General features: G+C 67.9%; 408 protein-coding genes, 4 tRNA genes, 2 other RNA genes, 1 pseudogene and 1 riboswitch (1 of these 416 cut by a window edge). Of the genes and pseudogenes, 239 read left to right on the top strand and 176 right to left on the bottom strand.

Going from position 1 to position 444,934, the window contains the following annotated elements:
• Window positions 1-80: 80 nt before the first annotated feature.
• On the bottom strand, window positions 81-1,259 hold the full coding sequence (locus tag ASC46_RS03150; RefSeq protein ID WP_055457798.1) for a pyridoxal phosphate-dependent aminotransferase: 1,179 nt from the start codon (window positions 1,257-1,259) through the stop codon (window positions 81-83).
• Window positions 1,260-1,261: 2 nt separating this feature from the next.
• Complete coding sequence (locus ASC46_RS03145; RefSeq protein WP_055457797.1) at window positions 1,262-1,552, bottom strand: hypothetical protein; 291 nt, start codon at window positions 1,550-1,552, stop codon at window positions 1,262-1,264.
• Between the two features lie 211 nt (window positions 1,553-1,763).
• Here ASC46_RS03145 and ASC46_RS03140 point away from each other — a divergent pair, with 211 nt between their 5' ends.
• The 5 genes from ASC46_RS03140 to denD all read left to right on the top strand — a co-directional run bounded on the left by ASC46_RS03140 (window position 1,764) and on the right by denD (window position 7,054).
• A complete protein-coding gene (locus ASC46_RS03140) occupies window positions 1,764-3,566 on the top strand; it encodes an IlvD/Edd family dehydratase (protein ID WP_055457796.1) in 1,803 nt (600 codons plus the stop codon).
• A gap of 39 nt (window positions 3,567-3,605) precedes the next feature.
• Complete coding sequence (locus ASC46_RS03135) at window positions 3,606-4,466, top strand: isocitrate lyase/PEP mutase family protein (RefSeq protein WP_055457795.1); 861 nt, start codon at window positions 3,606-3,608, stop codon at window positions 4,464-4,466.
• Complete coding sequence (locus ASC46_RS03130; RefSeq protein WP_055457794.1) at window positions 4,463-5,146, top strand: GNAT family N-acetyltransferase; 684 nt, start codon at window positions 4,463-4,465, stop codon at window positions 5,144-5,146. Before ASC46_RS03135 ends, ASC46_RS03130 begins: the two co-directional genes overlap by 4 nt.
• A 12-nt stretch (window positions 5,147-5,158) precedes the next feature.
• Window positions 5,159-5,905 carry an SDR family oxidoreductase gene (locus ASC46_RS03125; RefSeq protein WP_055457793.1) on the top strand — a complete coding sequence of 249 codons (747 nt, stop codon included), beginning with the start codon at window positions 5,159-5,161 and terminating at the stop codon, window positions 5,903-5,905.
• A 168-nt stretch (window positions 5,906-6,073) separates the two neighbouring features.
• Window positions 6,074-7,054, top strand: coding sequence for a D-erythronate dehydrogenase (gene denD / locus ASC46_RS03120; RefSeq protein WP_055457792.1), 981 nt, complete (start codon window positions 6,074-6,076; stop codon window positions 7,052-7,054).
• Between the two features lie 442 nt (window positions 7,055-7,496).
• Here the strand turns inward: denD and ASC46_RS03115 are convergent, their stop codons facing one another.
• Window positions 7,497-8,459: a 2-hydroxyacid dehydrogenase gene (locus ASC46_RS03115; RefSeq protein ID WP_210165961.1), complete on the bottom strand. Its 963-nt coding sequence runs from the start codon at window positions 8,457-8,459 to the stop codon at window positions 7,497-7,499.
• A gap of 350 nt (window positions 8,460-8,809) precedes the next feature.
• Here ASC46_RS03115 and ASC46_RS03110 point away from each other — a divergent pair, with 350 nt between their 5' ends.
• From ASC46_RS03110 to ASC46_RS03095, 4 genes are all read left to right on the top strand, one after another.
• Entirely contained in the window at window positions 8,810-9,874 is a 1,065-nt protein-coding gene (locus ASC46_RS03110) for an ABC transporter ATP-binding protein (protein ID WP_055457791.1), read from the top strand.
• 115 nt (window positions 9,875-9,989) lie between these two features.
• Complete coding sequence (locus ASC46_RS03105; protein ID WP_055457790.1) at window positions 9,990-11,306, top strand: ABC transporter substrate-binding protein; 1,317 nt, start codon at window positions 9,990-9,992, stop codon at window positions 11,304-11,306.
• A 105-nt stretch (window positions 11,307-11,411) separates the two neighbouring features.
• On the top strand, window positions 11,412-12,359 hold the full coding sequence (locus ASC46_RS03100) for a carbohydrate ABC transporter permease (protein ID WP_055457789.1): 948 nt from the start codon (window positions 11,412-11,414) through the stop codon (window positions 12,357-12,359).
• A gap of 11 nt (window positions 12,360-12,370) precedes the next feature.
• On the top strand, window positions 12,371-13,273 hold the full coding sequence (locus tag ASC46_RS03095) for a carbohydrate ABC transporter permease (protein WP_055457788.1): 903 nt from the start codon (window positions 12,371-12,373) through the stop codon (window positions 13,271-13,273).
• A gap of 224 nt (window positions 13,274-13,497) precedes the next feature.
• Here the strand turns inward: ASC46_RS03095 and ASC46_RS03090 are convergent, their stop codons facing one another.
• The 9 genes from ASC46_RS03090 to ASC46_RS03050 form a co-directional block, all read right to left on the bottom strand.
• Complete coding sequence (locus tag ASC46_RS03090; protein ID WP_055457787.1) at window positions 13,498-14,544, bottom strand: LacI family DNA-binding transcriptional regulator; 1,047 nt, start codon at window positions 14,542-14,544, stop codon at window positions 13,498-13,500.
• A gap of 141 nt (window positions 14,545-14,685) precedes the next feature.
• On the bottom strand, window positions 14,686-15,606 hold the full coding sequence (locus ASC46_RS03085) for a DMT family transporter (RefSeq protein WP_055457786.1): 921 nt from the start codon (window positions 15,604-15,606) through the stop codon (window positions 14,686-14,688).
• Between the two features lie 122 nt (window positions 15,607-15,728).
• Window positions 15,729-16,241: a MarR family winged helix-turn-helix transcriptional regulator gene (locus ASC46_RS03080; protein WP_055457785.1), complete on the bottom strand. Its 513-nt coding sequence runs from the start codon at window positions 16,239-16,241 to the stop codon at window positions 15,729-15,731.
• 102 nt (window positions 16,242-16,343) lie between these two features.
• The gene (locus ASC46_RS03075) at window positions 16,344-16,931 is read right to left on the bottom strand and encodes an NAD(P)H-dependent oxidoreductase (protein WP_055457784.1); all 588 of its coding nucleotides are present in this window, start codon (window positions 16,929-16,931) and stop codon (window positions 16,344-16,346) included.
• A gap of 15 nt (window positions 16,932-16,946) precedes the next feature.
• A complete protein-coding gene (locus tag ASC46_RS03070) occupies window positions 16,947-18,368 on the bottom strand; it encodes an FAD-binding oxidoreductase (protein WP_055457783.1) in 1,422 nt (473 codons plus the stop codon).
• Window positions 18,365-19,726 carry a cytosine deaminase gene (locus tag ASC46_RS03065; RefSeq protein WP_055457782.1) on the bottom strand — a complete coding sequence of 454 codons (1,362 nt, stop codon included), beginning with the start codon at window positions 19,724-19,726 and terminating at the stop codon, window positions 18,365-18,367. The genes ASC46_RS03070 and ASC46_RS03065 overlap by 4 nt, the downstream gene beginning before the upstream one ends.
• Before the next feature lies 1 nt (window position 19,727).
• The gene (locus tag ASC46_RS03060) at window positions 19,728-20,561 is read right to left on the bottom strand and encodes an ABC transporter permease (RefSeq protein ID WP_055457781.1); all 834 of its coding nucleotides are present in this window, start codon (window positions 20,559-20,561) and stop codon (window positions 19,728-19,730) included.
• Window positions 20,562-20,570: 9 nt separating this feature from the next.
• A complete protein-coding gene (locus tag ASC46_RS03055) occupies window positions 20,571-21,377 on the bottom strand; it encodes an ABC transporter ATP-binding protein (RefSeq protein ID WP_055457780.1) in 807 nt (268 codons plus the stop codon).
• 167 nt (window positions 21,378-21,544) lie between these two features.
• Entirely contained in the window at window positions 21,545-22,549 is a 1,005-nt protein-coding gene (locus ASC46_RS03050) for an ABC transporter substrate-binding protein (protein ID WP_055457779.1), read from the bottom strand.
• Between the two features lie 223 nt (window positions 22,550-22,772).
• Here ASC46_RS03050 and ASC46_RS03045 point away from each other — a divergent pair, with 223 nt between their 5' ends.
• Both ASC46_RS03045 and ASC46_RS03040 read left to right on the top strand, forming a co-directional pair.
• Window positions 22,773-23,162, top strand: coding sequence for a RidA family protein (locus ASC46_RS03045; protein WP_055457778.1), 390 nt, complete (start codon window positions 22,773-22,775; stop codon window positions 23,160-23,162).
• A gap of 38 nt (window positions 23,163-23,200) precedes the next feature.
• Window positions 23,201-24,004: a creatininase family protein gene (locus ASC46_RS03040; protein ID WP_055457777.1), complete on the top strand. Its 804-nt coding sequence runs from the start codon at window positions 23,201-23,203 to the stop codon at window positions 24,002-24,004.
• A 6-nt stretch (window positions 24,005-24,010) separates the two neighbouring features.
• On the opposite strand, the gene ASC46_RS03035 is transcribed toward ASC46_RS03040, so the two are convergent.
• On the bottom strand, window positions 24,011-25,588 hold the full coding sequence (locus ASC46_RS03035; protein ID WP_055457776.1) for an OpgD/OpgG family glucan biosynthesis protein: 1,578 nt from the start codon (window positions 25,586-25,588) through the stop codon (window positions 24,011-24,013).
• Window positions 25,589-26,173: 585 nt separating this feature from the next.
• Between ASC46_RS03035 and ASC46_RS03030 the strand changes: the two genes are divergently transcribed.
• The 4 genes from ASC46_RS03030 (at window position 26,174) to ASC46_RS03015 (ending at window position 30,076) form a co-directional block, all read left to right on the top strand.
• Window positions 26,174-27,304, top strand: coding sequence for a type III PLP-dependent enzyme (locus ASC46_RS03030; RefSeq protein WP_055457775.1), 1,131 nt, complete (start codon window positions 26,174-26,176; stop codon window positions 27,302-27,304).
• A gap of 122 nt (window positions 27,305-27,426) precedes the next feature.
• Window positions 27,427-27,993 (top strand): GNAT family N-acetyltransferase, encoded by a 567-nt coding sequence (locus ASC46_RS03025; protein ID WP_055457774.1) that lies wholly within the window; start codon window positions 27,427-27,429, stop codon window positions 27,991-27,993.
• A 110-nt stretch (window positions 27,994-28,103) separates the two neighbouring features.
• Window positions 28,104-29,534, top strand: a complete 1,431-nt coding sequence (locus ASC46_RS03020; RefSeq protein WP_055457773.1) for a homospermidine synthase — start codon at window positions 28,104-28,106, stop codon at window positions 29,532-29,534.
• Between the two features lie 203 nt (window positions 29,535-29,737).
• On the top strand, window positions 29,738-30,076 hold the full coding sequence (locus tag ASC46_RS03015; protein ID WP_055457772.1) for a hypothetical protein: 339 nt from the start codon (window positions 29,738-29,740) through the stop codon (window positions 30,074-30,076).
• Window positions 30,077-30,082: 6 nt separating this feature from the next.
• Here ASC46_RS03015 and ASC46_RS03010 read toward each other — a convergent pair whose 3' ends face one another.
• The 4 genes from ASC46_RS03010 to paaI all read right to left on the bottom strand — a co-directional run bounded on the left by ASC46_RS03010 (window position 30,083) and on the right by paaI (window position 32,432).
• Window positions 30,083-30,388 (bottom strand): putative quinol monooxygenase, encoded by a 306-nt coding sequence (locus tag ASC46_RS03010; RefSeq protein WP_055457771.1) that lies wholly within the window; start codon window positions 30,386-30,388, stop codon window positions 30,083-30,085.
• A 107-nt stretch (window positions 30,389-30,495) separates the two neighbouring features.
• The gene (locus tag ASC46_RS03005; protein WP_055457936.1) at window positions 30,496-30,969 is read right to left on the bottom strand and encodes a GNAT family N-acetyltransferase; all 474 of its coding nucleotides are present in this window, start codon (window positions 30,967-30,969) and stop codon (window positions 30,496-30,498) included.
• 435 nt (window positions 30,970-31,404) lie between these two features.
• Window positions 31,405-32,016 carry a GNAT family N-acetyltransferase gene (locus tag ASC46_RS03000; RefSeq protein ID WP_055457770.1) on the bottom strand — a complete coding sequence of 204 codons (612 nt, stop codon included), beginning with the start codon at window positions 32,014-32,016 and terminating at the stop codon, window positions 31,405-31,407.
• Between the two features lie 56 nt (window positions 32,017-32,072).
• Window positions 32,073-32,432 (bottom strand): hydroxyphenylacetyl-CoA thioesterase PaaI, encoded by a 360-nt coding sequence (gene paaI / locus ASC46_RS02995; protein WP_245280457.1) that lies wholly within the window; start codon window positions 32,430-32,432, stop codon window positions 32,073-32,075.
• On the opposite strand from paaI, the gene ASC46_RS02990 reads away from it, so the two are divergent.
• From ASC46_RS02990 to ASC46_RS02930, 12 genes are all read left to right on the top strand, one after another.
• A complete protein-coding gene (locus tag ASC46_RS02990) occupies window positions 32,331-33,470 on the top strand; it encodes a bifunctional helix-turn-helix transcriptional regulator/GNAT family N-acetyltransferase (protein ID WP_342585593.1) in 1,140 nt (379 codons plus the stop codon). The genes paaI and ASC46_RS02990 overlap by 102 nt on opposite strands.
• Window positions 33,467-34,372: a DMT family transporter gene (locus tag ASC46_RS02985; RefSeq protein ID WP_055457767.1), complete on the top strand. Its 906-nt coding sequence runs from the start codon at window positions 33,467-33,469 to the stop codon at window positions 34,370-34,372. The genes ASC46_RS02990 and ASC46_RS02985 overlap by 4 nt, the downstream gene beginning before the upstream one ends.
• Window positions 34,365-34,808: a thioesterase family protein gene (locus tag ASC46_RS02980; RefSeq protein ID WP_072249413.1), complete on the top strand. Its 444-nt coding sequence runs from the start codon at window positions 34,365-34,367 to the stop codon at window positions 34,806-34,808. The genes ASC46_RS02985 and ASC46_RS02980 overlap by 8 nt, the downstream gene beginning before the upstream one ends.
• The gene (locus tag ASC46_RS02975) at window positions 34,805-35,755 is read left to right on the top strand and encodes a threonine/serine dehydratase (protein ID WP_055457765.1); all 951 of its coding nucleotides are present in this window, start codon (window positions 34,805-34,807) and stop codon (window positions 35,753-35,755) included. The genes ASC46_RS02980 and ASC46_RS02975 overlap by 4 nt, the downstream gene beginning before the upstream one ends.
• A 295-nt stretch (window positions 35,756-36,050) precedes the next feature.
• On the top strand, window positions 36,051-36,338 hold the full coding sequence (locus ASC46_RS21665; protein ID WP_072249422.1) for a toxin-antitoxin system YwqK family antitoxin: 288 nt from the start codon (window positions 36,051-36,053) through the stop codon (window positions 36,336-36,338).
• Window positions 36,335-36,691: an MmcQ/YjbR family DNA-binding protein gene (locus tag ASC46_RS20730; protein ID WP_245280445.1), complete on the top strand. Its 357-nt coding sequence runs from the start codon at window positions 36,335-36,337 to the stop codon at window positions 36,689-36,691. Before ASC46_RS21665 ends, ASC46_RS20730 begins: the two co-directional genes overlap by 4 nt.
• A 217-nt stretch (window positions 36,692-36,908) precedes the next feature.
• Entirely contained in the window at window positions 36,909-37,256 is a 348-nt protein-coding gene (locus tag ASC46_RS02960; protein ID WP_055457763.1) for an ArsR/SmtB family transcription factor, read from the top strand.
• Window positions 37,246-37,743 carry an SRPBCC family protein gene (locus tag ASC46_RS02955; protein ID WP_055457762.1) on the top strand — a complete coding sequence of 166 codons (498 nt, stop codon included), beginning with the start codon at window positions 37,246-37,248 and terminating at the stop codon, window positions 37,741-37,743. Before ASC46_RS02960 ends, ASC46_RS02955 begins: the two co-directional genes overlap by 11 nt.
• Before the next feature lie 507 nt (window positions 37,744-38,250).
• Entirely contained in the window at window positions 38,251-38,700 is a 450-nt protein-coding gene (locus ASC46_RS02945) for an SRPBCC family protein (protein WP_055457760.1), read from the top strand.
• A complete protein-coding gene (locus ASC46_RS02940) occupies window positions 38,687-39,028 on the top strand; it encodes an ArsR/SmtB family transcription factor (RefSeq protein WP_082464672.1) in 342 nt (113 codons plus the stop codon). The genes ASC46_RS02945 and ASC46_RS02940 overlap by 14 nt, the downstream gene beginning before the upstream one ends.
• 42 nt (window positions 39,029-39,070) lie before the next feature.
• Window positions 39,071-39,949, top strand: a complete 879-nt coding sequence (locus tag ASC46_RS02935) for an AraC family transcriptional regulator (protein ID WP_055457758.1) — start codon at window positions 39,071-39,073, stop codon at window positions 39,947-39,949.
• 31 nt (window positions 39,950-39,980) lie between these two features.
• A complete protein-coding gene (locus ASC46_RS02930; RefSeq protein ID WP_096335316.1) occupies window positions 39,981-40,883 on the top strand; it encodes an SDR family oxidoreductase in 903 nt (300 codons plus the stop codon).
• 47 nt (window positions 40,884-40,930) lie between these two features.
• Here ASC46_RS02930 and ASC46_RS02925 read toward each other — a convergent pair whose 3' ends face one another.
• From ASC46_RS02925 to ASC46_RS02885, 9 genes are all read right to left on the bottom strand, one after another.
• Complete coding sequence (locus tag ASC46_RS02925; protein WP_055457756.1) at window positions 40,931-41,269, bottom strand: DUF190 domain-containing protein; 339 nt, start codon at window positions 41,267-41,269, stop codon at window positions 40,931-40,933.
• A 1-nt stretch (window position 41,270) separates the two neighbouring features.
• Window positions 41,271-41,801, bottom strand: coding sequence for a fluoride efflux transporter CrcB (gene crcB, locus ASC46_RS02920; protein ID WP_082464671.1), 531 nt, complete (start codon window positions 41,799-41,801; stop codon window positions 41,271-41,273).
• Window positions 41,798-42,205, bottom strand: coding sequence for a fluoride efflux transporter CrcB (crcB, locus tag ASC46_RS02915; protein WP_055457755.1), 408 nt, complete (start codon window positions 42,203-42,205; stop codon window positions 41,798-41,800). Before crcB (ASC46_RS02915) ends, crcB (ASC46_RS02920) begins: the two co-directional genes overlap by 4 nt.
• 5 nt (window positions 42,206-42,210) lie before the next feature.
• Window positions 42,211-42,516 (bottom strand): hypothetical protein, encoded by a 306-nt coding sequence (locus ASC46_RS02910; RefSeq protein ID WP_055457754.1) that lies wholly within the window; start codon window positions 42,514-42,516, stop codon window positions 42,211-42,213.
• Entirely contained in the window at window positions 42,473-44,050 is a 1,578-nt protein-coding gene (locus ASC46_RS02905) for a MutS-related protein (RefSeq protein ID WP_072249412.1), read from the bottom strand. The genes ASC46_RS02910 and ASC46_RS02905 overlap by 44 nt, the downstream gene beginning before the upstream one ends.
• The gene (locus ASC46_RS02900; RefSeq protein WP_210165960.1) at window positions 44,047-45,684 is read right to left on the bottom strand and encodes a MutS-related protein; all 1,638 of its coding nucleotides are present in this window, start codon (window positions 45,682-45,684) and stop codon (window positions 44,047-44,049) included. Before ASC46_RS02900 ends, ASC46_RS02905 begins: the two co-directional genes overlap by 4 nt.
• Window positions 45,685-45,698: 14 nt before the next feature.
• On the bottom strand, window positions 45,699-46,118 hold the full coding sequence (locus tag ASC46_RS02895) for a universal stress protein (protein ID WP_055457752.1): 420 nt from the start codon (window positions 46,116-46,118) through the stop codon (window positions 45,699-45,701).
• 1 nt (window position 46,119) lies between these two features.
• A complete protein-coding gene (locus ASC46_RS02890) occupies window positions 46,120-47,286 on the bottom strand; it encodes a cation:proton antiporter (RefSeq protein ID WP_055457751.1) in 1,167 nt (388 codons plus the stop codon).
• Between the two features lie 119 nt (window positions 47,287-47,405).
• Window positions 47,406-47,468: riboswitch (Fluoride riboswitch) on the bottom strand.
• Window positions 47,469-47,840: 372 nt separating this feature from the next.
• Window positions 47,841-47,930 (bottom strand) — tRNA-Ser (locus ASC46_RS02885).
• A 283-nt stretch (window positions 47,931-48,213) separates the two neighbouring features.
• On the opposite strand from ASC46_RS02885, the gene ASC46_RS02880 reads away from it, so the two are divergent.
• From ASC46_RS02880 to ASC46_RS02870, 3 genes are all read left to right on the top strand, one after another.
• Window positions 48,214-48,534: a hypothetical protein gene (locus ASC46_RS02880; RefSeq protein ID WP_055457750.1), complete on the top strand. Its 321-nt coding sequence runs from the start codon at window positions 48,214-48,216 to the stop codon at window positions 48,532-48,534.
• Window positions 48,535-48,627: 93 nt separating this feature from the next.
• Window positions 48,628-49,281, top strand: a complete 654-nt coding sequence (gene msrA / locus ASC46_RS02875; protein ID WP_055457749.1) for a peptide-methionine (S)-S-oxide reductase MsrA — start codon at window positions 48,628-48,630, stop codon at window positions 49,279-49,281.
• 117 nt (window positions 49,282-49,398) lie between these two features.
• Window positions 49,399-50,148 (top strand): sulfite exporter TauE/SafE family protein, encoded by a 750-nt coding sequence (locus ASC46_RS02870; RefSeq protein WP_055457748.1) that lies wholly within the window; start codon window positions 49,399-49,401, stop codon window positions 50,146-50,148.
• 8 nt (window positions 50,149-50,156) lie between these two features.
• Here ASC46_RS02870 and mepA read toward each other — a convergent pair whose 3' ends face one another.
• The gene (mepA, locus tag ASC46_RS02865) at window positions 50,157-51,083 is read right to left on the bottom strand and encodes a penicillin-insensitive murein endopeptidase (protein WP_055457747.1); all 927 of its coding nucleotides are present in this window, start codon (window positions 51,081-51,083) and stop codon (window positions 50,157-50,159) included.
• A 120-nt stretch (window positions 51,084-51,203) separates the two neighbouring features.
• Between mepA and ASC46_RS02860 the strand changes: the two genes are divergently transcribed.
• A complete protein-coding gene (locus ASC46_RS02860) occupies window positions 51,204-52,298 on the top strand; it encodes an ATP-dependent DNA helicase (protein ID WP_055457933.1) in 1,095 nt (364 codons plus the stop codon).
• 7 nt (window positions 52,299-52,305) lie between these two features.
• Here ASC46_RS02860 and ASC46_RS02855 read toward each other — a convergent pair whose 3' ends face one another.
• Window positions 52,306-54,150, bottom strand: a complete 1,845-nt coding sequence (locus ASC46_RS02855) for an SLC13 family permease (RefSeq protein ID WP_055457746.1) — start codon at window positions 54,148-54,150, stop codon at window positions 52,306-52,308.
• A gap of 93 nt (window positions 54,151-54,243) precedes the next feature.
• On the opposite strand from ASC46_RS02855, the gene ASC46_RS02850 reads away from it, so the two are divergent.
• Window positions 54,244-55,368, top strand: a complete 1,125-nt coding sequence (locus ASC46_RS02850; protein ID WP_055457745.1) for an anhydro-N-acetylmuramic acid kinase — start codon at window positions 54,244-54,246, stop codon at window positions 55,366-55,368.
• 84 nt (window positions 55,369-55,452) lie between these two features.
• Here ASC46_RS02850 and ASC46_RS02845 read toward each other — a convergent pair whose 3' ends face one another.
• The gene (locus ASC46_RS02845; RefSeq protein WP_055457932.1) at window positions 55,453-58,605 is read right to left on the bottom strand and encodes an efflux RND transporter permease subunit; all 3,153 of its coding nucleotides are present in this window, start codon (window positions 58,603-58,605) and stop codon (window positions 55,453-55,455) included.
• Between the two features lie 56 nt (window positions 58,606-58,661).
• A complete protein-coding gene (locus tag ASC46_RS02840; protein ID WP_055457744.1) occupies window positions 58,662-59,780 on the bottom strand; it encodes an efflux RND transporter periplasmic adaptor subunit in 1,119 nt (372 codons plus the stop codon).
• A gap of 258 nt (window positions 59,781-60,038) precedes the next feature.
• Here ASC46_RS02840 and ASC46_RS02835 point away from each other — a divergent pair, with 258 nt between their 5' ends.
• The 3 genes from ASC46_RS02835 to ASC46_RS02825 all read left to right on the top strand — a co-directional run bounded on the left by ASC46_RS02835 (window position 60,039) and on the right by ASC46_RS02825 (window position 63,108).
• Window positions 60,039-61,184, top strand: a complete 1,146-nt coding sequence (locus ASC46_RS02835) for an aminotransferase (protein WP_055457743.1) — start codon at window positions 60,039-60,041, stop codon at window positions 61,182-61,184.
• Window positions 61,185-61,269: 85 nt separating this feature from the next.
• Window positions 61,270-62,364, top strand: a complete 1,095-nt coding sequence (locus ASC46_RS02830) for a polyamine ABC transporter substrate-binding protein (RefSeq protein ID WP_055457742.1) — start codon at window positions 61,270-61,272, stop codon at window positions 62,362-62,364.
• 183 nt (window positions 62,365-62,547) lie between these two features.
• Window positions 62,548-63,108 (top strand): putative glycolipid-binding domain-containing protein, encoded by a 561-nt coding sequence (locus ASC46_RS02825; RefSeq protein ID WP_071924147.1) that lies wholly within the window; start codon window positions 62,548-62,550, stop codon window positions 63,106-63,108.
• An 18-nt stretch (window positions 63,109-63,126) separates the two neighbouring features.
• Here ASC46_RS02825 and ASC46_RS02820 read toward each other — a convergent pair whose 3' ends face one another.
• Window positions 63,127-64,749, bottom strand: a complete 1,623-nt coding sequence (locus tag ASC46_RS02820; protein WP_055457740.1) for a fumarate hydratase — start codon at window positions 64,747-64,749, stop codon at window positions 63,127-63,129.
• A gap of 162 nt (window positions 64,750-64,911) precedes the next feature.
• Here ASC46_RS02820 and ASC46_RS02815 point away from each other — a divergent pair, with 162 nt between their 5' ends.
• On the top strand, window positions 64,912-65,910 hold the full coding sequence (locus ASC46_RS02815; RefSeq protein ID WP_055457739.1) for a glucokinase: 999 nt from the start codon (window positions 64,912-64,914) through the stop codon (window positions 65,908-65,910).
• A gap of 3 nt (window positions 65,911-65,913) precedes the next feature.
• Here ASC46_RS02815 and ptsN read toward each other — a convergent pair whose 3' ends face one another.
• The 16 genes from ptsN to ASC46_RS02740 form a co-directional block, all read right to left on the bottom strand.
• Window positions 65,914-66,387, bottom strand: coding sequence for a PTS IIA-like nitrogen regulatory protein PtsN (ptsN, locus tag ASC46_RS02810; protein ID WP_055457738.1), 474 nt, complete (start codon window positions 66,385-66,387; stop codon window positions 65,914-65,916).
• 58 nt (window positions 66,388-66,445) lie between these two features.
• Entirely contained in the window at window positions 66,446-67,039 is a 594-nt protein-coding gene (hpf, locus tag ASC46_RS02805) for a ribosome hibernation-promoting factor, HPF/YfiA family (protein WP_055457737.1), read from the bottom strand.
• 125 nt (window positions 67,040-67,164) lie between these two features.
• Complete coding sequence (rpoN, locus tag ASC46_RS02800) at window positions 67,165-68,712, bottom strand: RNA polymerase factor sigma-54 (RefSeq protein WP_055457931.1); 1,548 nt, start codon at window positions 68,710-68,712, stop codon at window positions 67,165-67,167.
• A 113-nt stretch (window positions 68,713-68,825) separates the two neighbouring features.
• Complete coding sequence (gene lptB, locus ASC46_RS02795; RefSeq protein WP_082464669.1) at window positions 68,826-69,719, bottom strand: LPS export ABC transporter ATP-binding protein; 894 nt, start codon at window positions 69,717-69,719, stop codon at window positions 68,826-68,828.
• Between the two features lie 36 nt (window positions 69,720-69,755).
• Window positions 69,756-70,373, bottom strand: a complete 618-nt coding sequence (locus tag ASC46_RS02790) for an LptA/OstA family protein (RefSeq protein ID WP_055457736.1) — start codon at window positions 70,371-70,373, stop codon at window positions 69,756-69,758.
• Complete coding sequence (lptC, locus tag ASC46_RS02785; protein WP_055457735.1) at window positions 70,370-71,098, bottom strand: LPS export ABC transporter periplasmic protein LptC; 729 nt, start codon at window positions 71,096-71,098, stop codon at window positions 70,370-70,372. The genes ASC46_RS02790 and lptC overlap by 4 nt, the downstream gene beginning before the upstream one ends.
• A 183-nt stretch (window positions 71,099-71,281) precedes the next feature.
• Entirely contained in the window at window positions 71,282-71,896 is a 615-nt protein-coding gene (locus ASC46_RS02780) for a ribonuclease D (protein ID WP_055457734.1), read from the bottom strand.
• 78 nt (window positions 71,897-71,974) lie between these two features.
• Window positions 71,975-73,288 (bottom strand): alpha/beta hydrolase, encoded by a 1,314-nt coding sequence (locus tag ASC46_RS02775; protein ID WP_055457733.1) that lies wholly within the window; start codon window positions 73,286-73,288, stop codon window positions 71,975-71,977.
• 103 nt (window positions 73,289-73,391) lie between these two features.
• On the bottom strand, window positions 73,392-73,676 hold the full coding sequence (locus ASC46_RS02770; RefSeq protein WP_055457732.1) for a hypothetical protein: 285 nt from the start codon (window positions 73,674-73,676) through the stop codon (window positions 73,392-73,394).
• A gap of 9 nt (window positions 73,677-73,685) precedes the next feature.
• On the bottom strand, window positions 73,686-74,696 hold the full coding sequence (locus tag ASC46_RS02765) for a WD40 repeat domain-containing protein (protein WP_055457731.1): 1,011 nt from the start codon (window positions 74,694-74,696) through the stop codon (window positions 73,686-73,688).
• Between the two features lie 193 nt (window positions 74,697-74,889).
• A complete protein-coding gene (locus ASC46_RS02760; RefSeq protein WP_055457730.1) occupies window positions 74,890-75,930 on the bottom strand; it encodes a CobW family GTP-binding protein in 1,041 nt (346 codons plus the stop codon).
• Between the two features lie 143 nt (window positions 75,931-76,073).
• Window positions 76,074-77,045, bottom strand: coding sequence for a metal ABC transporter substrate-binding protein (locus ASC46_RS02755; protein ID WP_055457729.1), 972 nt, complete (start codon window positions 77,043-77,045; stop codon window positions 76,074-76,076).
• Between the two features lie 39 nt (window positions 77,046-77,084).
• Complete coding sequence (locus ASC46_RS02750; RefSeq protein WP_055457728.1) at window positions 77,085-77,954, bottom strand: metal ABC transporter permease; 870 nt, start codon at window positions 77,952-77,954, stop codon at window positions 77,085-77,087.
• A gap of 6 nt (window positions 77,955-77,960) precedes the next feature.
• Window positions 77,961-78,734, bottom strand: coding sequence for a zinc ABC transporter ATP-binding protein AztA (gene aztA, locus ASC46_RS02745; protein WP_055457727.1), 774 nt, complete (start codon window positions 78,732-78,734; stop codon window positions 77,961-77,963).
• A gap of 4 nt (window positions 78,735-78,738) precedes the next feature.
• Window positions 78,739-78,894: a hypothetical protein gene (locus ASC46_RS21165; protein WP_157672312.1), complete on the bottom strand. Its 156-nt coding sequence runs from the start codon at window positions 78,892-78,894 to the stop codon at window positions 78,739-78,741.
• A 176-nt stretch (window positions 78,895-79,070) separates the two neighbouring features.
• Complete coding sequence (locus ASC46_RS02740) at window positions 79,071-80,654, bottom strand: OpgD/OpgG family glucan biosynthesis protein (RefSeq protein ID WP_055457726.1); 1,584 nt, start codon at window positions 80,652-80,654, stop codon at window positions 79,071-79,073.
• Between the two features lie 258 nt (window positions 80,655-80,912).
• Between ASC46_RS02740 and ASC46_RS02735 the strand changes: the two genes are divergently transcribed.
• The 3 genes from ASC46_RS02735 to ASC46_RS02725 all read left to right on the top strand — a co-directional run bounded on the left by ASC46_RS02735 (window position 80,913) and on the right by ASC46_RS02725 (window position 84,773).
• Window positions 80,913-81,875, top strand: a complete 963-nt coding sequence (locus tag ASC46_RS02735; protein WP_425349083.1) for a TAXI family TRAP transporter solute-binding subunit — start codon at window positions 80,913-80,915, stop codon at window positions 81,873-81,875.
• 553 nt (window positions 81,876-82,428) lie between these two features.
• Window positions 82,429-84,402, top strand: coding sequence for a TRAP transporter permease (locus tag ASC46_RS02730; RefSeq protein ID WP_245280455.1), 1,974 nt, complete (start codon window positions 82,429-82,431; stop codon window positions 84,400-84,402).
• Window positions 84,360-84,773 carry a DUF1850 domain-containing protein gene (locus ASC46_RS02725; RefSeq protein WP_055457725.1) on the top strand — a complete coding sequence of 138 codons (414 nt, stop codon included), beginning with the start codon at window positions 84,360-84,362 and terminating at the stop codon, window positions 84,771-84,773. The genes ASC46_RS02730 and ASC46_RS02725 overlap by 43 nt, the downstream gene beginning before the upstream one ends.
• Before the next feature lie 11 nt (window positions 84,774-84,784).
• On the opposite strand, the gene ASC46_RS02720 is transcribed toward ASC46_RS02725, so the two are convergent.
• Window positions 84,785-85,042, bottom strand: coding sequence for a hypothetical protein (locus ASC46_RS02720; RefSeq protein ID WP_186437990.1), 258 nt, complete (start codon window positions 85,040-85,042; stop codon window positions 84,785-84,787).
• Window positions 85,043-85,259: 217 nt separating this feature from the next.
• Here ASC46_RS02720 and ASC46_RS02715 point away from each other — a divergent pair, with 217 nt between their 5' ends.
• Window positions 85,260-85,982: a DUF1045 domain-containing protein gene (locus tag ASC46_RS02715; RefSeq protein ID WP_055457723.1), complete on the top strand. Its 723-nt coding sequence runs from the start codon at window positions 85,260-85,262 to the stop codon at window positions 85,980-85,982.
• 43 nt (window positions 85,983-86,025) lie between these two features.
• On the opposite strand, the gene ASC46_RS02710 is transcribed toward ASC46_RS02715, so the two are convergent.
• Both ASC46_RS02710 and ASC46_RS02705 read right to left on the bottom strand, forming a co-directional pair.
• Window positions 86,026-87,570 (bottom strand): TRAP transporter large permease, encoded by a 1,545-nt coding sequence (locus tag ASC46_RS02710; RefSeq protein WP_055457927.1) that lies wholly within the window; start codon window positions 87,568-87,570, stop codon window positions 86,026-86,028.
• 29 nt (window positions 87,571-87,599) lie between these two features.
• Window positions 87,600-88,136 (bottom strand): TRAP transporter small permease subunit, encoded by a 537-nt coding sequence (locus ASC46_RS02705; protein ID WP_082464668.1) that lies wholly within the window; start codon window positions 88,134-88,136, stop codon window positions 87,600-87,602.
• 202 nt (window positions 88,137-88,338) lie between these two features.
• On the opposite strand from ASC46_RS02705, the gene nthA reads away from it, so the two are divergent.
• Genes nthA through ASC46_RS02690 form a run of 3 tightly spaced genes read left to right on the top strand, consistent with a single transcriptional unit; the run spans window position 88,339 to window position 90,034 of the window.
• Window positions 88,339-88,989, top strand: a complete 651-nt coding sequence (gene nthA, locus ASC46_RS02700; protein ID WP_055457722.1) for a nitrile hydratase subunit alpha — start codon at window positions 88,339-88,341, stop codon at window positions 88,987-88,989.
• Window positions 88,986-89,651 (top strand): nitrile hydratase subunit beta, encoded by a 666-nt coding sequence (nthB, locus tag ASC46_RS02695; protein WP_055457721.1) that lies wholly within the window; start codon window positions 88,986-88,988, stop codon window positions 89,649-89,651. The genes nthA and nthB overlap by 4 nt, the downstream gene beginning before the upstream one ends.
• Entirely contained in the window at window positions 89,648-90,034 is a 387-nt protein-coding gene (locus ASC46_RS02690; RefSeq protein ID WP_055457720.1) for a nitrile hydratase accessory protein, read from the top strand. Before nthB ends, ASC46_RS02690 begins: the two co-directional genes overlap by 4 nt.
• A gap of 6 nt (window positions 90,035-90,040) precedes the next feature.
• Here ASC46_RS02690 and ASC46_RS02685 read toward each other — a convergent pair whose 3' ends face one another.
• Both ASC46_RS02685 and ASC46_RS02680 read right to left on the bottom strand, forming a co-directional pair.
• The gene (locus ASC46_RS02685; RefSeq protein WP_055457719.1) at window positions 90,041-91,066 is read right to left on the bottom strand and encodes a nickel/cobalt transporter; all 1,026 of its coding nucleotides are present in this window, start codon (window positions 91,064-91,066) and stop codon (window positions 90,041-90,043) included.
• Window positions 91,063-91,722, bottom strand: coding sequence for a DUF1007 family protein (locus tag ASC46_RS02680; RefSeq protein WP_055457718.1), 660 nt, complete (start codon window positions 91,720-91,722; stop codon window positions 91,063-91,065). The genes ASC46_RS02685 and ASC46_RS02680 overlap by 4 nt, the downstream gene beginning before the upstream one ends.
• Window positions 91,723-92,022: 300 nt before the next feature.
• Here ASC46_RS02680 and ASC46_RS02675 point away from each other — a divergent pair, with 300 nt between their 5' ends.
• Window positions 92,023-95,520, top strand: coding sequence for an indolepyruvate ferredoxin oxidoreductase family protein (locus ASC46_RS02675; RefSeq protein ID WP_055457717.1), 3,498 nt, complete (start codon window positions 92,023-92,025; stop codon window positions 95,518-95,520).
• Window positions 95,521-95,527: 7 nt separating this feature from the next.
• Here ASC46_RS02675 and ASC46_RS02670 read toward each other — a convergent pair whose 3' ends face one another.
• Entirely contained in the window at window positions 95,528-95,941 is a 414-nt protein-coding gene (locus ASC46_RS02670) for a DUF2000 domain-containing protein (protein WP_055457716.1), read from the bottom strand.
• 101 nt (window positions 95,942-96,042) lie between these two features.
• Between ASC46_RS02670 and ASC46_RS02665 the strand changes: the two genes are divergently transcribed.
• Window positions 96,043-96,882 carry an AraC family transcriptional regulator gene (locus ASC46_RS02665; RefSeq protein ID WP_169790077.1) on the top strand — a complete coding sequence of 280 codons (840 nt, stop codon included), beginning with the start codon at window positions 96,043-96,045 and terminating at the stop codon, window positions 96,880-96,882.
• 7 nt (window positions 96,883-96,889) lie between these two features.
• On the opposite strand, the gene ASC46_RS02660 is transcribed toward ASC46_RS02665, so the two are convergent.
• A complete protein-coding gene (locus tag ASC46_RS02660) occupies window positions 96,890-97,423 on the bottom strand; it encodes an isochorismatase family protein (protein WP_055457714.1) in 534 nt (177 codons plus the stop codon).
• 178 nt (window positions 97,424-97,601) lie between these two features.
• Here ASC46_RS02660 and ASC46_RS02655 point away from each other — a divergent pair, with 178 nt between their 5' ends.
• From ASC46_RS02655 to ASC46_RS02615, 9 genes are all read left to right on the top strand, one after another.
• Window positions 97,602-98,276, top strand: coding sequence for a Crp/Fnr family transcriptional regulator (locus tag ASC46_RS02655; RefSeq protein WP_055457713.1), 675 nt, complete (start codon window positions 97,602-97,604; stop codon window positions 98,274-98,276).
• Between the two features lie 320 nt (window positions 98,277-98,596).
• Window positions 98,597-100,564 carry an AMP-binding protein gene (locus ASC46_RS02650; protein WP_082464667.1) on the top strand — a complete coding sequence of 656 codons (1,968 nt, stop codon included), beginning with the start codon at window positions 98,597-98,599 and terminating at the stop codon, window positions 100,562-100,564.
• Window positions 100,561-101,364 (top strand): ABC transporter ATP-binding protein, encoded by an 804-nt coding sequence (locus tag ASC46_RS02645; protein ID WP_019404289.1) that lies wholly within the window; start codon window positions 100,561-100,563, stop codon window positions 101,362-101,364. The genes ASC46_RS02650 and ASC46_RS02645 overlap by 4 nt, the downstream gene beginning before the upstream one ends.
• Window positions 101,365-101,374: 10 nt before the next feature.
• Window positions 101,375-102,331 carry a branched-chain amino acid ABC transporter permease gene (locus ASC46_RS02640; RefSeq protein WP_186437989.1) on the top strand — a complete coding sequence of 319 codons (957 nt, stop codon included), beginning with the start codon at window positions 101,375-101,377 and terminating at the stop codon, window positions 102,329-102,331.
• 14 nt (window positions 102,332-102,345) lie between these two features.
• Window positions 102,346-103,422, top strand: coding sequence for a branched-chain amino acid ABC transporter permease (locus ASC46_RS02635; protein ID WP_055457712.1), 1,077 nt, complete (start codon window positions 102,346-102,348; stop codon window positions 103,420-103,422).
• A gap of 75 nt (window positions 103,423-103,497) precedes the next feature.
• Window positions 103,498-104,820, top strand: coding sequence for an ABC transporter substrate-binding protein (locus tag ASC46_RS02630; protein WP_055457711.1), 1,323 nt, complete (start codon window positions 103,498-103,500; stop codon window positions 104,818-104,820).
• Window positions 104,821-104,940: 120 nt separating this feature from the next.
• Window positions 104,941-105,780, top strand: coding sequence for an ABC transporter ATP-binding protein (locus tag ASC46_RS02625; RefSeq protein WP_055457710.1), 840 nt, complete (start codon window positions 104,941-104,943; stop codon window positions 105,778-105,780).
• Between the two features lie 15 nt (window positions 105,781-105,795).
• The gene (locus tag ASC46_RS02620; protein WP_026015497.1) at window positions 105,796-106,425 is read left to right on the top strand and encodes a LysE family translocator; all 630 of its coding nucleotides are present in this window, start codon (window positions 105,796-105,798) and stop codon (window positions 106,423-106,425) included.
• A gap of 8 nt (window positions 106,426-106,433) precedes the next feature.
• The gene (locus tag ASC46_RS02615) at window positions 106,434-107,666 is read left to right on the top strand and encodes a phenylacetate--CoA ligase family protein (protein WP_055457709.1); all 1,233 of its coding nucleotides are present in this window, start codon (window positions 106,434-106,436) and stop codon (window positions 107,664-107,666) included.
• 47 nt (window positions 107,667-107,713) lie between these two features.
• Here the strand turns inward: ASC46_RS02615 and ASC46_RS02610 are convergent, their stop codons facing one another.
• The gene (locus ASC46_RS02610; protein ID WP_055457708.1) at window positions 107,714-109,240 is read right to left on the bottom strand and encodes a bifunctional metallophosphatase/5'-nucleotidase; all 1,527 of its coding nucleotides are present in this window, start codon (window positions 109,238-109,240) and stop codon (window positions 107,714-107,716) included.
• Window positions 109,241-109,450: 210 nt separating this feature from the next.
• Between ASC46_RS02610 and hemH the strand changes: the two genes are divergently transcribed.
• From hemH to ASC46_RS02595, 3 genes are all read left to right on the top strand, one after another.
• Entirely contained in the window at window positions 109,451-110,530 is a 1,080-nt protein-coding gene (gene hemH, locus ASC46_RS02605) for a ferrochelatase (RefSeq protein WP_055457707.1), read from the top strand.
• A gap of 173 nt (window positions 110,531-110,703) precedes the next feature.
• On the top strand, window positions 110,704-111,711 hold the full coding sequence (locus ASC46_RS02600; RefSeq protein WP_055457706.1) for an SPFH domain-containing protein: 1,008 nt from the start codon (window positions 110,704-110,706) through the stop codon (window positions 111,709-111,711).
• Window positions 111,712-111,723: 12 nt separating this feature from the next.
• Window positions 111,724-112,188, top strand: coding sequence for an NfeD family protein (locus tag ASC46_RS02595; RefSeq protein WP_425349082.1), 465 nt, complete (start codon window positions 111,724-111,726; stop codon window positions 112,186-112,188).
• An 18-nt stretch (window positions 112,189-112,206) separates the two neighbouring features.
• On the opposite strand, the gene ASC46_RS02590 is transcribed toward ASC46_RS02595, so the two are convergent.
• The gene (locus tag ASC46_RS02590; protein ID WP_055457922.1) at window positions 112,207-112,677 is read right to left on the bottom strand and encodes an aminoacyl-tRNA deacylase; all 471 of its coding nucleotides are present in this window, start codon (window positions 112,675-112,677) and stop codon (window positions 112,207-112,209) included.
• A 204-nt stretch (window positions 112,678-112,881) separates the two neighbouring features.
• Window positions 112,882-113,892 (bottom strand): KpsF/GutQ family sugar-phosphate isomerase, encoded by a 1,011-nt coding sequence (locus ASC46_RS02585; RefSeq protein WP_096335175.1) that lies wholly within the window; start codon window positions 113,890-113,892, stop codon window positions 112,882-112,884.
• A gap of 291 nt (window positions 113,893-114,183) precedes the next feature.
• Here ASC46_RS02585 and ASC46_RS02580 point away from each other — a divergent pair, with 291 nt between their 5' ends.
• Entirely contained in the window at window positions 114,184-115,602 is a 1,419-nt protein-coding gene (locus ASC46_RS02580) for an outer membrane beta-barrel protein (protein ID WP_157672311.1), read from the top strand.
• Between the two features lie 268 nt (window positions 115,603-115,870).
• On the opposite strand, the gene ASC46_RS02575 is transcribed toward ASC46_RS02580, so the two are convergent.
• On the bottom strand, window positions 115,871-116,761 hold the full coding sequence (locus ASC46_RS02575) for a UTP--glucose-1-phosphate uridylyltransferase (RefSeq protein WP_055457704.1): 891 nt from the start codon (window positions 116,759-116,761) through the stop codon (window positions 115,871-115,873).
• A 213-nt stretch (window positions 116,762-116,974) separates the two neighbouring features.
• On the opposite strand from ASC46_RS02575, the gene galE reads away from it, so the two are divergent.
• The 3 genes from galE (at window position 116,975) to ASC46_RS02560 (ending at window position 120,634) form a co-directional block, all read left to right on the top strand.
• A complete protein-coding gene (gene galE, locus ASC46_RS02570; RefSeq protein WP_055457703.1) occupies window positions 116,975-117,964 on the top strand; it encodes a UDP-glucose 4-epimerase GalE in 990 nt (329 codons plus the stop codon).
• Window positions 117,965-118,126: 162 nt separating this feature from the next.
• Entirely contained in the window at window positions 118,127-119,395 is a 1,269-nt protein-coding gene (locus ASC46_RS02565; RefSeq protein ID WP_245280444.1) for a lytic murein transglycosylase, read from the top strand.
• Between the two features lie 42 nt (window positions 119,396-119,437).
• Window positions 119,438-120,634: an SGNH/GDSL hydrolase family protein gene (locus tag ASC46_RS02560; protein ID WP_055457701.1), complete on the top strand. Its 1,197-nt coding sequence runs from the start codon at window positions 119,438-119,440 to the stop codon at window positions 120,632-120,634.
• Window positions 120,635-120,747: 113 nt separating this feature from the next.
• Here ASC46_RS02560 and ASC46_RS02555 read toward each other — a convergent pair whose 3' ends face one another.
• Window positions 120,748-122,172 (bottom strand): glutamate synthase subunit beta, encoded by a 1,425-nt coding sequence (locus tag ASC46_RS02555; protein WP_055457700.1) that lies wholly within the window; start codon window positions 122,170-122,172, stop codon window positions 120,748-120,750.
• Between the two features lie 169 nt (window positions 122,173-122,341).
• Window positions 122,342-127,054 (bottom strand): glutamate synthase large subunit, encoded by a 4,713-nt coding sequence (gene gltB / locus ASC46_RS02550; protein ID WP_096335174.1) that lies wholly within the window; start codon window positions 127,052-127,054, stop codon window positions 122,342-122,344.
• 601 nt (window positions 127,055-127,655) lie between these two features.
• Between gltB and ASC46_RS02545 the strand changes: the two genes are divergently transcribed.
• Complete coding sequence (locus tag ASC46_RS02545; protein WP_055457699.1) at window positions 127,656-128,720, top strand: threonine aldolase family protein; 1,065 nt, start codon at window positions 127,656-127,658, stop codon at window positions 128,718-128,720.
• A gap of 118 nt (window positions 128,721-128,838) precedes the next feature.
• Complete coding sequence (locus ASC46_RS02540; RefSeq protein ID WP_055457698.1) at window positions 128,839-129,516, top strand: PepSY domain-containing protein; 678 nt, start codon at window positions 128,839-128,841, stop codon at window positions 129,514-129,516.
• Window positions 129,517-129,637: 121 nt separating this feature from the next.
• Here the strand turns inward: ASC46_RS02540 and ASC46_RS02535 are convergent, their stop codons facing one another.
• Entirely contained in the window at window positions 129,638-130,108 is a 471-nt protein-coding gene (locus ASC46_RS02535; protein WP_055457697.1) for an Hsp20 family protein, read from the bottom strand.
• Between the two features lie 194 nt (window positions 130,109-130,302).
• Here ASC46_RS02535 and ASC46_RS02530 point away from each other — a divergent pair, with 194 nt between their 5' ends.
• Window positions 130,303-131,289, top strand: a complete 987-nt coding sequence (locus tag ASC46_RS02530; RefSeq protein ID WP_055457696.1) for an alpha/beta fold hydrolase — start codon at window positions 130,303-130,305, stop codon at window positions 131,287-131,289.
• Here ASC46_RS02530 and hisN read toward each other — a convergent pair.
• Window positions 131,256-132,038: a histidinol-phosphatase gene (gene hisN, locus ASC46_RS02525; RefSeq protein WP_055457695.1), complete on the bottom strand. Its 783-nt coding sequence runs from the start codon at window positions 132,036-132,038 to the stop codon at window positions 131,256-131,258. The genes ASC46_RS02530 and hisN overlap by 34 nt on opposite strands.
• A gap of 153 nt (window positions 132,039-132,191) precedes the next feature.
• On the opposite strand from hisN, the gene ASC46_RS02520 reads away from it, so the two are divergent.
• Window positions 132,192-133,478 (top strand): MFS transporter, encoded by a 1,287-nt coding sequence (locus ASC46_RS02520; protein ID WP_245280443.1) that lies wholly within the window; start codon window positions 132,192-132,194, stop codon window positions 133,476-133,478.
• Between the two features lie 183 nt (window positions 133,479-133,661).
• On the opposite strand, the gene ASC46_RS02515 is transcribed toward ASC46_RS02520, so the two are convergent.
• Complete coding sequence (locus ASC46_RS02515; RefSeq protein WP_055457693.1) at window positions 133,662-134,552, bottom strand: N-formylglutamate amidohydrolase; 891 nt, start codon at window positions 134,550-134,552, stop codon at window positions 133,662-133,664.
• Window positions 134,553-134,866: 314 nt separating this feature from the next.
• Between ASC46_RS02515 and cpdR the strand changes: the two genes are divergently transcribed.
• The 4 genes from cpdR (at window position 134,867) to ASC46_RS02495 (ending at window position 136,348) form a co-directional block, all read left to right on the top strand.
• Window positions 134,867-135,226: a cell cycle two-component system response regulator CpdR gene (gene cpdR, locus ASC46_RS02510; protein ID WP_019401091.1), complete on the top strand. Its 360-nt coding sequence runs from the start codon at window positions 134,867-134,869 to the stop codon at window positions 135,224-135,226.
• Between the two features lie 86 nt (window positions 135,227-135,312).
• Window positions 135,313-135,387: transfer RNA gene (locus ASC46_RS02505), tRNA-Val, on the top strand.
• A 54-nt stretch (window positions 135,388-135,441) separates the two neighbouring features.
• On the top strand, window positions 135,442-135,567 hold the full coding sequence (ykgO, locus tag ASC46_RS02500; RefSeq protein WP_019401092.1) for a type B 50S ribosomal protein L36: 126 nt from the start codon (window positions 135,442-135,444) through the stop codon (window positions 135,565-135,567).
• A gap of 148 nt (window positions 135,568-135,715) precedes the next feature.
• Complete coding sequence (locus ASC46_RS02495) at window positions 135,716-136,348, top strand: tetratricopeptide repeat protein (protein WP_071924127.1); 633 nt, start codon at window positions 135,716-135,718, stop codon at window positions 136,346-136,348.
• 87 nt (window positions 136,349-136,435) lie between these two features.
• On the opposite strand, the gene pyk is transcribed toward ASC46_RS02495, so the two are convergent.
• The 4 genes from pyk to ASC46_RS02475 form a co-directional block, all read right to left on the bottom strand.
• Window positions 136,436-137,896 (bottom strand): pyruvate kinase, encoded by a 1,461-nt coding sequence (gene pyk, locus ASC46_RS02490; protein ID WP_055457691.1) that lies wholly within the window; start codon window positions 137,894-137,896, stop codon window positions 136,436-136,438.
• Window positions 137,893-138,366, bottom strand: coding sequence for a DUF1036 domain-containing protein (locus ASC46_RS02485; protein WP_082464665.1), 474 nt, complete (start codon window positions 138,364-138,366; stop codon window positions 137,893-137,895). Before ASC46_RS02485 ends, pyk begins: the two co-directional genes overlap by 4 nt.
• Window positions 138,367-138,454: 88 nt before the next feature.
• Complete coding sequence (locus ASC46_RS02480) at window positions 138,455-139,774, bottom strand: glycerate kinase type-2 family protein (RefSeq protein ID WP_055457919.1); 1,320 nt, start codon at window positions 139,772-139,774, stop codon at window positions 138,455-138,457.
• A gap of 60 nt (window positions 139,775-139,834) precedes the next feature.
• Entirely contained in the window at window positions 139,835-140,767 is a 933-nt protein-coding gene (locus ASC46_RS02475) for a DMT family transporter (protein ID WP_055457689.1), read from the bottom strand.
• 113 nt (window positions 140,768-140,880) lie between these two features.
• On the opposite strand from ASC46_RS02475, the gene ASC46_RS02470 reads away from it, so the two are divergent.
• Complete coding sequence (locus tag ASC46_RS02470) at window positions 140,881-141,189, top strand: DUF1244 domain-containing protein (RefSeq protein ID WP_055457688.1); 309 nt, start codon at window positions 140,881-140,883, stop codon at window positions 141,187-141,189.
• A 147-nt stretch (window positions 141,190-141,336) separates the two neighbouring features.
• Window positions 141,337-141,588 (top strand): DUF2312 domain-containing protein, encoded by a 252-nt coding sequence (locus ASC46_RS02465; protein ID WP_055457687.1) that lies wholly within the window; start codon window positions 141,337-141,339, stop codon window positions 141,586-141,588.
• A gap of 80 nt (window positions 141,589-141,668) precedes the next feature.
• Here ASC46_RS02465 and ASC46_RS02460 read toward each other — a convergent pair whose 3' ends face one another.
• From ASC46_RS02460 to ASC46_RS02450, 3 genes are all read right to left on the bottom strand, one after another.
• Entirely contained in the window at window positions 141,669-143,267 is a 1,599-nt protein-coding gene (locus tag ASC46_RS02460; RefSeq protein ID WP_055457686.1) for a peptidoglycan L,D-endopeptidase MepK, read from the bottom strand.
• A gap of 264 nt (window positions 143,268-143,531) precedes the next feature.
• Window positions 143,532-145,247, bottom strand: a complete 1,716-nt coding sequence (locus tag ASC46_RS02455; protein ID WP_055457685.1) for a L,D-transpeptidase family protein — start codon at window positions 145,245-145,247, stop codon at window positions 143,532-143,534.
• Window positions 145,248-145,345: 98 nt separating this feature from the next.
• Complete coding sequence (locus ASC46_RS02450) at window positions 145,346-146,830, bottom strand: sigma-54-dependent transcriptional regulator (RefSeq protein ID WP_055457684.1); 1,485 nt, start codon at window positions 146,828-146,830, stop codon at window positions 145,346-145,348.
• 211 nt (window positions 146,831-147,041) lie between these two features.
• On the opposite strand from ASC46_RS02450, the gene ASC46_RS02445 reads away from it, so the two are divergent.
• The 7 genes and pseudogenes from ASC46_RS02445 to ASC46_RS21900 form a co-directional block, all read left to right on the top strand.
• On the top strand, window positions 147,042-148,865 hold the full coding sequence (locus ASC46_RS02445) for a M3 family oligoendopeptidase (protein WP_055457918.1): 1,824 nt from the start codon (window positions 147,042-147,044) through the stop codon (window positions 148,863-148,865).
• Window positions 148,866-148,934: 69 nt separating this feature from the next.
• Complete coding sequence (locus ASC46_RS02440; protein WP_055457683.1) at window positions 148,935-150,299, top strand: ABC1 kinase family protein; 1,365 nt, start codon at window positions 148,935-148,937, stop codon at window positions 150,297-150,299.
• Between the two features lie 140 nt (window positions 150,300-150,439).
• Entirely contained in the window at window positions 150,440-150,595 is a 156-nt protein-coding gene (locus ASC46_RS20725; protein WP_019403304.1) for an aa3-type cytochrome c oxidase subunit IV, read from the top strand.
• 82 nt (window positions 150,596-150,677) lie between these two features.
• Window positions 150,678-151,814, top strand: coding sequence for a Re/Si-specific NAD(P)(+) transhydrogenase subunit alpha (locus ASC46_RS02435; RefSeq protein WP_055457682.1), 1,137 nt, complete (start codon window positions 150,678-150,680; stop codon window positions 151,812-151,814).
• Window positions 151,815-151,866: 52 nt separating this feature from the next.
• Window positions 151,867-152,316: an NAD(P) transhydrogenase subunit alpha part 2 gene (locus ASC46_RS02430; RefSeq protein WP_055457681.1), complete on the top strand. Its 450-nt coding sequence runs from the start codon at window positions 151,867-151,869 to the stop codon at window positions 152,314-152,316.
• 4 nt (window positions 152,317-152,320) lie between these two features.
• Window positions 152,321-153,721 (top strand): NAD(P)(+) transhydrogenase (Re/Si-specific) subunit beta, encoded by a 1,401-nt coding sequence (locus ASC46_RS02425; protein WP_055457680.1) that lies wholly within the window; start codon window positions 152,321-152,323, stop codon window positions 153,719-153,721.
• Window positions 153,722-153,835: 114 nt separating this feature from the next.
• Window positions 153,836-154,315 (top strand): annotated as a pseudogene (locus ASC46_RS21900) (alpha/beta hydrolase family protein); the annotation flags it as partial.
• A 402-nt stretch (window positions 154,316-154,717) separates the two neighbouring features.
• Here ASC46_RS21900 and ASC46_RS02415 read toward each other — a convergent pair.
• The 5 genes from ASC46_RS02415 to ASC46_RS02395 all read right to left on the bottom strand — a co-directional run bounded on the left by ASC46_RS02415 (window position 154,718) and on the right by ASC46_RS02395 (window position 158,185).
• Entirely contained in the window at window positions 154,718-155,608 is an 891-nt protein-coding gene (locus tag ASC46_RS02415) for a tetratricopeptide repeat protein (RefSeq protein WP_245280442.1), read from the bottom strand.
• Between the two features lie 250 nt (window positions 155,609-155,858).
• Window positions 155,859-156,089, bottom strand: a complete 231-nt coding sequence (rpsU, locus tag ASC46_RS02410) for a 30S ribosomal protein S21 (protein ID WP_019403310.1) — start codon at window positions 156,087-156,089, stop codon at window positions 155,859-155,861.
• 141 nt (window positions 156,090-156,230) lie between these two features.
• Window positions 156,231-157,316: a 5-(carboxyamino)imidazole ribonucleotide synthase gene (locus ASC46_RS02405; RefSeq protein ID WP_055457678.1), complete on the bottom strand. Its 1,086-nt coding sequence runs from the start codon at window positions 157,314-157,316 to the stop codon at window positions 156,231-156,233.
• Window positions 157,309-157,800, bottom strand: coding sequence for a 5-(carboxyamino)imidazole ribonucleotide mutase (purE, locus tag ASC46_RS02400; protein WP_055457677.1), 492 nt, complete (start codon window positions 157,798-157,800; stop codon window positions 157,309-157,311). Before purE ends, ASC46_RS02405 begins: the two co-directional genes overlap by 8 nt.
• Window positions 157,801-157,960: 160 nt before the next feature.
• Window positions 157,961-158,185: a YdcH family protein gene (locus tag ASC46_RS02395; protein ID WP_198300549.1), complete on the bottom strand. Its 225-nt coding sequence runs from the start codon at window positions 158,183-158,185 to the stop codon at window positions 157,961-157,963.
• A gap of 206 nt (window positions 158,186-158,391) precedes the next feature.
• Here ASC46_RS02395 and ASC46_RS02390 point away from each other — a divergent pair, with 206 nt between their 5' ends.
• Window positions 158,392-158,580 carry a YdcH family protein gene (locus ASC46_RS02390; protein ID WP_019403314.1) on the top strand — a complete coding sequence of 63 codons (189 nt, stop codon included), beginning with the start codon at window positions 158,392-158,394 and terminating at the stop codon, window positions 158,578-158,580.
• 75 nt (window positions 158,581-158,655) lie between these two features.
• On the opposite strand, the gene ASC46_RS02385 is transcribed toward ASC46_RS02390, so the two are convergent.
• The 3 genes from ASC46_RS02385 to ASC46_RS02375 all read right to left on the bottom strand — a co-directional run bounded on the left by ASC46_RS02385 (window position 158,656) and on the right by ASC46_RS02375 (window position 162,171).
• Window positions 158,656-160,284, bottom strand: a complete 1,629-nt coding sequence (locus tag ASC46_RS02385; protein ID WP_055457676.1) for an acyl-CoA synthetase — start codon at window positions 160,282-160,284, stop codon at window positions 158,656-158,658.
• Between the two features lie 92 nt (window positions 160,285-160,376).
• A complete protein-coding gene (locus ASC46_RS02380) occupies window positions 160,377-161,372 on the bottom strand; it encodes a glycerophosphodiester phosphodiesterase (protein WP_055457675.1) in 996 nt (331 codons plus the stop codon).
• 43 nt (window positions 161,373-161,415) lie between these two features.
• Window positions 161,416-162,171 (bottom strand): sulfite exporter TauE/SafE family protein, encoded by a 756-nt coding sequence (locus ASC46_RS02375; protein WP_055457674.1) that lies wholly within the window; start codon window positions 162,169-162,171, stop codon window positions 161,416-161,418.
• A 182-nt stretch (window positions 162,172-162,353) separates the two neighbouring features.
• Between ASC46_RS02375 and ASC46_RS02370 the strand changes: the two genes are divergently transcribed.
• The gene (locus ASC46_RS02370; protein WP_055457673.1) at window positions 162,354-164,297 is read left to right on the top strand and encodes a propionyl-CoA synthetase; all 1,944 of its coding nucleotides are present in this window, start codon (window positions 162,354-162,356) and stop codon (window positions 164,295-164,297) included.
• Between the two features lie 63 nt (window positions 164,298-164,360).
• On the opposite strand, the gene ASC46_RS02365 is transcribed toward ASC46_RS02370, so the two are convergent.
• The 3 genes from ASC46_RS02365 to ASC46_RS02355 form a co-directional block, all read right to left on the bottom strand.
• Window positions 164,361-165,083: a DUF1013 domain-containing protein gene (locus ASC46_RS02365; RefSeq protein ID WP_055457672.1), complete on the bottom strand. Its 723-nt coding sequence runs from the start codon at window positions 165,081-165,083 to the stop codon at window positions 164,361-164,363.
• Window positions 165,084-165,288: 205 nt separating this feature from the next.
• Entirely contained in the window at window positions 165,289-166,548 is a 1,260-nt protein-coding gene (locus ASC46_RS02360; RefSeq protein ID WP_055457671.1) for an RNA polymerase sigma factor, read from the bottom strand.
• 57 nt (window positions 166,549-166,605) lie between these two features.
• Complete coding sequence (locus ASC46_RS02355) at window positions 166,606-167,028, bottom strand: YciI family protein (protein WP_055457670.1); 423 nt, start codon at window positions 167,026-167,028, stop codon at window positions 166,606-166,608.
• Between the two features lie 213 nt (window positions 167,029-167,241).
• Here ASC46_RS02355 and ASC46_RS02350 point away from each other — a divergent pair, with 213 nt between their 5' ends.
• Window positions 167,242-167,448 carry a DUF1192 domain-containing protein gene (locus ASC46_RS02350; RefSeq protein WP_019403323.1) on the top strand — a complete coding sequence of 69 codons (207 nt, stop codon included), beginning with the start codon at window positions 167,242-167,244 and terminating at the stop codon, window positions 167,446-167,448.
• 476 nt (window positions 167,449-167,924) lie between these two features.
• A complete protein-coding gene (gene rcdA, locus ASC46_RS02345; RefSeq protein WP_055457669.1) occupies window positions 167,925-168,458 on the top strand; it encodes a protease adaptor protein RcdA in 534 nt (177 codons plus the stop codon).
• Window positions 168,459-168,549: 91 nt separating this feature from the next.
• On the opposite strand, the gene rpmE is transcribed toward rcdA, so the two are convergent.
• Complete coding sequence (gene rpmE / locus ASC46_RS02340; RefSeq protein ID WP_026015329.1) at window positions 168,550-168,780, bottom strand: 50S ribosomal protein L31; 231 nt, start codon at window positions 168,778-168,780, stop codon at window positions 168,550-168,552.
• A 177-nt stretch (window positions 168,781-168,957) separates the two neighbouring features.
• Between rpmE and ASC46_RS02335 the strand changes: the two genes are divergently transcribed.
• A complete protein-coding gene (locus ASC46_RS02335) occupies window positions 168,958-170,802 on the top strand; it encodes an ABC transporter transmembrane domain-containing protein (protein WP_425349081.1) in 1,845 nt (614 codons plus the stop codon).
• Between the two features lie 223 nt (window positions 170,803-171,025).
• Here the strand turns inward: ASC46_RS02335 and ASC46_RS02330 are convergent, their stop codons facing one another.
• From ASC46_RS02330 to tkt, 10 genes are all read right to left on the bottom strand, one after another.
• Window positions 171,026-172,057 carry a peptidoglycan -binding protein gene (locus ASC46_RS02330; protein WP_055457668.1) on the bottom strand — a complete coding sequence of 344 codons (1,032 nt, stop codon included), beginning with the start codon at window positions 172,055-172,057 and terminating at the stop codon, window positions 171,026-171,028.
• 1 nt (window position 172,058) lies between these two features.
• Window positions 172,059-173,045 carry a hypothetical protein gene (locus tag ASC46_RS02325; protein ID WP_055457667.1) on the bottom strand — a complete coding sequence of 329 codons (987 nt, stop codon included), beginning with the start codon at window positions 173,043-173,045 and terminating at the stop codon, window positions 172,059-172,061.
• Window positions 173,046-173,217: 172 nt separating this feature from the next.
• A complete protein-coding gene (locus ASC46_RS02320) occupies window positions 173,218-174,012 on the bottom strand; it encodes an inositol monophosphatase family protein (protein WP_055457666.1) in 795 nt (264 codons plus the stop codon).
• 66 nt (window positions 174,013-174,078) lie between these two features.
• Complete coding sequence (locus ASC46_RS02315) at window positions 174,079-175,113, bottom strand: tetratricopeptide repeat protein (RefSeq protein WP_071924111.1); 1,035 nt, start codon at window positions 175,111-175,113, stop codon at window positions 174,079-174,081.
• Window positions 175,110-175,766 carry a thiamine phosphate synthase gene (locus tag ASC46_RS02310; protein WP_055457664.1) on the bottom strand — a complete coding sequence of 219 codons (657 nt, stop codon included), beginning with the start codon at window positions 175,764-175,766 and terminating at the stop codon, window positions 175,110-175,112. Before ASC46_RS02310 ends, ASC46_RS02315 begins: the two co-directional genes overlap by 4 nt.
• A 230-nt stretch (window positions 175,767-175,996) precedes the next feature.
• Window positions 175,997-177,061, bottom strand: coding sequence for a class II fructose-bisphosphate aldolase (gene fba / locus ASC46_RS02305; protein WP_055457663.1), 1,065 nt, complete (start codon window positions 177,059-177,061; stop codon window positions 175,997-175,999).
• 64 nt (window positions 177,062-177,125) lie between these two features.
• A complete protein-coding gene (locus ASC46_RS02300; RefSeq protein WP_055457662.1) occupies window positions 177,126-178,349 on the bottom strand; it encodes a phosphoglycerate kinase in 1,224 nt (407 codons plus the stop codon).
• The gene (locus ASC46_RS21160; RefSeq protein ID WP_157672310.1) at window positions 178,346-178,801 is read right to left on the bottom strand and encodes a hypothetical protein; all 456 of its coding nucleotides are present in this window, start codon (window positions 178,799-178,801) and stop codon (window positions 178,346-178,348) included. The genes ASC46_RS02300 and ASC46_RS21160 overlap by 4 nt, the downstream gene beginning before the upstream one ends.
• Window positions 178,802-178,879: 78 nt before the next feature.
• The gene (gene gap, locus ASC46_RS02290; RefSeq protein WP_055457661.1) at window positions 178,880-179,887 is read right to left on the bottom strand and encodes a type I glyceraldehyde-3-phosphate dehydrogenase; all 1,008 of its coding nucleotides are present in this window, start codon (window positions 179,885-179,887) and stop codon (window positions 178,880-178,882) included.
• Between the two features lie 70 nt (window positions 179,888-179,957).
• Window positions 179,958-181,892, bottom strand: coding sequence for a transketolase (gene tkt / locus ASC46_RS02285; protein ID WP_245280454.1), 1,935 nt, complete (start codon window positions 181,890-181,892; stop codon window positions 179,958-179,960).
• 249 nt (window positions 181,893-182,141) lie between these two features.
• Here tkt and ASC46_RS02280 point away from each other — a divergent pair, with 249 nt between their 5' ends.
• From ASC46_RS02280 to ruvB, 10 genes are all read left to right on the top strand, one after another.
• Window positions 182,142-182,411, top strand: coding sequence for a DUF4164 domain-containing protein (locus ASC46_RS02280; protein ID WP_055457659.1), 270 nt, complete (start codon window positions 182,142-182,144; stop codon window positions 182,409-182,411).
• A gap of 18 nt (window positions 182,412-182,429) precedes the next feature.
• The gene (locus ASC46_RS02275) at window positions 182,430-182,810 is read left to right on the top strand and encodes a cell division protein ZapA (protein WP_055457658.1); all 381 of its coding nucleotides are present in this window, start codon (window positions 182,430-182,432) and stop codon (window positions 182,808-182,810) included.
• A gap of 68 nt (window positions 182,811-182,878) precedes the next feature.
• A non-coding RNA gene (gene ssrS, locus ASC46_RS20715) (6S RNA) lies at window positions 182,879-183,035 on the top strand.
• 33 nt (window positions 183,036-183,068) lie between these two features.
• Window positions 183,069-183,665, top strand: a complete 597-nt coding sequence (locus tag ASC46_RS02270; protein ID WP_055457657.1) for a 5-formyltetrahydrofolate cyclo-ligase — start codon at window positions 183,069-183,071, stop codon at window positions 183,663-183,665.
• Between the two features lie 44 nt (window positions 183,666-183,709).
• Window positions 183,710-184,531, top strand: a complete 822-nt coding sequence (locus ASC46_RS02265) for a TIGR00282 family metallophosphoesterase (RefSeq protein ID WP_055457656.1) — start codon at window positions 183,710-183,712, stop codon at window positions 184,529-184,531.
• 127 nt (window positions 184,532-184,658) lie between these two features.
• On the top strand, window positions 184,659-185,405 hold the full coding sequence (locus ASC46_RS02260) for a YebC/PmpR family DNA-binding transcriptional regulator (RefSeq protein WP_055457655.1): 747 nt from the start codon (window positions 184,659-184,661) through the stop codon (window positions 185,403-185,405).
• 114 nt (window positions 185,406-185,519) lie between these two features.
• On the top strand, window positions 185,520-186,476 hold the full coding sequence (locus ASC46_RS02255; RefSeq protein WP_055457654.1) for a DMT family transporter: 957 nt from the start codon (window positions 185,520-185,522) through the stop codon (window positions 186,474-186,476).
• Between the two features lie 42 nt (window positions 186,477-186,518).
• Window positions 186,519-187,031 (top strand): crossover junction endodeoxyribonuclease RuvC, encoded by a 513-nt coding sequence (gene ruvC, locus ASC46_RS02250; protein ID WP_019404024.1) that lies wholly within the window; start codon window positions 186,519-186,521, stop codon window positions 187,029-187,031.
• Between the two features lie 31 nt (window positions 187,032-187,062).
• Window positions 187,063-187,680, top strand: a complete 618-nt coding sequence (ruvA, locus tag ASC46_RS02245; RefSeq protein ID WP_055457653.1) for a Holliday junction branch migration protein RuvA — start codon at window positions 187,063-187,065, stop codon at window positions 187,678-187,680.
• A gap of 548 nt (window positions 187,681-188,228) precedes the next feature.
• Window positions 188,229-189,269 carry a Holliday junction branch migration DNA helicase RuvB gene (gene ruvB, locus ASC46_RS02240; RefSeq protein ID WP_055457652.1) on the top strand — a complete coding sequence of 347 codons (1,041 nt, stop codon included), beginning with the start codon at window positions 188,229-188,231 and terminating at the stop codon, window positions 189,267-189,269.
• Window positions 189,270-189,272: 3 nt separating this feature from the next.
• Here ruvB and ASC46_RS02235 read toward each other — a convergent pair whose 3' ends face one another.
• Entirely contained in the window at window positions 189,273-189,710 is a 438-nt protein-coding gene (locus ASC46_RS02235; RefSeq protein ID WP_055457914.1) for an EamA family transporter, read from the bottom strand.
• 164 nt (window positions 189,711-189,874) lie between these two features.
• Between ASC46_RS02235 and ybgC the strand changes: the two genes are divergently transcribed.
• Together ybgC and ASC46_RS02225 are read left to right on the top strand one after the other, a co-directional pair.
• Window positions 189,875-190,330 (top strand): tol-pal system-associated acyl-CoA thioesterase, encoded by a 456-nt coding sequence (gene ybgC / locus ASC46_RS02230; protein ID WP_055457913.1) that lies wholly within the window; start codon window positions 189,875-189,877, stop codon window positions 190,328-190,330.
• Window positions 190,331-190,383: 53 nt separating this feature from the next.
• Window positions 190,384-191,037 carry a TetR/AcrR family transcriptional regulator gene (locus ASC46_RS02225; RefSeq protein ID WP_055457651.1) on the top strand — a complete coding sequence of 218 codons (654 nt, stop codon included), beginning with the start codon at window positions 190,384-190,386 and terminating at the stop codon, window positions 191,035-191,037.
• A gap of 132 nt (window positions 191,038-191,169) precedes the next feature.
• Here ASC46_RS02225 and ychF read toward each other — a convergent pair whose 3' ends face one another.
• From ychF to ASC46_RS02205, 4 genes are all read right to left on the bottom strand, one after another.
• Window positions 191,170-192,267, bottom strand: coding sequence for a redox-regulated ATPase YchF (ychF, locus tag ASC46_RS02220; protein WP_055457650.1), 1,098 nt, complete (start codon window positions 192,265-192,267; stop codon window positions 191,170-191,172).
• A gap of 3 nt (window positions 192,268-192,270) precedes the next feature.
• Window positions 192,271-192,885 carry an aminoacyl-tRNA hydrolase gene (gene pth / locus ASC46_RS02215; protein WP_055457649.1) on the bottom strand — a complete coding sequence of 205 codons (615 nt, stop codon included), beginning with the start codon at window positions 192,883-192,885 and terminating at the stop codon, window positions 192,271-192,273.
• A gap of 155 nt (window positions 192,886-193,040) precedes the next feature.
• Window positions 193,041-193,661: a 50S ribosomal protein L25/general stress protein Ctc gene (locus ASC46_RS02210; RefSeq protein ID WP_055457648.1), complete on the bottom strand. Its 621-nt coding sequence runs from the start codon at window positions 193,659-193,661 to the stop codon at window positions 193,041-193,043.
• Window positions 193,662-193,826: 165 nt separating this feature from the next.
• Window positions 193,827-195,905 (bottom strand): mechanosensitive ion channel family protein, encoded by a 2,079-nt coding sequence (locus ASC46_RS02205; RefSeq protein ID WP_157672309.1) that lies wholly within the window; start codon window positions 195,903-195,905, stop codon window positions 193,827-193,829.
• 160 nt (window positions 195,906-196,065) lie between these two features.
• On the opposite strand from ASC46_RS02205, the gene ASC46_RS02200 reads away from it, so the two are divergent.
• From ASC46_RS02200 to ASC46_RS02165, 8 genes are all read left to right on the top strand, one after another.
• Window positions 196,066-197,217, top strand: coding sequence for a M24 family metallopeptidase (locus ASC46_RS02200; protein WP_055457646.1), 1,152 nt, complete (start codon window positions 196,066-196,068; stop codon window positions 197,215-197,217).
• 206 nt (window positions 197,218-197,423) lie between these two features.
• Window positions 197,424-198,368 carry a ribose-phosphate pyrophosphokinase gene (locus tag ASC46_RS02195; protein ID WP_055457645.1) on the top strand — a complete coding sequence of 315 codons (945 nt, stop codon included), beginning with the start codon at window positions 197,424-197,426 and terminating at the stop codon, window positions 198,366-198,368.
• A gap of 8 nt (window positions 198,369-198,376) precedes the next feature.
• Entirely contained in the window at window positions 198,377-199,111 is a 735-nt protein-coding gene (queC, locus tag ASC46_RS02190) for a 7-cyano-7-deazaguanine synthase QueC (protein ID WP_055457644.1), read from the top strand.
• A complete protein-coding gene (locus ASC46_RS02185; RefSeq protein WP_055457643.1) occupies window positions 199,108-199,683 on the top strand; it encodes a VUT family protein in 576 nt (191 codons plus the stop codon). Before queC ends, ASC46_RS02185 begins: the two co-directional genes overlap by 4 nt.
• Before the next feature lie 60 nt (window positions 199,684-199,743).
• A complete protein-coding gene (gene uvrC / locus ASC46_RS02180; protein ID WP_055457642.1) occupies window positions 199,744-201,849 on the top strand; it encodes an excinuclease ABC subunit UvrC in 2,106 nt (701 codons plus the stop codon).
• A gap of 48 nt (window positions 201,850-201,897) precedes the next feature.
• Window positions 201,898-202,506: a CDP-diacylglycerol--glycerol-3-phosphate 3-phosphatidyltransferase gene (gene pgsA / locus ASC46_RS02175; protein WP_055457641.1), complete on the top strand. Its 609-nt coding sequence runs from the start codon at window positions 201,898-201,900 to the stop codon at window positions 202,504-202,506.
• Window positions 202,503-202,754 (top strand): molybdopterin converting factor subunit 1, encoded by a 252-nt coding sequence (moaD, locus tag ASC46_RS02170; protein WP_055457640.1) that lies wholly within the window; start codon window positions 202,503-202,505, stop codon window positions 202,752-202,754. Before pgsA ends, moaD begins: the two co-directional genes overlap by 4 nt.
• Before the next feature lie 4 nt (window positions 202,755-202,758).
• Window positions 202,759-203,238: a molybdenum cofactor biosynthesis protein MoaE gene (locus ASC46_RS02165; protein WP_055457639.1), complete on the top strand. Its 480-nt coding sequence runs from the start codon at window positions 202,759-202,761 to the stop codon at window positions 203,236-203,238.
• A 169-nt stretch (window positions 203,239-203,407) separates the two neighbouring features.
• Here ASC46_RS02165 and ASC46_RS02160 read toward each other — a convergent pair whose 3' ends face one another.
• Entirely contained in the window at window positions 203,408-204,295 is an 888-nt protein-coding gene (locus ASC46_RS02160; protein ID WP_055457638.1) for a branched-chain amino acid aminotransferase, read from the bottom strand.
• Window positions 204,296-204,453: 158 nt separating this feature from the next.
• Between ASC46_RS02160 and ASC46_RS02155 the strand changes: the two genes are divergently transcribed.
• From ASC46_RS02155 to ASC46_RS02145, 3 genes are read left to right on the top strand one after another with little or no spacing between them, the layout of a single operon-like run.
• Window positions 204,454-204,978, top strand: coding sequence for a MarR family winged helix-turn-helix transcriptional regulator (locus tag ASC46_RS02155; protein ID WP_055457637.1), 525 nt, complete (start codon window positions 204,454-204,456; stop codon window positions 204,976-204,978).
• A gap of 31 nt (window positions 204,979-205,009) precedes the next feature.
• Window positions 205,010-205,720, top strand: coding sequence for a response regulator (locus ASC46_RS02150; protein WP_055457636.1), 711 nt, complete (start codon window positions 205,010-205,012; stop codon window positions 205,718-205,720).
• Between the two features lie 27 nt (window positions 205,721-205,747).
• A complete protein-coding gene (locus ASC46_RS02145) occupies window positions 205,748-207,091 on the top strand; it encodes an ATP-binding protein (RefSeq protein WP_245280452.1) in 1,344 nt (447 codons plus the stop codon).
• Between the two features lie 6 nt (window positions 207,092-207,097).
• Here ASC46_RS02145 and ASC46_RS02140 read toward each other — a convergent pair whose 3' ends face one another.
• From ASC46_RS02140 to ASC46_RS02125, 4 genes are all read right to left on the bottom strand, one after another.
• A complete protein-coding gene (locus tag ASC46_RS02140; protein WP_055457634.1) occupies window positions 207,098-207,457 on the bottom strand; it encodes a tRNA-binding protein in 360 nt (119 codons plus the stop codon).
• A 177-nt stretch (window positions 207,458-207,634) separates the two neighbouring features.
• Window positions 207,635-208,381 carry a TetR family transcriptional regulator gene (locus tag ASC46_RS02135; RefSeq protein ID WP_055457633.1) on the bottom strand — a complete coding sequence of 249 codons (747 nt, stop codon included), beginning with the start codon at window positions 208,379-208,381 and terminating at the stop codon, window positions 207,635-207,637.
• Window positions 208,382-208,519: 138 nt separating this feature from the next.
• Window positions 208,520-209,341 (bottom strand): pyrroline-5-carboxylate reductase, encoded by an 822-nt coding sequence (proC, locus tag ASC46_RS02130; protein WP_055457632.1) that lies wholly within the window; start codon window positions 209,339-209,341, stop codon window positions 208,520-208,522.
• A 106-nt stretch (window positions 209,342-209,447) separates the two neighbouring features.
• Window positions 209,448-209,948 (bottom strand): type III secretion system chaperone family protein, encoded by a 501-nt coding sequence (locus ASC46_RS02125; RefSeq protein WP_055457631.1) that lies wholly within the window; start codon window positions 209,946-209,948, stop codon window positions 209,448-209,450.
• A gap of 588 nt (window positions 209,949-210,536) precedes the next feature.
• Here ASC46_RS02125 and ASC46_RS02120 point away from each other — a divergent pair.
• The 15 genes from ASC46_RS02120 (at window position 210,537) to serA (ending at window position 227,489) form a co-directional block, all read left to right on the top strand.
• Window positions 210,537-210,953: a DUF2852 domain-containing protein gene (locus ASC46_RS02120; protein ID WP_055457630.1), complete on the top strand. Its 417-nt coding sequence runs from the start codon at window positions 210,537-210,539 to the stop codon at window positions 210,951-210,953.
• Between the two features lie 326 nt (window positions 210,954-211,279).
• Window positions 211,280-211,996 carry a protein TolQ gene (gene tolQ, locus ASC46_RS02115; RefSeq protein WP_055457629.1) on the top strand — a complete coding sequence of 239 codons (717 nt, stop codon included), beginning with the start codon at window positions 211,280-211,282 and terminating at the stop codon, window positions 211,994-211,996.
• Between the two features lie 26 nt (window positions 211,997-212,022).
• Window positions 212,023-212,475, top strand: coding sequence for an ExbD/TolR family protein (locus tag ASC46_RS02110; RefSeq protein WP_055457628.1), 453 nt, complete (start codon window positions 212,023-212,025; stop codon window positions 212,473-212,475).
• 10 nt (window positions 212,476-212,485) lie between these two features.
• The gene (locus ASC46_RS02105; protein WP_055457627.1) at window positions 212,486-213,565 is read left to right on the top strand and encodes a hypothetical protein; all 1,080 of its coding nucleotides are present in this window, start codon (window positions 212,486-212,488) and stop codon (window positions 213,563-213,565) included.
• A gap of 81 nt (window positions 213,566-213,646) precedes the next feature.
• On the top strand, window positions 213,647-214,975 hold the full coding sequence (tolB, locus tag ASC46_RS02100) for a Tol-Pal system beta propeller repeat protein TolB (protein WP_055457626.1): 1,329 nt from the start codon (window positions 213,647-213,649) through the stop codon (window positions 214,973-214,975).
• Window positions 214,976-215,141: 166 nt separating this feature from the next.
• Window positions 215,142-215,651, top strand: a complete 510-nt coding sequence (gene pal / locus ASC46_RS02095; RefSeq protein ID WP_425349080.1) for a peptidoglycan-associated lipoprotein Pal — start codon at window positions 215,142-215,144, stop codon at window positions 215,649-215,651.
• 124 nt (window positions 215,652-215,775) lie between these two features.
• The gene (gene ybgF / locus ASC46_RS02090) at window positions 215,776-216,696 is read left to right on the top strand and encodes a tol-pal system protein YbgF (RefSeq protein WP_055457625.1); all 921 of its coding nucleotides are present in this window, start codon (window positions 215,776-215,778) and stop codon (window positions 216,694-216,696) included.
• Window positions 216,697-216,762: 66 nt separating this feature from the next.
• The gene (tilS, locus tag ASC46_RS02085; protein ID WP_157672308.1) at window positions 216,763-217,785 is read left to right on the top strand and encodes a tRNA lysidine(34) synthetase TilS; all 1,023 of its coding nucleotides are present in this window, start codon (window positions 216,763-216,765) and stop codon (window positions 217,783-217,785) included.
• 140 nt (window positions 217,786-217,925) lie between these two features.
• Window positions 217,926-219,851 (top strand): ATP-dependent zinc metalloprotease FtsH, encoded by a 1,926-nt coding sequence (ftsH, locus tag ASC46_RS02080; RefSeq protein ID WP_055457623.1) that lies wholly within the window; start codon window positions 217,926-217,928, stop codon window positions 219,849-219,851.
• A gap of 186 nt (window positions 219,852-220,037) precedes the next feature.
• The gene (gene glmM / locus ASC46_RS02075; RefSeq protein ID WP_055457622.1) at window positions 220,038-221,381 is read left to right on the top strand and encodes a phosphoglucosamine mutase; all 1,344 of its coding nucleotides are present in this window, start codon (window positions 220,038-220,040) and stop codon (window positions 221,379-221,381) included.
• Window positions 221,382-221,642: 261 nt separating this feature from the next.
• Window positions 221,643-222,458, top strand: a complete 816-nt coding sequence (locus tag ASC46_RS02070; RefSeq protein WP_055457621.1) for an outer membrane protein — start codon at window positions 221,643-221,645, stop codon at window positions 222,456-222,458.
• A gap of 211 nt (window positions 222,459-222,669) precedes the next feature.
• Window positions 222,670-223,356 carry an outer membrane protein gene (locus ASC46_RS02065; protein WP_055457620.1) on the top strand — a complete coding sequence of 229 codons (687 nt, stop codon included), beginning with the start codon at window positions 222,670-222,672 and terminating at the stop codon, window positions 223,354-223,356.
• A 75-nt stretch (window positions 223,357-223,431) separates the two neighbouring features.
• Window positions 223,432-224,274 (top strand): outer membrane protein, encoded by an 843-nt coding sequence (locus ASC46_RS02060; RefSeq protein WP_055457619.1) that lies wholly within the window; start codon window positions 223,432-223,434, stop codon window positions 224,272-224,274.
• Window positions 224,275-224,624: 350 nt separating this feature from the next.
• The gene (locus ASC46_RS02055) at window positions 224,625-225,800 is read left to right on the top strand and encodes a phosphoserine transaminase (RefSeq protein WP_055457618.1); all 1,176 of its coding nucleotides are present in this window, start codon (window positions 224,625-224,627) and stop codon (window positions 225,798-225,800) included.
• A 99-nt stretch (window positions 225,801-225,899) separates the two neighbouring features.
• A complete protein-coding gene (gene serA, locus ASC46_RS02050) occupies window positions 225,900-227,489 on the top strand; it encodes a phosphoglycerate dehydrogenase (RefSeq protein ID WP_055457617.1) in 1,590 nt (529 codons plus the stop codon).
• A 261-nt stretch (window positions 227,490-227,750) separates the two neighbouring features.
• Here serA and ASC46_RS02045 read toward each other — a convergent pair whose 3' ends face one another.
• From ASC46_RS02045 to ASC46_RS02035, 3 genes are all read right to left on the bottom strand, one after another.
• Complete coding sequence (locus tag ASC46_RS02045) at window positions 227,751-228,146, bottom strand: type II toxin-antitoxin system VapC family toxin (protein ID WP_055457616.1); 396 nt, start codon at window positions 228,144-228,146, stop codon at window positions 227,751-227,753.
• Window positions 228,143-228,409 carry a type II toxin-antitoxin system Phd/YefM family antitoxin gene (locus ASC46_RS02040; protein ID WP_055457615.1) on the bottom strand — a complete coding sequence of 89 codons (267 nt, stop codon included), beginning with the start codon at window positions 228,407-228,409 and terminating at the stop codon, window positions 228,143-228,145. The genes ASC46_RS02045 and ASC46_RS02040 overlap by 4 nt, the downstream gene beginning before the upstream one ends.
• A gap of 80 nt (window positions 228,410-228,489) precedes the next feature.
• Window positions 228,490-229,410, bottom strand: coding sequence for a DMT family transporter (locus ASC46_RS02035; protein ID WP_055457614.1), 921 nt, complete (start codon window positions 229,408-229,410; stop codon window positions 228,490-228,492).
• A 100-nt stretch (window positions 229,411-229,510) separates the two neighbouring features.
• On the opposite strand from ASC46_RS02035, the gene ASC46_RS02030 reads away from it, so the two are divergent.
• The 3 genes from ASC46_RS02030 (at window position 229,511) to ASC46_RS02020 (ending at window position 233,100) form a co-directional block, all read left to right on the top strand.
• Window positions 229,511-230,359, top strand: a complete 849-nt coding sequence (locus ASC46_RS02030) for a type 1 glutamine amidotransferase (RefSeq protein WP_055457613.1) — start codon at window positions 229,511-229,513, stop codon at window positions 230,357-230,359.
• A 155-nt stretch (window positions 230,360-230,514) separates the two neighbouring features.
• Window positions 230,515-231,807 (top strand): adenylosuccinate synthase, encoded by a 1,293-nt coding sequence (locus ASC46_RS02025; protein ID WP_055457612.1) that lies wholly within the window; start codon window positions 230,515-230,517, stop codon window positions 231,805-231,807.
• A gap of 33 nt (window positions 231,808-231,840) precedes the next feature.
• The gene (locus tag ASC46_RS02020; protein ID WP_055457611.1) at window positions 231,841-233,100 is read left to right on the top strand and encodes a hypothetical protein; all 1,260 of its coding nucleotides are present in this window, start codon (window positions 231,841-231,843) and stop codon (window positions 233,098-233,100) included.
• A 120-nt stretch (window positions 233,101-233,220) separates the two neighbouring features.
• Here ASC46_RS02020 and rpoH read toward each other — a convergent pair whose 3' ends face one another.
• Both rpoH and ASC46_RS02010 read right to left on the bottom strand, forming a co-directional pair.
• Window positions 233,221-234,126 carry an RNA polymerase sigma factor RpoH gene (gene rpoH / locus ASC46_RS02015; protein WP_055457610.1) on the bottom strand — a complete coding sequence of 302 codons (906 nt, stop codon included), beginning with the start codon at window positions 234,124-234,126 and terminating at the stop codon, window positions 233,221-233,223.
• Window positions 234,127-234,317: 191 nt separating this feature from the next.
• On the bottom strand, window positions 234,318-235,337 hold the full coding sequence (locus ASC46_RS02010; protein ID WP_425349079.1) for an RluA family pseudouridine synthase: 1,020 nt from the start codon (window positions 235,335-235,337) through the stop codon (window positions 234,318-234,320).
• Window positions 235,338-235,492: 155 nt separating this feature from the next.
• Between ASC46_RS02010 and ASC46_RS02005 the strand changes: the two genes are divergently transcribed.
• From ASC46_RS02005 to ASC46_RS01930, 16 genes are all read left to right on the top strand, one after another.
• Window positions 235,493-235,568: transfer RNA gene (locus ASC46_RS02005), tRNA-Glu, on the top strand.
• 298 nt (window positions 235,569-235,866) lie between these two features.
• Complete coding sequence (locus ASC46_RS02000; protein ID WP_063190019.1) at window positions 235,867-236,649, top strand: outer membrane protein; 783 nt, start codon at window positions 235,867-235,869, stop codon at window positions 236,647-236,649.
• A 232-nt stretch (window positions 236,650-236,881) separates the two neighbouring features.
• A complete protein-coding gene (locus ASC46_RS01995; protein ID WP_055457608.1) occupies window positions 236,882-238,168 on the top strand; it encodes an NAD(P)/FAD-dependent oxidoreductase in 1,287 nt (428 codons plus the stop codon).
• A 32-nt stretch (window positions 238,169-238,200) separates the two neighbouring features.
• Window positions 238,201-238,698: an L-2-amino-thiazoline-4-carboxylic acid hydrolase gene (locus ASC46_RS01990; protein ID WP_055457607.1), complete on the top strand. Its 498-nt coding sequence runs from the start codon at window positions 238,201-238,203 to the stop codon at window positions 238,696-238,698.
• A 32-nt stretch (window positions 238,699-238,730) separates the two neighbouring features.
• Entirely contained in the window at window positions 238,731-239,849 is a 1,119-nt protein-coding gene (locus ASC46_RS01985) for an ABC transporter substrate-binding protein (protein WP_055457606.1), read from the top strand.
• 124 nt (window positions 239,850-239,973) lie between these two features.
• Window positions 239,974-240,960, top strand: a complete 987-nt coding sequence (locus tag ASC46_RS01980; protein ID WP_245280440.1) for a branched-chain amino acid ABC transporter permease — start codon at window positions 239,974-239,976, stop codon at window positions 240,958-240,960.
• Window positions 240,953-241,966 (top strand): branched-chain amino acid ABC transporter permease, encoded by a 1,014-nt coding sequence (locus ASC46_RS01975; protein WP_055457909.1) that lies wholly within the window; start codon window positions 240,953-240,955, stop codon window positions 241,964-241,966. The genes ASC46_RS01980 and ASC46_RS01975 overlap by 8 nt, the downstream gene beginning before the upstream one ends.
• Window positions 241,963-242,718 carry an ABC transporter ATP-binding protein gene (locus ASC46_RS01970; protein WP_055457605.1) on the top strand — a complete coding sequence of 252 codons (756 nt, stop codon included), beginning with the start codon at window positions 241,963-241,965 and terminating at the stop codon, window positions 242,716-242,718. The genes ASC46_RS01975 and ASC46_RS01970 overlap by 4 nt, the downstream gene beginning before the upstream one ends.
• A 4-nt stretch (window positions 242,719-242,722) precedes the next feature.
• Window positions 242,723-243,430 carry an ABC transporter ATP-binding protein gene (locus ASC46_RS01965; protein ID WP_055457604.1) on the top strand — a complete coding sequence of 236 codons (708 nt, stop codon included), beginning with the start codon at window positions 242,723-242,725 and terminating at the stop codon, window positions 243,428-243,430.
• 11 nt (window positions 243,431-243,441) lie between these two features.
• On the top strand, window positions 243,442-243,957 hold the full coding sequence (locus ASC46_RS01960; protein ID WP_245280439.1) for an L-2-amino-thiazoline-4-carboxylic acid hydrolase: 516 nt from the start codon (window positions 243,442-243,444) through the stop codon (window positions 243,955-243,957).
• A 167-nt stretch (window positions 243,958-244,124) separates the two neighbouring features.
• A complete protein-coding gene (locus tag ASC46_RS01955) occupies window positions 244,125-245,471 on the top strand; it encodes an extracellular solute-binding protein (RefSeq protein ID WP_055457603.1) in 1,347 nt (448 codons plus the stop codon).
• Window positions 245,472-245,541: 70 nt separating this feature from the next.
• Window positions 245,542-246,432, top strand: a complete 891-nt coding sequence (locus ASC46_RS01950; protein WP_055457602.1) for an ABC transporter permease subunit — start codon at window positions 245,542-245,544, stop codon at window positions 246,430-246,432.
• 10 nt (window positions 246,433-246,442) lie between these two features.
• Window positions 246,443-247,363 carry an ABC transporter permease subunit gene (locus ASC46_RS01945; RefSeq protein WP_055457601.1) on the top strand — a complete coding sequence of 307 codons (921 nt, stop codon included), beginning with the start codon at window positions 246,443-246,445 and terminating at the stop codon, window positions 247,361-247,363.
• A 14-nt stretch (window positions 247,364-247,377) separates the two neighbouring features.
• Entirely contained in the window at window positions 247,378-248,490 is a 1,113-nt protein-coding gene (gene ugpC, locus ASC46_RS01940; protein WP_055457907.1) for a sn-glycerol-3-phosphate ABC transporter ATP-binding protein UgpC, read from the top strand.
• Window positions 248,491-248,517: 27 nt separating this feature from the next.
• Window positions 248,518-249,441 carry a sugar phosphate isomerase/epimerase family protein gene (locus tag ASC46_RS01935; RefSeq protein ID WP_245280438.1) on the top strand — a complete coding sequence of 308 codons (924 nt, stop codon included), beginning with the start codon at window positions 248,518-248,520 and terminating at the stop codon, window positions 249,439-249,441.
• Between the two features lie 252 nt (window positions 249,442-249,693).
• Complete coding sequence (locus ASC46_RS01930; RefSeq protein WP_055457599.1) at window positions 249,694-250,743, top strand: endonuclease/exonuclease/phosphatase family protein; 1,050 nt, start codon at window positions 249,694-249,696, stop codon at window positions 250,741-250,743.
• 80 nt (window positions 250,744-250,823) lie between these two features.
• On the opposite strand, the gene ASC46_RS01925 is transcribed toward ASC46_RS01930, so the two are convergent.
• On the bottom strand, window positions 250,824-252,035 hold the full coding sequence (locus tag ASC46_RS01925) for a urate hydroxylase PuuD (RefSeq protein WP_055457598.1): 1,212 nt from the start codon (window positions 252,033-252,035) through the stop codon (window positions 250,824-250,826).
• A gap of 224 nt (window positions 252,036-252,259) precedes the next feature.
• Here ASC46_RS01925 and ASC46_RS01920 point away from each other — a divergent pair, with 224 nt between their 5' ends.
• From ASC46_RS01920 to ASC46_RS01910, 3 genes are all read left to right on the top strand, one after another.
• Window positions 252,260-252,976: a ribonuclease activity regulator RraA gene (locus tag ASC46_RS01920; RefSeq protein ID WP_055457906.1), complete on the top strand. Its 717-nt coding sequence runs from the start codon at window positions 252,260-252,262 to the stop codon at window positions 252,974-252,976.
• A 203-nt stretch (window positions 252,977-253,179) separates the two neighbouring features.
• Window positions 253,180-255,159 carry an autotransporter assembly complex protein TamA gene (locus ASC46_RS01915; RefSeq protein WP_055457597.1) on the top strand — a complete coding sequence of 660 codons (1,980 nt, stop codon included), beginning with the start codon at window positions 253,180-253,182 and terminating at the stop codon, window positions 255,157-255,159.
• Window positions 255,159-259,466, top strand: coding sequence for a translocation/assembly module TamB domain-containing protein (locus ASC46_RS01910; RefSeq protein ID WP_055457596.1), 4,308 nt, complete (start codon window positions 255,159-255,161; stop codon window positions 259,464-259,466). The genes ASC46_RS01915 and ASC46_RS01910 overlap by 1 nt, the downstream gene beginning before the upstream one ends.
• Here the strand turns inward: ASC46_RS01910 and ASC46_RS01905 are convergent.
• Genes ASC46_RS01905 through mdoH form a run of 3 tightly spaced genes read right to left on the bottom strand, consistent with a single transcriptional unit; the run spans window position 259,460 to window position 263,089 of the window.
• Complete coding sequence (locus ASC46_RS01905) at window positions 259,460-260,461, bottom strand: hypothetical protein (protein WP_055457595.1); 1,002 nt, start codon at window positions 260,459-260,461, stop codon at window positions 259,460-259,462. The two genes, ASC46_RS01910 and ASC46_RS01905, sit on opposite strands and share 7 nt — an antisense overlap.
• 34 nt (window positions 260,462-260,495) lie before the next feature.
• A complete protein-coding gene (locus ASC46_RS01900; protein ID WP_055457594.1) occupies window positions 260,496-261,263 on the bottom strand; it encodes an FkbM family methyltransferase in 768 nt (255 codons plus the stop codon).
• Window positions 261,260-263,089 carry a glucans biosynthesis glucosyltransferase MdoH gene (mdoH, locus tag ASC46_RS01895; protein ID WP_055457593.1) on the bottom strand — a complete coding sequence of 610 codons (1,830 nt, stop codon included), beginning with the start codon at window positions 263,087-263,089 and terminating at the stop codon, window positions 261,260-261,262. Before mdoH ends, ASC46_RS01900 begins: the two co-directional genes overlap by 4 nt.
• Before the next feature lie 56 nt (window positions 263,090-263,145).
• Here mdoH and ASC46_RS01890 point away from each other — a divergent pair, with 56 nt between their 5' ends.
• The 4 genes from ASC46_RS01890 to ASC46_RS01875 are packed head-to-tail and all read left to right on the top strand — an operon-like array spanning window position 263,146 to window position 266,481.
• Window positions 263,146-264,144 (top strand): zinc-dependent alcohol dehydrogenase, encoded by a 999-nt coding sequence (locus ASC46_RS01890; RefSeq protein WP_072249411.1) that lies wholly within the window; start codon window positions 263,146-263,148, stop codon window positions 264,142-264,144.
• A gap of 24 nt (window positions 264,145-264,168) precedes the next feature.
• On the top strand, window positions 264,169-264,576 hold the full coding sequence (locus tag ASC46_RS01885) for a 6-pyruvoyl trahydropterin synthase family protein (RefSeq protein ID WP_055457592.1): 408 nt from the start codon (window positions 264,169-264,171) through the stop codon (window positions 264,574-264,576).
• Window positions 264,569-265,630, top strand: a complete 1,062-nt coding sequence (locus tag ASC46_RS01880; protein ID WP_055457591.1) for a glycosyltransferase family 4 protein — start codon at window positions 264,569-264,571, stop codon at window positions 265,628-265,630. The genes ASC46_RS01885 and ASC46_RS01880 overlap by 8 nt, the downstream gene beginning before the upstream one ends.
• A complete protein-coding gene (locus tag ASC46_RS01875; RefSeq protein ID WP_055457590.1) occupies window positions 265,627-266,481 on the top strand; it encodes a class I SAM-dependent methyltransferase in 855 nt (284 codons plus the stop codon). The genes ASC46_RS01880 and ASC46_RS01875 overlap by 4 nt, the downstream gene beginning before the upstream one ends.
• Here the strand turns inward: ASC46_RS01875 and ASC46_RS01870 are convergent.
• Entirely contained in the window at window positions 266,475-267,026 is a 552-nt protein-coding gene (locus ASC46_RS01870) for a cytochrome b (RefSeq protein WP_245280437.1), read from the bottom strand. The genes ASC46_RS01875 and ASC46_RS01870 overlap by 7 nt on opposite strands.
• Window positions 266,983-267,744, bottom strand: coding sequence for a RibD family protein (locus ASC46_RS01865; RefSeq protein ID WP_055457588.1), 762 nt, complete (start codon window positions 267,742-267,744; stop codon window positions 266,983-266,985). Before ASC46_RS01865 ends, ASC46_RS01870 begins: the two co-directional genes overlap by 44 nt.
• A gap of 273 nt (window positions 267,745-268,017) precedes the next feature.
• Here ASC46_RS01865 and ribA point away from each other — a divergent pair, with 273 nt between their 5' ends.
• From ribA to ASC46_RS01815, 10 genes are all read left to right on the top strand, one after another.
• Window positions 268,018-269,127 (top strand): GTP cyclohydrolase II RibA, encoded by a 1,110-nt coding sequence (gene ribA, locus ASC46_RS01860; RefSeq protein WP_055457587.1) that lies wholly within the window; start codon window positions 268,018-268,020, stop codon window positions 269,125-269,127.
• A gap of 152 nt (window positions 269,128-269,279) precedes the next feature.
• Window positions 269,280-269,990, top strand: coding sequence for a fumarylacetoacetate hydrolase family protein (locus tag ASC46_RS01855; RefSeq protein WP_055457586.1), 711 nt, complete (start codon window positions 269,280-269,282; stop codon window positions 269,988-269,990).
• A gap of 195 nt (window positions 269,991-270,185) precedes the next feature.
• Window positions 270,186-271,100 (top strand): ABC transporter permease subunit, encoded by a 915-nt coding sequence (locus tag ASC46_RS01850; RefSeq protein ID WP_055457585.1) that lies wholly within the window; start codon window positions 270,186-270,188, stop codon window positions 271,098-271,100.
• 59 nt (window positions 271,101-271,159) lie between these two features.
• Window positions 271,160-272,263: an ABC transporter substrate-binding protein gene (locus ASC46_RS01845; protein WP_055457584.1), complete on the top strand. Its 1,104-nt coding sequence runs from the start codon at window positions 271,160-271,162 to the stop codon at window positions 272,261-272,263.
• 84 nt (window positions 272,264-272,347) lie between these two features.
• Window positions 272,348-273,643: a high-affinity branched-chain amino acid ABC transporter permease LivM gene (livM, locus tag ASC46_RS01840; RefSeq protein WP_055457583.1), complete on the top strand. Its 1,296-nt coding sequence runs from the start codon at window positions 272,348-272,350 to the stop codon at window positions 273,641-273,643.
• A 247-nt stretch (window positions 273,644-273,890) separates the two neighbouring features.
• Window positions 273,891-274,949, top strand: a complete 1,059-nt coding sequence (locus ASC46_RS01835) for a Glu/Leu/Phe/Val family dehydrogenase (RefSeq protein WP_055457582.1) — start codon at window positions 273,891-273,893, stop codon at window positions 274,947-274,949.
• A gap of 29 nt (window positions 274,950-274,978) precedes the next feature.
• Entirely contained in the window at window positions 274,979-275,938 is a 960-nt protein-coding gene (locus ASC46_RS01830; RefSeq protein WP_055457581.1) for an ABC transporter substrate-binding protein, read from the top strand.
• A 175-nt stretch (window positions 275,939-276,113) separates the two neighbouring features.
• Window positions 276,114-277,019, top strand: coding sequence for an ABC transporter permease (locus ASC46_RS01825; protein WP_055457580.1), 906 nt, complete (start codon window positions 276,114-276,116; stop codon window positions 277,017-277,019).
• Window positions 277,016-277,810 (top strand): ABC transporter ATP-binding protein, encoded by a 795-nt coding sequence (locus ASC46_RS01820; RefSeq protein WP_055457579.1) that lies wholly within the window; start codon window positions 277,016-277,018, stop codon window positions 277,808-277,810. The genes ASC46_RS01825 and ASC46_RS01820 overlap by 4 nt, the downstream gene beginning before the upstream one ends.
• 260 nt (window positions 277,811-278,070) lie before the next feature.
• Window positions 278,071-278,817: an SDR family oxidoreductase gene (locus ASC46_RS01815; protein WP_055457578.1), complete on the top strand. Its 747-nt coding sequence runs from the start codon at window positions 278,071-278,073 to the stop codon at window positions 278,815-278,817.
• 3 nt (window positions 278,818-278,820) lie between these two features.
• Here ASC46_RS01815 and ASC46_RS01810 read toward each other — a convergent pair whose 3' ends face one another.
• Window positions 278,821-279,309, bottom strand: coding sequence for a YbaK/EbsC family protein (locus ASC46_RS01810; protein WP_055457577.1), 489 nt, complete (start codon window positions 279,307-279,309; stop codon window positions 278,821-278,823).
• Window positions 279,310-279,376: 67 nt separating this feature from the next.
• Here ASC46_RS01810 and ASC46_RS01805 point away from each other — a divergent pair, with 67 nt between their 5' ends.
• Window positions 279,377-279,964 (top strand): hypothetical protein, encoded by a 588-nt coding sequence (locus ASC46_RS01805; RefSeq protein ID WP_245280436.1) that lies wholly within the window; start codon window positions 279,377-279,379, stop codon window positions 279,962-279,964.
• A 13-nt stretch (window positions 279,965-279,977) separates the two neighbouring features.
• Here the strand turns inward: ASC46_RS01805 and ASC46_RS01800 are convergent, their stop codons facing one another.
• Both ASC46_RS01800 and ASC46_RS01795 read right to left on the bottom strand, forming a co-directional pair.
• Window positions 279,978-281,024: a methyl-accepting chemotaxis protein gene (locus tag ASC46_RS01800; RefSeq protein ID WP_055457576.1), complete on the bottom strand. Its 1,047-nt coding sequence runs from the start codon at window positions 281,022-281,024 to the stop codon at window positions 279,978-279,980.
• A 136-nt stretch (window positions 281,025-281,160) separates the two neighbouring features.
• Entirely contained in the window at window positions 281,161-282,051 is an 891-nt protein-coding gene (locus tag ASC46_RS01795) for a metallophosphoesterase family protein (protein WP_055457575.1), read from the bottom strand.
• Window positions 282,052-282,413: 362 nt separating this feature from the next.
• On the opposite strand from ASC46_RS01795, the gene ASC46_RS01790 reads away from it, so the two are divergent.
• On the top strand, window positions 282,414-282,902 hold the full coding sequence (locus ASC46_RS01790; protein WP_055457574.1) for an NUDIX domain-containing protein: 489 nt from the start codon (window positions 282,414-282,416) through the stop codon (window positions 282,900-282,902).
• A gap of 3 nt (window positions 282,903-282,905) precedes the next feature.
• Here ASC46_RS01790 and ASC46_RS01785 read toward each other — a convergent pair whose 3' ends face one another.
• Complete coding sequence (locus ASC46_RS01785; RefSeq protein WP_055457573.1) at window positions 282,906-283,892, bottom strand: glutathione S-transferase family protein; 987 nt, start codon at window positions 283,890-283,892, stop codon at window positions 282,906-282,908.
• Window positions 283,893-284,199: 307 nt separating this feature from the next.
• On the opposite strand from ASC46_RS01785, the gene ASC46_RS01780 reads away from it, so the two are divergent.
• Window positions 284,200-284,709 carry a GNAT family N-acetyltransferase gene (locus ASC46_RS01780; protein WP_055457572.1) on the top strand — a complete coding sequence of 170 codons (510 nt, stop codon included), beginning with the start codon at window positions 284,200-284,202 and terminating at the stop codon, window positions 284,707-284,709.
• Here the strand turns inward: ASC46_RS01780 and ASC46_RS01775 are convergent.
• From ASC46_RS01775 to ASC46_RS01760, 4 genes are read right to left on the bottom strand one after another with little or no spacing between them, the layout of a single operon-like run.
• Window positions 284,684-286,786, bottom strand: coding sequence for a hypothetical protein (locus tag ASC46_RS01775; protein ID WP_055457571.1), 2,103 nt, complete (start codon window positions 286,784-286,786; stop codon window positions 284,684-284,686). The genes ASC46_RS01780 and ASC46_RS01775 overlap by 26 nt on opposite strands.
• 9 nt (window positions 286,787-286,795) lie before the next feature.
• The gene (locus ASC46_RS01770; protein WP_055457570.1) at window positions 286,796-289,648 is read right to left on the bottom strand and encodes a DUF4159 domain-containing protein; all 2,853 of its coding nucleotides are present in this window, start codon (window positions 289,646-289,648) and stop codon (window positions 286,796-286,798) included.
• A gap of 1 nt (window position 289,649) precedes the next feature.
• The gene (locus tag ASC46_RS01765; protein WP_055457569.1) at window positions 289,650-290,591 is read right to left on the bottom strand and encodes a DUF58 domain-containing protein; all 942 of its coding nucleotides are present in this window, start codon (window positions 290,589-290,591) and stop codon (window positions 289,650-289,652) included.
• 8 nt (window positions 290,592-290,599) lie between these two features.
• A complete protein-coding gene (locus ASC46_RS01760) occupies window positions 290,600-291,625 on the bottom strand; it encodes an AAA family ATPase (protein WP_055457568.1) in 1,026 nt (341 codons plus the stop codon).
• Window positions 291,626-291,810: 185 nt separating this feature from the next.
• On the opposite strand from ASC46_RS01760, the gene ASC46_RS01755 reads away from it, so the two are divergent.
• The 5 genes from ASC46_RS01755 to ASC46_RS01735 all read left to right on the top strand — a co-directional run bounded on the left by ASC46_RS01755 (window position 291,811) and on the right by ASC46_RS01735 (window position 295,002).
• The gene (locus tag ASC46_RS01755) at window positions 291,811-292,452 is read left to right on the top strand and encodes a DUF1285 domain-containing protein (RefSeq protein WP_055457567.1); all 642 of its coding nucleotides are present in this window, start codon (window positions 291,811-291,813) and stop codon (window positions 292,450-292,452) included.
• A 59-nt stretch (window positions 292,453-292,511) separates the two neighbouring features.
• Complete coding sequence (locus ASC46_RS01750) at window positions 292,512-293,138, top strand: CoA pyrophosphatase (protein WP_082464684.1); 627 nt, start codon at window positions 292,512-292,514, stop codon at window positions 293,136-293,138.
• Window positions 293,135-293,392: a DUF6111 family protein gene (locus ASC46_RS01745; RefSeq protein WP_055457566.1), complete on the top strand. Its 258-nt coding sequence runs from the start codon at window positions 293,135-293,137 to the stop codon at window positions 293,390-293,392. The genes ASC46_RS01750 and ASC46_RS01745 overlap by 4 nt, the downstream gene beginning before the upstream one ends.
• A complete protein-coding gene (locus ASC46_RS01740; protein WP_055457565.1) occupies window positions 293,389-294,642 on the top strand; it encodes a CCA tRNA nucleotidyltransferase in 1,254 nt (417 codons plus the stop codon). Before ASC46_RS01745 ends, ASC46_RS01740 begins: the two co-directional genes overlap by 4 nt.
• Before the next feature lie 90 nt (window positions 294,643-294,732).
• Complete coding sequence (locus ASC46_RS01735) at window positions 294,733-295,002, top strand: hypothetical protein (protein WP_055457564.1); 270 nt, start codon at window positions 294,733-294,735, stop codon at window positions 295,000-295,002.
• Between the two features lie 194 nt (window positions 295,003-295,196).
• On the opposite strand, the gene hemF is transcribed toward ASC46_RS01735, so the two are convergent.
• Both hemF and ASC46_RS01725 read right to left on the bottom strand, forming a co-directional pair.
• The gene (hemF, locus tag ASC46_RS01730; protein WP_055457563.1) at window positions 295,197-296,108 is read right to left on the bottom strand and encodes an oxygen-dependent coproporphyrinogen oxidase; all 912 of its coding nucleotides are present in this window, start codon (window positions 296,106-296,108) and stop codon (window positions 295,197-295,199) included.
• 55 nt (window positions 296,109-296,163) lie between these two features.
• Complete coding sequence (locus ASC46_RS01725) at window positions 296,164-296,661, bottom strand: tRNA (cytidine(34)-2'-O)-methyltransferase (RefSeq protein ID WP_055457562.1); 498 nt, start codon at window positions 296,659-296,661, stop codon at window positions 296,164-296,166.
• A gap of 277 nt (window positions 296,662-296,938) precedes the next feature.
• Between ASC46_RS01725 and petA the strand changes: the two genes are divergently transcribed.
• From petA to ASC46_RS01705, 4 genes are all read left to right on the top strand, one after another.
• Window positions 296,939-297,466: a ubiquinol-cytochrome c reductase iron-sulfur subunit gene (petA, locus tag ASC46_RS01720; protein ID WP_055457561.1), complete on the top strand. Its 528-nt coding sequence runs from the start codon at window positions 296,939-296,941 to the stop codon at window positions 297,464-297,466.
• 55 nt (window positions 297,467-297,521) lie between these two features.
• A complete protein-coding gene (locus ASC46_RS01715; RefSeq protein ID WP_055457560.1) occupies window positions 297,522-298,805 on the top strand; it encodes a cytochrome b in 1,284 nt (427 codons plus the stop codon).
• Between the two features lie 43 nt (window positions 298,806-298,848).
• Window positions 298,849-299,718 (top strand): cytochrome c1, encoded by an 870-nt coding sequence (locus ASC46_RS01710; protein ID WP_055457559.1) that lies wholly within the window; start codon window positions 298,849-298,851, stop codon window positions 299,716-299,718.
• Window positions 299,719-299,845: 127 nt separating this feature from the next.
• Window positions 299,846-300,385, top strand: coding sequence for an adenine phosphoribosyltransferase (locus tag ASC46_RS01705; protein WP_055457558.1), 540 nt, complete (start codon window positions 299,846-299,848; stop codon window positions 300,383-300,385).
• A gap of 3 nt (window positions 300,386-300,388) precedes the next feature.
• On the opposite strand, the gene ASC46_RS01700 is transcribed toward ASC46_RS01705, so the two are convergent.
• The 4 genes from ASC46_RS01700 to ASC46_RS01685 all read right to left on the bottom strand — a co-directional run bounded on the left by ASC46_RS01700 (window position 300,389) and on the right by ASC46_RS01685 (window position 305,116).
• Window positions 300,389-302,701 (bottom strand): mechanosensitive ion channel domain-containing protein, encoded by a 2,313-nt coding sequence (locus ASC46_RS01700; protein ID WP_055457557.1) that lies wholly within the window; start codon window positions 302,699-302,701, stop codon window positions 300,389-300,391.
• Window positions 302,702-302,809: 108 nt separating this feature from the next.
• Window positions 302,810-303,829 carry a MaoC family dehydratase gene (locus tag ASC46_RS01695; RefSeq protein ID WP_055457902.1) on the bottom strand — a complete coding sequence of 340 codons (1,020 nt, stop codon included), beginning with the start codon at window positions 303,827-303,829 and terminating at the stop codon, window positions 302,810-302,812.
• A 143-nt stretch (window positions 303,830-303,972) separates the two neighbouring features.
• Window positions 303,973-304,635, bottom strand: coding sequence for a deoxyribonuclease V (gene nfi, locus ASC46_RS01690; RefSeq protein WP_055457901.1), 663 nt, complete (start codon window positions 304,633-304,635; stop codon window positions 303,973-303,975).
• 202 nt (window positions 304,636-304,837) lie between these two features.
• Entirely contained in the window at window positions 304,838-305,116 is a 279-nt protein-coding gene (locus tag ASC46_RS01685) for an accessory factor UbiK family protein (protein ID WP_055457556.1), read from the bottom strand.
• A 210-nt stretch (window positions 305,117-305,326) separates the two neighbouring features.
• Between ASC46_RS01685 and lgt the strand changes: the two genes are divergently transcribed.
• The 3 genes from lgt to pgeF are packed head-to-tail and all read left to right on the top strand — an operon-like array spanning window position 305,327 to window position 308,117.
• Window positions 305,327-306,199, top strand: a complete 873-nt coding sequence (gene lgt / locus ASC46_RS01680; RefSeq protein WP_055457555.1) for a prolipoprotein diacylglyceryl transferase — start codon at window positions 305,327-305,329, stop codon at window positions 306,197-306,199.
• Window positions 306,196-307,308: a class I SAM-dependent methyltransferase gene (locus ASC46_RS01675; RefSeq protein ID WP_055457554.1), complete on the top strand. Its 1,113-nt coding sequence runs from the start codon at window positions 306,196-306,198 to the stop codon at window positions 307,306-307,308. The genes lgt and ASC46_RS01675 overlap by 4 nt, the downstream gene beginning before the upstream one ends.
• Entirely contained in the window at window positions 307,305-308,117 is an 813-nt protein-coding gene (pgeF, locus tag ASC46_RS01670; protein ID WP_055457553.1) for a peptidoglycan editing factor PgeF, read from the top strand. The genes ASC46_RS01675 and pgeF overlap by 4 nt, the downstream gene beginning before the upstream one ends.
• On the opposite strand, the gene ASC46_RS01665 is transcribed toward pgeF, so the two are convergent.
• Window positions 308,107-308,901: a glycosyltransferase family 2 protein gene (locus ASC46_RS01665; protein WP_055457552.1), complete on the bottom strand. Its 795-nt coding sequence runs from the start codon at window positions 308,899-308,901 to the stop codon at window positions 308,107-308,109. The genes pgeF and ASC46_RS01665 overlap by 11 nt on opposite strands.
• A 575-nt stretch (window positions 308,902-309,476) precedes the next feature.
• Between ASC46_RS01665 and ASC46_RS01660 the strand changes: the two genes are divergently transcribed.
• Window positions 309,477-310,154 carry an outer membrane protein gene (locus ASC46_RS01660; RefSeq protein ID WP_055457900.1) on the top strand — a complete coding sequence of 226 codons (678 nt, stop codon included), beginning with the start codon at window positions 309,477-309,479 and terminating at the stop codon, window positions 310,152-310,154.
• A gap of 134 nt (window positions 310,155-310,288) precedes the next feature.
• Here ASC46_RS01660 and ASC46_RS01655 read toward each other — a convergent pair whose 3' ends face one another.
• The 8 genes from ASC46_RS01655 to ASC46_RS01620 all read right to left on the bottom strand — a co-directional run bounded on the left by ASC46_RS01655 (window position 310,289) and on the right by ASC46_RS01620 (window position 316,797).
• Complete coding sequence (locus ASC46_RS01655) at window positions 310,289-310,891, bottom strand: glutathione S-transferase (protein ID WP_055457551.1); 603 nt, start codon at window positions 310,889-310,891, stop codon at window positions 310,289-310,291.
• Between the two features lie 143 nt (window positions 310,892-311,034).
• Window positions 311,035-311,880: a 23S rRNA (adenine(2030)-N(6))-methyltransferase RlmJ gene (locus ASC46_RS01650; protein ID WP_055457550.1), complete on the bottom strand. Its 846-nt coding sequence runs from the start codon at window positions 311,878-311,880 to the stop codon at window positions 311,035-311,037.
• A 13-nt stretch (window positions 311,881-311,893) separates the two neighbouring features.
• Window positions 311,894-312,592, bottom strand: a complete 699-nt coding sequence (locus ASC46_RS01645) for a ribonuclease T2 family protein (RefSeq protein WP_072249418.1) — start codon at window positions 312,590-312,592, stop codon at window positions 311,894-311,896.
• A gap of 10 nt (window positions 312,593-312,602) precedes the next feature.
• A complete protein-coding gene (locus tag ASC46_RS01640) occupies window positions 312,603-313,085 on the bottom strand; it encodes a hypothetical protein (RefSeq protein WP_071924065.1) in 483 nt (160 codons plus the stop codon).
• 84 nt (window positions 313,086-313,169) lie between these two features.
• Window positions 313,170-313,724, bottom strand: coding sequence for a winged helix DNA-binding protein (locus ASC46_RS01635; protein WP_055457548.1), 555 nt, complete (start codon window positions 313,722-313,724; stop codon window positions 313,170-313,172).
• Window positions 313,725-313,742: 18 nt separating this feature from the next.
• Window positions 313,743-315,050 carry a TRAP transporter large permease gene (locus ASC46_RS01630; RefSeq protein WP_055457547.1) on the bottom strand — a complete coding sequence of 436 codons (1,308 nt, stop codon included), beginning with the start codon at window positions 315,048-315,050 and terminating at the stop codon, window positions 313,743-313,745.
• A 3-nt stretch (window positions 315,051-315,053) separates the two neighbouring features.
• On the bottom strand, window positions 315,054-315,611 hold the full coding sequence (locus ASC46_RS01625; protein WP_055457546.1) for a TRAP transporter small permease: 558 nt from the start codon (window positions 315,609-315,611) through the stop codon (window positions 315,054-315,056).
• A gap of 211 nt (window positions 315,612-315,822) precedes the next feature.
• Window positions 315,823-316,797: a TRAP transporter substrate-binding protein gene (locus tag ASC46_RS01620; protein WP_055457545.1), complete on the bottom strand. Its 975-nt coding sequence runs from the start codon at window positions 316,795-316,797 to the stop codon at window positions 315,823-315,825.
• 230 nt (window positions 316,798-317,027) lie between these two features.
• Between ASC46_RS01620 and ASC46_RS01615 the strand changes: the two genes are divergently transcribed.
• Together ASC46_RS01615 and dapB are read left to right on the top strand one after the other, a co-directional pair.
• Complete coding sequence (locus ASC46_RS01615; RefSeq protein ID WP_055457544.1) at window positions 317,028-320,624, top strand: hydantoinase B/oxoprolinase family protein; 3,597 nt, start codon at window positions 317,028-317,030, stop codon at window positions 320,622-320,624.
• Between the two features lie 96 nt (window positions 320,625-320,720).
• Window positions 320,721-321,524: a 4-hydroxy-tetrahydrodipicolinate reductase gene (dapB, locus tag ASC46_RS01610; protein ID WP_055457543.1), complete on the top strand. Its 804-nt coding sequence runs from the start codon at window positions 320,721-320,723 to the stop codon at window positions 321,522-321,524.
• Here the strand turns inward: dapB and ASC46_RS01605 are convergent, their stop codons facing one another.
• Both ASC46_RS01605 and ASC46_RS21155 read right to left on the bottom strand, forming a co-directional pair.
• On the bottom strand, window positions 321,525-322,628 hold the full coding sequence (locus ASC46_RS01605) for an extensin-like domain-containing protein (RefSeq protein WP_245280435.1): 1,104 nt from the start codon (window positions 322,626-322,628) through the stop codon (window positions 321,525-321,527).
• Window positions 322,629-323,382: 754 nt separating this feature from the next.
• Window positions 323,383-323,604, bottom strand: coding sequence for a hypothetical protein (locus ASC46_RS21155; protein WP_141659642.1), 222 nt, complete (start codon window positions 323,602-323,604; stop codon window positions 323,383-323,385).
• A 315-nt stretch (window positions 323,605-323,919) separates the two neighbouring features.
• On the opposite strand from ASC46_RS21155, the gene ASC46_RS01600 reads away from it, so the two are divergent.
• Both ASC46_RS01600 and ASC46_RS01595 read left to right on the top strand, forming a co-directional pair.
• Entirely contained in the window at window positions 323,920-324,906 is a 987-nt protein-coding gene (locus tag ASC46_RS01600) for a Tim44 domain-containing protein (RefSeq protein WP_055457542.1), read from the top strand.
• 82 nt (window positions 324,907-324,988) lie between these two features.
• The gene (locus tag ASC46_RS01595; protein ID WP_082464660.1) at window positions 324,989-326,221 is read left to right on the top strand and encodes a lytic murein transglycosylase; all 1,233 of its coding nucleotides are present in this window, start codon (window positions 324,989-324,991) and stop codon (window positions 326,219-326,221) included.
• Window positions 326,222-326,224: 3 nt separating this feature from the next.
• On the opposite strand, the gene ASC46_RS01590 is transcribed toward ASC46_RS01595, so the two are convergent.
• Window positions 326,225-326,494, bottom strand: a complete 270-nt coding sequence (locus tag ASC46_RS01590; RefSeq protein WP_055457540.1) for a hypothetical protein — start codon at window positions 326,492-326,494, stop codon at window positions 326,225-326,227.
• A gap of 701 nt (window positions 326,495-327,195) precedes the next feature.
• Between ASC46_RS01590 and ASC46_RS01585 the strand changes: the two genes are divergently transcribed.
• Together ASC46_RS01585 and chrA are read left to right on the top strand one after the other, a co-directional pair.
• On the top strand, window positions 327,196-328,020 hold the full coding sequence (locus ASC46_RS01585; RefSeq protein ID WP_055457539.1) for a chromate resistance protein ChrB domain-containing protein: 825 nt from the start codon (window positions 327,196-327,198) through the stop codon (window positions 328,018-328,020).
• Window positions 328,017-329,423, top strand: a complete 1,407-nt coding sequence (gene chrA, locus ASC46_RS01580) for a chromate efflux transporter (protein WP_055457538.1) — start codon at window positions 328,017-328,019, stop codon at window positions 329,421-329,423. The genes ASC46_RS01585 and chrA overlap by 4 nt, the downstream gene beginning before the upstream one ends.
• A 2-nt stretch (window positions 329,424-329,425) precedes the next feature.
• Here the strand turns inward: chrA and ASC46_RS01575 are convergent, their stop codons facing one another.
• On the bottom strand, window positions 329,426-329,986 hold the full coding sequence (locus ASC46_RS01575; protein ID WP_055457537.1) for an NADPH-dependent FMN reductase: 561 nt from the start codon (window positions 329,984-329,986) through the stop codon (window positions 329,426-329,428).
• Between the two features lie 152 nt (window positions 329,987-330,138).
• Window positions 330,139-332,730, bottom strand: coding sequence for an excinuclease ABC subunit UvrB (gene uvrB / locus ASC46_RS01570; RefSeq protein WP_055457536.1), 2,592 nt, complete (start codon window positions 332,728-332,730; stop codon window positions 330,139-330,141).
• Window positions 332,731-332,989: 259 nt separating this feature from the next.
• Here uvrB and ASC46_RS01565 point away from each other — a divergent pair, with 259 nt between their 5' ends.
• Entirely contained in the window at window positions 332,990-333,688 is a 699-nt protein-coding gene (locus tag ASC46_RS01565) for a class I SAM-dependent methyltransferase (RefSeq protein WP_055457535.1), read from the top strand.
• A 3-nt stretch (window positions 333,689-333,691) separates the two neighbouring features.
• Here the strand turns inward: ASC46_RS01565 and ASC46_RS01560 are convergent, their stop codons facing one another.
• A complete protein-coding gene (locus ASC46_RS01560; RefSeq protein WP_082464659.1) occupies window positions 333,692-334,075 on the bottom strand; it encodes a Dabb family protein in 384 nt (127 codons plus the stop codon).
• Between the two features lie 236 nt (window positions 334,076-334,311).
• On the opposite strand from ASC46_RS01560, the gene ASC46_RS01555 reads away from it, so the two are divergent.
• The 3 genes from ASC46_RS01555 (at window position 334,312) to ASC46_RS01545 (ending at window position 336,068) form a co-directional block, all read left to right on the top strand.
• Window positions 334,312-334,587 (top strand): SemiSWEET family sugar transporter, encoded by a 276-nt coding sequence (locus tag ASC46_RS01555; RefSeq protein ID WP_055457534.1) that lies wholly within the window; start codon window positions 334,312-334,314, stop codon window positions 334,585-334,587.
• A 329-nt stretch (window positions 334,588-334,916) separates the two neighbouring features.
• On the top strand, window positions 334,917-335,630 hold the full coding sequence (locus tag ASC46_RS01550; RefSeq protein WP_141659641.1) for a hypothetical protein: 714 nt from the start codon (window positions 334,917-334,919) through the stop codon (window positions 335,628-335,630).
• Between the two features lie 75 nt (window positions 335,631-335,705).
• Window positions 335,706-336,068, top strand: a complete 363-nt coding sequence (locus ASC46_RS01545) for a DMT family protein (protein WP_055457896.1) — start codon at window positions 335,706-335,708, stop codon at window positions 336,066-336,068.
• Here the strand turns inward: ASC46_RS01545 and ASC46_RS01540 are convergent, their stop codons facing one another.
• Window positions 336,069-337,223 (bottom strand): PQQ-dependent sugar dehydrogenase, encoded by a 1,155-nt coding sequence (locus ASC46_RS01540; RefSeq protein WP_055457532.1) that lies wholly within the window; start codon window positions 337,221-337,223, stop codon window positions 336,069-336,071.
• A 142-nt stretch (window positions 337,224-337,365) separates the two neighbouring features.
• Window positions 337,366-337,584 (bottom strand): hypothetical protein, encoded by a 219-nt coding sequence (locus ASC46_RS01535; RefSeq protein WP_055457531.1) that lies wholly within the window; start codon window positions 337,582-337,584, stop codon window positions 337,366-337,368.
• 303 nt (window positions 337,585-337,887) lie between these two features.
• On the opposite strand from ASC46_RS01535, the gene ASC46_RS01530 reads away from it, so the two are divergent.
• The 8 genes from ASC46_RS01530 (at window position 337,888) to msrP (ending at window position 348,027) form a co-directional block, all read left to right on the top strand.
• The gene (locus tag ASC46_RS01530) at window positions 337,888-339,090 is read left to right on the top strand and encodes a pyridoxal phosphate-dependent aminotransferase (protein WP_055457530.1); all 1,203 of its coding nucleotides are present in this window, start codon (window positions 337,888-337,890) and stop codon (window positions 339,088-339,090) included.
• A gap of 152 nt (window positions 339,091-339,242) precedes the next feature.
• Window positions 339,243-339,755: a DUF992 domain-containing protein gene (locus ASC46_RS01525; RefSeq protein WP_055457529.1), complete on the top strand. Its 513-nt coding sequence runs from the start codon at window positions 339,243-339,245 to the stop codon at window positions 339,753-339,755.
• 232 nt (window positions 339,756-339,987) lie between these two features.
• A complete protein-coding gene (locus ASC46_RS01520; RefSeq protein WP_245280451.1) occupies window positions 339,988-340,968 on the top strand; it encodes an ABC transporter substrate-binding protein in 981 nt (326 codons plus the stop codon).
• Between the two features lie 258 nt (window positions 340,969-341,226).
• Window positions 341,227-342,021 (top strand): ABC transporter ATP-binding protein, encoded by a 795-nt coding sequence (locus tag ASC46_RS01515; RefSeq protein WP_055457527.1) that lies wholly within the window; start codon window positions 341,227-341,229, stop codon window positions 342,019-342,021.
• Window positions 342,014-342,838 (top strand): ABC transporter permease, encoded by an 825-nt coding sequence (locus ASC46_RS01510; RefSeq protein ID WP_055457526.1) that lies wholly within the window; start codon window positions 342,014-342,016, stop codon window positions 342,836-342,838. Before ASC46_RS01515 ends, ASC46_RS01510 begins: the two co-directional genes overlap by 8 nt.
• A 116-nt stretch (window positions 342,839-342,954) precedes the next feature.
• On the top strand, window positions 342,955-345,009 hold the full coding sequence (locus tag ASC46_RS01505) for an elongation factor G (RefSeq protein ID WP_055457525.1): 2,055 nt from the start codon (window positions 342,955-342,957) through the stop codon (window positions 345,007-345,009).
• 246 nt (window positions 345,010-345,255) lie between these two features.
• Window positions 345,256-346,986: an AMP-binding protein gene (locus ASC46_RS01500; RefSeq protein WP_082464657.1), complete on the top strand. Its 1,731-nt coding sequence runs from the start codon at window positions 345,256-345,258 to the stop codon at window positions 346,984-346,986.
• A gap of 93 nt (window positions 346,987-347,079) precedes the next feature.
• Complete coding sequence (msrP, locus tag ASC46_RS01495) at window positions 347,080-348,027, top strand: protein-methionine-sulfoxide reductase catalytic subunit MsrP (protein WP_055457524.1); 948 nt, start codon at window positions 347,080-347,082, stop codon at window positions 348,025-348,027.
• 623 nt (window positions 348,028-348,650) lie between these two features.
• Here msrP and ASC46_RS01490 read toward each other — a convergent pair.
• The 3 genes from ASC46_RS01490 to ASC46_RS01480 all read right to left on the bottom strand — a co-directional run bounded on the left by ASC46_RS01490 (window position 348,651) and on the right by ASC46_RS01480 (window position 351,607).
• Entirely contained in the window at window positions 348,651-349,541 is an 891-nt protein-coding gene (locus ASC46_RS01490) for a LysR family transcriptional regulator (RefSeq protein ID WP_055457523.1), read from the bottom strand.
• 72 nt (window positions 349,542-349,613) lie between these two features.
• Window positions 349,614-350,576, bottom strand: coding sequence for a thioredoxin-disulfide reductase (gene trxB, locus ASC46_RS01485; RefSeq protein ID WP_055457522.1), 963 nt, complete (start codon window positions 350,574-350,576; stop codon window positions 349,614-349,616).
• A gap of 26 nt (window positions 350,577-350,602) precedes the next feature.
• Complete coding sequence (locus ASC46_RS01480) at window positions 350,603-351,607, bottom strand: mitochondrial fission ELM1 family protein (protein WP_055457521.1); 1,005 nt, start codon at window positions 351,605-351,607, stop codon at window positions 350,603-350,605.
• A gap of 114 nt (window positions 351,608-351,721) precedes the next feature.
• Here ASC46_RS01480 and ASC46_RS01475 point away from each other — a divergent pair, with 114 nt between their 5' ends.
• Window positions 351,722-352,204, top strand: coding sequence for an Lrp/AsnC family transcriptional regulator (locus ASC46_RS01475; protein WP_055457520.1), 483 nt, complete (start codon window positions 351,722-351,724; stop codon window positions 352,202-352,204).
• A 253-nt stretch (window positions 352,205-352,457) separates the two neighbouring features.
• Here the strand turns inward: ASC46_RS01475 and ASC46_RS01470 are convergent, their stop codons facing one another.
• From ASC46_RS01470 to carA, 4 genes are all read right to left on the bottom strand, one after another.
• Window positions 352,458-353,012: a hypothetical protein gene (locus ASC46_RS01470; protein ID WP_055457519.1), complete on the bottom strand. Its 555-nt coding sequence runs from the start codon at window positions 353,010-353,012 to the stop codon at window positions 352,458-352,460.
• Window positions 353,013-353,032: 20 nt separating this feature from the next.
• Window positions 353,033-353,506: a transcription elongation factor GreA gene (gene greA / locus ASC46_RS01465; RefSeq protein ID WP_055457518.1), complete on the bottom strand. Its 474-nt coding sequence runs from the start codon at window positions 353,504-353,506 to the stop codon at window positions 353,033-353,035.
• 95 nt (window positions 353,507-353,601) lie between these two features.
• Entirely contained in the window at window positions 353,602-356,928 is a 3,327-nt protein-coding gene (carB, locus tag ASC46_RS01460) for a carbamoyl-phosphate synthase large subunit (RefSeq protein WP_055457517.1), read from the bottom strand.
• A gap of 312 nt (window positions 356,929-357,240) precedes the next feature.
• Complete coding sequence (carA, locus tag ASC46_RS01455) at window positions 357,241-358,449, bottom strand: glutamine-hydrolyzing carbamoyl-phosphate synthase small subunit (protein WP_055457894.1); 1,209 nt, start codon at window positions 358,447-358,449, stop codon at window positions 357,241-357,243.
• Between the two features lie 165 nt (window positions 358,450-358,614).
• Between carA and ASC46_RS01450 the strand changes: the two genes are divergently transcribed.
• On the top strand, window positions 358,615-359,067 hold the full coding sequence (locus ASC46_RS01450; RefSeq protein ID WP_055457516.1) for a GatB/YqeY domain-containing protein: 453 nt from the start codon (window positions 358,615-358,617) through the stop codon (window positions 359,065-359,067).
• A gap of 4 nt (window positions 359,068-359,071) precedes the next feature.
• Here the strand turns inward: ASC46_RS01450 and ASC46_RS01445 are convergent, their stop codons facing one another.
• Window positions 359,072-359,296: a hypothetical protein gene (locus ASC46_RS01445; protein WP_055457515.1), complete on the bottom strand. Its 225-nt coding sequence runs from the start codon at window positions 359,294-359,296 to the stop codon at window positions 359,072-359,074.
• A 213-nt stretch (window positions 359,297-359,509) separates the two neighbouring features.
• On the opposite strand from ASC46_RS01445, the gene dnaG reads away from it, so the two are divergent.
• Window positions 359,510-361,474, top strand: coding sequence for a DNA primase (gene dnaG / locus ASC46_RS01440; RefSeq protein WP_055457514.1), 1,965 nt, complete (start codon window positions 359,510-359,512; stop codon window positions 361,472-361,474).
• A gap of 207 nt (window positions 361,475-361,681) precedes the next feature.
• On the top strand, window positions 361,682-363,676 hold the full coding sequence (gene rpoD / locus ASC46_RS01435) for an RNA polymerase sigma factor RpoD (protein WP_055457513.1): 1,995 nt from the start codon (window positions 361,682-361,684) through the stop codon (window positions 363,674-363,676).
• A 112-nt stretch (window positions 363,677-363,788) separates the two neighbouring features.
• On the opposite strand, the gene ASC46_RS01430 is transcribed toward rpoD, so the two are convergent.
• Window positions 363,789-364,055, bottom strand: a complete 267-nt coding sequence (locus ASC46_RS01430; protein ID WP_055457512.1) for a DUF2798 domain-containing protein — start codon at window positions 364,053-364,055, stop codon at window positions 363,789-363,791.
• Window positions 364,056-364,291: 236 nt separating this feature from the next.
• On the opposite strand from ASC46_RS01430, the gene ASC46_RS01425 reads away from it, so the two are divergent.
• On the top strand, window positions 364,292-365,674 hold the full coding sequence (locus tag ASC46_RS01425; RefSeq protein WP_055457511.1) for an adenylate/guanylate cyclase domain-containing protein: 1,383 nt from the start codon (window positions 364,292-364,294) through the stop codon (window positions 365,672-365,674).
• 4 nt (window positions 365,675-365,678) lie between these two features.
• On the opposite strand, the gene ASC46_RS01420 is transcribed toward ASC46_RS01425, so the two are convergent.
• Window positions 365,679-365,984, bottom strand: coding sequence for an AzlD family protein (locus ASC46_RS01420; RefSeq protein WP_055457510.1), 306 nt, complete (start codon window positions 365,982-365,984; stop codon window positions 365,679-365,681).
• Window positions 365,977-366,693 carry an AzlC family ABC transporter permease gene (locus ASC46_RS01415; protein ID WP_055457509.1) on the bottom strand — a complete coding sequence of 239 codons (717 nt, stop codon included), beginning with the start codon at window positions 366,691-366,693 and terminating at the stop codon, window positions 365,977-365,979. Before ASC46_RS01415 ends, ASC46_RS01420 begins: the two co-directional genes overlap by 8 nt.
• Between ASC46_RS01415 and ASC46_RS01410 the strand changes: the two genes are divergently transcribed.
• Both ASC46_RS01410 and ASC46_RS01405 read left to right on the top strand, forming a co-directional pair.
• A complete protein-coding gene (locus ASC46_RS01410) occupies window positions 366,648-368,567 on the top strand; it encodes a TadE/TadG family type IV pilus assembly protein (RefSeq protein ID WP_210165958.1) in 1,920 nt (639 codons plus the stop codon). The genes ASC46_RS01415 and ASC46_RS01410 overlap by 46 nt on opposite strands.
• Window positions 368,568-368,696: 129 nt before the next feature.
• Window positions 368,697-368,772 (top strand) — tRNA-Ile (locus tag ASC46_RS01405).
• Window positions 368,773-369,003: 231 nt separating this feature from the next.
• Here ASC46_RS01405 and lpdA read toward each other — a convergent pair.
• From lpdA to ASC46_RS01380, 5 genes are all read right to left on the bottom strand, one after another.
• Window positions 369,004-370,398, bottom strand: coding sequence for a dihydrolipoyl dehydrogenase (gene lpdA, locus ASC46_RS01400; protein WP_055457507.1), 1,395 nt, complete (start codon window positions 370,396-370,398; stop codon window positions 369,004-369,006).
• A gap of 8 nt (window positions 370,399-370,406) precedes the next feature.
• On the bottom strand, window positions 370,407-371,699 hold the full coding sequence (locus ASC46_RS01395) for a dihydrolipoamide acetyltransferase family protein (protein ID WP_055457506.1): 1,293 nt from the start codon (window positions 371,697-371,699) through the stop codon (window positions 370,407-370,409).
• Window positions 371,700-372,713: an alpha-ketoacid dehydrogenase subunit beta gene (locus ASC46_RS01390; RefSeq protein WP_055457505.1), complete on the bottom strand. Its 1,014-nt coding sequence runs from the start codon at window positions 372,711-372,713 to the stop codon at window positions 371,700-371,702.
• Between the two features lie 3 nt (window positions 372,714-372,716).
• Complete coding sequence (locus tag ASC46_RS01385) at window positions 372,717-373,949, bottom strand: 3-methyl-2-oxobutanoate dehydrogenase (2-methylpropanoyl-transferring) subunit alpha (protein WP_055457893.1); 1,233 nt, start codon at window positions 373,947-373,949, stop codon at window positions 372,717-372,719.
• Window positions 373,950-374,175: 226 nt separating this feature from the next.
• Window positions 374,176-375,072, bottom strand: a complete 897-nt coding sequence (locus tag ASC46_RS01380) for a polysaccharide deacetylase family protein (protein WP_055457504.1) — start codon at window positions 375,070-375,072, stop codon at window positions 374,176-374,178.
• 137 nt (window positions 375,073-375,209) lie between these two features.
• Between ASC46_RS01380 and ASC46_RS01375 the strand changes: the two genes are divergently transcribed.
• Window positions 375,210-376,091, top strand: a complete 882-nt coding sequence (locus tag ASC46_RS01375) for a LysR family transcriptional regulator (RefSeq protein WP_055457892.1) — start codon at window positions 375,210-375,212, stop codon at window positions 376,089-376,091.
• 6 nt (window positions 376,092-376,097) lie between these two features.
• Here ASC46_RS01375 and ASC46_RS01370 read toward each other — a convergent pair whose 3' ends face one another.
• The 4 genes from ASC46_RS01370 to ASC46_RS01355 all read right to left on the bottom strand — a co-directional run bounded on the left by ASC46_RS01370 (window position 376,098) and on the right by ASC46_RS01355 (window position 382,133).
• Window positions 376,098-377,654, bottom strand: coding sequence for a SpoVR family protein (locus ASC46_RS01370; protein ID WP_055457503.1), 1,557 nt, complete (start codon window positions 377,652-377,654; stop codon window positions 376,098-376,100).
• Window positions 377,655-377,666: 12 nt separating this feature from the next.
• A complete protein-coding gene (locus tag ASC46_RS01365) occupies window positions 377,667-378,980 on the bottom strand; it encodes a YeaH/YhbH family protein (RefSeq protein WP_055457502.1) in 1,314 nt (437 codons plus the stop codon).
• A 24-nt stretch (window positions 378,981-379,004) separates the two neighbouring features.
• Window positions 379,005-380,954 carry a PrkA family serine protein kinase gene (locus ASC46_RS01360; RefSeq protein ID WP_055457501.1) on the bottom strand — a complete coding sequence of 650 codons (1,950 nt, stop codon included), beginning with the start codon at window positions 380,952-380,954 and terminating at the stop codon, window positions 379,005-379,007.
• A 255-nt stretch (window positions 380,955-381,209) separates the two neighbouring features.
• Complete coding sequence (locus ASC46_RS01355; RefSeq protein WP_055457500.1) at window positions 381,210-382,133, bottom strand: AEC family transporter; 924 nt, start codon at window positions 382,131-382,133, stop codon at window positions 381,210-381,212.
• A gap of 259 nt (window positions 382,134-382,392) precedes the next feature.
• Between ASC46_RS01355 and ASC46_RS01350 the strand changes: the two genes are divergently transcribed.
• Window positions 382,393-383,097: a glutathione S-transferase N-terminal domain-containing protein gene (locus tag ASC46_RS01350; protein WP_055457499.1), complete on the top strand. Its 705-nt coding sequence runs from the start codon at window positions 382,393-382,395 to the stop codon at window positions 383,095-383,097.
• Window positions 383,098-383,438: 341 nt separating this feature from the next.
• On the opposite strand, the gene ASC46_RS01345 is transcribed toward ASC46_RS01350, so the two are convergent.
• Window positions 383,439-384,410, bottom strand: coding sequence for a LysR family transcriptional regulator (locus ASC46_RS01345; protein ID WP_055457498.1), 972 nt, complete (start codon window positions 384,408-384,410; stop codon window positions 383,439-383,441).
• A 102-nt stretch (window positions 384,411-384,512) separates the two neighbouring features.
• Between ASC46_RS01345 and ASC46_RS01340 the strand changes: the two genes are divergently transcribed.
• Window positions 384,513-385,379: an SDR family NAD(P)-dependent oxidoreductase gene (locus ASC46_RS01340; protein ID WP_055457497.1), complete on the top strand. Its 867-nt coding sequence runs from the start codon at window positions 384,513-384,515 to the stop codon at window positions 385,377-385,379.
• A gap of 3 nt (window positions 385,380-385,382) precedes the next feature.
• On the opposite strand, the gene ASC46_RS01335 is transcribed toward ASC46_RS01340, so the two are convergent.
• Both ASC46_RS01335 and ASC46_RS01330 read right to left on the bottom strand, forming a co-directional pair.
• Window positions 385,383-386,336, bottom strand: coding sequence for an amidoligase family protein (locus tag ASC46_RS01335; RefSeq protein ID WP_055457496.1), 954 nt, complete (start codon window positions 386,334-386,336; stop codon window positions 385,383-385,385).
• Between the two features lie 58 nt (window positions 386,337-386,394).
• Window positions 386,395-387,570, bottom strand: a complete 1,176-nt coding sequence (locus tag ASC46_RS01330) for a lytic murein transglycosylase (protein WP_055457495.1) — start codon at window positions 387,568-387,570, stop codon at window positions 386,395-386,397.
• Between the two features lie 327 nt (window positions 387,571-387,897).
• Here ASC46_RS01330 and ASC46_RS01325 point away from each other — a divergent pair, with 327 nt between their 5' ends.
• Window positions 387,898-389,709 (top strand): ABC-F family ATP-binding cassette domain-containing protein, encoded by a 1,812-nt coding sequence (locus ASC46_RS01325; protein ID WP_055457494.1) that lies wholly within the window; start codon window positions 387,898-387,900, stop codon window positions 389,707-389,709.
• Between the two features lie 32 nt (window positions 389,710-389,741).
• Here the strand turns inward: ASC46_RS01325 and ASC46_RS01320 are convergent, their stop codons facing one another.
• Window positions 389,742-390,179, bottom strand: a complete 438-nt coding sequence (locus tag ASC46_RS01320) for a VOC family protein (protein WP_055457493.1) — start codon at window positions 390,177-390,179, stop codon at window positions 389,742-389,744.
• Between the two features lie 230 nt (window positions 390,180-390,409).
• Here ASC46_RS01320 and ASC46_RS01315 point away from each other — a divergent pair, with 230 nt between their 5' ends.
• Window positions 390,410-392,302: a heavy metal translocating P-type ATPase gene (locus ASC46_RS01315; RefSeq protein ID WP_342585591.1), complete on the top strand. Its 1,893-nt coding sequence runs from the start codon at window positions 390,410-390,412 to the stop codon at window positions 392,300-392,302.
• Here ASC46_RS01315 and ASC46_RS01310 read toward each other — a convergent pair.
• Window positions 392,297-392,845: a MarR family winged helix-turn-helix transcriptional regulator gene (locus ASC46_RS01310; protein ID WP_245280434.1), complete on the bottom strand. Its 549-nt coding sequence runs from the start codon at window positions 392,843-392,845 to the stop codon at window positions 392,297-392,299. The genes ASC46_RS01315 and ASC46_RS01310 overlap by 6 nt on opposite strands.
• Before the next feature lie 117 nt (window positions 392,846-392,962).
• Between ASC46_RS01310 and ASC46_RS01305 the strand changes: the two genes are divergently transcribed.
• The 9 genes from ASC46_RS01305 to ASC46_RS21065 all read left to right on the top strand — a co-directional run bounded on the left by ASC46_RS01305 (window position 392,963) and on the right by ASC46_RS21065 (window position 406,906).
• Window positions 392,963-394,738 carry an N-acetylglutaminylglutamine amidotransferase gene (locus ASC46_RS01305; protein ID WP_055457491.1) on the top strand — a complete coding sequence of 592 codons (1,776 nt, stop codon included), beginning with the start codon at window positions 392,963-392,965 and terminating at the stop codon, window positions 394,736-394,738.
• A 14-nt stretch (window positions 394,739-394,752) separates the two neighbouring features.
• Window positions 394,753-396,561, top strand: a complete 1,809-nt coding sequence (ngg, locus tag ASC46_RS01300; RefSeq protein WP_096335312.1) for an N-acetylglutaminylglutamine synthetase — start codon at window positions 394,753-394,755, stop codon at window positions 396,559-396,561.
• Window positions 396,549-397,718 (top strand): osmoprotectant NAGGN system M42 family peptidase, encoded by a 1,170-nt coding sequence (locus ASC46_RS01295; protein WP_055457490.1) that lies wholly within the window; start codon window positions 396,549-396,551, stop codon window positions 397,716-397,718. Before ngg ends, ASC46_RS01295 begins: the two co-directional genes overlap by 13 nt.
• 126 nt (window positions 397,719-397,844) lie before the next feature.
• Entirely contained in the window at window positions 397,845-398,474 is a 630-nt protein-coding gene (locus tag ASC46_RS01290) for a 2-dehydro-3-deoxy-6-phosphogalactonate aldolase (protein ID WP_055457489.1), read from the top strand.
• Between the two features lie 351 nt (window positions 398,475-398,825).
• Complete coding sequence (locus ASC46_RS01285; protein ID WP_055457488.1) at window positions 398,826-400,157, top strand: hypothetical protein; 1,332 nt, start codon at window positions 398,826-398,828, stop codon at window positions 400,155-400,157.
• A gap of 207 nt (window positions 400,158-400,364) precedes the next feature.
• Entirely contained in the window at window positions 400,365-402,056 is a 1,692-nt protein-coding gene (locus tag ASC46_RS01280) for an autotransporter outer membrane beta-barrel domain-containing protein (protein ID WP_210165957.1), read from the top strand.
• Window positions 402,057-402,100: 44 nt separating this feature from the next.
• Entirely contained in the window at window positions 402,101-404,200 is a 2,100-nt protein-coding gene (locus ASC46_RS01275) for a type I secretion system permease/ATPase (protein WP_245280433.1), read from the top strand.
• Window positions 404,201-404,223: 23 nt separating this feature from the next.
• Complete coding sequence (locus tag ASC46_RS01270; protein WP_071924033.1) at window positions 404,224-405,561, top strand: HlyD family type I secretion periplasmic adaptor subunit; 1,338 nt, start codon at window positions 404,224-404,226, stop codon at window positions 405,559-405,561.
• A 244-nt stretch (window positions 405,562-405,805) separates the two neighbouring features.
• A complete protein-coding gene (locus ASC46_RS21065) occupies window positions 405,806-406,906 on the top strand; it encodes a helix-turn-helix transcriptional regulator (protein WP_157672307.1) in 1,101 nt (366 codons plus the stop codon).
• Between the two features lie 11 nt (window positions 406,907-406,917).
• On the opposite strand, the gene ASC46_RS01260 is transcribed toward ASC46_RS21065, so the two are convergent.
• Complete coding sequence (locus ASC46_RS01260) at window positions 406,918-407,373, bottom strand: Lrp/AsnC family transcriptional regulator (RefSeq protein ID WP_055457485.1); 456 nt, start codon at window positions 407,371-407,373, stop codon at window positions 406,918-406,920.
• A gap of 166 nt (window positions 407,374-407,539) precedes the next feature.
• Here ASC46_RS01260 and ASC46_RS01255 point away from each other — a divergent pair, with 166 nt between their 5' ends.
• Window positions 407,540-408,793: a D-amino acid dehydrogenase gene (locus tag ASC46_RS01255; protein WP_055457484.1), complete on the top strand. Its 1,254-nt coding sequence runs from the start codon at window positions 407,540-407,542 to the stop codon at window positions 408,791-408,793.
• A gap of 12 nt (window positions 408,794-408,805) precedes the next feature.
• Here the strand turns inward: ASC46_RS01255 and ASC46_RS01250 are convergent, their stop codons facing one another.
• Together ASC46_RS01250 and ASC46_RS01245 are read right to left on the bottom strand one after the other, a co-directional pair.
• The gene (locus ASC46_RS01250) at window positions 408,806-409,261 is read right to left on the bottom strand and encodes an NUDIX hydrolase (RefSeq protein ID WP_055457483.1); all 456 of its coding nucleotides are present in this window, start codon (window positions 409,259-409,261) and stop codon (window positions 408,806-408,808) included.
• Between the two features lie 308 nt (window positions 409,262-409,569).
• Window positions 409,570-410,421 (bottom strand): SGNH/GDSL hydrolase family protein, encoded by an 852-nt coding sequence (locus ASC46_RS01245; RefSeq protein WP_483416334.1) that lies wholly within the window; start codon window positions 410,419-410,421, stop codon window positions 409,570-409,572.
• A gap of 255 nt (window positions 410,422-410,676) precedes the next feature.
• Between ASC46_RS01245 and ASC46_RS01240 the strand changes: the two genes are divergently transcribed.
• Both ASC46_RS01240 and ASC46_RS01235 read left to right on the top strand, forming a co-directional pair.
• On the top strand, window positions 410,677-412,143 hold the full coding sequence (locus tag ASC46_RS01240) for an AMP nucleosidase (protein ID WP_055457887.1): 1,467 nt from the start codon (window positions 410,677-410,679) through the stop codon (window positions 412,141-412,143).
• A gap of 91 nt (window positions 412,144-412,234) precedes the next feature.
• Window positions 412,235-412,954, top strand: coding sequence for a B3/B4 domain-containing protein (locus tag ASC46_RS01235; protein ID WP_055457481.1), 720 nt, complete (start codon window positions 412,235-412,237; stop codon window positions 412,952-412,954).
• Between the two features lie 5 nt (window positions 412,955-412,959).
• On the opposite strand, the gene ASC46_RS01230 is transcribed toward ASC46_RS01235, so the two are convergent.
• Window positions 412,960-413,808 (bottom strand): LysR substrate-binding domain-containing protein, encoded by an 849-nt coding sequence (locus ASC46_RS01230; RefSeq protein WP_055457886.1) that lies wholly within the window; start codon window positions 413,806-413,808, stop codon window positions 412,960-412,962.
• Window positions 413,809-413,921: 113 nt separating this feature from the next.
• Between ASC46_RS01230 and ASC46_RS01225 the strand changes: the two genes are divergently transcribed.
• The 4 genes from ASC46_RS01225 to metH all read left to right on the top strand — a co-directional run bounded on the left by ASC46_RS01225 (window position 413,922) and on the right by metH (window position 420,451).
• On the top strand, window positions 413,922-414,341 hold the full coding sequence (locus ASC46_RS01225) for a tautomerase family protein (protein ID WP_055457480.1): 420 nt from the start codon (window positions 413,922-413,924) through the stop codon (window positions 414,339-414,341).
• 404 nt (window positions 414,342-414,745) lie between these two features.
• The gene (locus ASC46_RS01220) at window positions 414,746-415,759 is read left to right on the top strand and encodes an ArsR/SmtB family transcription factor (RefSeq protein WP_055457479.1); all 1,014 of its coding nucleotides are present in this window, start codon (window positions 414,746-414,748) and stop codon (window positions 415,757-415,759) included.
• Window positions 415,759-416,685 carry a methylenetetrahydrofolate reductase [NAD(P)H] gene (gene metF / locus ASC46_RS01215; protein ID WP_055457478.1) on the top strand — a complete coding sequence of 309 codons (927 nt, stop codon included), beginning with the start codon at window positions 415,759-415,761 and terminating at the stop codon, window positions 416,683-416,685. The genes ASC46_RS01220 and metF overlap by 1 nt, the downstream gene beginning before the upstream one ends.
• A gap of 22 nt (window positions 416,686-416,707) precedes the next feature.
• Window positions 416,708-420,451, top strand: coding sequence for a methionine synthase (gene metH, locus ASC46_RS01210; RefSeq protein WP_055457477.1), 3,744 nt, complete (start codon window positions 416,708-416,710; stop codon window positions 420,449-420,451).
• A gap of 192 nt (window positions 420,452-420,643) precedes the next feature.
• Here metH and ASC46_RS01205 read toward each other — a convergent pair whose 3' ends face one another.
• The 3 genes from ASC46_RS01205 to ASC46_RS01195 all read right to left on the bottom strand — a co-directional run bounded on the left by ASC46_RS01205 (window position 420,644) and on the right by ASC46_RS01195 (window position 422,640).
• Complete coding sequence (locus ASC46_RS01205; protein WP_055457476.1) at window positions 420,644-421,432, bottom strand: N-acetylmuramoyl-L-alanine amidase; 789 nt, start codon at window positions 421,430-421,432, stop codon at window positions 420,644-420,646.
• Complete coding sequence (locus ASC46_RS01200; RefSeq protein WP_055457475.1) at window positions 421,429-422,184, bottom strand: J domain-containing protein; 756 nt, start codon at window positions 422,182-422,184, stop codon at window positions 421,429-421,431. Before ASC46_RS01200 ends, ASC46_RS01205 begins: the two co-directional genes overlap by 4 nt.
• A gap of 186 nt (window positions 422,185-422,370) precedes the next feature.
• Window positions 422,371-422,640 carry a hypothetical protein gene (locus ASC46_RS01195; RefSeq protein ID WP_055457474.1) on the bottom strand — a complete coding sequence of 90 codons (270 nt, stop codon included), beginning with the start codon at window positions 422,638-422,640 and terminating at the stop codon, window positions 422,371-422,373.
• Between the two features lie 440 nt (window positions 422,641-423,080).
• Between ASC46_RS01195 and ASC46_RS01190 the strand changes: the two genes are divergently transcribed.
• The 20 genes from ASC46_RS01190 to lpxC all read left to right on the top strand — a co-directional run.
• Window positions 423,081-423,524 (top strand): transglycosylase SLT domain-containing protein, encoded by a 444-nt coding sequence (locus ASC46_RS01190; RefSeq protein ID WP_055457473.1) that lies wholly within the window; start codon window positions 423,081-423,083, stop codon window positions 423,522-423,524.
• A 124-nt stretch (window positions 423,525-423,648) separates the two neighbouring features.
• Window positions 423,649-424,341, top strand: coding sequence for a lytic transglycosylase domain-containing protein (locus ASC46_RS01185; protein ID WP_071924026.1), 693 nt, complete (start codon window positions 423,649-423,651; stop codon window positions 424,339-424,341).
• Window positions 424,342-424,436: 95 nt separating this feature from the next.
• Window positions 424,437-424,835: RNase P RNA component class A (gene rnpB / locus ASC46_RS03545), an RNA gene on the top strand.
• A gap of 506 nt (window positions 424,836-425,341) precedes the next feature.
• A complete protein-coding gene (gene mraZ / locus ASC46_RS01180; protein WP_055457471.1) occupies window positions 425,342-425,848 on the top strand; it encodes a division/cell wall cluster transcriptional repressor MraZ in 507 nt (168 codons plus the stop codon).
• The gene (rsmH, locus tag ASC46_RS01175; protein ID WP_055457470.1) at window positions 425,848-426,888 is read left to right on the top strand and encodes a 16S rRNA (cytosine(1402)-N(4))-methyltransferase RsmH; all 1,041 of its coding nucleotides are present in this window, start codon (window positions 425,848-425,850) and stop codon (window positions 426,886-426,888) included. Before mraZ ends, rsmH begins: the two co-directional genes overlap by 1 nt.
• Window positions 426,885-427,277 (top strand): cell division protein FtsL, encoded by a 393-nt coding sequence (ftsL, locus tag ASC46_RS01170; RefSeq protein ID WP_019403413.1) that lies wholly within the window; start codon window positions 426,885-426,887, stop codon window positions 427,275-427,277. The genes rsmH and ftsL overlap by 4 nt, the downstream gene beginning before the upstream one ends.
• Complete coding sequence (locus tag ASC46_RS01165) at window positions 427,277-429,058, top strand: peptidoglycan D,D-transpeptidase FtsI family protein (protein WP_055457469.1); 1,782 nt, start codon at window positions 427,277-427,279, stop codon at window positions 429,056-429,058. The genes ftsL and ASC46_RS01165 overlap by 1 nt, the downstream gene beginning before the upstream one ends.
• Window positions 429,055-430,533 carry a UDP-N-acetylmuramoyl-L-alanyl-D-glutamate--2,6-diaminopimelate ligase gene (locus tag ASC46_RS01160; protein ID WP_055457468.1) on the top strand — a complete coding sequence of 493 codons (1,479 nt, stop codon included), beginning with the start codon at window positions 429,055-429,057 and terminating at the stop codon, window positions 430,531-430,533. Before ASC46_RS01165 ends, ASC46_RS01160 begins: the two co-directional genes overlap by 4 nt.
• Window positions 430,530-431,963, top strand: coding sequence for a UDP-N-acetylmuramoylalanyl-D-glutamyl-2,6-diaminopimelate--D-alanyl-D-alanine ligase (locus tag ASC46_RS01155; protein ID WP_055457467.1), 1,434 nt, complete (start codon window positions 430,530-430,532; stop codon window positions 431,961-431,963). Before ASC46_RS01160 ends, ASC46_RS01155 begins: the two co-directional genes overlap by 4 nt.
• A 17-nt stretch (window positions 431,964-431,980) precedes the next feature.
• Window positions 431,981-433,087, top strand: coding sequence for a phospho-N-acetylmuramoyl-pentapeptide-transferase (gene mraY, locus ASC46_RS01150; protein ID WP_055457466.1), 1,107 nt, complete (start codon window positions 431,981-431,983; stop codon window positions 433,085-433,087).
• Between the two features lie 4 nt (window positions 433,088-433,091).
• Window positions 433,092-434,507 carry a UDP-N-acetylmuramoyl-L-alanine--D-glutamate ligase gene (gene murD, locus ASC46_RS01145; protein WP_055457465.1) on the top strand — a complete coding sequence of 472 codons (1,416 nt, stop codon included), beginning with the start codon at window positions 433,092-433,094 and terminating at the stop codon, window positions 434,505-434,507.
• A gap of 3 nt (window positions 434,508-434,510) precedes the next feature.
• Window positions 434,511-435,659 carry an FtsW/RodA/SpoVE family cell cycle protein gene (locus ASC46_RS01140; RefSeq protein WP_055457464.1) on the top strand — a complete coding sequence of 383 codons (1,149 nt, stop codon included), beginning with the start codon at window positions 434,511-434,513 and terminating at the stop codon, window positions 435,657-435,659.
• Window positions 435,656-436,792 (top strand): undecaprenyldiphospho-muramoylpentapeptide beta-N-acetylglucosaminyltransferase, encoded by a 1,137-nt coding sequence (gene murG / locus ASC46_RS01135; protein WP_055457463.1) that lies wholly within the window; start codon window positions 435,656-435,658, stop codon window positions 436,790-436,792. Before ASC46_RS01140 ends, murG begins: the two co-directional genes overlap by 4 nt.
• Window positions 436,789-438,198 (top strand): UDP-N-acetylmuramate--L-alanine ligase, encoded by a 1,410-nt coding sequence (gene murC, locus ASC46_RS01130; protein WP_055457462.1) that lies wholly within the window; start codon window positions 436,789-436,791, stop codon window positions 438,196-438,198. The genes murG and murC overlap by 4 nt, the downstream gene beginning before the upstream one ends.
• 40 nt (window positions 438,199-438,238) lie before the next feature.
• Window positions 438,239-439,156 (top strand): UDP-N-acetylmuramate dehydrogenase, encoded by a 918-nt coding sequence (murB, locus tag ASC46_RS01125; protein ID WP_055457461.1) that lies wholly within the window; start codon window positions 438,239-438,241, stop codon window positions 439,154-439,156.
• 74 nt (window positions 439,157-439,230) lie between these two features.
• On the top strand, window positions 439,231-440,154 hold the full coding sequence (locus ASC46_RS01120; RefSeq protein ID WP_055457460.1) for a D-alanine--D-alanine ligase: 924 nt from the start codon (window positions 439,231-439,233) through the stop codon (window positions 440,152-440,154).
• Between the two features lie 41 nt (window positions 440,155-440,195).
• Window positions 440,196-441,098: a cell division protein FtsQ/DivIB gene (locus tag ASC46_RS01115; protein WP_096335274.1), complete on the top strand. Its 903-nt coding sequence runs from the start codon at window positions 440,196-440,198 to the stop codon at window positions 441,096-441,098.
• Window positions 441,095-442,432 carry a cell division protein FtsA gene (gene ftsA / locus ASC46_RS01110; RefSeq protein WP_055457458.1) on the top strand — a complete coding sequence of 446 codons (1,338 nt, stop codon included), beginning with the start codon at window positions 441,095-441,097 and terminating at the stop codon, window positions 442,430-442,432. Before ASC46_RS01115 ends, ftsA begins: the two co-directional genes overlap by 4 nt.
• Window positions 442,433-442,522: 90 nt before the next feature.
• Window positions 442,523-444,376: a cell division protein FtsZ gene (gene ftsZ, locus ASC46_RS01105; protein ID WP_055457457.1), complete on the top strand. Its 1,854-nt coding sequence runs from the start codon at window positions 442,523-442,525 to the stop codon at window positions 444,374-444,376.
• Window positions 444,377-444,661: 285 nt separating this feature from the next.
• On the top strand, window positions 444,662-444,934 hold the start of the coding sequence (gene lpxC / locus ASC46_RS01100; RefSeq protein ID WP_055457456.1) for a UDP-3-O-acyl-N-acetylglucosamine deacetylase. 675 nt of this gene lie beyond the right edge of the window; the window shows 273 of its 948 coding nt (coding positions 1-273); it begins with the start codon at window positions 444,662-444,664; its stop codon lies beyond the right edge, outside the window.

The raw sequence follows: 444,934 nt of genomic DNA, 5'->3' as shown, positions 1-444,934 counted from the left end.
TGAAAGGCGTGGATGGCCGGGACGAGCCCGGCCATGACGGGCGGGGAGGCTACGCTCTGCCGTTGAGCGAGGCAGGCTCGTCACGCCTTGCGCGAGGCGAGGAAGGCGCCCATGCGCTCGAGCGCCTTCAAGATGTTCCCGGTCGAGTTGGCATAGGACAGGCGGATGAAACCCTCGCCATGGACGCCGAAGTCCGGCCCGCCGATGACGGCGACGCCCGCCTCCTCGAGAAGGGCTGAGGCGAGCGCCTTCGCCTTCCAGCCCGTGCGCGAGACGTTCGGGAAGGCATAGAACGCGCCCTTCGGCGTGGCGCAGGAGACGTTCGGCAGCTTGTTGAGGCCCTCGACGACGACCTTCCGCCGCCGGTCGAACTCGGCCACCATCTCTCCCACGCAATCCTGCGGCCCGGTGAGGGCGGCGAGCCCCGCCCATTGCGCGGCGGCATTGACGCAGGAATAGGAATTGACCGCGAGCTTGCGCGCCGCCTCGTAGAGCGGCTTCGGCCAGACCGAGAAGCCCATGCGCCAGCCGGTCATGGCATAGGTCTTCGACCAGCCGTCGAGCAGGATCAGGCGGTCGCGGATCTCGGGATAGGCAAGCAGCGACACATGGCTCTCGCCGTCATAGGTCATCTGGCCGTAGATCTCGTCCGACATCACGGCGACGTCCGGGTGGTCGGCAAGGCCGGCGACGAGCCGGTCGATCTCGGCCTTGGGCGTGACGCCGCCGGTGGGGTTGGCGGGGGAATTGAGGATGAGGAGGCGCGTCCGCGGCGTGATCAGCGACAGGGTCTCCTCGGCGGAGAAGGCAAAGCCGTTCTCCTCGCGGATCGGCACCGGAACGGGCGTCGCCCCGGTGAACTCGATCATCGAGCGGTAGATGGGAAAGCCGGGATCGGGATAGAGGATCTCGGCCCCCGGCTCGCCGAACATGAGGATCGCCATGAACATGGTGACCTTGCCGCCGGGTACGATCAGCACCTCGTCGGGCGAGACGGAGACGCCGAGGCGGCGGTGGATGTCGGCGGCGACGCCCTCGCGCAGCGGCAGGATGCCGGTGGCCGGCGTATAGCCGTGGTGGCCGTCGCGCAGGGCCTTGACGGCCGCCTCGACGATGTGGGGCGGGGTCGGGAAATCCGGCTGGCCGATGCCGAGGTTGATGATGTCGCGCCCCTCGGCGGCGAGCGCGGTGGCGCGGGCCAGCACGGCGAAGGCGTTTTCCTCTCCTATACGCCCGAAGGCGTCGACGATCCTGAGCATTCTCACTCCCTAGATCTTCCGTTGATGTCCCGGTTGTTCATCTGCTTGCCGAGGGCGCAGGCGCGGTTGGCGCCCGTGCCCGGGGCGTTCTCGAAAGTGCATCGGCGCTCCGGTTGCGATCCGCAGACCTTCGCGAGGTCGCGAAAGCCGACGCAGCGGCCGTCCGGGCCGCGGTAGCCGGGGCCGCCCTTGCAGCCGCAGCCGCGGCACGCCGGCCGCTCGGGACAGGCCGCGAGGACCGGACCGGCGCAGGCCAGCACGGCGACGGCGAACACCGCCGCGAACAGCCGCATGGTTCGGCCGCTGCGCCCCCTCCGATCGCTCCCCACCCCTCGCGTCCCCCGCCTGTTGCCAGCGTGAGGCAACCGAGCCCTGCCTCCAGCGCATCCGTTCAACGATTGATTTTCCGCTGCATTTAGGGCGATGCTGGCAGGGAAATCAAACGGCTAAATCGGTTTTATAGCGCCTTGCCAAAAAGGCGTGAGACGGGAAGGACAACGCCACATGACTGCGCAATCCCGGGACAAATCGCAGCTGCGCTCGCGCCTGTGGTTCGACAATCCCGACAATCCGGGCATGACGGCGCTCTATCTCGAGCGCTACCTCAACTACGGCCTGACGCGCGAGGAACTGCAGTCGGGCAAGCCCATCATCGGCATCGCCCAGACGGGCTCGGACCTCTCGCCCTGCAACCGCCACCATCTCGATCTGGCGCACCGGGTGCGCGAAGGTATCCGTGCGGCCGGCGGCGTGGTGATGGAATTCCCCGTCCATCCCATCCAGGAGACGGGCAAGCGTCCGACCGCCTCGCTCGACCGCAACCTCGCCTATCTCGGCCTCGTCGAAGTGCTCTACGGCTATCCGCTCGACGGCGTGGTGCTGACGACGGGCTGCGACAAGACGACGCCGGCCTGCATCATGGCGGCGGCGACGGTGAACATCCCCGCCATCGTGCTCTCCGGCGGGCCGATGCTCAACGGCTGGTTCCGCGGCGAGCGCACGGGCTCCGGCACCGTGGTGTGGAAGGCGCGCGAGCTGCTTGCCGAGGGCAAGATCGACTACGAGAAGTTCATCGAGCTCGTGGCCTCCTCGGCGCCGTCCGTCGGGCACTGCAACACCATGGGCACGGCCTCGACCATGAACTCGCTGGCCGAGGCGCTCGGCATGAGCCTGCCGGGCTGTGCCGCGATCCCGGCACCCTACCGCGAGCGCGGGCAGATTGCCTACGAGACCGGCAAGCGCATCGTCGAGATGGTATGGGAAGACCTGAAGCCCTCCGACATCCTGACGCGCGAGGCCTTCGAGAACGCCATCGTGGTCAATTCGGCCATCGGCGGCTCGACCAATGCGCCGATCCACATCAATGCCATCGCCAAGCACATTGGTGTGCCGCTGAGCGTGGAGGACTGGGAGACGGTGGGGTACAAGGTGCCGCTGATCGTCGACCTGCAGCCGGCCGGCAAATATCTCGGCGAGGAATATCACCGTGCCGGCGGCGTGCCGGCGGTGGTCAACGAACTGATGAAGCATGGTCTTATCCACGAGAGCGCGCTCACGGTGAACGGCAGGACCATCGGCGAGAACTGCCGTGGGCGCGAGGCGGAGGACCGCGACGTCATCCGCAGCTTCGACAACGCGCTGATGCAGGATGCCGGCTTCATCGTGCTGAAGGGCAACCTGTTCGATTCGGCGATCATGAAGACGAGCGTGATCTCGAAGGAGTTCCGCGACCGCTACCTGTCGAATCCGAGCGACCCCGACGCCTTCGAAGGGCGGGCCATCGTCTTCGACGGGCCGGAGGATTACCACAGGCGCATCGACGATCCGGCCCTTGGCATCGACGAGCATTGCATGCTCTTCATGCGCGGCGCCGGGCCCATCGGCTATCCGGGGGCGGCGGAGGTCGTCAACATGCAGGCGCCGGACTATCTCCTCAAGAAGGGCATCACCTCGCTGCCCTGCATAGGCGACGGGCGCCAGTCCGGCACGTCGGGCTCCCCGTCGATCCTCAACGCCTCGCCCGAGGCGGCGGATGGCGGCGGCCTGGCGCTGCTCAGGACCAACGACCGGGTGCGCGTCGACCTGCGCAAGGGCACAGCCGACATCCTCATCTCCGGCGAAGAGCTTGCCGCCCGCCGGGCGGAGCTCGAGAAGAACGGCGGCTATCCCTATCCCGCCAGCCAGACGCCCTGGCAGGAGATCCAGCGCGCCATGGTCGATCAGCTCTCGGAGGGCATGGTGCTGAAACCGGCGGTGAAATATCAAAAGGTCTCCCAGACCTTCGGGGTGCCGCGCGACAACCATTGACGTCGTTCACACGGCTCGCCTTTCCCGACGGAGAGACCAGTGAGCTCCATCCACGACCGCCGCCACGCATTCCGCCGGCTGCACGAGGCCGGCGGCACCTTCGTCATGCCGAACCCGTGGGACGTGGGCACCGCACGCTTCTTGCAGAGCCTCGGCTTCAAGGCGCTCGCGACGACGAGCGCGGGCGTCGCCTTCTCGCAGGGCTTCCCGGACACCGACTGGGCCGTGCCGCGCGATGCGATGCTGGCTCATATCCGCGAGATCGTCGAAGCCGTGGACGTGCCGGTGAACGCCGATTTCGAATCGGGCTATGCGCACGAGCCGGGCGACGTCGCCAAGAATGTGCGGCTGTGCGTCGACACCGGCGTCGCGGGCCTCTCCATCGAGGACGCGACGGGAGAGCCGTCGCGTCCACTCTATGACCTCAGCCTCGCGCAGGAACGGATCGCGGCGGCGCGTGCGACCATCGACGAGACCGGCAAGGGCGTCGTGTTGACGGCGCGGGCAGAGTGCTGGCTCGTCGGCCATGCGGCGCCGCTCGACGAATCCATCCGCCGGCTCGTGGCTTATGCCGAGGCCGGGGCCGATTGCCTCTATGCGCCGGGCTGCAGGACGCCCGAGCAGATCCGCGCCATCGTGGAAGCCGTGGCGCCCAAGCCCGTCAACGTGCTCATTCCCGCCGGCACGACCATGGGCGTCGACGATTTTTCGGCCCTCGGCGTCAAGCGCCTCAGCGGCGGCTCGGCCTTGTGCCGGGTTGCCTGGGGCGCCTTCATGCAGGCGGCGCGCAGTGTCGCGGCGACCGGGCGCTTCGACGCGCTCGCCGAGGCCGTGCCCTTCGACGAGATCAACGGCTTCTTTCGCGACGACCTGGCGCACGGGCGGAGGCCGACGCGATGAACGCTCCGGTCATCGGCCCGGCGCGCGGCCTGCCGCCGCGGCGAGAGCACGAGGGGCGCACGGTCGTTCTCGCGCCGCTTGACGCGCGGCGGCATGCGGCCGACCTGTGGGCGGCCGTCGCCGGCCACGACAGCCTCTGGGACTACATGGCCTACGGCCCCTTCGCCGATGCGGAGGCTTTCGGCCTCTGGCTCGAGGGGCGGGCGGAGCTGAGCGACCCGTTCTATTTCACCGTGATCGACCGCGGCACGGGACGGGCCGTGGGGCTCGCGACGCTGATGGAGATCCGCCCCGCCCACGGGGTCGTCGAGGTCGGTAACATCGTCTTCTCGCCGGCGCTGCAGCGCACCCCTGCGGCGACGGAGGCGATCTATCTTCTTGCGAAGCATGTTTTCGACGATCTCGGCTACCGCCGCTTCGAGTGGAAGTGCAACGCGGCCAATGCCGCCTCGCGTCGGGCAGCCGAGCGCTTCGGCTTCACCTTCGAGGGCATCTTCCGCCAGCACATGATCGTCAAGGGAAAGAACCGCGATACCGCCTGGTTCGCGATGCTCGACAGAGAGTGGCCGGCGCGCAAGGCGGCCTTCGAGGGCTGGCTGTCGCCCGACAATTTCGACGCCGCGGGGCGCCAGCGCGTCCCGCTCGCCGCTTTTCAGAAGAAATCTCAAGCGACAATCTAGGGAGTAACACAAGTGGCTGGACGCCTATCGGGCAAGACATGTGTCGTGACGGCGGCAGGGCAGGGCATCGGCCGGGCCTGCGCCGAGGCCTTCCTGCGCGAGGGAGCCCTAGTCGTCGCGACCGATCTCGACGAGACCAAGCTCGCCGGTCTTGCGGGCGCGCGCTGCAGCAAACTCGATGTGCGCTCGACCGCTGCCGTCGAGGCGCTGGCGCGCGCCGTCGGCCCGGTGGATGTGCTGCTCAACGCGGCCGGCTATGTCCACCACGGCTCGGTGTTGGAATGCTCGGAAGAGGACTGGGATTTCTCCTTCGACCTCAACGTGAAGTCGATGCATCGCACGGTGCGCGCATTCCTGCCCGGTATGCTGGAGAAGGGCGCCGGTTCCATCGTCAACATCGCCTCGGGTGCCTCCTCCGTGCGCGGCATCCCCAACCGCTATGTCTATGGTGCCAGCAAGGCGGCGGTCGTCGGCCTCACCAAGGCGCTGGCGGCCGACTTCATCCGCAAGGGCGTGCGCGCCAACGCCATCTGCCCCGGCACCATCGAATCACCCTCGCTCGACGAGCGCATCGCGACCCTGGCGCGCGAGACCGGCCAGAGCGTGGAAGCCGTCCGGCAGGCCTTCATCGACCGCCAGCCGATGGGCCGGCTCGGCAAGCCGGAAGAGATCGCCGCTCTCGCAGTCTATCTCGCCTCCGACGAGTCGGCCTTCACGACGGGCCAGATCCATCTCGCCGACGGCGGCTTCGCGCTCTGAACGACGATTGGTCTAACGGGGCGAGCGCATCCCGTTCCCTCTCCGAGGGTAGGGAGGGGGTGGTGCAGCATGCAGGGCTTCATGGCTCTTGCGTCGCGACCGCACCCCAACTCTCCCCGCAAGGGGGAGGGGCTCCGTCCCTACCGCAATGCAAAGGAACCCCAGGTCATGCATATCCTCATCATCGGCGCGGCGGGCATGGTCGGCCGCAAGCTCACGGAACGGCTGGTCCGAGACGGAGCGCTCGGCGGCAAGACGATCACGCGCGCCACGCTGCACGACATCGTGGAGCCGCCCGTCCCGGCGGGTGCGCCTTTCGCCGTGAAGACGCTCGCCTCCGATTTCTCTCAGCCGGGCGAAGCCGAGAAGCTGGTGGCCGAGCGACCGGATGTCATCTTCCATCTCGCGGCCATCGTCTCCGGCGAGGCGGAGGCGGATTTCGACAAGGGCTACCGCATCAATCTCGACGGCACGCGTTATCTCTTCGACGCGGTGCGCGCGATCGAGGGCTATGTGCCGCGCCTCGTCTTCACCTCCTCGATCGCGGTGTTCGGCGCGCCCTTCCCCGACGCGATCGGCGACGAGTTCTTCACCACGCCGCTGACGAGCTACGGCGCGCAGAAGGCGATCGGCGAACTGCTCCTTGCGGATTACACCCGCCGTGGCTTCTTCGACGGCATCGGCATCCGCCTACCGACGATCTGCGTCAGGCCGGGCAAGCCGAACAAGGCGGCGTCGGGCTTCTTCTCCAACATCATTCGCGAGCCGCTGTCCGGTATCGAGGCGGTGCTGCCCGTGGGCGAGGACGTGCGCCACTGGCACGCGAGCCCGCGTTCGGCCGTCGGCTTCCTCATCCACGCCGCGACCATCGAGGGCGAAAAGGTGGGGCCGCGTCGCAACCTCACCATGCCGGGCCTCTCCGTGACCGTGGGCGAGCAACTCGAGGCGCTGCGGCGCATCGCCGGCGACAAGGCGGTGGCGCTGGTCAGGCACGAGCCGGATCCGGGCATCATGAAGATTGTCGCTGGCTGGCCGCGCAACTTCGATGCCAGCCGCGCCCTCTCCCTCGGCTTCAAGGCGGAGGCGTCCTTCGACGACATCATCCGCGTGCATATCGAGGATGAGCTCGGTGGCAAACTGGGGGTGTGACGGGAAGGAGCACGCAAGCTGGCATTCTTCGATGTGGTCAGGCCCGCGCTGGCCGCCGGCACCCACGTCTTTGCCGGCTGAGCAACGTCAACGGCGAAGATGGCCGGGATAGGCCCGGCCAAGACGTGGGGAAACGGTGGCATTTTATCTCGACCGAACAGCCGTGGGGCATCAAGCGCCCGTGGCGGGCGAGGAAGGCCTGACTCGAACGCCCCCGGTCGCGCCTTCCCCCACGAAGCGGTGGGGAGGGGCGGGGCGATGCCGCAGGCCGGCGGTCGCCGATTGAAAGTTGGGAGAGAGCGTTGCTGGTCGGGGATTGCCGGCATGCTCGTGACGAGCGTCGGCGCCCCCCACTCCTAGCCCCTCCTCGCCGCAAGCGGGGGGGGGGGGAGGGGGACAGGGCCCTCTGGCGGCTGCGCTGCTCGATGAGTTCAGCTGCGCGTCACTTCCGCGGCCAGGGCGTCTCGGCGACCGGCGTCTTCGGGCCCTTGCCCTCGAACCAGGACACGAGGTTGTCGACGACGAGCTGGCCCATGGCGTTGCGGGTGTAGACCGAGGCGGAGCCGACGTGGGGCAGCAGCACCACGTGATCCATGGCGATGAGCTCGGCCGGCACGCGCGGCTCGTCCTCGAAGACATCGAGGCCGGCGGAGAGGATCTTGCGGTCGCGCAGGGCGGCGACCAGCGCCTTCTCGTCGACGACGGTGCCGCGGCCGACATTGATGAGGATGCCGTCCGGGCCGAGCGCCTCCAGCACCTCGGCATTGACGATGTGATGCGTCGCCGTCCCGCCCGGCGCGACCACCATCAGCACGTCGACGTCGCGTGCCATGGCGAGGAGGTTGTCGTAGTAGCGGTAGGGCACGTCCGCCTGGCGGCTGCGGCCGTGGTAGGCGATGTCAAGGCCGAAGGCGGCGCAACGCTCGGCGATGGCCTTGCCGATGCGACCGAGGCCGAGGATGCCGACCTTGCGCTCGCGCAGCGTGGCGGTGAGCGGATAGGGCTTCTCCAGCCACTTGCCGGCGCGCAGATAACGGTCCACCTGCGGAATCTGGCGCACGGTGGCGAGAAGCAGACCGAGTGCGAGGTCCGCCACCTCGTCCGTGAGCACGTCTGGCGTGTTGGTGACGATGACGCCACGCTCGGCTGCCGCCTTCACGTCGATGCCGTCATAGCCGACGCCGAAATTGGCGATGATCTCGAGCGCCGGTAGCTTCTCGATCAGTGCCCTGTCGGCCTTGCCGGCGCCACCGGCCGCGACACCGCGGATGCGCGGGCCTACCTCGCGGAAGAAGGCTGCCTCGTCCGCGACCTGGGCGAGCTTGTGCAAGGTGAAGTGCTGCGTCAGTCCATCCTCGATGAGAGGCATGATGGGGCGGACGAGGAGAATGTCGGGCTTGCTCACGGGCGCGTTTCCCTGGCTGTCGTTCGGTTTCGTCGGGCTTAAGCGTTTAAACGATTGAATTCAAGTTGAGACGCGGCTAGCGTTGGGTGAACAAGGATGCCGCCGACGCGGCACGCCAAGAATTGCCGGATACCGGCGATGGGGGGAACAGCCTTCGCGGGCCCAGGGGAGGGGACAGCGTGCGCAACCGGTGCGCGTCATCTCAGCTTTTCGCGATGAGCGGGTTTTCGTCTTGCGTAGCGATTGCGTTTGACGAACGATCTCGCGTGTCCTGATGCTTTCCGTGGAAGGCATCGGGGAAAGTGGTGATGCGGCCGGTGGCGCCGCTCGAACAGGGACGGTCGACTTAAATGGCATCGGTTGAAATTCGAGACGTGCGCAAGGCGTTTGGCGCGACCCAGGTCATCCACGGCGTGTCGATCGACATCGTGGACGGCGAGTTCGTGATTCTCGTCGGCCCTTCCGGATGCGGCAAGTCGACCCTGCTGCGGATGGTGGCCGGCCTCGAGAACGTGACGGGCGGCGAAATCCGCATTGGCGAACGCGTCGTGAACGATGTGCCGCCGAAGGAGCGGGACATCGCCATGGTTTTCCAGAACTACGCGCTCTATCCGCACATGACGGTGGCGGATAACATGGCCTTCTCGCTCAAGCTGCGGAACGCACCCAAGAGCGAGATCGAGGCCCGTGTCAAGAAGGCGGCCGACATCCTCGGCCTCGGCCATCTGCTTGACCGCTACCCGCGCCAGCTCTCGGGCGGCCAGCGCCAGCGCGTCGCCATGGGCCGCGCCATCGTACGCGACCCGCAGGTCTTCCTTTTTGACGAGCCGCTGTCGAACCTCGATGCCAAGCTGCGTGTGCAGATGCGCACCGAGATCAAGGAACTGCACCAGCGCCTGAAGACCACGACGGTCTACGTCACGCATGACCAGATCGAGGCCATGACCATGGCCGACAAGATCGTTGTCATGCACGACGGCATCGTCGAGCAGATGGGCGCGCCGCTTGAGCTCTACGACAGGCCCGCCAACATGTTCGTCGCCGGCTTCATCGGCTCGCCGGCCATGAACTTCATCAAGGGCAGCATCACGGCTAACGGCAAGGCGGTCTTCAGGACAGAGGGCGGCCTCGAGCTGCCGCTGGCTACGGCGCCGGCCGGTGCAGACGGGCGTCCGGCCGTCTATGGCATCCGGCCAGAGCATTTCGTTATTGACGAGGCGAACGGCATCCCGGCCGAGGTCGTCGTCGTCGAACCGACGGGCTCGGAGACCCAGGTCTTCGCCAAACTCGGCGGGCAGGACATTGTCGGCGTCTTCCGCGAGCGCGTCACCGTCGGCCCGGGCGACACCATCCCGCTCACGCCCAATCCCGCGCTCGTTCACCTGTTCGACGCGCAGACGGGTCAGCGCCTGTAAGGCTTCGGCCGCGGCCTTGCGGCCGCGGCTGCATGGCGGTGTCTTCATGCAGAATGGCCAAGGGACGGCCGCACCGCGCCCATGAGTTGCGTCCCATCATATCGGAGGATTGCCCATGACCATTTCGAGACGCGATCTGCTTCTCGGCAGCGCCGGCCTTGCCGCCGGCGCCGCCGGCATGTCCATGCTCGGCTCCGTGCCGGCCCGTGCCCAGTCCGCCATGAAGTTCACGCCCGAGCAGGGCGCCTCATTGCGGGTGTTGCGCTGGTCACCCTTCGTCAAGGGCGACGAGGACGCTTGGCTCGCCAATACCAAGAAATTCACGGAAGCCACCGGCGTCGAGGTGCGCATCGACAAGGAGAGCTGGGAAGACATCCGGCCGAAGGCGGCGGTCGCGGCCAATGTCGGCTCCGGGCCGGATGTCATGTGGGTGTGGTTCGACGACGCGCACCAGTATCCCGACAAGCTCCTCGACGTGACCGACCTTGCCAACGACCTCGGCTCGCGCTACGGCGGCTGGTACGCTGGCCCCGAGGGCTATGCCAAGCGCGACGGGCGGTTCATCGGCCTGCCGCTCGCCACCATCGGCAACGCCCTGTGCTATCGCGATAGCTGGGTTAAGGAAGCTGGCTTCAGCGAGTTTCCGAAGGACACCAAGGGCTTCCTCGAGCTCTGCAAGGCACTGAAGGCCAAGGGCCACCCGGCGGGCTTCCCGCACGGCAAGGCCGTTGGCGACGGCAACAACTACGCCCACTGGCTGCTGTGGAGCCATGGCGGCAAGATGGTCGACGAGAACGGCAAAGTCGTCATCAACAGCCCGGAGACGATCGAGGCGCTGAAATATGCCCGCGAGCTCTACCAGACCTTCATCCCCGGCACGGAGAGCTGGCTCGACGTCAACAACAACCGCGCGTTCCTCGCGGGCGAGATCTCGGTGACGGCGAACGGCGTGTCGCTCTACTACGCCGCCAAGAACGATCCGAAACTCGCCGAGATGGCGGCGGACATCAAGACGACCAACCTGCCGATCGGACCGGTTGGCCAGTCTGTCGAGCTGCACCAGACGACGACGGCGGTGATCTTCAAGTACACGAAGTTCCCGCAGGCGGCGCAGGCCTATCTGCAGTTCATGTTCGAGGCCGACCAGATGAACAACTGGATCCAGGGCTCGAGCGCCTATTGCTGCCAGACCTTGAAGGCCTTCGCCAGCAATCCGGTGTGGACGTCGGATCCGGTGCACGCGCCCTATGCCAAGGCCTCCGAGACGCTGCGCCCGAACGGTTATGCCGGGCCGCTCGGCTATGCTTCGGCAGCGGTCATGGCGGATTACGTGCTCGTCGACATGTTCGCCGAGGCAGCGACCGGCCAGCGCACGCCGGAAGATGCGGCCAAGCGCGCCGAGCAGCGCGCCAACCGCTACTACCGCGTCTGATCGATCACGAGGCGGCGGCGCCGCCGCCGCCTCCTCAAGGCCGCCGCGGCCCGTCAAACCCGGCCGCGTGGCGGTCTCGTTCACTGTGAAACCGGAGAGCGGCGTATGTCCGTCAGTGCCGATTCGATCCCGGCCGCCCCCTCATCGCGCTGGAGCCTGTCGCGGCTTGCGCACGACCATAATGTCCTCGGCGTCCTGTTCCTGTTGCCAGCGGCCGCGTTCCTGCTGGTCTTCCTCACCTATCCCCTCGGCCTCGGTGTCTGGCTGGGGTTCACAGACACGCGCATCGGCCGCTCGGGCATCTTCGTCGGGCTGGAGAATTACCAGCTCTTGTGGGAAGACCACATCTTCTGGCTGTCGGTGTTCAACACCATCCTGTACACCACCGTCGCCTCGGTGCTGAAATTCGGGCTCGGCCTGTGGCTTGCCCTGCTTCTCAACGAGCGCCTGCCGTTCAAGGCCTTCTTCCGCGCCATCGTGCTGCTGCCTTGGGTCGTGCCGACCGTGCTGTCGGCGATCGCCTTCTGGTGGATCTACGACGCGCAGTTCTCCATCATCTCCTGGGCGCTAATCAAGATCGGCCTGATCGATTCCAACATCAACTTCCTTGGCGACGCGACGAATGCGCGGGCCTCGGTGATCGCAGCCAATGTCTGGCGCGGCATTCCCTTCGTCGCCATCTCGCTGCTCGCGGGCCTGCAGACCATTCCGCCTTCGCTGCACGAGGCGGCGACGCTGGACGGGGCAACATCATGGCAGCGCTTCCGCCACATCACGCTGCCCATGCTGACGCCGATCATCGCCGTTGTGATGACCTTCTCGGTGCTGTTCACGTTCACCGACTTCCAGCTCATCTACGTGCTGACGCGCGGCGGGCCGCTCAATGCGACACATCTCATGGCAACGCTGAGCTTCCAGCGGGCCATTCCCGGTGGGCAGCTGGGCGAGGGCGCGGCTATCGCGGTCGCCATGATTCCATTCCTGCTTGCCGCCATCCTGTTCAGCTATTTCGGCCTGCAACGCCGCCGCTGGCAGCAGGGCGGGGCCGATTGAGGGAGACATCGATGAGCGCTCCAACCCACACGGCGCCCCGCGAGGCCCTCGTTGGCGACGAGGGCGGGATGGGCTATCTCGAGCGCCTGCCGCGGCGACTCGTGACCGTCTACCTGCCCCTTCTCGTCTTCCTCTTCGTCTTGCTGTTCCCGTTCTACTGGATGGCGATCACCTCCATCAAACCGAATGCCCAGCTGACGGACTACAACAACTACAGCCCCTTCTGGGTGGTCGACCCGACGCTCGACCACATTCGCTACCTCCTGTTCGAGACCTCCTATCCGGGCTGGCTGGTTAACACGATGATCGTCGCGGTGGCGGCGACCTTCGTGTCGCTCGTCACCTCGGTGTTCGCGGCCTATGCCATCGAGCGGCTGCGCTTCACGGGCTCGCGCTTCGTCGGCCTCGCCATCTTCCTCGCCTATCTGGTGCCGCCGTCGATCCTGTTCATTCCGCTGGCCCTGATGGTGTTCAACTTCGGCATATACGACAGCAAGCTGGCGCTCATCTTCACCTATCCGACCTTCCTCGTACCGTTCTGCACGTGGCTGCTGATGGGCTATTTCCGCTCCATCCCCTACGAGCTCGAGGAATGCGCGCTGATCGACGGCGCCTCGCGCTGGCAGATCCTCGTCAAGGTGTTGCTGCCGTTGTCGGTGCCGGGCTTGATCTCGGCCGGCATCTTCGCCTTTACGCTGTCGTGGAACGAGTTCATCTACGCGCTCACCTTCATCGCCTCGTCGGAGAACAAGACGGTGCCGGTCGGCGTGCTGACGGAGCTGGTGCGCTCGGACGTCTATGAATGGGGGTCGCTGATGGCCGGGGCGCTCATCGGCTCCCTGCCGGTGGTCATCCTCTATTCCTTCTTCGTCGAGCACTACGTCTCGTCGATGACCGGCGCGGTGAAGGAATAGGGCCGGCTGGCCTGGTCATCATGCCCGCGCTCCTCGCGGGCATCCACGCCCTTGCCAACATCAGCGACGTCAAAGGCGTGGATGGCCGGGACGCGCCAGGCCATGACGAGAGGGGCGTGCACCGGGCCGTTGCAGACGATACGTCGCTCAACCTGGACGGTCGTGCGTTGTGCTGGCGCTGGGTCGAGAGATGGCCGGGCCCGCGGTTCGCTATCCGCCCCTTGTCACCGCAGCGGGCAGGTCGAGTTGCGCACGACGAGGCGCGGCTCGAGGAGGACGCGGCGCACCTCCGCCTGCGGTGAGGCAATGCGGCGGATGAGCAGCTCGGCGGCGCTCTGGCCCATTTCGAGCTGGCGGTTATGAACCGTCGTCAGGGCCGGATACCACTGGGCTGCCTCGGCGACGTCGTCGCAACCGACGACTGAAAAGTCGACGCCGGCCTCACGCCCCGCATGGCGCAGGCCGAGCATCGCGCCGAAGGCGACGAGGTCGTTGAAGCAGACGGCGGCCGTCGGCGGATCGTGAAGTCCGAGCAGACTCTGCACGCTGCGGAAGCCGAGCTCGCGCGTGCCGAAGCCCTCGACGACGAGGGCGGGATCGAAGCGGATGCCATGGCGGGCGAGGGTGTTGCGATAGCCGATCCTGCGGTTGTGCCCGGTCGAGATCAACTCGTTGCCGCCGATGAGCGCAATGCGCCGGTGGCCGAGCGCGAGCAGGTGCTCGACCGCCAGCTCCATGCCCCGCGCGTCGTCGGAGCCGGCGAAGTCGAGAGGGGCGTCAGGCACCTCGCGCGACACCTGCACGACGGGAATGCCCGCTGACGTCAGGATGCGCAGGTTGGCGACCGTGGTGCCACCGGCAGGGCAGATGATCATGCCGTCCGGCCGATATTCCCGGAGCGTCGCGAAGACCTTGTTCTGCTTCTCGAGACTCTCGGCATAGGTGCCTAGCAGGATGGTGAGGCCGTTGCGGCTCGCCGTGTCCTCGATCGTGCTGAGCAGTTCGGTGAAATAGGGGTTGGTGATGTCGTGGAAGGCGACCGCGATGATGTTGGTGCGGGCGGTGCGCAGGCTGGCGGCGCTGCGGTTGTAGACATAGCCGAGCTCGCGGGCGAGTTCCTGCACGCGCTGCTTGGTGCTTTCGGCCACCACGGCGCTGTCGCGTAGGGCGAGCGAGACGGTGGCCGTGGAGAGGGAGAGCTTGTCGGCGATGACCTGCAGGGTTACGCGGCCGCGCTCCTGGCCTTCGGTCATCAAGCCATCGACGGTCATGGTCTGCGCTTCCCCCTGGTCTGCCCCGCTTCGCCGGAGCCCTTTGCTTGTCCAGCAAGGACGCATTTTCAATCGAATTAAGTCAAGGGGCCATTTGGCGAAACGACATTCTGCGCCGCGGCGCGTGGCAAGATGTCCGTCTCAGCCTGCAGCCTGGCTCAGCGGGGCCTTCTGCACGCGCTCCCGGTACAGCAGATAGAGCCCGGATGCGACGACGATGCCGGCGCCCGCGAGCGTCCATCCGTCCGGCACATCGCCGAAGACGATGAGGCCGAGCGCGATCATCCACACGATCTGCGTGTAGATGAAAGGGGCGAGAATCGGGGCGGGGGCACGCCGGTGCGCCAGAATCAGCATCCAGTGCCCGAGCGCGCCGAAAGCGCCGACGGCGAACATCATGAGCCAGACCATGAGCGAGGCCGGAGCTGACCAGACGAAGGGAATGATCGGCGTCGTCAGCGCCACCCCGGCGAAGCCGGAATAGACCATCGTCGTCTCGGACGAATCATGGGCGGCGAGGACGCGCGTGGCGATGCTGTAAAGAGCATAGCAGACGGCGCCGGCGACGGAGAGCAGCGCGGCCGGATGCAGCCCGCCGATGCCGGGCCGGGTGACCACGAGGACGCCGATGAATCCGACGCCGATGGCGGCGAGGCGTCGCGGCCCCGCCCATTCGCCGAGGAGCGGGCCGGCGATCAGCGCGACGATGAGCGGCGTCGAAAAGAGGATCGACATCGTCTCGACGAGCTGCAGGTAGCGCAGCGCGAAGAAGTTGAGAATCGTTGACAGGAAGAGCAGCAGCGAGCGCCCGAGCTGCAGCGCGAGGCGGTTGGTCCTGAGAACGCCGGGATGCGTGGCGGGATTGATGAGCGCCGCCACAAAGATGATGCTGCCGATATAGCGCACCCACACCGTCTGGATAGGGTCCATGTAACGGTTGAGCCACTTGGCGCTGGTGTCGAGGCAGGCGAAGCACAGAAGGGCCCCGCACATCAGGGCGATCGCGACGAGCCGGTCCCTGCGCGCCCTTTCATCCGCCGCTTCGAGCGAGGCCTGCGTCATCCTGCCGATTTCAACCGTTTTGACCGAGCCATGCCCGACGCTAGACGAGGCGCGGGCGAAGAGCGAGTCGTCCCCCCGCAAAGCTCCCCTGCGCCTTGTGCGGTGCTGCGGCGATGCGGTGCTCAGCCAACGGAGGCGATCGCGGGCGCCTCCTCGATGTCGTCGGTGTCAGGATCCTCGTCGAGACTCTCGCCCTCGTCGGAGCTGCTGCCCGCGAGATTCCTGGCAGCCTTGCGCAGGAGCTTGCGCAGGCGCTTGGTGTCCTTGTTGTCGAAGCCCCGCAGCAGATCGTCCTCCACCTCGTTCCAGAGATTATCGATCGAGGCGGCGCGGCGGGAGCCCTCGTCGGTCAGCCTCACGACGACGATGCGGGCGTCACCCGGCTCTGTGGCGCGCTGGACAAGCCCCTGAGCCGCGAGCCGAGCGATGGTCTTGGAGGCGGTGGGCGGCTTGACGCGCAGGAGGCCGGCGAGCTCACCCATGGTCAGCGTCTTGCCGCCGACGAGGGCCTGGAGCACCTGCTCCTGGCCCGGGAACAGGCCGAGGCCGTTGAGCCGCTCGCCGACGCGCGTGCGGTGGAGGCGGGCCGCGTGGACAAGTGCCCACCCGACACTCTTGGCGACCGGGTGCTTCATTGCGGGCCTCGAACAGTTTCGCTCATCGAAGGGCTTGCCTTGCCGTCGAAATAATGACCGGCAGGCCGTGACACTTCAATGACGGCCTGAGCCTATCGTCGGTCAGACACGGCCGAGGACGCGCGAAACCCTGGCGAGAAAGCGCCGGCGCTCGTCCGCCGTCACGGTGTCCATGCCGTGCAGGCCGAGCCAGAGGCGCTTGCACCTGAGGCCGCACAGGGCGCCGATGCCGGTCAGCAGCATGCGCCGGCCGGGCATGCCCATGAACCACCACCACCAGCGCGGGCTGCCGAGGGTGGAGACGACGGCGAGAAAGCGGATGTGGCCCATGGTGCCGAGGGTCGTCTTGCCGCGCTCGGGCATGCGGAAGGTGGCATGCGGCACGAAGACGCGATCGAGCCAGCCCTTGAGCATCGCCGGCGGCCCGTACCACCAGGTGGGGTGGACGAAGACGAGCCCTTCCGCCCAGCGCAGCAGGGCGAGATGGCCGGCGACCGGCTCCTCGTTGGTGCCGGGCGTGTGATAGCCGCGGCGCTCGTCCGCGCTCATTACCGGGTCGAAGCCCTCGGCATAGAGATCGAGCAGGTGCACGTCGTGCCCTCGGCCCGACAGGGCAGAGAGGGCGGTGTCGCGCACCGCCGCGGTGAAGCTGTCCGCGCAAGGGTGGCAGTAGACGAGGAGGATGCGCATCGCTGCCGCCCGGCGTCAGGCGGCGCGGTCGGCAAGGCCAGGAAAGAGGTAGGTCTTGCCCGACGTGTAATCGTAGTCCGGGTTCTCCCAGGCGATCATCTTGCCGGGGTTAAGGAGGCCCCGTGGGTCGGCCTCGCGCTTGAAGGCGAGTTGCACGGCATCGGTCTGCTTCATGCCACCCTCTTCGAGCGTGTAGCGATGCGGATTGAACACAGGCACGCCCATGTCCTCGTGGATGCGGATGATCTCGTCGAGGCGCTCCTCGCTGGTAAAGCGCACGAGCGGCAGGCCAAAGCAGGTGATCTTGCCGTCGAAGCGGACGAATTCGAGATGGGCCATCACCTCGTCGCCGAAGCGCTCGCGGGTCTTCTCGACGAGGTCGAGCTGGTTCGGGAAGGGATAGAGCGTCTGCAGATAGGTGATGCTCGGGTCGATACGCAGGGCGCGCAGCGTCGTGTGGTTCCAGGCGAGCTCGAAGGCGGGCGGCAGGCCGCGCAGCTCCTCGGGACTCATCACGTCCTGGCGGAAGAGCACCTCCGCCCCCGCGAAGCGGCGGGTGAAGGCGAGGGTGGCGTCGAGCGCGTGCTCCGCCACCATGACGACGGCGATGTGCTTCTCGCGCGGCAGGAACTTCTGGTGGCGCAGGAAGACGTCGTGCGGCACCGGCGCGGCGATGACGGCGAGCTCCTTCAGGAGGAGCCCGTCCTGCTCGCCGAGGGCGTTGGCATAGGCCGCGGCCGCAGCCAGCGTGTCGAAGCCGACAATGACGTCGACCCAGGTATAGGCCGGCGCCAGCGGCACGGAGACTTCCGTGATGATGCCGTTGGTGCCGTAGGCATGGGCCACCTTGTGCAGGTCGTCGCCCGTGAGCGTCAGGACGCGCGGGCTCGCCTCCATGGTCGCGACCTTGAGCGAGAGGACGTTGCCGGCATCGCGCAAGCCGCCCCAGCGGATGGAGCCGACGCCGCCCGAGCCGCCGGCGATGAAGCCGCCGAGCGAGGCGGTGGCATAGGTGGACGGGAAGAGGCGCAGCTCCTGCCCGGAATGGGGCCGGGTCTGCCGGTCGATCTTGGCGAGCATGGCGCCGGGCTCGGCCACGAGGCGCCCGGGGCCGATCTCCTTGACCTTGTCCATGCCCGACATGTCGAGGACGACACCGCCAGAGAGTGGCATGGCCTGGCCGTAATTGCCGGTACCGGTGCCGCGCGGTGTGACCGGGATGCCGAGCTCGTAGGCGGCGGCGAGCACGCGCAGCACCTCGCTCTCGCTCGCGGGCGAGACGAGGATGTCGCCGGTGACGTTCTCGAGTTGGCGCTTGAGGGTCGGCGAATACCAGAAGAAGTCGCGGCTCTTCTGGCGCACGAGGGCCGGGTTGTCCTCTGTCTTGATACCGTCGATGCGGCTCTTCAGCCCCTCGATGTCGTAGCGGTGGGTCATCGGTCCTGTCCCTCTCGTTGCGCTGCGACCAGCCGGTCGAGTTCGTGATAGTCCGGCAGGGCCTCGTCGAGGGCCCGGCCGGCCACGACGACGACGCGGTCCGCCTGTGGCCGTGCCAGAAGTTCCGTCCAGCTGCGCGCCCGTGTTAGCACGAGGTCGGCCGGGCCACCCTCGGCGAGCCGGCCCGCGTCGGCAAGGCGCATCACGTCGCCCGGCGTCGTCGTCACCGTCGCGATCCAGTCGTCGCCGTTGTGGTCGAGATGGGCGACGCGCGTCGCTTCGCGGAAGACCTCGACCATGTCGAGGTCGCCGTAAGCGTAGAAGGGGTCGCGCGTGTTGTCGCTCGCCACCATCACCGGCACTCCGGCGGCCTTCAACTCGTGCAGGGGCGCGACGCCGCGCCAGCGTGGCGTGCGTCCCGGGCGGCGATCCTGCAGGTACATGTTGCACATCGGCAGCGAGACCACGGCAATGCCCGCTTCGCCCAGCTTGTCGATAACGCGCGCGGCATCGGTTTCATTCTGCAGGGCCAGCGAGCAGCAGTGGCCGGCGAGGATGCGGCCCTTGAAGCGGTGGCGCATGGCGGCGTCGGCGATGCGCTCGAGGCTGCGCGCCTCGGGGGCGTCGCTCTCGTCAACATGGAAGTCGAGGTCGAGGCCGTTGGCTGCGGCGGCCATGAAGATGCGATCGAGGGCAAGATCGAGCGCCGCATCTGGCGCGGCGCCGAGGAAGGTGACGCCGCCGAGGACGCCGCCATGACGGGCGACGGTGGCGACGATGTCGCGGAATTGCGGCTCGTCGCCGGTGACGATGTCGCAGGTGAAGAGCGCGGTTGCCTGTAGGGCGATGCGCCCCTTCCACGCCTCGCGCATCTCGGCGAAGACCGGCCAGGAGATGGCGGTCTGCGGCCCGAGCGAGTCGAGATGCGTGCGCACGGCGCCCGTGCCGTGGGCGAGGGCGCAGCGCAGGGCGAAGTCCATGCGGGCGGCGACGTCTTCGGCGCTCCAGAAGGCAATGCGATCCCGCCCGGCGCTGTCGAGCGCGCCCATGAAGCTGCCGTCGGGGTTCGGTGTGCGCGGCCAGATGTGGCCCTTGTCGAGATGAGTATGCACGTCGACGAGGCGTGGCAGGACGATGCCGCCGTCGAGGCCGACCCGCGTCGGCGCGGACGCTGTTTCCTCGCCGCCACCGACGGGAGCGATGCGCGCGATGCGGCCGTCGGCCACGTGAATGTCGCAGCGCACGAGCCCTTCGACGGCGCCGCGTATGGCCGCCGCGGGCAGCACCGCCGCCGGCACCGTGGCGTCGGCGAGGACGAAGGCCGACGTGTCGGGAAGCGAAAGGAAGCCGCGGCTCACCTCAGGCCTCCCGCTTGCGGGCGCTCTCGTGCCAGCGGTGCAGCAGGAGATGGCTGAGGGCCGTGAAGAGGAGGAAGATGAGGATGCCCGCCACAGAGATCAGGAAGAGCGCCGCGAACATGCGCGGGATGTTGAGCCGGTAGCCCGATTCGATGATGCGGAAAGCAAGGCCCGAGCCCTGGCCCGCCGTGCCGGCGGCGATCTCGGCGACGATGGCGCCGATCAGCGCCAGCCCGCCGCCGATGCGCAGCCCGCCGAGGAAATAGGGCAGGGCGGCCGGCAGGCGCAGGTAGATGAGCTGCTTGAAGCGCGAGGCGCCGTAGAGGTCGAAGAGGTCGCGCAGGTTGTGATCCGCGGAGGCAAGCCCGAGCGCGGTGTTCGACAGGATGGGGAAGAAGGCGACGAGGAAAGCGCAGACGAGCACGGCCGTGCCCGGTTCGAGATAGATGAGCAGCAGCGGCGCGATGGCGACGATCGGCGTCACCTGCAGGATCACCGCAAAGGGGAAGAAGGACAGTTCGATCCAGCGCGACTGGGCGAAGAGGATGGCGAGCAGGACGCCCCCGACGACGGCGGCGAACAGCGCGAGAAAGGTGATGCGCAGCGTCACGAGCAGCGAGCCGAACAGCACCGGCCAGTCCTTGACGAGCGTCGCCGCGATCTGCGACGGCGCCGGCAGGATGTAGGGAGGGATCTCGTTGAGCTGAACCGCCGCCTCCCAGCCGGCGACGGCGAGGAGGAGAATCGCGACCGGCAGGAGGATGGCGGCGAGGCGCGTCGCATCCATGCGCGAGGGGCCGGAGGTTGCGGGCGTATCGTCTGTCGAGGCGCTCATCGTGGGCTGCTAGAGATGGTCGTCGGGCGCCATGGCGCCGTGCAGGGCGGCCGAGGCCTCGCGGCACAATTCGGCATAGCGCGCCGTGGCGCGGAAGCTCTCGCCACGCGGCATCGGCACGTCGACCTCGATCGTCGAAACGACGCGGCCGGGGCGCGCCGCCATCACCACGATGCGGCTCGACATGTAGACGCTCTCGTAGACCGAATGGGTGACGAAGACGACCGTACAGCCGAGCTCGGCCTTGAGGCGCAGGAGATCGTCGTTGAGCTTGAAGCGGGTGATCTCGTCGAGCGCGGCGAAGGGCTCGTCCATCAGGAGGATGGAGGGCTTCGTCGCCAGCGCGCGGGCGATGGAGACGCGCATCTTCATGCCGCCGGACAATTCGCGCGGATAGGCGCCGGCGAAGGCGGCGAGGCCGACGAGCGCGAGGCTGTCGCGGATCACCGGATCGGCCTTCGCCCGCGATACGCCCTTGAGGCGCAGGGGCAGCCAGACATTGTCCGCCACCGTCGCCCAGGGCATCAGCGTCGGCTCCTGGAAGACGAAGCCGATGTCGCCGCGGTGCTCGCCGGGATCGTGGCGGACGATGGAGACCTCGCCGCACGTCGCCCGGCCGAGGCCCGCCATCAGCCGCAGCGCCGTCGATTTGCCGCAGCCCGATGGCCCGAGCAGCGACAGGAACTCGCCCGGAAAGACGTCGAGGTTGAGGTTCTCGAGCGCCATCGTGCCGTTGGAGAACGTCTTGCCGACCCCGATGAGGGAGACGACCGGTTCCCGGTCCGCGACGGTCGGCGACAGCGAAGCGAGCATCATTAGGTCTCGAGTGTCGTTGAATCTCGTGCCGCCGGGCGACACGCCGCGCATTCGTCTTGGCGTCGATTGCGTCAGTGCTTGCACTCCCCGCCCCGGCGCGTCAACCGCCGGGGGCGAGCCGCTGCCGGTTTCCGACCGCTTCCTCTTCCCGTCAGTTCAGGTCCCGATCAATTCTTGGGTTTGAGGTCGAGGCCGACACCCTTGTTCACGAACTGGAGGGTGTAGCTCTTCTTGTAGTCGAGGTCCGCCGGCACGACGCCGGCCTTCACCATCTTGTCGAAGAAGTCCTTCATGCGCTCGTCGGTCATCGCGCCAATGCCCTTATCGCTCGCGTCGCCCGAATCGACGATGCCGTATTCCTTCATCTTGGCGACAGAATAGGCGATCTGCTCGTCAGTCATCTCCGGGTTGTCGCGCTTGATGGCTTCGTTGGCCTTGGCGTTGTCGCCGTAGAGGTAATTGTACCAGCCGATGGCCGAGGCATCGACGAAGCGCTGCACGAGGTCGGGGTTCTTCTCGACGAGATCGCGGCGCGTCTCGACGGTCGTCGCATAGGTCGAGAAACCGTAGTCGGCGAGCAGGAAGACGTTGGGCTTGAAGCCGGCCTCGCGCTCGACGGCCAGTGGCTCGGAGGTGAGGTAGCCCTGCTGGCCCGCTTTCTTGTCCGCGATGAAGGGGGCGGCATTGTAGTTGTAGGGGCGGACCTGGCTCTCGCTGAAGCCGTACTGGCTCACCATCCACTGGTAGAAGGAGGCAAGGCCCTCCTTGGAGATCAGCAGCGTGGCGCCCTTGAGATCCTCCCACTTGTCCATGCCAGGGTGCGAGATGATGACCTGCGGGTCCTTCTGGAAATGGGCGGCGACGACGAGGGTCGGGATGTTCTCCTGGACGGCCGAGAAGGCCTGGATCATGTTGCCGCCCATGTAAAAGTCGAGCTTGCCGACCGGGAGCAGCATGCGGTTGTTGGACTGCGGCCCGCCGGGGACGATCTCGACGTCGAGGCCGTATTTCGCGTAGGTGCCGTCGACGACGGCCTGGTAATAGCCGCCATGCTCGGCCTGGGCGACCCAGTTGGTGCCGAAGCGTACCTTGTCGAGCGCCTCGGCACCGCTCGTTGCAGCGAGGATGGCAAGAGCAGTCACACCTGCTGCCAGTGCCTTTGAACCGTTCATGCGCTGCCTCCCTCTTGCGCAGCCTTCCAGCTAAGACGCCTGTTGTGCGATGCCAGCGCGCCGGTTGGCAAGGTTCAACGGCGATCCCGGCACGGCGCTGGCAAGACCCGTGCCGGACAGGAACGGTCCCGCCCGGTGCATGGCGCCCTTCCCATTCGGGCGTTGCCGTGATGCGGCGTGTCCGCGATGGTGTGGCAAGTCTCCGAGCAACGGACGGACAAGAATGAACAAGGCCCATAGCCCGGCGGGTGTCCGCCCGCCCTTCGCCCGCTACAGCCATGCCGTCGAGGTGCAGGCCGGCAGCCGCATGCTGTTCGCTTCCGGCCAACTCGGCATCAGCGTCAACGACGAGGTGCCGGAGGACGCCGGCGCCCAGGCCGAACTGTGCTTTCGCGCGATCGGCGCGATCCTGGCGGAGGCGGACATGGATTTCGGCGATATCGTGCGCATCAACGCTTATGTCACCGACAGGGCCTTCATGAAGGCCTATATGGAGGTGCGCGACCGATTCGTGCGCGAGCCGCCGCCGGCCTCCACGCTGATGATCGTCTCCGGCTTCACGCGCGAGGAGTTCAAGGTGGAGGTGGAGATCATCGCCGCCGCCAAGGGCTGACGCCGGGCTGACATTCCGCAAGCCGAGGATCTGCCGCCATGTTTCCCTCTCGCTACTGGCTCGATCTGACGAGCGACGACTTCCGCCGTCTGCCCATGGACGAGGCGATCGCCGTGCTGCCGGTCGCTGCTGTCGAGCAGCACGGCCCGCACCTGCCGGTCGGCGTCGATACCCATATCATGCAGGGCTATCTCGACGCCGTGGCGCGGCGCCTGCCTGACGATCTATTCGTGCTGTTCCTGCCGGTGCAGTCGGTTGGCAAGTCGAACGAGCATCTCGCCTATCCGGGTACACTCACCTTGTCGGCCGAGACGGCCATGCGGGCCTGGACCGAGATCGGCGAGAGCGTCGCCCGCGCCGGTTGTCGCAAGCTCGTCATCGTCAACTCGCATGGCGGCAACGTCGCTATCATCGACATCGTGGCCCGTGAGTTGCGCGTCGCCTGCGACATGCTGGTGGTCTCGGCTTCCTGGCATCGCTTCGGCTATCCCGACCTCTTCGCCGCGCGCGAATTGAGGCACGGCATCCATGCGGGCGAGGTGGAGACCTCGCTGATGCTCGCCTTCCGGCCCGACACAGTGCGCATGGACAAGGCCGAGAACTTCGAGCCGCGCTCGCTCGCCATGGAGCAACGCTATCGCCACATCGGCATCGGCACGGCAACGTCCTTCGGCTGGATGAGCCAGGACCTGCATGAGGCTGGCGCCATGGGCGATGCCGCGCGCGCCAGCCGCGAGAAAGGCGAGGCCTGCGCCATTCACGGCGCCGAGGCCTTCATCGCCATGCTGCGCGAGGTGGCGGATTGTCCGCCGCCGCAGCCGTGGCAAAAAGAGGGTTACTGAGCCCCTTCACTGGCTCGACCAGGGATAGATCCAGGTTTCGGTCAGCGCCTTGTCGCCGGCGCGCAGGAAAGCGCGCACATCGCCTGTCTGGCCCTCCGGCACCTCGATATCGATGGAGGCGCGGAAGCCGCCGATGGCCGGATTCGGCAGCACGAAGGCGCGCGTGACCTGGCCGGCCGAGATGCTGGCATCGACCTGCACCAGTTGCGGGTCGCCGAGATAATAGGGCAGGTCGTCGCCGTTGAAATCGACGAGATAGCGTCGCGCCCCCGCCGGCACCGGCTCGTCCGAACCGTGCGCCTTCGGCACGGTGACGAAGGTGTTGAGCACCTTGCCGCCGGGATGCATCTCCGTCTCCCGGTCGAGGGCGGTGATGCGGTAGCCGAAGGTCAGTTCCTGCCCGCGATCCGGCGTCTGGCGCGGGATCCATGCGGCGACGATGTTGTCGTTCGTCTCGTCGCCGGTGGGCAGTTCGACGAGTTCCACATGCCCCTCGCCCCAGTCGCCGCGCGGCTCGATCCAGTAGCTCGGGCGTGTCTGATAGTGCAGGTCGAGGTCCTGATAGTGTGAGAAATGCCGGTCCCGCTGCATCAGACCGAAGCCGCGCGGGTTCCTCTCGACGAAGGCGGCGATGGCGGGACGCGCGGGATTGCGCAGGGGACGCCAGATCCATTCGCCCGAGCCGGAATGGATGAGCAGGCCGTCCGAATCGTGCAGCTCCGGCCGGTAGCCCGTGTCGAGGTGGCGGTCGTTCTCGCCAGAGAAGAACATCGAGGTCAGCGGCGCTATGCCGAGCTTCGGGATGCTGGTGCGCGGGAACAGCGTCGCCGTCACGTCGAGGACGCTCTGCGCCGCGGGGTAGAGGTGGAACTGGAAGGCTCCCGCGATGGAGGGGCTGTCGAGCAGGGCGTAGATCGTGGCGCGCTCGGCATTGGCTTCCGGGTTCTCGATCCAGAACTCTCGGAAGACGGGAAATTCCTCGGGTTCCCCGCCGGCGTTGACGGCGAGCCCGCGCGCCGAAAGCCCGTAGTGCTGGTTGCGGCCGAGGAAGCGGAAATAGCTCGCGCCGAGAAAGGAGATGACCTCGTCGAGCACCTTCGGGTTGTTGAGTGGATAGTGCAGACGAAAGCCCGCGAAGCCCGTATTCACCGGCAGCGGCTTGTCGAGCTTGGTGCGGCCGTAGTCGAACATCTGGGCGGAGAAGGGCACCGGCGTTGGCACGCCTTCGCGGATGACGTTGATCGTCACCGGCTGGCGGAAGAGGAAGCCGGGGTGGAAGAGCTGCATGCGGAAGGGCCCGCCACTCTGGGCGAGCAGGGCCTTGTCCGGACGGAAGCGGATGTCGCGGTAGGCATCGAAGTCGAGCTTGGCCAATACGTCGGCCACGGCGCTCGCCGGCCGCTCATAGGGTAGAGAACCGAGATCACGGGCCCGGCGAACGACCTCCTCGAAGCTGAAGGGCGGGCGGGCCTGCGGGCCACGGGCGGCGGGATCGACCTGCTGGGCGATGCCGGTCCGCGGCATCAGGGAAGCGGCGGCGGCCGTTGCGACGAGCTTGAGAAGGGTGCGGCGGTCCATCGTCATCTGCTGCGCTTTTCTGGTCCTCGTCCCATGGGAACAACGAGGCCGGAACGGTGCCATTCCGACCTTTAAGATCCCATCAATCCGCCCATGCGGCAGCATCAAGGCGGGGCTGCGCTGGGGGCACGAAATTTTTCGACATTTTTGCACGCTTCGGGTCTTGAGAGCGGCAGGCAACGATACTATTAAACGCATGCCCAATTTCGCACGTGCCTGTGGTCGCGTGCCGGTCGGTGGGCATCCGGACAAGAGGCCGGACAGCCGCCCGAAGCGCAAGCGCTTCGAACACTTGACTGGCAGCCGGAGGCGAAACCGGCGCACTCCGCTCTCCGCGGGGGACGCGGCTTAAAGCAACGACGGAACGGGCTTTTTTGGTCTCTACCGACCCTCCAAAGGTCGGCTCGGGCTACCGAAGAGGCTTGTCCATCATTGCCAGGCGTGCGGAAGGCATTCCTTCCAAAGCGTAGGCAGCACGTTCGGGTGTGAAACCCCTCGTCGTCGTCACGTCTCCACAGCGTGGCGACGCAGGCTATCGCATCCGTGTCATGCCGGGCGGTTTCGCCCCTGTTGAGCTTTGGGAGCAGGTCGATGACCGAGCGCATCCGCGAATTTCTGCGCAACCGACGAGAGGATGGTCCCTGCCTCGTGGTGGACCTCGACGTCGTGCGCGACAACTACCTCGATTTTGCGCGCGCGCTGCCGGACACGCGCGTGTTCTATGCCGTCAAGGCCAACCCCTCGCCGGAGGTGCTGAAGCTGCTCGCCGGCCTCGGCTCGTGCTTCGATACGGCGTCCGTCGCCGAGATCGAGATGGCCATGGCCGCCGGCGCGACACCGGACCGCATCTCCTTCGGCAACACCATCAAGAAGGAGCGTGACATCGCGCGCGCCTTCGCGCTCGGTGTGCGCCTCTATGCCGTCGACTGCGCGGACGAGGTGGAGAAGGTCGCCCGCGCCGCGCCCGGCGCCAAGGTCTTCTGCCGCATCCTCTGCGACGGCGCGGGTGCGGAGTGGCCGCTGTCGCGCAAGTTCGGCTGCGAGCCGTCGCTCGCCGTCGACGTGCTGGAGCACGCCCACCGCCTCGGCCTCGAGGCCTATGGCGTGTCCTTCCACGTCGGGTCGCAGCAGGGCAACACCGAGGCCTGGGATCAGGCTCTCGGCTCCGCAGCCGGCATCTTCCGCGAGTGCGCGGAGCGCGGCATCAACCTGTCGATGGTCAACCTTGGCGGCGGCTTCCCGACGCGCTACCTCAGGGACGTGCCGGCGGTCGAGGCCTATGGCTCGTCAATCTTCCAGGCGCTGTGCCGCCACTTCGGCAACGCGATTCCGGAGACGATCATCGAGCCGGGCCGCGGCATGGTCGGCAACGCCGGCATCATCGAGGCCGAGGTCGTGCTCATCTCGAAGAAGAGCGCGAGCGACGAGGTGCGCTGGGTCTATCTCGACATCGGCAAGTTCGGCGGCCTCGCCGAGACGATGGACGAGGCGATCCGCTACCCTATCCGCACGCCGCGCGATGGCGATGCGGTGGAGCCTTGCGTGCTCGCCGGGCCGACGTGCGATTCCGCCGACGTGCTCTACGAGAAGGTGCCCTATCCGTTGCCGGTCAGCCTGTCGATCGGCGACAAGGTGCTGATCGAGGGCACGGGCGCCTATACGACGACCTATTCGGCGGTCGCGTTCAACGGCTTCCCGCCGCTGAAGGCCTATCACATCTGAGCCGCGGCCCGTCTGGGTCCCGGCTCCGCCATCGTCGGGAGCCGGGCGGCCGGCTCCCCTTCCTCACGAAGCAACGCAGGTTGCACGGAACGTCCCGCCCGCGGGACGGGGAAGGCATTGCCATGATCATCGGGAAAGAAGAGCCGCGCGACATCGCGGCACGCGAGGCGCTGCTCGACGAGGCCTTCGGAGCGGCGCGCTTCACGAAGACGTCGGAGCGCCTGCGCGAAGGGCGCCTGCCGGCCGAGGGGCTCGCCTTTGCCGCGCGCGAGGGCGGGCGGCTCGTCGGCACCTTGCGCCTGTGGCACGTCACGGCCGGTCCCTCACGGCCGGCGCTCATGCTCGGCCCGCTCGCGGTGGCGGCGGACATGCGCTCGGCCGGCGTCGGCGGCGCGCTGATGCGCCGCGCCATCGCCGATGCGGCCGATCTCGGCCACGGGGCCATCCTGCTCGTGGGCGATGCGCCCTATTACGCGTGCTTCGGCTTCTCGGCGGCGCACACCGGCGGCCTGTGGCTGCCCGGACCCTTCACGCGCGAGCGCTTCCTCGGGCTCGAACTCGCCCCCGGCGCGCTCGGCGGGGCGCGCGGCCTCGTCTCGCCGACCGGGCTGCCGGCGGCACTGCCCGATCTTGGCCAGCTCGTCGCCGCGGCGCACGAAGGCGGCCGGGAATACGCCCGGGCGGCCTGATTCCTGCTTTTCCGATTGACTGCGCCGCACGGACACGGATTCGTGCGGTCGCAGCCGTTTTGTCCGTCCCGCCTGCGGGACATCACCCGCCAGCCCAGGAGAGTGAAGAGATGACCGACTGGCCCGTGCATGCCCGCTTCGACGGCCCCATCGTCATGATCGGCTTCGGTTCCATCGGCAAGGGCACCCTGCCGTTGATCGAGCGCCACATCGCCCACGACCGCTCGAAATTCGTGGTCATCGATCCCGATGCCAAGAACCGCGGCGTGCTCGACGAGCGCGGCATCCGCTTCATCAACGAGGCGATCACGCGCGAGAACTTCGACCATCTCCTCAAGCCGCTGCTGACGGCCGGACCGGGGCCGGGCTTTCTCGTCAACCTGTCGGTCGAGGTGTCGTCCACCGAGATGATGCGCCTCGCGCGCGAGTGCGACGCCTTCTACATCGATACCGTGGCCGAACCCTGGGCCGGCTTCTACACGGACCCGCGCCTCACGGTCTCGCAGCGCTCGAACTACGCCCTGCGCGAGGGGGTGCTCAACATGAAGGGCGCGCTTGGCCCGGGCCGCACGGCCGTCAACTGTTGCGGCGCCAACCCCGGCATGGTGTCCTGGCTCGTCAAGCAGGCGCTCCTCAACCTCGCCGCCGACCTCGGCCTCGACGAGCCCGAGCCGGCGAGCCGGGAGGAATGGGCGCAGCTGATGATGAAGGCCGGCGTCAAGGGCATCCATGTCGCCGAGCGCGACACCCAGCGCGCGAAGAAGCCCAAGGAACGCGGCACCTTCGTCAACACCTGGTCGGTCGACGGCTTCATCGCCGAGGGCCTGCAGCCTGCCGAGCTCGGCTGGGGCACGCACGAGAAGACGCTGCCGCCAGAGGGCCGCAGCCACGACTTCGGTTGCGGCGCCGGTATCTATCTCATGCGCCCCGGCGCGGGCACGCGCGTGCGCTCCTGGACGCCGACGGCCGAGGCCCAGCACGGCTGGCTCATCACCCACAACGAGGCGATCTCCATCGCCGACTATTTCACGGCGCGCGAGGGCGGGAAGGTGGTCTACCGTCCGACCTGCCACTACGCCTACCACCCTTGCGACGACGCGGTGCTGTCGCTGCACGAGATGGCCGGTGGCCAATGGAGGATCCAGGACATATGGCACATCCTCGACGAGGAGGAGATCGTCGATGGCATCGATGAACTCGGCGTGCTGCTCTACGGCCATGCGCGCAATGCCTACTGGTACGGTTCGCAGCTTTCCATCGAGGAGACGCGGCGCCTCGCGCCTTATCAGAATGCGACCGGTCTGCAGGTGACCTCCGCGGTGCTCGCCGGCATGGTCTGGGCGCTCGAAAACCCGGACCGCGGCGTGGTCGAAGCCGACGAGATGGATTTCCGTCGGTGCCTTGAGGTGCAACTGCCCTATCTCGGCCCCGTCGTCGGCCGCTATACCGACTGGACGCCGCTCAAGGACCGCGGCGTCCTCTTCCCCGAGGACGTCGACCACGACGATCCCTGGCAGTTCAAGAACGTCATCGTGCGCTGAGGCGGGGCCGACAGGCCCTCGTTTCCGCTTCGACAGCAGCAAGCGCCGTCGCGGTTGACGCGGCGGCGCGGGCATGGACAGACTGTTGGCAACAGTGCGGTCCGAGCGGCCCGCAGGGTGCCGGTCCGGCTACCCCGACGTCGTCCGGCGTCTGTCGCCAGCGTTGCCCTTATCCGCGTAGCCTTGCCCGAGTTGTCGCGCCCATGCCCTTCTTCGACGACATCTACGCAGCCAAGCTGCGCGGCAATCTCGGCCTCGCCGATGCCGAATCAGTGATCGACCTGCGCGGCCTGGCCCGCCAGCGGGCGCTCGCGTCCATCAAGGAGATGCTGGAGCGCAGCCGCTTCGCCGCGGGCAAATCCGTCGCCGTGCTCATCGATCCGGCCTCGCCGACGAGCGGAGAGACCTTATTCCAGCCCGTCGGCCGCCTTCTGCTCGAGGCGCGGCGCAAGGGCTGGGTCGAGCGGCTCACGCCGCTTCCGGCTCGCGACGGCGCCGGTTTCTACGTCGCGCTTTCGGGCCGGCCGGACAACGGCGATTGAACGCCGTCAGCCGGCGTCCTCCGGCAGGCCCGCGCCGGCAATGGGCAGGGTCTCGTGGCGGTTGCGGAAACCCGCGATCAGCGGCCGCGCCTCGGCGATGGCGGCCTTGACCGCCGGCAGGTCGAGCGAAGCGGCGTGGCTCTCCCTGTCCTTCCACACCTCCGTCACCCACAGGGCGTCGGCATCCTCCATGTCATAGGCGACGACATAGCTGATGCAGCCCGGCATGTCGGCCGTGCCCTCGACGAGGATGGCCGCCAGCCTGTCACGCGCGCCAGGCGTGGCGATGATCTGGCCGAGCAGTCCGTACATGGCGTCGTCTTCCCCTGAGGATGCCGGTGTGACGACAGGTTAGGGCGGGCGAAGGGGACTGGCAATCGGAGGGGCGGCGCCTGTGCATGCGCCACCCCCGACCGGTCTCAGAACCGATATTCCATGACGATCTCGCCCCCGATGACAGCGCCGGTGTACCGGAAGCCGAAGCTCTCGTAGATCCGGCGCGCCCGCTCGTTCTCGGGATGCACGCCCAGGACGACGCAGGGGCAACCGGGCAGCCGCGAGAGCTGCTCGAGGATGTGCCCCAGGGCAGCCCGCCCATATCCCTTGCCCTGGAACCGAGCATCGATCATCAGGCGATAGATCCAGTAGTTCCCGTCGTCCTCATCGCGTGCATACATGGCGAACCCGACGGGCTCACCTGCCGCGGTTATGATGAGCGGCACGCAGGCACCATTGTCTTCTGCTTCCTCAAGCGATTCCGCGTTGCTCGCGATATACGCCGCCTGGTGCGGATGGGGCCGCAACGACAAGATCGAGCGATAGTCCTCACGCTTCGGTGGTCTCACTGTAACGGCGGCGCGCACTTCGGCAGCCCGCTGCTCGATGTCTTTCATGAACAATTCCGGAGTTGTTCGCGATCACCGCCCTTTGCCCGGAGTGGGATCGGCCGTGGCAATGCACACCGTTCTTCTCAAGCCCGCGGGGGCCGAGCAGAACCGGTGACTGGTGAGCTGGCTCAGAAGGGATCGGGCGCGACCGGGCCTAACGCCTGTCGCCCTGTTCGATGCCAGCGAGCGCGCTTGAGACAGAAGTCTTGGACATGAGCGCGCTCCCCGGTTCGCATTGCACATCGCAGGGAGCTAGCCGATTGGACGACGGCTTGCAAGCTCACGCAATTTAAGATCATTGGGGAAAATCATAAATAATGGCGTGGGATGGGTCTGATATCGGACCGTTTCCACACCAAGTGCGTCGACACGAAGTCCGAGCAGGGACTACTGCTGACCGGCACAGAATGCATCACTCATTGAGAATTTCGGCCGGGCCCGTCACTGCTGCGAATGTATTTCTCGATACCGCCGTGTGTCGAGTTCGTAGAACATGTCGCCCTTCTCGCTTCCCGGCAAGGGGGCGGGCCAGTCCAGGTGACGGGTCTCGACGTGAACGAAGCCGAGCTTGTCAAGGACGCGCCGCGAGCCGGTGTTGACTGTCATCGTTGTCGCCCTGACCCGTGTCAGGCCCATTGTCGCGATCCCGTGCTGCAGGACGGCAGTTGCCCCTTCGGTGGCGAGGCCCCGACCCCAGTCAGCCGAACGCAGCCGATAGCCGAGTTCGGCCGTGCCGGAGCGATCCTCCGCAGCGATCAGGGCAAACCATCCGACGAAACTGCAGTCCGAACGCAACCGCGCAGTCCAGATGCCCGGTTCGCCGCCGCGCGGTCGCAGAAAGGGTGCGGAGTCATCTTCAGGCAGTCCCGGCGGTCCGAGGAAACGCATGACCTCGGCATCGAATTCAAGGGAAGCAAGCTCTGGGCCATCGTCCGGCGAGGCGGGCGCCAGAGTCATGCGGGCCGTCGTGAGGATCGTTGCCGGCGCCAGGGCGCCCGGCGACCTGAAGGTTTCGGCCGCAAGCCGCAGACGGGTGCCGTCGATCAAGGCCATGGAGAAGCCCTTCGTAATAGGCATGATGTGCCGGCCAATCCGTGCGGCGCCTGGCGTCAAATCCCGCGATCCGGGAGCCTGCGCGCGACGCCGCGGAATTCAGCAACGACGGTGCCGTCGGACGCGGTGACCGTACCGTCGTAGACGCCCGAGCGTCCGGCCCCGGACCGACGCGACACTTCGGCGGTCAGCCGCTCGCCCTGCCGGGCAGGGCGCAGATATGTGACGGTGCAATGCTGCGCCACCGCCGTATCGCTTCCGCCATTGCAGGCGACGCCGAACGCGGCATCGGCGAGGGCAAAGATCACACCGCCATGACACGTCCCATGACCTTGAACCATCCCCTCGCCAACGACCAGCGAAATCCGCGCCCTGTCGCCGTCGGCGCTTTCCAGAACGGCGCCGAAACTGCGCATCAGCGCGTCACCCTCGAACATCTGCCGGGCCCTTTTCCCTTCACTTACACCCATTGCAAGTTGCCTCGTCCGTCTTTATGTTGCCAAAAGCAACTTAAATGGAACATTGGCAACATGCAAGATGCCGCCATCGCCGCCATCCGGCAGTTCAACCGCTTCCACACGAAGCTTGTCGGTGCGCTGAACGAACATCTGCTGGCCTCCGACTATTCGCTGCCGCAGGTCCGGGTGCTCTACGAGATCGCCAACGCCCCCCCGGCCGCGCCGCTTTCGGCCAACGAACTGGCCGAAGCCCTCCGGCTCGATCCCGGCTATCTCAGCCGCCTGATCGGCGGGCTCGAGGCGAAGGGGCTGATCCTGCGCGAGCCGGCGCCCGGCAACGCGCGCCGGCAGGAACTGCGGCTCACCGAGACGGGCCGTGCGGAGTTCGCCCGGCTCGACAGCGCCTCTGCCGCCGAGGTCGAGGCGCTGATCGCGCCCCTGTCCGAGCGCGACCGGCGCGAGCTTGTCGGGGCCATGGCGCGCATCCGGCAGCTTCTCGGCGACCGGACCGAGGACCGTTTCGTGGTCTTGCGGGATCCCGAGCCGGGCGATCTGGGCTGGATCGTGCACCGCCAGGCGCGCCTTTATGCAGAGGAATACGGTTGGGACTGGACCTACGAGGGCCTCGTGGCCGAAATCGTCGGGCAGTTCGTGAAGCATTTCGACCCGGCCGGCGAACGCGCGTGGGTGGCCGAGCGCGACGGCGGCATCGTGGGCTCGATCTTCGTCGTCCGCGAGGACGATGCAACAGCGCGTTTGCGCCTTCTCTATGTCGAGCCCTCGGCGCGCGGCCTCGGTCTGGGGCGGCGGCTGGTGGAAGAGGCGCTGCGCTTCGCCGGCGCCCGCGGTTACCGGCGAATGATTCTCTGGACCAACGATGTTCTTGTCTCGGCGCGGCGCATCTACGAGGCGGCGGGTTTCCGGCTGATCGACGAGAAACCCCACCACAGCTTCGGGCAGGACCTCGTCGGCCAGACCTGGGAGCGCGCGCTGTGACCGGGTACGCTCACCTCGCGGCGGCGGCGACCGGCGTGCAGGTCGGCGCGGCGATGGCGATGAGCGCGGCGGCCGTGGCCGAAACCGGCGCGTCCACGCTCGCCTTTCTGCGCTATGGTGTAGGGCTCGCGATCCTCGTGCCGGCTTTGCGCGGAGCATGGCGCATCCTGCCCGGCACTCGCGATCTTCTGGTCATCTGCGCGACAGGTGCAGCCCAGTTCGGCCTTCTGGTCGTGCTGCTGAACATGGCTGTGGCCACGGCACCCGCGTCGCAGGTGGCGCTCGTCTTCGCGACCATGCCCCTGATGGCGCTGGCGCTGTCGGCCTTGGCGGAGGGACGCGCCGTCACGCGTTGTCAGGCGGTGGCGGTCTGCGGGGCGGTTGCTGCGACGGGCCTCGTCCTGGGGCGGCAGGCGCTGGCCGCGAGCCCTTCCGTCTCGGCCCTGCCGGGGCTGGGTCTGGCTGCGCTGGCCACACTGGTCGGGGCGGCTTGCGCGCTGGTCCATCAGCCGCAGATCGTGCGCCATGGAGTCGCCCGCGTGAGTGGCCTGTCGATGGCGGCGGCGCTGCCGTTCCTCGCCCTCGCAACCCTTCTCGAGGGTTGGCCCGTCCTGCCGCGCAACTGGTCGGAAGAGACAGTCGCGCTCGTGCTGGGCCTCGGCGCTTCGAGCGGCCTCGGCATCCTCCTGTGGCTCACGGCTCTGGAGCGGCTGCCAGCCGGAGTTGCCAGCGCTTTCCTCGGCCTCGGCCCGGTGACTGCGCTGGTCATCGGCTGGGCGGCATTGGGCACGCCGACACATCCGGTCGAGGTGGCCGCCGCGGCGCTGGTTCTCGGCAGTCTGATCCTGCTGGCGCGCTGCACTTCGATCGAACCTGCTGAAAGGAAATCGCCGCTTGCGTGACACCCTGATTCCCGGCCTTCGTCACGAGTCGAGGACGATCGTGACCCCTGCCATGCTGGTGCCGGCCCTGGCCGGCCAACTGCCACCCTTTGCGGACATGCCCGCCGTTCTGGCCACGGCGATGATGGTTGGCTTCGTCGAGGCGACCTGCATAGACCTGATGCGCCCGCATCTCGACGAGGGCGAACATTCGGTCGGCATCCATATCGACATGAGCCATGCGGCTCCGACCTCTGCAGGGTCGGATCTGCGCGCCGAGGTCGAAGTTGAGACCGTCGCGGGTCGGATCCTGAGTTTCCGCGTCCGGGCCTTCGATTCGGCTGGTCCAATCGGCGAGGGGACGCATCGCCGAGCGGTCATTTGCATGTCGCGCTTCTCCGAGAAGATCGTTGAACGTGCGGGGACAGCCACTGTAGGCACGGGGCGCCCGACATGACCGTGGCTGCAAGCATCGACAGGGACGCGATCCGGCAGACCGAAGCCCTGATCCGCCCGCACATCCGGCGCACACCCGTGCTGCGCTGCGACCTCGCGGACTTCGGTGGGGCGCCTTGCGCTGTCGCCCTGAAGCTCGAATGCCACCAGCATTCCGGATCTTTCAAGGCACGCGGCGCCCTTGCGGCGTTGATCGGCCATCCCGTGCCGCAGGCTGGCGTGGTCGCTGCCTCGGGGGGCAATCACGGCGCCGCGGTGGCATGGGCCGCCGGTCGCCTCGGACATCCGGCCACGATCTTCGTGCCCGAAGTCGTGTCGCCGGCCAAGGCCCGGCGCATCGAGAGCTACGGCGCTCACCTTGTCGTCGGCGGTGCCCGTTACGCCGATGCTCTTGCCGCCAGCGAGGCCTTCGCAGCAGAAACAGGAGCGCGTCCGATCCACGCTTTCGATCAGGCCGAGACCCTGCTGGGTCAAGGAACGCTGGGCCTTGAGATTGCACAGGACGCCCCCGAAGCCGAGACCCTGCTGGTTGCCGTCGGCGGCGGCGGCCTGATCGGCGGGATCGCAGCCTGGTTTGCCGGCGAAAGGCGGGTCGTCGCCGTCGAGCCCGAGACAGCGCCGACGCTTCATGCCGCGCTGGCCGCAGGACAGCCGGTCGATGCCCCTGCGGGCGGGATCGCTGCGGATTCCCTTGCGCCACGGCAGGTGGGACGGATAATGTTCCCGATCGCCCGGGCCCTTGTCGCCGAAAGCCTGCTTGTTACCGATGACGAGATTCGGCGGGCGCAAGCCGCACTGTGGGAAACGGCGCGGGTCGTGGCCGAACCGGGCGGAGCCGCGGCCTTTGCCGCGATCCTGAGCGGGCGCTACCGGCCTCGGGCCGGCGAGACGGTCTGCGTGCTGATCTGCGGCGCGAACACCGATGCCGTGCGGATCGACTTGGACTGAGCCGCCGACGAGAGGCGAGGCAAGGTTGGCAACCGGCCGGCCTGTCACTACCCGATGTCGTTTGTGTCCGCGTCATGGCCGCCCCGTGGAGACGGGCCGCTCTATGTCGTTTGACGGAAGCCGCATGATCTATTCGGGTTCTGGATGGTTCAGGATGCCTGAGGTGACTCCATGGTCCCGAAGAATACCGTCTGTCTCGGATTCAACCGCGAGGTCGAGCGCGCCTTCGCCGCGATAATGACCATGCGCAAGATCGACCAAGCCGCCATCAATGCCGCCGGTCGGGGCTGAGGCCATGCAGGGCAAGACCCGCTATGCCAACGGCCAGCCCGTTTTCCGGCAGGAGGATGAACTGCTGACCTACTATTTCAAGACCGGGCTGAAGAAGGCCCAGGGACGCTCTGTCGCTGGTGTCATGCAGGGCGAATGGCTGTTCTGGCGCGAGACGGGCGAGCTGTGGCAGATCGGCCATTTCCGCGACGGCGTGAAGCACGGGGACTGGCTGCGCCTTGCCCGCGACGGGTCGGTGGAGAAGCGCGAGACCTTCGCCGAAGGCAAGGCCGTCCGGAGGGCGGCGCCGTGACTGCTCCTGCTCCTACATCGGCCGCCGACGTGCGGCGCCTCGCCCTGTCGCTCCCCGGCACGACCGAAGCGCCGCATTTCGACCGCGCGGCATTTCGGGCCCGGCGCATCTTTGCCACGCTGCCACGGGATGGGACCGCCGCGAACCTGCGCCTGTCGCCCGAGGATCAGGCGCATTGGTGCGCCCTGCTTCCTGCGGCGCTGCGCCCGGTGCCGAACGGCTGGGGGGCGCGGGGCTGGACGGAGGTGCTACTGGATCGGATCGACCTTGTCGATCTGGAAACGATCCTGCAGCGGGCTTGGCTCGATGCAGGCGGGCGGATGGACGAACGGCCGCTCAGGGGGGCGACATAGCGCAGACGCTCATCCGCAAGGCGCGGTCCGACGCGGACGATACGCTGCACGCGCTCGCCATTCGATCCGCGACCGTCCGGGGCTATATGCCGTCTTCGGACGCTATTCCAGGGCGAATGCTGCCGCTGATGCCGCGCGAACCTCCGCGACGAAGGGTAAACTTCGCCGGTCGGCAAATTGTCCTTGACGACGGCGTGCCGTGCGATTACTTCGCCGTATGGAAAACAATTCGGACCGACTCGATCACGTCTTCGCCGCCCTGTCCGACCCGACCCGCCGCGCCATTGTCGCGCGGCTGGCGCAGGGCGAGGCGTCGGTGGGCGATCTGGCAGAGCCTTTCGCCATCGGTCTGCCGACGATGCTCAAGCACATCCGGGCGCTGGAGCGCGGCGGGCTGATCGTCTCGACCAAGACAGGCCGCGTCCGGCGCTGCGCTCTGGTCCCCGACGCCCTGCGCCAGACCGAGGCCTGGCTGCGCACCCATATCGCCGCTTGGGAAGGCCGGCTCGACCGGCTGGAGGCGCATCTCACCCGCATGAAGAAGGATCAAGGCAATGACCGCTGACTCCGCCTGGGCCGACTGGCCGCTCGATCGTGAGATCGTCCTTGCCCGGGTTCTCGATGCCCCGCCCGAGGCAGTGTTTGACGCCTGGACCGATCCCAACCAGATCACCGCCTGGTTCGGGCCTGAAGGCATGGCGATCGAGACGCGCGCGATCGACCTCACCGAAGGGGGCGTCTGGCGCTTCGACATGGTGGGGGCAGACGGCACCCGCTACGACAATCGCATGACCTTTCTCATCATCGACCGGCCGCACCGGATAGAGGTTGAACACGGCGCCGACCGCGACGACGACCCCGGCCGCTTCCGCATGCTGGTCACGTTCGACGCGCAGTCGGACGGCAAGACGGTGCTGACCTTGCGCCAGATGCATCCGAGCCGCGCGCAGCGGCAGGCGACTGTCGGCTTCGGTGCGGTCGAATACGGCGCGCAGACGCTTGACAAGCTCGCGCGCCACCTCGCCGCGCGTGGTGCGCGGGCAGGTGTGTGATGACGAGACGCTCCATGCCTATCCGTTCTCGTTTCACAGCCAGAAGGTGCTGGTCGCGCTGTGGGAGAATAACGTCCACATTGATGACCGACATCTCGAGGAACCCGGCGCAATGAACGCCATGCAGACCGCCGTGGACGGGGCGATCCGGCCCGGATAGGACGGGCTGGCTGAGGCGCGCCAAAAAGCCATCGAACGGCTCGATGCCGCCCATGGCTGGATCCGGCGGCGTATTACCGGCCGGGCCAGGGCGGCAGGGCTGGCGCTGTTCGATGCCGCTGGGCGCAACCCATCGGGCTCGAGCATCCGGGGTTGCCTATCGCGCCTGGCTGTTGGCGCGCCCGTCCTTTGCAGGCGCGGTCGACGAGGCGCCGCGCTGTTGCGGTGATTTTCCGCTGGTCGCGTCGGATCGGGACCGACGCGACCGGAGAATATGCAACCTTTTCGTTGCATTTTGCGGTGCCCGTGGCATCATGCAACTATTGTGTTGCATATTCAGAAGTGACCATGCCCGATACGATCGAGAAGACCATCCACCTCAAAGCTCCGCCCGACCGCGTCTGGCGTGCGCTGAGCGACAGTACCGAGTTCGGCCGCTGGTTCCGCGCAGAAGTGACCGGCGAGATCCGCGAGGGCGCGGTGCTCTCCTGCCGCAGCCTCTATCCCGGCACTGAGCACATGCGCTGGGACATGCGCATCGTGACGCTGGAACCCGGCCGGCGGCTGGTCTGGGACTGGCCCGCCTTCGACCCCGCAGCCTTTCCTGGTGATCCGGACAGCGACGCGCGGCTGACGGTCTCGATCACGCTCACGCCCGAGGGCGCGGGCACGCGGCTGACGCTGGTGGAATCGGGCTTTGCCGATCTGCCCGAGGGGCCGGCGCTCGCCGTCTGGCAGCGCAACGAGGGTGGGTGGACGATGCAGATGCAGAACATCGTCGATCATGTCGCGACCTGAGATGCGCGCGCCCGATCCGGTGCCGATCTTTGCCGCGCTCGGCGATCCCACCCGAGCGGGCATCCTGCGGCGGCTGGCGCGCGAGGGGCGGCTGAGCCTGACGCAGCTTGCCCGCGGCGCGCCGATCACCCGGCAGGCGGTCAGCCGTCATGTCGCCGTGCTCGAGGCGGCGGGCCTCGTCGCTGCGCGCCGCCATGGACGCGAACTGCAGCTGACTCTGCGCCCCGCGCCGCTGGCCGAGGCGGCGAACTGGCTGGCCGAGGTTGGCGCCGCCTGGGACGGTGCGCTCGACCGGTTGGCGCGGCAGGTCGAGGAGGACGGGGGGTGACAAGAAACACATTCCTCACTCTGCGCGACAGGGGCGCCCGGCATGGCTGATCGACCCGGCTGCCAAACGGAGCCCCAGGCCCGCCGACTCTTCGTCGGCCTTCCAGGCGATACCGGGCCGGGGCCCGAGACCGTTGCACCGCAGGCCGAGACGGACACGCTGTCCGTGCCGCCGGACCTGCGCCCCGCGATCCGTCAGGCGCTGGTGTGGCGCGAGGCCGTGGCGCCCCACCGGCGGATTGTCGAGCATGTCCTGCCGGACGGGGCCGTGCGGCTCTGGTTCGACCTGTCGGGGGCGGCGGCAGAGCCGTTGGTTCTGGGCCCGCGGTTGGAGGCCCAGACTGTCATCGTGCAGGGGTGCGTGGCGGGGTTGTCGCTCGCGCTGACGCCTGCCGCGGCGCGGGCAATTGTGGGCGCCCCGCTCCGGGACCTGCGCGCGCAGGCCGTGGGCTTTACCGACCTCTGGGGACTGGAGGCGAGGGATCTCGGCGACCGGCTCACGGGTGCCGCAGACCTGGGGCAGCTTGCCGCGGCCCTGTGGCAAGGGCTGCGGCAGCGCCTTCAGCGCGCCGGCGGCCTGTCCGACGAGGGCAGGCGGACCGCGCGGGTGGCGGCGGCGCTGGCGCGCGGCGAGGGCCCCGACAAGATTGGACTCGGCGAGCGGCGAATTCAGCAGCTTTTCGTCGAACATCTGGGGCTTTCGCCGCGGGAGCATCGGCGGCTTTGGCGCTGGCACAGCTTGCTGCGCCGCCTGCGCATGGTGGACCGGCCGGACTGGGCCGCGCTCGCCGTTGCGCAGGGCTGGTACGACCAGGCGCACATGCTGCGCGACTTCCGCGCCTTCGCGGGCATGACGCCGACGGCCTATCGGGCGCTGGCCGTTTCGGGTCCGTCCAAGACGGCCGGCCGGGAGTCGGGCTAGGCAACGCGCCAGCCGAGACAGGAGACTGCCCATGTCAGCACCCGAGCGTCCCCTGAAGGATTGCATCGCGCTCGTGACCGGTGCCAGCCGCGGCGCGGGGCGCGGCATCGCCATCGAACTCGGGGCCGCCGGCGCGGTCGTCGTGGTGACGGGGCGCAGTACGCGCGGCCGGCCGGCGGACAGCTACGGCGGGATTCTGGGGCTCTCGGGCCTTTCGTCTGCACCGGGCAGCATCGAGGATACGGCCGAGGCCGTCACCGCCGCGGGCGGCTTCGGGATGGCGATGCGCTGCGATCATGGGGATCCGGCGGCGGTGAACGATCTGGTCGAACGGATCGAGCAGGAGACCGGCGCCATCGATCTTCTGGTCAACAATGCCTGGGGCGGACACGAGAGCTTCGACGGGCGTTTCGACGTGCCGTTCTGGGAACAGCCGCTGTCGCACTGGCCGGCGATGATGGACGGCGGCGCGCGGCTGCACTGGTTGGCGGCCCGCGCCGTCGCGCCGCGGATGGGGAGACGCGGCCGCGGGGTGATCGTCGCCACCACCTTCTGGGACGAGGGCCGGGTGCTGCGCGGCAACCTCTGCTACGATCTCGCCAAGGCCGCGATCTGTCGCCTCGCCGGTGCCATGGCAGAGGAACTGCGCCCCCACGGTGTGGCCTCGCTGGCGCTCTCGCCCGGCTGGATGCGGACGGAATGGGTGCTGGCGGCCCATGGCACCGACGAGGCGCACTGGCAGGACGTCCCGGCGCTGGCGCGGACGGAGTCACCCCGCTACCTCGGCCGCGCCGTCGCCGCGCTGGCCGCCGACCCGCGGGTCATGCGGCACAGCGGCAAGGTGCTGCGGGTGGCCGATCTCGCCGCGCACTACGGTTTCACTGACATCGACGGTCGCCGCGTGCCCGCCTTCGTGCCGGAGCCTTCGCCATGACTGCTTTCGCCCCGCCTCGCCGCGGGCTGTGTCAACTGAATAGAATCCTAGCTGGATACGGCCCCATATTGCAGGACCTGCACCTTTTCCAGCGTAACCAACCCGCTGGTCATGATGGTTTCGAGCACCGGCAGGAAGGAATTGATCTTGTCTTCGCTGTCGACGATTTCGATTACCAGGGGCAGATCCTCCGAAAGCCGAAGTATCTTTGTGGTGTGAAGGCGGCTCGATTTTCCGAAACCCATCGGACCGCGCAGCACGGTTGCTCCCGCGAGATGCATCTCGCGCGCCTTCAGCACAATGGACTCGTAGAGCGGGTGACCGTCATCCCGGTCGCTCTCTCCTATGAAGATGCGCAGGAGCAGCGCGTTCTTCGGTACCTGCACGTCAGTTTCCTCCAATGCGGTTAATGCGGGAAGCGATGGCATGTCCCAGCCAGACAGCGGCGAGCCAGGCCAATACTGAGATTCCGACATTCGCGCCTGCAGCCAGGAGCCTGTCCGCTTGGACCAGTCGAAACGTTTCCAAGCTGAAGACGGAGAAGGTGGTGAAGCCGCCGCAGATGCCGGTCATCACGAACTGTCGCTGGCGGACGCTCACGAAAGACCGGCCATCGGGCCCGGTCAGCGTGGCATAGAATCCGATGATGAAGGAGCCGACGACATTGACGAACAGCGTGCCGAGCGGAAAACCGGCGTCGCCGATCTGCTGGACGACGGCGGAAGTACTTGCCCTCAACACGCCGCCGCATACTGACCCCGCGGCAACCGCCAGGTAGAGCGACAACGGTCCGCGGATCTTTCGCCAGCGGGCGCGCAGCGCCGCCTTGCGCCGGGGTAACCTGGTTTGATCGGCTCGCGGCCGTTCTTCTCGGCCGGTTCGGCTTCTCGCTGCGACGGTGGTCTCCTGCTCGGTCATGACACAACGCTCCCAAGCACCGCCGAGCCTATCGCGTAGCCGAGCGCGACGGCAGTCAGGCACAGGGCAAGTGAGGCGGCGACATTACCGATCGCGCGGGGGAACTCGCCGTCGCGCGCAAGCGCCAGGGTCTGCAGGCTGAAGGAAGAGACGGTGGTGTAGCTGCCGAGAAAGCCGACGACCATGAACTGCAAGGGCGCTCCGGACGAGAAGAGGCTATGCGCGCTTGCCAAGCCGGCGAACAGTCCGATCGTGAAAGCCCCGGTAACATTGACCGTTAGCGTGCCCCAGGGAAAGGTCTCACCGATATGCCGCCCCACGACGCCTGAAACGAAATACCTGGCCGTTCCACCCAAGGCGCTGCCGAGCGCAACCCAGATCATCCCAAGAAGAAAATCCTGCATCGAACTTACTGCGAGCGGCCAGAGGGACGGTTTGCGGAAGTCGCGGCTGATACAAGATCGATGCCGCGCATGATCATGGGCGCCCGCACAATGCCGAGCCCCACCGCTTGCCAGAAAACGGTTGCGAGAATGATCGCTGTGAACAGGATGAATGCCCCTGTCCGCTCCGGCGCGCCAAGGCCGGTGTGCTGGGACAGGATGTAGGCGCCCCCAGAGAGCAGCAGGATGAGGACCTGCGAAATAGGTGTATATCCGTCCGCCCACCTTTTATGGAGCCGAATTATGCCGATCGGGCGCGGTTCCGCGTTCATGGCTGCCTCCGTTGAGTGAAGTCTGCAACGTTCCCTGAATGTATGGATCTTTGAAAATCCTGTCGTAAAGGTCCTTGCCAAAGCTTGTCTGCAAGGGTTCTCCCTCCTTCAGCCTGAAGGTCCGCGTGCCGTCGGCCCCGCGCTCGGCCCGCAGAAACAAGGCCTGTGGCATCTTGCGGTCGAAAAGGCCGTGGGCGAACTCGTAGAGATGCGTTACGAAGAAAACCGTGTAGCCTTGCTCGACCAGAGCGTCGACGATCTGAATGGCGATCTCTGAGCCTTCCCTTTCGTTGGTCGCGGCGAACGACTCGTTGAACAGAACTATCGCGCCGGGCTCCAGGCGATCGGCAATCTCACTCATGCGGAGCAGTTCCTCGTCGAGCTTGCCGCTCCGCATTGTGACGTCTTCCTCACGTTTGAAATGCGTGACTACCTGGCTGAAGATGCTGGCCTGGAAGGCCACGGCCGGCACGAACATCCCGGCCTGCAGCATCAGTTGTGCAAGCCCGATGCTGCGCAGGAAGGTGGATTTGCCGCCCTGGTTCGCGCCAGTGATGACGACGAGGCACTTGCCGTCGGCGTCGGCATCGTTCCCGACCGCCTTGCGATCCATATTGAGAGCGAGGCCGATGTCATAAAGCTCCGAGAAGGAATGCCGCCGAGAGCCCAGCGGCTCGGGGACGGGAAAGCAGATCGGCTCGTGCATCTCCGTCAGGCGTTCGCGCAGATTCAGGCAGGCGACATAGAAGGCGAGTTCCGCGCGGAGCTGGCGGAAGAAGCTCAGGATGTGGTCGTTCGACTGCGCGAGCGCGTTGGCGACAAGGTTGATGCCCCTGTCCTGCAACTCCGACAGCGCCCTTGCCCCGGCCTCGTCACGCGGGTGCAGGGTATAGCTGAAGGTCGGTGGCCGTTCGGCGAACAATCGTCTCCACCAGCTGCGCTCAGTTTCCTTCGGCTTGCGGAGGACCAGGTTGGTGCTCTTGTTGCCGTGTCCCAGTTCCGCGCTGAGGAGGACGCCGTCCCGCAGCTTCAACTCGTTGAGATGACCCTGGATCTCCGCGAAGTAGTCATCGCTCAACTCCTCGCGCAGTACGCGGAAGAACGTCCTGAAGCCTTCCGACGCGAAGTTTTCGGATCGCGTGTCGGCAACCACCCGCAGCCGCCGCAGCGCGCCAACGAAGAACTCAAGAACTTGCACGGACCGGCTCAGAATCGATCCAGGATATCGAAGGAAAAAGCCCCCGATCTTTTTCTCGCCTCCGAGGACCTTCACGGCGAGGTCGTAGAGATCACGGACGACCGCGGGATTTTCGAGACAATCCTTGAGGACGGCCTGACGGTAGAGGATCGCTTCCGGCTCGCTGAGGGGGCACAATGTCGCCCGCTTGGCGACGTCGCGCAGCAAGTCGTCCTTGCCCGCCATTGCCTCGAACACGGCTATGAGACCGAGATCCTGGACCAGCATCTCGGCGTTCCACGGCAGCGCAGCCTCCGCATCGAAATCGCGGTCGCGATACATCAGCAGCGGCTTCATGGCTTCAGCCGCTCCTTGAGATCGGCATAGGCCAGGCCGTGCAGCCGGGCGATCGCCATCGCGTGCGAGCGGCCGTCAGCGGGGCGTCTGATGACCTTGAAAGTACGCCGTGCAGGATTGTCCGGGTCGACCATGCTCGTAAGGCTCACGGTCTTGTCGCTGAGCGAGGCAAGCTCGTCGACGAAGGTGACGCAGACCGCGATGAGGTCGAGCGCCATGATCCTTTCCATCACCTTCCGACCGAGGAACAGCGCGTCGTGCAGCGTGGTCGAGGTGAATATCTCGTTCATGATAACGACGCTTCCCGGTGTGGCCTGCTCAAGCACCTGATGGATGCGGATGAGGTCATCCTCCAGCTTGCCGCGCAGGTTGGCGACGTCCTCCTCCTTCTCGAAATGCGTGAAAAGCCGATCGAACAGAAACAGCCGCGCTTCCTTGCCCGGAACCGGACAGCCAAGGCTCGCCAGGAAATGAAGCTGTCCGAACATGCGGGCAAAGGTGGTCTTGCCGCCCTGGTTTGGGCCCGTCACCACGAAGATGCGCTCGGGACCCTTCAGGAGAAAATCGTTGCAGACGATCGGCGCCTTCTCCGTCAGGAGCTTGGCAGCCAGGGCGAGGTCAAAGCTCTCAATGCTGTGGATGGCCTTATCGCTCGGCGAAACGTCAGGATAGCAGAAGGGGAGTTCGGCGGTAGCGAACCGCCGCATATACTCTATCCAGGAGAGGTAGAACTGCACCTCGCGGTCAAAGCCTATGATCCTCGAATCGGCGAAGTCCGGATGCTTCTGGAAGAAGGCGTCTAGCGCGTCGAACGTCTCCGGATAAAGCTTGGCCACCATGTCCACGACGGCGGCCTCGATGTGGTTCATCTCCAGATAGTCTGGAATGTCGCAGAGATGGCTTTCGACGGCGCCGCGCCGGAATTTTTCGAATGACCTTTCCACCTCCGCGCTGTAGTCGATCTCGGCTGCCGCCTTACGCACGCTGATCCGACCGCCCTTGATGTGCATGCAGTAGTGGACGGCAGAGAGGCTATCGTAAAGCTTCGCGATCTTGTCCTTCAGTGCGATGAAGTCGTTTGAGCCGATATGACCTTCGAGGAAGTTGCGAAAGGCCCTGAAACCACGCGAATGGAGTTTTGCGTCGGAAAGATTGTCGAGCAGGATGGAGACTGCCTCGCAATACGTGGAGGCTGCATCCAGGAACAGCCTCTCCTTCTGATATCGGTAGCGGAGCTTTTCCGCGGTTTCGAGCTGCTTGCGCATCTGCCGCATCCGGTTCGCGAAATCGACGATGTGCTCGAAAACACGTGTGTCCTCCAGATCCTGGAACACCTCGTGTCGGAAGCGGACGGCGTCCGCATCGTGCAGCGAGACATGGAAGAAGGGCTTCAGGTCGTATTCGGCGCGGCCCGTAGTCACGGCATCGACGATCTGGTCAAGGTTGAGGTCCACGAAAAACTCAGGCGCATCGGCCTGCGTCTTGGGCATGCCGCCGAGGATGCTCGTGAAATCCTCCGGTGCGGGCTCATGTGCCTCAACGGCTTGCAGGACCGATGCGGTCGACGCCTCTGCCGCCCGATATGAAACGGGAGGTCGCCGTTGTCGCTCGGCTTTGACAGCTCGTCCCGGCATGTCTCCGCCTCCTGTCACTTGATCACCAAGACGTGGCACGGCGCGAGTTCCACCAGGCGGTCGGTGGTGCTGCCGATCAGCCGGTTATAAAGAGCGGAATGGCCCATGTAGCCGACAACGAGCAGGTCGAATCGACCACGCTCGACAAAGTCGATGATGGTCGGCACGGCATGGCCGGCGACGACATGCGTCTCGATTTTCACATGCCCGCTCCTGGCCTGGAACTGCGCCTGCGCGATCACCGGCTCGAACCGATGGTTCTCATCGAGCTTGTCTTCCACCACCTCGTCGATCGTGGTGGGAAGACGCGGCAGTTCCTCCACACAGATCATGTGCAGGTGGGCCTTGAGGCGATGGGCCAGCTTGATGGCATAGGCGAGCGCCCGGGTGCCGCCTTCCGAGCCGTCGTTGGCGATCAGGATCTTCTCGTACATCTCAGGCCTCCTTCCGTGACGGCTTTCCCGGCGCGAAATCGCCCTCGATGGGCTTGAACGCCGGCTGGAACCAGCGCTGCGCGATCAGCGTCGGCACGACCGCGCTGCCGATGACGGCGGTCACCAGGATCGTGTACTGGCGCTGGTCGATGATGCCGTTAGTGAGGCCGAAGAGTGCCGAGATCGTGCCGAAAGTCAGTCCGGTCGACATCAGCAGCGTCGTGTACATCCCCTCGCGCCGCTCGAACCGGAAGGCGTGAGTGAGCGGCAGTATGCCGACGAACTTGGTGACCATCTTGATCGCGAGGAAGACGACGATGAGCCCGGCCGCCGCCAGGACCGCCTGGAAGTCGACCAGCGATCCGGCCTTCAGGAAGTAGAACGGCGTCAGGATGGTGAAGGCGATGATGCGCATGCGGTGCGGCAGTTCCGGATCGGCGAGGAAGGCTGGAGCCAGGGCCATGCCGACCAGATAAGCCGGGAGCACGGCTTCGCTGCCGGCGATCGAGGCCAGCCCGCCGAGGCCGAGCAGCACCAGCGAGATGAACTTGGTCTCGGGTTCGCTGACCCGGTGGCCGACCCTGGTGAAGAACCACGGCGCGAAGCGCGGCAGCATCCACAAGGCGGCTGCGGTGACGGCCCCGAACAGTGCCAGCCACCAGTCGAAATGGGCAAAGACGACGCCAAGCGCCAGCACCGTGCCGAGATCGTTGATGAAACAGGCGGCGAGGATGACCTTACCGATTTCGGTCTTGTTGAAGCCGGTCTCGACCATCACGGCGTAGACGACGGCAACCGAGGTGGTGGAAAGCGAAATCCCCGCGATCTGCGCCTGAGGCCAGGTCCAGTCTATGCCGTAGCGGGCATAGACCAGCACACCGAGATAGGGCGCCAGGAAGCCGACAACGCCAATCGACATGCTCGACCAGAAATGCATTCGGATGACGCGGCCGTCGATCTCGGTTCCGGCCAGGAAGGTGAGCAGGATTGCGCCGAACCCGGCGAGGAAGTTCACCCATTCGGTGAGTTGCAGCCCGATCGTGTTGCCGGCGAGCGCCCCGACCATGATCTCGACGAGCGCCACCGACATGGCGACGCGGATCGAGATGACCGAGGCAAGCAGCGCGAGCCCCAGCCAGACCGCCGAAACCAGCCAAACGTTTTCCATCGCATACCTCCGATCCGGCCGGCAGCCGGGTTGTTTCGGTCATGCGCATGGAAACGGGGCAGCAAAAAACCCGCCATTTTGGCGGGTCGCTTCCTCGAGCGACTCCCACCACATGTCTCCACGCGGCAGGAGTCATCAGCCCTCTCAGGCGGTTTCAGGGGGACTCCATCCCCATCACCTCGGTAAAATAATGTTTTGACCCACACGGGACAAGTCCCTCGCGGTCCAAAAGAAGCGCAGTCCAACGCCTGACCTTGCTCCTGCGATCTAATCCGGATCGAAGTTCGTTCTGGGCCTTTGAAAGGACCAGGCATGAAGCGCAGCCGCTTCTCAGTTCACAAGCGGGAGGGTCGAAACAGCTCATCGTTTCAAGGGATTACGAATCCGTGCCCTTGCTGGTTCAGTCCAGAGGTCGAGAGAAAAGCGGCCGAGAGAGAACGCTCGGAGCCGACTCTGCCGGGTTTGCAGTCCACACAGGTCAGCGCCCGGACCACGCGGTTCCTTGGCGTTTCAGCGCCGCGTCCGCGTGCGGAGAACGTTCGACGGGGTAGAAATGGCGGAGAGAGAGGGATTCGAACCCTCGATACGGTTGCCCGTATACACGCGTTCCAGGCGTGCGCCTTCAACCACTCGGCCACCTCTCCGGATCCGGATGCATGCCGGTTGGTCGGTTAGCCGACATGGGGCACGCTCGGATGGGGCGCGTTATATAGCCCGTCGGGCGGCGAGCGCAAGGCGTTCCGGCGGCAATTCACCGGTGCCGTCGATTTGATTGCATGGAACGCCGTGCGCGGTGATAGATGGAGGGAGGCGGGCGGTCCGCGCATGTACGGCAGCATCGGTTGCATACCATCTCGAGCCGTCCCGACCGGTCCGGTGGGCGGTGTCTTGCCGCCGCGGTCTCGTTGCAGCGTTCACGGGTGGAAGATGCGGTTCGTCCTGCGAGTTGTCGGTTTTCTGGTGATCGTTGCCGGCTTCGTGTCCTTCGTCATCGACAGCACGCGCGGGATAGCCAACGGGCATTTCGATTTCACCCCGCTCGGGGCGACTCTCTTCGCCCTGTTGCCGCACAGCTTTCCACTGATCGAGCCGGCAGTGGCGCGGCATATCCATCCCTTCCTGTGGGATCCGGTGCTGCTCACCGTCTTCACGACGCCGACCTGGGTGGTTGCGCTCGTCATTGGCATCCTCGCCATGTGGATCGGCCGGCGCAAGCCGGAGTCCGTCGGTTTCGCGAGCGACCGCTGAGGCGTGTCACGAAAGCTTGAGTGCTTCCCAGTCTCGCGACGACGCCTGCGCCTTCCTAAATCATGCGGGCCTGTTTAGCGAGGGAGATGCCGCATGTACGGTTTCAGGAAGCGCCAGACCATGCCGGTGCCGGGCGAGGCCTTGCCGGGCCGCGCGATGCCGCTGCCGACAGCGGAGCGGCATTTCGTGAATGGACAGCCACTGAAGGGGCCGTTTCCGCAGGATAGTGCGCAGGTGCTGTTCGGCCTCGGCTGCTTCTGGGGAGCGGAACGGGTCTTCTGGTCTCTACCGGGCGTCCATGTCACGGCGGTGGGCTATGCCGGCGGCGAGACGCCGAACCCTACCTATGAGGAAGTATGCACCGGACTGACAGGCCACAACGAGGTGGTGCTCGTGGTCTATGATCCCGCCGTCATCCCATTCGAGCATCTGCTCAAGGTCTTCTGGGAGAGCCACGATCCGACCCAGGGCATGCGCCAAGGCAACGACGTCGGCACGCAGTACCGCTCCGGCATCTATGTAACGGGCGCGACCCAGAAGGCGGCGGCCCTCGCCTCGCGCGAGGCCTATGGCAAGGCGCTCGCGGCGCGGGGCTATGGTCCGGTCACCACCGAAATCGTCGATGCGCCTGCGTTCTACTATGCCGAGGACTACCACCAGCAATATCTGGCCAAGAACCCTGGCGGCTATTGCGGCCTCGGCGGAACCGGCGTGTCCTGCCCGACGGTGCAGGCGGCAAGTGCATAACACATTATTTGATGTGAAAATTACGAATTAACAAGATTATTGAGTTTATAGGCGCCCGCTGTATGCTGCGGCTGGCGCGGCGGATCAACGCCGCGCCTGGGCATCAGCGGGGCTTTCATGGTCTCCGAATTCCTTCTTCTCGCGCTCGTCGGCTTTTGCGCGCAGCTGGTCGACGGGGCGCTTGGCATGGCCTTCGGCCTCATTTCCACCTCGTCGCTGCTCGCGCTGGGCATACCGCCCGCCCATGCGAGCGCGGCTGTGCATACGGCCGAACTGGCGACCACTGCGGTGTCCGGGGTGTCTCACCTAGCGCACGGCAATGTCGACCGGCGCCTGCTCGTGCGCCTCGCGCTCGCCGGGGCGGCGGGCGGCAGTCTCGGGGCCTTCGTGCTCTCCAACGTCGAGGGCAGCGCCATCCGGCCCTTCGTGGCCGCCTATCTCCTCGTCATGGGCGGACTCATCCTCCTGCGCGTGGCGCGTTCGGCGCGCCGGAGCGATGCGTCGCCGGCCGGAGCCGCGCCGCTCGGTCTCGTCGGCGGCTTCCTCGACGCCATCGGCGGAGGCGGCTGGGGGCCGATGGTCACCTCGACGCTGATCGGCTCCGGCCATGCGCCGCGCAAGGTCATCGGCTCGGTCAACGCGTCGGAGTTCTTCGTCACGGCGGCCATCTCGGCGACGTTCTTCGGCCAGCTCGGCGCCACGCACCTGTGGAACGTCGCCGGCCTCATCGTCGGCGGCGTGCTGGCGGCGCCGCTCGCCGGCTATCTCGTCAGGCGCATCCGGCCGGAGCCGCTGATGATCGCGGTCGGGCTCGTCATCTCGCTGCTGGCGCTGCGCGAGCTCGCCATCGCCTTCAAGGTGTTCTGAGCGCCCTCCTATTGCGCCGCGAGGACCGAGCGGCAGGCTGCCGGCAGGTCTTCCAGGGTCAGGGGCGGGGCGGGGCGCGTGGGCTTGGGATTGCGTGCCTCATCGGAGAACCACCAGGCGAGTTCCTTGCCGCAGCCGTCGTCCTTCGGCGGCGGCGCCTGCGGGCGGCACTCATCCTCGCCGCGCGGGCAGGCGAGGCGGATGTGGAAGTGATAGTTGTGGCCGTATGTCGGCCGCACCGTCGCGAGCCATGCCCTGTCCCGCCCGGCCTCGCGGCACAGGGCCTTCTTGATGGCGGGGTTGACGAAGACGCGCTCCACCGCCGGCTCCTTCGCGACGGCGCGGATGAGCGCGGTGTGTGCCTTCGTCCAGGCCGTGGGGTCGACGTCGTTCCAGTCGCCGGCGACGACATTGGTGGCGGCGATCTCGTCGCGTTCGGCGAGCGACAGGCGCCGCGACGGCATCGGCGTCAGCCAGATGTCGGCATCGAGGCCGACCTGGTGGGAGGCGTGGCCGGTCAGCATCGGGCCGCCGCGCGGTTGCGAGATGTCGCCGACGAGCAGGCCCGGCCAGCCGTTGATCTCCGGCACGCGCGCCGAGAGGCGCTCGAGGAAGGCGATGAGAGCGGGATGCCCCCAGTTGCGGTTGCGCGAGGTGCGCATCACCTGCCATGTCTCACCGTCGACTGGCAGTGCGCGGGCACCGGCGAGGCAGCCGCGCGAATAGAAGCCGATAGCGCGGGCGGCAAGGGGAGCGGCGCTCGTCTGCGTGCCGAAGAAGCGCTTGGCGGCGTCCTCGGGCAGGGATTTCAAAGCAGCCGCACGCCGCGCCGCCTCCTCGCGGGCGTTCTCCTGCCCATGAGCGGGCATCATCGACGCCGGCGCCAGCGCAAGAATGGCGAGCAGGGCGGCGAACGGCAGGCGGGCAGGGTGCATGGTGACGATCCCGGTTGCGAATCACCTCGATTGAGTATGACCAGAATGGCCCGGAATGCGGCCGCGATGCGCCTCGAGGGCGCCGCGGGCGCGAGGGTGAACGCAAGGAAGGATGCCGCCATGGCTTGGTCGCCGCAACAGGACGAGGCGCTCGCCGCCGTCGCCGCCTGGCTGCGCCGCAAGGACACGCAGGTGTTCCGCCTGTTCGGCTACGCCGGCACGGGCAAGACGACGCTGGCGCGCCACCTCGCCGAGGGGGTGGACGGCGGGGTCATCTTCGGCGCCTTCACGGGCAAGGCGGCCTCCGTGCTGAGGGCCAAGGGCTGCCCCGGCGCGGCGACCCTGCACAGCCTCATCTACCGCACGCGCGAGACCGAGGGTGAAAGCCCGACCTTCGTCCTCAACCGCGACAGCCCGGCCGCCAAGGCGGCGCTCATCGTCATCGACGAGTGCTCGATGGTGGATGAGGACCTCGGCAAGGACCTCCTGTCCTTCGGCACGCCGGTGCTGGTGCTGGGCGACCCGGCGCAGCTGCCGCCGGTCAAGGGCGGGGGCTTCTTCACCGAGGCGGAGCCCGACGTGATGCTGACGGAGGTGCACCGGCAGGCGCGTGACAATCCCATCATCCGCATGTCGATGGCGGTGCGCGAGGGTGAGGGCCTGTCGCACGGCACCTATGGCGAAAGCCGCATCATCGGCAAGCGCGACATCGATGCCCAGGCCGTCATGCGCGCCGACCAGGTGCTCGTCGGCCTCAACCGCACGCGGCGGGCCTACAACAACCGCATCCGTAACCTCAAGGGTTTTCGCGACGCCATGCCGGCGGCCGGCGAGAAGCTTGTCTGCCTGCGCAACAACAAGCAGAAGGGCCTTCTCAACGGCGGCACCTGGCTGATCAAGGAATTCGCGACCTCGCGCTCGAAGAAGGCGGTGGTGACGATGCGCGTGCAGTCCGAGGAAGACGCCCGCAACGTCGTCAAGGTGTCCGTGCCGCAGGAGTTCTTCGACGGGCGGGAGGAGGAGCTGACGCCGCAGATGCGGCGCGAGTTCGACGAATTCACCTACGGCTATGCGCTGACCGTGCACAAGGCACAGGGCTCGCAGTGGGATGATATCGTCCTCTTCGACGAATCCTTCGCCTTCCGCGAGCACCGCAGCCGCTGGCTCTACACCGGCATCACCCGCGCCGCCCACTGCCTGACGCTGGTGATGTGAGCCCCGGTTACAGCGGCCAGACGACCAGCAGCATCGGCACCGAGACGGCGAGCACCACGACCTCGAGCGGCAGGCCCATGCGCCAGTAGTCCGAGAAGCGGAAGCCGCCTGGGCCCATGATGAGCGTGTTGTTCTTGTGCCCGATGGGCGTGAGGAAGGCGCAGGAGGCGGCGATCGCCACACCCATCAGGAAGGTATCGGGATTGACGTCGAGCTCACGCGCAAGCCCGATGGCGACGGGCCCGGTGATGACCATGGTGGCGACGTTGTTGAGGACGTCCGACAGTGTCATGGTCGCCACCATGATGGCGAGGAGTGCAATGACGGGTGAATAATCGCGCGTCAGGGTGACGATGCCTTCGGCAATGAGCGCGGTGCCGCCCACCTCCTCGAAGGCCGCGCCGATCGGCAGGAGGAAAGCCAGCATGACGACGATCGGCCATTCGATCTGCAGGTAGAACTCGCGCGCCGGCACGATGCCGAGCGCCGCATAGGCCGCGACCGCCATGGCGATGGCGATGGTGAAAGAGACGAGGCCGAGCGAGGCGGCCGCGATGGCGGCGGCGAAGAGGCCGATGGTGATCGCCACCCTGCCCGGGGAGCTGCCGGCGACGCTCGCGCGGCTGAGCGGGATGACGCCGAGCAGGTCGAGCGTCGCGCTGTCGGTGCCGCGGCCGGTCAGGAGAAGCACGTCTCCGGCTGCGATGTAATTGTCGTGCACGCCCCTGCGGGTGAGGGTGCCCGCGCGAGCGATGCCGAGCAGCGTGACGCCGAAGCGGGGCCTCAGGCGCATCGCGCCGGCCGAGCGGCCGACGAGCAGCGAATCCGCCCGCACCACCGCCTCCACCACCTCCGGTCCCTTGTCGCGCTGTTCCTCCTCCTCGCCCTCAGGCTTGTTGTCTTCCTTCCTGCCGCTGCGGCGCCTGGTTCTTCCGGCGGGCTGGTCGGCCTCCACGTCGGCTCCCTCTTGCCGATCGCCCGGCTGCTGCAGGTCGAGCGCCTTGATGAAGGCGGCGATCGCATCGCTCGAGCCCTTCAGGCGCAGCTTGTCGCCGGCCGCAATGGCCGGCATGCGCATGCGCGGCAGCTTGCGTCCCTCGCGCACGAGGCCGAGCACGATGACGTCGGCGGTGCGGGCTTCCTCGTCGATGTCCGTCGGATGGCGGCCGATGGCGGTGGAACCTTCGGGCACGCTCACCTCCGCCTCGAAGGAGGACGGTTTCGTCGCGGCGGACTGGTCGGCGCGGTGTGGCACGAGGCGCCAGCCCACGAGCGCGACGAAGGCGAGGCCGGCGGCGGCGACCGCGCCGCCGACGGGAGCGAAGTCGAACATGCCGTAGGGACTGCCGAGCAGGCGCTCGCGGATGCCGGAAGCGATGATGTTCGGGGGCGTGCCGATCAGCGTCACCATGCCGCCGAGGATGGTGGCGAAGGCGAGCGGCATCAGCGTGACGCCGGGCGGGCGGCCCGCCTTGCGCGCCGCCTCGACGTCGATGGGCATCAGAAGGGCCAGCGCGGCGACATTGTTGATGATCGCCGAGAGCGCCGCCCCGATGCCGCCGGTCATGGCGATGTGCCGGCTCGTGGGGCGGTGGTCGCTGACGAGCCGCCGCGTGACGAGCGTCAACGCGCCGGAGTTCTCGAAGGCCCGCGAGACGACGAGCACGAGCGCGACGATGACGACGGCCGGGTCGGCAAAGCCGGAAAAGGCCTTTTCCTGCGGCACGAGTCCAAAGGCCACCGCCACCAGCAGCCCGCCCGCCGCCACCAGATCGTAGCGCAGACGTCCCCACAGCAACATGGACAGGATGACGCCGAACAGGGCAAAGAGCAGGATCTGGTCGAAGGTCATCAAGGCTCCCCCGGGGCTTGCTGATGTCGGACCATTGCAGAACGGGTGTCACGCGACAAAGGTTCAGGCGGGCGAGGCGCATGGAGGGGCACAATGGATGGGAAGCCGGTCTGGGCCATCGGTCTGATGACGGGGACAGCCCTCGACGGGCAGATCGACATTGCGACGCTCCGCACGGACGGCGAGCGGATCGATCGGCTCGGGCCCTATGCGCTGTCGCCCTATCCCGCCGCGGTGCAGGCCCTGCTGACGCAAGCGGTCGCCGCGGCGCGAGGATGGAACTTCACCGGTCCCGAGCCGGCGATCTTCGCCGAGGCGGAGATGGCGCTGACGCGCGCGCAGGCCGAGGCGGTGAAGGCCTTCATGGGCCTGCACGGCCTGTCGGCGGCGGATGTGGCGGCGGTCGGCTTCCATGGCCAGACCATGTTGCACCGGGCGCCGCAGCCGGGACGGCCGGGGGACACGCGCCAGCTCGGGGACGGCGCCCTGATGGCGGAGATCGTCGGCGTGCCTGTCGTCTTCGATTTCCGCACCGCGGACGTGCGCGCCGGCGGACAGGGGGCGCCGCTCGCGGCGAGCTACCACGCCGCCCTCCTGCGGCGCGGGGGGCTCGGGCCGGAAGCGGCGGTGCTCAACCTCGGCGGCGTGGCGAACGTCACCTGGTGGGGCGGCGGGGACGATCTCGTCGCCTTCGATACCGGTCCGGCCAACGGCCCGCTCAACGACTGGATGAAACAGCATGCCGCCGGGGAGATGGATGTCGACGGCGCAGCCGCCCGGCGCGGCCGCGTGGACGAGGCGCGGCTCGCGCGGCTTCTCGACCATCCCTATCTCGCTGCGCCCTACCCGAAGTCGCTCGACCGCTACGACTTCACGGCCGCGATGGCGGACGGCCTAACGCTGGACGACGGGGCGGCAACGCTGACCGCCTTCACCGCCGCAGCGGTTGGGCGCGGACTCGACCTCCTGCCGCGCCGGCCGGACAGGCTCGTGCTGTGCGGCGGCGGGCGCCGCAACCCGGCGCTGGTCTCGGCCCTCGCCGAACGGGCGGGCGTCACGGCGGTGATGGCGGAGGATGCGGGCTGGCGCGGCGATGCGGTGGAGGCAGAGTGCTTCGCCTTCCTCGCCGTGCGGCGCCTGCGGGGGCTGCCGATCAGCTTCCCGACGACGACCGGCGTGCCGGAGCCGATGGCGGGCGGGCGGGTAGCGATGCCATAGCGGCTTGGTGGGGCGGCCGCCGCTTTTCCTCTCCCCGCGGGGGGAGGGGCAGCGAGCGTCGCTTCTGGATCGTTGGAAAACCGCCTATTCCGCCGCGATGGACAGCGGCAAGGTGCCCTGGACCTCCTCGGCCGCCTCTTCCTCCGCGGCTCCGCCGCGCTCGTCGAGATGCTTGCGGAACCATAGCGCGTAGAGCGCGGGCAGGAAGAGCAGGGTGAGGAAGGTGGCGACGAACAGCCCGCCCATGATGGTGATGGCCATCGGCCCCCAGAAGGCGGAGCGGGACAGCGGGATCATGGCGAGGATGGCGGCGAGCGCCGTCAGGATCACCGGCCGGGCCCGGCGCACCGTCGCTTCGACAATGGCCTCGCGGCGCGCGAGGCCGCCGGCGACGTCGGTCTCGATCTGGTCCACCAGGATCACCGTGTTGCGCATGATCATGCCGGCGAGCGCGATGAGGCCGAGCAGCGCCACGAAGCCGAAAGGCCTGTCGAAGACGTTGAGGGCGAGCGAGGCGCCGACGATGCCGAGCGGGGCGGTGAGGAAGACGAGGATCAGGCGCGAGAAGCTCTGCAGCTGGATCATGAGGATCGTCAGCATGACGATCACCATGATCGGGAAGAGCGCGAAGATCGAGGCGTTGCCCTTCTGCGATTCCTCGATGGCGCCGCCGATCTCGAGGCGATAGCCGGGCTCGAGCTTGTCGCGGATGTCCTTGAGGGCGGGCCAGATCTGGTTGGTCACGTCCGGCGCCTGCATGCCGTCGACGATGTCGGCCCGGGCGGTGATCGCCATGTCGCGGTTGCGCCGCCACAGGATCGGCTCCTCGTGGCCGTAGTCGATGCGCGCCACTTGGGCGAGCGGCACCGCGATGCCGCCGCGCGTGGTGATGGTGAGGTCGGGCAGGCGCGCGAGGTCGAGGCGCTCCTCGGCGACGGCGCGGGCCAGCACCTGCACGCGTTCGGTGCCGTCCCGCACCACCGTCACCGGCGCACCCGAGATGAGCGTTTGCAACGACTGTGCGATGTCGGCAACGTTGAGGCCGAGCGCCCGGGCCCGCTCCTGGTCGACGGAGAGCGAGATCGACGGCGTCTTCTCGTTCCAGTCGAGGTGCGGATCGACGACGTTGGGATTGGCGCGCATGACGTCGCGCACCTCGTAGGCGATGCGGCGCACGGCGTCGGGATCCGGGCCGACGATGCGGAACTGGACAGGGAAGCCGACCGGCGGGCCGAAGTTGAACCGGTCGACGCGCACCCGCGCCTCCGACAGGGCGCCGTCCGAAAGGGCCTTCTCAATGCGCGCCTTGATGCGCTCGCGCTCTTCGACGCCCTTCGCCACGATGACGATCTCGGCGAAGGCCTCGTTCGGCAGCTGCGGGTTGAGGCCGAGCCAGAAGCGCGGCGAGCCCTGGCCGATATAGGTCGTGTAGGTCGCGATGTCGTCGTCACCCGCGAGCAGGCGCTCCGCCTCCTTCGCCGTTGCCTCTGTGACGCCGATGGCGGTGCCCTCGGGCAGGCGCATCTGGAAGAAGAGCTCGGGCCGCTCGGAGAGCGGGAAGAACTGCTGCTGCACCCGGCCGAAGCCGACGATGGAGCCTGCGAAGATGAGGACCGTCGCGATGATGGTGAGCCCGCGCCAGCGCACGCAGAAGCGCACGAGGGCGCGGAAGCGCTCGTAAAGCGGTGTGTGGTAGATGGCGTTCGGGTCGTCGTGGATGCCGTGGCCGTGCTTCTTCGCCATCTTGGCCGCGAAGTCGGGCAGAAGCTTCATGCCGAGATAGGGCGTGAAGATCACGGCCACGAACCATGACGCGACGAGCGCGATGGCGACGACCCAGAAGATGCCGCCCGCATATTCGCCGACCGAGGAATTGGCGAAGCCGATGGGCAGGAAGCCGGCGGCCGTCACCAGCGTGCCGGTGAGCATGGGAAAGGCGGTGGAGGTCCAGGCGAAGGACGCGGCCTTCACCCGATCCCAGCCCTGCTCCATCTTCACCACCATCATCTCGATGGCAATGATGGCATCGTCGACGAGCAGGCCGAGCGCGATGATGAGGGCGCCGAGCGTGATGCGGTGCAGATCGAGCCCGATCGCGTACATCGCGATGAAGACGAAGGCGAGCACCAGCGGCACCGACAAAGCGACGACGATGCCCGTGCGCCAGCCGAGCGACAGGAAGCTGACGAGCAGCACGATGCCGAGCGCCTCGGCGAAGACCTTGACGAACTCGCCGACGGCACCGTCGACGACATGCGGCTGGTCGGCGATGCGCTCGATGTCGATGCCCTGCGGCAGGGCAGCGGTGAAGCGCGCCATCGCCTCGTCAAGATCCTCTCCGAGCTTCAGGATATTGCCGCCCTTGGCCATGACGACGCCAACGCCGACGGCCGGCTCGCCGCGCTGGCGCACAAGATAGTCGGACGGGTCCTCGAAGCCGCGCGTGACGGTGGCGATGTCGCCGAGGCGGAAGGTGCGCCCGTTCGCCTCGACCGGCGTCTCGGCAACGGCCTGCGCCCCGTCGAGCGCGCCGGTGACGCGCAGGGGGATGCGCTGGGCGCCCGTCTCGACCGTGCCGGCCGGCGTCACCGCGTTCTGTCGCTGTAGAGAATCGAACAGCACCTGCGGCGAGAGGCCGAGCGTGGCGAGACGCGCGTGGCTGAACTCGACGAAGATCTTCTCGTCCTGCACGCCGTAGAGATTGACCTTGGTGACGTTCGGCACCTTGAGCAAGTGCTGGCGCATCGCCTCGGCCACGCGCTTCATCTGGGCGTAATCGAGGCCCGCACCGGTGATCATGTAGAGCACCGAATCGACGTCGCCGTATTCGTCGTTGACGTTCGGTCCGATGAGGCTGTCTGGCAGCTCACTCCTGAGATCGGTCAGCTTCTTGCGCAGCTGATAGAACAGCTCCGGCACCTCGCGCGCCGGCGTGTTGTCCCGGAACGTCACCTGCATCGCCGTGAAGGAGGGCTTAGTATAGGTCTGCACCTTGTCGAAATAGGGCAGCTCCTGCAGCTTCTTCTCGATGCGGTCGGCGACCTGCGCCTGCATCTCGGTGGCGGTGGCACCCGGCCAGATGGCGGTGACGACGGCGACCTTGATGGTGAAGGACGGATCCTCGGCCCGGCCGAGGCGCAGGTAGGAGATCGTGCCGCCGACGGCGAGCGCGAGGATGAAGAAGAGCACGAGCGCCTGATGCGTCACCGCCCAGTGCGAAAGGTTGAAGCGCTGCATGGTGGTGCGACTCTCGGCGGTCATCTCAAATCGTGATCGTTGACGGCCCGGCGGGATCAATAGACGAGGGCGTCGACGACGCGGACCTTCTGTGCCGGATCGAGCTTCTGCACGCCGAGCGCGACGATCTCGTCGCCTTCGGCGACGCCTTCCGTCACCAGCACGTCGCGGGCGTCGTAGCGGGCGACCCTCACCGGCTTCAGGCCGACGGCGCCTGTCGTCCGGTCCACGACCCAGAGGGCCGGGCCGCTTCCCTGGTTGAATAGCGCCGAGAGCGGCAGCCGGGCTGCCTTCTCGCCGGTGCCGCCCTTGATGGTCAGCGTCGCGCTCATGCCGAACGCCACCTCGTCGCCGGCATCAGGCATGGCGAAGCGGGCGAGATAGGTGCGTGTCGTCGGATCTGCCGCCGGCGAGAGTTCGCGCAGGCGCGCGGCATAGCGCCGGTCGCGGTCCGACCAGAGCGTGACGGAGGCCTCGCCCTGGCGCACGCGCGACAGCAAGGCCTCCGGCACGGCGACGACGGCTTCCTTGTCGCCAAGCTCAGCGATGCGGACGGCGGTCTGGCCGGCGGCCACCACCTGGCCGGGCTCGACGAGGGTCGCGGTCACGACGCCGTCGGTGTCGGCGGTCAGCGTGGCATAGGAGAGATTGTTGCGAGTGAGCTCCACGGAACGCTCGGCGCGGGCGAGGCGCGAGCGGGCCTCGGCGGCGGCGGCCTTCTGGCGGTCGAAGGCGGCTTCGGAGGCCCAGCCGCGGCGACGCAGCTCGGTGCTGCGGTTCTCCTCGGCTTCGGCTTGGGCCAAAGCCGTCCGGGCAGCATTGAGCTCGGCATCGGCCTGTTCCGCCTGCAGGCGCAGGTCTGTCTCGTCGAGCTCCGCGAGCGGCGTGCCCTTGGCCACCGTGTCGCCGACCTGGACGAGCCGGCGGGCAACCTTGCCGGTCACGCGAAAGCCGATATCACTTTCGACCCGCGGCCGGATGCTGGCGACGAAGGTCCGCTCGGGAACGATCTCCTCGAAGTGCACCTTGGCGACGAGCACCGGCCGGTCCGGCTTTGCCTCCTGCTCCGCGGCGCTGTCCGTGCAGGCCGCAAGGCCGAGGCAGAGCAGGGCGGCGAGGAACGCCGACGTGCGGGAGAGGCGGCCGTCGGCCGGCTGCGACGAGAACTGGTGCATCGGTCCTGGGCTCCTTGGGGTGACCGGTCCGGGGACGGAACCCGTGGATCGGGGGGCACCGAGAGCGGACCACGCGCCACGCCACCGGACCGGCTGCCGCGAAGGTAGATGATGGATGATGAATGTCAATTTTCGTCATAAGGCACCCCACAAATCGGCGGATCGTGATGTGCGCTGGCGCACATCGCTTCACCTCGCCCGCCGCCGGTGCTAAGCGACGCCGGCGGCTGGGCTGCCGTGTTCGCGAGGGTTGTACACATGAATTCAGTGCTGGCCGGATTGCCGACGACGGTCTTCGAGGTGATGTCGCGCCTGGCGCGCGAGACCGGGGCCATCAATCTCGGCCAGGGCTTTCCGGACGATCCGGGCCCGGCCGACGTGCGCGCCATGGCTGCGGATGCCGTGGTCAACGGCTGGAACCAGTATCCGCCCATGCTCGGCCTGCCGGAGCTGCGCCAGGCCGTCGCCAATCACTACCAGCATCATCAGGGCCTTGCCCTCGATGCCGAGAGCGAGGTGATGATCACCTCCGGCGCCACGGAAGCCATTGCCGGCGCACTCCTCGCCCTCATCGAACCGGGCGACGAGGTCGTCCTCTTCCAGCCGATGTACGACGCCTATCTGCCGCTGGTGCGCCGGGCCGGCGGCGTGCCGCGCTTCGTCACCTTGAAGCCGCCCCACTGGCGGCTGAGCGAGGAGGCGCTTGCCGCAGCCTTTTCGGAGCGCACGAAGGTCGTCCTTTTCAACAATCCGCTCAATCCCTCCGCCGTCGTCTACGCCCGCGAGGACCTCGAGCTGCTCGCCCGCTTCTGCGAGCGCTTCGATGCCATCGCCATCTGCGACGAGGTGTGGGAGCACCTCGTCTTCGACGGGCGCCGGCACCTGCCGCTGATGACCCTGCCCGGCATGCGCGAGCGCTGCGTCAAGATCGGCTCCGCCGGCAAGATCTTCTCGCTGACCGGCTGGAAGGTCGGCTTCGTCTCGGCGGCGCCCGAGATCCTCAAGGTGCTCGCCAAGGCGCACCAGTTCCTCACCTTCACGACGCCGCCCAACCTGCAAAGCGCGGTCGCCTACGGCCTTGCCAAGGACGACGCCTATTTCGAGGGGATGCGGCGCGATTTCGCGCGCAGCCGCGACCGCTTCACCGAGGGGCTGAGGAGCTTGGGGCTCGCCGTGCTGCCGAGCGAGGGCACGTATTTCATCAACATCGACATCACCCCCCTCGGGGAGGAGGATGACGTTGCCTTCTGCAAGCGGCTCGTCGCCGAAAGGGGCGTCGCCGCGATCCCGGTCAGCGCCTTCTATCACGAGAATTCGGTGCGCAACGTGGTGCGCTTCTGCTTCGCCAAGAAGGACGCGACGCTCGACGGCGCGCTCGAGCGTCTCGCCGGTCTCGGCCGTTGAGAAAATGCCCGTAACCGCTTAGCCTTCACGGGGACGCTCGCCTTGGGCGTTCGCTTTCCATCTCGCCTTGGGAGACTGCCCGGAAATGGTCCGCGCTCTCGTTGCCTCACTCGTTGCCGCGCCGCTCCTTGCGCTCGCCGTCCCGGCGGCCGCACAGGAGAAGACCGTCCACGTCTACAACTGGTCCGATTATGTCGACCCGAAGATGCTCGAGGAGTTCACCAAGGAGACCGGCATCAAGGTCGTTTACGACACTTACGACAACAACGAGATCGTCGAGACGAAGCTGCTCGCCGGCAAGTCCGGCTACGACATCGTGGTGCCATCGGGACCCTTCCTGCAGCGGCTGATCAATGCAGGCATCTTCGCCAAGCTCGACAAGACGAAAATCCCCAACCTGAAGAACGCGTGGCCCGAGGTGACGGAGCGGCTTCGGGTCTTCGACCCGGGCAACGCGCACGCGGTCAACTACATGTGGGGCACGACCGGCATCGGCATCAATGTCGACAAGGTCAAGGAGCGGCTCGGCGACATCCCGCTCAACACGTGGGACATCGTGCTGAAGCCCGAGCTCTCGGCCAAGCTCAAGGACTGCGGCATCCACATGCTCGACGCGCCGGAGGACATCTTCCCGGGCGTGCTGGGCTATCTCGGCCTCAATCCAGATTCGAAGGACGCCAAGGACTTCCAGAAGGCCGCCGACCTTCTCGTGAAGGTGCGCGGCAATATCCAGAAATTCCATTCGTCCGAATATATCAACGCCCTCGCCAATGGCGACATCTGTGTGGCCGTCGGCTATTCCGGCGACATCCTGCAGGCCAAGGCCCGCGCCGAAGAAGCCAAGAACAACGTCAATGTCGCCTATGTCATCCCCAAGGAGGGGGCGCTGATGTGGTTCGACTCGATGGCCATCCCTGCCGATGCACCGCATCCGGACGAGGCGCATGCCTTCATCAACTTCATGATGAAGCCGGAGGTCGCTGCGGCGAACAGCAACTTTGTCGCCTACGCCAACGGCAATATCGCCTCGAAGGAGCATCTCGACGAGGCAATCCGCAACGATCCCGGCATCTATCCGGATGACGAGACGATGAAACGCCTTTTCACCAACACAGCCTATGACGAGCGCGCCCAGCGCACGCTGACCCGGCTGTGGACCCGGGTGAAGACCGGCCGGTAAGCCGAGCCGGATTGTCCCGGAGCAAGAAAAGGGCGGCATGTCTGGCATGCCGCCCTTTTTCGTTGCCTGCGCGACATGGGCATTGTCGAAGGAACCCTTGTCGGTGTCTCATATCCTGCTGCCGCCACCGGAGCGACAAGGCGCCGAGGGACGTCAAGAGGCCCCGCGCGAGGGAGGCGAACCATGCGTGATATTTATTGGGAGTGGCTTCACGCGCCAGGACAGGAGCACCTGCGACTCGTGGAAAAGCCTGAGGCGATCGTGGCCGAGGGTGTCGTGGCCGGCACGCTGGAGAGCGGCACCTTCCGTATGCACTATCTCGTGACCTGCGATCGCGCGTGGCGTTTTCGCCACGCCGAGGTGCAGCTGGAACAGGGGCCGACGCGGCGGGAAGTCCATCTTGGTCGCGAGCCGGACGGGCACTGGCGCGTCGACGGTGTCGAGCGGCTCGATCTCAGATCCTGCGCGGATATCGACCTGATGGGCTCGCCCTTCACCAATACGCTGCCTATCCGTAATCTCGGGCTCGCACCCGACGAGGCGCGGGAGATTCGCGTCGCCTATGTCCGCTTGCCGGACCTCGCGGTGACGCCGGAGGCCCAGGTCTACACAAGGCTCGACCGGGGCGAGCCCCCGCGGCGCTTCCGCTACCACGGTGTCGCGACCGGCTTCACGGCGGACCTCACCGTCGACGAAGCGGGCCTCGTCGTCGACTATCCGGGTATCTGGCGCCGGCGCGGGTGAGTGGCGCCGCCGGCCGGCTCAGCCAAGGTTCAGCTCTTTGAAGAAGTCATTGCCCTTGTCGTCGACGACGATGAAGGCGGGGAAATCCTCGACCTCGATGCGCCAGATGGCCTCCATGCCGAGCTCGGGATATTCCACCACCTCGACCTTCTTGATGCAGTCCTGCGCGAGGCGTGCGGCGGGGCCACCGATGGAGCCGAGATAGAAGCCGCCGTGCTTCTGGCAGGCTTCACGAACCTGTGCCGAGCGGTTGCCCTTGGCGAGCATCACCATGGAGCCGCCGGCGGCCTGGAACTGGTCGACATAGGCGTCCATGCGCCCGGCGGTGGTCGGGCCGAAGGAGCCGGACGCGTAGCCCTCCGGCGTCTTGGCCGGGCCGGCGTAGTAGATGGGGTGGTTCCTGAAATAGTCCGGCATCGGTTCGCCGCGCTCCAGCCGCTCACGCAGTTTGGCGTGAGCGAGGTCGCGCGCCACGATCATCGGGCCGGTCAGCGACAGGCGCGTGCGGATGGGATGACGTGAGAGTGTGGCGAGGATCTCGGACATCGGCCGGGTCAGGTCGATCCTGACCACTTCGCCGCCGAGTGCCGCCTCATCGACCTCCGGCAGATATTGGGCGGGATTCGTCTCGAGCTGCTCGAGGAAGACGCCGTCGCGCGTGATCTTGCCCTTGGCCTGCCGGTCGGCCGAGCAGGAGACGCCGAGGCCGATGGGCAGCGAGGCGCCGTGGCGCGGCAGGCGGATGACGCGCACGTCGTGGCAGAAGTACTTGCCGCCGAACTGGGCACCGACGCCGAGCTTCTGCGTCATCCGATGGATCTCAGCCTCCATCTCGAGGTCGCGGAAGGCGTGTCCCGCCTCCGAGCCTTCGGTCGGCAGGCCGTCGAGATAGCGGGTGGAGGCGAGCTTCACCGTCTTCAGGTTGAGCTCGGCGCTGGTGCCGCCGATGACGATGGCGAGATGATAGGGCGGGCAGGCGGCGGTGCCGAGGGTGAGGATCTTCTCCTTGAGGAAGGCGAGGAGCCTGTCCCGCGTCAGCAGCGAGGGCGTGCCCTGGTAGAGGAAGGTCTTGTTGGCCGAGCCGCCGCCCTTGGCGACGAAGAGGAACTTGTAGGCATCCTCGCCCTCGGCATAGAGATCGATCTGCGCCGGCAGGTTGTTGCGCGTGTTCTTCTCCTCGAACATGGAGAGCGGCGCGAGCTGGGAATAGCGCAGGTTGCGCTTGAGATAGGCGTCGCGGATGCCCGCCGCGAGGGCGGCTTCGTCATCGCCGTCCGTCCAGATGCGCCGGCCCTTCTTGCCCATGACGATGGCCGTGCCCGTGTCCTGGCACATGGGCAGGATGCCGCCCGCCGCGATGTTCGCATTCTTGAGGAGGTCATAGGCGACGAACTTGTCGTTCGCTGTCGCCTCCGGATCTTCGAGGATCGTCTTGAGCTGCGCGAGATGGCCGGGGCGCAGCAGGTGATTGATGTCGCCAAAGGCGGCCTCGGCCAGCTGGCGCAGGGCCTCGGGTTCCACGACGATCATCTCGCGGCCGGCGAAGGTTTCGACCCGCACGCCGTCGCTCGCGATCTTGCGGTAGGGGGTGCCGTCGGCGGCGAGGGGGAAGAGCGGCGTGTAGGCGGCGTCGGCGGACATCGGGGTTCCTCATCTGGCGAGGGGAGGGGCACGGCCGTGGACCCTGCGGCCCGAGCGTGCTTCTAATGGCTCTCTCGCATCATTCCAAGGCGTGGAAGATGCGAATGCGTCCCCCCGTCGCACCGGGGGCCATCGGCAGGACAAGGAACGCTCAGGAAATCGATGTTCGCCTATCCCCTTCTCGTCGCCGACATCGGCGGCACCAATGCGCGCTTTGCGGTGGTGATGGAACCCGGCGGGCCGCTCAGGCCCCTCGCGCAACTGCACACCGGGTCCTATGCCAGCCTGGTGGCCGCCGCGGAGGCGGCGCTCGGACGGGCGGGCGACCTCTTTCCCCGCTCCGCCATCCTGTGCGCCGCGGGCCCTTGCGACGGCCGGCGCATCAAGCTGACCAACGCGACCTGGACCATCGACGGGCCTGAGATCGCCGATGCCCTGTCGCTCGACCAGGGGCTGCTGCTGAACGATTTCGAGGCGCAGGCGCTCGCCTTGCCGGCCCTGCCGGAGCACGGCCTGCGCGACCTGACCGCCGGCCTCGCGGCGCACGGGCCGACGCGGGTCGTGCTCGGCCCCGGCACCGGGCTCGGCGTCGCCGGCCTGACGGAGGCGGCCGGGCGCTTCGTCCCGCTGCCGAGCGAAGGCGGGCATGTGGACTTCGCGCCGATGGATGCGGCCGAGGCCGCGATCTGGATGGCCCTGGAGCGGGTCGAAGGGCGCCACACGGCCGAATCGATCCTCTCCGGCCCGGGCCTCGCCCGGCTGCACCGTGCGCGGCTCGCCGTTGCGGGCGGCGAGAGTTCGACCGAGGAGGCGCCGCAGATCGTGGAGCGGGCGCTCGCCGGCCAGGACGGGGAGTGTCGGGAGACGGTGGTGCTTTTCCTGCGGCTCGTCGCGCGCTTTGCCGGCGACATGGCGCTGACCTTCGGCGCGGCGGGCGGCGTCTATCTCGCCGGCGGCATTCTGCCCCGGCTCGCGCCGCTGATCGACGCGCCGGCCTTCGTGGCCGCCTTCGCCGACAAGCCGCCGGTCGCGGCCTTCGCGAAGGCCGTTCCCGTGCGGCTCGTCACGACGCCGGACGCTGTGCTCTATGGGCTCGCCGCCATCGGCCGCGCGCCCGAGCGCTATGCGATGGAATGGGAACGACGGCTGTGGCGGCCGTGAGAGCTATTCGCTCGTCTGGTGGGCGACGCTCGGCGCCTGGGTGAGGATGGCGAAGAGTGCCGCCGGGTCGCGGGTTGCGCGGATGCGCTCCAGCACGTCCGGCTCGCGCAGGATGCGGGCGACGCGCGCGAGCGCCTTGAGATGATCCGCACCCGCCGATTCGGGCGCGAGCAGCAGGAAAACGAGGTCGACCGGCTGGCCGTCGAGGGCCTCGAAGTCGATCGGCCGTTCGAGCCGCGCGAAGAGGCCAAACAGCCGGTCGATCCTGGCCGGCTTGCCATGCGGAATGGCAATGCCGTCGCCGATGCCGGTGGAGCCAAGGCGCTCGCGCTGGAGCAGCGTTTCGAAGATGTCGCGCTCGTCGAGGCCAGTCAGCTCGGCCGCATGCGCGGACAGCTCCTGAAGAGCCTGTTTCTTGCCGTTGACTTTGAGCGCCGGCAGGACGGCCTCAGGCGAAAGCAAATCGGTCAGAGCCATATCTCAACACGCGGGTGCGCGGCCATTGGGCTGGAAAGGTCCAGCCCGTCGGCACACGTCAGGCCTTGTCAGCGGTGCCGTCGGCCGGCGGATCGACCCAGCCGATGGTCCCATCGTGGCGCCGGTATACGACGTTCAGGCGTCCACTGCCAGCGTGTCGAAACACGACGACCGGCGCTCCGGTCAGATCGAGCTCGATCACCGCGTCGCTGACGGACAGCACATGCAGCTGTTTGGTCGATTCCGCCACGATGACCGGGTGGAAGTCCGGGCCGCTCTCGTCCTCCTCGTCACCCGGCGCTTCGAGTACATAGGCCGACATGTCCTGCGGAGCACCGTTGACCACGCCATTGGCCGCCTGACGGTCCTTGAGGCGGCGCTTGTAGCGCCGCAGCCGCTTCTCGATGCGCTCGGCGGTCTGGTCGAAGCTCAGATAGGCGTCATGCGCCATGCCGGAGGCCTCGAGCGTGATGCCCGAGGCGAGGTGAAGCACGCATTCGGTCCTGAAACCCGTCCCCTCCTTGGCGACCGTCACGTGGCCTGCGTGCCCGCCCTCGAAATATTTCGAGATGACACTGGCCACACGCTCCTCCACCTGGCCGCGCAATGCCTCGCCGATGTCGATATTCTTGCCCGAAACCCGCAGCGTCATTGTTCTCTCCCTTTCTGGCGACCTTTTACGGTGCCACCTCGAGGGGCCCCTTTCGGCAGGTTGTCACAGTATGTCGTAGAAAGAGCGCCGGCCCAAGTCAACGCGGTCCGCCGCCGCGCCGGCTTTCATTGAGTGTCGCGACCTTGCGCGCGCTTCTGCCGGCGACGCTCGACGGAGGAGGGAATGCGTAAGGATTCCCGATATTTGGCCACCGTGCGGCGGGCGATGTCGATTCCCGCACACTGAAGCTTCTGGACGATGGCGTCGTCGGACAGCACGTCGTCCGGCGGCTCGGCGTCGATCATTTGCTTGATCCGGTGGCGCACCGCCTCGGCCGCGTGCGCCTCGCCCCCCGGCGTGCCGGAGATGGCGGCGGAGAAGAAGTATTTCATCTCGAAGACACCGCGCCGCGTGCCGATGGACTTGTTCGACGTCACGCGCGAGACCGTCGATTCGTGCATGCCGATGGCATCCGCCACGGCCTTGAGGTTCAGCGGCCGCAGATGCTCGATGCCGTGGGCGAAAAAACCGTCCTGCTGGCGCACGATCTCGCTGGTGACCTTAAGGATGGTGCGCGCCCGCTGCTCGAGGCTGCGGGTCAGCCAGTTGGCGGTCTGCAGGCAATCGGCGATGAAGGTCTTGTCGGCCTCGCTGCGGGCGTCGCGCGAGACGCGGGCATGATAGGTCTGGTTGACGAGCACGCGCGGCAGCGCGGCCTCGTTGAGCTCGATCAGCCAGCTGCCGTCGGCCGCCTCGCGCACGAAGACGTCCGGCACCAGCGTCTGCGCCACGCCGCTGCCAAAGGCCCGGCCGGGCTTCGGGTCGAGCCGGCGCAACTCGGCGAGCATGTCTGTGAGGTCCTCGTCGTCGACGCCGCAAAGGCGCTTGAGGGCGGCGAGATCGCGCCGGGCGACCAGCGGCAGGTGGGCGACGAGCGCCTGCATCGCCGGATCGAACCGGTCCTGCTCCTTCAACTGGATGGCGAGGCATTCGGCGAGGCTGCGCGCGGCGATGCCGGAGGGTTCGAAAGTCTGGACGAGGGCGAGCACCTCTTCGACGCGCTCGTTCGTGGTGCCGAGCCGCGCAGCGATGGCCGCCGTGTCCTCCGCGAGATAGCCCGTTTCGTCGACGGCATCGATCAGATGGCGGCCGATGAGCCGCTCCGCGGGGTCGCTGGTCGCGACGAGCAACTGTGCCTCAAGGTGATCGTGCAGCGACAGGTCGGCGGCGAGCGTCGCCTCAAGGCTCGGCCCCTCGTCGTCGTCGAAGGAGCCGTGCCCGCTGCCGCTCCACAAGGAGGACGAGACCGGCAGCTGGTCCTCAGCCGCACGGACCTCGCGGGCCTTCGCCCCTCCTTCGTCCTGGAAGACGTTATCGAGGCGCGTGCCGAGGCCTGCCTCGATCGTGTCGCGCGAGACGGCAAGTTCGTCCTTGAACCACTGGCGCTCGTCGTCGGCGCTGGCCGGCTCGGGGGCGGGCTCCGCCATCTCGGCCGGCCGCTCGCCATCGGCACCGTCGGCCCGTTCGAGCAGCGGGTTGCGTTCGAGCTCCGCCTCGACGTAGGCCACCAGTTCGTTGTGCGAGAACTGAAGCAGCTTGATCGCCTGCAGCAGCTGCGGCGTCATCACCAGGCTCTGGCCCTGGCGCAGCTCCAGTCGGTGCATCAAAGCCATGTTGCCGCCGCCGTCCCCAAACACCGCGCGCCTTCGGCACGCTTCTTGCTTGGATCACGGTTTTAGCGAGTGTCGCACCCTGCGTCAAAGGGACGGTGCGCCCGGCACCGCCTTCAGAGGTGAAAATCCTCGCCAAGGTAAAGACGACGCACGTCCGCATTGGCGACGATCTCGTCCGGACGGCCCTCCGTGAGGACTCGGCCGGAGTGGATGATATAGGCTCGGTCGATGAGGCCGAGCGTCTCGCGCACGTTGTGGTCGGTGATGAGCACGCCGATGCCCCGGCTGGTCAGGTGCCGCACGAGGTTCTGGATGTCGCCCACCGCGATGGGGTCGATGCCGGCGAAGGGCTCATCGAGCAGCATGAAGGATGGCTGGCCGGCAAGGGCACGCGCGATTTCGCAGCGCCGCCGTTCGCCGCCCGACAAAGCGATCGACGGCGACTTGCGCAGCCGGGTGATGTTGAATTCCTCCAGCAGCGCATCGAGCTCGCGCTCGCGCTCGCGCTTGTCGCGGATGACAACCTCCAATACGGCGCGGATGTTGTCCTCGACCGACAGGCCGCGGAAGATCGACGCCTCCTGCGGCAGGTAGCCGATGCCGAGGCGCGCCCGCCGGTACATGGGCAGATGGGTGATGTCGTGCCCGTCGAGCGTGATGGTGCCGCGATCGGAGGCGACGAGGCCCGTGATCATGTAGAAGATCGTGGTCTTGCCGGCGCCGTTGGGGCCGAGCAGGCCCACGGCTTCGCCATTGCGCACGTTAAGCGCCGCATCCTGCACCACGGTACGCCCGCGATAGCTCTTTTGCAGGCCACGCACGGAGAGAATGCCAGGACCGCCATAGGCAGCGTCCCCGTCGTGGGCGCCAGCCGCATAGAGAGGGGCGAAATCGTCAGGGGCCTGGGGCGCGCCGAAGGGGGGCACGCCACCGGCAAAGGTGTCGGCGGTCTCCAGCCCGTCCGGGCGGTGCGCGGCACCGGCATGGCGCTTCAGGGAGAATTTCACGTCTGTGGTCCGTTCTCGATCGGTGAGCGGTGCGGCTCAGCGGGGACGTGCCGGTTTCTGCGGCTCGTTGCCCCCGGGGACGAACACACCCTGCACGCGCCCGCCCGGCTTCGACTCGCACCGGGCGATGCTGGTGTTGAGGTCGTAGACGATGTGGTCGCACTGCTGCACGTTCTGACCCTGGCTGAGCGCGACCTTGCCGGTCAGGAACACGCGGTTGGCCTGACGGTCGAAGGTGGCGTTGTCGCCGGTCGCGGTCTGGTCCTTGGAGACCACTGTCACCGGCCCGGCGCAGTCGAGCTTCTTGATGTTGTTTTCCGCCGGCGTGCCCCCGGTCTGTCCAGCCGCCTGCTGCGCGGCACTGGCTTGGTTGCCGCCGGCCTGGCTGCCGCCCCGTGTAGCGCTCTGGTCATAATGGACGACGAGCTGCGAGCAGCGCATGGTCGTGTCGCCCTGAACGGCGACGACGTTGCCCAAGAACACGGCGCGCTGCTCCTTGTCGAAGATCTCGAGCCGGTCGGCGTCGATCTTGATCGGGTCCTTGCTGTTGCCGAGCCCGCCGAAGGGCGATGCGCTCTCCTGCTGCTGGGCGAGGGCCGGGGCTGCCATCAGCGCAACGGCAAGGAGGGCGTGGGGCAGGAGCCTGATGGTCATGGACGATCTTCTCGGTTGGATCCGGTCTCGGCGCCGCCGGTCGGCGGCGGATCGGCTGCGGTGGGCTGGCGAGCCGCCTTGGTCTCGATCGTTGCCTGCACCCGTCCGGCGAAGGTGATGTGCTGCCCGTTGTCGGTCACGTCAAGCGTGTCGGCGGTAATGGTCGCGCCGGTAATGGTGACCTCGACCGGCTGTTTGGAGGTCACCGTGCCGGCCTTGAAATCGACGAAAGCCGACTTGAGTCGCGCATCGTAGCCGCGCTCGGTCGTGACCCGCACGTTTCCGTCGAGCGCGAGCTGTTCCTTCTGGGAATCATAGAGGCCACTGTCGGCGCTCAGATGCGCGCGGCCCTGGTCCTTCAGCGTGACGTGGCCGTCGATGGTGGCGAGTTCGATGAGGTTGGGCTTGCGCGTGTCCTGGGTGGCGGCCGAGGCGGTCAGCTCGTAGGGCTGGGTACCCTCGCGGAAGCCGCGCAGCTTGGGCGCGCTCATGGTGATCTTGGTGCCGGACAGGCTGACGGGGCCGAGCGACAGGCCGCCGATGGCGCCCAACGGGGCAAGCAGGCTGATGCCAACGATGGCGAGAACGGCGAGAAATGCGCCGACGGGAATCGCGCGCCGCAGAAAGCGCACACGGCCTGAATGACGCAGGGCGGCTCCATAGGCATCGCCACCGCGCGTGACGCGGCGGCCGGCCCTGTTAGACGACGACACCCCGACGGACATGTGACAGGTTCTCAACCTCGCATGGCGAACGCACGGATGGGCGGATCCTTCCTGCCCCGACAAGGCGCGCGATCGACGGCAATATCAAAACGCAAGATAACTCGGCATGCACGGCAATGCACGCCAAGGCAAGCCTCATGTAGTGATGCCGGCGCGCAAGGTCAAAGCCTCGAGCCAACCGGCTCACGAATGCGCGAAAATGTCGACCTCGGGCCAGCCCGCAAGATCGAGCCGCGCCCGCGTTGGCAGGAAGTTGAAACACTGGCGGGCGAGCTCCGAGCGGCCCTCGCGGGCAAGGAGCGCCTCGAGCTTGTCCCTCAATGCGTGGAGATGCAGGACGTCCGAGGCCGCATAGGCGAGCTGGGCCTCGCTCAAAGTCGGGGCGCCCCAGTCGGACGACTGCTGCTGTTTGGAAATCTCGATGCCGAGGAGTTCCCGCAGCACGTCCTTGAGGCCATGGCGGTCGGTGTAGGTGCGGGTGAGGCGCGAGGCGATCTTGGTGCAGAACACCGGACCCGGCATGACGCCGAGATAATGCTCGATGACGGCGAGGTCGAAACGAGCGTAGTGGAAGATCTTCAAGACCTTCTCGTCCGCGAGGAGGCGCGCGAGATTGTCGGGCCGCGGCCCTTCGGGGCGGATCTGGACGAGGTCCGCCGTGCCGTCGCCGCGTGACAGCTGCACCAGGCACAGCCGATCGCGCTGGGGCACGAGGCCGAGGGTTTCGGTGTCGACGGCCACGGCATCGCCGAAGTCGGCGTCGGCCGGCAGGTCGCCGATGTGCAGGCGGATCGTCATGTCGCAGCGTCCTTCTTTCACTTCGGGCTACCACCGCGCCTACGGCAGGGCAAGGGCCCGCGAGAACGATGGCGACGGTCAGGGCGACGGCCGTTCGGCCGCGGTGCCCTGCCGGCGGGCGGACATCTGCGGCACGAGGAGGGTGCCGGTCGCCTCGGCCGTGTCGGCGAGCGAGCCGCCGAGACGCTCGACATGCGCGCCGTAGTTACCGCGCGAGGTCTCGTCGAGGACCGAGACCGGCGCGCTGATGACGAGGCCGGCGGCGGTGCCGACCGAACTCGCTGCACCCGCGGTCAGCTGGATGATGCGGTCGCCGAGGCCGACGCGCTGGTCCGTCATCGTCTGGCCGGCGACGAGGCGCTGGCCGATGATCTGCACGACCTCCGGGCTCTGGGCGAACTTGCCGTGGTTGAGCCGGTCGCCTGTCTGCAGCTTGGTGAGATCGATGACGGTAATGCCGTCGCGCGGCAGGTCGGTGTGGTAGGGCTCCGCCTCGGGATTGATGGCGCCGAGCCGGGCCGAACTGCCCCAGACCCGGCGCGAGACAGCGAGGGCCCTGTCGTCCTGCGAGACGAAAAGGGTGACATTGGGGCGCGGTCTCGTGATGGCGGCGAGCTGGGTACGGAAGACGTCGACGTCGACGTCCGGTGCCGCCAGCATGACGTTGCGGATCTTCGAAGCCACGCGGCCGTTGCGGATGGCCATCTGACGCAGCGCCTCCAGCGTCACCCAGTTGCCCATGGAATGGGCGAGCACCGAGATCTCACCGACCGCCGGATCCCGGGCAAGCGCGGTCAGCAGGGTTTCCAGCGCGTCGCGGGAATAGGTGCTGCTCTCGCGGTCGTAGCCGTAGGCGAGGATGCTGGCGCGCGACGGCCAGGTGAACAGCACCGGCACAACGGGCGAGCCCGAATCGTGGACGATCTGGGCGAAGCGGAAGACCGCATCCTCGAAGCGGTTGTTGAAGCCGTGGATGAACACGAGCACGCGGCGTTTGGGCGTGCGCGCCACCGCCTTGTGGAACCAGTCGAGCGCGCCCTGGCGGTCAAGTCTGTCGGCCCGGAGCGTGACGAAGTCGGTTGCCGGGTTGCCGGGCACGCGGCTTGGCCACTGCACCTCGCCGACGGTGCGGGCGCTATCGGGCGGGATCGAGACGGTAATCCGGGCGAAGGCTGGGTCACGGCCCCGCTCGCCCGTGAACATCTCGGCAGGGGTCGCCCCGGCACTGCGGGTCGTTGCCACGATCATGTCGACCGTGGCGGCACCGGGCGCCCCGGTGGCAACCGGCACCAGTACACCCTTGGGTGGGCCGGCGCAGGCGGCGAGGCTCGTGCAGAGGAGAATGCCGGCCAACGGCTTCAGCCACCACACTCGCAAACCGCCGACGACCATCGCCAGACCGCTCCCCAACCCCGCCGGTCAAGACGGCCGGCGCGGCAGCTTTGCCCGGCAGGGCGGGAATGGCAAGGCACAACAAGGCAGATGACCGATCGTCTCAGAGCCGCGCGCCGGCGGCCGCCGTGTGCAGGTCGTCGTCCGTCACCGCGCCGGCGGCCTTGGCGATCTTGAGCGCCCGGGTCCTGCGGCCGGGCTCCATGATGAGGACGACAGTCTCGAGGCCCGGGCAGGCGGGATCGGCGCAGACGATCTCGTTCACGGCGACGGTCGCCTCGTCGGAGAGGCAGAGCACGATGCGGGCCCGCTCCTTCAGGGCGGCGAGTGCGACCCTGGCCCCGTCGTCGCCGTCCTTCCTGCCGAAGAGGCCGAAGCGCAGCGCCATGGCCCCTCCTCAGGGCAAAGTGAGGATGCCGGCCGCCCCCGCGGCCGTGCCGAAGGCGAGGCGCTTGCCCTTGGCGTCCCAGGCGAGGGCTGTCACCGCCGCATCCTCCTGCGCTTCCACGCTCGCGCGGCGCACCAGCAGCTCCGTCGCGTCGGTGAGGCGGATGAGGAGGATGCAGCCATCCTCGTATCCGGCGGCGACGACGAGCGCACCGGGATGGAAGGCGACGCGCGAAACCTTGGCGTGGCGCACGCCGCATTCCCGCGGCGCGCGGCCCATCGGGCCGTCCTTATCGAAGGGCCAGACGATGACGGCATCGGCGCCGGAGGTGGCGAGCCAGTTGCCGTCGTGCGACCAGGAGAAGGAGCGTGTCTTGGCCGGATAGCCGGTCATGCGCATGTCGCGCCGGTCGGAGAGGCGCCAGCCGTGCAGGGCGTTCTCCTGCATGGAGGTGACGACGAAGCGCGCGTCCGGCGACCAGGTGACGCCGAGGTGCGAGCCCTTCCATTCGAGCTTTTCGGGCTCCGCGTCAGTGTTCGGAAACCAGAGGCTGACGCCGTTGTAGTGAGCGATGGCGAGGCGGTAGCCCTTCGGCGAGAACGCAAGGCCCTGGGCTGTCGAGGGTGCCTCGAAATGGCGCAGGCGGCCCCGGCCGTCACGCGCCGTGACGCGCTTGCCGGCGCTCCAGGCGAGGGTGCCGTCGCGACCGGCGACGATGGCGTCGATCCAGCGGCCCTTCTCGTCGCCGATCTCCTCCACCGTACCGTCGCCGGCGACGGCGACGATGCGGCCGTCGTCCCCGCCGGTCACGAGCCGCCGGCCGTCGCTCGTCGCGACGAGCGCGGCCCCGTCCGGATGGGCCGCGACGCGTTTCTGGTCGTCGCCGGCAACGAGCAGCGCCGCGCCGTCGGCCAGTGCGAATGCGGTGGTGCCGCCGAGCCAGGCGAGGGCGGTGACATGCGCGCCGGCAGCGAGATCGGCGACATGGTCGGTGAGGGAGGAGATCGTCGGAGCGGCCATGGGATCTTTATAATCGAGCGTCGGTCGGAGACTCCCCTCCCCCTTGCGGGGAGGGGGTAGGGGTGGGGGGCGCGACGCAAGAGCACGACCGCCTGCGTGCTGCTCCACCCCCCTCCCTACCCTCCTCCACAAGGGGGGAGGGGACAAGAGGAGTCGTTCGGCAAGCCGGGGGAGCGAGCAATGGCCCGCCGCGTCACGCCGTACAGGCCAGGAAGCCCTCGCGGATCGCCTCCTTGTCGAGGTTGCGGCCGATGAAGACGATCTTCGACCGGCGCTCCTCGCCGGGCTTCCACTCGCGCTGCAGGTCCCCGTCGAGGATCATGTGCACGCCCTGGAAGACGAAGCGGCGCGGCTCGTCGCGGAAGGCGAGGATGCCCTTGGAACGCAGGATGTTCGGGCCTTCGCGCTGCACGAGGTCGTTGACCCACGGCAGGAACTTGTCGGGATCGACCTCGCCGTCGATGGTCAGCGCCACCGACTGCATGTCCTCGTCGTGATAGTGCTTCAGCCCGCCGTGATGGTGGTGATGATCATGGTCGCAGTCCGGACCGCAGGCATGGTCGTGGTCATGATCGTGGTGGTGGCCGTCGTCCTCGAGGAAGGCGGGCTCGAGCTCGAGCACGCGCTCGAGGTCGAAGGCGTTGCGGCCGAGCACCTGCGAGATGTCGACGGCGGCGCGCTCTGCCTTGTGCAGCATCGCGTAGGGGTTGACGGCGCGGATGCGGCCTTCCACCTCGGCGAGTTCCTCAGGCGAGACGAGATCGATCTTGTTGAGGATGATGACGTCGGCGAAGGCGATCTGGTTCTTCGCTTCCGGCGCATCCTTCAGCCGGTCGGTCAGCCACTTGGCGTCGGCGACGGTGACGACGGCGTCGAGCTTCGTCTTGTCGGAGACGTCCTGGTCCATGAAGAAGGTCTGGGCCACGGGCGCCGGATCGGCGAGGCCGGTCGTCTCGACGATGATGGCGTCGAACTTGCCCTTGCGCTTCATCAGCCCGTCGAGGATGCGGATGAGGTCGCCGCGCACGGTGCAGCAGATGCAGCCGTTGTTCATCTCGAACACTTCCTCGTCCGCGCCGACGACGAGGTCGTTGTCGATGCCGACTTCGCCGAATTCATTGACGATGACGGCGAAGCGCTGGCCGTGCGGCTCCGTGAGGATGCGGTTGAGAAGCGTCGTCTTGCCGGCGCCGAGATAGCCGGTGAGGACGGTGACGGGAATCTTGTCGGCCATAGATGGGCTCCAAGGGACGCCGGGCGCAGCCCGATCCTGACGGACCCTGCCGCGCGGGCGTGATCAGACCTCGCGAAAGGCGGTGCCCCGGATGCGGGGCTTTCCACCCCCTCCTAGCACCGCCGCCGGGCCGCCGTCGACCGTCACCGGGCGAGGGCGGCGTTCAGCGCCTTTATATTGTGCTGCATCATGGCGATGTAAGTCCCCGCCGCGCCGTTTTCATCCGACAGGGCATCCGAATAGAGGCGGCCGCCGATCTTGGCGCCGGTCTCCTTGGCGATGCGCTCGACGAGGCGCGGATCGGTGACGTTCTCGAGGAAGACGGCGGGGATCTTGTCGCGCTTGATCTGGCGGATGATGCGGCCGACGTCACGGGCCGAGGCTTCCGCATCGGTCGAGACGCCCTGGGGGGCGATGAAGGTGAGGCCGTAGGCCCGCGCGAAATAGCCGAACGCGTCGTGCGAGGTGATGACCTTACGACGGTCGCGCGGGATGGCCTCGACCGCCGCCTTGACCTCGGCCTCGAGCGCATCGAGTCTGGTGAGATAGGCCTCGGCGTTGGCGGCATAAGCATCCTTGCCCGCCGGATCGGCGGCGACGAGTGCGTCGCGGATCGCCGCGACATATAGCTTCGCATTGGCCACATCCTGCCAGGCGTGCGGGTCCAGCCCGCCGTGCTCGTGGGCGTGCTTCTCGTCATGATCGTCGGCACGGCTGTGGGCGTGTCCATGCCCGTGGCCGTCGTTCTCCATTTCCAGCGGCGTCACTCGGGCCGCGGCCTCGACGATCGTGGCCCTGGTGCCGGAGGCCTGTACCAGGCGGTCGATCCAGCCTTCGAACTTGAGGCCATTGACGAAGATCACTCTGGCCTCGGCGAGGTTGCGGGCATCAGCGGGCGAGGGCGAATAGACATGCGCGTCGCCGTTAGGCCCGACAAGTACGGTCAGGTCGATGCGCTCGCCGCCGACCTCGCGGACGAGATCGCCCAGGATGGAGAAGGTGGCGACGACCCTCGTCTTCGAGGGCGCCTCGGCCGGTTGCGCCAAGGCAGCAGGAGCGAGTGGCAGCGCCATGACGGCGAAAAGTGCTGATATAACGTTGCGTCTGGTACGCATGGTCTATCCTCCAGCGTCCGCCGCGGGGCGGCGGTGATTTCAGGCTTCGAGATGTCGTCCTGGCACGAGGCGCCACAGGAGGCCGTCGACTGGGCCGACGAGGAGCGAGGCAATATAGGCGCCGCCGGCGACAAGGATGATGGACGGGCCCGCCGGCAGGCCGGTGTGGTAGGACAGGATGAGCCCGGCCGCGCCGGACAGCATGCCGACGAGGGTGGAGACGCCGATCATCACCGTGATGTCACCGCTCCAGAAGCGGGCGCTCGCGGCCGGCAGCATCATCATGCCGACGGCAAGCAGGGTGCCGAGGGCGTGAAAGCCGCCGACGAGATTGATGACGACGAGGGCGAGGAATGCGAGATGCGCGGCGGCTCCCGCGCGGCTCACCGAGCGCAGGAAGCCCGGATCGACGCATTCCAGCACCAGCGGCCGGTAGAGGAGCGCGAGGGCGCCGAGGGTGACGGTGGCGATGCCGGCGACGAGCAGGAGCGTCGCGTCGTCGAGGGCGAGCACCGTGCCGAAGAGGACGTGCAGCAGGTCGACGTTGGAGCCGCGCAGCGAGACGAGCGTCACGCCGAGCGCGAGCGAGATGAGATAGAAGGCGGCGAGGGCCGCGTCCTCCTTCAGCGCCGTCGTGCGTGCGACGAGGCCGGCGGCGAGTGCCACCGCGAAGCCGGCGGCGAGCCCGCCGATGGTCATCGCCGGCAGCGACAGGCCGTAGAGGAGGAAGCCGACGGCGGCACCGGGCAGGATGGCATGGGCCATCGCGTCGCCCGTCAGGCTCATGCGGCGCAGCATCAGGAAGACGCCGACCGGGCCGCCCGACAAGGCAAGGGCGGCGGCCCCGACGAGGGCCCGGCGCATGAAATCGAATTCCACGAAGGGGTCGATGAGAAGGTCGTAGAGCATCGCCGCTCAGGCCGCGTCGCGTGCGCAGATCGGCGCATGCGTGTCGAAGGCCTCGACGAGGTGGCGGGCCCGCAGCAGGTTCTCGGCCGTCAGCACCTCGTCCGTCTCGCCCCAGGCCACCGGCTCGCGCGCCAGCAGGAGGGTGCGCGGGAAAGCCTGACGGACCATCTCCATGTCATGCAGCACGGCGACGACCGTGCGCCCCTCGTCGTGCCAGCGGCGCACGAGGGCGAGAAGGTCCGCCGTGGTGCGGGCGTCGATGGCGGTGAAGGGCTCGTCGAGCAGTATGATGTCGGCATCCTGCAGCAGGAGGCGAGCAAAGAGCGCCCTCTGCATCTGCCCGCCCGAGAGCGTGCCGATGGTGCGCTTCTCGAAGCCGGTGAGGCCGACGGCGGCGAGCGCCTCCTCGATCTGCACCCGGTCCTTGCGGCCGATGCCGCCGAACAGGCCGGCGCGGTTCCACAGCCCGACGCAGACGAGGTCGTAGACGGTGATGGGGAAGCTGCGGTCGATGTCGGCCGCCTGCGGCAGATAGGCGATGCGCGCCTTCGCCCCGCGCGGCCTGCCGAGCGACAGGCGGATATGGCCGGACAACGGCGGCAGCGCCCCCACGATGCCCTTGAGCAGGGTGGACTTGCCGGCGCCGTTCGGCCCGACGACAGCCGTCAGGCTGCCGCTCGCCAAGGCGCCGTCGAGATGGTGCACGGCCGGGTGCCGGTCGTAGCCGAGCGTCAGGTTCTCGAAGCGGATGGCGTCGCTCGCGCGCGTGGCATCGGTCATGGGCTCAATCCAGCACGGACAAAACGGCGATCCATAGCAGCACGAGCACCGCACCCGCGCCGGCAAGGCGCGTCAGCGCCGACATGCGCAGCAGTGACAGGGTCGGCTGCACCGCTTCGGTATGGTGATGATGGTGGCGATGCGCGTGCGAATGCGTCATGACCATTGAATTAGATGTTCTACTATAACATTGCAAGCACGCAGGGCCGCGTCAGGGCGCCGCCGGGGAATGTTCCGGGATCTGCCGGTCCCGACACATCCTCGTGGCTCGCTTCGCATTCCGCTTCGCTGCTTGCGCGGGGACCGAGGTTGTGTGGCGGCGGGCCCCGCTGCTGCTCAAAACGGGTGGTACTGGTAGAGCCACGTCTCGGTCAGCACTTGGTCGCCGAGTTTCAGGAAGCAGCGCATCTCGACCGGCTCGGTGCCCTCGACGGTGAGGTCGAATTGCACGCGCCAGTGGCCGGGCACGTCGTTGGGCAGGGCCTCGGTGAGGATGTAGGAGAAGCTGCCGCGCGAGGCCCAGAGCACGGGTTCCGGCTGCTCGCCGAAGGGGATGGTCGCGAGCGGCGGGCCGCGGAACTCGAGCATGAACTTGCGCACGCCTGCCGGGCGCGGCTGGCCCGGCTGGCCGCCGTTGCCGAGGCGCGTGGCGACGCAGCGGCCGAGGGCCGTCGGGAAGGGCTCGTCGGCGAGCCAGTGCAGGCGGTAGGAGATGTCGTGGCGCGTGCCCGCCTTCGCGGGCTCGCGCGGCACCCACATGGCCACGATGTTGTCGTGGATCTCGTCGTCCGTCGGGATCTCGATGAGCTCGACGGCGCCCTTGCCCCAGTCGCCCTTCGGCTCCACCCAAAGGCTCGGCCGCCGGTCGTAGAAGACGCCGTCGAGATAGTGGTCGAAGGCGCGGTCGCGCTGCAGGAGGCCGAAGCCGCGCGGGTTCTCGTCCTGGAAGGCGGAGGCGATGGTGCGCGGCGGGTTGTTGAGGGGCCGCCAGATGTGCTCGCCTGCGCCGGTCCACAAGGCAAGACCGTCGGAATCGTGGATCTCCGGCCGCCAGTCGACGGCCGTCGGCTTCACCGTCTCCGAGTACCAGTACATCGACGTGAGGGGCGCCAAGCCGAAGCGAGTGACATCGCTGCGCAGGAAGAGCGTGCTGTCGATATCCATCAGCACGCCCTCACCGCGCTGCATGACGAAGCGGTAGGCGCCGCAGATGCTCGGCCCGTCCAGCAGGCAGCAGACCGTGACCGTGTCGCTGCCGTCCGCCGGCGTGTCGAAATAGACATGCGTGAAGGCGGGAAATTCCTCGGGCTTGCCGGCGACCGCCACGTCGAGCGCGATGCCGCGCGCCGACAGGCCGTACTGGTAGAGGGCGCCGATGGCGCGGAAATAGGAGGCACCGAGGAAGGCCACCCAGTCGTTACCGCGCCAGTTGCGCTTCGGGTCGGTGCCGAATCGGCTTTCCTGGAAGCGGAAGCCCGCGAATCCCGAGCCGGCCGGCAGTTCATGCGCCGGGCTGTCCGCCGGCATGTCGAAATAGCGCTCGTCGTAGACGATCTCTCGCGCCTTGCCGTTGGCGACGACATGCATGCGCACCGGGCTCTGGAAGTAGCGGCCGAGGTGGAAGAAGGTGACGGGGAACTGGCCGGGCCCATCGGCGAAGAGCGCATAGTCCGGCTTGAAGCGGATCTTGCCGTGGGCGTCGTAGTCGATGCGCTCGAGAATTTCGGAGGGAGGTGCCGGCGGGGCCTTGTAGGGGCGCTTGGCCATCGCTTCGGCCCGCGCTACGAGCCCCTCGAAGGAGAACGGCGCCTCGTTGCCGAACTTCAGGCCCTGGGCTGCGAGGGCGGCAGGGGCGAAGCCCGTTGCCGCAAGGCCGGCAGTGGCGGCAGCGGAAGCAAGAAGCATACGTCTGTCGATCATGCGTGGGGCGCTCGTTGTGTGGCGTCGTGGGTCGGGCTCTCAGGCCATGTGGTGCCGCCGCTCCACCTTGTCATCCCCGCAAGGCGGCAACGGCATCATCGGGTTATCGCGGGGAAGATGGCGGGGGAATGGCGAAAACCGTGCGCTTGCGGCGCGGAAGACTTGAGCTTGCAGCCGTCGCCATGGATAACTCTCAGCCCCGATAGGGCGCGGCACTGCGATGTCGAGCCCGCTCAACGCATTCCGGGAGGAGGGAAGATGCGTCGCTTCATGAAGACGATGACTGCAGGAGCTGCGGCACTCACGGCCGTGCTGATGGCTTCGAGCCTGCCGGCCCGCTCGGCCGAGTTCATCAACGTGCTCACCGGTGGCACCTCGGGCGTGTACTATCCGCTCGGCGTCGCCCTGTCGAAGATCTATGCGGAGAAGATCCCGGACACCCGGCCGTCGGTGCAGGCGACCAAGGCCTCGGTCGAGAACCTCAACCTGCTGCAGCAGGGCAAGGGCGAAATCGCCTTCGCGCTCGGTGACAGCGTCAAGCTGGCCTGGGAAGGCGACACGGAAGCCGGCTTCAAGGGCAAGCTCGACAAGCTGCGCGGCGTCACCGCGATCTATCCCAATTTCATCCAGATCGTCGCGTCCAAGGAATCGGGCATCAAGACCCTGGCTGACCTCAAGGGCAAGCGCCTGTCGGTCGGCGCGCCGAAGTCGGGCACCGAGCTCAACGCCCGTGCCATCCTGGAGGCGGCCGGGCTCGGTTACAACGATCTCGGCAAGGTGGAGTACCTGCCCTTCGCCGAATCGGTCGAGCTGATGAAGAACCGCCAGCTCGACGCCACGCTGCAGTCGGCCGGCCTCGGCGTCGCCTCCATCCGCGACCTTGCCGCTTCGGTCGACATCACGGTCGTGGAGATTCCGGCCGACGTGGTCGAGAAGGTCGGTGCGCCCTATATCGCCGGCACGATCCCGGCGGGCACCTACAACGGCCAGACGGGTGACGTGCCGACCGCGGCGGTCGTCAACTTTCTCGTCACCCGCGCCGATGTCTCCGACGATCTCGTCTATGCGATGACGAAGACAATCTACGAGAACCTCGACCAGCTCGCGGCGGCCCACAGCGCAGCCAAGTCGATCAAGCTCGAGAATGCCCTCGGCGGTATGCCGGTGCCGCTGCACCCGGGCGCGGAGCGCTTCTTCAAGGAGAAGGGCGTGTCTCAATAAGCCGTCCGACGGACGGCTCGGCAGAAAAGCGGGCCTTGCGCCCGCTTTTTTCATGGCTTGTTTCGTGCTCCCCCACGCGGCGGCGATATTCGTTCGCAGCATCGGGCCCTTGCAAATTCGGCATGGGTGGTGTTGAGACGGCGCACGAAAACCGGCAGGCGCGGGCCGTGTCGGGAAGAAGGGTACTGGCGCTCTCCCACGGCCGCGGCACGCGCCGCGAACAGGGGCGGGTGCTTCGCTTCGGGAGTAGACAATGGCAGAAACGGCCGGCCGTGAGGCTGCAGCGACGGTGAACGCCGAACACGGGATGCCCGAGGGGTTCGGCGCCGGTGCGACGGCCCGGATCCTCTTCTGGATCGCCGTCGCATTCTCCTTCTTCCAGATCGTCACAGCCTTCGGCATCCCGCTCGACCGCGATTTCCTGCCGGGCGTCGACCTCATCGTCGTCACCGGCGCCGTCTTCGCCCTGTGGGCCGTGAAGATCGCGGTCGATGCCGCGCGCGGCCGCCCGGTCGCCGAGGCGCTCTATGCCTTCGTGCCGCTCGCTCTGACGATGGTGCTGCTGTCGCGATTCGGCGGCGGCGTGCCGAGCCAGATCGTGCGCACGATCCACGTCGGCTTTCTCTGCCTCGTCGCCGGTGGCCTGCTTGCCATGCACCGCTCGCAGACCCCCTGGGGCCGCGCGATCGCCTGGGCGCTCGGCATCGGCGGCTTCCTCGTCGGGCTCTACCACTGGGTCTTCTACTTCGACCTCGTGGTGCGCGCGGGCGAACTCATCCCGTCGGACTTCGTTGTCGGCATTGCCGCCATCGTCATCCTGTTCGTTCTCGTGTGGCGCGTGATGGGGCCAGCCCTGCCGATCGTGGCGGGGATTTTTCTCGGCTATTGCCTTTTCGGCAACTACCTGCCGGCGCCGTTCGACCATCGCGGTTACACGCTGGAGCAGGTGATCGAGCACATGTCCTTCGGCACCGAGGGGCTCTATGCGGTGCCGACGGCCGTGTCGGCAACCTACATCTTCCTGTTCATCCTGTTCGGCTCCTTCCTGGAGCGGGCGGGGATGATCCAGCTCTTCACGGACGTGGCGATGGGGCTCTTCGGCGGTGCCCGGGGCGGCCCGGCCAAGGTGTCCGTCTTCTCCTCCGCACTGATGGGGACCATCTCCGGCTCTGGCGTCGCCAATGTCGTCTCGACGGGACAGTTCACCATCCCGCTCATGAAGCGCTTCGGCTACCGGGCGGCCTTCGCTGGCGGTGTCGAGGCGACGGCTTCCATGGGCGGGCAGATCATGCCGCCAGTCATGGGCGCGGTCGCCTTCATCATGGCAGAGACTATCGGCGTGCCCTATGCCGAGGTGGTGCAGGCTGCCATCGTGCCTGCGGTCCTCTACTTCGCCTCGGCCTTCTGGGCCGTGCACCTGGAAGCCGGGCGCTGCGGCCTCACCGGCATGCCGAGGTCGGAGTTGCCGAATGCTCTCACGGCCTTCACGACGAAGTGGTACCTGGTGCTGCCGCTGGCGGTGCTCGTCTACCTCCTCTTTGCCGGCTACACGCCCCTGTTCTCCGGTTCGGTCGGACTCGCCCTCACGGTGGTGCTCATTCTCGGCGCGGCGGTCGCGGCTGGGCTGGCGCACGAGGCGATGCGCGTCGTGTTCTGGGTCGGCCTCGGTCTTCTCGCCGCGACTTTCCTGATCTGGGGCGTCCTCGTCATCCTCGGCCTCGTCGCCGTGCTCGTCATCGCCAGCCTCTTCGTGCGCGGCGGCGTCGAGACGTTGGCGGCGTGCCGCGACGCGCTCGCCGAGGGGGCGCGCCAAGCGCTGCCCGTGGGCCTCGCCTGCGCCGTCGTTGGCATCGTCATCGGCACGATGACGCTGACGGGAATCGGCACAATCTTCGGCAACTGGGTCGTCTCCATCGGCAAGGGCTCGCTCGCGCTGTCGCTGGTGCTGACGATGTTCGTCAGCCTGCTGCTCGGCATGGGCATCCCGACGATCCCGAACTACATCATCACATCGTCGCTGGCGGCCCCGGCGCTGCTCGACCTCGGCGTGCCGCTGATCGTCAGCCACATGTTCGTGTTCTACTTCGGCATCATGGCGGATCTGACGCCGCCGGTGGCGCTCGCTGCCTTCGCGGCCGCTCCGATAGCGAAGGAGAATGGCTTCCGCATCGGCTTTCAGGCGCTGCGCATCGCGCTGCCGGGCTTTGTCATCCCCTACATGGCGGTCTACGATCCAGCGCTGATGCTACAGCCGGTCGCTGGCCTCTCGGGCGCCGCCTACTGGCTGGATGTCAGCTACATGATCTTCAAGACCGGCCTCGCCATCGGCCTGTGGGGCATCGCTTCCATCGGCTACCTCTGGTCGCCGCTGCAGACATGGGAGCGCGTCGTCGCGACCATCGCCGCGCTGTCGCTCTTCGCGGCTTTGTCGATGACCGACGAGATCGGCTTCGCGCTCGCAGCCGTGGTGCTCGGCTGGCACTGGTGGCGCACGCGCCGCGGCGCACGGCCGGCCTCGGCCGCGTGAGCGGCCTGTGCCTCGCGGCGGCGGGGCTCGTCGTGCATCTCGGCACGGCCGCCCTGACGCTCGGCTGGACCCATTCGGTGGAAAAGACCGTCTGGGAGGAGGACTGGCGGCTGACGGAGCAGGGCCTCGCCATTGCCGAGGCGCGCGTCAAGGGCTCCGGCGCGGGCATGGACCCGGGGCCGGATGCCCGGCTGATCGACGGCTTCTGGCGCTGGACACCATCGCTGCCGCCGCAGGACACGGTCGTCATGCGGCGCTCGCAGGCGGTGGCGGACTGGTATCTCTGCGTGGAAGGGCTATGCAGGCCGCTCGAGCGGCTCGTGCCGCAGGCAGCGGATCCGGTGACGCTGCGGGCGTGCGACCGACCCTGATCGGGCCTTGATCAAGCCTTGTGGCCGCCCGCCCCGTGGGCGCCTTCGGCCCGGGAGGCCTGTCGCATGAAGCCGACCATCGCCCAAAGGCCGACGAGGGCGAAGAGCCCCATCAGCACATAGCCTACGGTCTGGCCGAGCTCGAAGATGCCGGCAATGGCCCAGCCGGCCGCGATGGCGACGGCGAACACCTCGGTGCCGACGAGCACGGCCACGCTGATGAGCGTGACGAGGGTGCGGGAGGTGCGGGCCTTCTGCGCTTCAGCCACTTCTGTCTTCCCCGTGCCGCGCGGCGGCTTCATGGTGACGTCACGGTCTTGGCACTACAGCATGGTGGCGGCGAAAGGCAAGAGGCCTTGGCCTTCGGCCTCGTCGGGGGCGGCTGGCGAAAAAGCCCCGGCCGCTCTATGGCTTGTCGGCTGCGTTCGATCGCAGGCGCGGCCGAGTCGCTCCCTCACCGCGACCATTCTCCAAACGAGTGGTGAAATGTCATCCAACGGTTCGCGTTACGCCATCTATTTCGCGCCCCATTCCGACGATCCGCTGTGGCGCTTCGGCTCCGGCATCCTCGGCTATGACGGGGCGACGGGCGAGGAGGTGCCGCAGATCGTCCCGCGCGGCCTCGATGCGGAGGCCTTCCACAGGCTGACGGAGGAGCCGCGGCGCTATGCCTTCCACGCCACGCTGAAGGCGCCGTTCCGCCTGGCCGAGGGCCAGGCCGAGAGCGACCTCATCGCGGCTCTCGTCGACTTCGCCGAGGCGCGGTCGGCTTTCACCCTGCCGCGCCTCATCCTGACGGCCATCGGCCGGCGGCCGGCGGAAGGCGCCTTCCTCGCGCTCGTCGAGGCCCGGCCATCCGCGGAGCTCGCGCAGCTGGAGCGGGCGCTCGTCCCCGCCTTCGAGCCTTTCCGCGCACCAGCGAACGGCGACGAGATCGCCAAGCGCCGGCCGGAGACGCTCTCCGAACGCCAGCGGCAGCATCTCGAGACCTACGGCTACCCTTATGTGCTCGAGGAATTCCGCTTCCACATGACGCTGACCGGGCGCGTGCCGCGCGAGGACGTGGCGCGCACCGAGGCGGCGCTCGCCCTCGCCTATGCGGAGCACGTGCCGCCGGCGGACGTCCTCGTCGATGCGCTCGCCCTCTGCCGGCAGGACGGGCCGGGCGAGCGCTTCCGCATCGTCGGCCGCGCTGCCCTCGGCGCTTAGAGCCGGATCCGATCGGGTTGAATCAAGCCGATCAGTCCGGACTCTAGCCGTAGAGCGCCCGCGGGAGGGCCGTGGCAAGGGCGGGGAACAGCCACAGGATGGCGAGCACGGCGAGCTGGATGGCAACGAAGGGCGCGACGCCCCTGTAGATATCCGCTGTACGCACCTCTGGCGGGGCGACGCCGCGCAGGTAGAACAGCGTCGGCCCGAAGGGCGGGGTGAGGAACGAGGTCTGCAGGTTCACCGCCATCATCACGCCGAGCCAGACGGGATCGATGCCCTCCATCTGCAGGAGCGCGGGGGCGACGATCGGCACGACGACGAAGACGATCTCGAGAAAGTCGAGGAAGAAGCCGAGGAAGAACATCACGGCCATGACGAGGAGCACCGCTCCCGCCGGGCCGCCCGGCATGGCCGAGAGGGCATCCTTGACGAGGTCCTCGCCGCCGAGGCCGCGGAAGACGAGGCTGAACAGCGTCGCGCCGATGAGGATGGCGAAGATCATCGCCGTCACGTCGGTCGTGGCGCGGGCGATGGTCTTGAAGAGCCCGTCTGCGGCCAGTCGCCAGAGGGCGTGGAGGAGGCCTGCCGCGACGAGCGCACACAGCGCCGCTGCCAAGAGGATGCCGGCGGACTGGCCCGCCGTCACGACCTCGCGCCCGAGGCGCAGATCGACGAAGGCGGTGAGGACGAGGAGAGCGAGCAGCGCGGCGGCGGTGGAGCGCGCGATGAAGGCGCTTCTGCGCCCGCGTCGGTCGGCCGCGATCAGGATGGCGCCGACCGCGCCGACGGCCGCCGCCTCCGTCGGTGTCGCCACGCCGCCGAGGATCGAGCCGAGCACGGCGACGATGAGCGCCACCGTCGGCACGACAGCGCGCACGACGGTTGCGACCGGCGAAGGGCCGAGGTCGCGGGCCTCCGCCGGCAGGGCCGGCGCGAATGCGGGCCGCAGCCACGCGACGAGCACCTGATAGAGCACGTAGAGCAGGACGAGCAGCAGGCCGGGAACGACCGCGCCGGCGAAGAGGTCGCCGACCGACACGGTCTCCGGCGCGAAATTGCCGAGCGCGAGCTGGGCGCTCTGATAGGCCGTGCCGAGTTGGTCGCCGAGCACGACGAGCACGATGGACGGCGGGATGATCTGGCCGAGCGTGCCGGCGGCCGCGACGGAGCCCGCTGCCAGCGAGCGCGAATAGCCGTGGCGCAGCATCGGCGGCAGGGCCATCAGCCCCATGGTGACGACGGTGGCGCCGACGACGCCGGTCGTCGCGGCAAGAAGCGCGCCGACGAGGAAGATCGAGAGGCCGAGCCCGCCGCGCACGGCGCCGAACAGGCGGGCGCAGGTGTCGATCAGCTCCTCCGCGACGCGCGAGCGCTCCAGCACCACGCCCATCAGCACGAAGAGCGGGATGGCGACCAGCACGTCGTTGGTCATGATGCCGTAGATGCGCTGGGGAAATGCCTGCAGGAAGGCATAGGGCATCGCCCCGGTCATCAGGCCGATGGCGAAGAAGACGAGCGCGCAGCCTGCGAGCGCGAAAGCGACGGGAAAGCCGGTGAGGAGCAGCGCGAAGGCGCTGCCGAACATGGCAAGGCCGAGGATGTCGTGGAGCACGCTCAACGCTCCCTGCCGGCTGCGAGCGCGGCGAGCGCCTTGAGCGCCATGGCGATGCCCTCGACGGCAAGAAGCACGGCAAAGGCGGGGATCAGGGTCTTGAGCAGGTAGACGAAGGGCAGGCCGCTCGTCTCGCGCGAGCCTTCGAGGATCGCCCAGGAGCGCGCGACATAGGGCAGGGCGACGTCGAAGGTCAGCAGCGCCAGCGGCACGACGAAAAGAAGCGCCCCGAAGAGGTCGACGAGCGCGCGCGAACGGGGGCCGAGCCGGCTGTAGACCACATCCACGCGCACGTGCCCGTCCCGCGCCAGCACGGCGCCCGAGGCCAGCATGAAGGTGGCGGCATGCAGGTAGATGACGCTCTCCTGCAGGGCGATGAAGCCGATGCCGAAGACGTAGCGCATGAGCACGACGGCGAATTCGACGACCACCATCAGGATGGCGCACCAGGACACGATGTTGCCGATGGCGAGGACCGGCATCTCGAGCGCGACGGCGAGGCGTGCGGGCAGTGGGCGTTCGGGCTGGGCGTTCGGCACGGGAACTCTCGTGCGGCAGGGGGCGGGACTTGAAGGCGAGGGACGTGCAGGCGAGGGACTAGGGGGGAAGCGGTCGCGGGTCAATCACCAACACGGGGGAAAGGCGGCGCGTGGGAAGGGGAGGCAGGACCGGAACGGGCTCGCTCCCCCGGCGAGCGGGCGCTATGATCGCCGCCGATCCTGCCCTTCGGTGCGAGGCGCCATGCACGAGCATTCCCACGGCCATCACCACGATGATCGCGACCACGATCACGAGGGCAGCGAGCTCTCGCCCATGGCGCTGCGCGTCAGGGCGCTGGAATCGATTTTGGTCGAGAAGGGCTATGTCGATCCCGCCGCGCTCGACGTGCTGATTGATACCTATGAGACGAAGATCGGCCCGCGCAACGGCGCGCGGGTGGTCGCCAAGGCCTGGGTGGACGAGGAGTACCGTGCCTTGCTGCGCACGGATGCGACGGCGGCGATCCATTCGCTCGGCTTCACCGGCCGCCAGGGCGAGCACATGGTCGCCGTCGAGAACACGGCGGAGGAGCACAACCTCGTCGTCTGCACGCTGTGCTCCTGCTATCCGTGGCCGGTGCTGGGCCTGCCGCCGGTCTGGTACAAGTCGGCGCCCTACCGCTCGCGCGCGGTCATCGACCCGCGCGGCGTGCTGGCCGATTTCGGCATCACCCTGCCCGCGGCGACGCGTATCCGCGTGTGGGATTCGACGGCCGAGACGCGCTATCTCGTCATCCCCATGCGCCCGGCCGGCACCGAGGGCTGGGACGAGGAGGCGCTGGCGCGGCTCGTGACACGCGATTCGATGATCGGAACGGGCCTGGCCCGCACACCCGAAGAGGGGCGGGCATGAACGGCGCGCAGGACCTCGGCGGTATGATGGGCTTCGGCCCGGTGGAGCCGGAGCCGGAGGACGTGCGCTTCCACGCTCCCTGGGAGAAGCGGGCGCTCGCCGTCACCCTCGCCGCCGGCGCGATGGGCGAATGGAACATCGATGCGAGCCGCCATGCGCGCGAGACGCTCCCCCCGGCCGATTATCTGTCGTCGAGCTATTACGAGATCTGGATCAAGGGGCTGGAGAAGCTGCTGCTCGCCCGCGGGCTGGTGACGGCGGAAGAGCTGGCGGCCGGCCGGGCGCTGGCGCCGGGCGATCCCGGCCAGCGCGTGCTGAAGGCCGCGGACGTGCCCACCGTGCTCGCGCGGGGCACGCAGTACGACCGGCCGGCTGAGGCGCCCGCCCGCTTCGCGGTGGGCGAGCGGGTGCGCACGAAGGTGATGCACCCTACCGGCCACACGCGCCTGCCGCGCTATGCCCGCGGCAAGGTCGGAATCATCGCGCGCGTCAACGGCGTCTTCGTCTTTCCCGACACCCACGCGCACGGGAAGGGTGAGTGCCCGCAATGGCTCTACACCGTTGCCTTCTCGGGGGCCGAACTGTGGGGCGCGGACGGCGATGCGACGCTCACCGTCTCGATCGACGCCTGGGAGAGCTATCTCGAAGGAGCGGCGGCATGAGCGCGGCGGATACACTGCTCGATGCCGTCTGCAGCATCACGCCAGTGGCGCGGGACGCGGACGGGCCCGTATTCCGCGAGCCTTGGGAGGCTGAGGCCTTCGCCATGGCGGTGGCGCTCAACGAGGCCGGGCTCTTCACCTGGAGCGAATGGGCCGAGGCGTTGTCGCAGGAGATCCGCCGCGCGCAGGCGGCGGGTGATCCCGACCTCGGCGACAGCTATTACCACCATTGGCTCGCGGCGCTGGAGAGGCTCGTCGCCGAGAAGGGCGTCGCCGCGCCCGAGGCGCTTGCCGAGCGCTGCGCCGCCTGGGACAGGGCCGCACGGGCGACGCCGCACGGACGGCCCATCCTGCTCGAAAACGATCCGCTGGCCCCGGCGTGAGGCCGTTCAGCTTGGCGCGGCGCCGGCCCACAGGCCTGCGAGGAGGGCAAGGCCGAGCACGAGGACGAAGGCTCCGGCAAGGACCTCGAGCCCCCCGACGATGCGCGCGCCCGTGAGGCCGCGCCCGCCTGCGAGCCGCAGCGCGAGTGCCTTGGCGAAGACGGCGAGGGCCGCGAGTGCCCCCGTCGTCAGGGCCGTGCCGAGCGCCATGGCGAGCGTCGCGGCGACGCCGGCGGCGAAGAGGCCTTGCGACAGGGCGAAGACGAGGACGATGAGCGCCCCCGAACAGGGGCGGATGCCGGCGGCGAGGGCGATGCCCGCCATCTCGCGCCAGTCGCGCATCCGGTCGAGCGCCTCCGGCGGGGGGATGTGCACGTGGCCGCAGTCGTCGTCGCAGGATGCGGCACCGGCCTGCGGCAGGCCGATGGCGACGAAGCGGCCGGCCTTGCACCACAGTACGGCGGCCCCCATCAGCGCGACCGCGGCGAAGCTGGCGAGTTCCACGAGGCGCGCGGTCTCGTTGATGGAGCGCGCGGTCGCGTTGAGCGCAAGGGCGAGCACGGCGATGAGCGCGATGGCGACCAGCGCCTGCACGAGGGCGGCGGCGAAGCTGAGGCCGACGCCGCGCTTCAGCGAGCGGCCGCTGGCCACGATATAGCCGGAGATGACGCCCTTGCCGTGGCCCGGACCGGCGGCATGGAAGACGCCATAGGCGAAGCCGATGGCGACGAGGCTCCAGAAGGCGGCGCCATCCTGTTTCATCGCCTGAACGGCGGCGGTGAGCTGGCGGTAGTACTGGCTCTGGACGGCGAGGATAAAGGCGCCGAAACCCGTCGGCTCCGGCGCGGCCTCGCGCAGCCCGGTGCCGAAGGGGTTGCGCGCCGGCGGCGCCGGTGTCGCGCTCCCCTGCAGGAGGTGGGCGATGAGCGCGAGCACGCCGGTGACCACCGCCACTGCGATGATTGCAACGACGAGCCGGCGCGCCACGAGACGCGGCCCTGCCGTCGCTCCTGCCAGACCGACGCTCGTCACGGGCAGGCCACGAGCACGCGGTTGGCGAAATCGGCCCCGAAGGTCGAGTTCGCGCTGAGGTTCTCGAAGAAACTCTCCGACAATTCCTGCATCTTGGCGGGGTCAGGCGTCTTCGGGCGGGTGACATTGGTCTTGCAGCCGCTCGGGCCGTCGGCGAGCCGCACGGCGTCATCGCCTTCCGCCATGGCGAAGGAGACGAAATAGGTCGGGTCGTAGACTTCGAGCGACAGCAGCTTGTCCGCACGCGCGGGCTTCGCTGTGGGCAGCGTGAAGGTGAGCGTCAGGGCGCCGTTGTCATAGGTGAGACCGTAGTCCCTGGGGTCGGCGAAGGCGACCTTGGCGCCGTTCGCCTTGGCGACTGTGAAGTAGCCGTACTCATTGAGGGATTCGACATTGACCTGGGCGAGCTCCTTGAGCTCGTCGGGCGAAATCTTGCCGTCGCCGTCTTTGTCGAGGCCCTGCACGGCGAAGGCCGAATAGGCCGCGTCGAACGTCCAGACGTGGCGCACGCCCATCATCTCCCCCTTGCCGTCGTAGAGCACCTCGCTGCGCGCCGTTACCCAGACATGCGGATGGGCGGCGGCGGGTGCGGCGGCGAGCGCCGTCATTAAGGCCGCTGTGATCGCGGCGGCAGGGCGTTTGATCATCGGGGTCATGTCGCCGTCATTTCATCCGAGCGAGCGCAACGCGTTCCGTCCAGCCTCGGCCGACAGGGTTAACCATTGCTTGCGATCTTGCACGCGGGTGCGGGAGCATCGCCTTCCGTTTCTAGCACATGTCGGTGCGAGTGGGGCGAAATGGAGGCGCCGGGGTCGGGAAGCACCTCCGCCTGGAACCATTCTCATCTCGTTGACGCAGATTCGAAATTATGTCAGCATTGCTGACATATCGAGATGGCAAGACCGGAAGCAATCCGGCGGCAAGCGCGTCCGAGAGGCGCCAGGAGGAGGATCGGCATGGGCCAGCCCGCCATTCCGCTTAGGGACGTGTCGCTCGACGACAAGTACGACCTCACGAAGAGCAACGTCTTCATCACCGGCACGCAGGCGATCGTACGCCTCATGCTGATGCAGCGGGAGCGTGACCGGCGGATGGGCCTCCATACCGCCGGTTTTGTTTCCGGCTACCGTGGCTCGCCACTCGGTGGCCTCGACCAGCAGTTCGAGCGCGCCAAGCGCTATCTCGATCCGGCGGGAATCGTCTTCCAGCCCGGCCTCAACGAGGATCTCGCCGCGACCGCCGTCTGGGGCACGCAGCAGGCCGAGATGCGCGGCGAGGGCAAATACGACGGCGTCTTCTCGCTGTGGTACGGCAAGGGCCCGGGCGTCGACCGCTCGGGCGACGTCTTCCGCCATGCCAACATGGCCGGCACGTCGAAGCATGGCGGCGTCGTCGCCATCATGGGCGACGACCACACGGCCGAATCCTCTACCGTGGCGCACCAGACGGAGTTCAACTTCGTCGACATGATGGTGCCGATCCTCAACCCGGCCGGCGTGCAGGAACTGATCGACTACGGCCTTTACGGTTACGCGCTCAGCCGCTTCGCCGGCACCTGGGTGGCCCTCAAGGGCATGAAGGACACGGTGGAATCGACCGCCGTTGTCGACGGCTCGCTGGATCGCCTAGACATCGTGCTGCCGGAAGACTTCGTCATGCCGCCGGGCGGGCTCAACATCCGGCCCTTCGACAACATCCTCCAGCAGGAGGAGCGGCTGCACGAGTTCAAGCGTGAGGCCGTGCTCGCCTTCGTGCGCGCCAACAGGCTCAACCGCATCATCACCTCGGGCGGTCGCACCCCGAAGATCGGCATCGTCACGGTGGGGAAGAGCTATCTCGACGTGCGCCAGGCGCTCGAGGACCTCGGCATCGACGAGGTCCGCGCCAACGACCTCGGCATCCGTCTCTACAAGATCGCCTGCCCGTGGCCGCTCGGCCGCGCCGACCTCATGGACTTCGCTCGCGGCCTCGACATGGTGATCGTGGTCGAGGAGAAGCGCTCGCTCATCGAGGTGCAGCTGCGCGAGGAGCTCTACGGCACGGCCGACCAGCCGATCTGCGTCGGCAAGAAGGATGAGGAGGGCAACTGGCTCTTCCCGGTCAAGGGTGCTCTCGACCCCAACGACATCGCCATCGCGGTCGGGGAGCGCGTGCTGCGCTACTACCCGAGCGAGGAGCTTGCGGCGCGTGTCAACCGCATCAAGGCGTTCCAGCGCGCCCTCAAGGAGGCACCGGAAATCGCCAACCGCCTGCCGCACTATTGCTCCGGCTGCCCGCACAACAGCTCGACGGTGGTGCCGGAGGGCATGCGCGCCTATGCCGGCATCGGTTGTCACTACATGGTGCAATGGATGGACCGACGCACCGACGGCTTCACCCAGATGGGCGGCGAGGGCGCCAACTGGATAGGCGAGGCGCCCTTCTCCACGCGCGGCCACGTCTTCCAGAACCTCGGCGACGGCACCTACAACCACTCAGGCATCCTCGCCCTGCGCTGGGCCATCGCGACGAAGACCAACATCACCTACAAGATCCTGTTCAACGACGCCGTCGCCATGACCGGCGGCCAGCACCACGAGGGCAGCCTCACGGTGGACATGATCGCCCGGCAGGTGCGCGCCGAAGGCGTCGAGCGCATCGCCCTCGTCTCGGACGAACCCCACAAATATCCGGCAACCATCGCGTGGCCGGCAGGCATCACCCTTCATCACCGCGACGACCTCGAGACGGTGCAGCGCGAGCTTGCCGCCATTCCCGGCGTCACGGTGCTGATCTACGACCAGACCTGCGCGGCCGAGAAGCGCCGTCGGCGCAAGAAGGGCGAGTTCCCGGATCCGGACAAGCGCGTCATCATCAACGAGCTCGTCTGCGAGGGCTGCGGCGACTGCGGGGTCAAGTCCAACTGCGTGTCCGTGCAGCCGCTGGAGACCGAGTTCGGCCGCAAGCGCCTCATCGATCAGTCGAACTGCAACAAGGACTTTTCCTGCGTCAACGGCTTCTGCCCCTCCTTCGTCACCGTGCATGGTGCGCAATTGAAGAAGCCGACACCGGCCAAGGTGAAGGAGAGCGCCGATGACTGGGGCATCCTGCCCGAGCCGGAGTTGCCGGGCTTCAACGGCCGGCCGTGGAACATCATCGTCACCGGCGTCGGTGGCACGGGCGTGGTCACGATCGGCGCCATCCTTGGCATGGCTGCGCATCTCGAAGGCAAGGCCTGCGGCATGATCGACATGGCGGGCCTTGCCCAGAAGGGCGGCGCCGTCTTCAGCCACGTCCGGCTGGCCGAGAAGCCCGAGGACATCCACGCCATCCGCGTATTCGCCGGCGAGGCGGACCTCATCCTCGGCTGCGACCTCGTCGTCACCGGTATGAAGAAGGTGCTCGCCGCCATCCGGCCCGACGGCACCTCCGTCGTTGTCAATACGGCCGAGGTGCATCCGGGCGAGTTCACGCGCAACGCCGATTACCGCCTGCCGAGCGAGCGCATCAAGCGGGCCATCGCGGCCGCTGCCGGAGAGGGCGTCGCCTTCGTCGACGCGACCGGCATCGCCAACGCCATCCTCGGCAATGCCATCGCCGCCAACATGTTCATGCTCGGCTTCGCCTACCAGCGTGGCAAGGTGCCAGTCTCGGCCGCGGCGCTGGAGAAGGCCATCGCGCTCAATGGCCAGGCGGTTGGACTCAACCAGGCGGCCTTCCTGTGGGGCCGGCGTGCGGCGCTTGAGCCGGCGCGCATCGAGCAACTCGTGGCGCCGACGCGCGAGGCGACGCCGGCTCGGCACATCTCGCAGACCCTCGACGAGATGGTGGAGCGGCGCGTCGACTTCCTCACCGCCTACCAGAACAGCGCCTATGCGGCGCGCTATGCGGCGCTCGTCGAGCGCGTGCGTGAGCGCGAGGCGGCGGTGAAGCCCGGCGCGACGGCGCTGGCGACGGCGGTGGCGCGCTATCTCTTCAAGCTCATGGCCTACAAGGACGAGTACGAGGTGGCGCGGCTCTACACCGACGGCAGCTTCGAGAAGCAGGTGAGGGCGACCTTCTCGGGCGAGAACCTGCGCTACGAGTTCCACCTCGCGCCGCCGATCCTCGGCCGCAAGGATGCCAGCGGCAATCCGAAGAAGACGAGCTTCGGCCCGCGGATGCTGCCCGTCTTCCGGATGCTGGCGAAGCTCAAGGTGCTGCGCGGCACGCCGCTCGACATCTTCGGCTATACCGCCGAGCGGCGCATGGAGCGGCAGCTGATCGAGGACTACGGGACGCTCGTCGCGGAGCTCACGCAAGGTCTGACGCAGGACAACCATGCGCTCGCGGTCGCGCTCGCCTCGATCCCCGAGAAGATCCGGGGCTTCGGCCACGTCAAGCTGCGCCATCTGGAGGCAGCGAAGAAGGAGGAGGCGCAACTCCTGGAGCGCTGGCGCGCCGGCGAGCCGCCGCTCGCCATGGCGGCGGAATAGGCCGGGCTCAACGGTGCAGGCCGAGCCCCTTGAGGGCGCGGTCGACGTCGTTGCGTGGCCCGTGCACGGCAAAGCCCGCAAGATCGAGCTCCGGGCTCGGCACGGCGGCGACGGCGGCGCGGTTCGTCGCGTCGTGGCCGGTTGCGAACAGTTGCTCGGTGAAGACGGCGAGGCCGAGGCCGCGTGACCAGGCCCGCTCGTAGGCAGCCTTGAGTTCCGCGCTGTCCGCGGCCGTCAGCACGACCACGGGCTGGCCGAACATCGACCAGTACTGCCGGCCCGAGCCGTCGCGATAGGGCTCCCCGATGGTGCCGGGCCGGCCGGTGGCGACGCCGCTCGCGAGGAAGGCGACCATGTTGAGCTTCTGCCAGACGGCGAGATCCTCGCGCACGGCAATGGCGATCTTGGTGTCGAACTTCATCTGATCCGGGCTCTCCTGCCTCTTTATCGATATGTCGCGTCCAGGATCGTTTCCGGTCGCGCCCCGCGTCTTGTACGCTGGTGCGGCGAGGAGGGATGGTCTTGCAACAGGCAACTGCCGACGACTGGTTCCGGACACGGCGCGATGACACGCGCGGGGCCGAGGCGCTGCAGGCCGGCCTCAGCCGGCACGCCTATGGCCGGCACGCGCATGCGACCTATGCCGTCGGCTTCACGGAGCGGGGATCGCAGAGCTTCTGGTGCCGCGGCGCCCGGCACCGGACGCAGCCGGGCTCCGTCATCCTGTTCAGCCCCTTCGACCTGCATGACGGCCATGCGACAACCGACGCGGGCGTCGTCTACCGCATGCTCTATCTCGCGCCGGAGCAATTGTCGGCCGCGCTCGCCGAACTCGGCCCCCGGCACGAGATCGGCTTCCGGGATGTGGTGGCGGAGGATCCGCCGCTCGCCGCCGCGCTTTTCGCCTATGCGCGCGAGCTCGACGCCGGGGATGATCCCTTCGCGGCGGGGGAGCGCTACCTCGGGCTCGCCGCCGCGCTCATGCGGCACGCCGGGCGGCGCGGCCGCGCGGAGGATGCAGGCCATGGAGCCATCGCCCGGCTCGCCGCGCGCATGCGGGAAGAGATGGCGGAGCGGCTGACGATCGAGGCGCTGGCCGAGGGAGAAGGGCTCGGGCGCTTCCAGCTCATCCGCGCCTTCCGGCGCCGCTTCGGCCTGCCGCCGAGCGAATATCTGCGCGCCATCCGCCTGGAGGCGGCGAAGGGTGCGCTCGCCCGTGGCGTCCCGCCCGCCGAAGCGGCGGCTGGCGCCGGCTTCACCGACCAGGCGCATCTGACCCGACTGTTCAAACGCGCCTACGGGTTGACCCCGGCGGCCTATGCGCGGCAGGCGGGTGTGCCGCGCCCGCCACGACGCACCTGACCCTAAGTCACTTGATCAGGGCGAGCGCTTCCTTGAAGCGCGGGTGCTCGCAATCCTGCAGCCATTCGAAAACGACCATCTCGCTCGTGACGATCTCGACGCCATGGCGGGCGAGCCGGTCGAGCGCGGCAGCCTTGCTCGCCGGCTGGCGCGAGCCGATGGCGTCAGCCACGACGACGGGGGCGAAGCCGTTCATTTTGAGGCCGAAGGCCGTCTGCATGACGCAGACATGCGCCTCCCAGCCGGCGATGAGCACCGTGTCGCGATCCTCGTCGAGGGCATCCTGCAGTTCGCTCTGGCGCGAGGCGTCGAAGGCCGTCTTGGCGATGACGAGCTCCGGCAGCTCACGGAGGGAGTCGATGGTTGGGCCGAGCCCTTGCGGATTCTGCTCGCTGGCGATGACGGGCACGCCGAAGAGCCGGGCGGCGAGCGCAAGGCGGCGCGCCGCGGCGACCGTCTCCATCGCGCCTGAAATGGCGGGTGCGAGGCGGCCCTGAAAGTCGACGAGGAGAAGGCAGGAGCGTTCGGCTTCGATGATCATCGCAGGATGGTCCCCCCAGATTCACCCGGTTCCAGCGCCAAGGTTCCATTCCCGACGGAGCGGGACAAGAGGTCGAAAGAAGAAGGACGAAAGGCTGATGCGCCGGGCGGCGCGCGATGCTTCGCTTGGCCGGCAAGCCTCTCTATAGTGTGCCGGCGACGCGGCCACGGACAGTGTCTTGATCACGACAGAGCATCTTCTCTCCATTGCGCGCTGGGCGCACGATCTTTCCCCCTCCGAGCGTGAGCGGGCGGCGAAGGGCATTGTCGAGCGCAGCTTCGCGCAGGGCGAGTACATCTGCCATCAGGGGGACCGCTTCGACTGCTGGTCCGGAGTCGTCAGCGGCCTCGTCAAGGTCAGCGCGGTATCGGACACCGGCAAGGCCGTCACCTTCACCGGCGTGCCGGCGGGCGGATGGTTCGGCGAAGGCACCCTGCTCAAGGACGAACAGCGCAAGTACGACCTCGTCGCCATCCGCGCGACGCGGCTTGCGATGATGAACCGGGCGACCTTCCTGTGGCTGTTCGACAACAGCGTCGCGTTCAACCGTTTCCTCGTCCATCAGCTCAACGAACGCCTGGGCCAGTTCATCGCCGTGCTCGGCTATGACCGCATGCTCGACGCGCAGGCGCGGCTCGCGCGGGGCCTCGCCTGGATGTTCAATCCGGTGCTCTACCCGAGCGTCGGCAGCTATCTCGACATCAGCCAGGAGGAGCTCGGGCTGCTCTCCGGCCTGTCGCGCCAGATGACCAACAAGTGCCTCCGGGCGCTCGAGGACGAGGGCCTCCTGAAGATCGAGCACAGCGGCGTGCGCATCGTCGACCTGCGCCGGCTCGCCCGCTACGGCGAATGAGCGCGGCCGCAGCGGTCGGAATGCGAATCACTGCACGACTGCTGCGGATCGTATCCAGGTGATATTCGCTTTTCCGCACGGATTGTGGCAGCGCCAATCGTTTCCCGCATGACGGCGGGCCAACAGGAAACGGGCAAAAAAGGTGGGAAAAACGGTCGGCACAAGCCGGCATCCCAGCCAACACGGGCCTGACTTGTCTGTCAAGCGGATGCTTGCGGAGACACGCCCCTCCGCGCACTATTCGAGCATCAACGAGAGCCGGCAAAATCCGGCCTGAAGGGAAACGCCATGGCCGATGCGGCCGAAGGGAGGAACGCGCCGTGACAGCGGTCGATTCCGTGCGGGCGGATACGTTCGCCAAGCTTCTGGCGCATAACGCGGCGGTGCGCGGCGACCGGCCAGCCTTCCGCCACAAGGACCTTGGCATCTGGCAAACGTGGACGTGGGCCGAGGTCTACGAGAACGTGCGCTGCCTCGCTGTGGGCCTCGAGAGGCTCGGCCTCAAGCACGGCGAGGCCATCGCCATCGTCGGCGCCAACCGGCCGAAGCTCTACTGGACCGTCATGGCGGCCCAGATGCTGGGCGCCGTGCCGGTGCCCGTCTATGCCGATGCTGTGGCGGACGAACTCGCCTATGTCCTCGCCCATGCCGAAGTGAAGTTCGCGGCGGTGCAGGACCAGGAGCAGGTCGACAAGATCCTCTCCGTCTCCGAGCGCCTGCCCCTGCTGCGGCACATGATCTACGACGAGCCGCGCGGCCTGCGCGACTACGACCACACGCGCCTCCACCCGATGGCTGAGGTCATCGCGGAGGGCGAGGAGGCGCTGAAGGATCCTGGCGTCGCGTCCTGGCTCGACGGTATCATGGCCGCCGGCAAGGGCTCGGACGTATCCATCATCCTGTACACCTCGGGCACGACCGGCCGTTCCAAGGGGGTGGTGCTGACGGCGGAGCGCTGCATCGCTGCGGCGCGCGACACGGTGACCTTCGACAAGCTGGACGAGAAGGACGAGGTGCTCGCCTACCTGCCGCTCGCCTGGGTCGGCGACCATTACCTCAACTATGCCCAGGGGCTCGTCGCCGGCTTCTGCATGGCCTGCCCGGAATCGGCCGAGACGGCGATGCAGGACCTCAAGGAGATCGGCCCGACCTTCTATTTCGCGCCGCCACGCGTCTTCGAGCAGATCCTGACGCGCGTCATGATCCGCATGGAGGACGCTGGCCGCCTGAAACGGCGCATGTTCCACTATTTCATCGGCGTCGCGAAGCGCTATGGCGAGAAGATCCTCAACGGCGAAAGGGTGCCGCTCGGCGGGCGGCTGCTCTACGGGCTCGGGCGGCTACTTGTCTACGAGCCGCTGAAGAATGTGCTCGGCTTCTCGCGCATCCGCGTCGCCTATACGGCAGGCGAGGCGATCGGGCCGGACCTCTTCTCCTTCTATCGCTCGCTCGGCCTCAACCTGAAGCAGCTCTACGGCCAGACGGAAGCCTTCCTCTACGTTACGGCCCAGCCCGATGGCGCCATCAAGCCGGACACGGTCGGTCCGCCGATGCCCAATGTCGAGATCCGTCTTTCCGAGAGCGGGGAGGTGCTGTTCCGCTCGCCGGGCATGTTCGTCGGCTATTTCAAGGATGACGAGAAGACCAAAGAGGTGCTGACCGAGGACGGCTTCATCAAGACGGGTGATGCCGGTTTCTTCGATCCTGCCGGCCATCTTAAGATCATCGACCGCGCCAAGGACGTCGGCAAGCTCAATGACGGCTCGCTTTTCCCTCCCAAATACATCGAGAACAAGCTGAAGTTCTTCCCCAACATCAAGGAGGCCGTCGCCTTCGGTCACGAGCGCGACTACGTTTCCTGCTTCATCAACATCGACCTTACCGCCGTCGGCAACTGGGCCGAGCGTAACAACGTGGTCTATGGCTCCTACCAGGAGCTCGCCGGTCATCCGCTCGTCTATGACATGATCGAAAAGAATGTCGACGAAGTGAATCGCTCCCTCGCCGCCGAGCCGATGATGGCGGGCGCGCAGATCCGCCGCTTCCTCATCCTGCACAAGGAGCTCGATGCGGACGATGGCGAGCTCACGCGCACCCAGAAGGTCAGGCGCGGCTTCATCGCCGAGCGCTATGCGCCGCTCATCACGGCGCTCTACGACGGTTCGGGCGAGGCCGACATCACGACCGAAGTGACCTTCGAGGACGGCCGCAAGGGCACGATTTCGGCGCGCGTCAAGATCCGGGACATGCGGATCTATCCCGCCGCGGTGAAGGAGAAGGCCGCATGAGGGCGCCTGACATGGATGCCGGTGTCACGGCCGGCGACGTCCTGCTCGCCGTCGAGAACGTTTCCCTTCGCTTCGGCGGGGTCAAGGCCATCACGGATGTCTCCTTCGATATCCGCAAGGGTGAGATCCGCGCCATCATCGGGCCGAACGGTGCGGGCAAGACGTCGATGCTCAACGTCATCAACGGCTTCTATCACCCGCAGGACGGGCGCATCACCTTCAAGGGCAGGACGCGCTCGAAGATGCGCCCCTATGTCGCGGCAAGCCAGGGCATCGCGCGGACCTTCCAGAACGTCGCGCTGTTCAAGGGCATGACGACGCTCGACAACATCATGGCCGGGCGCACGTTGAAGATGAGGCGCGGCTTCTTCTGGCAGATGCTGCGGCATGGGCCGGCGATGGCCGAAGAGATCGAGCACCGCAAGGTGGTGGAGGAGATCATCGACTTCCTCGAGATCGAAGCCATCCGCAAGGTGCCGGTGGGGCGCCTGCCCTACGGCCTGCAGAAGCGTGTCGAGCTCGGCCGGGCGCTCGCCATGGAGCCGGAGCTGCTGCTGCTCGACGAGCCGATGGCGGGCATGAACCTCGAGGAAAAGGAGGACATGTGCCGCTTCATCCTCGACGTCAACAGCCAGTTCGGAACCACCATCGCGCTCATCGAGCACGACATGGGCGTCGTCATGGACCTGTCGGACCGCGTCGTCGTGCTCGAATACGGCCGCAAGATCGCGGACGGCGTGCCCGACGAGGTCAAGAGCAACCAGGCCGTCATCGACGCCTATCTCGGCGTGCCGCACTGAGGGCGCATTGATGGACATCCTGTACAACATCTTCATCGACCCCTTCGTGCAGATGGGCTCGGCGCCCGACCTGTTCGTGCAGACCTTGTGGGAGGGGCTCGTCTCGGGCGTGCTCTATGCGCTGATCGCGCTCGGTTTCGTGCTCATCTTCAAGGCCTCGGGCGTTTTCAACTTCGCCCAGGGCATCATGGTGGTGTTCGCGGCGCTGACCCTCGTCGGGCTGTACGAGGCCGGCGTCCCGGCGATCCTGGCGCTCGTCCTGACCATCGGCGTGATGTTCGTGCTCGCCGTCGGCGTCGAGCGCATCGTGCTGCGCCCCCTCGTCAACCAGCCCGACATCATCCTCTTCATGGCGACCTTCGGGCTCACCTATTTCCTCATCGGCTTCGGCGAGCTCGTCTTTGGTGGCAATCCGAAGGTGATGATCACGGACGAACTCTACCTGCCGCGCGGCTCCGTCGAGTTCGAGATGCTCGGCGGCTTCGTCAGCCTGCAGAAGATCGACATCACGGCCGCGGTCATCGCCTCGATCATGGTGGCCTCGCTCGCTGTCTTCTTCCAGAAGACGCGCATCGGCCGCGCGCTCAGGGCGGTCGCCGACAGCCATAAGGCGGCCCTGTCGGTCGGCATCTCGCTCAACCAGATCTGGATCATCGTCTGGTTCACCGCCGGCATCGTGGCGCTCGCCACCGGCATCATGTGGGGCGCGCGCTCGGAAGTGTCCTTCGCGCTGCAGATCATCGCGCTGAAAGCCCTGCCGGTCCTGATCCTCGGCGGCTTCACCTCGGTGCCTGGCGCCATCGTTGGCGGGCTCATTATCGGTGTCGGCGAAAAGCTCGGCGAATTCTACTGGGGGCCTCTCGTCGGCAGCGGCATCGAGAGTTGGCTCGCCTATGTCATCGCTCTCGGCTTCCTGCTGTTCCGGCCGCAGGGCCTGTTCGGCGAGAAGATCATCGAGCGGATCTGAGGAGGCGGCATCCGATGTTCTACCGCGAAGCAGGCCAGTTCAAGACGAACTATGCCGCAGACATGGCGGTCTTCCCGATCCTGCAGGACAAGATCGGCATCGCTCTCATTCTCACGCTCGCTCTCGTGGTCATCCCGCTCGCGGGCAACGCCTTCTTTCTGTCGGTGGTGATGATCCCGTTCCTCATCTTTGCGCTGGCGTCGATCGGGCTCAACCTCCTGACCGGCTACACCGGGCTCCTGTCGCTGGGCACGGCTGGATTCATGGGCGTGGGGGCGTTCGCCTGCTACAAGCTGACGACGATCTTCCCCGGCGTGAACATCATCGTCTGGATCCTCACCTCGGGCCTGTTCGCCGCGGCCGTCGGCGTGTTCTTCGGCCTGCCGTCGCTGCGCATCAAGGGCTTCTACCTCGCGGTGGCGACGCTTGCCGCGCAGTTCTTCCTGCAATGGTGCTTCATCCGTATCCCGTGGCTCTACAACTACAACGTCTCGGGCGCGATCGAGGTGCCGACGCGGACCCTGTTCGGCATCGCCGTGACGGGCCCCAACGCCTCGCCCGAGATGCGTTACTACGTCGTCCTCGGCGTCGTCATTCTGCTGACGTGGGTCGCCTCCAATCTCGTCCACGGTCGCATCGGCCGCTCGTGGATGGCGGTGCGCGACATGGACATCGCTGCCGAGTTGATGGGCATCAAGCTCTTGCCGACGAAGCTGCTCGCCTTCGCCGTCTCGTCCTTCTACTGCGGCGTCGCCGGCGCGCTGATGGTGTTCCTCTGGTACGGCGGCGCCGAGCCCGAGGTCTTTTCCATCAACCAGTCCTTCCTCATCCTCTTCATGGTGATCATCGGCGGGCTCGGCAGCCTCACCGGTTCCTTCTTCGGCGCAGCGCTCATCTACATCCTGCCCATCGTTCTGCGCGGGGCGCCTTCGCTCGTCGGCCTCGACATCGGGGCCGCCACGGTCGAGCACCTGACGTTCATGATCGTCGGCGCGCTCATCATCTTCTTCCTGATTGTCGAGCCGCACGGACTGGCGCGGCTGTGGCAGACGGGCAAACAGAAGCTCAGGGTCTGGCCCTTCCCCTACTAGCGCGAAGGGCTGGGAACGAGCCGTACAACGGACGGGCGCCGCGACGCAGGGCGCTTCAACGGGAGGAAACGAAACATGGTGCGCAAGCTTTCCACCATCCTGGCGACTGCGGTCGTGGCATCGGCGGCCTTCGCCGTGCCGGCCAAGGCGCAGGATTCGGTCTATGTGCCGCTGTTCACCTACCGCACCGGCCCCTTCTCGGGGTCGGGCATCCCGATCGCCAACGGCATGCGCGACTATCTCACCATGCTCAACGAGCGTGATGGGGGCATTGGCGGCGCCAAGCTCATCCTCGAGGAGTGCGAGACGGGCTACGACACCAAGAAGGGCGTCGAGTGCTACGAGGCGGTGAAAGGCAAGAAGCCGGTGATGGTCAACCCGTGGTCGACCGGTATCACCCTGCCGCTCATCCCGCGCGCGGCGGTCGACAAGATCCCGATCCTGTCCATGGCCTACGGACTCTCGGCCTCGGCGGACGGCGACACCTTCCCCTGGATCTTCAACCCGCCGAACACCTACTGGGATGGTCTGTCGATGATCATCAAGTACATCGGCGAGCAGGAGGGCGGCCTCGACAAGCTCAAGGGCAAGAAGATCGGCTACATCTATCTCGACGCGGGCTTCGGCCGCGAGCCACTGCCGCTCTTCGACCAGCTGTCGCGCGACCTCGGCTTCGAGCTCAAGCTCTATCCGGTGCCGGCCGACAGCATGCAGAACCAGTCCTCGCAGTGGCTGAGCGTGCGACGCGATCGGCCCGACTACATGGTGATGTATGGCTGGGGTGCCCTCAACCCGACTGCCGTCAAGGAAGCGGCCAAGATCAACTTCCCCATGGAGAAGTTCATCTCCATCTGGTGGCCGGGCGACGACGACCTGCGCTCGGCCGGCGCCGGCGGAAAGGGCTTCAAGACCCTTAACTGGCACGCTGTGGGCACCGACTTTCCGGCCCTGCAGGACATCCAGAAGCTGGTCGTCGACAAGGGCCTCAGCCAGGCACAGAAGAACAGCGTGGGCGAGGTGCTCTACAACCGCGGCGTCTACAACTCGATGCTGATCGCCGAGGGCATCCGCAACGCACAGAAGATCACCGGTAAGACGGCGGTGACGGGTGAGGATGTGCGCCGCGGCCTCGAGACGCTCGACCTTAACGAGGCCCGTCTGAAGGAACTCGGACTCGAGGGCTTCGCCGGCCCGATCAAGCTCACCTGCGCGGACCACAACGGCCATCGCCCGGCCTTTATGCAGCAGTGGGACGGCCAGAAGTGGGTAAAGATCTCCGAGCCCATCGAGCCGATGGCCGACCGCGTCAAGCCGCTGCTCGAGGCCGCCGCAAAGGACTATGCCGAGAAGAGCACGGGCTGGCCGAAGCGCACGGAGCCCTGCGACAAGCAGTCCTGAGCGAACGTCCGCAGTCTCATCCCTTCCCCCATGGGGGAGGGCAGGGGGCAGGACGGAACGTGATCTTCACCGTCCGCCCCCAACCGCTCCCGGAAGTCCAGGGGCAACGAGGGAACCAGTATGAGCACCGCAGCCGCGCCCGCCGCCGAGGCGGCGACAGAGACGATCCTCTCGGTGAACAACATCGAAGTGATCTACGATCACGTCATCCTGGTGCTGAAGGGCGTGTCGCTCACCGTGCCGCGCGGCGGCATCGTCGCGCTGCTCGGCGCGAACGGCGCCGGCAAGACGACGACGCTGAAGGCCGTGTCCAACCTGTTGCGGGCGGAGCGCGGCGAGGTGACGAAGGGCTCGATCGAGTTCGACGGTGAGCGCGTCGACCGGATGACGCCGAACGAACTGGTGCGGCGCGGCTGCATCCAGGTGATGGAGGGGCGCCACTGCTTCGGCCACCTCACCATCGAGGAGAACCTCCTGACCGGCGCCTTCACGCGGCGCGACGGGACGGCCGCCATCCGGCGCGACATGGAGATGGTCTACGACTATTTCCCGCGCCTCAGGCAGCGCAGGAGCTCGATGTCGGGCTACACCTCCGGCGGCGAGCAGCAGATGTGCGCCATCGGCCGCGCCCTCATGTCCCGGCCGAAGATGATCCTCCTCGACGAGCCGTCGATGGGCCTCGCGCCGCAGGTGGTGGAGGAGATCTTCGAGATCGTGAAGGACCTCAACGCCAAGGAGGGCGTGTCCTTCCTGCTCGCCGAGCAGAACACCAACATCGCCCTGCGCTATGCCACCTACGGCTATATTATGGAGACGGGGCGCATCGTGATGGATGGCGACGCCGCCTCGCTGCGCGAGAACGAGGACGTCAAGGAGTTCTACCTCGGCATCGGCGAGGGCGAGCGCAAGTCCTTCCGCGAGGTGAAGAGCTACAAGCGCCGCAAGCGCTGGCTGATGTAGGAGCGAAGGATGGACGTGGTCGACACGGGGCGGATGGCGGCTTTCGCGCTGATCGCGCTCGGCATGGTGCTGACGCCGGGGCCGAACATGATCTATCTCGTGTCGCGCTCGATCACGCAGGGCTGGCGCGCCGGCGCCGTCTCGCTCGTCGGGGTGGCGGCGGGCTTCGTCTTCTACATGGTTGCGGCGGCCGTGGGGCTGACGGCGCTCGCGCTCGCGGTGCCCTTCCTCTACGAGGCCATCAAGTGGGCGGGGGCCGCCTATCTCCTCTATCTCGCCTGGCAGGCGGTGAAGCCCGGCGGCGCGACGCCCTTCGAGGCGCGGAACCTCGCGCCCGACAGGCCGGTCCGCCTCTTCGCCATGGGCTTCCTGACGAACCTGCTCAACCCGAAGATCGCGGTGCTCTACCTGTCGCTGCTGCCGCAGTTCGTCGATCCCGGAAAAGGCGACGTGCTGCTGCAGAACATTCTCCTCGGCTCGATCCAGATCGGCGTGAGCGTCAGCGTCAACATGCTCATCGTCGTATTCGCCGGCGCCATCGCCGCCTTCCTTGCCCGCCGGCCGCTGTGGCTCAGGGTGCAGCGCTACCTGATGGGACTGGTGCTCGCCGGGCTCGCCGTGCGGCTTGCGACCGACCGTCGCTGAGAGGACCGATGAAGGAATTCTACGACCATCGCGAAACGCGCGACCCCGCCGCGCGGGAGGCGGAGCTTCTCGCCCATCTGCCGACGCTCGTCGCCAAGGCGATGCAGGCGCCCGGCTGGGCCCAGCATCTGTCCGGCATCCAGCCGCTCGACATCACGAGCCGCGAGGCGCTGGCGAGCCTGCCGGTGCTGCGCAAGTCCGACCTGCCGGCCCTGCAGAGCGCGGCGCCGCCCTTCGGCGGCTATATCGGCGACGCTCCCGGCAGCTTCAGCCGGCTCTTCGCCTCGCCCGGGCCGATCTTCGAGCCGGAAGGGGCGCAGGCCGACCCGTGGCGCTCGGCGCGCGCGCTCCATGCCGCGGGCTTCCGCGGCGGCGACGTGGTGCTCAACACCTTCTCCTATCATCTGACGCCGGGCGGCTTCATCCTCGATTCCGGCGCGCGCGCGCTCGGCTGCGCCGTCATCCCGGCCGGGCCTGGCAATACCGAGCAGCAATTGCAGGTCATCGCCGCGTACCGCCCCACCGGCTACACCGGCACGCCGGATTTCCTGAAGATCCTGCTCGAGGCGGCCGATGCGGCGGGGCTCGACACCTCCTCCTTCCGTCGGGCGGTGGTGTCGGGGGCGGCCTTCCCGCCGTCGCTGCAGAGGGCTTTCGCCGAGCGCGGCATCGACGGCTACCAGCTCTATGCGGTCGCGGAGTGCGGCGCCATCGCCTACGAGACGCCGGCCCGCGAGGGCCTCGTCGTCAACGAGGACCTCATCGTCGAGATCGTGCGGCCGGGCACCGGCGACACGGTGGCGGAAGGGGAGGTGGGCGAGGTGGTCGTCACTTCGCTCGACCCGCACCATCCGATCCTGCGCCTCGCCCTCGGCGACCTGTCCGCGATCATGCCCGGGACGAGCCCCTGCGGGCGCACCAACCTGCGCATCAGGGGGTGGCTGGGGCGCGCCGACCAGACGACGAAGGTCAAGGGCATGTTCGTGCGGCCCGAGCAGGTGGCCGAGATCGGCCGCCGCCATCCGGAGCTCGGCAAGCTGCGCCTCGTCGTCACGCGCGAGGACGAGATGGACGTCATGACGCTGCAGGCCGAGACGGCCAATGCCGATCTCGTCGACGCGGCGGCCGTGGGCGAGACCCTGCAGGCGGTCGCCAAGCTGAAGGGTGGCGTCTCGCTCGTCTCGCCCGGCGCCCTGCCCAACGACGGCAAGGTGATCGCCGACGAACGCAAGTACGATTGAGGGGTGACGGGCGGTCGGCAGCAGGCGATGCCGTCGCCCGACGGCTTCTACTGCATCAAGATGCGGCCTTCGGGTTTGATGTCGATCGTGCCGAGCTTGCGAGCGTAGACCATCACGTCGTTCGCCATCAGCTTGCCGGCGACGTCGAGATCACCGCCCTTGACGCCACTCGCCAGCATCGAATAGCCGTCGCCACCCTTCAACAGGAAGTCGTTGGTGGCGACGGTGTAGATCTTGTCGTCCTCGATGGGCGCATCGCCGATCGTCACCGCGACGACGCGGCTGCCCGCAGGGCGCCTGGGGTCAACCGTCACGGTCAGCCCCGACACCTGGGGAAAGCGGCCGGCGCGCTGCTCTATCTGGGAGAAGCCGTTCTCGAGCGCCTCCTTCACCTGCCTGCCGGTGAGACTGGTGACGACGGTGCGGTTGCCGAAGGGCATTTCGGTCAGGATATCGCGGCGCGTCAGTTTGTGGCCGGCCGGATATTGCTTGTTGCCGCGGATGCCGCCGCCGTTCGTGATGGCAATGGCAGCGCCTGTTGCCTCGCGCATGGCATCCGCGATGAGATCGCCGATGGCGGTCTCCTGCGAGCGCACGCTTGCCGTGCGGCTGTCGAGCGGGGCGGCGAGCGTGGCGACGGCAATGTCGAGCTCTTTCGACAATTCCGCCTCGTAGCGCGTAACGACCGCGAGCACCTCCGGATCAGGGTCGACAGCGCGGGAATCGTTGACGCGGAAGGTCTGCGTCCACGTCACCTTGCGGGCGCTGCCGTCGCCGCTCACGGAGGCGGTGAAGTCGATGGCCGTGACGTAATTGCCTTCCTCGTTCGATTCCACCATCACCGTCTTGCCGTCGAAGCCGATGGCAAGATCGTGGTCGTGGCCGGTGAGCAGCACGTCGACGAGGCGCGAGCGCACGATCTCATAGTCCGTCGCCCGGTCCGTATGCGTCACGGCGACGACGAGGTCGGCGCCGTCGTCGCGCAGCTTCTTCGCCTGCCTGCTCAGTGTGTCCATCACCGGCAGGAAGGCGAGGTCGCCTGGATCCGACATCTGCGGCACGTTCTCGAGGATGAGGCCGACGACGCCCACCTTGATGCCGCCGAGTTCGAAGACGGCGCTGTCCTGGTGGCCGGGCAGGGGATTGCCGGCGGCATCGCGCATGTTGGCCGCGAAGAAGGGGAACTCGGCCTCGCGCTGGCGGGCGAAATAATCCTCCTTGCCGAAGTCGAACTCGTGGTTGCCCGGCACGAAGACGTCCGGCTTGATCATGTTGGTCAGGGCCACGATGTGGGCGCCGTGGTCGAAGCCCGACATCAGCGAGGGCGAGAAGCAGTCGCCGGCGTGGCAGAAGAGCATGGGCACGCCGCGCGCCCGCTCGGCCTTGACGATGGCGGCCAGACGCGGGAAGCCGCCGCGTCCCTTGTCCTCGTTCATCTTGTAGATGTCGTTGACGAGCAGCAGCGTGAAGCTCGCCGGCGGCGGTGCGGCTTCGGCGCCGGTGGTCAGCGTGGCGGCGGCGAGGCCGGCGGTCACGCCGAGGCGCAGGGTCTGGCGACGGGAGATGGGGCTCATTGGGGGGCTCCGACCGATGGCACCTTGCGACGAAGATGGCGCGGGACGCGCGGAGTCATGATGTCGAGGCATCGGGCAGCCGGCAAGCACTGCAAGCGGCAGCGCTGGACCTTGTCTGCGGCGATCGGTCCGCCATCGGCGGCTGCACGTATATTGGACAGGCGGCCAAAGGTGTCTACATGAGGCCTGTCGTGCCTGTGCGAGCAACGAATGGAGAGCGATCCGGTGTCTTCGAGCGAAGCGGCATTCCGTGCTGTGCGCCTTCCTGCCGATCATCCGCCCGTTGCGGCGGGGCGCATCGGCGTGCTGCTGCTTAACCTCGGCACGCCCGACGCCACCGATTACTGGTCGATGCGCCGCTATCTCAAGGAGTTCCTCTCCGACCGGCGTGTCATCGAGACCCCGCGCATCCTCTGGTGGCCTCTGCTCAACGGCATCATCCTGACGACGCGTCCCGGTCGCAAAGGCAAGGACTACGAGACGATCTGGAACAAGGAGCGCAACGAGTCGCCCCTGAAGACGATCACGCGCTCGCAGGCGGAGAAGCTCGCGCAGAAGCTCGCCGCCATGCCGGGCGGAAGTGACGGGCGCTTCGTCGTCGACTGGGCCATGCGCTACGGCCATCCAAGTATCAAGGAGCGCCTCGAGGCGCTGCAGCGCGAGGGCTGCGACCGCATCCTCCTGGTGCCGCTCTATCCGCAATATGCCGCCGCGACCACCGCCACGGCCTGCGACAAGGCCTTCGAGGCGCTGATGCAGATGCGCTGGCAGCCGACCATCCGTGTCTCGCCGCCCTATCACGACGATCCCGTCTATATCGGCGCAGTGGTCGAGAGCCTGACGGCGGAGCTTGCCAAGCTGACCTTCGAGCCCGAGGTCATCATCGCCTCCTTTCACGGCGTGCCCAAGGACTACCTCCTCAAGGGCGATCCCTACCACTGCCAGTGCCAGAAGACGGCGCGGCTGGTGCGTGAAGCGCTCGGCCTGCCGCCGGAGCGCTTCCTGCTCACCTTCCAGTCGCGCTTCGGCCGGGCCGAATGGCTGCAGCCATACACGGACATGACCGTCAAGGGCCTCGCCGAAAAGGGTGTTAAGCGCCTCGCCGTCGTCATGCCGGGTTTCTCGGCGGACTGCCTCGAGACGCTGGAGGAGATCGCCGGCGAGAACGCCGAAATCTTTCACGAACATGGCGGCGAGCACTTCGCCGCCATTCCCTGCCTCAACGATTCGCCGGAGGGCATGCGCGTCATCGAGCATATCGTGACGCGCGAGCTCCAGGGCTGGGTCTGATCGTCCGATCCGGTCCGCCCCCGCGACCGGAGGCCGGCTGCGGATGACGCCACCCTCTCGGCGATCGTTGCCGCTGCTTTCGTGCTCTCCGGCATGTGATATGTAGCTTCGTCGCCACCTGGGACGGGCCTGCGGCCGCGAGGCGCCATGCGGGGGCGGTTCAAGGGGGGATCATGTTCGGGTTCGATATCTTCGTCATCGTCCTCGTCGGCCTCGTCATCCTGACGATTGCGCTCGGGGTGCGCACGGTGCCACAGGGCTATGCCTATACGGTGGAGCGCTTCGGCCGCTACTCGCGCGCGCTCGGCCCCGGACTGGGGCTCATCGTGCCCTATGTCGAATCCATCGGGCACAAGGTGAACATGATGGAGCAGGTGCTCGACGTGCCGAGCCAGGAAGCCATCACCAAGGACAATGCCGGCGTCAAGATCGATGCCGTCGCCTTTTTTCAGGTGCTCGATGCCGCGCGCGCCTCCTACGAGGTGTCCGACCTGTCGCAGGCGCTCCTGACGCTGACGATGACCAATATCCGCACCGTCGTCGGCTCCATGGACCTCGATCAGCTCCTGTCGCACCGCGACGAGATCAACGAGAGGCTCCTGCGCGTCATGGATGCGGCCGCCTCGCCCTGGGGCGTCAAGGTGACCCGTATCGAGATCAAGGACATCCTGCCACCGGCCGACCTCGCCGATGCCATGGCGCGGCAGATGAAGGCCGAGCGCGAGAAGCGCGCCAGCATCCTGGAGGCCGAAGGCGAGCGCCAGGCGCAGATCCTGCGCGCCGAGGGTGAGAAGCAGGCGCAAATTCTCGCTGCCGAGGGCCGCAAGGAAGCTGCCTTCCGCGATGCCGAGGCGCGCGAACGGCTCGCCGAGGCCGAGGCCAAGGCAACATCGCTCGTTAGCGACGCCATCGCCCAGGGCGACCTCGCCGCAGCGAACTTCCTCGTCGCCGAAAAGTATGTCGACGCCCTCAAGGACCTTGCAGCGGCGCCCAATCAGAAGGTCGTGGTCGTGCCGATCGAGGCGGCGGGCGTCGTCGGCACGCTGGCCGGCCTCGGCGAGATCACCAAGACCGTATTCGGCGAGGGGGGGACCGGGACCGCGGCGGCGCGTCAGTTGCAGGCGGCGCGCCGCGGAAGCGTGCCGCCGAGCGGTGGGCCCGGCACCGCCGCCCCGGTCTGACGGGAGGCTCACGTGATCCGCGAGGCGATCATCGCCCTCGGCCCCTGGGCCTGGATCGTGCTGGGGCTGGTGCTCGTGGCGCTCGAACTGGCGGCGCCCGGAGTCTTTCTCATCTGGCTCGGCCTCGCCGCCATCGCGACTGGTCTGGTCGATGCCCTGTTCGACCTCTCGTGGCAGGCGAGCGCCATTGTCTTCGCGCTGCTCTCCGTCGCGAGCGTCGTTGTGGGGCGGTTCGTCACCCGGCGCCGCGACGAGGGATCGGCCGACCAGCCCTTCCTCAACCGGCGCGGCGCGGCGCTCGTCGGCCGCAGGTTCACGCTCGATGCCCCGATCACGGGCGGCGAGGGCCGCGTGCGGATCGACGATACCGTCTGGCGCGCCGTCGGGCCCGACTGCTCGGCGGGCACGCGGGTGATGGTCATGGGCCTCGACGGCGCCAATCTCGTCGTCGCGCCCGTTGAGGACGGCGACGCCTGAGGCGCCGCCGTCGCCCGCTCATTGCTGCAGGCAGATGCGGCCGTGGCGCGCCCGGCCGGCGAGTTGGCGGAAATCCCGGCCGGACATATGGACGATCGTCTCGTGATCACCCGCTTCGAAATAGATGTCCGGCAGGTCGGCCAGCATCTCGTCGACGATCATCGGCATGCCGTAGGCGGCGCCGAGCGGGGGAACCGCGCCGCGGGCACAATCCGGGAAGAGCCGCTCTATTTCAGCCTCGCGCGCGAGCTCGACATCCTCGTCGAGCATTTCGCTTACGGCGCGAAGGCTGAGGTGTCGCGACGCGGGCAGGACGGCCAGCATGTAGCCGGCCTTGTCCTTCAGCACGACCGCCTTGGCGATCATGTCGGCCGGCACGTCGCAGACTTTCGCCGTGCGCATCGAGGTGGCGGTTGGTTCGTGGCGCATGAGGTCATAGGCGACGCCGCTGCGCGACAGGTAATGTTCAAGGCGTGGTGCGGTGGACATGATGCGTTCTCCCTTCGCGGGCGGGCCTTTCGCCCCGCTCGGGATCGACGCGTCATCCGTCATGGCCTTTCCGGGCCCATAACGGTCCTGCTTCTCGCCGCGCCGCCCGACGGGCGGCCCCCCGGCTCCTGGCGGAGATCATATCGTCTGGTGCCGTGCGCGCAAAGCACGATCGGCGGGCGGGCGGAACGGGCCGGCCGCCTGTCAGGCGGCGCCGGCGCGCAGAAGATCGAGCACGTGGACGATGCCGACGGCGCGCCCGTTCTCGGCCACGACAAGGGCACCGACCTTCGTCCGCTCCACCACCTCCAGCGCCTCACCGAGCAGCGTGTCGGGCGTGACGGCCTTGGGCGTGGGGTTCATCACCTCCTCCACGCGCTGGGCAAGAAGCGAGGGGTTCATGTGCCTGCGCAGGTCGCCGTCGGTGACGATGCCGGCGAGCCGGCCGTCGTCCTCGCTCACCAGCACGCAGCCGAAGCCCTTGGCGCTCGTCTCGACGATCGCTTCGGCCATCGAGGTGCCGCGGCCGACAAGCGGCAGGCGCTCGCCGGTGTGCATGATGTCGCGCACGAACTTGAGCTGCGCACCGAGCTTGCCGCCCGGATGGTAGACGCGGAAGTCCTGCGCCGAGAAGCCACGGCTTTCGAGCAGTGCGATGGCGAGCGCATCGCCGAGGGCGAGTTGCATCGTCGTCGAGGTGGTGGGCGCCAGCCCGTTCGGGCAGGCTTCACTGGCCTTGGGCAGGGCGAGGCATATGTCGGCCTCGCGCCCGAGCGTCGACTGCGCGCTCGAGGTGAAGGCGATGAGCGGCACGCGGAAGCGCTTGGCATAGCCGATGATGTCCGACAGTTCCGTCGTCTCGCCGGACCAGGAGAGGGCGAGGATGGCATCGTCCGCCTGGATCATGCCGAGGTCGCCATGGCTGGCCTCGCCGGGGTGGACGTAATAGGCGGGCGTGCCCGTCGAGGCCATCGTGGCGGCGATCTTGCGCCCGATGTGGCCGGACTTGCCCATGCCGGTGACGATGACGCGGCCGCGCGCACCGGCGATGGTCGCGACCGCAGCCTCGAACGGGGCCGCAAGCTCGCCCTCGATGGCCTCGATCAGCGCCGCGAGCCCTGCCCGCTCGCTCGACAGCGTGCGCAGGGCCGAGGCCACGGCCGTCTCGCTTCTGCGCGGTGTCGTGCCGGTGTCGCGGGCTGCAAGGCTCATCATGGTCCTCATTCTGGCTTTCGTCCTGCCCTTTGCGCCGGGCGCCGGGCTTCTCGCGGCGGCTTCTTAGCACGGCGAGGGTCAGCAGGCGACGTCCGTGCGGAAGCTTACCGGGTGTTAACCATGCCGCTTTAGCCTCCGTTAACCACGCAGATCAACCGCCGGACAGAACCGTCGCGGCGGCTGAGCCGCATCGCCTTTGCAGGAAGCGACCACTTGCACCAGGGGCCCTCCATTCCTTCTCGCCGGTGCGGCGGTGCGCCGCTGGCAATGTGCCTCGTCGTGACTGCGAGCATGCTCGCGGGTCCGGCCGCGCACGGCCAGGAGGGTTTGTCGTTCCTGACGCTGCGCGGCACCGTGCAGCCCGACCGCGCCGGCAGCGGGCAGGTGTCGTTGCCGGGTATCCTCGAAACCACGGCCGCCGACGGTCCACCGGTTCCGCCCGCCTCGCCCGTCTATCGCCCCGTGCGGGGTCCCACGGCGCTTGAACAGAACCCGCTGCGTCGGTGGCAGCCGCCGGTCACGCGCCTGCCCGCGCCCCCCGCGCCCCAGCGACCGGGCGAGGCTGAGGAGGACGATCCTTGGGCGCCGCTAGGCCTGCGCCTCGGCACGCTGACGGTCTTTCCGTCCATCGAGATCGATAGTGGCTACGACAGCAACCCCCGGCGCGAGAGCGGGAACGTGAAGGGAGCGACCGCCGTCGTCACGCGCGGCGGGGTGGCCCTGCGGTCCGACTGGTCGCGCCATGAGTTCACGGGCCATCTGCGCGGCTCCTACTGGGCCTTCCCAACCCTCGAGAAGGCGGACCGGCCGGAGGCGGACGGGCGCCTCAACCTGCGCCTCGATGCCACGCGGGATACGACCATCAATGTCGAAGGACGGGCATCGCTGACGACGCAGCGGTCGGACAACCCCAACCTGCCGGGCGGTGTCGTCAACCAGCCGACGATCATCTCCTACGGTGCTTCGCTGGGCGGCGCGCACCGTTTCAACCGGCTGACGCTCGGCGCAACCGGCGTCGTCGAGCGCAACGTCTATGGCGACGCGGAGTTTGCGGACGGCGGCCGTCTCGACCAGAGCTACCGCAACTACAACGAATACGGATTGCGGCTCAGGGCGGGCTATGAGGTACACCCCGGCTTCGAGCCGTTCGTCGAGGGCCTGATCGACCGTCGGCAGTACGACGAGCGGATCAATGCCGGCGGGTTCGAGCGTTCGTCCAATGGCCTCGGGGCGCGCGTTGGCTCCACCTTCGAACTCACGCGGCTCGTTACCGGCGAGGCGGCAATCGGGCACCAGGTGCGCAAGTACGACGATCCGCGCCTCGCGGACCTGCGCGGGCCCATCGGTGAAGTATCGCTGATCTGGCGGCCGACGGCGCTGACCACCGTCCGGCTCACGGGAGCGGGCAGCCTCGGCGAGACGACGATCGCCGGATCGAACGGCGTCGTGAACCGCAGCGCGACGCTCGCCCTCGAACACGCCCTGCGCCGCAACCTCGTCTTCACGGCCTCGGTGACCCTCAGCGACAGCGACTACAAGGGCGTCGACCTCAACGAGAAGGGCTTTACCGGCCGTATCGGCATCGACTGGAAGCTGACGCGCTCGCTCGCCGTGCGCGCGGGCTTCACCCACGAGCGGCTCGACAGTTCCACACCGGGCGACGACTACACCGCCAACATCTTCCTCGTCGGATTGCGCCTACAGCGCTGAGCTTCGCTAGGCAGAGCCGGGGGCGCTGCCGACGGCGACCGTCGACTGCCTGCCATATCACGGGCTTCACGATCTGCCGCCGTCATGGTCAAGCCCGTTGACCGCCTGTTCGTTCGCACAGCGCGAAAGCGCGACCGAGAAGCGCCTGCCTCTCCACCATCATGGCCGGGCTTGTCCCGCCCATCCAGGCCATTCAACCCTGCGAGGGCGCCACGGCGTCATGCCCGCGACAAGCGCGGGCATGACGCCGGCACTGGGGAGGCTTCGCCTACTTCTTGGTCAGCAAGGCTTCCAGATCGCGGCGGTAGTCGGCGCCGAGCTCGGGGTTCGAAAGCGCATAGGCGGCGTTGGCGGCGAGGAAGCCGAGCTTGGAGCCGCAGTCGTAGATATCGCCGTCAAAGCGCGTGGCGAAGAACGGCTGCGACTTCGACAAGGTGATCATCGCGTCGGTCAGCTGGATCTCGCCGCCGGCGCCGCGCTCCTGCCTGGCCAGCAGGTCGAAGATCTCCGGCTGCAGGATGTAGCGCCCCGAGATGGCGAGGTTGGAGGGGGCGGTGCCCTTGGCCGGCTTCTCGATCATCTGCGTGATCGGATAGACCTTGCCGTTGCCGATCGGCTCGCCCACGCCCGTGATGCCGTACTGATGCGTCTGGTCGGCCGGCACCTCGTAGACGGCAATCATGTTGCCGCCGGTGGCGTGGGCCTCGTAGGCTTCGATCATCTCCGCGAGGCAGGGGCGCACGCCGAGGTGCAGCATGTCCGGCAGCAGCAGGGCGAAAGGCTCGTCGCCGACGATGTCGCGCGCGCACCATACGGCATGGCCGAGGCCGAGCGGCCCCTGCTGGCGGGTGAAGCTGGTCTGTCCGGGCCCTGGCAGGTCACGGCGCAACTGCTCGAGCTCCTTCGTCTTGCCACGTGCCTCGAGCGTACGCTCCAGTTCGAACTGGCTGTCGAAGTGGTCCTCGATGACGCCCTTGTTGCGGCCCGTCACGAAGACGCAATGTTCGATGCCGGCGGCACGTGCCTCGTCCACCACGTGCTGGATGACCGGCCTGTCGACGACCGTCAGCATCTCCTTCGGCATCGCCTTCGTGGCGGGCAGGAAGCGGGTGCCGAGGCCCGCGACGGGAAATACGGCCTTTCGGATAGGCTTCTTCATGGAACCCCAGGGGCTGGAGGGCACAACAAGAAACACGGCCCGGCGCCCTCTCTTGCCATGGCCGTGCCCGCACGAGATGCTCACCGATCTTGACCGGCGAACGTGTCAATCGCGTAAAGCGATTGACGAATGAACGCAGCCGGTCTGTCAATAGTTCCACGGAGCCGGAGTGCTGCGCCAGCGGGGCGGCCTGGCGCAGGAAAGGGATGAGGCATGAGCGTCCTGGTGACCGGCGGGGCCGGCTACATCGGCAGCCACATGGTTCTCGAATTGGTGAAGGCGGGAGAGCGTGTCGTCGTGCTGGACGATCTCTCGACCGGGTTTGCCCAGGCTGTGCCGCGCGAAGCCGTGCTGGTGCGCGGCGATGCGGGTGATCAGGCTCTTGTCTCATCGCTGATCGACGAATACGACGTCGACGCGATCGCGCATTTCGCGGCGAAGATCGTGGTGCCAGAATCGGTGGTCGATCCGCTCGGTTATTACCTCGCCAACACGGGCAAGACGCGCAGCCTCATCGAGGCGGGGGTGCGGGCCGGCGTGCGGCACGTCATCTTCTCCTCGACGGCGGCGGTTTATGGCGACGTCACCGCCAACCCTGTCTCCGAGGACATGGCTCCGGCGCCGGTCTCGCCCTATGGCCGATCCAAGCTCGTCAGCGAATGGATGCTGGCCGACGCCGCCGTGGCGCACGATCTTCGCCATGTCATCCTGCGCTATTTCAATGTTGCGGGCGCAGATCCCGAAGGCCGGATCGGGCAGTCCACCCCTCGGGCGACCCACCTCATCAAGGTGGCGTGCCAGACGGCTCTCGGCCAGCGCCCAGTGCTCGAGGTCTTCGGCACCGACTATCCGACGCCGGACGGGTCGTGCGTGCGCGACTTCATCCAGGTTTCGGACCTTGCCCGCGCTCACGTGGCGGCCTTGGCGCACCTCAGGGCGGGTGGCGGCTGCCTGACGCTCAACTGCGGCTACGGCAAGGGTTTTTCGGTGCTCGAAGTCGTGGCGGCGGTCAGGCGGGTGTCGGGAATCGACTTTCCGGTGAAGCTGTCTCCCCGCCGCGCCGGTGACCCGGCAGCCATTGTGGCGGATGCCTCGCGCATCCGCGCCCTTCTCGACTGGCAGCCCTGCTACGACGATCTCGACGTGATCGTCTCCCAAGCGCTTGCCTGGGAGAGGCGGCTTGCCCAGCAATCGGCGGCTTGAAGCTCGTCGTCAACGATTTTGCAACCATATCGCGCGAGCTAGTGGAGAGAGTGCAAGGCGTGGCGGCTTCGCCGCGGTTCGAAACGGGGATCCGACATGCGGCATGGCGGCACGGACGGTGGAACGAGCCTCGTGACAAGGAATGGGGACAGGTGGGCCCTGTTGGCCACGCTTGCCGTAAGCCTCGCGCTCGGCTCCTGCGCCTCGGCGGATGTGATGTCCGTCGGCAGCATCACGCCCTATGCGCCGACCGAGCAGCGGGTCGCTCCCGAGGCACCGCGAACCCCGGCCAAGTTCTCGCGCGGCGAGGGAACGCCATCCCCGTCCTTCCGCGCCTTCGTCTCCGCCCTTTGGCCGGATGCACAGGCCCGCGGCGTCTCGCGCTCCGTCTACGACGCGGCCTTCTCCGGCGTGACGCAGGACGAGAAGATCATCGCGCTCACGAAGAAGCAGGCCGAGTTCGTCAAGCCGGTGTGGGAATATCTTGCCTCGGCCGTGTCGCCGAACCGGCTCGAGCGCGGCACGCCGATGACGCGCCAGTGGGCCTCCGCCCTCGACACCATCGAGCGCACCTACGGCGTCGACCGGAAGGTCGTCATGGGTGTCTGGGGCATGGAAACGAATTTCGGCGGCTTCACTGGCTCGCATTATGTCGTGCGTGCGCTCGCCACCCTCGCCGAGGCGAAGTATCGCGGCGATTACTTTCGCAACGAACTGCTGACGGCGCTCGTCATCCTGCAGCAGGGGCACGTCAGCCCCGAGCGCATGGAGGGGTCATGGGCCGGCGCCATGGGGCAGACCCAGTTCATGCCGTCGAGCTTCATGCGCTACGCGGTCGATTTCACGGGCGACGGGCGCCGCGATATCTGGACCTCGGTGCCGGACGCGCTGGCCTCCACCGCCAACTATCTCAAGCAGCACGGCTGGCAGCCGGGCCTGCCGTGGGGTTTCGAGGTCAAGGTGCCTGCGGGCTTCCGCTACGGGCGGCAGACGATGTCCTTCGCAGCCTGGGCATCGCACGGCGTGCGCCGTGTCGACGGGCGGCCGCTATCCGGGGCCGGCGAGGCGCGCCTCTTCCTGCCCGCCGGGGCCAGCGGGCCGGTCTTCCTCGTGACGGCGAATTTCGACGTCATCAAGCGCTACAACAATTCCGACGCCTACGCTCTCGGCGTCGCCCATCTCGGCGACAGGCTCTATGGCGGCGCGCCGGTACAAGCGCCTTGGCCGACCGATCAGGTGCCGCTCGCCAAGCACGAGCGGGAGGAGGTGCAGCGGCACCTCGCGAGCCGCGGCTACGACATCGGCGAGATCGACGGGCGCATCGGTTCCCAGACACGCGACGCGATCTTCGCCTTCCAGGAGAGCCGAGGCCTCGTCGCCGACGGCCATGCCGACAACCGGCTGTTGGCGCAACTGCGCCAGACGCGATAGCATGAACCCGGCCCCGGCCGCGGCCGGGGCGGGAAACGGACGATGCCGGGACGCAGCCTCATCGTTGCCCTGCTCGTCGTGGCGGGATGCATCTTCGCCGCGGCGGTCGCGCACGCCCAGCAGGATCCGCTGACCCGCTTCCTCAACAGCATCTTTCAGCCGAAGCCCCCGCCGCAAGTGGAGCAGGCGCCGAGACGGTCCTCCCGGCCCGCCGACCCGCGCCCGCGCCAGACGGCGCCAAGAGCAGCGCCCGAGCAACGTGGGGTCGCCGAGCGCACACCCCGTGTCGAGGTGGACACCTATGTGGTCGTCATGGGCGATTCCCTCGCCGAACTGTTGACGGAAGGGCTCGCCGAAACGCTCGCCGAAGCCGCCGATGTCGCGATCTATTCGCGCGCCCGGGGCGATACGGGGCTCGTGCGCAGCGACTTCTACGACTGGTCCAAGGCGGTGCAGGAACTCGTCGCCAATCCCGCGCGCGTCTCGATCGGCGTAATGATGATCGGCGCCAACGACCGCCAGGGCTTTCGCACGCCGGCGGGGGAGGTGGAGCATGGCACGCCGGAATGGCGAACGCTCTACACGATGCGTGTCGACGAGATCATCCGCACCTTTGGCGAGAAGCGGATCCCGCTCGTCTGGGTGGGGCTGCCGCCGATGAAGGGTGAGCGGCTCTCGGCCGACATGCTGGCCCTTAACGCCATCTTCCGCGAGCGCGTGACGGCGGCCGGCGGCCAGTATGTCGATATCTGGGAGGCCTTCCTCGATGCGGACGGACGCTTCTCGGCCTTCGGGCCCGATGTGAGCGGCCAGAACGCGCGCTTGCGCACCAGTGACGGCGTGCACTTCACCAAGGCGGGCGCGCGCAAGGCGGCGCATTTCGCGGCGCTCGTGCTGCGCCGGCTGATCGATGCGCACGGCAGCGCGCAGCAGACCGTACTGCCTTTGCACGACGGCATGCCCGGCCTCGATAGCCGCGACCCCGTCGAGCGCATGATCGATGCGTCGATCCCGAGCCTGCCGGAGCCGAACGGTCTCATCTCTGTGTCGAGCAAGCCCGTGGCTGGGCCCATCCTGCCGCTCACCGCGCCGGATGCGGCCCCGGGCGGCGTCCTCGTCGCGGCGCCGGCGGGTGCGGCCCAGATGGACCAGCTTGCCGAGCGAGTGTTCATCCTCGGCGACGTGCCGCAGCCGAAACAGGGCAGGGTTGACGACTTTTCCTGGCCGCGGCAACCGTAAACGGTCCGGTCGACGGGAGAATCTCGCTCGCGATGCCGGCTATCCGGCCCCATGCGCCGCTTTCGCTCAGGCCGCATCCTGCGGGCCGAAGCCCGCAGCACCCGCGTGGGGTCTCAGCGCGGCAGGACGGACGAGCCCGTCAGGTATTCGTCGATGGCCCGGGCGGCCTGGCGACCTTCGCGGATCGCCCAGACGACAAGGGACTGGCCCCGGCGCATGTCGCCGGCGGCGAAGACCTTCTCGTTCGACGTGCGATAGTCGCGCTCGCTAGCCGCCACATTGCCGCGCTTGTCGAGCGCCACGCCCGCCTCGGCTACCATGCCCTCGAAGACCGGGCCGGCGAAGCCGATGGCGATGAAGACGAGATCGGCCTTCAAGACGAATTCGGTGCCGGCGATCGGCACCCGCTTCTCGTCCACGCGGGCGCAGCGCACGCCGGTGACACGGCCCTTCTTGCCTTCGAGGCCGAGCGTCGCGACCTGGAACTCGCGCTCCGCGCCCTCCGCCTGGCTCGAGGACGTGCGCATCTTCGTGGGCCAGTAAGGCCAGACGGTGAGCTTGTCCTCCATCTCAGGCGGCTTGGGGCGGATGTCGAGCTGAGTGACCGAGAGGGCGCCCTGGCGGAAGGAGGTGCCGACGCAGTCGGACGCCGTGTCGCCGCCGCCGATGACGACGACGTGCTTGCCCCCGGCGAGGATCGGCGCGTCGTCGAGGAAATTTTCACGGCCGTTGCGGCGGTTCTGCTGCACGAGGAACGGCATGGCGTAGTGCACACCCTCGAGCTCCATACCGGGCAGCTGGGGATCGCGCGGGCGCTCGGCGCCGCCGCACATCAGCACGGCGTCGTAGGCCTTCACCAATTCCTCGAACGGCTTGTCGACGCCGATGTTGACGCCGTAGTGGAAGACGACGCCTTCCGCCTCCATCTGCGCCACGCGCCGGTCGATGTGGTGCTTCTCCATCTTGAAGTCCGGGATGCCGTAGCGCAGCAGGCCGCCGGCACGTGGTTCGCGCTCGTAGACATGCACCTCGTGGCCGACACGGGCAAGCTGCTGCGCGGCGGCGAGGCCGGCAGGGCCAGAGCCGACGACGGCGACGGACTTGCCGGTGAGACGCGCCGGCGGTTCGGGGCGGATCCAGCCCATCTCCCAGGCCTTGTCGGCGATCGCCTGTTCGATGGTCTTGATGGTGACGGGCACGTTCTCGAGGTTGAGGGTGCACGCCTCCTCGCAGGGCGCAGGGCAGATGCGGCCGGTGAATTCGGGGAAATTGTTGGTTGAGTGGAGGTTGCGCGAGGCCTCCTCCCAGTCGTCGTTGTAAACGAGGTCATTCCAGTCCGGGATCTGGTTGTGGACGGGGCAGCCCGTCGGCCCGTGGCAGAAGGGTATGCCGCAGTCCATGCAGCGGGCGGCCTGCTTCTGCAGGTCCTTGTCGTCCAGCGGCAGCGTGAATTCGCGGAAATGCCGTACGCGGTCGCCGGCGAGCTGGTACTTCTGCTCCTGCCGGTCGTATTCGAGAAAGCCGGTTACCTTGCCCATCGTCTCGTCATCCAGTCGTTGCGCCGCCGACCCACCTCCCCCTGGCGGAGGGAGGTCGGCCGCGTAGCGGCCGGGAGGGGGTTCCTGCCCGGACCGCGGCCTCCCCACCCCGGCGCCACCGGCGCCGACCCGTCCCCCGAAGGAGAGGGTGGACCGCGGTCCCATATCCTTATTCCGCCGCCTGCAGCGTGCGCAGACGCTCCATCTCACGCAGCGCGCGCCGGTACTCGACCGGCATCACCTTGACGAATTTGGTGCGGTAACCCGCCCAGTCGTCGAGGATGGCCCTGGCGCGGGTCGAGCCCGTGTAGCGCAGGTGGTTGGCGATGAGCTGCATCAGCCGCTCCTCGTCGTGGCCCGACATGTCGGCGAGCACGTCGATGCGGCCCTTGTGCTCGAGGTCGCCGCCGTGGTGGTGCAGGCGCTCCATGAGCTCCTCCTCCTCCTCGACGGGTTCGAGATCGACCATGGACAGGTTGCAACGCTTGGTGAAGGTTCCGTCCTCGTCGAGCACATAGGCGATGCCGCCGGACATGCCGGCTGCAAAGTTGCGGCCTGTCGGGCCGATGACGACGACGACACCGCCGGTCATGTATTCGCAACCGTGGTCGCCCGTGCCCTCGACGACAGCGATGGCGCCAGAGTTGCGCACCGCGAAGCGCTCGCCGGCGACGCCGCGGAAATAGCATTCGCCGGAGATGGCCCCGTAGAGCACCGTGTTGCCGACGATGATCGAGCGCTCCGGCACCGCCTTCATTTCCGCCGGCGGCTGGACGATGATCTTGCCGCCGGAGAGGCCCTTGCCGACATAGTCGTTGGCCTCACCCGTCAGGTGCAACGTGACGCCGGCGGCGAGGAAGGCGCCGAAGCTCTGGCCGGCCGTGCCCTTGAGGTTCACCGTGATGGTGTCCTCGGGCAGGCCCTCGTGGCCGTGCAGTTTGGCGATCTCGCCCGACAGCATGGCGCCCGTCGCGCGGTCGACGTTGCGGATCGTCTCCTCGATGACGATCGGCGTGCCCTCGTCGATGGCGCCGCGCGCCTGCGCGATGAGCCTGAGGTCGAGCACGTCGTCGATCGGATGCTTCTGGCGCTCGCTGTGGAAGACGGCGACGTCGGGGCCGACCTCGGGCCGGTGGAACAGGCGCGTGAAGTCAAGACCCTTGGCCTTCCAGTGGTCGATGGCCTCCTTCTTGTCGAGGAGGTCGGTGCGGCCGATCATCTCCTCGAGCCTGCGGAAGCCCATCTCGGCCATCAGTTCGCGCACTTCCTCGGCGACGAAGAAGACGTAGTTGACGACATGTTCCGGCAGACCCTTGAAGCGCTTGCGCAGCACCGGGTCCTGCGTCGCCACCCCGACGGGGCAGGTGTTGAGGTGGCACTTCCTCATCATGATGCAGCCGGCGGCGATGAGCGGCGCCGTCGAGAAGCCGAACTCGTCGGCCCCGAGCAGCGCGCCGATGACGACGTCGCGACCCGTGCGCAGGCCGCCGTCGACCTGCAGGCGTACCCGGCCGCGCAGGCGGTTGAGCACCAGCGTCTGCTGCGTTTCGGCGAGGCCCATCTCCCACGGGCTGCCGGCGTGCTTGATGGACGTCAGTGGCGAGGCCCCCGTGCCACCCTCGAAGCCCGAAATGGTGATGTGATCGGCCCGCGCCTTGGCGACGCCGGCGGCGACCGTGCCGACGCCGACCTCGGAGACGAGCTTGACCGAGACGTCGGCCGCGGGGTTGACGTTCTTCAGGTCGAAGATGAGCTGGGCGAGATCCTCGATCGAGTAGATGTCGTGGTGCGGCGGCGGCGAGATGAGGCCGACGCCCGGCGTCGAATGGCGCAGCCGGGAAATGACGGCATCGACCTTGTGGCCGGGCAACTGGCCACCCTCGCCGGGCTTGGCGCCCTGGGCCACCTTGATCTGCATCATGTCCGAATTGACGAGATATTCGGTGGTGACGCCGAAGCGCCCCGATGCGATCTGCTTGATGGCTGAGCGCTTGGAGCGCCCGTCCGGCAACGGCCGGAAACGTGCGGCATCCTCGCCGCCCTCGCCGGTGTTGGACTTGGCGCCGATGGCGTTCATCGCCAAGGCCAGGGTCTCGTGCGCCTCCTTGGAGATGGCGCCGAGCGACATGGCGCCCGTCGAGAAGCGCCTGACGATCTCAGCCGCGGGCTCCACCTCCTCGAGCGGCACCGGCTGAGCGCCGCGCTCGGCGGCCGTCCGGATGCGGAAGAGGCCGCGCACGGTGCTGAAGCGGTTCTCCTGCTCGTTCACGAGACGGGCGAACTCGCGATAGCGGTCCTGCGCGTTGAGGCGCACCGCGTGCTGCAGCGTCGCCACCGTGTCCGGGTTCCAGACGTGGTCCTCGCCGCGCAGGCGGTAGGCGTAATCACCGCCGACCTCGAGGGAATTGCGCAGCACAGGAACGTCGCCGAAGGCATCGCGGTGGCGGCGCACCGTCTCCTCGGCGATCTCGGCAAGGCCAATGCCCTCGATGGTGGTGGCCGTGCCGAAGAAGAACTTCGCGACGAAGTCGCTTCTGAGGCCGACTGCATCGAAGATCTGCGCGCCGCAATAGGACTGATAGGTGGAGATGCCCATCTTCGACATGACCTTGAGGAGGCCCTTATCGATGGACTTGATGTAGCGCTTGATGATTTCGTGGTCATCGACCTCCTCTGGGAAGTCGAGCGCCTCGTGCATCGCGGCCAGCGTATCGAAAGCCAGATAGGGGTTGATCGCTTCGGCGCCATAGCCGGCGAGCAGGGCGAAATGGTGCACCTCGCGCGGTTCGCCAGATTCGAGGACGAGGCCGACCGAGGTCCTCAGCCCCTTGCGGATGAGGTGGTGGTGCACCGCTGCCGTCGCGAGCAGCGCGGGGATGGCGATACGGTCCGGTCCCAGCATCCGGTCGGAGAGAATGATGATGTTGTAGCGGCCGTGCACGGCCGCCTCCGCGCGCTCGCACAGGCGTTCGAGGGCGCCGGGCATGCCTTCCGCCCCCTGGCCGGCTGGATAGGTGATGTCCAGCGTCTTGGTGTCGAACTGGTCTTCGCTGTGGCCGATGCAGCGGATCTTCTCCAGATCCTCGTTCGTCAGGATCGGCTGGCGCACCTCGAGGCGCTTACGGCGCGAGGTGCCCTCGAGGTCGAGAATGTTCGGGCGCGGCCCGATGAAGGAGACGAGGCTCATGACGAGTTCCTCGCGGATCGGGTCGATCGGCGGGTTCGTCACCTGGGCGAAGTTCTGCTTGAAATAGGTGTAGAGCAGCTTCGGCTTGTCCGACAGGGCCGAGATCGGCGTGTCGGTGCCCATCGAGCCGACGGCCTCCTGGCCGGTGACGGCCATGGGCTGCATGAGGAGCTTGAGGTCCTCCTGGGTGTAGCCGTAGGCCTGCTGGCGGTCGAGCAGACTCACGTCCGTGCGCGATTCACGCGCCTGGACCGGTGGCAACTCCTCCAGCACGATTTGCGTGCGCTTCAACCACTCCTTGTAGGGATGGCGGCGGCTCAACTCGCTCTTGATCTCCTCGTCGGAGACGATGCGGCCCTCTTCGAGGTCGATGAGCAGCATCTTGCCCGGCTGCAGGCGCCACTTCTCGACGATCTTCTCCTCGGGGATGGGCAGCACGCCCATCTCGGAGGCGCCGACGACGAGGCCGTCCTCGGTGACGAGGTAGCGCGCGGGGCGCAGGCCGTTGCGGTCGAGCGTCGCGCCGATCTGACGCCCGTCGGTGAAGACGATGGCAGCCGGGCCGTCCCACGGCTCCATAAGCGCGGCATGGTACTCGTAGAAGGCCCGCCGCTCCTCGTCCATGAGCGGGTTGCCGGCCCAGGCCTCGGGCACCAGCATCATCATGGCGTGGGCGAGCGAATAGCCGCCCTGAGTAAGGAACTCGAGCGCGTTGTCGAAACAGGCCGTGTCCGACTGGCCCTCGTAGGAGATGGGCCAGAGCTTGGAGATGTCGTTGCCGAAGATCTCGGAATCGACCGAGGCCTGCCGTGCGGCCATCCAGTTGACGTTGCCGCGCAGGGTGTTGATCTCGCCGTTGTGCGCCACCATGCGGTAGGGGTGGGCCAGCGACCAGGTGGGGAAGGTGTTGGTCGCGAAGCGCTGGTGCACGAGGGCGAGCGCGCTCTCGAAGCGCGGGTCGCGCAGATCGGCGTAATAGTCGCCGAGCTGGTCGGCGAGCAGCATGCCCTTGTAGACGAGCGTGCGTGTCGACAGGCTCACCGGGTAGTAGCCGGCCGTGCGCGGGTCGTTGAGGTCGTAGATCGCGTTGGAGACGACCTTGCGCAGGATGAAGAGGTGCCGCTCGAAGTCGTCCTGTGTCGTCGCGCCCTCACCGCGGCCGATGAAGACCTGCACGTGCCGCGGCTCGGTGGGCTTCACGCTCTCGCCGAGCACGGAGGGGTCGACCGGCACGTCGCGCCAGCCAAGGAGCACCTGGCCCTCCTCGGCAGTGACGCGCTCCAGGGTCGCCTTGACGATGGCGAAGCCTTCCGCGTCGCGCGGCATGAAGAGATGGCCCACGGCGTATTCGCCGGCCGGTGGCAAGGCGATGCCGAGCTTCTCGCATTCCTCGCGCAGGAAACGGTCCGGCACCTGCACCAGCATGCCGCAGCCGTCGCCCGCCCGGGGGTCGGCACCGACAGCCCCGCGGTGATCGAGATTCCTCAGAATGGCAAGGCCGTTGGCGACGATGTCGTGGCTCTTCTCATTCTTCATGTGGGCGATGAAGCCGACGCCGCAGGCATCGCGTTCGCGCGCCGGGTCGTAGAGGCCCTGTGCGGGCGGCAGACCGGGGTCCGCAGCGCGCGTTTTCTGAAGCAGCGCCGGGTTGGAGACCAGCTTTTGCTCGTTCGTCGCGCTCATGTTCTGCCCCATCGTTGCCGCCGCGGCGGCCTTGTCCACGTCGTTCGTCTCTCGCGGGGGTCGCCGGTCCGTGCCGGCAGCCTGTCGCTGCCCGCCCGTACGCACCCTCTTGTTGGTCTTGGAGGTCCGGTCGCGCTGTTTCCGTTGCGCCCGCACCTCGCGGGCGTCTCGCGGCGTAAAGCCGGGGCGCGCCCGCTAAGCCCGCGTCGTGCGGGCGGCAGGTTTCGTATCGCGTTTGGCGGCCGTCGGACGTGCCATAACCAAGACCTGCCTTGTCTTGCTCGCGGAAGGCCCGACCGGATGCCGGGCTCGGATAATCATCGGAATGGGACAGCAAGGCTGTCCTAAACCGGGCGGACCTTGCCAGATTTTTTCTAAGGTGACAAGCGGGTATTTGCGAGTCGTTTGATCGAAACTTATACGGGACGCCCAACCTGGATTGCGATCGTGACGAACGAGATGAAGTCAGCGTAATTTAATTGCGCATCCATGGCCGGCCGGCCGTTTCGATCCTGCGATCGGGAGGCGGGCGCGGCGCGGCCATGACCGCTCGGCGCTTCACGCTGGGCGAGCCATGTTCTAGCTTCCGCTTCCAAGCGGGAGCACAGGCGGGATGAACTTTGCAAGCGACAATGTGGCGGGCGCGAGCCCGCGGGTGATGGAGGCGCTCGTCGCCGCCAATGCCGGCAGCCAGCGCGCCTATGGGGCGGACGATCATACGGCGCGCGTCGAGGCGCGGCTCAAGGAGATCTTCGAGCGCGACCTTTCGGTCTTCCTCGTCGCCACGGGCACGGCGGCCAACGCGCTGGCGCTCGCCACCCTCTGCCCGCCCTGGGGTGCGGTGCTGTGCCACGCCGAGGCGCATGTGGCCGAGGACGAATGCGGCGCGCCGGAGTTCTTCACGGGCGGGGCCAAGCTCGTCGGCTTTCCCGGTCGGCTCGGCAAGCTCACGGCGGAGGAGATCGCGGCGCATCTCGCCGCGCCGACCGGCCGGCCGCCGCATCAGGTCATTCCCTCGGCCCTCTCGCTGACCCAGGCCAGTGAGGCCGGCACGGTCTATACTCCGGACGAGATAGCGACGCTCGCGGACATCGCCCGCCGGCACGGACTCGGCGTGCACATGGACGGCGCACGCTTCGCCAATGCGCTCGTGCGCCTTGGGGTCAGTCCTGCCGACATGACATGGCGCGCGGGCGTCGACGTCCTCTCCTTCGGCGCCACCAAGAACGGCTGTCTTGCGGCGGAGGCCGTGATCGTCTTCGACCGCGACAAGGCGGCGCACTTGGCGCAGCGCCGCAAGCGCGGCGGCCACCTCCTCTCGAAGGGCCGTCTGCTCGGTGCCCAGTTCGACGCCTATCTCGCCGATGGCCACTGGCTCGACCTCGCGGCCCGGGCCAATGCGGCGGCCGACAGGCTCGCTGCGGGCCTCGCGCGTCTCGGCTGCCGCGTCGCCCTGCCGGTCGAGGCCAACGAGATCTTCGTCTTCCTGCCGCAGGCGATGGACGAGGCGCTGCGCGCTGCCGGGGCACTCTACCATCCCTGGGTGACGTCCAGCCTGCCGGAGGGCGTTGCGGCCGGGGAGGGGGAGGTGCTGGTGCGTCTCGTCACGGCCTTCGACACGGCGGAGGCGGCCATCGACCGTTTTCTCGCCGTCGCGGGCGGACAGGCAGCCGCCTGACCTGCCGTTGTCGCGGCGCCGCCAAACGCCCGCCCCAATGCCGTTGCACAGACGAGGGTGACGAGTGGCAATGAACGAGGCAGATGACGTGTTTGCACCTGTTGCCGGATCGCGCCCAATGCGGCGCCCCGCCAGGCTTCTCGCGGCGGTCGCGACGCTTACCCTGGTGTCGAGCGTGGCTCTTGCCCAGGGCTACTACGCGCCGGAGGTCTACGACGAGCCGCTGAGCCCGCGCGAGGTGGTGCGCTCGGTGCGCTCGGAGGGCTTCGCCCAGATCTCCCGCCCGCGCCTGACGCGTGGCTTCTACGTCGTCGACGGCACGGACGTGAATGGCTGGCGCATGCGCCTGTTTATCGACGCCTATTCGGGCGCCATCGTCGATGCGCGTCCGCTGCGCTCGACCATCATGGCCGAGGAACCCTTCCGGCCGTATTCGCCCGACAGGTTCGGCGGCGAGATCGGTGTCGAGATCGATACCGGCCGTGGCACCAAGATCTATGCGCCGGTGCCGCTTCGGCAACGCCAGCCGAGCATGGCGGCGCTGCCGCCGCCGCGTCCTAGCGACCAGGAGCTCGGGCTGCGCGCACCGCTACCGCCGTCGCGCGGGGACGTGAGGCTGCCCGAGACCTCCGGGCAGGCGGATGCGGCTGGCGAGGCTGAGGAGAGACCGAGCGTCGTCCTCGCGCCGCCCGAGGTGCCGCCCGTGCCGCCGGCAGGCGACGTCATCGGCAATGACGGCGATGAGATCGGCGGCCCGGCCTCTGGCGAGAAGATCCTGCCCAGCGCGCCTTTCTGACGCCGGCCGCCGGCCGCATGCACCGCTGCCAATGCACGCGACAAAAGGCGCCGGAAGGCCCGGCGCCTCGTCTGTTTTCTGGGATCGTCCATGGTCCCTCTGGCGGACCATGGCTGCCGTGTTATGCGGCTTCCGCGACCTTCGCGTCGATGGCCACGCTCGCCGGCTTCGTCGCGATGGGGATGGTGCGGGGCTTCATCGCCTCCGGCACCTCGCGGACGAGGTCGACGTGCAGGAGACCGTTCTCCAGCGCGGCACCGGTCACCTGGACGTGGTCGGCAAGCTGGAAGCGGCGCTCGAACGCCCGGGCCGCGATGCCCTGGTAGAGCATTTCGGGCCTCTCGGCACCTTCGGCGACCTTCTTCTCGCCGCGGATCGTCAGTGTGTTGTTCTTCGTCTCGATGGCGAGATCATCGCTGGCGAAACCGGCGACGGCTACCGTGATGCGATACGCATCTTCGCCGGTGCGCTCGATGTTGTAGGGCGGATAGCTCGGGGAGCTGTCGACGCCGGCAACCTGATCAAGCATCGAGAACAGACGGTCGAAGCCGACCGTCGAGCGGTAGAGGGGGGACAGATCGAATTGACGCATGGCACATCCTCCATTTGAAGCGATATGCGGACAATGCCCGCCTGAACCGGCCGGGCATCCCACCGTGCAGCCGTCAGCGGCCTGCACGGCAGAGAGTTGGTGGCGCCCGGGCGGTCTTTCAAGACCTGTGGCGATGAGGCGGGTGCAGCGGCTATAACCGGGTGGAATGGCCGCAAACCGCGGCGGGAGGGGCGATGGAACTCGTCGCTACAGAGCTGAACCCGGTGCCGAGCCAGCCGGTGATAACGCCGGTGACCACCGCCGACGGCGTCGTGCTGCGGGCCGTGCGCTGGCGGCCGACAGCGCGCCGGACCCGCGGCACCGTCTGCCTCGTTCAGGGGCGGGCGGAGTTCATCGAGAAATATTTCGAGACGGTGGCGGACCTGCGCCGCCGCGGCTTTACGGTCGTCGCCTTCGACTGGCGCGGCCAGGGCGGCTCGCAGCGCGACCTTGCCGACCCGCGCAAAGGCCACGTCGACGACTTCTCCCTCTATGAGCGCGACCTTGCGGCCGTCGTCGATCAGGTCGTCCTGCCGCGCTGTCCACCGCCTTACTTCGTGCTCGCCCATTCCATGGGCGGGACGATCCTCCTCCACGCCATGAGGGGGAAGAAGACCCCCTTCGCCCGCCTCGTGACGGTCGCGCCGATGATCGACATCGCCATGGTGCCCTGGCCGCGTGCCGCACGCCTCCTGTCCGAGATGCTCGATGCCTGCGGTTTCGGGGCGAGTTATGTTCCCGGCGGCGGTGCCACGTCGATCTCGACGAAGCCCTTCGCAGGCAATCGGCTGACGTCGGACCCGGTGCGCTATGCGCGCAATGCCGAGGTGGCCGCCCGGGCGCCCGCGCTCGCCATAGGCGATCCGACGGTGGCATGGCTCGACGCAGCCTATCGCGCCATGGGTGCCTTCGCGGATCCGAACTTCGTGCTCGAGATCAGGACGCCGGTGCTCGTCGTCGCGGCCGGGGCCGATCCGGTCGTCTCGACGCCGGCGATCGAACGTTTCGCCGCCCGCCTCAAGACGGGCCGCGCCATCGTGATCCCCGGGGCCCGGCACGAGATCCTCATGGAACGCGACGACATTCGTGACCAGTTCTGGGCCGCCTTCGACGCCTTTGTGCCGGGGTCGGACGGGGCGCTGCCGGATCAGGCCGAGAGCAGCTTGAGCGCCGCCTCATGAATGCGCGGGTCGCCTGCGGCGACAACCGCGCCCCCGGCCGCCGGCGAATCACCTTGCCAGTTGGTGACGACGCCGCCGGCTCCTTCGATGATCGGCACCAGGGCGACGATGTCATAGGGCTTCAGTCCGGCCTCGATGACAAGGTCGATGTGGCCGGCCGCGACCATGCAATAGGCGTAGCAGTCATAGCCGTAACGGACGAGGCGCGTCTCGCGTTCGACGCGCTCGTAGCGCGGGCGCTCGTTCGCCGCGAAGAGGGCGGGGGACGTGGTGGAGAGGGTTGCCTCGGCCAGGCTCGCGCAGCGTCGCGTCTTGAGCGTGCGCGCACCCATCGGGCCCTTGTAGCCGGCGCTTCTGCCGCCGCCGTAGAAGCGCTCGCCCGTGAAAGGCTGATGCATGAGGCCGTAGACGGGTGCGCTGCGGTGGGTGAGGCCGATCAGCGTGCCCCATAGCGGCAGACCCGAAATGAAGGCGCGCGTGCCGTCGATCGGGTCGAGCACCCAAACGTAGTCGGCATCCAGGCGCTCGTCACCGAATTCCTCGCCGCAGATGCCGTGCTGGGGAAACTGCCGGCGGATGAGCTGGCGCATGGCGGCTTCGGCCGCCCGGTCGGCCTCCGTCACCGGGTCGAACCTGTCGCCGAGCGCCTTGTTCTCCGCCATCAGTGCGGTGCGGAAAAACGGCAGGATGGCGCGCCCGGACACGGTTGCAAGCTCGTCCATGAAGGCGCTGAAGTCGACCGCTGCCATTCCCATCCCCTCCGCCAGCCGTGCACGAGCCTCGCACCTCATGCGGGCAGGGCTGCGTTGCAGAGGGGTCTTATCGCGGGCGGAGCCGTTTAGAAAGAGAGGAACGAACGAGAGGCCATGCGTCCGGTGGAGCGCAGGGCGGGAGGAACGGGCATGAAGGACAGCCAGATTCCGACGGGCGTAGGCGCGGCGCCGGTGGGAAGCCAGGCGGCGCTGCTCATCGCGGTGCTTGCGGGCATCTACAGTGTCAGTCAATTCCTGCGCAATTCCATCGGAGTCATTGCGCCGAACCTCGCCGCGGACCTGTCGCTTACCGCCACCGACCTCGGGCTTCTCTCCAGCGGCTTCTTTCTGACTTTCGCGGCCGCTCAGATCCCGGTTGGCATCTCCATCGATCGCTACGGGCCGCGTCGCGTCATGCTGGTGTGTTCCCTCATCGCGGTGGCCGGTGTCCTGCTCTTCGCGCTGGCGCGGGACGCGACGATGCTCGTCGGCGCGCGGCTTCTCCTAGGTATCGGCTGCTCTAGCTTCTTCATGGCGCCGCTCGCCATCTATGCCCGCCTCTTCCCGCCCGAGCGCTTCGCCTTCCTTACCGGCATCCAGCTCAGCATCGGCAATTTCGGCACGCTCGCCGCCACCGCCCCGCTCGCCTTCGCCGCCGAATCGATCGGCTGGCGGGCGAGCTTCCTCGTCGTCGCGGCCTTTGCGGCGGCGGCGGGCCTCGCGGTCTTCCTCGGCGTGCGCGGTCCCGCCGTCACCGCATGGGCTGGCCGCGAATCTTGGCGCATGGCGCTCGCCGGCGTGCGCGAGGCGGTGCGCGTGCGTTCGTTCTGGCCGCTCTTCCTGATGCACGCGACCGGCTATGCGGCCTTCGGCACGGTCATCGGCCTGTGGGCGGGCCCGTTTCTGAGCGACGTCTACGGCTTCGACCTCGAGCGGCGCGGTGTCGCGCTCTTCGCGGCGTCGGCGACGCAGATCGCCGCCCTCTTCCTGTGGGGCGCGGCGGATCGGCTCCTCCGCGGATACAAACCCCCGGTCGTGCTCGGCGCCTCTGCAACCATCGCATGCCTCGCCTACGCTGCCCTCATGCCTCTCGGCCCGGTCTCGGTGCTCGTCTGGCTTATCGCCTTCGGGGCGGCCGTGGCCTATACGCCGCCCGTCATGGCGCACGGGAAATCTCTTTTCCCTCAAAATCTTATCGGCCGCGGCATCACGCTGATGAACATCGGCACCATGGGCGGCGTCTTCGTGATGCAGACGGTGACGGGTCGGCTTATGGATCTCTTCGGTCGTGGCCCCCTCGGGCACTATCCACAAGAGGCCTACAAGGCTGTCTTTTCCTTGCTGGCCCTTGCAATTGCGGCCGCACTCATTACCTACGTCCTCGCACACGACCCCCACCCCGGCCGGGATCGCGATCCCGGGGGCACAAAAAAATAGGTCAATCACCCTTGCTTTTTGTGCGGTGCGGTGGCATGTTGTTGCAGTGCGGTACGGCGATGTTCCGTCGCGGTGCCGCTGCCCTCCTTGGGCGTTTCCTCCCTAGACTTGGGCCGCGCACGCAAGTGTGCGGCCTTTTTTCTTGCCTGGTGCCTGGCTGACGGGCCTGTCGGCAAGCGTGCGCTACTCAGCCGCCAGGCGCCGTTCGGTGAGGTCCGTGCAGGCCGTCGCTGCGATGAGGGAGAAGACTTCGGTGATGTCGCATGCGAGGCGGGCGAAGCCCTCTGTGCGCTGCATGGTCCGCTCGTCCATGTAGAGGCTGCGGTTGATCTCTACCTGCAGGGCATGCCGGCCGGCTGCGGGCTCGCCATAGTGCTCCGTGATGAAGCCCCCGGCATAGGGGCGGTTGCGGGCCACGCGATAGCCGAGACGCTCGAAGGACTGCGCCACCCTGTCGCTGGTCGCCGCCGCGCAACTCGTGCCGAACCGATCGCCGATGACGATGTCGGCGCGCGAATTCTCGTCCCGGGTCACGCTGGAAGAGGGCATCGAGTGGCAGTCGACGAGCAGCACCGAGCCAAACCGGCGTTGGGTGCGCATCACGATCTGGCGGAGGGCGCGATGGTAGGGCTTGTAGAGCCATTCGATGCGGCGCATGGCCTCGGCCACAGGCAGCTTGCCGGGATAGATCTCCTGCCCGTCGCCGACGATGCGCGGGATGGTGCCGAGCCCGCCTGCGACGCGCAGCGAGCGTGTGTTGGCATAGGGCGGCAGCCGGCCGTCGAACATGCGCGGGTCGAGCTCATAGGGCTCGCGGTTCACGTCGAGATAGGCGCGGGGAAAGCGGGCGACGAGCATCGGGGCGCCAAGCGCGCCCATGCCGGCAAAGAGCGCGTCCACATAGGCATCTTCCGAACGGCGCAGGGCGAGTGGATCAAGCCGGGCGCCGTCGACGAAGCTCTGAGGATAGACGGCGCCGGCGTGAGGGGCGTTGAAGACAAGCGGCACAGTCTGATCGGATGGTTCGACGACCGTGAAGGGGATTGCGAGTTCCGGCTCGATCGGAGACGACATCGGGGACCACGACGCTGCTACGGGGACGACGGCCCTCGCGGGCGGGCCGTCTCGAACGATGATTGTGGCCGATTTGCCGGCGTGTCGTCCATCGCCGCATGGCCATGAGCGCGTGCGATTCGTGACCGGCGGTGTGCCGCGCTCCCTTTTTCACCGCTTTTTTACGAGGAGCGTGTCTAGACGATAAGGCACGGCGTCGGCGGTTCGGGCAGAGCATTGTCCGACGACGGACGTGCCACTAACCTTTCGTCCGGGCAGCGCGGCACGGCAGATCCGAGCCCGCGGCCCGCCCGATCACTTTCGACGCGTGCGCCATGAGCAAGATCCTTCTCGCCGAAGACGACAACGACATGCGGCGCTTCCTCGTCAAGGCCCTGCAGAATGCTGGCTACGAGGTGGTGTCCTTCGACAACGGGCTGTCGGCCTACAATCGCCTGCGGGAGGAGCCGTTCGAACTGCTGCTCACCGACATCGTCATGCCGGAGATGGACGGCATCGAGCTCGCGCGCCGGGCCACCGAACTCGACCCGGACATCAAGGTGATGTTCATCACGGGTTTCGCGGCGGTGGCGCTCAACCCCGATTCGCAGGCGCCGAAGGACGCCAAGGTGCTGTCCAAGCCCTTCCACCTGCGCGAACTCGTGTCGGAAGTGGAAAAGTTGCTCGCCGCCTGACTATTTTTCGTGGGCGGCTTGCGCAGTTCGCCGCAAGCCGCTATATCCGCGGCCCACATGAGGACGTCGCGAAAGCGTCGTTCGAAGGGCGCGTAGCTCAGCGGGAGAGCACTACGTTGACATCGTAGGGGTCACAGGTTCGATCCCTGTCGCGCCCACCATTTTTTGAAGGACGGCCAAGGTTCGATGGAGCCGCGCCGGACGGAGATCGGACGATGAAGATCCGCAATTCGCTCAAGTCTCTGCGCGAGCGCCACCGCGACAACCAGCTGGTCCGTCGCAAGGGTCGCGTGTACATCATCAACAAGACCCAGAAGCGCTTCAAGGCGCGCCAGGGCTGACGCCCGGCCGCTTCGGCGGTCTTGCATGAACAACGAAGAGCCCGGCGGTGACGCCGGGCTTTTGGTGTTGGGGTGACGGGTTGCAATTCACGGCGACGTGTCTGCGCGGGACTTTGCCCCGGAGCCTGGGCGCGTTAGGCTCTGTCGCATGACACGCGCAGTCCGCCCGCTGGTGCTTCTTTCGATGGGGATGGCCCTTGCCGTTTCGCCGTGGAGTGGCATTGCAGCCCAGTCGCAAGGCTCCGAGCCGCGGGAGCCACCCCAGAGCGCAGAACGGCCTGTATCGCCCGCGGCGCGACGGGCGGCCCAGCTCGACCAGCTGTTCGCGCGTCTTGGCAACAGCCGTGACGCAGCCGAGGCGGCTGGCATCGCCCGCCTCATCGAGCGCCAGTGGCTGCGCTCCGGCTCCGATACGGCCGACCTCCTGATGAGCCGAGCGCTCGTCGCCGCGCGCTCCGGCAACCCGCCGCTGGCGATCGAATTGCTCGACCGGGTCGTCGTCATCGAGGCGGGCTGGGCCGAGGCCTGGGCGAAGCGCGCGACGCTCTTCGGCATGCTGGGGGATCGCCGGCAGGCCATTCTCGACCTGCAGCAGGCCATCGCTCGCGAACCGCGCCACTACGAGGCGTGGACGGCCCTCGGCCGGCTCTTCGAGGTGGACGAGGAGAAGGCGCTCGCCCTGCGCGCCTATCGGCAGGCGCTGGCCGTCCACCCGCATCTCGAGGCGGTGAAGGCCGCCGTCGCGCGGCTGGCGCCGGACGTCGACGGCCGGGATATCTGATCGGGCAGCAGGTCCAGCAAGCCCCCGCGGGTGAGCGTGCCGCCCGCGTCGGCCTGTCAGCGGCCTAGCGTGCCCGCCGCTTCGGCATCAGGGCCGTCGCGATGTATTACCGTGGCCGAGCGCACCGCCATCCTGCGCGACGAAGGCGACGCGCACCATGTTCGTCGCACCGGGCGTGCCGAACGGCACGCCCGCGACGATGATGACGCGCTGGCCGGCCTCGGCATAGCCGGCATCGCGGCTGATGTCGCAGGCGCGGTCGGCCATGTCGTCGATGTCGCGGGCATCCTCGGTCACGATGGGATGCACGCCCCACACGAGGGCGAGGCGCCGACCCGCATCGGCATTCGGCGTCAGGGCGAGCAAGGGTGTCTGCGGGCGCTCGCGCGCGATGCGCAGACCCGTGGCGCCGGAGGAGGTCCAGGCAACGATAGCCTTGAGGTCGAGCGTCTCGGCAATCGAGCGCGCGGCGGAGGCGATGGCATCGGCGCCCGTCGCCTCGGGTTCGGCGCGTTGGGCGTTGATGATGGCGCGGTAGTTGCTGTCGCGCTCGATTTCCACGGCGATGCGGTTCATCGTCGCCACCGCCTCGACCGGGTACTGGCCTGCCGCGCTCTCGGCCGACAGCATGATGGCGTCCGCGCCCTCGAAGACGGCGGTGCCGACGTCCGACACCTCGGCACGTGTCGGAACCGGCGAGGTAATCATCGATTCCAGCATCTGCGTGGCCACGACGACCGGCTTGCCCCAGCGGCGGGCGCTGCGCGTGATGAGCTTCTGGATGCCGGGCACCTTCTCGAGCGGCATCTCGACGCCGAGATCGCCGCGGGCGACCATCAGCGCATCGGAGACCTCGATGATCTCGTCGAGCCGGGCAACCGCCTGCGGCTTCTCGATCTTGGCCATGACGAGCGCCCGCCCGCGCGCGACCTTGCGCACCTCCGCGATGTCTTCCGGCCGCTGCACGAAGGAGAGCGCGATCCAGTCGACCCCGATGTTGACGGCAGCCTCGAGATCGGTGCGATCCTTCTCCGTCATGGCCGAGACTGGGATAGTGGTGTCGGGCAGGCTGACGCCCTTGCGGTTGGAGATCTTGCCGCCCACCACGACCCGCGTGGTGGCCTTGCCTTTGCCGACGCTCTCCACCTCGAGCCGGATCTTGCCATCGTCGATGATGACGGCATGGCCGGGCTCGAGCGCCGCGAGGATTTCGGGGTGCGGCAGGTGCACGCGCTTGGACGTGCCGGGCTTGGGGTCGGCATCGAGGACGAAGCGCTCGCCCGCCGACAGCATCTCGGCATCCTTGGCGAAGGTGCCGATGCGCAGCTTCGGTCCCTGCAGGTCGACGAGGATGCCGATGGGCCGGCCCGCGCGTTGCTCGACGGCACGGATGGCGGCAACGCGCTCGGCGAGATCGTCCTTCGAGGTGTGGCTCATGTTGATGCGGAAGACGTCCGCGCCGGCCTCATGCAGCCGGGCGATCATGGCCGGGTCGTTGGACGCGGGTCCGAGGGTGGCCAAGATCTTTACGCGCCGCATCCGTCTCATCTACGCACCTCGGCTGCTCTGTTGCTGTCCGTGAGCTGGATGGTCCAGCTCTTCTGCTGTCCCGTGTCGACCTCGAAGAACCCGGTCCGCTCGTAGCCCCGGGCGAGGCAGTTGTCGATGCCGCGAATGGAAAACTCGCGGTCGCGCGTGCACAGGAAGGAGCGGCCGCCCCATTCCCCGCCACCGGAATAGTCGAGAGCGTAAATGTAGTAGAAACGCCCGGCGAGCGGCCCCTTGAGCAGCGTCTCGCATTTGCGTTCGTCGATGTTCCACCAGCCTTCGGTCATCCAGCCCTGGGCGTCGCGATAGCCGAGCGCGACGCCGACGCGCGCCCCGGTCATGTTGCAGATGCGCAGGTCCGCCCGGGCAGGCGAAACGGCCCCGATGACAAGCGCGAGCCACGCGAGGGCGAGGGCGCCGAGGGCGAACTTTCGCAGCCGGGACATGGGGGCAAGCTGGGTGAGTTTCATCGGCCAATCAAGCATCTAATCGATACAGGTCTTGAGCGTCGCGGCGCGGAATGTCAACGCGCCTCTTCGTTGTCCGTACCGGCGCGTCCTAGCGGTCGTCGACGAGTATCACGCGACAATCGTTGACGTTGGTGCGTGTGGGACCGGGCAGGAGAAGGTCGCCGAGGGCTTCGAAGAAGCGCGTCGAATCGTTGTCGGCCAGAGATGCGGCGGGATCGAGGCCAAGGCTGCATGCGCGCGCGAGCGTGGTCTCGTCGATGATGGCGCCCGCCGGGTCGCTCGCGGCACCGCCGCCGCCGTCCGTGCCGTCGGTATCGCCGGCAAGGGCGCAGATGCCCGCCGCGCCGTCGAGGGCGAGGGCGAGCGCGAGGGCGTATTCCTGGTTCGGGCCGCCGCGTCCCTTACCCTTCAGCGTGACCGTCAGTTCCCCGCCCGAGATGATGGCGGCCCGGCGGCCGGCTTCGCGCAGGGCAAGCGCCTGCCGTGCATGGTTGGCTGCGATCTCGCGGGCCTCCCCCTCGAGGTCGGCCCCCAGGACGATGGGCTCGTAGCCGTTCTCCCGCGCGGTGCGCGCCGCGATAGCGATGGAGTCGGCCGGGCGGGCGATGATCTCAAAGCGGCTGCGCGCAAAGGCTGGGTCGCCGGCCTTTGGAGATTCGTTCGCCGGATCGTCGAGCAGCGCTGCGGCCGAGGCGGTCAGCGGAACGCCGCGTCGGGCGACGATGGCACGCGCCTCGGCGAGTGTTGTCGGGTCAGGCACCGTCGGGCCGGAGGCGATGGTCGAGGGGGCGTCGCGGGGCACGTCGGATATGGCGAGGGTCAGGATCGTCGCCGGAGCGGCGCAGCGGGCGAGGCGCCCGCCCTTGATGCGCGACAGGTGCTTGCGCACGGCGTTGATCTCATCGATCGATGCGCCGGAGCGCAGCAGTGCGCGCGTGATGGCCTGCTTTTCCGCCAGCGTCAGGTTGCCGGCCGGCGCGATCCAATTGGCAGAGCCGCCGCCGGACAGAAGCACGAGCACGAGGTCTTCCTTGTGCGCCCCGGCGGCAAGGGCGAGCGCCCGCTCCGTCGCGGCGAGGCCGGCGGCGTCCGGCACGGGATGCCCGGCCTCGACGATCTCGATTCGTTGCGTTGGCTGGCCATAGCCATGCCGTGTCACGGCGATGCCAGTCATGCGTTCGCGCGGGAGGCGGTATTCGCTCTCGTAGAATTCCTCGGCGACGACCGTCATCGATGCGGCGGCCTTGCCGGCGGCGAGCAGGATGATGCGCCCGTTCGCGGGCGGGGGAGGCAGGTGCTGCGGCAGGCAGAGGCGCGGGTGGGCCGCGGCGACGGCCGCCTCGAAGACCGCCTCCAGCACCGCGCGGCGCGCGCCGACGGGACCCGACAGGTACGCCGGGTGCGCCATGCCTTTGTCGCCCAAGCCTTCGGCCATCTCGTTCTCCCTCGTTCCTCCCGGCACCCGACCCTAGTGCGGCACCGGCGATTGTCGTTCCACTGCGGTGCGCGGAGCTTTCGGTCGCGCGAGCCAGATTCCGAACAGGATGAGCAGTCCGCCGGCCGTTTGCACCAGCGTCAAGGCCTCGCCCGCGATCAGCCAGCCGAAGGCCGCGGCGAAGACCGCTTCCAGGAAGATGACGAGGGAGGAGAAGGTCGCCGGCAGGTGCCCGAGGGCAAAGGCGAGCAGCCCCTGGCCGCCGGCATGGCTGAACCAGGCGAGCGCGACGAGGACGGCAAGGCCCCAGCTGCTCCGCGGCAGGATGTGCGGCTCCATGACGAAGGCCACGACGAGCAGGATGGCGGCGGTGATGAGACTCGATTCGAAGGTGACGCGGGCAGCTCCGGTCGTCTTGCGCGCATGTTCGATGGCGAGGAAGTAGAAGCCGAAGAAGACGGCCGTGGCGATGCCGAAGCCGTCGCCCACGAGCCGCTGCGGCGCGATATCGAGGCTCTGGCCGATGAGGGCCGCCCCGCCCGCGAGGCAGAAGGCGAGGCCGATGAGAACCGGGCCGGCGACACGGCGACGCAACACGAGCCAACTCGCCAGCACGACGAAGAGCGGCGCCATCGTCGCGAAAAAGGTGGCATTGGCGATCGTCGTGTTCATGATGGCGAGATGCCAGAAAAACAGGTCGCCGGCGAAGAACAGGCCGGCGAGCACGGTGCCGCGCCCGAAGGGTCGTGACCGTGCGGTCCCGCGGCCGCGTTCTTCCGCCTGCATCCAGACCCAGAGGATGGGCAAGGCGAGCGCCACGCGCCAGAAGGCGCTGGCAAACGGCCCGACATCGGCAAGGCGCACGAGGACGGGCGACAGGCCCATGGCGAGCGCCGCAGCGAGGAGGGCGCCGAGCGCGAGCGGCGAGGGTGCATGCGTGGCTTTCGAGGATGAGGTGATGCTCAAGGGGGCACCGGCGTCTGCGAGGGAGGTCGCGATCCCGCTCCTCCTATGGCAAGTTGCGACTTTCGTCACCATTGTTCCTCGCAACGGCCGGACGGCGAGGAAGGAGCACGGCAATGCAGCAGATCGACGCCCATACGATGACCGAGCTGGAGGCCGCGGTCTTTCGCAGGCTCGTGAAGCACCTGCGCGAGCGCACCGACGTGCAGAACATCGATCTCATGAACCTTGCCGGCTTCTGCCGCAACTGCCTGTCCAACTGGCTCGAGGAAGCGGCCGCCGAGCGTTCGCTGACGCTCGACCGGGCCAATGCGCGCGAGCATGTCTACGGCATGCCCTACGAGGACTGGAAGGAGCGCCACCAGAAGGAGGCGACGCCGGAGCAGAAGGCAGCCTTCACCAAGGCGGGCCATCGCCACGGCTGATCCGGCCTTGACATCGGGATAGCGGGGACACGAGACATTTCGGCCGCCACGGCCCCTTCCAATCCGCGCCGGAGCCACTAGTCTGCGCGGCTCGCGCGCGGGCGGCCGCCGGTCGCCCATGATCCATCAGTGAGACGGAAGAGACATATGGTCAGCGACGTTGCCGACAGTGGTGTTGCCGCGGAGGAGTTGAAGCAGTTCATCGAGCGCATCGAACGGCTCGAGGAGGAGAAGGCGGCCATCGCTGGCGACATCAAGGAAGTCTACGGCGAGGCGAAGGGACGCGGCTTCGATACCAAGGCGATCCGCCGGCTCGTCAGCATGCGCAAGAAGCCGCCGGAGGAGCGCCAGGAGGAAGAGGCGATCCTCGAACTTTACATGCAGGCGCTCGGCATGTGAGGTGCCGCGAGGCTGCCGTACCGGCCCAACAAGAAGCCCCGGTCCTGCCGGGGCTTCTTGTTGTCTGGGGTCGCTGCGCTTCAGGGTTGCGGTGCCTCCGGACCGTCGGCGTGAAGCGGCAGCGCGAGCGTGAAGGCCGCTGCCGCTAGCCGGCTCGCCGGCAGGGGGCGCGGGGGCGACGAGGCTGCCGCATGGGCCATCGCAATGCGCGACGAGGGGGTCGGCGGCTCGACCGGGTCGCCGCCGAACAGGGGGCGCAGGACGCGCGGGACGGCCGCTGCGGCGACCGGGCGGGGCGTGGCAGGCGTGGGCCTCGCCTCTTCGGCGACAGCCGGCGATGCGGCGGTGGCGAGGGGGCGGATAGGCGGCACCGGCACGTCGGCCGCCGCATAGGCCATCGGCACGAGGCCGGCAACGCGGGTCATCGGTGGACGGGCGGATGCCGCCGCGGCGAGGGCGGCGAGCGCGCCACTCTCGTCGGATGAGGCGCGCGTGCCGATCTCCTGCGAGCCGAGGCCGGCGGCGGCGAAGCTCACCGGTCGGCTCGGCGGCGCCGGAACGTTCGCAACGACCGCCGTTGCGGCAATGGCATTGACGGAAGCGATGGCGTCCTCAGGCCGCCGCGGGGGCACCGGCGCCATGGCGAGCGCGACAGGTGCCTCGGCGGACGGGACCGCCGCAGGGGCGATGCCGTCCGGCCGCGCCTGGGGCAGCGGCACCACTGCCGGTACCGCGGTGGGCGCCTGGACCAGTGGCTCCGCTTGAGGCGCCGCCGCGACTGCGGTGGGTCGGGGGGGCTGTGGCTGCGCTGTCGGTGCACCGCCGCCGCGCCGGTCGCGCAGGAAGAAGGACACGTTGCTGTTGTCGGCGGCGACGGCGGCATCGCCCCCCGCCGGCGCGGTTTCGGCAGTGGCGACCCTTGTGCGCGCATTGCCGCTCGGTTTGGCGAAATCCTCATCCTCCTCCTCGTCGAGGCCGAAGAGGGAGGCCCAGAAGCTCTTGCGCGATCCGCTTGGCCGGGCTGTCTCGGCCTCGGCATAGGCCGAATAGGAGCCGGCGACCGCATCGCCGCGCGACAGGATCTCGGCGCGGGCGAGTTCGTAGCCCTCCATCGGCCGGCCATCCGCGGGGATGTGGACGGTCTTGCCGTCGGGGAAGAGGCGCGAGAGCTGGTCGCGCGTCATGCGCGGCCACGAGCGCACGCTGCCGACGTCGAGATGCACGAAGGGGTTGAAGGCCGTCGGATAATAGCCGACGCCGCCGCGCTGCAGGCGCATGGCGATGGCCCGCACCTGGGCCATGTTGACGTCCGGCAGGTAGAAGTCCATCGCCTTGCCGCGCATGTGCTGGCTCTGCTTGGCGACCGCGCTGGAGCGGCGGCGCAGCATGGCGTTGGTTTCAGGGGCCCGGTAACCCGAGACGACATGGAGCGGCTGGCGCGAGCCCACCTCGCGGTGCACGGCCCAAGCCACGTCGAACAGCTTGGGATCCATGGCGATTGGCTCGTCCCGGCGCCAGTCGCGCAGGATCCAGTTGAGCTTCTCCAGCGCCTCGCGGTCATAGACCCCGTTGCGCTTGAAGGTAACGGTCACGCTTTCCTTGGTATGGGTCTGGTACAGGCTGATCGCCCGCGTGTCGCCATTGGCGACCGCATCCTGGAGACTGCGGGTCCCGGCCACGACCGCGGCGCACGCGATCAGGATCTTGCACGCCGCGCGCGAACAAGGCCCCACCCGGGACAACGCTTGCCTGAAGCGTGTCGAATACAAAGCCAACTCATCCGTTGCTGAGACGGCCTTGAACGCGGCCGTCAGTCAAACGATGAACGAACTCTTACCGCAAAGCCTTAACGCAAGGTTAGCGTCGGGACCGGCTGCGGACAAGAACCGGTTAAGGCGAGACGATGGCAAAATAATGCCGATCGATCGCTCCTGTCGCCACGTTCAGTGTAAATCGCGGAGGGCGGCCGCGACACGCTGGTCGTGGCTATAGATATCCGGGTAGCGAACGAGCTTGCCTTCGTCGGTGACCATGAGGGTGAAATAGGTGAGATGGATGGGGATAAGTTCGGGGAGACGCACGAGGCGTTCCCCCTTGCCGATCAGCTTCTTCATCCGCGACTGTGGCCAGGCGTCGCCAAGTACGATCTCGGCGAAGGTGAAGGGATCGTCCACTCGCACGCAGCCGTGGCTGAAGGCACGTTCGCTGCGCTTGAAGAGCGAGCGGCTCGGCGTGTCGTGCAGGTAGACGGCGTGCTGGTTGGGGAACATGAACTTGATGTGGCCGAGAGCGTTGCGCTCGCCCGGCGGCTGGCGGATGGAGATGCTGTTGCCGCGCCGAATCACCTCGTAGCCGCGACGCGCCGCATAATCCGGGTCCTGGGCCATGTGCGGCAGGAACTCCTTGCGCAGGATTGACGGCGGCACGTTCCAGTAGGGATTGACGACGACGTGGCGCATCACGTCCGAGAAGACGGGCGTCGGCGTCTCCGGCTTGCCGACGATGACGCGCGCCTCGTGAATCACCTCGCCCCGGTCGAGCACGCGGACCATGTAGGCGGGGATGTTGACGGAGATGTGCCTGTCGCCGAGGTTGGCCGGCAGCCAGCGCCAGCGCTCCATGTTGGCGATGATGTCGGCCTCGAGGCGTCCGTTCGTCGTCTCGCCGCCACCGAGCGCCGCCAGGGTCTGTGCGCCCAGGACGCCGTCGGCGGCGAGCCCGTGCGCACGCTGGAAATCGGCGATGGCCGCAGCCACCTTCTCGTCATAGGTGTGGTCGCCGTCCGGCGTCACGTCGAGGCCGAAGCGGGCGCGGATGAGCGGCACGCGCTCGTCCTGCATGCCGAGCCGCAGCGTCGGCCCCTTGGGCACGCGCACCACGGGCGTCTGCGCCGGCCGTTCGGAGCGTACCTCCGCGAGCTTGCGTTTCAGCGCAGCATATTGCGCATGCTGCGGATTGTAGGCCGCGAGCGCCGCGCCAGGATCCGTGGCTGCGCCGAGCCGCTCCAGCACGTCGCCTGCTTCCGGCAGTTCGCGCGTCGGAGTGAGCAGCTTCGAGAGTTTGGTCGGCTCGAGGCGCCCGCCGCGCGCATCGCGGGCGTAGAGGACGGCGGCCGCGCTGAGCTTCAGGTCGGCATCCGCGAGAGCCCTGCCGCGGCTGGAACCCTCGAGACCGTCAATCTGCGGCAGTGGATAATCCGCCGGGTCGAGCCCCTCGGCCGCCGCGTCCGTCAGGGCCGCCATGATCTTGCGGGCCGCCGGCGTGAAGGCGCCGTCGGCGATCCACAGGGGATTGAAGCCGCGCGCTTCATAGAAGGCGCGGATTGCCCCGCGCTGCTCCTCGCCGAGGCGCGGCAGCGTCCAGTCGCGCGCGTCGAGGATGCGGCCGGCCAGGGCGACGGACGGCTCATCCGCGGTGATCGACACCGCGATATCGGGGAGATCGGGCGGGGCGAGCGTGCCCGTGCCTGCGGACGCGGGCGGTTCGGGCTCCGTTGGGGCGATGTCCCTCACATCGACCGCCGCAGCGGGCGGGGTGGGCAGGACGAGGCTCGCGGATTGCGCCGGCACGATCGGCTCGGCCGCTGCGCGGCCCGTAATGGCAGCGGTCAGAAGACCGATGCCAACGGCGACGATGCACGCGGCAGTGCTTGCCCGCATGAGTGCCCCCTTTCCCGCTGTTCCGGCCGGACCGAGTGTCTTGTAAACGATTCGCATGCTGACGGGTTCGGCACCGTGTGCTGCCATACCTGCTGTCGTCATTCGATGGATCCGTCCGCGTCCCCCTCGGGGGCCTCAGCGAGGCCCAGTTCCTTGAGCTTGCGGTAGAGCGTCGAGCGGCCGATGCCGAGCTTGCGCGACACCTCGGACATGTGGCTGCGATAATGGTTGAGGGCGAAGCGAATGGCGTCGGCCTCGATGTCGGCGAGCGGGCGCACCTCGCCGATATCGTCGAGAAGGCGCAGGCTGCCCGGATCGCGCACCTCGACATGGACGATCTCGCGCGCCGGGGCAGGGGCGGGCGCAGGGCCCGCGGGGGCGGGCGGGATGTCGATCGCGTAGCCCTCGACCTGGCTCGCGATCTGCGGGAATTCCGCTACCGTCAGCTCGGGCCCGTCGGCGAGCACGACGGCGCGGAAGATCGCATTCTCGAGCTGGCGCACGTTGCCCGGCCAGTCGTAGCGAGTGATGAGTGCCATGGCCTCGGGCGCGATGGCGCGCACGCGCTTGCCTTCCTCGGCGGCGAACCGGGCGAGGAAGCCGAGAGCGAGTTCCGGAATGTCCTCACGGCGCGCGCGCAGCGGCGGCAGGGTCATCGGGAAGACATTGAGGCGGTAGTAGAGATCCTCGCGGAAACGGCCCTGTTTGACGAGGTCGAGCAGGCTGCGGTTCGTCGCCGAGATCAGGCGGATGTCCACCTTGACCGGCCGGCGCCCGCCGACCGGATCGACCTCGCCCTCCTGGATGGCGCGCAGGAGCTTGACCTGTGCATCGAGTGGCAATTCGCCGATCTCGTCGAGGAAGAGCGTGCCCCCGTTCGCCTCGACGAACTTGCCGGCATGTTTCTCGGTGGCGCCGGTGAAGGCACCTTTCTCGTGGCCGAACAGGGTCGATTCCACGAGGTTCTCGGGAATGGCGCCGCAGTTGACGGTGACGAAGGGCTTGCCCTTGCGCTCGCCCGAGCCCTGGATGGCGCGGGCCAGCACCTCCTTGCCGACGCCCGATTCGCCCTCGATGAGCACCGGGATGCCGGAGCGGGCCGCGCGCTCGGCGAGGTGCAGCGCCCGGCGCATGGCCTCGCTGCGCGTGGCGATGTCGCGGATCGACAGGGCGCCCTCGACGCGCCGCTTCATGCGGCGGATCTCGTCCTCCAGCGCATCGGTGCGCAGGGCATTGGCGATGGAAACCTGCAGGCGCTCCGCCCCCACCGGCTTGACGACGAAGTCCGCCGCTCCCGCCCGCATGGCCGAGACGACGGTTTCGATGGAGCCGTGCGCGGTCTGCACGATGACGGGTAGCGCGATACCCTTCTCGCGCATCGCCGAGAGCACGCCCATGCCATCGAGATCGGGCATGACGAGATCGAGCAGCACGAGATCGACGGGCGGCTGGCCGCCGGCCATCAGCGTGAGCGCCTCCTCGCCCGAACTCGCGATGAGCGGCTCATAGCCGAAGCGCCGCACCATGCCCTCGACGAGGCGGCGTTGCACCGGGTCGTCGTCCACGATCAGGATCGTCGTCATCTCGCTCAATCGCCCGGCTGTGTTCCGTTTCGGGGCGATGCTGGGCGAGAACGGTAAAGCTCTTGTTAACGCAGCCGTGTGCCGAAGACGGATCCTGTCTGCCGTCGCGGCGTTGATCATCGCGATTCAAAGCCCGATGATCGGCCAGAAACGGAATCGGTCCGTGGGTCGGTAGGAACCTGCGGGACCTATGGACAACGACAGGAAGACGATGACGATCAGCAGCACGGGCGCGCAGGCGCGGGACGGCAACACGCTCGGCGGCCTGCCGGAATGGGACCTGTCGCATCTCTATCCGGGCATGGAGTCCCAGGCCTTCGCCGACGATCTCGCGCGGGCCGAGGAGGAATGCAAGGCTTTCGCCGCCGCCTACCGGGGCAAGCTTGCGGCGATGGCGGCGGCACCGGATGCGAGCGAGCAACTGGCGGCTGTGGTCGCCCGCTACGAAAAGCTGGAGGATCTTCTCGGCCGCCTCATGTCCTACGCCGGGCTCGTCTACTCGGGCGACACGACAGACCCCAAGCGCGGCAAGTTTTATGGCGACACGCAGGAGCGCCTGACGGCAGCAAGCTCCGATCTCCTGTTCTTCACGCTCGAACTCAACCGCATCGACGACAAGGTCCTTGCGGAGGCGGCCTCCAAGGCGCCGCTCGCCCACTGGCGCCCGTGGCTCGAGGACATCGCCAAGGACAAGCCCTTCCAACTCGACGACAGGATCGAGCAGCTCTTCCATGAGAAGTCGGTCACCGGCCGGGCGGCCTGGAACCGCTTGTTCGACGAGACCATCGCCTCGCTGCGCTTCACCGTCGACGGTGAGGAACTGACGCTCGAGCCGACCCTCAACAAGCTGCAGGAGCCGCAGGAGGAGGTGCGCCGGGCCGGCGCTGAGGCGCTGGCCCAAGTTTTCCGCGCCAACCTGCGCATCTTCACGCTTGTCACGAACACGCTTGCCAAGGACAAGGAGATCTCGGACCGCTGGCGCGGCTTCGAGGACGTGGCCGATTCACGCCATCTCGCCAACCGCGTCGAGCGCGAGGTTGTGGAAGCGCTGGTCGAGGCCGTGCAACAGGCCTATCCGCGCCTGTCGCACCGCTACTACGCGCTCAAGGCGCGCTGGTTCGGCAAGGACAAGCTGGCGCACTGGGACCGCAATGCGCCGCTGCCCAAGGTGGAGATGCGCACCATCGGCTGGGAGGAGGCGCGCGACACCGTGCTCGGCGCCTATGGTGAGTTCTCACCGCAGATGGCCGACATCGCGCGCCGCTTCTTTGACGAGCGTTGGATCGATGCACCGGTGCGGCCCGGCAAGGCCCCGGGCGCCTTCGCGCATCCGACCGTGCCCTCGGCGCACCCCTATGTGCTGCTCAACTACCTCGGCAAGCCGCGCGACGTGATGACGCTCGCCCACGAACTCGGCCATGGGGTGCATCAGGTGCTCGCGGCCCCCAACGGCGCACTCATGGCGCCGACGCCGCTGACGCTGGCCGAGACGGCTTCCGTCTTCGGCGAGATGCTCACTTTCCGCCGCCTCCTCGATGCCACGAGCGACAAGCGCCAGCGCAAGGCCATGCTCGCCGCCAAGGTGGAGGACATGATCAACACCGTGATGCGGCAGATCGCTTTTTACACCTTCGAGCGGCACGTCCATACCGAGCGGCGGGCCGGCGAGCTGACCTCGGAGCGATTGTGCGACTTGTGGCTGAAGGTGCAGACCGAGAGCCTGGGTCCAAGCGTCGACCTGCGCCCGGGCTACGAGGTGTTCTGGGCCTACATCCCCCACTTCATTCACTCGCCGTTCTACGTCTATGCCTATGCCTTCGGCGACTGCCTGGTGAATTCGCTATACGGCGTCTACGAGGGCGCGCGCGAGGGCTTCGCCGAGCGCTATCTCGCCATGCTCGCGGCTGGCGGCACCAAGCATCATTCCGAACTGCTCGCCCCCTTCGGCCTCGACGCGCGCGACCCGGCCTTCTGGCAGATCGGCCTCGGTATGGTCGACCGGCTGATCACCGAACTGGAAGGACTGGAGGATTGAGAAGCATTCCGTGGCCGTCGCAATTCGCTCTGGTCGACACCAGATAGGGGCAGTTGGAGAAAACGCCCCATGAGCGATCCCGAAGGCAATCGGTTCTCGGCGCGTGCGGCCCGCTATGCGCGGGTCGGCGCCAATGTGGGCGGCATCGCCGCGCGGATGATGGGCACGCGGATGTTCGGGCGGGAGGCTGACCGCTCGCGCTATGCGGCGGAGCTCACGGGGGTGCTTGGCGGCCTCAAGGGGCCGCTCATGAAGGTGGCGCAGCTGCTCGCCACCATCCCCGACGCCCTGCCGCCGGAATATGCGGCGGAACTGCAGAAGCTGCAGTCGCAGGCCCCGCCCATGGGGGCTGCCTTCGTGCGCCGGCGCATGATGGCTGAACTCGGGCCCGACTGGGCCGGGCGCTTCGGCGCGTTCGACCTGCAGCCGGCGGCGGCCGCGTCCCTCGGTCAGGTGCATCGGGCGCGCTCGCACGACGGGGTGCCGCTCGCCTGCAAGCTGCAATATCCGGACATGCAGTCGGCCGTCGAGGCAGACCTCAGCCAGCTCGGCATGCTGCTCGCCGTGCAGCGGCGGCTGAGCCCGGAGATCGACACGGCCGAGATCCAGGAGGAGATCGGCGCGCGGCTGCGCGAGGAGCTCGACTACCGGCGCGAGGCGCGCCATGCCAGGCTCTACGCCCACATGCTCGCCGACGTGCCGGAGGTGCGGGTGCCGGGCGTGTGGGCGGAACTGTCGACGCTGAGGCTGCTCACGCTCGACTGGCTGGAGGGGCGGCCGATCCTCGACTACAAGCAGGCGCCGCTGGAGACCCGCAATCGCCTCGCCACGGCCATGTTCAAGGCCTGGTGGCATCCTTTCTCGCATTTCGGCGTCATCCACGGCGATCCGCATCTCGGCAACTACACGGTCTTCGACGATGCGGCGGGCCACGCCGCCGGCATCAACCTGCTCGATTACGGCTGCATCCGCATCTTCCCCGCCCGCTTCGTGGGCGGGGTGGTGGACCTCTACCAAGGCCTGCGCGACGACGAGCCGGACCGGGTCGTCGCGGCCTACGAGACCTGGGGCTTCCGCGGCCTGCGCAAGGACCTCATCGAGGTGCTCAACCTGTGGGCGCGCTTCATCTACGGCCCCCTTCTGGACGACCGGGTGCGCACGATCGCCGACGGCGTGGCGCCCGGCGAGTACGGCCGGCGTGAGGCCTGGCGCGTCAAGCAGGCGTTGCGGGAGAAGGGGCCGGTACGGGTGCCGCGCGAGTTCGTCTTCATGGATCGCGCAGCCATCGGTCTCGGGGCGGTCTTCCTGCATCTCGGGGCCGAGCTGAACTTTCATCGCCTGTTCGAGGCGGAGATCGACCGTTTCGGACTCGATACGGTCGCGGCGGCGCAGGGCCGGGCCCTGTCCGCGGCCGGCCTTTCCGCGCCGGCGTGAAGAAACGCTCTTGCGCGTCGATTAAAACGGTTTAATAGCAGAGCCTGCCGAATGAACGGGGCCATGCTTCGCGGCCCGCGTTGCATGCGGCGGCACCTTGCGGTAAAGCCGGACGACGCCGGATCATACCGAGGATTACCATGGCAGAACACAAGCACGCCGTTCCCGCCGGGGGGCACCCGGACATGGATTATCCCGCCCACGAGCGCACCTACGCAGCGTTCATCACCTTCTCGAAATGGGCCACCATCGCGGTCGTGCTCGTCTTCGTCTTCCTGGCGATCTTCCTGCTCTGACGGCGGGCCCGGCCGGGCCCCGCGGTTTTCATCACGATCGGCCCCTGCCCTGGCGGGATGGCCTTGTTCCCGGGGGGAAACAATGCGCATCGCGATTGCGAAGGAGACGGCTCATCTCGAAAGCCGCGTGGCCGCGTCGCCGGAGACGGTCAAGAAGTTCACGGCGCTCGGGGCGGTCGTCGCCGTCGAGACCGGAGCGGGACTGGCCTCCGGCGTCACGGACGCAGATTACGAAGCCGCCGGGGCGACCATCGCCAAGACGGCGGCGGAAGCCGTGAAGGGTGCCGACATCGTACTCGCCGTCAGGCGGCCGGAGCCGCAGGCGCTGAAGGGCGTCAACAAGGGTGCGCTCGTCATTGCCATCATGGATCCCTATGGCAACGAGGCTGCAGTGAAGGGCCTCGCCGAGGCCGGCGTAGCCGCCTTCGCCATGGAGCTGATGCCCCGCATCACCCGAGCTCAGGTGATGGACGTCCTTTCATCACAGGCCAATCTCGCCGGCTATCGCGCCGTGGTCGACGCCGCGGCGGAATACGGCCGTGCCTTCCCGATGATGATGACGGCGGCGGGCACGGTCCCGGCCGCGCGCGTCTTCGTCATGGGCGCGGGCGTCGCTGGCCTGCAGGCCATCGCCACCGCCCGGCGCCTCGGCGCCGTCGTGACCGCGACCGACGTGCGCCCGGCGGCGAAGGAACAAGTGGAATCGCTCGGCGCCAAGTTCATTGCCGTCGAGGACGAGGAGTTCAAGCAGGCGGAGACAGCCGGCGGCTACGCCAAGGAGATGTCGGACGCCTACAAGCAGAAGCAGGCGGAACTCGTTGCCGCGCATATCGCCAAGCAGGACGTCGTCATCACCACCGCCCTCATTCCGGGTCGGCCGGCGCCGAAGCTGGTGAGTAGGGCGATGGTCGAATCGATGAAGCCGGGATCGGTCGTCGTCGATCTCGCGGTGGAGCGCGGCGGCAACTGCGAACTGGCCAAGCCCGGCGAGGTCGCGGTGCACAACGGCGTCAAGATCGTGGGCCATCTCAACGTGCCTGGACGGCTGGCAGCCACCGCCTCCAGCCTCTATGCCAAGAACCTCTACGCCTTCGTCGAGACGCTGGTCAGCAAGGAGACGAAGGCCGTTGCCGTGAACTGGGACGACGAACTCGTCAAGGCCACCTGCCTGACGCGCGATGGCGCCGTCGTCCATCCGGCCTTCCAGCCGCAGGGTTAAGTCAGTCCGACAGGCCCCGTCTGGGGCGAGGATCAGCAGGGGGAAGCGAGCCATGGCCAACCTGACGCCGGAACAGGCGCTCGAACAGGCCCGTGCGGCGGCCGACGTCGCCAGACAAGCGGCCGAAGCCGCACAGAGCTATGCCGATCAGGCGGCCGCGGCGCTGGGGGCTGCCGCGCATGCCGCGACGGGCGGCGCCGTCGACCCGACGGTGTTCCGCCTCGCCATCTTCGTGCTCGCGGTCTTCGTCGGCTACTACGTGGTCTGGTCGGTGACGCCGGCGCTGCACACGCCGCTGATGTCGGTGACCAACGCCATCTCCTCCGTCATCGTCGTCGGCGCGCTGCTTGCCGTCGGCGTCGAGACGGCGCCGGCCCTCGGCGACGGCCCGGTGTGGGCGCGGATCTTCGGCTTCATCGCCCTCGTCTTCGCTTCCGTCAACATCTTCGGCGGCTTCCTCGTCACGCAGCGCATGCTGTCCATGTACAAGAAGAAGGGCTGAGCGAATGTCGGCCAATCTCTCGACCCTTCTCTATCTCGCAGCGGGCGTCCTCTTCATTCTCGCGCTGCGCGGCCTCTCGCATCCGGTGACGTCGCGGCAGGGCAACCTCTACGGCATGATCGGCATGGGCCTTGCCATCGTGACGACGCTGGTGGGCCATCCGCCGGCGGGCGGGTTCGCGTGGCTGCTCGTGGTCGTTGGCATCGCCATCGGCGGTGGCGCCGGCGCCGTCATCGCCAAGCGCGTGCCGATGACGGCGATGCCGCAGCTCGTCGCGGCCTTCCACTCACTGGTCGGCATGGCGGCGGTGCTGGTGGCGGCTGCCGCGCTCTATGCGCCGCAGGCCTTCGACATCGGCCAGGTTGGCGCCATCCACGGCGGCAGTCTTGTCGAGATGGCGCTCGGTGTCGCTATCGGCGCCATCACCTTCACCGGCTCCGTTATCGCCTTCCTCAAGCTCGACGGGCGCATGAGCGGCAAGCCGATCATGCTGCCGAGCCGGCACGCCATCAACATTGCGCTCGCGGCGGCGCTCGTGGTTCTGATCATCCTCTTCGTGCTGACGGAGAGCCGGCTGGTCTTCTGGCTGATCACGCTCGTCAGCTTCGCCCTCGGCGTCCTGCTCATCATCCCGATCGGCGGCGCCGACATGCCCGTCGTCGTGTCGATGCTCAACTCCTACTCGGGCTGGGCGGCGGCCGGCATCGGCTTCACCCTGGGCAATCTCGCGCTCATCATCACGGGTGCACTGGTCGGGTCCTCGGGTGCGATCCTCTCCTACATCATGTGCAAGGGGATGAACCGCTCGTTCATCTCGGTCATCCTCGGCGGCTTCGGCGGCGAAAGCGCGATGGCGGCCGGCGGTGAGGCCGAGGCGCGGCCCATCAAGCAGGGCTCGGCCGACGATGCCGCCTTCCTCATGAAGAATGCGAGCAAGGTCATCATCGTGCCGGGCTACGGCATGGCGGTGGCACAGGCGCAGCACGCGCTGCGCGAGATGGCCGACAAGCTCAAGCACGAGGGCGTCGAGGTCAAATACGCCATTCACCCTGTGGCGGGCCGCATGCCGGGCCACATGAACGTGCTGCTCGCAGAGGCCAATGTGCCTTATGACGAGGTGTTCGAGCTCGAGGACATCAACTCCGAGTTCGCGCAGGCGGACGTGGCCTTCGTCATCGGCGCCAATGACGTGACGAACCCGGCGGCCAAGACCGACCCGGCCTCGCCGATCTTCGGCATGCCGATCCTCGACGTGGAGAAGGCCAAGACCGTGCTCTTCGTCAAGCGCGGCATGGGTTCGGGCTATGCCGGCGTCGAGAACGAGCTGTTCTTCAAGGATAACACCATGATGCTCTTCGCCGACGCCAAGAAGATGGTGGAAGAGATCGTCAAGGCGCTGGACTGAGCGGCGCTTGGCCAACAGGCATCGGAAGGGCCGCCGCGAGGCGGCCTTTTTCCTGGCTGCCTCTCACGAGGCCGTGGCTGGCGGCAGCCGCCCCGCTCATGATATGGCGCCGACATGATCAAGATCGCGCTCAATGCCGCAGCGCTGTTCGCTATCGTCTACGGGCTGATCGTGGCGGGGCTTGTCGTATTCCAGCGCGACCTGCTGTTTCCAGCCGACGCCGCACCGATCGACGGCAGCGTCGCAGCCATCCCCGGGCTCGAGCAGGTGCAGATCGAGACGAGCGATGGCGAAAGGCTGAACGCCTGGGTGGTGCCGCCGGCGCCGGGCAGGGCGGTGCTCGTCTTCTTTCACGGCAATGCGGGCAATCTCGCGCTCGCCTTCCGTGTCAGCCGCTTCAGGCAGCTGGTCGCGGACGGTACCGGCCTCGTTGCTGTCAGCTACAGGGGCTATGGCGGATCGACCGGCAGCCCGAGCGAGGCGGGCCTGCACCGCGATGGCGCAGCGGCCTATGCCTATGCCGCCCATCGATTTGGCACCGAGCGGCTCTTCGCCTATGGCGAATCGCTCGGCACGGGCGTTGCCGTACGCCTTGCGGCCGAGCAGCGGCTGGTTGGCGTCATCCTCGAGGCGCCTTACCTGTCGACGGCCAAGGTGGCCGCCGGCATCTATCCCTTCGTGCCGGTGTCGCTGCTCATGAGCGACCAGTTCCGCAGCGAGGAAATCGTGGACCGTATCGGCGTGCCGATGCTCGTCCTGCACGGCATGCGCGACGGCGTCATCCCCTTCGCCCATGGCGAAGCGCTATTCGGCCTTGCCATAACGGCACGCCGTTTCGTGCGCTTCGTGGACGGCGGCCACGTCGATCTCTTCGACCATGGCGCGGTACCCGCACATCCGGCGCTTTATCGCCGATGCCCTCACAGGGAGGGTTATCGGCGCGGATGTTCTGACCGTTTCGGCGCCGCAGGCGGCCGGCCGGCAGTAAAGGGCGGATCAGCGGAAGAGGGCGAGGCCGCCGCCGACGCGGGACATGCCTTCGCGCGCCACCTGGTTGCCGCTGTCGATGGCGAGAGCCCGCTGATAGGACTCAGTCGCCTGCGTACGGTCGCCCTGGCGCTCGAAGGCGACGCCGCGCCAAGCCCAGGCCACCGCATTGCGGTTGTCTGCGTTGAGGGCGGCGTTGAAGTCCTCGATCGCCTCCTGATACTTGCCGACGGCGACGAGACTCTGGCCGCGCGCGGCATAGGGCGCGCCGGCGAAGGGATTGCGGTCGATGGCCGAGCGGAAGTCGGCGATGGCAAGCTCGTTCTGCCCCTGGCGCTGGTGCACGAGGCCACGAGCATGATAGGCCTCCGCCGATTCGGGGTTGAGCTGGATGACCCGGGAGAGATCGGCCAGCGCCTGGTTGAAGTCGCCCTTGACGCGCAGCAGATTGGCCCGGCCGAGATAGGCGGGCCCGTAGTTGGGATCGGCCTGGATGGCACGGTTGAAATCGGCCAGCGCCTGGTCGTCCCGGCCGGTCTGGCGCAGCGACAGCGCCCGGTTGGTGTAGGCGGCGGCAAAGTTTGGATCGAGCTTGATGGCCTGGTTGAAGTCGCTCATTGCGTCGCTGTAGCGGCCGGAGCGCGCATAGGCCGCCCCGCGAGCGTTGTAGGCCTGGGGATCGTTCGGGTTGGCGCGGATCACATCCGACAGAGAGGCGATATTGGTCTTGCTCGCGTCCGGATTCTCCTGGACGAGCTCGGCCACACCGCGCGAGCCACCGACGCCGCTCACCGTCTCGCAACCGGCCAATGCAAGCGCCACGGCAAGCGGCAGCAGGCTGCGGCCGAGCGTTGTCGCCGACAGGATGGCACCAGAGGCCGACTTCCTCCGTTCGATCACGTCAATCCTCCACCCCGAACAACTTGAATCGTTTGTTGCGTGCCGGTTCTCGGACACAAGTGAGGCAGGAGCGTGAAGACCCTGGCGCGGCCGTGGCCTCGCAGGCACTCCCCCGAGAGGCGGGGCCGGCACATGCAAACAAAGCGCCCATCCGCGAGGAGGGCGCTTGCGCTGCCGGGGCCCGGACCCCGTGATGATAAGCCAATGCCGCGATGCCGGAGCGGGAGGCAATTCCTGCTGCGGCGGCCCCTCAGCGGGTCGGCTTCGGCTTGCTCGGCAGCAGGCCTTCGCGCTGCAGGCGCTTGCGCATCAGCTTGCGGGCGCGGCGGACGGCCTCGGCCTTCTCGCGGGCACGCTTCTCCGACGGCTTCTCGTAATGGCCGCGGAGCTTCATTTCCCGGAAGATGCCTTCGCGCTGCATCTTCTTTTTCAGCGCACGGAGCGCCTGATCAACGTTGTTGTCGCGAACGAGAACCTGCACGCGTCGTCTTCCCGCTTTTGAATTCGTGATGGGTGGCGAAACGCCATAATGGCGCGAACGGCGCGCCACAACCGTGGCAGGGTGGATAACAGATCGGATGGCGCCTGTCCACAGGTCCGGCGCCTGAAACCGGCCCCAGCCTCAGGTTTTGACGCGGGTGACATGGCCCATCTTGCGACCGGGCCGGGCTGTCGCCTTGCCGTAGAGGTGCAGATGCGCGCCTTCCTCCGCGAGGAGTTCCGGCCAGGCCGCCATGTCCTCACCGATGAGGTTGGTCATCTCCACCGATCCGACGAGCGCGACCGAGCCGAGCGGCCAGCCGCAGATGGCACGGATGTGCTGTTCGAATTGCGAGGTCTTCGCGCCCTCGATCGTCCAGTGGCCGGAATTGTGCACGCGGGGTGCGATCTCGTTTACGAGAAGGCGCGGCGGCTCGCCGTCCGTCTCGACGACGAACATCTCGACGCACAGCGTGCCGACGTAATCGAGTGCCGTCGCGATGCGCCCGGCGATGGCGCGTGCCTCGTCGCACAGGTTCGCGGGCAGGGTGCCCGGCACCCGCGTGATGTGCAGGATGTGGTCGCGGTGCTCGTTCTCGCACAGATCATAGGCGGCGACGGAGCCATCGTGGCCGCGGGTCGCAACCACGGACACCTCGCGGGAGAAAGGCACGAAGCCTTCGAGAATCGCCGGCACGTGGCCAATGGCGCCGAGCGCCGTCGCCGGGTCGTCGCCCGTCCGGATGATGACCTGGCCCTTGCCGTCATAGCCGAAGCGGCGCGTCTTGAGCACCGCCGGCCGGCCGACAGCGGCGAGGGCGGCGCGCAGGTCCGTCTCGTTGGAGACGGCGCGGAAGGGCGCAGTGGCGATGCCGAGGTTGCTGACGAAGGTCTTTTCCTCGAGCCGGTCCTGGGCCACGGCGAGCGCCCGTGCGCCGGGGCGCAGCGGCACGTGCGATTCGAGGATATGGGCCGTGTCGGCGGGCACATTCTCAAATTCGTAGGTGACGACGTCGACGCTCGCTGCAAAGCCGACGAGCGCTCCCTCGTCGGTGTAGGAAGCAACCGTATGGCGGGCCGCCACCTCGAACGCCGGGCTGTCAGGCTCCGGCGCATAGACATGGGCCTTAAGGCCATAGCGTGCGGCGGCGAGCGCCAGCATGCGGCCGAGCTGGCCGCCGCCGAGGATGCCGATGGTGGAGCCTGGGGCGAGCATCGCGTCAGTCATCTTGCGGCCGCTCGGCCACGGCCGCGCTCTGGGCGGCGCGCCAGTCGTCGAGGCGCGCCGCGAGCCCCGTGTCGGAGAGGGCGAGCACCGCGGCGGCGAGAAGAGCGGCGTTGACGGCTCCGGCCCGCCCGATGGCGAGCGTGCCGACGGGAATGCCGGCCGGCATCTGCACGATCGACAGGAGGCTGTCTTGGCCCGACAGGGCCTTCGACTGCACGGGCACGCCGAAGACCGGCAGCGGGGTGAGCGAGGCGACCATGCCCGGCAGGTGGGCCGCGCCGCCAGCTCCGGCGATGATCACCTTGAAGCCCTCGTCCCGCGCCCCCCTCGCAAAGGCGAACAGCCGCTCCGGCGTGCGATGGGCAGAAACGATGCGCGCGTCGTGGGCGATGTCGAGCGCGGCCAGTGTCTCCGCCGCGTGGCGCATGGTCTGCCAGTCCGACTGGCTGCCCATGACGATGGCGACCGGCGTTTGCGTCGTCATTGATGATCCTGCGAAAAGTCTTCCGCGCGGGGCATACAGTAACAGGCGGCCAGTCGGCAATCAGCAATCGGTTCCGCTCGCGCGACGCGCCGACGCTGCGGGCGTTCGGGACACGAAATTGCGTCCGGTTGCTGCGAGGGGGGTGTCCGCCCGACTGCCGCTAGGCAATGATGTCCGGCGTCAGCCTGTCCTCGAGAAAGGTGATGCGATCCTTGAGGATGAGTTTGCGCTTCTTCAGCCGCTGGATCTGTAATTGGTCGGCGGGGCCGACGGATTCGATCGCCGCGATCGCCGCATCGAGGTCGCGGTGTTCCTCGCGCAGGCGATTGAGTTCGCCCATCAGTTGCTGGCGCTCGTCTTCGTCGTCGATATCGATGGTCATCATGGCGCTGCCCGGGGGCATCGATCCGGAGAATGACGGAAATCGGAAGTATGCGGCGTGGCCGCACGCTCGGCAAGCCGAGCCCCTGCAAAAAGGGTGGCTTGCCCACGGCTCGCCGCCGGTGCACCGCCGATGGCGGAATCTGCTTCGACTCCGCCACAATGCTGTGTCACAGTTCTGTCGTCGGAGTGATCCGAAGGAGGAAAGCGATGTCTTTGAACGCCCATCTGGCCGAACTCGCAAAGCGGCACGAAGCGCTTGAGCGCGAGATCCAAACGGTGCAGGCCAGCCCCTCGGCTGACGAGCTCAAGATCGCGGAACTCAAGCGCAAGAAGCTGCAGTTGAAGGACGAGATGGAGCGCTTGCGTCATACGACGATATCGCAATCGATACATTGACGGATCTGCCGGCCGCACGACCGGCACGACGGCCACCCCTCAGGGTGGCCGTTTTCATATGGGCGAGCCGACGCGTCACGCCTCGCGGGCCATCTCGCGCAGGCGGAATTTCTGGATCTTGCCCGTCGAGGTCTTGGGCAGTTCGGTGAAGACCACGTGGCGCGGGCATTTGAAGGCCGCGAGTCGGCTGCGGCAGAAGGCGATCAGTTCCTCCGCCGTCGCCTCCGCCCCGGGCCTGAGCTCGACGAAGGCGCACGGCGTCTCGCCCCATTTCTCGTCCGGCTTGGCGACGACCGCGGCGGCCTGCACCGCCGGATGCTTGTAGAGCGCATCCTCGACCTCGATGGAGGAGATGTTCTCGCCGCCGGAGATGATGATGTCCTTCGAGCGATCCTTGAGCTGGATGTAGCCGTCGGGGTGCTTGACGCCGAGGTCGCCGGAGTGGAACCAGCCGCCGGCGAAGGCCTTGTCGGTGGCAGCCTTGTTCTTCAGATAGCCCTTCATCACAACGTTGCCGCGGAACATGACCTCACCTAGCGTCTCGCCGTCGGCCGGCACGGATGCGAGCGTCTCGGGGTCGCGCACGTCGAGGCCTTCGAGCACGAGGTAGCGCACGCCCTGGCGCGCCTTCTTCGCCGCATAGTCACCCGTCGGCAGGTCGTCCCAGGCGCTGTTCCAGTCGTTGACGACAGCGGGACCGTAGGTCTCGGTGAGGCCGTAGAGATGGGTCACGTCGAAGCCGGCGTCCTTCATGGCGGCCAGCACCGCCTCGGGCGGCGGCGCGGCCGCGGTGAAGAAGGCGACCTTCTGCGTGAAATCGCGCTTGTCCGTGGCAGGCGCATTGAGCAGCGTCGCCATGACGATGGGCGCGCCGCAAAGATGCGTGACGCCATGTTCGGCGAGCGCTGCATACATGGCGCCGGCGCGCACCTGGCGCAGGCACACATGCGTGCCGGCGACCACCGAGATGGACCAGGGAAAGCACCAGCCGTTGCAGTGGAACATCGGCAGCGTCCACAGATAGACGGGATGCTTCCCCATGCCGCAGGTGACGACATTGCCCATGGCAAGCAGGTAGGCACCGCGGTGGTGATAGACGACGCCCTTGGGGTCGCCGGTCGTGCCCGAGGTGTAGTTGAGCGAGATCGCGTCCCACTCGTCGTCCGGCATCTGCCATGCATGGTCGGGGTCGCCGCCGGCGAGGAAGGTCTCATAATCCGTCTTGCCGAGGACCTCGCCGGGGCCGTCGTATTCGGGGTCGTCGTAGTCGATGACGAGCGGCTTCGCCTTGGCGAGGGCGAGTGCCTCGCGGATGGTTTTCGAGAACTCGCGGTCGGTGATGAGCACCCTGGTCTCGGCATGGTCGAGCGTGAAGGCGATGATGGCCGCGTCGAGCCGGGTGTTGAGCGTGTTGAGCACCGCTCCGGTCATGGGCACGCCGTAGTGGCATTCGAGCATCGCCGGCGTGTTCGACAGCATCACCGAGACGGTGTCACCGCGGCCGATGCCATGAGCTGCGAGCGCCGAGGCAAGGCGCCGGGCGCGAGCATAGAAGTCGCGATAGTTGCGGCGCAAACTGCCGTGGATGATGGCCGTACGCTCGGGAAAGACGCTTGCGGCCCGTTCGAGGAAGGTCAGCGGCGTCAGCGGCTGGAAATTGGCCGGGTTGCGGTCGAGGTGGAGGTCGTAGGCTGAGGCCGTCATCTTTCCAGTCCGCTTCGGAACTTGCGATGTGGCAGCCTAGCCGGCGAGGTTGCGGGCGATCAATCAGCCAAAGGGAGAGGCGCCTCGTCGGCCTAGGGTGCGACCGGCGCGGGCAGGGGCAGGCCCTTGGCGGCCATGACGGTGCGGGCCCGGTCGGGATAGTCGGTGATGAGCCCGTCGACGCCCCAGTCGATCAGGCGCGCCATGTCGTCGGTCTCGTTCACCGTCCAGGGCACCACCGCCAGCTCCATCTCCTGGGCTTCCTCGACGAGCGGCTGCGTGAGGTTGCGGAAATTGGGCGACCAGGTGGTGCAGCCGGCTTCCGCGACGAGCGCCGGCACCGAATCGAAATCGTCAACATCGAGGCCACCGAGCCAGGGCGAGCCCCCGTCCTTGCCGCGCTGGAGCGTATCGAAATTGCCCTCGCTCGTCAGGCACACGCGCGGAATGTCGGGCGAGACCTCCTTGAGGGCCATGAGGGTGCGCCAGTCAAAGGACTGGACCGTGACGCGCTCCCCGAGCCCGGCCTTGTCGATGGCCTTCGCCAGCGCCGTGGCGAAGGTGCGCGGCTCGGGCGTGCCGGCATCCGGCGCCGGGCTCGACTTGGTCTCGATGTTGAAGCGCACGTCCTTCGCGCCGAGGCGTTCGGCGAGGGCGAAGACATCCTCGAGCGTCGGTATGCGCGTGCCGTCGACCGGCGTCTGCTCCGGGAAGGACTTGGCGGTGCGGCTGTCCGGCCTGGTGCGGCCGACGTCGAAGCTCCGCAGTTCCTCGAGCGTCATGGCGGTCAGCGCCTTGCCCGGCCCGGTCAGGAAGGTGCCGTCGGGCCCGCGCGTGATGTCGGGATTGAGCCTCGGGTCGTGCGAGACGACGAGCACGCCGTCGCTCGTCATGCCGATGTCGAGCTCGAGGGTCGCGACCCCGGTGCGCAGGGCTTTCTCGAAGGCGGGAAGAGTATTTTCGGGCGAGAGCCCGCGCGCGCCGCGGTGGCCCTGCAGGTCGAAGGCGGCCGCGCTAGCGCCTGCCAGGAGGATGGCAAGGCAGGCCACGCCGGTGCGAAGGATAATGGAAGGTGCGAACGGCGGCATGGCTTTTCCTGTCGTGCTCTCATCCCGGGCGGGACGGGAAGAATCAGATGAGTGCAATAAGCCCATCATATGTCAGTTTGAGGCCGACGAGCACGAGCAGGGCGTAGATGAGGCGATAGAAGGCGGTCGGGTCGACGCGCCGCACCAGCCAAACGCCCGCCATGGTCGAACCGACGGCGACGGGCATGAGCACGAGCGAGGTTGTGAGGTTCTCGTGCGTGAACTGGCCGAGCCAGACATAAGGCGCCACCTTCATCAGATTGACGGTGGCGAAGAACCACGTGGTGGTGCCCACGAGAACGTCGCGTGAGAGCCTCAGAGGCAGCACGTAGACCTGGAACGGCGGCCCGCCGGCATGGCTGATGAAGCTGGTGAAGCCGGATACGCTGCCCCACAACAGTCCCCAGGCGATGCCGCCCGGCCGCTCGCCCGCCGCCTGCTTGGCGAGATTGAGCCACCAGTTGAGGGCGAAGACGAGGGCAATGAGGCCGACGGCGAGCCGCACCGCCGCCTCCGAGACGGCAGCGGCCGTGAAGGTCGCAAGGACGATGCCGGCCAGCGCGCCCGTGAGGGTGATGGCGAGCAGGCGTTTGTTCACATGCCGACGGAAGGCATAGATACCGACCGCGTCCTGCACGATAAGGATGGGCAACATGATCGCCGCGGCCTGCACCGGCGGCACGAACAGCGCCATCAGCGGAATGCCCAGGATCGCGAGCCCGACGAAGCCACCCTTGGCAAGGCCGATGATGACAACCGCCGGGATGGCGGCGAAATAGAAAAGGGGATCGTTGATCATTCGGGCTGGGCTCGGCAGGCATCTCTTGGTAGTCAGACCCGCCGAAAGTCTCAAGGCGGCCGGCCGCCGGGCTGCTATGCTCACAGGGCCGGACATGCTGTCGGGCATGTTGCAAGGCGCCGCCACCGGTCGCACCATCTGTCCGCCGGGGCACGCTCCGGCCAAGGGGGAGGACAGCCAGCATGATCGCCGTGCCCAAGGCATCCGCAGCACGCAGCCGATACGGGGAGGTCTACGAGGCCTGGCGCAGGGATCCGCTCGCTTTCTGGGGGCAGGCGGCCAAGGCCATCGACTGGATGCGCCCGCCGGTGCAGGTCTTCGACGCCTCCCTCGGCGTCTACGGGCGCTGGTTCCCGGGGGCGACCTGCAACACCTGCTTCAACGCGGTCGACCGGCATGTCGACGCCGGGCGCGGCTCCCAGCCGGCCATCATCTACGACAGCCCGGTCACGGGGGCGAAGCGCATCATCTCCTACAACGGCCTTCTGTCGGAGGTGCGCGTGCTCGCGGCCGTGCTGCGCGACCTAGGGGTCGGCAAGGGCGACCGCGTCGTCATCTACATGCCCATGGTGCCGGAGGCGGTGGTCGGCATGCTCGCCTGCGCCCGCATCGGCGCCATCCATTCCGTCGTCTTCGGCGGCTTCGCCGCACGGGAACTGGCACAGCGCATCGCCGATGCCGAGCCGAAGGTCATCCTGTCCGCCTCCTGCGGGGTCGAGCCGACCCGGGTCGTGCCCTACAAGCCGCTGCTCGACGAGGCGATCGAGCTCTCCCCGGCGAAGCCCGAGGCCTGCCTCATCCTGCAGCGCGCCCAGGAAGAGGCGAGCCTCGTCAAGGGCCGCGACCTCGACTGGACGGAGACGGTGAGCAAGGCCCGCGCGGCCGGCAAGGACGTGGACTGCACGCCGGTGGAGGCCACCGACCCGCTCTACATCCTCTATACCTCGGGCACGACCGGAAAGCCCAAGGGCGTGGTGCGCGACAACGGCGGGCACATGGTGGCGCTCGTATGGTCCATGCAGAACCTCTACGGCGTGGCGCCGGGCGAAGTGTTCTGGGCGGCCTCCGACATCGGCTGGGTGGTCGGCCACAGCTACATCGTCTACGGACCGCTGCTCACGGGCTGCACCACCATCCTTTACGAGGGCAAGCCCGTCGGCACGCCCGACGCCGGCGCCTACTGGCGCGTCATCGCCGAGCACGGCGTCACCACGCTGTTCACCGCACCGACCGCCTTCCGCGCCATCCGCAAGGAGGATCCGCAGGGTGCGCTGATCGACAATGTCGACATGACGGCCTTCCGCGCCCTCTTCCTCGCCGGCGAGCGCGCCGACCCCGACACCGTGCAATGGGCGGAACGGGTGCTGAACGTGCCGGTCATCGACCACTGGTGGCAGACGGAGACCGGCTGGGCTATCGCGGGCAATCCGCTCGGCCTCGGCGCGCTGCCGGTCAAGCACGGCTCGCCGACGGTGCCGATGCCCGGCTACGACGTGCACATCCTCGACGAGGCGGGCAAGGACCAGCCGAGAGGCGCCATGGGCGAGATCGCGGTGAAGCTGCCGCTGCCGCCCGGCTGCCTGCCTACCCTGTGGCAGGCCGACGAGCGCTTCCGCGAGAGCTATCTCGAGGCGTTCCCCGGCTTCTACAAGACCTCGGATGCAGGCTACATCGACGAGGACGGCTATCTCTTCGTCATGGGGCGGACGGACGACATCATCAATGTCGCCGGCCATCGCCTGTCCACCGGTGGCATGGAAGAGGTGATCGCCGCCCATCCCGACGTTGCCGAATGCGCCGTCGTCGGCGCGAGCGACCCTGTGAAGGGGGAGGTGCCCGTCGGCTTCGTCGTGCTGAAGAGCGGTGTCGATCGCACGCCCGCAGAGATCGAGGCCGAGATCGTCGCCCGCGTGCGCGCGGAGATCGGCCCCGTCGCCGCCTTCAAGCTCGCCCTCGTCGTCGCCCGCCTGCCCAAGACGCGCTCGGGCAAGATCCTGCGCGGCACCATGAAGAAGATCGCCGACGGCGACGCATGGTCCGTGCCCGCGACGATCGACGATCCGACGGCGCTCGACGAGATCGCCGCCGTGCTCGCCCGCCGTCCGGGCGGATCGGCTGCCCCATAAGAAAAACCCCGCGGATGGTGCCGCGGGGTCCAATCGGTCGGAAGCGCCGTTCCCGGCGGCTTCTCAGAGTTCTTCGTCCTCCTCGTCGTCCGGGCGCTTGAGCTGCTTGAGCTTGGCGAAGACGGAATCGACGTCGAGCTTTTCCTCTTCCTCCCGGCGCGGGCGCGAGGTGTCGCCGAAGGGCTGCACCTCCTCCTCGGGGGCGGTGGTGACTTCGGCCGGCAGCAGCGTCTGGTCGCTCTCGGGCGCCACCTGCGGACGGTCCTTGGCGGCGCGGGCCACCTCGAAGTCGAGATCGATCTGCGAGCAAAGACCGAGCGTGACCGGGTCCATCGGCGTCAGATGCGCCGCATTCCAGTGCGTGCGGTCGCGGATCTGCTGGATGGTCGTCTTGGTCGTGCCGACGAGGCGCATGATCTGCGCGTCCTTCAGCTCGGGGTGGTTACGCAGCAGCCAGAGGATGGCGTTCGGCCGGTCCTGGCGGCGCGAGACGGGCGTGTAACGCGGGCCCTTCTTGCGTTTGACCTCCGGTAGCTTGACCTTGGGCGGGGCGAGCCTGAGCCGGTAGGCGGCATTGGCCTCCGCCCGGGCGATCTCCTCGCGGGTGAGCTGGCCGTTTACCGTCGGATCGAGCCCCTTGATGCCGGCCGCGACCTCCCCGTCGGCGATGCCCTTCACCTCGAGCGGATGCAGCTTGCAGAAGTCGGCGATCTGGTCGAACGTCAGCGCCGTATTTTCGACGAGCCAGACGGCGGTCGCCTTGGGCATCAGCGGTCCGGTGGACATGGTCGGCTCCTTAAGACATTTCGGCGGGCGCCTGGCGCCCCGGCCTGGCAGACACGGTTTCCCTGCGCTCCGACCCGGCGGGGCCGAAGCAATCATCGATCGTCGATGACGGGGACTGGCCGCTATATAAGCGCGTCGCGTCGATCTGGCAAATGATCGCAGAGGATCGCGGCGACGTCTTGTCGGCGCCCGCCTCTTCCCGCATTCAGCCGCCGCAGGCGGCCGCCCGCTTGAGGAGAAAAGCCCGCTCGCGCTCGTTGCGGGTGAGGGCGGCCGCCTCCTCGAACGCCCGCTTCGCCTCGGCGAGGCGGCCGGAGCGGAAGAGGAAATCGCCCCGGGCGGCGGGCAGGGGTGCATAGTTGCGCAGGGCGTCGGCGTCGATCGCTGCGAGGAGGGCAAGGCCGGCCTCAGGGCCGAAGGCCATGGAATGCGCGATGGCGCGGTTGAGGTCGACCACCGGCGAGGGCATGACCTCGCGCAGCACGCCGTAGAGCGCGGCGATCCGCGCCCAGTCCGTCTCCTCGGCCCGTCGCGCCCGCGCGTGGCAGGCGGCGAGGGCCGCTTGCAGGGCATAGGGCCCGCGAGCCCCGCTCAGGGCCTCGGCGCGCGCGAGGGCGGCAAGGCCGCGGCGGATGAGGAGCTGGTCCCAGCGGGCGCGGTTCTGCTCGGTCAGGGGCAGGAGCATGCCGTCCGGCCCCAGGCGCGCGGCGAGGCGGGAGGCCTGCAGCTCCATCAGCGCCAGGAGGCCGAAGACCTCCGGCTCCTCGGGCATGAGGCCGGCCAGGATGCGGCCGAGGCGCTGGGCTTCCATGCACAGCGCAGGGCGGGTCAGGTCTGCGCCGGCCGTGACGGCATAGCCCTCGTTGAAAATGAGATAGATCACCTCCAGCACCGAGGCGAGGCGCTCCGCCCGCTCCCTGCCGCGCGGCACCTCGTAGCTCAGCCCGGCCTCGCGCAGGGTCTTCTTGGCCCGGACGATGCGTTGGGCAATGGTCGTCTCGCTCGAGAGGAAGGCGCGGGCTATCTCTTCTGTCGTCAGGCCACCGATGAGGCGAAGCGTCAGGGCCGCGCGCGCATCCGGCGATAGCACGGGATGGCAGGCCGTGAAGATGAGGCTCAGCACCTCGTCGCCGACATCGTCGTCGAGCGCCGCCTCGAGCGCCGCCACAGGATCCGCGCCGTCCTCGGCGAGATCGCGGCCGATCTCGGCGTGCTTGCGCGTGAGCATCGCGGTACGCCGCAGCCGGTCGATGGCCCGGCGCTTGGCGGTGGCCATCAGCCACGCGCCGGGATTATGTGGCACGCCCGCCCGCGGCCATTCGCAGAGGGCGGCGAGGAGCGCGTCCTGCGCCAGCTCTTCGGCGAGATCGACGTCCCGCATCATGCGGGCGAGGCCGCCGACAAGCCGCACCCGTTCGATCCGGAAGACCGTCTCGATCGCGCGGTGGGTGTCGCTTGCCGCCATGCCTCCCGCTTAGGCGAGAAACAGGCGGCAAGGCAAGCATGGCGACGAGGGGATGCCTCAGCGTTCCGGCAGCCTCTCGCGCAGACGGTCGAGCCGCTCGCCGAATTCGGGGGCGAGTTCCTCACCGAAATCGGTGGCATCGACCACGGGGCGGATCTCGATCTCGCTCGGCCCGGGCATCGGATTGGGGCAGCGCTTCACCCAGGCGACCGCCTCGTCCATGTCCTTGACCTCCCAGAGCCAGAAGCCGGCGACCAGTTCGCGCGTCTCGGCGAAAGGGCCGTCGATGATGGAGCGGTTGGGGCCGTCGAAGGCCACGCGCTTGCCGGCGGACGAAGGCTTCAGCCCGTCGCCGGTCAGCAGCACACCGGCGCTGATCAGCTCCTCGTTGTACTTGCCCATGGCCTCGAGCAGCTCGGCCGAGGGGATGGCGCCGGCTTCGCTGTCCTTGGTCGCCTTGACCATGACCATCACACGCATCGTCTCGTCTCCTTGTCTTCCGGAGAGGCCCCGATGGCCTTCCTGCCCCTACGACGAGCGAGCATCGCCGGGATCGACATGGCACGCGAAATTTTTTTTTCGACCGAGGCACGGTGGAGGGCCGACAGCGGGTCACCGTCGCCCGGGCGGGTGACAATCCCGGCCGCCTCGCCGTAAACTGAGGGGTCCGCAACTGGCGACGGGAGGGAGGACATGCAGGACATCTTCGGCGACGAGCCGCGCAAGGGTCCCCTCGGCAAGAGTCCCCTCGCTCACGAGATCGGGCAGGATCTGTCGGCGCTGTCGCTCGACGAGCTCGAGGACAGGATCACGCTGCTCAAGGCGGAGATTGCCCGGCTCGAGGGGATGAGAGAGGCGAAGCAGGCTTCACGGCAGGCGGCGAACGCCTTCTTCCGCTGATCCATTCTGGATGATGGATCAGCCTGTGCCGTAGCGGGACGCGAGCGCCCTCGCTGGCACGCCGCAGCTTAACGGAGCGTTAAGGTTTCCGATTTATAACGGCAGCTATCCAGTCTTCTGGATGCCGAGTGGCTCCTGTCCACTCTGTTTGACGCCTCCCTGTTATCACTTCGGGCCGCCCCTCGGGCGGCTCTTTTTTAATACCCGCGCGGCGGGGCCGGGCGCCGGAAGCGCCAGGGAAATCTGATCAACACAAGAGGCTTGATCACCATTTCCGCTGCCGTGGATCGGTGAGGCCGATGTCGGGGCCGCTCCGCATGCATGCTCTTAAATTCTGCCGCTTTCTCTCCATCGGCAGTTTCGTTAACCTATTGCTGAGGTGATTGGCGGCAAACTTGCAACGTGTCTCCCGCAACGAGTGCAACGTTCCATTTCGGAGCAGCATGGTGGCGGAACCGAGGGAGGCGCGAGGAACCATGAGCGAACAGAGCAAGCTCCGCAGCGAGCACAACGACGATACGGCCCCCATTCCCTTCGGGCGCAGCTTCGTGGCTTCCGAGGCTTTTCGGTTGCTGTTCCGCGAGGGTATGGACCTGATCGAGGAATCGGCTGCCTATCTCGACGGGCCGGGCCGCGAGGAGAGCCGCCAACTGCAGAGGCAGGCAGCGCTCGCCTATGCCGCCGAGAGCATGCGGCTGACGACACGCCTCATGCAGGTCGCGTCCTGGCTGCTGCTGCAGCGCGCGGTGGCGGAAGGGGAACTGACGCCCGAGCAGGCGATGCAGGAAAAGCACAAGGTCAAGCTGACCTGGCAGAATTCACCGACGTCGGACGATCTGGTCTCGCTCCTGCCCGAGCGCATGCGCGAGCTCATCGACCATTCGCTGCGCCTGCAGGAGCGCGTGCTGCATCTCGACGCGCTCCTGAGCGGGGAAAGTCTGCTTGCCTCGTCGACGAGCCCGGTCGCCCTCCAACTCGGGCGTCTGCAGTCGGCCTTTTCCCGGCACTGATCACGACAGCCTCCCCGCGACAAGCAAAAGCCCCGGCGGCAGCGCCGGGGCTTTGCATTTGGGGAGAGAGGCGGAAGGCTCCGCCCCGCCCTTACTTCTTGCCGAAGCTGAGGCCGGCGAAACGGTTGTTGAAGCGCGAGACGCGGCCGCCGCGGTCGAGCAGCTGCTGCGAGCCGCCGGTCCAGGCCGGATGGGTGCGCGGATCGATGTCGAGGTTCAGCACGTCGCCTTCCTTGCCGTAGGTCGAGCGCGTGACATATTCCGTGCCGTCGGTCATCACGACCTTGATGAAGTGGTAATCGGGATGCGTATCGCTTTTCATGGCGGTGTCCTTGTCCAACACTGCGCCGCACGCCTCGCGCCGGCAGCAGCGCATCGTGACGACGACGGATATTCCTGAAAGGTCGCGACCCTATAGCGCAGCGCCAAGGCGGACACAAGCAGGGCAGAAAGGCCAAAATCGCCGCGGGCGATCCGGCGAGGAGGAAAGGACGGGACGATGGCAGCGGGCAGGGGCCGCATGCGGATGGAGGGCGAAGCCGCGGACGGCGGGGCGGCGGGCGAGGGAAGGGGCGAGCGCGCGCCGATGGCGGCGCTGAAGCCGCTGGTGCCCTTCGCGCTCGCCTACCGTGGCCGCATCGCGGCGGCCCTCGTGGCGCTCGTCGTTGCCGCGGGCGCGACGCTTGCGTTGCCGCTGGCGGTGCGGCGAGTGATCGACGGCGGCTTCTCCGACCCCGACAGCGGCATGATCAATGCCTATTTCGGCATGCTCGTCATCGTCGTCGCCGTGCTCGCCGTCGCGAGCGCGGCCCGCTACTACCTCGTCACGACGCTCGGCGAGCGCGTGGTGGCGGACCTGCGCACGGCTGTCTTCCGCCATCTCCTGTGGCTCGATCCCGGCTTCTACGACAGTGCGCGCAGCGGCGATCTCGCCTCGCGCCTCGCCGCCGACACGACGCAGATCAAGGCCGCATTCGGGGCGAGTGCCTCGATCGCGCTGCGCAACCTCTTTCTCTTCATCGGCGCGGCGACCATGATGGTGGTGACGAGCCCGCGTCTGTCGGCCCTCGTCCTCGCCGCCATCCCGGTCATCGTCCTGCCGCTGGTCGCCTCGGGGCGCAGCGTGCGCCGGCGCTCGCGCGCCGCGCAGGACAGGTTGGCCGACGCCTCCGCCTTCGCCACAGAGGCGGTCGGCGCCATCCGCACCATGCAGGCCTTCGGCGTCGAGGCAGCGACCGCCCGGCGCTACAAGGCGGCCGCCGAGGACGCCTTCGAGGCCGCGCGCGCCTCCATCCGCGCCCGTGCCTATCTCACCGCCGTCGCGCTCTTCCTCATCGCGGCGAGCGTCGTCGCCGTGCTGTGGTACGGCGCGCAGGACGTGCTCGGCGGCCGCATGAGCGCTGGGCGGCTGTCCCAGTTCGTGCTTTACGCGGTTTTCGCCGCCGGCGCGCTCGGCGAGCTCAGCCAGGTCTGGGGCGAGGTATCCCAGGCGGCAGGTGCGGCGGGCCGCCTGTCGGAGTTGCTCGCCACGCGTGCGAGCGTCGCCTCGCCCGCCTCGCCGGTTGCCCTGCCGCAGCCGCCGCGTGGCACGGTGGCCTTCGAGAACGTGTCCTTCGCCTATCCGAGCCGGCCCGAACGCTCGTCGCTGCATGCACTCGACTTCTCGGTTGCGGCGGGCGAGCGCGTTGCCATCGTCGGGCCGTCGGGTGCCGGCAAGACCACGGTGTTCCAGCTCATCCTGCGGTTCTACGATTGCCAGGGCGGCAGGGTGCTGGTCGATGGCGTCGACGTGCGCCGCGCGGACCTTGCGGCGCTGCGCAGCCGTATCGCCTATGTGCAGCAAGAGGCGGTCATCTTCGGCGCGAGTGTCGCCGACAATATCCGCTACGGCCGCCCTGATGCCTCCATGGAAGAGGTGCGCCGTGCAGCGGAGTTCGCGGCCGCCGACGCCTTCATCACGGCCCTGCCGCAGGGCTACGACACCATGCTCGGCGAGCGCGGCGTCACGCTCTCGGGCGGCCAGCGCCAGCGCCTCGCCATCGCCCGCGCCGTCCTGAAAGACGCGCCGATCCTCCTGCTCGACGAGGCCACGTCGGCGCTCGATGCCGAGAGCGAGCGCCTCGTGCAGGCAGCGCTCGACCGGCTGATGCAGGGCCGCACCACGATCGTCGTCGCCCACCGCCTCGCGACTGTCCAGTCCGCCGACCGCATCCTCGTCATGGACGAGGGGCGCATCGTGGAGGAGGGCACGCACGCGACGCTTGCGGTGCGGGGCGGTCTTTATGCCAAGCTCGCCCGCCTGCAGTTCGGCGACGTGCCGGCCGAGGTGCTCGCTGCGAAGTAGATTTTTGGAGCGGAGAAGGGCGGCCTCTTCTCCCTCCCCCCACGAAGTGGCGGGGAGGGTCGGGGTGGGGGGGGGGTTCAGCAGGCAGGCGGCAGCGAATTCGGGGACGAGGGTAACGGATGCGCCGCTCAGGCGGCGCCGCCCGCCCCTGGCCCCTCCCCGCCGCAAGCGGGGGGAGGGGGACGGGTTGCTCCAGGCCCTCCAGTTCCTCCTATGCCGACCGTCACCGCTCGGTGAGCTTCAGCTCGATGCGGCGGTTGCGACGGAAGGCGTCTTCGGTGTCGCCGAGCTCGATGGGCTGGAATTCGCCGAAGCCGGCGGCGAGCAGGTGCTGGGGCGGCACGCCCTTCTCGACGAGATATTGCACCACGGAGATGGCGCGCGCCGCCGACAGGGCCCAGTTGGACTTGTACTGGCCGGTGCCTGACAGGGGGCGCTTGTCGGTGTGCCCGTCCACGCGCAGCACCCACGGGATGTCGGGCGGGATCTCGCGGGCGAGCTCGAGCACCGCGCTTGCAATCTTGTCGAGCTCGGCCGTTCCCGCGGGCAGAAGCGTCGCCTGACCGGTATCGAACAGCACCTCGGATTCGAACACGAAGCGATCACCGACGACTCGAATGTCCGAGCGGTTGCCGAGAATCTGCCGCAGGCGCCCGAAGAAGTCGGAGCGGAAGCGGGCAAGTTCCTGTACCCGCTGGGCAAGCGCGGTGTTGAGGCGCGAGCCGAGGTCGGCGATGCGAGCCTGGGACTGCTTGTCGCGGGCCTCCGACGCCTCCAGCGCCTCCTCCAGTGCTGCCAGTTGCCGGCGCATGGCGGCAAGCTGCTGGTTGAGCAGTTCGACCTGGGCAAGGGCGCGCGCGGAAATGTCCCGTTCTGCTGACAGCGCGCCTTCCAGTTCGCCGATGCGCCGGTTCGCCGCGTCGCCCTCGGCCGTACCGCTCGTGAGCAGGCCGGAGAGGCGGTTGCGCTCGGCTTCGCTCGCCGACAGCGTCGACTGGAGGACGGAGAGATTGTCCTGCAGCTCCTTCTTCGAGCCGCGCTCCAGGGCGAGAAGTTCGGTCAGCTCGGCGATCTGCTGGTTCAGCCGTTGCAGTGCGGTGTCCTTGCCCGAGATCTCCTGAGACAGGAAGAACTGCAGCAGCATGAAGACCGACAAGAGGAAGATGATGGCGAGAACCAGCGTCGACAGCGCGTCGACAAAGCCGGGCCAGTAATCGATCCGGCGGTCTGACCGGCGGGCGCGGGACAGGGCCATGCTAGTCGATCCGCGCGCGCTCGGCATTCAGGCGCTCGAGCAGCAGCTTGATCTCGCGCTGGTGGCTCGCCTGAGCCTCCACCCAGTCGCGGATCATCTGCTGCTCGGTGCGCATGTGCTGGACGAGGCCCTGGATGCCCTCCGCGAGATTGGCCATGGCATGGGTGGCGGCCCGCCCGCTCTGGCCCTCGCTGACGGCGGTGGTGAGCCGCTCCAGCGCCGCTGCGACATCCTGCCCGGCGGCAAGGGCCGGCGTGCCGGGCATGGCATCAAGCGTGACGTCGGCGACGGAGGCCGCGAGCCAGTCCTCCAACTCGGTGTAGAAGCGGTTCTGCGCCTGGCCCGCCTGAAGGTCGAGGAAGCCGAGAACGAGTGAGCCGGCGAGGCCGAAGAGCGAGGACGAGAAAGAAATGCCCATGCCGCCGAGTGGCGCGGCGAGGCCTGCCTTGAGCTCGTCGAAGAGGGCGCTCGCCTCCCCGCCGGTGCGCATGGACTGGATGACCTTGCCCACCGAGCTCACGGTCTCGAGCAGGCCCCAGAAGGTGCCGAGCAGGCCGAGGAAGACGAGCAGCCCGGCGAGATAGCGCGTGATGTCGCGGCTCTCGTCGAGGCGCGCGGCGATGGAATCGAGTATGGCCCGCAGGGTCGCCGTGGGCACGCCGCCGCGGCCGAAGCGGTCGCCGATCAGCGTCGCCATGGGTGCGAGCAGCACCGGCATGTCGGTGAGGGCGACGCCCTCGCCGCTGCGGCGCAGGTTGTTGACCCAGCGCACCTCCCGGAAGAGCCGGGCTACCTGCCGCAGGGCGAGCACGATGCCGATGAGCAGCACCCCAAGGATGATGCCATTCAGCGCCGGGTTGGTGAGGAAGGCCGACCAGATCTGGCGGTAGAGCACGAAGGCGAGGAAGCCCACCAGAATGAGGAAGACGCCCATGCGGACCAGGTAGATCCGGGGGGAGGAAAGCTTGAGGGAATCGCCGGCCGCCATATCAAACCATCGGGTTGTGTCCGAAGGGACTATACACCCATGTTCGCCGGGGAATACCCGGCGATCAAGCCGGCACGCGTTGCGCGGCGTGCCGACAATGGCCCTTCGTCGCACGTCTTGTCGGCATCTTCGTGACTGTGCCGCAAGCTCACCGCGACCTGTCAGCGATCGCTCAGGCGCGTGCGCTCTTCAGCACGTCGAGCAGCTCGCGGTGGAGTGTCTCGTTGCCGCAGGCAATGGAGCCACTGGCGATGGGGTTGACGCCGCCGTCGGCGTCGCTGGCGAAGCCGCCCGCCTCGCGCAGGATGGCGAGACCGGCCGCCATGTCCCACGAGTTGAGGCCGCGCTCCCAGAAGATGTCGAGCCGCCCGCAGGCGACATAGGCGATGTCGAGCGCGGCCGAGCCCGAGCGGCGCACGCCGGCGGCGCGCACGGAGACGGCGGCAAGCTCGCGGATGAGCTGGCCATGGCCGCCCTTGCCCAGGTGCGGGATGCCGCAGCCGACAAGGGCCTGGGGCATCTCGCGCCGGGCCGAGACGCGGACGCGCCTGTTGTTGAGGAAGGCACCCTTGCCCTTCTCGGCGACAAACATCTCGTCCTTGATCGGGTCGTAGATGACTCCGGCCACCAGTTGCTCGTCGCGCTCGAGGCCGACCGAGATGGCGAAGTGCGGGAAGCCGTGCAGGAAATTCGTCGTGCCGTCGAGCGGATCGATGTGCCAGCGGTGGCTCTTGTCGCTTCCCTCGACGATGCCGCTTTCCTCCATCACGAAGCCATAGCCGGGGCGGGCCTTCTCCAGCGCCTCGCGCAGCGTCTTCTCCGCCTTGCGGTCGGCGGCGGAAACAAAGTCGCCCGGCCCCTTCAGCGTGACCAGCAGCGCCTCGACCTCGCCGAAGTCGCGCTTGAGCGAGCGAGCCGCCTTCATGACGGCGTCGGTCATCACGGTGATGAGGGGAGAGCGGATCATGCCTTGGGGTCTTTCGTCACTGGAATGGCGGCCGGGCGGCGGGTTTGCCCTCGCTGCGCGGCGGGGTCAAGGGCCGATGCCGAATTCGAGGCGTTCGGCCCGTTCACGGGCGGTGTCGGCGGCAGCCTTGCGCTGCGCATCGGTGAGGGTCTTGAGGGTATCGTCGAGCCAGCTGTCCGCGAGGCCCGCCTGCGCGGCCAGCATGTGCCAAGCGGCGGCCTCGACCAGGTCCGTCGGGCGGCCGCGACCGGCAGCGAGGATGCGCGCCAGGCGGTTCTGGGCGATGGGATTGCCGCGCCAAGCCGCTCGCTCGAACCAGCGCGCCGCCTCTTCCTCGCTGCGCGCGGTGCCATCGCCGTTGAAAAGCGCGATGGCATATTCCACCTGGGCCGGCAGGTTGCCGTTGTCGGCCGCGCGCGCCAGCCAGTTGGCCATCCTGATGCGGTCGACGGGCACGCCTCTGCCTTCGCGATAGAGTACCGCGAGCGCATATTGGGCATCGGCGATCTCGGCCTGCGCCGCCCGCTCGAGCAGGGCGACGGCCCGTTCGTCGCCGCCTTCGGTGCGACGCGGCAGCAGCAGCAGGGCGAGGTTGTAGGATGCGACCGGGTGGCCCTTGGCGGCAGCCTGTTCGAGCAGCGTCTCGGCCTGCGCCCGGTTCTTCGGGAGCCCCAGTCCATCCATGGCCAGCATGGCGAGGGCGAAAGTGGCGTTGGCATCGCCTTTTTCGTGGGCAAGCCGGTACCAGGAGGCGGCCTCCGCGAAGTCCTGCGGCACGGCAAGGCCTTGCGCATAGAGCTCGCCGAGCAGTGTCATGGCGGCCGTGTCGTTGCGATTGGCTTCCACACGCGCCGTCGCATATTTCAGGGCCGAGACATAAAGCCCGCGCTGGTAGGCGCCATAGGCGAGATCCGTGCGGTCGCTCGGCAGCGTCGGAATGAGGGGGGTGCTCTGCGGTGTCGGCAGCTGGGGAGCGCGTCCGGCCTCGGCCGGCGCTGCGCCTTCCGCAGGAGCGGGCAACGTTGGCGATGCGGCCGGCTGCGCGATGGCAGCGGTGGGGAGGAGGAGCGCGGCAAGAGCGACCGCCAGGCGCAACCTCATCGCTGCGGCACCTCGGCGGAGGCGAGCGCCCCGAGCGCGCAAGCCACGGCCTTGGCCGGCCCCTCGGGCGCGGACCAGACCGCATCGCCCACCGCGACGAACTCGACCCCTGTCTCCGCGAGCGGCGTTACGTCCTCGAGCGCCGGCGCGAAGGCGACGCAAGGCACGGCAAAGATCTCCGCCCACCAGGCCGCACGCTCCATCACCTGCGCGAAGGGGGGCAGGGTGGCATTGGGCAGCGGCTCGCCGAACATGACGTAATCGATGTCCATCTCGCCGGCGACCATGGCATCATGCTTGCTGCGCAACCCACCGATACCGACGATACGATCCGGTTTCATGGCCTCGAGCGCCTCGCGGGCCGCCTCGACCTCGGCGGGCGAGCCGGTGCCCGCGATGTGAACGCCGTCCGCCCCGCCGCGCATGGCGATGACAGGGGCGCCCGAGACGACGACAGCGGCGCCCTCGTTCTGGGCGATGGGCGCGAGCGCCTTCACCTGCTTGATGGCCGTCCGCTCGTCGTTCGTGGCGAGCCGCAGCAGCACGGCCGCGATGTCGCCGACCCTGCAGGCCGCTTCGAGCTGTGGCGCGAAGGCCTCGACATCGGTCACGAGGGGCGAGACGAGATAGAGACGGGGCGTGAAGTCGGACATGGCCGTTGAGGTACCCGAGTAACGAGAGCCATGCCGGTCCGATTGCAGGACAATCGACCGGCATCGGCTCCAAGGCGGCGTCGTCCGCGCCGGCTGCCGGCAGCGCGAGGTCGCGGGGAAGGACTCTAGAGCGCCGTGCCTGAAAGTGGAAACCTGTTTTTGAAACACCGAGGGCCGCCGTGCGGCGACCCTCGCGTCCTGCTCCGGTCCGGGAACCGGCCGGGCATGGATCAGGCGATCTTCGGGGCGAGCTCGCCGGAGCGGTAGCGCTTGGCCATCTCGGACAGGGAGACGGGCTTGATCCTGCCGGCCTGGCCCGCCGTGCCGAACTGCTCGAGGCGCTCCTTGCAGAGCTTGGTCATCGCCTCCATCGCCGGCTTCAGATATTTGCGCGGGTCGAACTCGCCCGGGTTCTCGGTGAGGATGCGGCGGATCTGGCCGGTCATCGCCATGCGGTTGTCGGTGTCGATGTTGATCTTGCGCACGCCGTGCTTGATGCCGCGCTGGATCTCTTCCACCGGCACGCCCCAGGTCTGGGGCATCTTGCCGCCGTACTTGTTGATGATGTCCTGCAGTTCCTGCGGCACGGAGGAGGAGCCGTGCATGACGAGGTGCGTCTCGGGCAGGCGGCGGTGGATCTCCTCGATCACGTGCATGGCGAGGATAGCCCCATCCGGCTTGCGCGTGAACTTGTAGGCGCCGTGCGAGGTGCCCATGGCGATGGCGAGCGCATCGACCTGAGTCTCCTTGACGAACTTCACCGCCTCGTCCGGGTTCGTCAGCAGCTGGTCGTGGCTGAGCTTGCCCTCGGCGCCGTGGCCGTCCTCCTTGTCGCCCATGCCCGTTTCGAGCGAGCCGAGCACGCCGAGCTCGCCCTCCACCGAGACGCCGCCGTAATGGGCCATCTCGGTCACCCGGCGGGTGATGCCGACGTTGTAGTCCCAGTCGGCCGGCGTCTTGCCGTCCTCCTTCAGCGAGCCGTCCATCATCACGGAGGTGAAGCCGTGCTGCATGGCGGTGACGCAGGTTGCTTCGTTGTTGCCGTGGTCGAGATGCATGCACACGGGGATGTGCGGGTAGAGCTCGACGAGCGCGTCGATGAGGCGGGCGAGCACCACGTCGTTGGCATACTGGCGGGCGCCGCGACTCGCCTGGATGATGACGGGCGCATCGACGGCATCGGCCGCCGCCATGATGGCGAGGCCCTGCTCCATGTTGTTGATGTTGAAGGCCGGCACGCCGTAGCCGTATTCGGCAGCGTGGTCGAGCAACTGACGCAGGGTGATGCGAGCCACTGTACTTCTCCGCTAGACTGGCCGGGCGGGCGTTGGTTGCCCGCCTCGTTATGGTTGCCGGGCCTCAGCCGGCGCGCAAGGCCTCGACACCGGGCAGGGCCTTGCCTTCCATCCACTCGAGGAAGGCGCCCCCCGCCGTCGAGACATAGGAAAAGGCTTCCGCGACGCCCGCGTGATTCAGCGCTGCGACCGTATCGCCGCCGCCGGCCACCGACACGAGCTTGCCGCCCGCTGTGCGCTCCGCCGCATAGCGAGCGGCTGCGACCGTGCCGGCGTCGAAAGGTGTCAGTTCGAAGGCGCCGAGCGGGCCGTTCCACACAAGGGTCGCAGCATCGTCGATGGCGGCGCGTACGCGCTCAATCGACTGCGGGCCGATGTCGAGGATCATGCCATCCTCTGGGATGGCGTCGAGGCCATAGGCTTGCGAAGGGGCGTTGGCCTCGAAATGCCAGGCCACCACCGCATCGACCGGCAGGATGATGGCGCAGTTGTGCGCCGACGCCTTCTCCATGATCTTCAAGGCCGTCGTCGCCAGATCCTTCTCGGCCAGCGACTTGCCCACGGCGACACCCTGGGCGTGCAGGAAGGTATTGGCCATGCCGCCGCCGATGACGAGAGCATCGACCTTGGTGACGAGATTCTCCAGGAGGTCGATCTTCGACGATACCTTGGCGCCGCCGACGATGGCGACGACGGGTCGCTTCGGTGCTTCCAGCGCCTTGGCCAGGGCCTCGAGTTCGGCTTGCATCGTGCGTCCGGCATAGGCCGGCAGCACATGGGCGAGCCCTTCGGTGGAGGCGTGCGCCCGGTGGGCAGCGGAGAAGGCGTCGTTGACGTAAAGATCGCCGTTGGCGGCGAGCGCCTTCACGAAATCAGTGTCGTTCTTCTCCTCGCCCGCGTGGAAGCGGGTGTTCTCGAGAAGGACGATATCGCCATCCTTCAGGGCGTCGACGGCCTCGGTCGCCGCCTCGCCGATGCAGTCCTCGGCGAAGGCCACCGGCCGGCCGATGTGCTCGGCGACCGCGGCCGCGACCGGGCGAAGGCTGTCCTTGGGCTCGGGCTTGCCCTTCGGGCGGCCGAAATGGGCGAGCAGCACCACGCGGCCGCCGTTGTCGGCGATCTCGCGAATGGTTGGCACGACCCGCTCGATGCGGGTGGCGTCGCTCACGCGGCCATTCTCCATCGGCACGTTGAGGTCGACGCGCAACAGGACGCGCCTGCCCTTCACCTGCGCTTCATCGAGCGTGCGAAAGCTCCGGGTTCCAGGGCTCGATGTCCCATGGCTCATAATCCAATGCCTCCGGGCAGGAATTTGATGAGGGCGACGGTGAAGCTCGCGGCGAGTACCGCCGCGATGACCGCCGCGACGATGAGGGCGGAATAGCCCGGCAGCCGGGCGACGCGATCGTGCAGCGCGGCAAGGTCGCTCTGGCGGGCGAGTTCGCCAGAGAGGTTCGAGGTCGCCTGCACCTTGTCGTCGAGCCGCAGCATCAGCGCCTCACTGCGGGCGTGCTTCTCCTCGAGCCGTGCCGCCTTTTCCTCGATGCGGGCGAGCTGCTCCGCCAGGGAGCGGGCGCTCGGGGTGGCGGGGGGCGCCGGCGGGTCCTCGACGGGTGCGGGGGGAGCAGCCGGGGGCGGGGCTGGCGCAGGGGCTGGCTCGGCAGGGGGCGCGGCCGGCTCGGCATCAGGGGCTGATTGAGGCAGAAAGGGTTCGATGCGTTGGCCACCTGTGTCGCTCATTGCGGTCTCCAGCTCGCCCCCCGCCGAACCCCTCAAGTAACGCGGGACGCGGAGCTTGGGTCCGCGTCCCGATGCATTTCAGGCCAGCTTGCCCATTGCAACGGCCGTGTCGGCCATGCGGTTGGAGAAGCCCCACTCGTTGTCGTACCAGGACATGACGCGCACGAGCGTGCCTTCCATCACCTTCGTCTGGTCGAGGGCGAAGGTGGAGGAGTGGCTGTCGTGGTTGAAGTCGACCGAGACGTTGGGGCTCGCCGTGAAGTTGAGGATGCCTTTCAGCTCCTGCGCGGCGGCGCGCTTGATGGCCTCGTTGACCTCGTCCTTGGTCGTCGCCTTGCGGGCGATGAACTTGAAGTCGATGACCGAGACGTTCGGCGTCGGCACGCGGATGGAGACACCGTCGAGCTTGCCGTTGAGCTCGGGCAGCACGAGGCCGACGGCCTTGGCGGCACCGGTCGAGGTCGGGATCATGCTGAGGGCCGCAGCGCGGGCGCGGTAGAGGTCCTTGTGCATGGTGTCGAGCGTCGGCTGGTCGCCCGTGTAGGCGTGCACCGTGGTCATGAAGCCTTTCTCGATGCCGACGGCATCGTTGAGCACTTTCGCCACCGGCGCGAGGCAGTTCGTGGTGCAGGACGCGTTGGAGACGACGAGATGGTCCTTCGCCAGCTTGTCATGGTTAACGCCGTAGACGACCGTGAGGTCCGCGCCGTCGGCCGGGGCCGAGACGAGCACGCGCCGGGCGCCGGCGTCGAGATGGGCCCTTGCCTTGTCCTTCGAGGTGAAGATGCCCGTGCACTCGAGGGCGATGTCGACGCCGAGGTCCTTGTGCGGCAGCTCGGCCGGATTGCGGATGGCGGTGACCTTGATGGGGCCGCGGCCCACGTCGATCGTGTCGCCATCGACCTTAACCTCGGCCGGAAAGCGGCCGTGAACCGAATCGAAGCGCAGCAGGTGGGCGTTGGTCTCCACTGGCCCGAGGTCGTTGATGGCGACGACCTCGATATCCTTGCGCCCGCTCTCGATGATGGCACGCAGGATGTTGCGGCCGATGCGTCCGAAACCGTTGATGGCTACCCGAACCGTCATGGTATCACTCCCTCGATCTGTTGCCGTGAGACACGGCGCGTTCGGCGAAACTGAGGCGAAGCGTGCCTGCTCAGGCGGTGTGCCTGGCAAGGACGTGCTCGACGACGGCCTCGGCCGTGATGCCGAAATGCTTGTACAGCTCCTTGTACGGGGCGCTGGCGCCGAAGCCCGACATGCCGACGAAGATGCCGTCGGGGCCGATCACCGCATCCCACCCGAAGCGGACGGCGGCCTCGACGGCGACCTTGATCCGCGCATTGCCGATGACGTCGCGGCGCACATCCTCGGGCTGGGCGAGGAAGAGATCGAGCGACGGCACGGAGACGACGCGGGCGGCGATGCCGCGCTCGGCGAGCAGCGACTGGGCGGCGACGGCGATCTCGACTTCGGAGCCCGAGGCGAAGAGGCTGACGACGGCCTCGCCCTCGGCGGCGGCGAGTTCGTAAGCGCCGGTGGCGCACATGTTCCAGTCCGTGAAGGCCGTGCGCTGGGCCGGGAGGTTCTGGCGCGTCAGCGCGAGGACCGTCGGGCCGTCGCGCCGCTCGAGCGCCAGCTGCCAGCACTCCAGCGTCTCGACGGCATCGGCCGGGCGGAAGACGCGCATGTTGGGCATGGCGCGCAGGCTCGCGAGGTGCTCGACCGGCTGGTGCGTCGGCCCATCCTCGCCGAGGCCGATCGAATCGTGCGTCATGACGTAGATGGCCTGCGTGCCCATGAGGGCGGCGAGGCGCATCGCCGGGCGCGCATAATCGGCGAAAACGAGGAAGGTACCGCCGGCCGGGATGAAGCCGCCGTGCAGCGAAAGCCCGTTCATGGCCGCGGCCATGCCGTGTTCGCGGATGCCGTAGTGGATGTAGCGGCCGCCGTAATTGCCGGCACTGACCGCGGCGAGGTTCTTGGTGCGCGTGTTGTTGGAGGGGGTCAGGTCGGCGGAGCCAAGGACCAGTTCGGGCACCGCTTCCGTCAGAACCGCAAGAGCTGTCTCACTCGCCTTGCGGGTGGCGAGCGTCGGGGCCGTCTCCACGAGTTCCCGCTTCAGCCGTGCGACGGCCTCGTCGAGGCCGGCGAGCGGCGTGCCGGTGATGCGGCGGGAGAATTCCTCACGCAGTTCGGTGTCCATGGCGGCGAGGCGGGCCTGCCAGGCTTCGCGTGTCGCGCGGCCGCGCTCGCCGATGGCGAGCCAGGCGGAGCGGATGTCCTCGGGGATCTCGAAGGCGCCGTATTGCCAACCGAGGCGCTGCTTGGCCCCGCCGAGTTCCTCGGCGCCGAGCGGTTCGCCGTGTGCCTTGGAGGTGCCGGCCTTGTTCGGAGCGCCATAGCCGATGGTGGTGCGGCAGGCGATGAGCGTAGGGTATTCGCTGTTGCGGGCGGCAGAGATCGCATCGGCGATGGCCTGCGGGTCATGCCCGTCAACGCGGATCGTTGCCCAGCCGGCCGCCTCGAAGCGCTTCAGCTGGTCGACGGAATCGGCGAGCGACAGCGGCCCGTCGATCGAGATGCCGTTGTCGTCGAAGAGGACGATGAGGCGGTTGAGCCTGAGGTGGCCGGCGAGCGCGATGGCCTCCTGGCTGACGCCCTCCATGAGGTCGCCGTCGGAGGCGAGCACATAGGTATAGTGATCGACAAGGTCGTCGCCGAACTGGGCGTTGAGCATGCGCTCGCCGAGTGCCATGCCGACTGCTGTGGCAATCCCCTGGCCGAGGGGGCCGGTGGTCGTCTCGACACCGGAGGTGATGAAGTTCTCGGGATGGCCCGGCGTCTTGGAGCCGAGCTGGCGGAAGCGCTTGATCTCGTCGAGCGTCACATCCGTGTTGCCGGTGAGGTGCAGCAGCGAGTAGATGAGCATCGAACCGTGACCGGCCGACAGGACGAAGCGGTCGCGGTCGGGCCAGCGCGGATCGGCCGCGTCGAACTTCAGGAAGCGCGAGAAGAGGACGGTGGCGATGTCTGCCGCCCCCATGGGCAGGCCGGGATGGCCGGATTTGGCCTGTTCCACGGCGTCCATGCTGAGGGCGCGGATGGCATTGGCAAGGCGGGCGTGCTCGACAGGAGAAGTCACTGGATCGTTTCCGGTACGCTCGAAACCAGGGTCTGACTGCGCGTTCGACGCCGCTTCCGACGTGGGCCGGCACAGCCGCGGGGGGGCGCGGGCTTGATAGCAGGTCATCTTTGCGAGTCAATGGAACGACGGCCGGCATGCGATTCCCCGCGCCGCCGACAGTCATCGGGTGAGATCATGGCGCGATCGCAGGCAATGCTCAATGCAGCTCTCGAGCGGCTGGAGGCGGCCGTCTCGGGGCTCGAGCGCGCGGCAGCACGGCGGCTCGAGCTGGAACAGCGGCGCGGCGACCTCGAGACCGAGCTGTCGCTGATGCAGGACGACAGGGCGCGGCTCGCCGTTGAACTCGACGGGGCGCTCGCCCGGCTGGAGCGCCTGGAGGCGGCGGCGGATGACGTGTCGCGGCGGGTCGAGCGTGCCATGGGGGCGGTCAGAACGGTCATGGGGGCCGAAAGCCAGCCTTGAAGCCAAGAGGTAAGGGTAATGCCGCAGGTTTCCGTCACCATCGCCGGGCGTCTCTACCGCATGGCCTGCGGGGAGGGCGAGGAGGCGCATATCGAGGGGCTTGCCGCCACGCTCGACGGGCGCATCGAGGAAATGCGCACGGCCTTCGGCGAGATCGGCGACATGCGCCTGCATGTCATGGCCGCGCTCACCATCGCTGACGAGCTGAGCGAGGCGAAGCGGGCCCTGGCGCGGCTGGAGAATGAGGTCGCCACGCTGAAGGACGCCGTGGGCGCGGGCGACGAGCGGATAGGTGCGATCGAGGAGCGGCTTGCGGAGGCCGTCTCGACGCTCGCCGAGCGCGTCGAGCGCGTGACGAAGTCGCTGACGCCCCCGGCGCAGCCGAGCCAGCCGGGTTGAACGAGGCGGCTTTCGGCAGAGCACGCGGGCCTCTAGCAATCTTTCCGACGCCGGCCTATGTTTGCCGCGCGGTGCTGCGGGGTGCGTCAGGAGAACATATCCCCGGGGCCTTATCGATCCTAACGGGAGCTGTTCCTTGCCTTGTCCGTGGACTCGGCGACACGGCGCCCACCTACGTTGTAGGTTTCCCGGGATCGATCCTCCAACGGCCATCGTGGCTCCGCACTGTCTTCATCCGCCGGCGAGGCCAGTCGACGCGTGCACGCCCTTTCCGGTTCCCCCTCCAAGGAAGAGCTGCGCCGGGCCGCCCTTGCCCGGCGGGATGAGGCGGCGCTCGACGTCGACACGATGCTGGAGGCGGCCGAGGCCCTGCGCGACAACGCGCTGACCCTGCCGGAACTCACCTGCCCCTTGACGGGCCCTGTGGCAGGCTACTGGCCGCTGCGCAGCGAGATCGATCCTCGCCCCATCCTGGAGATCCTGGCCGACCGGGGGGGCACGCTTGCCCTGCCGGTATGCTCGCCGCAAGGGCTGCTCTTCCGGGCATGGCAACCATGGCAGCCGCTGGTACCCGCCGGTTTCGGCACCCTGGGCCCGCCGGAGACGGCTGCGGAGGTGACGCCGCGCGTCCTCCTCGTGCCGCTCGCGGCCTTCGACAGGGCTGGTCATCGCATCGGCTACGGCAAGGGCCACTACGACGGGGCGATAGCCCGGCTCTCGGCAGCCGGGGCGTTGACGACGATCGGTCTGGCGCTCGCCTGCCAGGAGGTCGCGAGCGTGCCGGCAGAAAATCACGACCAGCGGCTTGACGTCGTCGTCACGCAAAGCGAAGTCATTCGCCCGCAGGCGGCCTGAGTGCCGCATGGAATCCGCATCCCGCGCGCAATCGGGGAGTTCACATGCGCCTTCTCTTCCTCGGAGATATCGTCGGCCGTCCGGGGCGCACGGCCGTCGTGGAGCGGCTGCCGCGCCTGCGCGAGCGCTGGAGCCTCGACCTCGTCGTCATCAACGGTGAGAACGCGGCCGGCGGTTTCGGCATCACCGAGGCGATCTGCGATGAGGTGCTCGCGGCCGGTGCCGACGTCATCACCCTCGGCAACCATTCCTTCGATCAGCGCGAGGCGCTCGTCTTCATCGAGCGCCAGCCGCGTCTCCTGCGCCCCGCCAACTATCCGCGCGGCACGCCCGGCCGCGGCGCCACCGTCGTCGAGGCCCGCAATGGCGCGCGCGTCCTCGTGATGAACGTGATGGGTCGGCTTTTCATGGATCCGCTCGACGATCCCTTCACCGTCGTGGCGCAGGAACTGGAAGCCTGCCCCCTGGGTGCGGCGTGCGACGCGGTCGTCATCGACATGCATGCCGAAGCGACGAGCGAGAAGCAGGGGCTCGCGGCCTTCGTCGACGGGCGCGCCAGCCTTGTCGTCGGCACGCATACCCACGTGCCGACCGCCGACGGGCGCGTCCTGCCCGGGGGCACGGGCTATCTCTCGGACGCCGGCATGTGCGGCGACTACGATTCCATCCTTGGCATGCAGAAGGACGAGCCGATCCGCCGCTTCCTCGAGAAGACGCCGGGCAGCCGGCTGGAGGCCGCGAGTGGCGAGGGCACGCTTGCCGGTATCGCCGTCGAGACTGACGATGCGACCGGCCTTGCCCACCGCGTGGCACATGTGCGCATCGGGCCACATCTTGCGCCGAGCGGGCCGGATTTCTGGGAATAGCCACGGCTGCGCCGCTTCCTTTATTTTCGGCGACAGGCGGCTTATAAGGCGCCCACTCATTCCAGACGGGGACGACCTCAGGGCGGCCGGGAGCGGCCCGTGGTGCCCCGCATCCGCCGGAGGACCGATGGCCGGACATTCGCAGTTCAAGAATATCATGCACCGCAAGGGCAAGCAGGACGCCATGCGGTCGAAGCTCTTTTCCAAGCTGGCGCGCGAGATCACCGTCGCCGCCAAGCTCGGCCTGCCCGATCCAGCCATGAACCCGCGCCTGCGCGCGGCCATCTTGGCGGCGCGCGCGGAGAACATGCCGAAGGACAACATCGAGCGCGCCATCAAGAAGGCGAGCGGTGGCGACAGCGAGAACTACGAGGAAATCCGCTACGAGGGCTACGGGCCGGGCGGCGTCGCCGTCATCGTCGAGGCGATGACCGACAACCGCAACCGCACCGCCTCGGACGTGCGCTCCTACTTCACCAAGAGTGGCGGCAACCTCGCCGAGACGGGCGCCGTCTCCTTTATGTTCGATCGCGTCGGCTATGTCGCCTTCGCCGCCTCGGTGGCTTCCGCCGACGACATGCTGGAAGCGGCCATCGACGCCGGCGCCGACGACGTGGTCTCGGGCGAGGAGAGCCACGAGGTCTATTGCGAGCAGGGTGCGCTCAACGAGGTCTCCAAGGCGCTCGAGGAGAAGTTCGGCGAGCCGACGGCCTCCAAGCTCGTGTGGAAGCCGCAGAACACCATCGCCGTCGACGACGAGACGGGCGAGAAGCTGATGCGCCTCATCGGCACGCTCGAGGAACACGACGACGTGCAGAACGTCTTCGCCAATTTCGAGATCTCCGACAGCCTCCTGGCGAAGCTGAGCGCCTGATCGGGCGCGGCCGTGCGCCCGGCGCACGGCTGCTGCCCGCCGCGCGACGATGTGCGCCGCCCGACCAGCGGCTATGGATGCGCCACTTGTTACAGCGGCGTTCCGGAGGCGTGGATGGCGGTGCATACCGAGGGCGCGGTCGATGCTAACGCGGCGGCGCGCACCCCCGTGCGTGACGGGCGGCTCCTCGGCATCCTCGCCGCGCTCACCGCGATCTCCATCTGGGCCGGCTGGCAGATCGCCACGCGCCACAGCGCCTCGACCAGCCTGACGCCGTTCGATCTCGCCTTCCTGCGCTACGGCGTGGCGTCTCTACTGCTGGCGCCGGTTTTGCTGCGCAACGGCCTCCTGCCCCGCAAGGCCAATCCCTGGACGATCGCCGCCATGGTGGCTGGCGCCGGCCTGCCGTTCGGGCTCGTTGCGATGGCCGGCGCGCGCCTGGCCCCGGTCGCCCACATGGGCGCCATCATGCCGACCACCGTGCCGATGTTCGTCATGCTCCTCGGCGCGCTGTGGTTCGGCGAGCGGGCGACCCGCGTCCATCTCGTCGGCTTTGCCCTCATCCTCGCCGGTGTCGCAGCCATCATCGGACCGAGCCTCGGCGACGCCGCCGGCAGCTGGCGTGGCGACCTGCTTTTCGTCTGCGGTGGCGCGCTGTGGGCGGTCTACACCTTCGGCATCCGGCAGAGTGGGCTGACCGGCTGGCAGGCGGCCGCCGTGCTCAACGCCTGGTCCTTCCTGCTGCTCCTGCCGATCTGGTATCTGTCCGGCGACAGCGGCTTCCTCACCGCTCCCTGGCAGGAACTCGCAATGCAGGTGCTGTGGCAGGGCGTCCTGTCCGGCGTCGTCGGCATCGCGGCCTATTCGCTCGCCGTGCGCCGCCTCGGCGTCACGGTGGCCGCGGCCTTCTCGGCACTCGTGCCGGCCATGTCCTCCTTCGGCGGCATGCTGCTCCTCGGCGAGCGTCTCACCCCGCTCGCCATCGGCGCCCTCGTGCTCGTCACCGCTGGCTTCCTCTTCGCGAGCGGCGCCGTCGGGGCACTGGCGGGCGTCGGCAGGCGACGCGGGTAAAGAGGCTGGCCGTTCGCCCTTTGTTCGGCTAAAGCCGAAGGCATGGGCGTTGACGCGATTCGCATCCTCGGTATCGACCCCGGCCTGCGCAAGATGGGCTGGGGCGTCGTCGACATTGCCGGCACGCGCCTGTCCTTCGTCGCCTGCGGCTGCGTGACCTCCAACGGCGAATTGCCGCTCGCCGAGCGGCTGCGCGAATTGCACGACGGGCTCACGGCCATCGTGCGCGATCACGGGCCGGACGAGGTGGCGGTGGAAGAGACCTTCGTCAACAAGGATGCGCAGGCGACGCTGAAGCTCGGCCATGCGCGCGCCGTGGCGCTGCTGGTGCCGGCGCTCGCCGGCCTCGACGTCGCCGAATATGCGGCCAATCTCGTCAAGAAGACCGTCACGGGCGTCGGCCATGCCGAGAAGCGCCAGATCGCGGCAATGATCAAGGTGCTGCTGCCGAAGGCAGTGGCGACGACGGCGGATGCGGCCGATGCGCTCGCGGTCGCCATCACCCACGCCCAGCACCGGCAGGCACGGGCGCTGCGCAAGGCTCTTGCCCTATGATGACGGCACGATTCGACAGGCGGGTGCGGGCATGATCGGCAAGCTCAAGGGTGTCGTCGACAGTTACGGCGAGGACCACGTCATCCTCGACGTGCACGGCGTCGGCTATCTGGTGCACTGTTCCTCGCGCACGCTGCAGAACCTGCCGCCGGCCGGCGAGGCGGCGACCCTCGCCATCGAGACCATCGTGCGCGAGGACATGATCCGCCTCTACGGCTTCCGCAGCGACGCGGAGCGGGAATGGTTCCGCCTCTTGCAGACGGTTCAGGGTGTAGGGTCGCGCGTTGCGCTCGGCATCCTCTCGGTGCTCGACCCTGGCGCTCTCGCCTCGGCCGTCGGCATGGGCGACAAGGCCGCGATCGCACGCGCGCCTGGCGTCGGGCCGAAGCTCGCCGCCCGCCTCGTTGCCGAGTTGAAGGACAAGGCGCCGGTGTTCGGGGCGGTCGATCCGGCGGTCATCCGCCTTTCCGGGGCAGTGACGGACGGCGATGCGCCGGCGCCCGTGGCCGATGCCGTCTCGGCTCTGGTCAATCTGGGCTACGGGCAGCCGCAGGCGGCGGCGGCCGTTGCCGCGGCCCTCAAAGCGGCGGGAGAGGAGGCGCAGACCGCCACCCTCATCCGCCTCGGCCTGAAGGAGCTGGCGCGATGACGGGCGGCTTGGGCGCGACGGGTCTCAGCGGCTTTTCCTCTCCGGTGGCCGGCGCATGGCGGCCGGCAGGTCCTCACGAGAGGGAAGCGATCCCGCCTTCTTGCCGGGCGCGTAGAGCAGGTCGGGCGGCGGTGGGGGCGCGGGTTGCCATTCAGGTGAAAAGTCGGTGAAGGGCTGTGCGAGCGGCTTGCACGCGCCGCTGCGGAACGGAGCGCATTGTTCGGACGTCGTGGGGGGGCGGCCTTCGGCAGCCACCGGGATCGCAGCGGTGATCAGGAATGCCGCAAGCGGGACATATCGACTCGAGATGCGATGAGAGGGCATGACCATCCCCTTAGGGAACAGTTGCGTGACGAGGGGCGGCAGCGGACGATCCGACCCGTTTGGCCGGCGTCACGGCCGGGGTATAGGCTCGTCTGGGAGCGGGGCCGACGCAGGGAACGACGAATGACTTGCAGGAGCAGCATCGGGGCGGCTCGGAGGGCGAGGGACCGGCGCGGCATCGACCGTGCGGTCGCGGCCGCTCCGATGCGCTGGGGAGGCATACAATGACGTCTCAGCGCCTGGTCTCCGCCGAACGGCGGGGCGACGACCCCGATCAGTCGCTGAGACCACTCGCGCTCGGCGAGTTCATCGGCCAGGCGCAGGCGCGGGCCAATCTCTCGGTCTTCATCGAGGCGGCGAAGACGCGGGGCGATGCGCTCGACCACGTGCTCTTCGTCGGCCCGCCCGGCCTCGGCAAGACGACGCTCGCGCAGATCGTGGCCCGCGAGCTCGGCGTCAACTTCCGCTCCACGTCCGGGCCGGTCATCGCCAAGGCGGGGGACCTTGCCGCCCAGCTCACCAATCTCGACGAGCGCGACGTGCTCTTCATCGACGAGATCCACCGCCTCAACCCGGCGGTGGAGGAGATCCTCTATCCGGCGATGGAGGACTACCAGCTCGACCTCATCATCGGTGAGGGGCCGGCGGCGCGCTCGGTCAAGATCGACCTGCCGAAGTTCACGCTCGTCGGCGCGACCACGCGCCAGGGCCTGCTCACCACCCCGCTGCGCGACCGTTTTGGCATCCCCATCCGTCTGCAGTTCTATACGGTGGAGGAACTCGAGCTCATCGTGAAGCGGGGCGCGCGGGTCATCGGCATCGGCATGAGCGACGACGGTGCCAACGAGATCGCCCGCCGGGCCCGCGGCACGCCGCGCATCGCCGGGCGCCTCCTGCGCCGGGTGCGCGATTTCGCGGTGGTCGACGGGGCCGACACGGTCACCCGCGCCATCGCCGACAAGGCGCTGCAACTGCTCGAGGTCGACGGCGCCGGGCTCGACCTGATGGACCGGCGCTATCTCTCGACCATCGCGCTCTCCTTCGGCGGCGGGCCGGTGGGCATCGAGACGATCGCCGCAGCCTTGTCGGAGCCGCGCGACGCCATCGAGGAGATCATCGAGCCCTTCCTCATCCAGAAGGGCTTCGTGCAGCGCACGCCGCGCGGGCGCATCCTGACCCCGCACGCCTTCCGCCACCTCGGCCTCGAGGAGCCGCAGCGCGAGACAGTGCAGTTCGGCCTGTTCGGCGGCGACGACGAGGCCTGAGGCTCAGGGCTTGTAGGCGACGAGAACGACGCCGGCCGTGATGAGGACGATGCCAAGCCAGTTGATCGAGGCCAGCCGCTCGTTGAGGAAGAGGGCGGCGAAGACGGCGACGAGGACGACGCTGAGCTTGTCGATGGGTGCGACGCGCGAGGCGTCGCCCAGCTTCAGGGCACGGAAGTAGCACAGCCAGGAGGCTGCCGTCGCAAGGCCGGAGAGGACGAGGAAGAGATAGCTCCTGCCAGGCACCGACACGGGCGACTGCCACTGCCCGGTCGCTGCGACGATGGCCGCCGCGGCGGCGAGGATGACGAGCGTGCGCACCAGCGTCGCGTAATCGGAATTGATCTCTTCCACGCCCACCTTGGCGAGGACCGCCGTCAGGGCCGCGAAGGTGGCGGACAGAAAAGCCCAGAGTTGCCAGCTGTTGATGAGGGACTTCATCGAGGGACCGGTCATGTGGCGGCCGACGGCCGGATCGCTGCGACGATAGCACAGGCTTCCGCCGGTGGCAGGGGATGGAAATCGACGACCGGTATGTGTAGGTCAGTGCGGCGGGAGAAGCGGCCGATGGAAAGGACGAGATGGACGGGCAAAGGGACGATGTGATGACGATTGACACAGCGGGCCGGCACTGGCCGCATCTTGCCGGCGTGCTCGAGGGGCGCACCCATATCCTGCCGGTGCGTGTCTATTACGAGGACACCGATTTCTCCGGCATCGTCTATCACGCGAACTACCTGCGCTTCCTGGAGCGCGGGCGCACGGACTTCCTGCGCCTCGCCGGCGTTGCCCAGTCGGATCTGCATGCCGATGGCGAAGGCCTCATCTTCGCGGTGCGACGCATGACGATTGACTATATCCTGCCGGCGCGCATGGACGACGTCCTGACGGTCGAGACGCGCACCGACGAGGTGCGTGGCGCCTCGCTCGTCATCGCCCAGCGCATCCTCCGTGGTGACGAAGTCATCGTTACGGCCGACGTGCGCGTGGCGGCCATCGCCGGCGGCCGGCCGGCGCGCATTCCGGGCCATCTGCGCAGGATTCTCGGCGGCGAGGCATAGGCGCCGAGCCATTGCATCGACAGCGCCCTTAAAGGCATGTAAGACCTTTTCACATGAGCTGGAAACGCGGCGGATCGGATGGCTCCCGGGGCTATCATCACGGGAATTTGAAGGAAACGCTCGTCCGTGCCGCTCTCGAGCTCATCGCCGAGAAGGGACCGGCCGGCTTCACCTTTGCCGAGGCGGCGCGCTGGGCCGGCGTGAGTCCCGCTGCGCCCTATCGCCATTTCCGGGATCGGGAAGAACTGCTCGCCGATGTGGCGCTGCGCGGCTTCAGCCAGTTCGAGGGCGAACTCGCGGCCGCTTGGGCGAGCGGGGCGCCCGATCCGGGCACGGCCTTCGAGCGTCTCGGCAAGGCCTATCTCGCCTTTGCCCGCAACGAGCCGGCCTATTATTCCGCCATGTTCGAGGCCGGCGTCTCGCTCGATACCAGCCCGGAGCTGAGGCTCGCCGCCGAGCGGGCCTTCCTGGTGCTGCGCAATGCGGCGGACGCGCTCGTCGCCACCGTGCCTGCCGGCAAGCGGCCGCCGGCCCTGATGATGGCCCTGCATATCTGGGCAATGTCGCACGGTATCGCGTCCCTGTTCGCTCGCGGTGACGCCGGACGGCGCGCGCTGCCCATGACGCCCGAGGAACTACTGGAGGCGGGGATGCTCGTTTACCTTCAGGGGCTCGGCATCGGCGCCCCGGTGGAGACCGATCGATAGCAGGCGAGGGGAAAGTGGCTGCCGGTCCCGGATGCTCATGAGGTTCTTGCGTCGGCACCCGGGCTGCTCCGCCTGCGCCCGGCCAATGGTTGCGCGTGGCACTGGCGGTTCGCCATTCGTCCGACCAAAACCTCAGGTCGCGAAGCGGAAGTGCAGAACATCGCCGTCGGCGACCTGATAGTCCTTGCCTTCAAGGCGCAGCTTGCCGGCATCGCGCGCCCCGGCCTCGCCCTTCAGCGCCACATAGTCGGCATAGGCGATGGTTTCGGCGCGGATGAAGCCCTTCTCGAAGTCGGTATGGATGACGCCGGCGGCCTGCGGTGCCCGCGTGCCGCGGGTGATGGTCCAGGCGCGCGCCTCCTTGGGCCCTACCGTGAAATAGGTGATGAGGCCGAGCAATTCGTAGCCGGCGCGGATCACGCGGTTGAGGCCGGGCTCCTCGAGGTCGATGGCGGCGAGATAGTCCGCCTGCTCCTCGGCCGGTAGCACGGCGATCTCGCTCTCGATCTTGGCCGAGACGACGACGGCCTTGGCCCCTTCCTCCGCGGCGCGCGCGAAGACGCGGGCGGAGAATGCGTTGCCATTGCGGGCCGAGCCCTCATCGACATTGCATACATAGAGGACGGGCTTCGACGTCAGCAGGCCGAGCATGCCGAAGGCGCGCTCCTCCTCCGGTTTGCGCTCGACGAGCCGGGCCGGCTTGCCGGCGCGCAGCAGGGTGAGGGCGCGCGAGATGAGGTCGAGGGATTCCTTCGCCTCCTTGTCGCCGCCGCGGGCCTTCTTCTCGAGGGCGGTGACGCGCTTTTCGAGGCTGTCGAGATCGGCGAGCATAAGCTCGGTCTCGATGGTTTCGATGTCGGCGATGGGGTCGATCTTGCCCTCGACGTGTGTGACGTCGCCGTCCTCGAAGCAGCGTACCACATGGGCGATGGCGTCAACCTCCCGGATGTTGGCGAGGAACTGGTTGCCGAGGCCCTCGCCCTTCGAGGCGCCGCGCACCAGGCCGGCGATGTCGACGAAGGTGAGCCGCGTCGGGATGATCTGCGCCGAGCCTGCGATCCCGGCGAGTGTCGTGAGGCGCGGGTCCGGGACCGCGACCTCGCCAACATTCGGCTCGATGGTGCAGAAGGGATAGTTGGCCGCCTGGGCCGCCGCCGTCTGCGTGAGCGCGTTGAAGAGCGTCGACTTGCCTACGTTCGGCAGGCCGACGATGCCGCACTTGAAACCCATCACCTATCCTCCGGCGCGTTCGCCCGGGCGCTTCACGTCGCCCCAACCCCGCGCATCCATGGCCAGATGCACCTTGTTCTGGAAACTGGCGTCCTCGCCCCTGGCAAGGAGCGCCGCAAACTCTGCCACCGCGCCCGTGAGATCCTCGACCCAGGGCTCCTCCGCCTTGGCGAAATCGCTGAGCACATAGGTGTGCACGAGCGCCTTGTCGCCGGGGTGACCGATGCCCAGGCGCACCCGGCGATAGTCGTTGCCGACGTGGGCGGAAATCGACCGCAGGCCGTTGTGCCCGGCGATGCCGCCGCCCGTCTTGATGCGCAGCCTGGCCGGTGCAAGGTCGAGCTCGTCGTGGAAGACGACGATATCCGCGAGGGCGACCTTGAAGAAGCGCTGCGCCTCGCCAACCGCACGGCCCGATTCGTTCATGTAGGTCTGGGGCTTCATGAGCAGGAGGCGTTCGCCGCCGACGACGGCCTCCGCCACCTCGCTCTGGAAGCGACGGCGCCACGGGCCGGCATTGTGCCGGCGGGCGATCTCGTCGACGGCCATGAAGCCGATGTTGTGCCGATTGTGCGCATAGCGCGCGCCCGGATTGCCGAGCCCGACGAACAGCAGCATGGCGAAGCCCCGTGAACGGAAGGAAGCACATGGTGCTCCCGAAACCCGGCGCGGCCGGCCAGTGCGGCCAGCATGCACCGGGCTCGATCCTCGGGCGGTGCCCAGGGAGAGGCAGACAGGGCGGACGAAGAGGCCCGCCCCGCTCTTGGGGAAAATTACTTCTCTTCGGTCTCGCCGGCAGCAGCTTCCTCGGCCGTCTCGGCGACGAGCTTGGACGGCGCGACCACGGTCGCGATGGTGAAGTCGCGGTCCTGGATCACGGGGGTGACGCCGGCCGGCAGCTTGACGGCCGAGATATGAATGGAATCGCCGATCTCCCGGCCCGTGAGGTCGATGTCGATCGCATCGGGGATGGCATCGACCGGCACGATGAGCTCGACCGTGTGGCGTACGACGTTGAGCGTGCCGCCACGCTTGAGGCCGGGCGAAGCTTCCTGGTTCAGGAAGTGCACAGGCACCTCGACGTTGACGGTGGCATCGCGCGTCACGCGCAGGAAGTCGACGTGGAGGGGCGTGTCCTTCACCGGATCGAGCTGAAAGTCGCGCGGAATGGCGCGGGTCTTGCTGCCGTCGACGTCGATCTCGAAAACAGTGGTGAGGAAACCGCCGGAGAAGATCAGGCGCTTCGTCTCGTTGAAGTCGAGCGCGATCGGCTGCGGCGCTTCGCCGAGACCGTAGATGACTGCGGGAACACGGCCCTGACGGCGAACGGCACGGGCGGCCCCCTTGCCGACCCGCTCGCGAGCCGAGGCCTTGAGCTGCTTGACAGCGGACATGGCTTCGATCCTTTGTGGTCACGGAACAGAAACGGCCGTGCTCGCGCACGGCCATTCACGTTCAACAGAACATGTGTGGCGCACCCGTGCCTCCAGGGGTGTCTGGCGGGCGCGCGTTGCCTTTAGCAGCAAGTCCTCGATTTTGCAACGCTGCGTGGCCGGGCGTCAGCCCTGCGCCTGCGCCCGCTCCTCGGCCAGATGGCGCGACAGGTCGGCTGCCGCGGCGGCGGAGGCGTCGCTCCGGCCGTCGCCGCCCTGCACGACGACCGCATTGGAGGCGAAGCGGATGCCGGCGTCGGTGAAGCCCTTGAACAGGCGCTTGACGGCCTCGCGCTGGATGAGGGCCTGCCGGCCCGGCTTGACGGTGAACTTGAAGCGGCAGACGAGGGCGTTCTCCTGCACGTCGGCGACGCCCTGCATCTTCACGGGGCCGATGAAATCCTTGCCATATTCCTCGTGGGTCAGGAGGTCCTGGCCGATCTTCTTGGCGATCTTTCGCGCCTGTTCCACGTCGGCATCGCGGGCGAGGCGCAGGTTGAACTTCACCGTCGCCCAGTCGCGGCTGAAGTTGGTCACGGCGCCGAGCTGGCCGTAGGGAATGGTGTGGAACTGCCCGTTCTGGTGGCGGATGCGCAGCGAGCGCACCGAGATGCGCTCGACCATGCCCTTGTGGCTGCCGGCCTGGATGTATTCGCCGACGCGGAAGGCGTCGTCTGCAAGATAGAAGATGCCGGAGACGATATCGCGCACCAGCGCCTGCGAGCCGAAGCTGAAGGCGAGGCCGAAGATGCCGGCGCCGGCGAGGATCGGGCCGATGTTGACGCCGAGATGCGACAGGGCGACGAGGATGGCGGTGGCGACGATGAGCGCGCCGACGAAGCCTTCGAGCAGCGGCAGGACCGAGGCGAGCCGCCCCGCCGGCCGCGGCAGGCCGGCGGCGTCGTGATCGTCCGCCGATCCGTGCGTCCGCGGGGCGAACTTGAGGCGTGCCCAGCCGCGCAGCAGCTCGAACAAGATGTAGCCGACGACGAGAATGCCGACCGCCGTCAGGAGCGCCTCGCGCCAGGCGTACCAGAGTTCCTGGCTGACGAGCGCGAGGATCTCGACCACCCAGAGCCGGACGAAGAAGGTCGCGAGGGCAGTTATGGCAACAGCGATCACGATGCGGCGCGCCGTGATCAGGATCTGCAGGAGATATGGCGACCCGGGGTCAGGCACGGCTGCATCCGCGGCCTCCGCATCCGCCACGAGGGCGAGCTCGGCCGAGGGCTCCTCGGCTTCGGTCGTCTCCGGAGCCTCCTGCGGGCGGCAGCAGGCGATGGCATAGGCGAGGAAGCGGTCGAGCGTCGCCACGACAAGGGCGAGCAGCGCCGAGAAGGCAGCGGCGTGATAGAGGTCGAAGTCGAGCGCGACGATGCCGTAGATCCACGCCACCCAGACGAGGACGACGATTGCACCGGCGGCAATGACGACGGCACGCGGCGCCTCGGCGGCGTGCGCGAAGAAACGAGCGAGCGTCATGCCTGCGGCTGTGGCGGCGAGCGTGCCGACGATCACGCCAAGGGCCTGTGCCGGCGGGCGCGCGATGCCGGCGCGGACGAAGACCGGCATGAGCGTGTAGAAGACAAGAAGGATGGCGAGCGTCGCGCCGGCGCCGACGAGTACGGCGCGCACCCGGTCCTCTCCGACCGCCACGAGGCGCAACTGCGGCTCCTGAGGGCGCAGGAGGGTGAGCGGCAGCAGCATGGCCAGCCGCCAGCGCACGGCCGCCCCGACGATCGCAACGGCAAGCCCATGCACCGGCGTGTCGCCGCGCAGGAACAGCCGCGCCAGCAATGCCGTGATAGCAACCATGACGATGAGGCCGGCCGCATCGACGACGAGCCGACGCACGGCCTTCTTGAGCCGTGCTCGCCCGTCGTCATCCGCATGAATCTCTGCACCCCCGGCAAGGCGGCGCACCAGCGTGGGAACGAAGAGCACCGCGACGCCGATGACGACGGCGTGGGCGAGGAGCGTGCCGGCCTCGGGGACGTCGGCCGTCATGACATCCCACACGTCGGCAAAGGCGGAGGGGATCTGTGGCGTCGCAACGAGCACGTCCCATAGGGCGCGCCCCGCCTGGCCGATGTGCATGGCCAGCGCGTCGATGAAGCCTTCATGGCCGCCGGTCAGGGGGCCTGCGTGCGCATCGGCGGCGTTGCCGGCGATCAACCCCGATCCGAGCCCTGCCGCTGCACGCATTCCCGTCCCCGACGCATCAGTTGCTTCAGGATGATGTCTGTAGCGCGCAGAAGACAAGGAATTCTTACTGCGGAAAGCGCCGTGCGGCCTCGACGGGGCGGGTCCGAAGCTGGCATTGATGAGTGGATTGCATCCGCCGGTCCACCCATGAGGAACCCGCATGGCCCTGCATTTCTCGCCAGCCGAATTCGCCCGCCGCAAGGAAAGCCTGCTTGCCGCGATGGAACGGGAGAAGCTCGACGGGCTCCTCCTGTTCCAGCAGGAATCGATGTACTGGCTGACCGGCTACGACACCTTCGGCTTCTGCTTCTTCCAGAGCCTTCTCGTTACGGCCGGCGGCGACATCGTGCTTCTCACCCGCTCCGCCGATCTGCGGCAGGCGGAGCTGACGTCGAATATCGAGGACATCCGCATCTGGAGGGACGGCCGGGACGCCGACCCGGCGGGCGAGCTCGGCGCCATCGCGGCCGAGAAGGGCCTCGCCGGCAAACGCATCGGCGTCGAATACGAATCCTACGGCCTCGTCGCCGCCAACGGCCGCAGGCTCGACGCCGCCTTCGATGGCCTTGCGCAGCTCACGGATGCCTCGCTCGTCGTCACGCGCCTGAGGGCGGTGAAGTCGCAGGAGGAACTCGCCTATGTGCGTCGGGCGGCGGTGCTCGCGGATGAGGCCGACCGGGCGGCCATCGCCCTGACGCGGGCCGGGGCCGACGAGGGCGAGATCCTCGCCGCCCAGCACGCGGCGATCTTCCGCGGCGGTGGCGACTATCCCGCCAACGAGTTCATCATCGGCTCCGGACGCGAGGCCCTGCTGTGCCGCTACAAGAGCGGCCGGCGCGTGCTCGATCCGCGCGACCAGCTGACGCTCGAATTCGCCGGCGTCTACCGGCACTACCACGTCGCGGCCATGCGCACGCTCGTCATCGGCGACCCGCGGCCCGAGCATCTCACCTATCACCGAGCGGCGCAGGAGGCGTTGCTCGCCTGCGAGGCGGCTATGCGGCCGGGCAAGACGGCGGGGGACGTCTTCACAGCCCATGCCAAGGCACTGGACGCGGCGGGGCTCGCCGGCCACCGCCTCAACGCCTGCGGCTATTCGCTGGGCGCCAAGTTCACCCCGTCGTGGATGGACTGGCCGATGTTCTACGAGGATAACGACTGGCCGCTGGTGCCGGGCATGGTGATGTTCGCGCACATGATCCTGATGGATTCGCAAAGCGGGACCGCCATGTGCCTCGGCCGCACCTATCTCGTGACGGAGGGTGCGCCCGACGCGCTGAACCTGTCCTCACTCGATCTCGTGCTGTGTTGAGCAAGGCCTGGAACCCTCTTGCCACTAGCGGGGAGGGGCATGCCGGCCATCCAGATGCCGCGCTGCAGCACAAGTGCTATTGTTCACCCGCGCCATCGCTGATAAGAGCCGCGCAGACCAATATGTCCGGGTTGTGACAGCGCGACCCGTGGCAGACGGCCAGGCTCTAGTTCCACAGCTCCGCTCAACATACGGGAACGCGCTGGATGAAACCCTCGATCAAGCTCGTCGCGGGCAATTCGAACCGTCCGCTCGCCGAGGCCATCTCGAACTATCTCGAGGTGCCGCTCGCGACCTGCCAGGTCAAGCGCTTCGCCGACATGGAGGTGTTCGTCGAGATTCAGGAGAACGTACGCGGCGAGGATGTTTTCGTCATCCAGTCGACCTCGTTCCCGGCCAACGACCACCTGATGGAGCTGCTCATCATCATCGATGCGCTGCGCCGCTCCTCCGCCCGCCGCATCACGGCCGTGCTGCCCTATTTCGGCTATGCCCGGCAGGACCGCAAGCCCGGCCCGCGCACGCCGATCTCGGCCAAGCTCGTCGCCAACCTCATCACTCGCGCCGGCGCCGACCGTGTGCTGACGCTCGACCTGCACGCCGGGCAGATCCAGGGCTTCTTCGACATCCCGACCGACAACCTCTATGGCGCGCCGGTGATGGTGCGCGACATCCGCGAACACATGGACCTCGCCAATGTCATGGTGGTCTCGCCGGACGTCGGCGGCGTGGTGCGCGCCCGCGCGCTCGCCAAGCGGATCGACGCACCGCTTGCCATCGTCGACAAGCGCCGCGAGCGGCCGGGCGAGTCGGAGGTGATGAACATCATCGGCAATGTCGAGGGTCGTTCCTGCATTCTCGTCGACGATATCATCGATTCCGGCGGCACGCTGTGCAACGCCGCCGACGCGCTGCTCGCCAAGGGCGCGCGCGAGGTCTACGCCTATTGCACGCATGGCGTGCTCTCCGGCGGGGCCGTGGCGCGCATCTCGTCCTCGCGCCTCAAGCAACTCGTCATCACCGATTCCATCCAGCCGACCGAGGCCGTGAAGGTGGCGCCGAACATCCGCGTCATCACCATCGCCCCGCTTATCGGCGAGGCCATCGGCCGCACGGCGACGGAATCGAGCGTCTCCAGCCTGTTCGACTGATCGGTGCGATGCCCGAGATCGCCGACGACAAGGCCCTCGTCCTCTTTTCCGGCGGGCAGGATTCCACCGTCTGCCTCGGCTGGGCGCTTGAACGCTTCGCCCATGTGGAAACGATCGGCTTCGACTACGGCCAGCGCCATGCGGTGGAACTGACCTGCCGCGGGGTGATCCGCGAGCGCCTTGCCCGGCCGGGCGCGATGGGGGAGAAGCGGCTCGGCCGCGACCATGTCGTGCCGCTTGCCGCGCTCGGCGCCATCTCCGACACGGCGATGACGCGCGAGGTCGCGATCGCGACGGGCGAGAACGGCCTGCCGACGACCTTCGTCCCCGGCCGCAACCTCATCTTCCTCACTTTCGCCGCGGCGCTCGCCTATCGGCGCGGGACGCGCCACATCGTGCTCGGCGTGTGCGAGACGGATTACTCCGGCTATCCTGACTGCCGCGACGACACAATCAAGGCGATGCAGGTCTCCATCAATCTCGGCACCGACAGCCGCTTCGTGCTGCACACGCCGCTGATGTGGCGCGACAAGGCGGAGACCTTCGCGCTCGCCGAGCGGCTGGGCGGCGCGGATTTCCTCGCCCTCGTCGTCGAGGAGACGCACACGTGCTACCTTGGCGAGCGCTCGCGCCGCCACGACTGGGGCTATGGCTGCGGCACCTGCCCGGCCTGCGAGTTGCGCGCCGCCGGCTGGGCGAAATGGCGCACCGGGCGCAACGCGGAAGACAGCGACGGACCATGAACCCGACGACCGACAAGATCCGGCAGAAACAGTTCGAGGGCATCCTCGCCCTCCTCGTCTTCGGCCTCACCATCCCCGCCGCCAACTGGCTCATCGGCAATGCCGGCACGGTCTGCGTGCCGGAGGGGCCGTGCCTCATCCCGGTTGCACCCGGCATCATGGCGCCGAGTGGCGTGCTGATGATCGGCCTTGCGCTCGTCGCGCGCGACATCGTGCAGCGGCGCCTGGGCGCCAAGGCCGCGCTCGGAGCGATCGTCGTCGGCACGGCGCTCTCGGCCCTGCTTGCGCCGCAGGCCATAGTCATAGCGTCTGCCGCGGCCTTCCTCCTGTCGGAACTGGCCGATTTCGCCGTCTATACGCCGCTGCAGCGCAAGCGCTTCGTGACGGCGGTCGTGCTGTCGAGCGTCGTCGGCCTCGTGGTCGACAGCGCCGTCTTCCTGCAGCTCGCCTTCGGCAGCCTTGACTTCTTCGCCGGCCAGGTCATCGGCAAGGCATGGATGGTGCTTCTCGCCGTGCCCTTCATCCACTGGCTGCGCCAGCGCGACGCCCGCATCGGCCTCGCGCCGGCGTGATGCTGCATCCCGCGCCGGCCTCTTGACCTTCCGTCCGCACGGCGTCACCTCATCGCCATGATGGCGGACGACTCGAAGAGCGGAAGAGCCCCCGCGCGGCAGGGCGAGGACGTCCCGGCGGAGACGGGCGAGAATGGCGGCGAACTGCGCGAGATCGAGCATCTCGTCGCCGATGCGCCGGCTTCCGTGCGCGCTGGCGCGGAGGTCATCCGCGACTTTTGGAAGACATTGCCCAACAGCCCCGGCGTCTATCGCATGATCGACGCCTCGGGCGACGTGCTCTATGTCGGCAAGGCGCGCAGCCTCAAGAAGCGCGTCGCCAACTACATGCGCGGCATCGGCCACGGCGGGCATCGCACCATGCGGATGATCGCCGAGACGGCGGCCATGGAATTCGTCACCACGCAGACGGAGACCGAGGCGTTACTGCTCGAGGCCAATCTCATCAAGCAGTTGCGGCCGCGCTACAATGTGCTGTTACGCGACGACAAGTCCTTCCCCTACATTCTCATCACCGGCGACCATGAGGCGCCGCAACTCGTCAAGCACCGTGGCGCCCGCACGCGCAAGGGCAATTACTACGGCCCCTTCGCCAATGCGGGCGCCGTGACGCGCACCGTCAACGCCCTGCAGCGCGCCTTCCTTCTGCGCACCTGCACCGACAGCTATTACGAGAACCGCACGCGCCCGTGCCTGCTGTTCCAGATCAAGCGCTGCGCCGCGCCCTGCACCGGGGAAATCTCGCTCGCGGATTACGGCCATCTCGTCGAGGAGGCGCGCGGATTCCTCTCCGGCCGCTCCAGCGCGGTGAAGCAGATGCTGGCAGGCGAGATGCAGGCGGCTTCCGAGGCGCTCGAATTCGAGAGAGCGGCGCGCTACCGCGACCGTCTCGCGGCGCTGTCGGCCGTGCAGACGAGCCAGGACATCAACCCGCAGGGCGTGGAAGAGGCGGACGTCTTCGCGCTCGATGAACAGGCCGGGCAGTTCTGCGTGCAGGTCTTCTTCTTCCGCAATCACCAGAACTGGGGCAACCGCGCCTATTTTCCGAAGGCCGACAAGAGCTTGCCGCCGGAAGAGGTGCTGACCTCCTTCATTGCCCAGTTCTACGACGACAAGCCGTGCCCGCGGCTCGTACTCGTCTCGCACGAGCCGGCCGAGCGCGATCTGCTCGTGGAAGCCCTGTCGGCCCGCGCCGGCCAGCGCGTCGAGATCGCGGCGCCGAAACGCGGCGAGAAGCGCGACCTTGTGGCGCACGCGGCGCAGAACGCGCGCGAGGCCCTGGGCCGGCGTCTGGCCGACACGAGTTCGCAGCGCAAGTTGCTTGCCGCGGTGGGCGAGGCGCTCGGCCTCGCCGAGGCGCCGCGGCGCATCGAGGTCTACGACAATTCGCACATCTCCGGCACCAATGCCGTCGGCGCCATGATCGTCGCGGGTGCGGACGGGTTCATGAAGAGCCACTACCGCACCTTCAACATCCGCTCGCAGGACCTCACGCCCGGCGACGACTACGGCATGATGCGCGAGGTGATGCAGCGACGCTTCACGCGGTTGCTGAAGGAAGCGCCGCGGGCGAGGCTGGAGGAGGCGCGCGACATGTCGCAGGCGGATATGGCGTCCGATCCCTCCCGCTCGGCGGAGAAACGAGGTGCCGATGGCCTTCCGGACCTCCCGCCGGAAACGGACGGGGACGGGGACGGAGCCTTTCCCGCCTGGCCGGACCTCGTGCTCATCGACGGCGGCAAGGGCCAGATCGAGGCCGCGCGCCAGGTGCTCGCCGAACTCGGCATCACGGACGTGCCGCTCGTCGGTGTCGCCAAGGGAGCGGATCGCGATGCCGGTCGCGAGACCTTCGTCATCCCCGGACGCGAGCCCTTCCGTCTGCCGCCGCGCGATCCGGCCCTCTATTTCATCCAGCGTCTGCGCGATGAGGCGCACCGCTTCGCCATTGGCACGCACCGGGCCAGGCGCAGGCGCGACATCGGCCGCAATCCGCTCGACGAGATCGCCGGCGTCGGCCCGGCGCGCAAGCGGGCGCTGCTGCACCACTTCGGCACGGCGAAGGCGGTCTCGCGCGCCTCGCTCGACGACCTGCAGCGCGTGCCCGGGATCAATGCCGCCACAGCGCGACTCGTCTATGATTTCTTCCACGAGACGGATGGGCGATAGACTGCCCGAGGTTGACGCACCGCAACAGAAAAGGTTTGCTCGCGCCCGATGAGTGAGACTGCCACCACGCGCCGGAATGGCGCGCTGAGCCTGCCGAATCTCCTGACCTATGGTCGCATCGCGGCCGTGCCGGCGGTGGTCGTCTGCCTCTTCTGGCCGGAGGACCTGTGGACGCGCTGGATCGCGCTTGGCCTCTATATCGCAGCGGCGGTGACGGATTATCTCGACGGCTGGCTGGCGCGCGCCTGGTCGCAGCAATCGGCGCTTGGGCGCATGCTCGACCCCATCGCCGACAAGCTCCTCGTGGCGGCGTGCCTCCTCATGCTCGCCTCGGACGGGACCATCCGCGGTTGGAGCATGTGGGCGGCCATCATCATCCTGTGCCGCGAGATCCTCGTTTCGGGTCTGCGCGAATTCCTGGCGGAACTGCGCGTCAGCGTTCCGGTGACGCGTGTCGCCAAGTGGAAGACGACGTTCCAGCTCCTTTCCATCGGCTTTCTCGTGGCCGGTCCGGCCGGGGAGCGTGTATTGCCCGGCACGATCGTGATCGGCATCGTGCTCCTGTGGCTCGCCGCGGTGCTGACGCTCTACACCGGGTGGGACTATATGAAGGCCGGGATCAAGCATCTCCTCGAGGAGGACGCGCGGCGGTCATGAAAATCGTCTATTTCGCGTGGGTGCGCGAGCGGATCGGCAAGACCGAGGAAACCGTGACGCCACCGGACGAGGTGCGCACGGTCGCCGAACTCGCCGGCTGGCTCAGGGGCAGGGGCGAGGAATATGCCCATGCCTTCGCCGAGCCGGATATCGTGCGCGCGGCCATCGACCGGCGCCACGTCAGGCCCGATGCGCCCATCGCGGGAGCGGGCGAGATCGCCTTCTTCCCGCCCATGACAGGCGGCTGACACCATGGCCGATATCCGCGTCCAGTCGGCCGATTTCGATGTCGCGGCGGAAGTGGCGGCGCTGCAGGCCGGCGGGGATGCGGGTGCCCGGGAGCCCGGCCCTCATGACATTGGTGCCATCGTCACCTTCATCGGCGTGTGCCGGAACGACGGCGGGCGGCTCGCCGCGCTCGAGCTTGAGCATTATCCCGGCATGGCGGAGGAGGAGATCGCGCGCGTGGCCGCGGAGGCGGAGCGGCGCTGGCCGCTGAAGGGCCTTTGCGTCATCCACCGCTACGGCCTCATCCGCCCCGGCGAGAACATCGTGCTCGTCGTCACCGCCTCGGATCATCGGCAGGCGGCCTTCGAGGCGGCGTCGTTCCTGATGGATTACCTGAAGACCCGCGCGCCGTTCTGGAAGAAGGAGCATCTCGCCGACGGCACCAGCGGCGGCTGGGTGGCGCCGCGGCAGGAGGACCACGAGGCGACAACACGCTGGGAGTGAGGGAACAGCGTATCCCGGCGCGTCACGCCCGCGCCTGCTGCGGGCATCCACGCCTTCAACAGGCAAGCGCCGCGTTCAGAAGTAGATGGCGGGACACGCCCGGCCATGGCGCTGGATATCGTTCATCGCAAAAGGCGGGCGGGCGCCGGGAGGCACCCGCCGCCATACCTCACGCCGCCCGGGCCTTCGGCTGCACCTCGGCCATGTAGTCATCGAGCAGGGCCTTGGTGATGGCGCCGGGCACGAAGGTGTAGGGGCCAATCTCGGCGACCGGCGTCACCTCGGCGGCGGTGCCGGTGATGAAACACTCCGAGAAGCCCTCGAGCTCGCCCGGCAGGATGGCGCGCTCGACGACCTCGAAGCCGCGGCGCTTGGCGAGGTCGATGACCGTGCGGCGGGTGATGCCGTCGAGGAAGCAGTCCGGTGTCGGCGTGTGCAGCGCACCGTCCTTCACGAAGAAGACGTTGGCGCCCGTGCACTCGGCGACCTGGCCGCGCCAGTCGAGCATCAGGGCGTCGGCATAGCCCTTGCGCTCGGCCTTGTGCTTGGAGATCGTGCAGATCATGTAGAGGCCGGCAGCCTTGGACTTGCACGGGATCGTCGCCGGATCCGGGCGGCGGAACTCGGCCATGTCGAGCCGGATGCCCTTGAGGCGCTGGGCCGGGTCGAAATAGCTCGGCCATTCCCAGGTGGCGATGGCGAGGTGGATCTTATTGTGCTGGGCCGAGACGCCCATCATCTCCGAGCCGCGCCAGGCGACCGGGCGCACATAAGCGTCGACCTGACCGTTCTTCTCCAGCACCAGGCGCTTGGCGGCGTCGATCTCCTCGACCGAGAACGGGATCTCGAAATCGAGGTATTCCGCCGACTTCTTCAGGCGCTGCGAGTGCTCGGTAGACTTGAAAATAGCGCCGCCATAGGCGCGCTCGCCCTCGAACACGCAGGAGGCATAGTGCAGGCCGTGGGAGAGTACGTGCAGCGTCGCGTCCTGCCAGGGGACGAGCTTGCCATCGAACCAGATGACACCTTCACGCTGATCGAACGGAATGACTGACATTGGGAGATTCTCCTCACGACCTCGTCCGCCTTCGGTGCCGGAGGGTCAGAATGCTACCCAAAACAGCCCGGCAAAGTTCATTCGTTTCGCGGATCGCGCTTGACGAGTAACAATCGGCTTGAGATATGTCAATAAGGCTGACGTAACGGAGTGACGCATTGTCTGGAGCCCTTGCCGAGGCGCCGCCCGCGGCTGCGATCGACTCCGTCGAGACGCAATCTTGTTTCGACGTGATCGAGCTTCTCTTCTTCGCCTATCGCGACTTCGTCAGCGATCCCGACCGCATCCTGACGGACTACGGCTTCGGCCGGGCCCATCACCGGGTACTGCATTTCGTCAACCGCCAGCCGGGTCTCACCATCGCCGAGCTGCTCGACATCCTGCGCATCACCAAGCAGAGCCTCAACCGCGTGCTCAAGGAGCTGGTCGAAAAGGGCTTCGTCGAGCAGCGCACCGGCGTGCAGGACCGGCGCCAGCGCCTCCTGTTCCCCACCGTCAAGGGCCGCGACCTGGCGCTCGCGCTCTCCCGGTTGCAGGGCGAGCGCATTCGCCGGGCGATCGAGCGCTGTGGCGAGGACGACAGGCAGGCGGCGCTACGCTTTCTTTTCGCCATGATCGACGAAAACGATCGCGACCACGTGGCGCGCCTCGTGTACGGTGCGGGCCAACGGAAGGGGCAGTGACGGGCGGGAGCCGCCTGTCGGGGATTGACGGATGCGAAGGGCGATCTCGCTGGCGGACGATGCACCGCACATTCTCGTGGTTGATGACGACAGGCGCCTGCGCGATCTCCTCACACGGTTCCTCAGCGAGAACGGCTACCGCGTGACGCCGGCCGCCAATGCGGCCGAGGCCGAGTCACGGCTCGGCCACATGGTCTTCGACCTGATGGTGCTCGACATCATGATGCCCGGCGAGAACGGCTTCGACTTCGCCAGACGCCTGCGGCTGCTGTCGGGCATGCCGATCCTGATGCTGACGGCGCGGGCGGATGCCGGCGACCGGGTGAGGGGGCTCGAGATCGGTGCGGACGACTATCTGTCGAAGCCCTTCGAACCGCGTGAACTCCTGCTGCGCGTCGGCAACATCCTCAAGCGGGCGGGCAACGGCGAGGGCGCCCAGGCGCCGGCCGATGCCATCCGCTTCGGCGAGTTCACCTTCCGCCTCGACCGGGGCGAACTGCGCCGCGGCGACGAGATCATCCGCATCACGGACCGGGAGCGGGAGATCCTGAGCATCCTTGGCTCGCGCCCGGGCCAGCAGGTGCCGCGCGAGGCGCTCGCCGGGCTCGGGGCCGGTGCCAGCGAGCGCACGGTGGATGTGCAGATCAACCGGCTGCGCCGCAAGATCGAGCGTGACCCGGCCAACCCGGTGCATCTGCAGACCGTCCGCGGCATAGGCTACCGGTTGCTCGTGGACGAATGACGTGACCTCATGAGCCTGATCAGTGCGATGGGTCGACCGTCGGCCTTCTTCCACCGGGCCTTGCGCTGGGTTGGTTCGATGATGCCCAAGGGCCTCTATGCCCGCTCGCTTATCATCATCATCGCACCGGTCGTTATCCTGCAGTCCGTCGTTGCCTATGTCTTCATGGAGCGGCACTGGCAACTCGTCACCCGGCGGCTGTCGTCCGCCGTATCAGGCGACGTCGCGGCGCTCATCCACGTCTACGAGAGCTATCCGCAGGATGCCGAGGCGACGATCCTTACGCGCATCGCGGCGCAGGATCTCGGGCTCGACGTAGACATCCTGCCGGGCGAGGAATTGCCGCCGCCGGGGCCGAAGCCCTTCTTCTCCATCCTCGACAGCGTGCTCTCCGACGAGATCCGCAAGCAGGTGGCGCGCCCGTTCTGGATCGACACCGTGGGGCGCTCCAACCTCATCGAGATCCGCATCAAGCTCGACAAGGCGGTGATGCGCATCATCGCGCGGCGCAGCCTCGCCTATGCGTCGAACTCCCACATCTTCCTCGTGTGGATGGTGACGGCATCGCTGGTGCTGCTCGCCGTCGCCATCCTCTTTCTGCGCAACCAGATCAAGCCGATCCTGCGCCTTGCCGACGCTTCCGAAGCCTTCGGCAAGGGGCGCGAGGTCGAGTTCCACCCGCGCGGCGCGCGCGAGGTGCGCCGGGCCGGCCAGGCCTTCCTCGAGATGAAGCAGCGCGTCGAGCGGGCCATCGACCAGCGCACGACCATGCTGAACGGTGTCAGCCACGACCTGCGCACAATCCTGACGCGGTTCAAGCTGTCGCTCGCCATGCTGGAGGACACACCGGACGTCGAGGCCCTGCGCAAGGACGTCGACGAGATGACACGCATGCTCGAGGCCTATCTCGCCTTCGCGCGCGGCGATGCCGGCGAGCAGCCGGCACCGACCGACATGCGGGACCTGCTCGAGGACCTGCAGGCTGATCTCGAGCGGCAGGGCCATGCGACGAGCGTGACCGTGGCCGATGACCTCGTCGTCACCGTGCGGCCGGACGCTTTCCGGCGCCTCCTCGTCAACCTGGTGGCCAATGCGGCGCGACATGGCAAGACGATCGCCATCAATGCCCTGCGCGACCTGCGCTGGCTCATCATCACGGTGGACGACGACGGCCCCGGCGTGCCGAAGGAGCTGCGCGAGGAGGTGTTCAAGCCCTTCGTGCGTCTCGACGAGGCGCGCAACGTCGACGACGGCGGCACCGGCCTCGGCCTTGCCATCGCCCGCGACATCGCCCGCTCCCATGGCGGCGACGTGACGCTGATGGACAGCCCGCTCGGCGGCCTCCGGGCGATGGTGCGCATACCCGTCTAGCAGGCCTCAGTACAGCCGCCCGCCATTCGGCACGGGGCGGTCGGGGCCGATGAGCATGACGTTGCCGGCCGCGTCGGGCACGCCGAGCGTCAGTACCTCGGACATGAAGGGGCCGATCTGGCGCGGGGCGAAGTTGACGACCGCCAGCACCTGCCGGCCGACGAGATCCTCGGGCGCGTGGTTCTGGGTGATCTGGGCCGACGACTTCCTGCGGCCGATGTCACCGCCGAAATCGATCACGAGCTTGAATGCCGGCTTGCGGGCCTCCGGGAAGGGGGCGACCTCGACGATGGTGCCGACGCGGATGTCGATCTTGAGGAAATCGTCGAAGGTGATGCGTTCGCTTGCGAGGTCCGTCGTCGACATGGGCAGGAATTCTCCATCGGTTGCGGGCGTCGCCGCATGTGCCGCCGGCGACGCTCCAATGCAAGATCATCGCGCAACGCATCCCAACGTCGGCGTGGAGAAACGACCGATGATGACAGAAGATGCCGCATCCGGGCCCGCCGCAGCAGATTCTGCGGCGGGCCCGAATGATGGGGGTCAGATGGCCGGGGCGAAGGATTCGTTGTCGTCGCCGTCGATGTCGCGGCGGCTGCGCGCCCGCTCGCGCCAATAGCGGCGATTGCGGGCGCGGCCCTCGCAGAAGACGCGTGCGGCGGCCCGGAACGGGGCGGCAAGACGGTAGGCATCCTCGGCGCAGCGCAGCATGCGCTCCCCGCGCGTCAACTCCCGGTCGAGCCGGGCCATGGTCGCGGCGAGCGCCGGATCGTCGTCGTCGTACCAGGTGTCGAGCACGCGGGCGTAGACGAGGACGGCGCCCTGCAGGCGCAACCGCCCCATGGCGCCTTCCGTGTCGATGCCAGCGGCCTCCAGCATGAAGCGCTGGGAATTGAGTGCCAGCCGCGCCAGCTCCGGCAGGGCCGTCAGTTCGCGCCGGAGACTGCGGGACAGGCGCTTGAGGGCGGCCCGGTAGGGCGTCAGCGCATCGAGCCGGCGCATCATGACGTCGAAGACGCGCTCGCGGGCCGGCTGGTCTGCCATGCTGTCGGGCGCCTCGGGCGCCGGCATGGCTTCGAGCACCGCCTTGTCGATGCGGCGGCTGAACTCGGCGAGGACAGCGCCCTTGGAGCCGAAGGCGCCGCGGAACTCGGCCAGCGTCACGCCCGCCTCGGCAGCAATGTCGGAGAGGCGTATCGCGTCCCAGTCCCTCTCGGCGGCGAGGCGCATGAGGGCCTCGACGATGTCACCGCGGATGTCGCGCGCCTTTTCGGTGCCCTTGGCTGCCATGTCGTCCTCCTCGATGCACGGTCTGTCTTCAAGATAGGCATTGCCGCCGGCATCGGAAGGGGAATCGTGCCGGCAGGGCGCGATTGCGCGCCCCGACAGCCCGTCGACGCTGCCGGCGAATGGCGGCCGGCAGCTCTGTCAGCCCGACAGTTCGCCGGCGCGTTTCCTGGCTGCCGCGACGGCCTTCGTCAGCAGCGGCTGCAGCCCGTCCTTCGCCATCAGCACGTCGAGGGCGGCGGCCGTGGTGCCGCCGGGGGAGGTGACGTTCTGGCGCAGCTTGGCGGGGGTGAGCTCCGTCTGGCGCAGCATCTCGCCGGCGCCGACCACCGTGGCGCGGGCGAGCCGGGCGGCGAGGTCCGGCGGCAAGCCGGCGGCGGCGCCCGCTTCGGCAAGGCATTCGGTAAGGTGGAAGACATAAGCTGGGCCCGAGCCGGATACCGCCGTGACCGCATCGATCAGGCTCTCGTCGTCGAGCCATTCGACGGTGCCGACGCCCTTCAGCAGGCTGTCGGCAATGAGGCGCCGCTCGCGGCTGGTCTCGCGGCCGGTGACGGCTGCGGTGACGCCGCGGCGTACGGCCGCCGGCAGGTTCGGCATGGCGCGCACGATGGCGCCGGCGGCGGGCAGGCGTGCGCGCAGGTTGGCGATGGTCTTGCCGGCGAGAATCGAGACGACGAGCGTCCCGGCGCCGGCGAGTCGTGCAATCGTGTCGGCGCTCGCATCGAGCGACTGTGGCTTGATGGCGAGTACGAGGGCGGCCGGCGGCGCGATTTCGGCGAGTGGCGGGTTGAGCCGGAGGCCCTTCTCGCGCGCCAGCGCCGTCAGTTCCTGCGCGGGGTGTGGGTCGAGAATGGTCACGGCCTCCGGCGCCAGGCCATTGGCGAGCCAGCCGTCGAGCATGGCGCCGCCCATCTTGCCGGCGCCGACGAGAACGAGGGTTTCGGGAAATACGAGAGACATCGGGCCCTATCCGAAGAAGATCGACCTGCGCCAAAGGCACAGCCCATGCCCGCCGTTGTAGGCCGCGCGGGCACAACTTGCCACCGCGACCTGTCGGGCTGCGGCGTCAGGCCTCGCCTTCGGTCTCGAACAGGACGCTCTCCAGCGCCTCGCGGGCGCTCTTGCCGGCCCAGAGCACGAACTGGAAGGCCTGGTAGTGCCGCTCGCATGCTTCGAGGGCGGTCCGCAGCATGCTCTCGCACTGGCTGCGCGTCGGTTCAGCGCCGCCACTCAGGAGCAGGGCATGACGGAACATGACGACGTCCTGCGCGCTCCACAGGTCGAAATGCCCGACCCAGAGCTGCTCGTTGATGAGCGCGACGAGTTGCAGCAACTCCGCCTTCCGCCGCTCGGGCACCTTGAGGTCGAAAGCGCAGGCGACATGCACCGCCTCGACGTCCTCGATCCAGGTGAAGGCGATGTGGTATTCCGCCCACACGCCCGCTACCGAAATCGACATCTCGTCGTCTTCGGCCCGGTCGAAAGTCCAGTCGTTGATATTGGCAAGCCGCTCGACGACATCGAGCGGGTGTTCACTGCGTTCGTAATCAAACTCGACGTGGGTCATTGCCGATACCTCGGCTCGCTCGGACGGTTCGGGCAACCGGCCATGACCCCGGCTGCCGTGAAGCAACGCAGTACACGGGCGACGCGACCACGCCGTTGCCGCTATATTTCGAAGAGATATCGCGCCAACGACGTATTCGTTACAGGCATTGATCCAAATAGACCGGAGGCCTGCGACGAATCACCTTTCTCTTCGACTATAGCGCGCCGGAGTCCCGACGCACAGAACACCTTTGAACGCTCGGAGATTCGGGCACGGGCTACAACCGGGGCAACCGGCCTGTCCACAAGCGATGAAGCCTCCCGATGGCGGCCGCAAGCGGGCTTCGTCGGATCGCGCGCCATGGCCGCCGGGTGCACACTGGCACCCCGGTATGCTGGTCCCGGATATTCGCTCCGATCCCTCGTGCGGGAGTCCTGCTGCCGTCGGCGTGCGCGATACGCCAAGAACACAAGGCAGCGCCCGGCGGCAGCGGGCGCCCGATCCGACCAACGACCGCTTTCGCTTGACAAGGCCACGCCCCTTGCCTACCTATGTAAATGTGATTTACATTCACAGCCGATCGACACTCACCGATGGAGCCCAGTCATGCCGATCGCGGCGAAGCTCGACGAGATGGGACGGGGGGCATGGATTGCGCTCACGATCCTCGGCTTTCTCGTCTGGTGGCCTCTCGGCCTGTTTGTCCTGATTTATGCAATGTGGAGCGGACGCATGATGTGCGGAAGAGGCAGTGACCGCTGGGAGCATAAGATGTCGCGCCTGCAGGAGAAGATGGATCGTCTGCGCGCCCGTATGGAAGGCCATGGCGGCTGGACGGGCGGCACCAGCGGTAACCGCGCCTTCGACGAATACCGCGAGGAAACGCTGCGCCGGCTCGAGGAGGAGCAGCGCGAGTTCAAGACCTTCCTCGACAAGCTGCGCTTTGCCAAGGACAAGGCCGAGTTCGACCAGTTCATGGCCGAGCGTCGCCAGCGCCCGCAGCCCGAGGCGCCCGCGGCGTAACGCCGCCTACCTTGCCGAAAGGCCAGCTGCCTTGCGGACGCCCGCCTCATCAGGCGGGCGTTTTCATTTGCCGTTGCCGACCAGCCTTGCCCTCAATGCCGCGCGCCTCGGAAACCCGGCGTTAACCGTGTCGGGGGACTAACTGTGACAACGGCAAGTTGCCCGTTGCGCGGGAAGCGGGGGCCAGGGGCGCCCTCATTTCGACAGATTCGGAAGCGAGTGAGCATCTGCGTGACGCTTCCGGAATTTCGACAGCCTGCCGTTTGCCGTTGACGACGGCGAATGCCGCGGCGCATGCGGCGCGCGAGAGTGCAAAGGACAAGCGAATGGACCCCGCCGAAGTGACGCAAGGTGCCCTGCAGGCTGTGAACGAGGTATCCCTCTGGGGGCTGTTCTGGCAGGCGCATTTCGTCGTCAAGCTCGTGATGCTGGGCCTTCTCGGTGCCTCCATCTGGTCCTGGGCGATCATCGTCGACAAGACGCTGCTGTTCATGCGCACCAAGCGGCAGATGGACCGTTTCGAAGAGGTCTTCTGGTCCGGCCAGTCGCTCGAGGATCTCTATCGCTCGCTCGCGAACCGTCCGGTCTCGGGGATGGGTGCCCTGTTCGTCGCCGCCATGCGCGAGTGGAAGCGCTCATTCGAGGGCAGCGGCCGGGCGGTCGCGAGCCTTGCCCAGCGCATCGACAAGGTGCTCGATGTGTCGATCCAGCGCGAAGTGGAACGGCTTGAATCGAAGCTGCTCGTGCTCGCCACTATCGGCTCGGCCTCGCCCTTCATCGGCCTGTTCGGTACGGTCTGGGGCATCATGACCTCCTTCCGCTCCATTGCCGCCTCGAAGAATACGAGCCTCGCGGTCGTCGCGCCGGGCATCGCCGAGGCGCTCTTCGCCACGGCCATCGGCCTCTTCGCTGCCATTCCCGCCGTCATCGCCTACAACCGGCTTCAGGCCGAGGCGGCGAAGGCGCAGGGGCGCCTGGAGGGCTTCGCCGACGAGTTCTCCGCCATCCTGTCGCGCCAGATCGACGAGCGCGCGGCTGCCTGACGGGCGAGGAACGAGAGGGAACTGCCATGGCCATGTCCATCGGAGCAGGAGCGGGCGGAGGCGGCCGCGGCCGGCGTCGGCGCCGACGCCACGGCGCCATGTCCGAGATCAACATGACGCCGTTCATCGACGTCATGCTCGTGCTGCTCATCATCTTCATGGTCGCGGCGCCGCTCCTCACGGTTGGCGTGCCGCTCGACCTGCCCGAGACGGCCGCCAAGCCGATCAACGTCGAGCAGAAGCCGCTGATGCTGTCGATCGACGACAAGGGACGCGTCTTTCTGATGGAGACGCCGCTCGAGGACGGCGAGATCGTCCCCAAGCTGATGGCGGTGGCCAAGGCCGGGGCCGAGGAACGCATCTATATCCGCGGCGCCCGCCAGGTCGACTACGGCCGCGTCGCCCAGGTCATGGCGCTCGTCACCGCTGCCGGCTTCAAGCGCGTTGCGCTGGTGACGGAGCCGGAGCAGCACAGCTGAGGGCGGGACCGTGGCGCTGCGCTTCTTTCGCCAGCAACCGGGTTTGATCGTTTCGGGCGTCGGCCATGCCGCCGTGCTCGTGGCGGGGCTCGTCGCCTTTTCGACGGCGACGCCCTTCGCCGACCAGCAGGAGGCGATTGCCGTAGACGTGATCAGCGAGAGCGATCTGCGCGAACTGACACGTGGCACGCCGACCGAAAAGCAGGTCGCCGAGAACCCGCGGCCGGTGGTCGACAAGCAGTCGGAGAAGGTCGAGGAGCAGCCGAAGCCAGGCGAGGCGCCGCGTGACGTGCCGGCGCCGCCGTCGCGACCGCAGACAGCCGAGACCGAGCAGCCCGAGACGCCGAAGCCGCCGCCTCCGCCGCCGCCCCCTCCACCCCAGCAGGTCACGCCGCCGAAGCCACAGCCGGCGCCCACTGCCGAGACCGCCGAGAAGCAGGCCGAAGAAAAGCCCGAACCCGCCCGGACGGAGCCCGCGCCGCAGCCGCCGAAGCGGCCCGAGATCGCGGACAAGCCGCCCGAGCGCCAGCCGGAACCCAGGAAGCCCGAGCCCAAGCCCGAGCCGAAGCGCGAGGACCTCGCCAAGCTCATCGAGAACACGAAGCCGCAGGAGAGGCCGGCGCCCGCGCGGTCACAGGAGCCGGACCGCAAGTTCAGCCCGAACGACATCCGCAAGCTGCTCGAGAGCAAGGACAAGCCGCAGAACGCCGCAGCGACCGGGCAGGAGGTGAACCGCACCGCCTCGCTCGGCACACGCACCGGGAATGCCGCCAGGCTGTCGCCCGCCGACGCCGATATTCTCGGCGGGATCGTGCGCGAGCAGTTGGCCCAGTGCTGGTCGCCGCCACCGGGTGCCAATCCCGCGGTCAAGCCGATCGTGCGCATGAGCCTCAATCCGGACGGCTCGCTGAGGGCAACGCCGACGCTGGCGAACGCATCCGGCGAGGCCGCATTCCGCTCGGTAGCGGACAGCGCGCTCAGGGCCGTGCGGCGCTGTGCGCCCTTCCGCATTCCCGAGCGCTTCCAGCCCTTCTATGCCGACTGGCAGGAGTGGAATGTCATCCTCGACCCGAGTGAATTCCTGGGCTGACATGGTTTCGCCGTCAGCCTCATCCATAACCAACGCCCCACGAACGTCATGTCTCTCCCGGCAAGAGCCAAGAAAAGCCCGATGATGAAGACCCTGATGGCGCGCCTCGCGCTGCCGCTGATCGCGGCGATGACCCTGGTGCCGGCGGTGCTGACGCCAGCGCGCGCGGAAATCACCATCACGCTCGACCGTGCGAACTTTCAGCCGCTGCCGATCGCCGTCACCAATTTCGGCGGTGACGTCGAATTCGGCGCGCGCATCGCCGAGGTCATCACCGCCAACCTGCGCCGCTGCGGCTATTTCGTGCCGATCGATGCGCAGGCCTTCGTCGAGCCGTCGCCGGCCTTCGACGCCGCGCCCCAGTTCAGTGCCTGGCAGGCGATCAACGCCCAGGCACTGGTGACGGGGAGGGTGACGCGCGAGGGGGGCGGGCGGCTCAAGGCCGAGTTCCGCCTGTGGGATGTCTTCGCCGGCCAGCAACTCACCGGCCAGCAGTATTTCACCGATCCAAACAACTGGCGGCGCATCGCGCATATCATCTCGGACGCCATCTTCACGCGGATCACCGGCCTCAAGGGCTTCTTCGACACGCGCGTCGTCTTCGTCGACGAATCCGGGCCGAAGGAGGCGCGGCGCAAGCGCCTCGCCATCATGGACCAGGACGGCGCCAACCTGCGCTATCTCACGCGTGGCGAGGACCTCGTCGTCACGCCGCGCTTCTCGCCGGTGGCGCAGGAGATCACCTTCATGTCGCAGCGCACGGGCGAGCAGCCGCACGTGCAGTTGCTCAATCTCGACACCGGCCAGCGCGAGATCGTCGGTAACTTTCCCGACATGACGTCGAGCCCGCGCTTCTCGCCGGACGGCCAGCGCATCGTCATGAGTCTGCAGCAGGGCGGCAATGCCAACATCTACATCATGGACCTGCGCTCGCGCACGACGACCCGCATAACCTCGACCAACGCCATCGACACCTCGCCGTCCTTCTCGCCCGACGGCGCGCGCATCGCCTTCGAATCCGACCGTGGCGGGCGGCAGCAGATCTACGTGATGAACGTCGACGGCTCCGACGTGCAGCGCGTTTCCTTCGGCGAGGGCTCCTACGCCCAACCAGTCTGGTCGCCGCGTGGCGACTACATCGCCTTCACGCGACAGAAGGGCGGCACCTTTTCCATCGGCATCATGCGGCCGGATGGTACGGGCGAGCGCATCCTGACCGAAGGCTTCCACAACGAGGGGCCGAGCTGGGCGCCGAACGGCCAGTATCTCATGTTCTGGCGCGATCCTGGCGGGCAGGGCGGCGGCAAGCTCTACATGGTGGACGTGACCGGCCGCGTGGAGGTGCCGGTGCCGACACCGTCCTTCGGCTCCGATCCCGCTTGGTCGCCGCTTCTGACGGACGTGCGCTGACGGCGACGTTTACCGGCGGTTAACCCCAAAGCGAGCTTTACGGCACCTGTCGCTTTCGGGTCCCTGTCGTCAACCTCTCGTCAAGGTTGACGGCTCATTGATCAGGCTTCGTTCCGCGTCTGTCCGGTGGTCGCCGACAGCCGGAGGTGCGTCAAGGAGTTGTCAGATGATGTCCTCGCTCTTCTCGTCGGGCGGCCTCAAGGTGGCGGCCGCCCTGGCTGCGGCCCTGACGCTGGTCGCCTGCTCGTCCGATCCCAACAAGGACAGCCTCGCCGGTGGTGCGGGTGCCGGCGGCTATGCGGCCCCCGGCACTGCCCAGGACTTTGTGGTGAATGTCGGCGATCGCGTCTTCTTCGAAACCGATTCCTCCGATCTGACGCCGACCGCGATCGCGACCTTGAACAAGCAGGCGCAGTGGCTGGCGCAGTATCCGCGCTATACCTTCCTCATCGAGGGCCATGCCGACGAGCGCGGCACGCGCGAGTACAACTTCTCGCTCGGCGCCCGTCGCGCGCAGACGGTGCGCGACTATCTCGCCTCGCGCGGCGTGCCCGCCTCACGCATGCGCACCATCTCCTATGGCAAGGAGCGCCCGGTGGCGGTGTGCAACGACATTTCCTGCTGGTCGCAGAACCGCCGCGCCGTCACGGTGCTCGATGCCGGGGCCGGCGCCTGACAGGTGCTGCCCTCGCCCGACGTGGCGTCTGCGTGGGGAAGGGCCGGTCTGCAGCCATATTGTGGCCGCAACCGGCCTGTTCTGCTAGGCCGACGCGACAAACGCGGCTAACCGAATGCATCGCATGATCCAGACCTTCCGAAGCATCGCCGTCGCGCTCCTCGCGACGGCCGCTGTCATGATCGTCCTGCCCGAAGGCGCACGCGCGCAGGATGCCGCTGACATGTTCGTGCGCCTCAACCGCCTCGAAGGGCAGGTGCGGGAACTCTCGGGCCAGGTCGAGCAACTGCAGCACCAGAACCGGCAGCTCATGCAAACGCTGCAGCGGTTCCAGGAGGACGTGGAATTCCGCTTCCAGGAAGGGGGCGGGGCTGGTCGCTCCGGCGCCACGACACCGCGCACCCAGCCGGCGCCTGCCCCTGCACCGCAGCGGCGCGGCGATGCCTTCGACCCCACGGCCGCGCCTGCGGCGCCGGGGGCTCCGCGCAATCTCGGCGAGGCGCCGGTGAACACGGCCAACAGCGCCACGGGCGGGGTCGCCATCATCGGCGACGATCCTGCACCCGGTGCCGGCACGCCACTGGACATCAATTCGCTGGCGCGGGAGGCGATGGCGGCTTCTGCGCCGACGGCGCGCAGCGGACCGAGCATCGCTGCGACGGGATCGGCGAACCCGGCGCAGGATTATGAAACGGCCGTCGCACTGCTGCGGCAGCGCCAGTATGATGCGGCGGAGATGGGCCTGCGCCAATTTCTCCAGTCACATCCACGCGACCGGCTCGTGCCCGACGCAACCTTTTTTCTCGGCGAAACCTATTACCAGCGCAAGCGCTACAACGAGGCGGCCGAGCAGTATCTGAAGCTCGCCACAGACTATCCCAGTGCCGGCCGTGCCCCCGAGGGGCTGCTCAAGCTCGGACAGGCGCTCAACGCGATCGGCGCCCGCGAGCAGGCCTGCGCCACCTTCGCCGAAGTCACCCGCAAATATCCGCAGGCTCCCGGAGCCGTGCGTCAGGCGGCCGAGCGCGAGCGGGCGCGCTGCTGACCCGTGAACGGGTCCTCGCACGCCAAAGATGAGCCTCTCGCTCCGGACGAGGTCGATGCGGCCTTCTTGAAACTCGTCGACAGCCGCCATCTTCTTCTCGCCGTTTCCGGCGGCCCCGATTCCCTTGCCCTTCTGATCACCATTGCCGGCTGGCTGGACCGTGCCGGACGCAAGCCGCGCGTCAGCGTCGCCACCGTCGACCATGGCCTCAGGGCTGAAAGCGCGGCGGAGGCCGAGGCCGTGGCGCGGATTTCGGCTGGCTTCGGCTTGGCGCACGCGACCCTACGCTGGCATGGCGAGAAACCGGCGCACGGCATCCAGGAAGCGGCCCGTGCGGCGCGCTACCGCCTGCTCGCTGACCATGCCGCCGCGATCGGCGCCGATTGCATCGCCACAGCCCATCACGGCGACGATCAGGCCGAGACCGTGCTGATGCGTCTTGCCGCAGGCAGCGGCATCGCCGGCCTGGCTGCCATGCGACCGCGGGTCGCGGTCGCGCCAAGCCTGTGCCTCGCGCGGCCGTTCATCGCCATTCCCAAGGCGCGTCTCGCGGCGACGGTGACGGCAGCCGGTCTGGTGCCAACGGACGATCCCTCGAACCGCGATCCGACCTACGCGCGGGCGCGGCTGCGCGGCTCCGCGGCGCGAGCTGCTGCCGCTACGCTCGGTTTGACGCGGGAGAGGCTCGTGCGCCTCGCGGCGCGGGCTGCAAGGGCGGATGAGGCCCTCGCGTCGGTCGCCCAGGCCGAGGCGGCCCGGCTCATCCACCCCTTTGCGGAAGGAAATGGGGGTGTCGAAATATTGGCTGAGATCTTTCGCCTGCCGGAGGAGTTGATGCTGCGCGTGCTCGAGCGTGCCATTGCGGAAGCCGCGGGTGGAGCGACCTCGCCGACAGTGCCCTTGCGTCTCGAGCGGCTGGAGGCCCTGGCCTCGTCGCTGCGGCGGGCGCAAGCAGCCGGCGGCACCATGCGCGCGACGCTGGCGGGGATGCTCGTTGCGCTCGATGCCGGCGGTCGCGTGCGCATCACGCCCGAGCCCCCACGCCGGCGCGGCCGGCGCGCCCCAGAAAAGCCGCCGACATCTGGCTGATACGGCGCTGATACGAACATTCCCTTAAGGGGCCTCTCGGGTTGGGTTTCCCTTGGCAAGGGTTTAGCGCGATCTTAAATTAGCTTGGACATGAGTGCGGCCCGGGTTCCGGTGCCGAAGAACAAAGCGACAGGGAAACGATGAATCCCAATTTTCGTAATTTCGCCCTCTGGGTAGTCATCTTTCTCCTGGTGCTGGCACTGGTCACGCTCTTCCAGAACCCCGGGCAGCGGCAGGCCGCGAACGAAATTCCCTATTCGCAGCTCATCGCCGACGCCGAGAACGGCCGCATCGGCTCCGTGGTGATCTCGGGCCAGAACATCACGGGCACCTATATCGGCGGGGGCGGCACCTTCACCACCTATGCGCCCTACGACCCCAACCTGATCAGCAAGCTGTCGCAGAAGGGCGTGCAGATCACGGCCAAGCCGCCGCAGGATTCCACGCCCTGGTTCATCGCCCTGCTCGTCAACTGGCTGCCGCTGCTTGTCTTCATCGGCGCCTGGATCTTCCTGTCGCGGCAGATGCAGAACGGCGCCGGTCGCGCCATGGGCTTCGGCAAGTCCAAGGCCAAGCTCCTGACCGAGGCGCACGGGCGCGTGACTTTCGAGGACGTCGCCGGCATCGAGGAGGCCAAGGAGGACCTGCAGGAGATCGTGGAGTTCCTCCGCGATCCGCAGAAGTTCCAGCGGCTCGGCGGGCGCATCCCGCGCGGCTGCCTGCTCGTCGGCCCGCCGGGCACCGGCAAGACGCTAACCGCCCGCGCCGTCGCGGGTGAAGCGAACGTGCCTTTCTTCACGATTTCGGGATCGGACTTCGTCGAGATGTTCGTGGGCGTCGGCGCGAGCCGCGTGCGCGACATGTTCGAACAGGCGAAGAAGAACGCGCCCTGCATCATCTTCATCGACGAGATCGACGCGGTTGGCCGCCACCGCGGCGCCGGCCTCGGCGGCGGCAATGACGAGCGCGAGCAGACCCTGAACCAGTTGCTCGTCGAGATGGACGGCTTCGAGGCCAACGAGGGCGTCATCATCATCGCCGCCACCAACCGCCCGGACGTGCTTGATCCGGCTCTCCTGCGCCCCGGTCGCTTCGACCGTCAGATCGTGGTGCCGAACCCGGATGTCGCCGGCCGCGAGAAGATCCTGCGCGTGCACGTGCGTAAGGTGCCGCTCGCTCCGGATGTCGACCTCAAGGTCATCGCCCGCGGCACGCCGGGCTTCTCCGGCGCTGACCTGATGAATCTCGTCAATGAGGCGGCCCTGCTTGCTGCCCGCCGCTCCAAGCGCATCGTCACCATGCGCGAGTTCGAGGACGCCAAGGACAAGGTGATGATGGGCGCCGAGCGCCGCACCCTCGTCATGAGCGAGGAGGAGAAGCGTCTCACCGCCTATCACGAGGCCGGCCACGCCGTGGTTGCCCTCAACGTTCCGGCGACAGACCCGGTGCACAAGGCGACCATCATCCCGCGCGGCCGCGCGCTGGGCATGGTCATGCAGCTGCCGGAGCGCGACAAGCTCTCCATGAGCTACGAGCAGATGACCTCGCGCCTCGCCATCATGATGGGCGGCCGCGTGGCAGAGGAACTCGTCTTCGGCAAGGACAAGGTGACCTCCGGCGCTGCCTCCGATATCCAGCAGGCGACCAAGCTCGCCCGCATGATGGTGACGCAGTGGGGCTTCTCCGACGAGCTCGGCACCGTCATGTACGGGGAGAATCAGGACGAGGTCTTCCTCGGCATGTCGGTGGCACGCCAGCAGAACGTCTCGGAGGCGACCGCCCAGAAGATCGATGCCGAGATCCGCCGCTTCGTTGAGGCGGGCTACGCCGAGGCGACCCGCATCCTCAAGGAGAAGGCCGATCAGCTGGAGCTTCTGGCGAAGGGGCTGCTCGAATACGAGACGCTGACAGGCGAGGAAATCCGCGATCTGCTCGACGGCAAGCCACCCGTGCGCGATGCCGGCGAGCCGGCGGCGCCCACGCGCCACTCGCCCGTGCCGTCGGCTGGCTTCAACCGCCCGCGCGGCGAGCCGGACGCCGGCCTCGAGCCGCAGCCGCAGGCCTGATACGCTTACGCCCAACGCAGGCCGAACGGCGCCGTCGGGCGCCGTTCGTCTTTCTGATCGAGCGGCTGTAATCTGCGCTCATACTTTGTGAACAAAGCGCGCGCATCATTGGCCGATGCCGGATGATATATTCGCGCGGGTTCAGATAAGAGTGGCCTCTTCTTGCACGCACCGAGCTCTACGCACATGACACGCAGCTTCTTCGGAACCGACGGCATCCGTGGCCGGGCCAACGGCACCATCACGCCCGAGCTCGCCCTGCGCGTCGGCCAGGCGGCCGGCCTCGTCTTCCATCGCGGCGACTATCGCCACCGTGTCGTCATCGGCAAGGACACGCGCCTGTCCGGCTATATGATCGAATCCGCCCTGCAGGCCGGATTCACCTCGGTCGGCATGGACGTGCTGCTGCTCGGGCCAGTGCCGACACCGGCGGTCGCCATGCTGACGCGCTCCATGCGCTGCGACCTCGGCGTGATGATCTCCGCCTCGCACAATCCGTACGAAGACAACGGCATCAAACTCTTCGGCCCGGACGGCTACAAGCTGTCCGACGAGGTCGAGCGCGAGATCGAGGCTCTGATGACGAGCGATCTGACGAGCCGGCTGGCGCCGCCCGCGGGGCTCGGCCGGGCCAAGCGCATCGAGAGCGTGCACGCGCGCTACATCGAATTTGCCAAGCGCACCCTGCCGCGCCAGCTCGACCTCGAGGGCCTGCGCATCGTCGTCGACTGCGCCAATGGCGCCGCCTACAAGGTTGCGCCCGAGGCGCTGTGGGAACTGGGGGCCGAGGTCATCACCATCGGCGACGAGCCGGACGGCTTCAACATCAATCACGAGGTCGGTTCGACGGCACCGGAGGCGCTGGTGCGCAAGGTACGCGAGACCCGTGCCGACATCGGCATCGCGCTCGACGGCGATGCCGACCGCGTGCTCATCGTCGACGAGAAGGGCCATCTTGTGGACGGCGACCAGCTGATGGCCGTCATCGCCTCGAGCTGGCAGGCCGACGGGCGCCTGTCGAAGCCCGGTATCGTCGCCACCATCATGTCGAACCTCGGCCTCGAGCGCTATCTCGCGGGCCGCGGACTGGAACTCGCCCGCACGGCGGTGGGCGACCGCTACGTGTTGGAGCACATGCGGGCGCACGGCTACAATCTCGGCGGCGAGCAGTCCGGTCACATCATCCTGTCCGACCATACGACGACCGGCGACGGCCTCATCGCGGCCTTGCAACTGCTGGCCGTCCTCAAGGCGCAGGACCGGCCGGTGAGCGAGGTGTGCCACTGCTTTGAGCCGTTGCCTCAGGTGTTGAAGAACGTGCGCTACCGGGACGGCCAGCCGCTGAAGAACGATTCCGTCGCCAATGCCGTCGATGCGGCGCGCGAGCGGCTCGGCAGCAACGGACGCCTGGTGATCCGGCCCTCCGGTACCGAGCCGGTGATCCGCGTGATGGCCGAGGGCGACGACCGCGACCTCGTGGAGCAGGTGGTGGGCGAGGTCTGCGACGCGCTGACGAGGGCCGCCGCCTGACGCCGGCATCGTGCAGGGTCTGTGCACCCGGCAACAGGAGCGAGCGGTCGGCGATGCGGCGGCACGTCCCACCCGTCGAGGGCAAGGAAGGTCGCCGGCCGTCCTCCAGCGCCGTTCCGGCGGCCGCCGCTGTCGATTCATCTTAACGGATCGGTAGGGTTAAGCGTTAGGCTTAAGCGATATTTAACGAGTAGTGCCTAGATTGCCTTCGTCTGCGGTTTTGCGGGCAAGCACGATTTGCCCGGTACGAAGGAAATACTCATGGGCAGCCTGAAATTCATTGCGTGCGCCGGCCTCATGGCCGCCGGGCTCGTCTCCGGCGCCCGGGCGGCCGATCTTCTGCCTGCGCCGGCGCCCCTGCCGGTGCCCGAACCCGTCGCTTTCGGCGGCTGGTATCTCAGAGGCGACATCGGCTTCAGCAACCAGGAAGTCGACAAGCTCGACAACGTGCTCTACGACGCCACCGTCGTGAACATCGACAAGGCCTTCGATGCGGCACCGTTCTTCGGCGTCGGCCTCGGTTACCAGTTCAACAGCTGGTTACGTTTCGACGTCACGGGCGAATATCGCGCCCGGGCGAATTTCCACGGCTACGACGTCTATCCGGCCGGCCCCGGCTATGCCGCGGGCTCCAACAACTATTCGGGCTCGAAGTCCGAATGGCTGTTCCTTGCCAATGCCTATCTCGACCTCGGCACTTGGCACGGCGTGACGCCCTTCGTCGGCGCCGGCGTTGGCGGCTCCTACAACACCATCCACAGCTTCCGCGACGAGAACGTGCCGAACCTCGGTTCGGCCTATGCGCGCGATGCCTCGAAGTGGAACTTCGCCTGGGCGCTCTATGCGGGCCTTGCCTATGCCGTGACGCCGAACTTTACAGTCGAGCTCGGCTATCGCTACGTCAATCTGGGCGATGCGCAGAGCGGCGACATCATCACGTACACGGGCACGAACAACGTGTACAACCCGATGAAGTTCAAGGACCTGTCCTCGCACGACGTGAAGCTCGGCATGCGCTGGATGTTCGGCGGCCCCGTGGTTGCCGAGAGCTACGAGCCGATCGTCGCCAAATACTGATCGGCTGCAGAGCGGGCCATCATCGCAGTTCTAGGAGCGCGGCGTCCTACGCCGCGCTTTCTTTTTGCCGGCCGTCGGCGAAAGGAGCCGAGATCTTCGGTCAACATTCGTTAAGGTTAATGGTCACTTAACTTCTTGGCGGCAAGCTCCCGGCAAATGGTGGTGCCTCCCTTGCCCACGCCCATTGCGTCTGTCCCGGGAGTATTTCTCGATGCGTCATGCCTTTCTCGTCGCAGCCCTGTCCCTCGTCGTGGCGGCCCCCGTCGCTGCGGCCGAGCTTCCGCCGGCGCCGGTGCTCGATCCCGAGCCGGGGGTGCTGGCGAGCGGGGAGGGTTTCTACCTGCGCGGCGACGTCGGCTACGCCATGCCGATCGACCCCGCGCTGTCCATCAACGGCCTCGGCTACATCGGGGAGCGGCTGGACAAGAACGCCACCTTCGGGCTCGGGCTCGGCTACGACTTCGGTTGGCTGCGGGCGGACGTGACGGGGGATGTCTTCGCCGAGCGCAGCCTCTCGGCCTCCGCCCCGGGGCTTGCCGCCACGGCCAAGCTCAATTCCGTCGCGGTGCTCGCCAATCTCTATGCCGACCTCGGCACGTGGTCCGGCATCACACCCTATGTCGGCGCGGGTGCCGGTCTTGCGGTCAACCGGCTCGGCTCCGTCCGGGAGACCGCGACGGCGACCGGTACGGACATCGCCTATGACGGCGGCACGCGCACCGGATTCGCCTGGGCGCTGATGGCGGGCGCGGCCATCGATATCACCACCTCGCTCAAGTTCGATCTCGGCTATCGCTTCGCCGATCTCGGCAAGGCGCGGGCGGCGGGCGGAGCGGTGCGCGTCGGCGACCTGCGCAGCCACGAGGTGCGCTTCGGCCTGCGCTACACCTTCGACTGAGCGGCATTCGCAACGGAATATTAAGGTTAACGGGCAATGATCGAGGCTGTACTGGAGGTTGGGGAGTTCTGATCGATGCGCGCGCTTCTTCCGGGCCTGGTCATTGGTCTCGGCTGGGCTTTCGCGGCTCCGGCCGCTCATGCTGCCGATCTCGGCGGCAGCTGGCTGCGCGGCTCGATGCCCGCCTATGGCGACAGCGAGCCGACCGGCGCCTGGGGCGGCTTCTACATCGGCGTGCAGGGCGGCTATTCCAACGCCAATATCGATTTCGGCACGGCGAACGGCAGCCAGATCGCCTATATCCTGCGCAATCTCGCCGTCGAGCAGGAGCGCCGCATCTCGGGCGCAACGGTGCTGCCGGAGCGTGACGTGCGCGGCGGCAACTACGGCTTTCTCGTCGGCTACAACAGCCAGTGGGAGGATGTGGTCCTCGGCGTCGAGCTCGGCTACACGCGACTCAATCTCGATGCGACGGCTTCGGACAGCAACAGGTTCTGGACGGCCACCAGCAACGGCTACACGTATAATGTCGGGCTGGAATCCAGCGCCCAGGTGAAGCTGACCGACTATCTGACGTTCCGCGGACGCGCCGGCTACGATCTTGGCAATTTCCTGCCCTATGCGACGCTCGGTCTTGCGGTCGGTCGCGCCGATGTGACCCGCAGCGCGAACGTCTATCTGTGCGAGGACACGACGGGCAGCACACCGCCGGCCTGCGCGGCGGGGCTCTACGGCTCGGCCAGCGAGCGCAAGAAGGATACCTATGCGGTCGGCATTGCCGCAGGCCTGGGTCTCGACATTCTCCTGACCGAGAACCTCTTCCTTCGCGGCGAATACGAATATGTCCGGTTCGGTTCGTTCGAGAACGTGAACGCGGATCTCCACACCGTGCGGGGCGCGGTGGCGGCGAAGTTCTGAATGGGGCTTGCGAGGCGCTCACAGGCGAACCTCTGGTCCCCACCGCACCTTCGAGCCCCGGACACACCGCTCACGAGAAGGATGCGGAGCTGATCCGGGGCCTCTGTCATGGCGCCGTCGGCGGTTCCCTGTGCTGGGTCCCCGGGCGGCATACCGCCTCGTCGCATGCGTCCGGGAAACGAGGCCGCTCGTGAGGGAGTGGCGGGAGATCGCCCGACCGCCGACGGTCTCTTTGCCCCCTGCGGCATCGTTGTCCAAATTCCGCCGTTGACGCGGGAGCGGGGCTCGCGTATCCCCATCCGCGGGACACTTCCCCCCAACGGGAAGCGCCCATCTGAAAGGATGGATACATGACGACGAATGTTCCCGCCGCGCGGCCCGCGCGCGCGCAGTTTTCTTCCGGCCCCTGCGCCAAGCGCCCCGGCTGGACCCTTGAAGCCCTCAACGACGCGCCGCTCGGCCGCTCCCACCGCGCCAAGGTGGGCAAGGCGAAGCTGAAGCTCGCCATCGACCTCACCCGCGAAGTGCTGAACGTGCCGGCGGACTACCGCATCGGCATCGTGCCGGCCTCCGACACCGGCGCCGTCGAGATGGCGCTGTGGTCGATGCTCGGCGCCCGCGGCGTCGACATGCTCGCCTGGGAGTCGTTCGGTGAGGGTTGGGTCACCGACGTCGTCAAGCAGCTCAAGCTCACCGACGCGCGCGTCATCAAGGCGCCCTACGGCACGCTGCCGAACCTCGCCGAGGTCGACACCCGGACGCGCGACGTGGTCTTCACCTGGAATGGCACGACCTCGGGCGTGCGCGTGCCGAATGCCGACTGGATCGCGGCCGACCGCGAAGGCCTCGCCATCTGCGACGCGACCTCCGCCGCCTTCGCGCAGGATCTCGACTGGCAGAAGCTCGATGTCGTCACCTTCTCCTGGCAGAAGGTGCTCGGCGGCGAGGCGGCGCACGGCATGCTCATCCTCTCCCCGCGCGCCGTCGCGCGGCTCGAGAGTTACACGCCGGCCTGGCCTCTGCCCAAGATCTTCCGCATGACCAAGGGCGGCAAGCTCATCGAGGGCATCTTCCAGGGCGAGACGATCAACACGCCGTCGATGCTCTGTGTCGAGGACTATATCGACGCGCTCCAATGGGCGAAGTCGCTCGGCGGCCTCAAGGCGCTCGTCGCGAAGGCCGACGCCAATGCGAAGGCGCTCCTCGACTGGGTCGAGGCGAGCCCGTGGATCGCCAATCTCGCCGAGGATCCGGCGACGGCTTCCAACACCTCCGTCTGCCTCAAGATCGTCGATCCCGAGGTGGTGATGAAAGGGCCCGAAACGGTCGCCGCGGTCGCCAAGGGCATCGCCGCCGCCCTCGAGAAGGAGGGCGTCGCCTATGATATCGGCGCCTACCGCGACGCACCTCCCGGTCTGCGCATCTGGTGCGGCGCCACTGTCGAGACAGACGACGTCAAGGCCCTGACGGCCTGGCTCGACTGGGCCTTCGCCGCCGAGAAGGCGAAGCTCGCCGCTGCCGCCTGACGGCGGGGGCAGTCGGGACAGTCGGCAATCGTCGATCTGCCTTCTCCGACTGCCTATCTGCCGATTGCCGACTGCCCAATTCCATCGAGGCGAAAACCCATGACCGCCCCCAAGGTTCTCATTTCTGATGCCCTGTCGCCCGCTGCCGTGCAGATCTTCAAGGATCGCGGCATTGAGGTCGATTTCCAGCCGAACCTCGGCAAGGACAAGGACAAGCTCGCCGAGATCATCGGCAACTACGACGGCCTCGCCATCCGCTCGGCCACCAAGGTCACGCCGAAGATTCTGGAGCAGGCCTCGCGCCTCAAGGTCATCGGCCGGGCCGGCATCGGCGTCGACAATGTCGACATCCCGGCCGCAACGGCCAAGGGCATCATCGTGATGAACACGCCCTTTGGCAATTCCATCACCACCGCCGAACATGCCATTGCCATGATGTTCGCGCTCGCGCGTGAAATTCCCGCTGCCGACGCCTCGACCCAGGCCGGTAAATGGGAGAAGAACCGCTTCATGGGTGTCGAGATCACGGGCAAGACGCTCGGCATCATCGGCTGCGGCAACATCGGTTCAATCGTCGCCGAGCGGGCGCTCGGCCTGAGGATGAAGGTGATCGCCTACGACCCGTTCCTGTCACCCGAGCGCGCGCTCGACATTGGCGTCGAGAAGGTGGAACTGGACGACCTTCTGGCGCGGGCCGATATCATCACCCTGCACACGCCGCTCACCGAGAAGACGAAGAACGTCCTCTCGGCCGAAAACATCGCCAAGACGAAGAAGGGCGTGCGCATCGTCAACTGCGCCCGTGGCGGCCTCGTCGACGAGGTGGCGCTGCGCAAGGCGCTTGACGAAGGGCATGTGGCGGGTGCCGCCTTCGACGTCTTCACCGTTGAGCCTGCGACGGAGAACCCACTGTTCGGCCACCCTAACGTCGTGTGCACGCCGCATCTCGGCGCCGCGACGACGGAGGCGCAGGAGAACGTCGCCTTGCAGGTGGCCGAGCAGATGTCGGACTACCTGCTGCGCGGCGCCATCTCGAACGCCGTGAACTTCCCATCGATCACGGCCGAAGAGGCGCCCAAGCTCAAGCCCTTCATCGCGCTTGCGGAAAAGCTCGGCTCCTTCGCCGGGCAGCTTACCGAGACCGGCATGAAGAGCGTGCACATCACCTACGAGGGGACCGTGGCGCATCTCAACACGCGCGCACTCTCGTCGGCCGCCATCGCCGGCCTGCTGCGGCCGATCCTGCAGGATGTCAACGTCGTGTCGGCGCCGGTCGTCGCCAAGGAGCGCGGCATCGTCGTCGAGGAGACCGTGCGCGAGGCCGAGCACGACTACGACGCGCTCATCACCCTGACGGTCGTCACCGAACGGCAGACCCGCTCGGTCGCCGGCACGGTCTTCGCCAACGGCAAGCCGCGCATCGTCAACATCAAGGGCATCACGGTCGACGCCGAGTTCGCCCCGTCGATGATCTATGTGACGAACGAGGACAAGCCCGGCTTCATCGGTCGCTTCGCCGGCATCCTGGGCAATGCGGGTGTCAACATTGCCACTTTCGCCCTCGGCCGCGACACCCCCGGCGGCTCCGCCATCGCGCTCGTCGAGGTGGACGGCGAGGTGCCCGCCAAGGTGCTGGAGGACATCCAGACCATCCCGGGCGTGAAGCAGGCCAAGGCGCTGACGTTCTGAGGGGGACAAACCGCGCCGCGCTTCGCCGTCATGCCCGCGCTCGTCGCATGGCATCCACGCCGGGAAGCGAGCAACGCGTGGATGGCCGGGACAAGCCCGGCCATGCCGTGACGGGGGCAGCGTGAGACAATTGCTGCAGCAACAAGACCCGACGCGACTGCTGCAGCAACAAGACCCGACGCGACCGACGCGCCGGGTTTTTGTTTCGGGGAAAGCCGTCTTCGATGTTGATCCGATCTGACGGACCAGTGTCAAAGCCGATTATGGATCGCCGTCGCGACACGTGACATGCGCCACCGGGTAGGCTGGCACGTGCCGGTCGTCCGACAGGAGGGTGAGGCGTTCGGCGATGGCCTGGGCGATGAGCAGGTGATCGAAGGGATCCCTGTGGTGCATCGGCAGACGGGCAAGCTCGTCGAGGTGATCCGGGCGGATGTCGAGCATTTCGAAGCCTTGGGCGTCAATCGCGGCAAGGATGTCCCCGATGCCGGCTTCGAGCTTGCCAATACGCACCTTCACGACGATCTCCCACAGCGAAGCCGTGCTGACGAAGATGTCGTTCGCTGGGTCGCTGATGAGATCCTCAGCCCTACTCTCAATCCGCGCGTCGCCCGACAGCCACCACAAGAGGGCATGCGTGTCGAGCAGCAGCCTCAATCAGCGTCCCCTTCCATGGCGGACAGGATCTCCTCGGGGAGCGTGTTGAAATCCGGCGCCATGCGGATGCTTCCCTTGAGCATCCCCGGCATCCGGCGCGGACGTTCTCCCCCGGGAGGTGGGCCGATCTCAGCAATGATTTCGTTGCGCGACATGACGAGGACCGATGTTCCCTGGCGGGCCTGCCGGAGCAGCCCGCTGAGATTGGCCCGCAACTCACGGACGCCGACCCTGACCTGATTGTCCTTCCGTGCCTGAGCCATGGCGATCCTCGCGTGCACTCATATGTGTACACAATAGGCCCTGCTCGGGCAAGCCACGGAGGCGAGCTTGCCGCACCTGCTCAGCCGATCTTCCGCCCCAGGCGCTCGGCGATGAAGATGCCGCCGAGCACCATGGCCATGGCGACCGCGTGATGCCAGCCGAAGGGCTCGCCGACGATGAGGACGGCGAGCAGGGCGCCGAAGACGGGCACGAGATTGACGAAGACGCCGGCGCGACTCGGCCCGATGAGTTCGACCCCGCGCATGAAGGTGATCTGCGAGAGCAGGGACGGAAACAGCGCGACGAAGATGAGGACGAGATAGCCCTGCCAGGTCGGCCAGTAGGCGTCGCCGGCGCTGATCTCCCAGGCCAGCAGCGGCAAGGAGGTGAGGCAGGCGACGATGGCGAGCGCCAGGAAGAAGACGAGCCCCGGCACGTCCGGGCGGCCGCGCAGGGCAAGCGTGTAGCCGGTGTAGAACACGCAGGCGATCAACATCCACACGTCGCCGATGTTGAAGGCGAACTGCGTGATGGTGGCGATATCGCCGTGGGTTGCCGTCATGGCGACGCCGCCGAGCGTCACGATGACGCCGACGATCTGCAGCCAGGTGGCCCGAACGCCGAAGAAGATGAGCGCGCCGACGAGTACGAGGATCGGCATCGATCCCTGCATGATCGCGATGTTGACCGCGCTCGTATGGTGGCCGGCGAGATAGAAGAGCGCGTTGAAGCCGGTGAAGCCGAAGGCACCCATCAGGATTACGCGGTGCCGGTGGGAGGCGATCATGCGCCAGTTGTCGCGCAGGGCCCGGCCGTAGAGCGGCAGCAGAATGAGGCAGACGACGATCCAGCGCGCCGACGTCAGCACCATCGGCGTGATGTGGCCGACCGCGAGCTTGCTCGCGACGGCATTGCCACCCCACATGAGCGTGGTGAGCGTCAGGAGCAGGTAGGCGTGATCGAGGCGATGGCGGGCGGCGGTCAACGGCTGCAGGGTCAAGGGCGGCTTCCGTGAAGATGGCGTTGCAGACTAGGGTGCTTGCCGCCGGCCCGTAAGGGGCCTAGACGCAGGGGAGCATTGCGGCAGAGGGTGTCACAGGATGCGGTTGCTGATCGTCGATGGTTATCCCGAAGATGCACGCGAGCGCCACCGCGCGGGCTTCGGCCTGACGCCGGGCGAGGCCTATGCTGCCGTCGTGAAGGGCATCGCGCCGGCCGCCGCCTGCGATATCGCGCTGCCTGCCGATGCCGATGCGCAGCTGCCGTCCGGCGCCGGGCTCTCCTCCTACGATGCGGTGATCCTCACGGGCTCGCCGCTGCACGTCTACCATGACGAGGCGCCGGCGCGGCGGCAGATCGAGCTGATGCGGGCGGTCTACGACAGCGGCGTGCCGTCCTTCGGCTCCTGCTGGGGGCTGCAGGTGGCGGCAGTCGCCGCCGGCGGGACGGTGACGCCCAACCCGCTCGGACGCGAGGTGGGTTTTGCGCGACGAATCACGCCGAGCGAGGCGGGCAGGGGGCATCCGCTGCTCGCAGGACGCCCCGGTGCCTTCGATGCGCCCTGCGTGCATCTCGATGTGGTCGCCAGCCTGCCGGCGAACGCCATCGTGCTTGCGTCCAACGGCATGGCCGGCGTGCAGGCGGCGGAGATCCGCCACGGGCGAGGCGTCTTCTGGGGCGTGCAGTATCACCCGGAATTCTCGCTGACCGAGCTCGCCGCGATCATGGACCGCATGGCCGGGCCGCTGACCGACGAAGGCTTCTTCCGCGACCCGGCCGAAGTTGCCGGCTATGTCGGTGACCTCAGGGCGCTCGATGCCGACCGCAGCCGACGCGACCTCGCCTGGCGACACGGCCTCGACGAGCAGGTGCTCGTGGAGGCGTTGCGCACGCTCGAAATCCGCAATTTCGTCGCCCGTTGCCGCAACGGCGGCACGATGCGGCATTGACCCGGGAGCCGTCGCAAATCGCAGTGGGCGCATGCGCCGGGCTTGATTTTCGCCTCCCGATCGCCCAAGAGAGGGTGCAAGGAAACCCCGGCCAAGGTGAGCTTGCGCCGGGGTTTATCATGTTGATGGCCGGAACAGCCGGAGGCTGGACGTAAATGGCGAATGTCGTGGTGGTCGGCGCCCAGTGGGGCGACGAGGGCAAGGGCAAGATCGTCGACTGGCTCTGCGAGCAGGCCGACATCGTCGCGCGCTTCCAGGGCGGGCATAATGCAGGCCACACGCTCGTCATCGGTGATGCCGTCTACAAGCTCTCGCTTTTGCCGTCCGGCGTCGTCCGCCCCGGCAAGCTCGCCGTCATCGGCAATGGTGTCGTGCTCGATCCGCAGGCGCTCGTCGACGAGATCGATCGCCTCGCCACCCAAGGGGTGAGCATCACGCGCGACAACCTGCGCATCGCCGACAATGCCACGCTCATCTTGCCGCTGCACCGCGAGCTTGATGCGCTGCGCGAGAATTCCAACGCCGGCACGCGCATCGGCACCACGCGCCGCGGCATCGGCCCGGCCTATGAGGACAAGGTCGGCCGTCGCGCCATACGCCTGATGGACCTTGCAGACCTCGAGACGCTGCCCGCCAAGATCGAGCGCCTCCTGTCGCATCACAACGCCCTGCGCCGCGGCTTCGGTCTCGCCGAGTTCGGCGCCGAGGAGATCTTCGACGAGCTTTCCGCCGTGGCGCCGAAGGTGCTGCCCTACATGGACACGGTGTGGCGCCTGCTCGACGAGGAACGCCGCCACGGCAGCCGCATCCTCTTCGAGGGCGCGCAGGGGGCCCTGCTCGATATCGACCACGGCACCTATCCCTTCGTCACCTCCTCGCACACGGTGGCGGGCCAGGCGGCGACGGGCACCGGCCTCGGGCCGAAGGCGGTGGGCTATGTGCTCGGTATCGCCAAGGCCTATACGACTCGGGTGGGCGAGGGGCCTTTCCCGACGGAGCTCGACGACGAGATCGGGCAGCGCATCGGCGAGCGTGGCCGCGAGTTCGGCACGGTAACGGGGCGCAAGCGTCGCTGCGGCTGGTTCGACGCCGTTCTGGTGCGCCAGACGGTACGCACCTCGGGTATTGACGGCATCGCGCTGACGAAGCTCGACATTCTCGACGGCTTCGACGAGATCAAGGTCTGTGTCGGTTATCGCCTCGACGGCGAGGTGCTCGATCATCTGCCGGCAAGCCAGGGCGCTCAGGCGCGCGTCGAGCCGGTCTACGAGACCATCGAGGGCTGGCCCGGCACGACAGCGGGCGCGCGTTCCTGGGCGGACCTGCCGGCCCAGGCCATCAAATATGTCCGGCGCATCGAGGAGTTGATCGGCGCCCCCGTCGCGCTTCTGTCGACGAGCCCGGAGCGCGACGATACGATCCTCGTGCATAATCCCTTCGAAGGTTGACGGGCCCCACGTTTTCGGGACATTCGGGAGCCGATGGCGGACTATTATCCTTTGCTCTCGCGGGCCGTGGCCGGCCTGCCGGACAACACCCCCGAGACGCGGCGCGCGATCTACGACCGGGCGCGCGTCGTGCTGCTGCAGCAGTTGCGGGCGGTGGACCCGCCGTTGTCGGAGGCCGATATCGAGCGCGAACAGATCGCGCTCGATGATGTCATCGCGCGGATCGAGAACGAATATGCGCCGCCTCTCTATGACGATCCGCTGGAGCCGCGTTTCGATGAGGCGGTAGGGGCGACGGCAGGCTACGACGATGACCGGGATCCCTACCGGAGCGGCGGGGGCTATGGCGAGATTGACCGCTACGGGCCGGGCGACGACCAGTCGGCCGAGCCGCCCGGTATGCCGGGCGGATACGGAGCGTTGCCCCGGGGCGAGGACGAGCGCCCGGCGCGGCCGCGCCTGTCTCCGTCGCGCGGCGCTCGCGACGGTGGCGAGCGCCGTCGCACGCTGATCGTTGCCGGCGTCCTCGCCCTTGCCATTGCGGCAATAGCCGGCACGGCCCTGTGGCTGCGGCAGGAGGCGCCCGCACCGGTGCCGGACCAGGCACAGACGGAGCCCGGCGAGACGCCGACGGAGGGTGAGGCAAAGTTCAACGATCGCATCGGCGGTCCGCCGTCCGACCAGGCCCCGCCGGCGCAGCCGCAGCCGCAGCCGCCGCAGCAGGCGACGCCGCCCGGCGGCGCGGTGGCGGTCTCGCAGCGGGCCATCCTCTATGAGGAGACCGGCGATGCCAACCAGGCGCCGCGGGCCACTGGCGGGCGTGCGGTCTGGCGGCTCGACACCGTCAACCCCGGCGAAGGGCAGCCGCTCGAAACGGTGGTACGTGCCGAAGTTGCCGTGCCCGAGGCAGGCTTCACGCTGAATCTGACCTTCCGCCGCAACACCGACGCGACGCTGCCGGCATCCCATACCGTCGAGATGACGTTCGAGGAAACGGATCCCCAACGGGCGGTCCGGGAAGTCGGCGTGCCGCAGCTCAAGACGGACGAAGGGGCGCGCGGCACGCCGCTCGCCGGGCTGCCGGTGCCGGTGACGTCGAACTTCTTCCTGGTCGGGCTCTCCAACCTCGCCAGCGATGTGGAGCGCAACACCGAGCTGCTGCGGTCGCGGTCGTGGATGGACATTCCGCTGCGCTATGCATCCGGCCGGCGCGCCGTGCTCGCCTTCGAGAAGGGATTGTCGGGCGAGCAGGCGCTCGAGGCCGCCCTGCGCGTCTGGGCAGGCCAGCAATAGCAAGCCTTGTGGGGCGCCGGTGAGGCAGCCCCCGCGTCACCCATCGGACGGGCAGACCCGCACAACAAAACGGCGGCCCCTCGGCCGCCGTTGCTCTTCGGAGGCCATTCGGCCGCAACGTCAGGCCGGGCTCAGCGCCTGACCGTCGCCCTTCGGCGCCTCAATGCGGGCGAGACCCTGCTTGACGGCCTCCTGTACCTTCTCGAAGGCGCGGACCTCGATCTGGCGCACGCGCTCGCGGGAGACGCCGAATTCACTGGAGAGATCCTCGAGCGTGATCGGATCGTCGCGCAGGCGACGCGCCTCGAAGATGCGCCGCTCGCGCTCGTTGAGCACGCCGAGCGCCTGGCGCAGGGCAGCGAGCCGGTTGCGCCCCTCCTCTTCGGCCACGAGGTTGGCTTCCTGGTCGTCGCTCTCGTCGACCAGCCAGTCCTGCCACTCCCCGTCACCGTCCTGGCGCAGGGGAGCGTTGAGCGAGGTGTCGCCGCCGAGGCGGCGATTCATCTCGACCACGTCCTGCTCGGGCACGCCCAGGCGCTTGGCAATGGCCCTGACCTGTTCCGGTCGCAGGTCGCCCTCCTCATAGGCGGATATGCGGCCCTTGGCCTTGCGCAGGTTGAAGAACAGCTTCTTCTGGCTCGCGGTCGTGCCCATCTTCACGAGCGACCAAGAGCGCAGGATGTATTCCTGGATCGCAGCCTTGATCCACCACATCGCGTAGGTCGCGAGGCGGAAGCCCTTGTCGGGCTCGAAGCGCTTGACCGCCTGCATCAGGCCGACGTTGCCTTCCGAGACCACCTCGGCGATGGGCAGACCATAGCCGCGGTAGCCCATCGCAATCTTCGCGACGAGCCGCAGATGCGACGTCACGAGCTTGTGCGCCGCGTCGCGGTCTCCGTGTTCCCGCCACTGCTTCGCGAGCATGAATTCCTCATCGGGCTTCAGCATCGGGAAACGGCGGATCTCTTCGAGATAGCGCGAAAGCCCGCCCTCGCTGGCGAGCGTGGGAAGTGCGCCGGTAGCCATTTTCACCTCCTTTCGGCCCCCTGTCGGCAGGCCGTGTGACGGCCGCCCCCTGGCCAGCCGTCCTGAACACCCTACATCCGGGAACACATTGTCCGAAAGAGGGCATCCGACTGTCTCAGAACCGCAGTTTCGGCCGTTGGTTTCGTCCGGCATGTGCGCTAGCGCACACATCGGACTCCGCACCCGCGCTTTCAGGTGTTCGCGCGCAGCGCGTTCACGAGCCTCAGTAGCTCTGGCGGCAGCGGGCTTGCAAAGCGCATTTCTTCGCCCGTCACTGGATGGGCGAAGCCCAACTCGGCCGCATGAAGCGCCTGGCGAGACAGCACGCTCAACGCCTGGCGCGCCGCCTCTCCGAGAAGGGCCGACTTCGTCCGGAAGCCGCTGCCGTAGATTGCGTCGCCGAGGAGCGGATGGCCGCGGTGGGCGAGATGCACCCTGATCTGGTGCGTGCGCCCCGTTTCAAGGCGGCAGCGCACAAAGCTCGCCACATCCGCCGCGTGCCCGGCGGCGAAACGCTCCTCCACCATATAGTGCGTGACCGCTTCGCGTCCATGGCCGGCGCGGGCGACCGCCATCTTCTCCCGGTTGTGCGGGGCGCGGTCGATCGGCGCACTGATCGTGCCGGCCAGCGGCTGCGGCACGCCCCAGACCACCGCCACATAGGCCCGGTGAAGCGGCCCGGTGCGGCCGTGGTCGGCGAACTGGGCGCTCAGCCCCTTGTGCGCCTCGTCGGTCTTCGCCACCACCATGACGCCGGACGTGTCCTTGTCGAGGCGATGCACGATGCCCGGCCGCCGGACGCCGCCGATGCCCGAGAGGCTCGCGCCGCAATGGGCGATGAGGGCGTTGACGAGCGTGCCCGTCTCGTTGCCGGGGGCCGGGTGCACGACAAGACCCGCCGGCTTGTCGATCACGATGAGCGCGTTGTCCTCGTAGAGCACACTGAGGGGGATATCCTCGCCGGACGGTTCCGCCGCCGCCGCCGGAGGCACGGTGACGGCGAGAGGGAGGCCGGCGGCGAGCTTGCGCGATGCATTCGTTTCGGGCTTTCCGCCGACGCTGACGTGACCATCCTTAATGAGTTCTTGGATGCGGCTGCGCGACAGGTCCGGAAGCCTGAGCGCGAGCGCGCGGTCGAGCCGCACGCCGGCATCATCTGCCCCGGCGGTCAGATGGATGGTTCGGCCGGCATCCGCCATCTTGTCGCTCATGAGCGCTCGTCGCCCGTCGCGGCAGTCCAGTCAAGCCTCTCCCGGCAACAGAACCGTCTTGAGACTGTGGAGACGGACGGTTTTTGACACAAAGTGCCGCGACAGGACTTGAACAGGGGGCGAAGCGCTTATATAGAAGCGGCCTCACGCAAGACGCTCCCATCGTCTAGCGGTCTAGGACGTCGCCCTCTCACGGCGAAAACAGGGGTTCGAGTCCCCTTGGGAGCGCCACCCGCCTCATAAGCGCCTGAAAAACATCAAAAAAATCTAAGGTGGGACACTCGGTGGGACAGCATATGTTCACCTTTAGAGCTGTAGCGCGCAAAATCGCGTGCGACTCTGCGCAACATCACATGCGAGCGCGCGCCGTGCCCTCACGTCGGCTGTCGGGGGAGTTTTTTGCCAATTTTTACGGAATTTTATCTAAAATTCTTCCGTTGCGCCTGTTTTCGAGGCACATTGTGCCTATATTAATTGATTGATTACCCACAGTGAGTAAGGTGTCGCTACTCTTACACTGGGGGTACTGATGCGTGCACTTCGCACTTCGATTTCAATCCTGGCGCTCGCCGTCGCCGGCCCGGTTCTCGCTGCCGATCTGCCATCCCGGCAGATGGCTCCGGTCGTGCCCGTCGGGCCGATCTTCACCTGGACCGGCTTCTACGCCGGTGTGAATGTCGGCGGCGCCTGGGAGCATGGCTCTCTGCACGTCCGCGACGAGGATACGTTCCAGTCCATCAACGTCGGCGCGGCCCTCGGCCTGCGCGAGTCGGACAGTGGCGGCTTCACCGGCGGTGCGCAGATCGGCTACAATTACCAGATTGGCCAATTCGTCCTCGGCGCCGAAGCCGACTTCAACTATCTCAATGTCAACCGTCGCATCAGCGGCGTGGTGGCCGACTTCGAAGGTGACGGCGGCTCCGTCTTCGCTAAGGCGACGGTGGACTGGTACGGCACCGTGCGCGCGCGCGTCGGCTTCACCCCGACCGAGCGTCTCCTCGTCTATGCCACCGGCGGTCTCGCCTATGGCCAGGTCAAGCATCGTATGACGGTGGCGGACGATATCGGCGAGGATTCCTGGTCCGGCCGCGGCAACCACACGCAGTGGGGCTGGACGCTCGGTGCGGGCCTCGAATATGCCATCACGAACAACCTGACCCTGCGCGGCGAATATCTCTACGTCGATCTCGGCGACAAGAACACGCGGCTCGGCTACACGGGAACGGACCCGGCGCTCGCCGGCGACACCCTCACGGTCAAGAGCGACACGCAGTTCAGCGTCGTCCGCGCCGGTCTCAATTACAAGTTCTGATCGATCGGGTCCTCTCCGAGGCGGCATCACGGCCGTCTGCGCACTGCGCAGGCGGCCGTTTTCATTTGCCGCCGGCCGGAAAATGCCCGTTCTTATGCGGGAATTATGGATATTATCCTGTCTGCTGTGGAATTGGGGGGGCTTGCGACTGTCGCGAAATAATCAATAAGTTACGTTTTTGAGACGCTTCGGGCTGTCGCCCGTGGTGGGATCGGAGGGGGCAGTGGAGCATATGAAGTCGGCCTGGCCGCCGTCGCTGTGGGCGGACGTAACGCCTCCGGGAGGCGATTACCCGTCGCTTGCGGGTGTGGCCACCGGCGATGTCGTCGTCATCGGTGGCGGCTTCACCGGCTTGTCGACGGCGCTCCATCTCGCCAAGGATGGCAAGCGCGTCGTGCTCCTCGAGGCTGCCGCTCCGGGCTGGGGCGCCTCGGGCCGCAACAACGGCCAGGTCATTCCCACCCTGACGCGCCCGAACCCCGACGACATCGTCGCAAGGCACGGCGCTGACGGCGAGCGCTTCGTCGCCTTATTGCGCGACAGCGCGTCCGTGCTGTTCGACCTGGTGCGTCGCCTCGATATCCCGGCGGAGGCGGAACAGACCGGCTGGATCCAGCCGGTGCATACGCCGGGGCGCATGAAGATTGCCGAGGCGCGCGTCGCGCAGTGGAGTCGCTACGGGGCGCCGGTCGAGTTGCTCGACCGGGAGCGCGTGCGTCAGATGACCGGCTCCGAGGCCTGGCACGGCGGCTTCTGGAACCGCAGCGGCGGGCACATCAATCCCCTGGCGCTCGCGCGCGGCCTCGCACGCGCCGTGGCGGCGAAGGGCGTGAGCATCTTCGCCGGCACGCCGGCCCTTTCCTTCGCCCGCGAGGGCGGCGGCTGGCGCGTCGCGACGCCGCACGGTGAGGTGCGGGCCAAGGCGCTGGTGCTCGCCACCAATGCCTATACCGGGGAATTCGCCACAGAACTCGCGCCTGCCATCGCGCAGGAGGTGGTGCCGGTGCTGTCGTGGCAGATGGCCACCGAGCCCCTCGGCGACAATCTGCGGGCCTCGATCATTCCCGGCCGGCAGGCCGTGTCGGACACCCACGGCGACCTCTGGTTCATGCGCTACGACGCACGCCACCGGCTCGTGACCGGAGGGGCGCTCATCGCTCCGGTCAACGGCGCGGAGCGGCTCAGGCGGCGCATCGGCGAGCGGCTCAAGCGCATCTTCCCACAGATCGGCGAGGTGCGTTTCAGCCATGTGTGGAACGGCTATATCGGCATGACGACCGACTATTTCCCGCGCTTCCATCGCCTCGGGCCGGACGCCTATGCCTGGGCTGGCTGCAACGGCCGGGCGGTGGCGCTGTCGCTCAGCATCGGCCGCGAACTGGCGCGCGCCGTCGATGGCGCGGAAGTTGCTTTGCCGTTCAGCGAGCCGCGGCCCCTGCCGGCGCACGGGTTGCTGCGGCGCCTCGCGCCGCTCAACCTCGTTCTTTATCGCTGGCGCGATGCCCGCGAGATCGCTTGAATCGGTTTGAGGCTGCAGTGGAAGAGGACGATATGGCGGACAAAGCCGATGACAACACCATCAACCTCCTGCGCCGGGCCTTCGCCATGCGCGCGGCGGCCTATGCCTACATGTTCGACACGCTGCGCGAGGAGCTGGGCGAGGAGAAGGCGCTCGAGCTCGGCATGAAGGCGACCCGCCGCATGGGCGAGGACATGGGGCGCAATTTCAAGGACTACGGCCCGGGCGACCTCAACGGGCTGAAGGACGCTTTCCTCGGCGGGATCATCGAGGGCGAGCGCATGTTCTCGCCCGAGGTACGCCGCTGCGACGGCGAGGAGCTGGAGATCTACTTCCACCGCTGCCCACTGAAGGAAGCCTGGCAGGAGATGGGCCGCTCCGATGAGGACGTGCGCAAGCTGTGCCGCATGGCGGGCGCCATCGACACGGGCCTGTTCACCGCGGCCGGCTTCACCTTCGCCGGCGAGACATGGAAGCCGGGCGAGAGCGGCTGCTGCCGTCTCAGGGTCCTGCCGGGCACGGCGGCCTGAGGCGCCGAAGACAATCGGGGAGAGTGACTGAGATGAACAGACGTAATCTTTTGATCGGCGCGGGGCTTGCCGCGCTCGCCGTCTCGGGCGGGGCGGCACTCGCGCAGCAGCCGGTCGTCAAGATCGGCTACCAGCTGCCGCTCACGGGCAATACGGCGCAATACGGCCAGGACTTCAAGAACGCGGCCGAGATTGCGCTCGCCAAGTTCAATGCCTCCGGCAGGCCCTTCAAGGTGGAGATCGTCTTCGAGGACTCGCGGTCGGACGCCAAGGAAGGCATCGCCATCGCGCGCAAGTTCGTCGACGACAAGGAGATCGTCGGCGTGCTGGGCGACTTCACCTCCGGCGTGTCCATGGCCTCGGCCCAGGTCTACAAGAGTGCCGGCATGCCGCAGCTGTCGCAGACGGCCTCGCATCCGGATTATGCCAAGATCTCGGAATGGCAGTTCCGCAACATCACCACCCAGGCGCAGGAAGGGCCCTATAATGCCGACTGGATGGTCGATCAGGGCTTCAAGAAGATTGCCGTCATCGCCGAGCAGACCGACTGGGGCCAGACCGTCGTCTCCAACTTCGCCGACGAGGTGAAGAAGAAGGGTGGCGAGGTGGTATTCAGCGAGTTCTTCAACCGCGGGCTGGCCGACTTCCGCCCGATCATCACCAAGATCGCGCGCGAGAAGCCGGACGCGATCTACACCGGCTTCTTCTACGAGGATGGGGCGCAGTTCCTCAAGCAGATGAAGCAGCTCGGCCTCACCATCCCGGTCTATTCCACCTCGGCCGCCTACAACCAGAAGCTCATCGAGCTCGCCGGTGCCGACGCGGAGGGTATGCATCTGACGGCGACCTTCCTGCCGTCGAACCCGGCGCCGCAGGTGCAGGAATTCGTCGCGGCCTGGAAGGAGAAGACAGGCCAGGCGGAGCCTGGCCAGTTCCCGGCCCAGGCCTATGATGCCGTCAACATCATGCTCGCCGCGCTCGAGAAGGCCTGGCCGGAGCCGACGCGCGAGAAGGTGCGCGATGCGCTCGCCGCAACCAAGGACTTCCCCGGCGTGACCGGCGACACCACCTTCGATGCCCACCGCGAGCCGGCCAAGAAGCTGACCAAGGCCGTCGTCAAGGGCGGCCAGTTCGTCGCGGTCGCCGACTGAACGCAGCTGCGGGCCGCCGGTGAGGCGGTCCGGTCCACAGCCGTCATGCCCGCGCCCGTCGCTGGCATCCACGCCTCAGACGATCGCAGCGTCAAAGGCGCGGATGGCCGGGACGAGCCCGGCCATGACGCTGGAGAGCGTCGATCTCGAAGACGATTGGCATGAGTTCAGCGGCTTTTTCGGCCCCAACCTCCCGGTCGCGATGGATTATTACCTGCAGCAACTCGCCATCGGCCTCTCCCTCGGCATGGTCTATGCCCTGATGGCCATCGGCTTCACGCTGATCTTCGGCGTGCTCAACGTCGTCAACTTCGCCCACGGCGAGGTTTACACGATCGGCGCCTTTACCGGGCTCGTGGTCATCTCCGCCTTCGCGCCGCCGCTCATCGTCGTGCTGCTCCTCGTGGTGGCGGTGGGGGCGCTCGCGGGCGTCGGGCTGGAGCGCATAGCGTTCAAGCCGTTCCGGCGCTTCAGCGACGAGGCCTCGCTCAAGTCGCGCGCCATGCGCGAGGCGACGCTGATGTCGTCGCTCGCGGTGTCCATCGTCGTGCGCGAGGCGGTCGAGATCGGCTTCGGCTCGCAATTCCAGACCGTGCCGCTCGACCGGCTGCTCAACAGCCCGATCAGCCTCGGGCCGATCACCATCGTCTCGGGCGACGTCATCATCTTCGTGGTGGCGGCGCTGATGCTGGGCGGGCTGCAATATGTCCTCAAGCGCACCAATGTCGGGCTCTCGATCCGCGCCGTGTCGAGCAATCCGCTCGGTGCCAAATATGTTGGCATCAACACCGACCGCACCATCATCTGGACCTTTGCCGTAGGCTCCATGATGGGGGCGGCGGCCGGCATCCTCGTCGGGCTCTACTACGGGGCCATCTTCCCGAGCATGGGCTTCATCCCCGGCATCAAGGCCTTCGTCGCCATGGTCATGGGCGGGCTCTCGTCCATCCCCGGCGCTGTCATCTGCGCGCTCATCCTCGGCTTCAGCGAGAGCATCGCGACCATCTTCGTGCCCTCCGTCTGGGCCGACATGGTGGCCTACGGCTTCCTCATCGTGACGCTCATCTTCTTCCCGCGCGGCATCTTTGGCGGAGCTCGCGACCGTGTCTGACCGTCTGCGCCCCCTTCTCGTCGTCGCGGCCGTGCTCGTCCTCGTCCTTGGGGTCGTGCCGGCGGTTCTCGGCGCCTTCGACCGCAGCTATCTCTACCAGGTGGCCAATCTCGCGCTGATCTTCGTGCTGCTCGCGGCCTCCATGCACCTCGTCACCGGCGTTGCGGGGCTCCTGCAGCTCGGCCATGCCGCCTTCTACGGCGTGGGCGCCTATACGGCGGCGCTGCTTACCACGGAGGCCGGGCTCTCCTTCGGCTGGACCCTGCCACTCGCCGGGCTCGGCGCCGCCTTCGTCGCCGTCCTCGTGGCGCTGCCGACCATGCGGCTGGTGTCGATCTATTTCGCCGTGGCGACGCTCGGCATCGGGCAGATGCTCTATCTCGTCATGCTCAACTGGGTGCCGGTGACGAAGGGGCCGAACGGCATCCTCGTCACCAGCGGCCTCACGCTCTTCGGCTACGACCTGTCGCGGCCGGCTTCGGCCTATTTCGTCGTGGCCGTCGTTACGCTCGCCTCGCTGTGGGTGATCCATCGCCTGTCGCACTCCTACTACGGCAACGCGCTGCGCTCGCTGCGCGAGGACGACCAGTGCGCGGATGCGATGGGCCTCGACACCGTGCGGCTGAAGATCGAGAGCTTTGCCGTTTCCGGCTTCTTCGCCGGCATTGCCGGGGCGCTGTGGGCGCACACGGCCGGCTATATCTCGCCGGCCGATTTCTCCTTCCCGCAATCGATCCTCATCCTGGCGATGGTGGTGGTGGGCGGGCTCGGCAGCCTGCCGGGGGCGGTCATCGGGGCGCTCGTCCTCATCCTCCTGCCGGAGGTGCTCAGGCCGGTCGGCGACTTCCGCAACATCATCGTCGGCGGCGTGCTGTTCTTCTCCATCCTGCTGATGCCCAAGGGCATTATCGGCGAGGTCTCGGCGCTCGACCTCGTGCGCCGTCAGCTCGGCGGCGCCTGGCGCGGCGAAGGCACGAAGGCGGGCTCGGAGGTGGGCTGGCGATGACGACGCTTCTCACCATCAACGGCGCGACGCGCCGCTTCGGCGGCCTCACCGCGGTCGACGGCGTCTCGACCACGGTCGCCAAGGGCGAACTCGTCGGCGTCATCGGCCCGAACGGTGCCGGCAAGACGACGCTGTTCAACCTCATCTCGGGTTTCACGCCGCTGTCGGCGGGCAAGGTGCATTTCAAGGGCCGGCGCATCGACGGCCAGAAGCCCTTCCGTATCGCCCGGCTCGGCATCGGCCGCACCTTCCAGAACCTCCGCATCTTCCCGAACATGAGCGTCTTCGACAACGTCTCTGTCGGGGCGGCGGGGATGCTCGGCGTCAATGCGGCGGGGGCGGTGTTCGGCGGCAAGGCGCGGAGCGAGGCCATCTCGCGGCGCGCCTGGGCAGCGCTCGAGCAGGTGGGCCTGCAAGGCCTCGCCGGAGAGCTCGCGGCCAACATCTCCTATGGCCGGCGCAAATATCTCGAGATCGCCCGCGCGCTCGCCATGGAGCCGGAGCTCATCATCCTCGACGAGCCGGCGGCCGGTCTCAACGACACCGAGACGCGCGAACTCGCGGCCTTCATCAAGCGCCTGCACGGCGACGGCATGACCGTGCTCCTCGTGGAGCACGACATGGGCCTCGTCATGGGCATCTGCGAGCGGGTGGTGGTGCTCGCCAGCGGCCGCAAGATCGCCGATGCCGCGCCGGAGGTGGTGCGCAAGGACGCGGCCGTGCTCGAGGCCTATCTCGGCGTAGAGGAATAGGGCCATGGCGCTTCTCGAAGTCCGCGACCTCCACGTCTCCATGGGCGTGCAGGAGATCCTGCACGGCATCGACATCGACCTCGGCGAAGGCGAGATCGTCGCCATGCTGGGCGCCAATGGCGTCGGCAAGACGACGCTGATGCGCGCGCTCTCGGGCATCTACCGCGTCAGGGGCGGCACGATCACGCTCGCCGGCGAGGACATTACAAACGCGCCCTCGCACACCATCGTGGCGCGCGGCCTCTGCCAGGCGCCCGAGGGGCGGCAGATCTTCGCCACCATGAGCGTGCGCGAGAACCTCGTCCTCGGCGGCGGCCCGCAGGGCCTTGCCCGCATCGACGAGGTGCTGCCGCTCTTCCCCATCCTCGGCGAGCGCATGGGGCAGGCGGCGGGGTCGCTCTCGGGCGGCGAGCAGCAGATGCTGTGCATCGCCCGCGCCCTCATGCGCAGCCCCAGGGTGCTGCTTCTGGACGAGCCGTCGCTCGGCCTTGCGCCCAAGCTCGTCAAGCTTATCTTCGATCTCGTCGCGCGGATCCGCGAGCAGGGCGTGTCGATCCTGATCGTCGAGCAAAATGCGCGCGGGGCGCTCAGGGTCGCCGACAGGGCCGCGGTGATGGAAGGGGGGCGCGTCGTCCTTGCCGGGCCTGCGGCCGAACTCGCTAACGATCCGCGCATCGTCGAGGCCTATCTCGGCGGCCACGTCGCCGGATAGAGGAGAGGATGATGGCTTCAGCCAAGGATACGACAGCCAAGGAGACGGCGGCCGCCCCGCCGATGCCGATGATCGAGCGCCGGCGCATCGAGGCGGAGATCCTCAAGCATGTCTACGAGACGCTGAAGGAGAGCCACGGCGTCGCGGTGGCGCAGAAGGCGGTGGCCGATGCGGTGCGCCGCTCCTCCATCGAGCAGGGCGCGCGATTCGCCGCCATGCAGAACGGCGAGACCTCCATCGAGGGTTTTGCCGCGCTGCAGCCGCTGTGGACCATGGAGAACGCGCTCGAGATCGACGTGATCGAGAAGACCGAGACGACCTTCGCCTTCAACGTCACCCGCTGCCGCTATGCGGAGATGTACCGGCAGATGGGCCTCGGTGAGATCGGCCACCTGCTGTCGTGCCAGCGGGACGGCACCTTCTGCGAGGGCTATGACGACAGGCTCAAGCTCGCCCGTTCGCAGACCATCATGCAGGGCGCGAGCCACTGCGATTTCCGCTATACATACGAAAAGGCCGAAGGCTGAGAGATGTCGACCTCCCGCCGCGTCGCCTGACAGAATAATGACAGTCGTTCGCTTTGCCGGCTGAGTTAAGCGCTGTGGAAATGAAATAAAACTGTCAGACACAGGGCGTAGCAACCTCTCGGCATGAGGGCCGGCCGCCTGGCCCGCCAGCATCAGGGAGTTGCGGAATGTCCTTCGTCAGCAAGCTGCAGATGGCTGCGGCCGCGGGTGCGCTCGTCGCCGCATTCGCCGTTTCGCCGGCCGCCGCCGAGCGCGCCCGTTTCGAGTTCTGGTATGGCCTCACGGGCGACCTCGGCGAGCGCGTGCAGGAAACCTGCAAGCGTTTCAACGATTCGCAGCAGGAATTCGAGGCCGTCTGCGTCGGCCAGGGCGGCTATCCCAACGCGGTGCAGAACGCCATCGCCGCCTACCGCGCCGGCAAGCAGCCAACCGTCGTGCAGGTCTATGACGGCGGCACGCTCGACCTTATGCTCTCCGGCGCCTATGTGCCGGCGCGCAAGCTGATGGCGGACAACGGCTACGAGGTGAAGTGGGGCGACTACTTCTCCGGCATCGCCAATTACTACGCGACGGCGAAGGGCGAGCTTCTGTCCTTCCCCTACAATTCTTCGACGGCGATGCTCTACTGGAACAGGGACGCCTTCGCCAGGATCGGCCGCGACAAGGCTCCCTCCACTTGGGAGGAGGTGGAAGAGGTGGCGCGCGAACTGAAGAAGGCCGGCTACGAGTGCCCGCTCGGCTTCAACTTCGACACTTGGCAGATCCTGGAGCAGTTCTCGGCCATCCACGGCGAGCCGATCGCCACCAAGAACAACGGCTATGACGGGCTCGACGCCGAAGTCGTGTTCAACAAGACGAAGTTCGTCGACCATGTGAAGTTCTTCAAGCGCATGGCGGACGAAGGGGTCTTCGTGGTGCGCACGAAGGAGGCGGGCATGGACATCGTGCCGTCCTTCGCCTCCGGCGCCTGCCAGATGATCCAGACCTCGATCGCGGACCACGGCACCATCGGCAAGACGGCCGCTCCCGACATGAGGTGGGACGTTGCCATGCTGCCGGTGTGGAAGGGCACCGAGCGCAGGAACTCGCTCGTCGGCGGCGCCTCGTTGTGGGTCCTCGCCGGCAAGTCGGAGCCGGAATACAAGGGGGCCGCTGCTTTCCTCAAGTTCATCGGCACGCCGGAATCGGCTGAGTGGTGGTCGACGGTCACCGGCTACATCCCGGTGACGAACTCCGGCTTCGAGGCCATGAAGGCCAAGGGTTTCTATGACAAGGCGCCCTATAAGGGCCGCGAGCTCGCCATCGAGAGCCTGACCTATACGCCGACGACGCCGATCACCCGCGGCATCCGCCTCGGTGGCTTCATGCAGATCCGCAAGGAGGTGACGGACGCGCTGCAGGGCATCTTCGCCGGCAAGGTCGGCGTCGAGGAAGCGCTGAACGAGGCCGCCGAGCGCTCCAACGCCGTGCTGCGCCGCTTCGAGAAGACCTACGCGGGCAAGAGCCTCCTCTGAGGCCATCTGAACGGCCGCGGCGCCTTTCCGGCGCCGCGGCGTCCCGCGTCGAGCCTCCGGAGCCGATCCGATGGAAAAGCGCGCCGTCTTCAGGGCCGGCAGCCTCGCCTACCTGCTCATTCTGCCGCAGCTGCTGCTCGTCTTCGTCTTCTTCTACTGGCCGACGGGTGCCGCGCTCTACTGGGCCTTCACGCTGGAGATGCCCTGGGGCGGCGGCAACCAGTGGGTTGGCCTCGAGAATTTCAGCGCCGTGCTGAACGACGCCAAATACTGGTCGTCGGTCGCGGCGAGCTGCGTCTTCGCCTTTGCGGCCACGGCGCTGGCGCTCGCCCAGGCTCTGGTGCTCGCCCTCTTCGTCGACCGGCAGCTGCGCGGCTCGAAGAGCTTTCGCTCCTTCTACGTGTGGCCCTATGCCGTTGCGGCGCCGGCCGTGAGCCTCGCCTTCCGCTTCATCTTCGCGCCCGAGACGGGGCTCGTCGCCTTCGTCAACCAGTGGTGGCCGGGGCTCTGGAATCCGTCGATCAACGGCGCCCAGGCGATGACGCTCGTCGTCCTGTGCTTCGCGTGGAAGTGGATCGGCTACAACTTCATCTTCCTGCTTGCGGCGCTGCAGTCGATCCCGCGGGCACTGACGGAGGCGAGCGCCATGGACGGCGCCGGGCCGCTCAGGCGCATGCTCGACATCCAGCTGCCGCTGCTGACGCCGACCTTCTTCTTCCTGCTCGTCATCAACCTCACCGAGAGCTTCGTCGGCGCAGACAGCTTCGGCATCGTCGACATCCTCACCGAGGGCGGGCCGGCCAACGCGACCAACCTCCTCGTCTACAAGATCTATTCCGACGGCTTCAAAGGCCTCGACTATTCCGGCGCCGCGGCCCAGAGCATCATCCTCATGCTGCTCGTCATGGTGCTCACCTTCATCCAGTTTCGCTGGGTGGAGCGGCGCGTGCACTACAAGTGAGGCGGGCGAGATGATCGAGCGCACCCCCATCTTCAATGCCGTCACTTACGCCATCATGCTCGGCGGGCTCCTCGTCGTGCTCTTGCCGGTGTGGATGGCCTTCACGGCGGCGACGCAGACTGTCGAGGCGGTCAACCGCATTCCCTTCAGCTTCGCCCTCGGCGACGAGCTTCTTACCAATCTCGGCGCGGCCTGGCAGCGGGGAGACTTCGGCACCAAGCTCGCCAACAGCTTCATTCTTGCGACGGGCGTCACCCTGGGCAAGGTGATGATCGCGGCGCTCAGCGCCTTCTCCATCGTCTATTTCAACTACCGCCTGAGGACGATCTTCTTCTGGGTCATCTTCGTCACGCTCATGCTGCCGCTCGAGGTGCGCATCGTGCCGACCTATGCGATCGCGGCCAACGCGCTCGCGCCGCTGCAGGCGATCCTCGATGTCACTGGCATCAGCGCGCTCATCGCCGTCCTGTCCGGCGTCCAGGTGTCGCTGCAGTGGAACCTGCTCAACTCCTATGTCGGGCTCATCCTGCCGCTGGTCGCTACTGCCACCGGCACCTTCCTCTATCGCCAGTTCTTCATGACGGTGCCGGACGAACTCGCGGAAGCCGCGAAGATGGATGGGGCAGGGGCCTTCCGCTTCTTCGTCGAGATCCTGATGCCGCTGTCGCGCACCAACATGCTGGCGCTCGCCACCATCATGTTCGTCTACGCCTGGAATCAGTACCTGTGGCCGCTGCTCGTCACCACGGACCGGGGCACCTACGGCACCGCCATCATCGCGCTCAAGCAGATGGTGCCCAACCCCTACGGCGGCCTGCCGGACTGGAACGTCGCCATGGCGGCGGCGCTCATCGTCATGCTGCCGCCGGTCGTGGTCGTGGCGCTGATGCAGCGCTGGTTCGTGCGCGGCCTCATCGCCACCGAGAAGTGACGGAGCTCAAGGACATGTCCAGCATTTCCATCCGCAACGTGCGCAAGGCCTACGGCAAGAGGGAGGTGGTGCACGGGGTCGATCTCGAATTCGCGGACGGCGCTTTCGTCGTTATTCTCGGCCCGTCCGGCTGCGGCAAGTCGACCCTGCTGCGCATGATCGCCGGGCTCGAGGAGATCACGGCGGGCGAGATCCGTATCGGCGACAAGGTCGTCAACCGGCTGGAGCCGCGCGAGCGCGGCTGCGCCATGGTGTTCCAGAACTACGCGCTCTATCCGCATATGAGCGTCGCCGGCAACATCGGCTATGCGCTCAGGGTCGCCGGCGTGCCGAAGGCGGAGCGCGAGCGGCGCGTCGCCGAGGTGGCGCGCGTGGTCGGCCTCGAGAACTACCTCAGCCGCCGGCCGGGCGAGCTCTCGGGCGGCCAGCGCCAGCGCGTCGCCATGGGCCGCGCCATCGTGCGCGAGCCCAAGGTGTTCCTGTTCGACGAGCCCTTGTCGAACCTCGACGCCAAGCTCAGGGTGCAGATGCGTGCCGAGATTCGCCGCCTGCACAAGCGCCTCGCGGCGACCTCGGTCTTCGTCACGCATGACCAGGTGGAGGCGATGACGCTGGCCGATACCCTCGTTGTCATGAACGGCGGTCGCGTCGAGCAGGTGGGCGCCCCGGCCGAGGTCTACCATCGGCCGCGCACCCGCTTCGTCGGCGCCTTCATCGGCGCTCCCGCCATGAATTTCATCGACGGCACAATGGCTGCCGACAGCTTCACCTTCGACGGCCGGCGCGTCGCCGTCGAATGGCCGTTCGCCCGCGCCCATGCCGGCCGGCCGGTGGCGCTCGGCGTGCGGCCGGAGCAGGTGGAGCTCGTTGCCGCCGACAGCCCCGGTGCCCTGCCGGCGACGGTCGATTTCGTGGAGGAACTCGGCGCCGGCCGGGTCGTCTACACCGACATCGACGGCCTGCCCTTCGCCGTGACCTTGTCGGAGGAGACGGATCTCGCCCCGGGCGAGCGCGTCGGCCTCAAGCTCCTGCCCCAGAGCCTGCATTTCTTCGACGGCGAGACGGGGCTGCGCCTCGGCCTTGCCGAGAGCGTCGAGACGAGCCGCGCGGCGGTCGCCGCTGCCTGACAATTCGCGAGGAGGATGGAACGCATCATGTCGCAAGCAAGCAACATCATCGCCGGCGTCGGCTTCTGCACGGGCAACGGCACCGGCGACCTTTCCGTGCTGGAGCGGGCGCTCGCCCGCCATGCGGACCTCGGCGCCGACATCGCCGAACTGTCGCTCTACAGCGAGGACCTCGTCTCCGGCGGGCGCGTGCTGCCCGAGCGGATCGGCAGGCTCGTCGAGATCACCAAGCGCTACAAGCTCGGCTATACGGTGCACGGCCTCGTCTGCTCGAACTTCATGGATATGGTCAACCTGCCGTACCAGAAGGCGGCGATGCGGGCGATGCTCGAGCTGTGCGACCGCGTCGGGGCGAGCGTCCTCGTGCACCACTCCGGCATGGCGCCCATGAAGACGCGCGGCGAGATGGGTCTCGTCGATGCCATGGAGCGCGAGGCGCTCGCCGAGATGGCCGAGGTTGCCCGCGGCTATGGCGTGCGCATCGCGCTCGAGAACATCTTCGCCATGGGCGACGACGAATACCGCCAGACGCCGTCCGAGGTTGCCGCGACGGTGGCCGCCATCGGCCATCCGAACCTCTGCGCGCTGATCGACTTCAGCCACGCCTATATCGAATCGAAGCGCCGCGGCCTCGACTGGCGGGCGGAGATCCGCGCCATGGCGCCCGTGGCCGGCCACCTGCACGTGCACGATTCCTTCGGCCGCCCCTATACGATGACGCGCTTCTTCCACCCGGGCGAGGCGATGGCGCTCGGCATCGGCGACCTGCACATGCCGCTTGGCTGGGGCGACATCCCGTGGGAGGAGATCTTCGCGGAACTTACTTTTCCGGCGGGCACGACCATGATCATGGAGATCACCGAGCGCTTCGAACCGGAACTGCCGGCCTGCCTCGCCCGCGCCCGCGGCCTTGCCGCCCTCGCCGACGAGAAGGCCGCCGTCGCCGCGTGAAGTGGTGAGGGGCGGTACCACCTGCCGTCATGCCCGCGCTCCTCGCGGGCATCCCCGCCTTGAAAGCCGCGCAAGTCGCCAGGCGTGGATGGCCAGGACGAGCCCGGCCATGACGGGCGGTTCGCTTGCCATGGCGTCTGCTTTTGGGAAATACCGTGCGACGCATGCGCTCGGACGATAAGGACGCGCCAGAGCCGATATCAGCCGGTGTGCCGCGCTTTGCGGTAACAGCTCGCCGAAAGTGATCCCATCATGACCATCACCACCCTTGAGCGTCTCGTCACCGCGACGACCGCCGAACTGCGCGGGCCGGGCTACGGCATCCTGGACGAGGCCCGGCGCGTGCCGGCCGTCCAGGCGGAGCATGACCGAATCGCCGCGAACCTGCAGGCGCTCAACGCCATCGAGATGCGGCCCGTGGCGGCGGTCACGGGGGGCGCCGCGACGCTGCGCATCGCGGCCTGGAATGCGGAGCGCTGCAAGTATCACGAGGCGTCCGTCGTGCTGCTCCGGCAGGTCGATGCCGATGTCGTCCTCCTGTCGGAGATGGACATCGGCATGGCGCGCTCGGGCAATGTCCACACCGTGCGGCTCCTAGCCGATGCGCTCGGCATGGGCTACGTCTTCGGTACGGAATTCGTCGAACTCGGGCTCGGCGACACGCGCGAGCGCGTCTGGCACGCGGGGCAGACCAATGCGGTCGGCCTGCACGGCAATGCCATCCTGTCGCGGCTGCCGTTCCGTGACGTGGCGGTTATCCGCCTCGACGAGGGCGGGCGGTGGTTCGCGGGGGCCGAGGTCGGGCAGCGGCGGCTCGGTGGGCGCATGGCGATCGCGGCCCGCGTCGCGGGGGCGGCGGGCGAGTTGCTCGCCGTGTCCGTCCACCTCGAAAGCAACAGCGACGCCGCGGACCGCGCAGCCCAGGTGCGGCGGCTGCTCGCCGCGTTGGAGGATATGGCGCTGGGGGTGCCCGTCGTCATCGGCGGGGACCTCAACACCAATGCGCTGCCCGTCGGCCCGGCCGGCGCGGAACTGCCGCTCGAAGCCGTCGAGGAGGCCGAGCCGCTCTTTGCCGAGATGCGGGCCGCAGGCTTTGCCTGGGAGACCTGCAACACGCGCCATGTCAGCCTGCGCACGCGGCCGGACGGCACGCCCGAGGCGCCGTTTACCCGGCTCGACTGGCTGTTCTGCCGCGGCGTCGCCGTGGCCGATCCAGCAACGGTGCCGGCGGTCGATGCGGCCGGCAACGCCATCTCCGACCACGACCTCGTCGTGGCCGACGTCCGCCCGCGGCAGGGGTGAATTTCCACCCTCTCCGCCGCAGGCGGGGCGAGGGAACTGGTGTGTGCATGCGAGACAGCCGTGCGTGATTGCCGCCGGTCTTACTGCCCCGCCGCACCACCCTCGAACCAGCGCGCCAGCACCGCACGTTCTTCGGGCGTCATCTGCGTGACGTTGCCGGGCGGCATGGCGCCGGTGAAGGCGGCCTGCATGGCGATGTCGTGGGCGCGCAGGCGGATCTCGTCACCCGTTTCCAGGAGCACGTTCTTCGGCGGCACGACGACGCCGTCCCACACCGGCTCCATCGCGTGGCACATGCTGCAGCGGCTGGTGACGATCTCCTCCACGCGGGCGAAGGTGACCGGGCCGGCCGGCGCGGCGGCATCCATGGTGCCGCGCACGGGCCCCTTCGGCCCGAGCGCGCTCAGGAACATGACGAGGAGGAGGAGCAGGGCGGAGGCGAACCACGGCCACGTCTTCATCTCGCCTGTCTTGTGCATGGTGTTGAAGAAATGGCGGATGAGCGCGCCCATGACGATGACTGAGGCGAGGATGGCCCAGGCATATTGCGTGGCGAAGGCGAGCGGATAGTGATTGCCGATCATGACGAAGACGACCGGCAGCGTCAGGTAGTTGTTGTGCAGCGAGCGCTGCTTGCCCTTGGCGCCGAGGGCGGGGTCCGGCGTCTCGCCGACGATCAGCGCCGCCACCACCTTGCGCTGGTTGGGGATGATGACGAGGAAGACGTTCGCCACCATCATCGTGCCGATGAGCGCGCCCATCTGCATGAAGGCGCCGCGCCCGGAGAAGACGAGGCCGAAGCCGTAGGCGAGCGCGACGAGGAAGACGAAGCCGGCGAGGGCGAGATGGGTGTCGTTGCGGCCGAGTGGCGAGCGGCACAGGCCGTCATAGATGAGCCAGCCGAGCGCGAGGCCGCCCACGGAGAGGGCGATTGCCGCCCAGGCGGGCAGGGGCAGGACGTCGGCATCGATGAGATAGAGCTCGGCGCCCATGTAATAGACGAGCACCATCAGCGCTGCGCCGGAGAGCCAGGTGGTATAGGCCTCCCATTTGAACCAGGTCAGCTCGTCCGGCATCGATTGCGGCGCGACGAGATATTTCACCATGTTGTAGAAGCCGCCGCCGTGCACCTGCCAGGCCTCGCCATAGGCTTCCTTCGGCAGGCCCTCACGTGGCTTGAGGCTGAGGTCGAGGTGCACGAAATAGAATGACGAGCCGATCCAGGCGATGCCGGCGATGACGTGCAGCCAGCGCACGCCGAAATTGAGCCATTCCCAGACGATTGCCCCCATGCCCAGCTCCCGGTGAATCGCCCGCCCGTCCGGCGGGGGGCATCAGCCTGCATGGGGCATGCCAGCTCGGCAAGCGCGGTTCCGTTGCCTCCGACGCCGGGCGTGCGTGGATCGCCCTGCATCCGGTGCGGAGCTGCGGTGGTTGCCTGGAGGCTCCTGCCCGGCCTATGACTCGCGCTCCCGCCCGCCGCACGCCGGGCCTCGCGAAGCTGCACAGGACCGCCATGAGCCTCGACCCCGCCGTTGCCGCCGCCCTCGCCGAAGTCTCCACCGCCACGCTGACCACCGTTCTCCTCAAGAAGGGGCTGCGCAATGTGTGGATGCGCGGCACGCGTCCGCTCGTGCCGGGCCAGAAGCGCGTCGTCGGCCCCGCCTTCACGCTGCGCTTCGTGCCGGCGCGGGAGGATCTCGCGACGCCGGAATCCTGGTCCTCCCCCACCTCCACCCGCGCCGCCATCGAGGCGATGCCGGAAGGAGCGGTGGCCGTGGTCGATGCCATGGGCGTCACCGATGCCGGCATCTTCGGCGATATCCTGTGCGCGCGCATGCAGAAGCGGGGCGTCGCCGCCCTCGTCACCGACGGTGTCGTCCGCGATCTGGCCGGAGTGCTCGGCACAGGCCTCAAGGTGTGGTGCCAGGGCGCGGCCGCGCCACCGTCCGTCGCAGGCCTCACCTTCGTCGGCTGGCAGGAGCCGGTCGCCTGCGGCGGCGTCGCCGTCTTCCCCGACGATGTGGTGGTGGCGGACGACGACGGGGCGGTGCTCATTCCCCGCGCGCTGCTCGACGACGTGGTCAAGGCCGCCGTGGCACAGGAGCGGCTGGAAGGCTGGATCATGCGGGAGGTCGAGAGCGGCGCCGCGCTGCCGGGCCTCTATCCGCCGAACGAGGCCAACAAGGCCCGCTATGAGGCCTTTCTGGCGGCGAACGGCGGCGAGGGGTGAACTGAGCGCCCAGCATCGTTAGCGAATTCTGCACGATATTGTGCAGAATACCCTGGAATATGCGCGTGCTGCCGTCCAGCCGGGCTTTATGCCTCGATAACGGCGCAATCCGGCGGGTATAGCGGACTGAGGGAGGCGAAGGAGGCTGCCGAAGCGGCTGCGACGTATTGCTTATCCGGTTGCCACAGGACGAGAGGGGCGGCATGGGCCGTTCGCCGTGGTGCGGCTGGTTCGCCGCCGGCACTGCGATCGTGCTCGTCCTCACGGTGGCCGAGGCGCAGGCCGGTGAACGGCCCGGCTTCTTCGCGCGCCTCTTCGGTACTGAGGAGAAGGAGGAGGGGCCGGCCTTTCCCGTTCCCGACCCGGTCACCTACGACGTCACCTTCGATTTCCGCGGCGACACCGAGGATCTCGGCGACCGGCTGAAGGAACTGTCCAACCTCGAGAAGCTGAAGAACGACCCGCCCTCGGGCGGCGTCGGCCTGCAAAGGCGCGCCGAGGGCGACAAGCAGCAGCTCCTCGGCGCGCTGTCGGCCTTCGGCTATTACCAGCCGCGCGTCGACATCACCGTGGCGGGCGTCGACGTATCCTCGCCGCAGGCCCCGCAGCGCATCGATGCCATCCGCACCCGCGGCTCGGTGCCGGTGCGGGTCACGATCACCTTCGGGCCGCGCTTCACCTTCTCGCGCCTTGCCGTCGTCGATGAAGCGACGGGGCGGCCCCTCGCGCCGCCCGCCGGCTGGGCCCCGGCCAAGCTCGTGCCGGGAGAGCCGGCCCAGAGCGCGGCCGTGCTCGCCGGCGAGCGGGCCATCGTCGCGGCCCTGCGCGAAGAAGGCTACGCCTTCGCCGCCGTGCCGCGGCGGGAGGCCGTGGTCGACCACGCGACGCGCACGATGGACGTGACCTTCTTCGTCGCGCCCGGGCGCAAGGCGCGTTTCGGCCGGGTGACGGTCCAGGGCACCGAGCGGCTCGACCCCTCCTTCGTCGAGGACCGGGTGCCGTTCAAGACCGGCGACCTCTTCTCGCCCGAGCCGCTGGCCGATCTGAGGCGCGACCTCGGCGAATACGACGTCTTCAGCTCGGTGCGCATCCGCGAGGGCGATGCGCTCGATTCCGACGGCACCCTGCCCATCATCATCGAGGTGCAGGAGCGGGCGCGGCGCTTCATCGGCTTCGGCGCGAAATATTCGACGACCGAGGGGCCGGGCATCAACGCCTATTGGGGGCACCGCAACCTCTTCGGCGGAGCCGAGCGGCTGCGCCTCGACGCCCAGGTGTCGGGTACCGACATCAACACGATCGGCGTGACCGGCAAGAAGGCCGAGTGGCAGGACAAGCTCGGCTACCGCTTCGGCGCCACCTTCACCAAGCCGGGCATCATCACGGCGAAGGACGACCTCGTCGTGCAGGCGGCCTACCTGCGCGAGGTGACGGAGAGCTATTCCCGCCAAGGCTTCCTCGGCGCCATCGCCCTCAAGCGGCGTTTCACTAGGGAATGGTCGGGTCAGATCGGCCTCGATATCGAGCGTGCCAAATACCTGCGCGGCTACGATACCGATTTCGATACCGGCCGCTGGTACACGCTCGTCGGCGTGCCTGTGCAGGTCGACTACGACAACACCAACGACAAGCTCGACCCGAAGCGTGGCATCCGCGCCTCGGTCACGGTGGAACCGTTCACCAGTTTCCTCGGCTCGACCGTCGATATGACCATGGTCAAGGCCAGCCTCTCCGGCTACTGGCCGATCGACGCCGAAGAGCGCTTCGTGCTCGCGGGACGTGTCGGGTTCGGCAGCCTCATCGGGGCCGATCTCGGCGACATCCCGCCGCCACGCCGGTTCTATGCCGGCGGCGGCGGGTCGGTGCGCGGCTACGACTACCAGAGCCTCGGGCCGAAGAACGTCTTCGGCCAACCCATCGGCGGGCGCAGCCTGCTGGAGGCCTCGGCCGAGCTGCGCATGAAGGTGACGGACACGATCGGCATCGTGCCCTTCGTCGATGCGGGCATGGCCTATCGCTCGAGCTATCCCGATTTCGACGAACCCATGCGCTATTCGGCGGGCATCGGCCTGCGCTACTATACCGCCATCGGGCCGCTGAGGCTCGACATCGCCCGTGGCCTCAACAGGGAGAGGGGCGACCCGCCCTTCGGCCTCTACATCAGCCTGGGGCAGGCTTTCTGATGCGCCGCTCGAACAAGGCGGGCCGCGTCGCCCGCGCCATTCTCCTCACCATCGTCGGGGCGGTCGCCCTCGTCGTCCTGGCTGCCGTGCTCCTGACGCGCACCGATGCCGGCCGCGCGCAACTCGTGCGGCTCGTCGAGACCCTGGCGAGCAGCCCCGACATGCGTCTCGCGATTGGCCGACTCGACGGCCCGGTGCCTTTCGACATGACCGTGAGCGACGTCTCTGTCGCCGATCGCGACGGTGTGTGGCTGACGCTGGACCGCGCGCGTCTCGCCTGGCGGCCGCTGTCGCTGCTCTCGGGGGTGGTCGAAGTGACGGCGATGGAGGCCGGGCGCCTCGCCGTGACCCGCACGCCCGTTCCCGGCACCGAGCCGGCGGCCGAAAGCGCCGGCCTGCCGCGGCTGCCGGTCGGCGTCATCGTCGAGCAGCTCGCCGTCGATGAGATCGCCCTCGGCGAGGCGCTCATCGGGGAGCCGGTGCAACTCGCCGTCAGCGGCAACGCGCGGCTCGTCGATCCGGCCGACGGGCTGTCCGGCGAGATCGCTGTCCGGCGAACGGACGGGATCGCCGCCACCGTCGACGGCACTCTGCGCTTCGTGCCTGACACCCAGCAGCTCGTCGTCGACCTCAGGGCGGCGGAGCCAGCCGGCGGCATCGTCTCGCGCCTTGCGAACCTGCCGGAGTTGCCGCCGCTCGACTTCACCCTGCGCGGCGACGGCCCGCTCGACGACTGGCGCGGAGACCTCGTGCTGACGCTCGGCGCGAGCGCCGAAGCACGGGCCACCGCGACGATCACGCGCGACGACGACGGCCGTGTGCTCGCCCTCGACGGCATGGCCGACATCGCCGCCTTGCTGCCGGACCGCTATGCACCCCTCGCCACCGGCGAGGCCACGCTGCGGGCACGGGGAAAACGATTCGACAACGGGCGCATCGAGATCGGCGAGATCTTCGCCGAAGGCGCCGGCGGCCGCGTGAGGGGCTCCGGTGCCCTCGACGAGGCCCGCGATGCCGTGAGCGGCCGCCTCGTCCTCTCCCTGCCGTCGGCCATGCCCTATGCGGCGCTCGCGCCGGTCGCGCTGTCCTGGCAGGGCCTCGAGGTGACGGCCACGGTGGAGGGGCCGCTGTCGCGACCCAGGCTCGACCTGTCCGCCACCGGCAACGCCCTGTCGATTGTGGGGAACGCCATCGGCCGCGCCGTCATCGGTCTCAAGGCCGAGGCGCTGGGACCGCCGTTGCAGCCGGACACGCGCTTTGCCTTCGACGCCACGGCCGATCTCTCGGGGCTCTCGCCGCAGGCGCCCGAGCTGGCCGGAGTCATCGGCGATGAGGCGCGCCTGACCGCGAACGGCACCGCCACACTGGGCGGCGCCGATATCGCCGCCCTTCGGCTCGATCTGGCGCCGCTGGCCGCGACCTTCTCCGGCACCGTCACGAGCGATGCGGTGGACGGCAAGGTCAATGTGGAGCGGGCGGACCTTGCGGCGCTGCGCGCCTTCACGGACCAGCCGCTCGCCGGCGTCGTGGCGCTCACCGGGGATGTCTCCGCAAGCTTCGACCTGACGCGGCTCGCGGTGACGCTCAACGGCATGGCGCGCGACCTCGCGACGGGTGTCGCGCAGGCCGACGGCCTTCTCGGCCGCAATGTCCGGCTGTCCGGCGGTTTCCGCCGCAATGCGGACGGCAGCTTCGGCTTCGAGCGCTTCTCCGTCTCGGGCGCCCATGTCGGCCTCATCGCCGACGGCTCGGCGACGGCGGACCGGGCCAATGTCACGGCCAAGCTCGACCTGCCGGACCTCTCGCAGCTCGATGCGCGCGTTACCGGACGCGGCAATGTGGATGCGACGCTGACCGGCTCGCTCGATGCGCTCGATGCGCGCCTGCGCCTGACCATCGACGAGGCGAGCGCCCTCGGCCGGCCGATCGAGCGGCTGACGGCTGACATCGAGGCCCAGGATGTCACGGGCGCTGCCACAGGCCAGCTCACGCTGTCGGGCAGCGTCGACGGCAAGCCGGCGGCGGGCAGCGGCCGCTTCGCACGCGATGCGGCGGGGGCGGTGGCGGTATCGGATCTCGACATCGGCCTCGGCTCCGTCCGCGCGCAGGGCGCGCTCGCCATCTCGCCGGCTTCGCTGGCGAGCGGGCGGCTGACGCTCCGGGCCGGCGACCTCGGCGATGTCGCGCCGCTGCTGCTGATGGAGATGGCCGGCGCGGTCGACCTCGACCTGACCCTGTCCGCCGAGGCCGGCCGTCAGAACCTCGCCGCCAAGGGGCGCGTGTCCGATTTCGCGGGCTTCGGCGCATCGCTTGCCGTGGCCGACGTCGACGTGCGCGTGCGCGACCTGCTCGGCCAGTTCGTGGCCGACGGCAAGGTCGCGCTCGAGAGGCTCGCGGTATCGGGCGTGGACGTGCCGCGGGCGGAGATCTCGGCGGAAGGGACGCGCGAGGCGACGCGCCTCGTCCTTAACGGCGTCGTGCGCGGGGTTGATGTCGCCGCCACCGCGCAGGTCGCCATGCGCCCGGACGAGACGGTCGTGACGCTGGACAGCGCCAGCGCCTCGCGCGGCGCTCAGCGCGTCACCGTCGCCCGCGGGGCGGCGTTCGCCCTGCGCGGGGGCGCGGTCACGATCCGTGATCTCGTGGTCAATGCCGACGGCGGCTCGTTCGCGGTCTCCGGCTCGGCCGGCGAGCGGCTCGATCTTGCCGTCACGGCCCGCAACCTGCCGCTCACCGTCGCCGAACTCGCCAAGCCGGGCCTCGGCCTCGCCGGCCAACTGTCGGGCGAGGCGCAGATCGCCGGCACCGCGGCGCGGCCGGACGGGCGCTACCGACTGTCGGTCGGCGGCTTCACCATGCCTCAGATCCGCGATGCGGGCCTGACGCCGCTCGCCATCGAGGCGAGCGGGACGCTGGCGGACGGCCGGGCGGGGATCGACGCCTCGGTGCGCGGCATTTCAGAGGCGCCGATCCGCATCACCGGCTCGCTGCCGACGACGCCTGACGGCAACCTCGACCTCACCATCGCGGGCCGCATCGACCTGGCCGTCGCCAACCGTCTCGCGGCGGCGGACGGGCAGCGCTATGCCGGCTCGGCCACGGCGGACCTGCGCCTCACCGGTACCATGGCCGCGCCGCGGGCGCAGGGCACGGTGCGCCTCGTCGGCGGCCGTTTCGAGGACGTCGTCAACGGCGTCCTCCTCGCCGACATCAATGCGACGATCACCGGCTCCGAGCGCGAGCTCGTCATCCAGAGCCTCACGGCGCGGGCGCGCAACGGCGGCGCGATCACCGGCAGCGGGCGCATCGCGCTCGATCCGGCCGCAGGCTTTCCGGGCAACATCACCCTGCGGGCGACGAATGCCCAGCTCATCTCCAACGATACGACCAATGCCGTCGTCGGCCTCGACCTCGCGGTCTCCGGCCCCATGGCCACGACCCCACGTGTTTCAGGCCGCGTGACGGTCGAGAACCTGCAGATCTTCGTGCCGGACCGCCTGCCGCCGTCCGTGACGCCGATCGAGGTGCGCCACAGGAATGCGCCGCCGCGCGTCGCCGAGCGTGCCAGGGCCGAGCGGGAGCGGCGGGCGCGCGCCGCGGGCGGGGCCTTCAACGCCGCACTCGACATCACGGTGGACGCCTCGTCGGGGCGCGTGTTGGTGCGCGGCCAGGGCATCAATGCCGAACTCGGCGGCACGCTCACGATCCGCGGCACGTCGTCGAACCCGATCGTCGACGGCGGCTTCACCATGCGCCGCGGCACCTTCCAGGTTCTCGGCCGGCGCCTCACCTTCACGCGCGGCAACGTCACCTTCCCCGGCACGCTCGATCCGCAGATCGACTTCGTGGCCGAGGCGCCGGCAGGTGACGTGACGGCGCGTGTCGCCGTCGACGGCATCGCCTCGCGTCCGGACCTGCGCTTCTCCTCCTCGCCCGAGCTGCCGCAGGACGAGGTACTGGCCCGGCTTCTCTTCGGCAAGCCGTCAGGCAACCTGACGGCCGGTCAGGCGCTGCAACTGGCGCAGGCGGTGGCGCAGTTCGCCGGCGGCAACCGGGTGCTCGACGACCTCAGCCGCTCGCTCGGCGTTGATGCGGTCGACATCGACACCGACGTTCGCGGCAATGTGGCCGTTGGCATCGGCAAGCGCATCGACGACAACATCTATCTCGGCGTCAAGCAGGGCGCGACGCCGGACTCGAGCCGTGTGACCGTCGACATCGACATCACCGACCGCATCAAGCTGCAGGGCGAGGCGGGAGCCGACGGCTCGAGCGCCGTCGGCATCGGCATGGAATGGGACTACTGAGCGAGCGGCGTGCTCGTGGCCTCCCTGGGAGCAGTATCCCGCTTGTCCGGCTTGGGCGGGACGTCCGAGAAGCGCCCGAAGATCAGGTCCGGCGCGCTGGTATTGTGGCGCGAAGGCACGACGCGTCCGGTCCACAGCTCCGTCGCCTCGCCGCCCGGGAAGGTCATGACGGGGGATTCGTCCCACCCCTTGGCGCCGGGCGCGCGCCAGGCGACGCGCGCCGTGTCGGCATTGGCCTCCATCACATACATGGAGCGCAAGGCTGCGAAAGGCCTTTCTTGCGGCAGGGCGCCGGAGAAGGAGACATCGAGCGCGAGATGCTCCTCGTCGAGGGCCGCGAGCCGGACCTTGCCCTCGCCGCCGTCGGCGAAGGCGAGCGTGAAGGTCCGCGTCGCGGGATCGAAGGCAATGTCCTTCAGCGCCACCACCGGGCGCCCCTCGTCCTTGACGGGGCCGACGAGGAAGGAACTGCCGTAGGCCGTCCAGCGCATGTCGCCGGGCGGTATCGGGCGAGCCCGCCAGTAGCCGTCCGGCGGGTAGAGCACGAGCACTTCCTCGGCCCGTTCCTTGTAGCGCACCCAGACCTGGATGAGATGCAGGCCGTGCTCGACACGATTGCCGACGCGCACCGGCACATCGTTGGGCCGCCAGAAGGACGGATAGGTATAGCCGACCAGCCAAAGGTCGGGCGCCTCATAGAAGGTGACCCGGCGCGGCTCGGCCACATGCACGGGGTCGCCCGTCATGTCGCAGCTCGTCCAGTCGGCTGCCCAGCGGTCGGTGTCGAGCATGCCGAGATAGACTGGGTGGACCGCCTGGATACGGAAGTGCTTCACGGCCGGATTGGCGAAGGTGAGGCTGACGTTGTCCTTTTCGGCGCACAGCACGGGCTCGCTGTCGTTGTCGACACGGGCGGCGAGTTCGGCGGCGCTGGCGTATGGTATGGCGGCGGCAAGAAGGCCTGCGGCGAGCAGGCCCCAAATGGTTCTCGACATGCGTTGTCCTGTGAAAAAGGCGGTCTCCTGCCGCTCAGGGCCTCGTTGCAGCGAGCGTCGCATAGACATCGCCCGAGTTGGCGCGTTGGGGCAATGCGGCGAGATGGTCCCGCATCGCCCCGGCGACAATGGGCTCAGCGAAGGCGAGGCGCTGCTCCTCGCCGAGCGACAGGTTGAAGCGGTAGCGGCCGAGATCGGCGAGCCGGTCGAGGCAGCGGCCGGCTACGTCGCGGGCGATGGTGGTGAACTCGAAGGACAGCGCGGGCAGCGGCTGCGACAGCCCGGCAAGGACCGCGTCCTCGAAGCCCTCGACGTCGATCTTGACGAAGGCCGGCAAGCCATGGCGGGCGATCAGCGCATCGAGGCTCGTCATCGGCACCGACAGGGTGCGGTCCCAGCGCTGCTCGCGCCAGCCATCGGCGTCGCGCGCGGCGGCGAGGAACGCGCCGGAGGCGGTGGTGACGGTGGGATTGGCGCTGTTGACGTGGAGTTCGACGGTCCCCTCCGCCGCGCCGACGGCGGCTTCGACGAGGGTCACGTCCCGGTCGCGGCCATGGACGAGACGCAGGAGGCGCATCGGCCCCGGCTGCGGCTCGACCGCGACGACACGCGCACCGATGCGGCGGAACGACGAGGTCCGGTCGCCGACATGGGCGCCGATGTCGAAGGCAAGGTCCCCGGGGGCGAGGAAGCGGCGATGGAGCGCATCCATGGCGCGATGGCGGGCGCGGTTGCCATGATAGAGGACGAGGGAGCGGACGAGCCCGCGCCATTCGGTCAAGGTGGCGCCGAGCCTGCTCATGCGGCGACGGCCACCGGCTGCGGCGCCGGGCGTGCGAGGGCCGCGATCTCGGCAGGCTCGTCGAATTCCTCGGGGATGGCGCAGAGCCGATGCCGCGCGAGGAATGCACCGAGGGCCGGCCGCGCGGTGACGACGGCGAAGGGGATGGCGAGAAGATAGCCCGCCGTGAGCGGCAGGCTCCACAGGAGGGCGGCCGGCGAGGCCCAGGCCAGCGCGCCGCAGACGAGGAGGCCGAACAGGGTCTGCGGCCACAGCCCGGCCGCTGCGGTTGCCCAGGAGAGAGCATGGGCATCCCGCTCCTGGCCGTTCCAGCCCACATGTGCCCGCCCGGCGAGGAGGCCGAGCATGAAGAGGCTGGTGCGGAAGGAGGACACCGCCCCCTGCAGGAAGGCGAAGACGATCTCGATGAAGGCCGAAAGGGCAAAGCGCGCCCCGCCGCCGTAGCGGGTGAGCCCGTCACGCGTCAGCGCGATGTCGGCGAGGCCGGCGAGCTTGGGGAAGAGGCAGATGAACAGGAAAAGGCTGTAGAGGCCAGCCGCCAGGGCCGTCGGGAAGGCGCCCGCCGCCTGTGCCTCGCGCACCGCGAAGGGCGACAGCGCGATCATCGCCGTCATGGCCGGCAGGCCAACGAACATCAGGATGGCCCACAGGAGCTGGAAGCGGCTCATGGGGTGCAGGCCCGGCAGGCCGAGAAGCCTGATGTATTGCAGGTTGCCGAGACACCAGCGCAGGTCACGGCGGACGAAATCCACGACCGTGGGCGGGTTTTCCTCCCAAGTGCCGCCCTCGACCGGCAGGACGCGTACCTCGTAGCCGGCGCGGCGCATGAGCGCAGCCTCCACCTGGTCATGTGACAGGATGGGGCCGCCGAGCGGGGGGCGAGCGCGAAGCACCGGCAGATGGCAGTCGTCGCGAAAGGGCGCGATGCGCACGAGTGCGTTGTGACCCCAGAAGGGCCCGCAATCGCCAGCCCACCAGGCGCTTCCCATGGTGTAGGGCCGCATGCCGTGGCGCATGCCGAACTGGAAGATGCGCGCGAAGCCGCTCGCGGCCGGCATGCCCGTGACGAGGCTCTGCAGGATGCCGAGGCGGGGGTAGGCCTGCATCATGCGCACCATGGAGACGATCGTCTCGCCCGCCATCAGGCTGTCGGCATCGAGCGGCAGCATCAGCTCGTACTCGCCGCCCCAGCGGGCGCAGAAATCGCGCAGGTTGCCGGCCTTGTAGCCCACATTGTCCTCTCGCCGGCGATAGACGGCCCTGGCACCATCCGCGAGCGTGGCGCGGAAGGCCGCGAAGGCCTCCTCCTCGGCGGCGGCGATCTCGGGACGGGAGGTATCGCTCAGGACGAAATAGGCGAAGTGGTGCCCGTGACCGGTGCGGGCGATGCTCTCGGCGACAGCCGAGAGGCGCGAGAAGGCGCGCGCCGGATCCTCGTTGCGCAACGTCATAAGCACGGCGGTACGCAGGAATACGGCCTCGCCCGAGTTGCCGGCGCTGGCGAAGGGCGCGACCTCGGCAAGTCCCTCGCGTCGGCCGTGCAGCAGCCACAGGCCGATGATGGCATTCCAGAAGCCGAGCACGGTCCAGGGCGTGACGAGCAGAAAGCAGGTGAGGAGGAGGCCGTCGAGAAGGCTCCATCCGCCGGCGGAGAGGATCCATGCCATGGCCGCGGCGAGAGCGCCGCATGTGGCGAGGTTCAGCGCACCGACCACGGTCCGTCGCCGCCGCAGCGTCGTGGTGGACTGCATTCCGCTCGGTGTCGTAGATGAGGAGGGTGCCCCCTCGATGAGGGTGAGGGTCACAGGATCGAGCCGTTCCGTCATCTGGCACCGTCCGCTGTCGCGCCGCGGCGATATAGAGCAAAACGAAGAGAAGTGCGATGGGCATTAACGCAAGGAACCGCGAGGGTTCCGGCATTTTCGCACTGTGGTACGTGGAGCCGCGCCGCACCGAACTGCGTCCCGTCGCGCCGATCGAGCCCGGGCCCGGAGACGTCATGGTCCGCACCCTGTTCAGCGGCATCAGCCGCGGCACGGAGCGCCTCGTCTTCAACGGCCTGTGCCGCCGGAGCCATCGCCGGCGCATGTGCGCGCCGATGCAGGAGGGGACCTTTCCGTTCCCGGTGAAATACGGCTATTGCGCCGTCGGCCTGGTGGAGGCCGGGCCGGCAAATCTCGTCGGCCGCACGGTCTTTGTGCTGCACCCGCACCAGCAGATGTTCGCGGCGCCGGCCGCCGCCGTCGCCGCGGTGCCGGAAGCCGTGCCCGCCCGCCGCGCCGTGCTCGCCGCCAATATGGAGACGGCGCTCAACGCCGTCTGGGACGCCGGGGCGGGACCGGGGGACAGGATTGCGGTGGTGGGGGCCGGCGTCGTCGGCCTCCTGGTCACGTTCCTGTGTGCCGGCCTGCCCGGCGCGGAGGTGACCGTCGTCGATACCGACCCGTCGCGCGCGGCGGTGGTGCGGCGTTTCGGCGCCGGTTTCGCCCTGCCGGGCGCGGCCCCGGGGGAGGCGGATGTCGTCATTCACGCCAGCGGCACGGCGGCCGGCCTCGCGACAGCGCTGTCGCTGTGCGGCGACGAGGCCATGCTCGTCGAACTGAGCTGGTACGGCGACGAGGCGGTGCCGGTTCATCTCGGCGGCGAGTTCCACGCCCGCCGCCTCAGGCTCGTGTCCTCGCAGGTCGGGCAGGTCGCGGCCTCGCGCCGCCCGCGCTGGGAGGCGGGGCGGCGCCTCGCCAAGGCGCTCTCGCTGCTCGCCGACGCGCGGCTCGACGACCTGATCACCGGCGAGGTCGCCTTCACCGATCTGCCGGAGGCGCTGCCCGCGATCCTCGACGAGCAGGCGGGCGGGCTGATGACTGCGGTGCGCTATCAATGACAGGCCCGATCGAGGGAGGGTGCCATGTATGCCGTTGAGGTTCGTGACCACGTCATGATCGCCCACAGTTTCCGCGGTGATCTGTTCGGGCCGGCGCAGGCCCTGCACGGGGCGACCTTCATCGTCGATGTGGCTTTTTTCCGGAAGGAACTGACGGCCGAGGGGGTGGTCGTCGACATCGGCCGCGCCCACGAGGCGCTGAAGACGGTGCTCTCGCCGCTCAACTACCGCAATCTCGACGACCTGCCGCAGTTTGCCGGCTGCAATACAACGACGGAATTTCTGAGCCGTCACATCTTCGATGCGATGGCAAAGGCGGCTCGCGGCGGCGCGCTCGGGCCGGGCGGGGAGGGCATCGATCACATCCGCGTGACGCTGCACGAGAGCCACGTGGCCCGGGCGTGGTTCGAGGGGCCGGTGGCCCGTGCCTGACGTCGTCTTCGCCATTCCGGGCGACCTCGCCAGCCCGACGGGCGGCTATGCCTATGCGCGACGGATGCTCAACGACCTGCCGGCGCAGGGCGTCGACATCGTCCACCTGCCGCTGGCGGCGGGCTTTCCCTTTCCGACCGAGGCCGAGCTTGCGGCAACCGCGGCGGCCTTCGCGGCGATGCCGCGCGATGCCGTGCTCCTCATCGACGGGCTCGCCTGCGGCGCCCTGCCGGCCTCCCTGCTGCGCGGCTGCGGCAGGCGGTGCGTGGCGCTGGTGCACCATCCGCTCGGCCATGAGACCGGCCTTTCCGACGCGGCGCGGCGGCAGCTCCTCGCCAGCGAGCGTGCGGCGCTTGCGGCGGTCGATGCCGTCGTCGCGACGAGCGTGCCGACGGGCCGGGTGCTCGCGTGCGAATTCTGTGTTGCCGCCGATCGGCTGACGATCGCGGAACCGGGCACCGATCCGGCCTCTCGCGCGCCCGCCGATGGCGAGCCGCCGCATCTCATCGCCGTCGGGGCCGTCTCGCCGCGCAAGGGCTATGACGTTCTTGTCGCGGCACTCGCACGCCTTTCCACGCTGTCGTGGCGCGCCACCATCGTCGGCAGCCTCGACCGTGCGCCGGAGGAGGCGGCGCGGCTGCGGGCGCTGATCGCCGGGGCGGGGCTTGCCGGTCGCGTCGCGCTGGCAGGCGCCTGTGACGATGCGGCGCTGGAGCGCACCTATGCATCGGCCGACCTCTTCGTGATGGCCTCGCACTATGAAGGTTACGGCATGGTCCTCACGGAGGCGCTGGCGCGTGGCCTGCCCATCGTGACGACCCGCGTCGGGGCGGCGGACGAGCGCGTACCCGATGCCGCCGCGCTCAAGGTGCCGCCGGGCGATACGGCTGCCCTTGCCGCAGCGCTCGAGACGGTCCTCGGCGACCGGGAGAGGCGTTCGGCGATGGCGGATGCCGCCTGGCATGCGGGACAGGCGCTGCCGCGCTGGGACGATGCCGCGGCCGCGATCGCCGGCGTCGTCCGCTCGCTGGCCGGACGGGGGAGGGCGGCGTGAGCGGCTTTTCCGCCGAATGGCTCGCCCTGCGCGAGCCGGCCGACCATGCGGCGCGCAACCGCGATCTCCTGGCTGCGACCGCCGCGGCGGTGGCGGACCGGCAGCCGGTGCATGTCCTCGATCTCGGCTGCGGCACCGGCTCCAACCTCCGGGCGATGGCGCCACAGCTCGGCCCGGAGCAGTACTGGCGGCTCGTCGATCACGATGCCCTCCTGCTCGCGAAGGCGCGCGAGGAGCTGCGCCGCTGGGCCGATGCGACCTTCGCCGAGGACACCGGCGGCCTTGTGCTGTCCGCCGCCGGGCGCCGCATCGGGGTTTCCTTCATCGCGCATGACCTCTCCGGCGGTATCGGGCCGCTCCTCGCGGCGCCGACCGATCTCGTGACGGCGGCCGCCTTGTTCGATCTCGTATCGGCGGCGTGGATCGAGACCTTCGTGCAAGCGGTCGCGGTGGCAAGGCTGCCCTTCTATACGGCGCTGACATACGACGGCCGGGAGGCTTGGGAGCCGCCGCACTCGGACGATGAGGCGGTGCACGGCGCTTTCCTCGCCCACCAGCAGCGCGACAAGGGCTTCGGTCCGGCGGCCGGGCCGCGTGCAACCGGGCTTCTCGCGGACGGCTTTCGTGGTGCGGGCTATACCGTCAGCGAGGCGGCGAGCCCCTGGCGACTGACCGAGCGCGAACGGGCGCTCGTCGCGATGCTCGCCGACGGCACGGCTGCCGCGGTGGGCGAGACCGGACAGGTGGCGGCGGACCGGCTCGCCGCCTGGCGCGCTGCACGTGCTCAGGCATCGCGCTGCCTTGTCGGTCACGCCGATCTCCTCGCCGTGCCGACGACAGGCGATCAGTAGCGGCGGGCGGGCAGCATCCGCTCCAGCACCCCGTCGCGGCGCACGAAGCCGTGCCAGAGGCCGGCGCCGATATGCAGGGTCGCGAGCGCCGCCAGCGTGAAGGCGGCGAGCTTGTGCAGGCCGAGCAGCGTCTCCGACAGGGCCTCGTCCTTGGGGAGGATCGGCGGCAGCACGAAGAGGCCGAAGACCGTGATCTGCGCCCCGAAGGCCGAAGTCCCGGCCCAGCCGAGCAGCGGTACCAGGAAGATGAGCACGTAGAGCGCCCGGTGCACCGTGACGGATAGCGCCTGCAGCAGGCGGCCGAGCGAGGGATGGGGCGCCGGCGCTCCGCGCACGAGGCGGACCGAAAGGCGCACGGCCGCCAGGGCGAGCACCGTGACGCCGAAGGAGCGGTGCAGGTCGTAGAGGGCGTTCTGGGTTGGCCCCGGCGTCGCATTGACCATGGCGATGCCGAGCGGGATCGTGGTCAGGATGGCGAGCGCCATGAGCCAGTGCAGCCACTTAGCCGTGGGGCCGTAGCCCTCGTGCATCGGTCTCGGCGACAAGGCTGGCCTCCCCGTTGCGGCGCCTCATGTCACAGTCGAACAGAATGTCGCCGTCAGCAAGCGGATAGATGTCGGTCGCCGGCCTGAGCGCCTCGCTTAGAGGGCCGATCGGCGCTAGCTCGAGCCCGGCCCGTCCCGAGCCGATGATGATGGGCGCGACGAGGAGATGCAGCCGGTCGATGCAGCCGGCATCGAGGAAGGCCGAGATGGTGCGCGCGCCCCCCTCGATCAGCAGGCGGCGCATCCCGCGGGCTGCCAGAGCCGCGATGATGGCATGCGGATCGAGCCGGCCGCCGGCGAGCGGCAGGACAACCTCCTCGACCCCCGCCGGGCGTGGGACGGAGGCGCCGCTCACTACGAGGCGCCGCGCATTAGGGCCCGTCATGCAGCGGGCGTCCGGCGGCAGGCGCCCGCGCGGGTCGAGCACGACCCGGGCCGGGTTCGACCCGGCAACGCGCCGCACGGTGAGTTGCGGATCGTCCGCGATGACCGTGCCGACACCCACGACGACCGCATCGACGGCCGCTCGCAGGTGATGGAGATGGTCGAGCGCCGCCGCCCGGTTGATGTAACGGGAATCACCGGTGGGCGTGGCGATACGCCCGTCAAGCGACTGTCCGAGCTGTGCGACCACGAGGGTGCTGCCCTGCGGCACATCGGCTATGCGCGCCAGCGCACGATGTGTTAAGCAATCCACCGGCGTGGAACGCCCGTCCATCTCGTCGGGTGTGGTCACAGGGCCCTCTTGCTGCTGCATGGTTTCCCGCCGGGTAGGGCATCGTCATTCGTCGAAGGCATGCCCTGTTCATACATCGGCAACGGGCGTGCCGCCATGGCATGGCCGGCGCCGCAGGAGACATATCAGCCGTCGCGCCACAGGAAGAGCCTTGCCGGACATCGTTTCGATACACATGTGTCGCATGTTTTGCGGTTCGTGGGGACCGGCAGGTTTCACGGCCACAGAACTATGGCCCACGAGAGTTCACCGCTGATGAGTTCAGATTTTATCAAGGATCGCGGCCAGATCAGCGTCGAACGGGCGCTGGCGGAGTTCCGTGCAGGCCGCCCCGTCCGCATTACCGGACGCGGGGTCTCCGTGCTGGCCGTGGGGATCGAGGGCCTCGACGAGGAACTCGCGGCGGCGCTGGAGCGCAAGGCGGCCGATCGGGCCCGGCTGGTGCTGCCGACGGCGCGCCTGCGGCGTCTCGGGGCGGAACGGGCGAGCGCCGGCATCATCGCCCTGCCGGAGATCGACCTGCGCCGGGTCATGCACCTGTCGCTCGCCAGCGATGCGCGGCTCGACGCGCCCGTCGGCTGCCTGCAGCCGCTCGACGAGGCGGCGCTCGAGCTGGCGCGCCTGTCGCTTGTCCTGCCGGCGGTCGTCACCGTGTCGGTCTCGCCGCAAGACCCGGCGCTAGCCGATGTGGTGGCCGTCTCTGAAGACGACATCGCCGCCTTTCGCCTGAGCCAGGTGCGCTCGCTGCGCATCGTCGGGCGCGCGCCGGTGCCGCTCGAGGGGGCCAGCGAGACGGAGTTCGTCGTCTTCCGCGGCGGCGAGGGGCTGCGCGACCAGGTGGCCATCGTCGTCGGCCGGCCGGACCTCGCGCAGACGGTGCCGGTGCGCCTGCACTCGGCCTGCCTCACTGGCGACCTCTTCGGCAGCCTCAAATGCGACTGCGGCGACCAGTTGCGCAATACCGTGCAGTGGATGGCGGAGAACGGCGGCGGCATCCTGCTCTATCTCGACCAGGAAGGGCGCGGCAACGGCATCGCCAACAAGATGCGCGCCTACAAGCTGCAGGCGCAGGGCTTCGACACCTATGACGCGGACGAGATCCTCGGCTTCGGGCTCGACCAGCGCCGGTTCGACTTTGCCGCCGAGATGCTGCGCCAGCTCGGTGTCGCCAGCGTCAGCATCATGACCAACAACCCGGAGAAGATCGCGGCGCTGAAGGCGGCGGGGCTTGCCGTCGTCGACGAGCAGCGCGTCATTGGCCGGCCGACCAGCGAGAACATCCGCTATCTCGCGGCCAAGCGCGAGCGTGCTGGCCACTTCATCGACATCGATGCGCTGTCGGCGCATCTGCCGCCGCGCGACTGATCGGGAAGGGCACTTCGCCGGGAGCAACGGGGCCGACGGCCCACGGCCTGCCAGTGTTCTTGGTTGCGGGCAGGACGGCCGCCGTCTGGCGTCGACGCGCTCTTGTCCATGGCCTATAGCAGGGGCGTTGCGACGATTTCGAGAGGCCGCCGATGAAGACGCTGTTCGCCCTGCCGCCGACGCCCGTCATTCCCGTGGTCGGCCGCGAGGCCGGCTTCCCGGTGCGCCGCGTGTTCTGTGTCGGGCGCAACTACGCCGAGCACGCGCGCGAGATGGGGCGGGATCCGGACCGCGAGCCGCCTTTCTTCTTCACCAAATGGGCCGAGACGGTGATGCCTGGGGGCGGCGAGATCACCTATCCGCGGCAGACGAAGAATTACCACTTCGAGCTCGAGATGGTCGTCGCCATCGACGGGGCGGGGCAGGACCTCGACGAGGAAGCGGCGGCAAGGATCGTCTTCGGCTATGCCGTCGGCCTCGACATGACGCGGCGCGACCTGCAGGCGGCGGCGAAGGATCTGGCACGGCCGTGGGACTTCGCCAAGAACGTTGAGCAGTCGGCGCCGGTCGGCGCCATCACGCCGGCCGCCGAGACCGGACCGTTCGATCGTGCCGCAATGGAGCTCAAGGTCAATGGCACGACCCGCCAGCGCGGCGATATCGCGGACATGATCTGGCCGGTGGCGCCCATGCTGTCCCTCCTCTCGCGTTTCTACCGGCTGGAGCCTGGTGACCTCGTCATGACGGGGACGCCGGCCGGCGTCGGGGCGGTGGTGCCGGGGGACGTCATCGAGGCGACCATTGCTGGCCTCACGCCGCTGGCAGTGAGGATCACCCAGCCATCTTCGCCTGATGGAGCCTGAGGACGATCGGCGAAGGCGGCGCCAGGCACCTGCGCCCATTGCCTCGTGACGGCGGGAGTGCTCCTTTAGGGAACCGGCCGGTGCCTTGCACATGCGGTGTTGGTCAGTTGCACTGACCTATCCCCTTGCAAAAGCGCGGGCCGCGAGTAGTCTCGTGGCAGCTCATAAGGCCGCATAATAAAAGGGGGGAATGCCGTGGGCTATTTTGTGGACCAGCTCATCAACGGGCTGACCCTCGGCTCTGTCTATGGCCTCATCGCCATCGGCTACACGATGGTCTACGGCATCATCGGCATGATCAACTTCGCCCATGGCGAGGTGTTCATGATCGGCGCTTTCATTTCCCTCATTGTGCTGCTCCTGCTGGCCCAACTCGGGGTCGCGGCGGTGCCCCTGGCCATCCTCGTGACGCTCGTGCTCACGGCGGTCTTCACGGCCTTGTGGGGCTTCGTCGTCGAGCGAATCGCCTACCGGCCGCTGCGGGGCTCCTTCCGCCTCGCTCCGCTGATCTCGGCCATCGGCATGTCGATCTTCCTGCAGAACCTCGTGCAATTGCTGCAGGGCGCACGGGTGAAGCCGCTGCCTCCGGTGCTGACGGGGCGCATTCCGCTCGGCTCGATCGGCGACCATCAGCTGTCAGTAGCCGTGGTGCAGGTGGTCATCGTGGTCGTCACCGTGGTGCTGATGGCCGGCTTCAGCCTCGTCGTCTCGCGCACGGCGCTCGGCCGCGCGCAGCGCGCCTGCGAGCAGGACCGGCGCATGGCCGAACTGGTCGGCGTCAATGTCGACCGCACCATCTCGCTGACCTTCGTCTTCGGAGCCGCGCTCGCCGCCGTCGCCGGGCTGCTCTATACGATCTACTACGGCTCCATCGACTTCTTCATCGGCTTTTTCGCCGGGCTCAAGGCCTTCACTGCCGCCGTCCTCGGCGGCATCGGCTCGCTGCCCGGCGCCATGCTCGGCGGGCTGCTCATCGGCCTCATCGAGGCGCTGTGGTCGGCCTATTCCGACATCCAGTACAAGGACGTGGCGGTGTTCGCCATCCTCGTCCTCATCCTCCTCTTCCGGCCGACGGGACTGCTCGGCCGGCAGGAGGTGGAGAAGGTGTGAGCGCGAGACCTATCGCACCGCCGGTACTGCCGGACGGGGCGGATAAGGGAGGAAAGACCATGAATGCGATGACGAAACTGATGCTGTCCGCCTGTGCCGCCGCGCTTCTGGCGGCGGCGCCCGCACGGGCGGATGTGACCTTCGCCCTCGGCATCCCCGCCACCGGCGGGCAGATCGCCGCCATCGGCGCCCAGGCGCGGCTCGGCGCCGAAGCCGCGGTAAAGGCCATCAACGACAAGGGCGGCATCAAGGGCGAGAAGCTCGTGCTCGAGATCGCTGACGACCAGTGTGACCCCAAGAGCGCGGTGAGCGCCGCCAACCAGGTGGTGTCGAAGGGCATCCGCTTCGTCGTCGGCCACCTGTGCTCCGGCGCTTCGATCGCGGCCTCCGGCGTCTATGACGAGGAAGGCATCTTGATGATGACCGCCTCGGCCACCTCGCCGGAGCTGACCGAGCGCGGCATGAAGCTCGTCTTCCGGGCCTGCGGGCGTGACGACCAGCAGGGCGTCGTCGCAGCCAAGTTCATCGCCGACAAGTTCAAGGGCAAGAAAGTCGCCATCGTCCACGACAAGCAGGTCTATGGCCAGGGCCTGGCCGAGGCGGCCAAGAAGACCCTCGCCGACGCGGGCGTGACGCCGGCCTATGAGGGCTCCGTCAATGCCGGCGAGCGTGATTTTTCGGCGCTCGTCGCTCGCCTCAAGCAGGAGGGCATCGATATCGTCTATTACGGCGGCTATCATACCGAACTCGGCCTCATCGTGCGCCAGGCGCGCCAAGCCGGCCTCGAGACGCGCTTCGTCGGCGCGGACGGCCTCGCCACCAACGAGTTCTGGTCCATTGCCGGCGAGGGCGGGGCGGGCACGCTCTTCACCTTCAGCGCCGACGTGAAGGCGAAGCCTTCGGCCCAGAGCGTCTACGAGGAACTGAAAAAGAAGGGCGAGCCGGACAACTTTGCCTTCTACTACTATGCGGCGGTGCAGACGCTGGCCGACGCCGTCGCACGGGCCGGCAAGGAGCCTGAGGCGGTGGCCGCAGACCTGCGCGCCAATGGCTTCGAGACGGTGGTCGGCACCTTCCGCTTCGACGCCAAGGGCGATCTCATCGACCCCGAATATGTCATCTTCGAGTGGCGCGACGGCGCCTATGCGCCGACGAAGCTCTGATCCTTTGCCGGAGCGGGCCGGCGGCCCGCTCCATTTTTCCGTCATCTGCCGCCTTCCCAAATCCGTCGGCATCGAGAGCCCGCGATGCAAGCCTCCTCCGCTTCCCCGGTCACCGACAGGCTGCGCGCAGCGCTGCGCGAGGCGGCGATCGCCGGCATCATCATGATCGGCATCGCGCTCCCGCTTGTCGGCTTTCGCCTGCAGGAGACGCCGGGGCAGGGACTCGGCATCGCCTACCGTTTCGATCAGGTGGTGATCGCCGGGGTCGTCGTGGCGATCGGCCGCTTCCTGGTCGCGCTCTTCCGGCCCGAGCTTCAGCAATTGCGCGGGCGCCTCGCCCAGGGGGGCGCGCGCACGGTGCGTGGCGGGCGCGTGTCGCAGACGGCCATCGGGATCGCGGCCTGCCTGCTGGCCTTCGCGCTCCCCTTCCTGCCAATCGCCGACCGCTACATCGTCGATACAGCGACGACGGTGCTCATCTATACGATGCTCGGCCTAGGGCTGAACATCGTCGTAGGCCTCGCCGGGCTGCTCGATCTCGGCTATGTCGCCTTTTACGCCATCGGTGCCTATTCCTTCGCTCTCCTTGCAACGCATTACGATTTCTCGTTCTGGATGTGCCTGCCGATTGCCGGCGTCATGGCGGCGTTTCTCGGCATCATCCTCGGCTTTCCGGTGCTGCGCCTACGCGGCGACTATCTCGCCATCGTGACGCTCGGCTTCGGCGAGATCATCCGCATCATCCTCATCAATTGGGGCGCCCTGACCGGCGGGCCGAACGGCATCACCAACATTCCGCGGCCGAGCTTCTTCGGCGCGCCCTTCACCCGTACGGCGGCGGAGGGCGAGGTGCCCTTCCACGAACTGTTCGGCCTCTCCTTCTCCTCCATGCACCGGGTCCTGTTCCTCTACTATCTCATCCTGGTGCTGGTGGTGCTGACGGCGGTGATCGCGGCGCGCCTGCGGCGCCTGCCCATCGGCCGCGCCTGGGAGGCGCTGCGCGAGGATGAGGTGGCCTGCCGGGCACTCGGCGTGAATGCGACGCGCGTCAAGCTCTCCGCCTTCGCCATCGGGGCGATGTTCGGCGGCTTCGCGGGCACGTTCTTCGCCACGCGCCAGGGATTCATCAGCCCGGAGAGCTTCACTTTCATCGAATCCGCCCTCGTGCTCGCCATCGTCGTCCTCGGCGGCATGGGCAGCCAACTCGGAGTCGCGTTGGCCGCCATCATCGTCGTCGCGCTGCCGGAGATGACGCGCGAATTCGCCGAACTGCGCATGCTGCTCTTCGGCGCGGCCATGGTGCTCGTCATGGTGTGGCGCCCGCGCGGCCTCATCGGCACGCGCCGGCCGAGCGTGACGCTCGCGCGCTTCACGAGTTGAGCGAGTGCCATTCATCAATTGTCGTGATGTTGTGAAGTGCCGAGCTGCCGGGCATGTCATAAAATTGCTGTAACAAGAGCGTGCCGGCAGCGATGAAGTCGGGCCGGGCGGCTTCCAAGTACGATCATTGCTCGATCGCGATTTTCCGTAAATTATTGAGATATAACGGCTTTATTTCTTCTTTTTGTGTTCTTCCGCGCCGTCGCGCGCTATTATTCCGACCAATCGGGAGGAAAATATCGTGCTGATGACATCGACTGCATTCCGCGATCACGAAGAAGTCGCGTTTTTCCGCGACCCGCACAGCGGGCTCAAGGCGATCATAGCAGTGCATTCGACGGCGCTCGGGCCGGCGTGCGGCGGTGTGCGCTTCCATGCCTATGGCAACGAGCAGGAGGCGATCGACGACGTCCTGCGCCTCAGCGCCGCCATGAGTCTCAAGAGCGCGCTCGCCGGCCTGCCGCTGGGCGGCGGCAAGTCCGTCATCATCGGTGATCCGGGAAAAGACAAGACGCCGGCGCTGCTCGCCGACTTCGGGCGTGCGGTGGAGTGCCTCGGCGGGCGCTACATCGCCGCCGAGGACGTGGGCATGAGCCCGTCGGACATTGCCATTGTCGGCGGCGAGACGCGCCATGTGGCCGGTCTCGACCAGGGCCCGGCGGCGAGCGGCGATCCTTCGCCCGTCACGGCGCGCGGGGTGTGGCGTGGCATCGAGGTGGCGGTGCGCCACCGTCTCGGCCGCAACACGCTCGAGGGGATCACGGTCGGCGTGCTCGGCCTCGGCCATGTCGGCGGTGCTCTGGCCGGCCTCCTGAGCGATGCCGGCGCTAGGCTCGTCGTGGCGGATATCGCCGAGGAGCGGTGCCGGACCGTTGCGGACCGGTGCGGGGCGCGCATCGTCGATGTCGATGTGCTCGTCGGCGAGCGGCTCGATGTCTTTGCCCCTTGCGCGCTCGGCGGCATCCTCAATGCCGAGACCGTCGGGCAGCTCGAGGCGCCGGTGGTCGCGGGTGCGGCGAACAATCAACTGGCCGATGAGACGATTGCTGATGCGCTCCACGCGCGTGGCATCCTCTATGCACCGGATTTTGCCATCAATGCCGGCGGCATCGTCAATGTAGCCGCCGAGATCGCCGGCAATTACGACCGGGCCGCGGTGATGCGTCGGGTGGACCGGATTGGTGACACGCTCGACGAGATCTTCTTGCGCGCGGCGCGGGAAGGACGCTCCCCGCATTTCGTCGCCGTCGATCTCGCGCAGGAGCGTCTTGACGCGGCACGCGCGGCACGGCAGCAAACGCGGTGAGGATCATTCCGGAACCGGGAGGGGAGAGAATGCACAAGAGAACCGTTGTCGGCACATTGGCCGGCTTGCTGCTGGGCGCCGGTCTGGCCCAGGCCCAGACGCCGAAGGTAGCCATCACGGCGATCGTCGACCATCCCGCGCTCGAGGCGGTGCGCGATGGCGTGAAGGAAGGCCTCGCCAAGGCCGGCTATGCCGAGGGCAAGGACGTCACCTTCGTCTATGAGAGCGCTCAGGGCCAAGCGCCGACCGCGGTGCAGATCGCGCGTCAGTTCGTGGGTGACAAGGCGTCCGTCATCGTTGCCATCTCGACTCCCTCGGCTCAGGCGGTGGCGTCGGCGACGAAGTCGATCCCGGTGATCTTCAGCGCCGTCACCGACCCGGTGGGCGCCCAACTCGTGAAATCCACCGAGAAGCCGGGCGGCAACGTCACCGGCGTATCGGACATGGCCCCCTTCGCCGACCAACTCGCCCTCGTCAAGGAGATCACGCCGAACGTGAAGACGATCGGTGTGCTGTTCAACCCGGGCGAAGCCAATTCCGTCACCTCGCTCGCCATGATCAAGGCTGCCGCCGAGAAGCTCGACCTTGCCGTCGTCGAGGGGCCGGCGACCAAGTCGGCCGAGGTGCAGGCAGCGGCGCGTGGGCTCATCGGCAAGGCCGACGCCCTCTTCGTGCCGACCGACAACACCATCGTCTCGGCCTTCGAGGCGGCGGTGGGCGCGGCCCAGCAGGGCAAGATCCCGGTCTATGCCGCCGATACCGACAGCGTGGCCCGCGGGGCGCTCGCCTCCGTCGGCTTCAACTACAAGCAGATCGGTCTCGAGACAGCAGAACTCGTCGCAAAGGTGTTGAAGGGCGCGAATCCGGGCGATCTGCCGGTGGTCTTCGCCCAGGGCACTGACCTCCACCTCAACAAGGGGATGGCTGCCAAGCTCGGCATCACGCTGCCGGAGGCGCTCGTCGCCAAGGCCGCCAAGGTCGTCGACTGACGAAGCGGAGCATCAGCCAAATTCAACGGGGGCGCATGCCGCGGCTGTGGCGTGCGCCCCGATTTGCGAGAAAGCGTTGCGGGGCGACGCCCGGCACGCCACAGTCAGGAGCCCTGCGGGGGCGAGAGGCCGGGGACGGTCCCGGCGCACCGGCGCAGGTTGAACAGGTCGTCGCATGAGTCAAATCGCCCTCGTGGGTGCCGTCGAGCTGGGGCTCGTCTATGCGCTCGTCGCCCTCGGCGTCTATCTTTCCTTCCGGGTCCTCGATTTTCCCGATCTGACGGTCGACGGCTCGTTCCCGCTTGGCGCTGCCGTGGCCGCGACGATGATCGTGTCTGGCTTCGATCCCTGGCTCGCGACCTTCGTCGCTATCGTCGCCGGCGCGCTCGCAGGTTTTGCCACGGCCTTCGTCAGCGTGCGCTTCGGCGTGCTGCACCTGCTCGCGTCGATCCTCACCATGATCGCGCTGTTCTCGGTGAATCTGCGTATCATGGGGCGGCCGAACGTGGCGCTCCTGACGCAGGAGACGGTGCTGACGCCCTTCGTCGGCCTTGGGCTCGACGACCTATGGGTGCGCCCGCTATTCCTCGCCGTGATCGTTCTCGTTGCGCTCATCGGCCTTGCTTGGTTCCTGCGCAGTGAAACAGGGCTTGCCATGCGCGCCACCGGCGCCAATCCGCGCATGGCGCGCGCCCAGGGGGTGCGCGTCGGTGCACAGGTCATCGCCGGCGTCATGCTGTCGAACGCGCTCGTCAGTCTCGCCGGGGCGCTCTTTGCACAGACAAACGGCTTCGCCGATGTCACGTCCGGCGTCGGCACCATTGTCGTCGGCCTTGCCGCGGTCATCGTGGGCGAAACGGTGATGCCGTCGCGGCGCCTTTGGGTGGCGCTCGTCTCCTGCATCGTCGGCGCGGTCATCTATCGCCTTGCGGTACAGCTTGCGCTCAGCGCCGATTTCCTCGGCCTGCAGGCCTCCGACCTCAATCTCGCGACCGCCCTCCTGGTGCTCGTCGCGCTGGTGCTGCCGAAGCTGCGCGGGCGCGCGCTTGGCCGGACCCTTGGTCGGAGGGCCGGGGCATGATCGCCGTCGAGAATCTCTCCGTCGTCTTCAATGCTGGCACGCCGCTGGAGCGGCGGGCCCTGCGGGGCGTGTCACTGGCCCTTGCCAATGGCGAATTCGTCTGTGTCATCGGCTCGAACGGCGCTGGCAAGTCGACGCTGCTTGGCGCCATTGCCGGCGACGTGTCGGCCGCGGCGGGCCGCATCCTCGTTGCCGGCCGGGACGTGACGCGCCAGCCCGCGGAGGCGCGGGCGCAGCATGTCGCCCGCGTGTTTCAGGATCCGCTCGCCGGCAGCTGCGGCAATCTCTCGATCGCCGAGAACCTTGCGCTCGCCGCGGGCCGCGGCAGCCGGCGCGGCTTCGGCAATGCCCTGCGCCGCGAGCGTGCCGAGATGCTCGTCACGCGCATCAGGGAACTGGCGCTCGGCCTCGAGGACAGGCTTGACCAGCCGATGGGCTCGCTCTCGGGCGGGCAGCGGCAGGCATTGTCGCTCGTCATGGCGACGCTCGCCCCCTCGAGTGTCCTGCTGCTCGACGAGCACACAGCCGCGCTCGACCCGCGCAACGCCGATTTTGTGCTCGACCTCACGCGCATGCTTGCGGAGCGGTTCGTGCTCACCGTGCTCATGGTGACCCATTCCATGCGCCAGGCGCTCGACCTTGGCACGCGCACCATCATGCTGCACGAAGGTCAGATCCTGCTCGACGTCTCCGGCGAGCATCGCAGCAAGCTGTCGGTGGAGGATCTCATCGACGCCTTCCGCAAGGCACGCGGCGAAGAACTGGCTGAGGACCGGCTGCTGACGAGCTGAGAACGATACGCGAGCGGTCCTGATCCCTCCCCTTCAGGGGAGGGTGGATCGGTCCGAAGGACCGAGACGGGTGGGGCCGAGGCCGGGATCGACGCCTTGATGTTGAACGCGTAGCCCCCTCCGTCGCTGCTTCGCAGCGCCACCTCCCCCATGTGGGGGAGGATCGACGCCGCTTGAGCGGCGCATCACCGCTGCGGCGAGACAAGCCGGTCGCAAAATGCTAGCCAGCAGCGATTCATTCGTGCTCAAACGGAGGCGTCATGAGACTGAACGGCAAGACGGCGCTGGTAACGGGCGCCGCATCGGGCTTCGGCAAGGGCATTGCGGCCACCTTCGCGCGTGAGGGCGCGCGCGTCGCCGTGCTCGACCTCGATCTGGCGTCGGCCGAAGCGACTGCGGCCGAGATCGGTGGCGGCGCCATCGGCGTCGCGGCCGACGTGTCGCGGTGGGATCAGGTCGAGGCCGCGGCAAGGACGGTTCTCGCCGCCTTCGGCCGGCTCGACATTCTCGTCAACAATGCCGGCGTCAGCCACCGCAACCAGCCGATGCTCGATGTGAGCGAGGCGGAGTTCGACAAGGTCTTCGCCGTTAACGTCAAGTCCATCTATCTGATGGCGAAGGCCTTCGTGCCGCAATTCCGGGCGCAGGGCGGCGGCGTCATCCTCAATATCGGCTCGACGGCGGGCATCCGGCCGCGGCCCGGCCTTGCGTGGTACAACGCCTCCAAGGGCGCCGTGAATCTCCTGTCGAAGTCGATGGCCGTCGAACTCGCGCCCGAGGGCATACGTGTCAATGCGCTCGCCCCCGTCGCCGGCGAGACGCCGCTGCTCGCCACCTTCATGGGCGAGGACACGCCTGAGAAGCGGGCCGCCTTTCGTGCCTCGATCCCGCTCGGCCGGCTGTCGACGCCGCAGGACATCGCCAATGCGGCGCTGTTCCTGTGCTCGGACGAGGCGTCGATGATCACCGGCTCGGTGCTCGAGGTCGACGGCGGGCGCTGCGTTTGAGGATCAGGCGACCGTGATGGCCGTGGCGCCGGTCGCTTCGGCGAGGCGCCGCGGATCGACGGGGAAGACGGTCGTCGGCGTGCCGGCGGCCGCCCAGACCAGGTCATGGGCGAGGAGATCCGCGTCAATGAAGGTCTGCAGCGTCTCGGCATGGCCAAACGGCGGGATGCCGCCGATGGCATAGCCCGTCAGGGCCCGTACCTTGCCGGCATCCGGCCGGCGCAGCGCCTCGCCGAGAGTTGCGGCCGCCTTTTTCTCGTCGACACGGTTGTTGCCGGCGACGAGGAGAAGGTAGGGCCGACCGGTGTCGGCGCCCTCGAAGACCAGCGACTTGATGATGCGCTCGACGCCCGTGCCGCAGGCCGCCGCAGCTTCTTCCGCCGTGCGCGTCGGCCGGTCATGCACGGCGATGCTGATGGTGAGCCCCAGCCTGCGGGCCGCCTCGGCCACGCGTGCCGAACTCGCCGGCAGTTCCCGCGTCGTCTCGCTCATTCCCGTCGCCTCCTTTGCCCCGTCTCGGCTTTCTGCCGCATTCGCAGCGGCGGGGGGATGGTCTACCATGGTCGCCGGGCAGCCCGACGCCGCGCATGGACGAGAGATGAACGACCACCCGCCGTCAAGGCAAGAGGAGAAAAGCGACCTCAGAGAGGCCGTGCGCCGGGCACGTCTAGAGGATGCCGAGCGCTCCGACGTCATTGCGGAGCTGAGAAGCAGGGCGTTGGTACGCCTCGAACTCGTCGCGGCGGCACTGGCGCCGGTTCTTGCAGAACTGCCCGAGGACGTCGATCTCTTCGATCACGGCCTCGTCGCGGGCGAGCAGCCGCGCTTCTATGTCGACGTGCTCGCCTTCGTCGAAGTCGATCGTGACCGGCGCACCTACCGCTTCCTTGTCGATACGCGCCATGGCCGCCAGGTGCTGGCCGCCAGCGAGGATGTCGACACCATCCGGCGGGCGGTGACCGATTATGTGGCGCGGCGCCTCGTCGAACGTGAGAAGGCGCTGGCCGCCGACGGCGAACTTGCGGCAAGGCCCCGGCCGCAGGCGGCCGACGGCCAGGGCGGCAGTCTCCTCTTCGCCTTCGTCATGGGCGCCATCGTGGGGGCGACGCTGTTCTACCTGGCGCTGTGGTGGAAGGTTCTGGGATAAGGGCGAAGCAGGATCAGGGCTCCTGGCGGATGACGCCGTGCCAGCCGAGGCCGGCATAGGTCTCGTAACCGGAGGTCTTGTGGAAGGCGACCATGGCCCCGTCCGGCTCCTTGTAGAAGCCCGATTCCCGATCACCTGTGGCGAGGTTGAAGCGCTCGCTCAACACGCCCTTGCCGTCGCTGGCGGCGATCACCCTGTTGTGTGCATCGAGCAGCAGGACGCGCGAGCGCTGGCGCTCCGCGGGGCGCAGGCGCACGCCCTCGACGACGGTGCGCGCCTGGGGTTCCCAGTCGAAATGGATGGCGAGGAGGCCGAGCGGCCGGCCCTTTGCAGCGCCGCCCTCGCGCACGCTCGCCGCATAGGTCGCGGTGCGGGCGCCGCCGAGCAGCGGCTCGACAGCGATGTCGCCGGCATAATAGTCGTTGCCGCTGGCGAGCGCCTTGCCGCGGACAAACCAGTCGCGGTCGCGCACCTCACGTCCGGCGACGGCGAAACGATCCGGCCGGCCGGAGGCGAGGATGCGTCCGTCGAGGTCGCAGAGCCACAGGTCGAGATAGACGGTGTAGGCCGAGAGGATCACGCCCATGCGCTTGCCGGCGTGGCGGCAGCCCGCATCGGTCGGCTGCCCGGCGGCATCGACGATGGCGGAATCGGTCGCCCACCAGCGCACGTCGCAGGTGCGCTCATAGAGATTGCGGTCGATGATCTCGATGGCGTTGAAGGCGAGATCGACGAGGCGCTGGCCCTGAGCCTCGCCAGCCATCAGCCGCGTGAGCTGCTCGAGGGCAGCGATCTCGCCAGCAAGTTCCCGTTCGAGCGAGCTTGCGATGCCTTCGACCTGCGAGGAGGTGCCGCGCACCTCCTGCGCCACCACGGAGAAACCGCGTCCGGCATCACCCGCCCGGGCGCTCTCGACGAGCGCGTTGAGGGCAAGGATGCGCAAGCGTTGCGTCACGGAGCGGATCTGCCCCACCTTCGCGTTGGTAAGGTCGCGCGCGGTTGCCGTGCGCGTCGCGATGTCGCTGAGACGGACGAAGCTCTCGCCGTTGACTTCCGCCATGACGTGTTCCCGTTGTCCGACGACAGGCCGGCCCGCCGGATGGCGCGCTGGACATTTCTAAAGCGTGACGCGACTGGAAAACGAACGAAATCTAGATCGCCGCGCTTGTGCAGGGCTGTCGGCGCGAGGCTGCTCGTCAGACCGGCGTGAAGTCGAGGCTGCCGATTTCCGCGATGGCACCTTCGCGCGTCAGGCCGCGGGTCACGCCGGTGATGCGCGAACGGGCGCCGTCCGGCTCGATGCTGAGAAGGTGGTATCCGGCACGGTGCGTCCACGTGCCCTTGATCGCCGAGCAGGATGGCACGCCGAGGATGGGCACTGGCCCGTGCTTGCCGGGGATGTGAGTGAGGGACGTGCGGTGATTGTGGCCGTGCAGCACGAGTTCCGCGCCCACCCGGGCGATGACCTTCTCGAAGGCGCCGGCGTCGGTGAGGCTGCGACCGACGGCGGTGCCGCTGCGCAGGGGCGGGTGGTGCAGCATGACGACGCGGCACAGGCCCTCACGGTCGAGTTCGTTCATCATCGCCTCGAAGGCGGCCAATTGCGGCTTGCCCAGCGTGCCGCTGGCGACGAAAGGCATGGTCGGCACGGCCGACGACAGGCCCACGAAGGCGATGCCGTCGCGACGGCGCAGATAGGGGAAGGCGCTGGAGGAGGCGCCGTCGCTCGCCATCCACGGCCACAGGGCATTGGCCAGCGGCTTCAGCGAGCCGCGCACATAGGCATCGTGATTGCCGGGGACGAAGGAGACGAAATCCGGCGCGCCGAGACGTTCGAGGAAAGCGCGCGCGATGGGGAATTCCGAGGCGAGGCCGATGTTGGCGATGTCGCCGGTGAAGGCGATGTGGTCCGGCCGGTGCGCCCGCATGTCCTCGATCAGCCGCTCCAGCACCGTCATGTCATGCGCGACCTTGCGGCCACGGCGCCAGTTGACGTAGCCCGTCATGCGCTTGCCGACGAGCTCGCGCAGCCTGGGTTGTGGAATGGGGCCGATATGCGGATCGGACAGGTGGGCGATGAGATACATTGGCATTCCAGGTGGATTGCCAAGGCATCGCCGCTCAGAGCCCGCGCGTCAAGCCGCAGGGGCCGACAAAGCGTGGTTGTGACCCGCCGTCAGTGCTGCGCGTCGGGAATGAGGGTCGAGATGAGCTGGGGATCGTCGAGTTCGACCGCAGGCTGCCAAGCATAACCGTGGAGCCGGGAGAGCCGCGCGAGAATGAAGGTGAGAAGCATCTGTCCTGTCCTTGCCGTATGGCTTCCTGTCTCATATGGCGATTCTCTTTCGTGTCTGCACGTCATATCGTCGGGCAAAGCAGCAACAGAGATATGCGTCGGACGCATGAGGATAGCGGGCGGCGTTAACGACTTGTTCAGGAGATCCTTCCGATGGGCGGCATCGCGCTTCCGCGGCGGATGAACGGGCTGGAGCCCGTGACCCGACGCATGATGCACACCTGGTGGCGCTTCTCGCGGCCGATGACACTCGGCGTACGGGCCGCCGTCATCGACCACGACGAGCGCGTCTTTCTCGTGCGCCACAGCTACACGCCCGGCTGGCACCTGCCCGGCGGCGGGGTGGAGGCCGGCGAGAGCATGCTCGAAGCGCTTTGCCGCGAGCTTGCGGAGGAGGGCAACATCGTGCCGAGCGGCGAAATCGTGCTGCACGGCATCTTCTTCAACCGCAAGGTGTCGCGGCGCGACCACGTCGCCATCTACGTCGTGCGCGAGTTTGTGGCCGGCCCGCGCCCGCCCGACAAGGAAATCGTGGAGACGGGCTTCTTTCCGGTTGCAGCGCTGCCCGAGGGCGTCACGCCCGGCACGCGCGCCCGTATCGTCGAGATCGTCGAGGAACGGCCGCCGTCCGCCGACTGGTGAGGCTCAGCCGGCCCCGAACTGCTCGCGGCCATGCGGTGCATCGAGGTCGAGCGCCGGGCCGCGCGGCACAATGCCCGCCGGGTTGATGGTCTTGTGGCTCTCGTAATAGTGCCGCTTGATGTGCTCCATGTTCACCGTCCCGGCGACGCCTGGCACCTGGTAGAGGTCGCGCAGATAGGGGCCTAGGTTGGGATAGTCGGCGATGCGGCGCAGGTTGCACTTGAAGTGGCCGACATAGACGGCATCGAAGCGCACCAGGGTCGTGAACAGCCGCCAATCCGCCTCCGTCAGACGGTCGCCGAGGAGATAGCGGCTCCTCGCCAACCGGGTGTCGAGTTCGTCGAGCGCGCCGAAGAGGGTGTCGAAGGCCTCGTCATAGGCCTCCTGCGTTGTGGCGAAGCCGGCCTTGTACACCCCGTTGTTGACAGCGTGATAGACGCGCTCGTTGACGCGGTCGATCTCCTTCCGCAGCGGCTCGGGATAATAGTCGTCCGCAACGTCGGTGAAGGCCGCGAAGGCCGCGTTGAACATGCGGATGATCTCGCTCGATTCGTTGTTGACGATCGTCCCGCGCTGCTTGTCCCACAGCACCGGCACGGTGACGCGGCCGCTGTAGTGCGGGTCGGCCTTGAGATAGATCTCATAGAGGCGACTGGCGCCGTTAACGGTATCGGGCACGGTGCCCGGGCTGTCGCCGAAGACCCAGCCTTGCGAGCCCATGCAGGGATCGACGACCGAGACGGAGATGACGTCCTCGAGCTTCTTCAGCTTGCGGAAGATGAGCGTGCGGTGCGCCCAGGGGCAGGCGAGCGAGACATAGAGATGGTAGCGCCCGGCCTCGGCCCTGAAGCCGCCCTCGCCGCTCGGCCCCGGCGCGCCGTCCGGCGTCACCCAGTGGCGGAAGGCCGAATCCTTGCGCACGAAGCGCCCGCCGGTGCTCTTCGTGTCGTACCATTCGTCGTGCCACACCCCATCGACGAGCAGACCCATGACGTCTTCCTTTCGCGTGTCCTTCGCTTCCACCATGACATAGGCGGCACCGGGCGGGAGGGGCAGGCGTGCAAGACCGGTCTTGCACGGATGGGAAGAAGCAGGGCGGCCCTACCAAGGCCATGGACGGTGCGGCGAGGTCTGTGGTAGAGCGGCAATCCTCACGAGAGCGGATGGCGACGTGCGCATCTTTGCTGCCCAGCGACGACGATAACGGCACGGCCGCGCAAAGCGGCCGCAGCATCATGCGCGCCGCCGCTCCCCCCGGGAGCGGCTTCGATGGAAACATCCTTCCGCAAGACCCGTCATGACCGATCTCAAGCTCACCATCCGGCGTGAGTTGCCCGCCGATGCCGAGGCCGTGGAAAAGCTGCACGAGCGCGCCTTCGGGCCCGGGCGCTTCTCCCGCACCGCCTTCCGCCTGCGCGAGGGCGTGCCCCCGCTCGCGGACCTCTCCTTCACCGCCCTCGTCGGCACGCTCATCGTCGGCTCCGTGCGCGTCTCGCCGGTGATGGCGGGCGAGGAGCCGGCGCTCGTGCTCGGCCCGCTCACGGTCGATCCCGCCTTCGAGAACCGCGGCATCGGCGCGGCGCTGATGAACGCCTCGCTCGACGCGGCCCGCAAGGCCGGCCACAGCCTCGTCCTCCTCGTCGGGGATGCGCCCTATTATGCGCGCTTCGGCTTCGCGCCCGTGCCCCCGGGGCAGTTCACGCTGCCGGGGCCGGTCGATCCGCGCCGCTTCCTCGCCTGCCCGCTGCAGGACGGGGTGATGGAGCGTGCGCGGGGGCCTGTCACCGCGCTGCGTCCGGCTCGCTGAGGCCGCGCCGCCGGCCCTCGACGAGCCAGACGACGAGCACGGCGCCGAGCAGGAGTGCAAGGCCAAGGAAGCCGTAGCCGAGCGGCATCACCGAGACGCCGCGCACCAAGGCGCTGCCGCTGGCCCGAAGACCGATCCAGTCGCCGCCCGAGAAGCGCGAACCGCTCGAGACCAGTGTCAGGCGCGGCAGGTCGACGGCGTCCGTCATGCCGGAGGCGATGCGGCGCACGGAGCCGCGCGTCGCCTCCGCCAGCGGGCGCAAACGCTCCGTGTCGCTGAAGACGTCAGTCAACTCGCGCGGGTTCTCCGGCCCCACATTGACGAAGGCCGCGAGGTCGCCGCTCGTCAGGCGATAGAGGCCGTGCTGTTCCGCGGGTGTGACGGCGTTGAACAGGCCCGGCTCGCCGCCGGAGAGCGTGACCTCGCGCGTTGTGCCGTCCGGGCTCGTCACGACAACCGGGCCGGGCGCGTCCGACATGGTCTGGCGCTCGATGAGGATCTCGCCGCCGCGGGCGTTGGCCCTGAGCGCCTCCTCCTCGAGAGCAGGCTCCTTCATCAGCCAGTGGGCGAGGCGGCGCAGCAGGTCGAGATGCGGGCCGCCGTTGCGGTAGCCGCGCGCCCACAGCCAGGCGTGGTCCGACAGCAGCATGCCGACGCGGCCCTCGCCTTCGCGCAACAGCACGAGGAGTGGGCGCTCCTCCGAGCCGGACAGCAGCACCGAGCCGGTGTCCACATGGGCGCCGACGAGGCGCAGCCATTCGCCCCAGGAAGGCGGGTTGGTCTCGCTGCCGGGCAGGGCGCGCGTGACCGGATGGCGGTGGCCCGTTTCCGTCACCTCGGCCTTGTAGGGCGCCTCCAGAACCCGCCCGTCGGGCGCCGCGGGCAGGACCGGGCCGAGTGCGGTGCGGGCGATGCTGCCGGCGGTGGCAAACTCTGGCCCCGCGGCAACGAGTAGCGCGCCGCCCTCGCGCACATAGCGGGCGATGTTGTCGTAATAGATGTTGGGCAGGATGCTCTGGTTGGCGTAGCGGTCGAAGATGATCAGGTCGAACTCGCTGATCTTCTGCTGGAAGAGCTCGCGCGTCGGGAAGGCGATAAGCGACAGTTCGTTGATCGGCGTGCCGTCCTGCTTCTCCGGCGGACGCAGGATGGTGAAGTGGACGAGATCGACATTGGCGTCCGACTTCAGGAGGTTGCGCCAGGTGCGCTCGCCCGCGTGCGGCTCGCCCGAGATCAGCAGCACGCGCAGCTTCTCGCGGATGCCCTCGATGGTAAGGACGGCGCGGTTGTTGGCGTTGGTCAGTTCACCGTCGAGGCCGTCGACCTCGAGCTCGACGACGTTCGGTCCGCCGTGGTCGATGGTGATCGGCAAGGCGAAGGGGCGGCCGGTCGCGACGGTGAGCGTGCGCAAGAGCTGGCCGTCGCGGCGCACGGTGAGCGTCGCATCGCCCGTGCCGCCGCGCTCCTCGACCATGAGGCGGATGGTCTGGTCCTTGCCGACGAGGCCGAAGCGCGGCGCCTCAAGGAGGGCGATGCGCCGATCGCGTTCGCCTTCATGGCCGGTGACGAGGGCGTGCAGCGGCGCATTGAAGCCGAGGAGGGCGGTCGAGCCCGGGATGTCATGCACCACGCCGTCGGTAACGAGGAGGGCGCCGGCGACGCGCTCGCTCGGCACGTCGGCGAGCAGGTCGGAGAGGGCGGAGAAGAGACGGGTTCCGTCGCCGCCGCCGGCATTGTCGGTCACCGTGGCAAAACGCGCCTCGATCTGCCGGTCCATGGCGCCGAGGCGGTTCCGCAACTCCTCCACCGCGGCGTTTGTTTGCGTGGCGCGGGGGCCCAGCGTCTGCGAGGTGGAACGATCTATGACGACGGCGACGATGTCCTTCATCGGCTCGCGCTCCTCGCGCACGAGCGAGGGATTGGCAAGGGCGATGACGAGGCAGGCAAGCGCGAGGGTGCGCACGATGCCGGTGACGCCGCGGGTCAGGATGGAGACGAGGGCCGCCACCGCCGCGAGCACGGCGACGGCCGCGAGCACGAGGGTCGGAACCAGCGGGGTGAAGGAGAGGCTCAGCATGCCGTGACCCTATTGCCCCAGCCGCTCGAGCAGCGCCGGGACATGCACCTGGTCGGCCTTGTAGTTGCCGGTCAGCGCATACATCGTGATGTTGATGCCGACGCGATAGGCGATCTCGCGCTGGTGCGGATCGGGGCCGACGACGGGAAAGAGCGGCTCGCCCCGGCCGCCGACGGCCCAGGCCGCGGCCAGGTCGTTGCTGGTGATGATGAGCGGGCTCACGCCGTCGCCGGCGCGTGCCGGGCGGCGGCTCGCCTCGTCCTCCGGCGGCAGCGCCTCCACCCAGGTCTCGCCCGTGGCATAGCGGCCCGGGAAATAGTCGAGGATGTAGAAAGCCCGGCTCAACACATGGTCGCGCGGCACCGGCTCGAGCTCGGGAATGTCGAGCGTCGCGAGCATGCGGCGCAGCTGCTGCCCCTCCGGCGTCACCGCGCCGTCGAAGCGCAGCGCCATGGCGTCGCGGGTGTCGAAGATGACCGTGCCGCCACCCTTCATGTAGGCGTCGAGCCGGCGCAAGGCCGCCGGCGAGGGCAGCGCATTGCCAGCCACCACGGGCCAGTAGAGCAGGGGATAGAAGGCGAGTTCGTCGCGCTCCACGTCGACGCCCACGGGCTCGCCCGGCTCCAGCGCGGTGCGCATGACGAGGGCGCGCGTCAGGCCGTCGAGCCCGGCGCGGCTCGTGCCGTCGATGTCGGGATTGCCGGTGACGACGTAGGCGAGGCGGGTGATCGCCGCGCGCTCCACCTCTTCGGCCGAGATTGGCGGCAGCTCGCGTGCGGTCTCCTGCGGCGCTTCTCCCGTCGCCCCCTGGGCGCGCACCTGTCCGGCCGGCAGGGCAATGGCGGCGAGGGTGGCGAGGGCAAGGATCGCCGCGGTGGCGCCGCGCGGCCTCGGGCGCCGGCGCAAGCCGCCGAGTCCCCCGAGATGCCCCCCGAGGAGGAGCGAGGCGATGGTGTCGGCGATGAGGAGGAGGGCCGCGATGAGGAGAAGAAACGGCCTCAGGTCGACGGTCGCGGCCCGCGCGATGGGAACGAGGCTGCCGGCGAACGGGCCGTAGTCGAGCGCCATCGGCCGGTCGTCCGGCAACAGCGTGTTGAGCGCGATGCTCGCCTCGCTCGGCCCGTAGAAGCCGGGCGGGTGGTCGAGCGTGGCGCGGCTGGTGTGGTTGCGGGGGATGGGCTTGGCCGTCGCCGGCGGCGAGCGCCAGATGCCGAAGCCGTCGAGCGTGCGCTGGGGCGCGGCCATGTCGGCGCCGTTCTTCCCTTCGCCGGCGTTGGCCGCGACGCTCCGGCCGGCGAGCGCGATCGTGCGCCGCATCATGTCGACGAAGACTCCGGAGAGCGGCAGGCTCGACCAGCCCGGATCGGCAGTGACGTGGAAGAGAACGATCAGCCCCTCGCCCCGCTTGGCGGCGGTAACGACCGGCGTGCCGTCTGCCAGCGCCGCCCAGGTGCGGCGCGAGAGCTCGCCGTCCGGCTCGGCCAGGATCTGGCGCGAGACGGTGATCTCGTCAGGGACCGGCAGACCAGCGAAGGGGCTCGTCTCCGGGAAAGGGGCGAAGGTCTTCGGAGCATCCCAGGAGAGCGAGCCGCCGAGGCTGCGCCCGCCGCGCCTGAGGCGCACCGGCACCAGTTCGTCGTTGCCGGCGGCGAGGCGCGTACCGGCGAAGCGGATGAGCAGGCCGCCCTCCTCGACGAAGCGGGCGAGCTTCGTTTCCGTCTCGCTGTCGAGCGAGCCGACATCCGCGAGCACGAGGACGTTGACGCCCTGGTCGACGAGGTCGCCGACGGGATCGGGGATGCCGCGCCGCGCCTCACGCAGCTCGGCGTAGGGGGCGAGCGCCCGCGACACATAGTAGGTCGGCGACAGGAGCGGCTGAGCCGTGTCGACCGTGCCGCCGGAGACGAGGCCGACCCGCCGGCGCTTGCCGCTCTCGTCGATGAGGCCGACGGCGCCGGCGGAAGTCTCGCCCGCGATCTCGAGCCGCGCCACGGCATTGTCGAGCTCGACCGGCAGGTCGAAGCGCGCTGTCGTCTCGCTGGCGCCGGCGGAGAAGCTGAAGGGCATCTCGGCGAGGAGCAGGCCCTTGGTGTCGAGGGCGCGCAGCGTGCCGGTGTCGCGGCCGTTCGGGCCTGCGCGTACCAGCCGCACCTCGATGCCGCTCGGGCCGTTGTGGGCATCGGCGATCATGAGCGGCTCGGCCACAGGATTGCGATAGATGGTAACGGCGCCCGTGCGCCCCGCGAACGCCTCGCCGAGGCTGTCCGCGAAGCCGTCTGCGCCGAAGGCGATGCCGTCGCTGATCCAGGCGATCTCGGCCTCACCATGCTGCGAGAGGAAGGCGCCGAGCGTGGCAAGATGGCTCGCGCGGTCGGGCACGTGCGGCTGAGGCGCGAGGGCGCGCAGCCGGTCCATGGCGGCGCCGGGGGCCAGAGCCTCGACGGTGTCCGGCCGGTCGGCGAGGCCAACGATGGCTACGGGCCGGTTCTGGCGCTCGGCCGACATGATGCGCTCTTCGGCGAGCGCCGTGCGCTCGTCCCAGTCGCGCGCGGCGGCGAAGCCGTTGTCGATCGCAATGACGAGTGGGCCTGGGGCGGATACGCCGCCGGTGATCGGGTTCCAAACAGGCCCGGCGACGGCGAGAATGAGGGCCGCGGCGAGCGCCAGGCGCAGGGCGAGCAGCCACCAGGGCGTGCGTGCCGGCGTCTCGCGCCGGGGCATGAGGTCGGCGATGACGCGCAGCGGCGGGAAGGGGATGCGGCGTGGCTGCGGCGGCGTGATGCGCAAGATGAGCCAGATCGCCGGCAAGGCGGCGAGGGCGATGAGAACGAGGGGAGCTCCGAAGCCGAGGCCAGCGAACATGTCAGCCTCCCCGTGCCCCGATGAGGCCGCTGCGGCCGCCGCGCGCGGCCGAGAGCTGCGTCAGGACGCGCAGCGCCGCCTCGCTCGCCGGGCGATCGGTGTGATGGAGCGTCAGCGTCCAGCCGCGACGCTTGAGCGCCGCGCCGATGGCGTCGCGGTGGATGGCGATGCGTCGGCGATAGTCCTCGCCCCACAGGACGGCATCGCCGATGCGCAGGCGCAGGCCCGCCTCAGGATCTTCCAGCTCCGCCTGGCCCGTGAACGGGAAGGTCTCCTCGACGGGATCGATGATCATGATCGCATGGCCCCGGGCGCCGCGGGCGGCAAGCTGGCCCACAACGGCATCGAAGGCGGGCGGTTCCACGAGAAAGTCGCTGACGAGCACGGCCTCGCTCAGCGGCGGCAGCGCCTCGGCAGCCGGCAGGTCGGCGTTGTGCCCCGCGGCGTCCTTGGCGATGAGCTCCACGAAACGCTCGACGATGTTGCGGCTGGCGCGCGGCGGCACCAGGCCCATGAGGCCGACACGCTCGCCGGCATCGACGAGGGTTTCCGACAAGGCGAGGGTGAGGACGAGGGCGCGCTCCACCTTCGACTGCGCGGCGAGGGAGGAGACGAAGCCCATGGAGGCCGAACGGTCGGCCCAAAGATAAATACTGTGCGCCGCTTCCCATTCGCGCTCGCGCACGTAGAGGCGCCCGTCACGCGCCGAGCGCCGCCAGTCGACGCGCGTCGCCGATTCGCCCGACATGAAGGGACGGAACTGCCAGAAGCTCTCGCCCGGGCCGGCACGCCGGCGTCCATGGATGCCGTGGCTGACGGAGGCGGCAACGCGCCTTGCTTCCAGCACGATATGCGGCAACCGGGCCGTCAGTTCCTGAGCCGCCAGGGCGTGCGGAATACCAGGGGAGCGCTCGGCCTCGGAAAGGGTTTGAACGCGGGCCATGGACGCTCCTAGCCGAGCCGCTCCACGAGGCGAGCGATGACGTCGGGCATGGTGCGGCCGTCCGCGCGCGCCGCGAAGGTCAGCGCCATGCGGTGCTTCAGCACCGGTTCGGCGAGGGCCGCCACGTCGTCGAGCGAGGGCGCGAGGCGCCCCTCGATGAGGGCCCGGGCACGCACGGCAAGTGCCAGTGCCTGGCTGGCGCGGGGGCCGGGGCCCCAGGACAGGTCTCGCGTCAATTCCTCCGGCCCCTCGCCGGGACGGCCCGAGCGCACCAGCGAGACGATGGCCTCGAGCACGCTCTCACCCATCGGCAGGCGGCGCACGAGACGCTGGATGCCCATGAGCGTTTCCGCGTTCATGGCAGCTGACGGGCGATGCTCCTCAAGACCTGTCGTCTCAAGGACGATGCGGCGCTCCGCATCGCGGTCGGGATAGCCGATGTCGATTTCGAGAAGGAAGCGGTCGAGCTGCGCCTCGGGCAGCGGATAGGTACCCTCCTGCTCGATAGGGTTCTGGGTTGCGAGTACGTGGAATGGGCGCGGCAGGTCGTAGCGCACACCGGCCACCGTCACGTGATACTCCTGCATGGCCTGCAGGAGAGCGGACTGGGTGCGCGGGCTGGCGCGGTTGATCTCGTCCGCCATCAACAGCTGGGCGAAAATCGGCCCCTTGATGAAGCGGAAGCTGCGTTGCCGATCGGCGCTCTCGTCGAGGATCTCGGTGCCGAGAATGTCCGAGGGCATCAGGTCGGGCGTGAACTGGATGCGCTGGCCGTCGAGACCGAGCACCGTGCCCATCGCCTCGACGAGCTTGGTCTTGGCGAGGCCGGGCACGCCCACGAGCAGGCCGTGCCCGCCGGCGAGCACCGTGACGAGGGCGAGCTCGACGACGTGCGCCTGGCCGAAGATGACGGAGCCGATGGCACTGCGCGCTCTGGCCACATGGTCGAGCGCCGCCTCGGCCGCCTTGATGACGGCATCGTCGATGGTCGTCGGCGTCTGGGCCACAGCGGTACGGTCAGTGCCGCTCGTCATCGGCAACTCTCCTTCTGTGCCCCCGTCGGAGCAGTCTGCATCGGTGATCATGTCTTATTCAAGCCGCTTGAGGCCGGACACCTTCGGTTCCCCAGCGTGCCCATTCTTGCGATAGTGGTGCCGGGACCCAGATTACAAGCGGCGCGCGCCGAAATCGGCTGCCAAGGTTGCGAGGACACAAACACGTGAGCGGCGAGCAGGGCAAAAAGCGCGGAACGGCGGGCGTCGGGACCCATGCCACGCCCGAGAGCCTCCCATCTGGCCTCGCCGCGCTCTTCGCCTCCGCCGGCCCGGCGGCGAAGGCGCGGCCGGTGGAGAAGTGGAACCCGCCGCATTGCGGCATGATCGACATGCGAATCACGGCCGACGGCTCCTGGCACTACCGCGGCTCGCCCATCGGCCGGCCGGCGCTCGTGAAGCTGTTCGCCTCCATCCTGCGGCGCGACCCGGAGGGTTACGTGCTGGTGACGCCGGTGGAGCGTGTCGGCATCACGGTCGAGGACGTGCCCTTTATAGCCGTCGAGATGGCGGCGAGCGAGGCCGCGGGCGGGCGCGTGCTCACCTTCCGCACCAATGTCGACGACATCGTGCAGGCGGGGCCGAACCATCCCCTGCGGTTCGAGACGGATGCGAAAGGCGGGATGAAGCCTTATGTCCATATACGCGGCGGCCTGTGGGCGCGGCTGACGCGCGCCCTGGCGCTCGACCTCGCCGATCTCGTCGAGGTGCGCCCGGATGCCGCGGGCGGACAGATCATGGGCGTCGCCTCGGCCGGTGCCTTCTTCGCCATCGCGGCCGCAGGCGATGGAGAGGACGGCGGGACGTGACGGCGACGATCGACAAGGCTCGCGTGGACCGAGAGACATTGGTGGATCAAGAGACATTCGTGGACGAAGAGACGTTTCTCGACCGGGCGCGCCGGTGCCTCTATCCGCAGCCGCACGGGGCCGTCGGGGCGGTGCGTCTGCGTGGCGACCACGACCTTGCCGGCGTCCGTCCTGACGTTGCCGCCGATATCGCCCGGCCGGCGGCGGTACTGGTGCCCATCGTCACCCGTTCCACCGGCGTCAACCTGCTCCTGACCCAGCGGGCGGCGCACCTGCGCCAGCACTCAGCGCAGATCGCCTTTCCCGGCGGCAAGATGGACCCGGAGGACGCGACGCCGCTGACGACGGCTCTGCGCGAGGCGCAGGAGGAGATCGGTCTCGACCGGGACCATGTGCGCCCGCTCGGCTATCTCGACGAATATCTGTCCGCGACCGGCTATCGCATCGTGCCTGTGGTCGGCCACGTGACGCCCGGCTTCACCCTCACCGTCAACCGGGAGGAGGTGGATGAGGCCTTCGAGGTGCCGCTCGACTTCCTCATGGATGCGGCCAACCACCAGCGCCATTCGCGCGAGTGGCGCGGCACGTTGCGCCACTACTACGCCATGCCCTTCGGCGAGCGCTACATCTGGGGCGTGACGGCCGGCATCATCCGCAACCTCTACGAGAGGCTCTACGGTCCATGACGCGGGCGATCCTCCAGCAACTGGTCCTCTTCTTCGTTCCCTTCCTCCTGTTCGGGGTCTATCTGCTGCTGCGCAGGCGCAATCCCTTCACCCGGCACGAGTGGGACGGGCATGTGCCGTGGCTCGTCATCGCCGGGCTGCTGCTGGCGATCGGTGCCTTCGTCTATCTCGGCATCACGGCCGAGCGGCACTCGGGCGCCTATGTGCCGACGCATCTGGAAAACGGCCGCCTCGTGCCGGGACAGTTCCAATGACCATCGACCGGGCGGCCGTCGCCTCGCTCGTCGCGCGGCCCGCGCTGCAGCGGCTGCTCGCCGTGCTCGACGGTGGCGGCGAAACGACCTGGATCGTCGGCGGCGCCGTGCGCGACGTGCTCATCGGCCGCCCCGTCAGCGACGTCGATTGCGCGACGACCGCGACACCCGAGGAGACCATGCGCCGCGCGGCAGAGGCGGGATTCCGCGTGGTGCCGACGGGCATCGACCACGGCACCGTGACCGTCATCGTCGAGGGCACGCCCTTCGAGGTGACGAGCCTGCGCGAGGACGTCGAGACCGATGGGCGGCGGGCGAAGGTCGCCTTCGGCCGCGACTTCGCGGCCGATGCGCGCCGGCGCGACTTCACGATGAACGCGCTCTATGCGGATCGCACGGGGCAGGTGCACGACTTCGTCGGCGGGCTCGCGGACCTTGCGGCGCGGCACGTGCGCTTCATCGGCGATCCCGGCCAGCGCATCGCCGAGGACTATCTGCGCATTCTGCGCTTCTTCCGCTTCCATGCGGCCTACGGGTCGGGCGATATCGATGCGGCCGGCTTCACGGCGGCGGTCAGGGCGCGGGCCGGGCTCGACCTTCTGTCGCACGAGCGGCTGCGGACGGAGATCGCCAAGCTGCTCGGCGCCGCCCGGGCGCTCGAGACCTGCCGCATCATGATCGATGCCGGCCTCCTGCAGCGCATCTTCGCCGGCGTGACGCACGACATGCGCCTTGCGCGACTCATCGCCTGGGAGGCCGCCTGCGGCCGCAGGCCGGATCCGGTGCTGCGGCTCGCCGCGCTCGGCACCGACATCCCGGAGGATGCGGCCCGCCTGCGCGACCGGCTGCGGCTGTCCAATGCCGAGACGCGGCGCATCCACGCCTTCGCGGCGCTTGTCGAACGCCTCAACGGCACCGCCGGCCCCTGGAGCCTGCGCGATCTCAGGGCGCTCGCCCTGTTCTTCGCGCCCGAGATCGTCGCCGCCGCCTTCGCGGCGTCCGCGCCGCAGGCGGACATCGACGCCCGCGGGCGCAACTTCCTCGCCGCCGTGGCGCGCGGCGAGGCAATCGCGCCGGTCTTCCCCCTGTCGGGCGAAGAGGTCGTCGCCGCCGGCGTGCCGAAGGGGCCGCGGGTCGGCGCCGTGCTTGCGGCGGCGCGAGAGCGCTGGCTCGACGAGGACTGTCCGGCAGACGCGGCAGCGCTAAAGCGCATCCTGCAACAGGCGGTTGCCGCCGGGCGAGCCGGCTGACCGTTTCCTCGCCCGCATTCCTGCTCTAGCATGGACCCGCTGGCATCACTTGCCGGCATCGCTTGCCGGCGCTCTCTGAGAGGGATCGCGATGGCACGGGCAGGGCGGGGACCGGCGGATGTGGCCGAGCGCCTGGCGCAACGGCGCGACAAGGCGCAGTCCGGCCGCGCGGGCGACGACACCGGCGCCACCTGGCGGCGCGAGACCTTCGTGCTGGAGCGCGAGGCCGCCCGGGCCAAGGCGCGCGAATGGTTCCGCCGCTTCCCGAAGGCGGCCTACATGACCGAAGTCGAGAGCTGGCGCGACCTCGGCGACGGCCGCATCGAATTCACCATGCGTAGGCTGCCGAGCGCGGATTGAGGGGGTGTAGCATTGCCCGAGCTAAACCACGCGGGCACGCGACGATGACCGGTTGCGCCCAGTGCTGGCAGCTTGCAGCTGCATTGCCCATCGGGAGCTTGCTATCTAGCGGTTCACGCAAAACGCCAACCCGCGTGCGTGACAGGCGTGATGACGGCTGGCTCCGGATATCGGGCGGGCCGGCCGCTTACCGGTCAGGGCCAGCGCACCGTCGGCGGCATCGAGGACAGGATGGAGGCGACGTTGCCGCCGGTCTTCAGGCCGAAGATGGTGCCGCGGTCGTAGAGCAGGTTGAACTCGACATAGCGGCCGCGGCGCACCTGCTGCTCGTGCCGGTCCTCGTCGGTCCAGGGCGTCGCCCAGTTGGCGCGCACGATGCGGCCGTAGACCTCGCCAAACGCTTCGCCCACGGCGCGGGTGAAGGCGAGGTCCGCGTCCGGGTCTCCCGACCAGTGATAGTCGTAGAAGATGCCGCCGATGCCGCGCGGCTCGTTGCGGTGCCTGAGGAAGAAGTACTCGTCGCACCAGGCCTTGTATCTGTCGTAGGGCGCGACGGCGGCATGGGCCTCGCAGGCGCCGCGCATGGCGGCGTGGAAGGCGACGGCATCCTTGTCCTCCTGCCGGCGCCGGCGCTCCAGCACCGGCGTCAGGTCCGCCCCGCCGCCGAACCACGGCTTCGTGGTGACGACGAAGCGCGTGTTCATGTGCACCGTCGGCACGTTCGGGTTCCAGGGGTGGGCGATGAGCGAGATGCCGGTGGCGAAGAAGCGCGGGTCCTCGGCCGAGCCGGGGATCTGGCCGCGGAACTCGGGCGCCAATTCGCCGAAGACCGTCGAGACGTGCACGCCGACCTTCTCGAAGACGCGGCCGCGCATCATCGCCATGGTGCCGCCGCCGCCCGGCGCGCCGCTGTGGTCGGTGCGCTGCCAGGGCGTGCGCTCGAAGCGCCCCGGCCCGCCCGCCTCGGGGAAGAACGGGCCCGGCGCCTCGTCCTCGATCGTCTCGAAATCGGCGCAGATGGCGTCGCGCAGGGCCGCGAACCAGGTGCCGGCCTCGTCCTTGAGGCGCGCGATCAGGGCGGGATCGATGGGCGGGGCGTCGGTCATGGCTTGTCCTTCCTCGGCTCCTGGTGGCGTGCTGCGGCATGCGGCTGGGGACCGTTCAACTGCCCGCCGGTGTAGAAGCCTCCCCGCCGCCGGGAAAGGCGTCCAACTGGCGCAGGGCCTCGCCGAGGATCATCGCGGCCGTGACGGCGACATTGAGCGAGCGCAGGCCAGGCCGCATGGGCACGAGGATGCGCGCATCGGCGGCGTCGTGCACCTCCTCCGGCACGCCGGCCGATTCCCGCCCCATCAGGACGACGTCGCCGGGCGCGAAGGAGAAGGCGTGATAGGGCAAAGCCGCGCGTGTGGTGGCGAGCACGAGGCGGCGGCCCGAGCTCGCGCGATCGGCCGCGAAGGCGCGCCAGCTCGCGTGCCGGACGATCTCGACCGCATCGAGATAATCCATGCCCGCCCGGCGGAACGCCCTGTCGGACACAGGAAAGCCCGCCGGCTCGATGATGTCGACGGCGACGCCGAGGCAGGCGCAGAGCCGGACCATGGTGCCGGTGTTCTGCGGAATGTCGGGCTGATAGAGGGCAAGGCGCAGCGGGTGCATGGGGGCGTCAGGTTCGAGGGCATGAGGCCGGATGGCCGGGCAATGCACGTAGCGCACGGCTTTGTCTGCCGAAAGTATGGACATGGTTCTGGAACCATGCCAAACAGCCGCCGCGCGGCGACTCCCGGTCGCATTGCGGGGCTGTCGCGTCCGTGCTTTGAAGTCGGCGCGCCGCTATGACCGACGGTTTCGGCTGGACCCCGCAGGATGCGGGAGCGGAAGGGAACCGTCGCGGTGGCGAAACGTCGAGCCAGGATTGTGAGACTGGGGAGCCAACGTGGCTGAGACCGCTACCGCCGAACCGACCCGGCGAGACTTTCTCTTCATCGCGACTGGCGCCGTGGGCGCCGTGGGTGTTGCCGCGGTGGCATGGCCCTTCATCGCGCAGATGAACCCGGATGCGGCAACCGTTGCCGCCGGCGCGCCGGTCGAGGTCGACCTGACGCCGATCGCCGAAGGGCAGATCGTCAAGCTGTTCTGGCGCGGCAAGCTCATCTTCGTCCGCCATCGGACGGCGGAGGAGATCAAGGCAGCGGAGGACGTCAACGTCGCTTCGCTGCCGGATCCGGAAGCCGATTCGGCCCGCGTCAAGGAAGGTCACGCCCAGTGGCTCGTGGTCTACGGCAATTGCACCCACCTCGGCTGCGTCCCGCTCGGCAATGCGGGCGCCTATGACGGCTGGCTGTGCCCGTGCCACGGCTCGGTGTTCGACACATCCGGGCGTATCCGGCAGGGGCCGGCGCCGACCAACCTGCCGATCCCGCCCTATGCCTTCGTGAACGACACGAAGATTCAGATCGGCTGACGCGCCCACCAGCATCACGCCCGCGATACCGAGCAACATCAGGCGACCCAAGACCATGAGCGGACATTCCACCTACGTTCCGAAGAGCGCAGTGGCGAAATGGTTCGAGAGCCGGCTTCCCCTCGTCGGCCTCGTCCATTCGTCCTTCGTCGCCTACCCGACGCCGCGCAACCTGAACTACTTCTGGACGTTCGGGGCGATCCTGTCCTTCATGCTCGTGGCGCAGATCGTGACGGGCATCGTGCTTGTCATGCACTACACGCCGCATGCGACGCTGGCCTTCTCGTCCATCGAGCACATCATGCGCGATGTGAACTACGGCTGGCTGCTGCGCTACCTGCACGCCAACGGCGCCTCGATGTTCTTCATCGCGGTCTACATCCACATCTTCCGCGGCCTCTACTACGGCTCCTACAAGGCCCCGCGCGAGATCCTGTGGATCCTCGGCGTCATCATCTTCCTCCTGATGATGGCCACCGCCTTCATGGGCTACGTGCTGCCGTGGGGGCAGATGAGCTTCTGGGGCGCCACCGTCATCACGAACCTCTTCTCGGCGCTGCCCATCGTCGGCGAGCCGATCGTGACCTGGCTGTGGGGCGGCTACTCGGTCGACAATCCGACGCTCAACCGCTTCTTCTCCCTGCACTATCTGCTGCCCTTCATGATCGTCGGCGTGGTGGCCCTGCACATCTGGGCGCTGCACGTCGTGGGGCAGAACAACCCGGCCGGCCTCGACGTCAAGAACCTGAAGAAGGACACGGTGCCCTTCACGCCATACGCGACGATCAAGGATTTCTTCGCCGTCGTCTGCTTCTTTGTCTTCTTCGCCTGGTTCGTGTTCTACATCCCGAACTATCTCGGCCATGCGGACAACTACATCGAGGCGAACCCGGCGGTGACGCCCGCGCATATCGTGCCGGAGTGGTACTTCCTGCCGTTCTACGCCATCCTGCGCGCCATCCCGGACAAGCTCGCCGGTGTCATCGCCATGTTCGCGGCGATCGCGGTGCTCGCCTTCCTGCCGTGGCTCGACACCTCGCGGGTGCGCTCGGCCACCTACCGGCCGCTCTACAAGCAGCTGTTCTGGGTCTTCGTGCTGTGCTGCATTGGTCTCGGCTATCTGGGCGCCAAGCCGCCGGAGGGCGGCTATGTCATCGCCTCGCGCGTGCTGACCGCATACTACTTCCTGCACTTCATCGTGATCCTGCCCATCCTCGGCCTCATCGAGAAGCCGCGCGCCATGCCAGGCAGCATCGCCGAGGACGTGCTGCGCAAGCATGGCGGTGCGCCAGTGGGCCTCGCCTCGGGCGCCAGTGCCGAGCCGAATTCCAAGGGCTGAGATTGGGGCTGATCGCGCCTTGCGGCGCGGGGGAAATGACGACATGAAAAAGACGACCCTTCTCATCGCCGGCTTCCTCGCAGCCGCTGTCGTTGCGGCGGTGCCGGCCTCCGCGGCCGAGCAGGTGAAGCCGCCGCGCGAGAGCTGGAGCTTTGCCGGTCCCTTCGGTACCTTCGACCGTGCCCAGCTGCAGCGAGGCTTCAAGGTCTACCGCGAGGTCTGCGCCAGCTGCCACGGCCTCAGCCGTGTCGCCTTCCGCAACCTCTCCCAGCCGGGCGGGCCCGAGTTCACCGAGGGTCAGGTCAAGGCGCTCGCCGCTGAATACCAGATCCAGGACGGGCCGAACGAGGCGGGCGACATGTTCGAGCGACCGGGCCGCCCGGCCGATCATTTCCCGTCGCCGTTCCCGAACGAGAATGCGGCGCGCGCGGCCAACGGCGGCGCCTACCCGCCGGATTTCTCGCTGCTCGCGAAGGCGCGCACCTACGAGCGCGGCTTCCCGCTGTTCATCGTCGATGCCATCCCCTTCTTCGAATATGCCGAGCACGGCGTCGATTACATCCACGCGCTGCTGACAGGCTACCGCGAGGCGCCGGCGGGAACCACACTGCAGCCGGGGCAGTACTGGAACGAGTACATGCCCGGTCATGCCATCGCCATGCCTCCGCCGCTCAGCGACGGGCAGGTGGAATACCCGAAGGACGAGGCCGGCAACCCGGTGGTGCCGGAGACGGTCGACCAGTACTCGCGCGATGTCTCGGCCTTCATGATGTGGGCGGCCGAGCCGCATCTCGAGGCCCGCAAGGCGATGGGCTTCAAGGTCATCATCTTCCTCATCGTCTTCGCGGCGCTGCTCTACTTCACCAAGAAGAAGATCTGGGCCCGTGCACATGCCGAGGAAGCACACGGCTGAGCGTCCGCGTCCTGCCAGGAAAGGCGCCTTCGGGCGCCTTTTTCATTGGCGGATGGCTTCCGACGCTTCTTGACGCGCGGGGCGGCCGGGTTGATGACTTGACGAAACCGGACGGTGGAACAGCGACATGGACGAGCGCAGCGATCTCAGGGCAGCGGTGCGGACGATCCCTGACTATCCAAGGCCCGGCATCCTCTTTCGCGACATCACGACGCTGCTCGGAGACGCGCGCGCCTTCCGCCGCGCCGTGGACGAACTGGTGCAGCCGTGGCCCGGCTCCAAGATCGACAAGGTTGCAGGCATCGAAGCGCGTGGCTTCATCCTCGGCGGCGCGGTGGCGCACCAGCTCGCGTCCGGCTTCGTGCCCATCCGCAAGAAGGGCAAGCTGCCGCACGAGACGGTGACGATCGCCTATTCCCTCGAATACGGCATCGACGAGATGGAGATGCACCGCGACGCGATCGCGCCCGGCGAGCGCGTCATCCTCGTCGACGACCTCATCGCCACCGGCGGCACGGCGACGGCGGCCGTCGAGCTGCTGCGCAAGATGGGCGCGGAGGTGGTCGCAGCCGTCTTCGTCATCGACCTGCCGGATCTCGGGGGCGCCCGACGCCTGCGCGACATGGGCGTCACCGTGCGCACGCTCATGTCCTTCGAAGGGCACTGAGCCTCAGGGCTTGCCGGTATCGTCTGGTTCGCCGGACACCAGCCTCTCCGGTCCGGAGGAAGCCCGCTCGGGGCGGTGGCGCTGTGGCCTTGACCGGCGCGGTTTCTTCGCCGCAGCAGCAGCCGCGTCCTCGCTCGCGCCCGCTTCGACAGGCCGGTCGTTCACGACATGCAGGGGCGGCGCATGGCCCTTCTTGTCGCGTCCCATGTAGACGGTGATGTGCGGATAGGGGATCTCGATGTCCCGCTCGTCGAAGACGGCCTTCAGGATCTCGTTGTAGGCGCGGCCGACATTCCACTGCTGGCCGGCGAGAGTGCGGATGCGGGCCCGTACCTTCACTGCCGAATCGGCAAAGCCCGTGACACCTTGCATGTCGAGTGGCCCGATGATGGCGCTGCCATGCTCGGTCTTTGACAGCCTGTCGAAGGCCTCGCGCATGGCCTCCTTCACCTGCGGGATGTTCTCGCGGTAGGCGACGCCAATCTCCGCGACGTGAAAGGCGAAGCCGCGCATGAAGTTGGACACGGTTGTCACGGCGCTGAACGGCACGAGGTGATAGATGCCGTCGAGGTCGCGGATGCCGACGGAGCGGATGGTGAGCTTCTCCACCACGCCCGAGACCGAGCCCAGATTGACCACGTCGCCCTCGTTCATCGCGTTCTCAATCTGGATGAAGGCGCCGGTGATGATGTCCTGCACCAGCTTCTGCGAGCCGAAGCTGACGGCAAGGCCGATGACGCCGGCGCCAGCGAGCAGCGGACCGATATTGACGCCGAGTTCAGACAGGGCGAGGAGGCCGACAAGCACGAGAAGCACGACGGTGAAGGCGTTGCGGAAGAGGGAGAGCAGGGTGCGCTCGCGCGCGCTTGGTACGCGGCCGAAATCGTTCGACAGCCGGTACTCCACCCAGCTCGACACGGCGACGTAGACGAGCCAGCCGATGACGAGCACGAGCGAGGTGGAGATCAGGGCGCCCACGAGGTTGCGGCCTGTCTCGCTCGCCAGCCACCCGCCGAGGTCAAGGACAGCCCAGGCGTCTGCGATGGCCAGCAGCACTAGGACGAGCACCAGCGTCCGGGCAACGCGCAGCACCGAGGGAATAAAGGCGTTGAGCCTGGCCTCCAGCAGGGGCAGGCGCGCCTTCACATCGTCCGGCAAGGACATGCCGCCCCGCAGGGCCCGCGTGATGAAGGCCGTGACGAGGCTGCCGACGAGCACGGCGATGCCGGTCTCCACCGTCGCTCTGAGCATGAAGGGCAGGACGGTGAAGGGGTTCGACAGCCAGGCGGCGAAGAGGGCGACGAGATAGACGATGGCGAGGACATGCCAGATGCGGCTGAGGACGATGAGGACCTGCCGCGTTGCATGGCCCCATTCGCGCCCGGCCGTTGACAGGCGGGCGCGCACGGCGTCGCGGTTCTGCAGGATGATGGCGATACCGATGAAGAGCGCCGCCAAAAGCACGATGACGCGCACGGATCGGGCGGCGGCGAAGGTGGTGGCGACCGCGACGAGCGGCGCGACGAACAGGAAGGTGTAGCCGACGAGGCTGACGAGGCGGCTCAGCCAGAAGTACCAGTAGTTTGCGTCGGTGTCGTCGAGCGGCAGCAGCCGCAGAGCGGCATGGCGGGGCGCCAGAAGGAAGCGCAGGCTGACCTTGCCGAGCTCGAGCACGATAAGCGCGTTGAGGAACAGCGTCTCGCCGAAGCTGAGCGCCGCCTCGCTGCCGAGCTGCAGCGCGATGAGATAGCCGGCGCCCCAGGCAATGACCACGGCGAGCGCATCGATCAGCGCCGCGACGACCGCGAGGGCGAGGCGTGTCACGAGTGGGGCACCTGCGGCCCGCAGCGCCGTCCGATCGAGGAAGCGATTGGCGATCAACCGCGCGGCGAAGAGCAGCAGAAAGGCGACGAGCATCACGGAGCCGAGGCTCGCGATGACGTCCCACAGCCGGGGCAGGTCGAGCGATGCTGTGCCCGCCAGCACCTCGCCGAGCCGCTCGGTGAAGGCCCAGGCGGAGGCGAGCGCCTCCTTGAGGGCGGTCGTCGCCTGGGTCGTGTGCTCGGCCAGCCAGCGGGCGAAGGTCGGCGCCTCGGCCGGCGGCGCGGGTTCCGCGGCTGCGCTCCGCAGCCGGTCGATCAGCGCCTGGCGGGCGGCATCGTCCTCCAGGATCCTGATGAGCGCATCGACACTCGTGTTCGCCGGCGCCTCGCCCGTGCTTGCCGCCGGCGCGGGGGTCGTCTGGGCGGACGACGGGCCGGCTGCAGTGAGGAAGGACGCGAGGCAGAGACAGACGAGCGCGATGAAATGTTTCATGAATCCCGGAGAAGGTCCCCTGTTGAAAGGCTGATGCGCAGCCGGCTGCGCCGCCTTAAGGGGACCACATCGGGGGCCGGCTTTCAACGCCGGCCATGGTGATCAGCGTCAGGCGGCAGGCGCTCGCTGCCACATCACGGTGCCGGTGAAGGCGAAAACCGGCTCGCCATTCTGGTTCACGGCCGTGCTGTGCTGGGTCACGAGGCCCCAGCCGGGGCGGGATGCGGAGGGCCGCGCCTCCACGATGCGCACCGCATAGGTCAGCGCGTCGCCGGCGAAGACCGGCTTCAGCCATTTGAGGTCGCGAAAGCCCGGGGAGGGGCCGAGGCTGGGGACGGGCAAGCGCAGGGACAGGGCGGCCTGCCGCTGCCGCTCCCAGTGCGCCACCATCAGCTTCATCCACACGGCGGCCGTGTGCCAGCCGGAGGCGCAGAGCCCCCCGAACAGGGAGCGCCGGGACGCCTCCGCATCGACGTGGAACGGCTGCGGGTCGTAAGCGCGCGCGAAGGTGACGATCTCCTCGGGGGTGAACTGATAGGTGCCGAGCGAAGCCGTCTCGCCGGGCACGAGATCGTCCAGGAAACGCGCATGGTCCGGGGAGGGCCGGGCTTCGGGCAGATCCGGCGTCGCGCCCTGGTGGCCCCGCGCGGTGGTCGAAGCAGGGAGCTCGGCCTCCCGGCCGGGATCGCGGCGCCGGAACATGACCCAGTTGGTCTGCTGCAGCAGGTCCTCGCCCGTCCCGTTGGCAAGCACCATGCGGAAGCGGACCATGCCGATCTCCGGCCGGCTGCGCAGGGGCCGGCGTTCCAGCACCTCGACGGTGAGCGTGAGATCGTCGCCCGGCCGCACCGGCCGCAGCCAGCGCACTTCCTCGATGCCCGGCGCGCCCTGGCCCGTGGAGGCGAGGATGAAGCCGTCTGCGATCATGCGCATGACGATGCCGCAGCTGTGCCAGCCCGAGGCGATCAGCCCGCCGGCGAGGCTCTCCTTCGCCGCCTCGGGGTCCGTGTGCATCGGCTGCGGGTCGTATTGCCGCGCGAAGGCGACGATCTCGTCCATGGTGATGGGGCGGGGGCCGAGGGACAGGCGGATGCCGGGTTCGAAATCCTCGTAATGAGTGAGCGCCATGAACACCTCGCCGATCGTGAGCCCGGCAGACGAGGTCGCGCCGGGCAGCGGGCCCCAACTTGGGCTATAGCGGAAAGGCCGCGCCTCGACGACGGGCGCCGGAGCAATTCTGCCCTTGGCCAAATGCACGCGCCCGCGCTAGCTCACAGCGTGCCGGCGGCGGCATGGGCGAGGCGGATCGGCTCAGGCAGCCGGAAACGTGTCGTCGCGGCGAGCGTCACGGCGACGGCGCTCGCGAGGTCGATGCGGTGGCCCGGGGAGATGAAGACGGGACTGACGCGCTCGCGCGTGCGCAAGGCGACGCCGATCGTCTCCCCCTTGTCGACAAGCGGTGCGGCGGCGCCCTTCTTCAGCCCGAGCGCCTCGAAACGGCCGACGAGCAGCGTCTTGCCGCAGCCGATGGTCGGCTTCTCGAGCCACAGGCCCATGTGGCTGGCAATGCCGATGCGCCGTGGATGGGCGATGCCCATGCCGTCGAAGATGAAGACGTCCGGCTCGGTGCCGAGCTTACTGAAGGCTTCTTCCAGCACTGGTCCTTCGCGGAAGCTGAGCAGGCCGGGCACGTAGGGGAAGGGTGTCGGCCGCGTGGCGAGCACCGTCTCGATCACGGCGAAATCCGGCAGACTGGTGACGACGACGGCTGCACGCGAGAGGCCGTTCTTGATGCTAACGTCGACGCCGGCAATGAGCCGGACGTCGGGCAGGGACAGCGGCCGGCTCGTATCGATCTCGCCCCTTAAGTCCTGCTGCAGGACGACGGCGTCACGCGGTGTCACGGCCCAGCCATGGCGGGGATGGAGCTTCATGAACCCTTCATGGCAGGCGGCGATGCATGCCGCAATGGCGGAAACACCGACCGCGCCCTCCGCGAGCGACAGCCTCATCAGCTTCACCGGCTCGCTCGACGCCCCGTGGATCCGCTGGCAGAATCGGTCTCCGGTACGGGCACGCCAGCACAGCCGGTGGCTTCTTGTGCCGGGTTCGGGTGCGCGTTCGGCTTGCGCCCTGCTATTCCCGCTCCGCCGCGTCCTGCTCGTCGCGGGCGAGGCGCGCCTCAAGCTCGGCGATCCGGGCGGCGAGACGCTCGTTCTCGTCACGGGCGGCTGCGGCCATGTCGCGAACGGCGTCGAATTCCTCGCGGCTGACCACGTCCATGCTGCGCAGCATGCGTTCCATCTGGGCGCGGACGACAGCTTCCACCTCGCGGCGGGCGCCCTCGGCCATGCCGGCGGCGTCGGTGACGAGGCGGGCGATGTCGTCGAAAATCCGGCCGGTGGTCTGGGTCATGGCTGCCTCCTCGCGCAGTTCGGCTTGGCTATAGCACAAGTGCGGCAGGCGGGTGGCCCCTTCTCACGAAAAGATTGTCGCACTCGGGCCCGTTTCCCGTGCTATTGCCGGTCCTGTCGTCGCAGGCTGACGCGGTGTGGGGTTGACGCCGCATCCGTGGTCGGGAAAGTCGCGCGAAGACTGCCGAGACGATCCGCCGACGAGATCGAGATGCCAACCTTTGCAATCGCCTTCCCCACGATCGATCCGGTAGCCATCAGCATCGGGCCGCTCGCCATCCGCTGGTATGCGCTCGCCTACATCGCCGGGCTCTTGGGCGGCTGGTGGTATGCGCGCGCCCTGGTGCGCCGGCCGGGCCTTTGGAGCGGGGCGGGCCCGCAGCCGACACAGACCGATCTCGACGACCTGCTCGTCTATGTCGCGCTTGGTGTCGTTCTCGGCGGACGCCTCGGCTACGTCTTCTTCTACAATCTGCCGCACTATCTCGCGCAGCCGGCGGAGATCTTCGCGGTGTGGAAGGGCGGCATGTCCTTCCACGGCGGCCTTGTCGGGGCGGCGCTCGGCGTCGTCTGGCTGGCGCGCCGGCGCGGGCTTTCGGTTTTGACGATGTTCGACCTCGCCGCGACGGTGGCGCCCATCGGCCTCTTCTTCGGTCGCATTGCCAATTTCATCAATGCGGAGCTGTGGGGGCGGCCGGCGCCTAACTTTCCCTATGCCGTCGTCTTTCCCGGCGCCGGGCCAGTGCCGCGCCACCCGAGCCAGCTCTACGAGGCCTTTTCGGAGGGCCTCCTTCTGTTCGTGCTCCTTGCGCTCGTCGTGCGCGTCGCCGGCTTTCGCCGGCCTGGCCTCGTCGCCGGCGCCTTCGCCGCCGGCTATGCGGTGGCGCGCAGCGTCTGCGAGTTCTTCCGCGAGCCGGATCCGCAGCTCGGCTTCCTCTTCGGCCGCGAGGTCTCGGCGCTCGAGGGCGGCGTGACCATGGGCATGCTGCTCAGCCTGCCGCTGCTCGCTGCCGGACTCTTCCTCATCTGGCGGGCCCTGCGGCGCGAGCCGCTGCCGGCCGGCGGAAGGGGAGCAGCGGCATGAGCCGGCTCAAGAGCGAAATCGCCGCCATCATCGCCGCCGAGGGGCCGATATCGGTCGAGCGCTTCATGGCGCTCGCCCTCGGCCACCCGCGCCACGGCTATTACATGACGCGCGACCCGTTTGGCCGGGCGGGGGATTTCATCACCGCGCCGGAAGTGTCGCAGATGTTCGGCGAACTCGTCGGCCTGTGGGTGGCGTCCGTCTGGCAGACGATGGGCGCCCCCGGCAAGCTGCGCCTCGTCGAGCTCGGCCCCGGCCGGGGCACGCTGATGGCGGACCTGCTGCGCGCCGGCCGCGTGCTGCCCGGCTTCTCTGAGGCGGTCGACGTCCATCTCGTCGAGACGAGCCCGGTGCTGCGCGCGGCGCAGAAAGCTTCGCTCGCCGGGCGCGTCGCGGCGCTCCACTGGCACGACCGGGTCGAGGACCTGCCGCCGGGGCCGGCCATCATCGTCGCCAACGAGTTCTTCGACGCCCTGCCCGTGCGCCAGTTCGTACGCCAGGGCGGTGTCTGGCGCGAGCGGCTCGTCGGCCTCGGAGCGGACGGGCGTCTCGTCTTCGGCCTTGCGGCGGAGCCGGAGCCGCGGCTGACGCAGCAGGCAGGAGAGGGTGCCGTGCTCGAGGTACCGCTCGTCGGGCACGGCATCATGCGCGCCCTCGCCCAGCGGCTCGTGGCCGACGGCGGCGCGCTGCTCGCCATCGACTACGGCCATCTGGCGACGGCGCCGGGCGACACGCTTCAGGCGATGAAGGACCACAAGCCGGTCGATCCGCTGATCGAGCCGGGCGAGGCGGACCTGACGGCGCATGTCGATTTCGCCGCGCTCGGGCGGGCGGCGCTCGCCGCCGGCGCCGTGCTGCAGGGGCCTGTCACGCAGCGGGTTTTCCTCGAGGCGCTCGGGCTTGGCGCGCGGGCGGAGCGGCTGCAGCGCTCGGGCAGTCCCGATCAGGCCCGGGCCATCGCCGGTCAGCGTGAGCGGCTGGTAGAGGGCGGGCGCACCGGGATGGGGGAATTGTTCAAGGTGATGGCGGTGACGCATCCGGGCCTGCCGATGCTGCCGGGCTTCGACCGCCTGACGACACCGGCCGAGGCAAGCGGGGAAGAGCCATGAACGCACCGGACAGGGCCTTTGCGGACAGCGCGACGGCGGAGGCGATCGAGGCGGAGGCACTCGCCGCGCTCGGCGGCATCCGCCACGCCTTCTTCACGCGCCGCGGCGGCGTCTCGGGCGGCATCTACGGCTCGCTCAACGGCGGCATCGGCTCGCGCGACGATGCAGCTGCCGTGCGCGAGAACCGCCGCCGCATGGCGGCCCGGCTCGGCCTGCCGGCGGAGCGGTTGCTGGGTCTTCATCAGGTCCATTCGCCGGACGTGGTGACGGTCGAGACACCGTGGCCGGCGGATGCGCGGCCAAAGGCCGACGGTTGCGTGACGCGGATGCCGGGGATCGGCCTCGCCATCTCCACGGCCGATTGCGGGCCGCTGCTCTTCGCCGATCCCGAGGCGCGCGTCATCGGTGCCGCCCATTCCGGCTGGCGCGGTGCCTTTTCCGGCATCCTCGAGGCGATGATCGTGGCGATGGAGGCGCTCGGCGCGGAGCGCGGACGCATGATCGCCGTGCTCGGGCCAACGATCAGTGCATCGGCCTACGAGGTCGGGCCGGAATTCGTCGCCCAGTTCCGCGCGGCCGCCCCGGCCTGTGGGCGCTTCTTTACGCCCGCGCAGCGGGCGGACCATGCCATGTTCGACCTGCCGGGATTCATCGGTGCGCGCATGGCGGCGGCCGGCGTCGGTCGTTTCATTGACCTCGGCCTGTGCACCTATGGCGACGAGGAACGCTTCTACAGCTATCGGCGGGCGACCCACCGTGGCGAGGCGGACTACGGCCGGCTGATCGCGGCGATCACGCTCACTTCGTAAGCCGGCCCTTTTCGGTGGCCTCGGTGCGCAGGCGCCGCTCGACGTGCTTGGCGACGCGCAGATAGCGGTAGAAGGCGAAGTTCATCGCCGTCATGAAGCCGTAGACCCCGCGCACGAAGTGCCGGCGGCCGAAATAGGCCTTGATGAAAGCTGCCGGAAACTCGAGGTAGAGCCGCAGCATCGAGACCCGCTCGCCACGCTCATCGAGATTGTCCGCCTGGGCGTCGGTGTAGCTGTTGAGCTTGGCGAGCTGGTCACCGAGCGAGCGCACCGAGAAGTGGTGAATGGTGCCCTTGAGCCGACGCACGCGCGCACCGGGGGCGAGCACGACCCGATCGTGCACCGTCGAATCGGAATAGCGACCGATGTTGCGCCGGTAGAGCCGGACCGGCGCCAGGGCGTAGGCGAGACGATGCGGCGCCGCCTCGCCCGGGAAGATCTCGGCGATCCGCGTCTCATAGGCATCGGCCGCGGGATCGCCGGAGGCGAACAGGGCGGCGATCTCTGCCGCGAGATCCGGAGGCACGACCTCGTCCGCGTCGATGTTGAACAGCCAGGGGTGTCGGCACTGGTCCTCGGCGAAGCGCTTCTGCGGGCCGTAGCCGGGCCAGGGGTTGAAGACGACGCGGGCCCCGTGTGCCTCGGCAACCGCGACGGTCCCGTCCGTCGAGCCCGAATCGACGACGACGAGGTCATCCGTCAGGTGCCGCACCGCCTCGAGGGTCCGGCCGATGCGGTCAGCTTCGTTGTGCGCGATGACGAAGATGGAGAGAGGCAGGCTCACGTATCACACCCTGAGTTCTCGCCTGCCTTTGGCATGCGGGTGGGCCCGCGGCAAGACTCTCGCGCCATGGAAGGCCGCCGCGCGGGGCGCCTTTTCAGCGCAACGCGAGCCTGCAAAGCGGCCCTCCGGTATCGCAGGAGGGATGGGCGACTGATCGCGCTTCCACCCTCGCTTCGCGCGTTCGCAATCCGGCAGCAAGTGTCGCGCGGCGGCCTCTTAAGTGTTCGTTAGGCATAGCTGCAATGCAGCAACCGGGCAGGCACGCCGCGAAGGCTGCGCCATAACGCCCGGAACGAGGCTGAGAAGGGCATGATGAACGGTTGGTTAATGCCGCAGCGAAGAGGGAAAAAGAAATAAAAACAACAGTTTAATACGCTCGCGCGGAAGGTGCCAGCCGCTCTTGCGCCGCCTGCCTGAAGGTGGTCCCACATTTCTCCCGGCTTCCGTCACTTTTCAGCCATAGTCGCCAAAGGGGCCTGTGGCGGTGCGGCAACAGACAGCCGGCAGAGGTTCGGTTAGAAGGGTGCAACTTCCGGGCGGGCCCTGGTCCGCGGGAAGCATGAAGGAGTTAAATGATGAAAAAGATTCTTCTCGCGGGTGTTGCTGCTGCCGGCCTCATCGCTTCCGGCGCCGCGGCGTTCGCTGCCGACCTTCCGAGCCGCAACGTCGCTCCCGTCGCTCCGGCTCCGGTCGTTCCGATCTTTACCTGGACCGGCTTCTACGTCGGTGTGAACGCCGGTTACGGCTGGGGCGAGTTCTCGAAGGCTGCAGGCTTCGATGATCCGGACGGCTTCGTCGGCGGTGGTCAGATCGGCTACAACTACCAGATCGGCCAGTTCGTCGTCGGTCTCGAGACGGACATCCAGTACGCTGACCTCAAGGGCAAGACCGCTGCCACGACGTTCGCCAACGGCAACATCGGCACCGGCCGCGGCGAGGTGGAGTACTTCGGCACCGTCCGTGCCCGCGTCGGCGCCGCCTTCGACCGCGCCCTCATCTACGTGACGGGTGGTCTTGCCTACGGCGAGACGAAGTTCTCGGGCATCGACGCCACGGCTGGCCTCGCCTTCTCGAAGTCGGAGACCAACGTCGGCTGGACGCTCGGCGCCGGCCTTGAGTACGCCTTCACCAACAACATCACCGCCAAGGCCGAATACCTCTACGTCGACCTCGGCGACAACCGTTACTACGGTGCCAACAAGGCGGAGACCCAGTTCTCGGTCGTCCGCGCCGGTCTGAACTACAAGTTCTAATCGGCTTCCGGTTCAAACCGGTTCCTCAAGACCCGGCGACTTCGGTCGCCGGGTTTTTTATTGGCCGGGGCGGCAGCGCACCCACAGCGTGAAACGCCCGGCCCCGGAGCGTCCAGGCCGGACCGTGGCGTGCGTTACGCCGAAACCTTCGTCGCCTCGAAGGAGGGCACGCGCTGCGCGAAGTCGTCGAGCCAGGCGACGAGCGCCGGATGCTCGCGGCGCCATGCGCCGCCGAAGCGCAGGTCGAGATAGCCGAGGGCACAGGCGAGCGCGACATGGCCGATGTCGATGCCATCGGCAAGACGCGGCGGGGCGGCGGCAGCCGAGGCGAGGGCCCGTGCGACCTTGCCGGCCTGGTGCTCTACCCATTTCGGCTCGTGCTTGTCCGGACCGCGGAAGCGGCCCTCGTAGACCTGCAGGATGGCCGCATCCATGATGCCATCGGCGAGCGCTTGGCGCGTGAGCGCATCGAAACGCTTCTCTCCGGCCGGATGGAGGCCGCCGCCGGCGAGGTGGTCGAGATATTCGGCGATCACCCGAGAATCATAGAGAACGCGCCCGTCTTCTAGGACAAGAGCCGGGATCTTGCCGAGCGGGTTCTGCCGGCGCAGCGAATCGCTCGGGTCGGTCGTATCGGCCGGCACGATCTCGATGCGGTCGGAGAGGCCGAGAATGGCGGCGGCGATCTTAACCTTGCGGCCGAACGGAGAGGCGGGAGACGAACGCAGGACGAGCATGGGCGAGGCTTCTCCTCGTGTGGTCTGAAGGCGAATCGGCAGCGGCTGACCTGTCGTCAGCCGTGGCAAGCTTTGTGACGGGCCGGCCTTGTGCGGGCAAGCGCCCGTGACGCATGGCAGGGGGACGGGGCCGGTGCGGGCCGTCACTCGCCGGCGATCCACTCGGCCCGGAAGCCGGCGCCGGCGCCCTGCGCGAGGCGCCTGGCGAGGGCCGGCAGCAGGACCTCGGCCTCCTCCTTCAGCGTCCACGGCGGGTTGACGACGACGAGGCCGGAGCCGTTGAGGCGCGCCGCGTCGCGCCCGTCCGTCACCATCAGTTCAAGGCGCAACACCTTGCGTGTGCCGCTCGCGGCGAGGCGCGCGGCGAAGGCGTCGATGGCACGCACGTCCTTGATCGGGTACCAGCCGGCGAAGAGGCCGGTCGGCCACTTCTTCCAGGCGCGGGCGATCTCCTCTGCCAGCCGTCCGAGTTCACCCGGCTCCTCGAAGGGCGGGTCGATGAGCACCAGGCCGCGCCGCTCGGGCGGCGGGATCATGGCGTGGAGCGCGGTCCAGCCGTCGAGCGCGACGGCCTTGATGCGCTGGTCGTAGGTCAGGGTGCGGGTGAGCGTTTGGGCGTCCTTCGGGTGCTTCTCGACGGCGATGGCGCGGTCCTGCCGGCGCAGCATGGCCGAGACAAGCATCGGCGAGCCGGGATAAGTGCTCTCGCCGTGGCGGGCGCGCACGGCGGCGATGGCGGCCCGGTAGGGAGCGATCAACGCCTCGGCCTCCTGGGGCAGCGGCGCCTCTAGCCGGCCGATGCCGTTGCGCCATTCCGCGGTCTTCTCGGCTTCCTCGCCGGCAAGATCGTACAGCCCGATGCCGGCATGGGTGTCGATGACGCGGAACGGCGCGTCCTTCTTCAGGAGATGGACGAGGATGCGCGCAAGCAGCGCGTGCTTCATCACATCGGCGAAATTGCCGGCGTGATAGGCGTGACGGTAGTTCATGTCGGTAAGGCCCTCACCGCGGCGCCTCGACCTTGAGATCGCCGAAGCGGCAGCCGCTGCGGTCGACCTCTGGACAGGTGCGGAAGCCGCGCAGGTCCTTCGTCAGGCAGATGCGCACCTCCTGCAGCACGCCGCGCCGGCAGACGATCGACATCATGTCGGTCCTGAGGCCCTTGTTGACGGCGACGAAGGCGCGTTCGAGGTCGATGGGCGTGAAGGCCTGGTCCCCGGCCGGGCTCTGCAGCTGCGGCGGAATGGTCACCATGTCGCGCGCGCGCTTCACGTCGGCGAAATAGTCGCTCGGGCTCCTGCCGGAGCAGGTGCCATGCTTGCGCCACTGATAGCGCGCGAGGCCCTCGTCCGGATAGAGCCCCGCGGCTTCGGCGACGGCGGCGCGCGAGGGATTGCGTGGCACGTTGGCGCAGTCGGTCGGATAGCCCCGCTCATGCTGCGGCCACAGGCCGTGCACGACGAAGCCGAGGCCAGCCCCGTCACGGCACTGCTCGCGTTCGTCGGCCTTGTCGGACAGCGCGCAGAAGCCCGGCGACCAGGAGAGGGCAAGCACGTAGAAGTCGAACGCGCCTGGGCGGCCGCCCCGCTCGGGCCCGGCGGCATCGGCACCGCCCGCGAGCAGAAGGGCGCTCAGGCTCGCGCAGATGGCCAGCCCCGCTCTGCGGCCGGTGAGGCGGGGCCGCCCCTTCGATCTCGGCATCGGCGCGCTTTCAGGGGCGGGCGGCGCGGCAGTGGCCGCCATAGGCATAGGAGCGGTCGAGCCCGCTGACGCACCATTCGACGTTCCAGCCCCAGCCGGCAAGCCCGAGATCCTCGCGCACGGAGTAATAGACCGTGCGCTTGCGCCCGTCGGACGTCCAGGACCGGGCCGCGCAGAAGCGGCGTGGAATGTAGCTCGCGCTCCAGGGACGATAGCCCAGGGAGCGGATGTGCTCGAAGCTGGTGATGCTGAGCGAGGAGGCCCAGTAGCGCGCTTCGGTGGTGGCGAAGCGCTCCCGGATGTCGGAGAGCACGGCCGGGTCGTCGCAGGCGGGTACGCGGCCCGTCCACGGCACCTCCCGGCGCTCGGCCGGGACGGTGTCGTAAGGATGAGCCGGGCCGGCGCGATAGGCGATGGTCCGGTCGTAGTCGGCGGCAATGGCCATGGGACTTATGATAACGGCTGCGACGGACAAGGCGAATAAGGCGCGCATCGCTCTCTCCACACGTATCGAGTGAAGGTCGTGTGGCGGACGATGCGCGGCGCGGCCGCGAAGGTCAAGCGGCGCACCCCTGCCTCAGAGTGAAGCGGCAGAGCGGGCGGCCTGGTCGTAATGGCCGGACAGCGCCCGCATGTTGCTCGCGATCTGCGACAGGGCGCTCTCGTCGAGGCCGAGGCCGCGGACCGCGCGCACGAGCAACTGCTCGCGGATGGCACGATAGCGCAGGCAGGCGGCTTCGCCCTCGGCGGTGACGGCGACCGTCTTCTCCTTGCCGGTGCGGCCGCTCTTCACGAGTTTCAGCCGCTCCAGCTTCTTGACCGAATAGGTCACGAGGTGAGTATCCTCGACATTGAGGACGAGGCAGATGTCGGCGAGCTTCTTGCCCTTGCCGCGGTGGTTGACGGAGTGCAGCACGAGCACGTCGAGTGGCGACAGGTCCGGCACCCCCGCGGCGGCCATGCCGCGCACCATCCAGCGATGGAAGGCATGGCTGACGAGGATGAGACCGAACTCGAACTCCGACAAGGCCGGCAGGGCGCCTGAGGCGAGATGGGCCGAGGAGACGATGGGGCCGAGCGCGGGCCACTCCCGGGCCTCCGCTGGGGCATTGTCTGTGCTGTTCTTCGTCATGGCGACCTCCGCAAGCTCTCAGCCGGCCTCGAGCATGGTGCGCGGCAGCCATAGCGCGAGATCGGGAAAGATCGCGAGCAGGGCAACCACAATGGCGAGGATGAGGAAGAAGGGCAGGGCATAGAGGCCGATGCGGAAGATGCTCCGTCCGGTCATGCCCTGCAGCACGTAGAGGTTGAAGCCGACGGGCGGCGTGATCTGCGCCATCTCGACGACGATGACGATGTAGATGCCGAACCAAATGAGGTCGAAGCCCGCGGCCTGTACGAGCGGCATGATGACCGCCGTCGTCAGCACTACCATCGAGATGCCGTCGAGGAAGCAGCCGAGCACCATGTAGAACAGCGTCAGCGCCAGCAGCAGCTGCCACGGGCTGAGGTTCATGGCGCCGATCCATTCGGCGAGCGCCCGCGGGATGCCCGTGAAGCCCATCGCCGTGGTCAGGAAGGCCGCGCCGGCGAGGATGAAGGCGATCATGCAGGAGGTGCGTGTGGCGCCGAGCAGCCCGTCGCGGAAGCTTGCCCAGTCGAGCGTGCCCATGGCGCGCGACATGACGAGCGACAGCGCGACGCCGACGACCGCCGCCTCCGTCGCCGAGGCGAAGCCGCCGTAGATGGAGCCGATGACGCCGAGGATGAGGAGGATGACGGGGATGAGCCGCCAGCCGGCAGCAAGGCGCTCGCGCAGTGGCATGCTTGGCTCGCGCTCGGGCATGCGACCGGGGTTGAGGAGTGCCCAGCCGCCCACATAGGCCATGAAGAGGCCGGCAACGACGATGCCCGGCACGATGCCGGCGATGAACAGGCGCGCGATCGACTGCTCGGTTGCCGCGCCGTAGACGATCATGATCAGCGACGGCGGGATGAGCAGGCCGAGCGTGCCACCGCCGGCGAGCGTACCGATGGCGAGGCGCTCGTCATAGCCGCGCTTCTTCAACTCCGGCAGCGAGATGCGGCCGATGGTGGCGCAGGTTGCGGCCGAGGAGCCGGAGACGGCAGCGAAGATCGTGCAGCCGACGACGTTGACGTGCAGGAGCCGGCCCGGCAGGGCGCGCATCCACGGCGCAAGGCCGGAGAACATGTCCTGCGACAGGCGGGTGCGGTAGAGGATCTCGCCCATCCAGATGAACATCGGCAGGGCGGTGAGGTCCCACGACGTCGCCGCGCCCCAGACGGAGGTGGCGAGCACCTGGCCTGGCGGCGCCGAGACGGCGATGACCATGCCGGCATAGGCGACGATGCCGAGAGCCAGCGCGATCCAGGTGCCGGTGCCGAGGACGAGGAAGAGGACGACGATGAGCAGGCTCGCGAGCGTGACGGCGTCCATCGCTCAGGCCTCCTTGCCGACGGCGATGGCGTCTTCTGCCGAGCGGAAGGACGGACGTCCGCGCACCGCGGTCTCTTGCAGTTCGTCGAGGATGGCAATGGTCAGTATGGCGAGGCCGATGGCGAGGCTCGCCTGCGGGATGACGAGCGGCACAGGCACGATGCCATAGGATTTCTCGTTGAAAGTCCACGAATCCAGGGCGAGCTTGGCCGTGTACCAGGTGCCGTAGCCGCTCGCGAGGGCGGAAACGCCTAGTGCGAACAGCTCCATCGGTCTGCGGCGCGCTTCGCCGACGAGGGCGAGCAGCATGGTCACGCGGATATGGCTGCCGGCCTTGAGGCTGGCACCGAGCGCAAGGAAGCTCGCCGCCGCGAGCAGGAAGCCGCCGATCTCGGCGAGCGAGGGCACGATGAAGCCGGTCTGCTCGAGCCCAAGCGTGCGCAGAGCGCTGTCGAGCAGGCGGGCGCCGACCTGCAGGCCGACGAGGACAGCGATGGCGACGAGGCAGAGGCCAGCGAGCCAGAGCGACAATGAATAGAGACGGTCGAGGGCCGCGCGCATGAGGCCTCCTCCTGCCGGCAGGATGATGAAAGACAGGCGTCAACGCCGCCGGGGCGGTGCGGATCATTGCATCGAGGGCGCCGGGTCATGCGGCGGTGAGATGCAAACCGGCGGTGCTGTCCCCTCCCACCGCAAGCGGGGGGAGGGGTGGCTCCCGGAGCCCTTGGAGCGATCGATCCGCGATGGGCTCCGACGCGGGAAGGCCCTGTCCTCAGTTGCGATAGGCGTCGAGGATGGCCTTGCCGTCCTCGCCCGCAGCCTTCTCCCATTCGGCGGTCATGGTGGCGCCGATCTCGGCGAAGCCCTTCTTCATGTCGTCGGAGGGGGCGGTGACCTTGATGCCGTTCTTGGCGAGCAGGTCCGTCTTCTCCTTGGTCTCGATGGCGCTCATCTCCCAGCCGCGCTCCTCGGCCTTCTTGGCCGCCTCGCGTACCGCCTGCTTCTCGGCGTCGCTCAGCTTGTCGAAGGCTGCCTTGTTGACGATGACCATGTTGCGCGGCAGCCAGGCCTGGGTGTCGTAGTAGTGGCTGAGGAAATCCCACACCTTGGAATCGGTGCCGGTGGAAGGCGAGGTGATCATCGCGCCGACGCGGCCGGTGGCGAAGGCCGTGGCGATGTCGGAGGCCTCGATTTGCACCGGAACCATGCCGGCGAGCTGGGCGACGCGCTCTGTCGATTTCGAATAGGCGCGGAACTTGACGCCCTTGAGGTCAGCGAGGGTGTTGAGCTCCTGTTTGGCGAAGATGCCCTGCGGCGGCCAGGCGACGGAGAACAACAGCATCAGGCCCTGCTCGCCGAGTTTCTTCTCGAGGATGGGCTTCTGAGCGGCATAGAGCTTCTTCGCGGCATCATAGCTCGAGGCGAGGAAAGGAACCGAATCGACCTCGTAGATCGGGCTCTCGTTGGCGAGGCGCGAGACGAGCAGCTCACCGGCGGGCACCGTGCCGCTGCGCACGGCGTTCTTGATGTCGGGGTGCTTGATCAGCGACTGGTTGGCGTGGACCGTGATCTGCAGCGAGCCGCCGGTCGCCGCCTTCACGTCCTCGGCGAACTGGACGATGTTCTTGGTGTGGAAGTTGCCGTCCGGATAGGGCGTCGGCAGGTCCCACTTCGTCTGAGCCACGGCCGGTGAGGCAAGAAGCGCCGCAAGGCCGAGGCCCGCGGCAGCGCGCATCAAAACGTTCATGACAATCTCTCCCGTGCGGCGCGCGCCCCTTCGCGCGCCGATCTTCGCATGCTAGCGGCGTCGAATTTCATGTCAACAAATTGTTGACGTTTTGTCATCGTCCTGCTTCTCTCATCTCATGCGCTGCGGCCCGGGAGGGGCCCGACGGCGTCGGCGGGAGCGTCTCGGCAGCGGCCGACGCGCCGCGAGGCCGGCACGAAGCCCAGCGCAATTTCGGACATCGGGAGAGCATGATGGCAGGTCGGTGGGATTTCTGGATCGATCGCGGCGGCACGTTCACGGACGTCATCGCGCGTGACCCGCAGGGCAGGCTGCACGCGCGCAAGCTCCTCTCCGAGAATCCGGAAGCCTACCGCGATGCCGCCGTCCAGGGCATCCGCGACCATCTCGGCCTTGCCAGGGGCGAGGCGATCCCCGCCGGCCTCATCGGCGACGTGCGCATGGGCACGACCGTGGCCACCAACGCGCTGCTCGAGCGCAAGGGTGACCGCGTCGCGCTCATCACCACGAAGGGTTTTCGTGATGCCCTGCGCATCGGCTACCAAGCGCGGCCGAAGATCTTCGCCCGCAACATCATCAAGCCCGAAGAGCTCTACGAGAGCGTCGTCGAGATCGAGGAGCGGGTGCTCGCCGACGGTACGGTCGAGATGGCGCCGGACCTGACGCAGGTCGAGGTGCAGCTCGCCGGCATCCGGGCCGAGGGGATCGATGCGCTCGCCATCGCCTTCATGCACGCCTACCGCTATCCGGCCCACGAGCAGGCGGTGGCGGAACTCGCCCGCCGCATGGGTTTCACTCAGGTCTCGGTCAGCCACGAGGTCTCGCCCCTCGTCAAGCTCGTCGGGCGCGGCGACACCACGGTGGTCGACGCCTATCTCTCGCCGATCCTGCGACGCTACGTGGCGCAGGTATCGGAGGAACTCGACATTGCCCGCACTGGGGCGCGCCTCATGTTCATGATGTCCTCGGGCGGTCTCACGGCCGCCGATCTGTTCCAGGGCAAGGACGCCATCCTCTCGGGGCCGGCCGGCGGCGTCGTCGGCATGGCCGAGACAGGCAAGTCCGCCGGGTTTGACCGCGTCATCGGCTTCGACATGGGCGGCACCTCGACGGACGTCGCCCATTTCGACGGCGAATACGAACGCGCCTTCGAGACCGAAGTCGCCGGTGTGCGCATGCGTGCGCCGATGATGCTCATCCACACGGTCGCTGCGGGCGGCGGCTCGATCCTGCATTTCGACGGCTCGCGCTTCCGCGTCGGGCCCGATTCGGCCGGCGCCAATCCGGGCCCCAAGTGTTATCGTCGCGGCGGGCCGCTCGCCGTGACCGACGCCAATGTCATGCTCGGCAAGCTGATGCCGGAATTCTTCCCGAAGATCTTCGGCCCCGCGCAGGACGAGGCGCTTGATGCCGAGGCGGTGCGCGCCGCCTTCGCGGCCATGGCCGGCGAGGTCGGCGACGGGCGCAGCCCCGAGGAGGTGGCCGACGGCTTCATCCAGATCGCGGTCGCCAACATGGCGGAGGCCATCAAGAAGATCTCGGTGCAGCGCGGCTATGACATCACGACCTATGCGCTCAACTCCTTCGGCGGGGCTGGCGGCCAGCACGCCTGCCTCGTGGCCGATGCGCTCGGCATGACGAAGGTGCTGATGCATCCCTTCTCGGGCCTTCTCTCCGCCTATGGCATGGGTCTTGCCGACGTGCGCGCCACGCGACAGAAGGCGCTCGATGTGCCGCTCGATGCCGCCGCCCCGGCTGCGGTCGCCGCGCTGGGCGACGCGCTCGCCGCCGAATGCCTCGCCGAGCTCGAGGGGCAGGGCATCGCGCGCTCCGACATCGAGACCTTCGTGCGCGCCCATGTGCGCTATGCCGGCACCGACACCGCGCTCGCCGTAGCGGCGGGGGATGTGGCCGCCATGCAGGCCGCCTTCGAGGATGCGCATCGCCGCCGCTTCGGCTTCATCGACGATACCAAGGGGCTCGTCATCGAGGCCGTCGAGGTGGAGACCGTCGGCGGCGGCGCGCGTTTCGCGGAGGACGCGGCAGGTGATGTGCAGGCCGCACCGGCGAGGCCGCACCGCACGACGCGCTTCTTCAGCCAGGGCCGCTGGCACGATGCCGGTGTCTTCCTGCGGCAGGATCTAAGGGCGGGTGCTCGTATGCCGGGGCCGGCGATCATCATCGAGCCCAACCAGACGGTGGTCGTCGAGGACGGCTGGGAAGCGCAGCTGACCGGCAAGGACCACCTCGTGCTCGAGCGGGTGAAGGCGCTGCCCAAGCGCGCCGCCATCGGCACCGAGGCCGACCCGGTGATGCTGGAGATCTTCAACAATCTCTTCATGTCCATCGCCGAGCAGATGGGCGTGACTCTGCAGAACACCGCCTATTCGGTGAACATCAAGGAGCGGCTCGACTTCTCCTGCGCTGTCTTCGACCGCGAGGGACGGCTTGTCGCCAATGCGCCGCACATGCCGGTGCACCTCGGCTCCATGGACCGCTCGGTGGAGACGGTCATCCGCCAGAACCCCGTTATTCGCCCCGGCGACGTCTATGTGCTCAACGCGCCCTACAACGGCGGCACGCATCTGCCGGACATCACGGTGTGCACGCCCGTCTTCGACGACAAGGGCGAGAACATCCTCTTCTGGGTGGCGAGCCGTGGGCATCATGCCGATGTCGGCGGCACGGCGCCGGGGTCCATGTCGCCGCGCGCCCGCACCATCGAGGAGGAGGGCGTGTATATCGACAATTTCAAGCTCGTCGATCAGGGCCGTTTCCGCGAGAAGGAACTGATCGACCTCTTCCTCGGCGCGAAATATCCCGCGCGCAACGTGGTCCAGAACGTCAACGACCTCAAGGCACAGATCGCCGCCAACGAGAAGGGCGTGGCCGAACTCAAGAAGATGATCGCTCATTTCGGGCTCGACGTGGTCGAGGCCTACATGGGCCATGTGCAGGACAACGCGGCCGAGAGCGTGCGCCGTGTGCTCGATCGGCTGCACGATTCTTCCTTCGAATATGAGATGGACCAAGGCTGCTTCATCCGCGTGAAGATCACGGTTGACAAGGAGAAGCGCGAGGCGACCGTTGACTTCACCGGCACGTCGCCGCAGCGGGACGACAATTTCAACGCGCCCGCGCCGGTGACGCGCGCGGCCGTGCTCTATGTCTTCCGCGTCATGGTTGATGACGAGATCCCCATGAACGCGGGCTGCCTCAGGCCCATCAATATCGTCGTGCCGGAAGGCTCGATGCTGTCGCCGCGCTATCCGGCGGCGGTAGTCGCGGGCAATGTCGAGGTGAGCCAGGCCGTGACGAACTGCCTGTTCGGTGCGCTCGGTGCGCTGGCGGCCGCCCAGGGCACCATGAACAATCTCACCTTCGGCAACGACCAGTACCAGTACTACGAGACCATCTGCTCCGGCGCCCCCGCGGGCGAGGGCTTCAACGGAGCCGACGGCGTGCATACGCACATGACCAACTCGCGCCTCACGGATCCGGAAATCCTTGAGACGCGCTTTCCCGTCGTGCTGGAAGACTTCCATATCCGGCCGAACTCGGGCGGCAAGGGACGTTGGCATGCCGGCAACGGCACCAGCCGCACCATCCGCTTCCGCGAGGCGATGGATTGCGCCATCCTCTCCGGCCACCGCCGTGTGCGGCCCTTCGGGCTCTTGGGGGGAGAGCCGGGCGAGGCGGGCCGCAACCTCGTGCGCCGCAGGGACGGGCGCATCGAGGAACTCGGCGGTTGCGACCAGACGCTGATCGAGGCAGGCGAGGCCATCACCATCGTCACGCCGACCGGCGGCGGCTATGGCAAGGCGTGATCCGTCCGGGCAACGATGCCGGGCCGGCGCGAATCGGCAAGGAGGAAGGCTGGGGCGGGCGCAGCGGGCGCCCATCCGAGAAGGAGGAGCCGGAGCATGATCAGGGTCATCATTGCAGGCGCGACCGGCTGGGTCGGCAGGGCGCTCGTCGCGGCTGTGCACGAGGCGCCCGACCTTGCGCTGGTCGCGGCGGTGGCGCGCTCGGCCGCCGGGCGCGATGCGGGCGAGGTGGCCGGCATCGGCCCGATCGGAGTCGAGATCGTACCCGATGTCGACGCGGCGCTCGCGGTGCAGGCGGACGTGCTCGTGGACTACACCAAGCCGGGCGCGGTAAAGGAGCATGCCCTGAAGGCGATCGCCGCCGGCTGCCACGTCGTCGTCGGAACGTCGGGGCTCGGGGCTGAGGATTTTGCCGAGATCGACGATGCGGCGGAGGAGCGGGGCATCGGCGTCATCGCCGCCGGCAACTTCTCCATCACCGCCACGCTGATGAAGCGCTTCGCGCTCGAAGCGGCCAAGTATGTGCCGGATGTCGAGATCATCGATTATGCGGCGGCGCAGAAGCCGGACGTGCCGTCGGGCACGGCACGGGAACTCGCAGAGACGCTGTCCTTCGAGCGCCAGCATCCGACTTCTCGGCCGATCGACGATCTGACCGGCATCCGCGAGACGCGCGGCGGCGCCATCGGCCTGTCGACGCCGGTGCAGGTGCATTCGGTGCGCATGCCCGGCTACCGCCTGTCCTGCGAGGTCCTGTTCGGACTCGATGACGAGCGCCTGGCGCTGCGGCACGACGCCGGGTCCTCGGCCGCCCCTTACGTCGGCGGCACGCTGCTCGCCGTGCGGAAGGTGGCGGAGAAGCCGGGGCTCAGGCGCGGCCTCGACAGCATCATGGACTGATCAGGAGCCGCCGACGAGGCCCGGCGGCCGCAGCACGCCGAGCGTGCCGTCGGTCCGCGGGCGCGGAGGCGGGGCGGCATAGCTCTGCGTCGGATAGGCGGGCGGAGCCTGATAGGTGGCCGGCCGGTCCTGCTGTCCGTAGACCGGCGCGGCGTGGCTCGTCGCCATCGGCGGCGCGCTGGCCGGCGCCGGCCCGACCTGCCATCCCGGCGGCGTCCTGGTGGACGACATGCCGAGATATTCCTCGTCGATAACGGCGCCGCCCTCGTCCTCTCCCTCGCCGAGCGGCTGCTCGTGGATGGTCATGGGGCTGCCGCCAGGGCGGTCGTAGCCCTTGTAGACCGGCCCGGCCGGCCGGGGCGTGTAGGCCGGCTCGCCGCCATAGGGAGCGGCCTGCCGGGGCCGCGCGTCATACTGCCCGGGCACGAGGCGCGGCGTGAACTTGATGACCGGCTTGCAGATCGTCCGGCCCTTGGCATGCCGGGCGAGATCGAGATGGAAATGGTCGTAGTGGAATGCGTCCGAGCCCGGGCCGAGCACCGTCGAGAAATAGCGGCAGGAGCCGACGAAGACCTCGCGCAGGAAGTCCTGCTCCACCGGATCACCCTTCCACCCCTTGGCGACCGTGATCTTGCGTCCGTCCGACAGGTGGAAGGCCATGACGTCGACGGCGTTGCCGTAGGAGTGCTCCGACTTGCGCGCGCCCGCCTGGTTGTTCATCGAGCGGCACGAATAGGACCCGGCCCGCAGCTCGGTCACCGGCGCGCCGAAATAGAGCGAGGCGGCGGGCTGGACGACCTCGATCAGCCAGGTGTCGAAGGTGGAGATCGCGGGGCAGGCGAGCACCGCCTTGGACGTCAGGCCGATCTCGCCGCCGGCGAAAGCCTTGACGCGGAACGGATAATCCATGCCGCAGGCGCCGGGGCCGGAGATCGGCTTCATCGGCTCGATATAGGCCGACGGCTGCACGAGCTTCTGCGCGAGGCAGGCCGATTCCGCCTCGCTGCGCCATGCCTCGCGCTTCTCGAATGTCATCAGCCCGCAACCGGCGACGCCGGCACAGGCCAGTATCGCCGCGGCGAATGTCGCAAACCTGCGCGCCATCAACGCAACTCTCCGCGCGCCCCCTTCTGCGCCGGAGGATGCAGGGATAGTCCTAACGTTTCTTCAACGTTGACAAAACCTTGGCCGGCACGTGCGACGTTTCGTATGACGGCCTTGCAGAGCAATATTGCTGCCTTTGCTCGAAGTTATTTTCAGAATTACTGGAATCGAGCTGATGGAGTGCCTTCCCCGGGGTATCGTAATCCCCAGCCTGTGGCTGGCGAAAAGCGAAAGGGAATGAACCATTTAACGAACGATAAAGGATGTTGTACCGAGGCCATGCCGCGTTGCACAACATTTGGCGCTTCGCAAGGCCGCCTGTTGCTGCTAGATTCCGTCCCCTAGGTCAAACCCATGGAGGTCACCTATGGGCCTGACGCTGCTGTCACGTTTGAACATTGTGGCGATGAGCGCCGCCTTCCTGTTTGTCGGCGCCATCATCATCGGGGCTTTCTGACCGGCGGCTTCGCCGCCTTTGTCGATAGTGTTCCCGTTGCCTAGCGTTCAAGACAAGCCATCGAGAACGGAGATCCAGGTGCGAGGGATCTTCCTTCTTCGAAAAGCCTCGTGACCGTTCCCTTTCGGGCGGTGCGTGCAATCAAGCCCCAGCCAAGCCCAAGGGTCGCCGTCTCCCGACGGCGACCCTTTCACTTGGGGGATCCGGTCGCCGCCTCCCGGACGGCGACCTCTTTCCGGTTCATAATCCGGTCGCCGCCAGGGAGACGCAGCGCGCCATTTCGGATGTTCGGCCGTTTCAGCTGTCGGGACAGGGCTCGCTCGTCACGTGCCAGGAGGTGTTGTTTAGTTCCATGCCGCAGGTGGCAAGGCGCGGGCCGGCGCTGGTGGGCAGGCAGACGACCTCGCCGAGTTCGTAGTCGCGCCCCTTGGCCCGGCAGGTGCAAGGAAGCGGCAGAGGAGCCGCCGCTCCAGGGGCGGCCGAATGGCCGGCGGCCCCGTGCGCGGGCGGTCTCGACATGTCCTGCGCCCCGGCGAGAGGCGCCGGAAGCACGATACAACCGAGGATCAGGCTGCAGACAAAGTGGCGGCCGAGGCGGCACAGGCCCGCCCTTGGCGGGCCCCCCGTGCCGGGTGCCTGTCCCAGATGGCCGACGGAGCACAGAGCCATGGCGCTCTCTCGCCTTGCAGCCCGGCATCGAGCGTCGCGCCGACCCGCCCCCGGGTCAAGATGTCCACCGCTCCCACGCGCCGAAATAATACCGCCGGACCTGTTGGCCCCGGCAGGCCGTGCCTATATTGCGGGCACCATGATGAACGGGAGGCCATCCTGACGATGCTTTCTTCTTTCGCGCGTTTTGCCCGCGTTGTCGCCATTGCAGTGGCGGCCGTCTTTGCGACGGTCGAACTGGTCGAGGCCAGGGCGGGGCGGGGAGGCAGCTTCGGCAGCCGTGGCGTACGCACCTTCAGCGCCCCGCCGCCGACCAACACGGCGCCGCGTCCGACCCAGCCCATCGAGCGGTCGATGACCCAGCCCGGCCAGACGACGCCCGGCGTCGCCGCGCAGCGCCCCGGCGCCGCCGCCCAGGCCGCGCAGCAACGGCGCTTCGGCACGGGGTTCTTCGCCGGCCTCCTGGGCGCGGGCCTTCTCGGTGCGCTCTTCGGTGCGGGCTTCTTCGGCGGCCTCGGCGGTCTCGGCTCGATCCTCGGCATGCTGCTGCAGATCGCGCTCATCGGCGGCCTCGCCTGGCTCGCGCTGTCGTTCTTCCGCCGCCGCCAGCAGCCGGCCTTCGCAGGCGCAGGCGCCGGTCCCGCGAACGGTGCCGCCCGCTCGTCGTTGCCAGGTCTTTCCGGCCTTGGCGGTGGGCAGGCCGGGGGCATGACCGGCGCCAGCATGGCCGCCGGTGGAGGGGACGGCTCTCTCGCCCTTGGCGCGGAGGACTTCGACGCCTTCGAGCAAGCCCTGCACGATGTCCAGAAGGCTTTTTCGGATGAGGACCTCGCGGCGCTCCGGCGCCTGACCACGCCGGAAATGGTCTCCTTCCTTGCCGAGGACCTTGCTGACAATGCCAGAGCCGGTATCGTCAACCGCCTTGCTGACACCAAGCTCCTGCAGGGTGATCTGGCGGAGGCCTGGCGCGAGGGGTCGGACGACTACGCAACCGTCGCCATGCGCTTCTCGCTGATCGACTACAAGGCGGATCGCACGACCGGTGCCGTCGTCGAGGGCAGCACGAGCGAGCCCGTGGAGGCGACGGAACTGTGGACCTTCCGGCGCAGCCGCGGCGGTCCGTGGCTGCTGTCCGCCATCCAGCAGGCCTGAGCGCACCGCCGCGAACCGACCGGCGCCTTGGCGCCGGTCGCCTGTGGCCGTAGCATCGCCTTCGCCGAGAAGGAGGGGAGCGATGCCACAGGCATTCCGGTGTGTCCCGCGACAGATGCAGGCGGCCGCCATCGCCGTCGTTTCGGTGCTTGGCCTTGCGCTGGGCGCCATACCCGCGCAGGCGCAGAGTTGCGGACGGGACGGCAGCGGCTTTGCCACCTGGCTCGCGGCATTCCGCCAGCAGGCGGTGGCCCAGGGCATTCCGGCGGAGGTGGTGGCGGCCAGCCTTGACGACGTCTCCTACGACCGGGCGATCATCTCGCGCGATCGGGGGCAGGGCGTCTTCCAGCAGAGCTTCCTGCAGTTCGCCGGGCGCATGGTGGCCGATTACCGCCTGAAGACGGGCGCCAGCCGCATCCGCCAGCAAGCCGGCCTGTTCTCCGCCATCGAGCGTCAGTATGGCGTACCGGCGGAGCCGATCGTCGCCTTCTGGGGGCTGGAGACCGATTTCGGCGCCAACATGGGCAAGTATCCGACGCTGAAGGCGCTGGCGACGCTTGCCTACGATTGCCGGCGGCCCGAACTCTTCCGTGGCGAATTGATGGATGCGCTGCGCATCGTGGCACGGGGCGACCTGCGGCCGTCGGAGATGCGCGGAGCCTGGGCCGGCGAGCTCGGCCAGATGCAGTTCATGCCGTCCTTCTACTACAAGTACGGCGTCGATGCGGATGGCGACGGGCGCGTGGACCTGCTGCGCTCGACGCCGGACGCGCTCGCCTCGGCCGCCAATTTCATGAGCAGCCTCGGCTGGCGGCGCGGCGAACCGTGGCTCGTCGAGGTGCGGGTGCCGGCGAGCCTGCCCTGGCATGAGGCAGATCTCGAGATCCGCCATTCGACCTCGCAATGGGCGAACTGGGGCGTGACGCCGCGGGCGGGCGCGCTGCCGCCGGGCAACGCCTCGCTGCTGCTGCCCATGGGCCGCAACGGCCCGGCCTTTCTCGCCTACGACAATTTCGGCGTATTCCTGCGATGGAATCAGTCCTTCGTCTATGCGACGACGGCTGCCTATTTCGCCGCGCGGCTCGCCGGCGCGCCGGCGGTAGCGCGTGGCAACGGCGAGGTGGCCATGCTCGGTGCCAAAGAGATCGCGCGGCTGCAGCGCCTGCTGGCGCAGCGCGGCTACGATCCGGGACCGATCGACGGCAAGCTCGGCGCGGCGACACGCGCGGCGGTGAAGAAGGCCCAGATGGAGCTCGGCCTGCCGGCCGATTCCTTCCCCACCGCCGAACTCATCGCCCGCCTCGGGGGCGGCTGACCATCAGCGGCAGCTGTAGCCCACGAAGCACTGGGCGTTGTCCCTGGTCGGGAGGTACTCCGGTACCGGGAAGTCGCGCGCAGAGCAGTTGTTGACGTAGGTGCTGAACAGGTGGGGGCCGCGCGAGATCATGACGCGTCCCTGCCGTTGCACCATCTCCTGCAACTCGGCGCAGCTGTGCGCCTGGGCGGGGACCGGGGTCTGCTGGGCAAGGGCGGGCGTCGCGGCGCCCGCGAGAAGGACCGAAGCAATCAATACGTTACGCAAGTTCATTGCGCCGTCTCCTTGGCGTTTCTCAGGTGCCTCGGTGCCCCGCCTCACATGGGGTGTCGCGGCTGCGACGTCACGACCGCAAGCCATGCCCGCCCCGCATGGCGGGCTGCGCCGGTCGAATGCTTCTGAAGCTGCAGGTGAATGTGGGGGAGCCCGCGACGCTACTTGCTGCGGCCGCTGTAGCCGATCAGGCATTGGGGATTGTCGCGCGCCGGCACGTAGGCGGGGCTCGGGATGTCGCGGGGCGCGCAATTGTTGGCGTAGGTGCCGAACACGGAGGGTGCGGTCGAAATCCCGACGCGGCCCTTGACGCTGCACCAGCGCCTGCAGCTCGGCGCAGGTGAGGCTGCGGGCAGGAACAGGGCTCTGCCGGGCGAAGGCGGGAACTGCCGCGACCAGAACGAGCACGGACGCGGCGAACAGGTTTCGCTGCGGCATCGGGATCTCCCAGGGGGCGCTGTTCCGTCCCCCGCGTGAAGATGGGCGCATTCTGAACGGCGTCATCCAGCAACGATGCCGTGCGTGCCCTCGCCGCGACAGTCCGGCCGTCTCATCACGCAGATGTGACGGCATGCGCCGGCGACATTGACAAGTCGCGGATCATGTCGCCTCATCTGGGCATGGGGGTTCTGCGATCCCCTCACGAGGCGACAGGCCGAAGCATCGCGTTCCGCTCCTCCTGATCGAGAAGGGACGCTGTCATGCCGTCGTTCAATGCTATTTCTCCGGACAAGCTCTTCCGTCTCGTGGGCACGCCGAAGTGCCCGGTCCTCGTCGACGTGCGCACCGACGAGGATTTCGCCGCCGAGCCACGCCTCGTGCCGGGGGCGACGCGCCGGCCCGGAACGGAGGTGGCCCGATGGGCGCAGGAGTTCATCGGCTGCCAGGTCGTCGTCATCTGCCAGAAGGGGCTGAAGCTCAGCCACGGCGCGGCAGCCTGGCTGCGCCAGGCCGGCATCGCCGCCGAGGTGCTGGAGGGGGGCACGCAGGCTTGGAGCGCCGCGGGCCTGCCGATGGTGCCGTTTGCAAAGCTGCCGACGGCGGACGCGCAGGGCCGCACGCTATGGGTGACGCGCTCGCGGCCGAAGATCGACCGCATAGCCTGTCCCTGGCTCATCCGTCGCTTTGTCGATCCCGCCGCCGTCTTCCTGTTCGTTCCACCATCCGAGGTGCTGGCCGTCGCCGACCGCTTCGGCGCTACACCCTTCGACGTGGAGGAGGTGTTCTGGAGCCACCGCGGGCCCCTGTGCAGCTTCGACGTCATGGTCGAGGAATTTGGTCTCACCGTCGGGCCGCTGTCACATCTGGCCGCCATCGTGCGTGGCGCCGACACGGCTCGCCTCGACCTTGCACCGGAGGCGGCTGGGCTCTTGGCTGTCTCTCTCGGTCTGTCGCGCATGTATGCGGACGACAACGAACAGCTTGAGGCGGGCCTCGTCCTCTACGATGCACTCTATCGCTGGTGCCGCGACGCGACGGACGAGACGCACAACTGGCCGACGAACAAGGTAAAAGGCGTGCCATGAGCGAGACATTGCGGACCGTGCAGGGCGAAGACGCGGCGCCTGCCGGCCGCTTTCCAAGTTTTTCCGAAGGCGTGCGCACCTGGGCGCGAATCGCGGCGCTCAGCTTCGGCGGGCCGGCGGGGCAGATCGCGGTCATGCACCGCATTCTCGTCGAGGAGAAGCGCTGGCTCGGCGAGAAGCGTTTCCTGCATGCACTCAACTTCTGCATGCTGCTGCCGGGGCCGGAGGCGCAGCAGCTCGCCGTCTACATCGGCTGGCTGATGCACCGCACCGCCGGCGGCATCGTCGCCGGCGTGCTCTTCGTGCTGCCGGGGCTCGTCGCCATCATGGCGCTGAGCGTGATCTACGCGCTCTACGGCAATGTGGGCTTCGTGCAGGGGTTGTTCTTCGGCCTCAAGGCGGCGGTGCTCGCCATCGTCTTCGAGGCGGTGCTGCGCATCGGCCGGCGGGCCCTGCGCAACGCCACGATGGTGTCGCTGGCCGCGGCGTCCTTCATCGCCATCTTCGTCTTCGCCGTGCCGTTCCCGCTCATCATCGCCGCGGCCGGCCTCATCGGCTACATCGGCGGCCTGAGGCGGGTGGCGGCCTTCTCCGGCGGCGGGCACGGCCCGGCCGCCAAGGCGGGCGTGGACGACGCGCGGACGGTGCTCGGCGAGACCATTCCCGCCCATGCCCGGCCCGGCGGCACGCGGGCGCTGACGGTCGCGGGCGTGCTGCTCGTGCTGTGGCTCGCCCCCACCGCAGCGCTCCTCGCCGCCTTCGGAACGGGCAACGTCTTTGCCGACATCGCGGTCTTCTTCAGCCAGATGGCCGTGGTGACCTTCGGCGGGGCCTATGCGGTGCTCGCCTATGTGGCGCAGGAGGCGGTCGGCACCTACGGCTGGCTGGCGCCCGGCGAGATGCTGGACGGGCTCGGCATGGCCGAGACGACGCCAGGGCCGCTGATCATGGTCACCCAGTTCGTCGGTTTCATGGGAGCCTTCCGCGATCCCGGCACCCTCTCGCCGCTCACGGCGGGCATCCTCGGCGGGCTGTTGACGACCTGGGTCACCTTCTCACCGTGCTTCCTGTGGATCTTCCTCGGCGCGCCCTATGTGGAACGGTTGCGTGACAACCGCGGGCTGGCTGCAGCGCTGTCCGCCATCACGGCCGCCGTGGTGGGTGTCATCCTCAATCTCGCCATGTGGTTCGCCTTGCATGTCGTCTTCGGCGAGGTCGGCACGTTCGAGCGCTTCGGCATGAAGCTCGCGGTGCCGGAGCTCGAGAGCGCCCGGCCTGTGGCGGCGGCCCTGTCGGTCCTTGCCGTCCTCGCCGTCTTCCGCCTGCGATGGGGCATGATGACGGTGCTCGGCCTCAGCGCCGTCGCCGGCGTCGTCCTGCAACTCGCCGGCCTCGGGGTTTAAGCTCAGCCGCGCAGCGGCTTCAGCGCCTCCGCCCAGCGCTTCAACTCGACGAGGAGCGCCTCGGCGCTCTTGATGTGCAGGTCGTTGGGCTGGAAAACGCCGTCCTTGACGTGCTGGGCGACCATCGGGACCGTGACGGCCTCGACAATTGGCACGAGGCGCATGGCGGACATGGTCAGCTTCGTCATCTGCACCGCGCGCAGGCCGCCGGAGACGCCGCCGTAGCTCACGAAGGCGCAGGGCTTGTAGCCCCATTCGTTGTAGACGTAGTCGAGTGCGTTGAGAAGCGCGGGCGTCGGGCCGTAGTTGTACTCTGGCGTGACGAAAACGAAGGCATCGGCGGCTGTGACGCTCTCGCTCCAGCGCTTCGTATGTTCGTGCTCGTACTGGCCCAGCCGCGGATGGTGTGGCTCGTCGTAGACGGGCAGGTGAAAATCGGCGAGATCGACGAGATGGGTGTCGAACGCGCCTTGCTTGACGGCGAACCCATGAAACCACTTCGCGACCGACGGGCCGATGCGGCCCGGCCGGGTGCTGGCAATGATGACGTTGAGACGCAGCATGAGGTCTCCCATGGTGAGGATGGGTGGAGGCTCGGCCGTGAGCACGGCTGCGGACAGGATTAAGTCCGACCCGCGACTCGGGCAAGGCAGGGCGGGGAAGGCCCGGCGGCTGGCTGGCCGGCGTCACCTGTTCCTATGCCGCTGCAGGTCGGTCAGTCCTTGCGGCGGCGTCCGCCCTTCCTGACCTTGGTCGAGCCGGCCCAGTGTTCGTCGAGATGCGGCGCGGGGCCCACCACGCGGGGCAGGGTTTCCCGGCCAGGACCCATCTCGTCGAGCGTTGGCTTGCGGGCGCGGGACCCGCCCCCCGGCGGCGGCAGGTTGGCCCTGGCGCCATACTTGCGCTGGCCGGCATAGCTGCCGGCCTTGTCGGCCACCTCCTCCTGCCGCGCCAGCGGATCGTTGGCGATGGCGAGCTCGGTCGCCTGCAGGCGCTTCAACTCGTCGCGCAGGCGGGCCGCCTCCTCGAACTCGAGGTTGGCGGCAGCCTCGCGCATGCGCTTCTCGAGGTCGGCCATCACGGCCTTGAGGTTGTGACCGACGGCTCCCTTCTCGGCGAGGCCGGTATCGACGCGCACGTGGTCGCGCTCGTAGACCGAGTCGAGGATGTCGGCGATGTTCTTCTTCACCGACTGTGGCGTGATGCCGTGCTCGGCGTTGTAGGCGAGCTGCTTTTCGCGGCGCCGGCTGGTCTCGGCTATGGCCCGTTCCAGACTGCCGGTCATGGCGTCGGCATAGCAGATGACGCGGCCGTCGACGTTGCGCGCGGCGCGGCCGATGGTCTGGATGAGCGAGGTCTCCGAGCGCAGGAAACCCTCCTTGTCGGCATCGAGGATGGCGACGAGGGCGCATTCGGGAATGTCGAGGCCCTCACGCAAGAGGTTGATGCCGACGAGCACGTCGAAGGTACCGAGGCGCAGGTCGCGGATGATCTCGATGCGCTCAAGCGTGTCGATGTCCGAGTGCATGTAGCGCACGCGCACGCCGTGCTCGTGCAGATATTCCGTAAGGTCCTCGGCCATGCGCTTGGTCAGCACCGTGACGAGGGCACGGTAGCCTTGGGCGGCGACCGCCTTCACCTCGCCGAGTAGATCGTCCACCTGGCTGCGCGCCGGGCGGATCTCGACCGGCGGATCGACGAGGCCGGTCGGGCGGATGACCTGTTCGACGAAGATACCGCCGGTGCGTTCCATCTCCCAGGTGCCTGGCGTTGCCGAGACATAGATCGACTGCGGCCGCATGGCGTCCCATTCCTCGAAGCGCAGCGGGCGGTTGTCCATGCACGAGGGCAGGCGGAAGCCGTATTCGGCGAGCGTCGCCTTGCGGCGGAAGTCGCCGCGGTACATGGCGCCGATCTGCGGCACGGTGACGTGGCTCTCGTCGACGAAGATGAGGGCGTTGTCGGGCAGGTATTCGAACAAGGTCGGCGGCGGCTCGCCCGGCTTGCGGCCGGTAAGATAGCGTGAATAGTTCTCGATGCCGGCGCAGGAGCCGGTCGCCTCCATCATCTCGAGATCGAAGGTGGTGCGCTGCTCGAGCCGCTGGGCCTCCAGGAGGCGGCCCATGCGATTGAGTTCCGCAAGGCGCCATTTCAGCTCTTCCTTGATGCCCTTGATGGACTGGATGAGCGTCGGGCGCGGCGTCACGTAATGCGAATTGGCGTAGACCTTGACGAACGAGAGTTCGGCCGTCTTCTCGCCGGTGAGCGGATCGAACTCGACGATCGATTCCACCTCGTCGCCGAAGAGGCTGATGCGCCAGGCCCGGTCCTCGTAGTGCGCCGGGAATAGCTCGATGACGTCGCCGCGTACGCGAAAGGTGCCGCGCGCGAAGTCGAGCTGCGTGCGCTTGTAGTGCAGCGCCACGAGATCGGCGATGAGCTGGCGCTGCTCGATCGTCTCGCCCACCTTCACGGAGAAGGTCATGGCGGTGTAGGTCTCGACCGAGCCGATACCGTAGATGCACGAGACCGAGGCGACGATGATGACGTCGTCGCGCTCCAGCAATGCGCGTGTTGCCGAGTGGCGCATGCGGTCGATCTGCTCGTTGATCGAGGATTCCTTCTCGATATAGGTGTCCGAGCGCGGGACGTAGGCCTCCGGCTGGTAATAGTCATAGTAGGAGACGAAGTACTCGACGGCATTGTCCGGGAAGAAGGACTTGAACTCGCCGTAGAGCTGCGCCGCCAGGGTCTTGTTATGGGCGAGAATGAGCGCCGGGCGCTGCGTCTCCTCGATGACCTTGGCCATGGTGAAGGTCTTGCCCGAGCCGGTGACGCCGAGCAGCACCTGGTCGCGTTCGGCGGCCTCGACGCCGGCCACCAGCTCCTTGATCGCCTGCGGCTGGTCGCCGGCCGGCGCGAAGTCCGACTTCATGCGGAAGCTGATGCCGCCTTCGGATTTCTCGGGTCGGGGCGGGCGGTGCGGCGTCCACAGCTTGCCGTCCTTGAACAGCGGATTGCCACTTTCGAGCAGGGCCGAGAGCGCCGCGACCGTTGCCGAGACGCCGCTCGGTGCGGCCTCGGCCTCGGCGGGCATATCCAGCCGCTTGCCGGCGCGCCGCGGCGGCGCCTCGTCAGCCTCGGGGAGGAAGCGCGCCTGCGGCGCCTCGCCGAAGCCGGCAGCGCCGCCCGGCCCGGCGGTGCCCTTGTTGAGGGCCGGGTTGAGCAGATCCGCGAGGAACGGGTCGAGCGGTTTCAGCTCCGGCTTTGCGGCCTTGGAGCGGGGAGAAGACGGTTTGCGGGCCATGAGAACGAATATGGTACGAGTCTGCGCCTGGCGGAAGAGGGATCGTGCGGCGAGCGGAGGCAGGCGCCTCGTATGGAGCCTTCGGCTTGTTGCCGCCGCTCGTTTCCGGGCTGCGTTCCGCTTCGCTGCATCCGCCCGGGAAACGAAGCTGCTCCTGGACAATGGCGCTGTGCGATCCGTCCGCTGCCGGCCTTCCCGTTGCCCCTGCGACAGGACCGGTGCACAAAGACGCGGCCGTGGGGCAGGAGATTGATGATCGATGCGTTGCAACATCTGCGGTGGCACCGCCTTCGAGGACATGCCGAAGCGCCCGCTGGCGCGCTGCACCACCTGCCGCTCGCTGGAGCGCACGCGGGTCGCAGCCCTGAAGATCAAGGAACAGGTGCGGCCGCAGCCGGGCGCGCACGTACTGCATTTCGCGCCGGAGCAAGGCCTGTCGCAACTCTTGCGCGACATTGCCGGCGACAACTACCGCGCCGTCGACATCGACCCCCCGCGCTACGCCCATCTCGGCATCGACGTCGAGTTGTTCGACCTGTGCCACGACGTGTTCGCCCTGCCGCGCGGCCGTTATGATCTCATCGTGCACAATCATGTGCTCGAGCATATCGAGTGCAATTATTCGGTCGTGCTCATCCGTCTCGCCCAGTCGTTGAGCGAGAACGGAGCCATGCTGTTCAGCGTGCCGATCGTCGGGAACGATTTCACCGATGCCATCGTCGATGCGAGCGACGAGGAGAAGGCCGCGCGCTTCGGAGCCTTCCGCCACTACCGCCATTTCGGCCGCAGGTTCATCGCCGAGACCCTCGGCATGATCTTCGACATGGCCCCGGACTATGACCTGACAAGGGATTTTCGGCCCGAGGTGCTGCGCGAGGCCAATATCCCCGAGCATCACTGGCACGACTTCACCGGCACCAGCATCTTCGTCGTGCGGCGGCGCGACCTGCGCGTGTGACGCTCAACCGTCCGACAGCTCGAAGTCGAGCACGAGGATGCCGTCGATGCCGCCCTCGCACAGGCCGACCAGGGCGGCACCCGCGACCTTGTGATCGGGATGGGCGAGATAGGCGTCGCGCGCCGCGGCGTCGGTAAAATCGACCACGAAGCCGTGCGTGTAGCCGCGCGCCAGCCCTTCCGGGCTGGTGTTGCGCCCGGCATCGAAGCCGAGCATGCCCGGGACGACCGCCCGGAGATTGGCGAGCGCGTCGAACACCGCCTCGATCTCAACCGGCTCCGTTCCGGCGGCGAACCTGACGAGGACGACGTGCCGCACCCGCGGCCCGCCGCCCGATGCCATAGCGGGCGCCGCATGGGTCACGGCAGCGCCGATTGCCGGCAACATCCATCCGCGCGTGAACGAACGTCGAGAGATAGGTGGTGTCGTCATCATCACGGCCTCGATCCGTTTGAGGGACTTTAGCCCTGGCGGCGGCGCCATGGCTTCGCGCCGGCGGCGTACGGCCATGCGATATCGGCGCACCGTCATGCGCGGCGCGCCGTTGACTGGACGAAGCTGCACGGGCATGCCCAAGACGAGGCTGGCAGCATCAGAATAGTCTCTTCGAAAGTGCCGCAGCGATGGCCGACGGTCTGCTTTCCCTTCTTTCGATCGAAGCCATCGGCGCCGTTGCCGCCGTGCTCACCACGCTGTGCTGGATTCCGCAGGCGGCCCGGGTCATCCGCACGCGCGAGACGCGGGCGATCTCGCTGACGACGCAGGTGGCGTTGACCTGCGGCGTCGTCCTGTGGCTCGTCTATGGCCTGTTCATCGGCAGTTGGCCGCTGATCGGCTCCAATGCCGTCACTCTCATCCTGCTCGGTGTCATCCTGATGATGAAGCTGCGTTACGGGTGACGGCGCGCCGTCCAGGCGTTAAGGTTTCGTTCATCACGACGCGTAACGGTTCGAGACCGTTCCGCTCTGCCCGAAAGGGAGACCGCCGGCTGCGAAGCGATGGCCGGTGTCGTGCTGCCAACGAGATGACGGATATGACACGGCGAATCCGAAGCTGCGGACAAGGCCGCATTGCGCATATGCGCCCGCCGGGCGCGTCGCACCGGCTGTGCCCGCTTGCGGCCGCTGCGCTCGCCCTAGCCGCCGCCTGCGGGCCCGTTTTCGCGTTCGAAGCCTTGGCTCCCGCGGCACCGCTGCCACCGGAGCGGCCCGCGCCCGACGAGGAGACCATGCCACTTGGGGAATGGCAGGCCTTCGATCAGTCGTTCTCCTTCAACGCCGACATGTGGACCGACAGTCCGCAGGAGCCGATCTGGGCCGAAATGTCCGCAGTCGCTGCGCAACTGCTCCGGCGTGGCGGCCGGCGTGCCATCGCGCCCATACTGACGCTCGCGCCGGTGGCAAGGGGATATGCGGATGCCGGGACGCGGCTGACAGGGCCGCTCGCCATGCCAGAGGAAAAAGCATTCGGCCTGCGACTCAGGACCGAGCAGGGCATGTCGATCTCCACTGAATTCGCCAGCGGGGAAGGCACCTGGCAACCCGTCGACACCCGCCTTGCCTGGCGTGTCGCGCGGCCGATGCCGGCAGACGAAGGCTGGGTGTGGGCAGCCGGGTTCGGCGGCGGACTTCCCGTCGGTCACGCGCCATATTCGCAGACGCTCGACGTCGTGCTCGGGCGGCGCTTCCGCGGTGGGGAGGGGAACTGGTCCGTGATGCCGGAACTCGCCGTCAACACTGTCTACACGAGCTATGGAGGCGAGCGTTGGAGAACCACTCTGACGCCGCAGGTCAAGACCAAGGTGGATGTGCTCACATCGGCCGACGACCGGTTCAAGCTCTATCTGGAATCGTCTGTCGGCTATGCGCTGCCCGTCGGTGCAAATGCGTCCGGCCTGTCGGCGAGGACGCGGCTCAACCTCATCTTCCGGCCGGGCGGATGAGGCCCGGCGAATATCCTTGCGCCGGGCGCCCGGATGGCGCATGAGGACGCGCTCCAATCACGTTCGGCCCCACTCATGCTGCCAGCCGTCTCAGCTCCGCACGTCGCGCCGGTCGCGCTCCTCGTCCTCTCCAATGTCTTCATGACCTTTGCCTGGTACGGGCATCTGAAATTCAAGACCTCGCCCCTGTGGATCGCGGTCTGTGCGAGCTGGGCCATCGCCTTCATCGAATACTGGTTCGCCGTGCCGGCCAACCGCATCGGCCACGAGGTCTATTCGGCGGCCGAGCTCAAGACGATGCAGGAGGTGATCACCCTCGTCGTCTTCGCGCTCTTCTCCGTGATCTACCTCAAGGAGGCGCTGACGCTTAACCACCTCGTCGGTTTCGCGCTCATCGCCGCCGGCGCCTTCTTCATCTTCCGCGGACCCCTCGGCTGATCAGCCCGCCGGGCGCACGCGCAGCACCCGGCCGTCGGGGGCATCCGTCAGGAGATAAAGGAAGCCGTCCGGCCCCTGCCGCACGTCGCGGATACGTTCGCCGAGATCGCGCAGCATCCGCTCCTCGCCAACGATGCGGTCGCCTTTGCGCTCGATGCGCACGAGCATCCGGCCGGCGAGCGCGCCGATGAACAGGCTGCCGCGCCATTGTGGAAATGCCTCCCCAGTGTAGAAGGCCATGCCGGAGGGGGCTATGGAGGGATCCCAATAGTAGAGCGGCTGCTCCATGCCCTCTTTCGCAGTGCCCTCTCCGATCTTGGCGCCGGAATAGTCGACGCCGTAAGTGATGACCGGCCAGCCGTAGTTGAGGCCCTTGCGGGTGATGTTGATCTCGTCGCCGCCGCGGGCGCCGTGCTCGATGGTCCACAATTCACCCGTGTCGGGATTGATGGCGGCGCTCTGCGGGTTGCGGTGGCCGTAGGACCAGATTTCCGGTCGCGCATCCTGCCGGCCGATGAAGGGATTGTCGTCGGGTACGGAGCCATCGGTCCTGATCCGCACCACCTTGCCGAGGTGGGTGGAAAGGTCCTGCGCGCTGTCGCGCAGGTCGTAGCGGTCACCGAGTGTCACGAAAAGCGTGGCGTCCGGGGCAAAGGCAAGGCGGGAACCGTAATGGTTGGCGCCCGTGTGGGCCGGCTCCTGGCGGAAGATGACAGTGACGTCGGCGAGCGCCGCAGCATCGTCGCTCAACCGGGCGCGCGCGACCGCGGTGCCTGCGCCGCCCGCCGCGCGCGGTTCGCCGTACGTTATGTAGAGCGTGCGGTTGGTGGTGAAGTCAGGATCGAGCGCGATATCGAGCAAACCGCCCTGGCCCCGGTCCGCGACGTCAGGCGTGCCGGCGAGAGGGGGCGACACCGCTCCTTCCGGCGATACCAGGCGTATGTCGCCCGGCCGCTCGGTGACGAGCATCGCGCCGTCCGGTAGGAAGGCGAGGCCCCAGGGATGCTCCAGGCCCGATGCGACGGTTTCGAGGACAATCTCGCCGTGCCGGGTCTTCTCGCGCAAGGGCTCGGCATTCTGGGACCTTGCATCGAGCGCAGGCAGGAAGATCAGCGCCGCTGCCGTTGAAAGCCGGCCGCAAAAGCCGATTGACATGGTCGCCTCCGTGATCGCGCAAGGCCAAAGGGCCGGGAAGGTTGCCTGTCAGGCTAAGAAGCGGTCACGGGCGGTCAATGGCTGCAAGGTCACGTTGCTGCGAGGCGAGGCCTTCAGCAACGGATCGACCAGGGTGGCTCCGTCAGGAGACCGAGTGCACGATGATGGCGGGCTCGCGGGCGATGGTCTGGCTGGTGCCGATCCCGGTGCCGATGGCAACCACCGCGGTGCCGAGCGTCAGGATGACAAGAAGCACCAGGGAGAACTTGAACTGGCGTTCCGCTTCGACGCGCGTGACGGAGGCCGCCACGGCGCGTGGCCGGCGGATGTCCGAGAGGCGGATCGGATCGTTGACGTTCATGGCGCGTTACTCCATGTCCACGACCTGTGGACGGGTAAGATTTTGCTGCCGTATACACGGGGCTGCAGTGCGTTGGCGCACAGGGCTTCAGCAATTCAATCTTCCCGCCGGGCTCGATTGTTCCGTGCTTGTCAAATGCCGCGCGGGGCGCATTTGTTCCCGCCGCCAGGTTTCTCCGGTGCCGACACATTCGGCCAATTCATCGATGCCATGAGCACGTTTGGCTTGCTCTCGACGGCTCGCGGCACTACACGAACGGCGCCCGCGCGCGCGGGCCCGACACATCCAATCCGGAGACGCTCCATGGCCTTCCTCGCCGACGCTTTGTCCCGCATCAAGCCGTCCGCGACCATCACGCTCACGCAGAAGGCGAGGGATCTCAAAGCCGAAGGGCGGGACGTGATCTCGCTGTCCGTGGGCGAGCCGGATTTCGACACGCCCGAGAACATCAAGCGGGCTGCCATCGCCGCCATCGAGCGGGGCGAGACGAAGTACACGCCCGTCTCGGGTATCCCGCAGCTGCGCGAGGCCATCGTCGCCAAGTTCAAGCGCGAGAACGGGCTCGACTACAAGCCCTCGCAGACCATCGTCGGCACCGGCGGCAAGCAGGTCATCTACAACGCCCTGCTCGCCACGCTGAATCCCGGCGACGAGGTGGTCATCCCGGCACCCTACTGGGTGAGCTATCCCGAGATGGTGGCGCTCAACGGCGGCACGCCCGTCTTTGCCGAAGCCAGGCTCGAGGACAATTTCAAGCTCCGCCCGGAGGCGCTGGACCGCGCCATCACGAAGAAGACGAAGTGGGTCATCCTCAACTCGCCGTCGAACCCCTCCGGCGCGGCTTACAGCTTCGCGGAAATGAAGGCGCTGACGGACGTGCTCGTGCGCCATCCGCATGTGTGGGTGCTGACCGACGACATGTACGAGCATCTTGTCTACGGCGACTTCACCTTCGTTACTCCGGCGCAGGTGGAGCCGGCGCTCTACGAGCGCACGCTGACCATGAACGGCGTCTCCAAGGCCTATGCCATGACCGGCTGGCGCATTGGCTATGCCGCCGGTCCGGAGCAGCTCATCAAGGCCATGGACCTCGTCCAGGGCCAGCAGACCTCGGGCGCTTGCTCGATCGCGCAATGGGCGGCGGTCGAGGCGCTTGCCGGCCCGCAGGACCACCTGCCACGCTTCCGCAAGGCCTTCGAGGAGCGCCGCGACCTCGTCGTGTCCATGCTCAACCAGGCCAGGGGCCTCTCCTGCCCGACGCCGGAGGGCGCGTTCTACGTCTATCCTTCCTGCGCCGAGCTCATCGGCAAGACGGCGCCCTCGGGCAAGAAGATCGAGACGGACGAGGACTTCGTGCTCGAGCTGCTGGCGACCGAGGGGGTCGCTGCCGTGCACGGCTCGTCCTTCGGCCTCGGTCCCAACCTCAGGATCAGCTACGCCACCTCGAACGAGAAGCTCGAGGAGGCCTGCCATCGCGTCCAGCGCTTCTGCGCCAGCCTGCGCTGAACGCGGCTCGTCGAGCAGGAATGCGACGGGGCCTTCGGGCCCCGTTGTCATTTCGGCCGATGATCGGCTCAGCACAGGCGGCAGGTGAGGGAACAGTCGCTCGGGCCGCGCGTTGTTGTCCCATCCTGTCCTCAGACAATGGGAGCCAAGCCGTGAGCAAGCGACCCACAGCGGCCACAACCCTGGCCGCCATCGCGATCGTCGGCATAGGGGTCTTCGGCGCGCATCATGCCTTCGCACAATCGAGCCCGGTGCGGGCGTCACCCAAGACGGAGGTGGGCCGCCTCGCCTGCAACGTCTCCGGCGGGGTCGGCTTCATCATCACCTCCCAGCGCGCTCTGAACTGCCGCTTCACGGACAACCGCGGCCGCACGGAGCAGTATGTCGGCACGATCCGCAAGTTCGGGCTCGACATCGGTGCGACGACGGGCGGCGTGCTTGTCTGGGCCGTCGCAGCCTCGACGAGCCGGCTCGGCCGTGGCGCCCTGCAGGGCGAATATGCCGGCGCGAGCGGCGAGGCGACGGTTGGCGCGGGTGTCGGCGCCAACGTCCTCGTCGGCGGCTCCAACCGTGCCGTCAGCCTCCAGCCCCTTTCGGTGCAGGGCCAGACCGGCCTCAACCTCGCGCTCGGCGTCGCCGACATGCGGCTCGAACTCGCTCGCTGAGGAGCCGCGTCTACAACCGGAGCAAACCCCGGCACAAGCCGGGGTTTTCCTTGTTTACGGCAGCCGGCCGGCCCCGTATTGGTTTGCCCAACGCATCAGCGCCGAAGGCGCATCAAACGGGGTATGCTCAATGACAGGGGTTGCTTCTCGACCGTCGGCGCGTTGGCGCCTGGCATCGATCGGGCGCAAGGCCGCGGTGGCGGCTTTCGTCGTCGTGGGCCTCGCAGGATCCGTGTTGTCCGCCGCGGCGCAGGAGAAGGTGACGGTCGGCGTGCTGCGCTTCGTCTCTTCGGGCGGGCTCTTCCTCGCCGTGGAGAAGGGCTATTTCAAGGACGAGGGGCTCGATGTCGAGCTGAAGTTCTTCGAGGCCGCGCAGCCCATCGCGCTTGCCGTCGTCTCCGGCGACACCGAATTTGGCGTCACCGCTTTCACGGCCGGCTTCTACAACCTCGCCGGCAAGGGCGCGCTCAAGGTCATCGCCGCCCAGGCGCGTGAGAAGAAGGGCTACGAGGGCAACCTCGTGCTCGCCTCCAACGCCGCTTACGAGAAGGGGCTGACGAGCCTCGACAAGCTCTCCGGCAAGTCGGTCGGCATCACGCAGGTGGGCTCGTCCTTCCACTACCAGATGGGGCAGATCGCCGCCGCCAACGGCTTTGCGCTCAAGAGCGTCGAACTCAAGCCGCTGCAATCGCTGCCCAACATGGTGGCGAGCATCAAGAGCGGGCAGGTCGACGCCATCATCATCGCGCCGCATCTGGCCAAGCCGCTTGTCGCCTCGGGCGAGGCGAAGCTGATCGGGCGCGTCTCCGACGTCACCGAATACCAGTTCGGCGGCCTGTTCACGAGCACCAAGATGATTACGGAGAAGCGGGCGACGGTCGAGAAGTTCGTGCGCGCGTACCAGAAAGGCGCCGCAGACTACGCCAAGGCGTTCCTCGCCAAGGATGCCTCGGGCAACATCGCCTATGCGCCCGACAGCGACGCGACGGCCGCGCTCGTCGCCAAACACGTCTATCCGTCGGAGGAGTCGGCCCAGGCAGCCGCCAAGGTCAAGGGTGCGGCCTTCTTCGTGGACGAGAAGGCCCGGCTCGACGTCGCCGACATCCTGACCCAGGTGCAATGGCTGAAGGACGAAGGCCTCGTCGATGCGTCGGTGGACGCTAAGTCGATCCTCGACCTCAGCTTCATCGACGGGCACATCAACGCCAACTGAAAGCGGCCGCTCCGATTTCACAACCGTCATGCCCGCGCTTGTCGCGGGCATCCACGCCGCGACACGCGAGCAAGTCCAAAGGCGTGGATGATAATAGCAACGCGCTTGCGTGTTGCGTCTCTTAAGGGTGGCACAAGTCGGACAAGCCTTGGCCAGCGTGTGAGCATGTCGTTTTTCGCCGCCCTTCTGAGAGGCCTTTTTCGGGTGTGATTACCTGCGGCGGCGCTCCCGCCGCAGCAATTGTTTGAAAGACCGGACATGCAGCTCATCGCCGACCACATCGCCCATGCCTACGGCCCCCTGCCGGTGCTGGACGACATCTCCTTCACTGTCGGGCCGGGCGAGGTCGTCGCAATCGTCGGCCCGTCAGGCTGCGGAAAGTCGACGCTGCTGCGCATTCTCGGCGGACTGGAGAAGCCGCAGGCGGGGGCGGCGCTCGTCGCCGGCGCACCGCCTGCCGCCTCGCTCAACCCGCTGACCTTCGTCTTCCAGGACTTCGCCCTGCTGCCCTGGCGCACCGTGGAGGGCAATGTGCGCCTGGTGCTGGAGGGGCATGGCCTTTTGCAGGCCGTCGTGGCAGATACGGTCCGCGACGTTCTCGCCCGTACCGGCCTCACCGATTTCGCCAAGGCCTATCCGAAGCAGCTGTCCGGCGGCATGCGCCAGCGGGTCGGCATCGCCCGCGCTCTCGCGGCGCGGCCGGCGGTACTGCTGATGGACGAACCGTTGTCGGCTCTCGATGCGCAGACGCGCGAACTGCTGATGGATGACCTCGTGCAACTCGTCTCGGCTGAAGGCAGCGCCGAGGCGCTGGGCATGGTCTATGTCACGCACAATCTCGACGAGGCAGTGCGGCTCGCCGACCGCATCCTCGTCCTGTCGCGTCGCCCCGGGCGCGTGCGCGAGACGGTCACGATCGCCGGCGACCGGCGGGCGCGTCGCTCGGACGATCCGGAACTGGTGCGCCGCGCCCGCGAGCTGTGGGATCTGATCCGGGCTGATGCCGCCGAGGCGGATCGGGAACTCGCCGATGGGGAGGCGATCAATGGTTGATGTGGCTCATGACGTGTGCCCGGCGGCCACGGCTGACAAGCGTCCCGTCACGTTCCGCGGCGGGCTTTTCCTGCCGCGCACCCATCGGCTCGTCGGTTTCGCCGCCCTCGTCGCCCTCATCCTGCTGTGGCAGGCCGCCTCCAGCTTTGGCTGGATGAGCCCGGTCCTTGCCCCGAGCCCGGGCGAGGTGATCGACGCCCTCAGGCGCATGGCCCTCAGCGGCGAGCTCGCCACCCATCTCTCGGCCTCGCTCGTGCGGCTTGCGGGCGGCTTCGCCATCGGCGGCACCGCGGGCATCGCCTTCGGCATGGCCATCGGCCTGTCGAGCCTGGTGCGCTCGCCTGGCGCGACGCTGGTCGCTGCGCTCTTCCCCATCCCGAAGATCGCGCTCCTGCCGCTCTTCATCCTGTGGTTCGGCATCGGCGAAAGTTCCAAGGTGGCGACCATCGCCTTCGGCACCTTCTTCCCCATGGTGATCGCGACCTATGGGGCCGTGGACAATGTCGACCGCTCGCTCGTGCGCATGGGTCGCAGCTTCGGCCTGTCCTCCTTCGCCATCATCTCGAAGATCATCCTGCCGGGGGCTCTGCCCGGCATCCTGTCAGGCATGCGCATCGCCTCCTCCATCGGTATCGTCCTGCTCATCGCCGCCGAGATGATCGGCGCCAACGAGGGGGTCGGCGCCCTAGTGCTGGCCGCCGGCAATCTCATGCAGTCTGACCGCCTGCTCGCCGGGGTCGTCGTGCTCTCGCTGCTCGGCCTGACGGTTGCCGGCGTCATCGGGGCCGTCGAAAAGCGCCTGCTCGCCTGGCGTTGAGCCTCGCCGCCCGAGCGGCTGCGGGTGCCACCTCACCGCCACCCTTGATTCGCACGCCCGACGGCGTGACGATCACATGACGGCCTTCGTGGCCGTCATGCGAGGGAGAGGCGGCCATGGATGCCAGCGGTAGAGAACGAGCGGGGCCCCGGTGCATCGCCATCGTCGGCCCCTACCAGAGTGGCAAGACCAGCCTGATGGAGGCCTGTCTCGCCCGCATGGGGGCGATCGACCGGCAGGGGAAGGTGGCGGACCGGAACACGATCGGCGATGCCTCGCCCGAAGCGCGGGCGCAGGGCATGAGCATCGAGCCGAACGTCGCGAGCGGCGATTTCCTCGGCGAGCGCTTCACCTTCGTCGATTGCCCCGGTTCGATCGAGTTCCTGCACGACATGCGCACTGTCCTGCCGGCCTGTGATGCGGCCGTCGTCGTCTGCGAGGCGGACGACCGCAAGGTGCCGGCACTCGAACTCGTCATGCGCGAGCTCGAGGAGGCGGATGTGCCGCGCTTCCTCTTTCTCAACAAGATCGATGCGGCGAGCCGGCGCGTGCGCGAGACGCTCGCCAGCCTGCAGAGAGCCTCGCGCACGCCGCTCCTGCTGCGCCAGATTCCCATATGGAAGGATGGCATAGCCATCGGCTTCATCGACCTCGCCCTGGAGCGAGCCTTCGTCTATCGCGAATATGCCGCGAGCGAGGTGATCGACCTTCCCGTCACCGAGGTCGGTCGCGAGAAGGAGGCGCGCTTCTCGATGCTCGAGCGGCTCGCCGACTACGACGACGAACTCATGGAGGATCTCGTCGAGGAGATCGAGCCGCCGCGCGACAGGGTGTTCGACGATCTCTCGCGCGAACTGCGCGACATGCATGTCGTGCCGGTGCTCTTCGGTTCGGCCGAGCGCGGCAACGGGGTCACGCGCCTGCTCAAGGCGCTGCGCCACGAAGCGCCGCGCCTCGCCGCGACGCGGGCTCGCCTCGGCGTGCCCGAGGAAGGGCCGCCGCTCGCCTTCGCGATGAAGACGAGCCACAACGGCCAGGGCGGCAAGCTGACGCTGGCGCGCGTGCTGCGCGGCCCTATCTCCGAGGGCGACACGGTCGTATCATCGCGCGGGGGGGAGGCGCGCGTTGCCGGCATTGTCGACCTGAAGGGCCAGGGGCAGAGCCGCCGGACCACGGCGGAGGAAGGCGAGACGGTCGCCTTCGCCCGGCTTGACAATGTCGCGACCTCCGATGCCTTCGCAGTCGGCAAGGAACGCCCGACGGCAATCGTCTCCGTCGCTCCGCCCGATCCCGTCTTCTCGCTGGCGCTCCTCGTGCGCGACCGCAAGGACGACGTGCGGTTGACGACGGCGCTCGGAAAGATCGTCGAGGAGGATCCCTCGCTCGTGCTCGAGCAGCGGCCCGACCTCGGCGAGATGCGTCTGTGCGGCCAGGGCGAGATGCACCTGCGCGTCGCCATCGCGCGGCTCGCGTCGCGCTTCGGCGTTACGGTCGACGTGCGCAAGCCGCAGATCGCCTATCGCGAGACCATCCGCCACGCGGCCCAAGCCCGTGGGCGCCACAAGAAACAGTCGGGTGGTCACGGCCAGTTCGGGGACGTCGTGCTCCATGTCGAGCCGCTGCCGCGCGGCGAAGGCATCGTCTTCACCGACACGATCACCGGTGGCGTCGTGCCCAAGCAGTACATTCCCTCAGTGGAGATCGGCGTGCGCGAGGCGGCGGAGAAGGGACCGCTCGGCTTTCCCGTCGTCGACATGAAGGTGACGCTCACCGACGGTTCGTACCATACGGTCGATTCCTCCGACATGGCCTTCCGCGCTGCGGCAAGACTCGCCATGGCCGAGATGCTGCCGAATGCCAAGCCGGTGCTGCTCGAGCCGATGCTGGCCGTGGAGATCGCCGTGCCGACGGAGGCAATGTCCAAGGCGACGGCGATCATCTCGGCACGGCGGGGGCAGATCCTCGGCTATGACGGGCGACCGGGCTGGCTCGGCTGGGACCTGGTGAACGCCATGATCCCGGAGGCCGAGATGGATGACCTCATCGTCGAGTTGCGTTCGGCCACTGCTGGTGTCGGCAGCTTCTCGGCGCGGTTCGACCATCTGGCGGAACTCAGCGGCAAAGCGGCCGATCAGGTCGTCATGGCCCGCGCAGCGGCAACCGGCGGCTGAGGAGGCGCAGGTTCGATCATCCCTCGCCCTTTTCGCCCGCGCGAAAAGGGCGAGGGATGATTCTCCCCGCTTTTGCGCAGTTTCCTGCGCTGCGTGGTCGCGTCGATGCGGCCGGTGGGCGGCTGCAGGCGCTTTCATGGGGGCATTTCGACGCCGAATCCCGCCTCTATCGACAGTTTTTCCCGCCTGAAAGACAATGTGCGAAGAGCCGGTGCAACCGGCCGGGAACATGAGCGGGAGAACGTCATGGTGGAGGCGATCGAGACGCGACACGGGACCAACGAGCAACTGATGGCGAGGCGGCCATGGCTGCGGTCCTATCCGCCGACAGTCGCCGCGGAAATCGACATCAGCCATCTCGGCACGCTCGCCGACCTCTTCTACGACGCGACGCGCGACTTCGCCGGCCGGCCGGCGTTCGAGAGCTTCGGCAAGGAACTCACCTACGCCGGACTGCGCGCCGCCGCCGAGGCAACGGCATCGTGGCTGCAGGCCCGCGGCATCAACAAGAGCGATCGCGTGGCCCTGATGATGCCGAACGTCCTCGCCTATCCGGCGGCGATGTTCGGCGTGCTCATCGCCGGCTGCACGGTCGTCAACGTCAACCCGCTCTATACGCCGCGCGAACTGGCGCACCAGGTGAACGACGCGGGGGCCCGCGTGCTCGTGGTGCTCGAGAACTTCGCCCACACGGTGGCCGAGGCGCTGCCGCAGATGAAGCTCGATCAGGTCGTCATCGCCACGCCGGGAGACCTGATGGGCCTCAAGGGCGCCATCGTCAATCTCGTGTCCCGGCACGTGAAGAAGGCAGTGAAGCCCTTCAGCATTCCGGGCGCCGTCCGTTTCGCGGCGGTCCTTGCCGAGGGGCGGCGGCGGGCGCCCGATCCGGTTGCCCTGACGCCGCAGGACGTGGCCTTCCTGCAATACACGGGCGGGACGACCGGAGTCGCCAAGGGCGCCGTGCTCACCCACGGCAACATCACGGCCAATGTCGCGCAGATGAAGGCCTGGCTCGAGGGCTGGGTGAAGACCGACGGAAGCCGCCACATCATGGTGACGGCGCTGCCGCTCTATCACATCTTCTCCCTCACCGTGTGCTGCATGATGATGATGCGCATCGGGGCCTGCGGCTTGCTCATCGCCAATCCGCGCGACATCGCCGGCTTCGTGAAGACGCTGAAATCGCGGCCCTTCACCATGATCAGCGGCGTCAACACGCTCTACAACGCGCTTGCCCATCATTCCGGTATCGGGGAGGTCGACTTCTCGCCCGTGCAATTGTGCATCGCGGGCGGCATGGCGACCCAGGCAGCGGTGGCCAAGCGCTGGAAGGACATCAGCGGCAAGCCAATCATCGAGGGCTACGGCCTGTCCGAGACGTCGCCGGTCGTCTCAGCGAACCGGCTCGATATCGAGGAGTTCACCGGTACCATCGGCTTTCCGCTGCCGTCGACGGATGTCGCCATCCGCAGCCTCGACAATACTGATGTTCCCTTCGGCGAAGTCGGGGAATTGTGCGTGCGCGGCCCGCAGGTGATGGCAGGATACTGGCAGCGCCCCGACGAGACGGCGAAGGTGATGACCGCCGACGGCTATTTCCGCACCGGAGACCTCGCCGTCGAGGCGGAGGAGGGGTCCTTCCGCATTGTCGACCGCATGAAGGACATGGTGCTGGTCTCCGGCTTCAACGTCTATCCCAACGAGGTCGAGGATGTCCTCGTCCGCCATCCGAAGGTACTGGAGGCGGCAGTTGTCGGGCAGCCGGACGAGCACTCGGGCGAGGCGGTGCTCGCCTATATCGTCAAGCGGGACGAGAGCCTGACCGAGGAGGAATTGCGTGCCTTCGCGCGCGAGAACCTCACCTCCTACAAGGTGCCGCGCCGCATCGTTTTCCGCGACAGCCTGCCGAAGACAAATGTTGGCAAGGTGTTGCGCCGGGCCCTCAGGGACGAGGCGCAGGCCGGCGGACACCCCTGATCCGGCGCGCGCTCCCGAAGGCGTGAATTGTCGCCGGCCGCGCACGGCTCTACCCCTTTTCACGACGGGCGGATCCGCCTCGGGAGCGCATCCATGCTGATCAGGACACAACCCGGCTGGCGCCTGCCGGAATCGGTGGCCACATCGGAAGCCATCTTCTTCGACCGCCGATCCTTCCTGGCCGGCGCTGCGGGCCTTGTCATGCTGGGCGCCGGTCGCACGGCTCGGGCCCAAGAGGCGGCCGCCGGGCTCTATCCCGCGCCGCGCAACGAGCGTTTCGTGCTCGACCGAAGCGTGACTCCGGAGGAGATCAACACCGCTTACAACAATTTCTACGAGTTCGGCTCCCACAAGCGCGTCGCCGCCGGGGCCGAGGCGCTCGTGAGCGATCCATGGACCATCAAGGTCGACGGGCTCGTCGAGCGGCCTTTCGAGATCGGCCTGGACGAACTTCTCAAGACCATGCCGCTGGAGGAGCGGCTCTATCGGCACCGCTGCGTGGAGGCCTGGGCCATGGCTGTGCCGTGGACGGGTTTTGCCTTCAGCGCCTTCGTGAAGCGCGCGCGCCCGCTCGGTTCGGCGAAATACGTCGTCATGCAGACCTTCCACGACCCGAAGATCGCCCCCGGGCAGCGCCAAACGTGGTATCCGTGGCCCTATACCGAGGGCCTGACCATCGCCGAGGCGACGAACGAACTCGCCTTCCTCGTCACTGGCGCCTACGGCAAGCCACTGCCGAAAGTGATGGGCGCGCCGCTGCGCCTCGCCGTGCCGTGGAAATACGGCTTCAAGTCCATCAAATCGATCAACCGCATTTCCTTCTCCGAGACGCGGCCGACGAGCTTCTGGGAGGCGCTGCAGCCCTCCGAATACGGCTTCTGGGCGAATGTGAATCCCGCGGTGCCGCATCCGCGCTGGAGCCAGGCCGCAGAGGAGATGATCGGTACGGGCGAGATGTTCCCCACGCAGATCTACAACGGCTATGGCGCGTTCGTGGCCGGGCTCTATAGCGGCCTCGTGGGCGAAAAACTCTTCCTCTAGGTGGACCGGGATCCGCTCCTGCAGCATTGCGAGCGTCCCCGCGCAGGAGATGCAATGCGCTTGCGCCCTTTGCCGTCAAAGATTGTGCAAGATTTGAGGTGCACAAGAAAAAGGCCGGGTTCCTGAGGGAACCCGGCCTGAAGTCATGTCCGACCGAAGCCGGAACACTTCCAGAGGGGAACGGCCGAAATGGGCTCTACGCCGGGAGGAGGTGCGGAGCCCATCGCCTTCAGCCATGAGTGATATGGTCCTTCGGCAGCGCTTCCGCAACGCAGGCAGGGACATGTCAGCCATGCATCCAGCGTCGGCATCGTCCAGGGGCACGGCGCACGAGTCGCTTGCGGCAAATGCCAAGAAAAAAGGCCGGGTTCCTGAGGGAACCCGGCCTAAGTCATGTCCGACCAAGGTCGGAACACTTCCAGAGGGGAACGGCCGAAATGGGCTCTACGCCGGGAGGAGGTGCGGAGCCCATCGCCTTCAGCCACGATTGATATCGGCCTTTTCCTGCCTTTTTGCAATGCAACATGGGGCATGTCAGCTATGCAGATGCCGCATGTTTATGCAGGTCATATGTCATAATTCCGCTTCAAAAGCCTGAATATATCCCGCACCGATTCAGCGGTTCAGTAGGTCCAGCGCTGCGCCTTGCCGATCAGGAAATCGCGGAAGACCTGCACCCGCGCAACGTTCTTCATCTCTTCCGGATAGACGAGATAGCTCTCCAGCGAAGGCATTTCGACATCGGTCAGAATCTGCACGAGCCCGAGGCCAGGTTCGACGATGTAATCGGGTAGTACTGCGATGCCGGCGCCCCGCTCGACAGCCTTCTTCAGCGCCGTGATATTGTTGACAACGAGATGGTAGGGGCGCGGATCCTTCGGATCACGGCCCGCTGTCGCCAGCCAGTGCACGGCCAGAAGGTAATGCGGCATCGAGCCGCCGAAGGATAGGATGCGGTGGTTGTCGAGGTCCACCAGCTTCTCAGGCTGGCCGAAGCGCTTGAGATATTCGGTGGATGCATAGACGTGGAAGTGCACCGTGAACAGGCGGCGCTGGATGAGGTCGCCTTGCACGGGCTGGCGCAGGCGGATGGCGACGTCGGCCTGGCGCATCGAAAGATCGAGTTCCTCGTCCGACAGGATGAGCTCCACCCGCACGTCCGGGTAGTGATCCAAGAACTCGCCGATGCGAGGCGTCAGCCAGTTGGTGCCGAGGCCGAGCGTCGTCGTCACGCGCAGGGTGCCCGACGGGCGCTCGCGCGACTCGGCAAGGCGAGCCCGTGTCGCATCGAGCCGCATGGTCATGTCGCGCGCGGCGCGGAAGAGCAGTTCTCCCTGCTCGGTCAGGATGAGGCCTCTGGCATGGCGGTGGAAGAGCGGGGCCTTCAACTCGCGCTCGAGCGCGCTCACCTGCCGGCTGACGGCCGACTGGCTGAGCCCGAGATCATCGCCGGCACGCGTGAAGCTGCCTGCCTCCGCGACAGTGTAGAAAATCCTGATCTTGTCCCAATCCACGGCCGCCCCCGCTGGCCTTCCGCCTGTTGTGCCGGCAGCACCCGGGGGGCCGCCGTCGCGTTTCCTCGTTGGTTATTCGGCCGCCTCGAGGGTGGCCTCGCGGGCAGCGAGCCAGCGCTCGGCATCGAGTGCGGCCATGCAGCCAAGGCCGGCGGCCGTGACCGCCTGCCGATAGACATCGTCGGTGACATCGCCAGCGGCGAAGACACCCTCGACGTTCGTACGCGTCGTGCCCGGCTCGGTCCGGATGTAGCCGCTCGGGCTCATGTCGAGTTGCCCGATGAAGAGCTCGCTCGCCGGCTTGTGGCCGATGGCGATGAAGACGCCGTCCGTGCGGCGCTGGCTGACAGCGCCGGTCTTGAGATTCCTGAGGCGCACGTGCGTTACCGAGGGAGGCGTACCCTCGCCGCAGATCTCCTCGAGCGCTGTGTCCCAAACCACTTCGATCTTCGGATGCTGGAACAGGCGATCCTGCAGGATGCGCTCGGCGCGCAACTCGTCGCGGCGGTGTACCAGCGTGACCTTGGCGGCGATGTTGGCAAGGTAAAGCGCCTCCTCCACGGCCGTGTTGCCGCCGCCGACGACGACGACCTCCTTGCCACGGAAGAAGAAGCCGTCGCAGGTGGCACAGGCCGACACGCCGAAACCCTGGAAGGCCTCCTCCGACGGCAGGCCGAGCCACTTGGCCTGCGCACCGGTGGCGATGATCAGCGCATCGCAGCTGTAGGTGTCCCCGCCGTCGCCGGTGAGACGGAAAGGCCGCTGCGACAGGTCTACGGCGCAAATATAGTCGCTCACGATGCGCGTGCCGACATGTTCGGCCTGCAGGCGCATCTGCTCCATCAGCCAGGGCCCCTGAATGACATCGGCAAAGCCGGGATAGTTCTCGACGTCGGTCGTGATGGTGAGCTGGCCGCCCTGCTGCAGCCCGGTGACGAGCACCGGCTCCAGCATGGCGCGGGCGGCATAGATGGCAGCGGTATAGCCGGCCGGGCCGGAGCCCAGGATGAGGACCTTAGCATGCGTGTGCGTCATGGCGGACCGATCGACTGTTCGCCCTTTCAGGCGTCTGCGACAGGAGCGTCGCGGGGTGAAGAGAGGAAGCGCCTACGATGGGCCTCGTAGGCCCGGGCGACAGCCTCTGCAATGCTCGGCGTTGAATCTAAGGGCTGGTATGCGCTTCCTTCAAGTCTCCCCCGAAAGGCGTGCACAATTCCTGCGCCCCTGAGACCTTCCAGCAACGCTTTGAGGCGCGGATGGCCGCCGCTCGGCTCGAAGACGAGCACCGGCCGGCCCGTGACCGCCGCTTCGCCGGCCATGTTGGTCGAATCGGCCGTGACGACCACGGCGTCCGCGAGGGCGAGCATGGCGACATAGGGATTGTCGCCACGGCCGTCCCACAGATAGACATTCTCCTCCTCGGCGAGATCAGCGAGCGCGGTGCGCAGCGCCGGCGGCGTGCGCCGCGAGGCCGTGATCATCAGCGAGACGCCACTCGCCCGCAGTGACTTGAGATTTGTGACGAAGCCGGCGATGTCGGCAGGCGTGAAGGTGTGGTGCCGGCTGTCGCCCCCAACGAGGACGGCTGCGCGGGGCAGGGGAAGGGCAGCGAGGATGGCCGGCGGCGCAGCCCTGGCGGCGGCGATCCGCGTAGCCGAGATGCGATGCGGCGGCGTCAGCGTTGCCATGACGTTCTCGCCGCGCAGGCGGTCGTGCTCGCCGACCCAGATGAAATCGGCGGCGGAGGTTCCGGTGCGGGGATCCTTCAGGAAGACGGTGAAGGTGCGTCCGCCGGAAGCGTGCTTGACGTGGCGCAGATAAGGCACGGCGCGGCGGCCGGAGGCGATGACAAGGTCGGGAAAGGGCGGTGCGATGGGGCTCGCGGGCTGCCCGGACGCCTCGCGCGGATCGATGGGCCCCCAAGGCATCAGCCACGACCAGGGCGGCCGGGGGGCGATGCGACGCAACTGCGGCTCGATGCCGAGCGCGGCCGCGAGGCCGAGGCACTGGGTTTCGTCGCCCGCCTTGCCGTCGGTGAGAATCCAGGCGCTATCGGCGTGCAACATCGTGAGACTCTCTTGCGAATTTGGCGCCCGAATCATACTAAATCAGGCGATCACCGTGCCCGTGCCACGTCGCATGACGCAATCGTCCGGCACCTGCGAGAAGGATAATCGCGCTTGCGCGTGGAACTCGACGCGACGGACTGGAAGATCCTGAAGGAGCTCCAGGCAGACGGCCGTATCACCAATGTGGAACTGGCGCGCCGCGCCGGACTTTCCGCGCCTCCCTGCCTGCGCCGCGTGCGGGCGCTCGAGGAAGCAGGCATCATCCGGGGCTACCGGGCGATCCTTGACCAGCGGCGCCTGGGCTATGATGTCACCTGCTTCGCCATGGTCAATCTCGCGAGCCAGGCCGAGGCGGACCTCGAGGCCTTCGCCGCGCGCATCCGCCAGATGCCGCTGGTGCGCGAATGCTGGACCCTGTCGGGCGAGACGGACTTCCTCCTCAAATGCGTGGCGCCAGACCTGCGCTCCTTCCAGTCCTTCGTGCTGGAACTGACAGCAATGCCGAACGTGCGCAACGTGCGCACGGCGCTGACGCTCGACCTCGTCAAGGACGAGCCGATCGTGCCCATGGCGGACGGATCGAGGGTGGGGTAGGGGCGGATCGGCGGGCTGGAGGGTCGGGTTATCGACCGGTCGGCGTCGGGATCGCTGGCCCGGCATCCCCCGCCGTCTTGGCCGGGCTTGTCCCGGCCATCCACGCCTTCTGACTTTGCAGGAATTTTCTAAGGCGTGGATGCCCGCGACAAGCGCGGGCATGACGACGGTGAGGATCGAACGAGCGCTGCGGGCGCTATTTGGATCGGCTCGACCGGCGCGATGTCGCGGTGTGCCAGAGAGGCGCCCGGGCCTACCGTCCGACGATCTTGCGCTTGACCCAGTCGGCGTAGAGCTGGGCTATGGTGGCGGCGCGGCGCTGTTCGTTGTCGGCGAGATACCACGGGCCGGAATAGCTCGACGGCAGGGCGAAGAGGATCGGGTAGCGCGCCTCGATCTCGCCGCGGCGGCCGACGATGAGCGCCTCGCCGTCGAGATAGTCGCTGTCGGAGCCGCCCTCGGCGAAATCCCTGCCGTCGATGCGGATCGAGGAGCCTCCTGACCAGGCCGACAAGGTGAGGCTCTTCAGGCGCACGACGAGGCGCGGTGCCGTGCGGTCGCGCGGCGCGAGCCGGTCGGCGAAGGCGTTCGTGAGCGCATCCGACAGGCTGTCGCCGACGAGCGTCGCGAAGGGGCCCTGGCCCTGGGCGACCAGCGCCGAGATGTCGACCGAGATGGCCGAGAGGCGCAGCGCTCCGGCCTCGCCCGCCGGCAGCGGCGTCGTTGCCGGCGCAACGCAGGCGCCGAGCGCCAGCGTTCCGGCGAGCGCGGCCATGCCGAGCAGGTGACGACGCGACACCGTTGCCATGGAAGGCCTCCGAATGCGGATCAGCCGAAGCGGACGTTGATGATCTCGTACGACTTGCCGCCGCCTGGGGTCACCACCTCGACGCTGTCGCCGATGGATTTGCCGATGAGGGCGCGGGCCACGGGGGAGGTGATCGAGACGCGGCCGGAATGGACGTCTGCCTCGGGCTCGCCGACGATCTGGTAGACCTTCTCCTCCTCCGTGTCCTCGTCGACGAGGGTCACGGTGGCGCCGAACTTCACTGTCTTGCCGTTGAGCTTGCTGAGGTCGATGACGTCGGCGCGCGACAGGAGGCTCTCGAGCTCCTGGATGCGGCCCTCGTTGAGGCTCTGCGCTTCCTTGGCGGCGTGATATTCCGCGTTCTCCGAGAGGTCGCCGAGCGCACGCGCCTCGGCGATCGCCTGGATGATGCGCGGACGCTCCTCCTGCTGGCGGCGCTTGAGCTCCGCTTCGAGGGCCGCATAGCCTGAGGCGGTCATCGGGATCTTTTCCATCGCGTACGTTCTCTCACAACAAAGACGCCGTCCGGGGCCGCAATCGTACCCCGTGACGCGTGATGAAACTCGACGTGTTGCGGCCTGCGTCTCGCCTAGGCGCTCTTCGAGCCGGCCGGCCAGTACTCCTGCAACGCTCGCACCTCGAGGTCGCCGGCGAGATAGGCCCTGATACCTTCGGCGGCGGCGGCCGCACCGGCAAGAGTGGTGTAATAGGGCACCTTATGCAAGAGGGCCGCGCGGCGCAGCTCGCGCGAGTCGTGCAGGGCCTGAGCGCCTTCCGTCGTGTTGAAGACGAGGTGGATCGAGCCGTTCTTGATGGCATCGACGACATTCGGCCGGCCTTCCAGGACCTTGTTGATCCGCTCGGCTGCAACGCCCTTCTCGGCGAGGAAGCGCTGGGTGCCGCTCGTCGCCACCACGGCAAAGCCGAGCTCGGCGAGCGTCTTGACCACCGGCAGGATCCGGTCCTTGTCGGCGTCGCGGACGGAGACGAAGACTGTGCCGTCCTTCGGCACCTTGGTGCCGCCGCCGAGCTGGCTCTTGGCGAAGGCAACCCCGAAGGAGGTGTCGAGGCCCATGACCTCGCCGGTCGAGCGCATCTCCGGGCCGAGCAGCACATCGACGCCGGGGAAGCGGGCGAATGGGAATACGGCCTCCTTCACGCCGATATGTGCCAGCTCCTTGGGTTTCAGGCCGAAAGCGGCCAGCTTCTCGCCGGCCATGATGCGGGCAGCGATCTTGGCGATGGGCTCGCCGATGACCTTGGCGACGAAGGGCACCGTGCGCGAGGCGCGCGGATTGACTTCGAGCACGTAGATGTCGCCGTTCTTGATGGCGTACTGCACGTTCATGAGGCCGCCGACGTCCAAGGCGAGGGCGAGGGCCTTCGTCTGGCGCTCCAGTTCCTCCAGCGTCTCGGGCGAGAGCGAGCGGGGGGGCAGCGAGCAGGCCGAGTCGCCGGAGTGGATGCCGGCTTCCTCGATGTGCTCCATGATGCCGGCGATGAAGACGTCCTTGCCGTCGGCGAGGCAGTCGACGTCCACCTCGATGGCGTCCGACAGGTAGCGGTCGAAGAGCAGAGGGTTCTTGCCCAGCAGGGTGTTGATCTGGCCGGTCTTGTCGTTGGGATAGCGCGCCTTGATGTCGTGCGGCACCAAGGCCGGCAGCGTGCCGAGCAGGTAGTCGCCGAAGGTGTCCTCGTCGCGGATGATGGCCATCGCACGGCCGCCGAGGACGTAGGACGGGCGCACGACGAGCGGCAGGCCGACCTCGGCGGCGACGAGCCGGGCCTGCTCGACGGAATAGGCGATGCCATTCTTCGGCTGCTTGAGGCCGAGCCGGTCGAGCAGGCGCTTGAAGCGGTCACGGTCCTCGGCAAGGTCGATGGCATCGGGCGAGGTGCCGAGGATCGGCACCTTGTGCTCCTCCAGCGCGCGGGCCAGCTTCAGGGGCGTCTGCCCGCCGAACTGCACGATGACGCCGTGCAGTGTGCCATTCTGCCGCTCGGTGTCGATGATCTCGATGACGTCCTCCGCCGTCAGCGGCTCGAAATAGAGCCGGTCTGAGGTGTCGTAGTCGGTCGAGACCGTCTCCGGGTTGCAGTTGACCATGATGGTCTCGTAGCCCGCCTCGTCGAGAGCGAAGCAGGCATGGCAGCAGCAGTAGTCGAACTCGATGCCCTGGCCGATGCGGTTTGGCCCGCCGCCGAGGATGACGACCTTCTTCGCGTCCGAAGGCCGCGCCTCGTCTGCAAGGGTGCCGGCGAAGGGGGCCGCATAGGTCGAGTACATGTAGGCGGTTGGGGATGCGAATTCGGCTGCGCAGGTGTCGATGCGCTTGAAGACCGGGCGCACGCCGAGCGAGCGGCGCAGGGCCTTGACTTCCTCCTCGCTCTTGCCGGCGAGGACGGCGAGGCGCGCATCCGAGAAGCCCATGGCCTTCAGCTGCCTGAAGGCGCCGGGCGTCGCCGGCAGGCCGTATTTGCGGACCTTGGCCTCCGTCTCGACGATGCCTTGCATCTGCGCGATGAACCAGGGGTCGATCTTGCAGGTCTCGTGGATCTGGTCGGCATCGACGCCGAGCCGCAAGGCCTGGGCGACGTTGAGGAGGCGCTCCGGCGTCGGCGTGCCGAGGGCGGCCTTGATGGCATTCTTGTCGTCGCCCTGGCCGAGGCCGGGGATCTCGATCTCGTCGAGGCCGGTGAGGCCCGTCTCCAGCGAGCGCAGGGCCTTCTGCAGGCTTTCCTGGAAGGTGCGGCCGATGGCCATCGCCTCGCCGACCGACTTCATGGCCGTCGTCAGCACCGGCGCGGCGCCGGGAAACTTCTCGAAGGCGAAGCGCGGGATCTTGGTGACGACGTAGTCGATCGTCGGCTCGAAGGAGGCGGGCGTCGCCCCGCCGGTGATGTCGTTGGCGATCTCGTCGAGCGTGTAGCCGACCGCGAGCTTGGCCGCGACCTTGGCGATGGGGAAGCCGGTCGCCTTTGACGCCAGGGCCGACGAGCGCGAGACGCGCGGGTTCATCTCGATCACGATCATGCGCCCGTTCGCCGGATTGACGGCGAACTGGACGTTGGAGCCGCCGGTCTCGACGCCGATCTCGCGCAGCACGGCGAGCGAGGCGTCGCGCATGATCTGGTATTCCTTGTCTGTCAGCGTCAGCGCCGGTGCCACGGTGATGGAATCGCCCGTATGCACGCCCATCGGGTCGATGTTCTCGATGGAGCAGACGATGATGCAGTTGTCCGCCTTGTCGCGGACGACCTCCATCTCGTACTCCTTCCAGCCGAGCACGCTCTCCTCGATCAGCACCTCGTTGGTCGGGGAGGCGTCGATGCCGCGCTCGACGATGTCGATGAACTCTTCCTTGTTGTAGGCGATGCCGCCGCCAGTGCCGCCGAGCGTGAAGGAGGGGCGGATGATGGCCGGCAGGCCGATGTCGTCGAGGGCCTTCAAGGCGTCGGCGAGATTGTCGATGTGGTGCGACTTCGGCGTGTCGAGGCCGATCTTGGTCATCGCCTCGCGGAAGAGCTCGCGGTCCTCAGCCTTGTCGATCGCCTCGGCCGTGGCGCCGATCATCTCGACGCCGAACTTCTCGAGCACGCCCATCTTCTTGAGCGACAGGGCGCAGTTGAGCGCCGTCTGGCCGCCCATGGTCGGCAGCAGGGCGTCGGGGCGCTCCTTCTCGATGATCTTCGCCACGATTTCGGGCGTGATCGGCTCGACATAGGTCGCGTCGGCGAGATCGGGATCGGTCATGATCGTCGCCGGATTCGAATTGACGAGGATGATACGGTAGCCTTCCGCCTTCAGCGCCTTGCAGGCCTGGGTGCCCGAATAGTCGAACTCGCACGCCTGTCCGATGACGATCGGCCCGGCGCCGATGATGAGGATCGAGGCGATGTCGGTGCGTTTGGGCATGCGTGTCGCTCGCGTCTTCGTCGTGACCTGGGGCGCCCGGCACGGGATCGGCCGGGCACATAAAAAAAGGCCGCGCCATCGGCCTTCTGAGAGCCGGAGCGCGTCCCCGTGAGTGCGTGGCGGGGAGCTTGCTCCGTCCACGTTCCGGCCCTCTTAGACGAGAATCGTCGACGTGGAAAGGGTTGTGCGCCCTGCGCGCGAACGCGTCCGAGCCGCGTGCTCATATGGCCGGCGCAGCGGTGGCGCCGACAAGGCTCGCGGATCGCAGCCGGTCCGGCAAGAGCCCGTTCGGCACCGCCGGCGCCGGTTCCCTCAGGCCCGCTCGGTGGCGGGCTTGTGCCTGTCCATCATCTCCACGAAGCGGTCGAAGAGATAATGGCTGTCCTGCGGGCCGGGCGAGGCTTCCGGGTGGTGCTGGACGGAGAAGGCGGGGCGGTCCTTCAGCGCGATGCCGCAATTGGAGCCGTCGAAGAGCGAGACATGCGTCTCCTCGGCGTTCTCCGGCAGGCTGTCGCGGTCGATGGCGAAGCCGTGGTTCATGGACACGATCTCGACCTTGCCGGTCGTGTGGTCCTTGACCGGATGGTTTGCGCCGTGGTGGCCCTGGTGCATCTTGGCCGTCTTCGCCCCCACGGCGAGGCCGAGCATCTGGTGGCCGAGGCAGATGCCGAAGGTCGGCACCTTCCTGTCAAGCAGCGTGCGGATTAGCGGCACGGCGTACTCGCCGGTCGCGGCGGGGTCGCCCGGGCCGTTGGAGAGGAAGACGCCATCAGGTGAGAGGGCGAGAACGTCCTCGGCGGTCGCAGTCGCCGGCACGACGGTGACCTTGCAGCCGCGGGCCGCGAGCAGGCGCAGGATGTTGCGCTTGACACCGTAATCCACCGCGACGACATGGTGCCTGGCCTCGCCTTCGCGTCGGCCATAGCCTTGGCCGAGCACCCACGTCGTTTCGTCCCATTCGTAGCGCTGCGTGGTGCCGACGAGGGGCACGAGGTCAAGCCCGTCCATCGATGGTACCTCGGCTGCACGCTTCTTCAGGCGCTCGATGTCGAAATCTCCGGCAGGATCATGCGCGATGACGGCATTGGGCATGCCCTTCTCGCGGATGAGAGCGGTGAGCGCGCGGGTGTCGATGCCGGACAGGCCGACGATGCCGCGGGCCTTGAGCCAGGCGTCGAGGTGGCGCGTTGCGCGCCAGTTCGAGGGCTCCGTCACGTTGGCGTGGACGATGATGCCGCGCACCTCGGCCGAGGCGGCCATGTTGACCGTCTCGATGTCCTCGTCGTTGACGCCGACATTGCCGATGTGGGGAAAGGTGAAGGTGATGATCTGCCCGGCGTAGGAGGGGTCCGTGAGGATTTCCTCGTAGCCCGTCATCGCCGTGTTGAAGCAGACCTCGCCGGTCGATTCGCCTGTTGCGCCGAGGCCGAAGCCCTCGAGCACGGTGCCGTCCGCCAGGACGAGGACAGCGGTTGCGCGCGGCTCTTGCCAACCGCCCGCCATTGCGTCGTCTTGCAGCATCGCCATGATCAGTTTAAGCCCTCGGCCGACGCCATCACGTCCGGCCATGAAAACCGGGCCGGCCGCTTGCGGCCGTCCGCGCCACTGGCGGCGGAACCTAAGAAGCGCGGGCGCCGGCGTCAATGTACTTGTCGTGATGGAAGCCATAACAACGAGAGGATCGTCATGCGCGCACGCTTCACCGAAGCCATGAAGGAAGCCATGCGGGCGGGCGACAAGCCGCGGCTCGCGACCGTGCGGCTCATCCAGGCCGCCCTCAAGGACAAGGACATCGAGGCCCGCGGCGCCGGCCGCGGCGAGGCGAGCGAGGAGGAGATCCTCGCCATGCTGCAGAAGATGATCAAGCAGCGCCAGGAATCGGCCGAGATCTACGAGAAGGGCGGCCGGCCGGAACTCGCCGAGCAGGAGCGGGGCGAGATCGCCGTCATCACCTCCTTCCTGCCCCAGCAGATGGACGAGGCCGAGGTCGGCGCGGCGATCGACGCCGCCATCGCCGAGACCGGGGCCGCCGGCATCAAGGACATGGGCAAGGTCATCGGCGCCCTGAAGGCGAAATATGCCGGGCGCATGGATTTCGCCAAGGCGAGCGCGATGGTGAAGGCCAAGCTCGCGGGGTGAGCCGTCAGACCTCGACGAGATCGAGCCTCTTCTCGATACGGTCGAGGCGGGCCTCGATACGGTCGATGCGGGATGACAACGAGGCGTATTGCTGCTCGAGCAGCCCGTATCGTTGCTCGAGAAGGCCGAGGCGCTGCTTGATCTCGCGATTGTCCTCGCGTAGCGCATCGACCTTCTCGTCGATGCGCTTCAGGTAGCGCAGGATGATGTTGTCCGATCCCTCGGCCATGACCAATTGTCGAGTGGTTGACGGGGCATGTCAAACGATCCCCGCCCGGGCGGGCGCCGCTGCGTGATACTCTGGCGAGCCGGTTGAACCCGGGCCCGGATTCGGAGAAGCCTGTGGATTGCGTTGATAAGCTCGTCCGCCAACTGCTTTGCGCCGGGGCGACACGCACGCGGTGCGCTTTCGGCTAGGATGCGTTAGAGCAAAGGCAGGACGATGCGTTTTCCGCCTTCCATCCTCGAGGAGATCAGGGCGCGGCTGCCGGTGACGGCGGTGGTGGGCAAGCGCGTGCGCCTGATCAAGGCGGGGCGCGAGTGGAAGGGCCTGTCGCCCTTCAACGCCGAGAAGACGCCTTCCTTCTACGTCAACGACCAGAAGGGCTTCTATCACTGCTTCTCCTCCGGCAAGCACGGCGACATCTTCACCTTTCTCATGGAGGTCGACGGGCTCTCCTTCCCCGAGGCGGTGGAGCGGCTCGCGGCCGAGGCGGGCGTGACGCTGCCGAAGGTCTCGCGCGAGGCGGCCGCCGAGGAGGAGAAGCGCAAGAGCCTGCACGACGTGCTCGAGCTCGCCGCGTCTTTCTTCGAGGCGACGCTCGCCGCGCGCGAGGGGGCGAAGGCGCGGGACTATCTCGCCGGCCGCGGCCTCGGGCCCGACATCCAGCGGCGCTTCCGCATCGGCTATGCGCCGGCCGACCGCTTCGCGCTGCGCGACCACCTCGCGGCCAAGGGCGTGCCGTCGGAGATGATGGTCGAGGCTGGGCTGCTCGTGACGGGCGAGGACGTCGCCGTCCCCTACGACCGCTTCCGCGACCGGGTGATGTTTCCCATCGCGGACGTGCGCGGGCGGGTGATCGCCTTCGGCGGGCGGGCGATGAGCGCCGACGTGCCGGCGAAATACCTCAATTCGCCCGAAACCCCGCTCTTCCACAAGGGGCGGCTCCTCTACAACCACCATCAGGCCCGCAAGGCGGCGCACGACAGGGGCGTGGTCATCGCCGTCGAGGGCTATGTCGACGTCATCGCGTTGAGCGCCGCAGGCATTCACCACGCCGTCGCACCGCTCGGCACGGCGCTGACGGAGGAGCAGCTCGCCCTCCTGTGGCGCATGGCCGATGAGCCGATCCTGTGCTTCGACGGCGACAAGGCCGGCCAGCGCGCCGCCTTCCGCGCCATCGACGTGGCGCTGCCGGCCCTGCAACCGGGCAAGTCGCTGCGCTTCGCCCTCTTGCCGGAGGGACAGGATCCGGACGACCTCGTGCGCAGCCGCGGGCCGGCGGCGATGGAGGCGGTGCTGGCGCAGGCGCGGCCCTTGTCCGACATGCTGTGGGCGCGCGAACTGGAGGCCGGGCCGCTCGATACGCCCGAGCGGCGGGCGGCGCTGGAGCGGCGCATCGGCGAGGTGCTTGGCCAGGTTCGGGACGAAGTGTTGCGCCGGCATTATCGCGCAGATTTGATGGCGCGGCTCGGCGAGATGGCGCCCGCCGGCGCGATGCCGGCAGCAGCAGGCGGTCGCGGCGGTTCCTGGCGCGGCCGTGACGGCGGGGGGCAGCGCGGCTACGGCCGCGCGCCCGGCCACTGGCGCGGCGGTGCGGGCCAGCGCGGCGCCGTCGCGTCCGTGCCGAAGGCGAGCCCATTGCTCGCCCGGCATCCGCTGTTCGCCGCCAGCGCACCCGCGGTTTCGCCGCGTGAGGCCTTGATCCTCATGACGCTCCTCGTGCATCCGCGCCTGCTCGAGGAGCACTGCGAGGCCATTGCGACGCTCGACTTTTCGGATGCCCAGGCGGCGCGCTTCAGGGCGGCGCTCGTCGATGCGGCGGCCGAGGGAACGAGCGACGGCGCGGCCATCGTCGGACGGTTGGAGCGGGCAGGGCTCGGTCCCGTTGTCGAGCAGTTCCGCCGTGCGGTGCGGCCCGGTGACGCGTGGGTACTTGAATCTGGCGCCGATTTGTCGGATGTGGAGAATGCCCTGCGTCAGGCCATCATCTTGCAAAGGCGCCGCCGCTCGCTACATAGCGAGTTGAAGGCGGCCGAGCGCGCATTGGCGCAGGACGACAGCGAGGCCAACCTCGTGCTGTTGTGCGACCTGCAGGCGCAGATAACATCGCTCGACGGTGCCGAGGCGGAGGTGGAGGCGGTCCGGACGCAGGCGGGAAACCTCGTACCGGGACGTACCTCATGATGCGGGCCGCAGGCAAGATGCACCGGCCACGAAAGTTGTGGTCGACAGGTGAAGCCGGGAGATGGTTAACGGTTAGGCAAACGATCTTTGGCTTGATCGGCAGATGAGTGATCGGGTGGCCCGGCCCGTGCCGGCGCTGCCTTTTCGTCTGTTGCAGCTGGAGAGCCTGCCGGGCGCGATGGACCGGGGCGAGTGGAGCAGTCAGATATGGCGACGAAAACGACGGAACGGGACGAGACGCAGGAAACGGCGGAAACGCAAACCGACAGCCCGCTGCTCGACCTGACCGACGCCGCTGTCAAGCGGATGATCAAGCTCGCCAAGAAGCGCGGCTACGTCACCTATGACGAGTTGAACGAGGTCCTGCCCTCGGAGGAGTTCTCCTCCGAGCAGATCGAGGACGTGCTCGCCCAGCTCAACGAGATGGGTATCAACGTCATCGAGTCGGAAGAGGCGGACGACGCCAACGCCGAGGGCGGCGAGAACGAGGAAGAGGAGGTCGACGGTGGCGACCTCGTCGACGCGACGCGCTCGGCCCTGCCGGCCAAGGTCGAGACGAAGAGCGAGCCCGCCGAGCGAACCGACGATCCCGTGCGCATGTATCTGCGCGAGATGGGCTCCGTCGAGCTTCTCTCGCGCGAAGGCGAGATCGCCATCGCCAAGCGCATCGAGGCCGGCCGCGAGGCCATGATCGCCGGCCTGTGCGAGAGCCCGCTCACCTTCCAGGCCATCATCATCTGGCGCGACGAACTCGTCGAAGGCCGCGTCCTCCTGCGCGACATCATCGACCTCGAGGCGACCTATGCCGATCCCGAAGGCAAGGGCGCCCCGCGCGTCGCCGAGGACGGCGAGGACAGCGACGAAGCGGCCGGCGAGGACGAGAGCGCCATCGCCGAAGCGGAAGGCGAGATGGACGAGGACGACATGGAGAACAACGTCTCCCTGTCGGCCATGGAGGCGGAACTGAAGCCCCGCGTCCTCGAGATCTTCGACAACATCGCCGAGAACTACAAGAAGCTGCGCCGCCTGCAGGACCAGGACATCGAGAATCGTCTGCAGAACCTGAAGCTGTCGCCTTCCCAGGAGCGCAAGTACAAGAAGCTCAAGGACGACATCATCGTCGACGTGAAGTCGCTGTCGCTCAACCAGAACCGCATCGATGCGCTGGTCGAGCAGCTCTACGACATCAACAAGCGGCTGATCGGCCTCGAGGGCCGGCTGATGCGCCTTGCCGAAAGCTATGGCGTGGCGCGCGAGGACTTCCTGCGCCAGCACCAGGGCGCCGAGCTCGACCCCAAGTGGGTGCTGCGCGTCTCCAAGCTCGGCACGCGCGGCTGGCGCGACTTCGTCGCCAACGAGAAGGACCGTATCAAGGACCTGCGCCAGGAGATCCAGACGCTCGCCTCCGAGACGGGGCTCGAGATCCTCGAGTTCCGCAAGATTGTCGCCATGGTGCAGAAGGGCGAGCGCGAGGCGCGCCAGGCGAAGAAGGAGATGATCGAGGCGAACCTCAGGCTCGTCATCTCCATCGCCAAGAAGTACACGAACCGCGGCCTGCAGTTCCTGGACCTCATCCAGGAGGGCAACATCGGCCTCATGAAGGCGGTCGACAAGTTCGAGTACCGGCGCGGCTACAAGTTCTCGACCTACGCCACCTGGTGGATCCGCCAGGCCATCACGCGCTCCATCGCGGACCAGGCGCGCACCATCCGGATCCCGGTGCACATGATCGAGACCATCAACAAGATCGTCCGCACCAGCCGGCAGATGCTGCACGAGATCGGCCGCGAGCCGACGCCGGAGGAACTGGCCGAGAAGCTCGCCATGCCGCTCGAGAAGGTGCGCAAGGTGCTGAAGATCGCCAAGGAACCGGTGTCGCTCGAGACGCCCATCGGCGACGAGGAGGACAGCCACCTCGGCGACTTCATCGAGGACAAGAACGCCGTCCTGCCCATCGATGCGGCGATCCAGTCCAACCTGCGCGAGACCACGACGCGCGTGCTCGCTTCGCTCACGCCGCGCGAGGAGCGCGTGCTCCGGATGCGCTTCGGCATCGGCATGAACACCGATCACACCCTCGAGGAGGTCGGCCAGCAGTTCTCGGTGACGCGCGAGCGTATCCGCCAGATCGAGGCCAAGGCGCTGCGCAAGCTCAAGCACCCGAGCCGCTCGCGCAAGCTGCGCAGCTTCCTCGACAACTGATCGTCCCGGACGGGGAAGAAGGGCGGCCGAAAGGCCGCCCTTTTCTTTTGACCTGCGATGGCGGAATGTCCGGCGCTTCTTCCGCGGAGGAGGCGGGCCGGGCATTTCCGCGTCAGGGGGCTGACGGCGGATGGACGAGAAGCCCCACGATGCGGCGTGCGACCGGCGTCACGAGGAGCAGCGTCGGGAACGCGACGAGCCAGGACAGGCCCCAGGCGGCGGGCCAGAGTGAAAGGAATTCCGGTCGCAGCCCGACGTTCATCAGGGTCGAGATGCCCGAGACGATAAAGGTCATGATGATCGAGAGCACGAAAGGCATCACGATTCCGGCGTAACGGGCGGGCAGCCTGACGCGCCGCGGTTGCGTGGTTTCGGTCATGGTCTGAATCCGGTTGCCACCGGAGGCGATCAGGGGTCTGCGAACGCATCACCCCGCCTGCGGCGGCTCATGTGATGCGTTGCCTGACGTCGGACGCTTACGGCGCCGCGTTATTGTGCGGTGCGGCGTGTTGCTAGCCGCAGAGCCGTCGCTTGCCAAGCACAAACTGCGGCAAGGGAGGAATTCGATGCCGTGCCCCTTGGCGCGAGCGCCCGCCGATCCCAATATACGAAGCCATGACCACGGAAGAGATCACCTCCCGCCCACCTCTCGCGGCGTCCCATGTCGATGCGCCCGATTCCCCCATGGTCGATGCCGTGCCGGGAAAGGTGGCGGCACCGGTCGGCGCGGGCGTGCCGATCGCCATGGAGAAGGCGGAGATCGCCGTCGGACCGAAGGGGCAATCTCTCTTCGACTGCCCGCAGTGCGACAGTACCTACATGCTCGCCGGCCAATTGTCGCCCGACGGTCTGAGGGCGAGCATCGCGCTGCGTGACTGGCTCTTGAGCGAGGCACGGCAGATGCGCGATTCCGTCGCCATCGTCGCCGGCATGTGCGAGCGCATGCTGGCCGCGGGTCTGCCCATCGACCGCGTGTCGCTCACCATCAAGACCCTGCACTCGCTGCACGCCGCCATTTCGCGCACCTGGATCAAGGGGGCGGGCGTCACCCTTCAGGCGTTCCCATACCGGGTTGAATCGCACGACGGCTATCGGCGCAGCCCCTTCTATGCCGTGCACCAGACTCGCCGGCCGTTGCAGTTGTGGCTGCCGAAGACCGCGGACGACTGTTACGGCATCGTGCCGGAGCTGAAGGAGGCCGGCTACACGCACTATCTGTGCTTCCCGGTGTTCTTCGCCAACGGCGATGCGAACGGCATCGCCTTCGCCACCAAGTCCCCCGAAGGCTTCTCGCCTGAGCACCGGGCGCTGATCGAGGCCGTTATGCCGGCCATCGGCGCGGTGATGGAGATCACCGCCGGCTACATCACACTTGGCCACGTGCTGCGCACCTATATCGGCGATGAGCCGCATAAGCGTGTGCTGTCCGGCGATGTGCGGCGTGGCGAGGTGACGCGCATCCGCTCGGCGATCCTGTTCGCCGACATGCGCGGTTATACGCGCCTGACCTCGAACCTGGCGCCGGAGGAGACGGTCGACCTGCTCAACGGCTACTTCGACTGCCTCGTGCCGCCCATCGAGAGCGAGGGTGGGGAGGTGTTGAAATACATGGGCGACGGGCTTCTCGCCATCTTCCGCGACCGGGGGGACGATACGGGCGCGGCTGCCCAGTCGGCGCTCGATGCCGCCCAGTCGGGGCTCGCCCGTCTTGCCGCGGCCAATGAGGCGGGCGAACTGCGCATCCAGCTCGCCGCCGGCATCGCCCTTCACCATGGCGAGGCAGCCTATGGCAATGTCGGCTCAGGCGACCGGCTCGATTTCACGGTTGTGGGGCGGGACGTCAACGTGACGAGCCGGGTCGCCAAGCTCAACCGCCAGCTCGGCGAGGCCCTGCTGATGACACGCGCCTTCGTCGAACGCCTTTGGGCCGATCCACGCCGGCTTGGCCAATATGAACTCGACGGCCTGAGTGACGCGGTCGAGGTCTACCGGCCCTGAGAGGTCAGATCGGCAGCGCCCTCAGCAGGGCGGCGCAGGCGACCCCTGCCAGCATGGCGCCGACGGCGCTGCGCGTCAGCACCATCACGAGCCCCGCCGTCGCCACCGCCAGCATTGCCGTCGGTCCGCCCTTGACGGCGGCAGGCACCACCAGCGCCACGATGACCGACACGGCCAGATGCCGTAGGAAGGCCTCGATGCGCGGCGTGATCGGCACGAAGCTCATGATGACGACGCCGCCGATCCGGGTCAGGAACGTGACCGTGGCCATGAGCGCGATGGCGAGAAGGGCGGTCGTCTCGTCAACCATGCCTGAGCGCTCCCGTGATGCCACCGGCGAGCGCCCCTGCGACGACGTGCCAGCCGAAGGGAAGTATCCAAGCGCCGGCGAGGGCAACGGTTGCCGCAACCAGCCACGGCACCAGGTCCGGCAGGCCGCGCCACTGGCCGACGACGGCCGCGGCGAAGAACGCGATCATCAGGACATCGAAGCCGAAACGGGTGAGATCGCCTAGATTCGAGCCGAGCACGGCGCCGATCGCGGTGGCGATGATCCAGGCGATCCACATGAGCAGCCCGCTGCCGAGAACGAGCCCCGCGTCGGTTTCGCCCCGCTGCAGGGCACGGGTGGCCTGCGCCCAGTTGGGATCGCTCAGCACGCTGAGGACCGCATAGCGCTTGGCCATCGGCAGGTGCAGCAGCCAGGGGGCGAGTGCCGCGCCGAGCAGGATGTGGCGGGCATTCACCGCGAAGACCGTCAGCGCCAGCATCAGATAGGGCATCGGCGAGGCCCACAGGTCGAGCGCTGCGAACTGTGAGGCGCCGGCGAAGACGAAAGTGCTCATGAGGACGGACAGGGGCGCTGATAGCCCCTTCTCGATGGCTGCGGCGCCGAAGGCGATGCCGAAGGGAATGACGAAGATGGCGACTGGCGCGATCTCGCGCGCGCCATCGACGACCCCGCGCAGGGTCAGTGTCGCCGTTCGGGTTGTCCGTGCGGGCGCGCCGTGCGCGTTCATGGTGGGTCCTTCCTCATGCAGATCGCGAGAAGCCGGCATGGCTCGCGCCCTGTCAACCGGCCTGGACGCTCGGCTGCCGCGCATCCCCTGCAGAGCCGAAAGGCGCCAATATCGCTACCGTCCGGTTAAGCCGCTCGGTGAAACGCGCGGATCGGGCGAAACCAGCACTTTACGGCTCTGTGGCATTGTCATCCTGTTGCCATCGAGGTTCGCGGATGACGTCCAAGTCCAACCTGCTGTTCCGGTTCTCGGCCGATCAGGGCGGCAACATCGCCATCTGGTTCGCGCTCGCCCTGTTGCCGCTTGTCTTTTCCATAGGCGTCGCGGTCGACTACTCGCGCGCCGCCACCTTGCGCACCAAGCTGCAGCGCGCCACTGACGCGACGATCGTGGCCATTGCCCCGCTCGCCTCACAGAAATCGAAGGCGGAACTGCTCGCGATTGCGCAAACCTATTTCGCCGCGATGATGGGACCGGATCTCGCCAAGATGGGCGGCTCGGCCGCGCGTATCGACGACATATGGATCAGCAACGCCCAGACGGAGATGAAGCTCTACACCTCGGCAGCCTACCCGCCGATCATCATGAACATCGGGCGGCTCAGCAAGGACCCCATCCCGATCAGCGCCTATACCCGTACCGTCATTTCCAACGATACCTTCGAGATCGCTCTCGTCATGGACAACTCGGGCTCCATGGGGGCCTATGTCGGAGGGCGCACCAAGATGGCGGCGACGAAGGACGCGGCGAAGAAGCTGGTCGATACGATGTACGCCAGCCCGGCCATTGCCGAACGCACGAAGATGTCGGTGGTGCCCTTCACGCTATCGGTCAAGGTTGGGGCACAGTATTACAACAAGACCAATCCGTCGGCCTCGGCCTCCTGGCTGGATCTGGGGGCGAAGTCGTCGATCCATTGGGAGAACATCAAGCTCGACACGAGGTCGGGCGCCTGGAACCCCGCGACACGCTTTGCGCTCTTCAAGGAACTCGGCGTCGATTGGGCTGGATGTGTCGAAACACGACCCGGTGAACATGGGGTCAAGGACACGCCGGTCAGCCAGAGCGACGGCAACAGCTATTTCGTGCCGCAGTTCGCACCGGACGAACCTGGGACCAAGGACCAAACCAGCACCATCTACAGCGGGCGCTTTACCAACAGCTACATCGATGACAGCAACAGTGCCTGTCAGCCGTCGTCGCCCAGCTCCGAGGTCGATGCACAGCAGCGCGTGTGCAAATACAGGATCGGTGGAAATTCGTCGAAGCGCAGCAACTCGCGCGGCCCCAACGCGAGCTGTGACGCGCGCGAGCTGACGCGCCTCACCGGCACCGCGCAGACGATCCGCAGCGCCATCGATGGCATGAATGCCTCGGGCAATACCAATCTGTTCGAGGGCTTCATGTGGGGCTGGCGCACCATCTCGCCGAACACGCCCTTCGCCGACGGCCGCGCCTATGGCACGGAGAACAACCGCAAGATCATCATCCTGATGACGGACGGCGACAATGTTTGGAACTCGGCGAGCAATACGCTGAACAGGTCGATCTACTCGCCCTTCGGCTATTACACGAACAACCGGTTGGCGAGCGGGGTGACCACTGCTGCCAAGGCCACCACGGTGATGGACGGCAAGACGCTGGAGGCCTGCTCCAATGCCAAGGAGAAGGGCATCATCGTCTATACGGTGGCCTTCTCCACGCCCGATGCGCCCATCAGCAAGGCGGGCCTTTCGCTCTTGACCAGTTGCGCATCCGTCGACCCGACGGATTCGAGCCACCGGCTCGCCTATATCGCGGCCACGCCCGACGAGATCATCGCCGTCTTCGAAGAGATCGCACGCAACATCGGTGCGTTGCGCATCGCCGAATGAAGCTGGCGGGCCATGGCATGCATGCAGCGGCGGACGGTATTGTCAGCGTCCGCCGCCTGTGCCATGGAAGCTCGGCGCTGCGGAATGTCTTTGTGCCGCACACCGTGCCGGCGGCGCCACGTCCTTGACGGGCCAGTAGCTCAATGGTTAGAGCCGGCCGCTCATAACGGTCTGGTTGCAGGTTCGAGTCCTGCCTGGCCCACCAATTAACGTCTTGGAATAACGGAATTTTCTTTCCCAAAAACGGATTGCTCTAAGGTTCATCGAACCTATCGGCCTGCGCTGCGGACGCGCGTGAAGTCGAGGATGCCGGCTTCCTCGCGCAAGTGATCCGGGGCAAACCTCGTGTAGACGCGCTCAGTGACGGTTGTGTTCGAGTGCCCAAGATACTGGCTGATCCTGCTCATTGAGACGCCAGCGGCGGCAAGGTGGCCGGCTAGATGTGCAACGCATGGCCGAGCGCCTTGAGGGCCGCTTCCTGGAAGGCCTCGCCCTGCGTCGGGTGGGCGTGGATCGTGGCGGCCACGTCCTCGAGCCGCGCGCCCATCTCGATGGCGAGGCCGAAGGCCGTCGAGAGTTCGGATACCCCTTGGCCGACCGCCTGGATGCCGAGCACCAGGTGGTTGTCGGCGCGCGCGACGATGCGCACGAAGCCGTCCTCGCCGAGGCGCGTCATGGCGCGCCCGTTGGCGCTGAAGGGAAACTGGCCGATCTTGATCTCGCGGCCTCCGGCGCGCGCCTCTTCCGGTGACAGCCCGACCGCGACGATCTCGGGATCGGTGAAGCAGATGGCGGGGATGGCGCGGACATCCCAGCTGCGGCGCCTGCCGGCGACGATCTCGGCGACCATCTCGCCCTGCGCCATGGCGCGATGCGCGAGCATGGGCTCGCCGGTCACGTCGCCGATCGCATAGATGCCGCGCATCGAGGTGCGGCATTGATCGTCGATGCGCAGGAAGCGGCCGGCCATGTCGAGATCGATCTCCTCGAGGCCCCAGCCGTCGGTGACCGGGCGGCGGCCGACCGCTACCAGCACCTTTTCGGCCGGGACGCGCTTCTCGCCGCTTGCGGTCTCGACGATGAGCGCATCGCCCTTGCCCGACAGGCCGCGCGCTTTGGTGCCGGTCAGCACCGAGACGCCGATCTCCTTCAGCCGCTTGACGACCGGCCGCGTCAGCTCCGCGTCATAAAGCGGCAGGATCCGGGATTCGGCTTCCACCACGGTGACGGCGGTGCCGAGCTTGGCGAAGGCCATGCCCAGTTCGAGGCCGATATAGCCGCCGCCGACAACGACGAGTGTCTCTGGCAGCTTCGTCAGGGCCAGCGCTTCGCTGGACGAGACCACCGTTCCGCCGAAGGGCAGGTTCGGCAGCGCAACCGGTTCGGAGCCCGTGGCGATGACGATCGCCTGCGCGCGGATGACCTGCACCCCCGTCTCGGTCTCAACGGCGACCGTCTTGCCGTCGCGGAAGCGGGCCCGGCCGTGGACGGACTTTACGCCAGCCTTCTTGAGGAGATTCGCGACACCGTTGTTGAGGCGGCCGACGACGTGGTCCTTCCAGGCGATCGTCTTCTTCAGGTCGAGGGTTGGCGCAGAGACGGATATGCCGAGCGGGGCCGAGGCGCCCGACCAATGGACGGCCTTCTCGAATTCTTCCGCCGCGTGGATCAGCGCCTTGGAGGGAATGCAGCCGACATTGAGGCAGGTGCCGCCGAGCTTGCCGCTCTCGACGATCACCGTATCGATGCCGAGCTGGCCGGCGCGGATCGCACAGACATAGCCGCCGGGGCCGGCGCCGATCACGAGCAGCGAGCAAACGATCTCGTTCATCGTCTTCCTCAGCCTTCCACGAAGATCAGGGCAGGGGTCTCAAGGAGCGCCTTGATGCGCTGCACGAAGACGGCGGCATTCCAGCCGTCGATGATGCGATGGTCGAACGATGACGACAGGTTCATGACCTTGCGCGGAACAAATTCCTTGCCGTCCCAGAGCGGCCGGACCGCCATCCTGTTGACCCCGACGATGGCGACTTCCGGCCGGTTGATCACCGGCGTCGTGGCGATGCCGCCGAGGGCGCCGAGGGAGGTAATGGTGATCGTCGAGCCGGTGAGCTCCTCACGCGTCGCCGTGCCCGTGCGCGCGGCCTCCGCGAGGCGGTTCAGCGCGGCTGCGCAGTCCCAGATGTCGCGGGCTTCCACGTGCCTGACGACGGGGACGAGGAGGCCGGCATCGGTCTGCGTCGCGATGCCGATATGGATTCCGCCGAAGCGGCGGAGAAGCCCGGCCTCGTCCTCGTAGTGAGCGTTGATCATCGGCTGCTCGCGGATGGCCGTGACCATGGCGCGCATGAGGAAGGGCAGGAGCGTCAGACGCGGGCGGTCGCCGCGTTTCTCGGCGTTGAGCTTGGTCCGCAACTCCTCGAGCGCGGTGACGTCTACCTCTTCCACATAGGTGATCGGCACGATGCGGGCATGCGCGAGCTCCATCCGCTCCGCGATGCGCCGGCGCAGGCCGATGACCTTGATCTCCTCGACCGAATTGTCCGGCGCGAGCCTTGAACGCGGGGTTCCGACAGGCCCCTCCCTCAGGAAGGCGTCGAGGTCCTCGTGCGTGATGCGGCCGGCGGGGCCCGTTCCCGGCACCTGGCGCAGGTCGATACCCGCCTCCCGCGCACGGCCGCGGACGGCAGGCGAGGCGATCGGCTTCGCGCCCGATGGCCTCGGGGCCACTCCTAACGCGGGCGTGGCGCGCGCTGCGGGGGCCCGGGCAGGCTTCGGCTCCGCCTCTTCCGCCACCGTCCCGGGCACGGGCGACCGGGACGGTTCCGCCTCAGCCGGTTGCGCACCCTGGCCGGTTGCCGCCGTCGCCGGTGCGTCGGTGTCGTCCTCACCCGGGGTCCGGAGCCGCACGAGCGGTGCGCCTACGGCCACCTTCTCGCCGATCTCCGCGCCGATCCAGGCGACTTCACCCTCGACGGGGGAGGGAATCTCGACCGTCGCCTTGTCGGTCATCACAGCGGCGAGAACGGCGTCCTCGCGCACCAGGTCGCCGACCTTCACATGCCATTCGACGAGTTCCGCCTCAGCGATCCCCTCGCCGACGTCGGGCAGCTTGACGATGCGCTCGCCCATTCAGGCCTCCATCGCTCGCACCAGTGCCTCGCCAACGCGGGCCGGGCCGGGGAAATAGTCCCATTCCTGGGCGTGGGGGTAGGGCGTGTCCCAGCCGGTGACCCGACCGACGGGCGCTTCGAGTTGGTAGAAGCAATGCTCCTGGACGAGGGCAGCGAGCTCCGCACCGAAGCCGGAGGTCAGCGTTGCCTCATGCACGATCACGCAACGCCCGGTCTTGCGGACAGACTCGATGATTGCGTCGAGATCGAGCGGCAGCAGCGTCCGCAAGTCGATGATCTCGGCATCGATGCCGGTCTCCTGCGCGGCGGCCTCCGCCACATAGACCATCGTGCCATAGGCGAGGACCGTGACGCTGCTGCCCTGCCGGCGCACCTCGGCCTTGCCGAGCGGGACGGTGAAATGGCCAGCATCCACTTCGCCGAGCGGATGCCCGGACCACGGCGTCACCGGCCGTTCGTGATGGCCGTCGAACGGTCCATTGTAGAGCCGCTTCGGCTCCAGGAAGATGACCGGGTCGGGGTCCTCGATCGCGGAGATCAGTAGCCCCTTGGCGTCGCGCGGGTTCGAGGGCACCACCACCTTCAGGCCGCAGACGTGCGTGAAGAGCGCTTCAGGGCTCTGGCTGTGGGTCTGGCCGCCGAAGATGCCGCCGCCCGACGGCATGCGCACGACGATGGGACAGGTGAACTGGCCGTTCGAGCGGTAGCGGATACGGGCCGCTTCCGAGACGATCTGGTCGTAGGCCGGATAGACATAGTCTGCAAACTGCACCTCCACGCAGGGCCTGAGGCCGTAGGCCGCCATGCCGATGGCGGTGCCGACGATACCGAGCTCGCTGATCGGTGTATCGAAGCAGCGCGTCTTGCCATATTTCTGCTGAAGTCCGGCCGTGCAGCGGAAGACGCCGCCGAAATAGCCGACATCCTCGCCGAAGACGACGACCTTGCCGTCCCGCTCCATGGATATGTCGATGGCCGAGCGGATGGCCTCGATCATGGTCATGCGCGGCATGGCTCAGACTCCGGCCTGATGGCGCTGGCGCCTGAGATGGGGCGGCATCTCGGCATAGACGCCCTCGAACATGTCGCGTACGGACGGCTTGCCGCCCGAATGCAGCGTGCCGTGCTTCTCGGCCTCCTTCTGCGCCATGATGACACTGTCCATGACCTCGGCCTCCGCCTGCCTGTGCCGCTCCTCGCTCCAGACGCCGCGCCGGACGAGATGGTTCTTGAGCCGGATGACGGGGTCTCCGAGCGGCCATGCCTCCGATTCGTCCTTGGGCCGGTAGGCCGAAGGATCGTCCGAAGTCGAGTGCGCGCCGACGCGGTAGGTGACGTATTCGACGAGCGTAGGACCGAGATTGCGCCGGGCCCGTTCGGCCGCCCATCGGGCGACGGCGTAGACGGCGAGATAGTCGTTGCCGTCGACCCGTAGCGCCGGGATGCCGAAGCCGAGTCCGCGAGCGGCGAATGTGCCGGCCCCGCCGCGCGCGATGCCCTGGAAGGTCGAGATCGCCCACTGGTTGTTGACGATGTTGAGCACGACCGGCGCCCGGTAGGTCGAGGCGAAGACGAGGGCGGCGTGGAAATCGCTCTCGGCCGTCGACCCGTCGCCGATCCAGCCCGCCGCGATCCGGGTGTCGTTGCTGATCGCAGACGCCATTGCCCAGCCGACGGCCTGCACGAACTGCGTCCCCAGATTGCCGGAAATCGAGAAGAAGCCGTGCTCCTTCGATGAGTACATGATGGGAAGCTGCCGCCCCTTCAGCGGATCGGCCTCGTTGGAAAAGATCTGGTTCATCATGTCGACCATCGGATAGCCGCCCGCAATCAGGAGGCCGGCCTGCCGATAGGTGGGGAAATTCATGTCGCCAGGCTCGAGCGCCTTGCGAAAGGCGCAGCTCACGGCCTCCTCGCCCATGTGCTGCATGTAGAAGGAGGTCTTGCCCTGGCGCTGCGCCATCAGCATCCGGGCGTCGAAGGCACGCAGCGTCATCATGTGGCGCAGGCCTTCGAGCAGGGCCTCGTCGGAGAGCAGGCCGCTCCACGGGCCGACCGCCTCGCCCTCCCGGTTCAGGACGCGGATGATCGAGAAGGCAAGATCGCGAATGTCGCGCGGATCGACGTCCACCGGCGGCCGCGGCACCGAGCCGGCCTTGGGGATCGGCACGTTGGAAAAATCTGGCGTGCCGCCCGGCCGCACTGCCGGTTCGGGGACGTGCAGGCTGAGAGGGGGAAAGTCGTCCATCATGAAAGCCTATGTGCTCGCCGGGACTACCAGAACACGACCGTCGCGGGCGCGGGGCCCATGGCCGCCGGCCCGGTCCGATCGCGACACCGCCTATCGGGACGACGCAACTGCACAGGCGCCGCCCCCCGATCATCGGCCGGATCGGGCGCAATTTCCACTGTTGCGTGTATCGGCTGCGGGCGGCGTCTTCGCTCACGTTGTGGCGCGTGCGGGGCAGCGGGACTTAACGCGCCTGACGGTGCTGCACGTACCAGTCGGCGATCTCGCTGCCGGTGGCGAGCCACACCTCCTGTCGCGCGGTGATGTGGGCGAGGGCGCTGTCGAAGGCCCGCATGCGGTGCGGATGGCCGATCAGGAACGGGTGCAGCGCGATGGCCATCACCCGCCCGGTCACCGCGCCATCCTCATAGAGCCCGTCGAACTGGTCGCGAATGGTCCGCGCGAAATCCTCGCCCGTCTGACCGCGCTCGATGAAGGCTGCGTAGTCATTGATCTCGGCGGAATAAGGAAGCGACAGCATGCTGCCGTTCCTGACATGCATGGGATAGGGCTGCTCGTCATTGACCCAATTGGCGACGTAGCCGACCCCCGCCTCGGCGAGGAGGTCGAGCGTGCGGTGGGTTTCGCTCAGGCCCGGGCTCAGCCAGCCGCGTGGCCGCGTGCCCGTGGCCTCGGTGATGGTGTCGAGCACCGTCGTGACGAGGTGCCGCTCCTCCTCCTCGGACTGGGCGTTGATCATGGTGGAGTTGTTGGTGCCGTGCCCCATCCACTCCCAGCCGAGCGCCTTGCCGGCTTCCAGTATGCGCGGGTAGTGCCGAACGACGTCGGCGTTGAGGGCGGCCGTGCCGCGAATGCCGTGCCGCTCCATGACCTCCATCAGTCGCCAGATGCCGACGCGCACGCCATAGTCGCGCCAGGAATAGTTGAGCACGTCCGGCACGAAGGCGGTCGTGGCCGGCACGATCGCCGCGCCCGGCCGATCAAACAGGAAGTGCTCGATGTTCGGGATGACCCAGACAGCGACCCGCGCGCCGTGCGGCCAGCGCAGGGGCGGGCGGTCGACGATGGCCGAATAGGGGAAGCGGCCGTGTTCCTGCGGTACTGCTGCAGTCTGTGACATGAATGGACTCCTTGCTCGCCTCGACCGAGGTCGCACTCGGCCGGTCGCAAGCGCTATAGAGCCGCTCGCAGGATAGAATAATCAGGCTTCAGTGACGAAGATTTCGGACTAAAATGTCCGAAATAGGGGAATCGCCCGTGGACAGCCTGCACGCCTTCAACGCCTTCATGCGTGCCGCCGAGGCGCGCAGCTTCACGGTCGCCGGCCGGCAACTCGGCGTGTCTTCGTCCGCCATCGGCAAGGCGATCGCGCGGCTTGAGGAGAGGGTTGGCGTGCGTCTGATGCATCGCTCGACGCGCGCGATCACGCTGACGGCGGAAGGGGCGCGCTTTCTCGAGCGCTGCCGCCGCATCTTCAGCGAGATCGAGGCGGCGGAGCTGGAGCTGGCGCAGACGCAGGGCACGCCGCGCGGGAAGCTGCGCGTGAGCCTGCCCCTCGCCGGCATGCTAATGATGCCGACGCTCACGGCCTTCATGCAGGCCCATCCGGCCATCGCGCTCGACCTCGACTTCACCGACCGGCTGGTCGATGTGGTGGAGGAGGGCTTCGACGTGGTGGTGCGGGCCGGTGCGGTGAGCGATTCCCGCCTGATGATGCGCGTCCTGGGCAGCTTCCGGCTCGGGCTCGTTGCCTCGCCCCGCTATCTGGCGCAAAGGGGCACGCCGCGCACGCCCGCGGATCTCGCCGGCCATGCCTGTCTGCACCATCGCTATGCGACGAGCGGCAAGCTCGAACCCTGGCCGCTCCGGCGTGGACCGGGCGAGCCGGATATCCCGGTGGCGGCCGTCGCCAACACCATCGAGCCGCTGATCGCAATGGCAGAGGCGGGGCTTGGCATTGCCTGCCTGCCGGATTTCGCCATTCGCCGACAACTCGCCGATGGGCGACTCTGCGCGGTGCTCGCGGAGCACACGGAACATGAAGGAACCTTCCGGCTGCTGTGGCCGTCAAGCCGTTACATGTCGCCCAAATTGCGCGTCTTCGTCGACTTCATGGCGCGACACCTCTTCGCACAATGAGGTTGCCTACTGGGACAATTGCGCCGTCGAACGCTCGTAGCGGGTCTCGCCGGTCGACGCATCGATGCCGCAAAGGCTGACGTCGTAGCCCCAGAGGCGGCGCACATGGCGTAGCGTGGCGTCGCGATTCTCCTCCTCCAGGAGGATGCCGTTCTTGATGTAATGGGCGAGTCGCAGGTGCCGGTTGCCGAGCAGGTCGACGTCGACCACCTGGATGTCGGGCAGGTTGGCACCGGTCTCGTAGTTGCGGGCAAGTGCGGCGCGAATCGCTTCGTAGCCGCGCTCGTTGTGGATGGAAGCCACCTCGCAGAAATTGTCGCCCGCCCTGTCGGACAGGAGGAAGAGCCGGAACTTCCGGATCAGCGCCGGGCTCAGATATTGCAGGACAAAGGACTCATCGCGGTGGTTGGCCCAGGCGTCGATCAGCGTGGCGCGCCAGTCGCCGCTGCCGGCAAGGTCGGGAAACCAGTCGCGGTCCTCCGCCGTCGGCTCCGTCGCGATGCGCTCGATGTCCTGCATCAGGGCAAAGCCCAAGGCATAGGGATTGATGCCGGAAAAACGCGGATCGTCGAAGTCAGGCTGGAAGACGACATTCGAATGGCTCTGCAGTATCTCCAGCATGGTGCCTTCGTTGATCTTTCCCTGATCGTAAAGGCGATTCATGATGAAGTAATGAACGAAGGTGGCGCAGCCTTCATTCATCACCTTGGTCTGGCGTTGGGGGTAGAAATACTGGGCAATGACGCGCACGATGCGGAGGATTTCCCGCTGCCACGGTTCCAGTATGAGGCTGTTCTTCTCGAGAAAATAGAGAAGGTTCTCTTCCGGCAGATTGAGGGCTTTCTTGCGCTCGGCTGCCTCCCGCTCGGCCTTGGAGAGGTTCTCTCCGTCGATGCTGTCGGCAGACGACGGCAATGTCCGCCACAGGTCGTTGTAGGTCTGTTCCTCGTATTCCAGCCGCTCGCGGGCGCGCTCGCGCTCCTTCTCCGAGGAAAGACGCGGCGGGCGGCGATAGCGGAACACGCCCTGGTCCATGATGGCGTGGGCGGAATCGAGGATCTCCTCGACGGCGGCGGTACCGTAGCGCTCCTCGCATTTCGTCACATATTTCTTGGCGAATTCCATGTAGCCGAGAATGGCGTTGGCGTCGGTCCACTGTCGGAAAAGATAATTGTTCTTGAAGAAGTGGTTGTGCCCGAAGGCAGCGTGTGCAGTGACCAGGGCCTGGATGGCCATGGTGTTCTCCTCCATCAGATAGCTGATGCAGGGATTGGAGTTGATGACGAGTTCATAGGCGAGGCCGCGCAGGCCCTTGCGGTAGAGATGGTCCTCGAAGACGAAGCGCTTGCCGAAGGACCAGTGCTGGTACATCAGCGGCATGCCGACCGAGGAATAGGCGTCGAGCATCTGCTCGGATGAGATGATCTCGATCTGATTGGGATAGACGTCGAGCCCGAGTTCCTCGAGCGCGATCGCCTCGATGGCGTCATAGGTGCGCGAGAGGGTGGCGAAGTTCCAGTCGGAGCCGGAAAAGAGGAGCGGTGAGGTTGGCCGTTTCGTCATCCCGATCCCCGTTCACTTGCGCTGCGGCGTCGTGGGCTGGCGGGCAAAGAGCTTGCGGAAGACCGGGTAGATGTCGGCCGGCCGCGCGATCCGCGTCATCTGGAAGTTGGGCCATGCCTCGTTCACAGTGCGGTAGGCCCGCCAGAGCGAAGTGCCGTTGTCGGTCGCGCCAAAGATCTCGGTCTCGCGTTCGTCGATGATCTCCACATAGGCGTAATACTGGCAAAGGCGCATCAATGGCCCGTTGAGCAGGGACGCGCAGCGCTCGGAATCGCCGGCGATATTGTCCCCATCCGATGCCTGCGCGGCATAGATGTTCCAGTCCCGTGCCGGATAGCGCTCCTCGATGATGCGTAGCATCTCCTCGAGGGCGGTGGAGACCACCGTGCCGCCGCTCTGGGTGGAATAGAAGAAGGTGTCCTCGTCCACCTCCCGCGCCTCGTCGGTGTGGCGGATGAAGACGATGTCGATGCGGTCATAGCGGCGCTTGAGAAAGAGGTGCAAGAGCACGAAGAAGCGCTTGGCGAGGTCCTTCTCCCGCTCGCCCATGGAACTCGACACGTCCATGAGACAGAACATCACCGCATTGGCGTTGGGCAGCGGCTGCGGCTCGAAGCGGTTGTAGCGAATGTCGACGGGATCGACATAAGGAATGCGCCGGCGCCGACGCTCCAGCCGCTCCAGCTCTGCGCGCAGTTCCTCGAGCCGCTGGCCGCGGCCGGCGGCGGGAGCGGCGGTCTCGAGCATCGCGATCTCCCTGGCAAGTGCCTCGACATCCGCGCGCCGCGGCCGGTGCAGGGCAATGCGCCGTCCGTAGCTGTTGCGCATGGTGCGGCCGACGTTGATGTTCGTCGGCGCACCGCTCGTCGCGAAGCCCGCCCGGCGCGGCTTGTACGACACGGTCTCCTTGAGGGAGAGCTTGATCATGTCGGGTAGCTCGAGGTCCTCGAAGAACAGGTCGAGCACCTCCTCGCGCGAGAGCACGAACTGGAAGTCGTCTTCCGCCTGGCCGCGGCCGGCCCGGGAGCCGGCACCGCCTGTCCCTCCGCCGGGCTTCGGAATCCGGTCGCCTGGCGTGAACTCCTTGTTTCCCGGCAGGATATATTGTCGCTGCCCGCTGGTACGAGCGGGCTGGAAGGTCGGTTCATCCGTGCCGCGCGCGGGCATCGGCACGCCCTGCTCGGCATCGACATCGGCGATCTTGCCCGCCCTGATCCGTTCCTTGACGACCCGCTTCAGCTCTTCGTGGGCACGCCGCAGGAAGCGCCGCCGGTTCCCGAGGCTCTTGTCCTTCGGGTTGAGGCGGCGATCGATGAAATTCGGCATCCGCTGACCTCGCCCATTGGCGCCTCACCCTGCCTTGTTGACACGCATGTACCAGTCGACGAGGCGCCGGACCTGCCGCCTGGTATAGCCACGCTCGACCATGCGGTGCACGAACTCGTCGTGCTGCTTCTCGGTGGCGCTGTCCTTCTTGGAGCCGAAGCTGATCACAGGCAGCAGGTCCTCAACCTGGGCGAACATGCGCTTTTCGATGACCTCGCGCAGCTTCTCGTAGCTGGTCCAGGCGGGGTTGCGGCCGTGGTTCCTCGCCCGGGCGCGCAGCGTGAACTTGACCACTTCGTTGCGGAAGTCCTTCGGATTGGCGATGCCCGCCGGTTTCTCGATCTGCGACAGTTCGCTGTCGAGGATCTCGCGGTTGAGAATCTGGCCCGTGTCGGGATCCTTGAAGTCCTGGTTCTCCAGCCAGGCATCGGCATAGGCGATATAGCGGTCGAACAGGTTCTGGCCATATTCGCTGTAGGATTCGAGATAGGCCTTCTGGATCTCGTGGCCGATGAACTCGGCATAGCGCGTGGCGAGCTCGGACTTGATAAAGTCGAGATAGGCGGTCTCCGTCTCCTTCGGGAACTGCTCGCGCCTGATGGCCTGCTCCAGGATGTACATGAGATGGACGGGGTCGGCCGCGACCTCCTTGGTGTCGTAGTTGAATGTCTCCGACAGGACCTTGAAGGCGAAGCGCGTGCTCACCCCGGTCATGCCCTCGTCGACGCCGGCCGCATCGCGGTATTCCTGCACGGGCTTCGCCTTGGGGTCGATATCCTTCAGGTTCTCGCCGTCATAGACCCGCATCTTGGTATAGAGCGGCGAGTTCTCGTGCTCGGCGAGCCGGGTCGAGACGGTGAAGCGGCTCAGGATCTCCAGCACCTCCGGCGCGCACGGAGCCTTGGCGAGAGCGCTTTCGCGCAGCAGCTTCTCATAGATCTGCCGTTCCTCGGTCACGCGCAGGCAATAGGGCACCTTGACCACGAGGATGCGGTCGAGGAAGGCCTCGTTGTTCTTGTTGTTCTTGAACTGCAGCCATTCGGATTCGTTGGAATGGGCGAGCACGATGCCCTGATAGGGGAAGGCGCCGAAGTTCTCGGTGCCGTTGTAGTTGCCCTCCTGGGTCGCCGTCAGCAGCGGATGCAGCACCTTGATGGGGGCCTTGAACATCTCGACGAACTCGAGCAGCCCCTGCGTCGTGCGGTTGAGGCCGCCGCTGTACGAATAGGCGTCAGGATCCGACTGGCTGTAGTTCTCGAGCTGGCGGATATCGACCTTGCCGACGAGCGAGGATACGTCCTGGTTATTCTCGTCCCCCGGCTCGGTCTTGGCGATGGCGATCTGTCGCAGGCGCGAGGGCATCAGCCTGACGACGCTGAACTTGGAGATGTCGCCCCCGACCTCATCGAGGCGCTTCGCCGCCCAGGGCGAGATGAGGCCGGTCAGGCGCCGTCGGGCGATGCCATACTTGTCCTCGAGGAGGTCGGCCATGCGCTCGGGGTGAAACAGGCCGAGCGGCGACTCGAAGATCGGGCTCACGGTACCGTTGATAGCGAGGGTGTAGATGGGGCGCAGCTCCATCAGCTTCTTGAGCTGCTCGGCGAGCGACGACTTGCCGCCGCCGACGGGGCCGAGCAGGTAGAGGATCTGCTTGCGCTCCTCGAGACCCTGGGCCGCATAGCGAAAGTAGCCCACGATCCGCTCGATCGTGTCTTCCATGCCGTAGAAGTCGGCGAAGGTCGGATAAATCTTGATCGTTCTGTTGGAGAATATGCGACCGAGGCGTTCGTCTGCACTCGTATCGACGAGCGTCGGTTCTCCGATTGCATCGACCATCCGCTCCTGAGCGGTGGCATACATGCTCTTGTCGTCGCGGCATGCAAGAAGATAGTCCTGCAGACTCATCTCCTCCTGCGCCGTACTTCTATAAATCTCCGAAAAGAGATCGAAGACGTCGGATTCTCTCCTTTGCATCGTGCTCTCCCGCGGCAGGCCCGGTCTGTTGCGACGGGATGGCCATCGGCTCCTGCTCCCGGGGTGAACGATTTTGCACACCCACTGTTCCCTCTTCGGGAATGGGCACCGGCAGGCGCCCCAGCAGTCACCTTCGGGCTGTCACATCACACCTCCGGAGCGATCGATTGCCGACTCACCCGAGAATAATATAGGGCTCCGCCGCCCTTCTGAAATTGTTCTCTTCCATAATGTGATCGGAAGCGCTGTCGCCGGTCAGGGAACAAGTGCGGACAGGGCGAGTACAGCGGGGATGGTGCAGGCCGCGAGCACGGTCTGCGTGGCCGTGATCCCCGCCATCAGCGGCGCGTCGCCGCCGAGCTGCCGGGCGAGGATGTAGGAGGAGGAGGCGGTCGGCAGCGCCTGGAACATCAGCGCGATGGTCGCAGCCGGTGCGCCGAGGCCGGTGAGTCGCACGGCCAGCAGTGTCACCATTGGCATGACAAGGAATTTCGCCACGGAAGAGGCGATGACCGGGCCGATCCAAGAGCGGGCGGCGCCGAAGTCGAGTGCCGCGCCGACGCACAGCAGGCCGAGCGGCATGGAGGCGGCGCCGAGGGCTCGCAGCGCAGGCTCGATCCCGGCCGGCGGACGCATGCCGAGCCATTGCAGCAGAATGCCGCCGAGGCAGGCGACGACCAGCGGGTTCGTGACAATCAGCCGCAGGACACCGAGGGCTGCGACCCGCGCCGTGCCGAAGCGCGCGAAGACGAGGATGCACAGCAGATTGACCGTGGGCACGATGGCCGCGTTGCACACGGCGGCCAGTGCGATGCCCGGCGCACCGAAGACCCCGGCGGCGAGGCTCACCCCGATGTAGTTGTTGAAGCGGATGCTGCCTTGGAAGATCGAGGTGAAGGCGGCGCCGTCGGTGCGGAACAGCGGGCGGGCGAGGACGACGATGAGGGCCACCGTGACGGTGGCACCGACGAGCACGAGCGCCAACTCCTGCACGGGCAGGGCGTCAATGTCCGCCGTCGCGAGGCTGTTGAGGAACAGGGCCGGCAGCAGCACGAAATAACACAGCCGCTCGGCCTGTGGCCAGAACGCCTCGGCGATGAAGCCGGAACGGCGCAGCCCGTAGCCGAGCGCGATCATGAGGGCGACGGGCACGAGGGCGAGTGCGACTGGGCCGGTCACGCGCGCTGCCCCCCGGGCCGTCCTTCACCGTTCGACGGGCGCGGCTGCCTCAGCGGAAAGGCCGTCGGCGGCATCGTGATTCGTCCTCAACTCATGCAGTGGCGGGTCCTGAATCTGCGGATAGCGCCTGCGGTGTCGGCCGGCAATTCCTCGGCACGCATGCGGCGGAGGCCGTCGGTTCATGGCTGCAGCCGGGCTTGAGCGCCTTCCTCCATCGGCTACGGTTGCGGGGTGATGTCCGTTCCTGAGGGAGCCCACGATGCCGGATCTGCGCGCCTTCCCGATTACGAAGCGCTGGCCCGCCGCCCATCCCGAGCGCCTGCAGCTCTATTCGGCGCCGACGCCGAACGGGGTGAAGGTATCGATCATGCTGGAGGAGACCGGGTTGCCCTACGAGGCGCACGCCATCGATCTCGGCGCCAACGAGACGTGGACGCCGGAATTCCTGTCACTCAATCCCAACGGCAAGATCCCGGCGATCATCGATCCCGACGGCCCCGGAGGCGCCCCGCTCGGCCTGTTCGAATCCGGCGCTATCCTGCTCTACCTCGCCGAGAAGACCGGGCGGCTCCTGCCGCAGCACCCCGCACGACGCTGGGAAACAATCCAGTGGGTCTTCTTCCAGATGGCCGCCATCGGGCCGACGTTCGGTCAGGTCGGCTATTTCCACAAGTTCGCCGGCCGCGAGATCGCCGACAAGCGGCCGCTGGAGCGCTATGTCCATGAATCGCGGCGCTTGCTCGGCGTGCTCGAGACGAGGCTGGAGGGCCGCGCCTGGATCATGGGCGAGGACTACACCATCGCCGATATCTCGATGCTCGGCTGGGTGCGCAACCTCATCGGCTTCTATGGTGCGGGGGACCTCGTCGGCTTCGACGGGCTGAAACATGTGCCGGCCTGGCTCGAGCGGGGTCTGGCGCGTCCGGCCGTGCAAAGGGGCCTCGAGATTCCGCGACGATCCTGATCTGGCCGGAGGGAACTCGCGCCTGCCGTCTTCGTCCGGCGGTCTTCGAACGAAGGCGTTGAACGATGGCCGATGACGACGTTGCGCGCCTATGGGACTTGGTGGACAAGACCGGCTTCGGCCCTTTCACCACGCACGGTGGCGAGGATATTCGCTCGCGCCCCGTGGCGGCTGTCCCGAACCGGGACCGACAGGTGATTCCTTTGCTCTCCGGCGTGGCAAGCTGGACAGCCCGGATGATCCTTCCGTTCGCGCGTCCGGATGGTTGCGCCGGAAGGATGCCCAGCACTGGGATAGCCCGGGCACCGTGGTGAGCTACATCAAGATCGTCGCCGCGGCCGTCACCGATAGCAGGCCGGCGATGAGGGACAACACCAAGGTTGGGCCGCAGCCGCGCCTTCCGCCCGCTGGGCCGGCCGCAGCACACGGCGGGCGACGTCGATGAAGGCGCGCAGCTTCGGTTGCGTCCCGGCCCGGCGCGGGAAATAGAGGAAGAGGCCCGGGCTGCGGGGCAGGAACGGCTGCAGCACCGGTACCAGCCGGCCGGTCCGGATCTCCGCCTCGGCGGCGATATCGGCGACATAGGCGAGGCCGAGGCCGGCCGCGGCGAAGGCGACGAGCAGGGCACCATCGTTGACGAGGAGGCCGCCCGGCGGGTCGATCGTCACTGAGCGGCCCTCGCGCTCGAATTCCCAGCGGTAGACGGCGCCCGATGTCGGAAACCGGTAGCGGATGGCCTCGTGCCCGGCCAGGTCGTCGGGCAACTCTGGTGTGCCGCGGGCGGCGATATAGGTCGGGCTTGCGACCACCGACCAGGCGATGTCGCGCGTGAGGCGCACCGCCACCATGTCGCGTTCCACGAATTCGCCGATGCGGATGCCGGCGTCATAGCCGTGGGCCGGCAGGTCGACCGTCGCGTCCTCGACGGAGATCTCGACGGACACCTTGGGATGGGCCCGCCGCAAGGCCGGGATGACGGGCTCGACGACGAGCGGCACGGCCATGCGGGGGACGGTGAGACGCAGCAGGCCGGCCGGCTCCTCGCCCATCTCCCCAACAGCCTCGATCGCCCGGGCGATCTCGGCCGCCGCCGGCCCGGCGCGGGCAAGTAGGGCGGCGCCCGTCTCGGTCAGGCCCACCCGCCGGGTGGTCCGCAGGAAGAGTGGTGTGCCGAGCCGCGCCTCGAAGGCCTTCACCGCCTGGCTCACGGCTGCGGGCGACACGCCGAGCTTCGCGGCGGCAGCCGTGAAGCCGCCAGCCTCGGCGACGGCGAGGAAGGCGGCAAGGCCCGAGAAGGGATCCGACGAGGTCATGACCAATTATAAAGCGTTGCTTAACGGTTCACAAAGTTGAACCGGATTTTTCGCCCTAATCCGCATCGGTAGATTCCTCCGTGTTCAAGCGAGGAACATCCCATGGACATTCAATCACAGGAAGGCGGGCTGCCACGGCGGAGCCTGCTCGGCGGCATGCTGGCGGCCGGAGCCGTCGGCGGCAGCGGATTTGTCGCGGGACCGGCGGCGGCGCAGGTGGCCGGGCGGCTCGCGGGCAAGGTGGCGATCGTCACCGGCGGCACCTCCGGCATCGGGGCGGTGACCGTGGGTGCTCTGGCAGCAGCCGGCGCCAGGGTCGCCTTCAACGGCCGGCGGGAGGACCTCGGCCGCGCGGTCGAGCAGCGCGTGCGCGCGAGTGGCGGCGATGTCGTCTATCTGAGGTCGGATGTGCGCGACGCCGGCCAGATGGAGCGGTTCGTCGCCGACACGGTGGCGCGCTTCGGTGGTCTAGACATTGCCTTCAATAACGCGGGCATCGACCTGCCGCCCGCCCCGATCGCCGACACCGACATCGCCGGCTTCGACGACCAGATCGCCACCAACCTGCGCGGCGTCTTCCTGTCGATGAAATACGAACTGCCTCATCTCGTGCGCGCGAAAGGGGCCATGATCAACATGGCCTCCATCGGCGGGCGGCATGCCTTTCCCAACATCCTTGCCTACGGCGCATCCAAGGCCGCCGTCATCCACATGACGCGCGCCGCTGCCCAGGAATATGGACGCGACATGCGCATCAACGCCATTGCGCCGGGACCGATCGAGAGCCCGATGCTGGAGCGGGTGCGGCGCGACTGGAAGGTAACGACCGAGCAACTGGTCGCTCCCTACCCCATGCGGCGCGTCGGCACGGCGGAGGAGGTGGCCGCCCTGGTGCTGTTCCTGGCGAGCGATGAGAGCTCCTATGTGAGCGGCCATGTCATCGGTATCGACGGCGGCGACCTGCCCTAAGGCTCACGGGCCTGTCGCAAGGAGGGGGCTGCCGGCCAGCGCTCTGCGGCACGCGGCATCGAGCTCTGCGAGGTCGGCGGCCAGCCTCTCCACGCCGACCCAGCGCTTCCAATCCGCTGCGATGCTCCAGCCTGGCTCGCCGACCCACGCGAGCGGCAGGCGGTAGTGCAGCACCTCGCGCTTGCTCACCTTGTCCGTCAGGCGAGGGGCGATGCCCTCCGGATCGCGGTGCAGGAGGAGGGGCAGGAGGTCAAGCGAGCGCCGGCGCGTGGGATTGTCGGCGAGGTAGTCCTCGGCCAGCGTTTCCGCGTCCGGCCAGTAGTCCGGCGCCAGTACCTTCTCCACATAGGCCGGCGGATAGGCTGGCGGCGCGAAGAGGCGGGCGACGACGTCGGAATAGATCTCTTCGCGCAGCTGCGGCTCGAGAACGAGGAAGGCCTTGAGGAGCCGCACCAGACTGTGCGGGCCAAGCGCCGGCAGGGCGATATTGAAGTGCAGGCCGAGCGCGCCGAAGGGCGTGATGCCGCGTCCGCGAGCGCCGGCTCGCCGCAGGACGTCGACGGCACGATCGGCAAGGTGCAGCGCGTCGAGTCGCAGGGGAGCGGTGATGAGCTCGCGCGGCACGAAGGGCGAGAGGGCTGCGCCGAGCCGCGCCGAAACGGGCGGCGAAAGGCGTGGCAGCGAGTGCTGCTGCGCGCGATGCGGATGGACATGCTGGACATCGAGCTCGACCGTGAGGTCGCCGATGGCGCTCGCCTCGAGATGCCAGGCGTGGGCATCCTCCTCCCGCACCAAGCCGCCGAATGCGGCGGCGAGCGCATCGACGGCGGCGCGGACCGGCAGCCCGATGAATTCCACTTCCACCCCGACCCTGCGCGGGCGGCCATCGGCCGTCAGCGGAACGGGCGGGGCATGGAAGCGGGGCTCGCGATCGTCCGAAGGGGCGAGGCTCTCCATTCTCCCGATGTGGGCATCGATGCGGCCGCTCGCCAGAGGCCGGCGCGGACGGCGGTCTCTAGCGCCCGCCGAGAGCCCGGTAGATCCTATTTCCGGCGCGGCCCGTCGGCGGCATGCCGAGGCGCTGTTCGGCGGCGGCGATCGCCTCGCGCGTCGCCGGGCCGATCTTCCCGTCCGCCTCGCCGATATCGTAGCCTTGCGCGATGAGAAGCTTCTGCAGCTGCAGGCGCTGGGCCCGTGACAGGCCCGGATCGTCCGTCGGCCAGGGCGTGCGCAGCGGCGGGTAGCCGGCCATGCGATCGGCGAGGTGGGAGATGGCGAGGGCGTAGGATTCCGCCTGATTGTAGGAATAGATGGCGTCGAAGTTGCGGAAGACGAGGAAGCCGGGACCGTTCGGCCCCGCCGGCAGCAGCAGGCCGGCCTGCGCCCCGCCGGAGAGCGGCGAGCCGTCGGCGCGGGTGATGCCACGCTGCGCCCAGGTGGACAGCGGCGCCTTGTTGCGCCGGCCCGTGGGACCGTTGTAGCCGGCCGGCACGCGTACCTCGAACATCCACGACTCGCCCTGGCGCCAACCCGCCCGCTTGAGATAGTTGGCCGTGGAGCCGAGCGCGTCCGCGACCGAGCTGACGAGATCGCGGCGGCCGTCGCCGTCGAAATCGACCGCGAGGCGCTGGTAGGTGGAGGGGATGAACTGCGTCTGGCCAAAGGCGCCGGCCCACGATCCGTAGAGCTTGTCGAGCGAGAGGTCGCCGCGCTGGACGAGCTTGAGCGCCGCCATCAGCTCGCCCTTCCAGAAGCTCGTGCGCCGGTTGCTGGCACAGGTCAGCGTCGCGAGCGCATGCGGCAGGAAAGAGCTGCCCGCTTCCTGGCCGAAGTCTGTCTCGACCCCCCAGACGGCCGCGATGACGAAGCGGTCAACGCCGAACTGGCGCTCGGCGGCGCGCAGGATGCTATCGTAGCGGCGCATCATGGCGCGCCCCTGGGTCACACGCTCCTCGTCGACGAGAAAGGCGAGATAGTCCCAGATCGGCGTCTTGAACTCGGGCTGGACGGTTGACAGGCGCAGCACCTTCTCGTCCGGGGCGGAGATGTCGAGCGCGCGGTCGAGGATGGCGCGGCTGACGCCCTGCTGTGCCGCCTCCTGTTTGAGGCCGGCGACGCAGGACTGGAACGAGGCGGCCGCGGGGCTGGCCAGCGTCACGGCGAGTGCGGCCCCGAGCAGCGTCGATCGCATGCGTCTTCCTCCTGTGCGTGTCCTGCCTCTTCGGCGGAGTCTAACCGATTCTTCGCCGGAGCCGACCCGCACGGTCAGCGGACGCGGCTGCTCGCGCTCACCGGGCAGCAGCTCGGCCCAGGAGGACCATCTGGCGATGCTGGCGGCGGCGCGCGAGCGCGATGCCGAGCGGGCCGTGGCCGTCCTCCTCGGCCATCTCGACACGGCGGCGGTGACGATCGACGCCTTCTTCCGCCAGCGGGCCGGCTGAGGGCCGCATTTGGCAGCGGCGCCCGGCTGCGCTAGATGGCGGGCCGAACCATCCCGCGCCGAAAGCACTTGAGCACCATGGCCCCGCCGCTCCTACAACTGACCGACATCCACCTGACCTTCGGCGGCACGCCGCTCCTGACGGGCGCCGAGCTCAGCGTCGGCGAGGGCGAGCGGCTCTGCCTCGTCGGCCGCAACGGCTCGGGCAAATCGACCCTGCTCAAGATCGCCGCCGGTCTGGTCGAAGAGGACCGGGGCGAGCGCTTCGCGCAGCCGACGGCGACGATCCGCTACCTGCCGCAGGAGCCGGACCTGTCGGCCTTCGCGACGACGCTCGCCTATGTGGAGGCGGGGCTCGCGCCGGGCGACGAGCCCTACCGCGCGCGCTATCTCCTCGAGCAGCTAGGCCTCACCGGCGAGGAGGCACCCGCGAACCTCTCGGGCGGGGAGGCGCGCCGGGCAGCGCTGGCGCGCGTGCTCGCGCCGGAACCGGACATCCTCCTCCTCGACGAGCCGACCAACCACCTCGACCTGCCGGCCATCGAATGGCTGGAGAGCGAGCTCAAGAACATGCGCTCGGCGCTCGTCCTCATCAGCCACGACCGGCGCTTCCTCGAAAGCCTCTCGCGCGCCACCGTCTGGCTCGACCGCGGCATCACCCGTCGGCTCGACAAGGGCTTCGCCGCCTTCGAAGCCTGGCGTGACGAGGTGCTGGAGCAGGAGGAGCGCGAGCGCCACAAGCTCGACCGCAAGATCGCCATGGAGCTGGACTGGCTGCGCTACGGCGTCACCGCCCGGCGCAAGCGCAACCAGCGGCGCCTCGGCGAACTCGGTGCGATGCGCAGGGAGCGGCGCGAGCAGCGCCGCGTGCTCGGCAATGTCGACATGACGGTGAGCGAGGCGGAGCTGTCGGGCACCCTCGTCATCGAGGCGAAGCACATCGCCAAGGCCTATGGCGAGCGCCGCATCGTGGAGGATTTTTCCATCCGCATCTTCCGCGGCGAGCGCGTCGCCATCGTCGGCGCGAACGGCGCCGGCAAGACGACGCTCGTCGAGATGCTGACCGGCCGGCTCGCGCCCGATGCCGGCACGGTGCGGCTCGGGGCGAACGTCGCCATGGCGCGGCTCGACCAGACGCGCTCGGCCCTCGATCCGGAGGCGAGCCTGACGGAGGTGCTGACCGACGGAGCGGGCGACAGCGTCGTCGTCAACGGGCAGTCGCGGCACGTCGTCAGCTACATGAAGGACTTCCTCTTCTCGCCGGAGCAGGCGCGCACGCCGGTCAAGGTGCTCTCCGGCGGCGAGCGGGCGCGGCTGCTGCTTGCCAAGGCCCTTGCCAGCCCCTCGAACCTCCTCGTGCTCGACGAGCCGACCAACGACCTCGACCTCGAAACCCTCGACCTGCTGCAGGAGATGCTGGCCGACTATGCCGGCACCGTCCTCCTCGTCAGCCACGATCGCGATTTCCTCGACCGGGCGGCGACATCCGTCCTGATGGCGGAGGGGCAGGGGCGCTTCGTCGAATATGCCGGCGGCTACAGCGACATGGTCGCCCAGCGCGGCAGCGGCGTCGACGCGCGCGCGGTGGAGAAGGCGAAGGCCCAGAAGCCGCCGAAGCCGGCGGCCGAGAAGCCGGCCGGGCCGGCGCCCCGCAAAAAACTGAGCTTCAAGGACAAGCACGCGCTCGAGACGCTGCCCGCCCGCATCACCGAACTGGAAAAGACGGTCGCCGAACTGGCCGCCAGGCTCTCCGACGAGGCGCTCTATGCCCGCGATCCTGACGGCTTCGCGCGGGTGAGCGCGAAACTCGCCGAGGTGCAGGGCGAGCTGTCGGCGGCGGAGGAGCGCTGGCTCGAGCTGGAGATGCTGCGCGAGGAGCTGGAGGGGTAGACGGAGCGCAGGTCGGCGAACTGCAGGCGCGCTCAACTGAGTTCCTGGGCGAGTCCGATGAGAAGCCCTTCAGGCCCGCGGATGTAGCAGAGCCGATACGCGTCCTTGTACTGGACGACTTCGCCGACGAGCTGCGCGCCGCGGTTGCGAAGCTTTTCAAGCGTCTCGTCGATACCGTCCACGGCGAACATGACGCGGAGATAGCCTAGAGCGTTGACCGGAGCGGTCCGGTGATCCGCGGCCACAGGCGGCGAGAGGAAGCGGGATAGCTCGAGCCGGCTGTGGCCGTCCGGCGTGCGCATCATGGCAATCTCGACACGCTGGCCGGCGAGCCCAGTGACACGTCCGGCCCACTCTCCTTCGATCGTGGCCCGCCCTTCGAGCGCGAGACCGAGCTCGCGAAAGAAATCGATCGCTCCGCCGAGGTCTTCGACGACGATTCCTACGTTGTCCATCCGTTTGAGCGCCATATGTGCAATCTACAAGGTGTGATCTGGGCCGTAAACTCATCGATCTGCTTTCCAGGTGAGCAAGCGGTTGATAGAGGGGTTCGGAAGGGAGGCCTGTGATACGTGGCAGCTCTTCGCCGCTCGTCTCCCGATAGAAAGCTTGCGGTTCGGACGGTTTGCCGCGCTTGTCCTTGATGCATCGCGCTGCATAGTGGTGCTGCCGCGCCGTGCGGCAGTGCCGGGCCTTCGCCTTGTCCGAGAGCGTTGCCAGACTGCGTCCGTTCCTCGTGCTCCTCGCCATGCTCGGGCTCGCCGGCGGGTTCGCGCTGCGCATGGCCGGCCATGGTGCGGCTGCGCCCTATGTCTGGGCGGCGGCGACGGCGCCGGTGCTCGCGGTGCTCGTCGTCGAGATCATCACCAGCCTGCGCCGCGGCGACGTCGGGCTCGATATCGTCGCCGCCTTGTCCATGTCGGGGGCGCTCGTTCTCGGCGAGACGCTCGCCGGCGCCGTCGTGGCGCTGATGTATGCCGGCGGGCAGTATCTCGAATTCTACGCGGAGGGGCGGGCCCGGCGGGAGATGCGGGCGCTGCTCTCGCGCGTGCCGCGCAGCGCCCTGCGCTACGACGGGGAGGGACGCATCGCCGAAGTGCCGCTCGCCGACATCCACCCCGGCGAGCGCCTCCTGATCCGCCAGGGCGACGTGCTGCCGGTGGACGGGCGCGTCGTCGACGAGCCGGCGATGGTCGACCAGTCCGCCATCACGGGGGAATCCGTTCCGGTGCGGCTGTTGCCGGGGCGGGAGGCGCTGAGCGGCACGACGAACATCGGCGCTGCCTTCGATCTCCTCGTGCTGAGGCCGGCGGCCGAGAGCACCTATGCCGGCATCGTCCGCCTCGTCGAGGAGGCGCAGAAGGCCAAGGCGCCGATGGCGCGCCTCGCCGACCGCTATGCCATCGCCTTCCTCGCCGTGACCGTGCTGCTCGCCGGCGCCGCCTGGCTCGTCAGCGGCGACCCGGTGCGGGCGCTCGCCGTGCTCGTCGTGGCGACGCCGTGCCCGCTCATCCTCGCCGTGCCCGTCGCGCTGGTCGCCGGCCTGTCGCAGGCGGCGCGGCACGGCGTGCTGATCAAGGGCGGCGGGGCGCTGGAAGCCCTGTCGCAGGCGCGCACCGCCGTGCTCGACAAGACGGGGACCCTGACCTTCGGTCGCGCCCGCCTCGTCGATGTGCGGGTCTTCGCCGGGGCGAACGGGGATGATGACGTCGATGCCGACGAGGCACTGCGGCTCGCCGCCTCGCTTGACCAGGCCTCCGCGCATGTCGTCGCGGAGGCGCTGATCGAGGCGGCGGGAGAGCGCGGCCTCGCCTTGTCGGCGCCGCATGAGGTGAGCGAGACGGCCGGGCGGGGGCTCGCTGGCCGGGTGGAGGGGCGGCCGGTCGCCGTCGGCAGCCTGTCCTATGTCGGCGAATATCTCGACGGGGCCGTGCCGCCGATCGAGGGCATGGACGGCAGCACGGCGGCGGTCGCGGTCGCGGTGGACGGGCGCCTCGCGGCGGTGCTGCTGCTCGCCGATCTCCTGCGGCCGGATGCGGCGGGCCTGCTCGCGCGCCTGGAGCAGGAGGGCGTCTCCCGGCTCGTCCTCGCCTCCGGCGACCGCAGCGACATCGTCGCCGAGATCGCCGCCGGCCTGCCGTTGGCGGAGGCCCGCGGCGACCTGTCCCCGCAGGACAAGCTCGGCATCGTGCGGCAGGAGCGCCGCAGGGCCACGGGCGCGGTCATGATGATCGGAGACGGCATCAACGATGCGCCGGCGCTCGCGGAGGCGGACGTCGGCATCGCTGTCGGCGCACGCGGGGCGAGCGCCTCGGCGGAGGCGGCCAATGTCGTGCTGCTGGTGGAAGGGCTTGCGCCGGTGGCGGATGCGCTCGTCATCGCCCGGCGCTCGCGGCGCATCGCGCTTCAGAGCGTCTATGTCGGCATCGGCCTGTCGGGTCTCGGCATGCTCGCGGCCGCCGCCGGCTTCCTCGCGCCGGTGCAGGGCGCGCTGTTGCAGGAGGTGATCGACGTCGCCGCCATCATGAACGCGCTCAGGGCGCTCGCGCCGGCACCGGGCATGAGCGCGCCGGGGACAGCCAAGGGCTCATGAGCCGATGGGCGCGGGCACCGCGCTCCCTGTCTTCTCCATCATGTCGGCGAGGTTGCGCACGGCGCTGACGAGACCGGCGCGTTCACCGGCGGGCAGGGCCGCGAGCATGGCCGCCGCCTCGTCGGGCAGGAGGGACGGGGCTGCCGCGAGCACGTCCCGCCCCGCCGGGGTCAGCCGGGTGTGGACGATGCGCCGGTCGACGACGTTGCGGTAGCGCTCGACGAGGCCGCGCCCCTCGAGCTTCTCCAGGGTCACGACGACGGTTGCCGGGGTCAGGTCGGCATAGCGGGAGAGGGCGTTCGTCGTCACCTCGCCGAGGTCGGCGACACCTTGCAGGATGACGATCTGCGACGTGGTGAGGCCCACCGAGCGCGAGATCGCCTTCGAGCGCGTCTCCATCACATGCACGATGCGGCGGATGGCCTTCGACAGGGCCTGCAGGTCGTCCTGCGCCGGCAGGATGCGCATGGAACCACCGGCGCTCGATCCGGCTTCCCCCAGCCCGGAACCCACCGGGACTGTCTGACGTTCATCAACTTTCATGGCTTGCTCCGCCATTAATTTGACATCAAAACATTCGCCTTGTAAAGATTAGATATCAAATTATCTATCGTGAGGCGCCGGCCTGAAGCGCCGGTCATCGGGGAGATCGACGGATCGATGTGCGGAATTTGTGGTGAGCTGAGGTTCGACGGACGCTCTGCGGACATCGCCATGCTGGAGCGGATGACGGGGGTGATGACACCGCGCGGACCCGATTCCGGCGGCGTCGTGGCGCGCGGCCGTGTCGGCTTCGGCCATCGCCGCCTCAAGATCATCGATCTCACCAACAAGGCCGAACAGCCGATGGTCGACGCCGACCTCGGCCTGACGATCGCCTTCAACGGCTGCATCTACAACTACCCCGAACTGCGCGAGGAACTCGCCGGCCTCGGCTATCGCTTCTTCTCGCACGGCGACACCGAGGTGATCCTCAAAGCCTATCACGCCTGGGGCATCGATTGCGTCAAGCGCTTCAACGGCATGTTCGCCTTCGCCATCCACGAGCGCGACAGCGGCCGCGTCGTCCTGGCGCGCGACCGCTTCGGCATCAAGCCGCTCTATCTCGCCGAGGCGGACGGCGCGCTGATGTTCGCCTCCTCGCTGCCGGCGCTGGTGGCGACGGGCAAGGTGGACGTGACGATCGACCGGGTGGCGCTGCAGCATTACATGACGTTCCACGCCGTGGTGCCGGCGCCGCGCACGATGCTCAAGGGCGTGCGCAAGCTGCCGCCTGCGACCGTGCGGGTGATCGAGCCGGACGGCACGCAGAAGGATACGCAGTTCTGGCGCCTCGATTTCACGCGGACGCCCGCGGACGTCGCGCGCTCGGCCGAGGAGTGGCGCGACATGGTGCTCGCCTCCCTGCGGCAGGCCGTGAGGCGGCGCATGGTGGCAGACGTGCCGGTAGGCGTGCTGCTCTCGGGCGGCGTCGATTCCAGCGTCATCGTCGGCCTTCTGGCCGAGGAGGGGCAGAAGGGGCTGATGACCTTCTCCATCGGCTTCGAGGAGGCGAACGGGGAGAAGGGCGACGAGTTCGTCTATTCGGATCTCATCGCCCGGCACTACGACACCGACCACCACAAGATCTTCATCCCCTCAACGCGCATGCTGGAGGCGCTGCCGGCGACCATCGAGGCCATGTCCGAGCCGATGGTGTCCTACGACAATGTCGGCTTCTTCCTCCTGTCGCAGGAAGTGGCGAAGCACATCAAGGTGGTGCAGTCGGGGCAGGGGGCGGACGAGATCTTCGGCGGCTATCACTGGTATCCACCGCTCGCCAGCTCCAACGCGCCGGTCGACGACTATGCCCGGCATTTCTTCGACCGGGACAACGGGCGGCTCGGCACCCATCTCAATCCCGATTGGCACCTGTCGCGGGACGAGGCGCGCGCCTTCGTCGAGCAGCACTTCGCCATGCCCGGCGCGGACGATCCGGTCGACAAGGCGCTGAGGCTCGATTCCACCGTGATGCTGGTGGACGATCCGGTGAAGCGCGTCGACAACATGACGATGGCGTGGGGTCTCGAGGCGCGGGTGCCCTTCCTCGACTACGAGCTGGCGGAACTCGCCGCGCGCATCCCGTCCGAGCACAAGCTCAGCCAGGGCGGCAAGGGCGTCCTCAAGGAGGCGGCGCGGCAGGTCATCCCGCACGAGGTCATCGACCGCAAGAAGGGCTATTTTCCGGTGCCGGCCCTCAAATACATCGAAGGGTCGACGCTCGAGATGGTCAAGTCGGCGCTGACCTCGCAGAAGGCGCGCGAGCGCGGCCTGTTCGACCAGCGCTATCTCGAGCGGCTGTTCGCCGATCCCAAGAGCGCCATCACGCCCCTTCGGGGCTCCGAGCTGTGGCAGGTCGCCCTGCTCGAGATGTGGCTGCAGACGCACGGGCTTTGACCGGGGAGACAGGCATGACGGGTTCGACATCGCGGCGCGGGCGCGGCGCCTATGCCCACCGCCTCGAGCGCATGCGCAACCAGGCCATGGTGCCGCCCTTCGGCGAGGGGCGGGAGAGCGATACGCAACAGACGAAGACAGGTGCGGCGGTCGACTGCGGCTGGGGGCGCCTCCTCTTCGGCCAGACCTTCGAGAGCGCCGAGGCGCTCGTCGAGACCATGCGCGCCGAGGCGCCGGAGCGGCGCGACATCGCCGTCTACGTGCGCGACCCGCACGTGGTGCTGTCGCTCGCGCCGCAGGAGATGTTCCTCGATCCCTCGCACACCTACCGGCTCGACCTCGCGACCTACAAGACGGCCCGCCGGCGCCCGGCCGGCTTCTTCATCCGGCGCCTCGCCTCGGCCGGCGATGCCGATGCGGTCAACCGCATTTACGCGACGCGCGGCATGGTGCCCGTGCGGCCCGACTTCTTCTGGTCGCAGCGCGACAGCCGTGCTGTGACCTGCTTCGTCGTCGAGGACGAACTTACGGGCAACGTCATCGGCACGGTGATGGGCGTCGACCACGGCCGGGCCTTCGGCGATCCGGCCCGCGGCTCCTCGCTCTGGTGCCTCGCGGTCGATCCCCAGGCGACTCGGCCCGGCATCGGCGAGGCGCTGGTGCGCCACATCGTCGAATATTTCAAGGCGCGCGGCGCCGCCTTCACCGACTTGTCCGTGCTGCACGACAACGAGCAGGCCATCGCGCTCTACGAGAAGCTTGGCTTCTATCGCGTGCCGTTCTTCACCCTGAAGCGCAAGAACCAGATCAACGAGCGGCTGTTCGTCGGCCCCGGGCCCGAGGCGGAGCTCAACCCCTACGCCCGCATCATCGTCGACGAGGCGCGCCGCCGCGGCATCGACGTGCAGGTGACGGATGCGCCGGGCGGCTTCTTCCGCCTCTCCTACGGCGGGCGCACGGTGCATTGCCGCGAGAGCCTGTCCGAGCTGACGACCGGCGTCGCCATGTCCATCTGCGACGACAAGGCCGTTACCCGCCGGGTCGTCGAGCGGGCGGGGCTCACCGTTCCGGCGCAGATCGAGGCCGACGGCCGGGAGGCGCTGGAGGCCTTCCTCGCCGAGCATGGCTCGCTGGTCGTCAAGCCGGCGCGCGGCGAGCAGGGCCGGGGCATCGCCGTCGGCGTGGAGACGATGGAGCACCTCGATGAGGCCATCGCGACGGCCAAGCTCTATTGCGACCGCGTGCTCGTGGAGCAGCGCGTCGCGGGCGAGGACCTGCGTCTCGTCGTCATCGACTATCGTCTCGTCGCCGCCGCCGTGCGGCGGCCGGCGCGGGTCGTGGGAGACGGGCGCGCCACCATCCGCGAGTTGATCGAGCGCCAGAGCCGCCGGCGGGCGGCGGCGACGGGCGGGGAATCCACCATCCCGCTCGATGCCGAGACGGAGCGCTGCGTGGCGGCGGCCGGCTACGGTCTCGACGATGTCGCTGACCAGGGCGAGGAGATCGCCGTGCGGCGCACCGCGAACCTGCACACCGGTGGCACCATCCACGACGTGACCGGCGAGGTGCATCCGCGCCTCGTTGCGGCGGCGGTGGCGGCGGCGCGGGCCATCGAGATCCCCGTCGTCGGCATCGACCTCATGGTGCGCTCGCCGCGCGAGCCCGACTATGCCTTCATCGAGGCGAACGAGCGGCCCGGCCTCGCCAACCACGAGCCGCAGCCCACGGCCGAGCGCTTCGTCGACCTGCTGTTCCCGCTCTCGGTGCCGGCGGCGGTGCGGCAGGCGGCGCTTCTCGAGGGGCGAGACCGATGCAGCGCCTGACCATCGACACGGCCTATCTCGCCGCCGTGCTGGCACGGCTCCTGAACATCCCGAGCCCGACGGGCTACACCGATACGATCGTGCGCGAGGTCTGCCTCGAGATCGAACGGCTCGGCCTGTCCTACGAGCTGACGCGCCGCGGCGCCATCCGCGCCGTCCTGCCGGGGCGTGAGAGCAAGCCGGCGCGGGCGCTCATCGCCCATGTCGACACGCTCGGTGCGCAGGTGAAACGGCTGAAGGAGAACGGCCGGCTCGAGCTCGTGCCGATCGGCACCTGGTCGGCCCGTTTCGCCGAGGGCGCGCGCGCGACGATCTTCGCCGAGAAGGGCGCCTATCGCGGCACCATCCTGCCGCTCAAGGCCTCGGGCCATATCTTCAACGACGAGGTCGACAGCCAGCCCACCGGCTGGCCCTACGTGGAACTGCGCGTCGACGCGCTGGCCCGCAGCCCGCGCGACCTTGTCCATCTCGGCATCGACGTCGGCGACACGGTCGCCATCGACCCACAGCCGGAGTTCCTGCACAACGGCTTCATCGTCTCGCGCCACCTCGACGACAAGGGAGGCGTCGCCATCCTTCTGGCTGCGCTCAAGGCCCTCAAGGCCGAAGGCGCGCAGCCGGAAGTGGATACGCACTTCGTCTTCACCATCGCGGAGGAGACAGGGGTCGGTGCCTCGGCGGCGCTCGCCAACGACGTTGCATCGATCGTCGCCATCGACAACGGGACGACGGGGCCGGGGCAGAACTCGGACGAGTTCGGCGTTACCATCGCCATGGCGGACCAGACGGGGCCGTTCGACTTCCACCTGACGCAGAAGCTGGTGCGTCTGTGCCGTGACAACGACATCCGCTACCAGAAGGACATCTTCCGCTTCTACAGGTCGGATTCCGCCTCGGCGGTGGTCGCGGGGCACGATGTGCGCGCGGCCCTCATCACCTTCGGCATCGACGCCTCGCACGGCTACGAGCGCATCCACATGCATGCACTGCGCTCCATCGCCGAACTGGTGACGGCCTATGTGCTGAGCCCGGTCGAGATCCGCCGCGACGCGGAGGAAACGAGCCCGACGGTGCGCGGCTTCACACGCCAGCCCATGGATGAGGCCGAGCAGCAGCCCGGGCTCGTCGACGCGCCCGATCCGGCCGGAGATCCGTGAAAGCGCAAATGTCAGCGCATGGCGAGCCGGCATGATCAGCTTGATCGGCATGGCTCGCGGCGCCGGTCTGCGCTAAACGGAGCGGCATGAGGCGGCGGACCCCGCAGCCGGCCCCGGGAGGAAGCGATGCGTCTCGTCGAAGCTCTGGCAACCCGCCCGCTTATCGCCATCCTGCGCGGGGTGGCGCCGGACGAGGCCGTTGCCGTCGGCCAGGTGCTGGTCGATGCGGGCTTTTCCATCGTCGAGGTTCCTCTCAACTCGCCTCAGCCCCTCGACAGCATTGCGCGCCTCGCGCAGGCCTTCGGCGAGCGCGTACTGATCGGCGCCGGTACGGTGACGACGACTGCGGAGGTGAAGGCGGTGGCCGACGCGGGCGGGCGCATCGTCATCAGCCCCCATTTCGACGAGGCGGTGGTGACGATGGCGCTCGGGCGCGGGCTCGACGTGCTCCCGGGCTGCATGACCCCGTCGGAGATCTTTGCGGCACGCCGGGCCGGCGCCGAGGCGGTGAAGATATTCCCGGCGGAAGTCGTCGGCATGGCGGGGGTCAAGGCGCTGCGCTCGGTCCTGCCGCGGGATCTGAAGATCTTGCCCGTCGGGGGCATCTCGCCGGAGAACATGGCCGAATTCGCGCGGGCCGGCGCCGATGGCTTCGGCATCGGCTCGGCCCTTTACAAGCCGGGCATGACGCTTGAGCAGATCGCCCGCGCGGGCGAACGCTTCGTGGCCGCGGGCGCGGTGGCCTTCGGCGCCTGATAGCGGCGATCCATCAGCAACTTCCGCTCTGTCGCTCGGCCTGCCGTTCCCTGCGGGAGGGGCGGACGTCGTGCCGCCTCGGACGTTCGAGGAACGCATTCTCGCACCCGCGCCGGTGAACTCTCGATTGGGCTTCTTTCATCTGCGCTAATCGAAACGCATTAGTTGATAGGCTTCTCCTCCTCTCCCGGAATGACATACTCGCGGGGTCAAGAAGAAGCGACACAATGGCTTGGTTGAAACCTTCGGGCTTCGACAACCTCGGTGCCATTCGTCGACGCTGTGTAATCGAACCTGTCTCGTATTCATAGAGAAAAGTGCTGCGTTTCTATTCTGCGAGGGAGAGACGATATGCCCCTGAACGACAATGACACCTATGAAGTCGACCAGAATAATGGCTTGAACGATTCCGACTTCAACATGAATGTCGGCACGGCGAACCAAGTCGGCCTCTTCAATTTCGGCGGTGCCGTGCAGGGCATCAGCAGCGGCGGCAACGGCCAGAGCAACACGTCCTGGATCACGGATGCCGGCGGCGCTGGCGGCTGGTTCAACGGAAATGACTATTATTCCGTCGACCAGGACAACGAGATGCTCGACAGTGACGCCAACGCCAATGTCGGCACGCTCAACCAAGCCGGGCTGTTCAACTTCGGCGGCCTGGCGCAACAGACGACGAGTGGCGGCAACGGACAGTCCAACACGTCCGCCATTCAGGACAGCGGCTTCGCCGGCGGCTGGTTCAACAACAACGACGAATACCGGGTGGACCAGTACAATGGCATGGCCGATAACGACCAGAACATGCAGATCGGCAACATTACGCAGATCGGCGGTCTGAATTTCGCAGGCGTCGATCAGAGCATCACGAGCGGCGGCAACGGACAGAGCAACAGCACCTGGATCGGCGACACGGGCTTCTCGTTTGGCCTCGGCAACGGCAACGACAGCTACTGGACCGGCCAGACCAACAACATGTACGACAACGACGCCAACGCCAACGGCGCCGGTATCGCGCAGTTCGGCGGCCTCAACATCGCCGGAGTGGGGCAAAGCATCGACAGTGGCGGCAACGGCCAGTCCAACACCTCCAACATCTCCGACTTCAGCCTCGGTCTCGGGGCCTTCAGCGACAATGACCACTATGAGGTGAGCCAGTTCAACGGTCTCTACGACAACGACCAGAACATGAACCTGACCACCATCCAGCAGGCCGGGTTCGGGAATGTCGCAGGCGTGGGGCAGAGCATCGTCAGCGGCGGCAACGGACAGTCGAACACCTCCAACATCAGCGACTTTGGCCTCGGCTTCGGCGCCGGCAGCAACAATGACGAGTTCGATGTCGGCCAGCAGAACATCATGTTCGACAACGACATCAACACGAATGTCGGGGTGGTGGCACAACTCGGCTTCGGCAATGTCGCCGCGATCGACCAGAGCATCACGAGCGGCGGCAACGGCCAGAGCAATACGTCGTGGATCGGTGACAGCGGTTTTGGCGGCTTTGGCAACAGCAACGACAGTTACAGCGTCAGCCAGGCCAATTACCTCATGGACAACGACAGCAATACCAACGCTGCCAGCGTCTCCCAGGCGTTCGCCTTCAACTTCGCCGGCTTTGACCAGGATATCGTCAGCGGCGGCAACGGCCAGAGCAACACGAGCGCCATCGACGACGCATAGCCCGACGAACCGACGGATGCGGACGGGGTGCGGACCCGGCAGGCCAGCCGGGCCCGCACTGCCGGCGCCAGCGGAGGGGACGGGACCATGCCGGTCGATCGCATTACCGAGTTGCTGTGGAACTATCTTCGGGTGCCTGTCGTGCATGAGGGGGAACGGCCGAGCGTCTCCCTCGCCTATGTACGCACCGACGGCGAGGAGCCGGAGGTGGTGCAACTCGGCCCCGACCCCGTCTTCGCCGCCCGCATCGGCGAGATCGATGGCGCGAGGGTGAGCAGCCTTCCGGTCGAGCCTGCGTTCCTGGGTGGACTTCATCTGCTCGCCGGCGCGGTCGACCTGCCCCGCTCCTGGCTCGATGCGCATGTCGGGGCTGGCAGCCTCGCGACGCATCCCGGAGCGCAGGCCGGCAACCTCGATGATGCCGGTTTCGGCGGAACGGCCGCTCCGATGCACGGCGCCGGGTCGCTGGCGCTGTCGACGGCGTCGGGCGCGCCACACAAGGTGTCCGGGACCGTCGGCCCCGCCGACCCGATGGAGGCCGTGGACGACGCCGACCCCGCCCCCCTGGCCACCCGGCCCGACCTGCCCGACCTTGCCGATGCGGAGGCGGGGCAGGCGGTGGCAAGCGGCCAGAACGTCCAGATCAACGAAGTCGTCATCGACGTGCCCGGCACGGCCGACAATGCAGCGAACGGCAACGTGTCGACGCCTTACACCGCCGGTCCGATAGAGCATTTGTTCGATAGCCTGGGCAGTCAGCAGCTGCTGCACGGCTTCTCCGTAGACAGCCATCTGGGCGGTGCGCTGTCGCAGACGGCTGTCATGCAGATCAACGGCCTGACCGACCGCGACCTCAACGTGCAGGCGGCGCGTCTGTCCATGACCGAGGCAGGGCCCGACAGTGTGGGCTCGGTGACCCAGCAGACGACAAGCGGGGGCAACAGTCTGAGCAACGAGGCCGTGCTGGTCTCCGGCAGCGACGGCTATGACCTCATCGTCGTCAGCGGCCATTACTACGAATACAACATCATCCTGCAGTTCAACCTGATCATCGACCGCGACCTCAACCAGGCCTTCGTGCAGGGGGTCGTTGGCGAGGGCCAGTCCTCTCAGCAGGTGCTGGCAAGCGGTGGCAACCTGCAGGTCAACGATGCCGCCATCATCGACACCAACAGCGGCGGCGGCGTGCAACTGATCGGCGGGCTCTACAGCGAGCATTTCATCGCCGTCCAGTCGTCGATCCTGTTCGACGGCGATATCAACGCCCTCATCGCCCTGCTCGGCCCCGAAGGAATCGCGGCCGCCATCTCCGGCCAGTTCGCCGAGAGCGGCGGCAACGTCCAGATCAACATGGCGATGTTCGGCTTTCAGGAGGCAGAGGGTGCGTGCGGGGACGCGGCGGCTTGGCTCGACTTCCTGGCCAATCCGTTCGCCGGTGGCGCCTATGTCATGCAACTCGTCGATGCCGACGGCAAACCGATCAACGTGCTCTTCGTCGACGGCGACTACCACGACATCAATCTGATCGTGCAGGTGAACATTATAGACGACAGCGACAGCAATGTCGTCGATGCCACGGCAACCGGCGCGCACAACCTCTCGGGCGATGGCTTCGGCGCCTTCGATTTCGACCAGTTCGCGGGATCCGGCGGCAACACAACCGTCAACCACGCCGTCATCATCGACGACAACGGCGGTTTTGGCGCCCAGGTCGTGGCCGGTAACTACACAGAGTTCAACGTCATCGTGCAGCAGAACGTCCTCTTCGACGGGGACACCAACGTTGTGACCCAGGTCGCCGGCGCCGTCGAACAGATAGCCCACGACGAACTGGCGGAAGTCCTGGCTCAGGCGCCAGCGGCATCGAGCGGCGATGCCCTGCACACGCTGACGGGCTGACCAGCAATGGCCACGGCATCAGGACGAAGGCCGGGAGGCGGCAGATGCGAGATCCGACGCGTGACGAAATGACTGCCTCCGGAGCCGCGGCCGGCCGTGTGCGGGAGCCGGGCGATAGCCGTCAGACGAACGGCAGGGAGCCGCCGCGGCTGCCGCGCGCCACCTGGCCGCCGGCCTTCACCGCGGAGCGCCCACCATCCGCCGCAACGTCCGGCAAGGGCAGTGCTGAAGCCCGCTGCGGCGAGCGGCGGCCCGGCGGGACCGGCGCCACTTCCCAGGAGGCTCCATCGCCGGTCGATCTTGCCGGGCGGCAGCAGACACAGGACGAGGTCATCGCACCGCTGCGCCGTAGCGGCGCCAGCGGAGGCGGAGCAGGCACGGGCAAGGCAACGAGCCGGCGCGCCTATCAGCCGCGGGCCGACGTCATCCGCAATGGCCTGCACGCCTGCCGCCGCGGCATCCTGCAGGTCGGTGCCTTTTCCGTCGTCATCAACCTTCTGATGCTGACGGTGCCGCTCTATCTCTTCCAGCTCTCGGACCGTGTCCTGACGAGTCGCAGCATCGATACGCTTGTCATGCTGTCGATCATCGCCATCGGCGCGCTGACCCTGCTCGTCGTGCTCGATGCCCTGCGACGCTTCGTCCTGACACGCATCGCCGTGCAGCTCGAGAGTCTGCTCGGCGCCCCCGTGATGTCCGCCGCCCTTCGTTCCGCGGATGTCGGGGCGACACGAGACATCCAGGCCCTGCGTGACCTGCAGCAGGTTCGCTCCTTCATCAACGGGCCGGTGATGCTCGTGCTGTTCGACGCGCCCATGGCGCCGCTCTATTTCCTGGCGGTTTTCCTGATCCATCCGGCGCTCGGCGTCATCGCGACGGGAGCGGGCGTCGTGCTGTTCGGCATCGCCGTGCTGAACGAACGCATGACGGCGAAGGACTATGGCGTTGCCGGCAATTTCGCCATGCGCGCCAACATCCAGGCCTCGGCCCAGGCGCGCAACGCGCAGGTCATCGGCGCGATGGGCATGCTTGAGGAGGCCATCCTGCTGTGGGGGCGGGAGAACGCCGCTTCCATGAAGGCTCAGATCCACGCCAATGATCGCAACATCTATCTGGCCAGCGTGTCGCGCTACGTGCGCCTCGTGACGCAGATCGGCATTCTCGGCTGGGGCGCCTATCTCGCCGTGCGGGGCAGCGTGACCGGTGGCATGATGATCGCCGCCTCGCTCATTGCCAGCCGCGCGCTGGCGCCGATCGAGGGCGCCATCGACGGCTGGCGCGGCTTCGTGCAAGCCAAGTCCGCCTACCGCCGCGTCCGCTCGCTGCTCGACGCACCGGCGAACGACACCGAGCGCATGCTGCTGCCGAAGCCGGAAGGGCGGGTGCAGGCGGACAAGCTGCTCTACATCCCGCCCGGCACGAGGCGCACGGTGCTCAACGGCGTCTCCTTCACGCTCGAGGCGGGGGATTCGCTCGCCATCATCGGGCCCTCGGGCGGCGGCAAGTCGACCCTGGCGCGCATGCTCGTCGGTTGCATCGCGCCGACGGCCGGCAGCGTGCGCCTCGACTTCATGGACCTGCGCAACTGGGACCGTCGTCAGCTTGGCGAGAGTATCGGCTACCTGCCGCAGGACATCGAGCTCTTTCCGGGCACGATCAAGGCCAACATCGCCCGCATGCGGGAGGATGCGACTGACGAAGAGATCGCCAAGGCGGCCGCACTTGCCGGCGTGCACGAGATGATTTCCGGATTTCAGGACGGCTACGAGACGGAGATCGCCGTGGACGGCAGCCCGCTCTCCGGCGGACAGAAGCAGCAGATCGCGCTCGCGCGCGCCTTCTTTGGCGATCCGCGGCTCATTGTCCTCGACGAGCCCAACGCCAACCTTGACACGATGGGTGAACGCGCCCTCGCCGCAGCTCTGGCGCGCGCCCGGCACCAGGGCATCACGATCGTGCTCGTCACGCAGCGGCCGGCCGTTCTGCAGAGCGTCAACAAGATCCTGATCCTGCGCGAGGGCCAGGTGGCGGCCTTCGGCGAGCGTGACCAGATCCTGCCGCGCCTGATGGCGCAGACGCAGGACGAGGCGCTCGCTGCGGCACCGGCAACAGCGCCGGGCGTTGCTGCCCAGACGCAGGCATAGGCCGGGACATTCGGGAGGGAGCGATGCCGCATGCGGTCATCACCGGCGAGGAATGGTGCGAGGAGGTGCCGCGTGCCACCCGCTGGCCGCTCCTGCTCGGTTCAATGATCCTGGTGTTCGGAGTCTTCGGCTTCGGCGTCTGGGCGAGCGTTGCCCCCATCGACGGGGCAGTGGTCGCCTCCGGCACTTTTGTCGCCACCGGACAGAACAAGATCATCCAGCATCTCGAGGGCGGCATCATCTCGAAGATCATGGTGCGCGAGGGCGATATCGTCGAAGCCGGGCAACCGCTGGTGCTGCTCGATGATACCGATGCCAAGGCCAACCTGCGGCGTCTCACCCTGCGGCACGACCGCCTGCTCGCGATCCAGGCACGCCTCGAGGCGGAGGTGGCGGGGGCCGGGGACGTCCGGTTCGAGCCCCAACTGCTGGCCCGGGCCACGGACCCGGAAGTCGCTGCGATCATCGACGGGCAGAAGATCGAGTTCAAGGCACGGCGGGAGCGGGTGACGAGCGAGGTGGCCATCCTCGAGCAGGGCATCGCCGCCCTGCGCGAAAGCATCAACGGCGGGCGCGCACAGCTCCGCGCCGTCCAGGTGCAACTCGGCCTCGTGGCGCAGGAGCTCGAGGGCAAGCGCGAGCTCCTGAAGAAAGGCTATGTCCGCAAGCCGGACGTGCTGGCGCTCGAACGTGCCCAAGCGGGCCTCGAGGGGCAGATCGGTCAGCTGACCGCCGGCATCAGCGATGCGCGCGAGCGCATCAGCCGCGAGGAGCAGAAGATTGCGCATGTGCGCTCCCAGCTCATCCAGTCGGCGACCGAGCAACTGCGGAACACACAGAGCGAGCTCGACGATGTGCGCGAGCGGATGCGGATGGCCGAAGGGGTCAGCGAGCGTGTGACAATCGAGGCGCCGGTCAAGGGCATCGTCGTCAAGCTCATGTTCCACACCGCCGGTGGCGTCGTGGCCCCCGGCAAGGACATCCTCGAGCTTCTGCCCGTCAATGACGAACTGATCATCGAGGCGCGCGTGCGCCCGCAGGACATCGACAGCCTGCACAGCGGCCAGGAGGCGCTGGTACGCCTCACGGCACTCAACCAGCGTGTCACCCCGATGATCCCCGGCGAGGTCATTTATGTCTCCGCCGATGCGCTGCCAGACGAGCAGCGCAGCACGACCCACAGCAGCGCCTATATCGCCCGGATCTCCCTTGACAAGGCGGCCGCGTCCGAGCTGCCGAAGTTCCGGCCGACACCAGGCATGCCTGCAGAAGTCTTCATCAAGACCGGCGAACGGACTTTCTTCGCCTACCTGCTGCGGCCGCTGACCGACAGTTTCGCGAGAGCCTTCAGGGAGCGCTAGGTGAAGAGGCGTCCGCGGCCTGCACGCGCAGGTATCGGCGAGTGCATGAATGTTTCGCATTAGGCAAAATTTTCATCAAAAATATTGCGAAAATTTTCTGTTTAATGTATTTTTAATGATACTGGTCGTCCTTCTCCGGCCGGTGGGGGGATGCTTTTGTCCTGTTGAAGGTGATCGTCAGTAAACACCAAGAACGAGGGCGTCGATGCATTCAAGCCAAACTTCCAGAGGAGGGCGGGAAACAGTGCAGCGAAGATCGGCGCGGGCGCCAGAAGGTATCGCTGCACTGCCACAGCCATCCGCCGCGAGCGGCATGAAGCGCGGGCGCGAGATCATCACCAGCATGGTTGGCGTCTTTTGCCGCCTCGCCGGCGCGCGGAGCAGCATCGCCGCGCAGCTCAACGCGGTGAGCCGGACAGCAGCACCGCTGCATGTGGCAGGACGCGAGGCGAGCGCCATCGCAAGCCATTGCCAGACCCTCCTGCAGCCGGTGACGAGCGATGTCGGCGTTCGTGAATCCTCCCTCCTGGCCGCGCCTTCAGACGGGCCGCTGGTCGTCCTCGAGCGTTTCCTCGACGGACGCCTGCTGACGGGAACCATGCGCATCGCTCCCGATCCGACCGCGTTCGCGCTGGCCTCGGTCCTGTTGCCGGCGCAGCAAGATTTCATCGTCCTCGAGCAGGAGCGTCGCGCCTTCGGGACGCTTCTTCAGGGAATCGCGGATACCCTCCGGCAGGAGGTGACACCGCCACGCCCGCCAGGAGCGTTCATGAGCGCCTCGGTCGTGGACCGGTGCGTGCCCTGGGGTTATGTGGTGGTCGACGAGGAGGGATTCATCCTGTTCGCCAACCAGCGGGCGCGGGCGGCGATCGTCGCCGGTTGCGGCATCGAAGGTCGCGGCGGCCGCCTCAGGGCCCTGCGCTCAGTGGTGGATCGCACGCTCACCGCCGCTGTCGGCGAGATGGCGAAGGCCGCACTTGCGGGCGCCACGCCTCCTTCGCGCGTCATCGCCGTTCCCAATGCCGACGGAGAGTGCCGCTTCGCACTCAAGATCGCGCCATGCGGGCGTGGCGAGGGCACCGGCATGGGCACGGCCTATGTCTTCATCATCGACCTGAAGAGCCGGCTGCGCGCCAACCACGAGGAACTCGCCTGCCTGTTCTCCCTATCGGACAAGGAATCGCGCTTTGCCGAGCTCTTCTGCTCGGGCCTGCGGCTGAACGAGATCGCCGCGATGATGGGCATCACGGCCAATACGGCGCGGGTGCATCTGCACAACCTGTTCAAGAAGACCGGCACCTCCAGCCAGGTCGAACTGGCCTGGAAGCTCGCCCGCGTGCTGTAGGCGGTCGTCTCTTAAAGGCGGGCGGCGCGGACGACGCTGCGGATGGCGAAGGCCGACTGGATGCGCGCGACACCGGGAAGGCGGGACAGAACGTCCGTGTGAATGCGCTCGTAATCGGTGGCGTCCTTTGCCGAGACGCGCAGATGATAGTCGGCGAGGCCCGTCATCAGGTAGCATTCCTGCACCTCGGGGCAGCGGCGCACTGCGGCCTCGAAACGGCGCAGGAATTCCTCGGTCTGGCGCTCCAGCGATATCTGCACGATGACCACGGTCGCGTCGCTGCGTGGCCCCTCGTCGACGATCGCCGTGTAGCCGCGGATGATGCCGGATTCCTCGAGGTGATGCAGCCGCCGCAGGCAGGCTGACTGCGAGAGGCCCACCTCTGCGGCGAGCTTGGCGTTGCTCATCCGGCCGTCCTGGCGCAGGAGACGCACGATGCGCAGGTCTGTCGCATCAAGTTCGCGCATGCAATTTTCTCCGAAAACCTCAATATAATTTGCAATAATCAGGCCATTATTCGCATATAATTCGACATCATGCAAGGAAATGAGGTGATCATTGCGTGTATCCTGCGCCTGAGGCAACGCCCGGCGGATGACGCGGCGGCGCTGGGCTCGTGAGCGGAGGAATGTCGTGAAGGTGCTCGTTCTCGGCAGCGGCGTGATCGGCGTCGCCAGCGCGTATTACCTCGCCAAGGCTGGGCATGAGGTCACGGTCGTCGACCGGCAGCCGGCGCCTGCGCTCGAGACGAGCTATGCCAATGCCGGCGAGGTCTCGCCCGGCTATTCCGCGCCGTGGGCCGGGCCCGGCGTGCCGGTCAAGGCGGTGAAGTGGCTCTTGATGAAGCACGGACCACTCGTTGTGCGGCCGCGGCTCGATCCCGCGATGTGGATCTGGATGGCGCAGATGCTCGCCAACTGCACGAGCGCACGCTATGCCGTCAATAAAGCCCGCATGGTGCGACTCGCCGAATACAGCCGCGACCTATTGCGGGCTCTGCGCGCCGAGACGGGCATCTCCTATGACGAGCGCAGCCGCGGTACCTTGCAGCTCTTCCGCGAGGCGGCGCAGTTGGAGGCGACGGCCAAGGATGCGGCCATCCTTGCCGAGTCAGGCGTCCCGCATGAGGTGTTGGACGTCGAAGGCTGCATCCGGGCCGAGCCGGCCCTTGCGCGGGTGCGCGAGAAGTTCGTCGGCGGCTTCCGTCTGCCCGACGACGAGACGGGCGATTGCCACCTGTTCACGCAGAAGCTGGCGGCCCTGTGCGCGGATATGGGCGTGGTCTTCCGCCAGGGCGTCAACATCAAGGCCCTGTCGGTGGAGGGCGGGCGGCTCGCCGGCGCATCGACCGATGCGGGTTTTCTCACCGCCGATGCCTATGTCCTGGCGCTGGGCAGCTTTTCGCCGCTGCTGCTGCGGCCGCTCGGCCTGTCCATACCGGTCTATCCGGTGAAGGGCTATTCCATCACCGCGCCCATCATCGACGAGGCAGCCGCGCCGGTGTCGACGGTGATGGACGAGACCTACAAGGTGGCGATCACCCGGCTCGGCGATCGCATCCGTGTCGGCGGCACAGCGGAGGTCTGCGGCTACGACATGACGTTGCGGCCGGCCCGGCGCGCAACGCTCGATCACTCCGTCGGCGACCTTTTTCCGGACGGCGGCGATCTGACGAAGGCGAGCTTCTGGTGCGGACTGAGGCCGATGACGCCGGACGGCACGCCGGTGATCGGGCCAACGCGTCTGTCCAATCTCTACCTCAACACCGGCCACGGCACGCTCGGCTGGACGATGGCATGCGGCTCCGGCCGCGTCATCGCCGACATCATCAGTGGCCGCAAGGCCGATATCGAGACGGCGGACCTCGCCATGAGCCGCTACGGCTGAGCGAGGTCAGCGTCAGCCGGACCGGCCGGGAGCCAGGGTATCGGGCAATCTCTCGATGATGATGGCGAGATCTTCCTCGTCGACGAGCCGGGCCGCCTCGTCGGGGGAGAACCAGCGCCGCTCGCGCTCATCCATCTCGGGCCAGCGGCGGCGCTCCTTCTCGACCGTCAGCGGGAAGAGTTCGACCTCGCAATCGACAGTGGCGTTGCGCTTCAAGCGCTTGGCATAGACATAGGAGCCGATCGGTTGGGCTGCGATGGAGCCGGCCACACCCGCTTCCTCGAACGCCTCGCGCGCCGCCGTGTCGTGGCCGTCGAGCCCCTTCATCGGCCAGCCCTTGGGCACGATCCAGCGGCGCGTCTGGCGCGAAGTGATCAGCATGATCTCGAGCTGGCCCTCCGGCGTGAAACGCACCGGGATGGCTCCGAACTGCTTGCGGCGGGACTTGCCCATGGGCTCCTGATACATCGCTTCTTGTCGTGAACCTCGCTGGTCTTACCGGGCCTGCCCGGCTTGTGCCACTCCGCAAAACGAAAACTCCGCCCCTTCGCGAAGGGGCGCTGCTCGATCGAAGCGGCGGGAGCAAGCAGCGCTTATAGCGGCGCCATGACAGTCATACGCCCCTTTGTGCGGACTGTCATGTCGGCTACGGCTGCTATGCTCGCGCCTGCCGCAAGTTTGCTGCGGAAGCGAAACGGAAACCGAACGAATCGAATATATCATAACCGGCTAACAATTCGAGCGCCGACTTGTTTCCGAAGGTGCTCCGGGATGCTTCAGAGACCGCTCGCACCACCGGCGGTCAGGAGGATCTGGGGGGCAAGGGCCGGCCGGATGCGGACATCCGCCGCGACGTGCGGCCTGCGGGCCGCGTCCATGATCTCACGGGCGAGGCTGCTGGCAAGGCAGGCGTAGCCGCGGTCGCTCATATGGAAGCCGTCTGCCGCCAGCATCGGACGAAGGCCGCCGGGCGCTTGCAGAGCCCAGGTCTTCATGAGGCCGTAACGGGAGAAGACGCAGGCCTTCATGCGGGTGCCCACGTCGTCGACGATGGACACGAAGCGTTCGTAGCGCGCGGGTCGCGAGATGGTGGGATAGAACTGCTGGTCGATCAGGACGAGGTCGGCACCGGTGGCGAGAACGCTTGCGACGCCATGCTCGACCAGCTGACGGAAGGCATCTTCGGGCACGTCGGCCAGGGCGTCATTGGTTCCAACCTGCCAGAGCACGAGGTCGGGCTGCACGATCGCGAGCTGCTGCTCGAGGCGAACGAGCGTCTGCGCCGCTGTCTCGCCGCCCACGCCGGAGACGTGCATGCGCACCTCGATGCCTGGCAGGGCGGCTTCGACGAGCCGTTCGAGTTGCAGCGGGTAGCCGGCGCCCGGAGCCGAGGCGCCGACCCCGGCCGTCGTCGAGGAGCCGATGGCGAGGATGGTGAGTGGCGCTCCGGTCGCGATGCGCTCGGCCGTGCGCTCCAGCGTGTCGTTGATCTTCAGCATCGGCTGATGGGCAGCGCAGGCCGTGCCTGCATCCGCTGCCGTTGCATGGGCCGGGATCCGGACATCGTCCTGCGCCCGCGGCGCGGCCGGCGACAGGAGAAACCCGGCTGCGGCCAGAAGGATACACACCAGACGGGCAGGCGCACGACGCACTGCTGCCGACGTCAGTCGCAACACATTGTGCAAGATGATACGCCCCCCTCGGCGCGACGCGCCGCTACAGATATGCTCTCAAATAGCACGGCAGCGAGCTCGGCAAAAGATGCCCGGTTCGGGCAAATCCGGTCGCCCGGCTGGACGAGCGGGTGCGCAAGCGCCACCTTGATGAGGAGGCGCCACGGTACTGGTGCGGACCGGGGCCAAGGGAGACGGCGCGTGAACGTGATGAAGGCAGGCGGGTTCGAGCAGGTTGCGAGCGCTAGCGAAGCGGTCGATCGGCTCGCAGCACTGCACGGGGCGGCCTGCCAGTCCCTGCGCGGCGCGCTCGAACGCTATCTGAAGGAGCACAAGCCGCCGACACCGGCCGAGCGCGCTACCTTCCGCTACCCGGAAGTGCGCGTGACCTATCGCCCGGACGGCGTCATGCCGGTCTCGGCCCGCGCCTATGCCAAGTTCCAGGGCCCGGGGGTCTATTCGACGACGGTGACCCAGCCCGAGGCCTTCCGGCCCTATCTCGTCGAGCAACTCGGCCTTCTCATGCAGGATTTCGACGCTCGGGTGGAGGTGGGTGTCAGCGGGCTCGACATTCCCTATCCCTACATCGTCGACCGGGGGGACGAACTCGCAGGACACGGCGTGAGCGCGGCCGAACTCGCGCGCTTCTTCCCGACGCCCATGCTGGCAGCGGTCGGCGACGAGATCGCCGACGGGCTGTGGGATGTCGAGGAGGGCAGGGCGCGCCCGCTCGCCCTCTTCGATGCCGTGCGCGTCGATTTCTCGCTCAGGCGGCTCGTGCACTACACGGGGACCGACTGGCGCCTCATCCAGCCCTGGGTGCTGCTCACCAACTACCATCGCTACGTCGACCAGTTCGTCCGCTGGGCGCTGGCGCGGCTCAACGACGACGACCGCTACGAACGGCTGGTGCTGCCGGGCAATGTCGTCATCCCGCGCGGGCTCGCGGAGGACGAGGCCATCGCGCGCGTCACCGGCGTCGCCTGGCACCGCTTCCAGATGCCGGCCTATCATCTCGTGGCGCGCGACGGCCATGGCGTGACCCTCGTCAACATCGGCGTCGGACCGGCCAATGCCAAGAACATCACCGATCATCTGGCCGTGCTGCGCCCGCACTGCTGGCTGATGATTGGCCATTGCGGCGGCCTGCGCCAGTCGCAGATGATCGGCGACTACGTGCTCGCCCACGCCTATCTCAGGCAGGACCGCATCCTCGACGAAGCGGTGCCGACGCATGTGCCGATCCCGGCGCTCGCCGAGGTGCAGGTCGCCCTGCAGGAGGCGGCGGCCATCGTGACCGGCGACAAGGGCGAGGCGCTGAAGCGGCGCCTGCGCACCGGCACCGTCCTCACCAACGACGACCGCAACTGGGAGCTGCGCTGGTCGCAGGAGCGGCGCGTCATCAATCTCTCGCGCGCCATCGCGGTGGACATGGAGAGCGGCACCATCGCCGCCCAGGGCTATCGCCTGCGCGTCCCCTACGGCACCCTGCTCTGCGTCTCCGACAAGCCGCTGCACGGCGAGATCAAGCTGCCCGGCGCCGCCAACGCCTTCTACGAGCGGGCGGTAGGGGAGCATCTCGAGATCGGCCTTAAGGCGCTTGACCTCCTGCGCAGCCAGCGGGCGCAGCTGCATTCACGCAAGCTGCGCAGCTTCGACGAGCCCCCCTTCCGCTGATTCCACGCAGACCCGCGATGCGCCACCGGCATGGCTTCGGCTGTGGCCATTGGTGCAAGCTCGCGGCCCCCGACGAGCAGCGAGGCCTACCGTGCAACTGTCGATCGCCGACATCACAGCGGATTTTCCGAGATTCCGCGTGGCGGTGGTGGCGGTCGACGATCTTGCGATCACCGATGCGCGCCCGCAGGCGCTCGATACGCTCATCGCCGAGCGCGAGGCAGCGTGCCGGGAGCGCTGGGGTCATCTAGGACTGTCGCAGGTGCCGGGCATTGCCGCCTGGCGCGAGGCCTACAAGGGCTTCGGCATCAAGAAGACGAGCTACCGCTCGTCGGTCGAGCGGCTCGTCAAGCGCGTCGTCGCCGGCGAACGACTGCCCGCCGTCAACAGCTTCGTCGACCTCTACAACGCGGTATCGCTGACCCACGTCTTCTGTTGCGGGGCGGACGACCGCGACAAGCTCGCCCCGCCGCTCGCCTTCCGCTACGCTCGGGAGGGCGACAGCTTTCGCGACATGGCCGGCGGAGGATCGGCAGCTGCCCCCGATGAGAATCCGGAAGATCCGCCGAAGCCAGGCGAGGTGGTCTATGCCGATGCCCGCCACGTGCTGTGCCGGCGCTGGAACTGGCGGCAGGATGCGCGCACCGGCATCGGTCCAACCACCACGCGCGCCGTCGCCACCATCCAGGCGAACGGCGTCGGTGACCTCGAGGCGGCGGTCGCGGATTTCGGCGCCCTCGTCGCCGCCCATTGCGGCGGCCATTGCCGCGTCGCCATCGCCGACCATGCGACGCCGGTGGTGATGCTCTGATCCCGTCAACGGCGCGCGCGAAAGGCCGCGGCGAGGGTGCGCAGGGCCGTGCGCGTGCGGGAATCGCTAGACCGGCTGTGCAGGATGACAGGCGAGGAGGGAAAGGCCGGCAGGCCCCAGTTCGGCCCGATATCGACGGCGCCCGGCGGCGCGATGCGGCGGGCGAGCGGCGCGACGGCGAGGCCGGCCTCGACGGCCGCGGTGACGGCGGCGATGCCGCTGCCGACGAAGGCCTCGGTCCAGGCGATCCCGCCCGCGTCCAGCAGGCGCAGCGCATGCCCCCGCACGCCGCAGGGCGGCGCCAGCGAGGCGAGCGGCAGGGGCTCCACCGGCGCGTTGCTCGCAAGGCTTCCGGCGGCGAACCAGCCGAAATCGTCGGTGAAAAGCGCCTCGCCATCGCGCCGGTCCGCCTCGCGCCGCACGATCGCGGCATCGAGCTCTCCCTTATCGAAGGCCTCAAGCAGCGGCCGCGAGAAGCCTGAGCGGATCTCGATGCGCAGAGCCGGGTCGCTCGCGCCGAGGCGGGCGAGGAGGCGGGGTAGGTCCGGCCCGGCGACATGGTCGCTGATGCCGAGCACGAGGCGCCGCTCCTGCGGTGCCTCGCAGGCGAGGGCGCGTTCGTGGGCGGCGAGCAGGTCGCGCGCCGGCTGCAGGAAGGCCGCGCCGTCGGGTGAGAGGCGGACGAGTCGGGGCGTGCGTTCCAGCAGGCGGCGGCCGAGACGTTCCTCCAGCCGGCGCAGCTTCAGGCTCACGACCGATTGCGTGGTGCCCAGCACTTCGGCAGCGCGGGTGAAGCTGCGCAGATCGGCCGTGAGCACGAAGGCTTCGACGGCATCGATGTCGAGAGACGCCATGGTGATCTCGCAATTCATTTCAGATCGAAATCATTGATATCGCCAATGATGCGATTCTTCAATCAATGCCGCCGCGGTAGCCTGCTGCATCCGAAATTTCAGGAGACAAGGCCATGCCGATCATCGAGGTGAAGTTTGCCGCTGCGCCGGGGCGCCACGTCGCGCGGCGCGAGATTGCAGGGACGGCGAGCGCGCTTGCGGCCGACGTTCTGGGCAAGTCTCCCACCGTCACGGCGGTGGTAGTGGAGGAAATCGCGGCGGAGGACTGGTTCTGCGGCGGCCATGCGCTCGCCGAGAGCGGGCTTGCGAGCTTCTGGCTGTCCATCCGCATCACGGAGGGCACGAACACGCGCGCGGAGATGACCGAATTCATTGCCGCGACCTTCGCTGCCATGGGCCGCCTGCTCGGGCCGCTGCACGAGGAGAGCTACATTCACGTGATGGAGGCCTGCGGCTTCGCCTATGGCTACGGCGGCCGAACCCAGGACGAGCGGGCGATGGCGGCGAGGATGAAGGCGCCGGTGCCGGTGTGATGAGGTCGGGATGGCGTTGAAGCGCAACCGGGCTGATGACCGTATCCTGGGAGGGAAGGGCTATCGCACGTGAAAGAGCGCTATTGATCCCTCCCCTCCGCAAGTCGGGTGTTCCCGACTTGCGCATAAGTGCGGACCTCGGGCAAGCCCGAGGTCCGTGGGAGGGTGGATCGGTCCGCAGGACCGAGACGGGTGGGGGTGAGGGCCGGGAACGGTGTTCGCAATCTCAGCCGTACGGCCCCCGCCGTCACCGCTTCGCGGCGCCGCCACCCTCAGCGCGGGGGAGGATCGCGGCCGCCCTCATGCTTGCTGCCCGTATGCGTTTTGTCTGCACCGAAGACGTTCATTCTTGCATCTCTCTCAGGTTCATATAAACATATGTTTATATCTGCCGGACGAGAGCGATGCGCCAGCCGCTGTCACTGCCATTCACGACATTGCTCGCCGGGCTCAAGGCCGCGGCGGAGGAGACGCGGCTGCGCATCCTGGCGCTGCTGGCGGACGGCGAGCTCAACGTGTCCGATCTCACCGACATCCTCGGCCAGTCGCAGCCGCGCATCTCGCGGCATCTGAAGCTGCTCACCGAGGCGGGGCTCGTCGAGCGCCATCGCGAGGGCGCCTGGGCGTTCTTTCGCCTCGATCACCGGAACGGGGCCGCGGCGGCGATCCGGGCGGTTCTGGAGAGCCTCGACCACGACGACCAGCAACTCGCTGCCGATCGGGCGCGGCTCGCCGCCGTGCGCAAGGCGCGTGCTGAGAGCGCGCAGGCCTTCTTCGCGCGTCTTGCCGCGGACTGGGACCGCATCCGCTCGCTGCACGTCTCGGAAGAGGCAGTGGAGGAAGCGGTGCGCGAGGCCATCGGGGAGAAGCCGCTCAACGCCTTCCTTGATCTCGGCACCGGCACCGGGCGCATGCTGCAGCTCGTCGCGCCGCTCGCCCGCCGGGCGGTCGCTGTCGATGCCAACCATGCCATGCTGTCGGTGGCCCGGGCCAATATCGAGCGGGCCGGGCTCTCCGGCATCGAGCTGCGCCAGGGCGACATCTACGCCCTGCCGGTGGAGCGCAACGCCTTCGACCTCGTGCTCGTGCACCAGGTGTTGCACTACCTCGACGATCCGGCGCGGGCCATCCGCGAGGCGGCCGCGGTACTGGCGCCGGGCGGGCGCCTGCTCGTGGTCGATTTCGCGCCACACGAGCTCGAGTTTCTGCGCGCTGAGCACGCCCACCGCCGCCTCGGCTTTGCCCATGAGCAGATCGCCCAGTGGTTCGCGGAAGCGGGGCTCGATCTCGTGGCAACGCGCGAATTGAAGCCGCCGCGCAGCGACACCGACAAGCTCACCGTCTGCCTGTGGCTGGCGCGCGACAGGCGCGTCGTCACTGACTGGCCCTTGCAAGCACCCGAGAAAGAGGTGGCCTGATGTCGCACGCTCCCTTCCGCCCCAGCCGTCGCGGCGCGTGCCCGGTGCGCGTCTCCTTCGAGTTCTTCCCGCCGAAGACGGCGGAGATGGAGGCGACGCTGTGGGCCTCCATCGAACGACTGGCGCCGCTCGGGCCCCATTTCGTCTCCGTCACCTACGGAGCAGGCGGCTCGACACGCGAGCGCACGCATGCCACGGTGAAGCGTATCGTCGAGGAGACGCCGCTCGCGCCGGCCGCGCATCTCACCTGCGTCTCGGCGACGCGCGCGGAGGTTGACGACGTCGTACGCGCCTATTGGGCGGCGGGCGTGCGCCACATCGTGGCCCTGCGCGGCGACCCGGCCGAGGGCATCGGCGCCGTCTACACACCCCATCCCGGAGGTTATGACGGCTCGCCCGAGCTCGTTGCGGGCATCCGCGCCGTCGCCGATTTCGAGGTGTCGGTCTCGGCCTATCCGGAAAAGCACCCGGAGAGCGTCTCCATCGACGCCGATATCGAGCTTCTCAAGCGCAAGGTGGATGCGGGCGCGACGCGGGCCATCACCCAGTTCTTCTTCGATAACGACGTCTATTTCCGTTACCTCGAGAAGGTGCGGGCGCGCGGCATCGACATCCCCATCGTGCCCGGCATCCTGCCGGTCCAGAACTTCAAGCAGGCGGCCAATTTCGCCGCACGCGCGGGGGCGAGCATCCCGGCCTGGCTCGCGGGTCGCTTCGACGGCCTCGACCAGGACGTGGAGACGCGGCGCCTCATCGCGGCGGCGGTCGCGGCCGAGCAGGTCATCGACCTCGTCGACCGCGGCGTGACGGACCTGCACTTCTACACGATGAACCGCGCCGACCTCGTCTATGCCATCTGCCACCTGCTCGGCCTCAGGGCCGGAACGGCGGTGGCCGAGCCCGTGGCCGCCGCGGCGGTGGCGTAACCCATTCAAAGGTCGTTTTGACATGACAGACGTTCGCCCCGCCGACGGCGCCGAGGTGCGCAGGGCCCTCACCGAAGCCGCACGCCAGCGCATCCTCGTGCTCGACGGGGCCATGGGCACCGAGCTGCAGGCCTACAGGTTCTCGGAGGAGGACTTTCGTGGCGACCGCTTCCGCAGTCACAACCGGGAGCTGCGGGGCAACAACGACCTCCTCATCCTCACCCAGCCGGACGCGGTGCGCGACGTGCACCTCGCCTATTTCCGCGCCGGGGCCGATATCGTCGAGACGAACACCTTTTCGGGCACCTCGATCGCCCAAGCGGACTACGCGCTGGAGGCGATCGTCTATGAGCTCAACGTCGAGGGCGCGCGCCTCGCCCGCGCGGCGGCCCGCATCGCCGAGGCGGAGGACGGACGGCGCCGCTTCGTCGCCGGTGCCGTGGGGCCGACCAACCGCACGCTCTCCATCTCGCCCGACGTCAACAACCCGGGCTTCCGCGCCGTGACCTTCGACGAGGTGTGCGACGCCTATGCCGAGCAGGTGCGGGGCCTCGTCGACGGCGGCTCGGACATCATCCTCATCGAGACGATCTTCGACACGCTCAACGCCAAGGCGGCGATCGTCGCCGCCAAGCGTGTCTTCGCCGAGAAGGGCGTCGACCTGCCCGTCATGATCTCGGGCACGATCACGGACCTGTCCGGCCGCACGCTCTCCGGCCAGACGCCGGAGGCCTTCTGGCATTCGGTGCGCCATGCCGAGCCCTTCTCGGTCGGCCTCAACTGTGCCCTCGGTGCGCGCGAGATGCGCGCCCACATCCAGGAAATCGGCAAGGTCGCGGACACCTTCGTCTGCGCCTATCCGAACGCCGGCCTGCCCAACGAATTCGGCCTCTACGACGAGAGCCCGGAAGCGATGGCGGCGATGATCGCGGAATTCGCCGAGGCCGGCCTCGTCAACCTCGTCGGCGGCTGCTGCGGCTCGACGCCGGCGCATATCCGGGCGATCGCCGAGGCGGTCGACGGCAAGGCCCCGCGTGCCATCCCCGAGATCGCGCCACGCATGCGCCTCGCCGGGCTCGAGCCCTTCGTGCTCACGCCCGACATTCCCTTCGTCAATGTCGGCGAGCGCACCAACGTCACCGGCTCGGCCCGGTTCCGCAAGCTGATCACGGCCGGCGACTACGCCGCGGCGCTGGACGTCGCGCGCGACCAGGTGGCGAACGGCGCGCAGGTCATCGACGTCAATATGGACGAGGGCCTGCTCGACAGCCAGAAGGCCATGGTCGAGTTCCTCAATCTCATCGCAGCCGAGCCCGACATCGCCCGGGTGCCGGTGATGATCGATTCCTCGAAGTTCGAGGTGATCGAGGCCGGCCTCAAATCCGTGCAGGGCAAGGCTATCGTCAACTCCATCTCGCTCAAGGAGGGCGAGGAGAAGTTTCTCGCCGAGGCGCGCACCTGCCGGGCCTTCGGCGCAGCCGTGGTCGTCATGGCCTTCGACGAGACGGGCCAGGCCGACACGGAAGACCGCAAGGTCGAGATCTGCACACGGGCCTACCGGCTGCTGACCGAGACGGTTGGCTTCCCGCCTGAGGATATCATCTTCGATCCCAACATCTTCGCCGTAGCGACGGGCATTGAGGAGCACGACAATTACGGCGTCGATTTCATCAACGCCACGCGCCGCATCCGTGAGAGCCTGCCGCACGCGCATGTCTCGGGCGGCGTCTCGAACCTCTCCTTCTCCTTTCGCGGCAACGAGCCCGTACGCGAGGCGATGCACGCCGTCTTCCTCTACCACGCCATCGGGGCGGGGATGGACATGGGCATCGTCAACGCCGGCCAGCTCGCCGTCTATGACGAGATCGAGCCGGAGTTGCGCGAGGCCTGCGAGGACGTTGTCCTCAATCGCCGCAAGGATGCGACCGAACGGCTGCTGGCGCTCGCCGAGAATTTCAAGGGCAAGGGCAAGCAGGCCAAGGAGCAGGACCTCACCTGGCGTACCTGGCCGGTCGACAAGCGGCTGGAGCACGCGCTCGTCAACGGTATCACGGACTATATCGAGGAGGATGTCGAAGAGGCGCGCCTTGTCGCCGCGCGGCCGCTGCACGTCATCGAAGGCCCGTTGATGGCCGGCATGAACGTCGTCGGCGACCTCTTCGGCGCGGGCAAGATGTTCCTGCCGCAGGTGGTGAAGTCCGCCCGCGTCATGAAGCAGGCGGTCGCCTATCTCATGCCCTACATGGAACAGGAGAAGGAGGCCGAGGGCATCACCGACCGGCCGGCCGCCGGCAAGGTGCTGATGGCGACGGTGAAGGGCGACGTGCACGACATCGGCAAGAACATCGTCGGCGTCGTCCTGCAGTGCAACAACTACGAGGTCATCGACCTCGGCGTCATGGTGCCGGCCCAGAAGATCCTCGACACCGCGCGCAAGGAGAAGGTCGACATCATCGGCCTCTCCGGCCTCATCACGCCGTCGCTCGACGAGATGTGCTTCGTCGCCTCGGAGATGGAGCGCGAGGGCTTCGACATCCCGCTCCTCATCGGCGGCGCGACGACCAGCCGCGTGCACACGGCGGTGAAGATCCACCCCAACTATGCCCGTGGGCAGGCGGTGCACGTCAACGACGCGAGCCGCGCCGTCGGCGTCGTCTCGGCCCTTCTGTCCGCCGAGCAGCGCGGCCCCTATATCGAGACGGTGCGCGGCGAATATGCCAAGGTCGCCAATGCCCACGCGCGCAGCGAGGCCGACAAGCAGCGGGTGCCGCTGGAGAAGGCCCGCGCCAATGCGGTCAAGATCGACTGGGCGGGCTATGCGCCGCCGAAGCCGACCTTCCTCGGCACGCGCGTGTTCCGCTCCTACGACGTCGGGGAACTCGTCCGCTGCATCGACTGGACGCCCTTCTTCCAGACCTGGGAACTGAAGGGCCGCTTCCCTGCGATCCTCGAGGACGAGGAGCAGGGCGCGGCGGCGCGGCAGCTCTACGAAGATGCGCAGGCAATGCTGAAGCGCATCGTCGAGGAGCGCTGGTTCAACCCGAAGGCGGTCATCGGCTTCTGGCCGGCGAATGCCATCGGCGACGACATCGCGCTCTATACAGGCGAGAGCCGGCAGGAGAAGCTCGCCACCTTCTTCACGCTGCGCCAGCAGCTCGCGCGGCGTGACGGACGGCCCAATGTGGCGCTCGCCGATTTCGTCGCACCCGAAGGGGTGAAGCCCGACTATGTCGGCGGCTTCGTGGTGACGGCGGGAATCGAGGAAGAGCGCATCGCCCGGCGCTTCGAGCGGGCCAACGATGATTATGCCTCCATCATGGTCAAGGCGCTTGCCGACCGCATCGCGGAGGCGTTCGCCGAGCGCATGCACCAGCGTGTGCGCAAGGAGTTCTGGGCGTATGCCCCGGACGAGGCGCTCGACAACGAGGCCCTCATCCGGGAGGAATATGCAGGTATCCGCCCGGCGCCGGGCTATCCGGCCCAGCCGGATCACACAGAAAAGGGCACGCTTTTCCGCCTGCTCGAGGCGGAGCGACGCATCGGCGTGAAGCTGACCGAGAGCTTCGCCATGTGGCCGGGCTCATCCGTTTCCGGACTCTACATCGCCCATCCGGATGCCTTCTACTTCGGCGTCGCCAAGGTGGAGCGCGACCAGGTGGAGGATTATGCCCTGCGCAAGGGCATGGAGATCGCCGAGGTGGAACGCTGGCTCGCGCCTATCCTCAACTACGACCCGGCGACCTACGCGCGCCAGGCGGCAGAGTAATCAGCAGACCAGAAGCATCGCTCCTCGTCGTCATGCCCGCGCTTGTCGCGGGCATCCACGCCTTGACATGTCGCGCAACCTCAAAGGCGTGGATGGCCGGGACGAGCCCGGCCATGACGACGGAAAGGGGCAGCCTGGAAGCACCAACGCCGTGTGGGTCTTGTGCTACCGGCAGCTATTTCGCATGCCCACTCACACGATCACGGTTGCCGCCGGCCGGCTGGCGATGAGATCGCGCAGGGTCGTGATGGTCGACGCATCGGCGATGCCGTCGATGCGCTCGGGGCGGAAATGGCGCTGGAAGGCGGCGACGACGGCGGTGGTCGCCTCGTCGTAGCGGCCGGTGAGCGCAATGTCGTAGCCGTACATGGCGAGCATCGCCTGCAGCGCCTCGACCGGCTGGCCGCTCTCGCCGGGGCTGAGGAAGCGCCCGCCGCGCACCGGGGCCGGGCGCACGAAATGGCCGATGCCAGCGCGATTGAGCTCCTCCCAGGGGAAAAGTTCACCGGGGTCCAGCTTGCGCTCGGGCGCCACGTCGGAATGGCCGAGCACGCGATCCGCCGGGATCGCCCAGCGGGAGACGATGTCGCGGCTCAGTGCGATGACGGCGGCGATTTGCGCCGCAGGGTAGGGCGGCAGGCCGCCTTCGTGGCCAGGATTGGCGATCTCGATACCGATCGAGGCCGAGTTGATGTCGCGCTCGCCGGCCCATGAGGCCCTGCCCGCGTGCCAGGCCCGGCGTCCCTCCGGGACGAGCTGCAGCACGCGGCCGTTCTCGAAGACGAAATAATGCGCCGAGACCTCGGCCGCGGGGTTGCACAGGCGCTGCAGCGCGTCGCCCGCATCGGGCATGCCGGTGTAGTGTAGTACCAGCATGTCGGGACGGCGCGGCGTGCCGTCCGCGCCCAAGCGCTCGCCGTGGTTCGGGGAGGGGAAGACCTTGGCGGCGACGGGGCTGTCGGGTTTGGGCTGCTCGCTCATGACGTGACCTTCGCGGACTCTTTCTCGTTTATCCGGCGCTGGCGCACGATCTCGTCCCAGGCGGCGTTGAGGGCGGCGGTGCGGTCGGTGGCGATGCGCACGGCCTCGGGCGGCAGGCCGCGGGCGATCTCCCGGTCGGGATGGCTCTCGGCGATGCGCCGGCGGTAGAGACGGCGCAGCTCCGCGTCGCTCATGCCGCGGTCCGCGCCGAGGATGACATAGGGATCGTCCGTGCGGTGCACGTGGCGGGCCTCGATGCGCGCGAAGTCCGCTTCGCTCAGGCCGAAGATGCGGGCGACGGTCGCGAGATAGGCAAGTTCGTCATCGTGCAGGGCGCCGTCGGCGGCGGCGATGAGGAAGAGGCCGTCGAGCACGTCTTCGAGCAGCGCCGGCTCGTCGGCAAGCAGCGTGGCCAACTGGCGGGCATAGGCCTCGAAGCCGGCCGTGGTCGCCTTGGCGAGGTTGAAGAGGCGGGCGATCTGGGCAAATTCCTCGGCCGGCGCTTCGATGATGGCGTGAAAGGCGCGGATCTCGGCGCCCGTGACGACGCCGTCCGCCTTCGCCATCTTGGCGGCGAGCGCCACGAGTCCGGTCGTGAACACCACCTGCCGCGGCGGCGGCCGGAACAGCGCATTGGCGTCGTCGATGAGGAGATGGCCTGCAAGAGCGCCGAGCAGCGCGCCGAGGGGGCCGCCGATAGCCAGGCCGATGCTGGCGCCGCCGAGCTTGCCCCAGCCGAGTTTGCCCCACATGGGTCGAGACCGCTTCCCTGCTCTTGCCGCTCCGATGCCGCGCCCGCACGTCCGTTTCGCGCCCCAATGGCTCGACGCCGGTCTCATCAGCAAAGGCACGAGAGAGCTAGCGAGGCGTGAGGGCCTTGGCAAGGCGCTGAAGCGACGGGAAAGTGCGCGCGGCCGGGCAGGGCCGCGCGCAGACCTTCAGTAGCACTCGCGATAGCGGCGACCGCGATAGTAATAGTAGTCGCAGCGCGGAGCGGTGGCTGCGCCGACCACGGCACCTCCGGCGGCACCGATAGCGCCGCCGACGAGCGCTCCGCCGACGTCGCCGGTCGCCACGCCGCCAATGGCCGCACCAGCCGCGCCGCCGATCAGCGCGCCGCCGACCGCCCGTTCCTCCGGTGTGTTGCAGGCTGCGAGGCCGAGCGCCATCAGCCCAAGTACGGCACCCTGCCTGAGATGACGCTTCATGATGTTGCTCCTGTTCCACTGGGCTCGCCGTCTGGCGGCGCAGCCAAGAATGCCATTTTACGCGCGGTAGGCTGCCACGACAATTTCTGCTCGCCACGCGGCGGTTTCTTTGTTCGCCGTGTGTGCGCATGATTTCCTGTTGATAATTTCTTATTATAGCAAATAATAGTATATCATATCCATGTATTCAGCAATTCATGACTCGTGAATGGTGTATATGGTTTACTTTAACATTCAAATTCCCTGACCTTGCCCGATATGTGCCTCATTCTTGGGTGAAGTCGTCCATCTATTCAATGGCTGTTGCCTCAGGGATGGGGGCCATCATGGTGGGACGACTGGCGGTCTGTTGCGTCGCGCTGGCGATGTCGGCCTCGGCCTGTGCCCAAACGGGAGGTGACGCAGCGGGGACGGCGGGTGAGGCCGTTGCCGGGTCTGTCATGCCGGTTCCGCGTCCGACGGGCGTCGGCGGGCGCAAGGTCGCGCGGGCCCTGCCAGCGCCGGCTGGCCGCGACCGCATTCGCGCGCTGATCGCCCGCCACGCGGTCGAGCGAGGTGTCCCGGCCGATCTTGCCGATGCCGTCGTCCGGCTTGAGAGCAACTACAATCCCGAGGCGCGCAACGGCAGCAACCTGGGGCTCACGCAGATCAGTTTCGCTACGGCGCGGGCCTATGGCTACGGCGGTGCCCGCGAGGGACTGTTCGACCCCGAGACCAATCTGACCTTCGGAATTCGCTATCTCGCCGAGGCCTATCGCCTCGCGGGCGGGGACACCTGCGGCACGATCCTGCGTTATCAGGCCGGCCATCGCGCCCGGTCGATGACGACTGCCGCGCGGCGCTATTGCGCCAGGGTGCGACCCCTGTTGGCGGCTCGATCTTGAGGAGAAACAGCAGGACGAGCCGGTAACGGACGTATCCCGAAACAGTGCCGAGTGAAGCGTGGCCGGGGTGCCTGCCCCGGACGGGATGTCCTTTTGTGTGTGTAAGGGTCAAGGAGTACGCGTTTTGAAGAGTTTGCGTTCCGCCGTTTTCGGCGTTTCTTCCATCCTCATCGTTGCCGCCGCGCCGGCTCTGGCCGATCAGTCCGACCAGTACGAGGTTCTGTTCCAGCCGCGCACGGACATCACGAAGATCGAGCAGACTGCGTCGGAGCCTTCGCGCGAAGCTGCCCGGAAGACTGTCAAGGCGCGTGCGCGCTCGCACGAGGCCGCGGTCGCCCGGGCCGAAGCTGCGCGGGACAAGGCGCCGGTTGAGGCCGAGCGCGGCAAGGTAGTCAAGAACGGGCGCGCGCTGGGCTATGTCCATGCGAGCCGCGAGCGGTACCGTGACCTCATCGCCAAGCACGCCAAGGCGCATGGTCTGCCTTTCGCTCTCGTCGATGCGGTCGTGCGGGTCGAGAGCCGCTACAATCCGCGTGCCTACAACGGCGGCGCCTACGGCCTGATGCAGATCAAGCACCAGACTGCCCGCGGCCTCGGCTACGGCGGGTCGGCGGCCGGGCTCTATGATCCGGACACCAACCTGCGCTATGCGGTGAAGTATCTCGCCCAAGCCTACCAGATGTCGGGCGGCGACACCTGCGCCACGGTGATGCGTTATCAGAGCGGCCATTACGCCAAGCGCATGAATGGCGCGAACCGCGCCTATTGCTCCAAGGTGCGCACGATCGTCGCGAGCCTCGGCTCGCAGGAATCCTGATCGCTCGCCTGTCCTGCGCTCTCGCGATGTATTCCGCCGGGTGTCTTGCGCGTGACGCTTGACCCCGGCGGGCGCCATCCCATATGCCGGGTGCGCCAGTCGGCCGGACGGCCGCCGCAGGCGGGGTGACCCGTGTGCGGAGGAAAGTCCGGGCTCCGAGGAAACACGGTGCCGGATAACGTCCGGCGGGGGCGACCCCAGGGACAGTGCCACAGAAAGCAAACCGCCCTTCGAAGCCCCGGTGGAGAAGGGCAAGGGTGAAAGGGTGCGGTAAGAGCGCACCGCGTCGGCGGTAACGTCGGCGGCACGGCAAACCCCACCGGGAGCAAAACCGAATAGGGACGACGGGGCGCGCAAGCGTCCGGGCCGGTTTCCAGGCCGGTCGTCCGGGTTGGTTGCTCGAGGCGGTCGGCAACGACCGTCCCAGATGAATGGCCGTCACGTCCGGGGCGACCCGGGCCATACAGAACCCGGCTTACAGGCCGACTGGCACTTCTTTCCTCTCAATCGATCAACGGCATCGGATGGCGCCGGGCAGTACATCCCGGCTGTTGCCGCGTGGCTGTCCGACGGCGCGCCGCGCGCATGGGCGCCGGGCAACGGCTGCTGACCCTTTGCCGTATCTGCACTTGTCGCTGGCGTGGCTGCCGGCTTTGCCGTCGCGTGCCTCATCTTGCGGAAGCCGTTGCCCCGTTTGCGAAAATTCGCGGGCTGAGGCGGTGGCATGCGGGCGCCCGAAACCCTTCGTTAACCATGTCGCGCTGTCATCGTGGCTGCTTCGACGCTTACCGTCGAGGCGTCCGATTCCGTTGACGACCATAATTTCCCATGCTATCCCAAATCATCCCGTCGCTGGACGTCTGTTTCGAGCTTCGCGGGGCCGGCGCCAGGGCGGTGCGGGGCTCGCGGCCGATCGGATTCAGCGGTGGCGGCGGGTTGGAGTGCGGCGGGGCGGCTGCAGCTCCGGTGGAAGCGAACGGTGCCGCAAGGGCAGGGGGCCATGGACCGCTTCGTGTCCAATTTCACGAACCGGGTGGACGCGAAGGGGCGTGTGTCGATCCCCGCGTCGTTCCGGGCCGTGCTGGCACGGGACGGTTTCGAGGGTCTCTACGTTCATCCGGCGCTCGATGCGCCGGCGCTCGATGCGGGTGGCAACGCATTGCTGGCGGAGATCGACGGGCTTCTGTCGACGCTTTCGCCCTATTCGGAGGAGCGCGACCATCTCTCGACCGCACTCTTGGGCACCAGCGAGGTGCTCAAGGTCGATCCGGAGGGGCGCGTGATCCTCACCGACACGCTCCGGGAGCATGCGGGTCTGGCCGATATGGTCACCTTCGTGGGCCATGGGCACAAGTTTCAGCTTTGGGAGCCGGAGCGCTTCCGTGCGCATCTCGAAGAGGCGCGCGCCAAGGTCCGGGATCTCAAGAAGTCGCTCGGCGCGGCGAGGGGGTTGGCCACGCCTCTCGCATCGAGGCCGGGCGGCATGCCTCCCGGAGCACGGGAGTGATGACGGGCCGCGGCGACGGCTCGGCCGACGCCGCTGGCGGACCGGCCCGTCATGTTCCCGTGCTCCTGGGGGAGGTGCTGGCGCATCTTTCGCCGCGCGGCGGCGGCGCCTATGTCGACGGCACCTTCGGGGCGGGGGGCTATACACGCGCCCTTCTGGCGGCGGCACCCGACGTTCGCGTTCTCGGCATCGACCGTGATCCCGACGCCATTGCCGGCGGGGCCGATCTCGTGGCGGCCAGCGGCGGGCGGCTCGTGCTCGCCCATGGCCGTTTCGGCGAGCTCGACAAGCTGGCCGAGAACGCCGGCTTTGCGCCGGCCGACGGCGTTGTCCTCGACATCGGCGTCTCCTCCATGCAGCTCGACGAGGCCGGGCGGGGCTTCTCCTTCCGGTTCGACGGCCCTCTCGACATGCGCATGGAGCAGAGCGGGGAGAGCGCGGCGGACATCGTCAACACGGCCGACGAGCAGGTGCTCGCCGACATCATCTATCATTACGGCGAGGAGCGGCGCTCCCGCGCCGTGGCGCGGGCCATCGTCGCGGCGCGCACAGGCGCGCCCATCGAGACGACGCGCCGGCTCGCCGAACTCGTCGCCGGCGTCGTCAGAGCCGATCCCCATGGCCCGCACCCGGCGACGCGGACCTTCCAGGCGCTCAGGATCGCCGTCAACGACGAACTCGGTGAACTTGTGCGCGCGCTCGTCGCGGCCGAGCGCATCCTGAAACCGGGCGGCCGGCTCGTCGTCGTCACCTTTCATTCGCTGGAAGACCGCATCGTCAAGCAGTTCCTGGCGCGGCGCAGCGGCCGCGCCGGCGGCGGCTCGCGGCACATGCCGGGGCTCGTCGGGCCGGAGCCGTCCTTCACGCTCGTGGCGCGCGGTGCCGTCGCGCCCGGGGCGTCCGAGGTGGCCGCGAACCCGCGCGCCCGCTCGGCCAAGCTGCGCGCGGGGGAACGGACGGGAGCACCGGCGCAGGGCGAGGACGAGGCGCTTGCGCTGCTCGCGCGCCTGCCGGCACCGAAACGGAGGGGCGGGCGATGATTGTCCGGTTTCTGCACATCGCCGCCATCGGTGCGCTCGTCGCCTCGGCGGGCTACGCCTATTCGATCAAGTACGACACCATCTACCTGTCGGAGCAGGTGGCCAAGCTCAAGGCTCAGGTGCAGCGCGAAAAGGATGCGATTGCCGTGATGCGCGCGGAATGGCAATTGCTTAGCCGGCCGGACCGCGTGCAGGCGCTCGCCGCCAGTCATCTCGATCTGCAGCCGCTCCAGGTGCAGCAAATCGTGCGCCTGCAGGATGTGCCGGAGCGCAAGGCGCAGGTCGATGCCATCGGGCGCAAGCTCGAAGATCTCGGCCTCTCGGCGCCGACCGCGACCCCCGGCGCCGGCGATGCCGACGCGCGCACGCCTTCGACCTCCAGCCGGTGATGGATGCCATGCACGACACGGATCCGACCGCTCCGCATCAGAAGCCTCTCGTGAGCTCCTCCACCGAGACACGGGCGGCGCGCCTGCGCCGCTTTATCGCGGGTGTCTTCAGCCTCAGGGCGGAGAAGTCGCAGGCGAGGGTCGGCGTCGTGACGCTCGCCTTCGCCGGCTTGTTTGCCGTGATCGCCGGCCGGCTCGTCATGCTGGCGGTGGCGCCGGATGCACCGGGCGACCTGCGTCGCGCCTCGGCCGAAATTTCCATCGTTCGGCCTGACATCGTCGACCGCAACGGCATCCTGCTCGCCACCGACGTGAAAACCGTGTCGGTCTATGCCGAGCCGCGCAACATCATTGACAAGGACGAGGCGACAGAGCTGCTGACGGCGGTGCTGCCGGACCTCAACGCCCGGGAACTGCGCGAGAAGCTCGGCACACGGCGCGGCTTCGTCTGGGTCAAGCGCGAGATCACGCCGCGCCAGCAGGCCGAAGTGCACCGCCTCGGCATTCCCGGTGTCGGCTTCCTCACCGAGAACAAGCGCGTCTATCCGAACGGGCCGATCGCCGCGCACGTACTCGGCTTCGCCAATGTCGACAACGAGGGCATCGCCGGCATCGAGAAATACATCGATGGCCTCGGCCTGCGGGCGCTGGCCGGAGCGGGCTTTGCGACCCAGGCGACCGACCTCGAGCCCATCAAGCTCTCGATCGACCTGCGGGCGACGCACGCGCTGCGAGACGAACTCGTCAAGGGCATGGAGAAGTTCAAGGCCAAGGCCACTGCCGGGCTCATCCTCGATGTCAAGACGGGCGAGGTCGTCGCACTCGCCTCCCTGCCGGATTTCGACCCGAACAATCCCGTCGAGGCGCTCGATCCCGACCGGATCAACCGCATCAATGTCGGCGTCTACGAGATGGGCTCGACCTTTAAGGCCATCACCACGGCGATGGCGCTCGATTCCGGCAAGGTCAACATCAACTCCACCTTCGACGCCCGCGGCGTCATGCGCTACGGCCGCTTCACAATCCGCGACTATCACGGCCAGAACCGAATCCTCAGCGTGCCGGAGATCTTCATCCACTCGTCCAACATCGGCACGGCCAAGATGGCCCTGACTGTCGGCGTCGAGGGCCACAAGGCGACGCTCAGGAAGTTCGGCCAACTCGAACGCCTGCGTACGGAACTGCCGGAGAGCGCGGAGCCGATCCTTCCCCCGCGCTGGGGTGAGCTCAACACCATCACCATTTCCTACGGCCACGGCCTTGCTGTGGCGCCGATCCAGGCAGCGGCGGGCACGGCGGCGCTGGTCAACGGCGGCTATTTCATCACGCCGACCTTCCTCAAGCGTAACGAAGAGGAGGCGCTCGCGGGCGCCCGTCAGGTGGTGAGCCCCAAGACCAGCGAGGCCATGCGCTATATCATGCGGCTCAACGCCGAGCGCGGCTCCGCCCGCAAGGCGGCGGTGCGCGGCTACTACGTAGGCGGCAAGACCGGCACCGCCGAAAAGGTCATCAACGGCCGCTACGACCGCAACAAGAACTTCACCACCTTCATGGCCATCGCGCCGGCGGACGACCCGAAGTATCTTTTCGTGGTGCTGTACGACGAGCCGCAGGGCCTGCCGGAGACCTACGGCTATTCCACCGCCGCCTGGAATGCAGGCGTGACGACCGGCAAGGTGATCGAGCGCGTCGCGCCGCTGCTCGGCCTGCCGCCGCGGTTCGAGAAGCCGTACCGGCCATTCCCGGCCATGGCGCAGGCTGGTGCCTGGGGTATCCAATGACGGACGCTGCCCGCACGGACGGCTTTGCACTCGGCGAAATTCTGCCCGATGCCTTCGCCGGCACGCTCCATGCAACCGTGCGCGTGCGAGGCCTTGCCTTCGATTCCCGCAAGGTGCAGCCGGGCGACGTCTTCGTCGCGCTCGCGGGCGCGCGCGAGGACGGCCGGCGCTATATAACGGATGCGCTGGCGCGCGGCGCCGCCGCCGTGGTGGCGGAGGGAGGTCGGCCAGAGGACTTTCCGCGGGAGGTGATTTTCGGCTCGGTCATCGACGCCCGCCGGGCGCTGGCGCTGGCCGCAGCACGGGTCTTTCCCCGCCAACCAGCCACGATCGTCGCCGTCACGGGCACGAGCGGCAAAAGCTCCGTCGCCGAATTCACGCGCCAGCTCTTCGCGGCCTGCGGCCACGAGGCCGCGAGCCTCGGCACCATCGGCGTGGTCGCGCCGTCGGGTGCCCACTACGGCTCCCTGACCACGCCGGATCCGATCGCCCTGCACCGGACGCTCGATCGTCTCGCCGGCGAGGGGGTGACGCACCTTGCCATGGAGGCGTCCTCGCACGGGCTCGACCAGCGGCGGCTCGATGGTGTGCGCCTCGCGGCCGCCGCCTTCACCAATCTCGGCCGTGACCACCTCGACTATCACCCGACCGTCGAGGCCTATCTCACGGCCAAGCTCCGGCTGTTCGAGCGCCTCCTGCCCGAAGGGGCGATCGCCGTGGTCAATGCCGACGCGCCGGAGGCCGCGCGGATCGAGACGATTGCCGAGGCGCGGGGGCTCGACCTCATCAGCGTCGGCCGGGCCGGCCGCGACATCGCTATCGCCGATGTTGCGCGCGAGGGCTTCTCGCAGCGGCTCAAGCTGGCGCATGAAGGCCATTTCCACGAGGTGCTGCTGCCGCTCGCCGGCGACTTCCAGGCGGCAAATGCCGTCGTCGCGGCCGGGCTCGCCCTCGCGGCCGGCTGCGCGATGGAGGACATCATCCACGGGCTTGCCGGCATTGCCGGCGTCAAGGGGCGCCTTGAGCGGGTGGCAGAGGTCAACGGCGCGCTAGTCGTCGTCGACTATGCGCACAAGCCCGATGCGCTCGCCCATGTGCTCGATGCGCTGCGGCCCTATGCCACCGGGCGGCTCTTCGTCGTCGTCGGTGCGGGCGGCGACCGCGACCCGGGCAAGCGGCCGATGATGGGTGCCATCGCCAGCGAGAAGGCGGACGTCGTCATCGTCACCGACGACAATCCACGCTCCGAGAACCCCGCGGCGATCCGTGCCGCCATCCTCGCTGCGGCCCCCAATGCGCGCGAGATCGGCGACCGCGCCGAGGCGATCCGCACGGCGGTTGCCGAGCTCGGACCTGGGGATGTTCTCGTCGTCGCCGGAAAAGGCCATGAAACGGGCCAGATCGTCGGGTCAACGACCATACCGTTTTCCGATCACGAGGCCGTGCTCGCGGCCGTTGCGGACCTTGAACGATGAACAACGCCCTCTGGACAGGCCTCGAAATCCTCGGCGCGCTCGGAGCCCGGGCGCACGGCGGCCTGGCCGATACCATCTCCGGCGTGTCGATCGACACGCGCACGCTCGCGCCGGGCGATCTTTTCTGCGCGCTCGCCGGCAGCCGCGACGGGCACGAATTTGTCGCCGATGCGCTCGCCAAGGGCGCGGCAGCGGCGCTCGTCGACGAGGCGCATTTCGATGCCCTGTCGCATCTCGGGCCGCTGCTGGTGGTGCCCGACGTGCTTGCCGCCATGGGCGCGGCTGCGCGAGCGGCGCGCGCGCGCACGAAGGCGCAGGTCGTCGCTGTCACGGGATCCGTCGGCAAGACCGGCACCAAGGAGGCGTTGCGCCTCGCCCTCGGCAAGCAGGGCAGGACGCATGCGGCCGTCGCCTCCTACAACAACCACTGGGGCGTGCCGCTGACGCTGATGCGGATGCCGCGCGACAGCGCCTACGGCATCTTCGAGATCGGCATGAACGCGCCCGGCGAGATCGCCGCGCTCGTGGCGCTGGTGCGCCCGCACGTTGCCATCATCACCACCGTCGGGCCCGTGCATCTCGAATTCTTTCCCTCAGTCGAAGCCATCGCCGATGCCAAGGGCGAGATCTTCTCCGGCATCGAGCCCGGCGGCACGGCTATCATCAACCGCGACAATCCCCATTTCGAGCGGCTGAAGCTGCATGCGGCGGCGTCTCCCGCCGGCCGCATCGTCTCCTTCGGCGAGCACGAGGGGGCGGATGTCCGGGCCGAGCGCATCCTTCTCAAGTCCGACATGACGATCGTCGAGGCCCGGGTCTTCGGCGAGGCCATCACCTACCGGCTCGGCAGCCCGGGCCGGCACGTCGCGCTCAACAGCCTTGCCGTCATGGCGGCTGTCAAGGCGCTTGGGGCCGACATCGCCCTCGCCGGACTCGGCCTCGGCGAGCTTCAGCCGATCGCTGGCCGCGGCGAGCGTACGTTGATGAAGGGACCGGGCGGCACCATCACGCTCGTCGACGAGAGTTTCAATGCCAACCCCGCCTCCATGCGGGCGGCCGTCGAGACACTCGCCGAGGCGGACGCGGGGCTGCGCGGCCGGCGCATCGCGGTTCTCGCCGACATGCTGGAGCTCGGGCCGGACGGCCCGGCGCTGCACCGCGCTCTCGGCGAGTTCGTGGCGCAAAGCGGCGTCAGTCTCGTCTTCGCGTGCGGTCCGCTGATGAAAAACCTGTGGCAGGCCCTTCCGCAGGAGATGCGCGGGCGCTATGCGCAGACACCCGCGGAGCTTGAGCCGGAACTCGTCGGCGCGCTGCGCGGCGGCGACGTCGTCATGGTCAAGGGCTCCAAGAGCACCTACGTCTCGCGCATCGTCGCCACCCTCAAGGATCGCTACCCCCGTGAAGCGGCGCGAGCCGAAGCGGACATGTAAGCGGAGAAGACAAGAGCATGTTCGTCTGGCTCGCCGAATTCAGCGACATCATCCCCGGGCTCAACGTCTTCCGGTACATCACCTTCCGTACGGGCGCCGCGACGGCGACGGCGCTGTTCTTCGTATTCATGTTTGGCCCGGCCATCATCGCGGCCCTGCGCATCAAGCAGGGCAAGGGCCAGCCGATCCGCGAGGACGGGCCGCAGTCGCACCTCCTGACGAAGAAGGGCACGCCCACCATGGGCGGCCTGATGATCCTGTCCGGGCTCGTCGTCTCCACCCTGCTGTGGGCCAATCTCGCCAATCCCTACGTCTGGATCGTGCTGCTGGTGACGCTCGGCTTCGGCGCCATCGGCTTCTACGACGACTATCTCAAGGTCACGAAGCAGTCCCACAAGGGGTTTTCCGGCCGCTCGCGTCTCGCCATCGAGGCGCTGATCGCCGGCATCGCCTGCATCGCCATCGTCCTCGTGGCGCGGGGGGATCTGCCGCCGACGCGGGACGCTCTCGCCACCTCCGTCGCCATCCCCTTCTTCAAGGACCTGCTCCTCGACCTCGGCTGGTTCTTCATCGCCTTCGGTGTCTTCGTCATCGTTGCCGCCGGCAACGCGGTGAATCTCACCGACGGGCTCGATGGCCTCGCCATCGTGCCGGTCATGATCGCGGCCGCGACCTTCGGCTTCATCGCCTATCTCGTCGGCAACGCCATCTTCTCGAACTACCTGCAGATCAATTTCGTGCCGGGCACGGGCGAACTCGCCGTCATCTGCGGTGCGGTAATGGGGGCGGGCATCGGCTTTCTGTGGTTCAACGCCCCGCCGGCGCAGATCTTCATGGGCGACACGGGCTCGCTTGCCCTCGGCGGCCTTCTCGGCACAATCGCGGTCGCGACCAAGCACGAGATCGTGCTTGCCATCGTCGGCGGCCTCTTCGTCGTGGAGGCGCTGTCGGTGATCATCCAGGTCGCGTCCTTCAAGCTCACGGGCAAGCGCGTCTTCAAGATGGCGCCGATCCACCATCACTTCGAGCAGCTCGGCTGGACGGAGCCGCAAGTTGTGATCCGCTTCTGGATCATCTCGGTGGTGCTCGCGCTCGTCGGCCTCTCGACCTTGAAGCTGAGGTGAGGCGATGATCCCCGTCACCTCCTTCGCCGGCAGGCGGGTCGCGCTCTTCGGGCTCGGCGGCTCGGGGCTCGCCACGGCCGAGGCGCTGGTGGCGGGCGGCGCCGACGTCGTCGCCTACGACGACGGGGAGATGGCGCGCATCACCGCGGCCGCGAGGGGCATCGCCGTCGAGAACCTGCACGACATCGCCTGGGACGGCGTCGCCGCGCTCGTGCTCTCGCCGGGCGTACCCTTGACCCATCCCGAGCCGCACTGGACGGTGCCGCTCGCGCGTGCGGCCGGCATCGAGATCATCGGCGACGTCGAGCTCTTCTGCCGCGAACGGGCGAGGCACATGCCGGAGGCGCCGTTCATCGCCGTCACCGGCACCAACGGCAAGTCGACGACGACGGCGCTCGTCGCCCACCTCCTCAAGGTTGGCGGGCTCAACGTGCAAATGGGCGGAAACATCGGCACGCCTGTGCTGGCGCTGAAGCCTTTCGGGGCCGGCCGCGCCTATGTCGTCGAGTGCTCGTCCTTCCAGATCGACCTTGCGCCCTCGCTCGCACCGAGCGTCGGCATCCTTCTCAACATCACGCCCGATCATCTCGACCGTCACGGCACGATGGCGAACTACGCCGCCATCAAGGAGCGGCTCGTCGCCGGCTCCGGGCTTGCCGTGATCGGCGTGGACGACGACTTTTGTCGCGCCATTGCGGGCCGGCGCGTCGCGCTCGGCCGGCCGCTCGAGACCATCTCGGTTGAGCGCAGGCTAGAGGAGGGCTGGTCCTGGGAGCCGCATGGCCTGACGCTGCGGGTGGCAGGCCCCGATGATGCCATTGCGGTGGCTGCGCATATCGACCTTACCGGCATCGGCTCCCTGCGCGGGGCACACAATGCCCAGAATGCCGCGGCGGCCGTAGCCGCTGCGATGGCGACGGGGATCGATCTCGGCGTCATCCGCGCGGGACTCGCGCGCTTTCCCGGCCTCGCCCACCGCATGGAGCAAGTGGGACGGGCCGGCAAGGTCTTGTTCGTCAACGATTCCAAGGCGACCAATGCCGATGCTGCGGAAAAGGCGCTCTGCGCCTTCGACGGCGGCATCCACTGGATCGCGGGAGGCAAGGCCAAAGAGGGCGGCATCACGCCGCTCGCCCCGCTCTTCCCGCGCATCGCCAGGGCCTACCTGATCGGCGCGGCAAGCGATGATTTTGCGGCGACGCTCGATGGCCGAGTGCCCTATGAGCGCTGCGGCACGCTCGAAGTCGCCGTGGCACGGGCGGCGGAGGATGCGGCCATTTCCAAACATGCCGAGCCGGTGGTGCTCTTGTCACCGGCCTGTGCCTCCTATGACCAGTTCCGCAATTTCGAGGTTCGCGGCGACAGGTTCCGCGATCTCGTCCTGGCCCTGCCCGGCCTCGAGCCTTTCGCGAAGGAGTGAGCCATGGTGTCGCGCGCAGAACGGACAGTGCTCGCCGACTGGTGGTGGACGGTCGATCGCTTCACTCTCGGCGCGCTCGGCGTGCTCATGGTGGCGGGCATCGTCTTCCTCATGGGCGGCGCGCCGCCGGTGGCCGAGCGGCTCGGGCTGCCGACCTTCCACTTCGTCAACCGGCAGGTCTTCTATCTGGTGCCGGCCATCCTCATGCTCATCGCGACGTCGCTGCTGACGCCACGCCAGGTGAGGCGCGTCGCGCTCCTCGTCTTCATCGTCGGCATGGCGCTCATCGTCGCGGCGCTCTACGTCGGCCCAGAGGTCAAGGGCTCTCGCCGCTGGATTTCGCTTGCCGGCATCACCGTACAGCCGTCGGAATTCGTGAAGCCGGCCTTCGTCGTGCTCATCGCGTGGCTCTTTGCGGAAGGCGGGCGCCGCAGGGACATGCCGGGGACGATCTTCGCCATCCTCATCCTGCCCGCGACCATCGTGCCGCTCATCCTGCAGCCGGACATCGGCCAGACCATGCTCGTGACGCTGGTATGGGCGGCGGTGTTCTTCGCGGCGGGGCTGCACATCTTCTGGGTGGCGGGCATCGGCGGCATGGGCCTTGCCGGGCTCGTCGCCGCCTATGAGTTCATCCCGCACGTGCGCGGCCGCATCGAGCGCTTCCTCAACGATGACGTCGGCGACACCTTCCAGGTCGACATGGCGATGGAATCCTTCGCCCAGGGCGGCTGGCTGGGCAAGGGACCGGGCGAGGGCACGGTCAAGCGCATCCTGCCCGATGCGCACACCGACTTCATCTTCGCTGCCACGGCGGAGGAATTCGGCATCGTCGTGTGCATCGCCATCGTGCTGCTGTTCGCTTTCATCGTCATCCGCAGCCTCGTTCTCGCCCAGCGCGACGACGATCCCTTCTGCCGCCTCGCGGTGACGGGGCTTGCGACGCTCTTCGGCATCCAGGCTTCCATCAACATGATGGTGAACGTGCATCTTCTGCCGGCCAAGGGCATGACGTTGCCCTTCATCTCCTACGGCGGCTCCTCGCTGTTCTCCCTGGCGATTGGCATGGGCTTCCTCATCGCCCTGACGCGCCGCAGGCCGCGGGCCGAAATCTACGATGCCGGGCCGCGCCGGTGGGGCGAGACGCGATGAGCAGGGAAGGCTTCGTCCTCCTCGCCGCCGGCGGCACCGGCGGCCATCTCTTCCCGGCCGAGGCGCTGGCGGCGGCGCTCGGCCGGCGCGGCGTGGCGGTGGCGCTCGCGACCGACGAGCGCGCGGCCGCCTATGCCCATCATTTCCCGGCCAGCGAGCGTTTCGTCATCCCTTCGGCAACGCCGTCGCGGCGCTCGCCCTTCGCCGCCGTGCAGTCCTTCGTCACGCTGGCGCGGGGCGTCTGGCGGGCGCGCCGCCTGATGCGCGAGCGCCGGCCGGCCGTCGTCGTCGGCTTCGGCGGCTATCCGACGGTGCCGCCGGTGCTCGCCGCCACCATGGCGATGGTGCCGAGCGTCATCCACGAGCAGAACGCCGTCGTGGGCCGCGCCAACCGCTTCCTGATGGGCCGCGTCACGGCCATCGCCACCGGCTTCGCCACGGTGAAGGGCCTGAGCGAGGCCGCGCGCGCCAAGACGACGCATACCGGCAACCCGGTGCGCCCCAGCGTCATCGAGGCGGCGACCGCGCCCTTCCGGCCGCTCGCGCCAGGCGAGCGCCTGTCGCTCCTCGTCTTCGGCGGCAGCCAGGGCGCGCGGGTGATGAGCGACGTGGTGCCGGTTGCGGTCGAGCAGCTCGGCGAGGCGGCTCGCGCGCGCCTCCACATCGTGCAGCAGGCCCGGCCGGAGGATCTCGAGCGGGTGCGCGGCATCTATGCGCGCCTCGGCGTCTTCTGCGAGATCGAGCCTTTCTTCAACGACCTGCCGCGCCGCATGGCCGCGGCGCATCTCGTGGTCTCGCGCGCCGGCGCCTCCACGGTCGCCGAGCTTTCCGTCATCGGCCGCCCGTCCATCCTCGTACCGCTGCCGGGCGCGCTCGACCAGGACCAGGCGGCCAATGCCGCGAGCCTCGGGGCAATCGGCGCGGCCAGCGTCATTGCGCAGGGCGAATTCACGCCCGCCCGCCTCGCGGCGGAGATCGAGGCGCGCCTCGATGCGCCCGAGACATTGACGCGGGCGGCCGAAGCAGCCAAGAGCGCGGGCATCGTCGACGCGGCGGAGCGTCTCGCCGCGCTCGTCATACGCATCGGCAGACTCGCCCAAGAACAAGCCTCGCAAACGGAGACGACACCATGAAGCTGCCGCGCGAGCTCGGTCCCATCCACTTCATCGGCATCGGCGGCATCGGCATGTCGGGCATCGCCGAGGTGCTCCTCAACCTCGGCTACACGGTGCAGGGCTCGGATGCGAGCGACAACGCCAATGTGAAGCGCCTGCGCGAGAAGGGGGCATCCATTTCCATCGGGCATGCGACCGAGAACCTTGGCGATGCCGAAGTCGTCGTCGTGTCCACCGCCATCAAGCGCGATAATCCCGAGCTCGCTGCCGCGCGCGAAAAGCGCCTGCCGGTGGTGCGCAGGGCCGAGATGCTGGCCGAACTGATGCGGCTCAAGACCTGCGTCGCGATCGCCGGCACGCACGGCAAGACGACGACGACCTCGATCGTTGCGACGCTGCTCGATGCCGGCGGTTTCGACCCGACCGTCATCAACGGCGGCATCATCAACGCCTATGGCACCAACGCCCGCCTCGGGGCCGGTGACTGGATGGTGGTGGAGGCGGACGAGTCCGACGGTACCTTCCTCAAGCTGCCGGCTGATGTCGCCATCGTCACCAACATCGACCCCGAGCACCTCGACCATTTCAAGACCTTCGACGCCATCAAGGCGGCCTTCCGCTCCTTCGTCGAGAACCTGCCGTTCTACGGCTTCGCGGTGATGTGCATCGACCACCCAACGGTGCAGGACCTCGTCGGCCAGATCGAGGACCGGCGCGTGATCACCTATGGCGAGAACCCGCAGGCGGATGTGCGCCTCATCGACATCGACCTCAACGGCGGCAAGAGCCGCTTCAAGGTGCTGATCCGCGACCGCAAGACGGGCGCGGAGACGGTGATCCCCGATCTCGTCATGCCCATGCCCGGCCACCACAATGCGCTCAATGCCACGGCGGCGATCGCCGTCGCGCACGAGCTGGGCATGAGTCCGGAGGCGATCCGCCAAGCGCTCGCCGGCTTCGGCGGCGTCAAGCGGCGCTTCACCCGCACGGGCGAGTGGAACGGCGTCACCATCTTCGACGACTACGGCCACCACCCGGTGGAGATCGCCGCCGTCCTGCGCGCCGCCCGCGCGTCGACGAAGGGGCAGGTGATCGCGGTCATGCAGCCGCATCGCTACACGCGGCTCAAGGCCCTGTTCAACGACTTCTGCACCTGCTTCAACGATGCCGACGCGGTCATCGTCGCCCCTGTCTATGCCGCCGGCGAGCAGCCGATCGCGGGGGCCGAGCGTGACGATCTCGTGGCCGGCCTCAAGGCCCGCGGCCACCGCCAGGCGATCGCTCTTGAGGGGCCGCAGGCGCTCGCCGCTATCGTGCGCCGCCTCGTCAAACCGGGCGACTATGTCGTGTGTCTCGGCGCCGGCACGATCACCAACTGGGCCTATGCCCTGCCCGGCGAACTCGAAGCAGGGGAGGGCGCGTGACAGGGAAGCGCCCTGTCCACGACCTGCACGAGGCGACGCCATGAGCTTTCCCGACATCACTGCCGAGCTTGCCGCCGCTATGCCGGGCTTGCGTGGCGCGCTGCTGGCCAATGCGCCGCTTGCACCGCTCAGCTGGTTCCGCACGGGCGGGCCGGCCCAAGTGCTGTTCACGCCGGCGGACGAGGACGATCTGGCGCTCTTTCTGGCCAATCTCCCTGAGGGAGTGCCGCTCACCGTCATCGGCCTCGGCTCGAACCTCCTCGTGCGTGACGGCGGGGTGCCCGGTGTCGTCCTGCGCCTCGGCAAGGCCTTCGCCGAGGTGAGCGTGGAGGGAGGCAACCGGGTGCGGGCCGGAGCGGGAGCGCCAGATGTCAAGGTGGCGCGGGCCGCCGCCGAGGCCGGCATCGACGGGCTCGCCTTCCTGCGCGGCATTCCCGGTGCCGTCGGCGGGGCCTTGCGCATGAACGGCGGCGCCTATGGCGGGGAGGTCAAGGACGTGCTCGTCGAGGCGCGGGCGCTCGACCGGAAGGGCCGGCGACACGTGCTCTCCTGTGCGGACATGCAGTTCTCCTATCGCCATGCCGGCGTGCCGGAGGAGTTCGTCTTCGTCGAGGCGCTGTTCGAGGGCCGGCCCGGCGATCCGGCGGAAATCCTCGCCCGCATGAACGAGATCACCGAAGCCCGGGCCGCCACTCAGCCGGTCAACACGCGCACCGGCGGTTCCACCTTCAAGAACCCCGACGGGGCGAAGGCGTGGCAGCTGGTCGACGCCGCCGGCTGCCGCGGGCTCAGGATCGGCCAGGCGCAGGTGTCGGAGATGCATTGCAACTTCCTCGTCAATCTCGGTGGCGCCACGGCGACGGAGATCGAGAATCTCGGTGAGGAAGTTCGTCGGCGTGTGCAGGCACACTCCGGCGTGATGCTCGCGTGGGAGATCAAGCGGGTGGGCGTGGCCTGACGCCGCGCCGGCCCGCGGCCCGGCGCTCCTTTGGCGAGCCGGTGCCGCACCTCGTTGGATAAGGATGCGGGAACATGACCAAACACGTTGCGGTGCTGATGGGCGGCCTGTCCGCCGAGCGCGAAGTGTCCCTCAACTCGGGCAAGGCCTGCGCCGACGCCCTCGAGGCGGAGGGCTACCGCGTGACGCGCATCGACGTGGGCCGCGACATCGCGGCCGTGCTCGACCGCTTGAGGCCCGACGTGGTCTTCAACGCACTGCACGGCAGCCCGGGAGAGGACGGCACCATCCAGGGCATCCTCGAGATCATGCGCCTGCCCTATACCCATTCCGGCGTGCTCGCGTCGGCGCTTGCCATGGACAAGGCCAGGGCCAAGCTCGTGATGGCAGCGGCCGGCGTGCCGGTGGCGCATGGCATCGTGGTGCACCGGCGCGAGGCAGCCGAGCGCCACGTGCTGCCGCCGCCCTACGTGTTGAAGCCGGTCAACGAGGGCTCGTCGGTCGGCGTCATCATCGTGCGCGAGGAGCGCTCGCACCCGCCGCAAGAGTTAACGCGGCCCGACTGGCCGCACACCGACTGGCTGCTCGCCGAGGAGTACATTGCCGGGCGCGAGCTCACCTGTGCCGTGATGGGCGGCAAAGCCTTGGGTGTCATAGACATCCGGCCCGCGGCGGGCGCCTTTTACGACTATGATGCGAAATATGCGAAAGGTGGCTCGATCCACATCCTCCCGGCAAAAATTAAACCAAAAATTTACCAACAGATCGAAGAGTTGGCGTTAACGGCGCATCAAGCACTCGGCTGTCGTGGCGTCTCCCGCGCCGACTTCCGGTACGACGACCGGCCAGAGGGATCTGGCAAGCTCGTCTGTCTCGAGGTCAACACGCAGCCCGGCATGACCGAGACCAGCCTGGTGCCCGAACTGGCCGCGCATGCGGGGTATTCATTCGGCGAGCTCATGCGATGGATGGTGGAGGACGCCTCCTGCGACCGGTAGGAACGAGAAGCCCCCGCGGGGCTGTCTCGGCCGCTGCGGCCATGCCCGCCGGCGCGCTGTTTGCCGCGCCGGAATGGCCGCGCCTTCGGCTGTTCCGGGGATGGCGCCGGCGCGGCTACGTCCGCGTCGGCGGCCGCCGACGGCTGCCGCGCGGGCTCGGTAGCGCGCTCACCCTCGCCCTTTTTGCCGGCATCGGTCTCTACGGCGCCTTCGCCGGTGGGCACGTCGACCGGTTCAGGGCCGAGAACGGCACCCTGAGCGACGCCGTCGCCCGCGCCTTCGGCTTTGGCATCCGGCAGGTCGTCATATCCGGCCTCGCGGAGCTCAGGCCGGCGGAGATACTCGCCGCGGGCGGCATTTCGCCGAACAGTTCGGTGCTCTTCATCGATCCCGCCGCGGTGCGCCAGAACCTCGAGGCCGTGCCGATGATCCGCGAGGCCTCGGTGCGCAAGCTCTATCCGAACGAACTCGCCATCACGATCACCGAGCGGGAGCCCTTTGCTCTCTGGCAGCGCAACGGAGAGGTCTTCGTCGTGGCCGCCGACGGAACGGTGATCGATTTCCTCAACGATGCGCGCTACACGCGCCTGCCGCTCGTCGTCGGCGACCGCGCCAACGTGCACTCGGCCGACTATCTCGAACTCCTGGACGCCGCCGGTCCGCTGCGCGAGCGAATCAGGGCGGGCTCGCTCATCGCCGGCCGGCGCTGGAACCTCATTTTCGACAACGGCCTCGAGGTTCGCCTGCCGGAGGCGAACCCGACGGCGGCGGTCGCCCGGCTGGCGGAGCTCGAGGAGAGCGACCGCATCCTGGAGCGGGACATTCTCGTCATCGACATGCGCCAGTCCGACAGGGTCGTGATGCGGCTCGGCGTCGAGGCCGCAGCCGCCCGTGCCGAGGCGGCGAAGAAGAAGCCGACGAGCGCCAGGGAGGCGGATATATGAGCTCCTTGCGCAATGGCCTGACGCCGCGCCTGAAGCCCCTGTCCGCCCGCAAGAGCACGCTTCTGTCCGTGCTCGACGTCGGTACCAGCAAGGTCGTCTGCCTCATCGCCCAGCTGCTGCCGGCGAGCGAAAGCGACGTGCTGCGCCGCCGCACCCACCAGGTGCGCGTGCTCGGCATCGGCCACCAGCGCTCGCTCGGCCTCAAGGGCGGCATCGTCGTCGACCTCGAGGCCGCGGAGCAGGCGATCCGCCAAGCGGTCGACGCGGCCGAGCGGATGGCGAAGGTCGAAGTGCAGTCGGTCATCGTCAACCTGACCGGCGGGCGGCTCGCGGCGCAAAGCTTCGCCGCCAATGTCGCGACGCGCGGCACGGTGACGAGCGCGGACGTGCACCGTGTGCTCGATGCCGCGAGCGCCCACAGCCTGAAGCCGGGCCGCGTCGTGTTGCACGCCCTGCCGACGGGCTACGCGCTCGACGGGCAGAAGGGCGTGCTCGACCCGGTCGGCATGATTGGCGAGAATCTCGGCGTCGACCTCAGCGTCGTGACGAGCGAAGCTTCCGCCGCACGCAACCTCATGCTGGCCGTCGAGCGCTGCCATCTGGACGTCGAGGCCATCGTAGCGAGTCCCTATGCGGCGGGTATCGCCACGCTTGTCGACGACGAGGCGGAGATGGGCGGGCTCGTCGTCGACCTCGGCGGCGGCACGACGAGCTTCGGCGCGTTCTTCGCCGGCCATCTCGTCCATGCCGACGCGGTCGCGGTCGGCGGCCATCATGTCACCATGGACGTGGCGCGGGGCCTGTCGACGCACCTCGCTGCGGCCGAGCGCCTCAAGACGCTCTACGGCGGTGCGCTCCCCTCCGCGTCGGACGAGCGCGAGATCATCTCCGTGCCGCTCGTCGACGAGAGCGAGCGGGACGTGCCGAACCACATGCCGAAGTCGCATCTGGTGCGGATCATCCGCCCGCGTGTCGAGGAAATCCTGGAGCTGGTGCGCGACCGGCTGAAGGCGGCGGGCTTTGCCCCGGCCGACGGACGGCGCGTCATCCTGACCGGCGGGGCTTCCCAATTGACGGGCCTGCCGGAAGTCGCCAGGCGCATCCTCGCTGGCCCGAAGGGCTCGGCCCAGGTGCGCATCGGCCGGCCGCTCGGCATCAAGGGGCTGCCGGAAGCCGCGAAGGGACCCGCCTTTGCGGCGGCGGTCGGTCTGCTGGTCTACCCGCAGGTCGCCCATATCGAGCATTTCGAGCCCAAGGCGGCCCGGACCATGCTCGCGACAGGCACGGATGGTTACCTGTCCCGAATGGGACGCTGGTTCAGGGAGAGCTTCTGAGATTGGAGCGGCGCGGCGGCCGCGACAGTCTGGAACCGGAGTGAGAGGGGCGCGCAGCCGGGCGCCGTTTGAGAAGAAGAGGCCACGACCATGGCGATCAATCTGCAAGCCCCGGACATCCGGGAACTGAAGCCCCACATCACGGTGTTCGGCGTCGGCGGCGCCGGCGGCAACGCCGTCAACAACATGATCGAGTCGGGGCTGATGGGCGTCGAGTTCGTCTGCGCGAACACCGATGCCCAGGCGCTCACCAGCGCCCGCGCCCAGCGCATCGTGCAGATGGGTCTGCAGGTGACGGAAGGCCTCGGCGCCGGCTCGCAGCCGGAGGTGGGCCGCGCGGCCGCCGAGGAGGTGATCGACGAGATCCGCGATCAGCTGTCGGGCGCGCATATGGTGTTCATCACCGCCGGCATGGGCGGCGGCACCGGCACCGGGGCGGCCCCCGTCATCGCCCGCGCCGCGCGCGACATGGGCATCTTGACCGTCGGCGTCGTGACCAAGCCCTTCCACTTCGAGGGGCAGCGCCGCATGCGGGTGGCGGAGGCCGGCATCGGCGAGCTGCAGCAGGCTGTCGACACGCTGATCGTCATCCCGAACCAGAATCTCTTCCGCGTCGCTAACGAGAAGACCACCTTCGCCGATGCCTTCGCGATGGCGGACCAGGTGCTCTACTCGGGCGTCGCCTGCATCACCGACCTCATGGTGAAGGAAGGCCTCATCAACCTCGATTTCGCCGACGTGCGCGCCATCATGCGGGGCATGGGCAAGGCGATGATGGGCACGGGCGAAGCCTCCGGCGACGGCCGCGCCATCACGGCGGCCGAGGCCGCCATCGCCAATCCGCTCCTCGACGACGTGTCGATGAAGGGGGCACGCGGCCTGCTCATCTCCATCACGGGCGGTCCGGATCTGACGCTCTACGAGGTGGACGAAGCCGCGACGCGCATCCGCGAGGAGGTCGATTCCGAGGCCAACATCATCCTCGGTGCCACCTTCGACGAAAGCCTCGAGGGCACGATCCGCGTCTCCGTGGTCGCCACCGGCATCGACCAGGAACTGATCCACAACGCGCAGGACCTGTCGCTGACGGAGCAGCGCATCGCCGAAGTCGCCGAGCGCCTGCGCTCGGAGGCCCGTCAACGGGCGGCGCATCCGCCCGTGGCGCCGCGCCCCGTGGCCATCGAGACGACGCCGCGTGTCGCCGCCGCGCCGGTCGCGCCCGAGCCGATGCCAGCTCCCGCGCCGGTCGCTGCCCCGGCTCCCGTCGCGGCGCCAGTGGAGCCGATGCCGGCTCCCCAGGCTCCCGCCGCCGAGTTCGTCCCTCCGGTCGCCGAGCCAGCGCCGGTCGCTGCCCCGGTTGCGGCTCCCGTCGCTGCGCCGGTTCGCCAGGAGATGCCGCGTGCGGAACACGTGCGTCACGACGTCATGATCGCGCCGGCCGCGGCGCCGCGCGCGGCCACGGCGGCGGCGATGGCCGCAGCTCCGGCTCCGGTCATGCACGAGCCGGCGCCGCATGAGATGCAGGAGCATTTCATCCCGCCCCAGCCCGAGCGGGCCGTGGTGCGCCCGACGCGCATGCCGCGCGTCGACGAGCTGCCGCTGCCGGTGCAGAACCAGATCCGCGCCGCGCGGCCGGAGCATCAGGACCACGGCGCCGACCACAAGCGCATGTCCCTGCTGCAGCGCATCGCCTCCGTCGGCCTTGGCCGCCGCGACGACCACCAGCCGGCCGCCCCGGCGCCCGCGCCACAGCCGGTGCGCCAGCAGGCGCCGCAGCCGGCGCCGTCGCCGGTGCACGCCGAATATGCCAAGCGCCCGCAGGCGCAGGGCTACCGGCCGGCACAGGGGGCGCTCGACCCGCACGGCCGCGCGCCGGCGCCGAGCCGCACGATCGACGACGACCAGCTCGAGATCCCGGCCTTCCTGCGCCGTCAGGCCAACTGAGCGCCGCCTTCTCGAGGCCATGACTCAACCCCGGGGGCACGAGCTTCCGGGGTTTTTCTTTCGTTAATATTTTTCAAAGGTTTACATGTATCGTGAGGGCCCGACGATCAGTGTAACAGACAGTAAGAAAGCGTGATTTGGCCGCGTTTGGCGGCGCGACTATGGTCCACGCAACTCGCGCGGGATTCGAAACGTCGATGTCGCGAATCACGTGCCTTGGCAAGGGCCGCAAGCCTTGCACTGTCTTGGGTGCATCCGCCCGCTCCGGGCGACGGGACCGAAAGAATGAAAGCCAACGGGCAGACGACGCTTCGTGATACCGTGACCCTGACGGGCAACGGCGTTCATTCCGGGAAACCTGTGCGGCTCACCATCCATCCTGCGGACGTCAACCACGGCATCGTCTTCCTGCGGACTGGGCTTGCCAACGGGCGGGAGCGGCTGATCGAGGCGCGCCACATCGCGGTGAGTGCGACGGAACTCTGCACCGTCATCGGCGAAAGCGACTCGGGCGCGGTCGCCACCATCGAGCATCTCATGTCGGCGCTCGCCGGCCTC

The sequence above is a fragment of the Chelatococcus sambhunathii genome (assembly GCF_001418005.1).
Classification (GTDB): Bacteria; Pseudomonadota; Alphaproteobacteria; order Rhizobiales; family Beijerinckiaceae; genus Chelatococcus_A; species Chelatococcus_A sambhunathii.
Note: the sequence above shows the minus strand (reverse complement) of the source record. Positions and strands in the feature narration are given on the sequence as shown.

Excerpts from the sequence above, each read along its gene's own strand:
- ASC46_RS03150 (WP_055457798.1), bottom strand. The coding sequence starts at position 1,259 with ATGCTCAGGATCGTCGACGCCTTCGGGCGTATAGGAGAGGAAAACGCC.
- ASC46_RS03145 (WP_055457797.1), bottom strand. The coding sequence starts at position 1,552 with ATGCGGCTGTTCGCGGCGGTGTTCGCCGTCGCCGTGCTGGCCTGCGCC.
- ASC46_RS03140 (WP_055457796.1), top strand. The coding sequence starts at position 1,764 with ATGACTGCGCAATCCCGGGACAAATCGCAGCTGCGCTCGCGCCTGTGG.
- ASC46_RS03130 (WP_055457794.1), top strand. The coding sequence starts at position 4,463 with ATGAACGCTCCGGTCATCGGCCCGGCGCGCGGCCTGCCGCCGCGGCGA.
- denD (WP_055457792.1), top strand. The coding sequence starts at position 6,074 with ATGCATATCCTCATCATCGGCGCGGCGGGCATGGTCGGCCGCAAGCTC.
- ASC46_RS03110 (WP_055457791.1), top strand. The coding sequence starts at position 8,810 with ATGGCATCGGTTGAAATTCGAGACGTGCGCAAGGCGTTTGGCGCGACC.
- ASC46_RS03105 (WP_055457790.1), top strand. The coding sequence starts at position 9,990 with ATGACCATTTCGAGACGCGATCTGCTTCTCGGCAGCGCCGGCCTTGCC.
- ASC46_RS03100 (WP_055457789.1), top strand. The coding sequence starts at position 11,412 with ATGTCCGTCAGTGCCGATTCGATCCCGGCCGCCCCCTCATCGCGCTGG.
- ASC46_RS03095 (WP_055457788.1), top strand. The coding sequence starts at position 12,371 with ATGAGCGCTCCAACCCACACGGCGCCCCGCGAGGCCCTCGTTGGCGAC.
- ASC46_RS03090 (WP_055457787.1), bottom strand. The coding sequence starts at position 14,544 with ATGACCGTCGATGGCTTGATGACCGAAGGCCAGGAGCGCGGCCGCGTA.
- ASC46_RS03085 (WP_055457786.1), bottom strand. The coding sequence starts at position 15,606 with ATGACGCAGGCCTCGCTCGAAGCGGCGGATGAAAGGGCGCGCAGGGAC.
- ASC46_RS03080 (WP_055457785.1), bottom strand. The coding sequence starts at position 16,241 with ATGAAGCACCCGGTCGCCAAGAGTGTCGGGTGGGCACTTGTCCACGCG.
- ASC46_RS03075 (WP_055457784.1), bottom strand. The coding sequence starts at position 16,931 with ATGCGCATCCTCCTCGTCTACTGCCACCCTTGCGCGGACAGCTTCACC.
- ASC46_RS03070 (WP_055457783.1), bottom strand. The coding sequence starts at position 18,368 with ATGACCCACCGCTACGACATCGAGGGGCTGAAGAGCCGCATCGACGGT.
- ASC46_RS03060 (WP_055457781.1), bottom strand. The coding sequence starts at position 20,561 with ATGAGCGCCTCGACAGACGATACGCCCGCAACCTCCGGCCCCTCGCGC.
- ASC46_RS03055 (WP_055457780.1), bottom strand. The coding sequence starts at position 21,377 with ATGATGCTCGCTTCGCTGTCGCCGACCGTCGCGGACCGGGAACCGGTC.
- ASC46_RS03050 (WP_055457779.1), bottom strand. The coding sequence starts at position 22,549 with ATGAACGGTTCAAAGGCACTGGCAGCAGGTGTGACTGCTCTTGCCATC.
- ASC46_RS03045 (WP_055457778.1), top strand. The coding sequence starts at position 22,773 with ATGAACAAGGCCCATAGCCCGGCGGGTGTCCGCCCGCCCTTCGCCCGC.
- ASC46_RS03040 (WP_055457777.1), top strand. The coding sequence starts at position 23,201 with ATGTTTCCCTCTCGCTACTGGCTCGATCTGACGAGCGACGACTTCCGC.
- ASC46_RS03035 (WP_055457776.1), bottom strand. The coding sequence starts at position 25,588 with ATGACGATGGACCGCCGCACCCTTCTCAAGCTCGTCGCAACGGCCGCC.
- ASC46_RS03030 (WP_055457775.1), top strand. The coding sequence starts at position 26,174 with ATGACCGAGCGCATCCGCGAATTTCTGCGCAACCGACGAGAGGATGGT.
- ASC46_RS03025 (WP_055457774.1), top strand. The coding sequence starts at position 27,427 with ATGATCATCGGGAAAGAAGAGCCGCGCGACATCGCGGCACGCGAGGCG.
- ASC46_RS03020 (WP_055457773.1), top strand. The coding sequence starts at position 28,104 with ATGACCGACTGGCCCGTGCATGCCCGCTTCGACGGCCCCATCGTCATG.
- ASC46_RS03015 (WP_055457772.1), top strand. The coding sequence starts at position 29,738 with ATGCCCTTCTTCGACGACATCTACGCAGCCAAGCTGCGCGGCAATCTC.
- ASC46_RS03010 (WP_055457771.1), bottom strand. The coding sequence starts at position 30,388 with ATGTACGGACTGCTCGGCCAGATCATCGCCACGCCTGGCGCGCGTGAC.
- ASC46_RS03005 (WP_055457936.1), bottom strand. The coding sequence starts at position 30,969 with ATGAAAGACATCGAGCAGCGGGCTGCCGAAGTGCGCGCCGCCGTTACA.
- ASC46_RS03000 (WP_055457770.1), bottom strand. The coding sequence starts at position 32,016 with ATGGCCTTGATCGACGGCACCCGTCTGCGGCTTGCGGCCGAAACCTTC.
- ASC46_RS02990 (WP_342585593.1), top strand. The coding sequence starts at position 32,331 with ATGACACGTCCCATGACCTTGAACCATCCCCTCGCCAACGACCAGCGA.
- paaI (WP_245280457.1), bottom strand. The coding sequence starts at position 32,432 with ATGCGCAGTTTCGGCGCCGTTCTGGAAAGCGCCGACGGCGACAGGGCG.
- ASC46_RS02975 (WP_055457765.1), top strand. The coding sequence starts at position 34,805 with ATGACCGTGGCTGCAAGCATCGACAGGGACGCGATCCGGCAGACCGAA.
- ASC46_RS21665 (WP_072249422.1), top strand. The coding sequence starts at position 36,051 with ATGCAGGGCAAGACCCGCTATGCCAACGGCCAGCCCGTTTTCCGGCAG.
- ASC46_RS02960 (WP_055457763.1), top strand. The coding sequence starts at position 36,909 with ATGGAAAACAATTCGGACCGACTCGATCACGTCTTCGCCGCCCTGTCC.
- ASC46_RS02955 (WP_055457762.1), top strand. The coding sequence starts at position 37,246 with ATGACCGCTGACTCCGCCTGGGCCGACTGGCCGCTCGATCGTGAGATC.
- ASC46_RS02945 (WP_055457760.1), top strand. The coding sequence starts at position 38,251 with ATGCCCGATACGATCGAGAAGACCATCCACCTCAAAGCTCCGCCCGAC.
- ASC46_RS02940 (WP_082464672.1), top strand. The coding sequence starts at position 38,687 with ATGTCGCGACCTGAGATGCGCGCGCCCGATCCGGTGCCGATCTTTGCC.
- ASC46_RS02935 (WP_055457758.1), top strand. The coding sequence starts at position 39,071 with ATGGCTGATCGACCCGGCTGCCAAACGGAGCCCCAGGCCCGCCGACTC.
- ASC46_RS02930 (WP_096335316.1), top strand. The coding sequence starts at position 39,981 with ATGTCAGCACCCGAGCGTCCCCTGAAGGATTGCATCGCGCTCGTGACC.
- crcB (WP_082464671.1), bottom strand. The coding sequence starts at position 41,801 with ATGACCGAGCAGGAGACCACCGTCGCAGCGAGAAGCCGAACCGGCCGA.
- crcB (WP_055457755.1), bottom strand. The coding sequence starts at position 42,205 with ATGCAGGATTTTCTTCTTGGGATGATCTGGGTTGCGCTCGGCAGCGCC.
- ASC46_RS02910 (WP_055457754.1), bottom strand. The coding sequence starts at position 42,516 with ATGAACGCGGAACCGCGCCCGATCGGCATAATTCGGCTCCATAAAAGG.
- ASC46_RS02905 (WP_072249412.1), bottom strand. The coding sequence starts at position 44,050 with ATGAAGCCGCTGCTGATGTATCGCGACCGCGATTTCGATGCGGAGGCT.
- ASC46_RS02900 (WP_210165960.1), bottom strand. The coding sequence starts at position 45,684 with ATGCCGGGACGAGCTGTCAAAGCCGAGCGACAACGGCGACCTCCCGTT.
- ASC46_RS02895 (WP_055457752.1), bottom strand. The coding sequence starts at position 46,118 with ATGTACGAGAAGATCCTGATCGCCAACGACGGCTCGGAAGGCGGCACC.
- ASC46_RS02890 (WP_055457751.1), bottom strand. The coding sequence starts at position 47,286 with ATGGAAAACGTTTGGCTGGTTTCGGCGGTCTGGCTGGGGCTCGCGCTG.
- ASC46_RS02880 (WP_055457750.1), top strand. The coding sequence starts at position 48,214 with ATGCGGTTCGTCCTGCGAGTTGTCGGTTTTCTGGTGATCGTTGCCGGC.
- msrA (WP_055457749.1), top strand. The coding sequence starts at position 48,628 with ATGTACGGTTTCAGGAAGCGCCAGACCATGCCGGTGCCGGGCGAGGCC.
- ASC46_RS02870 (WP_055457748.1), top strand. The coding sequence starts at position 49,399 with ATGGTCTCCGAATTCCTTCTTCTCGCGCTCGTCGGCTTTTGCGCGCAG.
- mepA (WP_055457747.1), bottom strand. The coding sequence starts at position 51,083 with ATGCACCCTGCCCGCCTGCCGTTCGCCGCCCTGCTCGCCATTCTTGCG.
- ASC46_RS02860 (WP_055457933.1), top strand. The coding sequence starts at position 51,204 with ATGGCTTGGTCGCCGCAACAGGACGAGGCGCTCGCCGCCGTCGCCGCC.
- ASC46_RS02855 (WP_055457746.1), bottom strand. The coding sequence starts at position 54,150 with ATGACCTTCGACCAGATCCTGCTCTTTGCCCTGTTCGGCGTCATCCTG.
- ASC46_RS02850 (WP_055457745.1), top strand. The coding sequence starts at position 54,244 with ATGGATGGGAAGCCGGTCTGGGCCATCGGTCTGATGACGGGGACAGCC.
- ASC46_RS02845 (WP_055457932.1), bottom strand. The coding sequence starts at position 58,605 with ATGCAGCGCTTCAACCTTTCGCACTGGGCGGTGACGCATCAGGCGCTC.
- ASC46_RS02840 (WP_055457744.1), bottom strand. The coding sequence starts at position 59,780 with ATGCACCAGTTCTCGTCGCAGCCGGCCGACGGCCGCCTCTCCCGCACG.
- ASC46_RS02835 (WP_055457743.1), top strand. The coding sequence starts at position 60,039 with ATGAATTCAGTGCTGGCCGGATTGCCGACGACGGTCTTCGAGGTGATG.
- ASC46_RS02830 (WP_055457742.1), top strand. The coding sequence starts at position 61,270 with ATGGTCCGCGCTCTCGTTGCCTCACTCGTTGCCGCGCCGCTCCTTGCG.
- ASC46_RS02825 (WP_071924147.1), top strand. The coding sequence starts at position 62,548 with ATGCGTGATATTTATTGGGAGTGGCTTCACGCGCCAGGACAGGAGCAC.
- ASC46_RS02820 (WP_055457740.1), bottom strand. The coding sequence starts at position 64,749 with ATGTCCGCCGACGCCGCCTACACGCCGCTCTTCCCCCTCGCCGCCGAC.
- ASC46_RS02815 (WP_055457739.1), top strand. The coding sequence starts at position 64,912 with ATGTTCGCCTATCCCCTTCTCGTCGCCGACATCGGCGGCACCAATGCG.
- ptsN (WP_055457738.1), bottom strand. The coding sequence starts at position 66,387 with ATGGCTCTGACCGATTTGCTTTCGCCTGAGGCCGTCCTGCCGGCGCTC.
- hpf (WP_055457737.1), bottom strand. The coding sequence starts at position 67,039 with ATGACGCTGCGGGTTTCGGGCAAGAATATCGACATCGGCGAGGCATTG.
- rpoN (WP_055457931.1), bottom strand. The coding sequence starts at position 68,712 with ATGGCTTTGATGCACCGACTGGAGCTGCGCCAGGGCCAGAGCCTGGTG.
- ASC46_RS02790 (WP_055457736.1), bottom strand. The coding sequence starts at position 70,373 with ATGACCATCAGGCTCCTGCCCCACGCCCTCCTTGCCGTTGCGCTGATG.
- lptC (WP_055457735.1), bottom strand. The coding sequence starts at position 71,098 with ATGTCCGTCGGGGTGTCGTCGTCTAACAGGGCCGGCCGCCGCGTCACG.
- ASC46_RS02780 (WP_055457734.1), bottom strand. The coding sequence starts at position 71,896 with ATGACGATCCGCCTGCACATCGGCGACCTGCCGGCCGACGCCGACTTC.
- ASC46_RS02775 (WP_055457733.1), bottom strand. The coding sequence starts at position 73,288 with ATGGTCGTCGGCGGTTTGCGAGTGTGGTGGCTGAAGCCGTTGGCCGGC.
- ASC46_RS02770 (WP_055457732.1), bottom strand. The coding sequence starts at position 73,676 with ATGGCGCTGCGCTTCGGCCTCTTCGGCAGGAAGGACGGCGACGACGGG.
- ASC46_RS02765 (WP_055457731.1), bottom strand. The coding sequence starts at position 74,696 with ATGGCCGCTCCGACGATCTCCTCCCTCACCGACCATGTCGCCGATCTC.
- ASC46_RS02760 (WP_055457730.1), bottom strand. The coding sequence starts at position 75,930 with ATGGCCGACAAGATTCCCGTCACCGTCCTCACCGGCTATCTCGGCGCC.
- ASC46_RS02755 (WP_055457729.1), bottom strand. The coding sequence starts at position 77,045 with ATGCGTACCAGACGCAACGTTATATCAGCACTTTTCGCCGTCATGGCG.
- ASC46_RS02750 (WP_055457728.1), bottom strand. The coding sequence starts at position 77,954 with ATGCTCTACGACCTTCTCATCGACCCCTTCGTGGAATTCGATTTCATG.
- aztA (WP_055457727.1), bottom strand. The coding sequence starts at position 78,734 with ATGACCGATGCCACGCGCGCGAGCGACGCCATCCGCTTCGAGAACCTG.
- ASC46_RS21165 (WP_157672312.1), bottom strand. The coding sequence starts at position 78,894 with ATGACGCATTCGCACGCGCATCGCCACCATCATCACCATACCGAAGCG.
- ASC46_RS02740 (WP_055457726.1), bottom strand. The coding sequence starts at position 80,654 with ATGATCGACAGACGTATGCTTCTTGCTTCCGCTGCCGCCACTGCCGGC.
- ASC46_RS02735 (WP_425349083.1), top strand. The coding sequence starts at position 80,913 with ATGCGTCGCTTCATGAAGACGATGACTGCAGGAGCTGCGGCACTCACG.
- ASC46_RS02730 (WP_245280455.1), top strand. The coding sequence starts at position 82,429 with ATGGTGCTGCTGTCGCGATTCGGCGGCGGCGTGCCGAGCCAGATCGTG.
- ASC46_RS02715 (WP_055457723.1), top strand. The coding sequence starts at position 85,260 with ATGTCATCCAACGGTTCGCGTTACGCCATCTATTTCGCGCCCCATTCC.
- ASC46_RS02710 (WP_055457927.1), bottom strand. The coding sequence starts at position 87,570 with ATGTTCGGCAGCGCCTTCGCGCTGCTCCTCACCGGCTTTCCCGTCGCT.
- nthA (WP_055457722.1), top strand. The coding sequence starts at position 88,339 with ATGCACGAGCATTCCCACGGCCATCACCACGATGATCGCGACCACGAT.
- nthB (WP_055457721.1), top strand. The coding sequence starts at position 88,986 with ATGAACGGCGCGCAGGACCTCGGCGGTATGATGGGCTTCGGCCCGGTG.
- ASC46_RS02690 (WP_055457720.1), top strand. The coding sequence starts at position 89,648 with ATGAGCGCGGCGGATACACTGCTCGATGCCGTCTGCAGCATCACGCCA.
- ASC46_RS02680 (WP_055457718.1), bottom strand. The coding sequence starts at position 91,722 with ATGACCCCGATGATCAAACGCCCTGCCGCCGCGATCACAGCGGCCTTA.
- ASC46_RS02675 (WP_055457717.1), top strand. The coding sequence starts at position 92,023 with ATGGGCCAGCCCGCCATTCCGCTTAGGGACGTGTCGCTCGACGACAAG.
- ASC46_RS02670 (WP_055457716.1), bottom strand. The coding sequence starts at position 95,941 with ATGAAGTTCGACACCAAGATCGCCATTGCCGTGCGCGAGGATCTCGCC.
- ASC46_RS02660 (WP_055457714.1), bottom strand. The coding sequence starts at position 97,423 with ATGATCATCGAAGCCGAACGCTCCTGCCTTCTCCTCGTCGACTTTCAG.
- ASC46_RS02645 (WP_019404289.1), top strand. The coding sequence starts at position 100,561 with ATGAGGGCGCCTGACATGGATGCCGGTGTCACGGCCGGCGACGTCCTG.
- ASC46_RS02640 (WP_186437989.1), top strand. The coding sequence starts at position 101,375 with ATGGACATCCTGTACAACATCTTCATCGACCCCTTCGTGCAGATGGGC.
- ASC46_RS02635 (WP_055457712.1), top strand. The coding sequence starts at position 102,346 with ATGTTCTACCGCGAAGCAGGCCAGTTCAAGACGAACTATGCCGCAGAC.
- ASC46_RS02630 (WP_055457711.1), top strand. The coding sequence starts at position 103,498 with ATGGTGCGCAAGCTTTCCACCATCCTGGCGACTGCGGTCGTGGCATCG.
- ASC46_RS02625 (WP_055457710.1), top strand. The coding sequence starts at position 104,941 with ATGAGCACCGCAGCCGCGCCCGCCGCCGAGGCGGCGACAGAGACGATC.
- ASC46_RS02615 (WP_055457709.1), top strand. The coding sequence starts at position 106,434 with ATGAAGGAATTCTACGACCATCGCGAAACGCGCGACCCCGCCGCGCGG.
- ASC46_RS02610 (WP_055457708.1), bottom strand. The coding sequence starts at position 109,240 with ATGAGCCCCATCTCCCGTCGCCAGACCCTGCGCCTCGGCGTGACCGCC.
- hemH (WP_055457707.1), top strand. The coding sequence starts at position 109,451 with ATGGAGAGCGATCCGGTGTCTTCGAGCGAAGCGGCATTCCGTGCTGTG.
- ASC46_RS02600 (WP_055457706.1), top strand. The coding sequence starts at position 110,704 with ATGTTCGGGTTCGATATCTTCGTCATCGTCCTCGTCGGCCTCGTCATC.
- ASC46_RS02590 (WP_055457922.1), bottom strand. The coding sequence starts at position 112,677 with ATGTCCACCGCACCACGCCTTGAACATTACCTGTCGCGCAGCGGCGTC.
- ASC46_RS02585 (WP_096335175.1), bottom strand. The coding sequence starts at position 113,892 with ATGATGAGCCTTGCAGCCCGCGACACCGGCACGACACCGCGCAGAAGC.
- ASC46_RS02580 (WP_157672311.1), top strand. The coding sequence starts at position 114,184 with ATGCTCGCGGGTCCGGCCGCGCACGGCCAGGAGGGTTTGTCGTTCCTG.
- ASC46_RS02575 (WP_055457704.1), bottom strand. The coding sequence starts at position 116,761 with ATGAAGAAGCCTATCCGAAAGGCCGTATTTCCCGTCGCGGGCCTCGGC.
- galE (WP_055457703.1), top strand. The coding sequence starts at position 116,975 with ATGAGCGTCCTGGTGACCGGCGGGGCCGGCTACATCGGCAGCCACATG.
- ASC46_RS02560 (WP_055457701.1), top strand. The coding sequence starts at position 119,438 with ATGCCGGGACGCAGCCTCATCGTTGCCCTGCTCGTCGTGGCGGGATGC.
- ASC46_RS02555 (WP_055457700.1), bottom strand. The coding sequence starts at position 122,172 with ATGGGCAAGGTAACCGGCTTTCTCGAATACGACCGGCAGGAGCAGAAG.
- gltB (WP_096335174.1), bottom strand. The coding sequence starts at position 127,054 with ATGGGGCAGAACATGAGCGCGACGAACGAGCAAAAGCTGGTCTCCAAC.
- ASC46_RS02545 (WP_055457699.1), top strand. The coding sequence starts at position 127,656 with ATGAACTTTGCAAGCGACAATGTGGCGGGCGCGAGCCCGCGGGTGATG.
- ASC46_RS02540 (WP_055457698.1), top strand. The coding sequence starts at position 128,839 with ATGCGGCGCCCCGCCAGGCTTCTCGCGGCGGTCGCGACGCTTACCCTG.
- ASC46_RS02535 (WP_055457697.1), bottom strand. The coding sequence starts at position 130,108 with ATGCGTCAATTCGATCTGTCCCCCCTCTACCGCTCGACGGTCGGCTTC.
- ASC46_RS02530 (WP_055457696.1), top strand. The coding sequence starts at position 130,303 with ATGGAACTCGTCGCTACAGAGCTGAACCCGGTGCCGAGCCAGCCGGTG.
- hisN (WP_055457695.1), bottom strand. The coding sequence starts at position 132,038 with ATGGCAGCGGTCGACTTCAGCGCCTTCATGGACGAGCTTGCAACCGTG.
- ASC46_RS02520 (WP_245280443.1), top strand. The coding sequence starts at position 132,192 with ATGAAGGACAGCCAGATTCCGACGGGCGTAGGCGCGGCGCCGGTGGGA.
- ASC46_RS02515 (WP_055457693.1), bottom strand. The coding sequence starts at position 134,552 with ATGTCGTCTCCGATCGAGCCGGAACTCGCAATCCCCTTCACGGTCGTC.
- cpdR (WP_019401091.1), top strand. The coding sequence starts at position 134,867 with ATGAGCAAGATCCTTCTCGCCGAAGACGACAACGACATGCGGCGCTTC.
- ykgO (WP_019401092.1), top strand. The coding sequence starts at position 135,442 with ATGAAGATCCGCAATTCGCTCAAGTCTCTGCGCGAGCGCCACCGCGAC.
- ASC46_RS02495 (WP_071924127.1), top strand. The coding sequence starts at position 135,716 with ATGACACGCGCAGTCCGCCCGCTGGTGCTTCTTTCGATGGGGATGGCC.
- pyk (WP_055457691.1), bottom strand. The coding sequence starts at position 137,896 with ATGAGACGGATGCGGCGCGTAAAGATCTTGGCCACCCTCGGACCCGCG.
- ASC46_RS02485 (WP_082464665.1), bottom strand. The coding sequence starts at position 138,366 with ATGAAACTCACCCAGCTTGCCCCCATGTCCCGGCTGCGAAAGTTCGCC.
- ASC46_RS02480 (WP_055457919.1), bottom strand. The coding sequence starts at position 139,774 with ATGGCGCACCCGGCGTACCTGTCGGGTCCCGTCGGCGCGCGCCGCGCG.
- ASC46_RS02470 (WP_055457688.1), top strand. The coding sequence starts at position 140,881 with ATGCAGCAGATCGACGCCCATACGATGACCGAGCTGGAGGCCGCGGTC.
- ASC46_RS02465 (WP_055457687.1), top strand. The coding sequence starts at position 141,337 with ATGGTCAGCGACGTTGCCGACAGTGGTGTTGCCGCGGAGGAGTTGAAG.
- ASC46_RS02455 (WP_055457685.1), bottom strand. The coding sequence starts at position 145,247 with ATGCGGGCAAGCACTGCCGCGTGCATCGTCGCCGTTGGCATCGGTCTT.
- ASC46_RS02450 (WP_055457684.1), bottom strand. The coding sequence starts at position 146,830 with ATGACGACGATCCTGATCGTGGACGACGACCCGGTGCAACGCCGCCTC.
- ASC46_RS02445 (WP_055457918.1), top strand. The coding sequence starts at position 147,042 with ATGACGATCAGCAGCACGGGCGCGCAGGCGCGGGACGGCAACACGCTC.
- ASC46_RS02440 (WP_055457683.1), top strand. The coding sequence starts at position 148,935 with ATGAGCGATCCCGAAGGCAATCGGTTCTCGGCGCGTGCGGCCCGCTAT.
- ASC46_RS20725 (WP_019403304.1), top strand. The coding sequence starts at position 150,440 with ATGGCAGAACACAAGCACGCCGTTCCCGCCGGGGGGCACCCGGACATG.
- ASC46_RS02435 (WP_055457682.1), top strand. The coding sequence starts at position 150,678 with ATGCGCATCGCGATTGCGAAGGAGACGGCTCATCTCGAAAGCCGCGTG.
- ASC46_RS02430 (WP_055457681.1), top strand. The coding sequence starts at position 151,867 with ATGGCCAACCTGACGCCGGAACAGGCGCTCGAACAGGCCCGTGCGGCG.
- ASC46_RS02425 (WP_055457680.1), top strand. The coding sequence starts at position 152,321 with ATGTCGGCCAATCTCTCGACCCTTCTCTATCTCGCAGCGGGCGTCCTC.
- ASC46_RS02405 (WP_055457678.1), bottom strand. The coding sequence starts at position 157,316 with ATGACTGACGCGATGCTCGCCCCAGGCTCCACCATCGGCATCCTCGGC.
- purE (WP_055457677.1), bottom strand. The coding sequence starts at position 157,800 with ATGACGACGCAAACGCCGGTCGCCATCGTCATGGGCAGCCAGTCGGAC.
- ASC46_RS02395 (WP_198300549.1), bottom strand. The coding sequence starts at position 158,185 with ATGATGACCATCGATATCGACGACGAAGACGAGCGCCAGCAACTGATG.
- ASC46_RS02390 (WP_019403314.1), top strand. The coding sequence starts at position 158,392 with ATGTCTTTGAACGCCCATCTGGCCGAACTCGCAAAGCGGCACGAAGCG.
- ASC46_RS02385 (WP_055457676.1), bottom strand. The coding sequence starts at position 160,284 with ATGACGGCCTCAGCCTACGACCTCCACCTCGACCGCAACCCGGCCAAT.
- ASC46_RS02380 (WP_055457675.1), bottom strand. The coding sequence starts at position 161,372 with ATGCCGCCGTTCGCACCTTCCATTATCCTTCGCACCGGCGTGGCCTGC.
- ASC46_RS02375 (WP_055457674.1), bottom strand. The coding sequence starts at position 162,171 with ATGATCAACGATCCCCTTTTCTATTTCGCCGCCATCCCGGCGGTTGTC.
- ASC46_RS02370 (WP_055457673.1), top strand. The coding sequence starts at position 162,354 with ATGATCGCCGTGCCCAAGGCATCCGCAGCACGCAGCCGATACGGGGAG.
- ASC46_RS02365 (WP_055457672.1), bottom strand. The coding sequence starts at position 165,083 with ATGTCCACCGGACCGCTGATGCCCAAGGCGACCGCCGTCTGGCTCGTC.
- ASC46_RS02360 (WP_055457671.1), bottom strand. The coding sequence starts at position 166,548 with ATGGCGGCAAGCGACACCCACCGCGCGATCGAGACGGTCTTCCGGATC.
- ASC46_RS02355 (WP_055457670.1), bottom strand. The coding sequence starts at position 167,028 with ATGCGTGTGATGGTCATGGTCAAGGCGACCAAGGACAGCGAAGCCGGC.
- ASC46_RS02350 (WP_019403323.1), top strand. The coding sequence starts at position 167,242 with ATGCAGGACATCTTCGGCGACGAGCCGCGCAAGGGTCCCCTCGGCAAG.
- rcdA (WP_055457669.1), top strand. The coding sequence starts at position 167,925 with ATGAGCGAACAGAGCAAGCTCCGCAGCGAGCACAACGACGATACGGCC.
- rpmE (WP_026015329.1), bottom strand. The coding sequence starts at position 168,780 with ATGAAAAGCGATACGCATCCCGATTACCACTTCATCAAGGTCGTGATG.
- ASC46_RS02335 (WP_425349081.1), top strand. The coding sequence starts at position 168,958 with ATGGCAGCGGGCAGGGGCCGCATGCGGATGGAGGGCGAAGCCGCGGAC.
- ASC46_RS02330 (WP_055457668.1), bottom strand. The coding sequence starts at position 172,057 with ATGGCCCTGTCCCGCGCCCGCCGGTCAGACCGCCGGATCGATTACTGG.
- ASC46_RS02325 (WP_055457667.1), bottom strand. The coding sequence starts at position 173,045 with ATGGCGGCCGGCGATTCCCTCAAGCTTTCCTCCCCCCGGATCTACCTG.
- ASC46_RS02320 (WP_055457666.1), bottom strand. The coding sequence starts at position 174,012 with ATGATCCGCTCTCCCCTCATCACCGTGATGACCGACGCCGTCATGAAG.
- ASC46_RS02315 (WP_071924111.1), bottom strand. The coding sequence starts at position 175,113 with ATGAGGTTGCGCCTGGCGGTCGCTCTTGCCGCGCTCCTCCTCCCCACC.
- ASC46_RS02310 (WP_055457664.1), bottom strand. The coding sequence starts at position 175,766 with ATGTCCGACTTCACGCCCCGTCTCTATCTCGTCTCGCCCCTCGTGACC.
- ASC46_RS02300 (WP_055457662.1), bottom strand. The coding sequence starts at position 178,349 with ATGAGCCATGGGACATCGAGCCCTGGAACCCGGAGCTTTCGCACGCTC.
- ASC46_RS21160 (WP_157672310.1), bottom strand. The coding sequence starts at position 178,801 with ATGAGCGACACAGGTGGCCAACGCATCGAACCCTTTCTGCCTCAATCA.
- gap (WP_055457661.1), bottom strand. The coding sequence starts at position 179,887 with ATGACGGTTCGGGTAGCCATCAACGGTTTCGGACGCATCGGCCGCAAC.
- tkt (WP_245280454.1), bottom strand. The coding sequence starts at position 181,892 with ATGGACGCCGTGGAACAGGCCAAATCCGGCCATCCCGGCCTGCCCATG.
- ASC46_RS02280 (WP_055457659.1), top strand. The coding sequence starts at position 182,142 with ATGCTCAATGCAGCTCTCGAGCGGCTGGAGGCGGCCGTCTCGGGGCTC.
- ASC46_RS02275 (WP_055457658.1), top strand. The coding sequence starts at position 182,430 with ATGCCGCAGGTTTCCGTCACCATCGCCGGGCGTCTCTACCGCATGGCC.
- ASC46_RS02265 (WP_055457656.1), top strand. The coding sequence starts at position 183,710 with ATGCGCCTTCTCTTCCTCGGAGATATCGTCGGCCGTCCGGGGCGCACG.
- ASC46_RS02260 (WP_055457655.1), top strand. The coding sequence starts at position 184,659 with ATGGCCGGACATTCGCAGTTCAAGAATATCATGCACCGCAAGGGCAAG.
- ASC46_RS02255 (WP_055457654.1), top strand. The coding sequence starts at position 185,520 with ATGGCGGTGCATACCGAGGGCGCGGTCGATGCTAACGCGGCGGCGCGC.
- ruvC (WP_019404024.1), top strand. The coding sequence starts at position 186,519 with ATGGGCGTTGACGCGATTCGCATCCTCGGTATCGACCCCGGCCTGCGC.
- ruvA (WP_055457653.1), top strand. The coding sequence starts at position 187,063 with ATGATCGGCAAGCTCAAGGGTGTCGTCGACAGTTACGGCGAGGACCAC.
- ruvB (WP_055457652.1), top strand. The coding sequence starts at position 188,229 with ATGACGTCTCAGCGCCTGGTCTCCGCCGAACGGCGGGGCGACGACCCC.
- ASC46_RS02235 (WP_055457914.1), bottom strand. The coding sequence starts at position 189,710 with ATGAAGTCCCTCATCAACAGCTGGCAACTCTGGGCTTTTCTGTCCGCC.
- ybgC (WP_055457913.1), top strand. The coding sequence starts at position 189,875 with ATGACGATTGACACAGCGGGCCGGCACTGGCCGCATCTTGCCGGCGTG.
- ASC46_RS02225 (WP_055457651.1), top strand. The coding sequence starts at position 190,384 with ATGAGCTGGAAACGCGGCGGATCGGATGGCTCCCGGGGCTATCATCAC.
- ychF (WP_055457650.1), bottom strand. The coding sequence starts at position 192,267 with ATGGGTTTCAAGTGCGGCATCGTCGGCCTGCCGAACGTAGGCAAGTCG.
- pth (WP_055457649.1), bottom strand. The coding sequence starts at position 192,885 with ATGCTGCTGTTCGTCGGGCTCGGCAATCCGGGCGCGCGCTATGCGCAC.
- ASC46_RS02210 (WP_055457648.1), bottom strand. The coding sequence starts at position 193,661 with ATGTCCGCTGTCAAGCAGCTCAAGGCCTCGGCTCGCGAGCGGGTCGGC.
- ASC46_RS02205 (WP_157672309.1), bottom strand. The coding sequence starts at position 195,905 with ATGCGTGCAGCGGCAGGGCTCGGATCGGGGTTGATCGCCGGCAACGCC.
- ASC46_RS02200 (WP_055457646.1), top strand. The coding sequence starts at position 196,066 with ATGGCCCTGCATTTCTCGCCAGCCGAATTCGCCCGCCGCAAGGAAAGC.
- ASC46_RS02195 (WP_055457645.1), top strand. The coding sequence starts at position 197,424 with ATGAAACCCTCGATCAAGCTCGTCGCGGGCAATTCGAACCGTCCGCTC.
- queC (WP_055457644.1), top strand. The coding sequence starts at position 198,377 with ATGCCCGAGATCGCCGACGACAAGGCCCTCGTCCTCTTTTCCGGCGGG.
- ASC46_RS02185 (WP_055457643.1), top strand. The coding sequence starts at position 199,108 with ATGAACCCGACGACCGACAAGATCCGGCAGAAACAGTTCGAGGGCATC.
- uvrC (WP_055457642.1), top strand. The coding sequence starts at position 199,744 with ATGGCGGACGACTCGAAGAGCGGAAGAGCCCCCGCGCGGCAGGGCGAG.
- pgsA (WP_055457641.1), top strand. The coding sequence starts at position 201,898 with ATGAGTGAGACTGCCACCACGCGCCGGAATGGCGCGCTGAGCCTGCCG.
- moaD (WP_055457640.1), top strand. The coding sequence starts at position 202,503 with ATGAAAATCGTCTATTTCGCGTGGGTGCGCGAGCGGATCGGCAAGACC.
- ASC46_RS02165 (WP_055457639.1), top strand. The coding sequence starts at position 202,759 with ATGGCCGATATCCGCGTCCAGTCGGCCGATTTCGATGTCGCGGCGGAA.
- ASC46_RS02160 (WP_055457638.1), bottom strand. The coding sequence starts at position 204,295 with ATGTCAGTCATTCCGTTCGATCAGCGTGAAGGTGTCATCTGGTTCGAT.
- ASC46_RS02150 (WP_055457636.1), top strand. The coding sequence starts at position 205,010 with ATGCGAAGGGCGATCTCGCTGGCGGACGATGCACCGCACATTCTCGTG.
- ASC46_RS02145 (WP_245280452.1), top strand. The coding sequence starts at position 205,748 with ATGGGTCGACCGTCGGCCTTCTTCCACCGGGCCTTGCGCTGGGTTGGT.
- ASC46_RS02140 (WP_055457634.1), bottom strand. The coding sequence starts at position 207,457 with ATGTCGACGACGGACCTCGCAAGCGAACGCATCACCTTCGACGATTTC.
- ASC46_RS02135 (WP_055457633.1), bottom strand. The coding sequence starts at position 208,381 with ATGGCAGCCAAGGGCACCGAAAAGGCGCGCGACATCCGCGGTGACATC.
- proC (WP_055457632.1), bottom strand. The coding sequence starts at position 209,341 with ATGTCTCTCGTATTTCCCGAAACCCTCGTTCTCGTCGGCGCCGGCAAG.
- ASC46_RS02125 (WP_055457631.1), bottom strand. The coding sequence starts at position 209,948 with ATGACCCACGTCGAGTTTGATTACGAACGCAGTGAACACCCGCTCGAT.
- ASC46_RS02120 (WP_055457630.1), top strand. The coding sequence starts at position 210,537 with ATGCCGATCGCGGCGAAGCTCGACGAGATGGGACGGGGGGCATGGATT.
- tolQ (WP_055457629.1), top strand. The coding sequence starts at position 211,280 with ATGGACCCCGCCGAAGTGACGCAAGGTGCCCTGCAGGCTGTGAACGAG.
- ASC46_RS02110 (WP_055457628.1), top strand. The coding sequence starts at position 212,023 with ATGGCCATGTCCATCGGAGCAGGAGCGGGCGGAGGCGGCCGCGGCCGG.
- tolB (WP_055457626.1), top strand. The coding sequence starts at position 213,647 with ATGATGAAGACCCTGATGGCGCGCCTCGCGCTGCCGCTGATCGCGGCG.
- pal (WP_425349080.1), top strand. The coding sequence starts at position 215,142 with ATGATGTCCTCGCTCTTCTCGTCGGGCGGCCTCAAGGTGGCGGCCGCC.
- ybgF (WP_055457625.1), top strand. The coding sequence starts at position 215,776 with ATGATCCAGACCTTCCGAAGCATCGCCGTCGCGCTCCTCGCGACGGCC.
- ftsH (WP_055457623.1), top strand. The coding sequence starts at position 217,926 with ATGAATCCCAATTTTCGTAATTTCGCCCTCTGGGTAGTCATCTTTCTC.
- glmM (WP_055457622.1), top strand. The coding sequence starts at position 220,038 with ATGACACGCAGCTTCTTCGGAACCGACGGCATCCGTGGCCGGGCCAAC.
- ASC46_RS02070 (WP_055457621.1), top strand. The coding sequence starts at position 221,643 with ATGGGCAGCCTGAAATTCATTGCGTGCGCCGGCCTCATGGCCGCCGGG.
- ASC46_RS02065 (WP_055457620.1), top strand. The coding sequence starts at position 222,670 with ATGCGTCATGCCTTTCTCGTCGCAGCCCTGTCCCTCGTCGTGGCGGCC.
- ASC46_RS02060 (WP_055457619.1), top strand. The coding sequence starts at position 223,432 with ATGCGCGCGCTTCTTCCGGGCCTGGTCATTGGTCTCGGCTGGGCTTTC.
- ASC46_RS02055 (WP_055457618.1), top strand. The coding sequence starts at position 224,625 with ATGACGACGAATGTTCCCGCCGCGCGGCCCGCGCGCGCGCAGTTTTCT.
- serA (WP_055457617.1), top strand. The coding sequence starts at position 225,900 with ATGACCGCCCCCAAGGTTCTCATTTCTGATGCCCTGTCGCCCGCTGCC.
- ASC46_RS02040 (WP_055457615.1), bottom strand. The coding sequence starts at position 228,409 with ATGGCTCAGGCACGGAAGGACAATCAGGTCAGGGTCGGCGTCCGTGAG.
- ASC46_RS02030 (WP_055457613.1), top strand. The coding sequence starts at position 229,511 with ATGCGGTTGCTGATCGTCGATGGTTATCCCGAAGATGCACGCGAGCGC.
- ASC46_RS02025 (WP_055457612.1), top strand. The coding sequence starts at position 230,515 with ATGGCGAATGTCGTGGTGGTCGGCGCCCAGTGGGGCGACGAGGGCAAG.
- ASC46_RS02020 (WP_055457611.1), top strand. The coding sequence starts at position 231,841 with ATGGCGGACTATTATCCTTTGCTCTCGCGGGCCGTGGCCGGCCTGCCG.
- rpoH (WP_055457610.1), bottom strand. The coding sequence starts at position 234,126 with ATGGCTACCGGCGCACTTCCCACGCTCGCCAGCGAGGGCGGGCTTTCG.
- ASC46_RS02010 (WP_425349079.1), bottom strand. The coding sequence starts at position 235,337 with ATGAGCGACAAGATGGCGGATGCCGGCCGAACCATCCATCTGACCGCC.
- ASC46_RS02000 (WP_063190019.1), top strand. The coding sequence starts at position 235,867 with ATGCGTGCACTTCGCACTTCGATTTCAATCCTGGCGCTCGCCGTCGCC.
- ASC46_RS01995 (WP_055457608.1), top strand. The coding sequence starts at position 236,882 with ATGAAGTCGGCCTGGCCGCCGTCGCTGTGGGCGGACGTAACGCCTCCG.
- ASC46_RS01990 (WP_055457607.1), top strand. The coding sequence starts at position 238,201 with ATGGCGGACAAAGCCGATGACAACACCATCAACCTCCTGCGCCGGGCC.
- ASC46_RS01985 (WP_055457606.1), top strand. The coding sequence starts at position 238,731 with ATGAACAGACGTAATCTTTTGATCGGCGCGGGGCTTGCCGCGCTCGCC.
- ASC46_RS01980 (WP_245280440.1), top strand. The coding sequence starts at position 239,974 with ATGACGCTGGAGAGCGTCGATCTCGAAGACGATTGGCATGAGTTCAGC.
- ASC46_RS01970 (WP_055457605.1), top strand. The coding sequence starts at position 241,963 with ATGACGACGCTTCTCACCATCAACGGCGCGACGCGCCGCTTCGGCGGC.
- ASC46_RS01965 (WP_055457604.1), top strand. The coding sequence starts at position 242,723 with ATGGCGCTTCTCGAAGTCCGCGACCTCCACGTCTCCATGGGCGTGCAG.
- ASC46_RS01960 (WP_245280439.1), top strand. The coding sequence starts at position 243,442 with ATGGCTTCAGCCAAGGATACGACAGCCAAGGAGACGGCGGCCGCCCCG.
- ASC46_RS01955 (WP_055457603.1), top strand. The coding sequence starts at position 244,125 with ATGTCCTTCGTCAGCAAGCTGCAGATGGCTGCGGCCGCGGGTGCGCTC.
- ASC46_RS01950 (WP_055457602.1), top strand. The coding sequence starts at position 245,542 with ATGGAAAAGCGCGCCGTCTTCAGGGCCGGCAGCCTCGCCTACCTGCTC.
- ASC46_RS01945 (WP_055457601.1), top strand. The coding sequence starts at position 246,443 with ATGATCGAGCGCACCCCCATCTTCAATGCCGTCACTTACGCCATCATG.
- ugpC (WP_055457907.1), top strand. The coding sequence starts at position 247,378 with ATGTCCAGCATTTCCATCCGCAACGTGCGCAAGGCCTACGGCAAGAGG.
- ASC46_RS01935 (WP_245280438.1), top strand. The coding sequence starts at position 248,518 with ATGTCGCAAGCAAGCAACATCATCGCCGGCGTCGGCTTCTGCACGGGC.
- ASC46_RS01930 (WP_055457599.1), top strand. The coding sequence starts at position 249,694 with ATGACCATCACCACCCTTGAGCGTCTCGTCACCGCGACGACCGCCGAA.
- ASC46_RS01925 (WP_055457598.1), bottom strand. The coding sequence starts at position 252,035 with ATGGGGGCAATCGTCTGGGAATGGCTCAATTTCGGCGTGCGCTGGCTG.
- ASC46_RS01920 (WP_055457906.1), top strand. The coding sequence starts at position 252,260 with ATGAGCCTCGACCCCGCCGTTGCCGCCGCCCTCGCCGAAGTCTCCACC.
- ASC46_RS01915 (WP_055457597.1), top strand. The coding sequence starts at position 253,180 with ATGGGCCGTTCGCCGTGGTGCGGCTGGTTCGCCGCCGGCACTGCGATC.
- ASC46_RS01910 (WP_055457596.1), top strand. The coding sequence starts at position 255,159 with ATGCGCCGCTCGAACAAGGCGGGCCGCGTCGCCCGCGCCATTCTCCTC.
- ASC46_RS01905 (WP_055457595.1), bottom strand. The coding sequence starts at position 260,461 with ATGTCGAGAACCATTTGGGGCCTGCTCGCCGCAGGCCTTCTTGCCGCC.
- ASC46_RS01900 (WP_055457594.1), bottom strand. The coding sequence starts at position 261,263 with ATGAGCAGGCTCGGCGCCACCTTGACCGAATGGCGCGGGCTCGTCCGC.
- mdoH (WP_055457593.1), bottom strand. The coding sequence starts at position 263,089 with ATGACGGAACGGCTCGATCCTGTGACCCTCACCCTCATCGAGGGGGCA.
- ASC46_RS01890 (WP_072249411.1), top strand. The coding sequence starts at position 263,146 with ATGGGCATTAACGCAAGGAACCGCGAGGGTTCCGGCATTTTCGCACTG.
- ASC46_RS01885 (WP_055457592.1), top strand. The coding sequence starts at position 264,169 with ATGTATGCCGTTGAGGTTCGTGACCACGTCATGATCGCCCACAGTTTC.
- ASC46_RS01865 (WP_055457588.1), bottom strand. The coding sequence starts at position 267,744 with ATGGACGGGCGTTCCACGCCGGTGGATTGCTTAACACATCGTGCGCTG.
- ribA (WP_055457587.1), top strand. The coding sequence starts at position 268,018 with ATGAGTTCAGATTTTATCAAGGATCGCGGCCAGATCAGCGTCGAACGG.
- ASC46_RS01855 (WP_055457586.1), top strand. The coding sequence starts at position 269,280 with ATGAAGACGCTGTTCGCCCTGCCGCCGACGCCCGTCATTCCCGTGGTC.
- ASC46_RS01845 (WP_055457584.1), top strand. The coding sequence starts at position 271,160 with ATGAATGCGATGACGAAACTGATGCTGTCCGCCTGTGCCGCCGCGCTT.
- livM (WP_055457583.1), top strand. The coding sequence starts at position 272,348 with ATGCAAGCCTCCTCCGCTTCCCCGGTCACCGACAGGCTGCGCGCAGCG.
- ASC46_RS01835 (WP_055457582.1), top strand. The coding sequence starts at position 273,891 with ATGACATCGACTGCATTCCGCGATCACGAAGAAGTCGCGTTTTTCCGC.
- ASC46_RS01830 (WP_055457581.1), top strand. The coding sequence starts at position 274,979 with ATGCACAAGAGAACCGTTGTCGGCACATTGGCCGGCTTGCTGCTGGGC.
- ASC46_RS01825 (WP_055457580.1), top strand. The coding sequence starts at position 276,114 with ATGAGTCAAATCGCCCTCGTGGGTGCCGTCGAGCTGGGGCTCGTCTAT.
- ASC46_RS01820 (WP_055457579.1), top strand. The coding sequence starts at position 277,016 with ATGATCGCCGTCGAGAATCTCTCCGTCGTCTTCAATGCTGGCACGCCG.
- ASC46_RS01815 (WP_055457578.1), top strand. The coding sequence starts at position 278,071 with ATGAGACTGAACGGCAAGACGGCGCTGGTAACGGGCGCCGCATCGGGC.
- ASC46_RS01810 (WP_055457577.1), bottom strand. The coding sequence starts at position 279,309 with ATGAGCGAGACGACGCGGGAACTGCCGGCGAGTTCGGCACGCGTGGCC.
- ASC46_RS01805 (WP_245280436.1), top strand. The coding sequence starts at position 279,377 with ATGGTCGCCGGGCAGCCCGACGCCGCGCATGGACGAGAGATGAACGAC.
- ASC46_RS01800 (WP_055457576.1), bottom strand. The coding sequence starts at position 281,024 with ATGGCGGAAGTCAACGGCGAGAGCTTCGTCCGTCTCAGCGACATCGCG.
- ASC46_RS01795 (WP_055457575.1), bottom strand. The coding sequence starts at position 282,051 with ATGTATCTCATCGCCCACCTGTCCGATCCGCATATCGGCCCCATTCCA.
- ASC46_RS01790 (WP_055457574.1), top strand. The coding sequence starts at position 282,414 with ATGGGCGGCATCGCGCTTCCGCGGCGGATGAACGGGCTGGAGCCCGTG.
- ASC46_RS01785 (WP_055457573.1), bottom strand. The coding sequence starts at position 283,892 with ATGGGTCTGCTCGTCGATGGGGTGTGGCACGACGAATGGTACGACACG.
- ASC46_RS01780 (WP_055457572.1), top strand. The coding sequence starts at position 284,200 with ATGACCGATCTCAAGCTCACCATCCGGCGTGAGTTGCCCGCCGATGCC.
- ASC46_RS01775 (WP_055457571.1), bottom strand. The coding sequence starts at position 286,786 with ATGCTGAGCCTCTCCTTCACCCCGCTGGTTCCGACCCTCGTGCTCGCG.
- ASC46_RS01770 (WP_055457570.1), bottom strand. The coding sequence starts at position 289,648 with ATGTTCGCTGGCCTCGGCTTCGGAGCTCCCCTCGTTCTCATCGCCCTC.
- ASC46_RS01765 (WP_055457569.1), bottom strand. The coding sequence starts at position 290,591 with ATGGCCCGCGTTCAAACCCTTTCCGAGGCCGAGCGCTCCCCTGGTATT.
- ASC46_RS01760 (WP_055457568.1), bottom strand. The coding sequence starts at position 291,625 with ATGACGAGCGGCACTGACCGTACCGCTGTGGCCCAGACGCCGACGACC.
- ASC46_RS01745 (WP_055457566.1), top strand. The coding sequence starts at position 293,135 with ATGACGCGGGCGATCCTCCAGCAACTGGTCCTCTTCTTCGTTCCCTTC.
- ASC46_RS01740 (WP_055457565.1), top strand. The coding sequence starts at position 293,389 with ATGACCATCGACCGGGCGGCCGTCGCCTCGCTCGTCGCGCGGCCCGCG.
- ASC46_RS01735 (WP_055457564.1), top strand. The coding sequence starts at position 294,733 with ATGGCACGGGCAGGGCGGGGACCGGCGGATGTGGCCGAGCGCCTGGCG.
- hemF (WP_055457563.1), bottom strand. The coding sequence starts at position 296,108 with ATGACCGACGCCCCGCCCATCGATCCCGCCCTGATCGCGCGCCTCAAG.
- ASC46_RS01725 (WP_055457562.1), bottom strand. The coding sequence starts at position 296,661 with ATGCACCCGCTGCGCCTTGCCCTCTATCAGCCCGACATTCCGCAGAAC.
- ASC46_RS01715 (WP_055457560.1), top strand. The coding sequence starts at position 297,522 with ATGAGCGGACATTCCACCTACGTTCCGAAGAGCGCAGTGGCGAAATGG.
- ASC46_RS01710 (WP_055457559.1), top strand. The coding sequence starts at position 298,849 with ATGAAAAAGACGACCCTTCTCATCGCCGGCTTCCTCGCAGCCGCTGTC.
- ASC46_RS01705 (WP_055457558.1), top strand. The coding sequence starts at position 299,846 with ATGGACGAGCGCAGCGATCTCAGGGCAGCGGTGCGGACGATCCCTGAC.
- ASC46_RS01700 (WP_055457557.1), bottom strand. The coding sequence starts at position 302,701 with ATGAAACATTTCATCGCGCTCGTCTGTCTCTGCCTCGCGTCCTTCCTC.
- ASC46_RS01695 (WP_055457902.1), bottom strand. The coding sequence starts at position 303,829 with ATGGCGCTCACTCATTACGAGGATTTCGAACCCGGCATCCGCCTGTCC.
- nfi (WP_055457901.1), bottom strand. The coding sequence starts at position 304,635 with ATGAAGCTCCATCCCCGCCATGGCTGGGCCGTGACACCGCGTGACGCC.
- ASC46_RS01685 (WP_055457556.1), bottom strand. The coding sequence starts at position 305,116 with ATGACCCAGACCACCGGCCGGATTTTCGACGACATCGCCCGCCTCGTC.
- lgt (WP_055457555.1), top strand. The coding sequence starts at position 305,327 with ATGCCAACCTTTGCAATCGCCTTCCCCACGATCGATCCGGTAGCCATC.
- ASC46_RS01675 (WP_055457554.1), top strand. The coding sequence starts at position 306,196 with ATGAGCCGGCTCAAGAGCGAAATCGCCGCCATCATCGCCGCCGAGGGG.
- pgeF (WP_055457553.1), top strand. The coding sequence starts at position 307,305 with ATGAACGCACCGGACAGGGCCTTTGCGGACAGCGCGACGGCGGAGGCG.
- ASC46_RS01660 (WP_055457900.1), top strand. The coding sequence starts at position 309,477 with ATGAAAAAGATTCTTCTCGCGGGTGTTGCTGCTGCCGGCCTCATCGCT.
- ASC46_RS01655 (WP_055457551.1), bottom strand. The coding sequence starts at position 310,891 with ATGCTCGTCCTGCGTTCGTCTCCCGCCTCTCCGTTCGGCCGCAAGGTT.
- ASC46_RS01650 (WP_055457550.1), bottom strand. The coding sequence starts at position 311,880 with ATGAACTACCGTCACGCCTATCACGCCGGCAATTTCGCCGATGTGATG.
- ASC46_RS01645 (WP_072249418.1), bottom strand. The coding sequence starts at position 312,592 with ATGCCGAGATCGAAGGGGCGGCCCCGCCTCACCGGCCGCAGAGCGGGG.
- ASC46_RS01640 (WP_071924065.1), bottom strand. The coding sequence starts at position 313,085 with ATGCGCGCCTTATTCGCCTTGTCCGTCGCAGCCGTTATCATAAGTCCC.
- ASC46_RS01635 (WP_055457548.1), bottom strand. The coding sequence starts at position 313,724 with ATGACGAAGAACAGCACAGACAATGCCCCAGCGGAGGCCCGGGAGTGG.
- ASC46_RS01630 (WP_055457547.1), bottom strand. The coding sequence starts at position 315,050 with ATGGACGCCGTCACGCTCGCGAGCCTGCTCATCGTCGTCCTCTTCCTC.
- ASC46_RS01625 (WP_055457546.1), bottom strand. The coding sequence starts at position 315,611 with ATGCGCGCGGCCCTCGACCGTCTCTATTCATTGTCGCTCTGGCTCGCT.
- ASC46_RS01620 (WP_055457545.1), bottom strand. The coding sequence starts at position 316,797 with ATGAACGTTTTGATGCGCGCTGCCGCGGGCCTCGGCCTTGCGGCGCTT.
- ASC46_RS01615 (WP_055457544.1), top strand. The coding sequence starts at position 317,028 with ATGATGGCAGGTCGGTGGGATTTCTGGATCGATCGCGGCGGCACGTTC.
- dapB (WP_055457543.1), top strand. The coding sequence starts at position 320,721 with ATGATCAGGGTCATCATTGCAGGCGCGACCGGCTGGGTCGGCAGGGCG.
- ASC46_RS01605 (WP_245280435.1), bottom strand. The coding sequence starts at position 322,628 with ATGGCGCGCAGGTTTGCGACATTCGCCGCGGCGATACTGGCCTGTGCC.
- ASC46_RS21155 (WP_141659642.1), bottom strand. The coding sequence starts at position 323,604 with ATGTCGAGACCGCCCGCGCACGGGGCCGCCGGCCATTCGGCCGCCCCT.
- ASC46_RS01600 (WP_055457542.1), top strand. The coding sequence starts at position 323,920 with ATGCTTTCTTCTTTCGCGCGTTTTGCCCGCGTTGTCGCCATTGCAGTG.
- ASC46_RS01595 (WP_082464660.1), top strand. The coding sequence starts at position 324,989 with ATGCCACAGGCATTCCGGTGTGTCCCGCGACAGATGCAGGCGGCCGCC.
- ASC46_RS01590 (WP_055457540.1), bottom strand. The coding sequence starts at position 326,494 with ATGAACTTGCGTAACGTATTGATTGCTTCGGTCCTTCTCGCGGGCGCC.
- ASC46_RS01585 (WP_055457539.1), top strand. The coding sequence starts at position 327,196 with ATGCCGTCGTTCAATGCTATTTCTCCGGACAAGCTCTTCCGTCTCGTG.
- chrA (WP_055457538.1), top strand. The coding sequence starts at position 328,017 with ATGAGCGAGACATTGCGGACCGTGCAGGGCGAAGACGCGGCGCCTGCC.
- ASC46_RS01575 (WP_055457537.1), bottom strand. The coding sequence starts at position 329,986 with ATGCTGCGTCTCAACGTCATCATTGCCAGCACCCGGCCGGGCCGCATC.
- uvrB (WP_055457536.1), bottom strand. The coding sequence starts at position 332,730 with ATGGCCCGCAAACCGTCTTCTCCCCGCTCCAAGGCCGCAAAGCCGGAG.
- ASC46_RS01565 (WP_055457535.1), top strand. The coding sequence starts at position 332,990 with ATGCGTTGCAACATCTGCGGTGGCACCGCCTTCGAGGACATGCCGAAG.
- ASC46_RS01560 (WP_082464659.1), bottom strand. The coding sequence starts at position 334,075 with ATGTTGCCGGCAATCGGCGCTGCCGTGACCCATGCGGCGCCCGCTATG.
- ASC46_RS01555 (WP_055457534.1), top strand. The coding sequence starts at position 334,312 with ATGGCCGACGGTCTGCTTTCCCTTCTTTCGATCGAAGCCATCGGCGCC.
- ASC46_RS01550 (WP_141659641.1), top strand. The coding sequence starts at position 334,917 with ATGCCACTTGGGGAATGGCAGGCCTTCGATCAGTCGTTCTCCTTCAAC.
- ASC46_RS01545 (WP_055457896.1), top strand. The coding sequence starts at position 335,706 with ATGCTGCCAGCCGTCTCAGCTCCGCACGTCGCGCCGGTCGCGCTCCTC.
- ASC46_RS01540 (WP_055457532.1), bottom strand. The coding sequence starts at position 337,223 with ATGTCAATCGGCTTTTGCGGCCGGCTTTCAACGGCAGCGGCGCTGATC.
- ASC46_RS01535 (WP_055457531.1), bottom strand. The coding sequence starts at position 337,584 with ATGAACGTCAACGATCCGATCCGCCTCTCGGACATCCGCCGGCCACGC.
- ASC46_RS01530 (WP_055457530.1), top strand. The coding sequence starts at position 337,888 with ATGGCCTTCCTCGCCGACGCTTTGTCCCGCATCAAGCCGTCCGCGACC.
- ASC46_RS01515 (WP_055457527.1), top strand. The coding sequence starts at position 341,227 with ATGCAGCTCATCGCCGACCACATCGCCCATGCCTACGGCCCCCTGCCG.
- ASC46_RS01510 (WP_055457526.1), top strand. The coding sequence starts at position 342,014 with ATGGTTGATGTGGCTCATGACGTGTGCCCGGCGGCCACGGCTGACAAG.
- ASC46_RS01505 (WP_055457525.1), top strand. The coding sequence starts at position 342,955 with ATGGATGCCAGCGGTAGAGAACGAGCGGGGCCCCGGTGCATCGCCATC.
- ASC46_RS01500 (WP_082464657.1), top strand. The coding sequence starts at position 345,256 with ATGGTGGAGGCGATCGAGACGCGACACGGGACCAACGAGCAACTGATG.
- msrP (WP_055457524.1), top strand. The coding sequence starts at position 347,080 with ATGCTGATCAGGACACAACCCGGCTGGCGCCTGCCGGAATCGGTGGCC.
- trxB (WP_055457522.1), bottom strand. The coding sequence starts at position 350,576 with ATGACGCACACGCATGCTAAGGTCCTCATCCTGGGCTCCGGCCCGGCC.
- ASC46_RS01480 (WP_055457521.1), bottom strand. The coding sequence starts at position 351,607 with ATGTTGCACGCCGATAGCGCCTGGATTCTCACCGACGGCAAGGCGGGC.
- ASC46_RS01470 (WP_055457519.1), bottom strand. The coding sequence starts at position 353,012 with ATGGCAACGGTGTCGCGTCGTCACCTGCTCGGCATGGCCGCGCTCGCC.
- greA (WP_055457518.1), bottom strand. The coding sequence starts at position 353,506 with ATGGAAAAGATCCCGATGACCGCCTCAGGCTATGCGGCCCTCGAAGCG.
- carB (WP_055457517.1), bottom strand. The coding sequence starts at position 356,928 with ATGCCCAAACGCACCGACATCGCCTCGATCCTCATCATCGGCGCCGGG.
- carA (WP_055457894.1), bottom strand. The coding sequence starts at position 358,449 with ATGCTGCAAGACGACGCAATGGCGGGCGGTTGGCAAGAGCCGCGCGCA.
- ASC46_RS01450 (WP_055457516.1), top strand. The coding sequence starts at position 358,615 with ATGCGCGCACGCTTCACCGAAGCCATGAAGGAAGCCATGCGGGCGGGC.
- ASC46_RS01445 (WP_055457515.1), bottom strand. The coding sequence starts at position 359,296 with ATGGCCGAGGGATCGGACAACATCATCCTGCGCTACCTGAAGCGCATC.
- dnaG (WP_055457514.1), top strand. The coding sequence starts at position 359,510 with ATGCGTTTTCCGCCTTCCATCCTCGAGGAGATCAGGGCGCGGCTGCCG.
- rpoD (WP_055457513.1), top strand. The coding sequence starts at position 361,682 with ATGGCGACGAAAACGACGGAACGGGACGAGACGCAGGAAACGGCGGAA.
- ASC46_RS01430 (WP_055457512.1), bottom strand. The coding sequence starts at position 364,055 with ATGACCGAAACCACGCAACCGCGGCGCGTCAGGCTGCCCGCCCGTTAC.
- ASC46_RS01425 (WP_055457511.1), top strand. The coding sequence starts at position 364,292 with ATGACCACGGAAGAGATCACCTCCCGCCCACCTCTCGCGGCGTCCCAT.
- ASC46_RS01420 (WP_055457510.1), bottom strand. The coding sequence starts at position 365,984 with ATGGTTGACGAGACGACCGCCCTTCTCGCCATCGCGCTCATGGCCACG.
- ASC46_RS01415 (WP_055457509.1), bottom strand. The coding sequence starts at position 366,693 with ATGAACGCGCACGGCGCGCCCGCACGGACAACCCGAACGGCGACACTG.
- lpdA (WP_055457507.1), bottom strand. The coding sequence starts at position 370,398 with ATGAACGAGATCGTTTGCTCGCTGCTCGTGATCGGCGCCGGCCCCGGC.
- ASC46_RS01395 (WP_055457506.1), bottom strand. The coding sequence starts at position 371,699 with ATGGGCGAGCGCATCGTCAAGCTGCCCGACGTCGGCGAGGGGATCGCT.
- ASC46_RS01390 (WP_055457505.1), bottom strand. The coding sequence starts at position 372,713 with ATGCCGCGCATGACCATGATCGAGGCCATCCGCTCGGCCATCGACATA.
- ASC46_RS01385 (WP_055457893.1), bottom strand. The coding sequence starts at position 373,949 with ATGGACGACTTTCCCCCTCTCAGCCTGCACGTCCCCGAACCGGCAGTG.
- ASC46_RS01380 (WP_055457504.1), bottom strand. The coding sequence starts at position 375,072 with ATGTCACAGACTGCAGCAGTACCGCAGGAACACGGCCGCTTCCCCTAT.
- ASC46_RS01370 (WP_055457503.1), bottom strand. The coding sequence starts at position 377,654 with ATGACGAAACGGCCAACCTCACCGCTCCTCTTTTCCGGCTCCGACTGG.
- ASC46_RS01365 (WP_055457502.1), bottom strand. The coding sequence starts at position 378,980 with ATGCCGAATTTCATCGATCGCCGCCTCAACCCGAAGGACAAGAGCCTC.
- ASC46_RS01360 (WP_055457501.1), bottom strand. The coding sequence starts at position 380,954 with ATGCAAAGGAGAGAATCCGACGTCTTCGATCTCTTTTCGGAGATTTAT.
- ASC46_RS01350 (WP_055457499.1), top strand. The coding sequence starts at position 382,393 with ATGCCGGATCTGCGCGCCTTCCCGATTACGAAGCGCTGGCCCGCCGCC.
- ASC46_RS01345 (WP_055457498.1), bottom strand. The coding sequence starts at position 384,410 with ATGACCTCGTCGGATCCCTTCTCGGGCCTTGCCGCCTTCCTCGCCGTC.
- ASC46_RS01340 (WP_055457497.1), top strand. The coding sequence starts at position 384,513 with ATGGACATTCAATCACAGGAAGGCGGGCTGCCACGGCGGAGCCTGCTC.
- ASC46_RS01335 (WP_055457496.1), bottom strand. The coding sequence starts at position 386,336 with ATGGAGAGCCTCGCCCCTTCGGACGATCGCGAGCCCCGCTTCCATGCC.
- ASC46_RS01330 (WP_055457495.1), bottom strand. The coding sequence starts at position 387,570 with ATGCGATCGACGCTGCTCGGGGCCGCACTCGCCGTGACGCTGGCCAGC.
- ASC46_RS01325 (WP_055457494.1), top strand. The coding sequence starts at position 387,898 with ATGGCCCCGCCGCTCCTACAACTGACCGACATCCACCTGACCTTCGGC.
- ASC46_RS01320 (WP_055457493.1), bottom strand. The coding sequence starts at position 390,179 with ATGGCGCTCAAACGGATGGACAACGTAGGAATCGTCGTCGAAGACCTC.
- ASC46_RS01310 (WP_245280434.1), bottom strand. The coding sequence starts at position 392,845 with ATGAAAGTTGATGAACGTCAGACAGTCCCGGTGGGTTCCGGGCTGGGG.
- ASC46_RS01305 (WP_055457491.1), top strand. The coding sequence starts at position 392,963 with ATGTGCGGAATTTGTGGTGAGCTGAGGTTCGACGGACGCTCTGCGGAC.
- ngg (WP_096335312.1), top strand. The coding sequence starts at position 394,753 with ATGACGGGTTCGACATCGCGGCGCGGGCGCGGCGCCTATGCCCACCGC.
- ASC46_RS01295 (WP_055457490.1), top strand. The coding sequence starts at position 396,549 with ATGCAGCGCCTGACCATCGACACGGCCTATCTCGCCGCCGTGCTGGCA.
- ASC46_RS01290 (WP_055457489.1), top strand. The coding sequence starts at position 397,845 with ATGCGTCTCGTCGAAGCTCTGGCAACCCGCCCGCTTATCGCCATCCTG.
- ASC46_RS01285 (WP_055457488.1), top strand. The coding sequence starts at position 398,826 with ATGCCCCTGAACGACAATGACACCTATGAAGTCGACCAGAATAATGGC.
- ASC46_RS01275 (WP_245280433.1), top strand. The coding sequence starts at position 402,101 with ATGCGAGATCCGACGCGTGACGAAATGACTGCCTCCGGAGCCGCGGCC.
- ASC46_RS01270 (WP_071924033.1), top strand. The coding sequence starts at position 404,224 with ATGCCGCATGCGGTCATCACCGGCGAGGAATGGTGCGAGGAGGTGCCG.
- ASC46_RS01260 (WP_055457485.1), bottom strand. The coding sequence starts at position 407,373 with ATGCGCGAACTTGATGCGACAGACCTGCGCATCGTGCGTCTCCTGCGC.
- ASC46_RS01250 (WP_055457483.1), bottom strand. The coding sequence starts at position 409,261 with ATGTATCAGGAGCCCATGGGCAAGTCCCGCCGCAAGCAGTTCGGAGCC.
- ASC46_RS01240 (WP_055457887.1), top strand. The coding sequence starts at position 410,677 with ATGAAGGCAGGCGGGTTCGAGCAGGTTGCGAGCGCTAGCGAAGCGGTC.
- ASC46_RS01230 (WP_055457886.1), bottom strand. The coding sequence starts at position 413,808 with ATGGCGTCTCTCGACATCGATGCCGTCGAAGCCTTCGTGCTCACGGCC.
- ASC46_RS01225 (WP_055457480.1), top strand. The coding sequence starts at position 413,922 with ATGCCGATCATCGAGGTGAAGTTTGCCGCTGCGCCGGGGCGCCACGTC.
- ASC46_RS01220 (WP_055457479.1), top strand. The coding sequence starts at position 414,746 with ATGCGCCAGCCGCTGTCACTGCCATTCACGACATTGCTCGCCGGGCTC.
- metF (WP_055457478.1), top strand. The coding sequence starts at position 415,759 with ATGTCGCACGCTCCCTTCCGCCCCAGCCGTCGCGGCGCGTGCCCGGTG.
- metH (WP_055457477.1), top strand. The coding sequence starts at position 416,708 with ATGACAGACGTTCGCCCCGCCGACGGCGCCGAGGTGCGCAGGGCCCTC.
- ASC46_RS01205 (WP_055457476.1), bottom strand. The coding sequence starts at position 421,432 with ATGAGCGAGCAGCCCAAACCCGACAGCCCCGTCGCCGCCAAGGTCTTC.
- ASC46_RS01200 (WP_055457475.1), bottom strand. The coding sequence starts at position 422,184 with ATGTGGGGCAAACTCGGCTGGGGCAAGCTCGGCGGCGCCAGCATCGGC.
- ASC46_RS01195 (WP_055457474.1), bottom strand. The coding sequence starts at position 422,640 with ATGAAGCGTCATCTCAGGCAGGGTGCCGTACTTGGGCTGATGGCGCTC.
- ASC46_RS01190 (WP_055457473.1), top strand. The coding sequence starts at position 423,081 with ATGCCGGTTCCGCGTCCGACGGGCGTCGGCGGGCGCAAGGTCGCGCGG.
- mraZ (WP_055457471.1), top strand. The coding sequence starts at position 425,342 with ATGGACCGCTTCGTGTCCAATTTCACGAACCGGGTGGACGCGAAGGGG.
- rsmH (WP_055457470.1), top strand. The coding sequence starts at position 425,848 with ATGACGGGCCGCGGCGACGGCTCGGCCGACGCCGCTGGCGGACCGGCC.
- ftsL (WP_019403413.1), top strand. The coding sequence starts at position 426,885 with ATGATTGTCCGGTTTCTGCACATCGCCGCCATCGGTGCGCTCGTCGCC.
- ASC46_RS01165 (WP_055457469.1), top strand. The coding sequence starts at position 427,277 with ATGGATGCCATGCACGACACGGATCCGACCGCTCCGCATCAGAAGCCT.
- ASC46_RS01160 (WP_055457468.1), top strand. The coding sequence starts at position 429,055 with ATGACGGACGCTGCCCGCACGGACGGCTTTGCACTCGGCGAAATTCTG.
- ASC46_RS01155 (WP_055457467.1), top strand. The coding sequence starts at position 430,530 with ATGAACAACGCCCTCTGGACAGGCCTCGAAATCCTCGGCGCGCTCGGA.
- mraY (WP_055457466.1), top strand. The coding sequence starts at position 431,981 with ATGTTCGTCTGGCTCGCCGAATTCAGCGACATCATCCCCGGGCTCAAC.
- murD (WP_055457465.1), top strand. The coding sequence starts at position 433,092 with ATGATCCCCGTCACCTCCTTCGCCGGCAGGCGGGTCGCGCTCTTCGGG.
- ASC46_RS01140 (WP_055457464.1), top strand. The coding sequence starts at position 434,511 with ATGGTGTCGCGCGCAGAACGGACAGTGCTCGCCGACTGGTGGTGGACG.
- murG (WP_055457463.1), top strand. The coding sequence starts at position 435,656 with ATGAGCAGGGAAGGCTTCGTCCTCCTCGCCGCCGGCGGCACCGGCGGC.
- murC (WP_055457462.1), top strand. The coding sequence starts at position 436,789 with ATGAAGCTGCCGCGCGAGCTCGGTCCCATCCACTTCATCGGCATCGGC.
- murB (WP_055457461.1), top strand. The coding sequence starts at position 438,239 with ATGAGCTTTCCCGACATCACTGCCGAGCTTGCCGCCGCTATGCCGGGC.
- ASC46_RS01120 (WP_055457460.1), top strand. The coding sequence starts at position 439,231 with ATGACCAAACACGTTGCGGTGCTGATGGGCGGCCTGTCCGCCGAGCGC.
- ASC46_RS01115 (WP_096335274.1), top strand. The coding sequence starts at position 440,196 with ATGCCCGCCGGCGCGCTGTTTGCCGCGCCGGAATGGCCGCGCCTTCGG.
- ftsA (WP_055457458.1), top strand. The coding sequence starts at position 441,095 with ATGAGCTCCTTGCGCAATGGCCTGACGCCGCGCCTGAAGCCCCTGTCC.
- ftsZ (WP_055457457.1), top strand. The coding sequence starts at position 442,523 with ATGGCGATCAATCTGCAAGCCCCGGACATCCGGGAACTGAAGCCCCAC.